Origin of the sequence: Streptomyces sp. NPDC091292, assembly GCF_044757265.1 — a bacterium.
Taxonomy (GTDB): domain Bacteria; phylum Actinomycetota; class Actinomycetes; order Streptomycetales; family Streptomycetaceae; genus Streptomyces.
In genome coordinates this window covers 228,391-683,460 of the sequence record NZ_JBIVUQ010000002.1, presented here as the reverse complement: position 1 = coordinate 683,460, position 455,070 = coordinate 228,391, and the positions used below count along the sequence as shown (strand labels likewise).

At 71.7% G+C, this 455,070-nt stretch carries 395 protein-coding genes and 4 pseudogenes (2 of these 399 cut by a window edge); 176 read left to right on the top strand and 223 right to left on the bottom strand.

All coding sequences use genetic code 11. The annotated features are described in order from the left end of the window. The 3 genes from ACIQNU_RS11120 to ACIQNU_RS11110 form a co-directional block, all read left to right on the top strand. On the top strand, positions 1–338 hold the end of the coding sequence (locus tag ACIQNU_RS11120) for an SAM-dependent methyltransferase (RefSeq protein WP_401364115.1). The gene continues 484 nt to the left of window position 1, outside the view; 338 of the gene's 822 nt are visible here — the last part of the coding sequence; its start codon lies off the left edge, out of view; the stop codon is at positions 336–338. Between the two features lie 140 nt (positions 339–478). Further along, a complete protein-coding gene (locus ACIQNU_RS11115; RefSeq protein WP_401364112.1) occupies positions 479–2,197 on the top strand; it encodes a PHP domain-containing protein in 1,719 nt (572 codons plus the stop codon). Further along, the gene (locus tag ACIQNU_RS11110; RefSeq protein ID WP_401364109.1) at positions 2,194–2,832 is read left to right on the top strand and encodes a hypothetical protein; all 639 of its coding nucleotides are present in this window, start codon (positions 2,194–2,196) and stop codon (positions 2,830–2,832) included. Before ACIQNU_RS11115 ends, ACIQNU_RS11110 begins: the two co-directional genes overlap by 4 nt. Positions 2,833–2,919: 87 nt before the next feature. Here the strand turns inward: ACIQNU_RS11110 and ACIQNU_RS11105 are convergent, their stop codons facing one another. Further along, the gene (locus ACIQNU_RS11105) at positions 2,920–5,067 is read right to left on the bottom strand and encodes a glycogen debranching N-terminal domain-containing protein (RefSeq protein WP_401364106.1); all 2,148 of its coding nucleotides are present in this window, start codon (positions 5,065–5,067) and stop codon (positions 2,920–2,922) included. Positions 5,068–5,292: 225 nt separating this feature from the next. Here ACIQNU_RS11105 and ACIQNU_RS11100 point away from each other — a divergent pair, with 225 nt between their 5' ends. From ACIQNU_RS11100 to ACIQNU_RS11085, 4 genes are all read left to right on the top strand, one after another. After that, positions 5,293–6,321, top strand: coding sequence for a LacI family DNA-binding transcriptional regulator (locus ACIQNU_RS11100; protein WP_401364103.1), 1,029 nt, complete (start codon positions 5,293–5,295; stop codon positions 6,319–6,321). A 208-nt stretch (positions 6,322–6,529) separates the two neighbouring features. After that, positions 6,530–7,777 carry an extracellular solute-binding protein gene (locus ACIQNU_RS11095; protein ID WP_401364100.1) on the top strand — a complete coding sequence of 416 codons (1,248 nt, stop codon included), beginning with the start codon at positions 6,530–6,532 and terminating at the stop codon, positions 7,775–7,777. Next, positions 7,774–8,955 (top strand): carbohydrate ABC transporter permease, encoded by a 1,182-nt coding sequence (locus tag ACIQNU_RS11090; protein WP_401364097.1) that lies wholly within the window; start codon positions 7,774–7,776, stop codon positions 8,953–8,955. Before ACIQNU_RS11095 ends, ACIQNU_RS11090 begins: the two co-directional genes overlap by 4 nt. Further along, the gene (locus ACIQNU_RS11085; protein ID WP_401364095.1) at positions 8,952–9,818 is read left to right on the top strand and encodes a carbohydrate ABC transporter permease; all 867 of its coding nucleotides are present in this window, start codon (positions 8,952–8,954) and stop codon (positions 9,816–9,818) included. Before ACIQNU_RS11090 ends, ACIQNU_RS11085 begins: the two co-directional genes overlap by 4 nt. Before the next feature lie 120 nt (positions 9,819–9,938). Here ACIQNU_RS11085 and ACIQNU_RS11080 read toward each other — a convergent pair whose 3' ends face one another. Together ACIQNU_RS11080 and ACIQNU_RS11075 are read right to left on the bottom strand one after the other, a co-directional pair. Continuing rightward, the gene (locus ACIQNU_RS11080) at positions 9,939–10,949 is read right to left on the bottom strand and encodes a PhlD (RefSeq protein ID WP_401364093.1); all 1,011 of its coding nucleotides are present in this window, start codon (positions 10,947–10,949) and stop codon (positions 9,939–9,941) included. A 168-nt stretch (positions 10,950–11,117) separates the two neighbouring features. Beyond that, positions 11,118–11,984, bottom strand: coding sequence for a helix-turn-helix domain-containing protein (locus tag ACIQNU_RS11075; RefSeq protein WP_401364090.1), 867 nt, complete (start codon positions 11,982–11,984; stop codon positions 11,118–11,120). Positions 11,985–12,135: 151 nt separating this feature from the next. Between ACIQNU_RS11075 and ACIQNU_RS11070 the strand changes: the two genes are divergently transcribed. Next, entirely contained in the window at positions 12,136–12,852 is a 717-nt protein-coding gene (locus ACIQNU_RS11070) for an SDR family NAD(P)-dependent oxidoreductase (RefSeq protein WP_401364087.1), read from the top strand. A gap of 96 nt (positions 12,853–12,948) precedes the next feature. Here ACIQNU_RS11070 and ACIQNU_RS11065 read toward each other — a convergent pair whose 3' ends face one another. Further along, the gene (locus ACIQNU_RS11065; RefSeq protein WP_401364084.1) at positions 12,949–13,296 is read right to left on the bottom strand and encodes a (2Fe-2S)-binding protein; all 348 of its coding nucleotides are present in this window, start codon (positions 13,294–13,296) and stop codon (positions 12,949–12,951) included. Between the two features lie 616 nt (positions 13,297–13,912). Here ACIQNU_RS11065 and ACIQNU_RS11060 point away from each other — a divergent pair. Next, positions 13,913–14,338, top strand: a complete 426-nt coding sequence (locus ACIQNU_RS11060; protein WP_401364081.1) for a DUF5994 family protein — start codon at positions 13,913–13,915, stop codon at positions 14,336–14,338. 53 nt (positions 14,339–14,391) lie between these two features. Here ACIQNU_RS11060 and ACIQNU_RS11055 read toward each other — a convergent pair whose 3' ends face one another. Together ACIQNU_RS11055 and ACIQNU_RS11050 are read right to left on the bottom strand one after the other, a co-directional pair. After that, positions 14,392–14,649, bottom strand: a complete 258-nt coding sequence (locus ACIQNU_RS11055) for a hypothetical protein (RefSeq protein ID WP_401364079.1) — start codon at positions 14,647–14,649, stop codon at positions 14,392–14,394. 38 nt (positions 14,650–14,687) lie between these two features. Then, entirely contained in the window at positions 14,688–15,215 is a 528-nt protein-coding gene (locus ACIQNU_RS11050) for an adenylate kinase (protein WP_401364076.1), read from the bottom strand. 186 nt (positions 15,216–15,401) lie between these two features. Between ACIQNU_RS11050 and ACIQNU_RS11045 the strand changes: the two genes are divergently transcribed. Next, positions 15,402–15,791: a CPCC family cysteine-rich protein gene (locus tag ACIQNU_RS11045; RefSeq protein ID WP_401364264.1), complete on the top strand. Its 390-nt coding sequence runs from the start codon at positions 15,402–15,404 to the stop codon at positions 15,789–15,791. Here ACIQNU_RS11045 and ACIQNU_RS11040 read toward each other — a convergent pair. Next, positions 15,781–16,356, bottom strand: a complete 576-nt coding sequence (locus ACIQNU_RS11040) for a TerD family protein (protein WP_401364074.1) — start codon at positions 16,354–16,356, stop codon at positions 15,781–15,783. The two genes, ACIQNU_RS11045 and ACIQNU_RS11040, sit on opposite strands and share 11 nt — an antisense overlap. 179 nt (positions 16,357–16,535) lie before the next feature. Between ACIQNU_RS11040 and ACIQNU_RS11035 the strand changes: the two genes are divergently transcribed. After that, positions 16,536–17,021: a sec-independent translocase gene (locus ACIQNU_RS11035; RefSeq protein WP_401364071.1), complete on the top strand. Its 486-nt coding sequence runs from the start codon at positions 16,536–16,538 to the stop codon at positions 17,019–17,021. A 96-nt stretch (positions 17,022–17,117) separates the two neighbouring features. Next, positions 17,118–17,657 carry a PH domain-containing protein gene (locus ACIQNU_RS11030; RefSeq protein ID WP_401364068.1) on the top strand — a complete coding sequence of 180 codons (540 nt, stop codon included), beginning with the start codon at positions 17,118–17,120 and terminating at the stop codon, positions 17,655–17,657. A gap of 5 nt (positions 17,658–17,662) precedes the next feature. Here ACIQNU_RS11030 and ACIQNU_RS11025 read toward each other — a convergent pair whose 3' ends face one another. Beyond that, positions 17,663–18,619 carry a hypothetical protein gene (locus ACIQNU_RS11025; protein ID WP_401364065.1) on the bottom strand — a complete coding sequence of 319 codons (957 nt, stop codon included), beginning with the start codon at positions 18,617–18,619 and terminating at the stop codon, positions 17,663–17,665. Positions 18,620–18,853: 234 nt separating this feature from the next. After that, the gene (locus ACIQNU_RS11020; protein WP_401364062.1) at positions 18,854–19,996 is read right to left on the bottom strand and encodes a mandelate racemase/muconate lactonizing enzyme family protein; all 1,143 of its coding nucleotides are present in this window, start codon (positions 19,994–19,996) and stop codon (positions 18,854–18,856) included. A 220-nt stretch (positions 19,997–20,216) separates the two neighbouring features. Between ACIQNU_RS11020 and ACIQNU_RS11015 the strand changes: the two genes are divergently transcribed. From ACIQNU_RS11015 to ACIQNU_RS10970, 10 genes are all read left to right on the top strand, one after another. Then, positions 20,217–21,200 (top strand): LacI family DNA-binding transcriptional regulator, encoded by a 984-nt coding sequence (locus tag ACIQNU_RS11015; RefSeq protein WP_401364059.1) that lies wholly within the window; start codon positions 20,217–20,219, stop codon positions 21,198–21,200. A 144-nt stretch (positions 21,201–21,344) separates the two neighbouring features. Continuing rightward, positions 21,345–22,733, top strand: a complete 1,389-nt coding sequence (locus tag ACIQNU_RS11010) for an ABC transporter substrate-binding protein (protein WP_401364056.1) — start codon at positions 21,345–21,347, stop codon at positions 22,731–22,733. Positions 22,734–22,740: 7 nt separating this feature from the next. Then, entirely contained in the window at positions 22,741–23,697 is a 957-nt protein-coding gene (locus ACIQNU_RS11005; RefSeq protein ID WP_401364053.1) for a carbohydrate ABC transporter permease, read from the top strand. Beyond that, entirely contained in the window at positions 23,694–24,572 is an 879-nt protein-coding gene (locus tag ACIQNU_RS11000; RefSeq protein ID WP_401364051.1) for a carbohydrate ABC transporter permease, read from the top strand. The genes ACIQNU_RS11005 and ACIQNU_RS11000 overlap by 4 nt, the downstream gene beginning before the upstream one ends. Before the next feature lie 77 nt (positions 24,573–24,649). Beyond that, on the top strand, positions 24,650–26,944 hold the full coding sequence (locus tag ACIQNU_RS10995; protein WP_401364049.1) for a hypothetical protein: 2,295 nt from the start codon (positions 24,650–24,652) through the stop codon (positions 26,942–26,944). Positions 26,945–26,954: 10 nt separating this feature from the next. Then, a complete protein-coding gene (locus tag ACIQNU_RS10990; RefSeq protein WP_401364047.1) occupies positions 26,955–29,213 on the top strand; it encodes an FAD-dependent oxidoreductase in 2,259 nt (752 codons plus the stop codon). 77 nt (positions 29,214–29,290) lie between these two features. Beyond that, positions 29,291–30,175: an NAD-dependent epimerase/dehydratase family protein gene (locus ACIQNU_RS10985; protein WP_401364044.1), complete on the top strand. Its 885-nt coding sequence runs from the start codon at positions 29,291–29,293 to the stop codon at positions 30,173–30,175. 153 nt (positions 30,176–30,328) lie between these two features. Further along, positions 30,329–30,748 (top strand): YciI family protein, encoded by a 420-nt coding sequence (locus ACIQNU_RS10980; RefSeq protein WP_401364041.1) that lies wholly within the window; start codon positions 30,329–30,331, stop codon positions 30,746–30,748. Beyond that, on the top strand, positions 30,721–32,037 hold the full coding sequence (locus tag ACIQNU_RS10975; protein WP_401364039.1) for an RNA polymerase sigma factor: 1,317 nt from the start codon (positions 30,721–30,723) through the stop codon (positions 32,035–32,037). The genes ACIQNU_RS10980 and ACIQNU_RS10975 overlap by 28 nt, the downstream gene beginning before the upstream one ends. A 71-nt stretch (positions 32,038–32,108) precedes the next feature. Beyond that, positions 32,109–32,990: an SMP-30/gluconolactonase/LRE family protein gene (locus ACIQNU_RS10970; RefSeq protein ID WP_401364037.1), complete on the top strand. Its 882-nt coding sequence runs from the start codon at positions 32,109–32,111 to the stop codon at positions 32,988–32,990. A 36-nt stretch (positions 32,991–33,026) separates the two neighbouring features. On the opposite strand, the gene ACIQNU_RS10965 is transcribed toward ACIQNU_RS10970, so the two are convergent. The 5 genes from ACIQNU_RS10965 to ACIQNU_RS10945 all read right to left on the bottom strand — a co-directional run bounded on the left by ACIQNU_RS10965 (position 33,027) and on the right by ACIQNU_RS10945 (position 41,110). Further along, positions 33,027–34,265, bottom strand: a complete 1,239-nt coding sequence (locus ACIQNU_RS10965) for an SGNH/GDSL hydrolase family protein (RefSeq protein ID WP_401364034.1) — start codon at positions 34,263–34,265, stop codon at positions 33,027–33,029. Further along, on the bottom strand, positions 34,262–36,679 hold the full coding sequence (locus tag ACIQNU_RS10960; RefSeq protein WP_401364031.1) for a glycosyl hydrolase family 95 catalytic domain-containing protein: 2,418 nt from the start codon (positions 36,677–36,679) through the stop codon (positions 34,262–34,264). Before ACIQNU_RS10960 ends, ACIQNU_RS10965 begins: the two co-directional genes overlap by 4 nt. A 92-nt stretch (positions 36,680–36,771) precedes the next feature. Continuing rightward, positions 36,772–38,619, bottom strand: coding sequence for an alpha-galactosidase D (locus ACIQNU_RS10955; protein ID WP_401364028.1), 1,848 nt, complete (start codon positions 38,617–38,619; stop codon positions 36,772–36,774). A gap of 112 nt (positions 38,620–38,731) precedes the next feature. Continuing rightward, on the bottom strand, positions 38,732–39,919 hold the full coding sequence (locus ACIQNU_RS10950; protein ID WP_401364025.1) for an ROK family protein: 1,188 nt from the start codon (positions 39,917–39,919) through the stop codon (positions 38,732–38,734). 153 nt (positions 39,920–40,072) lie between these two features. Next, positions 40,073–41,110 carry an alpha/beta fold hydrolase gene (locus tag ACIQNU_RS10945; RefSeq protein WP_401364022.1) on the bottom strand — a complete coding sequence of 346 codons (1,038 nt, stop codon included), beginning with the start codon at positions 41,108–41,110 and terminating at the stop codon, positions 40,073–40,075. 404 nt (positions 41,111–41,514) lie between these two features. Here ACIQNU_RS10945 and ACIQNU_RS10940 point away from each other — a divergent pair, with 404 nt between their 5' ends. Both ACIQNU_RS10940 and ACIQNU_RS10935 read left to right on the top strand, forming a co-directional pair. Beyond that, positions 41,515–42,270: a hypothetical protein gene (locus ACIQNU_RS10940; protein ID WP_401364261.1), complete on the top strand. Its 756-nt coding sequence runs from the start codon at positions 41,515–41,517 to the stop codon at positions 42,268–42,270. Positions 42,271–42,330: 60 nt separating this feature from the next. Continuing rightward, positions 42,331–42,726: a nitroreductase/quinone reductase family protein gene (locus ACIQNU_RS10935; protein ID WP_401364019.1), complete on the top strand. Its 396-nt coding sequence runs from the start codon at positions 42,331–42,333 to the stop codon at positions 42,724–42,726. Positions 42,727–42,761: 35 nt separating this feature from the next. On the opposite strand, the gene ACIQNU_RS10930 is transcribed toward ACIQNU_RS10935, so the two are convergent. Continuing rightward, entirely contained in the window at positions 42,762–44,408 is a 1,647-nt protein-coding gene (locus ACIQNU_RS10930; RefSeq protein WP_401364016.1) for an MFS transporter, read from the bottom strand. Between the two features lie 183 nt (positions 44,409–44,591). Here ACIQNU_RS10930 and ACIQNU_RS10925 point away from each other — a divergent pair, with 183 nt between their 5' ends. After that, positions 44,592–45,134: a hypothetical protein gene (locus tag ACIQNU_RS10925; protein WP_401364014.1), complete on the top strand. Its 543-nt coding sequence runs from the start codon at positions 44,592–44,594 to the stop codon at positions 45,132–45,134. Between the two features lie 49 nt (positions 45,135–45,183). Here ACIQNU_RS10925 and ACIQNU_RS10920 read toward each other — a convergent pair whose 3' ends face one another. After that, positions 45,184–45,369 (bottom strand): hypothetical protein, encoded by a 186-nt coding sequence (locus tag ACIQNU_RS10920; protein ID WP_401364012.1) that lies wholly within the window; start codon positions 45,367–45,369, stop codon positions 45,184–45,186. Between the two features lie 80 nt (positions 45,370–45,449). Continuing rightward, complete coding sequence (locus ACIQNU_RS10915; RefSeq protein WP_401364009.1) at positions 45,450–46,313, bottom strand: (2Fe-2S)-binding protein; 864 nt, start codon at positions 46,311–46,313, stop codon at positions 45,450–45,452. Positions 46,314–46,482: 169 nt separating this feature from the next. Between ACIQNU_RS10915 and ACIQNU_RS10910 the strand changes: the two genes are divergently transcribed. From ACIQNU_RS10910 to ACIQNU_RS10895, 4 genes are read left to right on the top strand one after another with little or no spacing between them, the layout of a single operon-like run. Continuing rightward, positions 46,483–47,703: an acetyl-CoA carboxylase biotin carboxylase subunit family protein gene (locus ACIQNU_RS10910; protein WP_401364007.1), complete on the top strand. Its 1,221-nt coding sequence runs from the start codon at positions 46,483–46,485 to the stop codon at positions 47,701–47,703. Next, positions 47,700–49,478, top strand: coding sequence for an IucA/IucC family protein (locus ACIQNU_RS10905; RefSeq protein WP_401364005.1), 1,779 nt, complete (start codon positions 47,700–47,702; stop codon positions 49,476–49,478). Before ACIQNU_RS10910 ends, ACIQNU_RS10905 begins: the two co-directional genes overlap by 4 nt. 7 nt (positions 49,479–49,485) lie before the next feature. After that, complete coding sequence (locus ACIQNU_RS10900; RefSeq protein ID WP_401364002.1) at positions 49,486–51,300, top strand: IucA/IucC family protein; 1,815 nt, start codon at positions 49,486–49,488, stop codon at positions 51,298–51,300. Beyond that, a complete protein-coding gene (locus ACIQNU_RS10895; RefSeq protein ID WP_401363999.1) occupies positions 51,297–52,583 on the top strand; it encodes a type III PLP-dependent enzyme in 1,287 nt (428 codons plus the stop codon). The genes ACIQNU_RS10900 and ACIQNU_RS10895 overlap by 4 nt, the downstream gene beginning before the upstream one ends. Here ACIQNU_RS10895 and ACIQNU_RS10890 read toward each other — a convergent pair. From ACIQNU_RS10890 to ACIQNU_RS10880, 3 genes are all read right to left on the bottom strand, one after another. Next, positions 52,580–53,383: a DeoR/GlpR family DNA-binding transcription regulator gene (locus ACIQNU_RS10890; RefSeq protein WP_401363996.1), complete on the bottom strand. Its 804-nt coding sequence runs from the start codon at positions 53,381–53,383 to the stop codon at positions 52,580–52,582. The two genes, ACIQNU_RS10895 and ACIQNU_RS10890, sit on opposite strands and share 4 nt — an antisense overlap. Positions 53,384–53,449: 66 nt before the next feature. Then, positions 53,450–54,499: a 4-hydroxythreonine-4-phosphate dehydrogenase PdxA gene (gene pdxA / locus ACIQNU_RS10885; RefSeq protein WP_401363993.1), complete on the bottom strand. Its 1,050-nt coding sequence runs from the start codon at positions 54,497–54,499 to the stop codon at positions 53,450–53,452. Next, a complete protein-coding gene (locus tag ACIQNU_RS10880) occupies positions 54,496–55,899 on the bottom strand; it encodes a four-carbon acid sugar kinase family protein (RefSeq protein WP_401363990.1) in 1,404 nt (467 codons plus the stop codon). The genes pdxA and ACIQNU_RS10880 overlap by 4 nt, the downstream gene beginning before the upstream one ends. Before the next feature lie 226 nt (positions 55,900–56,125). On the opposite strand from ACIQNU_RS10880, the gene ACIQNU_RS10875 reads away from it, so the two are divergent. From ACIQNU_RS10875 to ACIQNU_RS10840, 8 genes are all read left to right on the top strand, one after another. Then, positions 56,126–57,724, top strand: a complete 1,599-nt coding sequence (locus ACIQNU_RS10875) for an ABC transporter substrate-binding protein (protein WP_401363987.1) — start codon at positions 56,126–56,128, stop codon at positions 57,722–57,724. Between the two features lie 3 nt (positions 57,725–57,727). After that, positions 57,728–58,657, top strand: a complete 930-nt coding sequence (locus ACIQNU_RS10870; RefSeq protein ID WP_401363984.1) for an ABC transporter permease — start codon at positions 57,728–57,730, stop codon at positions 58,655–58,657. Between the two features lie 3 nt (positions 58,658–58,660). After that, complete coding sequence (locus ACIQNU_RS10865; RefSeq protein ID WP_401363981.1) at positions 58,661–59,653, top strand: ABC transporter permease; 993 nt, start codon at positions 58,661–58,663, stop codon at positions 59,651–59,653. Positions 59,654–59,656: 3 nt separating this feature from the next. Next, positions 59,657–60,517 (top strand): ABC transporter ATP-binding protein, encoded by an 861-nt coding sequence (locus ACIQNU_RS10860; protein ID WP_401363978.1) that lies wholly within the window; start codon positions 59,657–59,659, stop codon positions 60,515–60,517. Continuing rightward, positions 60,514–61,512, top strand: a complete 999-nt coding sequence (locus ACIQNU_RS10855) for an ATP-binding cassette domain-containing protein (protein WP_401363975.1) — start codon at positions 60,514–60,516, stop codon at positions 61,510–61,512. Before ACIQNU_RS10860 ends, ACIQNU_RS10855 begins: the two co-directional genes overlap by 4 nt. Continuing rightward, a complete protein-coding gene (locus ACIQNU_RS10850) occupies positions 61,509–62,507 on the top strand; it encodes an aldo/keto reductase (protein ID WP_401363973.1) in 999 nt (332 codons plus the stop codon). The genes ACIQNU_RS10855 and ACIQNU_RS10850 overlap by 4 nt, the downstream gene beginning before the upstream one ends. Positions 62,508–62,588: 81 nt before the next feature. After that, on the top strand, positions 62,589–63,392 hold the full coding sequence (locus ACIQNU_RS10845; RefSeq protein ID WP_401363970.1) for an HpcH/HpaI aldolase/citrate lyase family protein: 804 nt from the start codon (positions 62,589–62,591) through the stop codon (positions 63,390–63,392). Continuing rightward, complete coding sequence (locus ACIQNU_RS10840; RefSeq protein ID WP_401363967.1) at positions 63,389–64,684, top strand: exo-alpha-sialidase; 1,296 nt, start codon at positions 63,389–63,391, stop codon at positions 64,682–64,684. Before ACIQNU_RS10845 ends, ACIQNU_RS10840 begins: the two co-directional genes overlap by 4 nt. Here the strand turns inward: ACIQNU_RS10840 and ACIQNU_RS10835 are convergent. Next, the gene (locus tag ACIQNU_RS10835; protein ID WP_401363964.1) at positions 64,632–65,330 is read right to left on the bottom strand and encodes an alpha/beta fold hydrolase; all 699 of its coding nucleotides are present in this window, start codon (positions 65,328–65,330) and stop codon (positions 64,632–64,634) included. The genes ACIQNU_RS10840 and ACIQNU_RS10835 overlap by 53 nt on opposite strands. 225 nt (positions 65,331–65,555) lie before the next feature. Here ACIQNU_RS10835 and ACIQNU_RS10830 point away from each other — a divergent pair, with 225 nt between their 5' ends. From ACIQNU_RS10830 to ACIQNU_RS10820, 3 genes are all read left to right on the top strand, one after another. Beyond that, a complete protein-coding gene (locus ACIQNU_RS10830) occupies positions 65,556–66,305 on the top strand; it encodes an HAD family hydrolase (RefSeq protein WP_401363961.1) in 750 nt (249 codons plus the stop codon). Beyond that, complete coding sequence (locus tag ACIQNU_RS10825) at positions 66,302–68,647, top strand: glycoside hydrolase family 65 protein (RefSeq protein WP_401363959.1); 2,346 nt, start codon at positions 66,302–66,304, stop codon at positions 68,645–68,647. The genes ACIQNU_RS10830 and ACIQNU_RS10825 overlap by 4 nt, the downstream gene beginning before the upstream one ends. A 273-nt stretch (positions 68,648–68,920) precedes the next feature. After that, entirely contained in the window at positions 68,921–70,156 is a 1,236-nt protein-coding gene (locus ACIQNU_RS10820; RefSeq protein ID WP_401363956.1) for a Cmx/CmrA family chloramphenicol efflux MFS transporter, read from the top strand. A 64-nt stretch (positions 70,157–70,220) separates the two neighbouring features. Here the strand turns inward: ACIQNU_RS10820 and ACIQNU_RS10815 are convergent, their stop codons facing one another. From ACIQNU_RS10815 to ACIQNU_RS10795, 5 genes are all read right to left on the bottom strand, one after another. Next, complete coding sequence (locus ACIQNU_RS10815) at positions 70,221–70,628, bottom strand: PPOX class F420-dependent oxidoreductase (RefSeq protein ID WP_401363953.1); 408 nt, start codon at positions 70,626–70,628, stop codon at positions 70,221–70,223. Between the two features lie 146 nt (positions 70,629–70,774). Continuing rightward, positions 70,775–71,626 (bottom strand): endo alpha-1,4 polygalactosaminidase, encoded by an 852-nt coding sequence (locus ACIQNU_RS10810; RefSeq protein WP_401363950.1) that lies wholly within the window; start codon positions 71,624–71,626, stop codon positions 70,775–70,777. After that, on the bottom strand, positions 71,623–72,471 hold the full coding sequence (locus ACIQNU_RS10805) for a helix-turn-helix transcriptional regulator (protein WP_401363947.1): 849 nt from the start codon (positions 72,469–72,471) through the stop codon (positions 71,623–71,625). The genes ACIQNU_RS10810 and ACIQNU_RS10805 overlap by 4 nt, the downstream gene beginning before the upstream one ends. A gap of 46 nt (positions 72,472–72,517) precedes the next feature. Further along, complete coding sequence (locus tag ACIQNU_RS10800) at positions 72,518–73,162, bottom strand: TetR/AcrR family transcriptional regulator (RefSeq protein ID WP_401363944.1); 645 nt, start codon at positions 73,160–73,162, stop codon at positions 72,518–72,520. A 96-nt stretch (positions 73,163–73,258) separates the two neighbouring features. Then, entirely contained in the window at positions 73,259–74,518 is a 1,260-nt protein-coding gene (locus ACIQNU_RS10795; protein WP_401363941.1) for an epoxide hydrolase family protein, read from the bottom strand. Positions 74,519–74,829: 311 nt separating this feature from the next. Here ACIQNU_RS10795 and ACIQNU_RS10790 point away from each other — a divergent pair, with 311 nt between their 5' ends. Beyond that, positions 74,830–75,813: an MsnO8 family LLM class oxidoreductase gene (locus ACIQNU_RS10790; protein ID WP_401363938.1), complete on the top strand. Its 984-nt coding sequence runs from the start codon at positions 74,830–74,832 to the stop codon at positions 75,811–75,813. 225 nt (positions 75,814–76,038) lie between these two features. On the opposite strand, the gene ACIQNU_RS10785 is transcribed toward ACIQNU_RS10790, so the two are convergent. The 13 genes from ACIQNU_RS10785 to ACIQNU_RS10725 all read right to left on the bottom strand — a co-directional run bounded on the left by ACIQNU_RS10785 (position 76,039) and on the right by ACIQNU_RS10725 (position 89,704). Next, positions 76,039–77,130 (bottom strand): MASE1 domain-containing protein, encoded by a 1,092-nt coding sequence (locus tag ACIQNU_RS10785; protein WP_401363935.1) that lies wholly within the window; start codon positions 77,128–77,130, stop codon positions 76,039–76,041. Positions 77,131–77,256: 126 nt separating this feature from the next. Further along, positions 77,257–78,084 carry a PP2C family protein-serine/threonine phosphatase gene (locus tag ACIQNU_RS10780; RefSeq protein ID WP_401363932.1) on the bottom strand — a complete coding sequence of 276 codons (828 nt, stop codon included), beginning with the start codon at positions 78,082–78,084 and terminating at the stop codon, positions 77,257–77,259. A gap of 103 nt (positions 78,085–78,187) precedes the next feature. Continuing rightward, on the bottom strand, positions 78,188–78,748 hold the full coding sequence (locus tag ACIQNU_RS10775) for a flavin reductase family protein (RefSeq protein ID WP_401363929.1): 561 nt from the start codon (positions 78,746–78,748) through the stop codon (positions 78,188–78,190). Positions 78,749–78,785: 37 nt separating this feature from the next. Continuing rightward, positions 78,786–79,604, bottom strand: a complete 819-nt coding sequence (locus ACIQNU_RS10770; RefSeq protein ID WP_401363926.1) for an alpha/beta hydrolase — start codon at positions 79,602–79,604, stop codon at positions 78,786–78,788. Next, positions 79,601–80,740: an LLM class flavin-dependent oxidoreductase gene (locus tag ACIQNU_RS10765; protein WP_401363923.1), complete on the bottom strand. Its 1,140-nt coding sequence runs from the start codon at positions 80,738–80,740 to the stop codon at positions 79,601–79,603. Before ACIQNU_RS10765 ends, ACIQNU_RS10770 begins: the two co-directional genes overlap by 4 nt. After that, entirely contained in the window at positions 80,737–81,966 is a 1,230-nt protein-coding gene (locus tag ACIQNU_RS10760) for an acyl-CoA dehydrogenase family protein (RefSeq protein ID WP_401363921.1), read from the bottom strand. Before ACIQNU_RS10760 ends, ACIQNU_RS10765 begins: the two co-directional genes overlap by 4 nt. Beyond that, the gene (locus tag ACIQNU_RS10755; protein ID WP_401363918.1) at positions 81,963–83,111 is read right to left on the bottom strand and encodes an ABC transporter ATP-binding protein; all 1,149 of its coding nucleotides are present in this window, start codon (positions 83,109–83,111) and stop codon (positions 81,963–81,965) included. Before ACIQNU_RS10755 ends, ACIQNU_RS10760 begins: the two co-directional genes overlap by 4 nt. Continuing rightward, entirely contained in the window at positions 83,108–84,184 is a 1,077-nt protein-coding gene (locus tag ACIQNU_RS10750; RefSeq protein WP_401363916.1) for an ABC transporter ATP-binding protein, read from the bottom strand. The genes ACIQNU_RS10755 and ACIQNU_RS10750 overlap by 4 nt, the downstream gene beginning before the upstream one ends. After that, the gene (locus ACIQNU_RS10745) at positions 84,168–85,127 is read right to left on the bottom strand and encodes an ABC transporter permease (protein WP_401363913.1); all 960 of its coding nucleotides are present in this window, start codon (positions 85,125–85,127) and stop codon (positions 84,168–84,170) included. Before ACIQNU_RS10745 ends, ACIQNU_RS10750 begins: the two co-directional genes overlap by 17 nt. Next, positions 85,124–86,227 carry an ABC transporter permease gene (locus ACIQNU_RS10740; RefSeq protein WP_401363910.1) on the bottom strand — a complete coding sequence of 368 codons (1,104 nt, stop codon included), beginning with the start codon at positions 86,225–86,227 and terminating at the stop codon, positions 85,124–85,126. The genes ACIQNU_RS10745 and ACIQNU_RS10740 overlap by 4 nt, the downstream gene beginning before the upstream one ends. After that, complete coding sequence (locus ACIQNU_RS10735) at positions 86,224–87,789, bottom strand: ABC transporter substrate-binding protein (RefSeq protein WP_401363907.1); 1,566 nt, start codon at positions 87,787–87,789, stop codon at positions 86,224–86,226. The genes ACIQNU_RS10740 and ACIQNU_RS10735 overlap by 4 nt, the downstream gene beginning before the upstream one ends. Before the next feature lie 551 nt (positions 87,790–88,340). After that, positions 88,341–89,285, bottom strand: coding sequence for a DsbA family protein (locus tag ACIQNU_RS10730; RefSeq protein ID WP_401363906.1), 945 nt, complete (start codon positions 89,283–89,285; stop codon positions 88,341–88,343). After that, on the bottom strand, positions 89,282–89,704 hold the full coding sequence (locus tag ACIQNU_RS10725) for an RrF2 family transcriptional regulator (protein ID WP_401363903.1): 423 nt from the start codon (positions 89,702–89,704) through the stop codon (positions 89,282–89,284). Before ACIQNU_RS10725 ends, ACIQNU_RS10730 begins: the two co-directional genes overlap by 4 nt. Before the next feature lie 187 nt (positions 89,705–89,891). Between ACIQNU_RS10725 and ACIQNU_RS10720 the strand changes: the two genes are divergently transcribed. After that, positions 89,892–90,431, top strand: coding sequence for a cupin domain-containing protein (locus ACIQNU_RS10720; RefSeq protein ID WP_401363901.1), 540 nt, complete (start codon positions 89,892–89,894; stop codon positions 90,429–90,431). 167 nt (positions 90,432–90,598) lie between these two features. Continuing rightward, positions 90,599–90,973: a nuclear transport factor 2 family protein gene (locus ACIQNU_RS10715; RefSeq protein WP_401363898.1), complete on the top strand. Its 375-nt coding sequence runs from the start codon at positions 90,599–90,601 to the stop codon at positions 90,971–90,973. Positions 90,974–91,008: 35 nt separating this feature from the next. Here ACIQNU_RS10715 and ACIQNU_RS10710 read toward each other — a convergent pair whose 3' ends face one another. The 4 genes from ACIQNU_RS10710 to ACIQNU_RS10695 form a co-directional block, all read right to left on the bottom strand. Further along, positions 91,009–92,373: an NAD(P)/FAD-dependent oxidoreductase gene (locus ACIQNU_RS10710; protein WP_401363896.1), complete on the bottom strand. Its 1,365-nt coding sequence runs from the start codon at positions 92,371–92,373 to the stop codon at positions 91,009–91,011. Positions 92,374–92,536: 163 nt separating this feature from the next. Beyond that, entirely contained in the window at positions 92,537–92,887 is a 351-nt protein-coding gene (locus ACIQNU_RS10705) for a UBP-type zinc finger domain-containing protein (RefSeq protein ID WP_401363893.1), read from the bottom strand. An 88-nt stretch (positions 92,888–92,975) separates the two neighbouring features. Next, positions 92,976–94,484, bottom strand: a complete 1,509-nt coding sequence (locus tag ACIQNU_RS10700; protein ID WP_401363890.1) for an ATP-binding protein — start codon at positions 94,482–94,484, stop codon at positions 92,976–92,978. Between the two features lie 88 nt (positions 94,485–94,572). Further along, complete coding sequence (locus tag ACIQNU_RS10695) at positions 94,573–96,249, bottom strand: FAD-dependent oxidoreductase (protein ID WP_401363888.1); 1,677 nt, start codon at positions 96,247–96,249, stop codon at positions 94,573–94,575. A gap of 235 nt (positions 96,250–96,484) precedes the next feature. On the opposite strand from ACIQNU_RS10695, the gene ACIQNU_RS10690 reads away from it, so the two are divergent. Beyond that, entirely contained in the window at positions 96,485–97,843 is a 1,359-nt protein-coding gene (locus ACIQNU_RS10690; RefSeq protein ID WP_401363885.1) for a glycoside hydrolase family 18 protein, read from the top strand. A 128-nt stretch (positions 97,844–97,971) separates the two neighbouring features. On the opposite strand, the gene ACIQNU_RS10685 is transcribed toward ACIQNU_RS10690, so the two are convergent. Then, positions 97,972–100,248 (bottom strand): RICIN domain-containing protein, encoded by a 2,277-nt coding sequence (locus ACIQNU_RS10685; RefSeq protein ID WP_401363882.1) that lies wholly within the window; start codon positions 100,246–100,248, stop codon positions 97,972–97,974. A gap of 358 nt (positions 100,249–100,606) precedes the next feature. Between ACIQNU_RS10685 and ACIQNU_RS10680 the strand changes: the two genes are divergently transcribed. Then, a complete protein-coding gene (locus ACIQNU_RS10680) occupies positions 100,607–102,736 on the top strand; it encodes a GTP-binding protein (RefSeq protein ID WP_401363879.1) in 2,130 nt (709 codons plus the stop codon). Between the two features lie 41 nt (positions 102,737–102,777). Here the strand turns inward: ACIQNU_RS10680 and ACIQNU_RS10675 are convergent, their stop codons facing one another. Further along, positions 102,778–104,439: an ABC-F family ATP-binding cassette domain-containing protein gene (locus ACIQNU_RS10675; RefSeq protein ID WP_401363877.1), complete on the bottom strand. Its 1,662-nt coding sequence runs from the start codon at positions 104,437–104,439 to the stop codon at positions 102,778–102,780. Between the two features lie 516 nt (positions 104,440–104,955). Here ACIQNU_RS10675 and ACIQNU_RS10670 point away from each other — a divergent pair. Next, positions 104,956–106,671 carry an FAD-binding oxidoreductase gene (locus ACIQNU_RS10670; protein ID WP_401363874.1) on the top strand — a complete coding sequence of 572 codons (1,716 nt, stop codon included), beginning with the start codon at positions 104,956–104,958 and terminating at the stop codon, positions 106,669–106,671. On the opposite strand, the gene ACIQNU_RS10665 is transcribed toward ACIQNU_RS10670, so the two are convergent. The 6 genes from ACIQNU_RS10665 to ACIQNU_RS10640 form a co-directional block, all read right to left on the bottom strand. Next, complete coding sequence (locus tag ACIQNU_RS10665; RefSeq protein ID WP_401363871.1) at positions 106,640–107,584, bottom strand: glutaminase; 945 nt, start codon at positions 107,582–107,584, stop codon at positions 106,640–106,642. The genes ACIQNU_RS10670 and ACIQNU_RS10665 overlap by 32 nt on opposite strands. 85 nt (positions 107,585–107,669) lie before the next feature. Next, the gene (locus ACIQNU_RS10660; RefSeq protein WP_401363868.1) at positions 107,670–107,984 is read right to left on the bottom strand and encodes a hypothetical protein; all 315 of its coding nucleotides are present in this window, start codon (positions 107,982–107,984) and stop codon (positions 107,670–107,672) included. Positions 107,985–108,111: 127 nt separating this feature from the next. Beyond that, entirely contained in the window at positions 108,112–109,323 is a 1,212-nt protein-coding gene (locus ACIQNU_RS10655; RefSeq protein WP_401363865.1) for a S1 family peptidase, read from the bottom strand. Between the two features lie 152 nt (positions 109,324–109,475). Next, positions 109,476–109,892 (bottom strand): hypothetical protein, encoded by a 417-nt coding sequence (locus ACIQNU_RS10650; RefSeq protein ID WP_401363863.1) that lies wholly within the window; start codon positions 109,890–109,892, stop codon positions 109,476–109,478. Between the two features lie 140 nt (positions 109,893–110,032). Beyond that, positions 110,033–111,382, bottom strand: a complete 1,350-nt coding sequence (locus ACIQNU_RS10645) for a cytochrome P450 (protein ID WP_401363860.1) — start codon at positions 111,380–111,382, stop codon at positions 110,033–110,035. Between the two features lie 158 nt (positions 111,383–111,540). Further along, positions 111,541–112,296, bottom strand: a complete 756-nt coding sequence (locus ACIQNU_RS10640) for a Clp protease N-terminal domain-containing protein (RefSeq protein WP_401363857.1) — start codon at positions 112,294–112,296, stop codon at positions 111,541–111,543. Positions 112,297–112,666: 370 nt separating this feature from the next. On the opposite strand from ACIQNU_RS10640, the gene ACIQNU_RS10635 reads away from it, so the two are divergent. Then, positions 112,667–113,962 carry an MFS transporter gene (locus ACIQNU_RS10635; protein WP_401363855.1) on the top strand — a complete coding sequence of 432 codons (1,296 nt, stop codon included), beginning with the start codon at positions 112,667–112,669 and terminating at the stop codon, positions 113,960–113,962. A 17-nt stretch (positions 113,963–113,979) separates the two neighbouring features. On the opposite strand, the gene crcB (ACIQNU_RS10630) is transcribed toward ACIQNU_RS10635, so the two are convergent. From crcB (ACIQNU_RS10630) to ACIQNU_RS10610, 5 genes are all read right to left on the bottom strand, one after another. Continuing rightward, on the bottom strand, positions 113,980–114,354 hold the full coding sequence (gene crcB / locus ACIQNU_RS10630; RefSeq protein ID WP_401363852.1) for a fluoride efflux transporter CrcB: 375 nt from the start codon (positions 114,352–114,354) through the stop codon (positions 113,980–113,982). Next, the gene (locus ACIQNU_RS10625; protein WP_401363849.1) at positions 114,351–114,740 is read right to left on the bottom strand and encodes a DUF190 domain-containing protein; all 390 of its coding nucleotides are present in this window, start codon (positions 114,738–114,740) and stop codon (positions 114,351–114,353) included. The genes crcB (ACIQNU_RS10630) and ACIQNU_RS10625 overlap by 4 nt, the downstream gene beginning before the upstream one ends. A 46-nt stretch (positions 114,741–114,786) precedes the next feature. Further along, the gene (gene crcB / locus ACIQNU_RS10620; protein ID WP_401363846.1) at positions 114,787–115,200 is read right to left on the bottom strand and encodes a fluoride efflux transporter CrcB; all 414 of its coding nucleotides are present in this window, start codon (positions 115,198–115,200) and stop codon (positions 114,787–114,789) included. Between the two features lie 164 nt (positions 115,201–115,364). Continuing rightward, positions 115,365–116,192, bottom strand: coding sequence for an MIP/aquaporin family protein (locus ACIQNU_RS10615; protein ID WP_401363843.1), 828 nt, complete (start codon positions 116,190–116,192; stop codon positions 115,365–115,367). 146 nt (positions 116,193–116,338) lie between these two features. Beyond that, positions 116,339–118,540, bottom strand: coding sequence for a discoidin domain-containing protein (locus ACIQNU_RS10610; RefSeq protein WP_401363841.1), 2,202 nt, complete (start codon positions 118,538–118,540; stop codon positions 116,339–116,341). Between the two features lie 267 nt (positions 118,541–118,807). Between ACIQNU_RS10610 and ACIQNU_RS10605 the strand changes: the two genes are divergently transcribed. Then, a complete protein-coding gene (locus tag ACIQNU_RS10605) occupies positions 118,808–119,500 on the top strand; it encodes a DUF4230 domain-containing protein (RefSeq protein WP_401363838.1) in 693 nt (230 codons plus the stop codon). Between the two features lie 136 nt (positions 119,501–119,636). Here the strand turns inward: ACIQNU_RS10605 and ACIQNU_RS10600 are convergent, their stop codons facing one another. Then, positions 119,637–121,364: a discoidin domain-containing protein gene (locus tag ACIQNU_RS10600; RefSeq protein ID WP_401363836.1), complete on the bottom strand. Its 1,728-nt coding sequence runs from the start codon at positions 121,362–121,364 to the stop codon at positions 119,637–119,639. 32 nt (positions 121,365–121,396) lie between these two features. Then, positions 121,397–122,521, bottom strand: a complete 1,125-nt coding sequence (locus tag ACIQNU_RS10595; protein WP_401363833.1) for a DUF1996 domain-containing protein — start codon at positions 122,519–122,521, stop codon at positions 121,397–121,399. Positions 122,522–122,805: 284 nt separating this feature from the next. Here ACIQNU_RS10595 and ACIQNU_RS10590 point away from each other — a divergent pair, with 284 nt between their 5' ends. Both ACIQNU_RS10590 and ACIQNU_RS10585 read left to right on the top strand, forming a co-directional pair. Further along, complete coding sequence (locus tag ACIQNU_RS10590) at positions 122,806–125,391, top strand: glycoside hydrolase family 3 C-terminal domain-containing protein (protein ID WP_401363830.1); 2,586 nt, start codon at positions 122,806–122,808, stop codon at positions 125,389–125,391. A gap of 55 nt (positions 125,392–125,446) precedes the next feature. After that, positions 125,447–126,505 carry a LacI family DNA-binding transcriptional regulator gene (locus ACIQNU_RS10585; protein WP_401363827.1) on the top strand — a complete coding sequence of 353 codons (1,059 nt, stop codon included), beginning with the start codon at positions 125,447–125,449 and terminating at the stop codon, positions 126,503–126,505. A gap of 10 nt (positions 126,506–126,515) precedes the next feature. On the opposite strand, the gene ACIQNU_RS10580 is transcribed toward ACIQNU_RS10585, so the two are convergent. Both ACIQNU_RS10580 and ACIQNU_RS10575 read right to left on the bottom strand, forming a co-directional pair. After that, a complete protein-coding gene (locus ACIQNU_RS10580) occupies positions 126,516–127,538 on the bottom strand; it encodes a Ku protein (RefSeq protein ID WP_401363824.1) in 1,023 nt (340 codons plus the stop codon). 321 nt (positions 127,539–127,859) lie between these two features. Then, a complete protein-coding gene (locus ACIQNU_RS10575) occupies positions 127,860–128,246 on the bottom strand; it encodes a winged helix-turn-helix transcriptional regulator (RefSeq protein ID WP_401363822.1) in 387 nt (128 codons plus the stop codon). Between the two features lie 101 nt (positions 128,247–128,347). Here ACIQNU_RS10575 and ACIQNU_RS10570 point away from each other — a divergent pair, with 101 nt between their 5' ends. Both ACIQNU_RS10570 and ACIQNU_RS10565 read left to right on the top strand, forming a co-directional pair. After that, the gene (locus tag ACIQNU_RS10570) at positions 128,348–128,980 is read left to right on the top strand and encodes an NAD(P)-dependent oxidoreductase (protein ID WP_401363819.1); all 633 of its coding nucleotides are present in this window, start codon (positions 128,348–128,350) and stop codon (positions 128,978–128,980) included. 241 nt (positions 128,981–129,221) lie between these two features. After that, positions 129,222–129,686 (top strand): hypothetical protein, encoded by a 465-nt coding sequence (locus tag ACIQNU_RS10565; RefSeq protein ID WP_401363817.1) that lies wholly within the window; start codon positions 129,222–129,224, stop codon positions 129,684–129,686. A gap of 89 nt (positions 129,687–129,775) precedes the next feature. Here ACIQNU_RS10565 and ACIQNU_RS10560 read toward each other — a convergent pair whose 3' ends face one another. Continuing rightward, positions 129,776–130,219: a RidA family protein gene (locus tag ACIQNU_RS10560; protein WP_401363814.1), complete on the bottom strand. Its 444-nt coding sequence runs from the start codon at positions 130,217–130,219 to the stop codon at positions 129,776–129,778. Positions 130,220–130,343: 124 nt separating this feature from the next. Here ACIQNU_RS10560 and ACIQNU_RS10555 point away from each other — a divergent pair, with 124 nt between their 5' ends. After that, the gene (locus ACIQNU_RS10555; protein ID WP_401363812.1) at positions 130,344–130,724 is read left to right on the top strand and encodes a VOC family protein; all 381 of its coding nucleotides are present in this window, start codon (positions 130,344–130,346) and stop codon (positions 130,722–130,724) included. Positions 130,725–130,811: 87 nt separating this feature from the next. Continuing rightward, a complete protein-coding gene (locus ACIQNU_RS10550) occupies positions 130,812–131,624 on the top strand; it encodes an ArsR/SmtB family transcription factor (protein WP_401363809.1) in 813 nt (270 codons plus the stop codon). Positions 131,625–131,670: 46 nt separating this feature from the next. Here ACIQNU_RS10550 and ACIQNU_RS10545 read toward each other — a convergent pair whose 3' ends face one another. Then, positions 131,671–131,904, bottom strand: coding sequence for a hypothetical protein (locus ACIQNU_RS10545; protein WP_401363806.1), 234 nt, complete (start codon positions 131,902–131,904; stop codon positions 131,671–131,673). A gap of 241 nt (positions 131,905–132,145) precedes the next feature. Between ACIQNU_RS10545 and ACIQNU_RS10540 the strand changes: the two genes are divergently transcribed. Together ACIQNU_RS10540 and ACIQNU_RS10535 are read left to right on the top strand one after the other, a co-directional pair. After that, the gene (locus ACIQNU_RS10540; protein ID WP_401364258.1) at positions 132,146–133,318 is read left to right on the top strand and encodes a glycoside hydrolase family 64 protein; all 1,173 of its coding nucleotides are present in this window, start codon (positions 132,146–132,148) and stop codon (positions 133,316–133,318) included. 258 nt (positions 133,319–133,576) lie between these two features. Then, on the top strand, positions 133,577–134,044 hold the full coding sequence (locus tag ACIQNU_RS10535; RefSeq protein ID WP_401363804.1) for a hypothetical protein: 468 nt from the start codon (positions 133,577–133,579) through the stop codon (positions 134,042–134,044). Positions 134,045–134,111: 67 nt separating this feature from the next. Here ACIQNU_RS10535 and ACIQNU_RS10530 read toward each other — a convergent pair whose 3' ends face one another. Next, positions 134,112–136,304 carry a PQQ-binding-like beta-propeller repeat protein gene (locus tag ACIQNU_RS10530; RefSeq protein WP_401363802.1) on the bottom strand — a complete coding sequence of 731 codons (2,193 nt, stop codon included), beginning with the start codon at positions 136,302–136,304 and terminating at the stop codon, positions 134,112–134,114. A gap of 230 nt (positions 136,305–136,534) precedes the next feature. Further along, positions 136,535–137,170, bottom strand: a complete 636-nt coding sequence (locus ACIQNU_RS10525) for an LAETG motif-containing sortase-dependent surface protein (RefSeq protein WP_401363799.1) — start codon at positions 137,168–137,170, stop codon at positions 136,535–136,537. A 431-nt stretch (positions 137,171–137,601) separates the two neighbouring features. On the opposite strand from ACIQNU_RS10525, the gene ACIQNU_RS10520 reads away from it, so the two are divergent. Then, the gene (locus ACIQNU_RS10520; protein WP_401363797.1) at positions 137,602–140,910 is read left to right on the top strand and encodes a GH92 family glycosyl hydrolase; all 3,309 of its coding nucleotides are present in this window, start codon (positions 137,602–137,604) and stop codon (positions 140,908–140,910) included. A gap of 102 nt (positions 140,911–141,012) precedes the next feature. Here ACIQNU_RS10520 and ACIQNU_RS10515 read toward each other — a convergent pair whose 3' ends face one another. Both ACIQNU_RS10515 and ACIQNU_RS10510 read right to left on the bottom strand, forming a co-directional pair. After that, positions 141,013–141,843 carry an undecaprenyl-diphosphate phosphatase gene (locus ACIQNU_RS10515; protein WP_401363795.1) on the bottom strand — a complete coding sequence of 277 codons (831 nt, stop codon included), beginning with the start codon at positions 141,841–141,843 and terminating at the stop codon, positions 141,013–141,015. Positions 141,844–142,020: 177 nt separating this feature from the next. Further along, positions 142,021–142,404, bottom strand: coding sequence for a 4-oxalocrotonate tautomerase family protein (locus ACIQNU_RS10510; protein WP_401363792.1), 384 nt, complete (start codon positions 142,402–142,404; stop codon positions 142,021–142,023). 83 nt (positions 142,405–142,487) lie between these two features. On the opposite strand from ACIQNU_RS10510, the gene ACIQNU_RS10505 reads away from it, so the two are divergent. Next, entirely contained in the window at positions 142,488–142,976 is a 489-nt protein-coding gene (locus ACIQNU_RS10505) for a MarR family transcriptional regulator (protein ID WP_401363791.1), read from the top strand. Between the two features lie 44 nt (positions 142,977–143,020). On the opposite strand, the gene ACIQNU_RS10500 is transcribed toward ACIQNU_RS10505, so the two are convergent. The 10 genes from ACIQNU_RS10500 to ACIQNU_RS10455 form a co-directional block, all read right to left on the bottom strand. Further along, complete coding sequence (locus tag ACIQNU_RS10500; protein WP_401363790.1) at positions 143,021–143,890, bottom strand: SMP-30/gluconolactonase/LRE family protein; 870 nt, start codon at positions 143,888–143,890, stop codon at positions 143,021–143,023. Beyond that, complete coding sequence (locus ACIQNU_RS10495; protein WP_401363787.1) at positions 143,887–144,765, bottom strand: hypothetical protein; 879 nt, start codon at positions 144,763–144,765, stop codon at positions 143,887–143,889. The genes ACIQNU_RS10500 and ACIQNU_RS10495 overlap by 4 nt, the downstream gene beginning before the upstream one ends. Beyond that, positions 144,759–145,904 (bottom strand): galactonate dehydratase, encoded by a 1,146-nt coding sequence (gene dgoD, locus ACIQNU_RS10490; protein WP_401363784.1) that lies wholly within the window; start codon positions 145,902–145,904, stop codon positions 144,759–144,761. Before dgoD ends, ACIQNU_RS10495 begins: the two co-directional genes overlap by 7 nt. Next, complete coding sequence (locus tag ACIQNU_RS10485) at positions 145,901–146,641, bottom strand: FadR/GntR family transcriptional regulator (protein ID WP_401363781.1); 741 nt, start codon at positions 146,639–146,641, stop codon at positions 145,901–145,903. The genes dgoD and ACIQNU_RS10485 overlap by 4 nt, the downstream gene beginning before the upstream one ends. Positions 146,642–146,804: 163 nt before the next feature. Next, on the bottom strand, positions 146,805–147,578 hold the full coding sequence (locus ACIQNU_RS10480; protein WP_401363778.1) for an SDR family NAD(P)-dependent oxidoreductase: 774 nt from the start codon (positions 147,576–147,578) through the stop codon (positions 146,805–146,807). A 170-nt stretch (positions 147,579–147,748) separates the two neighbouring features. Further along, the gene (locus tag ACIQNU_RS10475; protein WP_401363775.1) at positions 147,749–149,848 is read right to left on the bottom strand and encodes an alpha-galactosidase; all 2,100 of its coding nucleotides are present in this window, start codon (positions 149,846–149,848) and stop codon (positions 147,749–147,751) included. Next, complete coding sequence (locus ACIQNU_RS10470; protein ID WP_401363773.1) at positions 149,845–150,753, bottom strand: carbohydrate ABC transporter permease; 909 nt, start codon at positions 150,751–150,753, stop codon at positions 149,845–149,847. The genes ACIQNU_RS10475 and ACIQNU_RS10470 overlap by 4 nt, the downstream gene beginning before the upstream one ends. Next, positions 150,750–151,694, bottom strand: coding sequence for a carbohydrate ABC transporter permease (locus tag ACIQNU_RS10465; protein WP_401363771.1), 945 nt, complete (start codon positions 151,692–151,694; stop codon positions 150,750–150,752). Before ACIQNU_RS10465 ends, ACIQNU_RS10470 begins: the two co-directional genes overlap by 4 nt. 1 nt (position 151,695) lies before the next feature. Next, on the bottom strand, positions 151,696–152,982 hold the full coding sequence (locus ACIQNU_RS10460) for an ABC transporter substrate-binding protein (protein ID WP_401363769.1): 1,287 nt from the start codon (positions 152,980–152,982) through the stop codon (positions 151,696–151,698). 178 nt (positions 152,983–153,160) lie between these two features. Beyond that, positions 153,161–155,362, bottom strand: coding sequence for a glycoside hydrolase family 27 protein (locus ACIQNU_RS10455; protein WP_401363767.1), 2,202 nt, complete (start codon positions 155,360–155,362; stop codon positions 153,161–153,163). Between the two features lie 196 nt (positions 155,363–155,558). Between ACIQNU_RS10455 and ACIQNU_RS10450 the strand changes: the two genes are divergently transcribed. Next, on the top strand, positions 155,559–156,440 hold the full coding sequence (locus ACIQNU_RS10450) for a Gfo/Idh/MocA family protein (protein ID WP_401363764.1): 882 nt from the start codon (positions 155,559–155,561) through the stop codon (positions 156,438–156,440). Positions 156,441–156,477: 37 nt separating this feature from the next. Here ACIQNU_RS10450 and ACIQNU_RS10445 read toward each other — a convergent pair whose 3' ends face one another. After that, positions 156,478–156,987, bottom strand: a complete 510-nt coding sequence (locus ACIQNU_RS10445) for a DinB family protein (RefSeq protein WP_401363763.1) — start codon at positions 156,985–156,987, stop codon at positions 156,478–156,480. Between the two features lie 207 nt (positions 156,988–157,194). Here ACIQNU_RS10445 and ACIQNU_RS10440 point away from each other — a divergent pair, with 207 nt between their 5' ends. Together ACIQNU_RS10440 and ACIQNU_RS10435 are read left to right on the top strand one after the other, a co-directional pair. Beyond that, positions 157,195–158,319, top strand: a complete 1,125-nt coding sequence (locus tag ACIQNU_RS10440) for an XdhC family protein (protein WP_401364255.1) — start codon at positions 157,195–157,197, stop codon at positions 158,317–158,319. Further along, on the top strand, positions 158,319–159,017 hold the full coding sequence (locus tag ACIQNU_RS10435) for an SRPBCC family protein (RefSeq protein WP_401363761.1): 699 nt from the start codon (positions 158,319–158,321) through the stop codon (positions 159,015–159,017). Before ACIQNU_RS10440 ends, ACIQNU_RS10435 begins: the two co-directional genes overlap by 1 nt. A 28-nt stretch (positions 159,018–159,045) precedes the next feature. Here ACIQNU_RS10435 and ACIQNU_RS10430 read toward each other — a convergent pair whose 3' ends face one another. From ACIQNU_RS10430 to ACIQNU_RS10420, 3 genes are all read right to left on the bottom strand, one after another. After that, entirely contained in the window at positions 159,046–159,585 is a 540-nt protein-coding gene (locus ACIQNU_RS10430; RefSeq protein ID WP_401364252.1) for a metallophosphoesterase family protein, read from the bottom strand. Positions 159,586–159,595: 10 nt separating this feature from the next. Beyond that, positions 159,596–162,199, bottom strand: coding sequence for a SpoIIE family protein phosphatase (locus ACIQNU_RS10425; protein ID WP_401363758.1), 2,604 nt, complete (start codon positions 162,197–162,199; stop codon positions 159,596–159,598). Between the two features lie 184 nt (positions 162,200–162,383). Continuing rightward, positions 162,384–165,077 (bottom strand): SpoIIE family protein phosphatase, encoded by a 2,694-nt coding sequence (locus tag ACIQNU_RS10420; protein WP_401363755.1) that lies wholly within the window; start codon positions 165,075–165,077, stop codon positions 162,384–162,386. Between the two features lie 159 nt (positions 165,078–165,236). Here ACIQNU_RS10420 and ACIQNU_RS10415 point away from each other — a divergent pair, with 159 nt between their 5' ends. Continuing rightward, positions 165,237–166,448, top strand: a complete 1,212-nt coding sequence (locus tag ACIQNU_RS10415) for a PP2C family protein-serine/threonine phosphatase (protein ID WP_401363753.1) — start codon at positions 165,237–165,239, stop codon at positions 166,446–166,448. Positions 166,449–166,456: 8 nt separating this feature from the next. On the opposite strand, the gene ACIQNU_RS10410 is transcribed toward ACIQNU_RS10415, so the two are convergent. Then, complete coding sequence (locus tag ACIQNU_RS10410) at positions 166,457–167,497, bottom strand: PP2C family protein-serine/threonine phosphatase (RefSeq protein WP_401363750.1); 1,041 nt, start codon at positions 167,495–167,497, stop codon at positions 166,457–166,459. A gap of 160 nt (positions 167,498–167,657) precedes the next feature. Further along, the gene (locus ACIQNU_RS10405) at positions 167,658–168,782 is read right to left on the bottom strand and encodes a cation diffusion facilitator family transporter (RefSeq protein ID WP_401363747.1); all 1,125 of its coding nucleotides are present in this window, start codon (positions 168,780–168,782) and stop codon (positions 167,658–167,660) included. 85 nt (positions 168,783–168,867) lie between these two features. On the opposite strand from ACIQNU_RS10405, the gene ACIQNU_RS10400 reads away from it, so the two are divergent. From ACIQNU_RS10400 to ligD, 5 genes are all read left to right on the top strand, one after another. Beyond that, positions 168,868–169,227 (top strand): ArsR/SmtB family transcription factor, encoded by a 360-nt coding sequence (locus tag ACIQNU_RS10400; RefSeq protein ID WP_401363744.1) that lies wholly within the window; start codon positions 168,868–168,870, stop codon positions 169,225–169,227. A 332-nt stretch (positions 169,228–169,559) separates the two neighbouring features. Further along, on the top strand, positions 169,560–170,720 hold the full coding sequence (gene rho / locus ACIQNU_RS10395) for a transcription termination factor Rho (protein ID WP_401363741.1): 1,161 nt from the start codon (positions 169,560–169,562) through the stop codon (positions 170,718–170,720). A 50-nt stretch (positions 170,721–170,770) separates the two neighbouring features. Further along, positions 170,771–171,142 carry a hypothetical protein gene (locus ACIQNU_RS10390; RefSeq protein WP_401363738.1) on the top strand — a complete coding sequence of 124 codons (372 nt, stop codon included), beginning with the start codon at positions 170,771–170,773 and terminating at the stop codon, positions 171,140–171,142. A 29-nt stretch (positions 171,143–171,171) separates the two neighbouring features. Continuing rightward, complete coding sequence (locus tag ACIQNU_RS10385) at positions 171,172–171,912, top strand: DNA polymerase ligase N-terminal domain-containing protein (protein WP_401363736.1); 741 nt, start codon at positions 171,172–171,174, stop codon at positions 171,910–171,912. A gap of 6 nt (positions 171,913–171,918) precedes the next feature. Beyond that, positions 171,919–172,926 (top strand): non-homologous end-joining DNA ligase, encoded by a 1,008-nt coding sequence (gene ligD / locus ACIQNU_RS10380; protein ID WP_401363733.1) that lies wholly within the window; start codon positions 171,919–171,921, stop codon positions 172,924–172,926. Positions 172,927–173,045: 119 nt separating this feature from the next. Here ligD and ACIQNU_RS10375 read toward each other — a convergent pair whose 3' ends face one another. Next, positions 173,046–173,237 carry a DUF1059 domain-containing protein gene (locus ACIQNU_RS10375; protein WP_401363732.1) on the bottom strand — a complete coding sequence of 64 codons (192 nt, stop codon included), beginning with the start codon at positions 173,235–173,237 and terminating at the stop codon, positions 173,046–173,048. 259 nt (positions 173,238–173,496) lie between these two features. On the opposite strand from ACIQNU_RS10375, the gene htpX reads away from it, so the two are divergent. From htpX to ACIQNU_RS10355, 4 genes are all read left to right on the top strand, one after another. After that, a complete protein-coding gene (htpX, locus tag ACIQNU_RS10370) occupies positions 173,497–174,417 on the top strand; it encodes a zinc metalloprotease HtpX (RefSeq protein ID WP_401363729.1) in 921 nt (306 codons plus the stop codon). A gap of 6 nt (positions 174,418–174,423) precedes the next feature. Further along, on the top strand, positions 174,424–175,002 hold the full coding sequence (locus ACIQNU_RS10365; protein ID WP_401363726.1) for a hypothetical protein: 579 nt from the start codon (positions 174,424–174,426) through the stop codon (positions 175,000–175,002). 124 nt (positions 175,003–175,126) lie between these two features. Continuing rightward, complete coding sequence (locus ACIQNU_RS10360; protein WP_401363723.1) at positions 175,127–176,167, top strand: PHP domain-containing protein; 1,041 nt, start codon at positions 175,127–175,129, stop codon at positions 176,165–176,167. A gap of 88 nt (positions 176,168–176,255) precedes the next feature. After that, on the top strand, positions 176,256–177,368 hold the full coding sequence (locus ACIQNU_RS10355) for a glutathione S-transferase family protein (RefSeq protein WP_401363720.1): 1,113 nt from the start codon (positions 176,256–176,258) through the stop codon (positions 177,366–177,368). Positions 177,369–177,380: 12 nt separating this feature from the next. Here ACIQNU_RS10355 and ACIQNU_RS10350 read toward each other — a convergent pair whose 3' ends face one another. The 5 genes from ACIQNU_RS10350 to ACIQNU_RS10330 all read right to left on the bottom strand — a co-directional run bounded on the left by ACIQNU_RS10350 (position 177,381) and on the right by ACIQNU_RS10330 (position 183,346). After that, complete coding sequence (locus ACIQNU_RS10350) at positions 177,381–178,121, bottom strand: hypothetical protein (protein WP_401363717.1); 741 nt, start codon at positions 178,119–178,121, stop codon at positions 177,381–177,383. 49 nt (positions 178,122–178,170) lie between these two features. Beyond that, entirely contained in the window at positions 178,171–178,902 is a 732-nt protein-coding gene (locus ACIQNU_RS10345; RefSeq protein WP_401363714.1) for an MgtC/SapB family protein, read from the bottom strand. A 3-nt stretch (positions 178,903–178,905) separates the two neighbouring features. After that, on the bottom strand, positions 178,906–180,279 hold the full coding sequence (locus tag ACIQNU_RS10340) for a nitrate/sulfonate/bicarbonate ABC transporter ATP-binding protein (RefSeq protein WP_401363711.1): 1,374 nt from the start codon (positions 180,277–180,279) through the stop codon (positions 178,906–178,908). An 83-nt stretch (positions 180,280–180,362) separates the two neighbouring features. Then, entirely contained in the window at positions 180,363–182,126 is a 1,764-nt protein-coding gene (locus tag ACIQNU_RS10335) for an ABC transporter permease (protein WP_401363708.1), read from the bottom strand. Between the two features lie 401 nt (positions 182,127–182,527). Beyond that, positions 182,528–183,346 carry a VOC family protein gene (locus tag ACIQNU_RS10330; protein WP_401363705.1) on the bottom strand — a complete coding sequence of 273 codons (819 nt, stop codon included), beginning with the start codon at positions 183,344–183,346 and terminating at the stop codon, positions 182,528–182,530. A gap of 344 nt (positions 183,347–183,690) precedes the next feature. Between ACIQNU_RS10330 and ACIQNU_RS10325 the strand changes: the two genes are divergently transcribed. Continuing rightward, the gene (locus ACIQNU_RS10325; RefSeq protein WP_401363702.1) at positions 183,691–184,587 is read left to right on the top strand and encodes a pentapeptide repeat-containing protein; all 897 of its coding nucleotides are present in this window, start codon (positions 183,691–183,693) and stop codon (positions 184,585–184,587) included. A gap of 112 nt (positions 184,588–184,699) precedes the next feature. On the opposite strand, the gene ACIQNU_RS10320 is transcribed toward ACIQNU_RS10325, so the two are convergent. Together ACIQNU_RS10320 and ACIQNU_RS10315 are read right to left on the bottom strand one after the other, a co-directional pair. Then, a complete protein-coding gene (locus ACIQNU_RS10320; RefSeq protein ID WP_401363699.1) occupies positions 184,700–185,059 on the bottom strand; it encodes a DUF6479 family protein in 360 nt (119 codons plus the stop codon). A gap of 103 nt (positions 185,060–185,162) precedes the next feature. Next, positions 185,163–185,828, bottom strand: coding sequence for a TetR/AcrR family transcriptional regulator (locus ACIQNU_RS10315; protein WP_401363696.1), 666 nt, complete (start codon positions 185,826–185,828; stop codon positions 185,163–185,165). 103 nt (positions 185,829–185,931) lie between these two features. On the opposite strand from ACIQNU_RS10315, the gene ACIQNU_RS10310 reads away from it, so the two are divergent. Further along, positions 185,932–187,437 (top strand): cytochrome P450, encoded by a 1,506-nt coding sequence (locus tag ACIQNU_RS10310; RefSeq protein WP_401363693.1) that lies wholly within the window; start codon positions 185,932–185,934, stop codon positions 187,435–187,437. Positions 187,438–187,484: 47 nt separating this feature from the next. Here ACIQNU_RS10310 and ACIQNU_RS10305 read toward each other — a convergent pair whose 3' ends face one another. Next, a complete protein-coding gene (locus ACIQNU_RS10305; RefSeq protein ID WP_401363691.1) occupies positions 187,485–188,123 on the bottom strand; it encodes a hypothetical protein in 639 nt (212 codons plus the stop codon). Positions 188,124–188,352: 229 nt separating this feature from the next. On the opposite strand from ACIQNU_RS10305, the gene ACIQNU_RS10300 reads away from it, so the two are divergent. Further along, on the top strand, positions 188,353–189,000 hold the full coding sequence (locus tag ACIQNU_RS10300) for a hypothetical protein (RefSeq protein WP_401363688.1): 648 nt from the start codon (positions 188,353–188,355) through the stop codon (positions 188,998–189,000). Positions 189,001–189,084: 84 nt separating this feature from the next. Here ACIQNU_RS10300 and ACIQNU_RS10295 read toward each other — a convergent pair whose 3' ends face one another. Continuing rightward, positions 189,085–189,774: a hypothetical protein gene (locus tag ACIQNU_RS10295; RefSeq protein ID WP_401363685.1), complete on the bottom strand. Its 690-nt coding sequence runs from the start codon at positions 189,772–189,774 to the stop codon at positions 189,085–189,087. A gap of 285 nt (positions 189,775–190,059) precedes the next feature. Here ACIQNU_RS10295 and ACIQNU_RS10290 point away from each other — a divergent pair, with 285 nt between their 5' ends. After that, positions 190,060–190,509 (top strand): hypothetical protein, encoded by a 450-nt coding sequence (locus ACIQNU_RS10290; RefSeq protein WP_401363682.1) that lies wholly within the window; start codon positions 190,060–190,062, stop codon positions 190,507–190,509. 81 nt (positions 190,510–190,590) lie between these two features. Here ACIQNU_RS10290 and ACIQNU_RS10285 read toward each other — a convergent pair whose 3' ends face one another. From ACIQNU_RS10285 to ACIQNU_RS10265, 5 genes are all read right to left on the bottom strand, one after another. After that, the gene (locus ACIQNU_RS10285; protein ID WP_401363679.1) at positions 190,591–192,036 is read right to left on the bottom strand and encodes a cellulose binding domain-containing protein; all 1,446 of its coding nucleotides are present in this window, start codon (positions 192,034–192,036) and stop codon (positions 190,591–190,593) included. Then, on the bottom strand, positions 192,033–193,595 hold the full coding sequence (locus tag ACIQNU_RS10280; protein ID WP_401363677.1) for a beta-N-acetylhexosaminidase: 1,563 nt from the start codon (positions 193,593–193,595) through the stop codon (positions 192,033–192,035). Before ACIQNU_RS10280 ends, ACIQNU_RS10285 begins: the two co-directional genes overlap by 4 nt. Positions 193,596–193,686: 91 nt before the next feature. Then, the gene (locus ACIQNU_RS10275; protein ID WP_401363674.1) at positions 193,687–194,550 is read right to left on the bottom strand and encodes a carbohydrate ABC transporter permease; all 864 of its coding nucleotides are present in this window, start codon (positions 194,548–194,550) and stop codon (positions 193,687–193,689) included. Beyond that, complete coding sequence (locus ACIQNU_RS10270; RefSeq protein ID WP_401363671.1) at positions 194,547–195,560, bottom strand: carbohydrate ABC transporter permease; 1,014 nt, start codon at positions 195,558–195,560, stop codon at positions 194,547–194,549. The genes ACIQNU_RS10275 and ACIQNU_RS10270 overlap by 4 nt, the downstream gene beginning before the upstream one ends. Positions 195,561–195,621: 61 nt before the next feature. Continuing rightward, complete coding sequence (locus tag ACIQNU_RS10265; RefSeq protein WP_401363668.1) at positions 195,622–196,896, bottom strand: extracellular solute-binding protein; 1,275 nt, start codon at positions 196,894–196,896, stop codon at positions 195,622–195,624. A gap of 293 nt (positions 196,897–197,189) precedes the next feature. Between ACIQNU_RS10265 and ACIQNU_RS10260 the strand changes: the two genes are divergently transcribed. From ACIQNU_RS10260 to ACIQNU_RS10250, 3 genes are all read left to right on the top strand, one after another. Further along, the gene (locus tag ACIQNU_RS10260; protein ID WP_401363667.1) at positions 197,190–198,029 is read left to right on the top strand and encodes a GntR family transcriptional regulator; all 840 of its coding nucleotides are present in this window, start codon (positions 197,190–197,192) and stop codon (positions 198,027–198,029) included. Positions 198,030–198,134: 105 nt separating this feature from the next. Next, positions 198,135–198,599, top strand: a complete 465-nt coding sequence (locus tag ACIQNU_RS10255) for an OsmC family protein (RefSeq protein WP_401363664.1) — start codon at positions 198,135–198,137, stop codon at positions 198,597–198,599. Beyond that, positions 198,505–200,484: an ABC transporter ATP-binding protein gene (locus ACIQNU_RS10250; protein WP_401363661.1), complete on the top strand. Its 1,980-nt coding sequence runs from the start codon at positions 198,505–198,507 to the stop codon at positions 200,482–200,484. The genes ACIQNU_RS10255 and ACIQNU_RS10250 overlap by 95 nt, the downstream gene beginning before the upstream one ends. Before the next feature lie 30 nt (positions 200,485–200,514). On the opposite strand, the gene ACIQNU_RS10245 is transcribed toward ACIQNU_RS10250, so the two are convergent. After that, positions 200,515–202,896 (bottom strand): phosphoketolase, encoded by a 2,382-nt coding sequence (locus ACIQNU_RS10245; protein WP_401363658.1) that lies wholly within the window; start codon positions 202,894–202,896, stop codon positions 200,515–200,517. 343 nt (positions 202,897–203,239) lie between these two features. Here ACIQNU_RS10245 and ACIQNU_RS10240 point away from each other — a divergent pair, with 343 nt between their 5' ends. From ACIQNU_RS10240 to ACIQNU_RS10230, 3 genes are all read left to right on the top strand, one after another. Next, positions 203,240–203,608: a hypothetical protein gene (locus tag ACIQNU_RS10240; RefSeq protein ID WP_401363655.1), complete on the top strand. Its 369-nt coding sequence runs from the start codon at positions 203,240–203,242 to the stop codon at positions 203,606–203,608. A 382-nt stretch (positions 203,609–203,990) separates the two neighbouring features. Further along, positions 203,991–204,509 carry a lytic polysaccharide monooxygenase auxiliary activity family 9 protein gene (locus tag ACIQNU_RS10235; protein ID WP_401363652.1) on the top strand — a complete coding sequence of 173 codons (519 nt, stop codon included), beginning with the start codon at positions 203,991–203,993 and terminating at the stop codon, positions 204,507–204,509. A 166-nt stretch (positions 204,510–204,675) separates the two neighbouring features. Further along, on the top strand, positions 204,676–205,413 hold the full coding sequence (locus ACIQNU_RS10230; RefSeq protein ID WP_401364249.1) for an MBL fold metallo-hydrolase: 738 nt from the start codon (positions 204,676–204,678) through the stop codon (positions 205,411–205,413). Between the two features lie 9 nt (positions 205,414–205,422). Here the strand turns inward: ACIQNU_RS10230 and ACIQNU_RS10225 are convergent, their stop codons facing one another. The 6 genes from ACIQNU_RS10225 to ACIQNU_RS10200 form a co-directional block, all read right to left on the bottom strand. Continuing rightward, positions 205,423–207,342 (bottom strand): DUF2264 domain-containing protein, encoded by a 1,920-nt coding sequence (locus tag ACIQNU_RS10225; protein WP_401363649.1) that lies wholly within the window; start codon positions 207,340–207,342, stop codon positions 205,423–205,425. Beyond that, on the bottom strand, positions 207,339–208,361 hold the full coding sequence (locus ACIQNU_RS10220; protein WP_401363646.1) for a hydroxyacid dehydrogenase: 1,023 nt from the start codon (positions 208,359–208,361) through the stop codon (positions 207,339–207,341). Before ACIQNU_RS10220 ends, ACIQNU_RS10225 begins: the two co-directional genes overlap by 4 nt. Positions 208,362–208,378: 17 nt before the next feature. Continuing rightward, positions 208,379–209,248 carry a carbohydrate ABC transporter permease gene (locus ACIQNU_RS10215; protein WP_401363643.1) on the bottom strand — a complete coding sequence of 290 codons (870 nt, stop codon included), beginning with the start codon at positions 209,246–209,248 and terminating at the stop codon, positions 208,379–208,381. Beyond that, positions 209,245–210,228, bottom strand: a complete 984-nt coding sequence (locus ACIQNU_RS10210) for a carbohydrate ABC transporter permease (protein WP_401363640.1) — start codon at positions 210,226–210,228, stop codon at positions 209,245–209,247. The genes ACIQNU_RS10215 and ACIQNU_RS10210 overlap by 4 nt, the downstream gene beginning before the upstream one ends. 32 nt (positions 210,229–210,260) lie before the next feature. Continuing rightward, positions 210,261–211,601, bottom strand: a complete 1,341-nt coding sequence (locus ACIQNU_RS10205) for an ABC transporter substrate-binding protein (protein WP_401363637.1) — start codon at positions 211,599–211,601, stop codon at positions 210,261–210,263. 99 nt (positions 211,602–211,700) lie between these two features. Beyond that, positions 211,701–212,867 carry a substrate-binding domain-containing protein gene (locus ACIQNU_RS10200; RefSeq protein WP_401363634.1) on the bottom strand — a complete coding sequence of 389 codons (1,167 nt, stop codon included), beginning with the start codon at positions 212,865–212,867 and terminating at the stop codon, positions 211,701–211,703. Between the two features lie 128 nt (positions 212,868–212,995). Here ACIQNU_RS10200 and ACIQNU_RS10195 point away from each other — a divergent pair, with 128 nt between their 5' ends. The 3 genes from ACIQNU_RS10195 to ACIQNU_RS10185 all read left to right on the top strand — a co-directional run bounded on the left by ACIQNU_RS10195 (position 212,996) and on the right by ACIQNU_RS10185 (position 216,412). After that, positions 212,996–213,898, top strand: a complete 903-nt coding sequence (locus tag ACIQNU_RS10195; protein ID WP_401363631.1) for a class I SAM-dependent methyltransferase — start codon at positions 212,996–212,998, stop codon at positions 213,896–213,898. Between the two features lie 146 nt (positions 213,899–214,044). Continuing rightward, positions 214,045–215,202, top strand: coding sequence for a hypothetical protein (locus ACIQNU_RS10190; protein ID WP_401363628.1), 1,158 nt, complete (start codon positions 214,045–214,047; stop codon positions 215,200–215,202). An 88-nt stretch (positions 215,203–215,290) separates the two neighbouring features. Next, entirely contained in the window at positions 215,291–216,412 is a 1,122-nt protein-coding gene (locus ACIQNU_RS10185; protein WP_401363625.1) for a hypothetical protein, read from the top strand. Here the strand turns inward: ACIQNU_RS10185 and ACIQNU_RS10180 are convergent. Continuing rightward, positions 216,399–217,391: a LacI family DNA-binding transcriptional regulator gene (locus tag ACIQNU_RS10180; protein WP_401363622.1), complete on the bottom strand. Its 993-nt coding sequence runs from the start codon at positions 217,389–217,391 to the stop codon at positions 216,399–216,401. The two genes, ACIQNU_RS10185 and ACIQNU_RS10180, sit on opposite strands and share 14 nt — an antisense overlap. Positions 217,392–217,394: 3 nt before the next feature. Between ACIQNU_RS10180 and ACIQNU_RS10175 the strand changes: the two genes are divergently transcribed. Beyond that, entirely contained in the window at positions 217,395–219,449 is a 2,055-nt protein-coding gene (locus ACIQNU_RS10175) for an amidohydrolase (protein WP_401363620.1), read from the top strand. A gap of 28 nt (positions 219,450–219,477) precedes the next feature. Here ACIQNU_RS10175 and ACIQNU_RS10170 read toward each other — a convergent pair whose 3' ends face one another. Then, complete coding sequence (locus tag ACIQNU_RS10170) at positions 219,478–220,467, bottom strand: winged helix-turn-helix domain-containing protein (RefSeq protein ID WP_401363617.1); 990 nt, start codon at positions 220,465–220,467, stop codon at positions 219,478–219,480. Positions 220,468–220,679: 212 nt separating this feature from the next. Between ACIQNU_RS10170 and ACIQNU_RS10165 the strand changes: the two are divergent. The 3 genes and pseudogenes from ACIQNU_RS10165 to ACIQNU_RS10155 all read left to right on the top strand — a co-directional run. Further along, a pseudogene (locus ACIQNU_RS10165) lies at positions 220,680–221,111 on the top strand (SPW repeat protein); the annotation flags it as partial. A gap of 288 nt (positions 221,112–221,399) precedes the next feature. Further along, positions 221,400–221,849 carry a peroxiredoxin gene (locus ACIQNU_RS10160; protein ID WP_401363614.1) on the top strand — a complete coding sequence of 150 codons (450 nt, stop codon included), beginning with the start codon at positions 221,400–221,402 and terminating at the stop codon, positions 221,847–221,849. Positions 221,850–222,040: 191 nt separating this feature from the next. Beyond that, positions 222,041–222,361, top strand: a pseudogene (locus ACIQNU_RS10155) (VanZ family protein); the annotation flags it as partial. Positions 222,362–222,482: 121 nt separating this feature from the next. Here ACIQNU_RS10155 and ACIQNU_RS10150 read toward each other — a convergent pair. Next, positions 222,483–223,787, bottom strand: coding sequence for an ROK family protein (locus ACIQNU_RS10150; protein WP_401363611.1), 1,305 nt, complete (start codon positions 223,785–223,787; stop codon positions 222,483–222,485). A 151-nt stretch (positions 223,788–223,938) separates the two neighbouring features. Here ACIQNU_RS10150 and ACIQNU_RS10145 point away from each other — a divergent pair, with 151 nt between their 5' ends. The 10 genes from ACIQNU_RS10145 to ACIQNU_RS10100 all read left to right on the top strand — a co-directional run bounded on the left by ACIQNU_RS10145 (position 223,939) and on the right by ACIQNU_RS10100 (position 236,093). Beyond that, a complete protein-coding gene (locus ACIQNU_RS10145; RefSeq protein ID WP_401363609.1) occupies positions 223,939–225,252 on the top strand; it encodes an ABC transporter substrate-binding protein in 1,314 nt (437 codons plus the stop codon). 10 nt (positions 225,253–225,262) lie between these two features. Beyond that, the gene (locus tag ACIQNU_RS10140; protein WP_401363607.1) at positions 225,263–226,273 is read left to right on the top strand and encodes a carbohydrate ABC transporter permease; all 1,011 of its coding nucleotides are present in this window, start codon (positions 225,263–225,265) and stop codon (positions 226,271–226,273) included. Between the two features lie 208 nt (positions 226,274–226,481). Continuing rightward, positions 226,482–227,336, top strand: a complete 855-nt coding sequence (locus ACIQNU_RS10135; RefSeq protein WP_401363604.1) for a carbohydrate ABC transporter permease — start codon at positions 226,482–226,484, stop codon at positions 227,334–227,336. Positions 227,337–227,356: 20 nt separating this feature from the next. Further along, a complete protein-coding gene (locus ACIQNU_RS10130; protein ID WP_401363601.1) occupies positions 227,357–228,721 on the top strand; it encodes a GH1 family beta-glucosidase in 1,365 nt (454 codons plus the stop codon). 228 nt (positions 228,722–228,949) lie between these two features. After that, positions 228,950–230,212 carry a lectin gene (locus ACIQNU_RS10125; protein WP_401363598.1) on the top strand — a complete coding sequence of 421 codons (1,263 nt, stop codon included), beginning with the start codon at positions 228,950–228,952 and terminating at the stop codon, positions 230,210–230,212. After that, on the top strand, positions 230,194–231,561 hold the full coding sequence (locus tag ACIQNU_RS10120) for a ricin-type beta-trefoil lectin domain protein (protein WP_401363595.1): 1,368 nt from the start codon (positions 230,194–230,196) through the stop codon (positions 231,559–231,561). The genes ACIQNU_RS10125 and ACIQNU_RS10120 overlap by 19 nt, the downstream gene beginning before the upstream one ends. Positions 231,562–231,678: 117 nt before the next feature. After that, positions 231,679–233,160 (top strand): sialate:H+ symport family MFS transporter, encoded by a 1,482-nt coding sequence (locus tag ACIQNU_RS10115; RefSeq protein WP_401363592.1) that lies wholly within the window; start codon positions 231,679–231,681, stop codon positions 233,158–233,160. 71 nt (positions 233,161–233,231) lie between these two features. Next, positions 233,232–234,026 (top strand): arylamine N-acetyltransferase, encoded by a 795-nt coding sequence (locus ACIQNU_RS10110; RefSeq protein WP_401363590.1) that lies wholly within the window; start codon positions 233,232–233,234, stop codon positions 234,024–234,026. Then, positions 234,023–235,261 (top strand): beta-propeller fold lactonase family protein, encoded by a 1,239-nt coding sequence (locus ACIQNU_RS10105; protein ID WP_401363587.1) that lies wholly within the window; start codon positions 234,023–234,025, stop codon positions 235,259–235,261. Before ACIQNU_RS10110 ends, ACIQNU_RS10105 begins: the two co-directional genes overlap by 4 nt. An 85-nt stretch (positions 235,262–235,346) precedes the next feature. Next, entirely contained in the window at positions 235,347–236,093 is a 747-nt protein-coding gene (locus tag ACIQNU_RS10100) for an SAM-dependent methyltransferase (RefSeq protein ID WP_401363584.1), read from the top strand. 28 nt (positions 236,094–236,121) lie between these two features. On the opposite strand, the gene ACIQNU_RS10095 is transcribed toward ACIQNU_RS10100, so the two are convergent. Continuing rightward, the gene (locus ACIQNU_RS10095; protein WP_401363581.1) at positions 236,122–236,820 is read right to left on the bottom strand and encodes a response regulator; all 699 of its coding nucleotides are present in this window, start codon (positions 236,818–236,820) and stop codon (positions 236,122–236,124) included. Continuing rightward, on the bottom strand, positions 236,817–237,767 hold the full coding sequence (locus ACIQNU_RS10090) for a HAMP domain-containing sensor histidine kinase (protein WP_401363578.1): 951 nt from the start codon (positions 237,765–237,767) through the stop codon (positions 236,817–236,819). The genes ACIQNU_RS10095 and ACIQNU_RS10090 overlap by 4 nt, the downstream gene beginning before the upstream one ends. 228 nt (positions 237,768–237,995) lie before the next feature. Between ACIQNU_RS10090 and ACIQNU_RS10085 the strand changes: the two genes are divergently transcribed. Both ACIQNU_RS10085 and ACIQNU_RS10080 read left to right on the top strand, forming a co-directional pair. Then, positions 237,996–238,481 carry a cation:proton antiporter regulatory subunit gene (locus tag ACIQNU_RS10085; RefSeq protein ID WP_401364247.1) on the top strand — a complete coding sequence of 162 codons (486 nt, stop codon included), beginning with the start codon at positions 237,996–237,998 and terminating at the stop codon, positions 238,479–238,481. 4 nt (positions 238,482–238,485) lie between these two features. After that, entirely contained in the window at positions 238,486–239,793 is a 1,308-nt protein-coding gene (locus ACIQNU_RS10080) for a cation:proton antiporter (RefSeq protein ID WP_401363576.1), read from the top strand. A gap of 87 nt (positions 239,794–239,880) precedes the next feature. Here ACIQNU_RS10080 and ACIQNU_RS10075 read toward each other — a convergent pair whose 3' ends face one another. Then, entirely contained in the window at positions 239,881–241,110 is a 1,230-nt protein-coding gene (locus tag ACIQNU_RS10075; protein WP_401363574.1) for a hypothetical protein, read from the bottom strand. A gap of 245 nt (positions 241,111–241,355) precedes the next feature. Further along, positions 241,356–241,751: a hypothetical protein gene (locus ACIQNU_RS10070; RefSeq protein ID WP_401363572.1), complete on the bottom strand. Its 396-nt coding sequence runs from the start codon at positions 241,749–241,751 to the stop codon at positions 241,356–241,358. Positions 241,752–241,923: 172 nt separating this feature from the next. Between ACIQNU_RS10070 and ACIQNU_RS10065 the strand changes: the two genes are divergently transcribed. Then, positions 241,924–243,126: a DUF4032 domain-containing protein gene (locus ACIQNU_RS10065; RefSeq protein ID WP_401363569.1), complete on the top strand. Its 1,203-nt coding sequence runs from the start codon at positions 241,924–241,926 to the stop codon at positions 243,124–243,126. Here the strand turns inward: ACIQNU_RS10065 and ACIQNU_RS10060 are convergent. Next, positions 243,099–243,944, bottom strand: coding sequence for a methyltransferase domain-containing protein (locus tag ACIQNU_RS10060; protein WP_401363566.1), 846 nt, complete (start codon positions 243,942–243,944; stop codon positions 243,099–243,101). The two genes, ACIQNU_RS10065 and ACIQNU_RS10060, sit on opposite strands and share 28 nt — an antisense overlap. Positions 243,945–243,972: 28 nt before the next feature. Here ACIQNU_RS10060 and ACIQNU_RS10055 point away from each other — a divergent pair, with 28 nt between their 5' ends. Beyond that, positions 243,973–245,553 carry a PLP-dependent aminotransferase family protein gene (locus tag ACIQNU_RS10055; RefSeq protein WP_401363564.1) on the top strand — a complete coding sequence of 527 codons (1,581 nt, stop codon included), beginning with the start codon at positions 243,973–243,975 and terminating at the stop codon, positions 245,551–245,553. A gap of 218 nt (positions 245,554–245,771) precedes the next feature. Here ACIQNU_RS10055 and ACIQNU_RS10050 read toward each other — a convergent pair whose 3' ends face one another. From ACIQNU_RS10050 to ACIQNU_RS10035, 4 genes are all read right to left on the bottom strand, one after another. Next, on the bottom strand, positions 245,772–246,371 hold the full coding sequence (locus tag ACIQNU_RS10050; protein WP_401363561.1) for a TetR family transcriptional regulator: 600 nt from the start codon (positions 246,369–246,371) through the stop codon (positions 245,772–245,774). Then, the gene (locus ACIQNU_RS10045) at positions 246,368–247,894 is read right to left on the bottom strand and encodes an MFS transporter (RefSeq protein WP_401363559.1); all 1,527 of its coding nucleotides are present in this window, start codon (positions 247,892–247,894) and stop codon (positions 246,368–246,370) included. Before ACIQNU_RS10045 ends, ACIQNU_RS10050 begins: the two co-directional genes overlap by 4 nt. 144 nt (positions 247,895–248,038) lie before the next feature. Then, positions 248,039–248,509, bottom strand: a complete 471-nt coding sequence (locus tag ACIQNU_RS10040) for a DUF5709 domain-containing protein (protein WP_401363556.1) — start codon at positions 248,507–248,509, stop codon at positions 248,039–248,041. Between the two features lie 145 nt (positions 248,510–248,654). Next, complete coding sequence (locus ACIQNU_RS10035; protein WP_401364244.1) at positions 248,655–249,650, bottom strand: aldo/keto reductase; 996 nt, start codon at positions 249,648–249,650, stop codon at positions 248,655–248,657. A 187-nt stretch (positions 249,651–249,837) separates the two neighbouring features. Between ACIQNU_RS10035 and ACIQNU_RS10030 the strand changes: the two genes are divergently transcribed. Both ACIQNU_RS10030 and ACIQNU_RS10025 read left to right on the top strand, forming a co-directional pair. After that, positions 249,838–250,794: a LysR substrate-binding domain-containing protein gene (locus ACIQNU_RS10030; RefSeq protein WP_401363553.1), complete on the top strand. Its 957-nt coding sequence runs from the start codon at positions 249,838–249,840 to the stop codon at positions 250,792–250,794. A gap of 110 nt (positions 250,795–250,904) precedes the next feature. Beyond that, the gene (locus tag ACIQNU_RS10025; protein WP_401363551.1) at positions 250,905–251,954 is read left to right on the top strand and encodes an SPFH domain-containing protein; all 1,050 of its coding nucleotides are present in this window, start codon (positions 250,905–250,907) and stop codon (positions 251,952–251,954) included. 39 nt (positions 251,955–251,993) lie between these two features. Here the strand turns inward: ACIQNU_RS10025 and ACIQNU_RS10020 are convergent, their stop codons facing one another. From ACIQNU_RS10020 to ACIQNU_RS10010, 3 genes are all read right to left on the bottom strand, one after another. Beyond that, a complete protein-coding gene (locus tag ACIQNU_RS10020; RefSeq protein ID WP_401363548.1) occupies positions 251,994–253,286 on the bottom strand; it encodes a cytochrome P450 in 1,293 nt (430 codons plus the stop codon). 161 nt (positions 253,287–253,447) lie between these two features. Further along, positions 253,448–254,059: a PH domain-containing protein gene (locus tag ACIQNU_RS10015; protein ID WP_401363545.1), complete on the bottom strand. Its 612-nt coding sequence runs from the start codon at positions 254,057–254,059 to the stop codon at positions 253,448–253,450. A gap of 91 nt (positions 254,060–254,150) precedes the next feature. Beyond that, positions 254,151–254,558, bottom strand: coding sequence for an SsgA family sporulation/cell division regulator (locus ACIQNU_RS10010; RefSeq protein ID WP_401364242.1), 408 nt, complete (start codon positions 254,556–254,558; stop codon positions 254,151–254,153). Positions 254,559–254,860: 302 nt separating this feature from the next. Between ACIQNU_RS10010 and ACIQNU_RS10005 the strand changes: the two genes are divergently transcribed. After that, positions 254,861–256,288 carry a PP2C family protein-serine/threonine phosphatase gene (locus tag ACIQNU_RS10005; protein WP_401363542.1) on the top strand — a complete coding sequence of 476 codons (1,428 nt, stop codon included), beginning with the start codon at positions 254,861–254,863 and terminating at the stop codon, positions 256,286–256,288. Between the two features lie 51 nt (positions 256,289–256,339). On the opposite strand, the gene ACIQNU_RS10000 is transcribed toward ACIQNU_RS10005, so the two are convergent. Beyond that, positions 256,340–257,848: a hypothetical protein gene (locus ACIQNU_RS10000; protein WP_401363539.1), complete on the bottom strand. Its 1,509-nt coding sequence runs from the start codon at positions 257,846–257,848 to the stop codon at positions 256,340–256,342. 246 nt (positions 257,849–258,094) lie between these two features. Here ACIQNU_RS10000 and ACIQNU_RS09995 point away from each other — a divergent pair, with 246 nt between their 5' ends. Both ACIQNU_RS09995 and ACIQNU_RS09990 read left to right on the top strand, forming a co-directional pair. Next, complete coding sequence (locus tag ACIQNU_RS09995; protein ID WP_401363536.1) at positions 258,095–259,261, top strand: aminoglycoside phosphotransferase family protein; 1,167 nt, start codon at positions 258,095–258,097, stop codon at positions 259,259–259,261. Between the two features lie 365 nt (positions 259,262–259,626). Further along, complete coding sequence (locus tag ACIQNU_RS09990; RefSeq protein ID WP_401363533.1) at positions 259,627–261,615, top strand: N-acetylmuramoyl-L-alanine amidase; 1,989 nt, start codon at positions 259,627–259,629, stop codon at positions 261,613–261,615. A gap of 253 nt (positions 261,616–261,868) precedes the next feature. Here ACIQNU_RS09990 and ACIQNU_RS09985 read toward each other — a convergent pair whose 3' ends face one another. The 4 genes from ACIQNU_RS09985 to ACIQNU_RS09970 all read right to left on the bottom strand — a co-directional run bounded on the left by ACIQNU_RS09985 (position 261,869) and on the right by ACIQNU_RS09970 (position 268,375). After that, entirely contained in the window at positions 261,869–264,208 is a 2,340-nt protein-coding gene (locus ACIQNU_RS09985; protein ID WP_401364239.1) for a glycosyl hydrolase family 95 catalytic domain-containing protein, read from the bottom strand. Between the two features lie 141 nt (positions 264,209–264,349). Next, positions 264,350–264,850 (bottom strand): hypothetical protein, encoded by a 501-nt coding sequence (locus tag ACIQNU_RS09980; RefSeq protein WP_401363531.1) that lies wholly within the window; start codon positions 264,848–264,850, stop codon positions 264,350–264,352. Positions 264,851–264,914: 64 nt separating this feature from the next. Then, positions 264,915–267,674, bottom strand: a complete 2,760-nt coding sequence (locus tag ACIQNU_RS09975) for an ATP-binding protein (protein ID WP_401364236.1) — start codon at positions 267,672–267,674, stop codon at positions 264,915–264,917. A 95-nt stretch (positions 267,675–267,769) separates the two neighbouring features. Then, positions 267,770–268,375 carry a CGNR zinc finger domain-containing protein gene (locus ACIQNU_RS09970; protein WP_401363528.1) on the bottom strand — a complete coding sequence of 202 codons (606 nt, stop codon included), beginning with the start codon at positions 268,373–268,375 and terminating at the stop codon, positions 267,770–267,772. Between the two features lie 95 nt (positions 268,376–268,470). Here ACIQNU_RS09970 and ACIQNU_RS09965 point away from each other — a divergent pair, with 95 nt between their 5' ends. Next, entirely contained in the window at positions 268,471–269,196 is a 726-nt protein-coding gene (locus ACIQNU_RS09965; RefSeq protein ID WP_401363527.1) for a leucine-rich repeat domain-containing protein, read from the top strand. 62 nt (positions 269,197–269,258) lie between these two features. Here ACIQNU_RS09965 and ACIQNU_RS09960 read toward each other — a convergent pair whose 3' ends face one another. The 6 genes from ACIQNU_RS09960 to ACIQNU_RS09935 all read right to left on the bottom strand — a co-directional run bounded on the left by ACIQNU_RS09960 (position 269,259) and on the right by ACIQNU_RS09935 (position 274,731). Further along, positions 269,259–270,164 carry a universal stress protein gene (locus ACIQNU_RS09960; protein ID WP_401363524.1) on the bottom strand — a complete coding sequence of 302 codons (906 nt, stop codon included), beginning with the start codon at positions 270,162–270,164 and terminating at the stop codon, positions 269,259–269,261. A gap of 165 nt (positions 270,165–270,329) precedes the next feature. Continuing rightward, positions 270,330–270,572 carry a DUF397 domain-containing protein gene (locus ACIQNU_RS09955; RefSeq protein ID WP_401363521.1) on the bottom strand — a complete coding sequence of 81 codons (243 nt, stop codon included), beginning with the start codon at positions 270,570–270,572 and terminating at the stop codon, positions 270,330–270,332. A gap of 105 nt (positions 270,573–270,677) precedes the next feature. After that, a complete protein-coding gene (locus ACIQNU_RS09950; RefSeq protein ID WP_401363519.1) occupies positions 270,678–271,862 on the bottom strand; it encodes a thiolase domain-containing protein in 1,185 nt (394 codons plus the stop codon). Further along, a complete protein-coding gene (locus ACIQNU_RS09945) occupies positions 271,859–272,926 on the bottom strand; it encodes a thiolase domain-containing protein (protein WP_401363516.1) in 1,068 nt (355 codons plus the stop codon). Before ACIQNU_RS09945 ends, ACIQNU_RS09950 begins: the two co-directional genes overlap by 4 nt. Next, on the bottom strand, positions 272,927–273,868 hold the full coding sequence (locus ACIQNU_RS09940) for a Zn-ribbon domain-containing OB-fold protein (protein WP_401363514.1): 942 nt from the start codon (positions 273,866–273,868) through the stop codon (positions 272,927–272,929). A gap of 17 nt (positions 273,869–273,885) precedes the next feature. Beyond that, positions 273,886–274,731 carry a crotonase/enoyl-CoA hydratase family protein gene (locus ACIQNU_RS09935; protein ID WP_401363512.1) on the bottom strand — a complete coding sequence of 282 codons (846 nt, stop codon included), beginning with the start codon at positions 274,729–274,731 and terminating at the stop codon, positions 273,886–273,888. A gap of 167 nt (positions 274,732–274,898) precedes the next feature. On the opposite strand from ACIQNU_RS09935, the gene ACIQNU_RS09930 reads away from it, so the two are divergent. Then, positions 274,899–276,530, top strand: a complete 1,632-nt coding sequence (locus tag ACIQNU_RS09930; RefSeq protein WP_401363510.1) for an acyl-CoA synthetase — start codon at positions 274,899–274,901, stop codon at positions 276,528–276,530. A 143-nt stretch (positions 276,531–276,673) separates the two neighbouring features. Beyond that, positions 276,674–277,975: a phenylacetate--CoA ligase PaaK gene (paaK, locus tag ACIQNU_RS09925; protein WP_401363507.1), complete on the top strand. Its 1,302-nt coding sequence runs from the start codon at positions 276,674–276,676 to the stop codon at positions 277,973–277,975. Between the two features lie 8 nt (positions 277,976–277,983). Here the strand turns inward: paaK and ACIQNU_RS09920 are convergent, their stop codons facing one another. The 4 genes from ACIQNU_RS09920 to ACIQNU_RS09905 form a co-directional block, all read right to left on the bottom strand. Continuing rightward, a complete protein-coding gene (locus ACIQNU_RS09920; protein WP_401363506.1) occupies positions 277,984–279,513 on the bottom strand; it encodes an acyl-CoA synthetase in 1,530 nt (509 codons plus the stop codon). Between the two features lie 60 nt (positions 279,514–279,573). Beyond that, positions 279,574–280,407: an MHYT domain-containing protein gene (locus tag ACIQNU_RS09915; RefSeq protein ID WP_401363503.1), complete on the bottom strand. Its 834-nt coding sequence runs from the start codon at positions 280,405–280,407 to the stop codon at positions 279,574–279,576. A 158-nt stretch (positions 280,408–280,565) separates the two neighbouring features. Beyond that, positions 280,566–282,116 carry an acyl-CoA synthetase gene (locus ACIQNU_RS09910; RefSeq protein WP_401363500.1) on the bottom strand — a complete coding sequence of 517 codons (1,551 nt, stop codon included), beginning with the start codon at positions 282,114–282,116 and terminating at the stop codon, positions 280,566–280,568. A gap of 10 nt (positions 282,117–282,126) precedes the next feature. Next, positions 282,127–283,266 (bottom strand): NAD(P)H-dependent flavin oxidoreductase, encoded by a 1,140-nt coding sequence (locus ACIQNU_RS09905; RefSeq protein WP_401363497.1) that lies wholly within the window; start codon positions 283,264–283,266, stop codon positions 282,127–282,129. Positions 283,267–283,489: 223 nt separating this feature from the next. Between ACIQNU_RS09905 and ACIQNU_RS09900 the strand changes: the two genes are divergently transcribed. From ACIQNU_RS09900 to ACIQNU_RS09810, 19 genes are all read left to right on the top strand, one after another. Further along, positions 283,490–285,349, top strand: coding sequence for a serine hydrolase (locus tag ACIQNU_RS09900; RefSeq protein WP_401363495.1), 1,860 nt, complete (start codon positions 283,490–283,492; stop codon positions 285,347–285,349). Between the two features lie 161 nt (positions 285,350–285,510). Further along, a complete protein-coding gene (locus ACIQNU_RS09895; protein WP_401363492.1) occupies positions 285,511–286,137 on the top strand; it encodes a histidine phosphatase family protein in 627 nt (208 codons plus the stop codon). Between the two features lie 181 nt (positions 286,138–286,318). After that, positions 286,319–288,367 carry an FAD-dependent oxidoreductase gene (locus tag ACIQNU_RS09890; RefSeq protein WP_401363490.1) on the top strand — a complete coding sequence of 683 codons (2,049 nt, stop codon included), beginning with the start codon at positions 286,319–286,321 and terminating at the stop codon, positions 288,365–288,367. Between the two features lie 289 nt (positions 288,368–288,656). Then, positions 288,657–289,733, top strand: coding sequence for a class I SAM-dependent methyltransferase (locus tag ACIQNU_RS09885; RefSeq protein ID WP_401363487.1), 1,077 nt, complete (start codon positions 288,657–288,659; stop codon positions 289,731–289,733). A 7-nt stretch (positions 289,734–289,740) separates the two neighbouring features. Further along, positions 289,741–290,052, top strand: a complete 312-nt coding sequence (locus tag ACIQNU_RS09880) for a hypothetical protein (protein WP_401363485.1) — start codon at positions 289,741–289,743, stop codon at positions 290,050–290,052. Continuing rightward, positions 290,052–290,540, top strand: a complete 489-nt coding sequence (locus tag ACIQNU_RS09875) for a nuclear transport factor 2 family protein (protein ID WP_401363483.1) — start codon at positions 290,052–290,054, stop codon at positions 290,538–290,540. The genes ACIQNU_RS09880 and ACIQNU_RS09875 overlap by 1 nt, the downstream gene beginning before the upstream one ends. After that, a complete protein-coding gene (locus ACIQNU_RS09870; RefSeq protein WP_401363480.1) occupies positions 290,537–291,664 on the top strand; it encodes an ABC transporter substrate-binding protein in 1,128 nt (375 codons plus the stop codon). Before ACIQNU_RS09875 ends, ACIQNU_RS09870 begins: the two co-directional genes overlap by 4 nt. Before the next feature lie 37 nt (positions 291,665–291,701). After that, complete coding sequence (locus ACIQNU_RS09865; RefSeq protein ID WP_401363477.1) at positions 291,702–292,538, top strand: ABC transporter ATP-binding protein; 837 nt, start codon at positions 291,702–291,704, stop codon at positions 292,536–292,538. 11 nt (positions 292,539–292,549) lie between these two features. Beyond that, positions 292,550–293,437 (top strand): ABC transporter permease, encoded by an 888-nt coding sequence (locus tag ACIQNU_RS09860; RefSeq protein WP_401363474.1) that lies wholly within the window; start codon positions 292,550–292,552, stop codon positions 293,435–293,437. Further along, positions 293,434–294,216 carry an SDR family NAD(P)-dependent oxidoreductase gene (locus tag ACIQNU_RS09855; RefSeq protein WP_401363471.1) on the top strand — a complete coding sequence of 261 codons (783 nt, stop codon included), beginning with the start codon at positions 293,434–293,436 and terminating at the stop codon, positions 294,214–294,216. Before ACIQNU_RS09860 ends, ACIQNU_RS09855 begins: the two co-directional genes overlap by 4 nt. A gap of 64 nt (positions 294,217–294,280) precedes the next feature. Beyond that, positions 294,281–295,675, top strand: a complete 1,395-nt coding sequence (locus ACIQNU_RS09850) for a M20/M25/M40 family metallo-hydrolase (protein ID WP_401363469.1) — start codon at positions 294,281–294,283, stop codon at positions 295,673–295,675. Beyond that, the gene (locus tag ACIQNU_RS09845; protein ID WP_401363467.1) at positions 295,672–296,589 is read left to right on the top strand and encodes an alpha/beta fold hydrolase; all 918 of its coding nucleotides are present in this window, start codon (positions 295,672–295,674) and stop codon (positions 296,587–296,589) included. Before ACIQNU_RS09850 ends, ACIQNU_RS09845 begins: the two co-directional genes overlap by 4 nt. A 63-nt stretch (positions 296,590–296,652) precedes the next feature. Next, positions 296,653–297,471: an IclR family transcriptional regulator gene (locus ACIQNU_RS09840; RefSeq protein WP_401363465.1), complete on the top strand. Its 819-nt coding sequence runs from the start codon at positions 296,653–296,655 to the stop codon at positions 297,469–297,471. Next, positions 297,468–298,709, top strand: a complete 1,242-nt coding sequence (locus ACIQNU_RS09835) for a CaiB/BaiF CoA transferase family protein (protein WP_401363463.1) — start codon at positions 297,468–297,470, stop codon at positions 298,707–298,709. The genes ACIQNU_RS09840 and ACIQNU_RS09835 overlap by 4 nt, the downstream gene beginning before the upstream one ends. A 70-nt stretch (positions 298,710–298,779) precedes the next feature. Further along, complete coding sequence (locus ACIQNU_RS09830; protein ID WP_401363461.1) at positions 298,780–299,685, top strand: cyclase family protein; 906 nt, start codon at positions 298,780–298,782, stop codon at positions 299,683–299,685. Next, positions 299,678–301,120 (top strand): MmgE/PrpD family protein, encoded by a 1,443-nt coding sequence (locus tag ACIQNU_RS09825; protein ID WP_401363459.1) that lies wholly within the window; start codon positions 299,678–299,680, stop codon positions 301,118–301,120. The genes ACIQNU_RS09830 and ACIQNU_RS09825 overlap by 8 nt, the downstream gene beginning before the upstream one ends. Next, positions 301,113–302,615: a dihydroorotase family protein gene (locus tag ACIQNU_RS09820; protein ID WP_401363456.1), complete on the top strand. Its 1,503-nt coding sequence runs from the start codon at positions 301,113–301,115 to the stop codon at positions 302,613–302,615. Before ACIQNU_RS09825 ends, ACIQNU_RS09820 begins: the two co-directional genes overlap by 8 nt. Positions 302,616–302,618: 3 nt before the next feature. Beyond that, a complete protein-coding gene (locus ACIQNU_RS09815; RefSeq protein WP_401363453.1) occupies positions 302,619–303,464 on the top strand; it encodes an HpcH/HpaI aldolase/citrate lyase family protein in 846 nt (281 codons plus the stop codon). 48 nt (positions 303,465–303,512) lie between these two features. Beyond that, entirely contained in the window at positions 303,513–303,812 is a 300-nt protein-coding gene (locus ACIQNU_RS09810) for a hypothetical protein (protein WP_401363450.1), read from the top strand. Between the two features lie 29 nt (positions 303,813–303,841). Here ACIQNU_RS09810 and ACIQNU_RS09805 read toward each other — a convergent pair whose 3' ends face one another. From ACIQNU_RS09805 to ACIQNU_RS09770, 8 genes are all read right to left on the bottom strand, one after another. Beyond that, positions 303,842–304,378 (bottom strand): GNAT family N-acetyltransferase, encoded by a 537-nt coding sequence (locus ACIQNU_RS09805; protein WP_401363447.1) that lies wholly within the window; start codon positions 304,376–304,378, stop codon positions 303,842–303,844. A 68-nt stretch (positions 304,379–304,446) separates the two neighbouring features. Continuing rightward, on the bottom strand, positions 304,447–305,454 hold the full coding sequence (locus ACIQNU_RS09800) for a zinc-binding dehydrogenase (protein ID WP_401363444.1): 1,008 nt from the start codon (positions 305,452–305,454) through the stop codon (positions 304,447–304,449). 110 nt (positions 305,455–305,564) lie between these two features. Beyond that, the gene (locus ACIQNU_RS09795) at positions 305,565–307,115 is read right to left on the bottom strand and encodes a phytoene desaturase family protein (RefSeq protein WP_401363441.1); all 1,551 of its coding nucleotides are present in this window, start codon (positions 307,113–307,115) and stop codon (positions 305,565–305,567) included. Between the two features lie 61 nt (positions 307,116–307,176). Beyond that, positions 307,177–309,414, bottom strand: a complete 2,238-nt coding sequence (locus ACIQNU_RS09790) for a tetratricopeptide repeat protein (protein WP_401363439.1) — start codon at positions 309,412–309,414, stop codon at positions 307,177–307,179. A 393-nt stretch (positions 309,415–309,807) separates the two neighbouring features. After that, positions 309,808–310,608: a GNAT family N-acetyltransferase gene (locus ACIQNU_RS09785; protein WP_401363438.1), complete on the bottom strand. Its 801-nt coding sequence runs from the start codon at positions 310,606–310,608 to the stop codon at positions 309,808–309,810. Positions 310,609–310,742: 134 nt separating this feature from the next. Next, positions 310,743–311,933: an acyl-CoA dehydrogenase family protein gene (locus ACIQNU_RS09780; RefSeq protein WP_401363435.1), complete on the bottom strand. Its 1,191-nt coding sequence runs from the start codon at positions 311,931–311,933 to the stop codon at positions 310,743–310,745. A gap of 169 nt (positions 311,934–312,102) precedes the next feature. After that, the gene (locus ACIQNU_RS09775) at positions 312,103–312,798 is read right to left on the bottom strand and encodes a response regulator transcription factor (RefSeq protein ID WP_401363432.1); all 696 of its coding nucleotides are present in this window, start codon (positions 312,796–312,798) and stop codon (positions 312,103–312,105) included. 319 nt (positions 312,799–313,117) lie between these two features. Further along, positions 313,118–313,732 (bottom strand): NADPH-dependent FMN reductase, encoded by a 615-nt coding sequence (locus ACIQNU_RS09770; protein ID WP_401363429.1) that lies wholly within the window; start codon positions 313,730–313,732, stop codon positions 313,118–313,120. A gap of 169 nt (positions 313,733–313,901) precedes the next feature. Here ACIQNU_RS09770 and ACIQNU_RS09765 point away from each other — a divergent pair, with 169 nt between their 5' ends. Then, positions 313,902–314,516, top strand: a complete 615-nt coding sequence (locus ACIQNU_RS09765; RefSeq protein WP_401363426.1) for a TetR/AcrR family transcriptional regulator — start codon at positions 313,902–313,904, stop codon at positions 314,514–314,516. A gap of 96 nt (positions 314,517–314,612) precedes the next feature. Here ACIQNU_RS09765 and ACIQNU_RS09760 read toward each other — a convergent pair whose 3' ends face one another. Next, complete coding sequence (locus tag ACIQNU_RS09760; RefSeq protein ID WP_401363423.1) at positions 314,613–315,158, bottom strand: MarR family winged helix-turn-helix transcriptional regulator; 546 nt, start codon at positions 315,156–315,158, stop codon at positions 314,613–314,615. Positions 315,159–315,291: 133 nt separating this feature from the next. Here ACIQNU_RS09760 and ACIQNU_RS09755 point away from each other — a divergent pair, with 133 nt between their 5' ends. Continuing rightward, positions 315,292–316,770 (top strand): MFS transporter, encoded by a 1,479-nt coding sequence (locus ACIQNU_RS09755; protein ID WP_401363420.1) that lies wholly within the window; start codon positions 315,292–315,294, stop codon positions 316,768–316,770. A 12-nt stretch (positions 316,771–316,782) separates the two neighbouring features. Continuing rightward, a complete protein-coding gene (locus tag ACIQNU_RS09750; RefSeq protein WP_401363417.1) occupies positions 316,783–318,420 on the top strand; it encodes an LLM class flavin-dependent oxidoreductase in 1,638 nt (545 codons plus the stop codon). A 45-nt stretch (positions 318,421–318,465) separates the two neighbouring features. Here the strand turns inward: ACIQNU_RS09750 and ACIQNU_RS09745 are convergent, their stop codons facing one another. The 21 genes and pseudogenes from ACIQNU_RS09745 to ACIQNU_RS09645 all read right to left on the bottom strand — a co-directional run bounded on the left by ACIQNU_RS09745 (position 318,466) and on the right by ACIQNU_RS09645 (position 341,167). Beyond that, positions 318,466–319,344 (bottom strand): sulfurtransferase, encoded by an 879-nt coding sequence (locus tag ACIQNU_RS09745; RefSeq protein ID WP_401363414.1) that lies wholly within the window; start codon positions 319,342–319,344, stop codon positions 318,466–318,468. Positions 319,345–319,379: 35 nt separating this feature from the next. Continuing rightward, complete coding sequence (locus ACIQNU_RS09740) at positions 319,380–319,766, bottom strand: TIGR03618 family F420-dependent PPOX class oxidoreductase (protein WP_401363412.1); 387 nt, start codon at positions 319,764–319,766, stop codon at positions 319,380–319,382. Beyond that, entirely contained in the window at positions 319,759–320,823 is a 1,065-nt protein-coding gene (locus tag ACIQNU_RS09735; protein WP_401363409.1) for an LLM class flavin-dependent oxidoreductase, read from the bottom strand. The genes ACIQNU_RS09740 and ACIQNU_RS09735 overlap by 8 nt, the downstream gene beginning before the upstream one ends. Then, a complete protein-coding gene (locus tag ACIQNU_RS09730; RefSeq protein WP_401363406.1) occupies positions 320,814–322,658 on the bottom strand; it encodes a dipeptide ABC transporter ATP-binding protein in 1,845 nt (614 codons plus the stop codon). Before ACIQNU_RS09730 ends, ACIQNU_RS09735 begins: the two co-directional genes overlap by 10 nt. Then, entirely contained in the window at positions 322,655–323,560 is a 906-nt protein-coding gene (locus ACIQNU_RS09725) for an ABC transporter permease (RefSeq protein ID WP_401363403.1), read from the bottom strand. Before ACIQNU_RS09725 ends, ACIQNU_RS09730 begins: the two co-directional genes overlap by 4 nt. Then, complete coding sequence (locus ACIQNU_RS09720) at positions 323,557–324,516, bottom strand: ABC transporter permease (protein ID WP_401363401.1); 960 nt, start codon at positions 324,514–324,516, stop codon at positions 323,557–323,559. Before ACIQNU_RS09720 ends, ACIQNU_RS09725 begins: the two co-directional genes overlap by 4 nt. 6 nt (positions 324,517–324,522) lie before the next feature. Then, positions 324,523–326,205, bottom strand: coding sequence for an ABC transporter substrate-binding protein (locus tag ACIQNU_RS09715; protein WP_401363398.1), 1,683 nt, complete (start codon positions 326,203–326,205; stop codon positions 324,523–324,525). Positions 326,206–326,389: 184 nt separating this feature from the next. Beyond that, positions 326,390–327,304 (bottom strand): LLM class flavin-dependent oxidoreductase, encoded by a 915-nt coding sequence (locus ACIQNU_RS09710; RefSeq protein WP_401363395.1) that lies wholly within the window; start codon positions 327,302–327,304, stop codon positions 326,390–326,392. Positions 327,305–327,377: 73 nt separating this feature from the next. Further along, a complete protein-coding gene (locus ACIQNU_RS09705) occupies positions 327,378–328,442 on the bottom strand; it encodes a methyltransferase (RefSeq protein ID WP_401363392.1) in 1,065 nt (354 codons plus the stop codon). Between the two features lie 124 nt (positions 328,443–328,566). Further along, positions 328,567–329,067 (bottom strand): nuclear transport factor 2 family protein, encoded by a 501-nt coding sequence (locus ACIQNU_RS09700; RefSeq protein WP_401364234.1) that lies wholly within the window; start codon positions 329,065–329,067, stop codon positions 328,567–328,569. A gap of 87 nt (positions 329,068–329,154) precedes the next feature. Further along, positions 329,155–330,159: pseudogene (locus ACIQNU_RS09695) on the bottom strand (carbohydrate kinase family protein); the annotation flags it as partial. Continuing rightward, complete coding sequence (metK, locus tag ACIQNU_RS09690; protein ID WP_401363389.1) at positions 330,156–331,319, bottom strand: methionine adenosyltransferase; 1,164 nt, start codon at positions 331,317–331,319, stop codon at positions 330,156–330,158. The pseudogene ACIQNU_RS09695 and the gene metK, both read right to left, overlap by 4 nt. Beyond that, a complete protein-coding gene (locus ACIQNU_RS09685) occupies positions 331,319–332,932 on the bottom strand; it encodes an FAD-dependent monooxygenase (RefSeq protein WP_401363386.1) in 1,614 nt (537 codons plus the stop codon). The genes metK and ACIQNU_RS09685 overlap by 1 nt, the downstream gene beginning before the upstream one ends. A gap of 13 nt (positions 332,933–332,945) precedes the next feature. Beyond that, positions 332,946–333,626 carry an antibiotic biosynthesis monooxygenase family protein gene (locus tag ACIQNU_RS09680; RefSeq protein ID WP_401363383.1) on the bottom strand — a complete coding sequence of 227 codons (681 nt, stop codon included), beginning with the start codon at positions 333,624–333,626 and terminating at the stop codon, positions 332,946–332,948. Positions 333,627–333,708: 82 nt separating this feature from the next. Then, the gene (locus ACIQNU_RS09675) at positions 333,709–335,205 is read right to left on the bottom strand and encodes an FAD-dependent monooxygenase (RefSeq protein ID WP_401363380.1); all 1,497 of its coding nucleotides are present in this window, start codon (positions 335,203–335,205) and stop codon (positions 333,709–333,711) included. A 2-nt stretch (positions 335,206–335,207) separates the two neighbouring features. Beyond that, positions 335,208–336,194 carry an aromatase/cyclase gene (locus tag ACIQNU_RS09670; RefSeq protein WP_401363377.1) on the bottom strand — a complete coding sequence of 329 codons (987 nt, stop codon included), beginning with the start codon at positions 336,192–336,194 and terminating at the stop codon, positions 335,208–335,210. A gap of 40 nt (positions 336,195–336,234) precedes the next feature. Continuing rightward, entirely contained in the window at positions 336,235–337,053 is an 819-nt protein-coding gene (fabG, locus tag ACIQNU_RS09665) for a 3-oxoacyl-ACP reductase FabG (RefSeq protein WP_401363374.1), read from the bottom strand. Between the two features lie 15 nt (positions 337,054–337,068). Continuing rightward, entirely contained in the window at positions 337,069–337,338 is a 270-nt protein-coding gene (locus tag ACIQNU_RS09660) for an acyl carrier protein (protein ID WP_401363373.1), read from the bottom strand. A 1,020-nt stretch (positions 337,339–338,358) separates the two neighbouring features. Beyond that, positions 338,359–339,576: a ketosynthase chain-length factor gene (locus ACIQNU_RS09655; protein ID WP_401363371.1), complete on the bottom strand. Its 1,218-nt coding sequence runs from the start codon at positions 339,574–339,576 to the stop codon at positions 338,359–338,361. Then, on the bottom strand, positions 339,573–340,844 hold the full coding sequence (locus ACIQNU_RS09650; protein WP_401363368.1) for a beta-ketoacyl-[acyl-carrier-protein] synthase family protein: 1,272 nt from the start codon (positions 340,842–340,844) through the stop codon (positions 339,573–339,575). The genes ACIQNU_RS09655 and ACIQNU_RS09650 overlap by 4 nt, the downstream gene beginning before the upstream one ends. Next, entirely contained in the window at positions 340,841–341,167 is a 327-nt protein-coding gene (locus ACIQNU_RS09645) for a TcmI family type II polyketide cyclase (RefSeq protein ID WP_401363365.1), read from the bottom strand. Before ACIQNU_RS09645 ends, ACIQNU_RS09650 begins: the two co-directional genes overlap by 4 nt. A gap of 417 nt (positions 341,168–341,584) precedes the next feature. Here ACIQNU_RS09645 and ACIQNU_RS09640 point away from each other — a divergent pair, with 417 nt between their 5' ends. The 3 genes from ACIQNU_RS09640 to ACIQNU_RS09630 are packed head-to-tail and all read left to right on the top strand — an operon-like array spanning position 341,585 to position 346,071. Then, a complete protein-coding gene (locus tag ACIQNU_RS09640; RefSeq protein ID WP_401363362.1) occupies positions 341,585–344,866 on the top strand; it encodes a family 78 glycoside hydrolase catalytic domain in 3,282 nt (1,093 codons plus the stop codon). Between the two features lie 44 nt (positions 344,867–344,910). Next, a complete protein-coding gene (locus tag ACIQNU_RS09635) occupies positions 344,911–345,603 on the top strand; it encodes an RraA family protein (protein ID WP_401363359.1) in 693 nt (230 codons plus the stop codon). A 54-nt stretch (positions 345,604–345,657) separates the two neighbouring features. Beyond that, a complete protein-coding gene (locus ACIQNU_RS09630; RefSeq protein WP_401363356.1) occupies positions 345,658–346,071 on the top strand; it encodes a nuclear transport factor 2 family protein in 414 nt (137 codons plus the stop codon). 33 nt (positions 346,072–346,104) lie between these two features. On the opposite strand, the gene ACIQNU_RS09625 is transcribed toward ACIQNU_RS09630, so the two are convergent. Then, entirely contained in the window at positions 346,105–346,515 is a 411-nt protein-coding gene (locus ACIQNU_RS09625) for an ACT domain-containing protein (protein WP_401363354.1), read from the bottom strand. Between the two features lie 50 nt (positions 346,516–346,565). After that, entirely contained in the window at positions 346,566–346,742 is a 177-nt protein-coding gene (locus ACIQNU_RS09620) for a hydrophobic protein (protein WP_401363351.1), read from the bottom strand. Positions 346,743–347,069: 327 nt separating this feature from the next. Between ACIQNU_RS09620 and dhaK the strand changes: the two genes are divergently transcribed. The 3 genes from dhaK (at position 347,070) to ACIQNU_RS09605 (ending at position 349,179) form a co-directional block, all read left to right on the top strand. Next, complete coding sequence (dhaK, locus tag ACIQNU_RS09615) at positions 347,070–348,062, top strand: dihydroxyacetone kinase subunit DhaK (protein ID WP_401363348.1); 993 nt, start codon at positions 347,070–347,072, stop codon at positions 348,060–348,062. Positions 348,063–348,131: 69 nt separating this feature from the next. After that, positions 348,132–348,776, top strand: coding sequence for a dihydroxyacetone kinase subunit DhaL (dhaL, locus tag ACIQNU_RS09610; RefSeq protein WP_401363346.1), 645 nt, complete (start codon positions 348,132–348,134; stop codon positions 348,774–348,776). Next, positions 348,769–349,179, top strand: a complete 411-nt coding sequence (locus tag ACIQNU_RS09605) for a PTS fructose transporter subunit IIA (RefSeq protein ID WP_401363343.1) — start codon at positions 348,769–348,771, stop codon at positions 349,177–349,179. Before dhaL ends, ACIQNU_RS09605 begins: the two co-directional genes overlap by 8 nt. A gap of 51 nt (positions 349,180–349,230) precedes the next feature. Here the strand turns inward: ACIQNU_RS09605 and ACIQNU_RS09600 are convergent, their stop codons facing one another. Beyond that, complete coding sequence (locus tag ACIQNU_RS09600; RefSeq protein WP_401363340.1) at positions 349,231–349,968, bottom strand: glycoside hydrolase family 75 protein; 738 nt, start codon at positions 349,966–349,968, stop codon at positions 349,231–349,233. A gap of 240 nt (positions 349,969–350,208) precedes the next feature. Here ACIQNU_RS09600 and ACIQNU_RS09595 point away from each other — a divergent pair, with 240 nt between their 5' ends. The 4 genes from ACIQNU_RS09595 to ACIQNU_RS09580 all read left to right on the top strand — a co-directional run bounded on the left by ACIQNU_RS09595 (position 350,209) and on the right by ACIQNU_RS09580 (position 354,076). Further along, positions 350,209–351,204, top strand: a complete 996-nt coding sequence (locus ACIQNU_RS09595) for a fibronectin type III domain-containing protein (protein WP_401364232.1) — start codon at positions 350,209–350,211, stop codon at positions 351,202–351,204. A gap of 178 nt (positions 351,205–351,382) precedes the next feature. Then, positions 351,383–351,934, top strand: coding sequence for a hypothetical protein (locus tag ACIQNU_RS09590; RefSeq protein ID WP_401363337.1), 552 nt, complete (start codon positions 351,383–351,385; stop codon positions 351,932–351,934). A gap of 259 nt (positions 351,935–352,193) precedes the next feature. Beyond that, on the top strand, positions 352,194–352,937 hold the full coding sequence (locus ACIQNU_RS09585; RefSeq protein WP_401363334.1) for a sugar phosphate isomerase/epimerase family protein: 744 nt from the start codon (positions 352,194–352,196) through the stop codon (positions 352,935–352,937). Beyond that, a complete protein-coding gene (locus ACIQNU_RS09580) occupies positions 352,934–354,076 on the top strand; it encodes a Gfo/Idh/MocA family protein (protein ID WP_401363331.1) in 1,143 nt (380 codons plus the stop codon). The genes ACIQNU_RS09585 and ACIQNU_RS09580 overlap by 4 nt, the downstream gene beginning before the upstream one ends. A gap of 15 nt (positions 354,077–354,091) precedes the next feature. Here ACIQNU_RS09580 and ACIQNU_RS09575 read toward each other — a convergent pair whose 3' ends face one another. Next, on the bottom strand, positions 354,092–354,655 hold the full coding sequence (locus ACIQNU_RS09575; RefSeq protein ID WP_401363328.1) for a PadR family transcriptional regulator: 564 nt from the start codon (positions 354,653–354,655) through the stop codon (positions 354,092–354,094). Positions 354,656–354,691: 36 nt separating this feature from the next. Further along, positions 354,692–356,713, bottom strand: coding sequence for an FAD-dependent oxidoreductase (locus ACIQNU_RS09570; RefSeq protein ID WP_401363325.1), 2,022 nt, complete (start codon positions 356,711–356,713; stop codon positions 354,692–354,694). Between the two features lie 601 nt (positions 356,714–357,314). On the opposite strand from ACIQNU_RS09570, the gene ACIQNU_RS09565 reads away from it, so the two are divergent. The 4 genes from ACIQNU_RS09565 to ACIQNU_RS09550 all read left to right on the top strand — a co-directional run bounded on the left by ACIQNU_RS09565 (position 357,315) and on the right by ACIQNU_RS09550 (position 360,928). Continuing rightward, positions 357,315–358,394, top strand: a complete 1,080-nt coding sequence (locus tag ACIQNU_RS09565) for an ABC transporter substrate-binding protein (protein ID WP_401363323.1) — start codon at positions 357,315–357,317, stop codon at positions 358,392–358,394. A gap of 119 nt (positions 358,395–358,513) precedes the next feature. Next, entirely contained in the window at positions 358,514–359,332 is an 819-nt protein-coding gene (locus ACIQNU_RS09560; RefSeq protein ID WP_401363320.1) for an ABC transporter ATP-binding protein, read from the top strand. After that, complete coding sequence (locus ACIQNU_RS09555) at positions 359,316–360,143, top strand: ABC transporter permease (protein WP_401363317.1); 828 nt, start codon at positions 359,316–359,318, stop codon at positions 360,141–360,143. The genes ACIQNU_RS09560 and ACIQNU_RS09555 overlap by 17 nt, the downstream gene beginning before the upstream one ends. Further along, entirely contained in the window at positions 360,131–360,928 is a 798-nt protein-coding gene (locus tag ACIQNU_RS09550) for an ABC transporter permease (RefSeq protein WP_401363314.1), read from the top strand. The genes ACIQNU_RS09555 and ACIQNU_RS09550 overlap by 13 nt, the downstream gene beginning before the upstream one ends. A 12-nt stretch (positions 360,929–360,940) precedes the next feature. On the opposite strand, the gene ACIQNU_RS09545 is transcribed toward ACIQNU_RS09550, so the two are convergent. Then, a complete protein-coding gene (locus tag ACIQNU_RS09545) occupies positions 360,941–361,573 on the bottom strand; it encodes a helix-turn-helix domain-containing protein (protein WP_401363311.1) in 633 nt (210 codons plus the stop codon). A 117-nt stretch (positions 361,574–361,690) separates the two neighbouring features. Further along, entirely contained in the window at positions 361,691–362,893 is a 1,203-nt protein-coding gene (locus tag ACIQNU_RS09540) for an IS110 family transposase (protein ID WP_401363308.1), read from the bottom strand. A 213-nt stretch (positions 362,894–363,106) separates the two neighbouring features. On the opposite strand from ACIQNU_RS09540, the gene ACIQNU_RS09535 reads away from it, so the two are divergent. Then, positions 363,107–363,703: a class I SAM-dependent methyltransferase gene (locus ACIQNU_RS09535; RefSeq protein WP_401363305.1), complete on the top strand. Its 597-nt coding sequence runs from the start codon at positions 363,107–363,109 to the stop codon at positions 363,701–363,703. On the opposite strand, the gene ACIQNU_RS09530 is transcribed toward ACIQNU_RS09535, so the two are convergent. The 5 genes from ACIQNU_RS09530 to ACIQNU_RS09510 form a co-directional block, all read right to left on the bottom strand. Further along, positions 363,704–364,615, bottom strand: a complete 912-nt coding sequence (locus tag ACIQNU_RS09530; RefSeq protein WP_401363303.1) for a PaaX family transcriptional regulator C-terminal domain-containing protein — start codon at positions 364,613–364,615, stop codon at positions 363,704–363,706. It lies immediately after the preceding gene. Positions 364,616–364,705: 90 nt separating this feature from the next. Beyond that, the gene (locus ACIQNU_RS09525) at positions 364,706–367,081 is read right to left on the bottom strand and encodes a bifunctional salicylyl-CoA 5-hydroxylase/oxidoreductase (protein ID WP_401363300.1); all 2,376 of its coding nucleotides are present in this window, start codon (positions 367,079–367,081) and stop codon (positions 364,706–364,708) included. Further along, on the bottom strand, positions 367,078–368,712 hold the full coding sequence (locus ACIQNU_RS09520; RefSeq protein ID WP_401363297.1) for an AMP-binding protein: 1,635 nt from the start codon (positions 368,710–368,712) through the stop codon (positions 367,078–367,080). The genes ACIQNU_RS09525 and ACIQNU_RS09520 overlap by 4 nt, the downstream gene beginning before the upstream one ends. Further along, entirely contained in the window at positions 368,709–369,644 is a 936-nt protein-coding gene (locus ACIQNU_RS09515; RefSeq protein ID WP_401363294.1) for an acyl-CoA thioesterase, read from the bottom strand. Before ACIQNU_RS09515 ends, ACIQNU_RS09520 begins: the two co-directional genes overlap by 4 nt. Further along, positions 369,644–370,129 carry a cupin domain-containing protein gene (locus tag ACIQNU_RS09510; protein WP_401363291.1) on the bottom strand — a complete coding sequence of 162 codons (486 nt, stop codon included), beginning with the start codon at positions 370,127–370,129 and terminating at the stop codon, positions 369,644–369,646. The genes ACIQNU_RS09515 and ACIQNU_RS09510 overlap by 1 nt, the downstream gene beginning before the upstream one ends. Positions 370,130–370,355: 226 nt before the next feature. Between ACIQNU_RS09510 and ACIQNU_RS09505 the strand changes: the two genes are divergently transcribed. Next, positions 370,356–370,790, top strand: coding sequence for a RidA family protein (locus tag ACIQNU_RS09505; RefSeq protein WP_401363288.1), 435 nt, complete (start codon positions 370,356–370,358; stop codon positions 370,788–370,790). A gap of 60 nt (positions 370,791–370,850) precedes the next feature. Here the strand turns inward: ACIQNU_RS09505 and ACIQNU_RS09500 are convergent, their stop codons facing one another. The 3 genes from ACIQNU_RS09500 to ACIQNU_RS09490 form a co-directional block, all read right to left on the bottom strand. Then, positions 370,851–371,603 (bottom strand): GNAT family N-acetyltransferase, encoded by a 753-nt coding sequence (locus ACIQNU_RS09500; protein WP_401364229.1) that lies wholly within the window; start codon positions 371,601–371,603, stop codon positions 370,851–370,853. A gap of 38 nt (positions 371,604–371,641) precedes the next feature. Then, positions 371,642–372,556 carry an NADP-dependent oxidoreductase gene (locus ACIQNU_RS09495; protein WP_401363285.1) on the bottom strand — a complete coding sequence of 305 codons (915 nt, stop codon included), beginning with the start codon at positions 372,554–372,556 and terminating at the stop codon, positions 371,642–371,644. Positions 372,557–372,757: 201 nt separating this feature from the next. After that, positions 372,758–373,501, bottom strand: coding sequence for a DUF4118 domain-containing protein (locus ACIQNU_RS09490; RefSeq protein ID WP_401363282.1), 744 nt, complete (start codon positions 373,499–373,501; stop codon positions 372,758–372,760). Positions 373,502–373,763: 262 nt separating this feature from the next. Between ACIQNU_RS09490 and ACIQNU_RS09485 the strand changes: the two genes are divergently transcribed. Continuing rightward, positions 373,764–375,416: an adenosine deaminase gene (locus ACIQNU_RS09485; protein WP_401363279.1), complete on the top strand. Its 1,653-nt coding sequence runs from the start codon at positions 373,764–373,766 to the stop codon at positions 375,414–375,416. An 87-nt stretch (positions 375,417–375,503) separates the two neighbouring features. Next, positions 375,504–376,310 (top strand): GNAT family N-acetyltransferase, encoded by an 807-nt coding sequence (locus ACIQNU_RS09480; protein ID WP_401363277.1) that lies wholly within the window; start codon positions 375,504–375,506, stop codon positions 376,308–376,310. Between the two features lie 45 nt (positions 376,311–376,355). On the opposite strand, the gene ACIQNU_RS09475 is transcribed toward ACIQNU_RS09480, so the two are convergent. After that, the gene (locus tag ACIQNU_RS09475) at positions 376,356–377,474 is read right to left on the bottom strand and encodes a nitroreductase (protein ID WP_401363275.1); all 1,119 of its coding nucleotides are present in this window, start codon (positions 377,472–377,474) and stop codon (positions 376,356–376,358) included. A gap of 199 nt (positions 377,475–377,673) precedes the next feature. Here ACIQNU_RS09475 and ACIQNU_RS09470 point away from each other — a divergent pair, with 199 nt between their 5' ends. Together ACIQNU_RS09470 and ACIQNU_RS09465 are read left to right on the top strand one after the other, a co-directional pair. Then, complete coding sequence (locus tag ACIQNU_RS09470; RefSeq protein ID WP_401363273.1) at positions 377,674–378,858, top strand: CaiB/BaiF CoA transferase family protein; 1,185 nt, start codon at positions 377,674–377,676, stop codon at positions 378,856–378,858. Positions 378,859–378,943: 85 nt separating this feature from the next. After that, the gene (locus ACIQNU_RS09465; RefSeq protein ID WP_401363270.1) at positions 378,944–379,669 is read left to right on the top strand and encodes a TetR/AcrR family transcriptional regulator; all 726 of its coding nucleotides are present in this window, start codon (positions 378,944–378,946) and stop codon (positions 379,667–379,669) included. On the opposite strand, the gene ACIQNU_RS09460 is transcribed toward ACIQNU_RS09465, so the two are convergent. The 5 genes from ACIQNU_RS09460 to ACIQNU_RS09440 form a co-directional block, all read right to left on the bottom strand. Next, the gene (locus tag ACIQNU_RS09460; protein ID WP_401363267.1) at positions 379,658–380,467 is read right to left on the bottom strand and encodes a class I SAM-dependent methyltransferase; all 810 of its coding nucleotides are present in this window, start codon (positions 380,465–380,467) and stop codon (positions 379,658–379,660) included. The genes ACIQNU_RS09465 and ACIQNU_RS09460 overlap by 12 nt on opposite strands. Before the next feature lie 229 nt (positions 380,468–380,696). Beyond that, on the bottom strand, positions 380,697–381,584 hold the full coding sequence (locus ACIQNU_RS09455; RefSeq protein ID WP_401363265.1) for a glycoside hydrolase family 19 protein: 888 nt from the start codon (positions 381,582–381,584) through the stop codon (positions 380,697–380,699). A 230-nt stretch (positions 381,585–381,814) separates the two neighbouring features. Beyond that, complete coding sequence (locus ACIQNU_RS09450) at positions 381,815–382,588, bottom strand: FAD:protein FMN transferase (protein WP_401363262.1); 774 nt, start codon at positions 382,586–382,588, stop codon at positions 381,815–381,817. Continuing rightward, positions 382,581–383,036 (bottom strand): FMN-binding protein, encoded by a 456-nt coding sequence (locus tag ACIQNU_RS09445; protein WP_401363259.1) that lies wholly within the window; start codon positions 383,034–383,036, stop codon positions 382,581–382,583. Before ACIQNU_RS09445 ends, ACIQNU_RS09450 begins: the two co-directional genes overlap by 8 nt. 86 nt (positions 383,037–383,122) lie before the next feature. Then, positions 383,123–384,505, bottom strand: coding sequence for a ferric reductase-like transmembrane domain-containing protein (locus ACIQNU_RS09440; protein ID WP_401363257.1), 1,383 nt, complete (start codon positions 384,503–384,505; stop codon positions 383,123–383,125). A 168-nt stretch (positions 384,506–384,673) separates the two neighbouring features. Here ACIQNU_RS09440 and ACIQNU_RS09435 point away from each other — a divergent pair, with 168 nt between their 5' ends. Both ACIQNU_RS09435 and ACIQNU_RS09430 read left to right on the top strand, forming a co-directional pair. Continuing rightward, positions 384,674–385,480 carry a response regulator transcription factor gene (locus ACIQNU_RS09435; protein ID WP_401363255.1) on the top strand — a complete coding sequence of 269 codons (807 nt, stop codon included), beginning with the start codon at positions 384,674–384,676 and terminating at the stop codon, positions 385,478–385,480. Continuing rightward, positions 385,477–386,928 carry a sensor histidine kinase gene (locus tag ACIQNU_RS09430; protein WP_401363252.1) on the top strand — a complete coding sequence of 484 codons (1,452 nt, stop codon included), beginning with the start codon at positions 385,477–385,479 and terminating at the stop codon, positions 386,926–386,928. Before ACIQNU_RS09435 ends, ACIQNU_RS09430 begins: the two co-directional genes overlap by 4 nt. Before the next feature lie 36 nt (positions 386,929–386,964). On the opposite strand, the gene kdpA is transcribed toward ACIQNU_RS09430, so the two are convergent. Both kdpA and ACIQNU_RS09420 read right to left on the bottom strand, forming a co-directional pair. Beyond that, complete coding sequence (gene kdpA / locus ACIQNU_RS09425) at positions 386,965–388,620, bottom strand: potassium-transporting ATPase subunit KdpA (RefSeq protein WP_401363249.1); 1,656 nt, start codon at positions 388,618–388,620, stop codon at positions 386,965–386,967. Further along, positions 388,617–389,612, bottom strand: coding sequence for a potassium-transporting ATPase subunit C (locus ACIQNU_RS09420; RefSeq protein ID WP_401363247.1), 996 nt, complete (start codon positions 389,610–389,612; stop codon positions 388,617–388,619). The genes kdpA and ACIQNU_RS09420 overlap by 4 nt, the downstream gene beginning before the upstream one ends. A gap of 287 nt (positions 389,613–389,899) precedes the next feature. On the opposite strand from ACIQNU_RS09420, the gene ACIQNU_RS09415 reads away from it, so the two are divergent. Next, positions 389,900–390,409 (top strand): hypothetical protein, encoded by a 510-nt coding sequence (locus ACIQNU_RS09415; protein WP_401363244.1) that lies wholly within the window; start codon positions 389,900–389,902, stop codon positions 390,407–390,409. 31 nt (positions 390,410–390,440) lie between these two features. On the opposite strand, the gene ACIQNU_RS09410 is transcribed toward ACIQNU_RS09415, so the two are convergent. From ACIQNU_RS09410 to ACIQNU_RS09365, 10 genes are all read right to left on the bottom strand, one after another. Further along, positions 390,441–391,808 carry an MFS transporter gene (locus ACIQNU_RS09410; RefSeq protein WP_401363241.1) on the bottom strand — a complete coding sequence of 456 codons (1,368 nt, stop codon included), beginning with the start codon at positions 391,806–391,808 and terminating at the stop codon, positions 390,441–390,443. Then, positions 391,805–392,431 (bottom strand): helix-turn-helix domain-containing protein, encoded by a 627-nt coding sequence (locus tag ACIQNU_RS09405; protein ID WP_401363238.1) that lies wholly within the window; start codon positions 392,429–392,431, stop codon positions 391,805–391,807. Before ACIQNU_RS09405 ends, ACIQNU_RS09410 begins: the two co-directional genes overlap by 4 nt. Positions 392,432–392,509: 78 nt before the next feature. Beyond that, positions 392,510–392,842, bottom strand: a complete 333-nt coding sequence (locus ACIQNU_RS09400; RefSeq protein WP_401363236.1) for a hypothetical protein — start codon at positions 392,840–392,842, stop codon at positions 392,510–392,512. 124 nt (positions 392,843–392,966) lie between these two features. Then, positions 392,967–394,952, bottom strand: a complete 1,986-nt coding sequence (gene htpG / locus ACIQNU_RS09395) for a molecular chaperone HtpG (protein ID WP_401363233.1) — start codon at positions 394,950–394,952, stop codon at positions 392,967–392,969. Between the two features lie 135 nt (positions 394,953–395,087). Beyond that, positions 395,088–396,542 carry an MFS transporter gene (locus tag ACIQNU_RS09390; protein ID WP_401363230.1) on the bottom strand — a complete coding sequence of 485 codons (1,455 nt, stop codon included), beginning with the start codon at positions 396,540–396,542 and terminating at the stop codon, positions 395,088–395,090. A 333-nt stretch (positions 396,543–396,875) separates the two neighbouring features. Further along, complete coding sequence (locus tag ACIQNU_RS09385; protein ID WP_401363227.1) at positions 396,876–397,307, bottom strand: heme-binding protein; 432 nt, start codon at positions 397,305–397,307, stop codon at positions 396,876–396,878. Next, positions 397,304–398,800 carry an MDR family MFS transporter gene (locus tag ACIQNU_RS09380; RefSeq protein ID WP_401363224.1) on the bottom strand — a complete coding sequence of 499 codons (1,497 nt, stop codon included), beginning with the start codon at positions 398,798–398,800 and terminating at the stop codon, positions 397,304–397,306. The genes ACIQNU_RS09385 and ACIQNU_RS09380 overlap by 4 nt, the downstream gene beginning before the upstream one ends. Then, positions 398,797–399,354 carry an NADPH-dependent FMN reductase gene (locus ACIQNU_RS09375; protein ID WP_401364226.1) on the bottom strand — a complete coding sequence of 186 codons (558 nt, stop codon included), beginning with the start codon at positions 399,352–399,354 and terminating at the stop codon, positions 398,797–398,799. Before ACIQNU_RS09375 ends, ACIQNU_RS09380 begins: the two co-directional genes overlap by 4 nt. Before the next feature lie 180 nt (positions 399,355–399,534). Beyond that, complete coding sequence (locus ACIQNU_RS09370; RefSeq protein ID WP_401363221.1) at positions 399,535–400,476, bottom strand: fumarylacetoacetate hydrolase family protein; 942 nt, start codon at positions 400,474–400,476, stop codon at positions 399,535–399,537. A gap of 205 nt (positions 400,477–400,681) precedes the next feature. Then, a complete protein-coding gene (locus ACIQNU_RS09365; protein WP_401363218.1) occupies positions 400,682–401,533 on the bottom strand; it encodes a hypothetical protein in 852 nt (283 codons plus the stop codon). A gap of 271 nt (positions 401,534–401,804) precedes the next feature. Between ACIQNU_RS09365 and ACIQNU_RS09360 the strand changes: the two genes are divergently transcribed. The 6 genes from ACIQNU_RS09360 to ACIQNU_RS09335 all read left to right on the top strand — a co-directional run bounded on the left by ACIQNU_RS09360 (position 401,805) and on the right by ACIQNU_RS09335 (position 408,101). Further along, positions 401,805–402,560 carry an SDR family NAD(P)-dependent oxidoreductase gene (locus ACIQNU_RS09360; RefSeq protein ID WP_401363215.1) on the top strand — a complete coding sequence of 252 codons (756 nt, stop codon included), beginning with the start codon at positions 401,805–401,807 and terminating at the stop codon, positions 402,558–402,560. Positions 402,561–402,737: 177 nt separating this feature from the next. After that, positions 402,738–403,571: a FadR/GntR family transcriptional regulator gene (locus tag ACIQNU_RS09355; RefSeq protein WP_401363213.1), complete on the top strand. Its 834-nt coding sequence runs from the start codon at positions 402,738–402,740 to the stop codon at positions 403,569–403,571. Next, the gene (locus tag ACIQNU_RS09350) at positions 403,568–405,196 is read left to right on the top strand and encodes a thiamine pyrophosphate-dependent enzyme (protein WP_401363210.1); all 1,629 of its coding nucleotides are present in this window, start codon (positions 403,568–403,570) and stop codon (positions 405,194–405,196) included. Before ACIQNU_RS09355 ends, ACIQNU_RS09350 begins: the two co-directional genes overlap by 4 nt. 122 nt (positions 405,197–405,318) lie before the next feature. Further along, positions 405,319–406,776 carry a benzaldehyde dehydrogenase gene (locus ACIQNU_RS09345; RefSeq protein WP_401363207.1) on the top strand — a complete coding sequence of 486 codons (1,458 nt, stop codon included), beginning with the start codon at positions 405,319–405,321 and terminating at the stop codon, positions 406,774–406,776. 56 nt (positions 406,777–406,832) lie between these two features. Continuing rightward, positions 406,833–407,078, top strand: coding sequence for a DUF6332 family protein (locus ACIQNU_RS09340; protein WP_401363204.1), 246 nt, complete (start codon positions 406,833–406,835; stop codon positions 407,076–407,078). Positions 407,079–407,297: 219 nt separating this feature from the next. After that, entirely contained in the window at positions 407,298–408,101 is an 804-nt protein-coding gene (locus tag ACIQNU_RS09335) for an SDR family oxidoreductase (protein ID WP_401363202.1), read from the top strand. An 87-nt stretch (positions 408,102–408,188) separates the two neighbouring features. Here ACIQNU_RS09335 and ACIQNU_RS09330 read toward each other — a convergent pair whose 3' ends face one another. From ACIQNU_RS09330 to ACIQNU_RS09305, 6 genes are all read right to left on the bottom strand, one after another. After that, complete coding sequence (locus tag ACIQNU_RS09330) at positions 408,189–409,430, bottom strand: hypothetical protein (protein ID WP_401363200.1); 1,242 nt, start codon at positions 409,428–409,430, stop codon at positions 408,189–408,191. Next, entirely contained in the window at positions 409,427–409,672 is a 246-nt protein-coding gene (locus ACIQNU_RS09325; protein WP_401363197.1) for a hypothetical protein, read from the bottom strand. The genes ACIQNU_RS09330 and ACIQNU_RS09325 overlap by 4 nt, the downstream gene beginning before the upstream one ends. Further along, positions 409,669–410,322, bottom strand: a complete 654-nt coding sequence (locus tag ACIQNU_RS09320; RefSeq protein ID WP_401363194.1) for a VOC family protein — start codon at positions 410,320–410,322, stop codon at positions 409,669–409,671. Before ACIQNU_RS09320 ends, ACIQNU_RS09325 begins: the two co-directional genes overlap by 4 nt. A 45-nt stretch (positions 410,323–410,367) precedes the next feature. Beyond that, entirely contained in the window at positions 410,368–411,123 is a 756-nt protein-coding gene (locus ACIQNU_RS09315; protein WP_401363192.1) for an Asp/Glu racemase, read from the bottom strand. Positions 411,124–411,289: 166 nt separating this feature from the next. Further along, positions 411,290–412,084: a TetR/AcrR family transcriptional regulator gene (locus ACIQNU_RS09310; RefSeq protein WP_401363189.1), complete on the bottom strand. Its 795-nt coding sequence runs from the start codon at positions 412,082–412,084 to the stop codon at positions 411,290–411,292. A 133-nt stretch (positions 412,085–412,217) separates the two neighbouring features. Further along, the gene (locus ACIQNU_RS09305) at positions 412,218–413,687 is read right to left on the bottom strand and encodes a benzaldehyde dehydrogenase (RefSeq protein WP_401363186.1); all 1,470 of its coding nucleotides are present in this window, start codon (positions 413,685–413,687) and stop codon (positions 412,218–412,220) included. Between the two features lie 238 nt (positions 413,688–413,925). On the opposite strand from ACIQNU_RS09305, the gene ACIQNU_RS09300 reads away from it, so the two are divergent. Beyond that, positions 413,926–415,692: a (2,3-dihydroxybenzoyl)adenylate synthase gene (locus ACIQNU_RS09300; protein WP_401363184.1), complete on the top strand. Its 1,767-nt coding sequence runs from the start codon at positions 413,926–413,928 to the stop codon at positions 415,690–415,692. A 106-nt stretch (positions 415,693–415,798) separates the two neighbouring features. Here the strand turns inward: ACIQNU_RS09300 and ACIQNU_RS09295 are convergent, their stop codons facing one another. Beyond that, positions 415,799–417,328 carry a GMC family oxidoreductase gene (locus tag ACIQNU_RS09295; RefSeq protein ID WP_401363181.1) on the bottom strand — a complete coding sequence of 510 codons (1,530 nt, stop codon included), beginning with the start codon at positions 417,326–417,328 and terminating at the stop codon, positions 415,799–415,801. Positions 417,329–417,516: 188 nt separating this feature from the next. Here ACIQNU_RS09295 and ACIQNU_RS09290 point away from each other — a divergent pair, with 188 nt between their 5' ends. Continuing rightward, complete coding sequence (locus tag ACIQNU_RS09290) at positions 417,517–418,368, top strand: APH(3'') family aminoglycoside O-phosphotransferase (RefSeq protein WP_401363178.1); 852 nt, start codon at positions 417,517–417,519, stop codon at positions 418,366–418,368. 33 nt (positions 418,369–418,401) lie between these two features. Here the strand turns inward: ACIQNU_RS09290 and ACIQNU_RS09285 are convergent, their stop codons facing one another. Continuing rightward, on the bottom strand, positions 418,402–418,842 hold the full coding sequence (locus ACIQNU_RS09285; protein WP_401363175.1) for a nuclear transport factor 2 family protein: 441 nt from the start codon (positions 418,840–418,842) through the stop codon (positions 418,402–418,404). Between the two features lie 88 nt (positions 418,843–418,930). On the opposite strand from ACIQNU_RS09285, the gene ACIQNU_RS09280 reads away from it, so the two are divergent. Then, positions 418,931–419,743: a helix-turn-helix domain-containing protein gene (locus tag ACIQNU_RS09280; protein ID WP_401363172.1), complete on the top strand. Its 813-nt coding sequence runs from the start codon at positions 418,931–418,933 to the stop codon at positions 419,741–419,743. 196 nt (positions 419,744–419,939) lie between these two features. Then, positions 419,940–421,409, top strand: coding sequence for an MFS transporter (locus ACIQNU_RS09275; RefSeq protein WP_401363169.1), 1,470 nt, complete (start codon positions 419,940–419,942; stop codon positions 421,407–421,409). Between the two features lie 46 nt (positions 421,410–421,455). Here ACIQNU_RS09275 and ACIQNU_RS09270 read toward each other — a convergent pair whose 3' ends face one another. The 4 genes from ACIQNU_RS09270 to lnt all read right to left on the bottom strand — a co-directional run bounded on the left by ACIQNU_RS09270 (position 421,456) and on the right by lnt (position 426,789). After that, entirely contained in the window at positions 421,456–423,519 is a 2,064-nt protein-coding gene (locus tag ACIQNU_RS09270) for a helix-turn-helix domain-containing protein (RefSeq protein ID WP_401363166.1), read from the bottom strand. 187 nt (positions 423,520–423,706) lie between these two features. Further along, complete coding sequence (locus ACIQNU_RS09265) at positions 423,707–424,549, bottom strand: 3-hydroxybutyrate dehydrogenase (RefSeq protein ID WP_401363163.1); 843 nt, start codon at positions 424,547–424,549, stop codon at positions 423,707–423,709. Positions 424,550–424,610: 61 nt separating this feature from the next. After that, positions 424,611–425,084 (bottom strand): NUDIX hydrolase, encoded by a 474-nt coding sequence (locus tag ACIQNU_RS09260; RefSeq protein WP_401363161.1) that lies wholly within the window; start codon positions 425,082–425,084, stop codon positions 424,611–424,613. Positions 425,085–425,175: 91 nt separating this feature from the next. Then, complete coding sequence (gene lnt / locus ACIQNU_RS09255; RefSeq protein ID WP_401363158.1) at positions 425,176–426,789, bottom strand: apolipoprotein N-acyltransferase; 1,614 nt, start codon at positions 426,787–426,789, stop codon at positions 425,176–425,178. Between the two features lie 283 nt (positions 426,790–427,072). On the opposite strand from lnt, the gene ACIQNU_RS09250 reads away from it, so the two are divergent. Next, positions 427,073–428,077: an O-antigen ligase family protein gene (locus tag ACIQNU_RS09250; RefSeq protein ID WP_401364224.1), complete on the top strand. Its 1,005-nt coding sequence runs from the start codon at positions 427,073–427,075 to the stop codon at positions 428,075–428,077. A 115-nt stretch (positions 428,078–428,192) separates the two neighbouring features. Here the strand turns inward: ACIQNU_RS09250 and ACIQNU_RS09245 are convergent, their stop codons facing one another. Together ACIQNU_RS09245 and ACIQNU_RS09240 are read right to left on the bottom strand one after the other, a co-directional pair. Then, positions 428,193–428,750, bottom strand: a complete 558-nt coding sequence (locus ACIQNU_RS09245) for a hypothetical protein (protein WP_401363155.1) — start codon at positions 428,748–428,750, stop codon at positions 428,193–428,195. Between the two features lie 71 nt (positions 428,751–428,821). Further along, a complete protein-coding gene (locus tag ACIQNU_RS09240; protein WP_401363152.1) occupies positions 428,822–429,607 on the bottom strand; it encodes a glutamate racemase in 786 nt (261 codons plus the stop codon). Positions 429,608–429,665: 58 nt separating this feature from the next. Between ACIQNU_RS09240 and ACIQNU_RS09235 the strand changes: the two genes are divergently transcribed. Beyond that, entirely contained in the window at positions 429,666–430,853 is a 1,188-nt protein-coding gene (locus ACIQNU_RS09235; protein ID WP_401363149.1) for a glycosyltransferase, read from the top strand. Between the two features lie 43 nt (positions 430,854–430,896). Here ACIQNU_RS09235 and ACIQNU_RS09230 read toward each other — a convergent pair whose 3' ends face one another. Then, complete coding sequence (locus tag ACIQNU_RS09230) at positions 430,897–432,324, bottom strand: TerD family protein (protein WP_401363147.1); 1,428 nt, start codon at positions 432,322–432,324, stop codon at positions 430,897–430,899. A gap of 301 nt (positions 432,325–432,625) precedes the next feature. Between ACIQNU_RS09230 and ACIQNU_RS09225 the strand changes: the two genes are divergently transcribed. The 4 genes from ACIQNU_RS09225 (at position 432,626) to ACIQNU_RS09210 (ending at position 437,251) form a co-directional block, all read left to right on the top strand. Further along, complete coding sequence (locus ACIQNU_RS09225; protein ID WP_401363144.1) at positions 432,626–433,066, top strand: DUF6643 family protein; 441 nt, start codon at positions 432,626–432,628, stop codon at positions 433,064–433,066. A 42-nt stretch (positions 433,067–433,108) separates the two neighbouring features. Continuing rightward, positions 433,109–433,933: an MOSC domain-containing protein gene (locus ACIQNU_RS09220; protein ID WP_401363142.1), complete on the top strand. Its 825-nt coding sequence runs from the start codon at positions 433,109–433,111 to the stop codon at positions 433,931–433,933. Positions 433,934–434,116: 183 nt separating this feature from the next. Next, the gene (locus ACIQNU_RS09215; RefSeq protein ID WP_401363139.1) at positions 434,117–434,722 is read left to right on the top strand and encodes a hypothetical protein; all 606 of its coding nucleotides are present in this window, start codon (positions 434,117–434,119) and stop codon (positions 434,720–434,722) included. A gap of 114 nt (positions 434,723–434,836) precedes the next feature. Continuing rightward, complete coding sequence (locus ACIQNU_RS09210; protein WP_401363136.1) at positions 434,837–437,251, top strand: right-handed parallel beta-helix repeat-containing protein; 2,415 nt, start codon at positions 434,837–434,839, stop codon at positions 437,249–437,251. On the opposite strand, the gene ACIQNU_RS09205 is transcribed toward ACIQNU_RS09210, so the two are convergent. Then, the gene (locus tag ACIQNU_RS09205) at positions 437,221–439,524 is read right to left on the bottom strand and encodes a hypothetical protein (RefSeq protein ID WP_401364221.1); all 2,304 of its coding nucleotides are present in this window, start codon (positions 439,522–439,524) and stop codon (positions 437,221–437,223) included. The genes ACIQNU_RS09210 and ACIQNU_RS09205 overlap by 31 nt on opposite strands. 356 nt (positions 439,525–439,880) lie before the next feature. Between ACIQNU_RS09205 and ACIQNU_RS09200 the strand changes: the two genes are divergently transcribed. Then, positions 439,881–440,729 (top strand): DeoR/GlpR family DNA-binding transcription regulator, encoded by an 849-nt coding sequence (locus tag ACIQNU_RS09200; protein WP_401363133.1) that lies wholly within the window; start codon positions 439,881–439,883, stop codon positions 440,727–440,729. A gap of 123 nt (positions 440,730–440,852) precedes the next feature. Then, positions 440,853–441,332 (top strand): SRPBCC family protein, encoded by a 480-nt coding sequence (locus ACIQNU_RS09195; protein WP_401363131.1) that lies wholly within the window; start codon positions 440,853–440,855, stop codon positions 441,330–441,332. A 45-nt stretch (positions 441,333–441,377) separates the two neighbouring features. On the opposite strand, the gene ACIQNU_RS09190 is transcribed toward ACIQNU_RS09195, so the two are convergent. Continuing rightward, complete coding sequence (locus ACIQNU_RS09190) at positions 441,378–442,538, bottom strand: serine hydrolase domain-containing protein (RefSeq protein WP_401363129.1); 1,161 nt, start codon at positions 442,536–442,538, stop codon at positions 441,378–441,380. A 42-nt stretch (positions 442,539–442,580) separates the two neighbouring features. Continuing rightward, positions 442,581–443,795: a PLP-dependent cysteine synthase family protein gene (locus ACIQNU_RS09185; RefSeq protein WP_401363127.1), complete on the bottom strand. Its 1,215-nt coding sequence runs from the start codon at positions 443,793–443,795 to the stop codon at positions 442,581–442,583. A gap of 234 nt (positions 443,796–444,029) precedes the next feature. Between ACIQNU_RS09185 and ACIQNU_RS09180 the strand changes: the two genes are divergently transcribed. Together ACIQNU_RS09180 and ACIQNU_RS09175 are read left to right on the top strand one after the other, a co-directional pair. Continuing rightward, on the top strand, positions 444,030–444,389 hold the full coding sequence (locus ACIQNU_RS09180) for a hypothetical protein (protein WP_401363124.1): 360 nt from the start codon (positions 444,030–444,032) through the stop codon (positions 444,387–444,389). Positions 444,390–444,832: 443 nt separating this feature from the next. Beyond that, on the top strand, positions 444,833–445,393 hold the full coding sequence (locus tag ACIQNU_RS09175; RefSeq protein WP_401363122.1) for an ATP-binding protein: 561 nt from the start codon (positions 444,833–444,835) through the stop codon (positions 445,391–445,393). Positions 445,394–445,507: 114 nt separating this feature from the next. Here the strand turns inward: ACIQNU_RS09175 and ACIQNU_RS09170 are convergent, their stop codons facing one another. From ACIQNU_RS09170 to ACIQNU_RS09135, 8 genes and pseudogenes are all read right to left on the bottom strand, one after another. Next, entirely contained in the window at positions 445,508–448,078 is a 2,571-nt protein-coding gene (locus ACIQNU_RS09170) for an ABC transporter permease (RefSeq protein ID WP_401363119.1), read from the bottom strand. A gap of 149 nt (positions 448,079–448,227) precedes the next feature. After that, a pseudogene (locus ACIQNU_RS09165) lies at positions 448,228–448,965 on the bottom strand (ABC transporter ATP-binding protein); the annotation flags it as partial. Beyond that, the gene (locus ACIQNU_RS09160) at positions 448,962–449,285 is read right to left on the bottom strand and encodes an SHOCT domain-containing protein (RefSeq protein WP_401363116.1); all 324 of its coding nucleotides are present in this window, start codon (positions 449,283–449,285) and stop codon (positions 448,962–448,964) included. The gene ACIQNU_RS09160 and the pseudogene ACIQNU_RS09165, both read right to left, overlap by 4 nt. Before the next feature lie 215 nt (positions 449,286–449,500). After that, entirely contained in the window at positions 449,501–450,736 is a 1,236-nt protein-coding gene (locus ACIQNU_RS09155; protein ID WP_401363114.1) for an ROK family protein, read from the bottom strand. A 119-nt stretch (positions 450,737–450,855) separates the two neighbouring features. Next, complete coding sequence (locus ACIQNU_RS09150) at positions 450,856–451,521, bottom strand: alpha-ketoglutarate-dependent dioxygenase AlkB family protein (RefSeq protein ID WP_401363111.1); 666 nt, start codon at positions 451,519–451,521, stop codon at positions 450,856–450,858. 80 nt (positions 451,522–451,601) lie between these two features. Then, positions 451,602–452,168 (bottom strand): two-component system response regulator, encoded by a 567-nt coding sequence (locus tag ACIQNU_RS09145; RefSeq protein WP_401363108.1) that lies wholly within the window; start codon positions 452,166–452,168, stop codon positions 451,602–451,604. Between the two features lie 163 nt (positions 452,169–452,331). Next, positions 452,332–453,219: a ketose-bisphosphate aldolase gene (locus ACIQNU_RS09140; RefSeq protein ID WP_401363106.1), complete on the bottom strand. Its 888-nt coding sequence runs from the start codon at positions 453,217–453,219 to the stop codon at positions 452,332–452,334. A 107-nt stretch (positions 453,220–453,326) separates the two neighbouring features. Next, positions 453,327–454,211, bottom strand: a complete 885-nt coding sequence (locus ACIQNU_RS09135; protein WP_401363103.1) for an SIS domain-containing protein — start codon at positions 454,209–454,211, stop codon at positions 453,327–453,329. A 152-nt stretch (positions 454,212–454,363) separates the two neighbouring features. On the opposite strand from ACIQNU_RS09135, the gene ACIQNU_RS09130 reads away from it, so the two are divergent. Continuing rightward, a protein-coding gene (locus ACIQNU_RS09130; RefSeq protein ID WP_401364218.1) for a DeoR/GlpR family DNA-binding transcription regulator crosses the window boundary here: on the top strand, positions 454,364–455,070 show its 5' portion. Its footprint extends 118 nt past the window's final position; only the first 707 of its 825 coding nucleotides appear in the window; its start codon is at positions 454,364–454,366; the stop codon falls past the right edge of the window.

The window sequence follows — 455,070 nt, the reverse complement described above, 5'->3', positions numbered from 1 at the left end:
TGATGATCCTGAACACGCTCGGCCATGTCGCCGACCACAAAGAGGCCCGCGCGCTGGTGTCGCACCTCATGTCCGGTCTGCCGTCCGGGAGTTACCTGGTCATCAGCGACAGCACATCCACCAGCGAAGGCATGATCGCCGCGTCGGACGCGTACAACTCCAGTGGCGCCGTGCCCTATTACGTCCGCAGCGTCGAGGAGATCGCCGGTTTCTTCGACGGTCTTGACCTGACCGACCCCGGGATCGTCCAGGTCACCCGCTGGCGCCCCGAACCCGGTGGATCGGCTGCCGGAACACCGGAGGTCGACGCGTACGGAGGGGTGGGCCGCAAGCCGTAGCACTATGTGTCGGTGGTGGTGTCCTGTCCTCACATCCGGCGTTCCCCGTTCCGACATGGGCGGCTCGTCTGTCGTTCACCGTGCATGCGCACGCTCGGCACGTCCGAACGCGTACTCCCGTGAGGCCAGCAGGAGCTGAGATGAGCCACAGTCACGACCATGGGCACCACCACCATGGACACCACCACGGCAGCGACGAACCCACCTCGCTGCCGCCGGCTCTCGACATGTCGGTTCCCGACGAGGGGCTGACGCCCGATCAGCTCTCGCGGCGCGGGATGCTGCGGCGCACCGGTCTGCTCGGCGCGGGGATCGCCGCGGGCAGCGTGGTGGGCGGCGGCCTGGTGGGCGCGGGGCAGGCGGTCGCCGCTCCCGCCGCGCACGGGTCCTCGCACGACGCGGGGCGTTCCGGTGGCTACCTGTGGCTGGCCGGTGACCACCACATCCACACGCAGTACAGCTCCGACGCCAAGTACCGCGTGATCGACCACGTGCGTCAGGCGAACGCGCACGGTCTCGACTGGATGGTCATCACCGACCACGGCAGCGAGACGCACGCCAAGATCGGTGTGGAGAAGGTCAACCCGGACATCGTCGCGGCCCGTGACAAGATCTCCGACACGCTGGTGTTCCAGGGTCTGGAGTGGAACATCCCGGCGGCGGAGCACGGCACCGTGTTCGTGCACCCGGGCCGCAACGAGGTCAGTGTCCTCAAGGACTTCGAGAACTCCTTCGACGGTGCCGTGAAGGGCGCCACGGACAGCACCCCGGCGAACGAGGCCCTGGCCATCGCGGGCGTCAACTTCCTCGCCGACGCCATCCGCCGCAAGCGGATCTCGGACGCGCTGTTCCTCGCGAACCACCCGGCGCGCAAGGGTCTGGACTCGCCGCACGAGATCCGCGGCTGGCGCGACGCGCAGCCCCGCATCGCGGTCGGCATGGAGGGTGCGCCCGGCCACCAGGCGGCCGGTCTGCCGAAGCCCAACGGCCCCGGTTCCGGGCGCGGTTACTACGACTCCAGCCCGAGCGCGAACTCCTGGGCGGGCTACCCGCTGGAGAGCTACCGCACCTTCGGCGGCTTCGACTGGATGACCTCGACCGTCGGCGGTCTGTGGGACAGCCTGCTCGCCGAGGGCAAGCCGTGGTGGATCACCGCCAACTCCGACTCGCACAGCGTCTACGCCGACAACTCGACCCGGGGTCCGAACAGCGACTTCGCGCGCGACGGCAAGTACCAGGACCCGGTGTACGGCGGCGGCCTCAACCTCGGTGACGGCGACTACTGGCCCGGCCACTACAGCCGTACGCACGTCGGTTCCTCGAACTTCTCGTACAAGTCCGTGATGGACGGCATCCGCGCGGGCCGGGTCTGGGTGGACCACGGCGGGTTGATCAGCGGCCTCAACGCGCAGCTGAAGTCCGGCCGCAGCTCGGTCACGCTGGGCGGGACCCTCCAGGTGCGGCGCGGCAGCCAGGTCGACCTGGTCGTGGACATCTCGCTGGCCAACGGCTCCAACTGGGCGCAGTTCGTGCCGATGCTGGCGCGCGTGGACGTCATCCAGGGCGATGTCACCGGGCGGGCCTCCGACCGTGACGCGCTGAGCACGCCGAACACGAAGGTCGTCAAGTCCTTCGAGGTCAACAAGTCCACGGGCACGGTGCGTCTGACGTACTCGCTGGGCCGCCTGGACCGGCCGGTGTACGTGCGGCTGCGCGGCACGGACGGCAACCGCACGGCGGTCGGTCTGAACGGTGCGGGTGTCGACCCCGTGGGCCCGGCGATCGACGTGGTCGGCGACGCCGACCCGTGGAAGGACCTGTGGTTCTACTCCAACCCGATGTGGGTCCTGCCCGCATGACAGCACCTCGTCACACGTCCGGCGTCCGCACCGTCATCGGTGTGGACGCCGGTTGCGCGGGTCTGCGTGACGCGGACCACCTGGTCCACCGGCTGGTGGAAGTACTGGATCTTCCGGCGGACACCGTCGGGTGTACCCATCTGGTGCGCGGCGCCCGTCCGCACACGGCGGTGTCGTTCGCGCTGCCGGACGCGGACGCCGCGGAGTCGGCGTGGGAACGGCTGGTCGTACTCCTCGCCGATCCGGGTGAGCCGCCGACCGGCGCGGTCCTCGGCGAGCGGGAGTTCGGCCCGGCCGAGTGGGTGGACGGTGCCACGCTGGCCGCCGCCGAGCACGCCGGCCGGAACGCCGGGCGCGCGGTGGTGTTCCCGGGGGTCGACGTGCTGAACGGCACGATCACGCTGGAGCGGCTGCTCGTCGACAGCGCGGTGGACCGTGTCTCGCTGCTCGGCTCCCCGGCCGGTGGCCCGGAGTTGTCGGGCGCCGACACGCTGGTGATGACGCGGGGGCATGTGCGGCCGACCTGGCAGGCAGGCGATCTGCTGCTGCCGCTGGTTCCGGCGGCCGGGGGCGTGCTGGCACCGTTCGAGGTGCCCAACCCCACGCCGTGCTGCGCGGACCACGACCACGCCTGACCTGCGGACACGCAAAAGAGCACCGATTCAACCGGGGCTGTACGGTTCACCTCCTCCGTACAGCCCCGCCCCACGGGTCTCCCACCCTTACGGGCCTTCCACCTCCACCTTCACGGGCGCGGCCGTGTCCACCCGTACGTCCCCGTCCGCCGTCACCGCCACCGACAGCGGCGCGCCCGCGACCCGCAGGCCCTCCACCTTGAGGGGCAGATGGCCGCCGGAGGCCGGCCGGACGGTGAGGCGGCCCGCCGGGACGTCCGCCTCCAGACCCAGGAGCGCCTGGAGCATGCCGACGGACGCGGCGGCCGACCATGCCTGCGGGCGGCACGACGCCGGATAGGGCGCGGGCCGGCGGGACGCGGTGCGCGCGGTGCCCGCGAAGAGTTCCGGCAGCCGGTAGTCGAAGGCGGGCGCGGCGGCGATCAGGTTCTCGGCGAGCCGGCGCGCGTGGTCGGGGAATCCGGCGCGGGCCAGACCGTGCACGGCGATGGCGGTGTCGTGCGGCCACACCGAGCCGATGTGGTAACCGAGCGGGTTGTAGCCGGAGTTGAGGGTGCTGTAGGTGCGCAGACCGTAGGCGTCGGCGAGGTCGGGGGCGAGCAGCCGATCGGCGACGGCGCGGCTCTCCTCGGCGTCGAGGAGTCCGGTGCCGAGCAGGTGACCCATGCCGGAGGTCACCGAGTCGACGGGCCGCTTGTCCGCGTCGAGCGCGATGGCGGTGTACGGGCCGTTCTCGTCGGACACCCAGAAGCTCGCGCGGAACGCCTCCTGGACCCGGTCGGCCCAGGCGCAGTAGCGGTCGCCGCCGGGGCGGTCGAAGGCGTCGAGGAGCGCGGCGCCCGCGCGCGCGGCCTCATAGGCGTACGCCTGCACTTCGCACAGGGCGATCGGGCCCTGGGCGAGGGAGCCGTCGCGGAAGCGGACCGAGTCGCCCGAGTCCTTCCAGCCCTGGTTGGCGAGGCCGCTGCCGGTGGAGTCGATGTACTCCAGGAGGCCGTCGCCGTCCGGGTCGCCGTACTCGACGAGCCAGGTCAGGGCCGCTTCCAGGTGCGGCAGCAGTTCGGCGACCTCGGCGTCGGGCATGCCCCAGCGCCAGGCGTCGTGCAGGAGCGAGATCCAGAGAGGGGTGGCGTCGATGGTGCCGTAGTACTGCGGGGGCAGGCGCAGGCCGAGGTGGCCGGACTGCTCCTGGGCGCGGACCTCGTGGAGGATCTTGCCGGGCTGTTCCTCGGTGCCGGGGACGGTGTCGCGGCCCTGGCGGCGGGCGAGGGTGCGCAGGGTCCCGGCGGCCAGTTCGGTGCCGAGCGGCAGCAGCATGCGCGCCGTCCACAGCGAGTCGCGGCCGAACAGGGTGAGGAACCAGGGAGCGCCCGCGGCGGCGAAGAGATCCGCCGGTGCCTGCGGGTCGGCGAGCAGCAGCCGGGAGAGGTCCTGCTCGGCCTGGGTGATCAGCCGGGTGAAGTCGCCTTCGGCGCAGACGAGTTCGAGGGGCGTCCAGAGGCGGCGGTCGTCGGTCACCGGCAGGAACGCCGCCGAGTCGCCGCGCTCGGCCACGAGGTGCAGCGGGCAGTGCCACTCCTCGCCGGGAGCGAGGGTGACGGCGAACGCGAGGCTGCCCTCGGTGCCGTCGACGGAGGCGACCGCGGGTGTGCCGGGGGCGTCGGCCGTCAGCGTGAGATGCGCGCCGTCGCCGGTCCACGACAGGCCCGACTCGCCCGCGACCGGCTCGGCCGCCTGCGGACGGCCGCCCGACTTGACGACGTCCATGGCTGCGAAGTCGGTCTCGGCGCTCACCTTGAGCGTGAACGCCACATGGCGGGAGCCGTGGTTGGAGAGCAGGACGCGCTCGGTGAAGCGGCCCGGCTCGACGGTGCGTTCGCGGCGCAGGGTGACCGCCGGGTCGGCCGTGCTCTGTCCGACGCCGCGCAGGACGGCGTCGAAGACGGCGCGGTCCGCGGACTCGGTGGCGGAGCCTGCCGGGGCGGGCGATATGCCGTCCACGGTGACCCGGAGGGTGTGCAGGAAGCGGCGGTCGCCGTGGTAGAAGCCGTCGACGGCGGCGGCGAGGTCGCCGTCCGGCCGTGAGGCGACGAACGACGGCGCCCACAGGACGACATGGGCGTCGTGAACGTAGGGCTGCCCCGATACGTCCGGCTCTCCCGATTTGTTCGGTTCGGGGTCCGGCTTCGGGGGCGGGCTGGACAGGGGCTGGTCGCGGAGGCTGTCGTGCGTCATCTCAGAGGGACCTTCGGCCTTCCTTGATTTCCGTGAGCGGGTGTACAGTCAGCGGCACTTCGGCGTTGGATCGATCCAATCACGTTCTCTTGGATCGATCCAATAGATTCGACGGACACCGTACCCGACGCATCGGACAGCACAGCAATGGACAGAGAAGTCCCCCCGCTGGACAGACACGTGCCCCCGCAAGGGGGTTCGGCGGCCCGGTCGCGCCCCGCGACGATGGCGGATGTCGCACGCCTCGCGCAGGTCGGACGGCAGACCGTCTCCAACGCGCTCAACAGTCCGCACCTGCTCAGGGCCGAGACCCTGGAGCGGGTCGAGGCCGCCATCGAGGAGCTGGGCTACCGGCCGCACGCGGCGGCGCGGTCGCTGCGCCGCCGTGAGTCGCGGACCATCGGGCACGCGCTGGAGCGCAGCATGGCCGGCCGCTCCAACGCGGTGCACGACCGCTTCCTGCACGCGGTGACCGAGGCCGCCGACGCGGCGGGCCACCGTCTCGTGGTGTTCCCCACGGACGATCCCGCGCAGGAGATAGAGCGCTACGACCAACTCCTGCGAGAGCAGGCGGTCGACGCCTTCGTCCTGGACCGTACGCGCACCTCCGACCCCCGGCACCGCTGGCTGCACGACAAGGGTGTGCCCTTCGTCGCCTTCGGCCGGGCCTGGGACGAGGAGGGGCTCGGCGACTGGGTCGACGTGGACGGCGCCGCCGGGACCGAGGCGGCGACCGCGCATCTGGTGGCCGCGGGCCACCGGCGCGTGGGGCTGCTCGGCTGGCCCGAGCACAGCGACTCGGGCCAGGACCGCGCGGAAGGCTGGCGGCGGACGCTGGAGCGGCACGGCCTGCCCGTGGAGGGTCTGCGCGTCGGCGCCGAGAACACCACCGAGGACGCCCGGCGAGGGGCCCGGAGCCTGCTGGAGCGCGAGGTCACGGCCGTGGTGGCGCTGAGCGACACGCTCGCCCTGGGCTGCTACGACGTCCTGCGCGAGCGGGGTTTACGGCCGGGACGCGATGTCGCGGTCACCGGCTTCGACGACTCCCCCATCGCCGCCCTGCTCGACCCGCCGCTGTCGTCGGTCGAACAGCCGCTGGAGCAGGTGGCCCAGGAGTGCGTACGGATGCTGCTGGCGCGGCTCGCCTCGCCGAGGAGTCCGTACGCGCGGCTGCTGCTGAAGCCGCGACTCGTCGTGCGCGACAGCTCAGGGACCGGGGCCCCGTCCCCGGCGGACGGCTCACCCGGCGTGTGACCCGGGCGGGCCGACGGCCCGCCCGGCACCCCGAGTGACCGTGACTGCAGCGCAAATACCACGTACCACCATAGAACCCCACACAACGCCACCCCCCAGTAGTTCCGGCACCAGATCCGGCAGGAACGCCCACTGCCGTCGCCACAACCCCCGGTCCGTTTACGGCCGGTATCCATCCATTGATCACCCTTACGCACGGAGGACGACCATGCGTGGCAAGACTCTCCCCCTCGCCGTCTGCGGACTGACGGTTTCCCTGCTGCTCACCGGCTGCTCGTCGGGATTCGACGAGGACAGCGGTAAAGAACAGCAGAAGTCGGGCAAGCAGGAGCTGAAGGTGCTGATCGCCACCTCCGGCAACGCCGAGACCGACGCGGTCAAGAAGGCCGCCGCCGGGTGGGAGAAGTCCTCGGGCAACACCGCCACGGTCGACATCGCGCAGAACATCGACCAGCAGCTCGGCCAGGCGTTCGCGGGCAACAACCCGCCGGACGTGTTCTATGTCTCCACCGACCAGTTCGGCACCTACGCCAAGGCCGGGTCGCTCTACCCGTACGGCGACAAGATCAAGCAGGCCGACGCGTTCAGCCCGGCGCTGACCTCGGCCTTCACCTACCAGGACAAGCTGTACTGCGCCCCCAAGGACCAGTCGACGCTGGGGCTCGCCGTCAACACCGACCTGTGGAAGAAGGCCGGGCTGACCGAGACGGACTACCCGAAGACCTGGGCCGAGCTGGAGTCGGTGGCGAAGAAGCTCACCAAGGACGGTGTCGTCGGGGTGTCCTTCAACGCCGACTACAGCCAGATAGGCACCTTCTTCAAGCAGGCCGGCGGCTGGCTGACGAACGCCGACCAGACCAAGATGACGGCGACCGCGAAGTCCAACGTCGAGGCGCTGACGTATGTGAAGAAGCTCCTCAAGGAAGGCGTCCTGAAGTTCCCGAAGCAGTTGGACGCCGGATGGGGCGGTGAGGCGTTCGGCAAGGGCAAGGCCGCGCTGACCATCGAGGGCAACTGGCTGGCCGGTGCCATGGCGAAGGACTTCCCGAAGACCCCGTACAAGATCGTCCCGCTGCCCGAGGGGCCGGGCGGCAAGGGCACGATGGCCTTCACCAACTGCTGGGGCATCTCCGCCAAGAGCAAGCACCACGACGCCGCCGTCGACCTGATCAACGAGCTGACCAGTGACAGCAACCAGCTCACGTTCGCGCGGACGATCGGTGTCATGCCGTCGAAGCAGACCCTGATCGACCAGTACAAGGAGCAGAACCCGAAGTCGCAGGCGTGGGCGGACGGCTCGGCGTACGCGCAGCTGCCGGTGAACGCGACCGGGATGCGCCAGGTGATGGCCGAGTTCAACACCTCGCTGGAGCAGCTCGCGAGCAGTGACCCGGCGAAGCTCCTCGGCGACCTGCAGAAGAACGGCGAGAGTGTCCTGGGTGGCAGCGGGCGATGAGCACCACTTCGACCACCACCGCGTCCGGCCGCCGGCCCGCCTCCGGGCGGTCGCGGCCGGCGCGGCCCCGCCGGAGGCGGGACGGGCAGGGGCCGTGGGGCTGGCTGTTCGTCAGTCCGATGGTGCTGGTGCTCGGCCTGTTCCTGGCGCTGCCCATCGTCATGGCGCTGTGGGTGAGCCTGCTCGACTGGGACGGCCAGTCCAACCCCTTCTCCGGTGCCGCCGACTTCGTGGGCTTCTCGAACTATCAGAACCTGTTCACGGAGAACGGTCTGACCCGGACACTGTTCATGACGTCCCTGCGCAACAACCTGTACTACGTGCTGCTCGTCGTCCCGCTCCAGACGGCCCTGGCTCTGGGCCTCGCCCTCGCGGTCAACCAGCGCCGGCTCAAGGGCAAGGGCGCCTTCCGTACGGCGTTCTACTTCCCGTCCGTCACCAGCTCGATCGCCGTGTCGACGGTGTTCCTGTTCCTGTTCCAGAGCAGCGGCGCGGTCAACAGCCTGCTCAAGTGGGTGGGGATCCGCGGGCCGAGCTGGTTCACGGACGCGCGCGGGCTGGTGTGGGTGGCGCTCAGCGGTCTCGGCCTCGTGGACACCGACGCACCGCCGGCCGCGCTGGCCGACCACGGGGTGCTGGGTCTGTCGTGGTGGGACTGGCTCTCGGGGCCGTCCGTCGCGATGTGCACCATCATCTTCCTCGTCGTCTGGACGACGTCGGGCACGTTCATGCTGATGTTCCTCGCCGCGCTCCAGGACATCCCGGAGGCACAGCTGGAGTCGGCGCGACTCGACGGTGCGAACCGGCGCCAGGTACTGCGGCATGTGATCATCCCCGCGCTGCGTCCGGTGCTGTTCCTGGTGATCACGCTCGGTCTGATCGGCACCTGGCAGGTCTTCGACCAGGTGTACGTGATGAGCAAGGGCCTGCCCGCGAACACCACGCTGACCCCGGCGTACCTCTCGTACACGCTGAGCTTCAAGGACGCGCAGTACGGGGCGGGCGCGGCGATCTCGTTCGTGCTGCTGGCGATCATCCTGCTGATGACGGGCGTGCAGCGGCTGCTGCTGCGGGAACGCGACGGGGGGCCGAAGCGGGGCTTGTTCCGTGGCCGGCTCCGGTCGAAGGAGGCGGGCTCGAACGGGTCCGGCTCGACGGGGTCGGGTGAGGGACGATGACGGCACTGCGCGCGCTGGGCCGCCGGTACGCGAATCTGCGGCTGCTCGGGACCCTGGTGCTCTCGCTGGTGGCGCTGGCGTTCCTGATGCCGTTCGTCCTCCAGGTCGTGACGGCGTTCAAGACGGACGCACAGGCCGCGTCGTCGCCGCTGAGTCTGATCCCGAGCCCCGCGACGCTGGACACGTTCCGGCAGTTGTTCGGCAGCGGTTCCAGCGCGGTGCCCTTCCCGACGTGGCTGGGCAACTCCGTGTTCGTGGCCGTGACGGTGACGGTCGGGCGGGTGTTCTTCGACTCGCTCGCGGGGTACGCGCTGGCCAGGCTGCGGTTCCCCGGCCGGGGCATGCTGACGGTCACGCTGATCTCACTGATGGCGGTGCCGGGCGTCGTCCTGATGATCCCGAAGTTCCTCGTGGTCCAGTACCTCGGGATCTATGACACCTATACGGCGATGATCGTGCCGCTGATGGTGGACGCCGTAGGCATCTTCATCATGAAGCAGTTCTTCGCGTCGGTCCCGCAGGAGATCGAGGAGGCGGCTCGGGTCGACGGCGCGGGCGTGTTCCGTACGTACTGGTCGGTCATCCTGCCGATGGCGCGACCCGCGCTGATCACCCTCACGATCCTGTCCTTCCAGGGCTCCTGGAACGAGTTCACCCACTTCGTCGTCACCACGCAGTCCTCGGACCACGCGACCCTGACGACGGGTCTCGCCCAGTTCGTCACGGGCGGTCTCGGCGTGGGCACCCAGTACCCCCTCAAACTCACCGCGGCCCTCCTGGCCACGATCCCGGTCGCGGTGGTGTTCTTCGCCTTCCAACGCCACTTCGTACGCGGCGGGAACGCGGGGGCGCTCAAGGAGTGACGGGTCCGACGGGGACGACGGGCGCACAGCACCGTCCGCACCGACCACCTGTACGGGCCCGAACCTGACATCGGGCCCGTACAGGTATTTCCGGCGGAACCAGGGGGTCGTGCGGGCAGGTCAGGCGTGCCAGGAGCCGCGCAGTGCGGCGACGACGAAGCCGGGGCCGAACGCGACGGCCATCCCCGGATCGCCGTCGGCGGGGGGATCGTCGTGGATGCGCTCCAGGACGCCGAGCACGCTCACTCCCCCTCGGTTGCCTTCCTGCGCGAGCAGTTCACGGGAGTGGCGGGCACTGCGCTCGTCCAGGCCGAGCCCGGCGGCGACGTCCGAGATGATGACGGGACTGCCGGGGTGGATCACGGCGAAGGCGGGGGCCTCTCCGTCCAGCCATTCGGCGACGTGCGGCAGGGACTGATCCGCCGTCTTCTTGGCGGCCTTCGTGCTCTCGAAGTGCAGGCCGTGGGTGTCGAGGGTGCCCCGGTAGCGGTCGGTGGTGTCGGGCATCAGCAGTTCAAGCGTCGAGTCGGCGGTGCCCGGATCTCCGATGGCCAGCCCCGGACCGAGGGGTTCGGTGGAGACGACACAGGCGGCGGCGGAGTCACCGAACAGCGCCTTGTAGATCATGCTGGCAATGCCGGTGTCCCGGTGGTTGTATACGGCGCTGATGACCTCCGACACGACCACCAGGACCCGCGACCCCGGCCGCAGCCGGGCGAGTTCCGCCGCCCGTATGAGGGCCTGGACGCCGCCCGCGCAGGCGAGCGTCGTCATGGAGAGGCGGCGCGTTCTGTGGGGTAGCCCAAGGCTGTTGACGAGATGGGTGTCTAGGCCGGGCACGGCCCACGAGGTGGAGTGGGACGTGACGAGGGCATCGATGTCACCGGGTCCGACACCCGCCCGGTCCAGGGCGGCGAGCGCGGCGTCCTGGGCCATCCGTGCGGCGTCGGCGAAGCCGGTCTCGGTGCGTTCGGTGACGTCCGGGTCTCCGGACACCAGATACGAGTCGAGGGGGCGGACGAAGTAACGGGTGTCCACGCCGACATTGCCCACGATGCGCAGGATCGCGCCGAGGCGCTCGTGGTCGGGGTGATGAGTGCGAATGTTGTCGAGGATGTCCTGTGTGCTCACTTTGTACGAAGGAAGCACATTGGCGGGACGAGTGACAAAAACATGCACGGAAGGACTCCCAGGAGCGCTCGGGACAGTCAAGTTGCGAACAAACTACGTCCATTTGACCAGTGCTTTGCCGGAGTCCTGAACATCCGTGCGACAACTCGTCCTCGTGTGGATAAGTGATCAGGCCATGACACTCCGCGAGGAGAGGGGGACCGGAGCACGGAGATCCTCCCGGCGGGCGGACCCGCCGTCCCCGCTGTGCCAGGCGAGCATGACGAATCCCGCGCCCCGGGAGTTGCGGGGATCCGCCGCCAGGATGTCCACGACCCCGTCGCCGTGCCGGGGGTGGCGGAACGGGCGCTGCGCTCCGTCGGGGAACGGCACGGTGACGAGACCCGTGCCGGTGTAGATCGGGCCGGCCTCCGGGTCGGAGAGGATCAGTTGCTCAAGACATTTCAACTCCTCGTCCTCGGGGCGCTCCGAGATCGCTCTGCGTAGTTGCGGGAAGATCCACGGGGCCCAGGACTGCTCCCAGTCGAGGAGCAGGGCGTGGCGGGTGGGGTCTGTGGCCATGTAGAGGAGGACGTTGGAGGGGGGACGGTTGCCGGGGAAGAGTTCCTCGAACTCGCGGTTGCAGGTGATGAGGTTCCAGGCGGCGTCGGCGATGTACGCGCTGACGCCCCTGATGCGCCGGATGTTGCTCCAGACGCCGGGGATCACCATGCCGGCGTCCTCGTGGAGCGGCGCCGGGTACTCGTGCCGCGTCAACCAGTACAGGTGCGTCCACTCCTGCTCGGTCATCCGCAGGAGCCGGGCGATGTCCTGGAGGTACTGCGGTTTCGGCCGTTCCAGCCGGCCGTTGACGAGCCGGCTGTACGTCCCCCGGGCGCGCCCGGTCAGTTCGTCGATCTGCTCCTGGCTCAGCCCCTGTACCGGGCGGCCCACCCCGCTGCGGCCCCGGTAGCCCAGGGACTCGGGAGCAACAGCCTTTCTGCGGTCCTCCAGGAGCTTCCGCAGTGCCTCGGTGTCGTCGGTCGAGAGCTGCACACCGTCCCCGTTCTCTGGCCGGAACCGTGGGGGTCCCGGATTTATCTGCACTTCTTTTGCGTGGAAAGGCGGTTCACCAACCGTCAGACTCTCAGGGTCGCTATGAAATTTGCACAGTGTCCGGTGCACCTCTGACGTAAGGAACCTCGCAATGCGCCCCGAACCCGGCATCATGAATGGCCGGTCCGTACTCATCACCGAAGGCCAGCGCGAGGCCAGTCAGGGCATTGCGGCGGCGCTCCACGCCCTCGGGGACAGAGTTGCCGCGACCTATGTCGACGCCCGCCCCGTGGTGCCGGACTTCGCCGTCGAGTGCGATGTGACCAGCCCCGCCGACGTCGAGTACGCGGTGGCCCATGTCGAGGAGGTCCAGGGCCCGATCGAGGTCCTGGTCGCCGGCATCGGCCTCGCGAACGACGTGATGCTCCGCCCGGCGGACGAGCGTTTCGTGTCCGTCTGCGACAACCAGCTCGTCGGCAGCTTCCGCCTCATCCGGGCCGCGCTGGGCCGTATGCGGGACACGGGGCACGGCCGCATCATCTTCCTCAACACGGAGCTGACAGGCGATCTGCCGCGGCGCTACGGGGCCACGGAGGCCGCCCTGCGCGGGTTCATCAGCACGATGATCCGTGAGGAGGCGCGGTACGGGATCACGTGCAACGTGGTGACCCTGAGCATGCCGGCGTCCCGCGCCCGAGCGGGCGGCCGTCAGCCGCTGATGCGGGAGCCCGGAGCCACTCTGACCACGGCTTTTCCGCCGGAGGTCACGGCGGCGGCCGAGACGGTGAAGTTCCTGGCCGCGGAGAGCGCGGGCACCATCAACGGCGCCAACATCCCTGTGGACCGAGGCTTCCGGATGGTCTCCTGAGTGCACGGAGTCCCGCCTTCGGATGGGGGACACAGCGGTGTCACCGCGGCAGTCGCGGTAACACCGCTGTGTCGGGGCGCGTCCGGGCGACGGTGATCACTGGGGGATCGCCTCGAACGCCTTGGGGGAGGTGGCGGTCGGAGTCGTGAGGTCGCCGATGCTCCTGATCCCCTGAGCGACCGGCAGCAGCCGCACGAAGATCAGGCCGTACCGCACGGCGCACTGGATTTCCTGCGGCTCGCCGCGCGGCCGACGCAGACATCGGTACGCGTGCAGATCGCCGTCTTCTTCGCTCCGGCTGACGACCACCACCTCCCCGAACATCGTCACCGTCAGCGCGTCGCCTTCGTTCGACAGCGCGGTGACCAGGTCGACCATGTGCCAGCCCACTCTCTGAGCCGCACTCAGCTCGCGGTGTATGCGCCGGTCTGCAGGGGGTGCCATGGAGCGGGACGCTATTCCCGGCCATGAACGGTTGTCGATGCCCCATGCCGTCAACCGAATGTTTCCGGACACACGTTGGGTAAAAATCGACGCTCGGATTCGGGCGTCCGAAGCAACACTCATGAATCATGGCAAAGTTCGCGAACAGGGATGTTCCACTGCTCGGATTGAGCCAATCTCCGAGAAGCGTCCCTTCCCATCTGTACTCGACAGTTCACCGGGACGAGCCTCGCTCGGGCGGTTCGGCCCGGGAGCGCTCTCAGACCGTACCCGCGTACCGGCGCCCAGTCACCCTGGGTGACACCTCGGGTGAGAAGCGGCACAGCCCGCCCCCGGTTCTTTCGCTCTGCTAAGGAGTATCTTGAAGAGAGCGAGAGCCCTTCGTACGCCGGTACTCGGACCGGCCTCGTTCTCGCCGCACCACGACACCGGGTGCCGTTCGACCCGGGGCAGGTTCCGCTCCATGACGGCCGAAGCCGGGGGGACGCCGTTTCCGTACGCACGGCCGTACAGGCCGTGTTCGCAAGGTCAGTCGACCCCCACCGGTCCGCGTCGCCGCCCGCCGCCCGCCCGCCGCCACGAGCCCGCCCGCCGGCCCTCACCGCAGGAGTCCGTCATGACCGCCGCACTGCAACCGCCGCTGCCGTCCCATCCGCTGCTCCGGCTCCGACTGGTGCCGCACGGCCCCATTCCGCACCGGATCGACGGGGCGTGGTGGCCCCGTTCCTACGACCTGACGGCCGAACTGCCCCAACTGCTCGCCGGATTGCCGCGCGCGTGGGGTCACATCAGCAGCGTCACCGTCAACGGCACGGTGTGGGCTCCGTCGCCCGGCCGGATGCTCGTCGTCAACCAGGTCGTACGGCTGCGCAGAACCACCGCCGTCAACGCCCCGCACACGATCTGCCTGCTGGCGCCCGGCAGAGGCCGGTGGGATCTGCTGGTCGTTCCCCCGGACACGCCCGAGGCCGTCGCCGAACCTCTGATGGCGGCCGTGGTGGACGAGGTGTCCACGGCTACGGGTCACGCACAGCCCGTCTGACTCCGTCTGACTTCTCCGCCCTGCCGGAACCGAGGACCGGACCACCGTCCGAGTCATGGGGACGGTGGTTCTCCGGTGCCGGGGTCCGTTCGCGGGTGGCACGTCTCGGACGGCGCGGCCGGTGCGGACGGCTCGGGCCGTGTGGTCCAATTCGCCTCCACGCGTACCCTCTCCGCCTCGACGAGCGGGCGGACCACGTCATCGACGGTCCGGTGCGAGATCGCCGCGAACTCCGTCAGCCAATCGACGAGGTCGGCCGGCAGTTCGAGGGGCAGCCGGCGGAAGCCGGGCGGTACGGGAGGCTTGGCCATGGGCCCACCGTAGGGCGCATGGGGCACCCGGGCGTCTCTCAGTCGCGCAGATCCGTGCGCAGCCACTGCCCGGTCTCGCGCGGGGTGCCGAACCGTACGACGCGCAGGGGGGCGAAGCGGGGGTCTTGGCAGCGGCGGCCGATCTCCGTACGGCGGGCCGCGTGCCCGGTCCAGGACGACCACGCGGGATGGTCGCGGCTCAACCAGTCGGCCACGGTCTCCCGGTTGCCGCCGAAGACGGGCTCACGGAGCACGGTTCTGCGCAGTGACCGCCGCAGCACACGGGGCATCACGACGCGCCTCGGGTAGTCCAGCCAGAGGACGGTGTCGGCGCGCTCCCACAGCAGGTCGCGGACCTCCGGGTAGCCGAACGAGTCGAAGATCCAGCCGGGTTCGGCGGTGAGACGGGCGATCTCGGTGGCGAAGCCGGAGTTCACGGTCCACCCGGGGCCGGTGAAGTACCGCGCGTCCATCTCGTGAAAGGGCAGCGCCAGCCGCCGGCTCAGGGTGCCGGCCAGGGTGGACTTCCCGGCTCCGGTGATACCGACGACGAGTACGCGCTGCATGAAGGCACCCTAGGGGGCGGGTCGGTGACGGGTGGGACGGGGCCGGGTGACCACCGGGACCGGGACGAGCGGCCGGGTACGGCGAGGCGGAAATATCCATGGCGCGGCGGCCCGTACCGCGACGAGACTGCGCGGGTGAGCGAATCCCGGCCCTGTCCCTGCTGCGGACACCGCGTGCTCGACGACATGCCCGGTGGCGCGAACAAGGTCTCCCTGATCGAGGCCCAGCACAACTACCAGGACTTCGGGGCCTGCGACCCACACGGCCGGCGTTACGTCCGCCCTCCGGCCGAGGACGAGCCGCTCGACCCGGCCTGGCGCCGCATCGATCCGACACGCGACTCCTTCGAGGACTGGGAAGCCGAGGGATGGGAGACCGGGGACCGCGCCCCGTGGCCCGATGACCGCACGGTGCTCTGCTGGTGGCTCCCCACCTTCTGGCGCCGCGAGCATCGGGCGTCCCAGGACGGGAAAAAGCCAGGGGCCCGAACTCCCGGAGACGGAGAGTTGGGCCCCTTCCGACCTGCACGCCCGTCAGGTCGGCGGCATGGTGGTGGTTCACCCGCTACACATTGACGCCGAAGTCCGCCGCGATTCCGGCGAGGCCCGACGCATAGCCCTGGCCGATCGCCCGGAACTTCCACTCCGCTCCATGGCGGTACAGCTCGCCGAAGACCATCGCCGTCTCCGACGACGCGTCCTCGGACAGGTCGTAGCGCGCGATCTCGGCGCCGCCCGCCTGGTTCACCACCCGGATGAAGGCGTTCCGGACCTGGCCGAAGCTCTGGCCGCGGGATTCGGCGTCGTGGATCGAGACCGGGAAGACGATCTTCGACACCTGGGCGGGGACCGTGGCGAGATGGACCTTGATCGACTCGTCGTCGCCCTCTCCCTCACCCGTGAGGTTGTCGCCGGTGTGCTCGACCGAACCGTCGGGGCTCTTCAGGTTGTTGTAGAAGACGAAGTGCTGGTCGGAGATGACCTTCCCGGAGTCGGTGCACAGCAGCGCGCTCGCGTCCAGGTCATAGTCCGCGCCGGTCGTGGTCCGGACATCCCAGCCCAGTCCGATCAGCACCGCGGTCAGCCCCGGAGCCTCCTTGCTCAGGGAAACATTGCCGCCCTTGGCCAGGGAAACACCCACTGCACAACCTCCACTGCTCCACGCGCCCGGTTGACGCTCTCGCTCAGTAACAACGCCGAGGCTACCTTCATGGTTCCCATCCTTGCGCAACCGCTAAAGTGTCAGCGCGGTGCGGCGCCGGACACGGCGGGCGACCGGCGGAGTGCGTCGCACACGGCGACGACGAGAGGGAGTGTCCGGTGTTCTCAGATGTGGGCATCATGGAGGTGATCACGCTCGTGGTCCTCGGCCTCCTCCTTTTCGGCCCGGACAAGCTGCCGGAGCAGATCCAGAACCTGACCCGGATGATCCGCAAGGTCCGCGAGTTCTCCGAGAGCGCGAAGCAGGAGATCCGCTCCGAACTGGGTCCCGAGTTCAAGGACTTCGAGTTCGAGGACCTGCATCCCAAGACCTTCGTACGCAAGCACGTCCTGGAGGGCAAGGACGGCGACGGCTTCGGACTCGACGAGATCCGCAAGGCGCTCGATCCGCGCGAGGAACTGGCCGAGCTGGCGGACGCGGTGCGGGGGCTGGACGCCGGGGACGGGGAGTCGGAGGACGTACGGGGGACGGAGCCGGTACGGGAGCAGGCCGGGGGCGGGCTTCCTCCGCGCGTCGTCCTGACGAAGGACGCCGACTCCGCACCGGCGTCGGCCCGGGTGCCCTTCGATCCCGACGCCACCTGACGGTCGTGGAGACTGTTGCCCGCTCCCCCGTGGACTCGCCCTTCGAGTCCTTCGAGTTCCCTTCGCACTGCCCCCGTACCGACACCGGAGGACCGTATGAGCTTCGCCAACCGCTATCTCGCGGACGACGAGGAGCTGGTGCACGCCACACGCCAGCACTGGACCGAGATCTTCGCCGAGTTCCTGATCCTGGCCGTCGTCTGGGCGGCGGCCGGCGCGCTGTGGTGGGTGATTCCGTCGGACGAGGACTGGGGCCGGATCGCCGACTACGTGGTGGCGGGCGCCGCCGTCATCGCCTCGGTGTGGTTCTGGCTGATACCGCTGCTCGCCTGGCGCGGCACCGTCTACCTCGTGACGACGAAGCGGATCTACAAGCGCAGCGGCTTCCTGACGAAGACGGGCCACAGCATTCCGCTTGTCCGCGTCAACGACGTGTCGTTCCGGGCGACGCTGTGGGAGCGGATTCTGCGCGAGGGCACGCTGTTCATCCAGTCCGCGTCCGAGCAGGGCATGCTCACGCTCAAGCATGTGCCCGATCCGGAAGGGCTCAAGGACCTCATCCACCGGACGGTGGACGTGGAGCAGCGGCGCGCCCCGTCGGGGCCTCCCGGCGAACCGCTGCCCGGCGCACGGTGACGCATCTACTCGGACCGCGGCAGCCCAGGCCCGGTGAAGTCCGGGCTGCTGAAGTCCGGCCCGGTGAAGTCCGGTCCGCCGCCGTCGGCACCACCGCTCCCCGGCCCCGCGAAATCGGGGCTGCTGAAATCCGGGCTGCTGAAGTCGGGGCTGCCGAACTCCGGCCCCGCGTAGTCGGGTGACGCGAATCCGCGACCGCCCCGAGGCGTGGGGACCGGGGTCGCCCCGGGATCCCCCTCCCCACCGGCCCGCGCCTCTTCGATCCGTCCGCGCAGGAACGGCAGCACGCCCCGCTCCAACAGCACCTCCTGCCAGGCCTCCCGGGCGCGCCGCACCTCGGGGTCCTTCGCACCGGCGGAGCCGTCGTCCGGGGAGCGGCGATTGCGCGCCGCGGCGACCAGCAGCCAGGCCAGGTCGGCGAGGGCCGCGCCGACGGCGACACTTCCCGCTATCAGGCCGGCCATGACGAGGCCGTCGCCGATGTAGGGGCGCGCGAGAAGGACCCGCATGCCGTAGCCGATCAGGAGGAACACGACCGAGGCGACCGCGGCCAGGCTCGGCACCAGTACGGCGAGCGCGGGCAGCAGCCCGCTCTTCCGACGCGCGCCGTCGGATCCACCGGATGCCTCCTGCGCGGATTCACCCGGGCGGGGGGCGCGCACGGCCCGCCGGCGCTTCACCGCCACCGCCCGGACCTCCAGATAGCGGCGGTACTCGGGTGCCGCCACCGCGGAGATCGTGGCGCGCGCCGCAAGGGCCTCCGTACGCAACTGTTCGCGGCCCAGCGCCGCGTCCGCGCGGTCCGTCGCGTCGCTCACCTCCGGCGTGCCCAGCGCGCGGTCCAGGACCTGTGCGAAGGCGATGGAGTGCTCCGCCTGCTGGGAGCCGGGCTGCTGCATACGTGTCCCCCGATGGGTGAGGCGGCGCCGGGACGCCGTCCAGTCCTCGTCGTCCGGGGCCAACGCCGCATCTACCGTAATAGTTCCCGGATTGCGCAAACTCTTAATCGTCCGCGCTCGGGGACCTTACCGGAAGACGGGCTTCCCCGTGCGCAGGTCAGGCGGGGAGGTTACCGGGACGGAGCTACCCCGTGGGACAGGCACCACGGGGCCCGAGACGGGACACCCCGACATGACACACCCACCGGACGCGCGACGGGACACGCCGTAGGACTCACCGTGGGACCGGCTCAGGGCTCACCAGTTCGTGAACGCCCCGTCGGCCGTGCGCAGATGGGGCCGCTCCGCCGCCGTGGCCTGGTACCTGCGGGCCTCCTCGCGGTCGATGTCCACGCCGATTCCGGGCAGTTCGCTCAGCTCGACGCGGCCCGGGACCACCACGGGTCGCTCGGTGAAGAGGGCGGCGATGGCCGGCTCGGGGTCGGTCTGGTGCTCCTGGATCGCCATGTTGCTGCACGCCAGGTTGAGTTGGAGCGAGGAGGCCGCCGTGACCGGGCCGAGCGGGTTGTGCGTGGCGAGCTTGGTGTGGTGGGCCTCCGCCATCGCGGCGATCTTCTTCGCCTCGGTGAGGCCCGACGCGACACCGATGTCGACGCGCGCGTAGTCGATCAGATCGTGCTCGATCAGGGTGCGGAACTCCCACTTGGAGCCGTACTGCTCCCCCGCCGCCAGCGGTACGCCGGTCCGGGAGCGGAGCATGCGGTAGCTGTCCGGGTTCTCGCTGCGCAGCGGGTCCTCGACGAAGTAGGGGCGCGCCGCCTCTATCTCCCGGCACAGGGTCACGGCCTCGGGCGGGTCGAGGCGCGTGTGGACGTCGAGGATGAGTTCCACCTCGTCCCCGACGGTCTCGCGCACCTCGTGGAAGAGGCGGACCGACTCGCGCAGGCAGCGGCGGGCGTCGAGCACGTCGTCGGGGTCGTGCGGCGACGCGAACCGCAGATGGCGCCAGCCGTCGGAGACGAGCGCCCGGCAGCGGTCGAGGAACTGGTCGCGGTCGTGGTAGCCGTCGCCGACATGCACGTACGCGGGCACATGGTCCCGGACCCGGCCGCCGAGGAGTTCGTGCACCGGTACGCCGAGCGTCTTGCCGCGGATGTCCCACAGGGCCACGTCGACGGCGGCGATGGCGGCGCCGAGTATGCGGTCGGCGGGGAAGAAGCCACGGCGGAACATCACCTGCCAGAGGTGTTCGATACGGCGCGGATCCTCGCCGGTGATCAGCTCGGCGAGGTGGTCGAGGCCGCCCGCGACCGCCCGCTGACGGGACCTGATGCCGACCTCTCCCAGACCGTGGACGCCCTCGTCGGTGTCGACCACGACGAGCATCATGCTGTCGCCGTGGTCGGGGAGAGTGAGCACTTCCAGGCCGGTGATCTTCATTCCGCTCCTCGATGAAAACGTTCCCGCAATTTCATGAAAGGTGTCGGGACGCATCATCAGCAGCAACCTGCCCTGCCCGCAAGACCCTTGCCAGCACAGGATTTTCCTGGTGGAAACACTCTTGACACGTCTGGGAACGTTCGCAAGGATCCACCGCATCCAGCAGGCACCGTGGCCGAAAGACGGCGGTGTCGCAGCACCGCCGACAGGGAGGCCGTCCGTGGCAGTCACGATCCGGGAAGTGGCGAGCGCCGCCGGGGTTTCGGTGTCGACGGTGTCCCGCGCTTTCACCGCACCGGACCAGGTCCAGCCGAAGACGCGCCAGCGCATCCTCGAAGCGGCGGCCAGGCTCGGCTACTCGCCGAACCCGGCGGCGCGCAGCCTGCGCGGCGGCGGCACGGGCACGCTCGGGCTGATCGTCCCGGACATCGCCAACCCGTTCTTCCCGCCGATCGTCAAGGCGATGCAGGCCCGTGCGCGCCGGCTCGGGTACACGGTCCTGGTCGCCGACAGCGACGAGCGCGAGGCCGACGAGTTGGAGACGATCGCGGCCGTGTCCAAGCGGGTCGACGGACTGGTGCTGTGGGCGTCGACGCTCACGGAGGACCGGCTGCGGGACCTCGCCGCGCAGATGCCGCTGGTGGTGGTGAACCGGCATGTGCCGGGCATCGCCGAGGTCCGGATCTCCCTCTCCGCCGGTATCGCGCAGGCCGTGGAGCATCTGCGGGCCTACGGGCACCGGCGGTGCGCCTTCGTCAACGCGTCCCGGACCGAGCTGAGCCGGGGCAAGTCCATCCACGAGTCGTTCGAGGCGCTGGACATGTCCCTGGTCGAACTCGGCCCCTACGAGCCCCGGTTCGAGACCGGGGTGCACGCCGCGAGTCTCGTCGCCGCGCACGAGGCCACGGCGGTCATCGCGCACAACGACCTGGTCGCCCTGGGCGTGCTGCACCAGATGGCGAACCTGGGCGTGAGCGTGCCGGGGCAGGTCAGTGTCATCGGTATCGACGACACCCTGCTCGCATCGGTGTCCACGCCCAGCCTCACCACGATCCGTATCGACCCGGAGGAGATCGCCACCCGCGCGGGGGATCTGCTCATCGACGTCATCGGCGGCCGGACCGACCCCGCCGCGTCCCCGTTCGTGGAGATCGGCTCACGGTTGATCCTGCGGGCCTCCACGGGCCCGGCGCCCACCCACTGAGGCAGCACCCCACCCCACGCCGGCGCCCCATCCCGTAGACGCCCCCCCTCGCGCGCCGACGTCGTCACGCTCCCCCACCGAGCGATCGCACTCCCCCACAGCAAGGCACATGTACGCATCCACCCTGCCCTCCCTGGAGTCGAAATGCCCCAAATATCCCATCGTGCGGCCGTGGTCGGCTGCACCGCCGTGGCGCTGGCCATGGCTCTCGCGGGCTGTTCCGCCGTCACGCCGGGCAAGGCCGGCTCGGACGGCGACCTCGTGCTGCGGGTCCAGGGCATGCCGCCTGCCACCGACAAGCCGGCCCTGGCCCTGTTCAAGCAGCAGGTCGCCGACTTCGAGAAGGCCAACCCCGGCGTCAAGGTCCAGGGCTCGACCACGGTGTTCGATCCGCTGACGTTCTCCGCCAAGCTGTCCGGAGGCAATGTCGAGGACGTCATCAGGGTCCCGCTCACCGAGCCGCAGCGGCTCATCCAGCAGAAGCAGGTCCAGCCGATCACCGGACAGCTCCAGGAGTGGGGCCACTTCAAGGAGTTCAACCCGCAGGTCATCAAGCCGCTCAGCGACAGCGCGGGCGAGGTCTACGGCGTCCCGCAGAACCCGTACGCGCAAGGTCTCGTCTACAACCGCGACCTCTTCGAGCAGGCCGGGCTCGACCCGGACAGGCCGCCGGCCACCTGGGAGGAGGTCCGCGCAGCGGCCAAGAAGATCAGCGACAAGACCGGCAAGGCGGGGTTCGTCCACGAGTCCAAGGACAACCAGGGCGGCTGGCAGCTCACGATGCTCTCGTACGCCTTCGGAGGTGACCTCCAGAAGCAGGAGGGCGGTACGTACACGGCGACGCTGACCGGGGAGCCGGTGAAGAAGGCGCTGCGGCTGCTGAAGGACATGCGCTGGAAGGACGATTCGCTCGGCAGAACGCTGCTGAACAACCAGAACGACGTCATCAAGCAGTTCGCGGCGGGTCAGGTCGGCATGTTCATGGGCAGCCCCGGCACCTACCGGCTGGCCAAGATGCAGTTCGGCATGGAGAACACGGATGCCTTCGGGGTGGGCCCGATGCCGCAGTCCGGCGGCAACGCGACCCTCACGGGCGGCGACATCTACATGGTCCCCAGGTCCGCCGACCAGAAGCACGCGGCGGCTGCCGTGAAGTGGCTGACCTTCGCCTACGCGCAGCCGCAGTACAGCACCGACGCCGCCGCACGGCAGGCCAAGGCGCTGTCCGCCGACCCGAAGTCCGCGGTGGGCGTGCCGACGCTGCCGGTGTTCGACGCGGCGCGCCAGCAGAAGATCGACGCCGCGATCGAGCCGTACGTGAATGTGAAGCTGGAGAACTTCGCGCCGTACACCGAGGGTCTGCCGAAGCTCGAACTCAAGGCGGAGCCGCCCTTCCAGGCGCAGAAGCTGTACACCGCGCTCGACCCGGTCGTGCAGGCGGTGCTCACCCGGAAGGACGCCGACGTCGACAAGTTGCTCGCGTCGGCCGAGAAGGACGTCAACGCCAAGCTCGCCGCCGACCAGAAGAAGTAGGCCGCTCATGAGCGTGCTCACCCCCTCGCGGCAGCCGGCCGCCGCGTCCCCCGAGACACCGCCGGACGCCGCCCCAGGACGGCGCAAGGTCCGGCACGGCGGTGCGGGACGGCACGTGACGGCGTGGCTGCTCCTCGTGCCCACGCTGGTGATCTTCGGTCTGTTCGCGTGGTGGCCGATCCTGCGCAGCCTGCTGCTCAGCTTCCAGCGGACCAACCTCGTCGAACCGGCCGTCTGGGTGGGCCTGGACAACTTCCGCGCCCTCTTCGACGATCCGCTGCTCGGTACGGCGGTCGGCAACACCCTGTTCTTCGTCGGCCTGGGCGTCCTGATCGGGTTCCCGGCGCCGCTGGTCCTGGCCGCCGTCATGTCGACGGTCCGGCGGGGCGCGGGCGTGTACCGCTTCCTGGTCTATCTGCCGGTCGTCATCCCGCCGGTGGTCGCGATCCTGCTGTGGAAGTGGTTCTACGATCCGGGCAGCGGTCTGTTCAACAGTGTTCTCGGCACGGTGGGTCTGGGCCCGTGGTCCTGGCTGGAGTCGTCGGACACGGCGATGCTGTCGCTGGTCCTGGAGGCGACGTGGGCCGGGATGGGCGGCGCCGTCCTCATCTATCTGGCCGCGATGGTCGGCATCCCCGGCGAGCTGTACGAGGCCGCCGAGGTCGACGGCGCGGGGATCCGGCGACGCATCTGGCACGTCATGCTGCCTCAACTGCGGTCCGTCATCGGCCTGTTGCTGCTCGTCCAACTGATCAACACCGTGCAGGTCTTCACCGAGCCGTACGTCTTCACGGGCGGCGGTCCCGACAACGCGACGCTGACCGTGCTGCTGCTGATCTTCCGCTACGCCTTCCAGGACGGCGAGTACGGCCAGGCCGCCGCGCTGTCGTTCCTGATGGTGCTCACCCTCGCCCTGCTCTCCGCGGTGTATCTGCGGGCCACCCGCAGCTGGAGCACGTCATGACCACGCTCACCACGTTCGTCTCCGCCAACGACCGGCAGCGGCCCGGAGTGCGGGCGGCCGTACGCTCCGTGCAGGTCCTCACCCTCCTCGTCCTGCTGCTCATCGGCATCGGACCGCTGTACTGGATGGTCAAGGGCGCCGTATCGCCGCCCACCGAACTCACCACGCAGCCCCTCGCGCTGTGGCCGGACCGGCCGCTGCCGGGGAACTTCGCGACCGCCTACAACGACCTGGGCGTCGGCCGCTATCTGATGAACACCTTCCTGGTGGTCGGCGGTTCCTGGTTCGTGCAGCTCTTCGTCTCCGCCACGGCGGGTTTCGCCCTGTCGGTGCTGCGGCCCCGGTTCGGGAAGGCCGTGTACGGGGCGATCCTGGCGACGATGTTCGTGCCGTACACGGTGAACATGGTCAGCCTCTTCATGACGGTGACGGATCTGCCGTTCCTGCATCTCAATCTCGGTGACACCTACTGGGCGATCTGGCTGCCGGCCGGGACCAACGCGTTCACGGTGCTGCTCGCCAAGCAGTTCTTCGACGCGCTGCCGAAGGAACTCTTCGACGCGGCCCGGGTCGACGGCGCCAGTACCCGCCAACTGCTCACGAAGATCGTGCTGCCGATGAGCCGCCCGGTACTCGCGGTGATCAGTCTGCTCGCGGTCATGCACAGCTGGAAGGACTTCATCTGGCCGCTGGTGGCGCTCACCGATCCTCAGAAGCAGCCGATCAGTGTCGCGCTGGCCCAGCTCGCCACGCAGGCGCCACAGGACCAGCTCATCGCCGCGATGGTGCTGGCCGTGGCCCCGCCGGTGCTCGTCTTCGCGGTCTGCCAGAAGTACATCGTCGCCGGACTCGGCTTCACCGGCGTCAAGGGCTGACAGTCACCCGGTCGGGGGCCTCCGTATGCCCCGGTCTCCTCGCACCTTCCTCTTCGGGACAAGAGAAAGGCACTTCCATGTCCGTACACCGCCGCACCTTCCTCCAGGGCACCGCCGTCGCGACCGGCGCCGCGCTGCTGCCCGTGGGCCCCGCCCATGCCGCCGAGCCGGTGACGATCACCGCCGACGGCATCTCGCTGACCGGCCGGAGCGACGGCAGCGTCCTCGTCCAGGACGGCGCCGGGACCGACCGGGTCCTGCTCTCGCACTTCATGATCAAGGACAGTGTGCTGGGGCAGCAGCGCACCTTCGGCGGCGCACCCGCCCGGATCACGCTGCCCGACGGGCGGCCCGCCGTGCAGATCACGTACACCATGGGCTCGGGCGCGCCCGGGGTCACCGTGCGGGGCGTTTTCGACGTGTCGCCGCACAAGGCGCATCTGCGGTGGGAGGTCGGCGGCTCGTCCACCACCCTCACGCCTACGGGCTTCATGTTCGCGCGGACCGTGACGGCGCCGAGCGCGGCGGAGTCCTTCGAGGCGCTGACGGTGTGGGAGCGGGACGCGCGCGGCGGAATCCCGTACGAGGTGAACGCCGGCGGTGCCTACATCGAGACCTGGGCGGACTCGAAGGGCTTCTTCTGCCTGCCGTCGACCAACCCCGCGTACACGAACGCCACTTGGATCCACTCCCCCGGCACGGCGACCGGCACGACCGCCGCCGTGACGGAGGCCGAACTCGTCCTCGGGGAGCTGCGGCCCCGGGGCGCCGGTGCGCTGGCGTCGGCTCGGGCGCTGGGCGTCGAGGTGTGGACGGACCAGCCCTTCAACCTGTACAAGACGGCCGGGCAGACCATGACGCTGAAGGCGCAGGTCGTCAACGGCGGGAGCGCCGCGAAGGCGGTGACGGTGAACTGGTGGGCGCGCGACTACGCGGGCACGCGGCTCGCCGGCGGGACCGTGTCGAAGACGGTCGCGGCGGGCACCGCGTGGGACACGTCGTTCGCGGTGGTCTCGCCGGCGCAGGGCATCGTCTTCACCGAGGTGGAGGCGGTCAGCGGCGCCGACAAGGCGCTGGCCCGCACCAATCTGTCGGTCCTGCCGGACTTCACCTACCGCGCCGGGGCCGAGTCGATGTTCGGCATCGCCAACTATCCCTGGCTCCTCAAGCCCGGCAAGGACGCCGTCCTCGGCCTGCTGAAGACGCTCGGCGTCAAGTGGATCCGTATCGCCTACGCGGGTGCGCCCGGCATCGACATCGCGACGCTCGACGCGCACGCCATCGAGCACAACGTCGAGCTGAGCGGCATCCCGGTCGGCGGCAGCGCGGAGGCGATCGCCGCCTGGGCGGCTACCAATGTCGCCAAGGCGCTGGCGGCGGACGCGGTGTACTTCGAGGTCAGCAACGAGGTCAACCAGCCGTGGATGTCGGGCCGGGGCGCCGACGTGTACATACGTGACGGGCTGCGCCAGGTCACCGACCGGCTGACCGCGGCCGGTTCACCGATGAAGGTGATGAACGCGGGCCTCGGCGGCATGGACTACGTCTGGACGGAGAACTTCCACGCGGCCGGCGGCTGGGACCTCATCGACGCGTTCGCCTTCCACCCGGGCCGCGGCAACTTCACCGCCGACTACGCCCCGCCGCCCGAGGAGTGGACGCAAGGAGCGTCGGGCTCGTACTGGAACTTCCTCGGCGCGCTCCGCAAGGCGAAGCAGGTCATGGCGGAGTACGGCGGCGACAAGGAGCTGTGGCTGACGGAGGCGTACGCGTCGACCAGGCCCAACGCCTGGTGGACGGACACCTACCGCAACGCGGCCGAGAACACCCTGCTCACGCTGGCGCTGGCCAAGGCCGAAGGGGTACGCGGCGTCAACTGGTACCAGCTCCACGACTCCACGATCCACCACCCGCAGGAGGCCGACCCCGCGAACATCGAGTACCACTTCGGTCTGATGAACCGCGACACCAGCGCCAAGCCGTCGCTGCTCGCATACGCGACGGCCGCCCGCGTCCTCGACCGGGCCACCTTCGTCCGGAACCTGACCTTCGCGGATCCCGACGTGAAGGGGCTGCTGTTCACCACCCCGGAGGGTCCGGTGTCGATCCTGTGGAGCCGCAAGCAGGGCTACGTCCTCAACGCCGACCACGGCACCGACTCGTGGTACCCGTCGCCGGAGCCGTGGACGGACCGCTGGACGGTGAAGACCGACGTGATCGCCCACTCCGGCGCCGTCAGCGGCACCGTGCGGGTACTGAACTGCATCGGCGAGGAGAGCACCCTGGCCGCCGCGGGCGGCAAAGTCACCCTGACCCTCGACGGCGCGCCGCGCGTGTACTACGGGCTCGCCGCCAACCCCGACTGGAAGTAGTCAGCGGTCCATGAGAAACGAAACCGTACGGCACGACCTCACCGTCGTCGGTGGCGGTCTGGCCGGGGTGTGCGCGGCGGTCGCCGCCGCACGCCTCGGACGGAGCGTCGCCCTCGTCACCAACAGGCCCGTGCTGGGAGGCAATGCGAGCAGCGAGGTCCGGGTGTGGGTCTGCGGTGCGACAGGCCACGGCAGGAACCACTACGCCCGCGAGGGCGGCATCATGGGCGAGCTGTTCGTGGAGAACCAGTTCCGCAACCCGGACGGCAATCCGTACTACTGGGACGCCGTCGTCCTCGACGCCGTGCGGGCCGAGCCGCTGATCAGCCTGTATCTGAACACCGATGTGCGGGAGGTCGACGCGGAGGGCCCGGACGACGCCCGGCGGATCACGGCCGTCACCGGCTGGACGATGGGCTCCGAGCGGCTGATCCGGTTCGAGTCCGACGTGTTTCTCGACTGCACGGGTGACGGTCTGGTCGGCGCGCTCGCCGGGGCGCGGCACCGGATCGGCCGGGAGGCGCGCGCGGAGTACGGAGAGGCGTGGGCGCCCGAGACCGCCGACGACATCACCCTCGGCTCGACGCTGCTGTTCTACACGAAGGACGCGGGGCACCCGGTGAAGTACGTGCCCCCGTCGTTCGCCAAGGACATCGGCGAGACGTCCATCCCGCAGCGCCGCATCATCAAGGCGGGCGACAACGGCTGCGCGTACTGGTGGATCGAGTTCGGCGGGGAACTCGACACGGTGCACGACAACGAGCGGATCCGGGACGAGCTGTGGTCGGTGATCCACGGCATCTGGGACCACATCAAGAACTCGGGCGAGTTCGACGCCGACACCATGACCCTGGAGTGGGTCGGTTCGGTGCCGGGCAAGCGCGAGTACCGGCGCTTCCTCGGCGACTACGTCCTGCACCAGAGCGACATCCTCGGGCAGACGGAGTTCGCGGACCGGGTCGCGTTCGGCGGCTGGTCCATCGATCTGCATCCGCCGCAGGGCATGTACGCGACCGAGGCCGCCGCGAAGCAGCGGTACGCGGACGGCGTCTACCACATCCCGTACCGCAGCCTGTACTCGGTGAACACGGACAATCTGCTGTTCGCCGGGCGGAACATCTCCGCGAGCCATGTCGCGTTCGGGTCGACCCGGGTGATGGCGACCTGCGCGACGCTCGGGCAGGCGGCGGGGACGGCGGCGGCCCTGTGCGCCGAGCGGGGGGTCACGCCGCGTGAGCTGGACGTGCCCACGCTGCACCGGACGCTGCTGCGTGAGGACGCGTCCGTCGTCGGCCTGGCCTCGGCCGACCCCGCCGACCTGGCGCTGAGCGGCACGGCGACCGCGTCGTCCACGCTCTCCGCGCTCACGGTCGACACACCGCACGAGCCGTGGCCGCTGACCGCCGACGCGGGCATCGTGCTGCCCGCCGACCCGGTACTCGCCGGTCTGGAACTCCTCGTCGACGCGGACCGCGACACCGAGCTGACCGTCGACGTGTACGACCCGGGGCCCGGCCAGAACTATGTGCCGCGCCACCTCGTCGCCACCGCCACTGTCCCGGTTCCGGCCGGGGGCAAGCAGTGGGTCGACACGGGCCTGCGCTGGACGCCGGACACCCCGCGCAACGCGTTCGTCGTCGTCCGCGCCGCCGCCGGCGCCGGGCTGTACACCACCGCCGGGCCGACGCCGGGTGTGCTGGCCCTGACCCGTGTCCCGCTGCGCCCTCAGGACGAGTCGCCGCAGCCGCTGCGGGAGTGGACGGACGCCGGACTGCTGCGCCGCGCGTTCTGTCTGCGGGCGGGCGCCACCTCGGCGTTCGCCCCGCAGCGGGCACTCGACGGGTACGCCCGTCCCTACGCGGGTCCGCACATGTGGGTGTCGGCTCCGCTGGACGAGGGGGTGGGCGAGACGGTCGGCCAGGCGGCGGGCGAGGCGGTGGGTGCCTGGCTTCAGGTGGCGTGGCCCGAGCCGGTGACGCTCGGCCGGATCGAGGTCGTCGCGGACGACGACGTCAACGAGGACCTGATCAATCTGCACCACCACCGGACCCCCTTCGACACCATGCCGACGCTGCTGCGGGACTACCGTGTCGAGGCGCGCCGCCCGGACGGCACCTGGCAGGTCCTCGCGCGGGTCCGCGACAACCGGCGGCGCCGAGTGGCGCACCCGCTCGCCCGGCCGGTCGCCACGGACGCGGTGAGAATCGTCGTCGGGGCGACCAACGGGGCCGCGTCGGCGCACATCGTCTCGGTCCGCGCGTACGCATAGAAGCAGTCGAATGGATCGTGTGGATCGTACGGATCGCATGGATCGCATGGATCGGACGGATCAGATGGAGGAGTCGGATGGTCTCGGGGTCCACCACGAACGGCACGGTCGCCTCGGTCTCCCGCGTGCTGGTCACGGGGGCGGCGGGGCGGATCGGGCGCGCGGTCCTCGACCTGCTCGCCGCACGCGGCATCGAGGCGCACGCCCTCGTCCTCCAGGACCCGGGCGACCTGACCGCGCGCCACGTCGTCGCGGGGAGCGCCGCCGATCCGGTGGCCGTCCGCGCCGCGCTGGACGGCGCCGACGCGGTGATCCATCTGGCGGCCATCCCGACACCGGAACGGGAGAGCGCCGGGGACGTGTTCGGCCGCAACACCCTCTCCACGTTCACGGTCCTGGAGGAGGCCGGCCGGGCCGGGGTGCGGCGGGTCGCCGTCGCGAGTTCGTGGGGCGTCACAGGACTGCCGTGGACGACAGATCCGGCTCCGAGTCCCGCGTACGTGCCCGTGGACGAGGCGCTGCCCTCGCAGGTGGAGGACCCGTACGGGCTGTCCAAGCAGGTGGACGAGTTGACCGCCGCGATGATGGCGCAGCGGCACGGCATGAGCGTGGTCTGTCTGCGCTACCCCTTCGTCGGCGGCTTCGACGAGCGGCTGCGGGCGCACGCGGCGCGGCTCACGCGAGAGCCGGCCGCGGGGGCACGGGACCTGTGGACGTACCTCGAAGTCCGGGACGCGGCGCGAGCGGCGCTCCTCGCCCTGGACGTTCCGGGGCCCGGCGCGCACGCCGTCCATGTGTGCGCACCGGAGATCATCGTGCCGTTCCCGACGGAGGAGCTGCTGCGCCGCTACCACCCCACCACGACACTCCGGCGCCCGCTGCCGGGGCGGACGGCCCCGGTGGACACGTCGGCGGCGCGACGGCTGCTCGGATTCACGGCGGAGCGCTTGATCGACGGGTGACGGTGGGGCGGTGGATCGGTGGCGAGCACGGTGGGCGAGGCGTCCCGGACCGGCCCGGAAAACCTCGTCGCGTCGCCGTGTCGATCTGCGGCTGCGCCGTTCGACCTTGGAGTGAGAGGGTCGAGAAGCGATCCGACAGCAAGGAGATCGACCATGGCGAAGTACATGCTGATCATGCGGGGCACGGACGAAACCCTCGCGAGGATGCAGGCCACGCCCTTCGAGGAGATGCTCGAAACCGTGGGCCGCTTCAACGACGAGCTGATCGGGGCGGGCGTGCTCGTCGCCGCCGAGGGCCTGGACGACCCGGCCCAGGGAGTGGTGGTCGACTTCAGCGGCGAGACGCCGGTGGTGACCGACGGCCCGTACGGCGAGACGAAGGAGCTGTTCGGCGGCTTCTACGTGATCGACGTGGCCTCGAAGGAGGAGGCCGTGGAGTGGGCCCGGCGGATCCCGGGAATGTCGGGCGCCAAGTGTGAGATCCGCCGCGTGCCCGGCATCGACGAGTTCCCTCAGGACAACGAGTGGGTCGTCAGGGAGCGGGCGTGGCGCGAGCGGACGGGCCAGCTCTGAGTCCCGGGGCCACCGGCGGCCCGCCGAGCGCCGAGTCGGCGCGGCGGGCCGTCGAGGCCGTCTGGCGGATCGAGTCCGCGCGGATCGTCAGCGCGCTGGCCCGCCTGACCGGAGACTTCGGGCTCGCCGAGGACGTCGCGCAGGAGGCGCTCGCGGAGGCACTTGTCACCTGGGCGCGCGACGGCGAGCCGGCGCACCCGGTGAACTGGCTGCTCGCGACGGCGCGGCGGCGCGCCATCGACAGCTACCGCCGCCGTGCGGCACTCGACGAGCGGTACGCCCTGCTCGCCGACCGCTCGGCCGGCGACGAGACCGCCTCGGGAGCCGGGGCCGACGACCTGCCCTGGGACCCCGACCGTGTCGATGACGACGTCCTCGCGCTGATGTTCGTGGCCTGCCATCCGGTGCTCTCACCCGAGGCCCGGGTCGCCCTGACCCTGCGCGTGGTCGGCGGTCTGTCGAGCGAGGAGATCGCCCGCGCGTTCCTCGTACCCGTGCCGACGGTCCAGGCGCGGATCACGCGGGCGAAGAAGACGATCGCCGCGGCGGGGGTCCCGTTCGAGTTGCCGCCGGCCGAGGAGCGGCGCGAACGGCTCGGCGGCGTCCTCAGCGTGCTCTACGTGATCTTCACGGAGGGTTCGACGGCGACGACCGGGGACCGGCTGCTGCGCCCCGATCTCGCGTACGAGGCGATCCGGCTGGCCCGGATGCTGGCCGCGCTCCAGCCCGACGAGCCGGAGGTGTACGGGCAGGTCGCCCTGTTCGAGCTGGTGGCGGCACGGTTTCCCGCCCGTACCGGGCCCGACGGTGAGGCGGTGCTCCTGGAGGACCAGAACCGGCGCCTGTGGGACCGGTCTGCGATCCGTCGCGGTCTGGCCGCGCTCGGCCGGGCGACGGCCGGCGGGCGCGGCCTCGGGCCGTACGGGCTCCAGGCCGCCATCGCCGCCTGCCACGCGTCGGCGTCCTCGGTGGCCGAGACCGACTGGGAACGCATCGTGATCCTTTACGAGGCACTGGGGCGGGTGGCTCCGTCGCCCGTGGTCGACCTCAACCGGGCCGTCGCCGTCGCGATGGCGACGGGACCGGAGACGGCGCTGCCCCTCGTGGACGACCTGGCCGCATCCGGCCGCCTGTCGGGGTCGCATCTGCTCCCGGGCGTGCGCGGCGAACTCCTCGCCCGACTCGGCCGGACCACCGAGGCGCGGGCCGAACTGGAGCTGGCCGCCCGACTGTGCGGCAACGTGCGCGAGCGGTCGGTACTACTGCGGAAGGCGGCGGCCCTGGAGTGACGCACCTGGGGTGACGCAGGGGGGCGGCTCCGGCCTGGTCTTCACGATCACCTTCTGAAAGTGTGACGGGCATGCAGTCCATCGACATCGCGGTACGCGAGCACGCCCGGCTCGGTGAGGGGCCCACCTGGGACGCCGGCGCCGACCGGCTGATCTGGGTCGACATCCTCGGCTCACGGGTCCACACGTACGAGCCGGGCAGCGGTCGCCGTACCGTCATGGCGACGGAGCAGCACGTGGGGGCCGCCAAGCCCCGCGCGGGCGGCGGTCTGGTGGTCAACCTGCGGGACGGGATCGGGCTCTACGGTCCTGACGGCGGCGGTTTCCGGTGGCTGCTGCGCGATCCGGTGGCGGGGCGCCGTGGCAATGACGCGGCGGTCGCGCCGGACGGCGCGCTGTGGGCGGGGACCATGCCGTACGACGAGACGCCGGGCGGCGGTTCGCTGTCCCGGATCGCCCCGGACGGTACGGCGACGGAGGTACTGGGCGATGTCACCATCAGCAACGGCACCGGCTGGAGCCCCGACGGGACCCTCATGTACTACGTCGACACCACGACGCGCCGTATCGACGTCTTCGACTGCACGGCGCTCGATGTCACGGACGGCGCCGTGGACGTGTCCCGGTTCCGGGCGAGCCGACGGGAGTTGGCGACCGTCGAGGAAGGGTGCGGGTTCCCGGACGGTCTGACCGTCGACGCGGACGGCTGCGTCTGGGTGGCGCTGTGGGACGGCGCCGCGCTGCGCCGCTACACACCGTCGGGCGCCCTGGACCGCGTCGTCGACCTCCCGGTCCGGCGCCCCACGGCGTGCGCGTTCGGCGGGACGGACCTGCGCGATCTGTATGTCACGTCCGCGCGTACGGGGCTGGACGCGCCCCGCCCCTTGGAGGGTTCGCTGCTCGTGGTGCCCGGGGCGGGGAAGGGCCTGGCGCAGGCGCCGTTCGCCGGCTGAACCCGTCCCGCCCCGCCCCCCTCTACCCGCACACCGTCAAGTGCGGTCGCATTCCAGGCCGTTCAGGTCCACCGCGTCCGCCATCGCCTGCATCCCCTTGTCATTGGGGTGGAGGTGGTCGCCGCCGTCGAACGCCGGGAGGATCCGTTCCCTGTCATAGGGGCTGCGGAGGATCCGGTCGAAATCGGTGACGCCGTCGAACTCGCCACTGTTCCTGATGAATTCGTTGATGGCGAGCCGCACCGCCTCGGCGTCGGCGTCCCATTCGTACCAGCCCTTGAAAGGCGCGACGGTGGCGCCGACGACACAGGCCCCGGCCGCGTGGACGCGGTCGATGATCTCCCGGTAGCCGGCAATCATGTCGTCGGCGGTGGTGCCCGAGTGCGCCTTGATGTCGTTGACGCCTTCGAAGAGGAACACGGTCCGCACACCGGGGTGCGAGAGGACGTCCCGGTCGAGGCGTTTCAGCGCGCTCTGTCCCGCACCGTCCGCGAGGACCTTGTTCCCGGAGATCCCTTCGTTGGCGACTCCCTTCACGGTCGTCCGGGGTGCGGCCTGGAGCCGGCGGGCGAGGTAGTCGGGCCACCGGCGGTTGAGGTCGCTCGTGGACTGCCAGCCGTCGGTGATGGAGTCGCCGAGCGCCACCACGGCGCCGGTCGTGGACGGGGTGCGTACCGTCACGGCGTCGAGGTAGAACCAGGACCCGGTCCGCTCGGTCCAGTTGCCCGCGCCCTCTTCGGCGGTGTGGTCGCCGGTCGTCGTGTAGGAGGTCTGCATGGCCATGGAGTGGCCGGTGACCGGGCCCGCCGCTTCGGAGGTGTGCAGGCTGACGACGAGCGTCGTGGCGGCGGCGACGCGTCCGGGCAGCGGGTCGCTGTACGCGGTGGCTCCGGCGGGGACGGTGACGGTCCGTTTCCCGTCGAAGCTCAGCCGCCGGTTGCTGCCGTCGACCAGGGCCGCGCCCTCCTTCTGGACGCCCGCGTAGGCGCTGTCGAAGGTCACGGGCCGGTCCCCGAAGGCGTTCGACAGCCGGATACGGAGGCCGGTGCCGCCGGCGCTGGTGCGAACGACGAGCCGGTAGCCCCGGTCCGCGACGGCGTCGCCGATCCGGTCGGCGCTCGCTCCCCAGGTGATCACCTCGTGCGTCCCCGCGGCGGCCACCGCTTTTCCTCCCGTCGGCTCCGCCCCGGGGGGCGCGGCCACGGCCGTGGCCGGGACGGACAGCGCGCCGCACAGCGCGACGGCGAGGGCGAGTTGGCGCAGCCGGGGCCTCACCGCCCGAGGTCCTTCAGCGTGACGGACCGGCCCGGAGCCAGGCTGACCGTCCGTGAGGTGGAGCCGTACGCCACGGTGGTGGTGCGTCCGCCGACGCTGCGGACCGTCGCCTCGGTCGGCCGTCCGTCGCGCCAGCTCAGGTCGATGACGAAGCCACCGCGCGCGCTCACACCGGTGACCTCGCCGGACGCGGCCCACGCCGCCGGGAGCGCGGGCAGGAGTTCGATGTGTCCCGGCCGCGAGTACACCAGCATCTCCAGCATGGCCGTCGGGGTGCCGAAGTTGCCGTCGATCTGAAAGATGCCCCGGCCCCGCTCGACCTCGTAGATGTCGAAGAGGTTCGGCGCGGTGCCGTTGCTGCCGTCGGACGAGGGCCGCAGATTGTTCACGACGAGCTGGTACGCCTTGTCGGCGTCCTTCAGCCGGGCCCAGCACAGGGCGCGCCAGGCGTTCGCCCACCCGAAGCTCTCCGTGCCGCGCGCGGTGAGCAGCGCGGTGGCGCCGTCCACCAACTCCTTCGGCGTGGAACCGTCCGGGCGGATGCGATCGCCGGGGAACAGGCCGAAGAGCGGCGAGAGATGCCGGTGGGTGGTCTCGCCGAGGTTGTCGGGCGACATCCACTCCTCCAGCCACCCCGTCCTCGGGCTCACGCGCGGCAGATACAGCCGCCGTTGCAGATCGGCGACGGTCCCGCTGTACGCGGCGTCCTTGCCGAGGACGGAAGCGGCGGTACGGAACATCCCGAACAGGACCCACGCCAGCTCCTGCGCGTAGGTGATGCCCTTCGCGTCCTGCGGGCCGTGCTCGGGCGACCAGTCGCTGTCGTCGACCAGGACCTCGCGTACGGCACCGGTGTCCGGGTCGGTGACCTCGACGGTGAGCAGCCGCGACTCCCAGAACTCGCAGGCGCCCTTGATGAGGGGGTAGATCTTCGCGAGGTAGGAACGGCTCTGGGTGAACTCGTAGTGCTCCCACAGGGAGTGGCAGAGCCAGGCGTTGCCCGCCGGATGCCACCACCAGCCCATGCCACCGTGGATGTTGGTCGAGAACGCCACGGTCCAGCCGGCGATCTTCCCGCTGGAGTTGCGGTAGCGGTTGCGCGGGTCGTTGAAGTGGGCGCGGGTGAGCTTGTTCCAGGACGGGAGCTGGGCGAGGCAGTAGTCGGTGAACGCGTCGAAGCAGTCGGGGAGTCCGGCGCGGTCGGCCATCCAGTAGTTCATCTGGATGTTGATGTCGGTGTGGTAGTCGCCCATCCAGTCGGGGTCGTTCCCGTCCAGCCACAGGCCCTGGAGGTTCAGCGGCAGACTGCCCCGCGAGCCGGAGATCATCAGATAACGGGCGAACTGGAGGTAGGAGGCTTCGAGTTCGGGGTCGGGTGCGCCGTCCCGCGCCCGCGCCCGGATCCGCTCCCAGGTGTCGAGCCCGCGCTGCTCGGAGGTGGACGTACCGAGCGTGAGGTCCATCGTCCCGTACACGGAACGGTAGTCGGCGACATGCGTGGCGAGCAGGATGCCCGCCGAGTGCCCTGCCGCGTCGAGCACCTTCGTACGGGCCAGGCGCTGCGGGTCGAGCGACGGGTCGCGGTAGTGCGCGGCGGCGTCGGGGGCGTAGTTGGTGCCGCCGCTGACGACGACGGTGAGGTCCTTGCAGCCCGCGAAGGAGATACGTGTCCCCTCGACCCGTACGGTGCCGCCCGTACCGCGGGCGGTCACCGCGGCGCCGTACCGCAGGCCGTTGGAGAAGGCCGCGCCGAAGGAGGCGTACCGCCGCGACCCGTCGGCGGTGGTGGTCTCGCCGTGGGTGCCGGCGAGGGAGATGCTGCCGGTGTACCGGCCGCCGCCGCTCTGCGTGAAGTGCAGTACGAGCGCGTCGTCGGGGCGGCTCGCGAAGATCTGCCGCCGGTAGGTCACTCCGGAGCGCCGGTACGACGCGGTGACCACGCCTTGGGCGAGGTCGAGGGCGCGCCGGTAGTCGGAGACGGCGGACAGGTCGTGGTCGGGGATGTCGACGGTCAGCCGGGCGAGCAGAGTGAAGGAGCCGAAGTTCTCGCGGGCGTAGGGGAATTGGCCGTCGGAGTCGAGGGTGTCGTTGAGGCCGCCGGTCCAGACGGTGGCGTCGGTGATCAGGAGGAGTTCGCTGCCGGGGTCGTTGGACGCGAGGGCGCCGAGACGGCCGTTGCCGATCGGCAGCCCCTGTTCGATCATCGACCCGTCGTCGGCGGGCGCCTGCCACCAGAGTTCGGTCCGGGGGTCCGGGGGCCGCACGGGTGAGGTGGTGGGCCGGGCGGGCGCGGCCGAGGCGGTGAAGGCGGGCAGGCCGCCGAGGGCGGTGAACGCCCCGGCCGCCGCGGCCAGGGAGAGCATGCGACGTCTGCTGGGAAGGCCATCGGGCGGGCTGAGGGGCCGGGGGTCCATGGTGCGCTCCATTCCGGTGGACGGGGGTGCGGGTGGGGCCCGGCAGTGGGCCGGGCCCCGGGGCGCGGATCAGGGCCGGGGTCGGCCTCGGGTCAGGGCAGCTTGGGTACGTCGATACGGTCGATGTCGGGCGCGTAGCCGGAGCCGCTGTCGAAGGTGACGGTGTTGGATCCCGCCTTGAGGGTGACCGGTACGCCGACGGTCTCGACGGTGCCCCAGTCCCCGGTGGACGGGAACTTGTGGGTGGTGGCGCCGTTGCCGTTGGCGGACACGGCGACCGGGCGGGCGTCACCGCTGACGTAGGCCACCTGGACCACATAGCGGCCCGCCTTGTTCACCACGACCTCGTTGAACTGGAGTTTCCCGCCGAGGTAGAGGTTGCCGACCTTGCGGGCGCCGGAGCAGGCGTCGCAGTTCGCGAGGGACGCGTTGCCGCTGAGGGTGTTGGCCGGCGCCTCCGCCTCGTAGCCCGTCAACTGCACCGCCGGGCCCTTCGGCGTGACGGTGAACAGGCGGGAGCCGTGCGCGGGCAGCGCCTGGGTGACCTTGTCGGTGTACGTGCCGAGGCTCTCGCGGTTCCACAGGTCACGGACGGCGGCCTTGCCGGTGAAGCCGAAGGACGACCAGTCGGCGGTGACGGCGGCGGGCGCGTCACCGAGGTTGAACAGGGCGACGGTGTAGCTGCCGTCGGCGTTCTTGGCGCCCCACACCTGCTGGGCACCCGAGGGCGTGACGGGCCGCGCGGGCGGTGTGGCGCCCTGGTTGACGGCGATGACCTCACGGTTGGTCAGCAGGGACAGGCCGTAGGAGTCGAGCCGGGTGAGGTCGTCCCCGGTGTAGAGCGGGGACTTGGCGATGGCCCACAGGGTGGCGTAGCTCTGCCGCTCCGCCTTGGTGAGTCCGTCCATCTGACCGTTGCCGACGTTCAGCGAGTCGAGGTCGTTCCAGCCGCCGGGACCGGCGTGGCGCGTCCAGCCGGGCGCGTCGTCCCAGCGGTCGTCCACCGAGTTCTCCCAACTGACGAGCGTGTTGCAGTAGCACTCCACATCGGTGTCGATACGCCAGCCGTTGGTGTACTTCTTCCAGTCGGCGACCCGGCCGATGTCGAGGGACCAGGACACCTCCAGGTGGAGGGGGCGCCCGGTCGCGGCGATGGCCTTCTGCCAGGCGGCGACGTCGGCGACGTTGTCGTACTGGTCACCGCTCTTGCCGGAGCCGGGCCCGACCCCGTCCAGCTTGAGGAAGTCGTAGCCCCAGTCGGCGATCATGCGGGCCTGCGAGTCGATGTACTTCTGCGCGCACGGACGGCTGAAGTCGATCTTGTACGAGCTGTCCCAGCCGTTGGTGGTGCGCAGGTCGCCGTGGACGATGTCGCCGGTGGTGCAATCACCGGCGTTCCACAGGGGCACCTTGCCCCCGCCGTACGCCTCCTTCTCCAGGCCGACGGGCAGATAGATACCGGCCTTGAGTCCCTTGGCGTGGAGGTCGTCGGCGACGGGCTTCATCCCGCGCGGGAAGCGGACCGGGTCGGCGGTCTGCCGGCCGTGCGCGTCGAATTCGGGCTTCCAGTCGTTGTCGCGCCACCAGCCGGCGTCGATGTTGACGTACTCGTAGCCGAAGGGCTTGAGGCGTTTCGCCAGGGCGTCGGCCTGAAGGAGGACGTTCTTCTCGGTGAGGTAGCTGTAGTCGCCGTCCGGGTTGAGCCCCGGGTACTTCGACGACTGCATGCTCCAACTGGTCCAGCCCATGTAGGGCTTGGCGGCGAGGGCGGTGGTGGAAGCGGTGGCGGGGGCGGTCGGTGCCGTGGGGGCGGCGGGAGTGACCGCTTGGGCGGTCGGGACGGCGGTGACTATGCCGGCCATGAGGGCCAGGCCGAGGACGGTTCTGAGGGCTCGGCGGCCGGGGCGTGCGGGGGCTGCGGGGTGCAGGGACGACCGCATGGTCGGACCTCCTGTCGTCAGGGTGAGGTACGAGGGGTCGGGCGGCTCGGAACTCGGTGCGGGGTGTTGCGGTGCGACTCGGGATGGGGGGCGGCCGGGGCGCGCGGTGCCGTCAGCGTCCCTTCTGGAAGGTGTCGGACCGGATGAAGGACTGGATGGCGGTGGCGGCGGCTCCCCGCGCCCACTGTTCGAAGGGCAGCGGGCGGGTCTTCACATCGCACTGGGCAGCGGTGGCGAAGGCGGAAGCGGCGAACTCCGTGCGGATCTGGTCGGCGAAGAGGTCGTACGCGACCAGGCCCTCGCCGGAGATGATCACGCGTTCGGGTCCGAGGAGGTTGACGACGGCGCCGATGGCGCGGCCGATGGCCTGGCCGGCGCGGGCGTAGACGGCTCGGGCGCCGGGGTCGCCGCGGTGGGCGAGTTCCAGGGCCGTCGTGGTGTCCGGCACCGGGAGCCCGGTGGCCTCGCGGACGTCGCGGAGGATCGCGGAGTCCGCGGCCATCGCCTCGACGCAGCCCCGGTTCCCGCAGTGGCAGAGGGGCCCGTTCGGGTCGATGGACACATGGCCGAGTTCGCCGGCGACGCCGAACATCCCGGACACGACCTGCCCGTTGACAACGAGTCCGCAGCCGATGCCCGCGCCCACGGTGACCAGGGCGAAGTCGGAGACTCCGACACCGGCGCCGAACCACTGCTCGGCGATGGTCAGGGCCCGTACGTCGTTGTCGACGGTGACCGGCAGCCCGGTCGTCATGCCGACGAGTTCGGCGAGGGCGACGTCGCGCCATTCGAGGAACGGTGAGTAGCGCACCGTCCCACCGGGCCGGTCCACGTCACCGGAGACGGCGACGCCCAGGCCCTCGACCCGCACACCGAACCCGTCGGCCTCCGCGAGGAGTTCCTGTACGAGGTCGCCGAGCGCGGCAAGGACCGTCTTCGGGTCGCGTGCCGCGAGCGGGACATGGCGGGCGGTCCGGACGCGGCAGCAGAGGTCGGTGAGGACGGCGATGATCTCGTCGCCGGTGACCTTGACCCCGAGGAACAGCGCCCTGCCCCCGTCGACCCGTACCGGGTTGGCGGGCCGCCCGAGGGAGCGGCGGGCCTCCTCGTCCACGTCCTCGACGAGGTAGCCCGCCTCGATCAGCGGCCGGACCGCCTTGGTGATGGCGGCCGGGGACAGCGCGGTCCGCCGGGCCAACTCCGTCCGGGTGAGGGGCCCTTGGGACAGCACGGTGGTGAAGATCTGGGCGGCGGTGGGCAGCGGGGCCGGGAACGCCTCGGTACGCGGGGTCGAGCGCATGGCCGGGAACCTAAGGTGCTTATTTTCCGCTGTCAATGAAAAAAGCAGAGTTCACCGGAAGAGGGGTTGAGATCCCTCATCACCCTTAACAGCAAGGTTTATGAGGGCACTTGACCATGTACTCAAAGGCATGTGCGCTCAGGCACGTACACGCTACCCGGCCACCCCACCGCCACCCAGCCACGCGATCAGAATCCGGGCGACCTCGTCGGGGCGTTCCTCCTGGAGCCAGTGTCCGCAGCCTTCGAGGAGGTGGGATGCGGTGAGGCCGGGGAGGGTGGTGGGGAAGGCGGCGATGGCGTCGGCGAGCCAGGTGGTCGACGCGTCGCGCTGCCCGCCGATGAACAGCGAGGGCTGCCGGATCGGTGCGCCGTCCCAGGCGGCCAGGTCCTCCCAGTCGCGGTCGGCGTTGCGGTAGCGGTTGAGCGCGCCGGTGAATCCCGTGCGCTCGAACTCCTCGGCGATGGCGTCGAGTTCGTCATCGGTGAGCCAGTCGGGCCGGGCGCCGCGCACGAACCGGTCGGACATCTTCGCGCCGGCCGGGATGAAGAAGGGGCTGTCTCCGTCCTCGGGCACACCCGTCTTACCGTCCAGGCTGGCGTAGAACCCGGCCAGCCAGCCGCGGATGTCGGCCTCGATCTCGGCCTCGGCACGTCCGGGCCGCTGGAAGTAGCTGACGTAGAACTCGTCGGGGCCGCCGATCATCGAGAAGATGTCCGTCGGCCGGGGGCCGCCACGCGGCTGGTACGGGACACCGAGCAGGCCGACGGCGGTGAAGACGTCCGGCCTCAGCAGGGCGGAGTTGGCGGCGATGGTGGAGCCCCAGTCGTGGCCGACGACGGTCGCGGTCTCCTCGCCGAGTGCGCGGACGACGGCCACGTTGTCCGCGACGTGCGCGAGCATCCGGTACTCCTCGACGGCGTCCGGCTTCGAAGAGCGGCCGTATCCGCGTACGTCGATGGCGACGGCGCGGTGCCCCGCGGCGGCGAGGGCCGGCAGCAGGTGGCGCCAGGAGCGCCAGGACTCGGGGAAGCCGTGGACGAGCAGGACCAGGGGGCCGGTGCCCTGTTCCACGAGGTGGATGCGTCCGCCGGGGACGTCCACCAGTCGGTGCACCGGCTCGCCGGTGGCCTGGTGTTCCGCGGGGGCGGTGGCGGGGGTCGGCGGGTGGGGGCGCGGGGGCTGCGTCATCGCGGTCTCCTGGTACATCGGCGTAGTGCGTCGCATCGGCGTCGCGCGTCGGCACAGCGCGTCGGCGTGGCACTCCGGCGGAACGGACGATCAAGGCGAGCATCCGTCATCGCGCCGCGCGCCGCACAGATTCGTTGCCGATCCGGCAAACGGCACCCGCGCGGTGGGGTGAATCCGGGAATGACATCGCGACATTCCCGGAATTCCCGTGCATATAGGTCACACTAATGATGATCGACACCCGTACGCCTCGGACAGCCTCCACGCCCGCTCCCGCCTGCTCCCACCCGCTCCCACCAGTGCCGCAGCCCCGCCCAGTTCCGCCGCTTCCCGCCCACGATCCCGACCGGAAGGCCCAGGACGTGCCACTCAGCGCTACCGCTCTCCGCCCCGCCGCTCTCCGCATGCTCGCCTCGGTCTCCTGCGCCGGATTCCTGCTCGCCGGCTGCTCCGGCACCCCGCTGTCCGGCGCCGGTACGCGCGGTGCGTCCCCCTCGCACGCGCCGGCGCCACAGGGACACGCGGGACCTCAGGCGCAGGCGGGCCGGGCGGCCGGGGACAAGCATCCGCTGGGAATCCACGGCATCGGCCCGGCAACGCGTGGGCGCATCCCGGACACGACACGGCAGGTGCTGGTCGTCACGGGCGAGGGAAAGGACGCCAACAAGGCATCGGTCGTCCTGCACCAGCGCGACGCCAACGGCACCTGGCGCGCCGAGGGCGGTCCCTGGCCCGCGCACAACGCCAAGAACGGCTGGACGCACGACCATCGCGCGGACGACCTGCGCAGCCCGATCGGGGTCTTCGGGCTGCGCGACTCGGGCGGCCGGCTGCCGAACCCGGGAACGAAGCTCCCGTACGACATGGACCAGGAATTCGCGGACTCCGGCACCGGATTCATGGGCGAATCGCTGGAAGGCTCCTTCGACTACGTCATCGCCATCGACTACAACCGCGTACCCGGCACGACCCCTCTCGACAAGCGACGCCCGCTCGGCGACGGAAAGGGCGGCGGCATCTGGCTCCACGTCGACCACGGAGGCCCGACCCGCGCCTGCGTGTCCCTCCCCCTGGAAGACATGGAAGAACTGCTCCGCCTCCTGGACCCGGAAATGCAGCCGGTCGTGGTGATGGGCGACCGGAAATCACTGACACGATGAGGGAGTTGATGACGTAGTCGATGATTTGGTCGATGTCGGACGGCGGACAGGAGAAGTGCGGTGTCGCGCTTGGGTGAGGTCAAGTTCCGGGTGGTCACGACGGTTCAGCGGTGGGTCGCCAATCCGGTGTCGCGGCGGTTGCCGGGCCAGATCCTGGTGGAGACGGTCGGGCGGTCGTCCGGACTCCCGCGCCGCACCCCGGTGGGCGGGCGCCGCGAGGGGAACGTCTTCTGGTTCGTGTCCGAGTACGGCGACAAGTCGCAGTACGTACGCAACATCCGGGCCGACCCGAGGGTCCGGGTCCGTATCCGGGGCACCTGGCACACCGGCACGGCCCACCCGCTCCCCGAGGACGACGCCCGCGCCCGCCTCAGGACACTCCCCCGCTACAACAGCGCGGCGGTCCAGGCGTTCGGCACCAACCTCCTGACCATCCGGGTCGACCTCACCGACTGAACCCGGCTCCGGGTGACCGGTGCCCGCCGGGGCCCTCAGATCGCGTCCGTGTGCTCCGGTCCCGGTCGTGCCGTGGCTTCGGCGGCGGTGTTCGTGGTAATGAGCGCGGGGTTCTTCGTGGTGGTGGGCGCGGGGCGCTTGCGGTGGTTCGGGAGGACCGTCAGGACGATCAGGGCTCCCGCTCCCATGATGACGCCGCCGATGAGGCTGGTGTGGGAGACGGCCGTGGCGAAGGACTCGTGGACGGCGCTGATCAGGGCCTGGGCCTGGGCGGGGCCGCCCGCGGGGTCCTGGGCGATGCGCTGGGCGACGGCGAGGCCGCCGCCGACGGAGTCCTGCGCGGTGTCGAGGGCCGCGGCGGGGAGCTTGCCGCCGACCAGGTCGGCGAGTTCGTCGCGGTACGTGGTGCCGAGGAGGGAGCCGAGGACCGCGATGCCGAGTGAGCCGCCGAGTTCCAGGGCGGTGTCGTTGGCGCCGCCGCCGACGCCGAGTTCGTTCTCCGGGAACGAGCCCATGATCGTGTCGGTGGCGGGCGAGACGCTCAGGCCGATGGCGACGCCCAGGAGCAGCAGCGGGGCGAGGAAGTCGCCGTAGGTGGAGCCCTGGTCGATGCGCGTGAGCAGGAGGACGCCGGCGGTTCCGATGGCCATGCCGGTGACGATCATCGCCTTGATGCCGAGCTTCGGGGTGAGGCGGCCGGTGACGGCGGCGCCCACGAAGACGGCGCCCGCGAGGGGCAGCAGCCGTACGCCGGTGTCCAACGGGCCGTAGCCGAGGACGAATTGGAGGTGCTGGGTCGCGTAGTAGATGGATCCGAAGGTGCCGAAGAAGAAGAACAGCACCGCGATCATCGAGCCGCTGAACGGGCGGATCCTGAACTTGCGGACGTCCAGCATGGGCTGCGGGTGGCGCAGTTCCCACAGGACGAACAGGAGCATGCCGACGACGGCGACCACGGCGGCGGTGACGGGACCCGCGCCCCAGCCGAAGTGCGGGCCTTCGATGATCGCGTACACCAGGGCGCCGATCGAGACGATCGAGAGCAGGCCGCCGCCGTAGTCCAGCCGGCCGAGCCCTTCGGCCTTGGACGGCGGGACGAGCAGCAGGGCGCCGGCGAGGGCGATGACGACGAAGGGGATGTTGATCAGGAAGGTGGAGCCCCAGGTGTGGTCCTCCAGGAGCCAGCCGGCGACCAGGGGGCCGAGGGCGATGGCGAGTCCCGAGGTGGCGGTCCAGACGGTGATCGCCTTGCCGCGTTCGCCGCGCGGGAAGGTCGCCACCAGCAGCGAGAGGGTGGCAGGCATGATCACGGCCGCGCCGAGGCCCATGACGGCGCGCGCGGTGATGACCAGCGCCGTCTCGTCGACGAGGCTGCCCAGCACGGATCCGGCACCGAAGACGATCAGCCCGGTGACGAGGGCGCCGCGGCGGCTGTACTTGTCGCCGATCGCGCCGAGCACGAGCATCAGGGCCGCGTACGGGACGGTGTAGCCATCGATCACCCATTGCAGGTCGCTACTGCTCAAACCCAGGTCACGGGTCATGTCGGGGGCCGCGACGATCAGCGAGGTGTTCGCCATGACGATGATCAGCAGGCTCAGGCAGAGCACGGCCAGCGCCCACCAGCGCCGTGCGTACGGGCCGCTCATCCGGTCGACGGGTGTGGTGACGATCAGTGGCATCGGGCCAGTTCCTTCGCGGGTGGGAGCGCGCGGAGGGTCAGTCCGCGTTCTTGCACATCTCTGTGCAGATTAATTTGTTGCTCACCATTGTGCAAATAGACGAGAGGTTCATGCGGCACCGGCCCTTCCCCTCACCCCCGGCGCTTGCCATGATCAGGCCATGTTTCACAGAGAGTTCACAGGGTGACGCCGGTGCATGCGTACGAGGCGCGGTACGGGTGGGATCGCAGGACGACCGGGATCGTGGTCGTGTGCGCCGTCTTCACCGCGTGTCTGGTGCCGCCGGTCGCGCCGCTCGCGCTGCGGATCGTGGGGCTGCTGCTGTTCGGTGGCGGCGGCCTGTTCATGGCGTACGCGGCGTTCAGCCGCAAGGTCGCGTTCCGGATCGACGCGAACGGTGTGCTTCTCGGCGGCAATCCGGTGCGCTACAAGGCGACGACCGCACAGGTGCCGTGGTCGGACATCCAGGCCGTCGTCTGCTGGCGGCAGCACACGGCGGCCTCGATTCCCTATGTGGGACTGGCGCTGCGGGCGGACGCGGCGCCCGTACCCGGAGCTGCCCGGGGCAGCGTCGCCCGCGCGACGTTGCGTGCGCTGGTGCCGCATCTTCCCGCCGATGTCGTGGCGCTGTCACGGCCGGTGAGCGGCTGGCGTCTCGACCGGGACCGGCTCGCCGCCGCGATGGCCGGGTTCGCTCCCGGGGTGCCGCTGACGGACGCGGGCTGAGGCGGGCCGAGACGGACGGGCTGACGCGCCCTCGACCAGGCGGCTTCGCTTACGCGGCTTCGGTCCGTGACCTGAGGGCTGTCGACCACTCGGTGACGAGCCGCTGATACTCGCGGCGCTGCTCAATGGTCAGACTGCCGCCGGCGCGTGTCCACAGAGCCCGGATGTCCTCGTTGACCTCGGTAGGGGTACGGGCTTCGCCGGTCTCTGGAGTCGTGGACATGCTGTGAAGCATACGTCAGTAGATGTGAAGACCACGTGAGTTGCACCTGTGTCACATGCCTCACCGACCGCCCGGAACAGGCGCGTTCGCCCTCACGCCTCTCGGGCGCCCTCGATCCGCCGCAGCCGTTCCGTGTCGCACACCCTCGGGCACGTGCCGCACGCCTCGGCCGGGCGGATCGTGTAGTAGAGGCAGCACCCGAGCCGCGTACGGGTCGGATGGTGCCGCCCGTCGCGCGCCGCGAGGGCGCGGAAGTCGGCGCCGCCGGGATACGGGTGCACCGGCCCCGGCAGCAGCGCCCCGGCCTCCCGCACACCGCGCTCTTCGTCGCCGAGCATCCGGCCCAGGTACCAGACACCGGAGACGAGGTCGTCCCCGACCATGCCCCACAGGGCGCGGGGGCCGCGCCGCAGCCGGGGGCCGATCGCGGCGAGCAGCGGCCGTACGTGGTCGGCGACGGCGGCGCGGACCTCGGCCCGCAGCGCGGCCTCGTCCGGCAGCACCCGCACGCCGGGAAGCCCGGCCGCCGGATCGTCGGGCAGACAGGCGAACCCGCCGGGCACGATCTCGTACGCGTCCCTCGTACGGCTGACCCGGACATCCTGGGGCCGCAGGCGCGGCACGCGCCGCTCCAGGAACCACGGGCCGGTCACGAGGAGCGCGGCGGACCAGAGGTAGCCGTGCAGGGCACGGGACGCGACGACGTCGGGGCGTGCCGTGTGCGCGTACCGGTCCCGGATGCGGGCCGACTCGGCGTCTAGGAAGCCGTCGAGGAGTTCCTGACGGTACGCCAGCTCCGCACTGTCGGCCCATCCCTGGCCGACGGTGGACGCGGGGTGCGCGACGGTGACGTCCAGGGCGGGGCAGAGCCCGACGAGCCGCCGGTAGGTGGCGGCCAGCAGGGTGGAACAGCTCACGGCTGGGGCGGCGGGGGCCGGCGCCGGGGCCAGGAACACGGGTACTCCTCGAACACGAACACGAACAAGCCGAACACGGAGCAGACAGCTCCGCCCGAGCCGGAAAGGCAAGGCTCACCTTACTAACGATCACCCCTCCCCCGTCGAACCGAGGGCGCGTCGTGTCGAATTGACACCATTAGGCTTGCCTAACCTAAGCTCTCGCCTCGTGCTCCCGAACCAGCGGCTGTACCTGCTCGCCCTGAATCCGACCGACTCGGTCACCGAGGGATTCCTCCCCGCCGCGCACCGCCTCGGCCTCCCCGTCACCCTCCTCACCGACCGGCCCGACGACCACCGTGAGCGGTGTCCGGACGGCGTCGATCTGCGGAAGTGCGACGTACGCGACTTCCGGGCGGTCGTCCGTCTGATCTCGGCCGATGCGGAGCCGGGCGCGGTCTTCACCAACAGCGACCACCTCCAGACCCAGGCGGCACTGGCCGCCGCGTACTTCGGGCTCCCGGCGAAGAGCTGGCGGGCCGCGCTGCGGACGAAGGACAAGGCGCTGATGCGCCGTCACCTGGCGTCCGCGCTACCGGAGTCGGACCGGGTCAGGTCGGTCGAGGTGCCCGCGGGCGCCGATCCCGCCGCCGCACTCGGCCCCGTCGCGGATCTCCCGTACCCCTGTGTGGTCAAACCACGTGAGGGGGTGGCGAGCGAGGACGTGGTCCGGGTCGACGAGCCCGGTGAGCTGGTGGCGCGGTGCGCGGAGATCCAGGGGCGGCGACCGGGCGAGGCGCTGGTCGTGGAGGAGTTCCTGGAGGGCGGGCTGCACACCTTGGAGACCCTGGGCGACGGCCGGGTCCTGCATGTGCTCGGCGGTTTCCGCACGGAGCTGTCGCCGCCGCCGTACTTCATCGAGGAGCGGCTGACCTTCGTGCCCGCCCATCCCGAGCCGGTCGTGACCCAGGTGCTCGGCCAACTCGCCGCCCTGGGTGTGGGGTTCGGCGCCTGCCACACCGAGTTCGTCGTCGATGCCACGGGACGCGCCCGGATCGTGGAGGTGAACTACCGGGCCATCGGCGACCAGTGCGACCTCCTGCTCGCCGACCTGCTGGGCATCCCCCTCTTCGCACACATCCTGCGCGTCCATCTGGGCGAGGCCCTGCCCGCGGACCTGGGTGCGCGCAGGGGCGGAGCGGCGGTGCTCGACTATCCGTACGCACGGACATCGGGCACTCTCACCCAGGCGCCCGGACCGGTCGAACTCGCCGTGGGCGGCGTGACTTTGACGTACCGTCCGTTGCGGGAGACAGGCGAGTGGCACGAACTGCATCACACGAACCGTGACCTCCTCGGCGTCATCCGGGCGACCGGCCCCGACCAGGGATCCGTGGACCGGGCCGTGGCGGACTTCCGTGCCACTCAGCGGTGGGAGATCACCCCGTGACGGTCACCGGCGAGCCCCGGGGCGAGACGGACGCCCCCACCGACGGACTCCTCCTGCGGCGCGTGCTGGGCGCACTGCTCCGCGAGGACGTCGCCGGTCTCCGTACCCGTACCGAGACCGTCGAGGCACCCGACGGGAGCTGGCTGAGCCTGCCCGCCGCGCACGGTGGCGCGCTGCTCCTCCCCGTCGAACGGGACGGATTCCAGGGCGAGTTCACGGCACGCCTGCCCCTGTTACGGCGTGCTTCCGACGGGACGGATCTCACCACCGTCGACTCCGTCCTGGCCGCCTTGACCGAGCAGGCCGACCCCGAGGACCGCGCCGGATTCGCCGCGTACGCCGACGAGTGCCGCCAGGCCGCCGACACGCTGCGGCTGCACCGCGCGACCCAGCACACGGTGACCGCCCGCCTCGCCGCCCGCTACGGCGAGGATCCGGCCGGCTGGACGGGACCCGTCGCCTCCCTCGCCTTCGACACCCTCGCCGCCCGCCTCGACCACCCGGTCCATCCGACCGGCCGCACCCGCACGGGCATCACGGAGACACAACTCCGTGCATATGCACCCGAGTTCCATCCTCGTTTCCGGCTGCGCTGGCTCGCCCTGCCCCGCGAATCGGTGACCGATCAGGGTCCCGTGCCGGACGGGTGGCCGAGCCCGTCCACGCTCGGGCTCCCGTCCCCGCTCGACAGCACCCACGTCACCCTTCCCGTCCATCCCCTCACCGTCCGCCCACGTCTGCGGGATCTTCTGCGCGACAAGGGACTCGAAGGGCGGGCGGTCCTCGCCGAACGGGCGTACGCGGAGGTCGTCCCCACGCTGTCGATGCGGACCGTGGCGCTCTCCGGCACACCCGGAACGCATCTGAAGCTGCCGCTCATGACCTCGACGTTGGGCCGTCTGAACCTGCGGACGGTCAAGCCGGGAACCCTGCGCGACGGTGCCGCCTGTCAGCGGCTGCTCACCGCCGTACTCGCCCGCGAGGGTCGCTTCCGGGACACGGTCCTGCTCGCCGACGAGACGTCCTTCGCCCACGCGGATCATGAACTCCTGGCCGTCCTGCGGCGCCGCTGTCCGAGCGGCCTCGACGGCACGGTCACCGTCCCCATGGCGGCGCTCCTGAGCCCGGACCCCACACAGGGTGGGCGCCTGGTCATCGACCGGCTGGCCGACCGCTTCCACGGCGGCGACCCGCTCGCCCTCCTCGACGCCGTACTCACCCTCCTCTTCGACTGGCAGACCACTCTCTTCGGCTACGGGATCGCCCTGGAGTCGCACCAGCAGAACATCTCCCTCGTCCTGGACGACCGCCCCGGACGACCGCCGCTGCGGCTGCTGTTCAAGGACAACGACGGCCCCCGGATCAACACCGTCCGGCTGACGGCGCGGCTGGGTCCCGAGCCGCCGGGGCTCGCCGACTTCGACGACGCGCGCATCCCGCGCACCGACGACGGCCCGGTGGCCGACCTGTTCACCACGATCACCGTCCATCTCTGCGCGGGCGCCTACGCGTTCGCCCTCGCCCGGCACGGCCACGCCCCGCTCGGCCGGCTGCTCGGGCTGATACGCGACCGGCTCGGCGCGGCCGTCGAACGGCTGGGGACGCGCCCGGGTCAGCCGGGCGCCGTCCTGCGGACACGCGTCCTCGACGCGGAACGCCTGCCCGTCAAGGCGATGGTGACGGCGGGCACCCTGCTCACCAAGGAGCGTTCGGGCGCGTCGGACATCAACAAGCACTACACCACCGGTCCCAACTATCTTCTGCGAGGTGCGTGACCCGCCGATGGCCAGCACACTCTCCGGTTCGCCGTACGCCCCGGCACCGCTCTCGGCCCTGCCCACCGCCGACCTGGCGGTGGCCCACACCCTCCTCAACTGTCTGCTGCGCGAGGTGTCGGCGCCCGAGCGGCAGACCGCCGTCGTCGGCGACCACCTGCTGCTGCGGCTGCCGCGCCGCGGCGTCCTGCTGCGCGTGGCGCTGCGCCGCACCTCGCTCCTCGGCTCCCCGCGCTTCACCGGGCCCGTCAGCGAACAGCGCGCCGACGGGGACGGCGACGACTGGACCGAGGTCGGCTGGTCCCGTCTCGCCGCCCATGTGCGGGACGAACTGTCCCTGCGCACGGGCGTCGGCAACGACGAATTCCTCGACCAGGTCGCGGCCAGCCATCGCGGGGTCGCGGCGGCGCTGGCGCTGCCCAGAGCCGACAGCGGTCCGGTGGGCGGACCTGGGCGGGGCGCGGACGACCGGCTCGCCGCCTATCTCACGTCCGAGCAGTCCCTCGTCCTCGGCCACCGTTTCCACCCGACGCCCAAGGCGCACAGCGGTGACCCGGTCCGCTGGGCGGCGTACGCGCCGGAAGCCGGGGCGTCGTTCCCGCTGCGGATGCTCGCCGTACGCGAGGAGTGCGTGGCCCAGGAGTGCGCGGGACCCGGCGCCGCCGAACCGCTCGACCGGCTGCACCCCGTGCCCGACGGCTACCGGCTGCTGCCCGCCCACCCCTGGCAGTACGAACTCCTCGCCGGGCACCCGGGGTTGAGGGCCGCGCTGGACCGGCGCGACGTCCTGGACCTGGGCCCCGGCCGCACCCCCGTCACCCCGACGGCGTCCGTACGCACCGTCCACACCGGCTCCGCCCCGGCGGGGAAGAACCCGGCGGGGAGGAGCCCGGCGGAGGACGCCTTCCTCAAGTTCAGCCTCAATGTCCGGATCACCAACTGCCTCCGCAAGAACGCCTCGTACGAACTGTCCGGTGCCGTCGCGCTCACCCGGCTGCTCGCCCCGGCCTTCGCGGATCTCGCGGCCCGTTTCCCCGGTACGGCGGTCCTGCGGGAGCCCGCCTACCGGAGCCTCGCCGTCGCCGGACCCGACGGGCGCCCCGACCCGGCGCTCCTGGAGGGCTTCGGCGTGATCGTCCGCGACGGGCTCGCCCGGCGTGTGCGGCCCGGCACGACCCCGCTGCTGGCCGCCGCCGTCGCCGACGAGTACGCGACCGGTCCGGCCCATGTGTCCCGGCTCCTCGCGGGCGCCGGGCCCGAGGACGTCCTGCGCTGGTGGACCCGGTATCTGCGGCTGCTCGTGCCGCCGGTTCTCGCGGCCTACTTCGACCATGGCATCGTCCTCGAACCGCACCTTCAGAACGTCGTGGTCTGCGTGGACGACGACGGGCGGCCCGCGCAGGTCGTCTTCCGCGATCTGGAAGGCACCAAGCTGCTGCCGGGACCGCACGCCGACGCGCTCCGCTCGCTGCCGCCGGAGGTGGCGGGCCCGCTGACGTACGACGCCCGGCGCGGCTGGGACCGGGTCGTGTACTGCCTGGTGGTGAACCACGCGGCGGAGCTGCTGGCGGCGCTCGCCGATCTGCGTCCGTCCCTCGAACGCGCCCTGTGGGAGCGGCTGCGCGACACGCTCCAGGAGTACGGGCGCGAGCACGGCTGCCCGCCCCGGCTGCGGACCCTCCTCGCGGGCGTACCGCTGCCCGCGAAGGCCAATCTGCTGGCCCGCTGGGAGCGTTCGGCGGACCGGGACGCGGAGTACGTGCGGCTGCCGTCGCCCCTCGCGGACACCGGGTCCGACGCTGCCGGGTGGAGCGTCCGATGAGCGACCCGTCCCGTGTGCCGGTCACCTCCCAGGTCCGTGAGCACGCGCTGTCCCTCGGCCCGGAGGACCTGCCCGCGTACCTGTACGACCTCGACGCCCTGCGCGACCACATGGCATCGGTACGCTCCGCGCTCCCCCGGGGCGTCGAGGTGTACTACGCGGCCAAGGCGAATCCGGAGCCGGCGGTCCTCACCGCGCTGGCACCTTTCGTGGACGGCTTCGAGGTGGCATCCGGTGGCGAACTCGCCCATGTGGCCGAGGCGGTGACGGATCGTCCGCTGGCGTTCGGTGGGCCCGGGAAGACGCCGGCCGAGGTGACGGCGGGGCTGGAGCGGGGGGTGCACCGGTTCCATGTGGAGAGCGCGTACGAGCTGCGGATGCTCGGGCATCTCGCGTCCCGTGTCCGTCGCCCGTCCGGTGGCGCGGCGGCGCCCGTCGGTGTACTGCTCCGCTTCAACCTGCCGGTGGCCGGGCGCGCCCTGGACAGCGGGTCACTGACCATGGGCGGCCGGCCGACCCCGTTCGGCCTGGATCCGTCCGAGGCGGACGAGGTCGTACGGCTCCTCACCGATGGAACCTTCCCGCACCTGGAGTGGCAGGGTGTCCACGCCCATCTGGTGAGCGGACTCGACGCCCCCGGTCTGCTGGAGGTCGCCGCCTCCGTGGTGAGCTGGGCCGCCGCTCTCGGTCGGCGGCACGGGAGGGAGATCCGCGAGGTCGACATCGGAGGCGGTATGACCGTCGACTACGCCCGCCCCGGCGCGCGGTTCGACTGGGTGGCGTACGGCACCGGTCTCGCCGAACTCGCCGCCCGGTACCCGGGGTTGACCCTCCGCATCGAACCGGGCCGCGCCCTCACCGCGTACTGCGGCTGGTACGCGACCGAGGTGCTGGATGTGAAGCGCAGCCACGGCGAGGACTTCGCGATCGTCCGGGGCGGTACGCATCATCTGCGGACCCCGGCGACGAAGGGCCACGACCAGCCGTGCGCGGTCCTGCCCGTGGAACCCTGGCCGCACCCGTGGCCACGGCCCCCGGCGGTACGGGAACGGGTCACGCTCGCCGGTCAGTTGTGCACGCCGAAGGACGTACTGGCACGGGGTGTGCCGGCGGCCGGGCTGCGGGCCGGGGACCGGGTGCTGTTCGCGCTGGCGGGGGCGTACGCGTGGAACATCTCCCACCACGACTTCCTGATGCATCCCCGGCCGGGCTTCCACTTCCTGGGCGCGACCGGGACCCCTCCTCAAGCAAGCCCCGGGCCTGCCCCGAGCGAAAGACCTTAGTCCGCTCTCCGATGGGCGCCGTGTGTCTCCGCCGGGGCCTGGACGACGGTGATCCCGCGCGCCCGCAGTTCCTCGACGATGCGGGGATCCGCTCCGTCGTCGGTCACCAGCGTCCAGTCCGGCCGGAGCGGGGTCCAGGTGTGGAACGGGCGGCGGCCCAGCTTGGCCGCGTGCGCCAGGACGTACACCCGGTCGGCGCGTCGGGCCATGAGTTCCTTGAGGCGCGTCTGTCTCAAGTCGGCCTCGCAGATGCCGTGTTCGGGCGAGACCCCGTCCGTGCCCAGGAAGAGCCTGTCGAACGTCAGGCGCTCCAGGGCGGCCTCGGTGAGCGGTCCGACGAAGCCCTGGCTGAGCGGGCGCAGTGTGCCGCCGAGGCATTCGACGTGCACCGACTCGACGTCGGACAGCTCCTGAAGGGCCGTGAGCCCCGTGGTCACCACGGTCACGTCCTCCGCCGTACGCAGCTCATGGGCGAGCGCGCCGACGGTGGAACCCGCGTCCAGCAGCAGCGTCTCCCCCGGCCTGACCTCCGCCGCCGCCCAGCGTGCGATGGCCTGCTTGGCCTCGAACGCCTCGCCGGTGCGCTGCCTGAGCGACGCCTCGGGGTGCGCGGCCAGCGCCATGGCTCCGCCGTAGGTGCGGGCGAGTTGGCCGTCGGTGGTGAGCTTCGCGAGGTCACGGCGGATGGTGGACGCGGTGACACCGAACAGCTGGGAAAGCTCCTCCACACTGGCGAGACCGGTGGTGGTGGCCAGGTGGACGATACGGTCGCGCCGGGCCTTGGATCCGATGGCAGACATCAGTCCTCTGTCCTCAGTCCTCTGTTGGTCCGCTGTTCCCGATACAGACGCACACGGAACAGGTGGTCAGTGGGCCGGAGTGGTGGACATCTCGGCGGCCAGGCGCAGCGCCTCGACCATGCTACCGGCCTCGGCCCTGCCGGTACCCGCGATGTCGAAGGCGGTGCCGTGGTCGACGGAGGTGCGGATCACCGGCAGCCCCACGGTGAGGTTGACGCCGGCTTCGATGCCCATGACCTTGACGGGGCCGTGTCCCTGGTCGTGGTACATGGCGACGATCAGGTCGTAGTCGCCGCGTGAGGCGAGGAAGAACGCGGTGTCGGCGGGGAGCGGGCCGACCGCGTCGATGCCATCGGCGCGCAGCACCTCGATGGCCGGGACGATCTTCTCCTCCTCCTCGCCGTAGCCGAAGAGGCCGTTCTCGCCGGCGTGCGGGTTGATGCCGCACACCCCGATGACGGGGTCGGTGACCCCGGCCCGCACCATCGCCTCGTGGCCACGGCGCACGGTGCGTTCGACCAGTCCCGGTTCGATGCGGCGCACGGCGTCGATCAGACCGATGTGGGTGGTGACGTGGATGACCTTCACCTTGGGTGTGGACAGCATCATCGACACCTCCTCGACGCCCGTGAGGTGGGCGAGGAGTTCGGTGTGGCCGGGGAAGAGGTGCCCGCCCGCGTGCAGCGCCTCCTTGTTGAGCGGGGCGGTGCAGATGCCCTGCACGTCGCCGCGTACGGCGAGTTCGGCGGCGACCCGCACGTACTGGTAGGCCGCGTCACCCGCGACGGCCGACAGTTGCCCCCAGGGGAGGTCGGCGGGGAGCAGGCCGAGGTCGACGACGTTGATGCGGCCGGGCGTGAACTCGGCCTCCTGCGGGGTCTCGACGGTCACGATCTCGCAGTCGGCGCCGAGGATGCGGGCGGCCTGCCGGAGGCGTTCCGCGTCGCCGATGACGACGGGGCGGCAGCGCGCCGCGGTGTCGGCGTGGAGCAGCGCCGGGACGATCACCTCGGGGCCGATGCCGGCACCGTCGCCCATGGTGACCGCGATGATCGGAAGCGGCCGGGCGGCCGTTCCGGTCTGCTGCGTGGGGGCGGTCGTCGGGGCTGCGTTCACTGGATTTCTCCTTGCGGTACGGATGTCTCGGGCGGTGGGGATGTCTCGGGCGGTGGGGAGGCAGGCGCGACGAACGCCACGCCCGGTGCGGAGGGGTCGGCGGCCGGTGGTGCGGCGACCGGGCGGGACAGAAGGGGTGTGCGGAGTTGGCCGGGTCGCAGGGCGTCGGCGATCCGCAGGAGTGATCCGGTGTCGCCGTGGCTTCCGGGCCGGGTGACGACGGAGCGGCCGTCGGGGGTGTGGCCGTGCACGGCGCCGTGGTGGATCTGCCGGACGGGGCGGAGCTGGTCGATGCCGAGGGCGTCCAGGACGCGGCGCGCGGTCTCGCCGCCGGTGAGGACGAGATCCGTGGGACGGTCCACGGCGGCGACGGCCCGCGCGAGCCCGGCGACCACGCGACGGGCCGAACCGGGCCTGACCCCACGGGAGTTGTCGACGCTGACGACCGTGATGCCGTGCGGGTCGACGGGGAACGGCAGGGGCGGGCCGTTCTGGGCGAGCAGGTCGGCGGACAGGGCGGTGTGATGTGCTCCGGCTGCGGTGAGTTGCGCGATCTGCGCAACGGCGCTCGGTTCGGCGGTTCCGACGACGACCAGCAAGGGCCGGTGCTCCGTGGCCGGCAGGGGCCGGTCCTCCGTGCGGGCGCCCCCCGGTGGCGGTGCGTCAGCGGCGTCCGGTGCCGGGGGCGGTTCCGGGCAGAGTGCCGGGGCGAGTACCCGGCCGAGCGCCGAGGCGAGGCCGCCGCTTCCGATGAGCCGTACTCCGGGCCCGAGGTGGAGCGTGGCGGCCACGACGGCGTCGAGGTCGGCGTCCGTCTCGGCGTCGCAGACGGGGCACAGCCCCGCCGCGACGAGGTCGTGGAGGAGTGCGGCGAACTCCCGGCGGGATGCGCGCACCGCGGAGAGCGGCACGCTCCGCGTCGGCAGATCGCCGAGCGCCGCGCGTACCGAGCGAGGTACGGGGGCGGCCTCGGCACGCCAGGCGTCCGTGGCGTGCAGTGGGGTGCCGTGCAGGTGGACGACGCCGTCGCGGACGGTGCGGCCGGCCGTCGGCAGGGCGGCGGCGATCACGACGCCCCGCGCGCCCCGGGCGTAGGCGGCGGCCTCGGACGCGAGATTGCCCCGCAGCAGTGAGTCCGTCTTCTTGATCATCAGCGTGGGTGCGGCGACGCCTTGGACCGCGTCCCGGACAAGGCGCGCGGCCTCGTCCGCCGCCAGGTGCCGGGTGTCCAGGTCGAGGACGAGCGCCTCGCCGTCGGCGGGCGGCGGGACGGCCGCCGGGCCCAGGACGATCCGGCCGGGGATGCGCAGCGCCGCCGCCGTCTCGGCCGCGCCGGACAGGTCGTCGGCGAGGGCGAGGACACGGCGTGGGGCGCGTACACCACGGCTGGCGAGTACCACCCATACCTCCTCCGGACGGGCCCGGTCGGGCCGCTTCGGTGCCTGATGATGACACAGGTTGCGCGAACCGCGCGAGACCCCTTGCGCGAAACACGCAAGCATGCCACCTTGTGCGGCGCGACACCTGTTGGTGCGGGCAGCCGGCGGTCCAGGACGAAAAGGACCGCGGCCCGCCCGGCACCAGCAGCCCGAGCCGGTCGCCTCCCAGAACCCGAGAAGGTCGACGATGACCCCTACTCCCCCGAGCGATCCCCTCGACGCTCCCCGGCGCGAGCCCGTCAGCCGCCGCACCCTGCTGCGCTGGGGCGCCGTCGGCGGCGCGGGCGTCGCTCTCGGCCCGCTGGCCGCCTGCGCGGGCCCGACCGGCGCCCCCGGCCCCGGCACGCTCACCCTCGGTCTGAACCGCTCCCTGGTGAGCCTCGACAACAAGCTCAACCAGTTCGACGCGGCCGTCACCGTCCAGCGCGCGGTGCGTCAGGCGCTCACCCGTGTCGGTCCCGGCATGAAGCCGCGGCTCGTCCTCGCCGACCGGTTCGAGATGGCCGAGCCCACCGCCTGGTCCGTGCGGCTGCGCGAAGGCGTGCGCTACTCCGACGGGTCCCCGGTCACCGTCGAGGACGTCGCCACCGCCCTGACGATGTACGGCAAGGTCAACGGTTCGTTCCTGCTCGGACTGTTCCCCGAGCTGCCCACCGTGGAGAAGACCGGCGCCCGTACCTTCCTGCTGCACACGCAGCGGCCCGTACCGGTGCTCGACCGGCTGATGGCCAACATCCACATCACGCCCGCCGCCGCCAACCGGCCCGAGGAGCTGCAGACCGGTCTCGGCTCCGGCCCGTACCGCGTGCTCAAGGCCAACTCGGGCGCCGGTGAGTACACCCTCGGCCGCAATCCGAAGTACTGGGGACCGCGCGCCCGCGTCGAGACGGTACGCGTCCGGTTCGTACCGGAGGAGTCCAGCCGCGTGGTCGCGCTGCGCAGCGGCGAGATAGACGTCGTCGACACACTGACCCCGGACTCCGCCGAACAGCTCACCGGGCTCCCGGGCGTCGAGGTCGAGGAGACCTCCGGTGTCCGCATGTGTCAGCTCTTCTACAACTTCCGCAAGCCGCAGGGGACCCCGCTGGCCGACCCCCGGGTCCGCCAGGCACTGACCTACGCGATCGACGGCAAGGCCCTCGTGGACGACGTCCTCAACGGATCCGCCGAGGCCGCCCGCGGTGTGGTGCCGCTCGCCCTCGAAGGCGCGGTACCCACCGGCTCGTACACGTACGACCCCGGCCGGGCCCGCGCGCTGCTCACGTCCCTGGGCGCCGCCGATCTGCGGATGCGGATCATCTGGGAGTCCGGCGAGTTCGCCGCCGACACCTCCGTCATGGAGGCCGTGGTGGACATGCTGAAGAACGTCGGCGTGCGCGCCTCGCTCCAGCAGTTCCAGCCCGGCGGCGACATCCTCACCTGGCGCCAGGGCAAGGCCGGCGACTGGGACGTCATCGGCAACGGCTACGGCAGCCCCACCGGCCAGGCGCTGACCGTACTTCAGGGCATGTACGGCGGGACGGCGGCGAAGGAACGTACCCGCGACGCCTTCATGGGATACGTCGTACCGCACGTCGAACGACAGCTCACCGCCGCCTCGACACAGGTCGACGACGCCGAACGCACCCGGCAGCTCGCCGAGGTGCAGAAAGCCATCTGGGACACCTGGCCCAGCCTGTGGGCGTTCGCCCCGAAGACGCTGCTGGCGCGCAGGGACCGGGTCCGGGACCTTTCGCTGCTGACCATCAACTCCTACGACCTGTCCGCCGTGCGGCTGGAGGGCTGAGCCGTGCCGAAGTATCTCGCCCGCCGGCTCGGCCAGAGCCTGCTGACCGTCTTCCTCACCGTGACGACCGTCTTCCTGCTGGTACGTATCGCGCCGGGTGACCCCGCTTCCGCGTACGCCGCTCCCAACGCGACGTCCGCCGATCTCGCCCAGATCCGCGCCCAGTTCGGCCTCGACCGGCCACTGGTCACGCAGTACGGCATCTTCCTGCGCGATCTGTTCAGCGGGGACCTCGGCACCAGCTACTCCTTCCACGCACCGGCGCTCGACGTGGTCCTCGACCGGATGCCGTACACCCTCACGCTCGCCGTCTCCGCGATCACCGTGACGGCCGTCGTCGCCGTGCCGCTCGGTGTGTGGATGGCGCGCCGCGCCGACACCAAGCGCGAACTGGGCGCCAACGTCCTCACCATCGCCGGGCAGTCCATGCCGGACTTCTGGACCGGCGTGATGCTGCTGACCGTCTTCGCCGTGCTGCTTCCGGTGCTGCCCGCCTCCGGCTTCACCTCCTGGAGCGGTCTCGTGCTGCCGACCCTCACGGTGGCGGTCCTCCAACTGGCGCTGATCTCCCGGCTGGTACGGCGCGAGATGAGTACCGCGCTCGCCTCGCCGTACATCACCGTCGCCCGTTCCCGCGGCTTCTCCGAGCGCGCCCTCACCTGGCGGTACGCGCTCGCCAACTCGGGCGTTCCGCTGCTGACCGCCATCGGTACGCGCTTCGCGGCGCTGCTCAACGGTGTGGTCGTGGTCGAGGTCGTCTTCGGCTGGCCCGGCGTCGGCTCGCTCGTCGTCCGTGCCCTGGAGACCCGCGACTATCCGCTCATCCAGGCCACCGTGCTGGTCACCGCCACGCTCGCGATCCTCGTCCAACTCCTCGTCGACCTCGCCTACCCGCTGCTCGACCCGCGGGTGCGCCTCGGAAAGGCGGCCTGAGACATGACCACCGCCCTGCGTCCCGCCGCCTCGTCCGGCGACCCCTCCTCCGGCGGCTCCACCGGGGACGGCCGCCCGAGCGCCGTCACCGCGCGCGCTCTCGCGCGGGCCACCGCCACCCGGCAACAGCGCGGCGCCCGTTTCAAACTGTGGGCGGGCACGCTGTGCACCGCGCTCGTCGTGCTGCCCGTGGCGCTGGCGGGGCTGCTGCCGCTACCCGGAGCCGACGCACAGGACCTGTCACGGCGCCGGCTGCCGCCGCTCAGTGAGGGGCATCTGTTCGGCACCGACCAGCTCGGCCGCGATCTGCTCTCGCGCATCCTCCACGGCGGTCAGGTGTCCCTGTCGGTCGGCATCCTCGCCGTCCTCGTGTCGGGCCTGATCGGTATCGTCGCGGGCTCCGCCGCCGGGTTCTTCGGCGGCTGGGTCGACACGGCCGTCTCCCGGCTCCTTGAGGCCCAGCTCGCGCTGCCGCTGCTGATGATGCTGCTCCTCGTGGTCGCCCTGTTCGGCCCCTCGGTCACCGTCATCACCTGTGTGATCGCGGTCGCGCAGTGGCCGGAGGTCGCGCGGCTCACCCGCTCGCTCGTCCTCGTGGAGCGCGAGAAACCGTACGTCGCCGCGGCCAGGGTGCTCGGGCTGCGCGGCTGGTCGGTACTCGTCCGGCACGTGATCCCCAACGTGATCCGCCAGGCGAGCCTGGTCGTCCTGCTGCTGCTCGCCCAGGCCGTCCTCCTGGAGAGCGCGCTCAGCTTCCTCGGCGCGGGCCCGCAGCGGCCGTTCGCGACCTGGGGCCGGATCATCTCCGACGGCCAGGACTACCTCACCACCTCGTGGTGGCTGGTCACCCTGCCGGGCCTGGTCATCGCCCTGCTCGTGGTCGGCGTCAACCTGATCGGCGACGGCCTGCGGGACCGTACGCGCACGGTGAAGGCACCGCGCGGCACATGGGTGCCCCGGGGGATGCGCGCGGCACGCTCCAGGAAGGGAGTCTGAGCCATGACGGATGTTCCGCTCCTGGACGTCGAGGACCTCCAGATCGAACTCATCACCGCGCGCGGGATCGTGCGCGCCGTGGACGGCGTGAGCTTCACCGTGGGCGAGGGCGAGACCGTGACGCTCATCGGCGAATCGGGCTCCGGCAAGTCCACCACCGCGATGGGTGTGCTGCGGCTGCTCCCCGAGGGGCTCGCGGTGCTCTCCGGCAGTGTGCGGATCTCGGGCCGGGACGTCGTCGCCGATCCGGCGGCGGCCCGCGCGGTGCGCGGCCGGACCGTGTCGCTGATCCCGCAGGACCCGATGACGGCGCTCAGCCCGGTCCACACCATCGGCCGGCAGCTCGGCGACGCGCTGCGGCTGCGCCATCCCCGGATGTCGCGCGCCGAGATCCGCGAGAAGGGCACCGACCTGCTCGCCCAGGTCCGTATTCCGCAGCCGGATACGCGCTGGAAGGCCTATCCGCACCAGTTCTCCGGCGGCATGCTGCAACGCGTCCTGATCGCCGTCGCGCTCGCCGGTGAGCCCCGGCTGCTGATCGCCGACGAGCCGACCTCCGCGCTGGACGCCACCGTGCAGGCCGGGGTGCTCGATCTGCTGATGGAGCTACAGGAACAGGAGTCGATCGGGATGCTCATGATCACGCATGATCTGGGGGTGGCCCGGATCGTCTCCGACCGCATCCATGTCATGAAGGAGGGCAGATTCGTGGAGTCGGGACCCGCCCATCAGATCGTGGAGCGGCCCACCCAGCCGTACACCCGCGACCTGCTCGCCGCCGTGCCCGGACTCGGCGCCTGGGACGAGGACGCACTGCCCGGAACCGCACAGCCCGGAACCGCCGTACAGGAGGTGTCCCGGTGAGCGCCCCTCCCAGCGGTACGGGGGCCGCTCCCCGCGCCGACGAGCCCGCCCCGGACGCGGACCGACCCTTCCTTCAGGTCGAGGACCTCGTCGTCGAATACCCCACGGCGCGAGGACCGTTCCGCGCCGTGGACCAGGTGAGTTTCGAGCTGCCGCGCGGCGGGTCGCTCGCCGTCGTCGGCGAGTCCGGGTGCGGGAAGTCCACGCTCGCCCGTGCCCTGGTCCGGCTGTTGAAGCCCACAGCGGGCCGGATCGTGCTGGACGGCACGGACATCGCCCCGCTGTCCGAGCGGCGGCTGCGACCGCTGCGGCGGCGGGTGCAGATGGTCTTCCAGGATCCGTACGGCTCCCTGGACCCGCATCTGACCGCCGGACAGATCGTGGCGGAGCCCCTGCGCCTCGCCGGCGTGACCGACCGGGCGGAACGGGCGCGCCGCGCCGCCGAACTCGTCGACCGGGTCGGGCTGCCGTCCACCGCACTGCACCGCAGGCCCCCGGAGTTCTCCGGCGGGCAGCGCCAGCGCATCGGCATCGCCCGCGCACTCGCCTCCCGGCCCGAGCTGCTGGTGTGCGACGAGGCGACCTCCGCGCTCGACGTCTCCGTCCAGGCCCAGGTCCTTGAGCTGCTGCGGGAACTCCAGGCCGAGACCGGCATCGCCTATCTCTTCATCGCCCACAACCTGGGCGTTGTCCGGGAGATCAGCACCGACGTCGTGGTGATGCACGCGGGCCGGATCGTCGAGACCGGTCCGACCAGGTCCGTCCTCGCGTCGCCGGCCGAGCCGTACACCCGCGCGCTGCGCCGCGCCGCGCTCGATCCCCTGGCGATCCGGGGCCTGAAGCCACGTCATCTGCTCAGCGCCACGGCCGCTACGGCCGCCACGGCCTCCGGGACCCCCGCTTCGGCATCACGTCCGTCCGGCCCGTCCGACGCCCCCATCAGTACGTCCGTCACCCCCTCGGGCGCCACCGCACCGGAAGGCAATCTCCCGTGACCACCGGCACCACCGGCACCACCGGCATCGATCTGCCCCACGTCCCCGTCCCGCTGTCCCGGCTCGTCCTGGGCACCATGACCTTCGGTGACACCGTCGACCGGGCGGGCGCCGCCGCCATGCTCGACACCGCGCTCGACGCGGGCATCACCGGCGTCGACACCGCCAACGGCTACGCGGGCGGCGAGAGCGAACGCATCCTCACCGAGCTGCTGCCCGGCCGCCGCGACCGCATCGTCCTCGCCACGAAGGCCGGGATCCCGCACCCGGACCAGGGCGGGCACGCGCCGCTGTCCGCCACCGGGATGCGGTCCGCGCTGGAGGGCAGCCTCCGGCGCCTCGGCACGGACCACGTCGACCTCTTCTATCTGCACCAGCCCGACCGGTCCACGCCACTCGCCGAAACGCTGTCCGCCGTCGCCGAGTTCCTGGCCGAGGGCAAGATCCTCGCCCTCGGCGTCTCCAACTTCGCGGCCTGGCAGATCGCCGAACTCGTCCGTACGGCGGACGAGGTGGGCGCGCCGCGCCCCGTCGTCGCGCAGCAGCTGCACAATCTGCTGGCCCGTCGGCTGGAGGAGGAGTACGTGGAGTACGCGGCCGTGACCGGGTTGCGCACCATGGTCTACAACCCTCTCGGCGGCGGCCTCCTGACAGGGCGTCACCACTTCGGCCACACCCCGGACTCCGGTCGGTTCGGCGACTCCAAGCTCGCCAGGATGTACCGCGAGCGCTACTGGGACGAGCGGCTGTTCGACGCGGTCGGGCAGCTCTCCCGGATCGCCGAGAAGGCCGGTCTTCCCCTCACCGAGCTGGCGCTGCGCTGGCTCCTCGACCGGCCGTCCACCGACGCGCTGCTGCTCGGCGGTTCCCGTACCGAGCATCTGCGGGCGAATGTCGCCGCCGCCCAGGCCGGTCCGCTGCCCGCCGAGGTGACGGCCGCCTGTGACGAGGTCGGCGCCGCGCTGCGCGGCCCGATGCCCGCGTACAACCGCTGACCGGACGACCACCGGCCACCCGCCACCCGCCACGGCCACCGCTCGGCAGAGCACCCCGCCCCCTCACAAGGAGTTGTCCCCATGACCCGCGACACGCCCGGTACGCCCGCCGCCTTCGCCGCCGCCCTGCGCGCCCGCGAACAGCTCGTCGGCTACTGGTCCGTCCTCGACTCCCCGGTCACCACCGAACGCATCGCGCGCCTCGGCTACGACTACGTGGTGCTGGACGCCCAGCACGGTCTGATCGAGTACGCGGGTCTGCTCGCCTCTCTCACCGCGATCGACACCAAGGGCAGTACGGCCGTCGGTCTGGTCCGTACCGAGGCCAACGACCCCGCGCCCATCGGCCGGGCGCTGGACGCGGGGGCGGCCGGGGTGATCGTCCCGCTGGTCGACACCGCCCGGGACGCGGCCGACGCGGTGGCCGCCGTACGCTACCCGCCGCTCGGCCGCCGCTCCTACGGCCCGATGCGCTCCGCGCTGCGGATCGGACCCGACCCGGCCGACGCGCATGAGCAGACGGTCGTCCTCGCGATGATCGAGACGGCGGACGGGCTGGCGAACGTCGAGGAGATCTGCGCGACGGACGGCCTCGACGGCGTCTACATCGGACCGTCGGATCTGCGGATCGCCCTGGGCGGGACCACGTCCACCGACCCGGCGGTCGACGAGGTGTTCGAGGCCGCGCTCGTCAGGGTGCGTGAGGCCGCGGGCGCCGCCGGGATCGCCGCGGGCATCCACAACCCCGACGGTGGATCCGCCGCGAGGCGTCTGGCCGAGGGCTTCACGTTCGCCACCGTCGCCAGCGACCTCACCCACCTGGAGCAGGTCGTCCGCAGCCATCTCGCCGCCGCGCTCGCCACGGGCACGGGTGACGGCCGGTGAGCACTCCCGCACCCGGTACCAGCGCGTTCGTGCCGCCCACCCCGGCCGCCGACGGTGTCCTGCGTCCGCATCCGACGGAACCGGGCCGTGCGCAGGCCCAGTTGGCCGCGCCCGCCGCGCAGAGCCATGCCGCGAACCTGACGGTGCTGCCCGGCGGCGACCTGGCCTGCGTCTGGTTCGGGGGTACGCAGGAAGGCGTCGCGGACATCTCCGTCTGGTTCGCCCGGCTCGCGGAGGGCGCGGACATCTGGTCCGCGCCGGTCCGGCTCTCCGACGACACCACCCGGTCCGAGCAGAACCCGGTGCTGTTCCCCGCGCCCACGGGCGAGCTGTGGCTGCTGCACACCGCCCAGCGGGCCGGCCATCAGGACACCGCCGAGGTACGGCGACGGGTCAGCCGGGACAACGGGGTGACGTGGGGTCCGTCCCGAGTCCTCTTCCCCGCCACGGCCGGGGGCGGTGTCTTCGTACGCCAGCCGGTGACCGTGCTCCCTTCGGGGCGCTGGCTGCTGCCCGTGTTCCGCTGTGTCACCGTGCCGGGTGAGCGCTGGTCGGGTGGCCGCGACACCAGTGCGGTGATGGTCAGCGACGACGCCGGGGCGACCTGGAGCGAGCGGCCGGTGCCCGGCTCCACGGGTCTGGTGCACATGAACGTCCACGCGCTGCCGGACGGTTCGCTGGTGGCCCTGTTCCGCAGCCGGCGGGCGGATCACGTCCACCGCTGCACCTCACGGGACGGCGGGGAGACCTGGACGGAGCCGGAGCCGCTGGGCATCCCGAACAACAACTCCTCGATCCAGTTCACACCGCTGGCCGACGGGCGGCTCGCCCTGGTGCACAACGCGAGCAGCGCCGTCGACGCCACCGAGCGGCGGGTGTCGCTGTACGACGAGATCGACGACGACGGGGTGAACGACGGTCCGACGGGCGAACGCGCGCCGGACGAGGGGGCGCCCGGCGAAGGTCCGGGCACCGCGTTCTGGGGCGCCCCCCGCGCCCCGCTCTCCCTCTCCGTGTCGGCGAACGCCGGCCGGACCTGGCCGGTCCGCCACGATCTGGAGACGGGCGACGGCTACTGCCTGACGAACAACTCGCGGCACGGCCTGAACCGCGAACTGTCCTACCCGTCCCTCGCCCAGGCGCCCGACGGAACCGTCCACGTCGCCTACACCCGTCACCGCCGCACGATCGCGTACGTGCGTCTCGGCCCCGACTGGATGGCCGGGACCTTCCCTCCGGTCACCCGGCCGCGTACGCCTCCAGTTGGTCCACCAGCTCACGGGGGTGGCTGAGCGGCGCCAAATGGCCGCCGGGTACCTCGTCCGGGGTGATCCCGAGCCGTTCGCGGGCGACGCGCCGCTGGAAGTCGGCCGGGAAGAAGCGGTCGTCGCGTCCGGTGATCACCCGGGTCGGCACATCGGGCCAGGCGTCGAGGGTGAACGGGCTGCCGAAGGCGGCCTCGGACTCGTCCCGGTTGTTCCCCATCAGCCTGTCGATCTCGGCCTGGGACATGTCGTGCAGGAAGTACGTGGCGAGGTCGAACCCGGCGTCGGGGTCCCGGCCGTCGCGTACGTCGTTCGCGCGCATCGCGGCTGCCTGGCCCGTGCTGTCCCACCACTCCCCCGGAGTCTCGCCCGGCAGGGGGATCATCGCGTTGACCAGGACGAGCAGGGACACGGGCAGCCGGGCGCACACCAGCGGCGCCGTGAACCCGCCCAGGGACTGCGCGACGACGACGAGCCCGCCCGGCGCGTCCCCGCCGGCCCGGCCGACGGCCTCGACCACGGCGTCGGTGTACTCCGGCAGCCCGGCGGCCGGGTCGTCGCCCGGCAGGTCCACGGCGAGCGAACTCCGGCCGCGGCGGCGCAGCTCGTCCTCGACCGGTTGCCAGAACGCGGCGACGCCGCCCGCTCCGGGAATCAGCACATAGGTGCTCATGACGCTCCTGCTTCCGTGGGCATGAAGCCCGACGCTTCCCTGGACATGAAGCTCGACCTGAACCTCGATGTGAGGCTCTATCCGAACCTCGATGCAGACCGGGATGCAGACCCCGAAACGCTCCGGATCTCATCGGTCGGCCCCCTGCTGCCCCGGTCCGTCTCGCCGGGTGGGCCGCGGCGGGACGACCTACGATGGCGGCGACGCCTGGGGAAGGTTCCTCGTATGACGAAGCTCGGACTCCCGGACACCATTCTCGCCTGCCTGTTCGACCTCGACGGAGTCATCACCAAGACGGCCGTCGTGCACGAGGCGGCCTGGAAGGAAACGTTCGACGCGTTCCTGCGGCAGCGTGACGGCGCCGGTTTCCGGCCCTTCGACGCAGCGGACTACGACCAGTACGTGGACGGTCGGCCGCGCGCCGACGGTGTGCGGACGTTCCTGGCCTCGCGCGGGATCCGGCTGCCCGAGGGCGGACCGGACGACCCGCCGGACGCCCCGCCCGACAAGATCACCGTCCAGGGGCTCGGCAACCGTAAGAACGCGCTGGTCCTTGCGAAGATCCGGACGGGCGGGGTCGAGGCGTACGACGGCACGCTGCGGTACATCGACGCGGTCCGCGCGGCCGGGCTGCGGACGGCGGTCGTGTCGTCCAGCGCCAACTGCCTCGACGTGCTGCGCGCGATCCACGCGGAGGCCCTGTTCGACGTCCGGGTGGACGGCGTGGTCGCCGTCGAGCGCGGGCTGCCCGGCAAGCCGCACCCGGACACCTTCCTCGCGGCGGCGCGGGACCTCGGGGTCCAGGCGTCGCGGGCGGCGGTCTTCGAGGACGCGCTCGCCGGGATGGACGCGGGCCGCTCGGGCCACTTCGGGTATGTCGTCGGCGTGGACCGCGTGGGCCAGGCGGACGCGCTGCGCGCGCACGGCGCGGACACCGTCGTCAAGGATCTCGCGGAGCTGGAGAACGGGGCATGATCACCCATTCGTCGTACGCGGTCGAGCCGTGGACGCTGCGCGAGACCGGGCTCAAACTGGACGTGCTGCCGCAGAGCGAGTCCGTCTTCGCACTGTCGAACGGGCACGTCGGATGGCGCGGCAACCTCGACGAGGGAGAGCCGCACGGGCTGCCGGGCTCCTATCTCAACGGCGTCCACGAGGTGCATCCGCTGCCGTACGCCGAGGCGGGGTACGGCTATCCGGAGTCCGGGCAGACCGTCATCAACGTCACCAACGGCAAGATCATCCGGCTCCTCGTGGACGACGAGCCGTTCGATCTGCGCTACGGGCGGCTGCACTCGCACGAGCGGGTGCTCGATCTGCGCGGCGGCACCCTGGAGCGGACCTGCGAGTGGACGTCACCGGCCGGCTGCACGATCCGGGTGCGCTCCACCCGGCTGGTGTCCTTCACCCAGCGTGCCATCGCGGCCGTCTGCTACGAGGTGGAGGCCGTCGAGGGCGAGGTCCGCGTCGTCGTCCAGTCGGAGCTGGTCGCCAACGAGCAACTGCCCACCATGGTGGGCGATCCCCGGACGGCGGTGGCCCTGGAGTCGCCGCTGGACCCCGAGGAGCACTTCGCGGTGGGCAGGCGGCTGAAGCTCGTGCACCGCACCCGCACGAGCGAACTGCGGGTGGCGGCGGCGGCCGACCATGTCGTCACGGGACCCGACGGGACGAGCACCGACAGCGAGTCGGTGGACGACACCGCCCGGCTCACGATCACCTCCGTCCTCTCCCCCGGGAACAAGCTGCGCCTGGAGAAGATGGTGTCCTACGGCTGGTCCGCGACGCGTTCCCTGCCGGCCGTGAGCGACCAGGTGGACGCGGCGCTCGCGGCGGCGACGGCCAGCGGCTGGCAGGGCCTCGTGGACGAACAGCGGGCTTACCTGGACGACTTCTGGGCGCGCTCGGACGTCGAGGTCGACGGCGACGAGGAGATCCAGCAGGCCGTCCGGGTGGCGCTGTTCCATGTGCTCCAGGCCGGCGCGCGGGCGGAACAGCGGGCGATTCCGGCGAAGGGCCTCACGGGGTCCGGGTACGACGGGCACGCGTTCTGGGACACCGAGATCTTCGTGCTGCCGCTGCTGACGTACACCGCGCCGGGCGCCGTCGCGGAGGCGCTGCGGTGGCGGCAGAACACGCTGCCCGCCGCGCGCGACCGGGCGGCCCAGCTCGGCCTCCAGGGCGCGGCGTTCCCGTGGCGCACCATCGACGGTTCGGAGGGTTCGGCGTACTGGCCCGCCGGTACCGCCGCCTTCCATGTGAACGCGGACATCGCGGACGCCGTCCTGCGGTACGTGGCCGCGACGCAGGACGAGGTCTTCGAGCGGGACACGGGGGTCGAACTCCTGGTGGAGACGGCCCGGTTGTGGCGGTCGCTCGGGCATCACGACCATCACGGCAAGTTCCACATCGACGGGGTCACGGGCCCCGACGAGTACAGCGCCATCGCCAACGACAACACGTACACCAACCTGATGGCGCGGACGAATCTGCTGGCCGCCGCGGACATCGTGGAGCGGCATCCGCACCGCGCGGCGGAACTCGGCGTCGACGACGAGGAGAGCGCGAACTGGCGCGACGCCGCCGACGCCATGCACATCCCCTACAACCACGAACTCGGCGTCCACGAACAGGCGTCGGGGTTCACGCGCTACCAGGTGTGGGACTTCGACGGGACGCGCGCCGACCAGTACCCGCTGCTGCTGCACTTCCCGTACTTCGACCTGTACCGCAAGCAGGTCATCAAGCAGGCCGACCTGGTGCTGGCGATGTACAAGTGCAGTGAGTACTTCGACGAGGAGCACAAGGCCCGCAACTTCGACTACTACGAGCCGCTGACCGTCCGCGACTCGTCCCTGTCGGCGTGCTGCCAGGCCGTCATCGCGGTGGAGGCGGGCCATCTCCACCTCGCCTACGACTACTTGGCCGAAGCGGCGCTGATGGATCTGGAGGACCTGGAGAAGAACACCAAGGACGGGCTGCACATCGCGTCCCTCGCCGGGACCTGGATGGCGCTGGTCGCCGGGTTCGGCGGGATGCGCCACGTCGGCGACATGCTGGAGTTCACCCCGCGGCTGCCGGAGAAGTTCAGCCGGCTCGCGTTCACGATGGAACTCCTGGGGCGGCGGCTGCGGGTGGAGATCACGGCGGCCACGGCGACGTACACGCTGATCGCGGGGGCGCCGATGAGGATCCGCCACTACCGCACGCCGCTGACGGTGACCCTGGAGAGGCCGCTGAGCCAGGACATTCCGGCGGCGACGGTACGGCCGGCGCCGGACCAGCCCGCGCACCGGAGGCCGAACCACCGGAAATGAGGGGCGGCGGGATCGAGGGGGCGCCGATAAATCCCGTGGACGTCAGGTGGTGCGGGTCCCTAAGGTGATCACGTGTCCAGCCCCGAGGCGTCCAGACTCTAGCCACCGGTTCTCAGTCCGGTGGCTGCTCGCGTGGAGCCCCGAGCCGTAGCGCTCCGGGCCGTACACCCCTGTGCGTCTGCCGCATCTGTTGCATCTGTGCCGTGAACCCCGGGTGTTGCCGCGAGTCGCCGCTGCCTTTGTCGATCCTCGATGCGGTTGCGGAGTTCTGCTGTGCCTCTGGCTCTCTATCTGCTCGGACTGGCGGTATTCGCCCAGGGAACGTCCGAGTTCATGCTGTCCGGTCTGCTTCCGGACATCGCGCGTGACCTTCATGTGTCCGTCCCGATGGCGTCGTCGCTGACCTCGGCGTTCGCCGTGGGCATGGTCGTCGGCGCCCCGGTGATGGCGCTGGCGAGCATGCGCTGGTCCCGTCGGAACGCTCTCCTGTTCTTCCTGGTCCTGTTCCTCCTCGTCCACGTGGTGGGCGCCCTCACGTCCAGCTTCTGGGTCCTGCTGGCCACGCGGGTCGTCGCGGCGCTGGCCAACGCCGGTTTCCTCGCGGTCGCCCTGGTGACCGCGGCCTCTCTCGCCGGCCCCGGGGCCAAGGGGCGCGCCACGTCGGTCCTGCTCGGCGGGGTGACGCTCGCCTGTGTCGCGGGGGTTCCCGGCGGTGCGGCGCTCGGTCAGCTGTGGGGCTGGCGGTCGGCGTTCTGGGCGGTGGTCGTGGTGTCGGTACCGGCGGTCTTCGCCATCCTGCGGTCGGTTCCCGCCGGTTCCGGTGACGGTTCCCTCGGCGAGGTGCGCGAGGCTTCCGGCGGGCGCGGTCGCGTCCGGGCCGAGTTCCGTGCGCTACGGCGACCCCGGCCACTGGTGATCCTGGCGCTCGGCGCCCTCGTGAACGGCGCCACCTTCTGCACCTTCACCTATCTGGCGCCGCTCGCCACGGATGTGTCCGGCATCGGCGCCGGCTGGGTACCGGGCGTTCTGGCCCTCTTCGGCCTCGGGTCGTTCCTCGGCGTCACTGTCGCGGGCCGCATCGCCGACAAGCGTCCGCTGCCGGTACTGGTCACGGGTTCCCTTGCCCTGTTCCTGGGCTGGGTGGTGTGCGCGCTGACGGCGGGCAGCCCGGCGGTGTTCCTGCCGCTGATCCTGGTACAGGGCGCGCTCTCCTTCGGCGTCGGATCGACGCTGATCGCGCAGGCGCTGTACGCGGGTGCGGGCGCGCCGACGCTGGCCGGTGCCGGTGCCACGGCCGCGTTCAATGTGGGGGCGGCGCTCGGGCCCTGGCTCGGCGGTGTCGCGATCGGCGCCGGGTCCGGGTACCGGCCTGCGGTGTGGGTGAGCGCGACACTGGTGGCTCTCGCCCTGGTCACGGGCGGTGCGGCCCTGTCGGCGGGGCGTCACGCGGTGCGCCGCCGCGAACGCTCCGGGCTCCAGGCTCCGGGCGACACGTACGGGGTGAGCTGAAGGCCTACTCGCAACGGGGGACCGGCCACACGGGCCGGCCCCCAGGGCCTTCCAGGGCGCGTCGTCAGAACCGGCCGGTGACCTTCTCCGGAGTGACGCGGACGATGATGCGGTCGCCGTCGTTCTTCGACGCCGGGTTGAAGGTGGCGTAGTCCTGGCCGGTGTACTTGTGCGCCAGCGTGTTCACGAGTTCCTTGGCGGCGTCCGGTGTGACGGTGGCCGTACCCCGGATCTCGGCGTATGTGTACGGGTTGTCTGCGGGGCTGATCAGGACGGTGACCCGGGGGTCACGGGCGATGTTCCTGCCCTGCTGCCGGTCCACGGTCGTGGAGAACAGCAGGTCGTCGCCGTCACGGATCATCCAGACCACCGTCAAGTGCGGTCGTCCGTCCGGGAGTACGGTCGCCACGGTCACGAACGCCCGTGAGTCGTCGAGGTACTTCTTCAGGTCGTCGGAGAGACCAGCTGCCACGGTCACGATCCTTACGTAGGAGAAGGACAGGAAAAGGACAGATCGCCGCACGCCGCGCACGAGCACCGCCCGCACGGCCCGCACGGCCCGCACGGCCCGCGCCCAGTGCAACGCCGTCCAGGGCGCCGGACATTCCTGGGCCGGGCTCAGCAGCGCCGGTACACGTGTCCGTCCGCCCCCGCCGGTTCCACGTCCCGGTCCCGCAGGGTGATCGAGAGGGTCTTGGCCCAGGTGTCACAGGCGGTGGTGAAGTCGGTGTCCGTGTACTCGATGTCGAAGACGCGGCCCCGGTAGGCGTCGGTGAAGTCGCCGCACTCGTCGTAGCGGGCGCACTCCTCGACCACGGCGAAGTCGAAGCCGACGCGGGCGCGGTGCGGCAGCAGGTCGGTGGTGTTCTTCTGCGCGATGGCCAGGCCCTGTTCGTGGGCGCGGTCCGCGAGGAGCGTCGCGAAGGCGACGGCGTCGGGCGCGCCGAGCAGGCCGTCGGAGCGCTCGTAGGAGTCGAGGTTGTCCGGCTCCACGGCGTCGTACCCGGCGTCGGCGCAGCCGTCGATCCAGGGGCCGACGACGTCCATGAGGGCGTCGCGGCGGGCGGGTGTGCCGATGTCGAGGAGGGGTTCCTCCCAGTCCTCGTCGATGACGAGAGCACCGTCTTCGTCGCGCAGGAGCAGGTCGGGGTGGTGCTTCTGCCACCAGGTGACGGCGTCGCCGGGCTGGGCCTGGAAGGCGTTGACGTAGCAGATGTTGTAGAGCCCGGGGACCGGCTCCGCGGTGCGGTCGCGGGCGACGGCGCGCACCTGGTCGGGCGGCGGGTACGGTCCGCCGAGCTGGTAGTCGAAGGCGGCGCCCGCCACCGGTTTCCGCACGGAGGGACGGGTGGGCGCGGAGCCCCGGTCGTCGTCCTGTTCTCCGGTGTCCGGGGACGAGCAGGCCGCCGTGAAGGTGAGCAGCAGGGCTGCGGCGCCGAAACCCGCCAGGCGCCGAACGGTTCGCGTCACCTGGTACCCGGCCGTGGAGTGTCGGGGTGCGCCGCCGCGTACAGCGAACCGAGGAGGGCGAGCGAGTCGGCGTCGGCGCTGCCCGGCGCCGCGGTGCCGACGAGGAGGTACTGCCCGGGTGTGCCCTGTACGTCGAACGCCTGGTAGGTCAGCGTGACGCGGCCGACGTCGGGGTGGTCGAAGACCTTGGTCTTGCTGCCGAGCCGCGCCACGTCGTGGTCGCCCCACAGGGCGGCGAACTCCTCGCTGCTGTCGAGGAGTTCACCGACGAGCGCGCCGATCGCGGGGTCACCCCTGTCCTCTCCCGCCGCCAGCCGCAGCGCCTCGACGGAGTCGCGGGCGACGGCGGCCCAGTCGGCGAACAGCTCCCGGGCCGCGGGGTCGTGGAAGAGGGAGCGGACCATCCGGCGGGGGTCGGCGAGCGGCGCGAGGAGCGCGTCGGCGAGCGTGTTCGACGCCAGGACCTCCAGGCGCCGGTTGACGACATAGGCGACCGCGCCGGGGAAACCGTCCATCAGCCGCAGCAGGGCGGGGTCCACGTCGTCGGGCCGCTGCGCGGGCTCCGCCTTCGGTACGAGTCCGGCGAGGCGGTACGCGTGCCAGCGGGCGTCCGTGTCGAGGCGGAGGGCGTCGGCGATGGCGTCGACCACCTGGTTCGACGGGCTGCGTTCGCGGCCCTGCTCCAGCCGGGCGTAGTAGTCGGCGCTGACGCCCGCCAGGACGGCGACCTCCTCGCGCCGCAGGCCCGCGACGCGTCGCGGGCCGGAGCCGGGCAGGCCGACGTCCTCCGGCTTCAGCCGGGCACGCCGGGTGCGCAGGAACTCCCCCAGCTCGTAACCGCTCATCCCCGAATCCTATGCTCCCGCCGATTCCCCACGGCTCCACCCCAGGTCAGGATGGGTCCGGCCGGGAGCGGTCGGCGATGAGGCCGCGTACCTCCGCCTCGGCGAGTGGCGCCGGAACGCCCGCGGCGATCAGCGTGACGACGGCCGCGCCACCGCCCTGGTCGTCCTTCCACGCTCCCGTGTTGACGCTCTCAAGGAGGGAGAGGACCAGGGCTTCCAGGGCGGCGCTGAGCACACCGGCGGGGAGGTGGTCGTGGAACACGCCCGCCCGCCTGCCGTGCTCGATGATGCGGGTGACCTCGCGGTGGGCCGGTGCCAGGATCTCCGTGACCCGTTCGGTGCCGAGGTCGTTGCGGGCCAGTGCGATCAGCATGCGGTAGCGGTCGCCGACCGGCCAGATCGTCAGGACGAACCGCCCGAGGGCGCGCTCGTCCGGCTCGTCCGGGACGCTCGCCTCGCTCACCGCGTCACGCAGCGCCTCTGCGGCCTCGTCGGCGAGCGCTTCGAGGAGGGCGAGCCGTCCGGGGAAGTGGCCGTAGAGGGTGCGCCGGACGACACCGGCGGCCTGGGCGACGTCCTCCAGCGAGACATCCGGGTTCCGGCCCAGCTCCTGCCGGGCGACGGCCAGGATGCGGGCCCGGTTGGACCGGGAGTTGCTTCGCTGGGGGACGCGGGGGGCGGGCTTGGTCACGGTTCACGTACCTCGGACGGCTCAGTACCTCGACGGCGGTGGTCGCGCCGCACGGGCGGTCCCGTGGGCGTGCGGCCCATTTTCCCATCCGGTGGCCTATCGGCCGCGCAGCTCCCGGAAGAACGCCCGCACGTCGGCGACGAGCAGGTCCGGCTCCTCCAGTGCGGCGAAGTGTCCGCCCCGGTCGAACTCCGTCCACCGCACGAGGTGGTTCGTCCGCTCGGCGATGTGGCGCAGCGGGATGAAGTTGTCCTCCGGGAACACGGCGAGGGCGGTGGGCGCCGTGGACGGCTCGGGCGGGGCGCCCCGGTAGTCGGCGTGTGCGCGTTCGTAGTAGATGCGGGCGGAGGAGCCGGCGGTGCGGGTCAGCCAGTACAGCATCACGTTGGTGAGGAGCAGATCGCGGTCGACCGCACCGCCGGGGCGCTCGCGTGTATCGGTCCACTCGTGGAACTTCTCGGCGATCCAGGCGAGTTGGCCGACCGGCGAGTCGGTGAGCCCGTAGGCGAGGGTCTGCGGCCGGGTGGACTGGAGGTCGGCGTAGCCCTGCCGGTCGCGGAGCCAGGCGCGGTGCCGGGCGTACGAGGCGTGGGCGCGGTCGCGTTCCGCGGGGGTCAGCGCGGCCAGGTCCTCCGGGTCCGGGTCCTGGGTCGCCCCGGCTCCCGGGAGCAGGTTCAGATGGACGCCGATGACCCGCTCGGGGTGGCTGCGGCCGAGTTCGCGGGAGATGGCGGCGCCCCAGTCGCCGCCCTGGGTGCCGTAGCGCGGATAGCCCAGGCGGTCCATGAGGACGGCGAACGCGGCGGCGACCCGCCGGTACTCCCAGCCGGGCGCCCGCGTCGGACCGGAGAAGCCGAAGCCGGGGATGTGCGGGAGCACCAGGTGGAACGCGTCGGCCGGGTCGCCGCCGTGCGCGCGGGGGTCGGACAGCGGTCCGGCGATCTCCGTGAACTCCGCGATCGAGCCGGGCCAGCCGTGCGTGACGATCAGCGGGGTGGCGTCCGGTTCCGGTGAGCGGAGGTGCGCGAAGTGGACGGTGGCGCCGTCGATGGTGGTCGTGAACTGGGGCCAGGCGTTCAGGCGGGCCTCGGCGGCGCGCCAGTCGTAGCGGTGGCGCCAGTGGTCGGCGAGGTCCTTGATGTGGCCGAGCGGAACGCCGTAGTCCCAGCCCACGCCGGGGAGTTCGTCGGGCCAGCGGGTCCGGTCCAGCCGGTCGCGCAGATCGTCCAGCTCGCTTTCGGCGATGTCTACGCGGAACGGGTGGATGGCGGGTGTGGAGGGAGTGTGCGTGGAGGGACTGTGCGCGGAGGGGCCGGGGCCACCGGAGGGGCCGGGATCATCGGCTGAAGTAGTCATCCCGGGGGATGGTAGGCGCGCGTCCGACTCGGAGCGTTCTCCTTTTATCGGGGCGTTGGCCTTTTCCGACGAGCCGCCCGCCCGTAAGCCGCGCCGGCCCGCTCGGGGGTCTGACGGGCCGGCGCGTGCATACGGGGAGCGCACACCGCCTTGAGCTGGTGCTTCGTCTCTTGGCTAGCCGCTCCTTCATGGAGCAGGATGGACGATACGGACGACGGGTTGCCTCTGCGGAGGGATCAGTTCACCCAGGGACCAACCGGCCGACGGCAGGGGCGACATGCTCCATTCGAGGGCGGTCCTATGATGGCCCGATGATCGATCTGCCGCTGTCGGTGCTCGAAGTCTCCATGGTCGAGGACGGCCGTCCCACCACCGAGGCACTGGCCAACTGTGCCGGAATCGCAGATGAGTTGGAGAGTCTTGGCTACGGCAGGATCTGGTTCGCGGAGCATCACCACTCCCCCGCGATCGGCGCCTTCCCGCCGGCGGTGATGACCGCGCACGTGGCAGCGGTGACCTCGTCCATCCGGGTGGGTTCGGGCGGTGTGCTCGCGCCGAACCATGCCCCGGTGATGGTCGCCGAGCAGTTCACGACGCTGGCCGGGCTCCACCCGGACCGTATCGACCTGGGCATCGGCCGCGGCCCCGGCACCTTCCACGAGGGCACCGCCCGTGGGCTGCGGCGGGGTGCGGGGCCGGTCACGGACGACGAGTACCGGGGGGACGTGGCGGCCGTACTCGGGTTGGTCGCCGAACTCCAGTTCGGCGCACTGCCCGAGCCATGGCTGCTGGCGTCGAGCGACGCCGGTGCCGAACTCGCCGCCGCACTGGGGCTGCCGATCGCCTTCGCCCACCACATCCGGCCGGACAACACGGTCCGGGCCCTCGAACGCTACCGGGCCGCCTTCCGCCCCTCGCGATGGGCCGAGGAGCCCCGGGTCCTGGTGTGTGTCCAGGTGGTGTGCGGTGAGACCGAGGAGCGGGTCGCCGCGATGGCACGCCCCATGGACGTCGTCAAGCTCGGCCTGCTCAAGGGGCACAGCGAAGAGGCGTTCCCCAGCCCTGAGGCCGCGGCGGCGCGACAGTTCACGACAGAGGAAGAGGATCTGCTCGCCGGATTCCGCGCCCACCAGGCCGAGGGCACACCCGACCACGTGGGCCGCCGGTTCGCCCAACTCGCCGACGCGACGGGCGCGGACGAGCTGATGATGGTCACGCCGGTCTACGACCTGGGCAACCGGATCCGCTCCTTCGAGCTGGTGAGCGAGCTGAAGGGCGACGGCACCGGCACCTGACCCGGACGGACCGGCGGAGAGACAGAGGGACAGACAGGGAGCTAGGCCGAACGACAGAAGACCCCGGCTGGACGGGGGAGACCAGCCGGGGTCGTTCGGGGGCGGGACAGCGGCGGGGCCACCGGGGGGCAGTGCCCCCGCCGTATCCACGTAATAGATGAACGATAAACCACAGCCGATTGTTCCGGCCCCCTTGTGCGCCCACGTGTGATCTGGGGCACCGCTTCAACGGGGCTCCCCCGCGTCTCCCGGCCCGCCTCCCGGCCCGTCCCCCGGCCAGCCCCCACGTCCGCCTCCCGGCCCGCCCCCCAGTTCCCGCCGCCCCCGGCGCGCGTCGCGCTCGGGCAGCGGCCATCTGTGCGTCGCCTCTCCCGGCGCCAGTTGGTCGACGACCTCGGCGAGTTCCCGGCACGCCTCCTCGATCCGCTGACGGGTCTCGTACTGCTCGGTGACGACGGCCGCGAGGAGCAGGCCGCTCAGCGCGAGCGTGACGTTGAAGGCTTGCAGGTTGATCATGATTTCGAGGCGACCGCGATGCGCGAAGGGGCCGACGGCGTCGACCGCCGCCACGGCGGCGAGCACGGAGATGAACAGGGCGGACAGTGTGCTCCCGACGAGCTGGAAACGCAGGGCCGCCCAGATCAGCAGCGGATACGCCAGGAAGAGCAGGCCGAGTGAGCTGCGGGTGGCGAACGGCGCCACGACCACCGTGCACACGACCAGGGCCAGCACCTCGCCCCAGCGTGCCGTGGAGCGCGGCCACCGTGCGTGCGTGAGCAGCAGCAGGACCGGCGTGACGACCAGGACGCCCATCGCGTCGCCCGCCCACCAGGCCGACCAGACGGCCCAGAAGTCCTCCGCCTCGATCTTGCCCGTGATGTACAGCACGCCCACCCCGGCGAGGGCGCTGATGAGCATGCCGACGAGCGCCCCGAGGAAGACCAGGGCCATGCCGTCCCGGAGCCGGTCCATCTCCTTGCGGAACCCCGCCGCACGCAGCAGCAGGTAGGAGCAGATCGGGGCCAGGGTGTTGCCGATCATGAATCCGAGAATGTTCAGCTGGAGCGGGCTGATCGAGATGATCACCAGGAAGGCGCCGATGGCGATGCCCGGCCAGCAGCGCAGCCCCAGCACGAGCAGGGCGGCGAGCGCGATGCCGGTGGGCGGCCAGATCGGGCTGACGACGGACTCCTCCACCACGAGCGACTTCAGCAGACCGAGCCGGCCTCCGGCGTAGTAGCAGGCGGCGACGGCGATGATCTCCAGGACCGTCCTGGCCGTTCGGCTGCTGAGCTGGGTAGGCACCACGCCAGCCATCAGACACCGGGGGCCCGCCCGGAACCCGGCAGGACACGCTCGGTCCCGGTCCGGTTCCCCCAGGTCACACGGTGCGACCCCGGTCGCACACCACCGGCGCGGGGACCCTGTACGGGCGCGTGGAGGTTACGCCGGACGGGGTGCGTCGTGGCAGATGACGAGTACGGCAGCGTCGTCCTCGTGGCCGACCGACGTGGCCAGTTCCATGGTGCCGGAGGCGAGGGCGTCGGCGTCCGTGCCCGCGGCGATCGCCTCCCCGGCGAGCCGTGCCACCTGGGCGAGGCCGTCGTCGACGCTGAGCGAGGGGCCTTCCACGACGCCGTCGGTGACGAGGACGAAGGCGCCCGCCGTGGAGAGGCGGTAGCGGGTCACGGGGTACTCGGCGCCCGCCTCGATACCGAGGGGCAGACCGCCCGCGTCGTCGACGACGCGGGACTGTCCCGCGGCGAGGGCCCGCACGGTCGGCACATGGCCCGCGCGGGCGGTCTCCAGCTCCCAGGTGAACGGGTCGAACCGCACCAGCGTGCAGGTCGCGAACAGGGCGCCGCCGAGTGACAGCACCAGATCGTTCGTACGGGCCAGCAGCTCGCCCGGGTCGCGGATGACCGAGGCGAGCGCGCGCAGCCCGACCCTTACCTGCCCCATGAACGCGGTGGCCTCGATGTTGTGCCCCTGGACGTCGCCGATGGAGAAGGCGAGGCACCCGTCGGGCAGCGGGAAACCGTCGTACCAGTCGCCGCCGACGTTGAGTCCGGTGTCGGCGGGGCGGTAGCGGGCGGCGACGCGCAGGCCGGGGACGACGGGGAGGTCGGCGGGGAGCATGTCCCGCTGCAACGCGAGGGCCAGCTCGATCCGGGCCCGCTGGAGTCCCGCGCGCTCCCTGGCCTCGGCCGTCAGCGAGCCGAGCCTGGCCAGAAGGTCGTCAGGGCTCTCCGCGGGGCGGTTCCACGCCATGAATCAACTCCGCCGCACATCGGGTCCGAGCACTGCCGACCGGGCGCCGGCGCCCGGTGCTGTCGCGCCGCCGCAGCGGCTCGGACCTCCCCATTCTAGTCGTTCAACCCTTTCGTGTGATGAGTCCGTCTTGCTCTGAATGCCGGGAATCCGCAGGTTGGGCGGGGAGGCGGGTCGCCGCCGCGAAGCCGCCGTCGTGGTGGACGAGGGCGGTGGTGTGGTCGTGGACGGCGCCGGATTCGACCTCGCCGACGACGAGCAGATGGTCGCCGACGCGCTGGCGCAGGGTGATCCGCGCGGCGAGCCAGGCGGCCACGCCGTCCAGGACGGGCAGGCCGTCCGGCTCCGGCGTCCAGGGGATCCCGGCGAACCGGTCGACGCCGCTGCGGGCGAACTGCCCGGCGAGGTCCGCGTTGCCGGTGCCGAGTACATGGACGGCGAAGCGTTCCGCGTCGCGTACGGCGGGTGCGGTGGACGCGTCGATGCCGACGCAGAAGGAGACGAGGGCGGGTGCCAGGGACACCGAGGTGAACGAGGTCGCGGTGAATCCGGCGGGCCCCGGCACGGTGATCACCGTGACCCCGGACGCGTGCCGCCGCAGGGTCCGGCGGAGGATCACGTCGGCGGCGGGTGCCTGCGGCCGTCCGGTGGAGAGCGTCGTCATGCGGCTTCCCTTCAGGGCGTGGTCGGAAGGTGGGCGGTCAGGCGAACGGGTCGGTCTCGACGGTGAGGACGGGCCGCAGGTCCGGGTCGGCGCGCAGCCGTTCCAGCCACAGGACGACGGTGGCGGCGGTGGAGCGGTGGGTGGCGTCGTTGAGGACGTCGTGCCGCCCGTCGTGCAGCAGCCCGAAGGCCGCCCGGGGCAGCCGTGCGGCGAGATCACGCACCGGAGCGGCGGGCGTCAGCGGGTCGGCGGCGCCGTGCAGGACCAGCACGGGCACATCGGGCCGCACGTCCGGCCGCAGGTGCGGTGGTACGGGGGTGTCGAGCCGGCCGCGTACGAAGTCCGGGTCGTCGGTGAGCCGCGCGCGGTGGGTGGGGCACGCGGTGCGGGCGTCGAGTTCGCCGTCCCAGGTCCGCTCGGGGGACGGTGCCCGCCGGACGCGCGCGCCGGGTGTGGGAGGGAGGGCGGTTCCGGCGGCGATGACGCCGTCCGGACGGCGGCTCGGGTCGCCCGCCGCCGCGAGGTGCAGCGCCTGGAGGGCTCCCGTGTCGCTGCCGACGAGCACCACGGGGGCGACGGCCGCTCCGCCGAGGGCGGTGGTGACGGCGGCCCGCAGAGCGTCGGGCCTGTCGTCGGGGGTGGTGTCGAGTGCGTGGACGACATAGCCGTCGGCGGCCAGGCGGCGCCCGAAGCGCTCGTACACGAGGGCGTGTTCGCCGCGTCCTGGCAGGACGACGAGGGTGCCGCGCGGTGCGATTCCGGCGGGCGGCTGCCAGGTGTGCCCGCGCGGGCGGCCGACGGGTGCGGAGGCGTGGGGTACGGGGGCGGTGTCGGTGTCGGTGTCGGCGTGGGTCATCGGGTGCTTCCGGCGGGGGTGCGGGGCGCGGTGGTGGCGGCGCGGTGGGCGAGTTCCTGGCGGACGAGCGGCAGCAGGTGGCGGCCGTAGTCGACGGCGTCGTCGAGCGGGTCGTAGCCGCGGATGAGGAGGGTGGTGGCGCCGATGTCGACGTAGTCCAGGAGGGCTTGGGCGACCGTCTCGGGGGTGCCGACGAGTGCGGTGGTGTTGCCGCCGGCGCCGGTCGCGGTCGCGGTGGGGGTCCACAGGGCCCGGTCGTGCCGGTCCGCCTCGGCCGCGGCGGCGAGGAGGCGCTGTGAGCCCGTGTTCTGGGGTGCGGCGCCGCCGGTGTGGTGGCGTGCCTGCTCGAAGAAGGGGCGGCCCGCGCCGGACTTGATGGTGTCGAGGATGCGGTGGGCGCGTTCCCAGGCGAGTTCTTCGGTCGGGGCGAGGATCGGCCGGAAGGAGACGCTGATGCCGGGCGGTTCGGCGCGGCCCGCCGCCTCGGCCGCGGCGCGGACGGACGCGATCTGCTCGGCGGTCCCGGCGAGCGGTTCGCCCCACAGCGCGAAGGTGTCGGCGTGCCGTCCGCCGACGCGGTACGCGGCATCGGACGATCCGCCGAAGTACAGCGGAATCCCGGATGCGCGGTACGGCAGGACGCCGGGGGCGTAGTCCTCGAAGCGGTAGTGGCGGCCTTCGTGGCTGAAGGGCTCCGGGGACGACCAGGCGCGGCGCAGGATGCCGAGGTACTCGTCGGTGCGGTCGTAGCGCTCCTCCTTGGCGAGGTAGTCGCCGTCCCTGCGCTGCTCGGCGTCGCTGCCGCCCGTGATGGTGTGCACGGCGACGCGGCCCCCGGTGAAGTGGTCGAGGGTGGCGAAGCCGCGGGCCGCGAGGGTGGGCGCGATGAAGCCGGGCCGGTGGGCGACGAGCAGACCGAGGCGTTCGGTGTGCGCGGCGACATGGGCGGCGACCTGGAGGCCGTCGGGCCGGGTCGAGCTGTAGCCGATGAGGACCCGGTCGAAACCGGCGTCCTCGTGGGCGCGGGCGAAGCGGGTCGTGTACGCGGCGTCGATGACGGGCCCCGTCGGGGGCCGGGTCTCGGAGGCGTCCTGAGTGCCGATCATGCCGATGAACTCGACGGAGGGGGTGGTCATGTCGGGGTGCCTTTCGGTGCGGAGGGGTGGTCGTCGGTGGCCTGGAGTGCGTCGGGGGCGGCGCGGCGGCGGGCGAGGGCTGCTCTGCCGACGGCGGTCAGGACGGAGTCGTCCTGCGGTGTGTGGACCCGGGCGCACAGCACGTCCCGGTAGTGGCGTTGCAGCGGGTTCGCCCGGCTCAGCCCGTGGTTGCCGGTGAGGGCGAGGGCCTGTTCGACGGCGCCGATCGCGGCCCGGGTGCCGAGCACCTTGGCGGTGCCCGCCTGTTCGGCGGCGATCGGGTCGCCCGCGTCGACACGGGCCGCGAGGGATTCCACGAGTACGGTGGCGCCGGTCAGCGCGGCCTCGATCTCGCCGACGGCGGTCTGGAAGCGCGGCAGGGTGGCGAGGGGCGCGCCGAGGGCGGTGGGGACGCGGGTGTGGAGGAATCCGGTCAGCCAGTCGCGGGCCGCGCCGGCGACGCCGAGGTAGAGGGCGGTGAGGCCGAGCGCGTTCCAGGCGCCGGTGACCGGGTCGGGGCGGGCCCCCGGGGTCTCGCCCGTCGCGATCCGCAGGCCGATGACGTCGTCGGCCGGGACGCGGACGCCGTCGAGTACCACGTCGTCGCTGCGGCTGGCCCGCAACCCGATGTGGTCCCAGGTCGGTTCGGTACTCAGCCCCGGCGTACCGGCGCGGACGACGAACGAGCCGACGCGGACGGGGTCTTCGTCGGTGCGGGCGAAGACGAGCATGCGGCTCAGGCCGACGGCTCCCGTGGAGTAGATCTTGCGGCCCGTCAGCAGCCAGTGGTCCCCGTCGCGGCGCGCGGTCGTGGCGGGCAGCCCCCCGCGTACCGGACTGCCGAGTTCGGGTTCGACGCGCAGGCCGTTGACGAGGGCGGGCCCTTGCGCGGCCTCTCGGAGGAAGGCGGTGTAGGAGGCGGTGGGCCAGCCGGGGGTACGGGCCTCGGTGCCGTGCACGAACAGGGTCATCGCGGTGACCAGCGCCACGGCCGGGTCCCCGGCGCCGAGCGCGGTCAGGATGCGGACGGTCTCGGCGAGACCCGCACCCGGCCCGCCGTACCGGTGCGCGACGGTGGCGGTGAGCAGCCCGGCCTCCTGAACCAGGGCGAACCCTTCGGTGGGGAAGGAGCCGTCGCGGTCGTGTACGGGGGCCCGCGCGGCGAGGTCCCGGGTGATCGCGGGGAGCCGGTCGAGGTCGAGGGGCGGCAGGCCGGCGGCGGTCATGCGGGCACCACGGGGTCCTGCTGCGCGAGGCGGTCGCGCCAGGTGTCGGCGTGGTGGCAGGCGACGCTGTGGGTGGTGTCGGGGTTCTCGGCGTACTCGGGGTTCTCGGCCGTCTCTGACGTCTCTGCCTTCTCCGCCTTCTCCGCCTTCTCCGCCTTCTCGGCGCGCGGGGTGTCATCGCACGTCGGGTCGGCGAAGCGGCAGCGTGGTGCGAACACGCAGCCCGCGTCCGCCGGCCAGGGCTCACGCCCGTCCGGGACCCTCAACTGGGCGAGCGGCAGCCTGTGTTCCGGGCGCACGCTGGGCGCCGACGCGGTGAGCAGGGCGGTGTACGGGTGCCGGGGGCGGCCGAGTACGGCGGCGGTCGGGCCCTGTTCGACGAGCCTGCCCCGGTAGAGGACGGCGACCCGGTCCGCGATGCCGGCGAGCGAGCTGAGGTCGTGCGAGATGACGACGACGGCGAGACCGAGTTCGCGGCGCAGCCGGTCCAGGAGGCCGAGGACGAGATTGCGGTTGGAGGCGTCCAGGGCGCTGACGGGTTCGTCACTCAGCAGCAGCCGGGGCCGGGTGACGACCGCACGGGCCAGCGAGACCCGCTGACGCTGGCCACCGGAGATCTGCCCGGGGGTACGGGAGCCGAGCGCGGTGGCGTCCAGACCCACCAGGGCCAGCGCCTCGTCGGCCCGGTCCTGCCGCTCCGCCCGGCTCAGCGCACCCACGGCGGCAAGCGGCTCGGCCACGATACGGCGCACCGTCAGATCCGGGTCCTGCGACCGCAACGGATCCTGGAACATGTACTGCACGCCGCCCGAGCGCCGGAACGCCCGCAGCTCGCGGCGGCGCAGCCCGGTGAGTTCGCGGCCGTCGAAGCGGACGGTGCCGGCCTCGGCGCGCACGAGGCCGACGGCGGCGCGGGCCAGGGTCGTCTTGCCGGAGCCGGTCTCACCGATGAGGCCGACGATCTCGCCGGCCCGCACGGTCAGGTCGACATCGGCGAGCACCCGGGTCCGGCCCGCCGCACGGCGGGCGGTGGCCCGACGCCCGTACGACACACTCAGCCCGCCGATCTCCAAGAGGGCCGGGGAAGAACCGGTCCGGGCATCCGGTACGACGCGCGGATCGGTGGCGGCGGGGACGGCGCTCATACGGTGGCTCCTCGCGCTGCCGTGGCGGGTACGGGGAATGACGGTTCGGTCAGGCGCAGGCAGCGGGCGCGGCGGCCGTCCGCGCGGCTGTGCAGGGCGACGGGCGCCTCGGTGCAGGCGGCGGTGGCGTAGGCGCAGCGGTCGGCGAAGCGGCAGCCGGGGAGTTCGGCACCGGTCTCGGGCGGCCGGCCGGGAATGATGTCCAGGTCGCGGCGGTCCCAGTCCCCGATGGACGCCACCCTGAGCAACGCCTCGGTATAGGGGTGGGCGGGGTCGGCCAGGACGTCGGCGGTCGGTCCGTCCTCGACGATCTCGCCCGCGTACATCACCACCACCCGGTCGCAGCTCTCCGCGACGACGGCGAGGTCGTGCGTGACGAGCAGCAGGGCGAGCCCGCGCTCCGCACGGAGGGTTCGCAGGAGTTCGAGGATCTCCGCCTGGACGACGACGTCGAGCGCGGTCGTCGCCTCGTCCGCGATGAGCAGTTCGGGCTCGCAGGAGACGGCGATGGCGATGAGGACGCGCTGGAGCATGCCGCCGGAGAGTTCGTGCGGGTACTGGTGGTACACCTCGGCCGGTTCGCGCAGCCCGACGGCGGCGAACAGGTCGACGGCGCGGGTGTGTGCGGCGGACCTCGACAGGTCCCGTGCCACGCGCAGTTGCTCGGCGAGCTGGCGCCCGACGGTGAGGGACGGGTTGAGGTACGAGGCCGGGTCCTGGAAGACGGCGCCGACACGGCTGCCTCGTACCGTGTTCCATTCCTTGCGGGTGAGCGCGGTCAGCTCGACCGGTCCGGCGCCGGCGGTCGTGTCGCCGAGCGTGACGTTTCCGGCGGTGACGTGGCAGCCGGGCGGCAGGACGCCGAGCACCGAACGGCAGGTCAGGCTCTTGCCGCTGCCCGACTCGCCGACCAGTCCCACGGCTTCGCCGCGCGCGAGGCGCAGCGACACCTCGCGGACCGCGCGGACGGACCGGACGGCGCTGCCGATCGAGACGTCGAGCGCGTCGACGGTGAGGACGGGCGGGGGCGGGGCGGCCCCGGTGCTGCCCTGCTGTTCAGACGGTCGCGACACGGCCCTCGGCCTCCTCTTCCTCGGGTGCGGTGGGTGGGGGCGGGGTGGGTGTCCGCGTGAGGGCGGGGCGCTGCCGCACAGCCGTCACGTCGCCCGCGGGGACGGAGATGCCCGGGTCGCGACGCGCGACCGGCGCGCCGCCGTCCCGTATCGCGTCGGCGAGGAGGTTGAGGGCGCCGACCGTGATCATGATCGCGATGCCGGGGATCAGCGGTGCCCAGGGCTGCTGGGCGAGATAGCCCAGGTCGGAGGCGAGCATGCCGCCCCAGGTCGGTGCGGGCGGCTGCACGCCGAGGCCGAGGAAGGTCAGCGAGGAGACCACGAGCAGGGCCTGACCGACCGTCTGCGCGGTGGTGACGGCGATGGTCGGCAGGACCTTGCCCCAGACGTGGGTACGCAGGATCCACCACCGCGACGCACCCATCAGCTCGGCCGCCTCGACGTACTGGGCCTGCTTGAGACCGAGGGCCGCGGCGCGGGTGACCCGGAAGTAGAGGGGCGCGAAGAGGACGCCGAGGGCGAGCATCGCCTGGTGCATGCCGTTGCCGAGGGCGCCGACGACGGCGATGGCGAAGACCGTGAACGGCATGATCATCAAAGTGTCGGCGGCCCGTTGTGTGGTCCATTCGACGGTCCTGCCGAGCCAGACGGACGCGAGCCCGGGGACGATGCCGATGACCATCGCGGCACCGACCGACTCCAGGGCGCCGACGAGCGAAGGCCCGGTCCCGGCGAGGAGCCGGCTGAGGACGTCACGCCCGAGGTAGTCGGTGCCCAACAGGTGCTGGGCGCCCGGACCTTGGAGCATGTCGGCCGGGTGCTGGGCGAGCGGGTCGGCGGGGGCGACGGCGCCGCCCGCGACGGCGAGGAAGGCGACGAGGGCGAGCACGGCCAGCGCGAGACGCGCCGTGCGGAGCCTCCAGGTGCGGCGGAGAACCCTCATACGGCGGCTCCCCGACCCGCCGCCGTGTCGCCGGTCCCGCGTCGACCCGTATCGCCCGTCCCACGGGCGCCCCCGGTGCGGCGGGCGGCCGGGTTGAGTGCGGCGAGCGCCGCGTTGACGGCGATGTTGGCGACGAGCACGACGACGACGGTCACGAGAAGCGTGCCCTGGATGACGGGGATGTCGTGCTGTTCGGCAGCCTGGAGGGAGAGTTGGGCGATACCGGGCAGGTTGAAGATCTTCTCGGTGACGACGGCGCCGCCGAGGATGACGGGGACGCTGACGCCGAGGACGGTGAGCGCGGGTCCGGCGGCGTTGCGCAGGACGTGCCCGAACAGGACGCGCCGGGCGGAGAATCCGCGCATCTCGGCGCCGGTCACATAGTTCTCGCGCAGGGCCCCGACGAGTGAGGTGCGCAGTTGCCGGGCGATCGAGGCGGCGGCGTCCAGGCTCAGCGCGAACGCGGGCAGGATCGCGTACCGCAGCCACTCCCCCACACCCGCGCCGATCGGCTGGTAGCCGCCGGTGGGCAGGGCGCCGAACTGTACGGCGAACACGACGATGAGGACGATGCCGATGAGGAACGGCGGCAGGGTCGCGAGGACCGAGCAGACCAGCGTCACGGTCCGGTCGATCGGGCCGCCGTTGTCGAGGGCGGCGGCGATGCCCGCGCCGCCGCCGATGAGCACCGCGAGGAACAGGGCGAGACCCGCGATGGACAGATCGACGGGCAGGGCCTGCGCGATGCTGTCGGCGACCGGCACCCCGGTGAACCAGGAGACGCCCAGGTCGCCGATGACGGCGTTGCCGAGCCACGTCACGTACTGCACGGGCAGGGACCGGTCGAGGCCGAACTGTGCCTCCATCCGCGCGATGTCGGCGGGGGTCGCGAGGTCGCCGAGTACGGCGGCGGCCGGGTTGGCGTCGGAGAGCGCGCCCAGCGCGAAGGTCAGCAGGGACGCGAGGAGGAACACGGTGACGGTGACCGCGGCGACCCGTCCGAAGGACCGGGGAGCGGCGGCGAGCCGGCGCGGCCCCCGCCCGGCCGGTCGCCGCTCCTTCACGAGAACGCCCTCCTGACTGCTGCGGGCCGTACTCATGAGACGGAGACCCCCTCGAACCGCTGGACGACCGTGTACGCGGGAATCTCGGAGACCTTGGGGTTACGGGCCAGGATGCGCGGCACGGTGTAGAGGAAGACGTTCGGCATGGTGCGTACGGCGATCCCGGTCGCCTTCTGAAGCACCTCCGGGTAGCGGGGCGAGTCGAGCGGGGTGCGGCGGACCACGTCGAGCGCGGCCTCCAGTTCGGGCGGTGACGTCCGCCCCGGGTTCATCAGCCCTTCCTTGCCGAAGAGCACCTGGAACGCCTGCGTCGCGGAGTCGCGCCCGGCGAACTGGTCGACGTACAGGGACTTCGCACGCTGGATGTACACGATCTGTGTGGCCTGGTCGGCGGGGACGGTCTCGATGGTGGCGGTGACGCCGACCTTCTTGAGCTGTGCCTGGATCAGTTCGGGGACGCCTTCGCCCTTCTGCGCGGAGAGCGTGATCTTCAGCCCGTCGGCGTGCCCCGCCTTGGCGAGCAGTTGCCTGGCCTTCTCCGGGTCGTAGGGGAACAGGGTGTCCAGGGTGTCGTCGTGACCCGCGTACCCCTTGGGGAAGGGCTGGCGGGTGACTTCGCCGTAGCCGAACGAGGCGGTCTTGAGGAGTTCTTCGCGGTCGACGGCGTACTTGAGCGCGAGGGCGACGTCCGGGTCGGTGAAGGGCTCGCGGCCGATGTGCACGTCGAGGACGGCGACGACCATGGACGGGATGACCTGGACTTCGAGCCCTGCCGCCTTGGCGGCCTCGACCTGGCTGCCGGGTATCTGGGCGACGTCGTACTGGCCCGACTTGAGGGAGGCGACCACGGTCGACGGCTCGGGCAGCGGGTACAGCTCGAAGTTCGGGACCTTGATCTGCCCCGCGTCCCAGTAGGAGGCGTTGCGGCGCAGGACGGCCTTCGCGTTCTGCACGTAGGAGACGAGGGTGTACGGGCCCGCGCCCGCCGGTTTGGTGGCGAGTCCGGCCGCGTCGGCCTCGAACACCTTCGGGTTGACGACCATGCCGGTCTTGCCCGCGAGGAGGGCGGGTAGCTGGAAGTCGGGTTCGGCGAGCCGGAGTTCGACGGTGTGCGCATCGAGTGCCGTCACCTTCCGCACCCCGGTGAGCTGCGCCGCGATCAGCGACTTCTCGTCGTCGCGGCCCCGCTCGATGCTCTTCTTCACGGCGGTCGCGTCGAGCGCGGTCCCGTCGCTGAACTTGAGGCCCGTGCGGAGCGTGAAGGTGACGGTGGTGCCTTCGGTGTCGTACGTCCAGGACTTGGCCAGGGCCGGTACGGCTTCGCCGCGCGGGTCGAGCTTGGTCAGGCCCGCGTAGACGAGGGACAGGGCGTGCACGTCCCAGCCGGCGGACGAGGTGACCGGGTCCCATGAAGTCGGCAGGGCCCAGCCCCATTTGAGCGTGGACTGCCCCGCTCCGGTGGCCGATGTGGAGCCGCCGCCGCAGGCCGTGAGGGCGACGGCGGCGCCCGCGCCGAGCGAGAGTCCGAGGAAGGATCTCCGGCCGAGTGCGGCGGTGAGGGGCGGCGTGGGCGTGGAGGTGGTGAGGGGCTTGGGCATGGCTGCGCACCTTTCTCGGCCGCGCCGCCGCACCCGGGTACGGGGCACTCGGGTACGCGGGCGGGGCCGTGGGACGCCCGGTCGGCGGTGGCGCGGGCGGAGGACGTGACGACGGGGCGGGGGGTGGCGAACGGGGTGGATCAGCGGGGAGTACAGGGATGGATCCGCGGGGATCCGGGGGTGCGGGAGCGCTGGTTTCGGCCAGGCGACGACCGCCGGTGACGACGTGCGTGCGTGACGAGGAACCGGACCGTCAGGAGGATGGGCGGGCGCCGCACGGAAGGGCGGCGGGTGCGACCGTGTGCGAGGGGTTACCGGGCGCCGGGGCCCTCAGGGCGCGGAGTGTCGGCGCCGGGACTCCGTCAGGGACGGGTCAGCGACAGAGTGCGCTGGAGGTGCGCCGATAGTCCACGTAGCGGCAGACCACGCCGGGGTGCATCGCATGCATGTCCCGTATCCTCACGGCCCGGCACCCGCCCTGTCAATGGACACCTCTTGGTGTCTCATTCATCGAGACCCCGGCGACCTGCGTGTTTACGGACGGGACGGCATCAGGCGCGCGTCGCGGGGTGGTGGCGCGCCTCTTCCGGGTGCAGCCACAGAGGTCCGTTCCCGGTCTCGACCCGGACGGCGCCGGACGGCGGCGCGAACTCGCCGGTGAGGAGCGCCAGTTCGGGGCCGGTGAGGGTGTGCCACCGCGCGAGGGCCGCTCCCGGGGACAGCGTTCCGGGACGCGGCAGCGGGCCGCCCGCCACCGCCTCCGCGGCCTCGATGTACGCCTCCAGCGGCTGCCATCCGGGGACACATTTCCGGCCACCCGGCCCCTCGAACAGCACGGTCGGCAGGGCGTACCGGTACCGGTCCCCCACCTCCTTGGCGCGCCCCGGATGCGGTCCCGGTCCTTCCAGGTCGAGGACGTCGGCGAGGGGCGCGCGGGTCTCGGCCCAGTCCGCCCCGACGGCCTCGCGCGCCTCGGCCGAGCCCAGTGCGGTGAGCAGCCGGGGCAGATCGAGTCCGGGGATTCCGCGCAGGGCGTCCTCGACCCCGTCCGGGGTGTCCGCCGGGGCGCCGAGCACGAACGTCGTCTCGCGCAGCCGCCGCAGGACCCGCTCGGCCACCTCGCCGCCCTGCGCCCGCGCGGACTTGGCGGCGAGGGACGCGGGCCAGCTCGTACGGGTCAGCCAGTGCAGCCGGGGCGCGTACGGCGCGCGGGTGTGCTCGGCGACACCCCGAACGAAGCCCTCATACCAACGGGCCTCCGCGTCCGCGTCGGGTGCCGGGTCGTCGTCCTCGTCGAAGAGGATCCCGAACACGCGGCGCCATCGGACGTACGGGTCCCAGGTGTGCCGGAGCAGCCGGAAGACGGGTTCGGCACCCCACGCCCAGGGGCAGGCGGGGTCGGTGAACTCCGTTACCCGCAGCGGTGGTTGACGGTCGGCGGGCGGGCCGGACACCGCGGGCGCGGTCGGGCGGGGGTGGGGCGCGGGCGTGCTCATGCCGGGAGGGCCGCGGAGCCCCGGCGCGAGGCGAGGTCCCCGATGGTGGTGCGTGCGAGCCGGGTCTCGGCGGCCGACTCGACGGCCCGCCACAGCTCCGCGACGCCCTGGGCGGCGCCCGGGTAGTCGAGGGCGCCGGGCCGCTCGCCGCGTACCGTGAAGAACTCGCCGTCGACGGCGGTCATGACCTCGGCGACCGTGATGGACCCGGCGTCACGGCCGATCCAGTAGCCGCCCTCGCAGCCGCGCTGACTGCGCACCAGACCGGCCGAACGGAGATCGCGGAAGACCGACTTGAGGAAGCGGAACGGGATCTCCTGAGCGGAGGCTATGCCCTCACAGGTCAGGGGCCGCTCACTGTCGGCGGCCAGCTCCACCAGGGCCCGCACCGCGTAGTCCGCCTTTGCAGAGATCTGCATGTGCACCGTCTTCCCGAAGGGTCCGTCCACGGCCGTTGTTCCCGCCCGAGGGCGGCAAAGGGCCAGCCCAGGCGTAATGGACACATCTTGACATCCATTCGCCGCGCTCTCTACCGTCGGCGTCAGGATCTTCGGCGTCAGGATCTCGCGTACGCCCCCTCTTTCCAGCCCGGCCCCGACGAGCAGGATGCCCATGGCCCCGCACACCCCGCCCGAGTCCGCACCCGACCGGGACGCCTTCCACCCCGACCTGCCGGACCACGCCCACGACCCGGCGCGGAGCCGGCTCCCGCTCCGGGCGCGGCTGCACCACGTCCGGGCGGACGCCCTCGACGGCGACACCGCGCAGACCGGTGGCATGCGGCGGTTCGCCGCGATCAGCGGGAGCACGGTCGGCTCCGAGCGGATCTGGATGGGCCAGACCCATGTCGCGCCGGAGACCTCCTCGTCCAACCATCACCACGGCGAGTCCGAGACGGCGATCCATGTGGTCAAGGGCCACCCGGAGTTCGTGTTCCTGGACGACTCCGGCGGCACACCCGAAGAGGTCCGCATCCGCACCGCGCCGGGCGACTACATCTTCGTCCCCCCGTACGTCCCGCACCGCGAGGAGAATCCGAGCCCCGACGAGGAGGCCGTCGTGGTGATCGCCCGCAGCACGCAGGAGGCGATCGTGGTCAACCTGCCCGAGCTGTACGTGCTCGGCGAGCCGCCGCACGAGGACTGACCTGTTACCTGTGCCCTTGCCTGTGCCCCTGCCTGCGGATCGCGGTCATTACCTGCGACGTAATCGACCCTTTCCGCACGGCCCGGCATCGTTGTGGTCACCGGAATCCGGGAGCACGACTTCCGGACTCCGGTCCTTCCGACCGTGCCGACGAAAGGCCGATGACCATGTCCGAGAACCGTTACGAGACCGCCGTCGCCCGCTACTTCGACGCCTGGAACGCCACCTCACCGGAGGACGTGGCCAAGGCCGTCGCCGTCGCGTGGACCGAGGACGGCGGCTACACCGACCCGCTGGCCGATGTCGCCGGGCAGGACCAGATCGCGGCGGTCATCGACGGCGCGCACCAGCAGTTCCCCGGCTTCACCTTCCGTCCGCTGGGCGCGGTCGACGGGCATCACGACCTCGCCCGCTTCGGCTGGGAACTGGTCGACCCGGCCGACGGCTCCGCGCCCGTCGCGGGGTTCGACGTGATCACGCTGGCCGATGACGGCCGCATCCGCTCGGTGCACGGCTTCCTGGACCGGGTGCCGACCGCGTGACTCAGAAGCCGAGGTGACTCAGGGGCCGACGCGTCTCAGGAGCTGAGGGCGCGCAGTGCGGCGGTGTGGCCCCGGACCTGTTCCGGGGTCAGGTACTCGTCCGTGTACTCGAAGTCGCGCAGGGTCGCGGGCTTCTGGGACTGGAAGCCGGTTCGGACGAAATCGTCGCCCGCGACCGCGTTGAGCACCCAGTTCGTCATCACCCGTGTCTTGGCGACATTGGTGCGCAGCGCCGACCAGTGGTAGCCGCGGGCGACGATCTGGGCGGGCAGTCCGTGCAGTTCGATGCCGAGCGGCCGGGACACGGCGTCCTTGCCACCGAGGTCCACGACGAGCCCGAGGTCATGGTGTTCGTAGGGCCGGGTCGGCCGGTTCCGCAGGGTGGCGATGACGTTGTCGGCGACCGTCCGGCCCTGGCGCATGGCGTGCTGCGCGGTCGGCGGGCAGACCGCGTCGCCGCCCTTGGTCAGATCGGGCACGGCTCCGGCGTCGCCGAGTGCGAAGACGCCGTCGAGTCCGGGAATGGTCATGTCGGGGGCGACGACGAGCCGGCCGTGCACCGTCTCGGCGTCGAAGGTGTGGACCAGCGGGCTCGCCACGACGCCCGCCGTCCAGATCAGCGTCCGGCACGGCACGACGCGCCCGTCGGTGAAGGTCACCTTGTCGGCGCCGGCCTCCGCGACGGACACCCCGAGCGAGACCTCGATGCCGCGCCGGCGCAGAATCCCGAGGGCGACCGAGCCCAGCTTGTCGCCGAGTTCGGGCATCAGCTTGGGGGCGATGTCGATGAGGTGCCACTTGATCTGGCGGGGGTCGAGACGCGGGTAGCGCGTGAGCGCGCTGGTGGTGAGGCGCTGGAGGCCGGCTGCGGTCTCGGTGCCCGCGTAGCCGCCGCCGACCACGACGAACTGGAGCCTCGACGCGCGCTCGTCCTCGTCGTGGCTGGCGTCGGCGATGTCGAGCTGCGCGATCACGTGGTCGCGGATGTAGGCCGCCTCGGCGAGGGTCTTCAGACCCCGGGCGTACTCGTTCAGACCGGGGATGTCGAAGGTGCGGGTGACGCTGCCGGGGGCGAGGACGATGCGGTCGTAGGGCTCGTCGACCGTCTCTCCCGTGATCTTGCGGATGACACAGATCTTCGCCTTCGGATCCACCCCGATGGCACCGCCCGGGATGATGCGGGTGCGGTGCTTGCCGCTGCGGCGCAGGGACACGGCGATGGACTGCGGGGTGAGGATGCCCGCCGCCACCTGGGGCAGCAGGGGCAGATAGAGCTGGTACGAGAACGGCGTGACCAGCGTGATGTCCGCCTCGCCGGGGGCGAGCTTCCGCTCCAGGCGCCACACGCACTCCACCCCGGCGAAGCCTGCGCCCACCACGAGAATCCTGGGTCGTGCCACGGTGTCCGTCCCTTCCTGGGCCTGGGCGTGGGCCTGGGCCTGCGTCCGCGGACGCCTGCGCGTATGCCGCGTACACCCCGGTTTCGGCGTTCCGTACGTCCATCTTTGTCAACGCGGCGCCGGGCCGCCCGTCGGGCGGCGCACCCCGGAGCGCTGCGGCGGGTCAGTGCAGCAGGTCGGACCAGTTCGCCGGGACGCGGTCGGCGGGGCCCGGGACGGGCTGGTCGGCGGGGTGGCTCGCGGGCGGGGCCAGGTCGGGACCGGACTCGTACATCTCGTCCCCGTCGTAGCTCCAGAACCAGCTCTCGCCCGGTTCGTAGCTGCGCATGATCGGGTGCCCGGTGGCGCGGGCGTGGCCCGTGGCGTGCTGCGCGGGTGAGCTGTCGCAGCAGCCGATGTGTCCGCACTGCGCGCAGCGGCGCAGATGGAACCACCAGCCGCCGCCGGCCTCGCAGTCGGCGCAGCCCGGTCCCGACGGCGGGACGGACGGGTCGATTCCGTTGACAGCGTTCATGATCACTCCCGGTGGACGGTGGCCGTGTTCACTCCGGTGGGAAGTCCTTCACTCCGGTGGGATGTCGTTCGCTCCGGTGGGATGTCGTTCACTCCGCCGACAGGTCCGGCGGCTCCGGCTGGTTCTCGGGCTCGGGTGCGGTCAGGGGCAGGCGGACCCGGAAGCGGGTGTCGCCGGGCACGGACCGTACCTCCAGGTCGCCGTGGTGTTTGTTGACGACGATGCGCCAGGAGATGTCCAGGCCGAGGCCCGTGCCCTCGCCGACGGGTTTCGTGGTGAAGAACGGGTCGAAGATGCGGTCACGGATCTCTTCGGGCACCCCGGGCCCGGTGTCGCCGAACTCGACCAGCAGCCGGTCGCCGTCCCGCGCGGTGCGGACGGTGAGGGTGCCGTCGGACTCGGAATCCGACTCGGCCCCGGACTCGGGGGCGGGACGGCCGTCGTTCATCGCGGCGACCGCGTTGTCGATCAGGTTCGTCCAGACCTGGTTCAGCTCGCTCGGATAGGCCGGGATCCTCGGCAGGGTGCGGTCGTACTCCTTGACGACCTCGATGCGGGGGCCGATCTTCCCGGAGAGCATCAGCAGGGTGCTGTCCAGGAGTTCGTGCACGTCGGCGACCTGGTACGGGGCGCGGTCGAGCTGCGAGTACTGCTTGGCCGCGTTGACGAGATGCGAGATGCGGGTGGCCGAGTCCTCGATCTCGTTCATCAGGAGTTCGGTCTCGACGGTGTAGTTCAGCCAGCGCACGGCGCCTTCGAGGGTGCCCTCGTCCACGTCGGCGGCGACCCGGTCCAGCCAGTCGGTGTCGAGCCCTGCCTGCACGAAGGTCGGCGCGAGCTGCCAGCCGCCCTCGATGCCGTGGTCCTCCAGCCAGTCCGCGAGCGCGTCCTCCCGGTCGGTGGCTTCCAGGGGGCTGAGCGTGGCGGCCTTGGCGACCAGGTCCGCGGTGCGTTCCTGCACCTCGATGAGGGTTTCCAGGGACCCGCGCTGATACGGTCCCGCGGCGATGGCGCCGAGTTTGTGCCGCATCCCGGCGACCCGTTCGCGCAGCGCCGAAGTGGCCCGTACCGCTGCGGCGGCGGGGTTGTTCAGCTCGTGCGTCAGCCCGGCGGACAGGGAGCCGAGGGCGAGCAGCCGCTCCCGCTGCCCGACGGCGCGCTGCGTCGACCGGTTACCGAAGAACAGCCCTTCCAGCAGATGCACGGCCATCGGGAACCACTCGCGCATGATCTCGGCGAAGCAGTCCGCGCCCAGGACGAAGAACCGCGACGGCTCGGTGACGCGCAGCGAGCTGTTGTAGACCTGTGGCACCCGGTCGCCGAGGTAGGACTGGAAGGCGCCCGCGTACACGCCGGGGCTGGAGGTGCGGGTGACCTCGATGTCGTCGGCGCCGACCCGGCGGGACATCACGACGGTGCCTTCGAGGAGGACGTAGAAGCAGGTGGCCTGCTCGCCCTCGCTGTAGACCGGCCCTGTGTCGTACCACTCGACGCGGCCCTCGTGGCACAGCCGGTCCAACTGCTCGGGCGCGAGCTTCTCGAACAGGAACAGGGAGCTGAGTTCCCGCTGGCTGCACACTGCCGGCTGTCCGCTCATGGCAACTCCAGACCGCGGCTCGTCACGGCTCCGGTCCGCTGTCCACGACACGGGTCCAGTCCGCTGTTCACGACTGCTCCAGATGGCGTCACGACTGCTCCAGATAGCGGTGGACGAGCATGACCGCCATGGCGCCCTCGCCCACCGCCGACGCGACCCGCTTGGCGGACTCGGCGCGCGCGTCGCCCGCGACGAACACGCCGGGCACGTTCGTCTCCAAGTGGTAGGGCGCCCGGTCGAGTTCCCAGCCGGGCGGCCGTTCACCGTCGGCGGCCAGATCGGGCCCGGCGATGATGAAACCGCGCGTGTCCCGCAGGACGATGCCGTCGAGCCAGTCGGTGAGGGGCGCCGCGCCGATGAACACGAACATCCACTGGGCGTCGACGAGTTCGGTGTGCCCGGTGGCCGTGTCGCGGAGGGTCAGCTGCTCCAGATGGTCGCTGCCGTGCGCGGCCTCCACGACGGTACCGGTGCGCACGGTGATGGTCGGCGCCTCCTCCACCTGCTCGACCAGGTAGTGCGACATCGAGTGGGACAGGGAATCGCCGCGGACCAGCAGGGTCACCGACTTGGCGCCCCGGGCGAGGTACATCGCGGCCTGCCCGGCCGAGTTGGCGCCGCCGACGATGTACACGTCGTGTCCCTGGCAGGCGGCGGCCTCGGTGAGCGCCGAGCCGTAGAACACGCCGCAGCCGGTGAGGCCGCCGATGCCGGGCGCGTCGAGCTGCCGGTACGACACGCCGGTGGCGAGGATCACGGTGTGTGCGGCGATCGCACTCCCGTCGGAGAACCGGACGGTCCGCGAGGAGCCGTTGACCTCAAGGCCCGTGACCTCGCGTGCGGTGAGCATCTCGGCGCCGAACCTCGTCGCCTGCCGCCGGGCCCGGTCGGCGAGCTGGGCGCCGGACACACCGTCCGGGAAGCCGAGGTAGTTCTCGATGCGGGAGCTCTGACCGGCCTGGCCGCCGGTCGCGGAGCGTTCCACGACCACGGTCCGCAACCCCTCGGACGCGCCGTACACGGCGGCGCCGAGTCCGGCGGGTCCGGCGCCGATGACGACGAGGTCGTAGAAGTCGGCGGCGGGCGTCGTGGCCAGGCCGACATGGGCGGCGAGGTCCTGGTCGGCGGGTTCCACGAGGACCGTGCCGTCCGGGGTGATCACCAGCGGCAGCCGCAGCCCGTCCTCCTCGGCGGCCGTGAGCAGCCGCCGGCCCTCGGGTTCGTCGGAGGAGTACCAGCGGTACGGGACCTGGTTGCGGGCGAGGAATTCGCGGACGTCGGACGAGCGGGCCGACCAGCGGTGGCCGACGACCTTGGTGGTGGGCACCGTGCGGTGGTCGGCGGCCCGCCAGGTCTCCAGGAGGTCGTCGAGGACCGGGTAGAGCTTCTCCTCGGGCGGGTCCCACGGCTTGAGGAGGTAGTGGTCGAGGTCGACGACGTTGATCGCGTCGATGGCGGCGTCGGTGTCCGCGTAGGCCGTGAGCAGGACGCGGCGCGCGGCCGGGTAGACGTCCAGGGCCTGTTCCAGGAACTCGATGCCGTTCATCTGCGGCATCCGGTAGTCCGCGAGGATCACGGCGACCAGGTCCCCGCGGAGTTTCAGCTCGCGCAGGGCGTCGAGGGCCGACTCGCCGGACTCGGCCCGCACGATGCGGTACGACGCGCCGTAGTGGCGTCGCAGATCGCGGGCCACGGCCCGCGACACACCGGGGTCGTCGTCCACGGTGAGGATGACGGTCCGTTTCGCGTCGACAGCCTCTGGCATGCGTCTCCCACCCGGAGTCGATCAGTGCCGGGCCGGGCACCCCACCGGTACCGGCCGTGTGGCACCACTGCACGCCCCATCGTATGTTCGATCGCCCCGCTTCGCTCCGGAACGCCGGTTCGGTCCGGAACGCCGCTCCGGCCACCGGGCCCCCGTCACTCCCGGTCGCCCCCTTGACCACGCTGGAGGACCCCGCCCCCTTGACCACCCTGGTCCAGACCAATAGTTTCCCGGCATGCGTCGAAGAATCCTCGGCAGGCTGGCCGTCGCCACCTGCGCCGCGTCTCTTCCGGTTTCCCTCCTGGCCATGGCACCCGCATCGGCCGAATCCCGCACCTCCCACACGACGACCCCCGAGTACAAACGGGTCGGCTACTTCACCCAATGGGGCGTCTACGGACGGGACTTCCAGGTCCAGGACCTCGACAGGAGCGGTGCGGCCGAGCGGCTCACCCACATCAACTACGCCTTCGGGAACGTGAGTCCGGACGGCAAGTGCTTCACCGGCAATGTGCCCGGAGAGGCCGACGCCTGGGCCGACTACGTCCGGCCGCTCGACGCCGAGAACTCGGTCGACGGCGTCGCCGACTCGGACACCCAGGCACTGGCGGGCAACTTCAACCAGCTCAAGGAGCTGAAGGCGAAGCACCCGGGCCTGAAGGTGATGATCTCGCTCGGCGGCTGGAGCTGGTCCACGCACTTCTCCGACGCGGTCCGCACCCCCGCGTCCCGCAAGGCGTTCGTGTCCTCCTGCATCGACCTCTACATCAAGGGCAATCTGCCGGTCGACGGCGCCCGGGGCGGTGCCGGAGCCGGCGCGGGCGTGTTCGACGGGATCGACCTCGACTGGGAGTGGCCGGGCTCGGAGGGCGACACGGACACCGTGTACCGCCCTGAGGACAAGAAGAACTTCACCGCGCTGGTACGGGAGTTCCGCACCCAGCTCGACGCCTACGCGAAGTCTCAGCGCGGGACGTCTCAGCACGGCAAGGCGAAGAAGCACTACGAACTGTCGGCGTTCGTGCCGACGGCCCCGGCGAAGATCGACGCCGGCTTCGAGGTCCGCAAGATCATGCGTGACCTGGACTTCGTCAACCTCCAGGGCTACGACTTCCATGTCTCCGGCGAGGCCACCACGAACCAGCAGTCGGCGCTCTACGCGCGCGACGACTTCAGCGTGGACCAGACCGTCGGCGACTGGCTGCGGCGCGGCGCACCCGCCCGCAAGCTGGTCGTCGGGATGCCGTTCTACGGCCAGGGCTGGACCGGTGTAACGGGCGGCGGCGACGGACTCCACCAGCCCGCCGCGGCCCCGGCGCCCGCGACCTGGCAGTCCGGTTACGAGGACTACAAGGCTCTGAAGAAGCTCGCCGACGCGGGCACCTTCGAGGTCCACCGGGACCGTCGCAACGGTCACGCCTGGCTGTTCGACGGTACGACGCTGTGGACGTACGACGATCCGCAGGTGCTGAGCACCAAGTCCCGTTACGTGCGGGAGAACCGGCTCGGCGGGGCGATGTTCTGGTCCCTGGACGGCGACACCGCCGACGGTGAGCTGATTCGCGCGGTCGACCGGGGTCTCGGGGGCCGCTGACCCGCCGCCCGGACCGGCGGGCGCCCGGTGGGACAGGACCACGTGTCCCACCGGGCGGTCCCGCCCGGTGCCGCCGGTCGGCGTCCGGCGGCCCGGTCGCTCAGCGGGGACCGGTCAGGGAGGACCGGTCAGGGGTACGAGACCAGATTGGCCACGTTGCTGGACGAGTTGGACGGTCCTCCCGTGTTGTTGATGACATGGCTGATGGTGCCGGTTCCGCCCAGGGAGACCGTGACCATGCTGTGGAAGCGGACCCCGGCGACGTTCGGCGCCTCGATCGCACGGTCCGCGACCACCCCCGGATTGACGTTGAAGTAGCAGTAACTGCCCAGCCCCCACGCCTCATGACTGGTCACGTTCGGGGACACCTTGTAGGCGTCGTAGCCGCGCGTGGAGCCGTTCATCCAGGCGGCCTGGTTGGGCGGGTCGTAGGGCATCTCGTTCTGGAAGAAGTACGTCCGCCCGCCGTTGCCGTTCCAGATCACCTGATGCTGCTGGTAGTGCTCCACGAACAGGCCGTACGTGGTGACGTTGGTGCCGTTGACGACGAGTCCGGTCGCGGCCGTGTTGCTGGTCCAGCCGACGCCGCTGCCGTGGTCGGCGCGCCACAGCCACATGTGGTCGCCGATCACGTCCGAGCTGTTGATCACCAGGCTCTGCGTCGCCTTGCCGACGCCCGCGCCGCCGATGCGGAAGAACACGTCGTGCAGCGAGGTCGGGTTGGCGGTGTGCCGGGCGCTCGATCCGGCCGGGCCGACGTTCATCAGCGTCTGCGAGTTGGTCGTTCCGGCGTCGATGAGCAGTCCGGCGAGCTTCACACCGTCCACGTCGGCGACGTTCATGGCGGTGATGCCGTTGTCCGGGATCAGGGTCGCGAGACCGAGGCCGAGGACGACGGTGTCCGCGCGGTTGACGTTCAGCGTCTGGTTGAGGTGGTAGACACCGGGCGTGAACAGGAGGTTCTTGCCCTGCGCGAGCGCCCCGTTGATGTCCGTCGCGGTCGCGCCGGGCTTGACGATGTAGAAGTCACCGATGGGCAGCGAGGAACCGGCCGGGGTGCCGTTCGCCCAGGTGGTGCCCTGGGTGTTGGTCCGCAGCGACGGCACGAACACCTTGTACGCCCCGGCGCTGTCCACGTACAGGAACGGCTTCTCGCGGGTCACCGGGGACTGCGCGACCGTCGTGTAGGGCGGGTTGGGGAAGGTGTTCGCGGGGGCGTTGACGTCACCGACGAAGACCATGTTCCAGTTGGATCCGGTCCAGCTCCCCCACTGGCTGTTGCGCGAGAGCCACTGCTGCTGCGATCCGGAGCGCACCTGGCCGTCGACCTTCGAGTCGGCCATGAACCCGCCGCTGGACCAGCCGCCGTCGTCCAACTGGAGATTTCCGCGTACATGCATGCGGCGGTACGGCGCCGCCTGCGAGACCGCCCAGCGGTCGGAGCCGCCGGCGGGTGTGACGGACAGGTTCTCGGCGGAGCGCCAGAAGTTCTGCGTCGCGTTGCCCTGGAACCAGTCGGCCTCCGCGTGCACGGCGCCGTTGATGGTCACGTCGTCGGGTGAGAGTCCCAGGCCGGCGACCTGGGTGTAGAAGCCGACGTTGGCGTCCACGTTGTAGCTGCCGGGCTTGAAGAGGAGTGCGTAGCGCTGCGCGCCGAACTGGTTGGTCTCCTGCTGGCCGAAGACCTGGTTGAGGCGGCTCTGGATCGTCGCGGACGACATCGACGGGTCGAACACGGACACGTTGGGACCGAGGTCCGGGGTGCCGGGCGGGTTCGAGGGGCCGTCGGCGGAGCCGAGGCTGAAGGACTGGGCGGCGCTGCCGTTGCACGTGTACTGCTGCATCCGCGCACCGTCGGCGGTCGACGCACCTGGCACGTCCAGGCACTTGCCACTGCCCCGATTCACGAAGTGGAAGGTTCCCCCGGCCTCCTCGACGGGCAGCCACTGCTGGTTGTTGCCGCCGGAGTACGTCCACAGTTGGATCGGCGCCGCGTCGGCCGTGGAGACGTCGGTGACGTCCCATGCCTTCGCGGTGTCGTTGCGGTTGTTGACGCGAACGTATCCGCCGCTGGTGGCCACGAACTGCCACTGCTGGGCCGTCGACGCGTTGCACGCGTACTGCTGGACGGCGGTGCCGTCCGCCGTGCCGGCCGCCGCCGCGTCCACGCATTTGCCGCTGTGTTTGGCGGCGACGGTGGCCCAGCCGGTGGGCAGGGCCGCGGCGGCCGATGTGGCGGCCTGGGCCGCCGGGGCTGCGGTCACCGCGGACAGCAGCGAGACGCACAGCGCGCCCACGGCGGCGAGTGCCGCACCGCGCCGCCGTGCGCCATCGGGGTGAAGTCGCCGCAGCAGTCGGCTCGTGCGACGGCGCTCGGCGGGGAGCGCCGGTCCGGAACGTGTCATCTGTGTCTCCTGTGCCGCGCGGGGCGGCGTGGGGGGCCAAGTCAGGAGCGGTGGACGCGCGGGTCCGGTGCGGGGCCGCATCCGCCAATACTTATCTCAAGCCGTGAAGCTAGGGGCGTTCGCGTGCACACGTCAAGATGGTGCGTACCAATCGGTCCGGCGGACGGCCGATCCGGGGCGCGTGAGGCGGGTGCCCGGTCCCGTGACGGCAGTCCGGTCCCGGGTAATTGGGTTGCCGGGTCTCGCGGCGCTCTGCTGGACTCGACGGGCAGTCATTCGATCCAGGAGGCGATCATGCGCGGAACTCTCAGGTCCACCCAGAAGGAAATCTCCCCCTCTTCGAAGGACTTGACGTTCAGTGCATTTGCTCAATCTGGGAATTCTCGCGCATGTCGACGCGGGTAAGACGAGCCTGACCGAGCGGCTGCTGCACGCCGCCGGTGTGATCGACGAGATCGGCAGTGTGGACGACGGCACCACACAGACCGATTCGCTGGCCCTGGAGCGCCGGCGCGGGATCACCATCAAATCCGCCGTCGTCTCCTTCACGCTGGACGACATCACGGTCAATCTGATCGACACCCCCGGCCACCCGGACTTCATCGCCGAGGTGGAGCGGGTGCTGAGCGTGCTCGACGGTGCCGTGCTCGTCGTCTCCGCCGTCGAGGGTGTCCAGGCACAGACTCGTGTCCTGATGCGCACCCTGCAACGGCTGCGTATCCCGACCCTGATCTTCGTGAACAAGGTCGACCGCGCCGGCGCCGACCCCGAGCGCGTCCTGCGGAGCATCGCCGAACGGCTCACCCCGGCGGTCGTCCCGATGGGCCGGGTCGACCGTCCGGGCCACCGCGACGCGACGGTGACGCCGTACACGGCAGGGAGCACACTCTTCACGTCGCACCTCCTCGAACTGCTGGCCGATCAGGACGACGACCTGCTCGCGGCGTACGTGGACGACGAGACGGCCGTGTCGTACGACCGGCTGCGGCGCGCGCTCGCCACCCAGACGCGGCGGGCCCGGACCCACCCCGTGTTCTTCGGCTCGGCCGTGACGGGTGCGGGCGTGGACGCGCTGATCGCCGGTGTCCCGGAGCTGCTGCCCGCACCCCGGGGCGACGCCGATGCCCCCCTGTCCGGGACGGTCTTCAAGGTCGAGCGCGGCCCGGCGGGCGAGAAGATCGCGTACGCCCGGCTGTTCTCGGGGGCGGTACGGACCCGGGACCGGGTGCTCCTGCGGGCGGGCGCGGACGACACGAGCACCGGCGTACCCGTGGAGGGAAAGGTCTCCGGGATCGGCGTCTTCGACCAAGGGGCCACCGTCCGGCGGGACTTGGTGACGGCGGGGCAGATCGGGAAGCTGTGGGGTCTCGGCGGGGTCCGGATCGGCGATTCGATCGGGCCGCGCGAGGCATCGGGCGACGAGGCACGGGGCGGCGGGGCCTCGGATGACGGGGCCTCGGATGACGGGGCGTCTGGCGGCGGTCCCGGTGCGAGCGGCCGGACACCGCGTGGCGGTCACTTCGCGCCGCCGACCCTGGAAACCGTCGTCGTGCCGGTCCGCGCCTCCGACAAGGGCACCCTGCACTTCGCGCTGGCGCAACTCGCCGAGCAGGATCCCCTGATCAATCTGCGCCAGGACGACATCCGTCAGGAGGTGCACGTCTCGCTGTACGGCGAGGTCCAGAAGGAGGTCATCCAGGCGACGCTCGCCGAGGAGTTCGGGGTCGACGTCACGTTCCGGGAGTCGACGACGATCTGCCGGGAACGGATCGTCGGCACCGGTGAGGCGCTGGAGGTCATCGACAAGGACGGGCCCAATCCGTTCCTCGCCACCATCGGCCTGCGGGTCGAACCGGCGCCCGTCGGCAGCGGGGTCGCGTTCCGGCTCGGTATCGAACTCGGCTCGCTTCCCCTGGCGTTCATCAAGGCGATCGAGGACACCGTGCGGGACACCCTCGCGCAGGGGCTGCGGGGCTGGCAGATCACGGACTGCACGGTGACTCTCACACGGTCCGGGTACTGCCCGCGGCAGAGTCACTCCCACGCCGTGTTCGACAAGAGCATGTCGAGTACGGGAGCGGACTTCCGCCATCTCACACCGCTGGTCCTGACAGCCGCCCTCCAGCGGGCGGGCACCGAGGTGCAGGAGCCGATGCACCGCTTCCGGATCGAGATCCCGGCGGACGCGTTCGGCGCGGTGTGGCCCGTCCTCACCCGGCTGCGGGCGGTCCCGCGCGCCCCGCTGACGACCCGTACGTCCTGTGTCCTGGAGGGCGAGATCCCCGCCGCGCACCTGCACGCCCTGGAACAGCAACTGCCCACGCTGACGGGCGGCGAGGGCGTCCTGGAGTCGGCGTTCGCCCGCTACCGCCCGGTCACGGGCCCGGTCCCCACCCGGGCCCGTACGGACCACAACCCGCTGGACCGCAAGGAGTACCTGCTCCGGGTGGTCCGCCGGGTCTCCACGGGAAGCCGGGCCGACACCTGACCGACCCGGCTCCCGACCCGGCTCCCGCGCGGAGCGCTCGCTCAGCCGGACTCCGGTGCCTCCAGGAGGGCGTCGACCTCGTCGGCGGTGGTCTCCTGGAGGTCTGCCGCGAGGAGCAGCCAGCGGGTGATGCCGACCGAGTGGAGGAACGGCAGGTCGTGGCTTGCGACGAGGAGGGCGCCCTCGTAGGCGTCGAGCGCCGACGTCAACTGCCGGACACTGGCGAGGTCGAGGTTGTTGGTCGGCTCGTCCAGGATCAGCAGTTGCGGGGCGGGCGCCGCGAGCATCATCGCGGCGAGCGCGGCACGGAAACGTTCCCCGCCGGACAGGGTTCCGGCCGGCTGTTCGGCGCGTTTGCCCTTGAACAGGAAGCGGGCGAGCTGGGAGCGGATGTGGTTGTCGGTGGTGCCGGGGGCGAGCCGTGCGACGTTGGCGGCGACGCTCACCTCCTCGTCGAGGACGTCGAGCCGCTGGGGCAGGAACCGCAGCGGTACGTGTGCCCTGGCCTCGCCGGACAGCGGGGCCAGCTCACCGGTGAGGGTGCGCAGCAGGGTGGTCTTGCCCGCGCCGTTGCGCCCGACCAGCGCGATCCGCTCCGGTCCGTGCACCCGGAGGCTGCCCTCGCGCAACGCCCCGTACCGAGGCGTCAGTTCGTCCAGGGTGAGGACGGTGCGGCCCGCGGGTACCGCCGTGTGCGGGAGCTTCACGCGGATCTCGGCGTCGTCTCGGATGGCGTCGGCCGCCTCGTCGCGACGCTCGCGCGCCTCGCCGAGCCGGTCCTCCTGAAGGGTGCGGAGTCTGCCCGCCGACTCCTGCGCGGACCGCTTCTTCTCGCCCGCGACGATCCGGGACGCCCGCCGCTGGACGTCCATCTTGGCGTTGTGCCGCTGGCGGCGGGCCACCTTGATCTGCGCCTCCTCCCACTCCCGCTTCTGGCGGCGCACATCGGCCTCGGCGGCCCGCAGTGTCCGGGCGGCGGCGTCCTGCTCGGTGGCCAGGGCCTCCTCGTAGGCGGACCAGCCGCCGCCGTACCAGGTCACCGAGCCGGAGCGGAGTTCGGCGATGCGGTCGACGCGCTCCAGGAGTTCCAGGTCGTGGCTGACGACGACCAGGACTCCGGAGCGCCAGGAGTCGACGGCCTCGTGGAGCCGGCGGCGGGCGAACAGGTCCAGGTTGTTGGTGGGTTCGTCGAGGAGGAGGACGTCGGGGCGTTCCAGGAGGAGCGCGGCGAGGCGCAGCAGGACGGTCTCACCGCCGGACATCCGGCCCACGGTGCGGTCCAGTTCGACGTGGCCGAGTCCCAGTGAACCGAGGGTGGCCAGGGCGCGTTCCTCGACGTCCCAGTCGTCGCCGACGGTGTCGAAGTGCTCGGTGCGCACGTCTCCGGATTCGATGGCGCGCAGGGCGGCGCGCCGCTCGGCGATGCCCAGGGCCTGGTCGACGCGGAGCGCCGTGTCGAGGGTGATGTTCTGCGGCAGGTAGGCCAGGCTGCCGCCGACGGTCACCGACCCTTGTGCGGGGCGGAGGTGTCCGGCGAGGAGGCGGAGCAGGGTGGACTTGCCCGCGCCGTTGTTGCCGACGAGGCCGGTGCGGCCCCGTCCGACGGTGAGGGAGAGTCCGTCGAGGACACTGGTGCCGTCCGGCCACTGGAAGGACAGGGCGGAGCAGGTCAGGGAGGCGTGGGGTGTGGCGGGTGTCGCCATGGTGAGTCTCGCAATGCAGACGCGGTGTACGGGGGGCTGCAGAGGCGAGCACCGCGCGGCGACCGGGCCGAGGTATCCGGATGCACTCCGAGGTGTCCGGAAGAGGGGGTGCGTGCGGCAATCCTGGTCCTGGGACCTGAGGGACGGCTCATGCACCGAGGTCGCAGCCACGCGGGGTCACGGGCAGGGCGGATGCCGCTGCGGAGTGACGGGCGTACGGCGAGTGCCGTACGGCGCGGTGATCGCGAACCTCAGATGCGCAACGTCCACCTCATTCGGAGACAACAGGACCGTTCAACGGTAACGAGGCACCGCACCAAAGGCAAAGCTGTTTTACGAAAGGACCTCCACCAGGGACCTCCACCAGGGTCCTCCACCAGGGTCCTCCACGAATGTCCTTCGACGGGGGTTTTCCCCACCCCGCACACGGTGTCCAGGCCCCTCACATCGCGCGACCTGTCTTCGTAGGGTCCTTCACGGGGGCCGTGGGTGGCCCGCGAGGAGGGGAGACGCGCCATGAGCGGACACAGTCGACGGAACGTCCTGCGGGCCACCGCGCTGACGGGAGCGGCGACGGCGCTCGGCACCACGGGACCGGCGTCAACGGCGGAAGCAGCATCAACGGCTGCGCCCTCAGGCGGGCGCGGCTGCCCCCCGCCACCGGATCCGGTCCGCGTGGGACCGGACGATCCCCGGTACGCGCACCTCACCTCGCGGGGCGCGAGCAACCGCTTCCGGGGCGCGCCCGACTCCGTCCACCTGGTGAGTACGACCGGGCAGGCGGTCCGGGCCGTGCGGGAAGCGGTGCGGGCGGGCGGACGGGTCGCGGTGCGCAGCGGCGGCCACTGCTTCGAGGACTTCGTCGACCACCCGGAGGTACGGACCGTCATCGACCTGTCCGGGATGGCGGACGTGTACTTCGACCCCGCCCGGCACGCCTTCGTGGTCGAGGCGGGCGCGACCCTCGGTGAGGCGTTCCGGCGGCTGTATCTGGGGTGGGGCGTGACCGTACCCGGGGGCTACTGCCCGGAGGTCGGCGCGGGCGGCCATGTGGCGGGCGGTGGATACGGGCCGTTGTGCCGCCTGTTCGGGCTGATCTCGGACCATCTGTACGCGGTCGAGGTGGTCGTGGTGGACCGGGCGGGCCAGGTCCGGAGTGTGGTCGCGAGCCGGGAGCCGTCGGATCCGCACCGTGACCTGTGGTGGGCGCACACCGGTGGCGGAGGCGGCTCCTTCGGTCTGGTCACCCGGTACTGGTTCCGCTCCCCCGGGACGACCGCCGCCACCGCGCCGGAGCGGCTGCTGCCGGCGCCACCGGCCTCGGCGCTGACATTCCGCGCCGAGTGGGCCTGGGAGGGTCTGGACCGGCCGGCGTTCACCCGGCTGGTGGCGAACCATGGGCGGTGGGCCGTGCGGCACAGCGCCCCTGACTCCGAACAGTCCGCGCTGTACAGCGAGTTCGTACTGCTGCGACAGTCGGCCGGATTCCTCCTGATGGTCGGTCAGGTCGCGGCGGGGCCCGGCGCAGGGGAGCGCCTGCTCGACGAGCACATCGGCGCGATCAGCGCGGGCGGGCCCCGGCCCGCCCGGCTCACGAAGCAGCGGCTGCCGTGGCTGACGGCGGCGCTGCGGGGTACCGGTGACGAGGTGGGTGACTGGCGCCTGAAGATCAAGTCGGGTTATCTGCGGCGGCCGTTCACGGACCGGCAGATCGCCAAGATCCACCATCACCTCACCCGCACCGACTCCGACGTGGTGAGCGGCTCCCTGTCCCTGAACACCTACGGCGGCCAGGTCAACACGGTGGCCCCGGGGTCGACGGCGGTCGCCCAGCGGGACGCGATCATCAAACTCTCGTATCTGACCGTGTGGGAGCACCCGCACCAGGACGCGGCGCATCTCGCCTGGATACGTGCCTTCTACCGCGACATGTACGCCGACACCGGCGGCGTCCCCGTACCCGGTCCGGTCCACGACGGCGCCTTCATCAACTACCCGGACACCGACCTCGCGGACCCCGCCTGGAACACCTCCGGCGTGCCGTGGCACGCCCTGTACTTCAAGGGCGACTACGCGCGGCTGCAAGCGGTGAAGGAGCGCTGGGACCCGCGTGACGTCTTCCGTCACGCGCTGTCGGTACGCCCGGCCGGGTCGCCCGGCACGCTCGGGTCGCCCGGCACGCCCGGCACGCCCGGCGCGCTCAAAATACCGACAGGCCCGTCAGGGTCGTGAAGGGGTCGAGGGCCGCGACACCGGCGACGGAGTTCCCGCGCGCGTCGAGCCCCGGGCTCCATACGCACAGCGTGCAGCGCCCCGGTACGACGGCGATGATGCCGCCGCCGACGCCGCTCTTGCCGGGCAGCCCGACGCGGTACGCGAAGTCGCCCGCCGCGTCGTACGTGCCGCAGGTGAGCATGATCGCGTTGACCTGCTTGGCCTGGCTGCGGGTGAGCAGCGACGAGGCGTCGGCGCGGATTCCGTGCCGGGCGAGGAACCCGGTGGCGAGGGCGAGTTCGGCGCAGGTCGCCTCGACGGAGCACTGCCGGAAGTACTGGTCGAGCAGGACCGGCACGGGGTTGGCGACATTGCCGTAGGACGCCATGAAGTGGGCGAGCGCGGCGTTGCGGTCGCCGTTGGCCGTCTCGGACGCGGCGACGGACGGGTTGAAGCCGAGGTCCGGGTTGCCGCTCTCCGCCCGCAGGAACTCCAGGAGGGTGCCGATCGCGTCGCCGGTGAGGGAGTGCAGGTGGTCGGTGACGACGAGGGCGCCCGCGTTGATGAAGGGGTTGCGCGGGATGCCGTCCTCGTACTCCAGTTGCACCAGCGAGTTGAAGGGGTTGCCGGACGGTTCGCGGCCGACGTACCGCCACAGCGCCTCGCCCTCCTGGGCGAGGACGAGGGCGAGCGTGAACGTCTTGGTGAGGGACTGCGCGGAGAACGGGGTCTGCCAGTCCCCCACGCCGTACACCGTGCCGTCGAGTTCGGCGACGGCCATCCCGAAGCGGTGCGGGTCCGCGCACGCCAGTGCGGGAATGTAGTCGGCGGGCGCGCCCCGCTCGGCCCTGACCGCGATCTCGATGGCGATGCGGTCGAGTACGGGTTGGAAGGAGTCCGCGGGCCAGACCGGAGCGGGGGGTTGGATCATGGCCCCATTGTGCACAGGGCGCCGTGTGGCGGAGGGCGAAGCCACCGATCCCCACCGCCCGTCCCGGCTCAGGCCTGGCGCGGTGTCACGCCGAGCCGGTGATCTTCTCGATCGCCTGCCGTGCCGTGTCTCCCGGCGAGCGGGACGGCAGGGACGACACCGTCGAGGGCGCGACGGTCTGCTGTGGCGCCGCGGGCTTCGCGTGGGCCGCGGCCGGCCGGACCCGCAGCCGGTGGCTGGCGGCTTCGTCGAGGGTGACGGGGCGCTGGAGCCGGGCGGCCAGTTGCCCGGCCTCCTGACCGAGCGCGGCGACGTCCTCCCACTGGAGCCGCAGCACCAGCCGGACTTCGGCGCCGCCGTCGGGCGTGGCCTGGAGGGGTGGGGTGGTGGACTCGTTCACGGCAGGTCCTCACATGTCGCTGCTCGGGACCGGGCCCTCGGCCGGGCGTGGGTCCCCTGGAGGGGCGGTCCGGCCCCGGGGGGGGGGGAGGAGCCGGACCGCCGGTATCTCACTTCTCTCACTTCTCTCAGTGGCCGTACTGCGCGGACTCGCCGGCACCGTCGTCGGCTGCCTGCGGGTCATCGGGTGCCTGCGGGTCCTGGGGTGCTTGGGGGTCCTGGGGTGCTTGGGCGTCGCCCGATCCGAGGACCGCGCCGACGGCGGTCAGTGCCGTGGTGACCGGCTGGAAGAAGGTCTCGCCGCCGCTGGTGCAGTCGCCGCTGCCGCCCGAGGTCAGGCCGACGGCGTTGCCGTCCTGGGTGAACAGCGAGCCGCCGCTGTCGCCGGGTTCGGCGCAGACGTCGGTCTGGATGAGCCCGGTGACGGTGCCCTCCGGGTAGTTGACGGTGGCGTCGAGTCCGGTGACGGTGCCGTCGCGGAGACCCGTCGTACTGCCCATGCGGAAGACCTGCTGACCCACGGCCGCGTCGGCGGCTGCGACGATGTCGACGCTCTGGCCGTCGCCGACATTGACGGTGCTGGGGGCCTGGGTGGTGGTGTCGTCGTAGGTGACGAGTGCGAAGTCGCCGTCGCCGGGGAAGGTGGCGTCCTGGACGGTGGCGATCGGTGCGCCGCCCTGGGTGTCGGACCACTGGGCGATGGCGACGCCGCAGTGGCCGGCGGTGAGGAAGGCGGGGTCGCCGTCGGCGGTGGCGACGTTGAAGCCGAGGGAACAGCGGGCGCCGTCACCGAAGATGGCGTCGCCGCCGGCGGCGAAGGTCTTGAACACACCCGCCGACTTCTGGATACGGGCCATGCCGGTACCGAGTCCGGCGACGGTGGATTCCAGTCTGTTCCACTGGGCGCCGGTGACGGTGCGGTCGGCGGTGACGACGATCCGGTTGGTGCGCGGGTCGACGGCCCAGGCGGTACCGGGAATGGTCGCCCGGTCCTTCAACGTCCCTGCGGCGGCCTTCAGTTGCCGGGTGCTGTTGTCGACGCTCCGTGCGACGGCACCCGACTTCTCGACCTGGCTGACGGCGCTGTCGTCGCCACCGACCACATTGACGACGACCTGCTTCCTGCCGGTGTCGTAGTAGGCGCCCGCGAAGGTCTCACCGAGCCGGGACGACAGGTCCGACGCGAGGTCCGACGCGTCCGCCGCCGACATCGTCTTCGGACCACGGTCATCGGTCTGTGACGCGTTGGCGTTGGGCAGCAGGACGGCTGCCGCACCGACGGCGACGACTCCGGCTCCCGCCAGTACGACCTTGCGCTTGGGTATGCGTTTGTGGCTCAACTCGTGACCTCCTGGGGGGGGACGGAGTCCGCGGGGCCGCCGGAGCGGCCGGATGGGGCGCCTGAATGACTGGAGGTACGCGTGAGCCGGGTGAGATGTTCAAAGCCACCGAAATTCGCCGCGCCACAGCTGACTGCGTCAGGTACTGGCCGTCAAATGCGGGTGCCGACGGCGATACGGAGGTTGCCCGACAGGCGGACCAGGGCGCGCAGGACGATCGCGAGCCGGGTCTCGTCGAGTTCCCGGACCCGGGAGAGCGCGGTCTGATGGGGACCGGCCATCGACAGCACGAACCCGAGGAACACCCGCTCCCCCGGGTCGAGTTCGAGGACGTACAGGCGCCGCGCGAGCCCCGCCCAGTCGCACAGCACCCCGCCGACGCCGTCCTCACGGACCAGCGCGCGACGGACGTCGTCCCTGGCCAGCAGTGACCGCTCCTCCACGAGTGCGGTCACCGCGGCCTGGTCACGCGCGCCGGTCGCCCAGCGCTGGAGCCGCCGCCCCAGCCCGTCCGCCGCGCGCTCCCCCGTCACGGGCACGGGGATGTCGGTGTCTCGGCTGATCGTCATCAGGGACCTCCGCGGCGACGCGTCCACCCGGACCGATGCCACCCCGCCACCCCCGGGCCACCACCACAAGTCCGCTTTCATCAGCCATACGCACCTGACCACCGATTTGTTCACCCGGCGCCGAAGACCGAGAACACGGTCTAGTGGTCCCTGACCTTCATCAGGATGGTGCCGGGCTGTACGGTCGCCCGTGCCACGGGCCGGACCGGGCGGCCCGGAACCACGTCGAGGCGCCGTGCCCTGGCGATGGTCACGAGCGCCGTGGTCATCTCGGTCAGCGCGAATTGGTCGCCGATGCACTTGTGCTTGCCCGCGCCGAAGGGGAGGAACGCACCGTCGGGCAGCGGGGTCGACTGCCGGTCGTCACTCCACCGGTCCGGGTCGAACCGCAGGGGATCGGGGAACAGTTCGGGATCGCGGTGCAGCGCGTGCTGGCAGTAGGCCAGTTCGGTACCGGCAGGCAGGTCCCACCCGCCGATGCGGGTCTCCGTCAGCGTGCGCCGGGTGACGAGCCAGCCGGTGTGGTGCAGCCGCAGAGCCTCGGTGATCACATTGCGGGTGTACGGGAGTTTCGGGACGTCGTCGAAGGTCACCGGGCGGCCTTGCAGCACCTCGTCGAGTTCGGCGCGGAACCGCGATTCGATCTCGGGGTTCCGGCCGATCTCGTACAGGAGCCAGCTCAGTACCGACGCGGTGGTCTCGGTCCCGGCGACGGCGAGCGTCAGGATCTCGGAGCAGATCTGATGCCCGGTCATCGGCTCACCGGTCTCCTCGTCCCGGGCGCCGAGAAGCAGTGAGAGCATGTCGCCGGTGTCGCGGTCCGAGGTCCGCAGGGCTTCGACGGCCTCGCCGATGATGGCGCGGACGGCGGCACGTGACTCGTTGAAGCGCCGGTTGGACGGGAGTGGCAGTTTCTCGACCCAGTCCGGGAGCATGACGCGGGCTCCGACGCCCTTCATGACGACGGGCAGATGGCGGCGGATCTCCTGGAACGCGCGCTCGTCGAGGCTGGAGGCGAAGACGGTGGCGGCGAGCATGTCCAGGGACAGGTCCATCATGACGTCACGGACATTGAGCACCTGGCCCGGCCGCCAGCCGTCGACGGTCCGGGTCACCTGCTCGCGCATGAGGTCCACATAGCGGGCGATCTCCGCGCGGTGGAAGGCGGGTTGTAGCTGACGCCGGTGGCGGACGTGGTCGGAACCGGCCGCGGTGACCACGCTGTCGCCGCCGAGAACCTGCCCCATTTTCACAAAGAACCGGCCTTTGTCGAGCCCCGGTGCGAGGTCCACGAGCATGGTGCGGATGAGGGCGGGATCGTTGACGACGATGGTCGGTTGCTGCGGCTGGAGATGGATCCTGACCAGGGGGCCTCGATTGCGTACGGAGGCGATGAAGGCGAGGTTGTCACGCAGAAGCGGTATCGCGTGGCCGATCAGGGGAAGCGATCCTGCGGCCACGGGTATGGGGGGCGACGCTGTGGTGGTCACGGCAACTCCACGGCTTCCTTGAGGGGGTGTGGGCCGCCCTGATCACTTCCCCTTCCACCCCACCACGCATTCCGGCCACTGCCGCAATGACAGCCCCAAGGTCATCTTCAGCCACGGATTGGCGGAAGATGACCTCTTGCGGCCGGTCGCCCGCGCGGCTAGTGCCCCCCTTCCTCCGCCTGCTGTTCCCTGACCGTGCGTGCCGCCACCGCCTTCTCCAGGTGGGTTGCCGCTCGGGTCTTGTCGATGCCCAGGGTGGTGAGGATTCCGTTGCCGTCCTCGTGTTCCAGGAGGGCGAGGAGGATGTGTTCGGTGCCGATGTAGTTGTGGCCCAGGCGCAGGGCCTCCCTGAAGGTGAGTTCGAGTACCTTGCGTGCCGCCGCGTCGTAGGGGATGAGTTCGGCGACGGCGGGTGCGCGGGGCGGGAGGGCCGCGACGGCGGCTTCCCTGAGGGTGTCCAGGGAGACGCCCTGGGCCACGATCTCCTTCGCGGCCAGGGCGTCCGGTTCGGCTAGGAGGCCGAGGACGAGGTGGGCGGGGCCGATCTCTTCGCTGCCGGACGCCGCGGCTTCGTTCTGTGCGGCCATCACGACATTGCGCGCGCGCTCGGTGAAACGGCCGAAGCCCTGCTGCGGGTCGAGATCCTGCACCTCCCCCGGACTTTTGGGGACGAACCGCTTCTGGGCCGCCTGCCGAGTGACGCCCATACTCTTGCCGATGTCCGACCAGGAGGCGCCGGAGCGCCGGGCCTGGTCCACGAAGTGGCCGATGAGGTGGTCGGCCACGTCTCCGAGGTGATCGGCCGCGATGACCGCGTCGGAGAGCTGGTCGAGCGCATCGGAGTGGACCATTTTGATGGCCTCGATCAGGTCGTCGAGCCGTACGGGTGGGTTCATGCCGACCGGTTTCGTCATGTGTCAACCTTAGGTTGACACCCTCATCATCGTCAACCTTGAGTTGACACCCGCCCGCCAGTGAAGTCCCCCCGCACACCTTCTTGACACCACTGGAACTGCTCCCTTTACTTACCAATCATCAAACGACCAATCGTTCGGTCGGTCGGTTCGGCAAGGTTCTGGTCCAGTCGGCTGCGGGAGTCCCCTGATCGCGGCCGGCGGAAGGCGATCGAGGCGCCACCGCGCCCTCCCTTCCGTATGAGTCGACGTCCCGGTCCCGCCCACACCAGGTGACGGGCAAGGCTCACCACACCAGCGGCCGAGCCCCCCTCTGGCACACCCCATCGCACACCTCCGGCGGCACCGCTCCCCCTGGCAGGAGACACACGTGACCATCGACCGAAATCTGTCCCAGGCGCTCACTCCCCAACGGGTCCGCCCGCTGCGGGTGGCCACGGCCAGTTTCATCGGAACCGCCATCGAGTGGTACGACTACTTCATCTACGGCCTGGCCGCCGCCATCGTCTTCGGTCCGCTGTTCTTCCCGTCCGTCTCGCCGGCGGCGGGCACCCTGGCCTCGTTCGCCACCTACTCCGTCGGATTCCTGGCCCGCCCGGTCGGCGGTGTCGTCATGGGTCACTTCGGCGACCGCGTCGGCCGCAAGTCCATGCTGGTGATATCCCTGCTCACCATGGGTCTCGCCACCGTCGGCATCGGCCTGCTCCCCACCTACGCCACCGTCGGCGTCTGGGCGCCGGTCCTGCTGGTGACCCTGCGCTTCATCCAGGGCATAGGCGTCGGCGGCGAGTGGGGCGGCGCGGTGCTGATGGCCGTCGAACACGCCCCGGAGCGCAGGAAGTCGTTCTACGGCAGCTTCCCGCAGATGGGTGTGCCGGGCGGACTCATCCTCGCCAACCTCGTGTTCCTCGGGCTCACGACCAACCTCAGCGACGAGGCATTCATGTCCTGGGGCTGGCGGGTGCCCTTCCTGGCGAGCGCGGTCATGGTCATCGCCGGACTGGTGATCCGGCTGACCATCGAGGAGAGCCCGGACTTCGAGGCGGTCAAGAAATCGAAGTCGGAGGTGCGCATGCCCGTCGTCGTGGTGCTGCGCGAGAACTGGCGCGAAGTGTGCCTGTCCGCCGGTGCGTTCATCGGCATCAACGCCGTCGGCTACATCTTCATGGCCTATCTGCTGTCGTACACGACCTCGGTGCTTGAGCTGAGCCGCAATCTCATCCTCACCTTCACCCTCGTCGCATCCCTGGTGTGGCTCGCCGTCATCCCCGGGGCCTCCGCCCTCTCGGACCGGCACGGCCGGCGCAGGGTGCTGCTGACCGGCTCCGTCGGCCTGGTCGGCTGCGCGGCCCTGCTCTTCCCGGTGATCGACACCGCCCGACCCCCACTGATCCTGGTCGCGTTGCTGGTCACGGCCGTGTTCATGGGAATCGTCTACGGACCCATCGCGGAGCTGTTCTCCGGACTCTTCAAGGCGGAGGTCAGGTACAGCGGGGCCTCACTCGGCTACCAGGTGGGTGCCATCCTGGGCGGCGGTATCGCCCCGACCGTCGCCACCGGCCTGTACACGAGCTGGTCATCGACCACACCCATCACGCTGTATCTCGCCGGGGTGACCCTCATCAGCCTCGGGTGCGTCTGGATCGTCACGCGCCGAGCCCGCTGATGTCCCCCGCACGGGCCCTACCCCCACAGCACCCCCGCCACCTCCGCCCCCGCGAAAGCCGCCCCCAGACCGACCAGCACACTGCCGACCACATTCGCCACGGCGAAGACCCCCGCCCCGTCCTCCGCCAGGCGCAGCGTCTCGTACGAGAAGGTCGAGTACGTCGTCAGCGCCCCGCACAGCCCCGTACCCACCAGGAGTTGGACCTGCGCCGATGTGGCGCCCGCCGTGACCGCGCCGGTGAGCAGGCCGAGGACCAGGCAGCCGACGACGTTGACCGTGAAGGTGCCCCACGGGAACACCGTGTCGTGCCGGGACTGGACCGCCCGGTCGGTGAGATAGCGCAGCGGCGCGCCGACCATCGCCCCGCCGATCACCAACAGCCAGTTCACCGCGCCCCCTTGCCCCCGTCCCCCGTACCCCCGGGACCGCCGGCCCCTCCGTCCGCGTCCCGCCCCGCGTACCGCACGACCTCGCACGCGTCGAGGGTCACCAGGCCGGTCACCAACTCGTTGAGCTGCGGCAGAAAGGCCCGTACGCGCTCCTCGGTGTCCACGATGACGACCGCGACGGGCAGGTCCTCGCTCAGGGAGAGGAGGCGGGCCGTGTGGATCAGCGAGGACGCGCCGAAGCCCTCGATGCCCTGGAACACCGACGCGCCCGCGAGGCCCGAGGCATGGGCGCGGTGCACGATCTCGGTGAAGAGGGGCTTGTGGTGCCAGCTGTCGTTCTCACCGACGATCACGGTGAGCCGCAGGGCGGGCCCGGTCAGTCTCATCGCTTCCCTGTCTCCATCCCTGCCCCCATCTCTGCCTCCATCCGGTTCACCGCCGTTTCCAGGCGACCGCGCGCCGCGTCAGATGCGCCGACGCCCACACCGCACCGAGGGCCGCGAGGACGGTCAGCGCGAGATAGGCCATACCCGTACCGGTCTCACCGTCCGTCACCAGCCGCTGGATGTCGACGGCGTACGTCGAGAAGGTGGTGAAGCCGCCGAGGACGCCGGTGCCGAAGAAGGGCCGTACCAGCCGGTGGGCCGCCCACACTTCGGTGATCACCACCATGAAGACGCCGATGACCGCGCAGCCGACGACATTCACCGCGAGGGTCGTCCAGGGGAAGGTTCCGGCGGCCGTGGGCCAGAGGAGGGACGCGCCGTACCGGGCGCTCGCGCCGGCGGCGCCGCCGAGGGCCACCATCGCGACGACCGGGCCCTGCCCTCGCCACAAGTGCGTCATCCCGGTCTCCTACTCGCCGCCACGGAGGGGTGCGCGTGATCGCAAGTAGGGACCGTTGGCGGCGCGGGCGCCGCGGTTCGGGAACGGTGGGCCCCACCACCGCAGCGGTGGCCCGGGGACCACCGCTGCGGAGAGCCTACCGTGGGGCTGTGGTGCGCCGGACGTCAGCGGTTGCCCTCGGGCGCGGGCACCCGGCCCGGCTCGGTGGGCAGATCGCCGTCCCTGGTCAGGAAGTTCCCGATCAGGTACTTGTACAGCGCCGCGCCGAGCAGACCACCGATGAACGGCCCGACGATCGGCACCCAGAAGTAGATGTTGCCGTATTGATCTCGCCACGCGGTTCCGTACCCGGTGATGAAGCTGGCGAGGCGCGGGCCGAAGTCACGCGCCGGGTTGATCGCGTACCCCGCGTCCGTACCCCAGGCCATCCCGATCGCGACGACGATCAGACCGATGATGAACGCTCCCATGTTGGCGCCCGGAGGTGTGTTCAGCATGTCCGTGACGGCGAAGATGAGGAACAGCAGGATGGCGGTGCCGATGATCTGGTCACGGAGGGCACCCCACTCACTGATCGGGTTCACGCCGTTGCCGGGGAGCGTCGAGAAGACGAACTGACTCTTGAAGGTGTGGCCGGGGTCGAACTTGGCCAGTACCTCCGAGTAGTTCCAGCGCACGAGCAGCGCCGCGACGAAGGCGCCCAGCGTCTGCGCGAGGGCGTAGGGGACGACCTTGCTCCACGAGAAGCCCTTGAAAGCCGCGAGGGCGAGCGTCACCGCGGGGTTGAGGTGGGCGCCGCTGATGCGGGCCGCCGTGTACACACCGAAGGTGACGCCGAGACCCCAGGCCCAGGCGATGCTGTCGTGGTCACCGAGACCGCCGGCCACGACCTGCGCGACCACTCCGCATCCGAAAAGGATGAGGATGAGGGTGCCCGCGAACTCCGCCGACAACTCGGCCGCGAGACTGTTCCTCCATCCGCGCTTTGCCATGAGCGCCCGCCTCCTGCCCTAGATGTACCGTTTTCCGACCATAGGCACGAAACGGACGGTGGGGCAGTGGGGAGGGCCAGTCGTGTGACGGCCCGCTCGGCCGGCGGACTCCCGTCCGGCTGGACGGGAGCCCGCCGCTTCCCGCGCTACGGGAAGGACGTCACCGTCGACGGGACGGTGGAGGTTCCGGACGTCCCCGGTCCGGTGCTGTTCACGACGTGCTCGTACTGTCCGTTGCCGCCGAGCGACACGACGAGCAGGTCATGGAACTTCACCCCGGGTTTGACCGGCACCTCGAACCCGTGGTCCTGACGGATGGTCGGGTCGACGTTGTAGTAGCAGTAGCTGCCAAGGCCCCAGCCCTCATGGGTGGTGACGGAGTCGGCGACCTTGTAGGCGGCGTAGCCCTTGATGGCGCCGTTCTGCACGGCGGCCTGGTTCGGGGCGTCGTACGCCTTCTCGTTCTGGAAGAAGATCGTCTTTCCGTTGTTCCCGTACCACTCCACGTCGTACTTGTTGAAGTGCTCGACGAACAGGCCGGTCGCGAGGACGTCGTCGCCGTTGACCCGCAGGCCGTAGTCGGCGCGGTTGGTCTCCCAGCCCACGCCGTCACCGTGGTCGGCGCGCCACAGCCAGGTGTGGTCGATGATCGTGTCGTCGCTGTTGACCACCATGCCGGTGGTGGCCTTGCCGGGGCCCGCTCCGCCGACGCGGATGAACACGTCCTGGACGGAGGTCGGGTTGGCGGCGTGGTCGGCGGCGGCGCCGGCCGGGCCGACCTCCAGGAGCGTGGACGAGTTCACCGGGCCCGCGTCGATGAGGAACCCGGCGAGCTTGACGCCGTCGACGTCGGCGACCCGCATCGCTGTGACCCCGTTGTCGGGGATGATCGTCGCCAGGCCGAGACCGAGGACGACGGTGTTGGCGCGCTTGACGTCGATCGTCTTGTCGACGTGGTAGACGCCGGGCGTGAAGAGCAGGTTCAGGCCCTGGTCGAGGGCCGCGTTGATGGTGGTGGCGGTCGCTCCGGGCTTGACCACGTAGAACTGGCTGAGCGGCAGGGACTGGCCCTGCGGGGTGCCCGCCCAGGAGACACCGCGGGCATTGGTGCGCTTCGCGGGCACGAACACCTTGTAGTCGTTGCCGTCCAGGTAGAGGAACGGCTTCTCACGGGAGACCGGGGTGGTGTCGAGCGTGGTGTACGGCGGGTTCGGGAAGCCCTGCGCCGGGGCGCCCTGCACCCCCGAGAACACCATGTTCCACACGCCGTTGGTCCAGCCGCCGACCGAGCTGTCCCGGGTGTACCACTGCTGCTGCGAGTACGGTCCGACGGTGCCGTCGATCTTGCTGTCGGCGATGTAGCCGCCGCTGGCCCAGCCGTAGCCGGTGGGCGCCAGGTTCAGCCCGCCCTTGACGTGCATCCGGCGGAACGGCGCCGCCTGGGACACCGCCCAGCGGTTGGTTCCGTTCACGGGGTTGAGGGCGAGGTTCTCGGCGGACCGCCAGAAATTCTGTGTCGCATTGCCGTTGAACCAGCCCGCGTCGACGGTGACATCGCCGTTGAAGGTGGTGTCGTCGGGCGACAGGCCGAGACCCGAGATGGATGTGTAGAAGCCGATGTTGGCGTTGATGTTGTTGTACGTGCCGGGCTTGAACAGCAGTTGGTAGCGGCCGGTGCCGAACTGCGCCGACTCCTGCTGCTTGAACACCGCGTCGACCTTGCCCTGGATGTCGGGCGTCGACGGGTCGAAGACGAGGACGTTCGGCCCGAGGTCGCCGCCGCCGGGCACGGGGTCGCCCCCGCCGCCGGCCGTGGTGCCGTACACCTGGAACTCCCACAGGGAGTAGCCGTACTGGGTGGCGCGCGTGGTGCCGGTCAGACGGACGTAGCGTGCGGTCCCGGAGACGTTCAGGGTCTCGTTGCCGCCGGGGCCCGCCGCCGTCGAATAGGCCGTGCTCCAGGTCGAGTTGTCCGTGGAGAACTCGATCCGGTACGCCTTCGCGTACGCGGTCTCCCACCTCAGCACGATCTGGCTGACGGTGGCATTGGCGCCCAGGTCGACCTTGATCCACTGCGGGTCGGACGCCGCGCTCGACCAGCGGGTGCCGTTGTCGCCGTCGACCGCTCCGGTGGCCGGCGTTCCGTAGTTCTCCTCGCTCGACGCGGTGACGGTCTTGCCCTGCGAGAGCAGGGTCGGTGCCGCTTGGGCGGGGGTCGGCAGCAGGGTCAGCAGGGCGGCGGCCAGGATGCCGGCCACGGCACCGGCCAGGGTTCTGCGGGGTCCGGTGCGAAGACTGGGCGGACGCCGTCCGCCCGCCCTCCTGGGCCGTGCAGCGGAAATGAGCATGTCGGAACTCCTGAGCTGTCGGGGTGCGGGTGGCCGGGGCCGTGCGGTACCCCGGAGGCGAGGCTGGGGAACACGGCTTGAGAACTCGGGGAGAGCGCTCTCCCATCGCAGTGATGGTTCTCCCTTGTACGTGTCTCGTCAAGAGTTGTGCACGCCGTCGGGGACCTCGGACCGCGTCCGGTCAGAAAGTGAACTCGGCGCGTTCCAGGGGGAGATGCCTGATCTCGTCGCATCGGGGCATGGAGAAGGGCGGGAAGGAGAAGCCTCATGACGTCCGGCACGTCCGAAGAGAAGGTCTCGCCCCGCGGAAAGGTCACGACCGGTGCCCGAGCCCCCACCTGGGTGAAGGTGCTGACCGCTGTCGTCGTGGTGATCGTGGTCCTCCTCGCGGGTATCCGGTTCAGCCTGGTCCCCGGGCTGAACGCGCTGCTCGGCGAGGACACGCACGACCGCACGGGACCGGCGCTCCTCAAGTCGATCCAGGACATGAGCCGTTACGACGCGGCCTCCGGGAACTTCCAGGTGGTCGTGGACCTGGAGAAGGACACCAAGCTGCTGCCCGACGCGATCCGCGGCACCCGCACCCTGTATGTGGGGGCGGGCACCGTGGACGCCTATGTCGACCTCGGCAAGGTCGGCGACGACGACGTGACGACCAACGAGGACCGCACGTCGGCCACGCTCCGCCTGCCACACGCCGAGCTGGGCAAACCCGCGCTCGACCCCGATCGCTCGTACGCCGTGTCGAAGCAGCGCGGCCTGCTCGACCGGCTGGGCGACTTCTTCTCCGACAACCCCAACAGCGAGCAGGCCGTGCAGAAGCTCGCCGCGCAGCACATCGGGGATGCCGCGAAGGACACCAACCTCGTCCGCCGGGCCGAGGAGAACACCACGAGCATGCTCCGCGGACTGCTGCGTTCGCTGGGCTTCGACGAGGTCAAGGTGGTGTACGGGGCCTGAGCCGGGGGAGACCCGGGCCGGGCACGGGCGGGCCGCCGCCACACGCCCTGTCCCGCGACGGACGAGCTGTCGCGGGACAGGGCGTGAGCGGGGTGGACCCGGTGCGGGGCGGGATCGGTACGGGTCCCCCCCGGGCTCAGCTATAGACGCCGAACTCGTAGAGCGAGTAGCCGTATCCGGTACCCCGGACCGTGGCGTGCACCCGGACGTAGCGACCCGCCCCGGACACGTCGAAGTCGTCGATACCGCCGTTCCCGTCGGTCACCGTACGCACGGTCTGCCAGTTCTGCCCGTCGTCGGACGTCTGGACCGTGTACGACTTGGCGTACGCGGCCTCCCACACCAGTTGGACATGGCGCACCGTGGTATGGGTGCCCAGATCCACCTGGATCCACTGCGGGTCGCTCCAGTCACTGGCCCAGCGGGTGTCGTTGGAACCGTCCACCGCGTTGGACGCCGGGCAGGGGCAGCCGGAGCCCGACGGCTGGTACGAGGAGGCGGTGGCCGGCTTGCCCCGGGCCACGTTCGTCCCGGCGACCGGTGGCGGGACCACCTTCACGGACCGGGTCTCGACGCCGACGTTGCCCTTGCCGTCCTTGACCTTGACGTAGACCTTCCACACCCCGGTCCGGTCGGGCGCGGTCACCTTCAACCGCCCTCCGCCCAGGTTCGTGAACGGCACACTGGTCAGACCGCCGGCGTTGTCGAGGTACTTGCTCCCGAACAGGACCTCATAGGTGAGGGGGTCCCCGTCCGGGTCGGTCACCGAGGTCGCCAGCACCAGGTCACGGGTGGCCGGGACGTTCGACGCGCCGCCCTCGACGTTCAGTGCCGAGATGACGGGCGGTGTGTTGTCGCCCGCCGTGGACCCGGCGTACGCCTTCTTCACCGAGTAGTACGAGAGCCGCTTCTCACCCGCGGGCAGCAGGTTGAACCAGATGCCGCCGAAGTCGTACTCGGTGCCGTAGTGGAACATCGTGGCGCCCAGGGCGACACCGGTGTGTCCGGTGATGCAGTTCCACGCCGTGGTGTAGCCGTCGCGCTTCGCGGTGTCGCTGGGCTCGGTGGGCACGCCGTTGGCGTCGTTCGGGACCTCCCACTCCCCCGGCGGGCCGGCCTCCGTCACGATGTACGGCTTGGTGTAACCGCCCGACTGCCAGGCGGACTTGACCCCGCACACGTCGCCGTAGGAGTTCACGGCGTACAGGTCGAGATCGGGTGCGTTCCGCTTGTAGTAGGGCCACGCGCCGGTCCAGGCGTCCGTGGAGGTCACCGGGTGGTTCGGGTCGACGGAGTGGATCTTCTTCGCTACGTCGTTCACGAAGGTGGTGTACGCGTTGCGCTGGTTCTCCAGCTCGGCCCCGCTGTAGCAGTTCTGGAGGCCGAGGACCGATTCGTTGCCGACATTCCACATCAGGACACCCGGGTGGTCCTTGTAGGTGTTCACCCACTTCGGGAACTCGTCGAGCATCTGGGTCTTGTACGCGGTGTCCGTCACGTAGTTGACGCAGCCTCCGCTGCCCGGACCGCCGCCCGGTTGCAGCCAGAAGCCCGCGATCACCTTGACACCGTTGGCCGCCGCCGCGTCGAAGAGCGGCAGACTCGACGCGTCGGTGCCCCAGGTACGGACGGTGTTGGCGCCCATCGACTTCACATCGGGCATGTAGCGGGCGGCGTCGGTCGGCGAGGGACCCCAGGTGAGCCCTTTCACGGTGTACGGCGAACCGTTCACCGTGAGCTGCCAGTTGCCCTGGGTGCCGGTGACGCGGACCACGTTCCCGGCCGCGTGGACCGCCGGCGCCGGCAGGGCGAGTGTGCCCGCGGCCAACGCCGCCGCCACCGCCAGGGGTATGCGTGTGCGCATGTCGCTCCTTGAGGGGGTAACCGGTCGCTCGGTCAGGGCAGTTCGTAGTTCTGGTTGAGCGCCGCTCCCGCCTCCGGGTGGGACTGGTCGTAACCGCGCGCGTCGCACTGGAGACCGCCGACGACGCAGTGGTCCACGAGCGCCTTCAGCGTGCGGTCGTCCCACGCGTTCATGAAGTCGTAGTGGAAGGAGTGCCCGGTGCCGCTGGCGAGCCGGACCTGTGACATGTCGCCGTTCACCGGCCAGGCCATCTTGAACTCGATCATCGGCAGCGCGACCGGGTGGTCGGCGGGGCAGACGTTGTTGTTGGTGCCGGGCTTGACCACCGGATACGACATGTGGGCCTTGTGGTCAGGCGTGTCCAGGTACTTCCCGTCCCAGCAGCTCGGCGCCTGGAAACGGAGGTTGAGCTGGACGTCGGGGCTGGTGGGACAGCTCGCCGGGAACTCGGTGTTGAAGTAGCTGTTGCCGCACTCCCAGCCCTCGACGAACCCCTTGTGGTTGCGGAACTCGTCGGCGGTCTGGGTCGGGCTGCCCACCACGAACCGCAGGCCCTTGGGGAAGGGACGCACGCTCGTGTAGTCGGTGACGCCCGCCTTGTAGTAGATGGTCTGCGGGCCGACCGGAAGGATCTTCTGGTCGCCCTTGTACAGCGAAGGCATCCAGTAACCCGACTTGTCGCCCGGTGCCTTGCAGAGGGTGCCGCCGGCGCTGAGCGACGCGGTGGTGCTTTGGGCGTTGGTGGTGGTGTTGCCCATGAAGGTGTGGTCGTGCGAGGCACCCGGCTGCCCGGGGTAGACGATCGGGTCGTCCGGCTTGGTGTGCGAGACCGAGCAGTTCGCCTGGAACTCGTGGAAGTACTTGTGCGTCGGCTCCTTGTCGGACGGGGTGACGCCGGTGACCGGCGGGTTCGCCGGGATGTAGCCGTCGCCGTCGGGGTCGTCGCCGGAGGGCACGGGCGCCGCGGCGGCCATCTGGTGGCCCGCGTGCGCGCCGGCCGCGGCGGCCTGCTGCTGTGCGGTCCGCTGTCCGGTGTCCTGGCTCGCGTTGGCCGCGATGCCCGGCAGCACCAGGCCGAGCGAGGTGGCGATCAGCGCGGTGGTCACGAGTAACGCCGAGCCGTAACGCGCCTTCTTCTGGTGCGATCTCCTCGCCATGGAGACCTCCTGTCACATCCGTGCGGGTGGGTGGGGGGGGACAGCCGTGCGTGGTCGGTGTCGGTCGCCGTCACGGCTGCCCGGGTGGGGCATGAGTGCGGGAGAACGGGAGAGCGCTCTCCCGCAGCCGGAGTGTTCCGCCGTGACAAGTCCGTGTCAAGACTCGGCGACGGCTCTTTCGCAGGCCGGGTCTCCGGACGGGCCGCGACCGGCGATTGACAGGAACCGGTTGCCGGTACCAGCCTTGGGAGAGCGCTCTCCCCGAGTGCCTGCCTGGAGGTGCGATGCCCGACCCGGAACTCGACGCGCGACTCGACCTGCTTCTGGGCACGTTGAGCCTGGACAGGAAGGTCGCGCTGCTCAGCGGCGCGTCGACGTGGAGCACGGCGGACGAGCCCGCCGTGGGGCTGCGCGCCTTCACCCTGTCGGACGGTCCGGTCGGGGTGCGCGGCGACTCCTGGGACGAGCGGAGCACCTCGCTGCTGCTGCCCTGCCCCACAGCCGTCGGGGCGATGTGGAACGACGACCTCGCCGGGCGCCTCGGCCGGCTGCTCGCCTCGGAGGCCCGGCGCAAGGGCGTCCACGTGGTGCTCGCGCCGAACCTCAATCTGCACCGCTCGCCGCTGGGCGGACGGCACTTCGAGTGTTTCGCGGAGGACCCCTGGCTGACGGGACGCACCGGGGCGGCCGTCATCCGGGGCGTCCAGTCCGGCGGGGTCGCCGCGACGGCGAAGCACTACGTCGCCAACGACTCCGAGTCCGAACGCCTCACCGTGGACGTCCACGTCGGTGAACGCGCGCTGCACGAGGTGTACCTGGCGCCTTTCGAGGCCGCCGTCGAGGCCGGGGTCCAACTCGTGATGGCCGCGTACAACAAGGTGAACGGCGCGACCATGACGGCACATCCGCTGCTCGGCGATCCGCTCAAGAGCGTGTGGGGATTCGACGGCGTCGTGGTGTCGGACTGGGGCGCGCTGCGCTCGACGGTCGGCCCCGCCGTCGCCGGTCACGACCTCGCGATGCCGGGGCCGGACGGGCCTTGGGGCGCCGCGCTGGTCCGGGCGGTCAAGGAGGGCCTGGTACCGGAGTCGGCGATCGACGACAAGGTACGGCGGGTGCTGCGGCTCGGGTACCGGGTGGGGGCGCTCGGGGTGGGGAGCTGGGACGGGGATGTGGGGGTGGTGGGCGGCTCTGGGGGTGCAGCTACGGCTACGGGTATGGGCGCGGCTGAGGGTTCGGCCGGTGCTGCGGGCACGGCTCCCGTCGAGTGTGGCGAGGCCGAGCCCGGCGGTGCCCGCGCCACTCTCCGGCAGGCCGCCGCCGCGGGCATGGTCCTGCTGCGCAACTCCGGTGTGCTGCCGCTGAGTTCGGGCGCGCTGCGCACGCTTGCGGTCATCGGAGCGCACGCCGTGGACCTCCGTACGCAGGGCGGTGGCAGCGCGGAGGTGTTCCCCACCGCCACGGTGTCGCCGCTCGACGCGCTGCGTGCGGCGCTCGGGCCCGGCGTACGGGTCGTCCATGCCCCGGGTCCCGCGCTCGGGTCGCCGCCCGCCCCGCTCACCCCGGCGCGAGCCCGCGACCCTCGATCGGGCGAGCCGGGCGTCCTGGTGCGTCTGCTGGACGCATCCGGCCGTGAGCTGTACGCGGAACACCGGCTGTCCGGGCGGATCCTGGAGCCGCGGCTCGTACCGGGCGGACACACGGTGGAGATCGCGGCGCGGCTCACTCCGGACCGCGACGGTGAGTGGACGTTCGGCGTCGCGGGGTTCGGCCGGATGAGCCTGCGTCTGGACGAACGGACGCTGGTGGAGGGCGAGTTCACGCGTGACACGGACGATCCGGCGGTGGTGCACGTCCACCCGCCGCGCCACGACGGCACGATCACGCTGGGCGCGGGCCGTGCGGTGACCGTCGTCGCGCGCCGCGCGCTCGCGCCCGACACGGGCCGCGCCACGGTCCTCTCGGTGTCCCCGCCCGCGCCGGCGGATCCCGCGACCGCGACCGAGGAGGCGCTTGCCGCCGCGCGCGGGGCCGACGCGGTCGTGGTGGTCGTCGGCACGACCGAGCAGAGCGAGTCCGAGGGCCACGACAGGGAGTCGCTGCGTCTGCCGGGGCATCAGGACACCTTGGTCCAGGCGGTGTTGGCCGAACGGCCGGACGCGGTCGTGGTGGTCAACGCCGGTGGTCCCGTCGAGATGCCGTGGCACGAGGACGCGGGCGCGCTGCTCCTGACCTGGTTCCCCGGACAGGAAGGCGGCCCCGCGCTCGCCGACGTACTCCTCGGCCGTACGGAACCGGGCGGACGGTCCCCCACCACCTGGGCCGCGACACTCGCCGACGCCCCGGTCAGGACCGTGCGGCCGACGCGCGGGGTCCTCGCCTACGACGAGGGTCTGCACATCGGATACCGCGCCTGGCTGCGCTCACGCACCCGGCCCGCCTACTGGTTCGGCCACGGTCTCGGCTACACCTCCTGGTCGTACGAGACCATCGACGTCGCCGGACAGATCACGGGCGACCAGCCGGTGGCCGTACGCGTCCGGGTCCGCAACATCGGCCGCCGCACCGGGCGCGAGGTGGTCCAGGTGTACGCCGCCCGGCCGGACTCGGCGGTCGACCGGCCGGCCCGCTGGCTGGCCGGCTACGCCGAGGTCACGGCGGCCCCCGGCGAGGCCGTCACCGCCGTCGTCCCGCTCGCGCCGCGCACCTGGCAGCACTGGTCGCCCGCCGAGCGCACCAGGCTCACCGAACCGGGCACCTTCGAGGTACGGGCGGGCCGTTCGGCGGGCGATCTTCCCCTGGTCCGGCGGGTCACGCTGGTGGGTCACCCGTTCCTGCCGGAGGCGACCACGGGTCGAGGGACGGGGTGACAAGAGGTCCGTACAAGCAGCGGGAGAGCGCTCTCCCCTCCGGTACAGTTCGTTCATGAGCAGAGAGCTGCGGGCGCCTGCCGTACCGCCCACGCTGGAGGACGTCGCCCGGGTGGCCGGAGTCTCCCGGGCGACCGTGTCCCGGGTCGTCAACGGCGTCCGCAATGTGGACCCGGCGATCCAGGAGGCCGTACGGCAGGCCGTCGCGTCGACCGGGTACACCCCGAACCGGGCGGCACGCTCCCTCGTCACCCGCCGCGCCGAGACCATCGCCCTGGTCGTCTCGGGGGCGGGCGGCGCGTCGGAGGTCGAGCAGTCGGCCTTCGCGTCACGGGTGTTCGCGGATCCGTTCTTCGGCCGGGTGGTGAGCGGGGTCATCGGCTATCTGCGGCCCCGGGCGATGCATCCGGTGCTGATGTTCGCGGAGACGGACGAGACCAGGGACCAGGTCGTGTCGTATCTCCGGCAGGGCAACGCGGACGGCGCGCTGATCGTCTCCACGCACGCCGAGGATCCGCTGCCCGCGCTGGTCGCGGAGGCCGGGATCCCCGCCGTGCTGTTCGCGCGCCCGGCGGCACCCGTACCGATCAGCTTCGTGGACGTCGCGCACCAGGACGGCGCGCGGCTCGCCGCCGAGCATCTGCTCGCCCGTGGCCGCCGGCGGGTGGCGACCATCACCGGTCCGCTGGACGTCCTGGCCGGGCAGGACCGGCTCGCCGGTTTCCGCGACGCGATGGCCCGGCACGGGCACGCCTACATCCGGGTGGCCGAGGGCGGGTTCACGCTGGCGAGCGGCGAGGACGCGATGCGGCGGCTGCTGGCCGAACACCCGGATCTGGACGGGGTGTTCGCGGCGAACGACCTGATGGCGCAGGGGGCCTGCCTGGTCCTGCGGGAGCAGGGGCGCCGTATCCCCGACGATGTCGCCGTGGTCGGTTTCGACGACAGCAGCGCGGCGACGGCGTGCCGGCCGCCGCTGACGACCGTGCGGCAGCCGGTGGAGGACATGGCGGCGGCGATGGCGCGGTTGCTGCACGAACGGCTGACCGGGGTGCATACGGAGGCGACGTCGGTGATTTTCGAGCCTGAGTTGGTGGTCCGGAACTCGTCCTGAGGGGTGCCTGTCAGGCGGGCTTTCCGGTGCGGCGGGCCGGTGCGCGTTTGGCGGTGGCCTTCTTGGCCGTACCGCCGAGGTCTTCGTGTTCCTGGGCCGCCTTCTTCGCGGTGGTCTTCTTCGCGGTGGTCTTCTTGGCGGTGGCCTTTGCCGTCGCTGTGGCCTTCTTGGTCGCCGTCTTCTTGACCGGGGCCTTCTTGGCGCGTTTCCTCGGGAGTTCGTGGACCGTGGCGTCGCCGCCGTCGCTCCGGGTCCGCCGCGAGGTGCGGGCCTGGTCCACGGAGCTTTGGAGCGCCGCCATGAGGTCCAGTACCTGGCCCTCCTCGGCCTCCTCCTCCGGTGCCTCGGGCGGCGCCTTCCCCTGGACCTTCGCCTCGATGACCTTCTCCAGGGCCTCGCGGTAGTGGTCCTTGAAGTCCGCGATGTCATCGGTGGCCATGGAGTCCATGAGCTGGACCGCGGCCCGTACCTCGCCGTCGTCCACCTCGATGTCGCGCGGCGCCAGCTCCTCGGGTGAGCGCACCTCGTCGGGCCACTTCATGGAGTGCAGGACGAGAACGTCGTCCTTGACCCGGAGCAGACCGAGCCGTTCCCGGCCGTGCCAGGCGAACTTGGCGACGGCGACCTTGGCGTTGCGCTCCAGCGCCCTGCGCAGCAGCACGTACGGCTTGGCCGCGACCTGACCGTCGCCCTCCAGGTAGTAGCCCTCGCCGATCCGGACCGGGTCGATGCTGTCGACGGGCACGAACCCCTCGATCTCGATGGCTTTCGCGGTGGGGAGCGGAATGGCGTCGAGTTCGTCGTCGGTGATCTCGATGGTGCCGCCGTCCGGCGTCTCGTAACCCCGCCCGATCTCCTCGGGCTCCAGCGCCTTGCCGTCCAGCTCGCACACCTTCTTGACACGGACGCGCGCCATGTCCGTCAGGTGGTACTGGTGGAAGGAGATGGTGTGGTTCTCCGTCGCCGGCAACACCTTGATCGGAATGGTGACGAGCCCGAAGGTGATGGCACCCGACCATACGGGGCGTGGCATGTGGGACCTCCAGACCCCGGCACTGATACGAGCGGCTGGGCACCCTCACTCGTCAGCCTGCGACTACCTGGCGGCAAGGCTGCGGAGAGTCTCCCGTGCACAGCAGTGTCCGCCGATCTGCTGAGGTCCGCGACTCCAGGCGATCGTTCCGCCGGCACATGGGCCGACAGCGCTGATCCTGCTCCTCCGGTCGGGCGCTTCAGGCAGGGCGATCGCCGTGATCTTACGGATCGTTCAGTTACTTAGGGTGACGTGGCCCTGGCTGCCCGCGCGCACGGCTGCCCGCAGGCGGCATCAAGGTCACTGGCGCGGCGGTCGGGGTCATCCGGCGCGGTCGAGGCGGGTGGGTTTGTCGTACGACTCCCGGGCGTCGAGCAGTTCGTCCCAGTGCTTCTGCGCCCAGGCGCAAGCGACCGCGAGGGGCTGGAGCATGCTGCGGCCCAGCGGCGTCAGTTCGTACTCGACATGGGGGGTGGCCTCTGCGTAGACGGTGCGCTTGACCAGACCGTCCCGTTCGAGGGAACGCAGCGACTGGGTCAGGACCTTGGGGGTGACGCGGCTCAACGGCACGCGCAACTCGGAGAACCGGCGCGGCCCGTGTTCAAGACAGCGGATGACGAGCGCTGCCCATTTGTCGCCGAATCGGATCGGGTTGATCGAGGACGGGCACAGTTCGTCGAACATGTCGGCGGGCAGCGGTTCCCTCATGGCATCACCCTAGCGGGTATCCCCGTGGTAACCGGGGCCTTCGATAGCGTCCGAGAACTGGCCGGGGCGCGGGTTCCGGCCCTGGTGAGAGGCGGTTCGTCATGAACATCGTGGTCTTCGGCGCCGGTGGCAGGGCCGGGCGGCAGGCTGTCGCGGAGGCGCACCGACGCGGACACCGGGTCACCGCCGTGGTGCGCGACCCCGCGGGCCACAGCGAGCTGACCGGGCTGACCGATGTGCGGGTCATGGCGGGCGACGTCACGGACCCGGCGAGCGTCGAGCGCACGGCCGCCGCGCATGACGCCGCCATCAGTGCCGCCGCGGACCTGTCCGTGCCGCCGCACGAGTTCTTCACCACGTCGTCGCGTGCCCTCGCCAGCGGCCTGGCCAAGGCGGGCGTGCACCGCCTCGTGGTGGTCGGGCTCTCCTCGGTCCTGCCGGGTGCCTCCGGCGCCCTCCTGATGGACGAACCCGGCTACCCGAACGAGTACCGCTCCTTCTCCCTCGGCCACGCGGCGGGCCTGGACGAGCTGCGGAGGTGTGACCTGGACTGGGCGTATGTGGCCCCGGCGGGCGACTTCGACCATGCGGGTACGCGCACGGGCCGGTACCGGATCGCTGAGCATGGCGACCCTGCCGACCGGATCACGTACGCGGATCTGGCGGTCGCACTGATCGACGAGATCGAGGAGCCCCGCCGGCACCGCACCGCCGTCAGCGTGCGGGAGGCATGAGGCGGTTCGCGCGGCGCGCCCCGACCCGCCGATCTCCGCGACCGGCCGAAAATGACCGGGCCATGCCAACGACCCTCGCCGTATGCCTTGCTCTCTCCACACCCCCGTGCCTCAATGAGCAGCGCCTCCGCACTCTGATGACTCGTCAGTACAGGGGCGGCATTCGCACGGTGCGTCCCCGGTGATGGGTGTGTCAGGGCATCGTCATCGCACCTCCCCCCACATGAAGGCAGGACCCCCCATGAAGTTACGCAGGCTCGGCATCGTCACGGCCCTGACGGCCGGCGCGGCGGCGGGCAGTCTCGCCCTGGCGCCGCTGGCGACCGCCGTGGTTCCGGGCACGGCCACCATCGGCTTCGACTGCGGCAGTTACGGCTCCGGCACGGCGACCCTCACCGCCACGCAGAACGGCACGGCCGCGACGATCAGCGTGTCCACGTCGGCCATCAAGGCCCCCATCCCGATCGGCGCCAACTCGGTGCGGTCGACCCTCACCCTCACCAAGAACGGTTCGGGCACCACCACCTTCACGGGTAACGCCAACCCCGCGATCCCCTCGGGCGGCGCGGTGTCCACCGGTCCGCTGAAGGGCACCGTCGCCGCGGGCGACAGCCTGGCGGCGACCTCGCTCAACGTCGTGGTGTTCGGCATCAGCGCGACCTGCACGGCGACCACCCCGCAGAACCCGGGACCGTTCGTGTTCTGACCCGGCCCGGCACGGCCGACTGAGCACATCGGCGGCGCCGCCCCCCGGCGGCGCCGCCTCCGTCCGGCCGCTCACAACCGCCGCCGAGTTCAGCCCTGATCGGACCCCAGTACCGCGAACGCCTCGACCTCCAGCAGCAGTTCGGGGCGGAAGAGCGCCGACACCTGGACCGCCGTACTGGCCGGCGGGCGCGCGGTGTCGATGTGCTCGTCCCGTACGTCACGGATCGCGGGCAGGTGCCCCACATCCGTGACGTAGTACGTGAACTTGACCACGTCGTCGAACGTCCCGCCGGCCGCGGCAAGACAGCGCCGGAGATTCTCGAAGACCTGACGCGCCTGCGCCGCCGGGTCGCCCTCACCGACCGTCCCGCCGGACTCGTCCAGCGCGACCTGCCCGGAGATCGCGACGAACCGGCCCGAGCCGATGACGACATGGGTGTACCCCGCGCCGGGCGCCACCCCCTCGGGTGCGGGAAGGTGGGTGAGTGTGCTGGTGGTCTTGTCGGTCGACTTCGTCGTGGTGGTGTCCATGGCGGCATCCTCACCCGGCCCTCACTCATCCCACCAGCGCATATGTTGCATACGACCCATGCCGCACACGCATGCCCAACCCCGCGCACGGGCCGGTGACCCGCCGCACCGAGAGGACCCGCCGATGACGTCCCGTCCGCGCCTGACCCTGTCGACGATCGTGCTGGACGCGCCCGACGCTCATGAACTCGCCGCCTTCTACCAGCGGTTGCTCGGCTGGGAGGTCGAGCGTGAGGAGTCCGACTGGGTGAAGATCGTCCCGCCCGGCGGCGGCCCCGGGCTCTCCTTCCAGACCGAGGCCGACTACGTACGGCCCGCCTGGCCCGCCGTGCCGGGGGCGCAGCAGATGATGATGCACCTCGACATCGAGGTGGACGACCTCGACAGCGCGAGCGCACTCGCACGCGCGGCGGGCGCCGCGCTCTCCGACCACCAGCCCGAGGACGACACCCGCGTCCACTTCGACCCCGCGGGCCACCCCTTCTGTCTATGGGTACGCAGTTAGCCCCGCTTGACATGCAGCCTTGAGGCTGCCTATCTTTTAGGCAGCCTCAAGGCTGCATATTTGGGATGGCAACGCATGAACGAAGGCATGGACGAGGTATTCAAGGCGCTGGCCGATGTCAGCCGGCGGCGGCTTCTCGACCGGCTCAACGGCCGCGACGGGCAGACCCTGCGCGAGCTGTGCGAGGGGCTCGACATGGCCCGGCAGTCCGTCAGCAAGCATCTGGCGGTCCTGGAGGAGGCCAACCTCGTGAGTGTCGTCCGGCGCGGCCGGGAAAAGCTGCACTTCCTCAACGCCGTACCGATCAACGCCATCGCCGACCGCTGGATCAGTCAGTACGACCGCGAGCGGACAAGCGCGCTCGCCGACCTCAAGACGGCATTGGAGCACGAGCCGATGAACGACAAGAACAAGAACGAGAAGTGCGAGTTCGTCTATACGACCTACATCAGGACGACCCCCGAGCGGCTGTGGCAGGCCCTCACCGATCCGGCGTTCACTCTTCGCTACTGGAAAGTGGCGCTGAAATCCGACTGGAAGCCCGGGTCCACCCTCACCTGGGAGCAGGAGGGCACCACCATCAGCGACCCGGAACAGGTGGTCCTCGAAGCCGAGCCCCACCGGCGGCTGGCGTACACCTGGCACACCTTCACGCCCGAATGGGCCACGTCCGTGGGGCTCGGTGACGACGTCCTGGCGAAGCTCACCGCCGAACCCCGCTCGAAGGTCGGCTTCGACATCGAGCCGCTGGGTGAAATGGTCAAGCTGACCGTCACCCACAGCGCGGCCGTGCCCGGGAGCACGCTCCTGGAGATGGTCGGCCAGGGCTGGCCGCCCCTCCTGTCCAGCCTCAAAACCCTTCTGGAGACCGGGGAGACGCTTCCCGAGCCGACGGGCTGACCCGACGGGCTGAGCCCGTCGGCCGGGGGGCGTAGGGCGATCGGTCTCAGCGCGACGGGCGCGGCGACAGTACATATCGCGCCATGTGGACAGGCGTGGACGCCTTGTGTCCGAGGTTGCTCGTCAGCAGGCGGGCCTCCTTGTCCGTGTCGATCGAACGACCCTGGTCGTTGTCGTCGGACGTGAAGTGGGGCGCGGGCTCGGCCGCATGGGCGGCGGCGGCACCGCAGATCATCAGGGCGCCGGTCGCGGCGGCAAGGGTGGCGTGACGAAGTCGCACGAAAGTCATCTCCCGTTTCGGTTCAGGGACGTTGCCCAGCGAACGAGCCGTACGTACGTGGCGTGCCGCCGCACCGATCGAACCACCCGGATGATTGACACCCGACCCCTCCGGCGCAATTCTGAGAGCGCTCTCAGCAGCACTGCATGGCAAGGCGTTCCATCCCCAGGACCCCACCCTGTCGAGGAGGAAGAACGTGCCCAGAAAACGCAGTTGGCCGGCGGCCTTGGCGGCGGCGATCGTGCTCGCCGCGGGCTTCACGGCGACCGGTGCACCGGCCCAGGCGGCGGGCTCCCCCACACCCGCCGCAGCCGCGGTACCCGCGACGATCCCCCTGAAGATCACCAACAACTCCGGGCGCGGCGACCCGGTCTACGTCTACAACCTCGGAACCGAACTCTCCACGGGCCGCCAGGGCTGGGCCGACGCCAGCGGCACCTTCCACCCCTGGCCCGCGGGCGGCAACCCGCCGACACCCGCGCCGGACGCGTCGATCGCGGGCCCGGCGAACGGACAGTCGCTCACGGTCCGGCTCCCCAAGTTCTCCGGCCGGGTCTACTTCTCGTACGGTCAGAAGCTCGTGTTCAAGCTGACGACCGGTGGGCTCGTACAGCCCGCGGTGCAGAACCCGTCGGACCCCAACCGCAACATCCTCTTCAACTGGTCCGAGTACACGCTCAACGACTCCGGTATATGGATCAACAGCACACAGGTCGACATGTTCTCGGCGCCGTACGCGGTCGGGGTGCAGCGGGCCGACGGTTCCACGATCGAGACCGGGCACCTCAAGCCGGGCGGGTACAACGGCTTCTACAGCGCGCTGCGCGGGCAGTCGGGGGGCTGGGCGAATCTGATCCAGACCCGCTCCGACGGCACCGTGCTGCGGGCGCTGGCGCCCGGTCACGGCATCGAGGCGGGCGCGCTGCCGGGCTCGGTCATGGACGACTACGTCAACCGGGTGTGGCAGAAGTACAGCACCCAGACGCTGACGGTGACGCCGTTCGCGAACGAGCCCAACACGAAGTACTTCGGGCGGGTCTCGGGCGACGTCATGAACTTCACCAACAGCTCGGGCGCCGTCGTCACCAGCTTCCAGAAGCCGGACTCGGACAGCATCTTCGGGTGCTACAAGCGGCTCGACGCCCCCAACGACCTGGTGCGCGGCCCGATCTCCCGCACCCTGTGCGCGGGCTTCAACCGCTCCACCCTGCTGGTCAACCCCAACCAGCCGGACACCGGCTCGGCGAGCTTCTACCAGGACGCGGTGACCAACCACTACGCCCGCAACATCCACTCCCGGATGGCCGACGGCAAGGCGTACGCGTTCGCCTTCGACGACGTCGGGAACTACGAGTCCCTGGTCCACGACGGCAATCCCCAACAGGCATCCGTCACGCTCGACCCCTTCAACTGACGGCGCCTGACCACCCCGATACGGCCCGGCGGAAAAGCACGTACGGGGCGTACGGGGCGCGCGAAGTGAGGTCAGGCGCATTCGGCGACAAAGGGTGCGCTTCCTGTGCGCCCCCGCCGAAGCGGTGAACTACGGAGGTGTCCCGGCGGCGGTGCGCGGCGGGGGCGGGATGAGTTTGTGATCTTGGGAGCAGCCGGGTCCGTGGCTCACTCACCACGGACCCGGCTGTCTCCTGTCTCCCTCCGTACGAGGGGTCCCGTGCGTATCAGAGCCGTTCTGTCCCTCGCCGCCTCGGCCGCCGCCGTGCTGACGCTCGCCACCCCCGCCCAGGCCGCCGACAACGGCGACTACTACATCCGTGACGCCCGGTCCGGCGCGTGCCTCTCCGCCGGGCAGGGCCCGGTCGGCGGCGACCTGCGGCCCTGCGGCCCGGACACCGTCTGGGCCCTGCGCAACGAGGTCGACCGCACCGTCCGCTTCCAGGACAGGCGGGAGCCGGGCCGCTGCCTCGCGCTGTCGCCGATCCACCTCTTCCCGCCGCCCGTCTTCGCGGGACCGTGCGGCGAGTCGCCCGACCGGTGGAGGATCGAGGGCGAGGACGGCGACGCGCCGGTCGCGCTCCGGCTCGCCGAGATCCCCGACCTGGGCACCCTGACCGCGCGGGGTCCTCGCGCGACACTCGGCGGGCAGGGGGAGCGCGAGTGGCGGCTCCAGCGCCTGGGCTGATGCCCGACCGCGCCGGTCCCAGCCGCCGGTCGGCGCTCCGACAGGCATCGCCGCACGGCCCTCGGGGTCAGCGGGTGACCGCGTACACCGTCCCGCTGTCGTTGCCGACGAAGACCGCGCCGCCTGTCGCGGCGGGCGACGAGCGGATGTCGGCGCCCGTCCGGTACGTCCATCTCGCGTCGCCCGTGGCCGCGTCCACGGCGTACAGGGTGCCGCTCTTGCATCCGACGTACACCGTCCCGGCGAGGACAGTCGGCGACGAGTAGACGATGTCTCCGGCGGCGAACTTCCAGCGCTGCCGGCCCGTCTTGGCGTCGACCGCGTACAGATGGCCGTCGTCGCTGCCGAAGAACACCACGCCGTCGGAGACCACGGGGGACGACCCGACACCGCCTCCGGTGGCGAAGGTCCACAGCCGTGCGCCCGTGTCGCAGTGGACGGCGTGCAGCTTGCCGTCGTAGCTGCCGACGTACAGCGCCCGATCGGCCACGGCCGGCGAGGACTTGACGACGTCGCCGGTCCGGTAGGTCCAGGCGCGCCGCCCGCGGGCGACGTCGACCGCGTACACCCGGTGGTCGTCGCAGCCGACATAGGCGCGTCCCCAGGCGACCACGGGCGAGGAACGGATACGGCCGGTCGCGGCGAAGGCCCACTTCTGCTGTCCGGTACGGGTGGCGACGGCGTACAGGGCGCCGTCGTCACTGCCCGCGTAGACCACTCCCCCGGCGACGACCGGCGAGGAGTTGACCTCGCCCTCCGCGGTGAACTCCCAGCGCTGGTCGCCGGTCTTCACGTCCACGGCGTACAGGTGGTAGTCCGCGCTGCCGACGTACGCGGTGCCCGCCGTGATCGCCGGGCAGGAGTAGATGCCGTTGCCGGTGCTGAACTGCCAGCGCCGCTCGCCGGTCCGTTCGTCGAGCGCGTAGAGGCTGCCGTCCTTGCTGCCGGCGAAGACGAGACCGTCCGAGGCGACCAGGGCCGGGGTGACGGGGCCGCTGGTCGTGTAGGTCCAACGGCGGCTTCCGGGTGGGGACTTGGAGGCGCCGTCGGCGGCCGGACGGTCACCGCCCCCACTGTCGTCGCGATTCCGCAGCCACTCGACGCCACCTCCGACAGCGGCCACCGCGCCCACGCCCGCCAGGGCGACGAGGACCCGCCGACGGTTCGGCGATCGCGGGGCGGCCCGGTCGGGATCGGTGGCGGGCGCGGGATTCGCGAGCGGCGCCACCACCGGGCCGGGCAAGGAGCGCACGGTGGCGGGGTGGGGCCCGCGCTGGGTCGCGGGGTGGGGGCCGAAGGTGCCGTGGCCGGGGGTGTCTCCGTACGGGTCCACGGTGACGGCCGGCCACGGGTCCGGCGCGGGCCCCCCGATCTGTCCGGCGCCGCGTACGGACGCGGCGACGGTGGGCGGCAGCCAGGCGCCCTCCACGAAGGCGAGCGAGGCCGTGTCCTGTTGCCGCTGCGCGCTGGCGAACTCGCCCAGCAGGGCGCCGACTTGGGGGCGGTGGGAGGGGTCCTTGGCGAGGCAGCGGGCGAGGAGGCCGCTCAGGATCCCGGGGATCCCGTGCAGATCGGGCGCGTCGTGCACGACGCGGTAGCCGACGCCCGCTGCCGTACCGAAGCCGAACGGGGGCCGTCCGGTCGCGGAGAAGGCGAGCACGCCGCCGAGTGCGAACACGTCGGCGGGCGCTCCCGCTCCGGCCGCGGTGAGCTGCTCGGGCGCCATGAAGGCGGGTGTGCCGACGACGACACCGGCGCGGGTGAGGGAACTGGAACCGGCCGTCAGCGCGATGCCGAAGTCGATGACCTTGGGCCCGTCCGGCGCGAGCAGCACATTCGACGGTTTGAGATCGCGGTGTACGAGGCCGGCCGCGTGGATCGCCTGCAACGCCTCGGCGAGTCCCGCGCCGAGCGCCAGCACGGTCGACGGAGGCAGCGGGCCGTGCCGTTCGACGGCGTCCGCCAGGGACACCCCCGCGACATGGACGGTGGCCAGCCAGGGCGGGTCCCCGTACGGATCGGCGTCCACCACGGCCGCCGTGAACGCCCCGCTGACGGCACGCGCCGCCTCCGCCTCCCGCGCGAACCGCCTCCGGAACTCGGGGTCTTCGGCGAGTTCGGGCCGGATCGTCTTGACGGCGACGGCACGGCCCCCCGGCGAACGCGCCAGATAGACGCGCCCCATCCCGCCCGACCCGAGCAGCCCCACCACTCGATAGGGCCCCACCTGCCGCGGCTCCCCGCCCTCACCGTCGACCATGGGCTTTCCCCCTGCCCCGAAACCACGAGCGGCCCCTGCCCCCAGGCACCCACCCCCTGCCCGGCATCATGGCCCATCCGGCCACCCGGCGCCCCGGGATTGGTGTCAGGAGGCGGCCGGTCAGCTCATTCAGCGCCGCGCCGACCCCGGTGCCGCTGCCGGTGTCCCGCCACATGAGCGTGCCCCGCGACTGGTCTTGCCGCGGGGCACGGTCAGATGTTTTGGCAGCCTCAGCCGTTGGCGCGCCGCTTACGCGTGGCCACCAGGATGCCGCCACCGGCCAGGACCACCGCGGCGGCGGCACCGGCGATCACCGGAGTCGCGCTGGAGGAACCGGTCTCGGCGAGGTCACCCTGCGGAGAGGTGCTGGTCTCCGGGGCCGGGGCCGCGGAGCTGGGGGTCTCGGACTCGCTGGGCGTCTCCGAGGGCTTCGGGGTCTCCGAGGGGGTGTCCGAAGGAGTCGGAGTGTCCGACGGCTTCGGGGTCTCCGAGGGCGCGGGGCTCTCGGTCTCGCAGACGGGCGAGGTCTTCGTCTCGTCGGCCGAGAAACGGTCACCGTCACCGGCCTTGACGATCAGGCGGACCTGCGCCTCCTTGCTGTGCTCGGGGAGCGTCAGCTCCTCGTGGAACTCCTTGCCGAACTCCTTGGTCGGCAGAAGGTCCTTGCCGTCAACGGTGATGGTCACCGTGTTGGTGACCTTGTCGCTGTAGGCCTTCAGATCGACGGTGACGTCCGAGCACGTCACCGTCCAGGTGGGCGTGTGGGCGGACGCCGGAGTGGCGCACACGCCGATTCCGACGAACCCCACTGCCGCGCCCGCTATGAGAACGCCCGAGCGCTTCCACGCACGGGTGGATACCTTCATGAATCCTCCACACACAATCCGTACTTCGGGTCTGGTGCGTGCGCACAGTACTCCCTGGGCCATCACCCTCCGCACCCACCCCGCGCCTCTCGACGCACACTTGTTACCCGAGGGTTCACTGATGCCCCATCAGGCGGCCACCGCCCCGGGACACTTGCACCCGAATGGCCGGAATGCCGAGTTCCGCGCCCTCTTGACACCCGCGCGAGGGGCGAGGAGCATCCATGCTCGTTCCGTTGACAACGTTGTCGGGTGCCGTGACACGCGGCCGGACAACTCTCGTTCAAAGCTCGGCAAAGACTCCTGCGATCCGGCGGCGCGGGCTTCCCGTCGCTCATGACCTCGCTCATGACATGAAGGGCAGGGAAACGGTGTCAGACACTTTCACGCGCCGAGGACGCGCGAGACGTCGCGCCTACGGCGGTGTGGCGATGGCGGCCGTGGCGGCGCTCGGCCTGGGCCTGTCCGGCGCGCCCGCGTCGGCGGCGCCGGGCTCGGTCACGGCAGCGGCAGCGGCGCCCGTCAACGATCCGGTGGCGTACGTCGATCCGCTGATCGGCACGTCGAACGCGGGCAACACTTATCCGGGAGCGGTCCGGCCGTTCGGCATGCTGGCCTGGAGTCCGCAGAACTCCCGGGGCCGGCAGATCTCGACCCCGGCGCCCGGCGGCTACCAGTACGACGCGACGCGCATCCGCGGTTTCAGCCTCACCCATCTCAACGGTGTGGGCTGTTCGGGGGCGAGCGGGGACATTCCGATCATGCCCCACGTGGGTGAGGTCACGTCGTCGCCGTCGGCGGACGCCACCGACGCCACGTACGCGAGCACCTTCTCGCACGCGGACGAGACCGCGCTGCCCGGCTACTACAAGGTCGGTCTGGCGAGCGGTGCCTCGGCGGAGCTGACGACGACGGAGCGCACGGGCACCGGCCGGTTCGGGTTCCCGGCGGACCGCCCCGCCAGCATGCTGCTGAGGACGTCCAACTCCGAGACGGGCAGCACCGACGCGACCGTCGAGGTCGACCCGGTGGCCCGGACGGTGACGGGGTCGGTGAGCGCGGGCAACTTCTGCGGTCCGCAGAGCGCCAACAACCGGCACGACCTGTACACGCTGTACTTCACCGCCCATTTCGACCAGCCGTTCCAGTCGGTGGGCACCTGGGCGGACGGGACCCTCCAGCCGGGATCGACGCGGGCGAGCGGCGGTACGGGCTACAGCGCGTCCGGGAATCCGGTGGCGGGCAAGGGGTCCGGCGCGTACGTGACGTTCCCCGCCGGGACCGAGCAGGTTCAGGCCAAGGTCGCGATCTCATATGTGAGCGCGGCGAACGCGGAGGCCAATCTGCGGGCCGAGAATCCGCCCCGCAAGACCTTCGCGTCCGTCCGGTCGGACGCCGTGTCCTCGTGGCGCGGCCAACTGGGCAAGATCCGCGTCAGCGGCGGCTCCGACGAGCAACGTACGACGTTCTACACGGCGCTGTACCACTCGATGCTGGAGCCGACGCTGACCAGTGACGTCGACGGCCGCTATCTGGGCTCCGACCGCAAGCCGCGCCGACTGGCGCGTGGCCAGAAAGCGCAGTACGGGACGTTCTCCGGCTGGGACCAGTACCGCGCGCAGGTGCAGTTGCTGGCGCTGCTGTCGCCGAAGGTGGGCAGCGACTATGCGCAGTCGCTGTTCAACTACGCGACGCAGCGCGACGGGGAGTGGGACCGCTGGCTGCTCCAGAACGGCAAGACGAGCGTCATGTCGGGCGACCCGTCGGCTCCGGCGGTGGCCGGTATGTATGCCTTCGGCGCCCGCGACTTCGATGTGAAGGGCGCGCTCCGGTCGCTGATCACGGCGGCGACGGTGCCGACGGCGAACGACTCGTCGAGCGCCGGATGCAATGTGGAGTGCGTGGGACAGCGCCCGGCGCTCGACCAGTATCTGAAGCTCGGCTACGTACCGGCCGACAACTGTCACTGCTGGGGTGGCGCGGCCGAAACGCTGGAGGACGCGGCGGCCGATTTCGGTCTCTCGGAGCTGGCACGGCTCACCGGTGACCGGGCGAACGCGAGGAAGTTCCTTGAGCGGTCCGGTGGTTGGACGCATGTCTTCGACCCGGCGGCCACCGAGCAGGGCGGCTACATGCGGGACCGCAAGGCGGACGGGAGCTGGGCGGGGTCGTTCACGCCGTCGACCGGGAACGGGTTCGTGGAGGGGAGCAGCGCCCAGTACTCGTGGATGGTGTACTCGGACGTGGCGGGCCTGGCGCGGGCGATGGGCGGGAACGAGACGGCCGTGAAGCGGCTGGATTCCTTCTTCCGCGCGCCGGACGGGACGTTCGACTTCTCGGCCCGTGACGCCACGCGCTACGACCCGACGAACGAGCCGGACATCAACGCGCCGTACCTCTACAACTACCTGGGCTCCCCGTACAAGACGCAGGAGACGGTCCGCGCCGAGCTGGACCAGCTGTGGACCCACTCGCCCGGCGGCATCCCCGGCAACGACGACGCCGGGACCATGTCGTCCTGGTACGTGTTCTCGGCGCTCGGCCTGTATCCGCAGATCCCCAGCCGGGCCGAGTTCGTCCTGTCGGCGCCGCTGTTCCCGCGCGCGGTGATCCGTACCGGACACGGCCGTGACATCACGGTGAACGCTCCCGCCGCGTCCGCCGATCACCGCTACGTCCAGCGGCTGAAAGTCGACGGCAAGGCGTCCGACCGGCCGTGGGTGCCCGCGTCCCTCGTGTCGCGCGGCGGCACGCTCGACTACACGCTGGGTACGGCGCCGAACACGTCCTGGGGCAGTGACCCGGGCGACGCTCCGCCGTCGTTCCGTGCGGGCGGGGTGCCGTTCTTCACGGGGACGAGTCCGAGCGGGGTGAAGGCCGAGCCGGGCGGCGGCGCGGTGGAGTCGGCGCTGAAGGTGCAGACGCTCGCGGACGAGGGGGCGACGGTCCGCTGGAAGGCCGATCCGCCGGCCGGTCTGACGGTGGGCCCGGCGGAGGGCGACCTCGCGGTGCCGGGCGCGGGCTCGGCGTCCACGAAGCTCACGGTCACGGCGGCCGACGATGCCCAACCGGGCTTCTACAAGATCCCGTTGACCCTCACGACCTCGACGGGTACGGCCCTGCCGAAGACGTCGCTCGCGGTGACGGTCGGCGTACGCGACAGCGTGCTGTGGAACCTCAACAACAACGGCGTCTCCGCCGACGACACCGATCCGCAGGCCAACTTCGACGGCGGCGGCTGGAGTTACTCGGCGAAGGCCCTCGCGGACGCGGGCGCGCGACCTGGCGGCACGGTGTCGTCGGGTGACTTCGCCTTCACCTGGCCCGATGTGAGGGCGGGCGATCCGGACAACATCGAGGTCGTCGGGGGCGGCCAGACCCTGGACGTGTCAGCGACCTCCGCGAACGCGACCCGGCTGAGCCTGCTGGGCAGCGCCGCGAACGGCCCCACCACCGGGACGGTGACACTGACGTACACCGACGGCACGACGCGGCAGGCGACGGTCGGCTTCAGCGACTGGACGCTCGGCGGCGGCACCCAGCAGCCGTCGTACGGGAATGTCGTGGCCTTGCACACCACCTACCGGGACGTCTCCGGAGGCGGTGTCGAGGAGGTGGGCACCGATGTCTTCGCGACCGCGCCCCTCGCCCTGGAGCCGGGCAAGCGGCTGGCGAGCGTGACGCTTCCGGCGACCACGAGCGGCGGCACGATGCATGTGTTCGCGGTGGATACAGCCTGATCCAGGGCACGGTGGCCTGACACACGACGGCGGTCCGCGCGTTCCCTTTCGGGGGCGCGCGGACCGCCGTGGTCGTTCTCGGTTCCGGTCGAAGCTCCCCGGTCAGAGCACCCCGGTGGTGAGCAGCCCGAGCAGGAGTACGCCGACGACGAGCCGGTAGACGACGAAGGCGTTGAAGGAGTGTCTGGCCACGTACTTCAGCAGCCAGGCGATCGAGGCGTAGGCCACGCCGAAGGACACGATCGTGCCGACGACGAGGGGCGCCGCCCCGGCGCCGGAGCCGAGGGCGTCCTTCAGTTCGTAGATGCCGGCGCCGGTGAGGGCCGGGATGCCGAGGAAGAAGGAGAGCCGCGTGGCGGCGACCCGGTCGAGGTCGAGCATCAGCGCGGTGGACATGGTGGCGCCGGAGCGGGAGAAGCCCGGGAAGAGGAGCGCGAGGATCTGCGAGGAGCCGACGAGCATGGCGTCCTTGAACGAGGTGTCGTCCTCGCCGCGCTTGTGCCGGCCCATCTGGTCGGCGGCCCACATGACGCCGCTACCGACGATCAGGGATCCGGCCACGACCCACAGCGAGGCGAGCGGCCCCTGGATGAGGGGCTTGGCGGCGAGGCCGACGACGACGATCGGGATCGTCGCGTAGATCACCCACCAGGCGAACTTGTAGTCGTGGTGGTAACGCTCCTCGGGGTCCTTGAGTCCGCGGCCCCAGGCGGTGAGGATGCGGACGATGTCCTTGAAGAAGTAGACGAGGACGGCGGCGATCGCGCCGACCTGGATGACGGCCGAGAATCCGACGACCGAGTGGTCGTCGACGGGGATCCCCATCAGACCCTCCGTGATCTTCAGATGGCCGGTCGACGAGATGGGGAGAAATTCGGTCACTCCCTCGACGGCGCCGAGGATGACGGCCTGTCCGATACTGATCGCGCTCATGGCATCCAGTTCTGCTGGGTCAGGTTCTGCCCGCCGCGGACCACCGATCTGCCCGGTACGGACCACCGACTACAGGCTTGTAGACGGCGTAGGTCACTGTAGACGACTCCGGTGACCTCCGGGCTCCGCCCCGCGCGCGCCGGGACGACCGCCGCCCCCGCCACCCCCTCGCACGGGTCAGACCGGTACGCCGCCCACGCCCGACCGACCCTCGGGCACCGCTTCGAGCAGCACGGTGACCCGCTCACGCACCTGCTCACCGAAGACGTCGGTCACGGCGTCGGTAATGGTGGCGATCAGACGGGCGGGCGCGTCCGGCACGTCCGGGAGCGCGAAGGCGCCCTCGCGCATACCGAGGACGACGACCGGCGCGTTCTCGTCGCTGGGCACACCCCCGCTCCCCCAGCGGCCTCGCGGAACGCCGACGAGGGTCACGACGGCGACGGATCGCGCCCACTCGCCGAACACGTGGGCGACGGCTTCGGTCAGACCCGCGATGAGACGGGGTTCGACCTTCCCGTCGAACTCCTCCTCGCGGATCTGCACGGTGAAATGCGGCATGACGGAGCCCCTTTACGATGGTGGACACGTTTGCTTTGCGAGCCAAGCATCTTTGATGTCAAAGCTAAATTGGAGGGTGAGGCATGTCAACCAACGGCGACCCCGTGGATGACGCCATGGACGACGTGGACGACGCGATCCGGGCGTTGCTGCTGCTGATGCCCCGTATGGTCGGCCGTGCCAAACGCATGCCGGTGCCGGAGGAACTCCAGTCCCTGGCGCTGGCGCCCCGGCATCTGTCGCTGCTGTCGTATCTGCTGTTCGACGGTCCGACGACCGTCAACGACCTCGCGACCCGGCTGGAGGTCGCGCCGACGACCGTGAGCCTGATGGTCGGTGAACTGAGCCGTAAGGGCGTGCTGGAGCGGCGCGAGGACGAGACGGACCGGCGCCGACGCATCGTCAGCATCACCGACGGGATGCGTCCGTCGATCTCGGCGTGGCTGTCGCGCGGCGCCACCGCCTGGCGCCACGCCCTCGCCCCCCTCACCCCGGCGGAACGCCGCATGGTGGTGGACACGTTGCGCGCGTACGAGGAGGGCGTGGCGGAAACGGAGGACGAGGGTGCGTAGGTCCCGGTCGTCGGGCGATGCGTGGCAGGGGGCCCTGGTCAGGCTTAGTCGTCGGCGGCGGGGCGGTACGCGGCGGCCGGTGAGCCCGGGACGTCGACCGGGACGGTGAAGACCGCGCCGTCGTAGGGTCCCGGGTCGGGCAGGCCCACGGTGGCCATCGTGATGTGGAGCGTGGTGCCGTGCAGGCAGACGCCGGCGGGCTGCCGGGCCGGGAGGGTCAGGGTGCGGTCGTGGGCGCCGTCGGAGCGGTAGCGGTGGACGGTCCCGGTGCCCCAGACGGCCACCCACAGCGCGCCCTCGGCGTCCACGGTCATGCCGTCCGGGCTGCCTTCGGCGAAGGTGGCGAAGGTCTCCGGCGTGCCGAGGGCGCCGGTCGCCGGGTGCACGGGGTACCGCCGGACGATTCCCCGCGCGCTGTCGGCGAGGTACATCAGGGAGCCGTCCGCGCTGAACGCCGGGCCGTTGGGCACGGTCAGCCCGGTCAGCGCCGTGTGCACCGTGCCGTCCGGGTCGACCCGGTACAGCGAACCCGCCCCGGCCACGGCGTCGTACGCCATGCTGCCCGCCCAGAACCGGCCGTACGGATCGGCCGTCGCGTCGTTCATCCGCATCCGGACGGGCGCGCCGTCCTCCGGGCGCGCCAGCCAGGTGGGGCGCCCGTCGCGCGCCGCCGGGCCCAGCAGGCAGATTCCGGTGCCCGCCGCCGCGATCCAGCCGCCCGCCCGACCGGCGACCGGTGCCACGGCGCCGAGCGGGACGTCCAGTTGGAGCAGGGGCCGCAGGGGTGCGGCGGGGTCCGCCGGTGCGGCGAGCAGGCGTCCGGTGAGGATGTCCACGAGCACCACACGGCCGTCGACCGAGCGGATGCCCTCGCCGAGTTCGAGCCGGTCGGGTCGGAGTGCGGTGGGCGTCATCGGGAGTCCTCCTCGGGGTGCTGGGCGCACGCGCAGTGGTCCGTCACGGTGAGCCACCAGCGCACCTCGCCGGACGGCGGGACGACGGCGGCGTCGCCGGGCCCCGCGTCCGCGAGGTCGAAGACCCGGCCGAGCATCGGCTCCACACCCGTACTGCGGTAAGGGCCGTCGGCGGGAAAGCCGCCGAGATTGCGCCACAGGGCCACCGAAACCGGCTGCCCCTCGGCTTCCAGCGCGAACCTGAGGGTGTCGCCGCGGTCGTGCACACAGACCGCTCCGGTCGCCACGACGGCGCCCACGGCGGTGCCGTCGTCCGGTCCCGTGCGGTGCAGCGGGATGCCGTACGGGTCCGGCCAGGCGCCCTCGATCCAAGGGGCCCCGGACGGCCAGGGCTCGGCGACCAGTTGGGCGGCCTCCGGGAAGAGCCGGGTCCGCGCTCCTTCGTCCATCCGGATCGTGGCGCCGGTCGACAGGTCGAGCAGGGCGTGCGCGGCCCAGAGGAAGCGGTGGCCGGGGGCGGCCGTGAGCCGGTACGAGACCAGCGCCGCCCCCGGGCCACCCGGCGTGACGGCGCGCGTGAGCCGGAAGTCCGGGCAGTCCACGGTGTCCGTGGCACCGTCGGCCCCGTCGCCACCGTCGCGTGTCCAGGCCCGTGACCAGGCGTCCCCGTGGTCCGGTGTGCCGCGCACGGTCGGGACGCACTCCTCGACGCCGCCCGCGTCGGCGAACGGGTCGCCGGGGCGCGCGCCCGGACGGCGCGGTTCGTCGCGCTGCCACAGCCACTCGCGGCCCGACGCCCGCAGGGACGTCCAACGCCCGCCGTGCGCCGGGTCGGTGACGATCCGCACCCCGGATTCGGCAGACCGGCTCACCACTCCGCGAACGATCCGTCGGGGTGGCGCCACACCGGGTTGCGCCAGCGGTGCCCGGCGCGGTCGGCCGCGCGGACGGCGGCCTCGTCCAGGGTGACGCCGAGTCCGGGCAGGTTCCCGCGCAGGGCGTGGCCCTCGACGAAGCGGAACGGCTCGGGGTCCAGCAGATACGACAGCAGGTCGGCCTCCTTGTTGTAGTGGATGCCGAGGCTCTGCTCCTGGATGAGGAAGTTCGGGGTGGCGAAGGCGACTTGGAGGCTGGCGGCGAGTGCGATCGGGCCGAGCGGGCAGTGCGGGGCGAGTTCGGCGCCGTACGTCTCGGCGAGGGACGCGATGCGGTGGACCTCCGAGATGCCACCGGCGTGCGAGAGGTCGGGCTGGGCGACGGCGATACCGGCGGTGAGCGCGGGCAGGAACTCGGCCCGCCCGTAGAGGCGTTCGCCGGTCGCGATCGGTACCGGGCTCGCGGCGACGAGCTGGGGCAGCAGATGCCCCTGGTCCGGCAGGAGGGGTTCCTCCACGAACAGCGGGTGGACCGGGGCGAGTTCGGTGAGGACACGGCGGGCGGTGGCGGCGGTGAAGCGGCCGTGGAAGTCGACGGCGACATCGCGGTGCGGGCCGAGGACGTCACGGGCGGCGGCGACCCTGGCCACCACCGCCGCGGTCTCGGCGGGCGTGGTGATCCGCGAGGTGGCTCCGGCGGCGTTCATCTTGACCGCCGTGAACCCCGCCTCGACCTGCTCGGTGACCTGCTCGGTCAGCGCGGCGGGCTCGTCGCCGCCGACCCAGGCGTAGACGCGGACCCGGTCCCGTACCGGACCGCCGAGCAGCGCGTGCACCGGCGCGCCGTACGTCTTGCCCGCGATGTCCCACAGCGCCTGGTCGAGGCCCGCGACGGCGCTGGAGAGGATGGGCCCGCCCCGGTAGAAGCCGCCCTTGGTGAGGATCTGCCAGTGGTCCTGGATGCGCAGGGGGTCCTTGCCGACGAGGTATTCGGCGAGGACGTCGACGGCGGCGCGGACGATCTCGGCGCGGCCCTCCACGACGGGTTCGCCCCAGCCGACCACCCCGTCGTCGGTCTCGACACGGCAGAACAGCCAGCGCGGCGGAATGAGGAAGGTCTCGATACGGGTGATCTTCACGAGGCGTCCGTGCCCTTCGTACGGTCGGCCGTCGGCTCCACGCGGTCCAAGTCCCGTACGGCCTGTTCCAGCAGGGCCCGCATGGCGGTCTCGGCGGCATCGGGGTCCTGCGCGCGCACGGCGTCCAGGACGGCCCGGTGGCTGGGGACGGGGTCGTCGGTGTGGGGCGAGCTGTGGACGATGCGGTCGCGGTGGGCGAGGCCCGACTCGATGACCATCTCCATCCGTTCGAGGAGTTCGTTGTGGGTGGCGGCGAGCAGCGCGCGGTGGAAGGCGAGGTCGGACTCGACGGCGTGCGCGGTGTCGTCGCCGCCCGCGCCCATCGCGTCGATCGCCGCCTCCAGGGCGTCGAGGTCGCTGTCGGTGCGGCGCTGCGCCGCGAGCCGTACGGCGGCGGGTTCGATGATCGCGCGGACCTCACCGAGGTTGCGGAGCAGGGCGCGGTCGGCGTCGGCGGTGCTGCCGCCCTCGAACTGCCAGCGCAGGACGTCCGCGTCGAGGAGGTTCCAGTCGGCGCGGGCCCGTACGAAGGTGCCGCGTTTCTGCCGGGCGTCGACCATGCCCTTGGCGGCGAGGACCTTCAGGGACTCGCGCAGCGCCGTCAGGCTGACATCCAGTTCGCTCTGGAGTGCCACCAGGTCGAGGGTCGAGCCCTCGGGGAGCCGGCCGCTCAGTACCCGGCGGGCGAGTGCTTCCACGGTCTGACCGTGCACACCGCGGCGGGCGTAGCGCGTCATGTCGATCTGCCTTTCGTTCTTCGGGGCCCGGAGGTCCGGTCGGCGGACCGGTCCGGGCGGGCGCTTCGGCGGCGCGAGGTGGGGGTCGCCCCGGCGCGTGGGTGAGGCGGGTGGTCGGGAGGGCGATCGGGCGGGTGAGCGGGGGCAGTCAAGGGGGGCGGGATCAGGCGGAGGAGGTGACGACGCTCCAGCCGCCGTCGACCACAAGACTCGTACCGGTGATGAAGGACGCCTCGTCGGCCGCGAGGAAGGCGATGGCCGCCGCGACCTCGTCGGGGGTGCCGAAGCGTCCGGCCGCGGTCTGCGCGACGCTGCGCTCCCGGTCGTCGTCGGCCACCCGGTCCCAGGCGGCGGTGAGGACGGGTCCGGGCAGTACGGCGTTGACGCGGACCTCGGGCCCGTACTCGACGGCGAGTTGTCCGCACAGCGAGAGCAGCGCTCCTTTGGACGCGGCGTACGCGGGGTGTCCGGGGATGCCCCGGTGGGCGTGGACCGACGAGGTGAGGACGACCGCGCCCCGGCACGCTCGCAGGTCGGGCAGGGCGGCGCGGAAGCCGAGGAAGCCGCCGGTGAGGTTGGTGGCGAGCTGCCGCTGCCAGGACTCCAGGGTCATCTCGTGCGCGGGGGCGACATCGACGGTGTACGCGTTGCTGACCAGGACCCCGATCTCGCCGAAGGTGTGCGCGGCGTCGACCACGCGCGTCCAGTCGGCGGCGGCGGAGACGTCGGCGGGGACGAAGAGGGCGCGTCCGCCGTCCTCGCCGATCCGTCGCGCGGTCTCCTTGCCGCGTGCCTCGTCGATGTCGGCGAGGACGACGGCGGCGCCTTCGGCGGCGAGGCGGGCGGCGGTGGCGGCGCCGATGCCGGAGGCGGCGCCGGTGACCACGGCGACGCGGTCGGTGAAGCGTGCGCCGGGCCATCCTGCTGGGTGGTTCATGGTCGGGTCGACTCCTCGGGGTCCGTGGTGGCACGGCCGTGGTGCGGCGGTGTGCCGGGGTCAATTCTGCGGGGCGCGCGGGGCGCGCGCTCGGCCGGTCGGCGGGTCCGGGCCCGGCTGATGCCGCGTCAGGCCCCTTCGCGGCACCGCCTTTCGGCGCCTGGTGGTGGCTACTGCCGCACGAGCACCACCAGCTCCGCGTCGTGGTCGGCGGTCCAGGCGAACGGCAGCCCGGAGTGGAGCAGATGGGCCCCGCTGTAGGTGGTTCCGGTGGCCGGGTCGACGTACCGGGCCCCGGGTGGCAGGCCGCGCAGCCGGAGGCGGTCGGGGCGGCCGGGAACAAGCGGCGCGCCGTCGAGGCGCCCGGTGCTCAGCGCGGTGACGACGACCCGGGCGCCGTCCCCGGACACGTACTGGACGCCGCACGACGGGTCGTCGGGGGTGCCGAGCAGTCGGGCTTCGCCCCGGTGGATGACGTCACGGACGTCCTTGTAGCGGGCGATCCAATCGGTGGCGTCGGCGCGCTGCCCGGGGGTCCAGTGCCGCAGATCGGCGCCGATGCCGAGGACGCCGGACATGGCGTTGACGAAGCGGAAGGCGAGGGAGCGGGGCCGGGGGTCGAAGAGGCCGGGCGCGTCGGAGACCCAGGAACTCATCACGTGCGGCGCGTGCGCGTGCAGGAATCCGTACTGGGTGCGGAGCCGGTCCAGGGGCGCGGTGTTGTCGCTGGGCCAGACCACGTCGGTACGGGCGATCGTGGCGTGCTCGATCCGGGCGCCGCCGCCCGCGCAGCCCTCGACCGTGACGTGGGGGTGTGTGGTGCGGAGGTGGTCGAGGACGCGCAGATAGCCGGCGACGTGTTCGGCGTCGAGGTCCACGCGTCCTGCGGGTCCGGTGCCTGGTCGGCCGCGTTCGGTGGGGGGCCGGTTCATGTCCCACTTGAGGTAGCTGACGGCGTGGTCGGTGAGGAGCCGGTCGAAGGTGGCGATGACGAAGTCCTGGACGTCCTCGCGGCCGAGGTCGAGCAGGAGCTGGTTGCGGACGAGCCGGGCGGCCCTGCCGTCGACGCGGTACACCCAGTCGGGGTGCTCGCGGTGCAGCCGGCTGCCGGGACTCACCGCCTCGGGCTCCACCCAGAGGCCGAAGTCCAGGCCGAGGGCGCGTACTTCGTCGATGAAGTGGTCGAAACCTTGAGGGAAGGCCGCCGGGTCGGGGTACCAGTCGCCGAGGCCGCCGGTGTCGTCGCGGCGCCCGGTGAACCAGCCGTCGTCCACGACGAACAGCTCGGCGCCGATCTCCGCGGCGATCTTGGCGAGGTCGAGCTGTCCCGCCGCCTCGACGTCGAACCCGGTCGCCTCCCAGGAGTTGTAGAGGACCTTGCGGGTGCGGTCGATACGGGGTCCGGTGAGGCGCCGTTCGTAGCGGTGCCAGACCCGGGCCAGCCCGTCGAGCCCTTCACCGCTGTAGGCGCACGCAAGGCGGGGGGTGGTGAGGGTGGCGCCGGGGGCGAGGACGACGACACCCTCGTGCGGGACGCGTCCGGCGCGGACCCGGACCGTGCCGCCGGGTTCGGCGTCGGCGGAGATGTGCCAGTTGCCCGACCACTCCAGGGCGATGCCGTACGTCGGGACCGGGCCGGGGCCGGTGTCCGAGGCGTCCTGCACGGCGAGCCAGGGCGCGTAGGCGTGGCCGGGCACACTCTGGGTGCTGCCCATCGTGAAGCCGCCCCGGACCAGGTCGAACCGGGTGAGCTGGAACTCCTGGGACCACTGTCCGGTGAGGTAGGTGAGGCGGGCGCCGCCCGTGACGGGGACGGTGACGGCGGCCGAGTCGAGCTGTTCCAGGCACAGTTCGGTGTCGCCGGTGCACGTCAGCTCGGTCCAGCGCAGGACGACGTCGGTGTCCGGGACGGTCTCGTAGCAGAGGGCGACGCGCAGCCCGATGACGTCGTCGTCGAAGACGAGCCGCAGCGTGCCGTCGCCTTCGACGGCCTCCGTGAAGGTCCACCACACGCCGGACTCCGCGCCGGGCCGCCTGGCGGTCAGCTCGGCGCCGTTGAACGGCCGCAGCCCCTGCGGCAGATACTCGGCCGGGGCGAGGTCGGCGGGGACGATGTAGTGGGTGCGGCGGGACCAGTCGAGCGGGGAAGGGCCGGTCTCGACGCCGTGCGGTCCCCAGGAGTGCAGTTCGGCCCAGGGGCCGTCGTCGGCGAGGCGGACGGTGTAGCTGGTGTGCTCCGTCCGCAGGGTCCAGAGGCGGTGCGCGGTCACTTGACTGCTCCCAGGTTGAGGCCGGCCACGAAGTGGCGCTGGAACCGGAGGAAGACGGCCACGGTCGGGGCCGCCGCGATGACGGAGCCCGCCGCGATCACGTTCCACATGGACACGTACTGGCCCTGGAGTCCGATGAGGGCGGCCGTGATCGGCATCTTCTCGTCGCTGCGCAGCACGGTGATGGCCCACAGCAGGTCGTTGAAGATCCAGGTGAAGGAGAGGGCGCTGAGCGCGGCGAGCGCGGGCCGGGTCAGCGGCAGGATGATCCGCCGGAAGATCTGCCAGGGGCGCGCGCCGTCGATGACGGCGGCCTGCTGGATCTCGTCGGGGATGGACCGCATGAAGCCGTGCAGCACGAACACGTAGAACCCGACGCCGAAGCCGATCTGTACGCCGATCAGCGCGGGCAGCGTGTCGTGGATGCCCAGGAGTTCGCTGAGTTTGGACACCGGGATGAGCAGGATCTGCGGGGGCAGCAGATTGCCGCCGAGCATCAGCAGGAGCAGCGTCCGGCGCAGCGGAAGGGCGTAGCGGCTCAGCGCGAACGCGGCCATCGCGGCGAGCGCGAGCGTGGCGATCACACAGGGCACCGTCACGATCAGGCTGTTGATCAGGGCACGTTGCTGGCCGCCGTCGACCCATGCCTGCCGGAAGTTGTCCAGCGTGAAGGAGTGCGGCAGGCTGCCGAGGCCGTGCGCGGCGATGTCGTCGAAGGACCGCAGGCTGGTGACCAGGACCAGGACGATCGGCAGCAGCCACAGCACGGCGAGGGTGCCCGCGCTCAGATGGAAGCCGGCGGTGGCCGCGCGGCGTCTGCGCAGCGCGGTGGCGTTGGCCTTCGCGGTGGCCGTCGGGCGGGCGCTCGCGGTCGGGGTGTCGGTGGTGGACCGTGTGGCGCTCATCGGTCGGCCTCCCGGAAGGCTCGGACGAGGTAGGAGGCGATGACTCCGAAGGCCAGCACGAAGATGACGACGGCGAGGGCCGATCCGTAGCCGAGGCGCAGGGACTGGAAGGCCGTCGAGTACATGTAGGTGCTGAGCAGTTCGGACGAGTGGTAGGGGCCGCCGCGGGTCAGGGACCACACCACGTCGAAGGAGCGCAGCGAGTCGATCACGATGACGGACAGGACGACCGCGTTGACGCTGCTCAACTGGGGCAGCGTGACATGCCGGAACTGCTGCCACCGGGTGGCGCCGTCGACCTTGGCGGCCTCGTACAGCATCGGGTCGATGCCCTTGAGTCCGGCGACGTACAGGACCATCACATAGCCGATCTGGCGCCAGAGGGCGGGCACGATCACGGCGTACAGGGCGGTGTCCTGGTCGGCGAGCCAGGCGTGGCGGAGGCTGTCGAGGCCGACGGAGCCGAGCACTTGGTTGAGGACGCCGTCGGGCTGGTAGATCGCCTGCCAGACGAGGGCGGTGGCGACGAGCGAGAAGACGACGGGCAGGAACAGGGCGGCGCGGTAGAAGCCGACGCCGCGCCGCTCCTGTTGCAGGAGCAGGGCCGCGCCGAGGCCGAGGACGGCGGAGAGGCCGCCGAACAGGACCAGCCACAGGACGGTGTTGACGAGGGATGTCCCGAAGACGCTGTCCCCGGCCATCTCGCGGTAGTTGTCGAGCCCGACGAACGTCGGCGCCGAAACGCCGTCCCATTGGGTGAGCGAGAGGTAGAAGCCCTGGAGCGCGGGCCAGAACACCCAGACCGCCTCGAAGAGCAGCGGGATCAGGACGAACGCCAGGACGACGGGCGGTACCCGGCTGGCGCTCCCCCGACGGCGGCGCCGCCGGGGCGGGCCCGGCGGTGCGGGCGCCGCACGGTCGGGGGCGGTCAGCACGGCCACCTCACGCCCCCCAGATCTTCTCGGCGTCCCGCTGCCACTCCCGCAGGACCGAGTCGACCGACGACGGCTTGGCGAAGAAGCGGATGATGGCGTTGTCCGCGGTGGGCTGGAGGGCGTCGCTGGAGTCGCGGTTGAAGAACTGGGTGATCTCGGCGGCCTCGGCGACATGCGCCCGGCCCTTCTTGACCAGGTCCGTCCCGCTGTCCTTGGCGTCGGGGTGGCAGGGGATGGCGGTGCCCGACGAGCCCTTGACGTAGATCTCCTGGGCCTCGGCGGTCGCGAGATAGCGCAGGAAGTCCTTGACGCCGTCCTCGCGTCCGGTGCGGGCGCTGGCGAAGTAGCCGTCCGTGGGCGCCTCTTCGGCGAGCGGGACCTTGGCGTCGATCACCGGGAAGCGGAAGAAGTCGATGTCGTCGAGGGCGTTCTTGGGCGCGGAGTCGGCGAAGAAGGTGCCGATCAGCATCATGCCCGTACGGCCCTGGAGCAGTGCGGTCGTCGCGTCCTGGAAGGGGATCGCGGTGCCGTTCGGGTCGAAGTACGGCAGGACCTCCTTCCAGCGGTCGAAGACCTTGCGGACCTGCGGGTCGTCGAAGCGGTGCTTGCCCGCGAGCAGATCGCGGTGGTATGCGGCTCCGTTGACGCGGATGTCGAGGTAGTCGAACCAGGCGGACGCGACCCACGCGGTGTTACCGCCCGCGCCGAGCCCGATCGGCGCGACGCCCTTGCTCTTGAGCTTGTCGCACAGGTCGAGGAAGTCGTCCCACGTCTTCGGCGGCTCGACGCCCCACTTCGCGAAGTGGGACTTCCGGTAGAACATGCCCCACCAGTAGTAGGTGGTGGGCACGAAGACCTTCTTGCCGGAACTCGCCGTGCACAGGGAGTCCAGCGCCTTCGAGTACTTCTTCAGATCGGGCGACTCCCACACGTCGTCGAGCGTGAGGAGGAGGTCCTTCCTGGCGTACGAGTCGGCGACCGAGCCGGGGTACCAGGTGTACACGTCCGGCGGGTTGGCCGAGGTGAGGTACGTCGGCAGTTGGGTGCGGAAGGTCTCCGACGCCACCGTGTTGAGCGTGGCGGTGGCATCGCCCTGCTTGCCGTAGGCCGCGACCAGGTCCCGCATCGCGCTCTTCGCCTGGGGCGAGGACAGGTTGGACTGGAGGGTCACCGCTCCCCCGGACAACGCCTTGTCGCCGGAGGTGGAGGTGACGCAGCCGCTCATCAGTGCCGCCGTCCCCACGGCGCCGAATCCGGCGAGTACGCGTCGGCGGCTGAGGTGATTGCTGTTCATGGAGGACTCCCTGTGGGTCCGCGCGGCCCGGGGGCCCGGCCGCCTGACTGACCGGGCCCTTGTCGCGGCGGATCAAGACTCGCGTGGCCCATCAGCCACGTCAAGGTTAATTACTAATTTATTTCCGTGAGGCGAGGTGAGACGAGGTGAGGTGAAGCCGTGGTGAGTTGTACAGACCTCACTCCGCGAGGTGCACGAGCCGCACCAGACCGTCCACGCCCCGGTACACGGCGTCGACGCTCCCGTCCGGACCGGCGACCGCGCCAAGTGCCCCGCGCAGGGCGGCACTCGGGAACTCCTGCCGCTTCGTCCAGCCCGCCCAAGCTCCGTCGCGGTACGTGCGCTGCCAGAGCGTGTAGTCGGCGGCGCGCGCGTAGAGCCGTACCGTGTCACCGGCCGTGACCAGGGTCGGGGAGCCGCCGACGGTGCCGCCGAGCGAGGTCCACGCGGACCAGGTTCCGTCGGTGGCGCGGTCGCGTTCCCACACGGCGTCGGCCGCGGTGCGCACGGCGACATGGACCCGGCCGCTCGCGTCCTGGACGGCGGAGGGCCTGCCGTAGACGGGCCGGTCTTCCGGTGCCCCGATGGACGACCAGGCCGATGACGGTCCCCGAGTGACGATCCGCCCGTCGGCGCCGCGTGCGAAGAGGGTCCAGTTCCCCGGGCCGGTGAAGGCCGCCGTCGGCGCGTCGGTGAGCCGGCCGCCGAGGCGCTGCCAGTCGCCCCACCGGCCGCCGGTGAAGGTGCGCAGGTAGGCGGCCGAGTCGCCGCCGCGTACGAACACGTCGATCCGGCCGCCCGCCGACGCGTACGCGGCGGGCTGTCCGAGTATCCGGCCGCCGGCCGGGCCGCCCAGGTCGCGGGTGCCCTGGGTGGTGTGCTGGAGCAGGGAGCCGCGCGGGCCGCGCAGGAACGTGACGGGACCGGCGTCCGCGCGCACCACGGCGGGGCTCGCTGTCGCGGCGACACCCAGCGAGGTGCCCGGTGCGTGGTCGCGGCCGGTCAGCCGCAGGAACGCGGTGCCGTGCGCGGGGACGGTCACGGTGTACGAGCCGGTGTGCGTGCCGCGATCCGCGCGCGCCCGCAGGTCCCGTACCCGGACGGGTCCGGTGAGGGCCGTGTCGGCGAAGGTCACCGTGCGCTCGATCGCCCGGTCCGAGCGGTTGAGCAGGACGACGGCCCGGCGTCCGTCGCCGCTGAGCACCTTGCTGTAGACGTCACCGTCGCCGTCGGTCGCGATCCGGACGCCCTGGACGGCGAGGGGGTCCTGGTCGACGGCGATGATCTCGGGGTTGCGCAGCGTGGCGATCATCGACGCGGGCAGTTCGCGCGGGTCCGAGCCGAGGACGAGCGGGGAGCCCATGACGGCCCACATGACGAACTGCGTCGTCGACTCCTCCTCGGTCAGCTCGTAGGTGCCGTCGGAGAGTTTCCGCATCGGGATGAGGTAGTCGGGGTCGTTGTAGCGGCCGGGGCCCTGCGCCTCGGGGTGCCAGGCGTTGGCGTCCATGTTGCGCAGGACGTTGGGCCACTGGCCGGGGGTCGGGTTGCCCCAGGCGATGTCGGTGCCGGTGCGCCAGGAGTCGGCGGTGGTCGGACCGTAGACGTAGGTGTTGTGGGCGTCCTGCTCAGGGGTGTGCGGCAGGCCCCAGTCGTCGGTCAGCGGATTGCACAGGTTGAGCAGCATCCGGCGCCCCGACTTGGCGACGGCGGCGCTGAACTCCCGGAAGGCGGGCTCCGGATCGAGCTTGGCGGTGATCCCGCAGAGGAAGTCCACCTTGATCGCGTCGAACTTCCAGTCCGCGAACTGGCGCGCGTCCTCGGTGTAGTGGCCCCGGCTGCCGATGCCGCAGCTCTTGCCGCCGTCGTACGTACCGGCGTCGGTGTAGATGCCCGCCTTGAGGCCCCTCTTGTGCAGATACGAGACCAGGGCGGGGATGCCCGAGGGGAAGCGGTCGGGGTGCGCGGTGAGGCGGCCCCGGGCGTCGCGCGGGGTGTCGGCCTGCCAGCCGCCGTCGAGCCAGACGATGTCGTATCCGCTGTCCCGCAGCCCGCTGCTGACGATGCGGTCGGCGACGCTCCTGACCTCGGCCTCGGTCGGCGCGCCGAGCCCGTAGTAGGTGTTCCAGCCCATGTACGGGGTCGGGGCGAGGCCGCTGTCGTAGTACGCGGGGGCGCCCTGGTCGTCGGCGCCGCCGTCCGCCGGGGGCGCGGCCGATGGCGGGGCCGCGGTCGCGGCGGTGGCGGCGGTTGCCGCGAGGGTCAGGGCGGTGACGAGGACGCCGGCGCGGCGGGCGAACCGGGCGGTGGGGCTTGCCGCGGTGGCGCGTTCCGTGGTGGGCGCGGCGCCCTGTGGTGTGTCGGGTGGAGGTGAAGCCACGTGGATCTCCCGGATGTTGGGGTCACGAGTGGGGTCGGCGACGACTGTGGCGGCCCGTTCATCCGGTGTCAATAATTATTCCTAATTTATTCAAACAAGGGTCGCGCTCCGGCCCCGGGCTTTCCTTCACCGCACCCCACGCTGTACAACTTGTCCGCCCCACCCCTCTCCCGCCGCCCGATCCCCCGGAGCCCCGATGCCCGACACCCACCCCTGGACGTACGAGCCCGTGAAGGTGGGCCTGGTGGGAGCGGGGCCGTGGGCCCGCGCGGCGCACGCGCCGATGCTGGCGGCCGGTCCCGAGACGGAGTTGAGCACGGTGTGGGCCCGCAGGCCCGATGCGGCGCGAGAGGTGGCGGCGGCCCATGGCGCGGCGGTCGCGGACTCGTTCGACGAATTGCTCGACCGCTGCGAGGCCGTGGCGTTCGCGGTGCCGCCGGACGTCCAGGCGGAGTTGGCCGTGCGGGCGGCGAAGGCGGGGCGGGCCCTGCTCCTTGAGAAGCCGCTCGGACTGGATCTCGCGCAGGCGCGGCGCGTGGCAGGCGCGGCCGGGGACGCGGGCGTCGTCACCCAGCTCGTCCTCACGAACCGCTACCTTCCGGAGACCCGCCGCTTCCTGGCCGCCGCCCGGGAGATGGACGTACTCGGCGCCCGCGCCTGCTGTCTGCACGGGGCCTTCCTCGGCGGCGACTTCGCGACGCCCTGGCGCCTGGAGCACGGGGCCGTGCTGGACCTCGGTCCGCATCTGCTCGACCTGCTCGACGCGTCGGTCGGCCCGATCGTGTCGCTGCGCGCGACCGGCGACCCGCGCCGCTGGACGGAGCTGACCTGCGAGCACGAGAACGGCGCCGTCAGTCAGGCGTCCCTCTCCGGCGCCGTCGCCCTGCCGGAGGGCCGTACCCGCGTCGAACTCTTCGGCCAGGAGACCGAGTTGGTCTTCGACGCGGCCGGGCTCGACCACTCCGTGTGCTGGCCGACCCTGCGCCGGGAGTTCGCCACGGCGGTGCGGACCGGGGTCTCCACGGACGTGGACGTGCGCCGGGGACTGCGACTCCAGGAACTGCTGGCGATGGCCTGACCGGGCACCGACACCCCCACCTTCGCTCACCCGAGGCTCAGCGCCGTTCGAGCACCCCCCGCACGAACGAGGCCTGCCCGACATGCTGGAGATCGTCGCCGATCACGCTCACCAGGCGCACCCCCAGCGTGACGGGCGGTGACCAGCCCTCGTCCACGACCTTGTCGAGGTCGTCGTCGCCGAGAGAGCGCACGAAGGCGACGGTCTGGTCGTGGACGGCGTCGTAGTAGTCGAGGAGCAGGTCACCCGATGCGACCCGCATCCGGCCGACCTGCCTGCTGGACTGCCCGTACCCGGTGGCCCGCTTCGCGTACGGCAGGTCGAAGCGGCTCGACCAGCCCTGGCCGATCCACACCTGTTCGAGCCCGGCGGCGTCGGCCACGTGGTCGTCCTGGACCCGGGTCAGATGCCAGACCAGCCAGGCCACGGAGTTCGCGTCGGGGTCGATGCGCGCGTTCAGGTCCTCGGGCGAGAGCCCCTGGACGACGGCGTGCACCTCCTCCTGGATCCGGCTGAAGCCGTCCACCAGCACTTCCACGCCATTCATACGAGGTCCCCATCAGTCGTGGAGCCCGCCGGAAGCGCGCGCTCGCGCCCCTCGAAGCTCAGTTCTAGAGTGACGCATATCACGTGCGAACGGCTGACGATCCCCGCCCTGTCCGCCGGGAGGGCGCATGACCCGTATGACCCGTATTTCATGATCATGGCGGCCCGGACCCCGCGCTCCCTACGGTGACGGTGAGAGGAGCCGATGGTGCGTGACATCCTTCCGGCGCTGGACCGCTGGTACGCGGCGGGCTCCCCGTTCGGCCTGGCCACGGTGGTCGCCGTCAGCCGCAGCGCGCCGCGCGAGCCGGGCGCGGCGATGGCGGTGGGCCCGGACGACGAGGTAGTGGGCAGTGTCTCCGGGGGCTGTGTGGAAGGCGCGGTCTTCGAACTGGCGCGGGAGGTCGTCGCGGACGGCGAGGCCCGCCTGGAGACCTTCGGCTACAGCGACGAGGACGCATTCACCGCCGGACTGACCTGCGGTGGCGAGATCACCCTTCTGGTACGGGCCGTGTCGCCCGGCACCGACCCGGCGTTCGGCGAGGTCGCCGCGTCCGTCGCCGGGAACGAGCCGGTGACCGTGGCGACGGTGGTCGACGGGCCCGCACGGCGCGGGGCGACGCTCGCCGTGTGGCCCGGCCGGCGGGCCGGCACGCTCGGGACGGCCGGTCTCGATGTCGCCGTCACGGCGGACGCGCGGGGTGAACTGGCGCAGGGCGCGACCGGGTTGCGGCACTACGGGCCGCACGGCGAACGCCGTGAGGACGCCGTCACCGTGTTCCTCCAGTCGTTCGCGCCGCCCCCGAGGATGCTGGTGTTCGGCGCCATCGACTACGCCGCGGCCGTCGCCCGGATCGGCGCGTTCCTCGGCTACCGGGTCACCGTGTGCGACGCCCGCCCGGTCTTCGCCACCCCGAAGCGTTTCCCGGCGGGCGCCGAGGTCGTCGTGGACTGGCCGCACCGCTATCTGCGGGGCACGGAGACCGACGGGCGCACCGTGCTCTGCGTCCTCACCCACGACCCGAAGTTCGACGTGCCCCTCCTGGAGGAGGCGCTGCGCCGCCCGGCCGCGTACATCGGGGCAATGGGCAGCCGCCGTACGCACGACGACCGGCTGAAGCGGCTGCGGGACGCCGGGGTCGACGGTGCCGAACTGGCGCGGCTGCGTTCGCCGGTGGGGCTCGACCTCGGGGCGCGTACGCCCGAGGAGGTGGCCGTGTCGGTGGCCGCGGAGATCGTCGCACTGCGCTGGGGCGGTACGGGGAAGCCGCTCACGATGACGGACGGGGCGATCCACCCCGGACGGACGGACCCGCGGGAGAGGAACAACTGATGCAACTCCGACACGAGTTCACCATGCCCGTCCCGGTCGACGAGGCGTGGCGGACCCTCCTCGACATCGAGCGGGTGGCGCCGTGCGTGCCGGGCGCGACGATCGAGGACTTCGACGGGACGAGCGTCGCCGGGAGGGTGCGGGTCGAGGTCGGCCGGATCGGGCTGACGTACGGCGGTACGGCGGTCTTCGAGGACCAGGACGACACGGCACACCGGCTGGTCCTGACGGCCGGCGGCAAGGAGCTACGCGGCCGGGGCACCGCCCGCGCCACGGTCACCGGCACCCTGACGGAGGCCGTGGACGGCGGCACGGTGGTGTCCGTGCGCACGGATCTGACGGTGACCGGACGGCCCGCGCGGTTCGGGCACGAGGTGCTGGCGGAGGCGGGTGACAAGCTGATCGGCCAGTTCGCGGACTGTCTTTCACGGCAGCTCACGGAGGCGCACGAGCTGGGAGCGGCAGCTCACGGACCCGCCGGGACGGCGGGCGGGACGTACCGGTACGACAGCGGTTCCGGACATCTCAGACTCGCCCCTCCCCTGCCCGAGGCCGAGCCGATCGAACTCCTGAGGCCGCTCGTCGTGCCGCTGGCGAAGCGGGTCGGGGCGGTTCTGCTGGGGGCGGTGGCGGGAGTGGCGGCCGTCGTCGTGTGGCGACGCGGACGGTGTCCGTGGAGCACCCTCCGACACGGCTGACGCCGCGTCACATCACAGCGATACAGGGCTATGTCGCACCGGATTCGGCTTCGGTTCCGGTTTCGGCCTCGCGCGGCGGCAGCCGGTGCAGCTCGACATCGGTGAGGGTGCCGTCCGTGACCTCGGCGGTCATGAAGGTGCAGTGCGGCTGGCGGCGCCGGTCGGTGGGCGAGCCCGGGTTCAGCAACCGCAGCCCGCCCTCGGCGGTGCTGTCCCACGGGATGTGGCTGTGCCCGAACACGAGCACGTCCAGATCGGGGAAGCGGGTCCGGCACCGCCGTTCGCGGCCCTGCGCGGGGCCCGTCTCATGGACCACGCCGAGGCGCAGCCCGCCCAGTTCGGCGCGGGCCACCTCGGGCAGCCGGGCCCGCAGCGCCGGTCCGTCGTTGTTGCCGTACACCCCGATCAGGTGCCGGGCGCGGCTCTCCAGGAGGTCCAGGGTCTCCGTGTCCACCCAGTCCCCCGCGTGGACGACCACGTCGGCGAGGGGGATCCGGTCGAGGAGTTCCCCGGGCAGGCGCTTGGCGCGCCGGGGCAGATGGGTGTCGGACATCAGCAGCAGGCGCACGTCCGTCACGCTATCCGGGAGTGTCGGAAGGTGCGTCCCGTGGGCCGATGACGACCTCGCCCCAGACCTGTTTGCCGCCGCTGACCGGGACCGTTCCGTACGCGTCCGACATGGCCTCGACCAGGAGGATGCCGCGTCCTCCCGTCGCCTCCCAGCCGAGGTTCGTGGGCTTGACCGGGGTGCGGGGCGAGGAGTCGCAGACGGCGATGCGGAGCCGGCCGCCGACGAGGGTCAGATCGAGGCGGACCGGCCCGTCGGTGTGGACCAGGGCGTTGGTGACGAGTTCGGAGACCACCAGGAGGACGGTGTCGATGTTGTCGATGTGCTGGAAGTTTCCGGCGCCTCTGCTGCTCCTGATGGCTTCGCCGCTCCTCGTGTGCTCGCCGCTCCTGGCGTCCTCCGTCGCGGACCAGGCGCGCAAGGTGCGCTTGGTGAAGCGGCGGGCGTGGCGGGCCGCCTCGGGCACTCGCCAGACGCTCCAGCTCTCGCGTCGCGGCAGCACCGCCATGCCGTCGTACCGCAGCAGGAGCAGCGCCACGTCGTCGTTGCGGTTGGCGCCTTCGAGGAGGGCGTCGGCGACCGTTTCGAGGTGGGCGGGGTCGGCGGCGGCGAGGGAGTCGCCGAGCCGGGCCAGGCCCACATCGAGGTCGCGGTCTGCGGACTCCACGAGGCCGTCGGTGGTGAGGGCCACGACCATGCCGGGCTGGAGTCGCAGCGGGGTCATCGGGAAGTCGGCCTCGGTGATCACACCGAGCGGGGGCCCGCCCTCCGCCTCGATGACCACGGTGCTGCCGTCGGCGCGGCGCACGACGGGCGGGAGGTGTCCGGCGCGTACGCACAGGGCGGTGCCGGCCTCCATGTCGACGTCGACGTAGCAGCAGGTGGCGAAGAGGTCGGTCTCCATGCCGACGAGAAGGCGGTTGGCGTGCGAGACGACGACGTCCGGTGGGTGGCCCTCCACGGCGTAGGCGCGCAGCGCGGTCCGCATCTGGCCCATGAGGGTCGCGGCGCCCGCGTTGTGTCCCTGGACGTCGCCGATGACGAGGGCCACGTGGTTGTCGGTCAGCGGGATCACGTCGTACCAGTCGCCGCCCACCTCCAGCCCTGCCGTGGTGGGCAGATAGCGGGCGACGGCCCGGCCGCCGGGCAGGTCGGGCAGGCGGCGCGGCAGGAGGGAGCGTTGCAGGGTGCTGACGAGTTCGTGTTCGGCGTCGAAGGCGCGCACCCGCATCAGGGCCTGCCCGGCGAGCCCCGCGGCGGCGGTGAGGAAGGCGCGCTCCTCGGAGCCGAAGGTGTGCGGGGTGTCCCAGCCGATGAGGCAGACCCCGGCCGTCCGGCCGCCGGCGGGCAGCGGCAGGATCGCGAGGCCGCCGGGGCCGACGGCGGCGAGGTTCGGCTCCAGGGGCGTTCCGGCGTCCAGGACGGTGGCGCGGCCGTCGGCGATGGCCGCCGCGAGGGTCGGCATGGCCCGTACGGGCGCGTCGGGCCACTCGGAGCGCCATTCGCTGCGCCAGCTCTCGGGCCAGGCGTCCGGTTCTGGCGGGTCGAGGACGGTGACGACGAGCCGGTCGCCGTCGAGTTCGGCGAGGGCGATGCGGTCGGCGCGCAGCGGGGCGCGCAGTCCGCCGGCGACGGCCTGGCTGGCCTCGCGGACCGTGGAGGCGCCCGCCAGGACGGCGGCGAGGCGCTGGACGCGGGCGACGTCGTTGACGCCGGGACGCAGGTTGGAGGCGTCGAGGACGGTGCCGATGAGCCGTACGGGTCCCGTGTCGCCGGCCGGGACGACCTGGCCGCGCAGCCGCAGCCAGCGCGGTTCGCCGGAGGGCCGCCGGATACGGAAGTCGAGTTCGCGGTCCCCGATCGCCATGTGGTCGGCCTCGACGACGGACATCAGCGTGGGCAGATCCTCCGGCACGGTCAGCGCGAGCAGGGTCTCCACGCGTCCGTCGAATTCGGACGGTGACAGGCCGAAGAGGGCGAGGACCGCGTCGTCGACGTCGATCCGTCCGCTGTCCATGGCGAGCCGGAAGGAGCTGGCCCGGCCGTCCTCGCCGTCGGGATCGGGGTCGCCACCGTGCGGTGTGCCGGGCGCCGGTCCGGGGGTGGGGCAGCCGATGGCGGCGGCGAGCAGTTCCAGCCACTGCCGGTCCTCGCTGTCGAACCCGTCGGGCCGGTCGGTCACCACGAGGAGGCAACCGGCTCCCGGTCCGCCGTCATCGAGCGGCAGTACAGCGATGGAGGCGTCCGAGACGTCCGTGACCTGCGGGCTCTCCCCGTCGGGCGGCACGGCGAGCGCGTCGGCGCCCAGCCACAGCGGGGTCCCGTCGCGGTGGGCGGCGGCCACGGGTGAGGCGCCCGACGCGGGGTAGCGGTCCCGCAGCCCGTACAGGGCGCGCGGCAGGCCCGCTGATTCGATCAGGGACAGATCGCCGTCCGTCCCGCCGGGAGCGAAGACGGCGACGAGTGTCGCCCCCGTGAACACCAGGACCTGTTCGACGACGGAGCGCAGCCGCCGCCGGGGATCCTGTTCCTCGTCGAGCGCCTTCAGCGCGAGTTCAGCACACAGATCGGCCGTCCTCCGTCCTGTCGCGCCCTCGCCGGCCACATTCGTCATTACAGCGCGATCCGCACGCTTGCGCAGCCCTTGTGACCGTTCCGCGTTCACCCCGTGGCCAACCGGGGGCCATCGGGTGCCCCTGGCGGGGGCCGGTACGGCGAGTCCGGTACGACGGGGCGGGTGCGGGCGATCACTTCGCGCCAACGTAGGGCACGCGCGGCGTTGTTGGGGCGGGCCGGCGTCACGGCAGTGGCTGTTCCGTCCAGATGACCTTGCCCTCGGTCGTGTACCGCGTGCCCCAGCGGTCGGCGAACTGGGCGACCAGGAACAGGCCGCGCCCGCCCTCGTCCATCGTGGCGGCGCGGCGCAGATGCGGTGAGGTGCTGCTGCGGTCGGAGACCTCGCAGATCAGGGCGCGGTCCCGGATGAGCCGGACCCGGATCGGCCCCGCCGCGTAACGGATCGAGTTGGTGACCAGTTCGCTGAGGATCAGCTCGGTCGTGAACGCCTCGTCGCCGAGGTCCCATTCGGCGAGTTTGCCGGAGACGGCGGCCCGGATCTCGGAGACGGCCTCCGGGTTGGACGGCACCTCCCAGTCGGCGACATGGGCGGCGTCGAGGACGCGGGTGCGGCCGACGAGCAGGGCGATGTCGTCGCGCGGGTTGTCGGGGATGAGCCGGGCGAGCGTGGCCTCGCAGATCTCGTCGGGGGTCCCCGTGGTGTGCTCCGTCAGGGTGCCGCGCAGCAGGGTGAGTCCGTCGTCGATGTCGCGGTCGCGGTCCTCCACCAGCCCGTCCGTGAACAGGACGAGACGGGTGTCCTCGGGCAGCTCGATGTCCAGGGTCTCGAAGGGCAGACCGCCGAGTCCGAGGGGCGGTCCGCCGGGTACGTCGGCGAGCCGGGTGGTGCCGTCGGGGTAGAGGAGCACCGGCTGGAGGTGTCCCGCGCGGGCCATCGTGCAGCGCCCCGACACGGGGTCGTAGATGGCGTAGACGCAGGTCGCGCCGGTGACGCGGGCGCCGTTCGCGTCGCTTCCCCCGGGCTCGCCCCCCGTCTCGTCACCCGACTCGTCCTGGTCGATGCGGGTGACCAACTCGTCGAGGTGCCACAGGAGTTCGTCGGGTGGCAGGTCGAGTGTGGAGAAGTTGTGGACCGCCGTCCGCAGCCGCCCCATGGTCGCCGCGGCGTGCAGCCCGTGGCCCACGACGTCCCCCACGACGAGCGCGACGCGCGCCCCGGGCAGCGGGATGATGTCGAACCAGTCGCCGCCGACCCCGCCGAGCCCGGCCTGCGCGGGGAGATAGCGGTACGCGACGTCGAGCGCGACCTGGTCGGGTACGCCGTGCGGCAGCAGGCTGCGCTGGAGGGCGACCGCCATGGTGTGTTCGCGGGTGTAGCGCCGGGCGGTGTCGATGCTGACGGCCGCCCGGGTGACGAGTTCCTCGGCGAGGGACAGATCGTCCTCGTCGAAGGGTTCCGGTTTCTGGGCGCGCCAGAACGTGGCGAGTCCGAACACGACGCCCCTGGCCCGCATCGGCACGGCGATCATGGAGTGCAGTCCCCGCTCGACCACGCGCCGTGCCCGTGCCGGATCCTGCTGCTGCCAGCCGGTGAACGCCGCCAGGTCCTGTTCGAGGACCGTGGTGCCGCTGGTGAGGGCCGCGCCGAGCGGGGTGCTCGGTACAAAACGGATCACGGTGCCGATCGGGTACAGGCCGACGTCGTCGTGGATGCCGTGGGATGCGGTACGCCGCATGACCTTGCCGGTGTCGGCCGCCGTGGGCTCCTCGCCGCGCAGCACGCTCTCCACGACGTCGACGGTGACGTAGTCGGCGAAGTGGGCCGCGGCGAACTCGGCCAACTCCTCGCAGGTGCGCACCACATCGAGGGTCGTACCGATCTCCGCGCCCGCCTCGTAGAGAAGTCTGAGGCGTCCTCGCGCGATGTCGGCGCGGCCCGAGAGGGCCTGGAGGTCGGTGGTGTCGCGCAGGGTGGCGACGCTGCCGGGCGGTCCGCCGTCCTGGTCGGTGGACCGCTGATTGACGGCGAGGAGCCGGTCGCCCACCGCGTGCACCTCGTCCGAGACGCCCCGCCCGGACTCCAGGAGGCGCGCGGTCGACGGATCGAGGCCGAGGTCGGAGACCTTGCGTCCCTCGACGTCGGACGGCAGGTCGAGCAGGCGGCGTGCCTCGTCGTTCGCGAGGACGAGGCGTCCCTCGGCGTCCACGATGAGGACGCCTTCGCGGACGGCGTGCAGAACCGCGTCGTGGTGCTCGTACATCCGGGTCATCTCGGCGGGTCCGAGGCCGTGCGTCTGGCGGCGCAGCCGGCGGTTCACCAGGGCGGTGCCGCCCGCGCTGAGCAGGAGCAGGGCCCCGGCGACGCCGAACAGGAGGGGGAACTGGTCTTCGGCGACACCGTGGACATGCGCGATGGTGACGCCCGCCGACACCAGCCCGATGACCTTGCCGTCGGAACCGAACACCGGGACGATCGCCTGCACGAGTGGGCCGATGGTGCCGGTGATCTTCTCGGTGGTGACCTGTCCGGCGAGCGCGGGCCCGATGTTGCCGACGAACTGCTTGCCGATGCGGTCGGGCAGCGGATGCGTGTAGCGGATGCCGTGGGTGTTGGTGACCACGACGAAGTCGACGCCGGACAGTTTCTGCGCCTCCAGGGCGCGGGGCTGGAGCACGGCGGTGGGATCGGGGCTCTTGAGCGCGGCCTCCATGCCGGGTGCGCTCGCGAAGGTCTGGGCGACGGCCACCGATCGGTTCCGGGCCTCCCGCGCGCTGTCGGCGCGCGATCCCAGCACAAGAGCCACAGCGGCGGTCGCGACGAGGAGCACCACGATCGCCAGCTGAAGGAGAAAGACCTGACCTGCGACAGTTCGCATGCTGGGAACCAAGCGCGGGCGGCCGTAGCGTCCGGCCATGTCCTATTACTACACCCGGCCGCCCACGGTGCGCATCGCGCGGCCCGCACCCCGGGGGACGCCCGGTGTCGGGGGGTGCCGCCCGCCGGGTGGCCGCCGCCGCCCCGCCGAGCGCGGGTGCGCCCACGATGTGAGACTGACCGGAGTTCCGCCGTCGCGATGAGGGGAGACTCCGTGCCGACGGATGACCCGGTGCCCGCGCGCGACTCCGGTGAGCGGCCCTTCGAGGACTTCCTCGCGGATCTCCGGGCCACGGCGGCGGACCTCGCGACGGCGGCGGCCCGCTGTGCGGCGGTGTTCGAGCTGGAGCAGGCCGTCGTCTACCTCACCGACATCCAGCAGCGACAGCTCATCCCCCTGACGGACGACACGGCTCCCCTGGACATCGACGGCTCGCGGGCGGGCTGGGCGTACCGGACGCTGAGTCTGCGGGTCGAGGAGTCCGGGACGGGCGCCATGATCGCCTGGCTGCCGCTGGTCGACGGCGCGGAACGGCTCGGTGTCCTCGCCGTGCACACCGCCGCGCTGGACGCCGTACGGCTGCGCAGGGGCAGGGCGCTGGCCGCGCTGTTCGCGATGATGATCACCTCCCGGCGCGGATATCTGGACACCGTCGTCCAGCGCATGCGGACCCAGCCGATGCGGCTGCCCGCCGAGATGCTCCGCACCTTCCTGCCGCCGCGCACGATCGGCAACAGTCACGCGGTGTCGACCGCCGTCCTGGAGCCCGCGTACGAACTGGGCGGCGACGCGTTCGACCACTCGCTCACCGACACCACGCTGCATGTGTCGATCCTGGACGCGATGGGACACGATCTGGGTGCCGGCCTGACCACCGCGGTCACCCTCGCCGCGTGCCGCAACGCCCGCCGTACGGGGGCCGACCTGCCCGCGCTCGTGGACTCCGTGGACCTGGCGCTGTCGCGGTGGCTGCCCGACCAGTTCTGTACCGGTGTGCTCGCCCGGCTCGACCTCGCGAGCGGCCGGCTCCGCTGGTGCAACTGCGGCCATCCGCCGCCCCTGCTCATCCGCCACGAACGCCTGGTGGGCGCCCTGGTGCGCCCCGCGGACCCGCCGATGGGCATGCCCGCCCAGTTCCTCGGCGCGCCACGGACGGTGCACGAGACGGCGCTGGAGCCGGGTGACCGGGTCCTGATGTACACGGACGGGGTGACCGAGTCCCGGTTGCGGGACGGCACCGAGTTCGGTCTTGAGCGGTTCGCCGAGTCGGTCATCCGGGCCACCGCCGGGGGTGAGCCGGCGGCCGAGACACTGCGCCGCCTGATCCACTCGCTCCTGGACGCCGGGGGCAACCGGCTGCGGGACGACGCGACGATCCTGATGGTGGAGTGGCGACCGCCGGAGCCGTGACCGTGGTCCTACGGCATGCGCTCGATGGCGACGACCGCCGCGTCGTCCCCCAGGGAGCCCCCGGCATGCGCGAGAAGATCCTCGCAGAGCAGCGCGAGCAGCATCTCGGGTGTCTCGCCGCACCATCGCGTGACCCGGTCGGTCAGCGGATAGAACGCCCCGGACGTGTCGCGGCACTCGATGACGCCGTCCGTGTACAGCAGTACGACGTCGCCGGTCGCGAAGCCGAAGGTCTCCACGGCCGGGTCCCCGTCCATGAACTCGGCGAGGCCCAGCGGTGGCGCGGGCTGCCGCACGTCGAGCGGGACGACGCCACCGCGCCGCAGGAGCAGGGGCGCGGGATGTCCGCAGTTGATGACCCGGAGCACCGACTCGTCGTCGGGTACGTCGAGCACGGCCGCGGTCACGAACGTCTCACCGGCGACGTCACCGTCCGTGCGCTGCCCGTCCGGGTCGGCGAGGTCCGCGACGACGCTGCCCTCCAGATGTGCCACCAGGACGGGCAGCTCCGCCTGGAGATGGGCCGCCGACCGGAACGCCCCGAGGACGACGGCCGCGTCCCCCACCGCTTCGAGGCCCTTGCCGCGTACATCGCCGATGATCAGGCGGGTGCCCCCGGAGGTGCGAGCGGCGGCGTACAGATCGCCGCCGATCTTGGCCTCGGCGTCGGCCGCCAGATACATCGACGCGATGCGCAGGGGGCCGGTACGGCGGGGCAGCGGCCTGAGCACCACGCGCTGCGCCGCCTCGGCCACGGACCGCAACCGCGTCAGCTGCCCCTCGTGCCGCACCCGCAACTGTGCGAAGAGGGTCACGATCGCCGAGATCACCACCAGCGCGACGATCTGGAAGGTGTAGTTCAGATCGGTGATGGTCCCCCGCACGGCCGCCACCAGGGACGAGGCGACCACCGCGACCGCGCCGACGATTCCGGTCATCACGGGCCCCTCGAAGGACGCCGTGACAGCGGGCGCGGCCACCAGGAACGGGGCCAGGTGCACATGGTGCGGGGTCAGCACGTCCACTGTCGTGATGACCGCGATCAGCATGAAGGACACCGCCACGAGTGCCCGTCTCGGCCACCGTGTCGTCCATGCCATGTCCCCCTGCCGACCCAGAAGGCCCATGTCTCCTGGATACACCACGCGCGCGGGCGGCGCCCCCGCCGGGGAACGCTCACCCCGTCGTACGCCGGCCGGGTGACGCGGATCAGGCCGGTGCGCGGGGGTGCGCCGCCCCGGGACGGGGGCCGTGGTGGGCGAGGACAAGGTGCGGGTCGCTCTCACCGGGTACGGGCGCGGGGTCGGCGTGCACCAGCGCGGCCGTGAGCTTCGGTACGGCGTGCAGCAGCGCGTGCTCGGCGTCGACGGCGACCCGATGGGCAGCGCGGACGCTCAGATCGCCGTCCACGACCACGGAGACCTCGGCCCGCAGCCGGTGCCCGATCCAGCGCAGCCGCAGCTCCCCCACGGCACGCACGCCCGGCACCTCCGCGAGGGCGCCCTCCGCCGTGTCGACGAGCGCGGGGTCCACGGCGTCCATGATCCTTCGGAACACCTCGCGGGCCGCGTCCCGCAGGACGAAGAGGATGGCCGCGGTGATCGCAAGCCCCACGACGGGGTCGGCGAGGCGCCACCCCAGCGCGGCCCCACCGGCGCTCAACAGCACCGCGAGCGAGGTGAATCCGTCGGTACGCGCGTGCAGCCCGTCCGCGACGAGCGCCGCCGAACCGATCTCACACCCTACGCGGATGCGGTAGCGCGCGACCCACTCGTTCCCGGCGAAGCCGATGACCGCCGCCACCGCCACCACCGGGACGTGCTCCATCGCACGCGGGGCGAGCAGCCGATCGACGGCGGTCCAGGCGGCGAAACCCGACGACGCGGCGATGGCGAGCAGCACGACGATGCCCGCCAGGTCCTCGGCCCGCCCGTACCCGTAGGTGAAGCGGCGGTCGGCGGCCCGGCGGCCGATGACGAAGGCGATACCGAGGGGGACGGCGGTCAGGGCATCGGCGGCGTTGTGCACGGTGTCGCCGAGCAGCGCGACCGAGCCGGACAGCACGACGACGACGGCCTGGGCCAGTGCGGTGGTGCCGAGGACGGCGAGCGAGATCCACAGCGCCCGCATCCCGCGCGCGGAGGACTCCAGGGCCGGGTCCACCTTGTCGGCGGACTCGTGGGAGTGGGGCCTGACCAGGTGGGCGACGCGATGCCGCAACCGGGCCCCGCGCCCGGCCGCTCCGCGCGCGGGGTGGCTGTGCCGGTGCCGGTGCCGGTGCCGGTGCCCCTGGCCTGCGGCGCCGTGCTGTTCGTGTTCGTGCCTGTCGCTCATCGGGCTCCCCTTCCGGATCCGGCCCCGGGGACCGTCGGCGCGCGCCACGGTGGACATGCCCGCTCCCCGGCCCCATTATGTGCGTATGAGCGCACGCATGCACCTGTCATCTGCGCACGATGCGCATCCGCGTACCCCCGGCGAGGAGCAGTTCGCTCTCGCCGCCGAGCTGCTCGCCCTGCTCGGCGACCGCACACGCCTGGCGCTGCTGCACCAACTCGCCCGGGGAGAAGCCGATGTGAGCACCCTGACCGAGGCCGTCGGGGCCGCACGGCCCGCCGTCAGCCAGCATCTGGCGCGGCTCCGCCTCGCCGGACTCGTCGGCACCCGCAAGGACGGCAGGCGGGTGATCTACTCGCTGGGCGACGGGCATCTGCGCCGGGTCGTCGACGAGGCGCTGAGCCTGGCGGACCACCGCCTGACGGACCGCCCCGCACACGACTGACCGAGAACCCGAACCAGGCCGGGCACCGACCAGCACCGACCACCACCGACGGGAAAATCGCCACACCGCCCCTCCCCCGTGCTACTCTGCACGCAGCACTTGTGTACGCCGTGCATCGGCGCCGGTGCTCTTCTCCTTCTCCGCTGTGACCGTGCTCGTCCTCTCGACCGGCACATCGTGACCGGCGATCCAGCGAAGAATTCTTCACCTTTAATCCCGGCCGCGGACTTTCCTGTCCGCCCGCACCAGGCGTGACGTCCCCGCCACCCAGTTCTGCCGGGCTGCCCCACTTCTCGTCTGCACGACCCCGTCCGCGAAAGGACCACACGTACATGACCACCACACTCGAACACCCCACGACCCAGCGCCCCACCGAGATCCCGGCGGCCGGCGTTCTGGACATCACCCCCCAGGGCCACGGATTTCTGCGCGGCCCCGATCTCCTGCCCTCGCCCGACGACGTCCAGGTGGCCTCGGCCCAGATCCGCCGCCATGGACTCCGCAAGGGCGACACCGTGACGGGCACCTCCGCCGAAGGAACCCGCAACCGTGGCCGGCAGCGCGCCCTCCTCAAGGTCGAGCAGGTCAACGGCCGCGCCCCGGAAACACTGCGCGGCCGGCCCGCCTTCCACGACATGACACCCCTTCACCCCCGCGACCGGCTGCGCCTGGAGAGCAAGGCGGGCGGCCTGACGATGCGTCTGGTCGACCTGATCTCCCCGGTCGGCAAGGGGCAGCGCGGCCTGATCGTGGCCCCGCCCAAGACCGGCAAGACGGTGCTCCTCCAGCAACTCGCCGCCGCCATCGCCGAGAACCACCCCGACTGCCACCTCATGGTCGTCCTCCTGGACGAACGGCCTGAGGAAGTGACCGACATGCGCCGTTCGGTACGGGGTGAGGTCCTGGCCTCGACCTTCGACCGTCCGGCCAAGGAACACACCGCCCTCGCCGAACTGGCCGTGGAACGCGCCAAGCGACTCGTCGAACAGGGCCAGGACGTGATCATCCTCCTCGACTCGCTGACCCGGCTGTGCCGCGCCCACAACAACGCGGCCTCGTCCGGCGGACGCACTCTCACCGGTGGCGTCGACGCCGCCGCGCTGATCGGGCCCAAGCGGTTCTTCGGCGCCGCCCGGCTCACCGAGGAGGGCGGCTCCCTGACCATCCTCGCCACGGCCCTGGTCGAGACCGGCTCCCGCGCCGACGACTACTACTTCGAAGAGCTGAAGAGCACCGGCAACATGGAGCTGCGGCTCGACCGGTCCCTCTCCGACAAGCGGATCTTCCCGGCCGTCGACATCACCACCTCCAGCACCCGCCGCGAGGAACTTCTCGTACCGCAACAGGAGTTGGCCGTCGTCCGCGGCCTCAGGCGCGCCTTGTACGGCCGTGACAGCCAGAGTTCCCTGGAAGCGCTGCTCGACCGGCTGCGCGGCACACCGACCAACGCGGCCTTCCTCCGCGAGGTCCACCACACCGTCCCCGGCGGCTGACTGGGCCGTTTCCGGTCACCGGCGCCGACCCCGATGCCCTGGCCGCCCTGATGGCCGACTTCCCCAACGAGGACGAGTTCGACGACGAGGACTCCTACGAGGCGGCGTACGAGGCGTGGCAGGAGCGGGAGTATCAGCTCCTGTGGCCGGAAGAGCGCACGTTCGGCGCCATCTGCCTGTGCCATCTGGGCTGCGCCCTGCGCCAGTGGCTGATCGTGTCCGGGCCGGAGGCGGGCCGCGTCTGGGACGACCACCGTGCCGACGGCGTCGACATGGACCCGCTGTACGACGCACAGGGCCGGCCGATGGGCTTCGCGGACTGGTATCTGGGCCAAGGCTCTGCGCCCCTGACCACCTCCGATGCGCGTCCGCGCCCCCCGCGCGATCATGGAGTACGGGGGTCCGTCGATCGTCCCGGGTAGCGGGCGGGCCCGGAGGAAGGGAGCCGGCCATGGGTGAGCCGTCCCAGGGCGACAAGGACACGCTGCGGGCCTACCGCGACAAGCGCCGCTTCGACCGGACCCGGGAACCCCAGGGTCGGCGTCCGGAGCCGGACAGCCCCTCCGTGCCGTCGGACGAAAGGCCCCGGTTCGTCGTACAGATCCATGACGCGCGCACCATGCACTTCGACTTCCGCCTCGAAGTCGACGGCGTGCTCAAGTCCTGGTCGGTGCCGAAGGGCCCGTCCACCGATCCGCACGACAAGCGGCTCGCCGTGCCGACGGAGGACCATCCGCTGGAGTACCGCGAGTTCGAGGGGGTCATCCCGGCCGGTGAGTACGGCGGTGGCACCGTCATCGTCTGGGACCACGGCACCTACCGGCCGATGAGCCACGACCGCCGTAAGCGTCCGGTCCCGTTCGCCGCGTCCCTGGAGCGCGGCCACGCCACCTTCTGGCTCGACGGCGACAAACTGCACGGCGGGTACGCGCTCACCCGCTTCCGTGACGCCGACACCGACGGCGGCGGCGATGGGGGAGGCGGGGGTGGGCGCGGGAAAGCGGCCTGGCTCCTGGTGAAGACCGCCGACGGCCGCGCCCGGGAGGACGGCCATGGGACGCCCGACCCTCGAAGGGCCCGTTCCGTGCGCAGTGGTCGCACTCTGCGTCAGGTCGCCGAGCACCCGGAGGCCACCTGGCACAGCGACCGATCGGGGCGCGGCCAGCGCGCATCCGGGCCCCCGGAGGGGTGAGCCGGAGTGACCGGCCTGCTGGGCACGCTGCCACCCGACCTCGTGGCCCTGCTGTCCGTCGCACCGCCGGGCGTCGAACTCGCCGCCCGCCCCATGCTCGCCACGCTCAGTGACCGCCGCCACTTCTCGGATCAGTGGATCTTCGAACGGAAGCTGGACGGCGTCCGGATCCTCGCCGTGCGCGAGCACGGCACCGTCACCCTGCTGTCCCGCTCCGGCAGACAGGTGGGCGACACCTATCCGGAGATCGTCGATGCCCTGGCGGCCCAGGAGTGCGCGGACTTCACGGTGGACGGCGAGATCGTGGCGTACGCGCACGGCCGCACCGACTTCGGTCTGCTCCAGCAGCGCATGGGGCTCACCCAGCGGTGGGACGTCGCGTCCAGCGATGTCGCCGTGACCTACTACGTCTTCGACCTGCTGCGCCTGGAGGGCGCCGACACGACACGGCTGCCGCTGCGGACACGCAAGTCCCTGCTGCGCCGCGCCCTCACCTTCCGCCCGCCGCTGCGGTTCACGACCCATCGCAACGCGGGCGGCGCCGACCTGCTGGCCGATGCCTGCGCGCGGGGCTGGGAGGGGCTGATCGCCAAACGGGCGGCGAGCCGCTACCAGTCACGCAGGGCGGCCGACTGGCTGAAGCTCAAGTGCGCCCGGGGCCAGGAGTTCGTCATCGGCGGCTTCACCGAACCCTCCGGCAGCCGCGCCGGATTCGGCGCCCTGCTGCTCGGCTACTACGAGGCGGGGACGCTGCGTTACGCGGGCAAGGTCGGCACCGGGTACACGTACCGGACGCTGCTGGAGCTGCGGGCCCGGCTGGACGAGCTGCCGGCGCCGCACTCTCCGTTCGGCGACCGGGTGCGGGAGCCCCGGGTGCACTGGGTCGCGCCACGGCTCGTCGCGCAGGTCGCGTTCGCCGAATGGACCCGGGACGGCATGCTGCGCCACCCGCGCTTCCTCGGCCTGCGCGACGACAAGGACCCGACCGAGGTCGTACGCGAGTCGGCCGCGTAGTCGAGGTGATGGCGACCCTCGCCGCCGTGGCACACACGGACCGTGCCCGGCATCTCTCGCTCGGTCACGGCCCGTGGGCTGAGCATCGAGTGACTGGATCAAGGCCCTGAGCAGCCGGATCAGGCGTGCTGGGGCATTTCGTCCTTGAGCATCCCGCGCAGTTGGCTCCGCAGCTCCGGGGTGTTCTGGTGGCCGTGCACGGAGGCCGCGTGTTCGGCGGCGGCGCGGACCACTTCCTCTTCCTCACCCGAGATGGTCAGGGTGCACTTGGACTCGCTCGGGTAGTCCCGGCAGTCGGCGACCTTACGCATGGTGTGCCTCCCGGTGGCGTACGGGTTCCCCTCCAGCGTCCCTCCGTTTCCGGCCCGTGGGAACCCCGGAACGGTGCTCCGCGTTGTACCGGTACAGCAGGATTTGACCGGAGCAATGCCCTGATTTGACCCCGGCCACCGTCCGCCGCTGTCTTCCGGTCGTCCGATGACGGACCATGGAAGGACCAGGCCAGGCCGCCGCCGCGCCCCCGCGGTGCGACCTGGTCCGAACTGACTACCGGATTCCGAGGTGGTGGCGATGCAGAGCCGCTTCGAGCCCGACCGGCGACTGACCGCACGCATGGCGGTCACACTGTTCCTGCTCGGATTGTTGTACGTGATCTTTGTGGGCGCACTCGTCGTCCTGCTGAAGTCCTGGGTGCTCGTCGTCGTCATCGCGGGCGGGATGCTCTGGGCCCAGTACTGGTTCTCCGACCGCATCGCTCTCTACGCGATGCACGGCCGCATCGTCACCCCGGAGGAGGAACCCCACCTCCATGGCGTGATCGACCGGCTGTGCGCCACCGCCGACATGCCGAAGCCGGAGGTCGCGGTCTCGGACATGGACCTGCCGAACGCGTTCGCGACGGGCCGCAACGCCGACCACGCGGTCATCTGCGTCACGACGGGCCTGCTGCGCCGTCTGGAGCAGGACGAGCTGGAGGGCGTCCTGGCGCACGAGCTGTCGCATGTCGCGCACCGGGACGTCGCGGTGATCACCGTCGCGTCGTTCCTCGGTGTCATCGCCGGGCTCGTGGTCCGGTTCGCGCTGTACTCCGGCATGCTCGGACGCCGCCGCGACCAGAACACCGTCGTCATCCTGATGGCCGTGATAGGCGTGTCGGCCGCCGTGTACGCGATCAGCTTCCTGCTGATCAGGGCGCTGTCCCGGTATCGCGAGCTGGCCGCCGACCGGGCCGCCGCCATGCTCACCGGACGGCCGTCCGCACTGGCGTCGGCGCTGACGAAGGTCTCCGGCGACATCGCGCGGATCCCCACCAAGGATCTACGGACCGCGCAGGCGTTCAGCGCGTTCTACTTCGCGCCCGCCATCAGCGGTGAGGCCGGCAAGACGATCTCGCAGCTGTTCTCGACCCACCCGAGCCTGGAGAAGAGGCTGGAGCAGTTGGCCTCGATCAGCGCACGGCTCGGCGGGCAGTCCGCGGACCAACGGAGCTGAGTGCTGATGGGTTTTCTCGACACACTGCTCGGCCGGACGAAGCCGGTCGCCCCGAACCTGGATCAGCTGTTCGCCCTCCCCTCGGCGGCGATCACGCTCCAGGCGGCGACCGACTTCACCCCGACGGGAGTCGGCTCGGTGTGCTTCGCGACCGTCGAGGGCGCCGAGTTCTCCCGCATCCACGACGACGCGATGGCGCTGCTTGAGGCCGACAAGGACCGGCTGGGCTCACCGGTCGAGATCAGCCGGGACCCGTACGGCTACTCGTGGCTGGTCTCGCGGCGCGCGCCGGACGACCTGCCCGCTCTCGTCAGCGATCTGCACGCGGTGAACACCGCGCTGGAGGGGACGGGGTTCGGGCCGCAGCTCCTGTGTTCCCTGGTCGGGTTCCACGATGCGGGGGGCCGGCAGCTCGCGCTGGTCTATCTCTACAAGCGCGGCTCCTTCTATCCCTTCGCGCCGCTGCCGGGCGAGCATCGCGACAATCCGCTGGAAATCCAGGTGCGGGCGGTGCTCACGAACGATCTGCGGATCGAGCCTGACCTCGCCCGCTGGTTCCCGCTCTGGGGCGCGCCGGGCCTCTGATCCGTCTCGGAGCCGCCCCGGAGCCGCCGTGCGCGGACCGGCCGGCCGGGCGAAGCTGGAGTACGGCCCGTACTGACGCCGGGCCGGTGGCCGTGGAGGCCCGTCCCGATGCCAGGAGGTGCCGATGGATCCCGTCGAGGCCCTTCGGCGGATCGCGTTTCTCCTGGAACGCACCCTGGCCCCGACCTACCGGGTCCGTGCCTTCCGTACGGCCGCCTCGGTCGTCGAAGCGCTCGGCGACGGCGAGGTGCGGCGGCGCGCGGCGGCCGGATCGCTGGAGTCGGTCAAAGGAATCGGCCCCAGGACGGCGGGCGTCGTCCGGGAGGCGCTGGACGGCGAGATGCCGGAGTATCTGGCCGATCTGGAGCGGGAGGCCAGGACTCCGCTCGCGACCGGCGGCGAGGAGCTGCGGCGGCTGCTGCGCGGCGACTGCCATCTGCACTCCGACTGGTCGGACGGCGGCTCCCCCATCGAGGAGATGGGCCGGACCGCCGCCTGGCTCGGCCACGAGTGGGCGGTGCTCACCGACCACTCCCCCCGCCTCACGGTCGCACGCGGACTGTCGCCCGAGCGGCTGCGCGAACAACTGGCGGTGGTGGCCGAACTCAACACGCGCTGGGCGCCGTTCCGGCTGCTCACCGGCATCGAGTGCGACATCCTCGACGACGGCTCCCTCGACCAGGAACCGGACCTGCTGGACCAGCTCGACCTCGTGGTCGTGTCCGTGCACTCCAAGCTGCGGATGGACGCGGGCGCGATGACCCGCCGGATGGTCGCCGCCGTCCGCGATCCGCACTCCGACGTACTGGGGCACTGCACGGGACGGCTGCTCGGTGAGCGGCGGCGGCCCGAGTCCCGGTTCGACGCGGACGCGGTGTTCGCCGCCTGCGCCGAGACGGGCACGGCGGTGGAGATCAACTGCCGCCCGGAGCGCCTCGACCCGCCCCGGGACCTGCTGCGCCGCGCGGTCGGCGCGGGCGTGCTGTTCTCCGTGGACACGGACGCCCACGCACCCGGCCAGCTCGACTGGCAGGTGTACGGCTGCGCACGGGCCACGGAGTGCGAGGTGCCGCCCGAGCGCATCGTCACCACCTGGTCGGCGGACGAGCTGCTGACCTGGACCCGTACGCGGAAGACACCCGCGGGAGCGCACGCGACGGGCTGACAGAACGACAGGGAACGACTCGGACGGCCGGACGAAGAGCAGGAACAGTGCGAAAGGGACGACGAAGCCGACGGAAAGGCAGCCAGTCATGACCCCCACGAACGGCCGAGCCGACGACGGGGCCGGCGCACAGGCCACGGCCGACGCCCCGGGAGACAGCAGGGCCCAGGGTGGCGGCAAGGCCCCGGAAGGCAATGAGGTGTACGGCCGCAAGGCGTTCAAGCGGTCCAGGAGCCACTTCGCGGACCGCGTCACGGCGGACGGCCGCGACGGCTGGCCCGTCGAGGCGGGCCGGTACCGGCTCGTCGTGAGCCGTGCGTGCCCCTGGGCGCATCGCGCGGTCATCTCGCGGCGGCTGCTCGGTCTGGAGGGCGCCGTGTCACTGGCGATCGCCGATCCGATCCAGGACCACCGCAGTTGGCGGTTCACACTCGATCCGGACGACCGCGATCCGGTCCTGGGCATCCGGTATCTGTCGGAGGCGTACGACGCGCGCGAGACGGGGTATCCGGGCGGGGTGAGCGTGCCCGCGCTCGTCGACGTACCGAGCGGACAGCTCGTCACCAACGACTTCCAGCGGATCACCCTCGACTTCGCCACCGAGTGGACCGCGCTGCACAGGCCCGGCGCCCCCGATCTGTATCCGGAGCCCTTGCGCCACGAGATCGACGAGGTCATGGACGGCGTCTACCGGGACGTCAACAACGGGGTGTACCGGGCCGGATTCGCCACGGACCAGGCACAGTACGAGGCCGCAGCCGACGGGGTGTTCCGCCGTCTGGACAAGGTGGCGCGGCGCCTCGCCGACCGCCGCTATCTGGTCGGGGACACCCTCACCGAGGCCGACATCCGACTGTTCACGACGCTGGTCCGGTTCGACGCGGTCTACCACGGCCATTTCAAGTGCAACCTGTGGAAGCTCGCCGAGAACCCGGTGCTGTGGGCGTACGCCCGTGACCTCTACCAGACACCCGGTTTCGGCGACACGACGGACTTCGACCACATCAAGCGGCACTACTACCAGGTGCACACGGGCATCAACCCGACCCGGATCGTCCCCATCGGCCCCGATCTGTCGGGCTGGCTGACGCCGCACCACCGCGAGAAGCTGGGCGGTCGCCCGTTCGGCGACGGCTCCCCTCCGGGCCCGGTACCGGCGGGCGAGGAGGTCCCCGCGACGGGTCGGCCCCCGCTGCTGTAGGTCCGGTCCGGGTCAGCGGGTCGGGGCGCCGCCGACGAGGTCCGTGGCGCGCTGCCGCAGGCGGGCCCAGCGCCGGTCGTGGCGGTAGGCGCGTTTTCGGGAGCGGGCGCGTGCCCTGGGGCGGCGGCGGTAGAACCGTCTGGCCCAGGGGGACGCGGGCCGGGCCAGGCGGACCGCGCCGAACAGGGCGACGAAGGGCACCAGGATGCCGAGGACCGCCATGCGGGCCTTGCCCTTGACCAGTGCGACGAGGGAGAACAGCAGGTTCAGGGCGACCGTGAAGGTGACGTTGAGACGGTCGTGCAGCTCCGAACTGGTCAGCCCGTCGACCCCGAACGGGGAGAAGCCGGCCAGGAGGAGTGCCGCGAGCGCCATGGTGATCAGGACGATCTCGACGCTCTTGGTGCCCTCCCTGGTCCAGTACACGTCGCTCATGTGCAGGACCAGCGCGAACTCGTCAAGGACCAGTCCGGTGCCGGCGCCGAAGAGAACGGCGGCGAACCCGGAGCCGAAGCCCTGATTGCCGCCCGCGATGACAGCGAATCCGCCGACGACCATCAGGACGATGCCGGGCACCACATGGTGGACGTGCACCCCGCCCGGCGTGACATTGCGGAAGGGCCCCTTCCCGGCGCGGATCATCCGCGTGATCACCCGCGTCAGTACAAAGGTGACCACGAACGCGACCAGGGCGAGCAGCAGCGGGAGCTTGCCCGGTTCGACGATGTTGCGGTACCACCAGCTGCCGTACACACAGTCCATCGTCCCCAGCTACGCCCCGCCGGGCCAGCCGAAGCACTAGCTAGGTGACGTGCCGCCAGGACGCCGAGACGACCGAGGGTTCCATGCTGATCCGTGCGACCGTGCTCTCGACGGTCGTGCTGTCCGTGCCCTGCACGGTGATCTCGGCCCGGATACGCACGTGACCGCCATGACCGCTCTGGCCGCTCTGGCCGCTCTGACAGCCCTGACCGTCCTGGTCGGCGAGTCCTGCGGAGTGCACGGCGTGCAGCCGGCTCTCGGAGTCCCGCAGCGACTGGACGAGCAGCGTCCGGACGTGGGCCTCGTCGCGGGCGGCGACCACGGCCTCGACGCAGAACGGTGTCGGGACCTCTCCCCCGGACCCGGGGGAACGGTCGAGGCGCTGCGCCATCCCGCGTACGGCCGTGTTCACGGCGACGATCGCGGCGGCTCCCGCGAGCGCGTATGCGGGCCTTCCGGCTCCGGCGAGGCTGCCGACGGCGGCCGAACACCAGAGGGTGGCGGCGGTGTTCACGCCGGAGATGTTCATCCCGTCGCGCAGGATCACCCCGGCGCCGAGGAAGCCGATACCGGAGACGACCTGGGCCGCGACCCGGCTGGGGTCCCCCGCGCCGAAGGAGCTGGAGAGCAGGACGAACAGCGCGGAGCCCGTCGCGACGAGGGTGTGGGTGCGCAGCCCTGCCATCCGCTGGCGCCACTGGCGTTCGATGCCGATGAGCGCGCCGGCGAGCATTCCGGCGGCCAGACCGGTGGCGAAGGTGAGGGCGGTCATGGCTCACTCCTTCCGGGGCGTGGTGGCGGGGGTCTCCTCGGGGTCGATGCGGTACTCCTCGGGCTCGGCGTCGTAGCGGAACAGTTCGGCGTAGCGGCCCCAGTCGGTGGCCGTGTCGAGCTGCCGGGTGACCTGTTCGCTCGTGTAGTGGTGGGCGAGCAGGTCGCGGAAGAATCCGGCGCGCAGGGCGCCGCCCGGGTTCTGCGCGAGGCTGCTGGTGATCAGCTTGACGAGCGGGGCGCGCGGCGCGGCTTCGGCGAAGATCGTCTTGGACTCCTGGACGTCGGCGCCCGCGTAGGCGGTGCCCTGCGGGGTGAGCAGCAGGTCGTCGCCGCTCATATGGGCGAAGTCGAGCAGGTCGAGGGCGTCGACCAGGGGCAGGATGTCGTCGACCTCCAGGCCGAGGTCCTCGGCGAGGTCGGCGAGGTCGCACCGGCCGCCCCGGTGCAGGACCATCTCGGCGAGTCCGGACAGGCCGTCGACTCCGGCGCCGGGCAGCGGGGTGTTCGCGGGGGTCCGCCGGTCGTGCTCGGCGTTCTCGCTCCGCCCCGCGAGCCGGCCCTCCTTGTGGCGGCCGGTCATGGTGCGGTAGACGCGGTCGATGAGGTCGTCGAAGGCCGCCGACTCACGGTCGCGGGGACGGTCGAGGCCGACCTCGAAGGTCTCGCGGATGGTGCCGTACGGGCGGGCGCCGAGGACGACGATCCGGTCGGCCATCAGTACGGCCTCCTCGATGTTGTGGGTGACCAGGACGATCGCGCGGGTCGGGAACTGTCCCGACTCCCACAGCTCCATCAGCTCGCCGCGCAGGTTCTCTGCGGTCAGGACGTCAAGGGCGGAGAACGGCTCGTCCATCATCAGGACGTCCGGTTCCACGACGAGGGCGCGGGCGAAGCCGACGCGCTGGCGCATTCCGCCGGACAGTTCCTTCGGGTACGCGGACTCGAAGCCGTCGAGGCCGATCAGGTCGATGGCCTGCAAGGCGGCTTCGGCTCGGGCGGCGGCGGGCACACCCTTGGCCTCCAGGCCGAGTTCGACGTTCTGCTGGACGGTCAGCCAGGGCAGCAGGGCGAAGGTCTGGAAGACCATGGCGGTGCCGGGGTTGGCGCCGGTGAGCGGGGTGTCCTTGTAGGCGACGGTGCCGGAGCTGGTGGGGACGAGTCCGGCCATGCAGCGCAGCAGGGTCGACTTGCCGGACCCGGACTTGCCGAGCAGGGCGACGACTTCGCCGGCCCTGACCTGGAGGTCGATGCCGGACAGGACGGGCAGTTCGCCGTCGGCGCCCGCGTAGGACTTGGTGAGGGCGACGGTTTCGACGAGGACTTCGCCGTCGGCGGGGCGGGTGGTGCCGGGGGTGTGGGAGGTGTTCAGCGCCATGATGTGCTCCTTGGTGCGGGAAGCGTCGGTGGTGAGCGGAGGGAGGCCGGGGCGCCCGGGACGGCAGGCGGAGCGGCGACCGGTCAGAGCGAGTAGCGGGCTTCGGCCAGCCGGTAGAGGCGGCGCCAGAGGAGCCGGTTGAGGGCGACGACGTACAGGCTCATGACGGCGACGCCCGCGATCAGGCGGGGGAAGTCGCCCGCCGCGGTGGCCTGCGCGATGTAGGCGCCGAGGCCGGTCGCGGTGAGGGTGGTGCCGCCGAAGGTGACGACCTCGGAGACGATGGACGCGTTCCAGGCGCCGCCGGACGCGGTGATGCCGCCGGTGACGTACGCGGGGAAGATGCCCGGGATGATCAGCCGCCGCCAGCGCTGCCATCCGGTGACGCCGAGGTCGTCCATGGCCTCGCGCAGATCGGTGGGGATGGCCATGGCACCGGCGATGGTGTTGAAGAGGATGTACCACTGCGCGCCGAGCGCCATCAGGAGAATGCCGCCGATGTTGATGGACAGCCCGGTTCTGAGGAAGAACCAGACGGCCAGCGGGAAGAGGAAGTTGGCGGGGAAGCTCGCCAGGATCTGCACCACCGGCTGGGCGACCCGGGTGAGCCGGGGCGAGAAGCCGATCTTCACGCCGATGGGGACCCAGACCAGGGTGGCGACGGCGACGAGGACGAGGACCCGGGCGAGGGTGGCGAGGCCGAGCAGCAGCGGCTCGCCGAACACGCCGAGGCCCGTACGGTCGTTGAGGTATCCGGCCAGGTCGGCGAGGCCCCAGAGGATCAGTCCGCCCGCCACGACCGTGAAGACGACGTCGCCGGTGCGCTGCCGGGTGCGGTGGACGGTGAGGGGCTGGTCGTCGACGCCGAAGACGCGGCCGGCGCGGCTGAGGGTCCGGCCCACCGGGCGCAGGACGCCGCCCGCGATCTGCGGCCAGTGGGAGCGGCGCAAGAAGTCGAGAACGAAGGAGCGCTGGATCTCGCCGGCCTCGGACTGCTCGTTCTTGAAGCGTTCCGCCCAGGCGGTGAGGGGCCGCCAGAACAGGAAGTTCACGCCGGTCACCATGACCGCCATGGTGAGGATCGCCCAGCCGACCTTGCCCAGGTCGCCCTCGGTGATCGCGGCCCCGGCATAGGAGCCGACGCCGGGCAGCGTGTACTCCTGGTTGTTGACGCTGATGGCCTCCGACGCGACGAGGAAGAACCAGCCGCCGCCGAAGCTCATCATGCCGTTCCAGACGAGCCCGATCATCCCGGCCGGGACCTCGACCTTCCAGAACCGCATCCACCGGGTGAAGCGGAACGACCGTGACAGCTCGTCGAGTTCACGGGGCAGTGAGGTCAGCGCGTAGTAGAAGCCGAAGGTCATGTTCCAGGCCTGCGAGGTGAAGATCGCGAAGATCGACGCGCATTCGAGTCCGAGCATCGAGCCGGGGAACAGGGCGATGAACCCGGTCACGGCGACGGTGAGGAAGCCGAGGACGGGGACGGACTGGAGGATGTCGAGCGCCGGGATCAGGATCCGCTCCAGGCGGCGGGAGCGGGCCGCCGCGTAGGCGTAGCCGAAGGTGAAGACGATCGACGCGGCGAGCGCCGCGAACATGCGCAGCAGGGAGCGGGCGGCGTCGTAGGGCAGTTGGGACGGGTCGGTGTCGACCTTGACGTTCTGTGTCGGGCTGAAGGACACCGTCGTGCCCTGGCCGACCCGCAGGACGACATAGATCAGGACGAGGACGGCGGCGGCGATCACCAGGTCCACCCAGGACAGGCGGGGCAGCCGCGTGGAGAGGCGCGCCGAGAGCGGGGTGCGCTCGACGCCCGAGGCGGCTTTGTCCGTACGGAACGACATCACAGGGACCTCCGGCCCCACTGTGGGCACGCCGCCGTGCCCGGCCGCGGAAGAAGACACGACGGCGTGGCGCGGGGGTCGCTCAGGAGGGGCGCTCACTCAGGAGAAGGGCGAAGAAAGGGAACAGCGCGCGCCGGGACGCGGCCTCCGCGCGGTGCGCGGGCCGTCGTCGGCGCTCGGACTACGAGATCAGCGGGTGCCCGGAAGGCAGCCCGGACTGGGAGGTTCCGCACCCATGGCCGCCTCCTTCGGTGAGAGCTGTTCCCCCATGCGCGCGGCGTGCGCGGCGGGGTCCGACCCCCTGAGTGTGCCGCTTCTTGCGTGGATACGCAAATAAGGTCGTCGGTCCACGCGGGCGGGACCGCACAAGCCGCCCAACGGCAGCCGACCGGGCCCCGGACTCATCTGCGCGGAGTGCCCCTCGTGACGGTGAAAAGGCCGCCGTCGGGGTCGCGCAGGGTGGCTTCCGGGCCGAGCGCGGTCACCTCCCGCGCGACGAGCGCGCCCCCGCTGTCGAGGGCGGCCTGGACGCAGAACTCCACGTCGGGCACCGGGAAGTACACCTGCCAGCGGGGCCGGATCGTCGGGTCGACGGCGGCTTCCAGGGCGCCGGAGCTGAGCCGCGCCACGACATGGCCGCCGCTGCGCAGGACGACCTCGTCGTCCTCGTAGCCGACCTCGCAGCTGCCGGGTCGGTCGCTGGCCCACTCCAGGACCTCGCCGTAGAAGATCGCCGCGTCGAAGGCGCTGCGGGTGCGCAGCCGCAGCCAGGCGGGGGCCTCCTTGTGCCAGACGTCCCAGCCCGCGTAGAGGCGGCCCTCCCAGATCCCGAAGGTGGCTCCGTCGCGGTCGGCGGCCAGGACACCGCGGCCCGAGGCGAGCGCGATGGGGCCGACGGCGACGGTGCCGGTGCGCTCCCGGATACGGGCCGCCGTGACATCCGCGTCGGCGACGGCGAAGTACGGGGTCCAGGCCACGGCGACCTGGAGGGCTGTGGCCAGGGAGCTGATACCCGCCACGGGTACGCCGTCGCGCGAGGCCACGCTGAAGTCGTCGCCGAGCCGGCCCTTGTGGAACTTCCAGCCGAGTACCGCGCCGTAGAACTCCTGTGCCGCCTCCAGGTCGCGTGCCATCAGGCTGACCCAGCACGGCGCGCCGAAGACGGCCTCGGTCGTGATCGAGTGGGCGGCGGTGTCCGCCGCTGACGTTTCCTTGTCCATCGCAGGCAGTGTCTCCCTCGTGGGAAGGCACCACGGACAGTTGGCTGCCGGGGCGCGCTCACCTCTGTTGACGCCCGCCGCGGCTTCGGCGGAGGCAGGAGGCACACCACCACATTGACAGCATTTAACCGCTTTCGCACGCCTCCTTCCGGTGCGGATCTGCCGGTACGGATCTGCCGTGCGGATCTTCCGGTACAGGGCGGGTGACCCCGTCGGGGAGAATGGGCGGCGGTTCGTATCGGGGCCCGGCGACCGGCCGTGCTCCTCCCTCCCGCAGGAGAGAGCGCGCGTTGTCGCCTTCACCGCACGAAGCCTCACCCTCCACCGCAGGTGAAGCGTCACCCTTGACCGGAGGTTCAGACTCCACCCGTTCGGACGGTTCCGATCCGCTGCGGGCCGACTGCGCCCGCTGCTTCGGTCTGTGCTGTGTGGCCCTCCCCTTCGCCGCCTCGTCGGACTTCGCGGTGGACAAGCCGGCCGGGAAGCCGTGCGCCCATCTGGCCTCGGACTTCGGCTGCGGGATCCATACGGATCTGCGCGAGAAGGGGTTCACCGGGTGCACGGTCTTCGACTGTTTCGGCGCCGGGCAGAAGGTCGCACAGGTGACGTTCGGCGGGCGTGACTGGCGGGAGAATCCCGGGGCCTCGCGACAGATGTTCGACGTGTTCCCGGTGATGCGCGGGCTCCACGAACTGCTCCGGTATCTGACGGAGGCGCTGACACTGCCGGCCGCCAGGCCCCTGTACGGCGAACTCCGGCACTCCTTGGACGGCGTCGAACGTCTGACCCGGGGCACCGCCGACAGCCTGACCGACCTCGATGTGCCGACGCTCCGTGACGAGGTGAGCGCACTGCTGTTGCGCGCCAGTGAGCTGGTACGGGCCAAGATCCCGGGCCGCCGGAACCACCGGGGCGCGGATCTCATCGGGGCGAGGCTGGCGGGCACCGATCTGCGCGGCGCGAACCTGCGGGGGGCGCGGCTGGTCGGCGCCGACCTGAAGGGGGCGGATCTCCGGCTCGCCGATGTGATCGGGGTCGACTTCCGTGGCGCGGATCTGAGCGGCGCGGACCTCAGGGGGTGCCTGTTCCTCACGGAGCCGCAGCTCACGGCGGCGAGGGGTGACGCGGCGACGCGCCTCCCGGCGTCCTTGACCCGCCCGTCCCACTGGAGCCCGGACGCCACAGCCGCGCCGACCCGATCGCAGAAGCAGAGGCGCCCGCGCGCCCGCCGAAAGCCCTGACCGGCCCTGACCCTACGCCCGACCTGCCTTCGGGCCGTCCTCCCCCGTCGCCACGGCTCGTCTCCTCCCGCCCGTGGCGCTCCCTACCGCCCGGCGCTACCGGGCGGCGGCCCTACATCGCGCCTGCTCCGCCGCTTCCGAAGGAGCCTCCGTGGCCCGGGGTCCAGCGCCTGCGCCGCTGGTCGTCGCTCCGTTTGTTCGGGAGGTTCCCGTGGAGCTGGTAGGGGTTGAGGCCGCCGTCCTTCTCGAACGGCACCTCGTCCGGCTCGCGCCGCTCACTGACCTCGTGGACCGCACCCGTATCGGGGAGATGCGGCTGCTGGTCCGCGCTCGGCGGTCCCGGTTCCCTGCTGCGCATCCTGATGCCCAGCCAGACGATCCAGATCAGAGCAACCACCATGACGGCCCCGATGATGAAGGGACCGATGACTAGCAGCCCGTCCGGTGCGGCCAGGACCAGGTGTGTACTCATTCCGGTCATACCACCTGAATACCCTGTATTCCGGTACGCAGTCCCTCCCGGACGTACCAGTTCACCGCGCCTCGTCGGCCTCCGCCACGGCTTGATGCCACCCTTACGGCTCGACCAGGTCCTGCGGCTCGATCGCCCCCAGAAGCGCCCTCGCGCAGAGATCCCGTAGCTGATCGCGCGAGAGGTCGGGTTCGTCGAGCCAGTCCAGGCAGACCGCGACCATGAAGGCGAGCCAGCCGCGTACCGCGATCCGCAGGGTGACGGGGTCCCGGGTGATGTGGGCGGATTCCGGGTCCGCCGCGAGGGCGTCGAGGATCTGCCGCTCATGGGCGGCGAGCCCCGCACGGTAGAGGTCCCGCACCAGGGGGTCGCCGGTGGCGGCGGCGCGGTGGAAGGCGCGGAAGCCGTGCGCGTGGGTGTGCACGTAGTCCAGGAAGGCGTCGAGGCCGGTGCGGATCTGCTCCCGTACGGGGACTCCGGGCTCGGCGGCCGTCAGGCGCAGCATGTGGGCGCTCTCGCGCTCCACGACGGCGGCGAAGAAGTCCCGTTTGGTGGGAAAATAGTGGTACAGGAGGCCGCGGGAGACTCCGGCGATCTCGGCGACCTGCTCGATCCACACATCGTCGTACGGATGCTGCGCGAAGAGGCTCGCGCCGGCGGACAGCAACTGCTCCCGGCGCTCCTCGGTGCTCAGCCGCTTCCGTGGGGCGCGCTCCCCCGGCTGCGCGGCGCGCCCACCCGGGGTGCGCTCCCCCTGTTTCCCAGCCATGTTGCGCACCTTACTGCACCTTACTTGACGCGAGTTCAACAACGTGCCCAGACTGGGAGCACTGTTGAACCCGCGTACAACAACGACTGGGGAGATGGCGCGGATGGCGGGCACGACCAGGTCGGTCGGGGGCGCGAGGGCCGACGGGACCGAAGGGGCGGACGGGGTCGACAAGGGGTTTCGCAGTGCGGAGACCGGCTGGCCGGAGCTGGACCGCATCCCCCGTCCCCCGCGCCGGCTGCCGCTGCTCGGCGATGTGCTGGGCTCGAACATGAAGACGCCGGTGCAGGACTCGATGAAGTTCGCGCGGCAGCTCGGTCCCGTCTTCCGGCGTAAGGCGCTCGGCAAGGAGATCGTCTTCGTGTGGGGCGCGGATCCGGTGGCCGAATTGGCGGACGAGTCGCGTTTCGCGAAGCACGTCGGGCTCGGCGTCGCCAATCTGCGTCCCGTCGCGGGCGACGGCCTGTTCACGGCGTACAACCACGAGCCCAACTGGCAGTTGGCGCACGACGTGCTCGCGCCCGGCTTCAGCCGTGAGGCGATGGAGGGCTACCACCCGCTGATGCTGGACGTCGCCGAGCGGCTGACGGCGCACTGGGACGAGCGGGAGTCGGCGGGCGCGCGGGTGGACGTGCCGGGCGACATGACGAAACTGACGCTGGAGACCATCGCCCGTACCGGTTTCGGCCATGACTTCGGGTCCTTCGAACGGTCCCGGCCGCACCCGTTCGTCACGGCGATGGTCGGCACGCTGTCGTTCGCGCAGCGGCGCAACGCCGTCCCCGCTCCCCTGGCGCCGCTGGTGCTGCGCGGCGCGACCCGGCGCAACGCCGAAGAGATCGCGTACCTCAACCGGATCGTGGACGAGGTGATCGCGTCACGGCGTGCGGCGCCCCGCGAGGCCGGTGGCTCCGGTGGCTCCGGTGATCTGCTCGACCGGATGCTGGAGACCGCGCACCCCGTCACGGGTGAGCGGCTGTCGCCCGAGAACATCCGCCGGCAGGTCATCACGTTCCTGGTCGCGGGGCACGAGACGACCTCGGGGGCGCTGTCGTTCGCGCTGCACTACCTCGCGCTGCATCCGGAGATCGCCGCCCGCGCGCGGGCCGAGGTCGACCAGGTGTGGGGCGACACGCCACGGCCGGCGTACGAGCAGGTCGCGAAGTTGCGGTACGTCCGCAGGGTCCTGGACGAGTCGCTGCGGCTGTGGCCGACCGCGCCCGCCTTCGCGCGCGAGGCCACACGGAACACGACGCTGTCCGGTGTCCATCCGATGAACCGGGGTGCCTGGGCACTGGTGCTGACGATCATGCTGCACCGCGATCCGTCGGTGTGGGGCGACGATCCGGAGAGCTTCGACCCCGAGCGCTTCACGCCCGCCGCCGTACGGTCCCGGCCCGCGCATGCCTTCAAGCCGTGGGGTACCGGCGCGCGGGCGTGCATCGGCCGCCAGTTCGCGCTGCACGAGGCGACGCTGGTCCTCGGTCTGCTGCTGCGCCGGTACGACCTGGCGGCCGATCCCGCGTACCGCCTGCGGGTCACGGAGCGGCTGACGATGATGCCGGAGGGTCTGACGCTCGGTCTGGGCCGCCGCACGCCGACGGTCTGAGCGGTCGGGGTCCGCCAACGGTCCGGTCCTGTCGTGTCCGGCACCGGTCAGTGGCCGCCCTCGGGTTCCTGGCAGCCGGTGCCCTCCATGTACACGCCGTGCGCCTCGGCGGTCACGCTCGCGCGCGTGGCGGTGTTGAGGGAGCCCTCCACGCAGACCGGGCGCAGATCGACGACGTAACTGACCAGGCCGCTCCCGTAGCTGTTCACGGTGACGGTGGACGCGTCGAAGCCGAGGCCCTTGAGGGCGGTCCTGACCTGGGCCACCGTCGCCTTCTCGGTCCCGGCGAGCGCCCCGAGCGCCTTCTTCACGCGGCGGGTCTCCTCGGCGGCCGTACAGAGGGCGTCGCCGGAGAGGGGCAGGGTCTGGCGGTAGGCGTGGTTCTCCGCGTACTTGGGGTTGGCGTCGCCGCCCTGCTCGCCGGTGGTGGCGCCGGAGTCCGGCGCCGCCGTGCTCGCGGACGCCTCCGGGCAGGACGCGTTCCCCTTCGCCGTCGGGGCGGCGCCGTCATCCGATGCCGGGGTCGCACTTGTCTCGGACGGCGTGGCCGACTCCTGCACAACCCCTGACGCGTCGCTGGTCCGGCCCGCGTCGGCGCTCCCGCCCTTGTCAGCGCAGCCCGTGAGCGCGAGCGGTACGGCGACCAGAGCGGCCGTCGCCAGAGCCAGGCGTCCTCGTGAAGTCATGGGGTGAGTATGACCGTTCGCCGTAGGCCGCTCCTGAGTACGGGTACTCAGCCGGACGCCACCCGTGGTGGCCCGAATGGCAGGGGCGACCGCCCGTATGGACCCTGCCGGGCGGCGCCGTCGTTCACCCGCTCCTAGCGTCCACACAGCAAGGTCCTGTGCGAAAGCGGACGAGAGCGCCGTGCGGGCCCCGGCGGACCGGGGCGCGCGGCGGACGGGAAGTGGTGTGATGCGGGCGATCGTACGGGCCTCGGGAGCCGTGGTGGCCGCCGCGGCGTGGGTGGTCGTGGCCGCCCCGGCGGCGTCGGCCGCCGACGAGTCGTGGCAGGTGGGCGTCGAACCCGCCACGGTGCGGCCGGGCGACACGGTCACGCTCACCTCGCGCGGCTGCCGGGTGCCGAACGTCACCGTCGACTCGGGCATCTTCGACTCCGCCCAGCTCAACGAGGGGCGCGAGGCGCGGACGAAGGTGTTTTCCGACGCCAAGCCGGCCGCCCAGTACGACGCGACCTTCACCTGCGACGGCCGGTCGAAGACCGCCCGGGTGACGATCTCGGACGACGGTCGCGGCGAGGCCGGCGGAAACCCCGGGGTCATGGGCCCCGGGCCCGAGCGCCAGAAGGACCCCCGGACGGAACAGCGGCCCGACGGTCCGAGAGAACCGGAGCGCCCAAGGGAACCGGAGCGTCAGCGGGAGTGGGAGCACCGGAAGGAGTCGGAGCCCTTCGGGCTGTCCGAGCGCAAGGGCGTGCGGGCCGGGACCGGCGGAGGCATCGGCGAGATCGGACCCGTCCAACTCACCCTGGGCAGCGCCCTGGTGGCGGGCTCCCTGGGCAGCGGTGTCTACTTCGCGGTGCGCCGCCGCACCTCCGACTGACTCGCCACCACGACAGACGTACGGCTGCCCCGCGTCCCTGGGACCCGGGGCAGTCACGCGAAGGGGGTGGTGGCGCCGGTCGGTTCAGTGGCGCTGCGCGCGGGTGCGGCGGCGGAGGACGAAGTACACCGTCGCCACTCCGGCGGCGACGAGTCCGGACCCGACGGCGACGTCGGCCACGGTGGGGTGGCCGCCGAACGCCCCGCCCAGGCCGCCTCGTACGGCACCGGCCGTCGCGGAGCGCGAGGGGTCCGGGGTGAGCGGGGGACGGACGGCCGGCGTGCGGGTGGGCCCGACGGTCGGCGTGCTCGTGGGCCTGACAGTCGGTGTACGCGTGGGCCTGAGGGTCGGCGTGCGCGTCACGGTGGGGGTCGGCGTCGGGGTCGGGGGGCTCGTGGCGAACGCGGAGATGATGATGCCGGCCGTCCACGTGCTGGCCGTCGACCCGCAGTTGCCGTCGATGCCGACGGCGCTCGCGTTGCCGAGATTGCGGCCGAGGCGTCCCGTGCCCTGGTATCTGCCGCCGCCGATCGACGTCAGGGTCACCGGGGCTTCGAGCCCCATTCCGCTGCCGGTGGTCACCACGGGGTTGGTGAGGGCGGAGCAGTCCACGGTCAGCGTGAAGGAACCGCCGGGAGCGACCACCGCAGGTGACACGGCGGCACTGGCGCCACTGGCCTGCGCCCGAGCCGCGACCGCGCCGGGTGCGGAGCCCAGCAGGGCCAGCGAGGCAGCGCCCATGGCGAGCGGCGCTGCGGTGCGTATCCGGAGCATGTGCCTGTCCTCTCCGGCCACAGGGCAGGTCACGCTCGGTCGTGCCCGGCGAAGCCCTGGAGCCACATCGCCCGATATCACCACATTTCCTCACCTTTAAGCAGAATCTCCGCGCTGTCAGGGGATTGGCCTACAGAGGTTGACGCGGGTGGCGCACCGGGCGCGGAAGCCCGCGGGGGCCCTCCTGCGGCTCACCCGTTCGCCGCGTGCCGCCGTCCGGCCCGGCCCGTTTGACCAGGGCGGACGGCCGCCGGACGGCGGCGGCCCGAAGAGAAGGAGGTCGATATGCGCGTACGTGATGTCGTGGCGGTGGCGCTGGCGCCGGTCCTGCTGGGGGCGGCGTCCGCCCTCGTGGCGGGCCCTGCGGTGGCCGCGGGACCGGATGTGGAGCGGGAGCCGGTGCGGCTGGTCGTCGCCGACAGCGAGAAGGCCGGTTCGGCCACGATCGCGACGCGTCCGACGGCGGACGGCGGGACCCTGGTGACGGCCGATGTCACCAAGCTGACGGACCGGCGCGGATGTGTGGTGCTCCAGGCCGACGACGGCACCGCGCCCGGCACCTGGAAGTCACCGCTCGGGCAGGTGATCGGCATGCAGTGCGGCGCCAAGGGGACGACGACACGGATGACCGGCGAAACGGCACACCGCGAACTGCGGCTGCGCTGGCTCCCGGCGGACGGGAACTCCGACACCTGGGTCAGCACGCCGGTGCCCGACCGCGCCACCACCGGCTGACCCCCGGCACAAGCGACACGGCGGACGGGGCGGAGGCCGTCAGGGTCTCCGCCCCTCGCTCATCCACGCGTACGGGACGGGTCAGGCCCCCGGCACCGTGTCCTCGAACGTCGTCCCCGCCGACCGGTAGGCACCCACCTTCGCGGCGACCTGCGCGGGCGTGAGGACCTGGTCCTTGACGTGCAGGACGTAGTCGACCTGCTGGTCGTATGCGCGCGGCGTGGTGCTGGTCTGGCCCGCGAGGTCGATCAGCCACTGGTTGAAGTTGATGGACATCGGACGCTCCGGCAGATATGCGGCGTCATGGGTGCCGAAGAGCTGTCCGTCGACGTAGTACTTGATGGTGCTGTTGTCGATGGTCAGCACCAGGTCGTGCCAGCCGGCGTAGCTCTGGCGGGATTCGGTGTGCTGGTTGACGGCCTGCCACGGGTCCGGGTTGTAGGTCTCCCAGGACGTCGTGTAGAGGATGTTCGACGGCTCGCCCCAGCCGCCGTTGGGCAGGTACTCGAAGTCGTACTCGGAGTAGTCGTCGGCCATCGGCGCCTTGAGGTCGTTGATGGTGAAGAACGTCTGCACCAGGTGGTCGCCGTCCGGGCCCGACTTCGGCGCGTCGTTGAACTTCACCCGGGCCGCGTAGGTGCCGTTCTTGAACTTCATCGCCTTGGTGAGCACCTCGGTCTGCTTGGTGCTCGCGGCGGTGCCGGCGGTCGAGGTCTCCATGTTCATGACGGAGTTGCCGCCGCTGGAGGCGAAGGTGACGTTCTCCGGGGCCCAGGTGGCGCCGGGCACACCGGGGCCACCGGAGTTGGAGCGCACGCTCCAGCCGTGCGCCGAGATCGCCGGGTCGGCCGAGTTGCTGTAGTTGAAGTCGTCGAACAGCACGGCGCCCCCGGCCGGCGGGTCGGTCGGGGGGTCGGTGGGCGGGTCGGTCGGTGTGTTGCCCTCGGGGGCGGTGCCCCACACCTGGCTCCCGGAGAGCAGGGCGGTGACCTTCGCCCAGTCCGCGTACGACGTCTGGCTCGCGCCGAAGGAGTAGTCGTCGCTCTGTCGCAGGGTCTGCCAGTCGGCGCGGTAGAAGCGGAGTTGCATGTCCCCGGTGTCGGCGCCCGGGGCGAGGGAGCCGGCGCCCGGGGTAAAGCCGATCTCCAGATAGCGGTCGGCGGTGGCGGTCGGGTTCGTGAGCGTGCCGAAGGTGCCGGTGATGTTGGCGCAGCCCTTGACCGCCCAGGAACACGCGAAGCGGTAGGCGGTGCTCGCGGTGTCGGCCTTGAAGTAGTAGCGGACCTTGACGTTCGCCAGCGGTACCGGGGCGGCGCTGGTGTTGCGTACCTTCAGCCAGGGCTCCGACTGGTCGGCCGTGGCGCCGGACGCGCTGGTGCGGTACTGGACGGCGAGGCCGTCCGCAGCGGCGTTCGCGGTGCCCGGGAGCGCCGCGAGTCCCGCGGCGCCGAGGGTCACCGCGACGGCGGTGGCGACCGCGGTACGCAGCCTGCCTCGGGAAATCCTGCTCGGGGGGATGCTGCTCATGATGCTTCCTCTCCGGAACGGTGGGATGGACGGTGACGGACGCCGAGTGCGTCCAGTCGCTCCGTGTGGGGGCCGAGTCGTGCAAGGAAGTCGGACCAGTCCGTGGGGCCGGTCCAGGTCCGGTCGGCGAGTGCGCACAACCGGGGGTAGGTGAGGTATTCGACGTGGTCGGGCGTGGTGACGAACTCGGTCCAGAGCTGGGCCTGCGCGCCGAGCACCTGCCCGGCCGCCGGGGTGCGCGAGTCGTCCGCGACCGGGTCGTGGGCGTGCACGGCCCGCAGGTCGACGACGGCTCCGGGCTGGGCGGGCGGCTCGGCGGGGTCGTCGGACTGGGCGTAGTCGAGGTAGGTGGCGCGGTAGTGGGCGCTGACGACGGCGTGGCCTCGGCGGACGGCGCGCAGCGCGTGGGCGGGTTCGCGCCAGGTGATGACGGTGAAGTCGCCGGGCAGTTCGCCGCCGCTCTCGGCCCAGCCGGTGGGGCGCCGGCCGTGGGCGGTGAGGAAGGCGCCGATCCGGCCGAGGAACCAGCCGTGCAGCGCGTCGGTGTCCGGCAGCCCTTCGGCGGCGGCCCGTGCGCGGGCGGCCGGGCTGCGGGCCCACTCGGTGGTCGGGCACTCGTCGCCGCCGACGTGGATGTACGGGGACGGGAACACGTCCATGACCTCGCCGAGCACGGTGGTGCAGAAGTCGAGGACATGGTCCTCGTGGACCGCGAGGACGGTGTCGCACACACCCCATCCGGTCCAGACGTCGAGCTGCCGGGCGGGGTGGGCGCCGAGTTCGGGGTGGGCGGCGAGTGCCGCGCGTACGTGGCCCGGCATCTCTATCTCCGGCATGACGGTGACGCCGCGCGCCTGGGCGTAGGCGACCAGGCCGGCGAGTTCGGCGCGGGTGTAGGAGCCGCCGTGCGGGACGCCGTCGTAGGTGGCGCTGCCGGCCGGGCCGACCATGGACTCCGCCCGGTGTCCGCCGATCTCGGTGAGCCGGGGGTAGGCGGCGACCGGCATGCGCCAGCCCTGGTCGTCGGTGAGGTGGAGGTGGAGCACGTTCAGCTTGTGCAGCGCGAGCAGGTCGACGTAACGGCGCAGGAAGGAGGCGGGCTGGAAGTGGCGGGCCACGTCGAGCATCGCGCCGCGCCACGGGTGGCGGGGCTTGTCGGTGATCTCGGCGCACGGCAGCTCCCAGCGGCCGGGGCGCCGGGGGCGGTCGGACAGGGCTTCGGGGGGCAGGAGCTGACGGATCGTCTGGACACCGCGCAGCAGTCCGGTGGGGTGCCCGGCCCGCAGGAGGACGGCGTGCGGGGCGACGGTGAGTCCGTAGCCCTCCTCGCCGAGGCCGCTGAGCTGCGGGTCGAGGGCGAACACGACCTGTCCCTGCGGGGACGGGCGCAGGGGCAGGCCGGTCGCCGGGGCGAGGAGGGTGCGCAGCAGGTCGGCGGCGGGTTCGGCGCCGGGGTCGACGCGGAGCGTGGTGGTGCGGTCGAACGTGAAGTGACCGGAGCGGAAGGCCGCCTTGGTGGGGCGGGGTACGAGGGCGGGTTCGGGTCGGGGTGCGGACACAGGTCGGCCTCCGTGACGGGTCGCGTGCGGGGCGGCCCCCGGGTTGTGAGGGGGCGCGCAAAGGCGGTTGCGCGAAGGGGTGCGGCGGGGGTCAGCCCTTGACGGCTCCGGCGGCGAACCCCGAGGTCACATGGCGCTGAAGCAGCAGGAACACCACCAGGGCCGGAAGGGCGAAGAGGGTGGAGGCCGCCATGGTGGCGCCCCAGTCGGTGCCGAACGTGTTCTGGAAGGACGACAGCCACACGGGCAGCGTCCGGTTGTCCTGCTGCTTGATGATGAGGAAGTTGGCGTACGCGAACTCGTTCCAGGCGGTGATGTAGCCGAACAGCGAGGTCGCCATGAGGCCCGGGGCGAGCAGCGGGAACGCGATGTGCCGGAAGGCGCCGAGCCGGGTGCAGCCGTCGACCTGCGCGGACTCCTCCAGCTCGGGCGGGATGGTGCCGATGAAGCCGCGCAGCACCACGATGGTGAACGGCAGCGTGATCATGAAGTAGACCAGGGTGAGGGTCGGCAGCCGGTCGAGCATGTCGGTGTCCCTGGAGATGATGTAGATCGGGATGATCAGGGACTCCCAGGGCGCCATCTGCGCGAGGAAGACCATGAGCATGAACTGCCGCCGGCCCTTCCAGCGCATCCGGGCGACGGCGAAGGCGGCGCCGAGCGCGACGAGCAGCGCGAGCAGGACGGCGCCGAGGGTGACGAGGACGCTGTTGCGCCAGAACAGTCCGAAGCCGTCGGCGTCCACGGCTCTGCGGAAGTGGTCGAGGGTCCAGGTCTGCGGCACCAGCCGGGGGCTGTCGGACTGGATGTCACGGGACGGCTTGAACGCCGTGGAGATCATCCAGTAGACGGGGAAGAGACAGACGGCGACCGTGACGACGGCGGCGGCGTTCAGCGGAAGTCGGCGGAGGCGGAGGCTCAGGCGGGGGCGTTGGCGGTGGCGGGTCGGGTTCATCGCTGCTCGGCCTCCCGGCGGAACATCTGGCGGAAGTAGAGGACCAGCACGCCGGACATCAGCACGACGGTGACCATGGACGCGGCGGAGCCCAGGTCGTAGCGCTGACTGGAGAGGGCCGTCTGGACCGCGTACACGGGCAGGATCGTGGTGGCGTCGCCCGGACCGCCCCGGGTCATCACCCAGATCTGCACGAACGCCTTGAAGGTCCAGATGACTTCGAGCGACAGCACGAGCAGGAAGATCGGCCGGACGATCGGGAACGTGATCGAGCGGAAGATGCGGGTGCCGCCCGCGCCGTCGAGCCGCGCCGACTCGTACAGCTCGATGGGGACGGTCGTCAGGGCCGAGTAGAGCGTGACGGCGGCGAACGGCACCGACTGCCAGACGATCAGCAGGACGAGGATGGCGAAGGCGGCGGGCCCGTGCGCGAACCACGGATAGCGGTCGAAGGACTCCAGGCCGATGCCGGTCAGCGCCTTGTTGACGATGCCGAACTCGGAGTGGAACAGCCACTGGAACACCGTGGTCGCCGCGACCACGGGCATCGCCCAGGCCAGGACCAGGGCGCTGAGGACGACCGTACGGCCGACCCTGCGCAGCCGTTCGATCATCAGCGCGACCAGGGTGGACAGCACCATGATGAGGGCCACGTTGATCGCCATGAAGAGGAACGTGCGGCGGACGACCTCCCAGAAGCGCGGGTCGGAGAGCAGGGTCCGGTAGTTCTCCAGGCCGACGAACTCCGCCTTGCCGAGGACGAGTTCGCGCAGTCCGAACCGCTGGAGCGAGATCACGACCGCGCGGACCAGCGGGTAGACCAGCAGATAGAGCATGCCGAGGACGGCGGGCGCGATCAGGAGGTACGGCCACGGGGTGCCGCCGTCGGTCGGCGCCGTGTGGTGTGCCTTGCCGTGGGCCTTGCGGTGGGGTCCGTCGGCGCCCGGGGAGCGCCGGGGCGGCCGGTGGCTGAGGGGGCGGGGCGCGGTCCGCTCGCGGATGACCGACACGGCGCTCCTCCTTCCGGGGTTCGGGGACTCGGGGTCGCTCGGGGCGCCTTCGGACCTGCGGTCAGGAACCCGTCTTCATCGCCCGCGTGATGTCGGCGGACGCCTTCGCCGCCTCCGCTTTCGCGTCGCCCCCGGTGAGGACCGCGGTCAGGTAGTCCTTGATCGGGTTCTCGGCCTCCACGGCGGCCCAGCCCGGGGTGTTGGGCGTGGCGTGTCCGTTGGCCGCGCCGACGGCCATGGCGGCGGCGCCCGGGTCGGAGGCGACGGCGTCGGCGAGCGTCGTGCGGTTGGGTACGTAGCTCATGGCGAGGGCAAGCTTCTTCTGCCAGGTCTCGCCGGTGAGTTCCTTGATGAAGGTGAGCGCGGCGTCGTGATGCCTGGCGACGGTGGGCACCACGAGGTCGGAGCCGCCGGTGAAGACGGCGCCCGGTGTGCCGGCGGTCTTGCCGGGGATCGGGAAGAAGCCCAGCTTGCCCTGGAGTTCCGGGTTCGCCTGCGCGATCAGCTTCGCTCCGCCCGGCGCGGAGATGATCTGCGCGACCTGCCCCTCGGCCATCACCTCGGTCTGCGGCGGCTGGGCCTCGTCGGCGTCCTTGGGCCCCTTGCCGAGCGCCTGGAGCCGCTGGTAGAACTCGACGCCGCGGATCGCCTCGGGGGTGTCGAGGGCACCCTTCCAGGTGCCGCCGGACTCGGTGGCGAGGTCACCGCCCTCGTCCCAGATGAACCCGGACAGGGCATACCAGTTCTGGCCCGGCAGATAGATGCCCTGCGTGGCGCCCTTGTTGAGCTTCTCCGTCGCCGCGATCCACTGGTCACGTGTCGTGAGGGCGCTCGCGTCCACGCCGGCCTTCTTGAAGAGGTCGGTGCGGTAGACGACGACACGGTTGGCCGCGTAGTACGGAATGCCGTACTGCTTGCCGTCGTAGGAGCCGGGCTCGGCGAGGCCCTTCAGCCAGTTCTCGCCGTCGAGTTCGGCGACCTTGTCGCTGAGGTCGAGCAGGCCGCCGCTCTGCGCGAACTGGGCGACCTGGGTGTTGCCCGCCTCGATGACGTCGGGTGCGTCATTGCTGGCCAGGGCCGCCGTGACCTTCTGTCCGATGCCGTCCCACTCCTGGATCTGCACCTTGACGCGGAGGTCGGGGTGCGCGGTCTCGAAGCCCTTGACGAACTCCTTCCGGAAGGCGTCCGAGACGCTGTCGCGCATCAGCCAGACGTCGATGGTGGTCCTCCCGCCGCCGTCACCGGCCGCGCCGGACGAGGGGTCGGAGGAACTGCAGGCACTGAGTCCGGCGGCCATCAGGAGCGCGGACACAGCGGCGAGCAAGCGGAGCTTCACGGTTCACCTCGGAGAAGACAGGACCAGAGAAGACAGGACCGAACCACCTGACCAGTGAGACTCACTGGATAGCTCACCTCTTGATGGTCGTTGAAGGTGGCATAGACCAATGTGGCCGTCAAGCCCTTCTGCGGTAAGGGATTTGGCCCGACTCGGCTGGGCCGGCTCGGCCGATCGGCGGGTGACAGCGGTTACACTTCCCCTGACCAGCAGCCCAGTTGTGGTCCACTGACCCTCAACTGGTAAAGAATGATCGGTCTGGTCGGAGACATCCGCGCAAGAGGGGGCACAGCATGAACGCCGACGCACCAGGGGCGGTGCTCAAGCGGGAGCGGGTCCGCGACTTCATCCTCGAACTCATCGAGTCCCACCGCCCGGGGGACGCCATCCCGTCCGAGCGGACGCTCTGCGCACGCCTGGGCGTCTCCCGCCCGACCCTGCGCGCGGCCGTGGACGAACTGGTCGCCGCGGGCCTGCTGGTACGGGAGCACGGCCGCGGCATGTTCGTCGCACCGGAGAAGATCACCCAGGAGTTGGTCTCCGGACAGCAGACGCTGAGCGTGCCCCAGGCGTCGGGCGCCTGGTCGAGCAGGCTCCTGGAGTTCACGACCATCCCGGCGGGCGCCCGGGTGGGCCGCAGACTCCGGATCTCCCCGGCCGCCGACATCGTGTACGTGGCACGGCTGCGGCTGGTCGACGGCTCCCCCATGGCGATCGAGCATCTGCACATCAGGGCCGACCTCGTCCCCGAGCTGTCCGCCCAGGAGCTGGAGAGCGGCGACCTGTACGAGCATCTGCGCGAACAGCACGGCGTCCATGTGCGGGAGGCGGTGCAGGCGATCGAGCCGACCGTCGTCACCCGGGCCGAGGCCGAACTCCTCGACGTACCCGAACTGTCGCCCGCGCTGCTCTTCGAACGGCTCACGTCGGACACCGAGGGACAGCCCGTCGAGTACGTGCACTCGCTGTACCGGGGCGACCGCTACCGCATCGTGTCCCGGCTCACCCTTGGCCCGCCCGCCGCGGTGCCGGCGCCCCGGCTCGGGCATCACCCCGGCATCCCGCCGGGCGACTTCGCGCACCGGGACCCCATCGCGTCGTCCACGCACGGCGACATCCAGTCGGCACCCTGAGGTCCGGCCTCCGCCGCGCCGGGGCGGGCGGTCAGTACGGTTCGGGGCAGCGGGCACCGGTGAGGATCCGGCGCCGCCCGACAGCAGCGAGGAGAACCGTCCGCCATGGCCGACTACCGCATCGAAACCGTCCGCAACGGCTACCGGGACTGGACCGCGCGCAACGACCGGGGCGCCGAGGTGCGGATCGGCCCGGACCCCCGCGATGCCGCCCCTGGCGATGCCGCCCCCGACGGGCAGCCCTCGTTCACGCCCGTGGAGCTGCTTCTCGCCGCGCTCGGCGGCTGCGGCGGACTCGTCGTGGACCGCACCGCGCGGGCCGTCGAGCACGACGGGCTGCGGATCGTCGTCGAGTCCAGGTCACGACCTGAGGACGACGGCCGGGTCGGGGTGCTCCGCGTAACCTATGAACTTGATCTGCCCGAGGGCGACGAGCGGGCCGCGGAGGTGTTCGAGCGCGGGGTGCGTCTGACCCATGAGAAGTACTGCACCGTCAGCCGGACGGTGGAGCACGGCGCCAGGGTCGAGGCCGTGCTCCCCGACGGCACGGTCGCCTTCGCGGCAGGCTGACCAGCGCGGCCCGGGGGGACCGGCCGCCGCACCACTCCAGCACCGGGGGGACCACGTGAACGCCGAGCACGACGGCCGGGACGGCGACCGGCACAACGACGGAAGCGGCGACGCCCGGAAGGGGCCCGCCCCGGTCCCGGACGAACAGCCCGCATGGCGGCTGCTCCTCGGCTACGCCCGGCCGCACCGCTGGTGGCTCCTCGCCGGCGCGCTGCTTGCCCTGGTCACGGGGGCGACCGGTCTCGCACTGCCCCTGGTGGCGCGCTCCCTGATCGAGAACCTGTCCAGGGACGAGGCGATCACGGGCCCGCTGATCCTCATGTCGGTCCTCGTCGTGCTGAACGCGGCGATCGGCTCACTCGGCGGCTATGTCCTGCGCCGCACCGCCGAGTCCGTGGTCCTCGGCGCCCGCCGCACCCTCACCTCGTATCTGCTGCGGCTGCGCATCACCGCCGTCGACCGCAGCGAACCGGGCGACCTGATGGCCCGGGTCACCTCGGACACGACCCTGCTGCGCGGCGTCACCACCGACACCCTCGTCGGTCTCGGCACCGGTGGGCTCACGCTGGTCGCGACGCTGGTGATGATGGGCTGGACCGACCTGGTCCTGCTCGGGGTCACGGCCGCCGTCATCGCCGCGGCCGGCGCGGTCGTCGGCGTCATCGTGCCCCACATCAACAGGGCGACCCGCAGCGCCCAGGAGTCGGTCGGCCGGATGGGGACGACCCTGGAGCGGGTGCTCGGGGCCCTGCGCACCGTCAAGGCGTCCGGGGCCGAGCACCGCGAGGAGCAGGCGGTGCACGCGGCGGCAGAGGAGTCGTGGCGGCAGAGCGTACGGGCCGCCAAGTGGGAGGCGCTGGCCGGGAACACCGCCGGTCTGTCCATGCAGGTCGCGTTCATCACCGTCCTCGCGGTGGGCGGCGCCCGCGTCGCGACGGACGCCATCAGTATCGGCACCCTGGTCGCCTTCCTGCTGTACGTGTTCTATCTGATGTCGCCGATCCAGCAGGTCGTCGGCGCGATCACGCAGTACCAGGCGGGAGCGGCGGCGATCTCCCGTATCCAGGAGGCCCAGCGGCTTCCGGTGGAGGACCCGGCCGAGCCCGCCGCGCTGCCCGAACCGGCCGCCGAACCCCTCTCGCTCGCCTTCGACGCCGTCCACTTCGGCTACGCGGACAGCCCACCGGTGCACCACGGGGTGACGTTCACCGTTCCCGCGCGCGGGATGACGGCGTTCGTCGGCCCGTCGGGCGCGGGCAAGACGACCGTGTTCTCGCTGATCGAGCGGTTCTACGAGCCCACGTCGGGACGCATAACCGTCGACGGCAGGGATCTGCGGGACTGGGACGTCTCGCGGCTGCGGGCGGCGATCGGTTACGTGGAGCAGGACGCGCCCGTGCTCTCGGGCACGCTCCGCGACAACCTGCTGCTCGGCAACCCGTCGGCGGACGGGGCGGAGTTGCGACACCTCCTGCGCACGACCCGGCTCGACGGATTGGTGGACCGGCTGCCCGACGGTCTGGAAACGCTCGTCGGACACCGCGGGACCAAACTCTCCGGCGGCGAGCGGCAGCGCGTCGCGATCGCCCGCGCGCTGCTGCGGCGCCCCCGGCTGCTGCTCCTGGACGAGGCCACCAGCCAGCTCGACGCCGTCAACGAGGCGGCGCTGCGCGACACCGTCGCCGATGTCGCGCGCACCACGACCGTCCTCGTCGTCGCCCACCGCCTGTCCACGGTCACCCTCGCGGACCGCATCGTGGTCATGGACACGGGCCGGGTACGGGCGGTGGGCACCCACGGTGAACTGGTCGCGGCGGACGAGCTGTACGCGGAGCTGGCGACGACGCAGTTCCTGGCGGCGGCCGACCCGGCGCCCAGCGCCTGACCCGCCCGGGGCGCCGGGGCCGCCGTGCGGTCAGCCGTTCCAGGTCCAGTCCTCGACCTCCGGCAGATCGGTGCCGTGCTCGCGGATCCAGGCGTGGTGCCGGGTGCGGACGTCGGCCATCTCCTGGCGCAGGGCGACCGCGCGCACACCGAGCCCGGGAACCCGGTCGATGACGTCCATGACCAGGCGGTACCGGTCGAGGTCGTTGCGGACGACCATGTCGAACGGCGTGGTCGTCGTGCCCTCCTCCTTGTAGCCGCGCACATGGAGATGCGGGTGCCCCGCACGCCGGTACGCGAGCCGGTGGATCAGCCATGGATAGCCGTGGTACGCGAAGATCACCGGCTTGTCCCGGGTGAAGACGGCGTCGTACTCGAAGTCGGTCATGCCGTGCGGATGCTCGTCGTGGGGCATCAGCCGGGCCATGTCGACGACGTTGACCACCCGTACCGCCAGTTCGGGGAGGTTGCGGCGGAGCAGGTCGGCAGCGGCGAGGATCTCCTGCGTGGGCACGTCGCCCGCGCAGGCCAGCACCACGTCGGGTTCGGCGCTGCCGTCCTCGGTGCCCGCCCACTCCCAGACACCGGCGCCCCGGGCGCAGTGCGCGCGTGCCTCGTCCATGGTGAGCCAGTCGAAGGAGGGCTGCTTGCCCGCGACGATCACATTGACGTAGTCGCGGCTGCGCAGGGCGTGGTCGGCGACCGACAGGAGGGTGTTGGTGTCCGGTGGCAGATAGACGCGGACGACCTCCGGGCTCTTGTTGAGGACGTGGTCCACGAAGCCCGGGTCCTGGTGCGAGAAGCCGTTGTGGTCCTGGCGCCAGACGTGCGAGGTCAGCAGATAGTTCAGCGAGGCGATCGGGCGGCGCCAGGCAAGGCGCCGGGAGGTTCTGAGCCACTTGATGTGCTGGTTGACCATCGAGTCGACGATGTGCGCGAACGCCTCGTAACTGGAGAAGAGCCCGTGTCTGCCGGTGAGGAGGTAGCCCTCCAGCCAGCCCTGGCACAGGTGCTCCGACAGGACCTCCATGACGCGTCCGTCACGGGCCAGGTTCTCGTCGGTGGGCAGGAAGTCGGCCTCCCACGCCTTGGCGGTGATCTCGTACACCGCGTCCAGCCGGTTGGAGGCCGTCTCGTCGGGCCCGACGAGCCGGAAGTCGCGGCGCTCCGCGGTGTCCTTCATGATCCCGGCGAGCAGCCCGCCGAGTACCCGGGTCGGCTCGTGCAGGGTCGTGCCCCGTTTGTCGACGGGGACGGCGTACCGGTCGAGGGAGCGGATCGGCAGATCCCGCAGGAGGAGTCCGCCGTTGGCGTGCGGGCTCGCGCCGAGCCTGCGGTCGCCCTCGGGCACACAGGCCAGCACCTGGCCGCGCGGCCGGCCCACGGAGTCGAACAGCTCCTCGGGGCGGTACGAGCGCAGCCACTCCTCCAACTGCCGCAGATGCTCGGGGTTGTCCCGGACCCCGGACAGCGGGACCTGATGGGCCCGCCAGGTGTTCTCGACGGGCAGCCCGTCGACCGTGGCGGGCCCGGTCCAGCCCTTGGGCGTACGCAGCACGATCATGGGCCAGCGGGGGCGCTCGGTGGCGCCGCCGCCCCGGGCCTGGCGCTGGATGACGGCGATGCGGTCGAGCGCCGTGTCGAGGGCGGTCGCCATGGCGTGGTGGACGGCGATCGGGTCGTCGCCCGTGACGTGCAGCGGGTCGTGTCCGTACCCGCGCAGCAGGTCGTCGAGTTCGGCGTCGCCGATCCGGGCCAGGACGGTCGGGTTGGCGATCTTGTAGCCGTTGAGGTGGAGGACCGGCAGGACGGCGCCGTCGCGCACCGGGTCCAGGAACTTGTTGGAGTGCCAGGACGTGGCGAGCGGTCCCGTCTCGGCCTCGCCGTCGCCGATCACGCAGGTGACGAGGAGGTCCGGGTTGTCGAGGGCGGCTCCGTAGGCGTGCGCCAGGGAGTAGCCGAGTTCGCCGCCCTCGTGGATCGAGCCGGGGGTCTCCGGGGCGACATGGCTGGGCACGCCGCCGGGGAAGGAGAACTGCCGGAACAGCCGCCGCATGCCCTCCGCATCCCGGGTGACATCGGGATACGTCTCGGTGTACGTGCCCTCCAGCCAGGAGTTGGCCAGGACCGCCGGTCCCCCGTGCCCCGGACCCCAGACGCACAGGGCGTCCAGGTCACGGTCGCGGATGGCGCGGTTGAGATGGGTGTGGACGAGGTTGAGGCCCGGTGAGGTGCCCCAGTGGCCGAGCAGGCGGGGTTTGATGTGCTCGGGCCGCAGTGGTTCGGTGAGCAGCGGGTTGGCCATGAGGTAGATCTGACCGACGGCGAGATAGTTGGCCGCGCGCCAGTGCGCGTCCAGGGCTGTCGCCTCGGTGTCGGTGAGAGTGGTCGGAGCCGGGGGGACGTCCGGCATGGGGCCTCATCTCCTGGGTGCGTCGGCTGTCGTCCTTTGTTGCCCTGTGTGCTGTGCCGCTCGGCATGCGGTCACGCATGCCTGGTCCGACCCTGGCGTGACGGGGCGGCCCGCGCAACGCGGACAGGGGGGCTCATACCGTGAGCACACCTTCTCGCCGGCCGGGCGTGATGCCCCTGGGGCCGGAGGGGTCCCTGAGCACGGGTGAGCCGTGGCGGCGCCCCACCGGTCGCCCCGGGCGGCCCCGCGCAGCCCCCTCCGGTCGCCGCCGGGCGCCCCACGCGTCAGCCTGGAGGTGAGGCCCCCGCCCCGGGTCCGCAGGCTCAGAGAGGGATGATCCATCGTGAACAAGACGGCACATCCCGCGGCCGAGGTCGTGGTGGAGCTGAGTGACTGTTCCAAGGACGACGCGGGCCAGGTCTTCCGGGTGCTGCGGTCGGTCTTCGTGTGCGACCGCACGGCCGAGGACGCCCCCCGGGACGCGGCCGGCGGACGGCCCTCCGTCTGGGCGGCGACCTTCGACACGACCGACATCCAGGGGGCGCCCGGCGCGACGGCGCTGGCCGCGACGGTGACGGCCGAGGTCCAGGGCGGCTACCAGGCCGTCGACCGCCTGCGCGCGGCACTCTCCGCGGCCTTCACGGTCGCCGAGGAAGGCATGGCGGCGGGCGACCAGGAGAAGGACGTACAGCTACGCCTGAAGAGCGGCTGAGCACGCCGTCCGTACCCGTCAGAGCGGCTCAGCAGGCCACCCGTACCCGTCGCCAACATACCGGTCGCGAACATTCCGCCGGCGCCTTATCCGACGCGCCCCCGGCCTCGCCAGCCGAGCGCCTTCGCACGCCCGGCGGGCCCTTCGCACGTCTCCCAACTGCGTTCTCCTGTCGCGCCCTTGACGTGTTCGCGTCCACCTGTATGGTCTAGTCCAAGCAGCAATCCCCTTCCGGATGCGCGCGGTTGATCGCGTCTGCACACACGGACGCGCTGCGCATTCGCGCGCCTCTCGGCCCCACCCTTGAGTGGCCGACCTGTCCGTACCCGGGTCCCCCACGGCCCCGTACGCCCGCAGGGAAGCCAGGAGCGAAGGAGAGTTCATGCACGCCAGGAAGAAGACGGCCGCGATCATCGGCGCCGCGCTGGCCCCGGTCCTCGCCGTCAGCCTCCCGACGGGTTCCGCGAGTGCCCACGGGTACATCTCGACGCCGCCCAGCCGACAGGCGCAGTGCGCCGCCGGCACGGTGAGCTGTGGTGACATCAAGTACGAGCCTCAGAGCGTGGAAGGCCCCAAGGGGCTGACGAGCTGTAGCGGCGGCAACGGCCGGTTCGCCGAGCTGGACGACGACGGCAAGGGCTGGGCCGTCACACCGGTGAGCCGCTCGACGCAGTTCCAGTGGCGGCTGACGGCCCGTCATGCCACCAGCACCTGGCAGTACTACGCCGGTGGCCAGAAGATCGCCGAGTTCAACGACAACGGCGCCCAGCCGGGCGCGACCGTCACCCACCAGGTGAACTTCGGCGGGCTCTCGGGCAAGCAGAAGGTCCTCGCGGTGTGGAACATCGCGGACACCGCGAACGCCTTCTACGCCTGCGTCGATGTGAACGTCAGCGGCTGACCGACCCCGGGAACGCGGGCCCGCCCACCCCCCACCGGGCGGGCCCGTCCGGTGTGCGCGGACACCGCTGCGGCCCCTTCCGGAGTCGACCCGTGCGAGGTGAGAGAGTACGCGGGTCGGATCGGTCGGGGGTTCTCATGAGGCGGGCGCGATGCACGAGGGTGCAATGGTCGAGGTGGCCAGCGGAGTTCATCTGGTGCACGGCAGCGACACGAACTGGATCGTCATCGCAGAGGGGGACGCCGTCACGCTGGTCGACACCGGCTACCCCGCCGACCGGCAGCGGCTGCTCGACTCGCTGGCGGAGCTGGGCCACCGCCCCGAAGCGGTGACGGCGGTACTGATCACGCACGCGCACAACGACCACATCGGCTCGGCGGAGTACCTGAGCAGTACGTACGGCACACCGGTCCTTCTGCACGAGGCCGAAGTGCCGCACGCGCGCCGCGAGTTCCTTCACCAGGTGTCCATCGGCCAGGTGCTCGCGAACGCCTGGCGGCCGGGCGTGGTCCCATGGGCCGTGCACGCGCTGCGCTCCGGCGGCACCGCCCAGGTCCCGGTGGCCGACCCGCGCCCCTTCCCCACCGCCGGTGCCCTGGACCTGCCGGGCCGGCCCGTACCGGTGCACACGCCCGGCCACACGGACGGCCACTGCGTGTACCACCTGCCCGAGGCCGGCCTGGTGATCTCCGGGGACGCCCTGACCAGCGCCCATCCCACGTCACGGCTGCGCGGCCCGCAGTTGCTGCCCCGCATGTTCGACACCGACCGGGCGCGGACCGTCGCCTCGCTCGCCGTCCTGGCGGAACTGCCCGCCGACGTGCTGCTGCCGGGCCACGGCCCCGTCCACCACGGCCCGCTCGCGGAGGCCGCCGGTCTGGCCCGCGCACGCGCCTCCGTGTGACGGGTCGTCTCAGGGCGCCCCCCGGTGCTGCACCGTGATCGGTCCGAAGGTGATCCGCGTGGTCGATCCGTCGTCGGCCCAGCGCACCTCCACCGCGTCCTCACCCTCCGCGAGGCCCGCCCCGCTCACCGCGTCGGCCAGGGGCGCCGGATCCGGTTCACCCGTGAGCGTGGCCAGCGCGGCGAAGACCGTGGCGCCGTCGGTGCCGGCGGCGAGTCCCGGTACGCGGGCCCAGCGGGTGAACGCCGTCCCCTGCGGAGCCCGGGTGGCCGTCGTCTCCGTCCAGCCGATGAGCGCGTGCAGCCCGGATTTCAGGTCCTCGTCCGGGCCGGTCGCCCAGCCGGTCTGATGGACCCGCGCACCGGGCGGCGCCCCCACGACCCGGTGCACCCGTACCTCGTAGCGGCCCCGGACCACGGTGACGCTCTCGACGCGCAGGCCGGGCACCATCGGCGACCTGGTCGGGAACACGGGCCGGTGCCAGGAGGCGGCCCAGGCCCACCCCGCGCCGTGGCCCGCGCCGAGCGGGCGGATCCGGCGGCGCGTGCTACGGACGCCCGCGACCTCGATCGAGAGCTGGTTGTCGGCGATGTTCTCGCCGGAGGTGGGTCCGGTCCGCGTGGAGTAGGCGTGCCGGCCGTAGTGCGGGTCGTCCTCGGCGGCCGACTCCCCCTCCTGCGGCCGGACATGGTCACTTCCGTGGTTATGCAGCCGTACGATCCCGTCCGCCCGGGTCGACTGCGCGAGGAACCCCGGGACGGGCATCGCCACGGCCCGGTCGGAGGTCTCGCTCGGCGCGGGCTCCTCGGTCGCCGTCCACAGCGGATGCCCGGCCGGGGCGAGCAGCGACACGAACGCCTTGGACGCCCAGTACGGGGACGCCGGGCCGGAGTAGCGCTGGAGCGTCGGCACGTGCGGGCCGTGCCAGCCGAGGCTCAGCAGCCCGTCGGGGCCCACGGATCCCCGGTCGAGGAAGTGCCGCAGCGCACCGCTGACGAGTCTTCGGGAGGTGCCGGGGGTGAGCGGGGTGTGGCCGGTCACCGCGCCGAGTGCGACGGCGGACGCGGCGGCGAAGCGGTAGGTGAGGGAGCGGCCGAAGTGGATCGGCGCGCCGTCGGCGCCGAACAGCAGCGAGAAGTCCTCCAGATGGGCGCGCAGCCGCGGTCCGAAGCGGTCCGCCAGGGCGCTGTCGCCCGCGAGGTGGGCGTCGAGCACCGGATAGAGGTGCAGGGCCCAGCCGTTGTAGTGGTCGAAGGCCCGGCCGTCGCCGTCGCTGTACCAGCCGTCGCCCAGGTACCAGCCCTCCATGAGGTCGAGGGCGCGTCCCCGGGCGCGGGCGGTCTCTTCGTCGCCACGGCCCACCGACTCCAGGAAGCCGGCCACGGTGTAGGGGAACAGGTACCAGTTGTTGGGCGAGGGAGTGTGCCGCAGCGCGCCGCGCAGCCACTGTTCGGCGCGGTCCTGCGCCTCGGCGGGGAGCCGGTCCCACAGCCAGGGGGCGGTGAGCCGCAGTCCGAGCGCGACGGACGCGGACTCCACCATGGGCTGGCCATGCGTGTCGTGGCCGAGGACGTGCGGCCACGACTCGGTGTCGTCGCGGCCCGGGGTGCGGGTGCCGGCGGTGAGCCCTTCGGCGTACCGTTCGAGCCAGCCGTGCGGGTCCTTGCCGTCGGCTCCGGCGATGCGGAAGGCGGCGGCGAGGAAGGTGCGCGCGTAACCCTCCAGGCCGTCGGAGCGGACACCGGACTGCGAAGGGCGGCCCGGCAGGTCGAGGAGGGCGCCACGCGGCGTCGCCCAGGCCCAGGCCGCGCGCAGCAGCCCGTCGGCGACGGCCTCCCAGTGGTCGCGGGTGTATCCGGTACGGGGGCTCAGTTCCCGGTTCTCCGCGGGGAGTTCGAAGGGAGCCCTGGGGGCGCTCGTGCCGCTCATGCGGTGAAGGCCAGCCTTTCGCGTCGTACGGGGTGGGCGAAACCGTCGCCCGCGGCCCATCGGGTGACCTCGCCGACCGCGAGATCCGCCAGGCGGCGCCACTCGTTGCCCTGGGAGCCCGCGAGATGCGGGGTGATGAGCGCGTTCTCGCAGTCCCACAGGGGGTGTTCGGGGGGCAGCACCTCCGGGTCCGTGACATCGAGGACGGCCCGGATCCGGCCCGCCGTGACCAGGTCGGTGAGGGCGTCCTGGTCGACGACGGCGCCGCGTGAGGTGTTGAGGAGGACCGCGTCCGCACGCATCGACGTCAGCAGGTCGCGGCTGACGAGCCCTCGGGTCGCGGGGAGCAGCGGGGTGTGGACGCTGACGAGGTCGCTCGCGGTGAAGAGTTCCCCGAGGCCGACCGGGCGGGTACCGAGCGCGGTCGCCTCCTCGTCGGTGACGTAGGGGTCATGGAGCAGGATCTCCAGGTCGTAGGGGGCGAGGAGGTCGATCACGCGCCGGCCGATCAGCGACGCGGAGAGGATGCCCACGGTCCGGCCGTAGTTGCCGACGCGGAGCGGGGTGCCCAGGGCGTCGGCGCGACGGCGGGTCGCGCGGTAGTCGCGGGCCTGTTCGAGGGCGCGCTTCCCGGACAGCAGGATCATGGCGACGGTGTACTCGGCGACGGGCAGCGCGTTGGCCGCGGCGGCCGACGACACCTCGATGCCACGCTCCCAGCAGGCGTCGGTGATGTGGTGCCGTACCGAACCGGCGGTGTGCGCGACGGCGCGCAGGCGGGGTGCGGCGGCGAGGGCGGCGGCGTCGAGGGGCGGGCAGCCCCAGCCCGTCACGAGCAGGTCGGTGTCCGCGAGGACCGCGTGGGCCCGGGGCGTGCGGAAGTCGTCGAGGACGGGCAGGGGCCGCAGGTCGCAGACCTCGGCGAGCGCCGCGAGGGACGCCGGGTCGAGGACGGCAGCGGCGGCCCGCGGTGACATGGCGACGGCCGCGCGGGGGCGGCCGTTCGGTGCGGTGGGCATGTGGTGTCGCAAACTCCTTACTTGACGGCGCCCGCGGTGAGTCCGGAGCGCCAGAACCGCTGGAGCAGCACGAAGGCGAGGATCAGCGGCAGAACGGCGAGCAGGGAGCCCGTGATGACGACGGGGTAGTACTCGGGTGAGACGGTGGCGGAACTGTTCCAGCTGTAGAGGCCGAGACTGACGGGGTACAGGTGTTGGTCGGAGAGCATCACCATCGGGAGGAAGAAGTTGTTCCAGATGGAGGTGAGCTGGAAGAGGAAGACGGTGACGAGTCCGGGTCCGAGCATGCGCAGGGAGACCCGCGCATAGGTGGTGAGTTCACCGGCGCCGTCCACCCGGGCGGCTTCGAGGACCTCGTCCGGGACGTATCCCTGGCTGAAGATGCGTCCGAGGTAGACGCCGAAGGGGTTGAACAGGACGGGGACGAACACCGCCCAGAAGGTGTTGACCAGGCCGGTGCCGGACGCCATCAGGTACAGGGGCAGCGCGAGGACGGTCTGCGGGACCATCACGGCGGCGAGGACCAGACCGAACAGCTTCTCCTTGTGCCGGAAGGCGTACTTGTCGAAGGCGTAGCCGCACGCGACGCTGATGAACGCGCCGACCGCCGCGCCGACGACCGCGTACAGCAGGCTGTTGAGGTACCAGCGGCCGTAGATGCCGTCGTCCATCGCGAACAGGTCGCTCAGGTTCTGGCCGAGCGAGAAGTGGTCGAGGCCGAACACCTTGCTGCCGAAGAGGGCGTCCGTGTTCTTCGTCGCGGCGAACACCAGCCACAGCACGGGCAGCAGGGTGTAGAGCACCGCGAGACCGACGACGACATTGACGACGGAGCGGCCCAGGACGCGCGGGCGCGGTGGTCCCGAGGGGGCGGTGACAGCGCTCATCGGGCGGGCTCCTGTGAGGTGTCGGCACGGGTGGTCCAGCGGGTGACGCCGTAGGAGAGGGCGATGGTGGTGACGAGCAGGACGACTGACGCGGCGGCGGCGAGACCGTAGTTGTTACGGGTGAACGCCGCGTCGTAGATGTACATGCTCGGCGAGAACCGCGAGTTGATCATCGGGGTCTGCTGGCTGAGCAGTTTGGGCTCGGTGAACAGTTGCAGCGCCCAGATCAGCGTGAACATCCCGACCATCACGATGGAGGGCCGCACCAGCGGGGTCTTGACCTGGAGTGCGGTACGGACGGGTCCCGCGCCGTCGACCACCGACGCCTCGATGACCTCGCGGGGCACGGCCTGCAACGCGGCGTAGAAGACGACCATGTTGTAGCCGAGATTGCTCCAGAGGGCGATGTTCACGATGGACGGCAGGACCGTGTGCACGCCCAGGAAGTCGACGGTGATGTCGGCCTTGCCGAGGACGTCGATGACGGGGCTCAGGCCCGGTGTGTAGAGGTAGAGCCAGATGATCGCGGCGATGATGCCGGGCACCGCGTGCGGCAGGAACAGACCGAGCTGGGCCCAGGAGCGCAGCCGGACCACGCCGGAGTCGAGGAGCAGGGCGAGCCCGAGGGCGCCGATCACCATGAGCGGGATGTAGAGCAGGCAGTAGAGCGCGACGACGCCGAGTCCGGCGAGGAAGGTCGGGTCGGTCAGGACGGCGGAGTAGCTGCGCAGCCCGGCGAAGACGGTCCGTTCGGGTCCGAAGCCGAGTCCGGGCTGGTCGTCGCTGAAGAAGCTGAGCCACACGGCCGCCCCGACGGGGATCAGGAAGACGGTCACCAGGAGGACGAAGAACGGGGTCATCAGGACGCCGCACGCGCCGAGCCTGCGGCGGCGGGCCGACGCGCGGCCGTCCCGCCCGGTCACGGCGGCGGTGGGCTTCCGGCCGCGGGTGGGCGCGGCCGGGGTCGCTGTGGTGGCCATGGGTGTCACCTGCCTCTCTTTGCTGCGGTCGGTCAGGTGCTGTGCTGGGTGGTGGCGAGGCCGAGCGCCTTGAGGTCGGGCAGGGTGCCGCGCTGGGCGCCGCGCACGGCGCCGATGATGTCGCCCTGTCCCGCGGCGGCGCGCGCGAGGCCGTCGTGCATCACGGCCTTGGTGGCGGACATCCGGGGCCCCCAGACCCAGCCGTCGCGGATCTTCGCGGCCTCCTGCGCGAAGAGCCGGTAGATGTCCTGACCGCTGTAGTACGAGCGGTCGAACGCCTTCCGGCCCACCTCGACCAGGCTCGGTGCGGCCGGGTACTGGCTGCTGGTGCCGCTGGAGAGCCGGGCCCGCAGCGAGTCGGGGTGGGAGATCTGCCACTCGATGAACTCCATGGCCGCCTCCGGATGCGCGCAGTCCTTGGTGACCGCGAAGGTGGAGCCGCCCTGGGTGCCGACGTACGGCCGGTCGGGGTCCCACTGCGGCAGCGGGGCGATGGCCCACAGGCCCTTCTGTCCGGGGCGGGCGTTCATCTGCGCCCCGGCGTCCCAGGCACCCGAGAAGCGCACCAGTACTTGCCCGTGGGAGATCTGCGCGTCGCCCTGCTTGGTCGCGGCCGGGTTCATGTGGACGAGGTCCTGGTCGACGAGCCGCTGCCAGTACGCGGCGACCTCGCGGGTCGGCCGGTCGGCGAGGGACACGTTCCAGGCGCCGCCGCTCGTGTCGAACCACTGGGCACCCGCCTGCCAGCAGTACGCGGCAAGCTGGTCCATGCCGTCGGTGGCGAAGCAACTGATGCGCCGGTCGCCCTTGCCTTCCGCCCTGGCCCTGTCACGGACGGCGCGGGCCGTCTCCTCGTACTCCTCCCAGGTGCGCGGCGGTTGGATGCCGTAGGCGTCGAAGAGGTCGGTGCGGTAGTGCATGACGATCGGCTCGACGTCGAGCGGGACGCTGAAGACCCGGTCCTCGAAGGTGGTCAGGCCGAGCGCCTGCGGCAGCAGCTTCGCCTTCAGCCGGTCGGGGACGAGGGCGGTGATGTCGCGGGCGACACCGTCGATGGCGAAGCCGGGGACCTGGGGGTACTCCAGGGTGGCCACGTCGGGTGCGTTGCCCGCGCGGGCGGCGTTGCTGAGCTTCGCGTAACCGCCCTGGTCGCCGCCGGGGATCTGGTTGAAGTCGACGTGGATACGGTCGTGCGTACGGTTGAACTCGTCCACCACCTGCTGGCTGCCGCGCAGCGCCGACCAGAAGGTGAGACGTGTGGCCTTCCCCGTGCGGACCGCTCCGCCGCTTCCGCCGCAGGCGCTCAGGGCGCCGGTCAGTGGAAGCGCGGCGCTTGCGGCGAGCAGGGATCGACGGCTCGGTCGACCGGACATGGTGCCTCCCGCGGCTCCTGTTCGAGACACGGGAATCCTGATCGGCTGACCGGACCGGGTCAAGAGATCGATCAGAAATCAATCAAAGCGGTCAAACGATCAAAGGGCCGACTCGGGGGGCGGTTGGGTGGCCGGGTGGGTGGCCGACTGTGCGGGCGGCTCGGCGGGCGGCTGGGTGGAGCCGCGCACCTTCAGCTCCGGCAACAGCTCGATCCTGCGCACCGGTCCGGACGCCGCTCCCCCGGCGCCCATCCGGCGGATGAGCAGTTCGGCGGCGGCCCGGCCGACCTCGGCCTTGGGCGGGGCGACGGCGGTCAACGGGGTGCTGCTCAGCCCGGCGACCGTGTCGTCGTACGCCACCACCGAACAGTCCCGCGGTACGCGGATCCCGCTGTCGGCGAGGCGCTGGACGAGCATCACGGCGTCCTCGTCGCCGTGCAGGACGGCGCCGGTGGCGCGCCGTTCGCGCAGGACGGCGGCCAGGTCGAGCGGGGGCGCGGCGCTGCGGCCGGTCTCCGGCGCGGGGTCGGCGACCGCGTCCGGGGAGCTGAGGACCAGGATCGCGTCCTCGATCTCGGGCCGCTCGGCCGCGATCCGGGCGAAGGCGACGCGGATGGCGCGCGCGGTGGGGCTGTCGTCGCGGGCGGCCAGGACGATCCTGCGGTGGCCGAGCGAGACGAGGTGTTCGACGGCGAGGTGGACGCCGTAGCCGTGGTCGGAGCAGACGGAGTCCGTGGCGTGCAGCGCGCTGCCGGGGCGGGGGCGGCGCTCCATGATCACGGTCGGTACGTCGAGCGCGGCGAGCCACGCGTAGTCGGCCTCCTCGGTGGCGGCGCTGCGCCAGCGCGGGGCGATCAGCAGGCCGCTCGCGCCGCCCGCCAACGCCTTCTCCACGATGAGGCGTTCGGTGCCCGGTGCCTTCGGCGCGATGTGCAGGGCGATGTGCACCCCCGCCTCCTCCAGGACCGTCCGGGCGCCGTGCAGGGTCTCGTACAGATACGAGTGCCGCTCGGGGACGACCAGGGCCACGGCGCCGAGGTCGCCGCCGGGCTCGGCGGGCCCGGACGTGGTCTCGGCGGTGATGACCGGCCGGGCGATCCCGTGTCCGCGCCGCAGTCTGCCCGCGCGCGCCAGATCCTCGACGTCCCGGCGGACGGTCACCACCGAGACCTCCAGCTCGACGGCGAGATCGCTCACCCGGACCGGCCCGCGCGACTCCACGACGGACAGGATCCGCCGGCGCCTCTGCTCGATCGGCTCCCGCACCCTGACCGCCCCCTTGGACGTATCGCCTCGGATGTTCGTTTGAACGCTTGAGCGGAAGCATAACGATCGTCCGGGCCTGCCGTACCGGAATCCCTCCGCCGTGCGGGGCGATGGGCTTCGATGGGTCCATGACCGACGCGACCGAACACAGCGAGCCGTGGGGATCCGACGTCGAGGAGATGATGCGCGCCAACGAGGCCAACTGGGACGCCCGCACGCCCGTCCATCTCGCCAGCCGGTTCTACGGGCTCGCCCCCTCGCCCGATCCCGGCCCCGACGCCGCCCCCGACCCCGACGCCGTCCCCGACCCCGACCGCTGGTTCGCCCCCTTCGAATGGGAGGACCTGGGCGATCTCGACGGGCGGGACGTGCTGCACCTCCAGTGCCATCTCGGCACCGAGACCCTGGCCTTCGCCCGGCGCGGGGCCCGCACCACCGGACTCGACCTGTCCGGCGCCTCGATCGCCGCGGCCACCGGTCTCGCCGAGCGGGCCGGCGCGGACATCTCCTACGTCCGGGCGAACGTGTACGACGCGGTGGAAGCGCTCGAAGGCCGCCGCTTCGACACCGTGTACACCGGCAAGGGAGCCCTGTGCTACCTCCCCGACCTGGACCGCTGGGCGCGTACGGTCGCCCGGCTGCTGCGCCCCGGCGGCCGGCTCCATCTGGTCGAGTTCCATCCGCTGCTCAACGCGCTCGGTCCGAAGCCCGGTGCCGGTGAGGGGCCCGAACTCCTGCTCCGGCACGACTACTTGAGCGGTCGCGGTGCCGTGCGCAAGGCTTCCTCGTCCACGTACACCGACGGGCCGCCGGTCGAGGGGGCGACCGAGAGCTTCGAGTGGACGCACGGTTTCGACGAGGTGATCACCGCGGTCGTCGGGGCGGGCCTGCGCGTCGAGCGGCTGCGTGAGCACGACGAACTGCCCTGGCCGCGCTGGCCCGGCATGGTCGCGACGCCGTCGGGCTGGTGGCGGCTCCCGGAGAGCGCCCCGCGCATCCCGCACCTGTACGCCCTGACCGCCTCACGCTGAACCCGCGCCGAACCGCTCCCCCACCCCCGCGAGTTGGCCGATCCCGCCGCGGCTACCATCGGCGGTCGGACCTTGCCGGGCGTGAACCCGATGGGGAGAAGGTCCGGTGCAGGGGGTTCGACGAACACGGGGACGAGGGACACGGGGTGACCCAGGAGAACGGCCGGGGCGAGGGAGCACGGGCCGACGACGATGCCACGACGGGCCGCGGTGGACGGTGGCGGCGGCTGACCGGGGACCGGCGCGGGCGGCTGCTGCTGGCGGGCGGCGCGGCCCTGGTGCTGCTCGCCGCGGGCACCACCACCAGCTGGGCGACCGGCAGTTGGCCGTTCCCGGAGGACGAGCGGTACTGCTGGGGCTCCTGGCGGGAGAACAGCGGCCCCGGCTTCCTGGGCGACGGCGCGTTCATCGACGACAACGGCAGCCGCTCGTCCACCGAGACGGCGCCGACCCCGGCACGGCCGACCGGTACCTGCACGGTCGCCATCGACACCGGGTACACCGACGGGGACGGCGACGACGTCAAGAAGGCCACCAAGGTCACCGTCGTCTACGGCCCCGCGCCCAAGGACGCCGAGAAGCGCATGTCGTGGCTCGCGGACCTGCTCGGGGACGGCACGGCACCCATGCCCGATCGGCTGCCGGGCACGGTCAACGGCGGCAAGGGCCTGCTGGTGCTCCCGAAGCGGTGCGACACGGCCGACGGACGCCCGACCACCGTGACGCTGACGTCCTCGTCGTCGCAGGCGTGGAACGGCGGTTCCCTGGCGTCGAGCTCCGGGCTCGGCGGGATGCGCTCGGTGACCGCGCTCCTGGTCGCCGCCGCCAACGCGGGCATGGAACGGGCCGGTTGCGCGGACGGCGAGCCCTTGCGGACGTCCTCGCCGGTCCTGCGGCTGCCGGAGAAGGAGGAACGGTACGGCGCGAACATGTGCCGTATCCCGGGCCTCACGGTCGACGAGGTCGCCGGCCGTGATCTGGAGTACCGGGTAGGTGCGGTGACCCGGGACCTCCAGTCCTGCGCGGTGCGGAACTGGCGGGGCAGCGCCGACTTCTACACGGCTGTGATGGTGGCCGAGCCCCGCTTGTCCGCCCTGTTCGACGGCGCGACCGGCACGCGCGCGCCGGCGCCCGGCTGGCGCGGCACGGGGACGTTCACCAACGCGTACAAGGTGGTACGGGCGGACTGTGCGGGGCGTCCTGCGACGTTCCTGATGCACGACATGTCCGAGAGGGACGCGACGGCGTTCACGAACGGCGTGACACAGCGCCTCGGCTGCCCGCCGGTCGCACCGCGCGCCTGACGCCCGTACGCCACCCCGCTCCGCCCGGCGCGCCGCGCGCCCCCTTCACCTGCCGACCGCTCCAACTCCCCTGGGGGAACGACTTCCCATGCCCGACACCGATGCCCTGGCCGCCGCGTCCGAGCCGGCCGCCCCGCCCGTACCCCGCCCCTGGTGGCACCCCCGACGGCTGCTGCGGGGGCGGCTGCGGCCCGTGGTCGCCGCCGCCGTCGCCGGTGTGCTCGCCGGTACGGGCGTCACCGCGTGGCAGACCGGAACCGGCCCGTTCGCCGAGAGCGGGAACCACTGCTGGGGTGCCTTCGGGGAATCCGAACTGAAGACGCTGTTCGGTGGGTCCGCGGAGGTGACGGCCACCGAACTCCCCATCTGGCAGGACAAGAGAGGCTTCGACGGGCCCACCGGAACCTGCCGTCTGACCTCGGCCTCCTCCAAGCTCACCGTCCGGCTGCACACCCTCGACGCCACTTATGCCGCGACCGGACCGTGGGCCGACGAATTCCTCGGGCCCCGGCTCACCCCGCTCGGCGGCGGGCTGCTCGGCATGGCGTCGGACACCCGCGCCTGGCTGGCCGTCCCGGACGGATGCCTCGGCGCACCCGACGAGTTCGAGGGATCGACCGTGGTCGACATCGCGCGGGGTGCGCACGACCCCGATGGCGACGTCGTGACGGAGTGGCGCGCGGTGCTGGCGCGGGGCGTCGTCCGGTTGATCAATCACGTCCTCGCCGACCAGGGGTGCGACGGCACGGTGGCCGACCCCGTGAAGGGCATGCCGGCGCCGCCCGAGCACAGCGACGAGGAGCCGGACGCGCTGTGCGGCGTGAAGGGCCTGCGGCTGCCGGGCAAGCGGGAGTACGAGGACTACCGCCCGCTCGTGACCCGGGGCGAGGGTCCCGTCCGTACCTGCGACCGGGGCCGGTCGAGCCGTCCCTCGCTGCGGCTGATGACGGTCACCGATCCCCGCCTGGCCCAGATCTTCGGCGACCTCGCACGGAACGGGGGCACCAGGTTGCGGCACGCGCGCGGGGACGGGTCGATCCGCCCCGATCTGGGGATCTTCCAGGCCGAGTGCCAGACGGGCGACGTCACTTTCCTGGTCAAGTCGGACGACGGCGAGCGGGCGGACGATGTCGCGGCCCTGTTGCCCGACTTCGTGGCGGCGGAGGCGGACCGGATCGGCTGTGGGACGATCCGCGTCAGCCTTCCGTGAGGCGTAGGGGGCTTGAGGAGGCGCGGATGTCGAGGCGGGCCGGGACGATCACCGGCTCCGGTGTCAGGTCCGGGTGCTCGATGAGGTCGATGAGCAGGGACACGGCTGCGGCGCAGGTCAGCCGGGGCAGCAGGGAGACCGTGGACAGCGGCGGCTCGGTGGTGGCGTAGGCCGGGTCCTCGCTGGCGCAGACGAGCAGGAGGTCGCCGGGGAGACGGAGTCCGATCCGTGTGGCCGCCGCGTGGGCGCGGCGGCCACACGGATCGTAGATGCCGTAGATCGCGTCGGGGCGGCCGGGGTCCCGCAGCACCGCGTCGAGGGTCCGCCCGTCCGTGTCGGCGGGCGCGAACGGAATCACCCGTGGCGCGACACCGTGGTCGGCGCACCACTCCCGGTGCGCGGCCAGGCATTCCCGGGTGTAGTGCTCGTCGCCGGGCCCCGCCATCAGGGCGATCCGCCGCGCGCCCTGGGCGGCGAGGTGGTCGAGCACGTCGCGGGTGGCGGCCCGGTGGTCGTTGTCCACCCATGCCTCGCGCGGTCCGGGGTCCGACGGCCGTCCGTCGAAGGCGAGGGGCAGGCCCCGGGCGCGCAACACGGGCACGACCGGGTCACCGGCCGGGCTGTCGAGGATCAGCACCCCGGCGACGGGGATCGTGCGCCACAGCGCGGCTGCGGGCGCGGCAGGCAGGGCGGTGAGCGCGTAGCCGCGCGCGTGGGCCGCCGCCGTGGCGGCGCCGATGGCCTGCGCGAAGTACGGGACGTCGGCGAAGTTCCAGGGCAGCGGCCCGTAGGTGGTGACGGCGAGGCCGAGTACGCGCGGGACGGGGGCGGCGGCGCCGTAGCCGAGGGCGGCGGCGGTGGCGTGCACGCGGGCGCGGGTGGTGTCGGCCAGGCGCCCGGTGCCGTTGAGGGCGTTGGAGACCGTGGCCGTGGACACCTCGGCGGCGCGGGCGATGTCGGCGATGGTCACTCTCGGCATCCGGTGAGCCTACGGAATCCGTGGCGGTGGCGGGAGTCGACCGCCGATATCGACCGTTCCGACCCGCTGGTGATTACGGAATTAATCACGAAGGGTGCGGCGGAAGCGAGTTCCGTCGATCTCTGGGAGCAGTACCGCATGAACCCCGAACCGTCCGAACGCCCGTCCTCCGGCCCCCTGTCCCGGCGCCGTCTGCTGGCCGCCGGGGCCGCGACGGCCGGAGCCCTGACCCTCGCGTCCCCGGCGGTGGCCGCCCCGGCCACCGCTTCCACGAAGCGCCGCTCCGCCGCCCTCGTCGTGCACCACGCCCGGGTCCTCACCGGCCGGTCCCACGCGCCGCAGCACGAGGCCGTCGCCGTGTCGCGGGACGGCCGGATCCTCGCCGTGGGGCCGTCGTCCGTGGTCCGGCGGTACGCGGGCCGGGACACGGAGTTCGTGGACGCGCGGGGCGCCACGGTGATGAGCGGCATCATCGACGGCCACGCGCACCCCCTGGAGGCCGGGGCGCGATCCCTCAGCCCGTCGCTGGAGAACGGCGAGTTCACGGTCGAGGAGCTTCAGGAGACGCTGCGCGCGTTCCTCACCGACAGCGCCGCGCAGGAGCCGGACGGCTGGCTCGTCGTGGAGGACTGGAATCCGATCGGTCTGCCCCCGGGCACCGAGACCCACCGCCGGATCCTGGACGCGCTGCCGACCAGGCGGCCGATCGCGCTCGTCGGCAGCGACGGTCACAACAGTTGGGTGAACCAGCGCGCCCTGGACCTCGCGAAGATCACCGCGAGCACTCCGGACCCGGCGGGCGGCGCGATCGTCCACGACCCCGACGGCTCCCCCACCGGGCTCCTCAAGGACACCGCGCAGGACCTGGTACGCCGGCTGATCCCCGGCCCGTCCGAGGCGGACCTCCGCGACGCCTGCGCGCTGGCGCTCGCCCACGCGGCGTCGAAGGGCGTCACGACCTTCATGGACGCCTTGGCGGACGCCGCGAACCTCGACACCTACGCGGCGCTGGCCCGTACCGGCCGGCTGCCCCAGCGGATCGTGCCCGCGCTGCACCTCGACGCGGACCACATCAAGGACCCGGCGGCGGCCCTCGCGTACGCCACGGGGCTGCGCAGGAAGTACGGGCAGGTGCGCGGGCTGCGCTTCGGAACGGTGAAGGTGTTCCTGGACGGGGTGATCGAGTACCCGGCGCAGACGGCGGCGCTCCTCACCCCGTACCTCGACGGCGAAGGGCGCCCCACCGACCACCGGGGCGATCTGTACGTGTCGTCGGCCGAGTACGGGCGGCTCGCGACCGTACTCGACCGGGCCGGCTGGCAGTTGCACGGGCACGCGATCGGTGACCGGGCGGTGCGGACCGCTCTCGACGGGTACGAGGCCGCCGTGCGGGCGGGTGGCCGCCGGGGCAACCGGCACACGATCGCGCACCTCCAACTCGTGCACCCCGACGACCTGCGGCGGTTCGCCCGGCTGGGTGTGGTGGCGTGCATGCAGCTCCAGTGGGCGATGCGGGACACCTGGACGATGGACGCGCTGCTGCCGTACATCGGGGCGCGGCGGCACCGGTGGCTGTATCCGGCGCGCAGCCTCCAGCGGCACGGTGCCGCGCTGTCCGGGGGCTCGGACTGGCCGGTCGACCCGCTGGAGCCGTGGAACCAGGTCCGTACCGCGATCGACCGCGAGGGCGCCGTCGCCGAACAGGGCGCGCTCTACCCGAAGTTGGAGTCACTGAGCCGGTCGGACACGCTGCGGATGCACACGGCGGGCTCCGCGTACCAGCTCCGTCTGGAGGGGCTGACGGGGACACTGACGCCCGGCAGGGCGGCCGATCTGGTGGTCCTGGACCGCGATGTCACCCGGGTGCCGGTGCGTGAACTCAGCGACACCCAGGTGCGGTTGACGCTGACGGAGGGCCGCCGGGTGTTCGACGCGGACGCGGCGCCCGCGCGGACCACGGCGACAGGCACGGCGGCCCGCCCCGCGAGCCTCGCCCGCGTGCACGGCGCGGGCCGCCACGGTGCCTGCGGCTGCACCAAGGCCATGTCCCGCAACTAGCCATGTCCCGCAATGACACGTCCCGCAATCAACTGAGGAGGTCGACCAGCGCGTCGCCGCGTTCCGTGCGGGCCAGCAGCACATTGCGGCCCCGGCGCACCCGGTCCAGCAGGCCCGCGTCCTGGAGCTGGGAGCAGTGGTACGTGATGTTGGCGGGGCTGCACTTCAGGCGGGCGGCGAGTTCGCTCATGGTCACGGCGTCCGACGAGGCGCGGAGCACGGCGGCGCGGAGCTTGCCGACGATCATCGCGAGCGGGTCCCGGTCGTCGGCGGGGACGGCCGGTCCCGTGGTCCCCCAGAGCCGTCCGAGGCCGGGCATCGGGTAGCCGATCCACACCCGGTCGGGGCCGTCGAGCGCGAACATCGACACACCCGCGCCGGAGACGATCGGCACCAGGACGAGCCGCCGGCCGCCGAGTTCGTAGGCCCGCGCCTGCTGGTCGGGGAAGTGCAGGGCCGTCCCGACGAGCCGGTAGCGGGGGCTGAGGTTCTGCAGGACGCCGTCGAGGGCGCCCCGGACCACGGCCGCGCCGACCCGTTCCGTCTCGTGCCGTACGAGGGTGTCGGCCCGCTTCCACATCGGCAGGAACTCGTCCCAGACGCAACGCAGCAGGTGGGCGTAGGCGTGGATCCACTGGCGTGGCCGTTCGACCACGGGCTGCCACTGGCGCGGGACGGCGCCGGGGAACTCCTGCTCCAGCTCACGCAGCAGGACGTCCCCCGACAGGTCCGCCAACTGGGCGCACTGCGTGGCCACATCGCCGTACGGCATGGAGGCCGTGGGCGTGACGCAGTCCGGGATCACGGAGTACTCGGGCGCGAACAGCGGTCTGATGACGGCGGGCGCCCCCGCCGGGGCGGCGGCCCTGACGCGGCGGCGCCAGTGGGCCGGGACGCCGTGGCCACGGCCGCCGAGCGCGTCGGCGACCAGCGAGAGCAGGGTGGCGCCCTGGTGCGGCGCCACGGATGTGCGTACGTCGTCGAGTGCGCCGAGCCGCAGCTCGGTGAAGCCCTGCATGCGGATCCACGTCCCCCCGTGGTCGTTCCACGCGTTGCATGAGCAAGGACGCCGTGAACCTGCCGGTCGGTTCACCGATGTCCGATCGGAGAAATATGCACAGGATCTTGGCTCATCTACACATAAAGGATAAATGAGAGCAGAATGGGTATGTGCGGCGAAGTGCCGCATCCAGTGCGGTCGGTTTTGTCGCAACGAAGGAGTCGAGTCTCATGGCCGACGTTTCACACCACAGGGCGGCGGACATCACGTCCCACCCTGACGCTTCGGAAATGCGGGCACGCTACGAGCGCGTGCTCGGCGGTCGCGATGTGGCGCTCGTGGACGGACCGGTGTTCCTGGTCGGTCTGTACTGCGCCATCTCCCCGTGGGTGATCCACTTCTCGGGCAGCCAGCCCGCACTCACGACGCACAACCTGATCATGGGGTTCGCGATAGGGCTGCTGGCCCTCGGATTCACGCTGCGCCCCGCCAGGATGTACGGCCTGAGCTGGGCCATGTGCCTCATGGGCGTCTGGATGATCTTCTCGCCCTGGCGGGTCGGCACCAGCCCGGACACGGGCGTCATCGTCAACAACGTCGTGATCGGCGCCCTGACCATCCTGCTGGGCCTGGCCTGCGCGGCCGTGGCGATGCGCAGCAACCGGCAGGCCGCACGCCTGGACACAGCGAACCGCCTGGACACGGGAGGCCGTCTGGACACAGGAGGCCGCCTGGACACGGGGACCCGCATGGACACGGGAGGCCGCCTGGACACCGGAGGCCGCATGGACACAGGAGGGAACCCGAACCCGAGGTAGTCCCCAGGAAACCAACGGAGGACGACCGCCGGCCGGTTCAGCGCGAGACGCGGCCCGACCGGCGGCACTCCGTGGGCCCGGCGGATCTCACCGTCCAGTAGTGTCTCGTCCCTGACGAAGGGACGTGGTCACATGAACGTCGGTGAGATCGTCGAGGACTTCACGCTCCCGGACGAGACGGGAACCTCGCGCACACTCTCGGAACTGCTCAAGGGCGGCCCGGTGGTGCTGTTCTTCTATCCGGCGGCGATGACCACGGGCTGCACGGCGGAAGCGTGCCACTTCCGGGACCTGGCCGGGGAGTTCCGGGCCGTGGGGGCGCAGCCGGTGGGCATCAGCGGGGACACGGTGGAGCGCCAGCAGGAGTTCGCCGGCCACAACTCCCTCGGTTTCCCGCTGCTGTCCGACACCGATGGCACCGTACGGGAGCTGTTCGGCGTGAAGCGTGGCTTCTCGCTCGCTCCGACGAAGCGCGCCACCTTCGTGATCGGCACGGATCGCGCGGTACGGGAAGTGGTCCGCAGCGAACTCCGGATGAGCGTGCACGCGGACCGCGCGCTGAAGGCGCTGCGCGGCGAGTAGCGGCGGCGCCCCGGACTCGGCCCCCGCCCCGGTGCGGGGCGAGCCGGGCGTGTACGGCGGGTGGAGCGGGGAACACGCCCGTAGTGACCGCAACCGGAGCATCCCGTAAGAGAACTTCCGGACCAGCGGCGAAAGTTGCCGCTTCCGCTCGGTCGGCGCCGGCCTGGGGGCGCGTCGTGACACGCGCCGTGATGGCGGCGCTCGCGTTCGTCGGCCTGGTGGCGTTCTCCGCCGTCCTGGCCAAGCTGACCCTGTCGCCTTCGCCCGCGTCGGTGCCGATGGCCGGGGCGAATCTGCGCCCCGGCCACTCACTGCGCCAGTACGCGGAGGACTACACCTTCCTCTCCGCGTGCAAGCAGATCGGCGGCAACCTCCTCCTCGGGGCGCCCTTCGGGCTGCTGCTGCCGGTGCTGGGCCCTCGGCGGCTGCGCGGGCTGCGGGTCGTGGTGCTCACCGGGGTCGTGATGGTCCTCGTGGAGCTGGCGCAGGGCGCCATCGTCGAGGGCCGGGCCTTCGACGTGGACGACGTCATCCTCAACACGGGCGGCGCCCTGCTCGCGTATCTCCTCCTGGGCCGCCGTATCGCCCACCGCTATCACGCCCTGGCGGACCCGCGCCCGAGCCCCGCCCCCGTCACCGGCGCGCCCGGCCCTCCAGCACCGTCTGCCAGCCCGGCTCGCCGGTCTCCTCGGGGTCCCGGCCGCCTGGCCGGGCGCGTCGCCCGCCGCCTGCGAAGAAGTGGGCGAGCGGCAGGGTCGCGGCGCCGACCGTGACCGCGTCGGGTCCCAGCCGGCCCATCTCGATGCTCACGCGGGCGGCGGGGTGGTGCAGCGAGAAACCCTCGGCGTAGCGGCGTACGGAGTCCAGGATGTGCGGGCCGAGCTGGAGTCCGGCCCAGCCGCCGATGAGGACCCGCTCGGGCGCGAACAGGTTGATCAGGTCCGAGATGCCCGCCCCCAGGTACTCGGCGGTCTCGTCGAGGACGGCGACCGCGACCGGGTCGGGCGCGGTGTCCGGGTCCTGCGGGTGGGCGGCGGCGAGCAGCGCGGTGACACCGCTCTCCTCGTCGCCGTCGTCGGGCAGCCGTCCGCCCGCCTCCCGCCAGCGGGCGAGGAGCGCCTCGGAGCCCGTGTACGCCTCCAGGCAGCCGAGCGCGCCGCAACGGCACCTGCGGCCACGGACGTTGACGGTGAGGTGCCCCCACTCGCCGGGGGTGTCGTGGATCGCGCCGTCGGTGACGATGCAGGCGCCGACGCCGGAGCCGAACAGCACGATGGCGGCGTCCCGGGCGCCGCGTCCGCCGCCGAACCACATCTCGGCCTGGCCGAGCGCGGCGGCGCCGTTGCCGATGAAGAACCCGACGCCCTCGGGCAGTTCGACGGCGTCCCGCAGGAGTGCTTCGAGCGGGACGGCCGGCCAGCCGATGGTCTGCCCGTGCACCACCGCGCCGCCCGGTGCGCTGCGGTCCACGATGCCGGGCACGCCGATGCCGACGCCGAGCAGCGAGTCGGCTCCTACGGCGTTCCCGTCCAGGACGGCGGCGATGCCCGCGCTGATGTGCCGGACGATCAGGTCGACGTCGTAGTCCTGGTGCCCCAACGGCAGTTCCGCGCGGGCGAGTTCGGTGAGGGCGAGGTCGAACAGCTCGACGCGTACCCGGGTCTCGCCGACGTCCACGCCGATGAGCCGGCCGCTGTCGGGCGCGACCCGCAGCAGGGTGCGCGGCCGGCCGCCGTCCGAGTCGACCACGCCGGCCTCCTCCAGGAGTCCGTCGGCCGTCAGCTCCGAGACCACGTTGCTGACGGACCCTGAACTCAGGCCGGTCGCCGGGCCCAGCGCCTGGCGGCTCATCGGCCCGTCGAAATACAACCGTTGCAATACCTCTGAACGGTTGCCCCGGCGCAGGTCACGCACCGTCCGTCTGTTGCGCTCGGCCATGTGGCTCCTTCCCTGCCCGCAACATACCGTTGCGCGGCCTCTTGACGCGACCTTCTCTTGCGCTTTAACTCACGTCCTAAATTAAGCCATGAGGCCGTTCAGGGACTGAACGCAGCCACCCATTGGACACCCCGGAAAGGGGCGGACCACCATGCGCAGATTCCGAGCCGCAGCCGCGGTCCTCACGACCACTGCCCTCGCTGTCGCCGCTACCGGCTGCGGTGGCGGCAGCGACACCGGCGGAGGCAGCAACGACTCCCCCAAGACGCTCACGTACTGGGCCTCCAACCAGGGCCCGAGCATCGAGGCGGACAAGAAGATCCTCACCGCCGAGCTGAAGAAGTTCGAGAAGCAGACCGGAATCAAGGTCAAACTGGAGGTCGTCCCCTGGTCCGACCTGCTCAACCGCATCCTGGCGGCGACCACGTCCGGCCAGGGGCCCGATGTGCTCAACATCGGCAACACCTGGTCCGCCTCGCTCCAGGCGACCGGCGCGCTGCTGCCGTGGGACGCCAAGAACTTCGACAAGATCGGCGGCAAGGACCGGTTCGTGGAGTCCGCGCTCGGCTCGGCGGGCGCCGAGGGGCAGGACCCGTCGGCGGTGCCGCTGTACTCGCTCGCGTACGCGCTCTACTACAACAAGGCGATGTTCGCGGACGCGGGGATCACCGAGCCGCCGGCCACCTGGGACGAGCTGGTCGCGGACGGCAAGAAGATCTCCAAGGACGGCAAGTGGGCGCTCGGCGCCGAGGGTTCGAACCTGTCGAACAACATCCACCAGGCGTTCGCACTGGGCAAGCAGCACGGCGCCGACTTCTTCGACGCGTCGGGCAAGCCCACCTTCACCTCGGACGGCGCGGTCGCGGCGGTCAAGCAGTACGTCGACTTCATGGCCAAGGACAAGATCATCTCGCCCGGGAACGCCGAGTACGCGCAGAACCAGTCGCTGCGTGACTTCGCGCAGGGCAAGACGGCGATGGTGCTGTGGCAGGCGGCGGCGAGCACCTTCGCGGCGCAGGGCATGAAGCCCGACGACTGGGGGGTCGCCCCGGTGCCGGTGCCGAGCGGGACCCCGGGCACCGGACAGAACCTGAACTCGATGGTCGCGGGCATCAACATCGCGGTCTTCAAGAACACCAAGAACCTTGACGGCGCCACCGACTTCGTGAAGTTCATGACGAGCGACGCGGAGCAGAAGCTGCTCAACAAGACCTACGGTTCGATTCCGCCGGTGAAGGCGGCGCAGAGCGATGCCGCGTTCAGCGCCCCCGACACCTCGGTGCTGCGGGACACGCTCGCCAAGAGCGCGGCGCCGCTGCCGCAGGTGGCCAACGAGTCGCAGTTCGAGACGACCGTCGGCACCGCCATCAAGGAGCTGTTCGCCGACGCCGCCGCCGGGCGCCCGGTGACCACGGATTCCGTCAAGAACGCGCTGACCAAGGCGCAGCAGCAGATGCCGAAGTGAGCGGCGGCCGATGACTACCACCGCCGCCGAACAGGAGGCACCGCCGGGCCGTTCACCGCGGCCCGGCGACGGAAAGCCGCGGCCGGCCGGGCGCCGGCCGCGGCTGCCCGGCCGGCTCCGCCGGGTCGGGCTGCCGTACCTGCTGCTGCTCCCCGCCCTGCTCCTGGAACTCCTCATCCATCTGGTGCCGATGGTCATCGGCATCTTCATGAGCTTCAAGGAGCTGACGCAGTTCTACATCCGCGACTGGGGCGCGGCGCCCTGGGCCGGTCTCGACAACTACCGGCTGTCCGTCGACTTCAAGGCCCCGGTGGGCGAGGCGCTGCTGCACTCGTTCTTCGTGACCGTCGCGTTCAGCGTGCTGACGGTGGCCTTCTGCTGGCTGCTCGGCACCGCGGCGGCGATCTTCATGCAGGAGAACTTCCGCGGCCGGGGCCTGCTGCGGGCGGTGTTCCTGACGCCGTACGCGCTGCCGATCTACGCGGCCGTCATCACCTGGGCGTTCATGTTCCAGCGGGACAACGGCCTCATCAACCATGTCCTGCACGACCAGTTGGGGCTGACCGACGAGCGCACGTTCTGGCTCATCGGCGACAACAGCTTCGTCGCGCTGGTCGTGGTCGCGGTGTGGAAGACCTGGCCGTTCGCGTTCCTCATCGTGATGGCCGCGCTCCAGAACATCCCCAAGGACCTGTACGAGGCGGCGTCGATCGACGGTGCCGGGATCTGGCAGCAGATCCGCCGGATCACCCTGCCGTCGCTGCGCCCGGTCAACCAGGTCCTGGTCCTGGTGCTGTTCCTGTGGACGTTCAACGACTTCAACACGCCGTACGTCCTGTTCGGCCGGTCGGCCCCGGAGCCCGCGGACCTGATCTCGATCCATATCTACCAGTCGTCGTTCGTCACCTGGAACTTCGGTACGGGCTCCGCGATGTCGGTGCTCCTGCTGCTGTTCCTGCTCGTGGTGACGGCCGTGTATCTGCTGGTCACGTCGCGCGGAAGGAAGCACGCCGATGTCTAGGGGGTTTCTGATGGATATCCGTGGGAGAAGGAGCGGCGTTCGGTGCGTGCTCTCGGCGTGCCGGGCGGAAGTCCGCGTACTGGGCGTACGCGGGCTTTCGCCCGGTGCGGCGAGAGGGCGTGCCGGGCGTCGCGACGCCGCGGAGATCCATCAGAAGCCCCCTGGCGCCACCAAGCTGCCGGGCGCCCCTGCCGGGCGCCGTTCGGCGGTGCCCAGGTCGCCGAGCGCGCCGCCGGCGTCGTTCGTGTGGGCGCGGCGGGTGTTCCTGACGCTGCTCTCGGGGTTCGTGCTGCTGCCGATCTTCGTGATGGTGACCAGTTCGCTGAAGCCGCTCCAGGACGTGTCGGGCACGTTCCGCTGGATTCCCAGTGGCCTGACCATCCGCCCGTACATCGACATCTGGGACACCGTGCCGCTCGCCCGGTACTTCGTCAACTCGCTGATCGTGGCGGGCGCGGCGACGGTCTGCTCGGTGACGATCGCGGTGTTCGCCGCGTACGCGGTGAGCCGCTACCGGTTCCGCGGCAAGCGGGTCTTCACGGTGACGGTCCTGTCGACGCAGATGTTCCCGGGCATCCTCTTCCTGCTGCCGCTGTTCCTGATCTTCGTCAACATCGGCAACTCGACGGGGATCGCGCTCTACGGCTCGCGCGGCGGGCTCATCCTCACCTATCTGACCTTCTCGCTGCCGTTCTCCATCTGGATGCTCATCGGCTACTTCGACTCGGTGCCCCGCGATCTCGACGAGGCCGCCCTGGTGGACGGCTGCGGGCCGCTCGGGGCGCTGTTCCGGATCGTGGTGCCCGCGGCGATCCCGGGCATCGTCGCGGTCGCCGTGTACGCGTTCATGACCGCGTGGGGCGAGGTGCTCTTCGCATCCGTCATGACCAACGACACCACCCGCACCCTGGCCGTCGGCCTCCAGGGCTATGCCACCCAGAACGACGTGTACTGGAACCAGGTCATGGCCGCCTCGCTCGTGGTGAGCGTGCCGGTGGTCGCCGGATTCCTGCTGCTCCAGCGCTATCTGGTGGCCGGTCTCACCGCCGGAGCCGTCAAGTGAACTCTCCCGAAAGGATTTCCGTGTCCGACCCGATCGACTTCGCCGCCCTGCCGGACGACTTCGCGTGGGGTGTGGCCACCTCGGCCTACCAGATCGAAGGAGCCGTGGCCGAGGACGGCCGGTCGCCCTCCATCTGGGACACCTTCTCGCACACCCCCGGCAAGATCGACAACAACGACACCGGTGACCTCGCCTGCGACCACTACCACCGGTGGCGCGAGGACATCGAGCTGATGAAGCAGCTCGACGTCGACGCCTACCGGTTCTCGATCGCCTGGCCGCGCGTCGTGCCGGGCGGCGAAGGACCCGTCAACGCCAAGGGCCTCGACTTCTACGAGGAGCTGGTGGACACCCTGCTCGCCGCGGGCATCACCCCGTCCGTCACGCTCTACCACTGGGACCTGCCGCAGGTGCTCCAGGACCGCGGCGGCTGGACCGAGCGGGACACCGCCGAGCACCTCGCCGCGTACGCGTCGGCCGTCGCGGAGCGGCTCGGTGACCGGGTCACCCACTGGGCCACCCTCAACGAGCCGCTGTGCTCCGCGTGGATCGGTCATCTGGAGGGCCGGATGGCGCCGGGCCTCACCGATCTCACCGCCGCCGTACAAGCCTCGTACCATCTGCTGCTCGGGCACGGTCTCGCGGCGCAGGCGGTGCGGGCCGCGGTGCCCGACGCCGAGGTGGGCATCGTCAACAACCTCAGCACGGTGGAGCCGGCGACCAAGTCCGATGCCGATGTGCTCGCCGCGCGGCGCATGGACGGGCACACCAACCGCTGGTGGCTGGATCCGGTGCACGGCCGGGGCTTCCCCGAGGACATGCGCGAGGTGTACGGCGTGGACCTCCCGGAGCGGCCCGGTGACGCGGAGACGATCGCACAGCCCCTCGACTGGCTGGGGCTCAACTACTACTTCCCGGCGGTCGTCGCCGACGACCCGGCGGGCCCGGCGCCGTACGCCCGTCAGGTGCGGCGGCTGCACGTCCCGCGCACGGGCATGGACTGGGAGATCGACGCGCACGGCATCGAGCGGCTGCTGCTGCGCCTGACGCACGAGTACGCGCCCCGGCGGCTGTATGTCACCGAGAACGGTTCCGCGTACCCGGACATCGTCCGTCCGGACGGCAGCGTGGACGACCCGGAGCGCACCGAGTATCTGCTCCAGCACGTCGCCGCCTGTGCCCGCGCCGCCCGCAAGGGCGCCCCGCTCGCGGGTTACTTCGCGTGGTCGCTGCTCGACAACTTCGAGTGGGCGTACGGCTATGACAAGCGGTTCGGTCTGGTGCACGTGGACTACGCGACCCAGCGGCGCACGATCAAGGGCAGCGGGCACCGCTACCACGACATCGTGCGCGGCCACCGGCGCCGGCCCCGGCGCGCGGCCTGAACGACCCCCACGGGTCCCCGGGGGCCGCGCGACTGCCGTACGGCCCCCGGGTGTTCAGAACTTTGGTCTGCACCAAGCCCTTGACACCCCCTTACTTCACTTCTTAAATCACGAAGTGAATCAGGCACCTCCCCCGGTGCCGTCCGGCACCCCCCACCTCACTCCTGTACATGTGTCATGCATCTGACATCTGACATATGTACTCCAGTGTTTCCGGAAGGGAGAGTCATGCACTCCCCACGCCCCGCACGGCGCTGGCTGATCGCCGCGCTGTCCGCCCTCGTCGTCGCCCCCGCGCTGGCCGTCCCCGCGTCGGCGGCCCCCGACGACGCCAAGGCGACGGCCGCCGCGCCGATGGCCACGACGTTCTCCGACACCTTCGACGGACCGGCCGGTTCTGCGGTCGACTCCAGCAAGTGGCAGATCGAGACCGGCGACAACGTCAACAACCACGAACGGCAGTACTACACCGCGGGCAACAACAACGCGGCGCTCGACGGGCAGGGCCATCTCGTCATCACCGCCCGCCGGGAGAACCCGCAGAACTACCAGTGCTGGTACGGCCGGTGCGAGTACACCTCGGCCCGGCTGAACACCTCGGGCAAGTTCACCTCGCAGTACGGGCACGTCGAGGCGCGCCTGAAGGTGCCTCGGGGTCAGGGCATGTGGCCGGCGTTCTGGATGCTCGGCAACGACATCGGTCAGGTCGGCTGGCCCAACTCGGGCGAGATCGACATCATGGAGAACGTCGGCTTCGAGCCGTCGACCGTCCATGGCACGCTCCACGGTCCGGGCTACTCGGGCTCCGGCGGCATCGGCGCCGGGTACACCCTGCCGGGCGGCCAGCAGTTCGCGGACGCCTTCCACACCTTCGCCGTCGACTGGGCCCCCGACTCGATCACCTGGTCCGTGGACGGCAATGTCTACCAGCGGCGCACGCCCGCCGATCTGGGCGGCAGGTCCTGGGTGTTCAACAAGCCGTTCTTCATGATCCTCAACCTGGCCGTGGGCGGCTACTGGCCGGGCGACCCCGACGGCAGCACGAGCTTCCCGCAGCAGCTCGTCGTGGACCATGTCACGGTCACCACCGGCGGCACGGCGCCCCCCACCGGCGGCACGATCACCGGACTCGCGGGCAAGTGCGTGGACGTGGCCGCGGCGAACACCGCCAACGGCACCCCCGTACAGCTCTACGACTGCAACGGCACCGCGGCCCAGCAGTGGAGCGTGAACGCCGACGGCACCATCCGCGCCCTCGGCAAGTGCCTCGACGTCGCATCCGGCGGGGTCGCGGACGGCACCAAGGTGCAGCTGTGGGACTGCAACGGTTCGGCGGCCCAGAAGTGGGCGGTCAGCGGCGCCAAGGACATCGTCAACCCACAGGCGAACAAGTGTCTGGACGTCACGGGCAACAACTCCGCCAACGGCACACCGCTGCAGATCTGGACGTGCGGCGGCGGCGCCAACCAGAAATGGACGGTGAACAGTTGAGAGTGCGTCGGATCGTTCTGATGGCCGCGACGGCCGCCCTGACCGTCGGTCTGCTCCAGGCGACACCCGCCACGGCGGCCACCGGCCAGATCACCGGCATCGGCGGCAAGTGCGTCGATGTCGCGGCGGCGGGCACCGCCAACGGCAGCGCCGTCCAGATCTACGACTGCAACGGCACCGCCGCGCAGCAGTGGAACGTCGTCGGCGACGGCACCGTCCGCGCGCTGGGCAAGTGCCTGGACGTGGCGAGCGGCGGCACGGCGAACGGCACCCTCGTCCAACTGTGGGACTGCAACGGGTCCGCCGCCCAGCAGTGGACGGTCACCGCCGCGAACGACATCGTCAACCCGCAGGCGAACAAGTGCCTGGACGCCACCGGCAACAGCTCCGCCAACGGCACCCGGCTGCAGATCTGGAGCTGCACGGGCGCCGCCAACCAGAAGTGGACCGCGCCCGGCTCCGGCGGCCCCGCGCCGTCAGGGCCGATGGCGGTGGCCCCGTACCTCTACAACGGGTGGGGCAGTCCGCCGAGTCCGACGACGGTGATGAACGCGACCGGCGTCAAGTGGTTCACGCTCGCCTTCGTCCTCAGCAACGGCTACTGCAACCCCCAGTGGGACGGCAGCCGCCCGCTCACCGGGGGCGTCGACCAGCAGACCGTGAACACCGTGCGCGGCGCGGGCGGCGACATCATCCCGTCGTTCGGCGGCTGGAGCGGCAACAAGCTGGAGAGTTCCTGCGGCTCCGCGGGCGAACTCGCCGCCGCCTACCAGAAGGTGATCAACGCGTACGGGCTGAAGGCCATCGACATCGACATCGAGGCCGACGCGTACAACAGCCCGACGGTCCAGCAGCGGACCGTGGACGCGCTGAAGACCGTCAAGGCCGCGAACCCGGGCATCAAGATCTACGTCACCTTCGGCTCGGGGCAGAACGGCCCGGACAACAGCCTCGTCAACCGGGCCGCCGCGTCGGGGCTCACCGTGGACAGCTGGACGATCATGCCGTTCAACTTCGGCGGCGCGGGCCAGAACATGGGCACGCTCACCGTGCGGGCTGCCGAGGGCCTGAAGAACACGGTCAAGAGCGCCTACGGATACTCGGACGACGAGGCGTACCGGCACTCCGGGATCTCGTCGATGAACGGCATCACGGACAACAGTGAGACCGTCACCGTCGCCGACTTCCGGACCATCCTCGCCTACGCCCAGCAGCACCACCTGGCCCGGCTGACCTTCTGGTCGGTCAACCGGGACCGGCCGTGCACGGGTGGCGGGGCCGACACCTGCTCGGGGGTGAGCCAGCAGCCCTGGGACTTCACCAGGGTGTTCGCGCAGTACACGGGCTGAGCCCGGACCACCGCGGTACGGGGGCGCCCCGGGCCTGATCGCCCAGGCCCGGGGCGCCCTCCCGTGCGCCGGGCGTCCCGCCAGGGTCTGATGGATGCCCGGAACCCTGGAGTCGCCGTGCAGCAGACCGCGTCATCCCCGCTCCCCTGGTACCGCGAGGTGGGCCGTGCCCGCTGGAAGGCGTTCTTCGCCGCCTGGATCGGCTATGTCCTCGACGGTTTCGACTTCGTCCTGATCACCCTGGTGCTGACCGAGATCAGCTCCGAGTTCGGCCTGAGTACCGTGCAGGCGGCGAGCCTGATCTCGGGCGCGTTCATCACGCGCTGGCTCGGCGGGGCCGTCCTCGGCGCGATCGGCGACCGCTACGGCCGCAAGCTGTCGATGGTGCTGAGCATCCTGCTGTACTCGGTCGGCACCTTCGCCTGCGGGTTCGCCTGGGACTGGACCAGTCTGTTCGTCGCCCGGCTCGCGATCGGCATGGGCATGGCCGGCGAGTACGGCGCCAGTGCCACGTATGTGATGGAGAGCTGGCCCGCGCGGCTGCGGAACCGGGCGAGTGGGTTCCTGATCTCCGGGTTCTCGGTCGGTTCGGTGCTCGCCGCCCAGGTCTACCAGTGGGTCGTGCCGACGCTCGGCTGGCGCTGGATGTTCTACATCGGCCTGGTGCCGATCGTGATCGCCCTGTGGATGCGGCGGGCGCTGCCGGAGGCGCAGGAGTGGAGCGAGTCGGTCGGTGCGTCGGACGACCGGCCGAACCCGTTCGGCCCGCTGTTCGCTACCCGCGCGCGGGCCGCGTTCAACGTCGCCGTGGCCGTGGTCGCGACCGTGTCCCTCTTCGTGGTGTTCACCCCGGTCGGCGACGGTCTGGTGCCGGCCCTGTCGGTCCTGGCGGGGCTGGCGCTGTTCGCGTTCGCCGTGCAGTTGGGCGGGCGGCGCGGATGGCCGCTGTACTGCGCGATGATCGTGACGATCTTCTTCGCGTTCCTGTACTCGTGGCCCATCCAGGCACTGCTGCCGACGTATCTGAAGAGCGAGTTGGGCTACTCGCCGGGGCAGGTCACCGACGCCCTGTACTTCGCCGGGTTCGGCACGATGGCCGGGTGCTGGCTCGCCGGGTTCACCGGCGACCGGATCGGCACCCGCAAGGCGTACGCGGGCACGCTCCTCGCCTCGCTCGCCTTCGTGTTCCCGGTGTTCGCGGTCAAGGACAACCTGCCGCTCCTCGGGGTGCTCCTCTTCCTGCTCCAGGCGACCAGCTTCGGCATCTCGGGGCTGCTCCCCCGCTACATCGGCGGACACTTCCCCACCGGGAGCCGCGCCGCCGCCCTCGGCTTCACGTACAACGTCGGCGCGCTCGGCGGCGCCGTCGCCCCGGTGCTCGGCGCGCATCTGGCGTCCGGCATGGACCTGGGCCGCGCGCTGGCCGTGCTCACCTTCGCCGGCACCGTGATCGTGGTGCTGCTCGTCGGCTTCGACGTACCGGGTCGCCTCGGCCGGCTGACGGACCCGGACGCCGTGTCCGACCATCTCGCCGAGCCGCGGGCGAAGGCGGGGACCGAGGTGGGGGCCACGGTGAGGGCGCGGGAGTGGGGGCCGTGATTCCCCGGGGCCGGGGCGTCCCGGTCCACCGGCCGTGGCCACCGCCCTCCCCTCCGGTCCAGACTGGGCGCATGCAGTCCTCACAGATCGACGCCTATCTGCGGCGCATCGGCGCCGAGCGCCCCACGGCCCCGACCGCGACCGCCCTGCGCACGCTGCAGCACGCGCATCTGTGGACGGTCCCGTTCGAGAACCTTTCGGTCCATTTCCGCGAGGAGATCGTGCTCGCGGAAGATGCCCTGGTCGCGAAGGTCGTGGACGCCCGGCGCGGCGGCTTCTGCTACGAACTGAACGGCGCCTTCGGGGCCCTCCTCACCGCACTCGGCTTCGAGGTGACGCTGCTCCAGGCCCGCGTGTACGGCGACGGGCGGCCCGGTATCCCGTACGACCACCTGACGCTGCTCGTGGAGTCGGACGACGGGGAGCGGTGGCTTTCGGACGTCGGGTTCGGCGGGCTGAGCGACCGTCCGCTGGCGTTCGACGACCGGGACGACCAGGCCGACCCCGGCGGCACGTTCCGGCTCGCCGAGGCCGCCGGCGGTGATCTCGACGTCCTCAAGGACGGGCGGCCCGCCTACCTCCTGGACCTGCGCCCGCGCGCGCTGCGGGACTTCGAGGCCGGGGCCTGGTACCACCGCACCCACCCCGCCTCGCACTTCACCCGCTCCCTGGTGTGCTCGATCCCGACCGACGACGGCCGGATCACCCTGAGCGGACGCACCCTGACGACGACGGTCGGCGGCGAGAAGCACACGACGGAGCTGGCGGACGACGCCGAGGTACTGGCCGCGTACGCCAAGCACTTCGGGATGCGCCTCGACCGGGTGCCACCCGTGCCGCACGCGGACGAGCGGGGACCGGCATGAGCAGGGACACGACAGCGGACACGACGGACGCGCGGGCGGGTCAGGGTCCGAACCGGCGCCGGTTCCTGGGCGGCGCACTCGCCACGGCGGTCGGCGCGGTGGCCGTCCCGTCGGCCACGGGCTGCGCGGCGGCCACGGACCCCGGGCCCGCCACCGGACGCGCGGTCGCCCGCACCACCGCCCCGGACCGCGCCGACACGGCCCGCCCGCTGTTCATCGGTACGTACACCTCGGCCGAGGGCGGCGGCAAGGGCATCCGGCTCGCGACGTACGACGACACCACGGGCCGCACCACCGGCACCGGGACACTGACCGGCGTACCCGACCCGTCGTATCTCGCGGTGCATCCCTCAGGCGGCGCGCTGTACGCCGTGGACGAGCGGGCCGACGGCGCGGTCACCGCGGTCCGGCTGCCGAAGGACGGGCCGCCGGAGGTCATCGGCGCGCGCCCGACGGGCGGCGCCGGGCCCTGCCATCTTTCCGTCCATCCCGGTGGCCGCTGGCTGCTCAGCGCGAACTACACGTCCGGCAGCGTCGCCGTCCACCCCATCGACGGCTCCCTCGCCCTGGGTGAGCGCACGGATCTCGTCACGCACTCCAGCCCGCCGCCGGGTCCCGGCCAGAGCGGGCCGCACGCCCACCAGATCGTCACCAGCCCCGACGGCCGCCACGTGCTCGCCGTGGACCTCGGCACCGACACCGTGTACACGTACCGGCTCGACACCGATGCGGGCACGCTGTCCGCCGTGGCGCAGGCCCGGTTCCGGGCGGGCGCCGGGCCGCGCCATCTCACGTTCCATCCGTCGGGCCGGTTCGCGTATGTCGCGTGCGAGGTCGACAACACGGCCGTCGTCTGCGCCTACGACCCGTCGACCGGGCGGCTCGCGCCCGGCGAACCCCAGTCCACCGGCACGGGTTCGGGTACCAGCTATCCGGCGCAGATCCTCGTCACGGCCGGCGGCACCTTCGCCTATCTCGCGAACCGGGGCCACAACAGCCTCACCCGGTACGCCGTCGAGGGGGACGGGGCGCGGCTGAGGCTGCTGGACACGGTGCCCGTCGGCGGGGACTTCCCGCGCCAGATCGCGTTCTCGCCCTCGGGGCGGCTGCTGTTCGCGGCGAACCAGCGGTCGGGGACCGTGAGCGTCTTCCAGGTCGACGCGGACAGCGGTGCACTCCGGCTCACCGGCGACACGTTCGCATCCCCGGTCGCGGTGTGCGCGCTGCCGCTGTGACCTGCGCCGCCGTGCCCGTACCGGCGTCGGCGGTGCGCCGGAAAACACGGTGCGGAGCCGCGCCGCGCGGTGCGAGGCTGCGCGGATGGACCGTGAACTGATCTCCCGTATCGCCCACACCGACCACCCGATCGCGGCGCCGGTCGACGACGACGCCGTACGCACCCTCCTGGAGCGGGGACTTCCGCGCGCGGACGCGCGCGTGCTCGATCTGGGGTGCGGCGGGGGTGAGTGGCTGCTGCGGGTCCTCCAGGCGTGTCCCGGGGCGCGGGCCGAAGGTGTCGACCTGTCGGAACGCGCCCTGGAGCACGCCCGGAAGGCGGCGGACGGTCTCGGTGTCGCCGACCGGCTGACGCTGCACCACGCGGACGCCGCCGCGTTCCGCGCCCCGCACGCCTTCGACCTGGTGCTCAGCGTCGGCGCGGCGCACGCCTTCGGCGGCCTGCTGCCGACGCTGGAGGCCGCGCGCCCCCATCTCGCGCCCAGCGGCCATGTCCTGGTCGGCGACGGCATCTGGGAGGCCGATCCGGCGCCGGAGGCGGTCGAGATGCTGGGCGACTTCGCCGATCTCGCGACCACCATGGACCGGGTCGTCGGCGCGGGCTGGACCCCGGTGCACGGACATGTGAGTTCGCGGCGCGAACTGGACGCGTACGAGTGGGCGTGGACCGGATCCCTGGCGGCGTGGGCACTGGACCACCCGGAGGACCCGGACAGCGCGCAGGCCCTCGCCGCGGCGGCGGCGCACCGCGACGAGTGGCTGAGGGTCTACCGGGACACCTTCGGCTTCCTCACCCTGATCCTGCGCGACACGGCCACGGCGAACGATTGACGGCCGACGGCGACGGCTACGGCTACGGCTACGGCTCGATCAACCCCGCGCGGATCGCGTACCGGGTCAGCTCCAGGCGGTCCTTCAGGCCGAGCTTCTGGAGGAGGTTGGCCCGGTGGCGTTCGACCGTCTTCACGCTGATCACGAGGATGTCGGCGATCTCCTTCGAGGTGTGTCCCTCGGCGACGAGTTTGAGGATCTCCTCCTCGCGGTCCGTGATCGCGCGCGCGGGCAGCCGTTCGCCCTGGCGGACCCGGTCGAGGTAGCTGCGGACCAGGGCCGTGACCGCGCCGGGGTGGATGAACGGTTCGTCCCGCATCGCGGCCCGGCACGCCTCGACCAGGTCGCGGTCGGCGACGGACTTCATCACATAGCCGCTCGCGCCGACCTTGAGCGCCTCGAAGAAGTACTGCTCGTTGTCGTACATCGTCAGGAACAGAATCCGCAGGTCGGGCAGGCGGCGGGTGAGTTCGCGGGCGGCCTGGAGGCCGGTCATGCGGGGCATGCCGATGTCGAGGATCGCGAGGTCCACGTCGATGGTGCGGGCCTTCGCGACCGCCTCGGCGCCGTCGCCGGCCTCGGCGACCACCGCCAGATCCGGCTCGCCGTCGAGGATGAGGCGTACGCCGCGGCGGACGAGGGCGTGGTCGTCGGCGAGGAGTATCCGGGTCGCCGGGCGCGGCCGGTACGGCGGGGTACCGGGACCTGGTGGCCGCTGCTCGCTCATCGGTCCGCTCCGTCCCGTACCGCGGCCCGCAGCACCACTTCGGTGCCGCCGCTCCCCACCGGGGCGACCGTGAGGGCCGCGCCGATCAGCAGGGCGCGTTCCCGCATGCCCCGGATCCCGGCGCCTTCAGGCGCGTCCCCGATGCCCTTGCCGTCGTCGCGTACCCGCAGCTCCACCGTGCCCGCCGTCTCGTCCAGGGCAAGCGTGACCCGGTCGGCCGCCGCGTGCCGTGCCGTGTTGGTGAGGGCTTCCTGCGCGACCCGGTAGAGGACGAGTTCCGTCTCGTCGTCCAGGGCGGACAGATCTCCCCCGAAGTGCGGGCGCACCCGCACGCCGTGCGTGGTGAACTCGGCGGCCAGCGCCCGCAACGCGCTGACCAGGCCGAGTTCGTCGAGGACGCCGGGCCGCAGCCGGCGGGCGATGCGGCGGATCTCGTCGAGGCTGCCACGGGTGGCCTCCTGGGCGAGGGCGACCTCCTCGCGCAGGTCCCCGGGCGCCCGGTCGGCGACGCGGCGCAGTTGGAGGAGGACCGCGGTGAGGGTCTGCCCGACCTCGTCGTGGAGTTCCTGCGCGATGCGCTGCCGCTCGGCCTCCTGGGCGGACAGCACGCGCGCGGTACTGCAGGCCCGGTCGTGTTCGAGCCGGTCGAGCATGGTGTTGTACGTCGTGATGAGGTCGGCCATCTCCTGGGGTCCCGTGACCTCGGGGCGGCGGCCGGGGCGCAGCAGGTCGGCGGTGGTCATGGCGCGGCTGAGGCGTTGCAGCGGTGCCAGGCCGATCCGCAGGACGAAGGCGCTGACGACGAGCATCAGCGCGAGTCCCACGACGACGGCGAGGGCTTCACCGGGCAGCACCGGCGTCGACACGGTGACGGGTCCCAGCAGCAGAGTCGCGGCGACGACCAGCACGGCGGCATTCAGCAGGAAGATCCGCCAGAACAGCGACACGCTCCCGATACCCTTTCCCTTGCGCCCCCCGTGACCTGCGCCGCGGACCTCTCCAACCTGCGAGCCGACCCGCGACGCGGACTTCTCCCCGGTCAGTGTGGACCGCCGCACGCGGTGCCGTCCATCCGTGCTGACACCCATGTCACCGGTGCGGGCGCAGGTGGCAGCATGTCGCCTTTGCGGGACATCCACGATGAGAACGACGAGAACTTCGAGGGGGGACAGGCTGTGCCTGCTCCACGGATGCGTACGACGCCCCTGCCCGGGATCGGCGTGAAATACGACCTGACCACGCGCGAGCAGCGCCATCTGTCGGTGGTCGCACACCGCGACGGCGCCCGGACGGTGAGTGTGTACCGGACCGACGACCCGGACGAGTGCGCGCAATCGCTGCGGCTGACGGGTGCCGAGAGCGCGTCCCTCATCGACGCGCTGATGCCGTCGCACCACAGCGCGAATCTGCTGCACACCACCGATCTGGGGCTGGTCGCCGAACGCATCGAGCTGTCCGCCACCTCGTACTGGAACGGCCGGGTGCTCGGCGAGTCGAGGATCCGTACGGACACGGGCGCGTCCATCGTGGCCGTGCTGCGGCGCTCGGGTGCCGTGCCGTCGCCGACCCCCGACTTCCGCCTCGGCGGCGGGGACACGCTCATCGTCATCGGGACCCGTGAGGGTGTCGAGGCCGCCGCTGCGATTCTGGGTCGGGAGTGAGAGCGTGCACTCTGCCGTTCTGTTGATCGAATTCGGTGCCATCATTCTGGCCCTGGGCCTGCTGGGGCGGATAGCCGGCCGGCTCCAGTTCTCCCCCATTCCGCTGTATCTGCTGGCCGGGCTGGCGTTCGGCGAGGGCGGGCTGCTGCCGCTCGGCGCGAGCGAGGAGTTCGTGGCGACGGGCGCCGAGATCGGGGTGATCCTGCTCCTGTTGATGCTGGGCCTCGAATACACGGCCACCGATCTCGTCTCCAATCTGAAGACGCACTATCCGGCGGGCGCCGTCGACTTCGCGTTCAACGCGCTGCCGGGTGCGGTCGCGGCGCTGCTGCTCGGCTGGGGCCCGGTGGCCGCCGTCGTCCTGGCGGGCGTCACCTGGATCTCGTCGTCGGGAGTGATCGCGAAGGTCCTGAACGACCTGGGCCGGGTGGGCAACCGTGAGACACCGGTGATCCTCAGCGTCCTGGTCCTGGAAGACCTCGCGATGGCGGTCTATCTGCCCATCATCACCGCGCTGGTGGCCGGGGTGTCCCTCGCCGCGGGCAGTGTGACCCTCGCCATCGCGCTCGGCGCGGCGGGCCTGGTGCTGTTCGTCGCGGTCCGCTACGGCCGGGTGATCTCACGGTTCGTGTCCAGCGACGACCCGGAGAAGCTGCTTCTGGTGGTGCTCGGGCTGACGATCCTGGTGGCGGGCCTGGCCCAGCAGCTCCAGGTGTCGGCGGCGGTCGGCGCGTTCCTCGTCGGTATCGCCCTGTCGGGCGAGGTGGCCGAGGGCGCCCATACGCTGCTGAGTCCGCTGCGGGACCTGTTCGCCGCGGTGTTCTTCGTGTTCTTCGGGCTGCACACCGATCCGGCGAGCATTCCGCCGGTGCTGCTGCCCGCGCTCGCGCTGGCCGTGGTCACCGCCCTCACGAAGATCGCGACGGGCTACTGGGCGGCGCGGCGCGCCGGGGTCGGCGCCAAGGGGCGCTGGCGTGCGGGCGGCACGCTGGTGGCGCGCGGTGAGTTCTCCATCGTCATCGCGGGCCTGGCGGTCGCGGCCGGGATCGAGCCGTCGCTCGGCCCGCTGGCCACCGCCTATGTGCTGATCCTGGTGATCCTCGGACCGCTGACGGCCCGTTACACGGAGCCGATCGCCGCCCGCGTCACGGCCCGTGTCCGGGCCCGCAGGCCGCAGGGCGCGGGCCGCGAGAAGACCGCGGGCACGGAGCGGGGTGACGCCGCAGACCCGGGTGATCCAGCGCGGGCTCCTGAGCAGGCCGGGCCCGCCGATCTGGCCGAACCGGCAGCGCCCTCGTCGGCGCGCGACTGACGCGGACGACCATGACGGCCGCCCCCTCGCGGGCGGCGTGGGGCCGCGACCCGTACATGGCCGGGTCGCGGCCTTCTCCGTGGCGGGTCAGGCGAGGAAGGTCTTCCAGCCGCCGGGGGGTCGCTGTCCGACCTCCAGGGTGCGCAGTTTGGCGAGGACCGCCTTGTCCTGGGCGTCGAGCCAGTCCACGAACTGCCGGAAGGAGACGAGGCGCACCTCCTTGCGGTCGGCGAACCGCTTCAGGGCCTCCTCGACGGCGTCCATGTAGATCCCGCCGTTCCATTCCTCGAAGTGGTTCCCGATGAAGTACGGCGCCCGGTTCGACTCATAGGCCCGTTCGAAACCGGCGAGATACGACTCGGTGGCCTGCGTCTTCCAGGCCGGGTAGTTGTACGAGGGTGCCTTCGTGGAGTTCTTCGACTGGTTGGCGAGGATGTTGTAGTCCATCGACAGGACCTCGAAGCTGTGGCCGGGGAACGGGATGCCCTGCAACGGCAGGTCCCACAGCCCTTCCTTCTTCTCCGGCCAGCGCTGCACACCGCCGGGCGACGAGGCGTCGTAGCGCCAGCCGAGTTTGCGGGCCATCGGGAGCAGGTTGTCCTGGCCGAGCAGGCAGGGGGTGCGTCCGCCGATGAGTTCGGCGTCGTAGTCGAAGGGCAGCGGCTCCTGGCGGCGCCAACCCGTGTTCGTACGCCAGGTCTTGATGAACGACCGGGCCTGCTCGATCTCCTTGCCCCACTGCGCGGGCGTCCAGTGCGCGACCGAGCCGCTGCCGCCGCAGAAGTGCCCGTTGAAATGTGTCCCGATCTCGTGGCCGTCGAGCCAGGCCTGACGCACGTACTTCAGGGTCTCCTTGACGTGTCCGTCGGTGAGGTAGCCGATGTCGGAGGCGCCCACGGGGTTGTTCGGCGGGTGGTAGAGGCGCTTCTTCGACTCGGGCAGCAGATACACACCCGACAGGAAGAAGGTCATGTGGGCGTTGTGCTGCTCGGCGAGCTGGAGGAAGCGCGGGAAGAGGCCGTTGCCGACCTCGCCCGCGCCGTCCCAGGAGAACACCACGAACTGGGGCGGGGTCTGGCCGCGTTCGAGCCGGGCGGGCGGGCCGGGCTGTCCGGGCTGTTTGCCGGTGAACGCGGTCGAGCCGTCGCCGATCAGCCGGGGCGCCACCTTCGGCCCCTCCTTCGCCTGCTGCCGTGCCCGCTCGGCGGCGGAGGGGTCGCCCTCGACGTCGGTTCCGCATCCCGTGAGTCCTGCCGCGGCACCCAGGCCGAGTCCCAGCCCCAGTCCGACCGCGCTTCGGCGGCTGATCTCGCTCATCGGCATCCCAACCCGCGCCCGTGAGGGGCACGTTGCGTGTCCCCTGAAAAACACTGACAACACGCGTACCGTATGTGCGATAAACCGACAAATGCCTCATTCGGGGCGGCGCGGCGGGCAAAGTGACCGCCAAAGGCAGACAAAAGCCAGGTATCGGTGTGAAAGTGCCGGTGATGCGGTGAGGGATCCAGGTTCGGCGGGATGAGCCGACGGCCGGTCGCCGTCGGATCACGGTCGCCGTCAGGTCACGGTGGGGAGACGCGGCGGTACGCGGATCTGGCGCCGACGAGCCGCGAGATCACCGTGCCGACCAGCGCCGCGCCCAGCAGACAGGAGATCCGCAGCACCTCAAGGGGCCCGCTCCAGCTCAGCTCACCGAGCGGCGGCGCCCCGAATCCGTTGAGGAACAGCCAGCACAGGCCCGCCGTTCCGGGCGCCGCCGCGACTCTCGCCCATGCCCCGAGCCCGGCGGCCAGGGCCGACAGGGCGACCAGATAGAAGACGGGCTCGACCAGATCACCGAGCTGGTTGAGCCCCGCCACGAGCACGGCCGAACCGAGAAACGCCCCCGCCCACACCAGCGGCGTCGCCACCGGCTCCGGAACCGCCCTGGCTCCCGCGCTGAGCCACTGCCACTCCACAACCGCCCCTCCTCCCACGTCCCGCCGTGCACGGCGGGGCAAGTAGCTTACGAACATCGGCGGGAGGCAGGCATCAGTTCGGCCACCGGCCGGTTTCCGGCCTCCGGCCCATACCGGACAGGTCGGCCCCCCGGACCGCTACCGGTCCACTCCACCGGACGTGAGGCGATCCATGGCACTGCAGATCAGCGCGACGAACCCCGAGCACCCGGCGCTCCTCCTCGACCTGCCGTGGCACACCCCGCTGGAGGAGTGGCCCGAGGAGTATCTGGTCGCCCTGCCGCGCGGCATCTCCCGGCACGTCGTGCGCTACGCGCGCGCGGGCACCGAGGTCGTGGCGGTCAAGGAACTCGCGGAACGGCCCGCGACCCGCGAGTACGAACTGCTGCGCACCCTGGACCGGATGGGCATACCCGCCGTCGACCCGCTCGCCGTGGTCACCGGCCGCACCGACGCGGCAGGCGACCCCCTGGAACCGGTACTGATCACCCGCCACCTCGGCGGCTCACTCCCGTACCGCTCGATGTTCGAGACGACGATGCGGCCCACCACGATGAACCGGCTGATGGACGCCCTGGCCGTGCTCCTGGTGCGGCTGCATCTGGCCGGGTTCGCCTGGGGCGACTGCTCGCTGTCGAACACGCTGTTCCGCCGTGACGCGGGCGCCTTCGCCGCGTATCTCGTGGACGCCGAGACGGGGGAACTCCACGAGCGCCTCAGCGACGGGCAGCGCGACTACGACGTGGATCTGGCCCGCGTGAACATCGCCGGCGAACTCATGGACCTCGAAGCGGCCGGCGCCCTGCACCCGTCCGTCGACCCGATCCTCTTCGGTACGGCGATCTGCGACCGCTACACCGACCTGTGGACGGAGCTGACCCGCGAGTCGGTGTACCCGGTCGACCAGCGGTGCGACATGGACCGCCGGATCCGGCGGCTCAACGACCTCGGTTTCGACGTGGCCGAAATGCAGATCCGGCACGACGACAACGGCGACACCGTGACCTTCGTACCGAAGGTCGTCGACGCGGGCCACCACCAGCGGCAACTGCTCCGGCTCACCGGCCTCGACACCGAGGAGAACCAGGCGAGGCGGCTGCTCAACGACCTGGAGCACTGGATGGCGACGCAGGACGACTACGCCCCGGGCGACCCGCTGGGCGCCCGCGCCGAGGTCCTCGCGCACCGCTGGGTCCGCGAGGTGTTCCGGCCGACCGTGCGGGCGGTGCCCGAGGACATCCGGCGCACCCTGGACCCGGCACAGCTCTTCCACGAGCTGCTGGAGCACCGCTGGTACATGTCGGAGCAGGCCCGGCACGACGTGGGACTCGACGCGGCGACCGAGGACTACGTGGGGCGGGCGGCGCGCGGCTGAGGGGCCGGCGGGCGGACCGCGCGGGCCTTGAAGAACGTGTAGTGGAAGGTGCCGCCGTCCTGCGCCGACCGGCCGAGGTCGGCGATGCCCCGGTCCCACTCCGCGCGCGTGGTGAGTCCGGCCGCCACCGCCTCGTCGCCGACGGACGCGACCATCGCGAGGAAGGTGGCCCGGGTGAAGCCCTCGACCAACTCGGGCCGGGTGCTGTCCGCGTAGACCGTGCGCGGCTCCACGACGACATCCCGGTATCCGGCGGCCGTGAGCAGCGGCTGGAGACGGCGGCCCACGAGGGCGTCTCCCCCGGCGTCGGCCTGGAGCCGGATCTGATGGCCGACGACGGCACGCGCGCGGGCGCTGTCCGGATGGAAGAACGCGGAGGCGTGGTCGCCCTCGACGACGGTGACCGTGCCACCGGGCCGCAGGACGCGCCGCAGCCCCGCGAGAGCGGCCTCGGGGTCCCTGAGGTGTTCCAGCACGAAGCAGACGAAGACGTGGTCGAACCCGCCGTCGGCGAAGGGCAGGTCGAACAGGTCGGCCCGTACCCACTCCACCCGGGCCCACGGCGCCTGGTCGGCCACGCGGGCGCGCGCCCGCGCGAGGGAGTCCCCGGAGACGTCGACGGCGACCACCCGGGCGCCGGGGCTGCCCGTGACGAGGTGGACGGTCTGCGCGCCCACCCCGCAGCCGACCTCCAGGACCCGGCTGCCGGGCGCGAACACCGTGTCGGCGTGCAGAAGTCGGGCCAGCGTGTCCGCCTGGTCCCCGAGACGGCGGGCCTCGTGGCGCGAGTACCCGTGGACGTATCCGGTGGTGGTCATGGGACGAGCCTGTACGGACAATGGACCGGTGAACAGGTCCAAAGACGAGCGGATTCAGAGGTCCGAAGGCCGGGGTTCGGAAGGTGCGGGTTCCGCGGGAGCGGGCGCGGGTGCCGGTGCGGGCGCGGGTGCGGACTTTCTGCATCTCGATGTCGGGGACGCTCCCTCCGGCGGCCGGGCCGGATGGCTGGCCGACCGGCTCCGGGGCGCCCTCGCGGACGGCCGGCTGCCCGTCGGGAGCCGACTGCCCGCCGGGCGGCTCCTCGCGGCCGATCTCGGGGTCTCACGGGGTGTCGTCACGGAGGCGTACCGGCGGCTGACGGACGACGGCCTGGTCGAGGGGCGGGGACGGAACGGGACGGTGGTGGTCGCCGTACCCGCGCCGGAGACGGCGAGCGGGACGCGCCGGGCACGCCGACCGCCCACGTCCCCCTCCTCGCCCCTGTCGCCCCCGCCGCCCCCGTCCTTCGCGGCGGCTCCGGGCCCGGACGTCTTCGACGCGCTCCGGAACGCCCCCGCCCGTATCGACCTCTCCCCCGGCCTCCCGGACCTCGCGGCCTTCCCGCGCGCGGCCTGGCTCCGTGCCGAACGGGCCGTGCTGTCCGATCTGTCGGCCCCCGATCTCGGGTACGGCGACCCGCGCGGGACCCCGGCCCTGCGTGCTGCCGTCGCCCGCTGGCTGGCCCGTCACCGGGGCATCCGGGCAGACCCGGGCGAGGTGCTGATCGTCGCCGGTACGGCCCAGGCGCTGACCCTCCTCGCGCGCGTACTGCACGCCGACGGCGTCCGGGAGATCGCGATGGAGGACCCGGGGTCGCTGGGCGCCCGGCAGCATCTCGCCCAGGGGCCCCTGTCGACCCCGCCGGTCCCGGTCGACACCGAGGGCGTCCGCGTGGACGCCCTGCGCGCCCAGGGGGCTCCCGCGGTGTTCCTGACGCCCGCGCACCAGTTCCCCACCGGTGTCGTGCTGAGCGGCGAGCGGCGGCGTCTGCTCGGCGCGTGGGCGCGCGAGGGCGGCCTGATCGTGGAGGACGACTACGACGCGGAGCACCGCTACGACCGCCCGCCGGTGCCCGCCCTGCGGTCGCTTCTCACCGATCACGTCTGGTACGCGGGCAGCGCGTCCAAACTCCTGGCGCCCGCCCTGCGCGTGGGCTGGGTACTCGCGCCCGCCCGGTACCGGGACGATCTGGTCGCCGCCAAACGCTTCGCCGACCTAGGCAACGCCGCGCTGCCCCAACTCGTCCTGGCGCGGCTCATGGAGTCGGGCGCCCTGGAACGGCATGTCCGCGCGGTACGCGCGCGCCACCGGCGGCGCAGGGACGCGATGGTCACCGCGATCAGGCGCGAACTGCCCGGCGCGGTGGTGCACGGCGCGGCGGCGGGTCTGCATGTGACGGTCACCTTCGACCGCGGGGGCGCGGGACGCGGGCGGCAGATGGACACCGAACTCGCCGCCGCCTGCCTGGCCGACGGCGTCAAGGCGCATCCCCTGTCGTGGCACAGGCAGCGGCCCGGTCCGCCCGGACTCGTCCTCGGCTACGCGGCGCGCACACCGGACGAGATCGCGGAGGGAGTGTCCTCCATCGGAGGGAACCTCGCCCGGTGACGGCAACTTCGGGGTGCGGGCGTACGTCCAGCGCTGTGGACAGACCACAGACCACAAGGGGAATGAACGACAACGTCAAGGGGGCACCGGTCTACGGACAATGGTCAACTCGGCTTCATGAAGGACACCGACATCGCCAGCGAGACGGACCCGCTGCCGAACTGCTGAGCCGCCCCGGGTGGTTCAGCACCCCGCTCCGCGCCCCGGTACCGGTCGTCTCACGGTGTGAGGTGGGTCTGTACCGCGGGTGCGTAGCGGTCGGCGATGTCGGTCACCGAGGTGGCGCGCAGGTGGGGGCCGCGGACGATGCCGTACATCGCGCCGAGTCCGAGCAGGGTGCTCACGGCGAGTTCCGCGCGCAGCCCCGCGTCGGGCCCTTCGAGGCGGCGGGCGAGCCGGTCGCTTACCTGGGTACGGAAGTTCTCGCGCAGGACGTCGCCCCGCTCGCCCTGGAGCGGCGCGAAGACGATGCGAAGGAGCGGGTCGCCGCGCTGCTGCGACTGGCTCTCCAGGACATGCCGGACCATGTGCCGGCCGAGCGACGCGAGGGGTGCGTCGAGCAGCGCCTCGGCGTCGGCCTCGAAGGACATGACCCGCTCGAAGAGGGCGTCCTTGTTGCCGAAGTACTTCAGGATCAACGGGGCGCTGACACCGGCGCGTTCGGCGACCGCCTTGAGCGTGATGTCGGCGTAGGCGTGGCGTGCCAGCAGATAGCGCACCGCCCGGAGGATGGCCGCCTTCGTCGCCTCGGCGTCACGGCGCACCGGTCCCGGGGCGGGCGACGCCGGGCCCGGGGTCGAGGTCGTCATGACGTTCATGCTCCTTCCAGAGCCTTCTCCCGCACCGCGCCCCGGCGCGCCCGTCCCGTACCGCCCTGCCTCGGGTCCGCGGGAATGGCGAGCGCCACGGCACACGCGATCAGTGCGACCGTACCCGCGATCGCGAACGCCAGCAGATATCCGTGCAAGGTGGGCACCGGGGAGCCGCCGACGATGCTGGTGTGCCGGACGAGCACGGCGGCGACGGCGGCGCTGCACACGGCCTGCCCGATGGTGCGCATCAGGACGTTGACGCCGCTCGCGGACGCGGTCTGCCCGGCCGGGACGGCCCGCAGGATCAGGGTGGGCAGCGCGGAGTACGCGAGGGTCGTCCCCGTGGACACGATCGCCCCGCCGAGCACGATCACCCACAGGTCGCGGCTGTCGGCGATCCGTACGACATAGCCGGCGGCGATGGCCACGGCACCGAGCGCGAGGGTCACGCGGGCACCGCGCGTCGCCGAGATCCGCGCGGAGACCGGCGAGAGGACGAGCATGATGAGGCCGTTGGGCAGCAGGCACAGACCGGTCGCGACGATCGACAGGCCGAGTCCGTAGCCGGTGGCGAGGGGCGCCTGGACGAGTTGGGCGGTCACCAGCGAGTTGGCGTAGAAGGCGAATCCGGCGAGCAGGGCGCCGAGGTGCGGCAGGGCGACCGTGCGGCGGGTCGCGAGCCGCAGGTCGACCAGGGGCCGTTCGGCCCGGAGCTGCTGGCGCCACCACAGGGCCCCGACGAGCACGCTCGCGGCGAACAGGCCGATGATCGGCGGGCTGCCCCAGCCCCACTGGCCGCCCTGGGACACCGCGAGGAGCAGCGTCACAAGGCCGGCGGCGAGACCCAACGCGCCGACCGTGTCGAACCGCCCCGGCTCCCGTACGGGCGATTCCCGCACCGCCCACCAGGCGAGCGCGAGTCCGAGGGCGCCGAGCCCGCTGGTGGCCCAGAACATGACGTGCCAGTTCGCGTACTGCACGATCAGCGCGGTGAGCGGCAGGCCGAGGGCGGCTCCGATGCCGACGGTGGAACTCATCAGGGCGACCGCGGAGCCGGTCCGGGCGGGCGGCAGCTCGTCGCGCAGGATGCTGATGGACAGCGGCACGACCGCAGCCGCCGCGCCCTGGAGGGCCCGCGCCGCGATCAGCAGCCGGATGTCGGAGGTGAGCGCGCACAGCACCGAGCCGAACGTCATGAGGGCGAGCGCGGCCAGCAGCACCCGGCGCTTGCCGTACATGTCGCCCGCGCGTCCGAGGACGGGGGTCAGGACGGCGCCGGTGAGGAGGGTCGCGGTGACCATCCAGGAGACGGCGCCGGGGGACGCGCCCGTCAGACGCGGCAGATCGGGCAGTAGCGGCACGACGACGGTCTGCATGACGGCCATGAGGATGCCGCCGAAGGCGAGAACGGGGACGGTCAGCCGGTCCCGCAGGGCGCGCCGCCCGACGGGACAGGTGGATTCGGGTCCGACGGATTGGACGGATTCGATGGATTCGTTCGGTTCACCGGATATCGGCACAGGCGCCATGGGCATCCCCCGTCGCAGGCGCTGGGTGAATTTCGATTCACCATAGCGGGTGAATTTGTATTCACCTACGGCGGGGTATTTACGCCCGGCGTGCGCGCTGTGCGTTTCGGGGGCTCAGTGGGGGTGCCGTTGCAGCCCGCGCCCTCAGGCGAGATCGCCCTCACCGTCCACCAGATGTACGGCGGCCTCCTCGGCCGAGGCCGCGGCGCCGTCGACGCCGACGTCGTACGCCACCAGGTCGCCGACAAGGTTCTCGTGGGCTCCTTCGTCCGGGCCGACGAGCCGGCCCGCGCGGCGGTCGCCCACTTCCTCGTCGCGCACTTCGCCGTCCGTGTCCCAGGTGTCCCCGATGCCGTCGCCCTCGGGGACACCCACGTCCGGGAGTTCTTCGGCCAGCCGCTCGTCCAGGGTTTCACCGCGGCCCTGTTCGGACGCGGTGACGCCGACGCTCTCCACGCCACGCGGCCTCTCTGGCGGCGACCAGCCCTCGTCGAGCGGATCGCCCGTGCCGTCACCCAGCAGGGTGTCCTCGTCGCCGAGCAGACCCTCGTCGTCCTGCACCTCGGAGCCGTCGGGCTGGTAGACGTCGTCCCCTCGGGCGTTCTCGCTGTCCATGCACAACCTCCTGCCGGGGCCGGGGCGGGCGGACGATCCGGGTGCGCGGTGCGAGCCTCGCGCGCCCTTCCATCGTCCACCCGCGCCCTCGTTCCGCAAACCTGCCGGCCGCCGCGCGGACCGTCCGGCCCCGGTCAGGACCTGCTCAGGACGGCAGCGGCCCGTTCACCAGGGCGTCGATCCGCTCCAGCTCGGCCGCCTCGAAGTCGAGGTTCCGCACGGCGGCGACACTGTCCTGGAGCTGTTCGGTGCTGCTCGCGCCGATGACGGCCGATGTGACGTTGCGCAGCACCCAGGCGAGCGCGAGCTGTGCCAGCGTCTGCCCCCGGTCCTTCGCCAGGACGTCCAGCGCGCGCAGCCTGCGTACGAGATCGTCCGTGACCTTCTCCTCGGTGAGGAACGGGCTGTCCCCCGCCGCGCGTGAACCGGCCGGAATGCCCTTGAGGTAGCGGCCCGTGAGCAGGCCCTGCTCCAGCGGCGAGTAGGCGATCGAGCCGACCTGTAGTTCGGCGAGCGTGTCCAGCAGGCCGTCCTCGATGTGCCGGTCGAGGAGCGAGTAGCGGGGCTGGTGGATGAGCAGCGGGGTGCCCAGCTCGCCGAGGACACGGGCCGCTTCGCGGGTCTGCTCGGGCGAGTAGTTGGAGACACCCACGTACAGCGCCTTGCCCTGCTGGACCGCGGAGTGCAGGGCACCCATGGTCTCCTCCAGGGGCGTCTGAGGGTCGAAGCGGTGCGAGTAGAAGATGTCGACGTAGTCGAGGCCGAGGCGGCCGAGGCTCTGGTCGAGCGAGGACAGCAGATACTTCCGCGAGCCCCATTCGCCGTACGGGCCCGGCCACATGAGGTAGCCGGCCTTGGTCGACACGATCAGCTCGTCGCGGTACGGGCGCAGGTCCGCGCGCAGGGCGTCGCCGAACGCCGACTCGGCGGCGCCGGGCGGCGGCCCGTAGTTGTTGGCGAGGTCGACATGCGTGACGCCGAGGTCGAGCGCGCGCCGCAGGATCGCCCGCTGCGTCTCGGCGGTCCGGTCGGGGCCGAAGTTGTGCCACATGCCCAGGGAGAGGGCAGGCAGCTTGAGACCGCTGCGTCCGGTGCGGCGGTAGGGCATGTCCGCGTAGCGGTCGGGGTGGGCGATGTACACGGTGTGCTCCGGGAATTCGGGGGGCGGCTCGGACGGGCATGGGTAGTGGGGGCGCGAGGAGTCGGCCACGAAGGGTGATCGTCGCGACAAGTCTTCCTCTCGGGCCGCGAGCGGTCCAACAGGCGAATCGGATCCGATTCAGCACTCCGGCTTCTGAGTCCGTGGGGAGCCTGACTACGCTGCGCGCATGGAACTGCGCCATCTCCAGCACTTCGTGGCCGTCGCCGAGGACCAGCACTTCACCCGGGCCGCCGAGCGGCTGATGGTGTCCCAGTCGGGGCTTTCGGCATCGATCCGCGCGCTCGAACGGGAGCTGCGGGCACCCCTGTTCGTCCGCACCACACGGCAGGTGACGCTCACCGAGGCCGGGCGCGCGCTGCTGGGCGAGGCCGAACGGGTCCTCGCGGGGGTGCGGGCCGCCGAGGCGGCGGTGGCCGCGGTGCAAGGGGTGCTGCGGGGCCGGCTCGCCCTGGGGACCGAGCAGTGCATCGCGGGGGTGCCCGTGGGGAAGCTCCTCGCCGGGTTCCGGGCCCGCCATCCGGAGGTGGAGATCCGGCTGCGGCAGGCGGGGTCCGGGCTACTGGTCGAGGAAGTCGCGGCGGGACGGCTCGACCTCGCGTTCGCCGTCGCGGGGGGTGGGGCGGTGGGGCCGGTACGGATGGTGCCGCTGACCGAGGAGCCGATGGCGGTGCTGTGTCATCCCGGGCACCGGCTGGGGGGCGCGGGGCGTGCCGCGCTGGAGGCACCGGGGGCGGCCGGGACGTCGGGCGCGTCAGTAGCCCCGGTCGTCGTCGCTCCGCGTGACCTCGCCGACGAGGCGTTCGTCGACTTCCACGAGGACTGGGGCCCGCGCAGGACCACGGACGCGGCGTTCGACGCGGCGGGGGTGCGACGCACGGTGACCCTGGAGGTCAATGACGTGCACAGCCTGCTGGAGCTGGTCCACGAAGGTCTCGGCATCGCGGTCGTCCCGCGCCATTTCACCCGTAAACCCGAGGCCGGCGGCCTGGTCGCGCGCCCCCTGGACGACCCCGCCGGGGCCAGATACCGCACGGTGGCGGTGCTGCCGCACGAGGAGGCGACGAGCCCCGCGGCCCGCGCGATGATGGCGCTCCTGCCGACCTCGTCGGCCCTCTGCGTGTAAGCCCCGGGCGCCACTTTCCGCACCTGTCCGAACGGCGGCCACGACCCCGTTCGGACCGGACATTCGAGGCATATCCTGGAGGGAGCAAGGCTCGACGTCAGGGGGCCCTCATGGTCCAGGAGCTGATCACATCGGGCATCGCGCTCGTCTCGGTGGCCGGTGTCTACGCCGCGAGTGCCGCACGTGTGGTCAAGCAGTTCGAACGAGGCGTGGTCTTCCGCCTCGGGCAGTTGCACGGTGGCGTGCGCGGTCCGGGATTCACCATGATCGTCCCGTTCGTCGACCGGCTGCGTAAGGTCAACATGCAGATCGTCACGATGCCGGTGCCCGCCCAGGAAGGCATCACCCGGGACAACGTAACGGTACGGGTCGACGCGGTCGTCTACTTCAAGGTGGTCGACGCGGCGAACGCCATCATCGAGGTCGAGGACTACCGTTTCGCGGTCTCGCAGATGGCGCAGACCTCGCTGCGGTCCATCATCGGCAAGAGCGACCTGGACGATCTGCTGTCCAACCGGGAGAAGCTCAACCAGGGGCTTGAACTGATGATCGACAGCCCGGCCATCGGCTGGGGCGTCCAGATCGACCGGGTGGAGATCAAGGACGTGTCCCTGCCCGAGACGATGAAACGGTCGATGGCGCGGCAGGCCGAGGCCGACCGTGAGCGGCGGGCGCGCGTCATCAACGCCGACGCCGAACTCCAGGCGTCCAAGAAGCTCGCCGAGGCCGCCGCGCAGATGTCCGAGCAGCCCGCGGCGCTCCAGCTCCGGCTGCTCCAGACCGTGGTCGCGGTCGCCGCCGAGAAGAACTCGACACTGGTGCTCCCCTTCCCCGTCGAACTGCTCCGCTTCCTTGAGCGGGCGGCACCGACACCCCTGCCGACGTCGGACGCACAGCCCGACCGGCAGGCCCCGTCGATCACTGCGGCGCCCCCGAGCGCCCCCGCTCCGGGCGAGCCGACCGAGCCCGCCGAACCGTCCGACCGGCCCGGCACATCCGACGCCCCGCCCGGCACCCCCGAGACCCCCAGCGCCGCCGATCTCCTCCATGCGTTCGGCCTGCTCAGCGACTCGGATCCCGGCGACCCGACCGACCTCGCGGACCCGACCGACCTGCCGGGTATACCGAAGCCGAAGCCGCGCGGCAGGACGGCGCCCTGAGCCGACGGCGCCGACGTCCGGGGCCGGTCCTCCTCCGATTCACCAGGCGACGACGAGGGTCTTCGGCCCCCGGATGAACCCCTTGCTCTGGAACTCCGTCTCGGTCGCCGGTCCCGCGAGCCGCAGGTCGGGGAAGCGGGCGAGGAGGCTGCCGACCATGACCTCGGACTCCATCCGGGCCAGCATCGCGCCCATGCAGTGGTGGGGTCCGTGGCCGAAGGAGAGGTGGGCGACGCCCTCGCGGCCGAAGTCGACGGTGTCCGGGTCCTCGAAGACCTCGGGGTCGCGGTTGGCGGCGAGGTAGGAGGCGTAGACGGCCTCACCCGCGCGGATCACCACACCGCCCATCTCGACATCCTCGGTGGCGATACGCGGCAGCCCGACGCCGTTGCGGTGCGGGATGTGCCGGATGAGTTCGTCCAGGGCCTGCGGCAGCGTCTCGGGGCGTTCGCGCAGCCGGGCCATGAGGTCGGGGCGCGTCAGCAGCATGTACACCATGTTGGCGCTGTTGTAGCGCACCGCGTGGGCCCCGCTGACGAGGATCGCGGTGGCCAGGGACACCGCCTCGTCCTCGCTGAGGTCACCGGCGTCGATCGCCTCCACCAGCACCCCTGTGAGATCGTCCGACTCCAGCCCACGACGGCTGCGCAGCAGACCCACGATGAACTCGCGTACGTGCGCCTTCGCCGCGTTCCCCTTTTCCGGCGTGGTCATGGAGAGGATGATGTCGCCCCAGCCGAGCAGACCGTCCCGCTCGGCGCGCTCCACTCCGAGCAGGTCGCAGACGACGGCGAGCGGCATCCGCGCGTGCAGACTCTCCATCAGGTCGGCCGGCGAGCCCTGCCGTTCCATCGCGTCGAGGAAGCTGTCGCAGGTCTCCTGCGCGAGGGGCCGCAGCCGCTTCATGTGCTGTCCCGTGAACGCCTTCTGCACGATCTTGCGGAGGTGGGTGTGGTACGGCGGGTCGGCGTAGTTGAGCCCGACCGTCGAGGCGACCCGGTGGCCGGACATGCCCGTCACGGTCTGCTCGACCAGCTCGGTACGGCTGAACCGGGGGTCGGAGGTGACGTCCTTGACGTCCTGGTAGCGGGTCACGAGCCAGGCCTCGTGCTGATCGGCGTACGGCAGCCTGATCCGGGCGATCCGCTCGCCGTGCAGCACCTCGTACAGCAGCGGGTCGAACTCCAGGGCGGGCAGATCCTCCACCGCCCAGGCGCGGACGGCGGGCCGCGCACCCGCGGGGCCTCCGCCGTCGGTCGGGGTGCCGCTGCCGGACGGAGTGCTGCTGCGTTCGGGGCCGCCGGACTCGGCGGTCCTGGGTCGGGACGTCATCGTTCTCGTCTCCCAGGGGCTGGCCGCGCGGTCCGGGGTGGGCCGACGCGGACGTACGGGGGGTCGAGGCCATGCCTTCCCGGTGGCCCGCCCCGGGGACCCGTACGCGCGCCGGGGCCGCCTGAACGGAGCAGACGAGCCGCCCCACCGACGCAGCCACGTCAGCGGCCGAGCGCTCCTTCGCCCCCGCCTCCGCACAGGGCGAGCGCCCGCTCCATGTACGCCACCTCGTCGTCGCACGGCGCGGGGTGTCCCGTCAGGCCCAGGTCGCGGGCGGTGAACTGGGCGAAGACGAGGCCGTGGCGCGCCAGCCGGGCGTGCTCGGCGGGGGTGAGCCGGTCGGGGGCGGTGTGCGGTGCGTCGAGGGCGACGATGACGGGCCCGTGCACGGCACCCGCGCCCGGCCGCTCGGCGACGAGGCGGATCTTCCACCAGTCGCCGTCCTCGACGGAGCCGGTGTGGTGCCGCTGCACGCACAGGCCGCGTATCTGGCTCCAGGGCACATGGCGGCTCTTCCACGGGCGGACGACGGTGACGCCGGAGTCGTCCACGCGGACGACGAAGCGGCGGCGCAGTCCGAAGTGCAGCAGGATGCCGACGGCGACGGGGGTCAGGCAGAACAGCAGGGGTTCGTCGAGAAGTCCGAGGGGCAGGGCGAGCGCGGGGGCTGTCACGACCCCGACGACGAGCAGGACGCACCCCCACTCCAGCGCGATACGTGACTCCAACACCGGTACGACAACTGCTTGTTGCGGCTGCTCCGACGACCCCATGGACGCACCCCCCGGCCGATCATCTCAGAGGGTTGCCGCGGCGTCATGCCTGCGTTCGGGGGGTATCGGCGAGGATGGACGAACAAGCCTCCTACGCGAACAGCGCGGACAGACCGCGTTCGACGGCCGGACCCAGGTCCTCCTGACCCGCGGGCACGGCGGTGTACGTACGCCGCAGGAAGCGGCGCAGGACGGCCTCGTCGAACTGCACCAGAGCCATGCCCTCGGGGGCGTGCACCTCCAGGACCGTCCGGGCCCTGCCGCACGGCCAGATGTGCACGTCGCCGCAGCCCGTCGGGATACGCAGGCCCTTCTCCAGAAGTTCACGGCCGAAGGTCCAGATGACCTCGGTGTCATTCGGGGACACCTCGACGGGGAACACCACCTGCACGGCCAGCGGATCGTCGGCGTCGTAGCGCAGCGTCACTGTGAGGTCACGCTCCTGACGCTCGGGCGTGATCAGACGGGCTCTGGCCGGCTGGTGCAAGGTCACGAACATCATCTTCTTGGTCTTCTGGCTTCCGTTTTCCAGGTCACTTACCTCTCCCTACGACCCCCTGCGGCGCCGTGTGTTCCGCGGACTCCGCCATGCATTATTGTGACCTGTGTCACAGCGGATGTCTTGTGCGTCGACCCGTCACACGGCTCCCCCACCCCCTCCCCGGAAGCCGCAGGCATATGCCAGAAGCACCACCGAATCGTGTGTTGCCAAATCGCTTACAGCGCCTGCCGGGCTGTGCGACAGTCATAACCGGCCCTTCCCTTGCTCTTGGTCGTACCGTTCCTTCCCCGGAGTAGGTCATGCCGTCCCATGTCTCTGCGGACCCCTCAGCCGACCAGCCGTCCCCGCGCGGCACGGTCGACTCACTGATCACGCAGACCCGCCGACTGCGCGGAGATGTCGACGCGGTGCGCCGCGAGTCGTCCCCGCAGGACGGTGAAGAGGGCCGCTGGCAGCGCGCGTTGTGCGATCTGGCGATGCATCAGCTCAACGATCTGGACGAGCATCTCGCCCAACTCCGCGACGGCCCACCGCCCCTGACGCCCCGTCCACCCGTCCCCGCCCCCCGCGCCACCTCGGTGCCCGAGCCGCTGCGCGGCTCCCTCCTCAGCCGGGTCGGCACCGCCGAGTGGAACCTCCTGACGGACGAGGCCAGTTGGTCCGGTGAGCTGTTCCAGATCCTCGGCCGGGACCCCGCCGCTCCCCCGCTCACCCTCGACGAACTGCCGTCCCTCGTGCACGCCGACGACCAGCGGATGCTGACCACGATGGTGACGGACTGCCTCATCGACGGAAAGCCGATCGACGGCGAGTTCCGGGTCGCGCGCGCCGACGGCAGCCTGCGGACCGTGCACATGATGGGTGAACCGGTACTCGACGCCGACGGCAGCACCGCCTCGATGTGGGCCGTCCTGCGGGACGTCAGCGAGCTGCGCCGCAGCGAGCACGCGGTGAGCGAGAGTCGTGACACGCTCCAGCGCGGGCAGCACATCGCGCAGACCGAGCACCGGCTCGCGGTGGAGCTCCAGGAGGCCGTACTTCCACCCTGGCGCGGCCCCCTGCGGATCCCGCGCGGCGGCCCCGACACGCTCGACCTGTCGGCCCGCTATCTGCCCTCGTCGGTGAGCGCCCTGATCGGCGGCGACTGGTACGACGCGCTGGAACTCCCCGACGGCGAGGTCCTGTTGAGCGTCGGCGACCTCACCGGGCACGGAGTGACCGTCACCTCGGGCATGGCGATGCTGCTCGGCGCGCTGCGCGGCATGGCGGTCGCGGGGGCCAGGCCCGGTGAACTCATGGGCTGGCTCAACCAGTTGCTCGACGCGTCCGTCCAGCCCGCCCTGGGCAGCGCCGTCTGCTGCCGCTACCGGCCCGAGACCCGCACCCTCGTCTGGGCACAGGCAGGACACCCCGCCCCGCTGCTCTTCCGCAACGGAACGGGGTGCGCGCTGCCGCCACCGGCCGGCGTACTCCTCGGAGCCACCACCGGCGCCGTCTACGAGCAGGCCGAAGAGACCCTGGAGCCCGGCGATCTCCTGCTGTTCCACACCGACGGACTGGTCCCCCGGCGCGCCGGCATCGCCGCACAGCTCCGGCTCCTCGCGCTGGCACCCCGGTTCGCCGAGGCCGACACCGTCCAGGAGTGCGTGGAGACGGTGGTCGAGGAGTTCGGTGAGACCGAACGGGAGGACGACGCCTGCGTCCTGATCGCACGCGTCACCGACTGAACGACACCCGGGACTACACCCCGGACACCGCGGAAGGGAATCCGGGCGCCGTTACGCCTGTGCCCGGCCTCCCTTTGACTTCCCGACGGTCTTCGGCAGCGCGAACTCGATCTCCTCGCGCAGATCCTCGATCTTCGGATAGTCCGAGAACTGCCCGGTCAGCCGGTACATCTCCCGCAGCCGGTCCCAGGTGCGGTGCGAGGAGTTGTCCCCCATCGACACCAGGGCCAGCCGCGCGTACCGATCGGCCTGTTCGGGGTCGTCCGCGATGAAGCAGGCCGAGGCCAGCGAGATGTAGTCGAAGATCTGGGACCGCTGCCGGCCACCCGCCCGCAGTTCCAGGGCCTCCTTCGCATGACGCTGCGCGGTGTTCGCCGCCGCCGGTTCGTGCTCGGCGAGGGTGCGGTAGGCCAGGGCCTGCATCCCGTGCAGATCCGCCTCGTCGAACATCTGCATCCAACTCGGCGGCGGGACATCACCCTTGTCGGACACGAAGAGGTCCTCCGCGTGCCCGAGGGTGCGGCGCATGGCCTGACCACGTCCCATCGACGCCTGCGCCCACGCCTCGATGGTGTAGAGCATCGCCCGGGTACGCGGCAGGGTCTCCTCACCGGAGCCGGACTTGGCGAGTTTCATCAGGTCGAGTGCGTCGTCGGGCCGGCCCAGGTGCACCATCTGGCGGGCGGCCCGTGACAGGGCCTCCCCGGCGCGCGGCCGGTCGCCGCCCTCACGGGCCGCGTGCGCGGCGATGACGAAGTACTTCTGGGCCGTGGGTTCGAGGCCGACGTCGTGGGACATCCAGCCCGCGAGGACGGCGAGATTGGCGGCGACGCCCCACAGGCGCCGCTGAAGATGGTCGGGGTGGCGGTAGGAGAGCATGCCGCCCACTTCGTTGAGCTGGCCCACCACCGCCTTGCGTTGCAGGCCGCCGCCGCGGGCAGCGTCCCAGGCCCGGAACACCTCGACCGAACGCTCCAGCTCCTCGATCTCCTGGGACCCGATGGGGGCGGCCTCGTAGCGGTCGAACCCGGCGGGGTCGGCGGTGCCTGTGGCGGAGAGGGGATCGTCGGTGCGGGGAGCGTCGGCCATGAGGCCCGGATCGGTGTGCAGCCAGTCGTGCATGGCGCTGCTGAGTGCGGAGCCGGCGGCGAGCGCGGCACCCGCGCCCACCAAGCCGCGTCGGTTGAGCATGAGGTCCATTCCCGTGAATTCGGTGAGGACCGCGGCCGTCCGCTCGGGCGCCCACGGCACACCGTCGGGATGCTCCACACTCCCGCCGGCGCGCCTCTTTCCGGGACGCCCGTGCCGGACCAGACCGAGGTCCTCGATGGTCACGACACGGCCGAGTCGCTCGGTGAACAGCGCCGCCAGCACCCGCGGTACCGGGTCGCGCGGGATCTCTCCCGTGTCGACCCACCGCCGCACCCGTGAGGTGTCGGTCGCCAGCTGCGGGTGGCCCATGGCCGTCGCCTGCCGGTTGACCATTCTCGCGAGTTCGCCCTTCGACCAGCCGGTCAGGCCGAACAGGTCGGAAAGGCGGGTGTTGGGTTGTCCGCTCACGTCAAGCCCCCAGGTTCTCGGCTGGTTCGACACTAGACCCGTGAACAGGGGCGGCAGTTGCTGCGCGACTATTCGCCACGGTTCGCCAGGGTCCGCCAGATGGTGTGCCAGTCGGCATCGGGTGTCAGGTAGGAAAGCGCCACCCCGACCCGGCGGCCGTAAGAACACTCCCCAGGGTGAACCCAGGGCCGCCGGGCGGGGAGGCGCACAGCAAACTGCCGGCACACGAAGGGATCTGTTTCGCCCATGTACGCAGCGTCGTCCTCCGTGTCCGCCCCTCCCCGGCCCCAGCACACCGCCGCTCCGCGCACCCCGGCCAGGGCGCGCGAGGTGGTCCCGCCCCCGGGCGGCGGCCCCTACCTCGACCCCGCGCGCTCCGCGCTCGGCACGGGGCGGGCGCGGCGTGTGACCGGGCCCGGCACCCAACCGCTCAGCGGGAGAATCGACTTGTCCGGCCCCCAGGGCGCGCAGTTGCGCACGGCGCTCGCGTCGGTGCACCGCATCTGCCCGGAGTTCAGCCCGGTGCAGGTGCTGCGGCGGAGCGGACGCTCCGTGCTGCTCGTCGGAACGACAGGGCGCAGCACCGCCGTCGCCAAGTGTTTACTGGATCAGTCGCCTGTGTGGGCCGAGCACAGCAGGCACGAAATAGCCACGTACCGCTCGTTCGTCCGGCACCGCCCGCCGGTGCGGGTGCCGCGGCTGATCGCCGCGGATCCGGACAACTGCACGCTGGTGATCGAGCGGATGCCGGGGCGGGTCGCCGCGTTGCAGCGGCACCCGGTGGAGGCCCCGCCGCGCGCCGACGTCCGCACCGCGCTCGCCGCGATCTGCCGGCTGAATCAGTGGCAGCCGCCGGAGGGCACGTTCGGCAGGCCGCTGGACTACGTGTCCCGGATGTCGCGGTATCACGAGCTGGGGCTGCTCACCGACCGTGATCTGGGCGACCTCCAGAAGCTGTTGCACGGTGTGGCGCAGTCGTCGGGCCGTCAGGGCGTCCGGCTCCAGTTCTGTCACGGGGACGCGCTCCTGTCGAACATGCTGCTCTCGCCGGCCGGTCCCGTCCTGGTCGACTGGGAGCACGCGGGCTGGTATCTGCCGGGTTACGACCTGGCGACGCTGTGGGCCGTGCTCGGTGACGCGCCGATGGCGCGGCGGCAGATCAGCCAGCTCGCACAGCACGCGGGTCCCGCGTCGCGTGACGCGTTCCTGGTGAATCTGATGCTGGTGCTGACACGTGAGATCAGGACCTACGAGACGGCCGTGCAGCGTTCGCTCCAGGACACGGCCCCGGCGGCCCCGGCGCCCGCCGGTGGCGCGCCGTCCGGTGAGGAGCAGCGGCTGCTGCTGAGGCGGCTGCACGACGACTGCCAGATGGCCCGCAAGGCGGTGCGTGCGGCGGTCGGCACCCGCTGACGGAGGCGGTCTGACGGGGAGTACGGATCCGTGGTGCGCGGGAAACTTCGGCGCACCACGGATCGCCGCGTTCCGACGAGAGCGCATCCCCCGAACAGGTGGACCGCGTCCGCTCGGCCCCCGTACACCCGCACTCGTGTGCCGGAGCCGGCCCGGTGCCAAGTGGCCGTGACCGTCCGGACATTGGTCCACTCCACTGACGCGCCGCAGGCGGTGTCACCGCCATCGCGAAACCCCGCTCCGACCCGGCCTGACGTGCGAACTTCCTTTTCCTGGGCATGATTGACGGATCGTCTGCGAGCCGATACCACTGACCCCGTCCGGCTCGCACGCCCCATCGCGCTCTACCGTCCGGGAGGCACGCTTTGCGAGGATCCGCCACTGACCGCACACCGGCCGTACGCAGCCGGTCGCACCGGACGGCGGGGGTGGTGGCGTCGGCCGCGCTGCTGCTGCCCCTTCTCGGCGCCGCGCCGTCCGGAGCGCAGGCGCCCTCCGCACCCGGCGCCGCCCCGACGGCAAGCCTCCAGCGCGCGTTCGCGTCCGCCGCCGCCACTTACCACGTACCGCAGAGCGTGCTGCTCGGTGTGTCGTACCTCCAGTCGCGCTGGGACGGGCACGCGGGCGCGCCCAGCGTGACCGGGGGCTACGGCCCGATGCATCTCACGGACGCGCGGACCGCGCTCGCGGGGGCGCAGCACCACAGTGAGGGCGCCGAGGATTCGCGCGGCGACGGGTCGCGGCCCGCGCTCGTGCCCACGGCGGAGGTGCCCGAGCCGTCCCAACTGCCCGCTCGCCTGAAGACGTTGACGAAGGCGGCCCGGCTCACGGGACTGCCGGCGGCCGAGCTGCGCGAGGACCCGGCGGCGAACGTGCGCGGTGGCGCGGCGCTGCTCGCGGACGCGCAGAAGCGGCTCGGGAAGCCGCTCAGCGGCGATCCGGCGGACTGGTACGGGGCGGTCGCCGCGTTCTCCGGCGCCGATGACAGCGCCACGGCCGCGATCTACGCGAACGACGTGTTCGCGGTGGTCCGGGACGGCGCCGAGCGCACCACCGACAGCGGGCAGCGGATCACCCTCGCGCCGGAGCCCGGCCTGCGGCCGGACGCCGCGCAGCTGCGGACGGCGGGGCTGCGGCAGGCGGCCGAGGGTGCGACGGAGTGCCCGGCGACGGTGGCCTGCGAGTGGATTCCAGCGCCGTACGAGGAGTTCGGCGAAGGGGACTACGGCAACCACGATCTGGCGGACCGCCCGAAGGACCAGAGCATCGACGCCATCGTGGTGCACGACACCGAGGGGTCCTGGGACGTCTCGGTGAAGCTGGTGCAGGACCCGACGTATCTGGCGTGGCACTACACCATCCGGTCCACGGACGGGCACATCGCACAACATGTGAAGACGAAGGACGTCGGCTGGCACGCGGGCAACTGGTACGTCAACGCCCACTCGGTCGGTATCGAGCACGAGGGTTTCCTCGCGAACCCGGACGCCTGGTACACGGAGGCGATGTACCGGACGTCGGCGCGGCTGGTGACGTACCTCGCGAAGAAGTTCGACATCCCGCTGGACCGTCAGCACATCCTCGGCCACGACAACGTGCCCGGTCCGACCGCAGCGAACGTGCCCGGGATGCACACGGACCCGGGCCCCTACTGGGACTGGCAGCACTACTTCACCCTGATGGGCAAGCCGTTCCAGCGGACGGCGGGCGCCAAGGGCGATGTGGTGACGGTGGCGCCCGACTACGCGAAGAACCAGCCGGCGTACACGGGCTGCGCAAAGGCGGGCGAGCCGTGCGCGCCGCACGGCTCCGGTGCGGTGCGGGTGCACACGGCGCCGAGTGACGACGCGCCGCTGATCAAGGACGTCGGGCTGCGGCCCGGCGGCCAGGATTCGACGATCGACGTGAACGACGTCGGCGCACGGCTGTCCACCGGTCAGCAGTACGCGGTGGCGGAGCGGCAGGGCGACTGGACGGCGGTCTGGTACCTGGGTCAGAAGGCGTGGTTCAAGAACCCGAAGAAGCTGCCCACCGCCGTCCCCGCGCAGGGCCTCGTGGTGACTCCGAAGGCGGGCCGGGCGGACGTTCCGGTGTACGGGCGTGCCTACCCGGAGAAGGAGGCGTACCCGGCGGGACTGCCGGTCCAGGCGGTCGCGGCACTCCCCTACAAGCTGCTCGCCGGTCAGCGGTACGTGGTCGGGCAGAAGGTGGCGGGTGAGTACTTCTACTCGCCCACCTTCGACACGACGGTGCACCGTGTGGTGCGCGGCACGGACCAGTACTACGAGATCCAGTTCGGTCACCGCGTGGAGTATGTGCGGGCGGCCGACGTCGACGTGGTGCGCGTCCGGTAACCGGGCGCTTGCGCGCCAGGGCCTGTCGTCAGATTCCCGTCGTTCGCCCGGTAGGGCGGGCCGTGCGGCGTCTGGTGCGTGCGATCGCAAGGCGCCGGAAGGTCCTCGTAGCGGAGCTACGTGGGCCTTTCGGCAACGCCGCGAGCGTGCGTGCCAGGCGTCGCACGGCAGACGGGAATCTGACGACAGGCCCTGGGGTCCGGGTCTGCACGGGGGCAGGCCCGGACCTCTTGCGTCGCGCGGTGGCGGACTCTCAGTCGAAGACGCGGCGGCGGCCCGCGCGCGCCTTGAACGTGATCTCGCCGCCCTCGACGAGTGCGCAGCGCACGGTCAGCCGGCGGGTGGCGGCCGGGGTGATCACGACGCGGGTGGCGCGGCCGTCCGCCCAGTCGATGTCGACGGTGGCGCCGCCCCTGGCGCGCAGCCCCCGCACCGAGCCGTTCGGCCAGGCCGCGGGCAGTGCGGGCAGCACCTCGATCACGCCGAACTGGCTCTGGAGCAGCATCTCCACGACGCCCGACGTGGCGCCGAAGTTGCCGTCGATCTGGAACGGCGGATGGGTGTCCCAGAGGTTCGGCAGGGTCGAGGACTTGAGCTGTTCGCTGAGCATCTTGTGGGCGTGGTCCCCGTCCCGCAGCCGCGCCCAGAAGTTGATCTTCCACGCCTTGGACCAGCCGGTGCCGCCGTCGCCACGGGCGGTGAGGGACACCTTCGCCGCCTGCGCCCACGCGGTGCCGGGTTCGATCTGCCGGCCGGGGTGCAGGGCGTAGAGATGGGAGACATGGCGGTGGTCGTCGGTCTGGCTGTCGCGATCGGTCTTCCACTCCTGGAGCTGGCCCCAGGAGCCGATGCGCAGGCCGGGGTCGAGTGCGCCGAGTGCCTGTTCGAGTTCGGTGCGGAAGGCGGCCGTGTCACCGAGGGTGCGGGCGGCCTCCAGGGTGTTGGTGAACAGGTCGTGGACGATCTGCTGGGACATCGCGGCACCGGCGGTGAAGTCGCCGTGCTCGGGCGAGTAGCTGGGCGAGACCACGAGAGTGCCGTCGCGCGGGTCGGTGTGCAGGTGGTCGAGCCAGAACTGCGCGGCCTCCTTCATCACCGGGTACGCGGTGGTCCGCAGATAGTCCGTGGAGCCGCTGAACCGGTAGTGCTCGTACATCTGGGCGGTGAGCCAGGCGGCGGCCTCGGGGAACCAGAAGGAGGTCGCCCAGTCGTGGACTCCGGTGAAGCCGTACGGGTTGGTCTCGTTGTGGACGACCCAGCCGCGTGCGCCGAACATCTCCTGCGCGGTCCGCCGCCCGGGTGCCCGCAGCGCCTCGACGAAACGGTCGTACGGGGCGGTGGTCTCGGGCAGGTTGGCGGCCTCGGCGAGCCAGTAGTTCATCTGGAGGTTGATGTTGACGTGGTAGTCGGCGGACCACGGCGGGCTGGGGCTGTTGTTCCACACGCCCTGGAGGTTGGCGGGCAGGGAGCCGGGCCGGGACGAGGCGATGAGGAGGTAGCGGCCGTACTGGAAGAAGAGGGCTTCCAGGGCGCGGTCGTCGGTGCTCGGTCCGCCGGTGTAGCGGGCGAGGAGCTGGTCGGTGGACACATCGGCGGGCACGGTCTGGCGGATGTCGAGGGCGACCCGGGCGAACAGGGCGCGGTGGTCGGCGACATGGCGGTCACGGAGGGACGCATACGTACGGGCGGCTGCCGCGTCGACGGTCCGGGTGACGGCGGAGTGGGGGTCGTCGCCCCGGTAGGCCGGGTAGGTGTCGGCGTAGTCGGTGCCGGCGGCGAGGACGAACCAGGCGTGGTCGGCGCCGGTCACGGTGAGGGTGCCGTTGCCGGTGGTGAGGGTGCCGCCCTGGTGGCGTACGCGGATCTGTGCCTCGAACCGCAGGCCGTTGTCGGCGAGGGTGCCGCGTACGGTGATCCGGTCGCCCGATGCGGTGGCCGTGAAGTCCGCGCGGGGCGAGGTGTAGCGCAGTGTGAAGCCGACGGAGCCGGGGCGGTCGGAGGCGAGGCGGCCGACGATGACGCCGTCCGGGTTCGAGGCGAAGTACTCGCGCGCGTGGGTGGCGCCGCCGGCGGTGTAGGTGACGTCCGCGACGGCGTCGGCGAGGTCGAGGCCGCGCCGGTACGAGGCGGGCGTGGTAGTGGGGGCGCCGGGGACGTCCAGGTGGAGGTCGCCGAAGGTCTGGTGGGCGCCGTAGCCGGCCCGGGACTGGCCGAGGCGGGCGGTGACGGCTTCGGGGGTGAGGGAGGTCTGCTGGTCGAGGTCGCGCCGTACGGCGTCGAGTGCGCCGGGGCGCGGGGAGCGCCAGTTGCCGTGGTCGTAGCCCTGCCGGGAGCCGGGGCCGCCGGTCCACAGGGTCTTCTCGTTGAACTGGACGTGTTCGGAGGCGAGGGTGCCGAAGATCATGGCGCCGAGGGCGCCGTTCCCGACGGGCAGGGCCTCGCGTTCCCAGTCGGCGGCCGGGGTGCGGTACCAGAGCCGCAAGTCATCCGATGTATCGGCTTGACCTGTCGCAGGGTCGACGGCGTGTGCCGTACCGGCCGGCACGGTCCCGCTCAGTGCGACCGCGCCCACGCCGCCGATGGCGGTCTTCATGGTGGTTCTGCGCGTGATCCCAGGAGGCATGTCCCCAGACGCTAGAGATCGGATCTCAATTCGACAAGGGGCATGACAAAGACCGGGTCCTCGGGGGAGGACCCGGTCTGGTGAGCGGGGTGCTGTGCGGGGTGCTGCCGCTCAGCCCTGCTGGAACAGCTCCGCGGGCAGCGGCTTCAGGAGGGCGTAGAGATCGTCCGTGATGGGGCGGTCCCAGGCCGCGATGGTGACGAGCACCTGGTCGCTGCGGTCGAACTGGACGCAGGAGATCCGGCTCTCCGAGAGCTTCACGCGGCGCACGATCAGCAGGTTGTCGCCCTGCATCACGGGCATGTCCTCGGTGCCGACGACGGTGACTTCTTCGTCGTTCTCCAGGGCGAGGAGCAGTTGGGCGACCTCGAAGGGGACCTGACCGTCGGCGACCTCCCGGGCCGGGGAGCCCTCGGGCAGATTGCCGATGATCATCGCGGGGCCGCGCCCGCCGAACAGGTCGTAGCGCAGGAACACGCCCTGGCAGCTGCCGTCGGGCGCGGGCAGCAGCCCCGCGCCGAGGTTGCCCGGCCAGTCGCCCGGGTCCATGGCCAGGACGTCGAAGTCCGGGCCCGCGGGAGTGGCGGCGCTGCGTCGGCGGAGGAAGGACATGCGGCCATGGTACGTGTCCCGACCCCGGTTCCGCCCCGGGGGCGCCCGAGGTCAGACAGTGGTATCAGGGTCCCGGCTCGCCGGGTGCCGGGCCGTGCTCCTGGGTGGTGGGCGGGTCGGCCGGGGTGGCCCTCGGATCGTGGGGGCGCGGTCCGGCGGCGGTGAGGTCGGCGCGGGCACGCTCCGCGAGGCCGTCGGCGCCGCATCGATCGGCCAGGTCGCGGCCCCGGTGCAGATGTTCGGCGGCCTCGTCCGGGCGTCCCGCGCGCCGCAGTTCGCCGCCCAGGGCGACCAGGGCGCACGCCAACTCGTAGGCGGCGGGCGACCGTTCGAGGTGTTCCACCGCCTCGCGGAGCAGCTTGACGCGCTCGGCGGCGGGCGACACCTCGGCGGCGGTGCGCAGGACCTGTCCGACGGCGGACGGGGCGCCGTACTGGCGGGCCCGGTCGACGGCCTCCCGGGCGGTGGCCACGGCCTGCTCGGGCGCGCCGTGCGCCTGGGCGCGGGCGAGGTGGAGCTGCCAGGGGCACCAGGCGGGGTTGCGCATGCCGCGCCCCTCCAACCGGCGCCCCGCCGAGGTGAGTTCGGCCGTGGCCTCCTCGACCAGACCCTGTGCGAGGAGGAGTTCACCGCGTACGGCCTGGGCGTCGGGGAACACGACCGCGGCGGGGAACGGCGCCGCGAACGCGTAGTCGGCGGCGAGCCGCGCGGCCTCGTCGACCCGGCCACGGGCGAGCAGGATCTCGACGAGGGTGCCGACCGCGTACCACAGGACAGGGACGCCCGGACCGACGCGTTCGGCGAGGCGCAGGCCCGCGCGGGCGAACTCCTCGGCCTTGGTGAGCCGGCCGCGCCGGAAGCGGACATAGCCCAACAAGGTGTATCCGAAGGCGAGATGGGCGCCGCGCCAGCCCTGGTGCTCGAAGTCGGCGATACCGGCCGCGAACAGCTCTTCGGTACGGGCGGGCCGGTCGGCGTACATGAAGGTGAGCGCGGTCAGCGCGGGGACCTCGAAGCCGCGGTCGACGTCCGCCCAGCCGAGCCCGCCGGCCAGGGCGCGTTCGGCGTGGTGGACGGCGACGTCCGCGGGTTCGCCGCGCAGCGTCGCGTCCCAGGCGCGCAGTCCGATGACGTACCGCTCGGTGAGGTCGCGGCCCGGCAGCCGGTCGGCGAGGCGGGTCAGCCGGCGGGAGCGGGCGGGCGACGCGGGTTCGTCCGCGCGGAACGCGTCCCACATGAACTGTTCGGCCTGCAACCGCAGCCGGACCTTGGGGTCGGTGGTGAGCGGGATCTCGCGGGCGAGGGTGTCGGAGGCCTCGGCGAGGCGGTCGCTGTGCGCGAGTACCTGGGAGAGCCGGTAGACGATGCCCTGGCGCAGCTCCGGTTCCGCGACGGGCTCTTCGAGGGCGGCGCGCAGGTGGTTGACGGTGGTCGCGGGCTCGGTGAGCAGGGACGCGCAGCCCAGTTCGTACAGGACGTGGGCGCGCTGGGCCGGGGTCGGGGGTTCGCGCAGGGCGCGGGCGAGGTGGGCGCGGGCGGCGTCCGGGGCGCCGGCCCGCAGCGTCTCGCGGGCGGCTTCACGGAGCTGCCCGACGATCCAGGGGTCGCCGTCGGGGTGGGTCTCCAGGAGGTGCCGGGCGGCTGCCGCGGCGCCGCGCCCCTCGTTGACGAGGCACCAGGCGGCCTGGCCGTGCAGGGCGACGCGGATTCCGGCCGGGATGGCCCGGTACACGGCGGTCGCGATGAGCGGGTGGACGAACTCCAGGGTGTCGGCGCCGGTGAGGATGCGGGCGGCGCGCAGCCGGTCGGCGGCGTCGGCGGCGTCCTCACCGCCGAGTCCGGCGACGACGGCGGCGAGCGCGGGCGGTATCTCGGTGCCGAGGACGGCGCAGGCCCAGGCGAAGCGGACGGTGGAGGTGCCGAGGCGTTCGAGGCGGGCGACCAGGCCGCTGCCCTTGACGGCCGCCGCGAGGTCCCGCAGCAGATGGGCGCCCGCGCCGGTCGGGTCGAGGCCCCGGTCCCGTACCTTCGCGGTGAGTTCGACCGCCTCGAACGGGTTGCCCGAGGTGACCGCCCAGCACTCGCGGCAGAACGCGTCGTCCGCATGGGCGCCGACGTCTTCGCGGACCAGCCGGGCCACGGCGGGGGCGCTGAGGGGTTCGAGGTCGATGGGGCGCTGTCCGGCGCGGCCCGGCAGACCGCGGAACGACTCGGCGTGCTCGGGAAGTTCCTCGGGCCGGTGGGCGACGACGAGCAGCAGGGGGAGTTGTTCGGCGCGGGGGGCGAACGCGGCGAGCCAGCCCAAGGATTCGGGGTCGGCCCAGTGCGCGTCGTCGAGGACGAGGACCATGGGGGCGCGCCGCACGGCGAGATGGGTGAGCACCCAGTCGAGCCCGTCCCGCAGGCCCTGCGGGTCGGGCGGTGCGCCGTGTTCGGGCGGTGCGCACAGGCCGAGCGCCGGGCCGACGATGGTGTACCAACTCCCCAGGGACGCCTGGAGTTCCGCGGCGGACCGGTCGGCGAGCTGTGGCTGGACGAGCTGGCGGGCTACGTGGAAGGCGACGCGCTGTTCCTGGTCGCCGCCGCGCGCGGACACGACGGTGCAGCCCTGGGCGGCGGCGCGGCGGCGCACTTCGGTGAGGAGCGCCGTCTTGCCGAGGCCCGCGCGGGCGGAGAAGGCGAGCAGGGCGCCGTGGGGCCGGTCCGGGGGTTCGGCACCGTCCGCGCGCGGTCCGGTCAGTTCCGCCAACGCCTCGTCGACGGCGGCCAGTTCGGCCTCCCGTTCGAAGAGCGTCCGTCTTCCGCGCAGGACGCGCTGCCCCATGTGCCACCCCCCGGCCACGGAGGGACGTCCGGCGCGGGGGGCCGGGCGCTCCGTGACGCTCAAGCCACTCAGCGTACGCCTGACGGGGGTCGGTGTCAGACGGTGGTGCGGTGCCGTTCGTGGTGGCGGGCGACGCGGGCGCGGTTGCCGCAGGACGGCTTGCACCACTGCTGGCGCGGGTGCTCCTTCAGGAAGTACCGGACACAGCGCGGCGCGTGGCAGGCGCGCAGGCGTGCGCGGTCGGGGCCCGCGAGGAAGGTGAGGGCCGCGGTGGCGAGCACGGCGGCGAGCAGGTCGGCGCCCGCGGCGGGTCCGACGGGCGCGTGGCGTACGACGGGTTCGGCGTCCTCGGTCCAGTGCAGGACGGGCACGGTGGGGACGCGGCCGGCCGCCGTGTTGAGCCGGGCGACCGCGTCGGCCGCCGGGAGCGGCCGGTGGGCGTCGGCCGGTCCTGGCCCGCCGGGGCGTACGGCGTGGGCGAACAGGGCGTGGACGGCGGTGCGTACCTCGCGGACGGCGGCGAGGGACGCCGCGTCGGCGGTGAAGGGCGCGGCCGGTGCGCACACCGCTTTCAGTGTGTCCTGCCGCTCCCGCACCCAGGCGGTCAGCCCGCCCGGTTCGGTGAGGTCGTCGGTGGTGCCTCCGTGGCCGTCGTGGTGGACGGTGAGGGCGAGGTCCAGCGCGAGCGGCGAGGCGTCCATGGGCCCATGATAGGGGCGCGCTAATGATACGGTCACGGCCATCCATTAGCGGGTGCGCGGCTTCGGCGGGCCCATGGCCGGGCGGGGGACACCCAGTGCGCGAGAATGGCGTGATCAATTACTGGCGTGCGCGGTCCGGGCACGTTCCGGAGGAGACCTGGGCACACCCCGCCCCGCGCTCCCTGATCCTCGCCGAGAACGCACTCGAAGAGCTGCCCGCCCGCATCGGCACCCTGACCTCCCTGCACACCCTCGACGTCGGCCACAACCTCCTCACCCGCGTCCCGGACGAGCTGGGAGACCTCACCGGCCTCGACCGCTTCCTGTACCTGCACGACAACAAGCTCACGGAACTCCCCGCGTCATTGGGCCGGCTGACCCGGCTCGCGTACCTCAACGTCGGCGAGAACCAGCTCACTTCACTGCCCGACACCCTCGGTGACCTGGCCGGACTCGCGGAGTTGCGGGCGCAGCACAACCGGCTGGAGGCGCTGCCCGCGTCGCTGGGCCGGCTGGGCGCCCTGCGGGAGCTGTGGCTGCGCGGCAACCGGCTCACGGCGCTGCCCGACTCCGTACGCGAACTGCGGGAGCTGCGGGAACTGGAGCTGCGGGAGAACGCGTTCGCCGAGGTGCCGGAGGCGCTGCGCGGGCTTCCGCTGCTGCGGCGGCTCGATCTGCGGGGCAACGCACTGCGGGAACTGCCCGGTTGGCTGGCCGAGCTGCCCGCCCTGGAGAAGCTCGATCTGCGGTGGAACGCCGTCGAGGTCCCGCACGGCCTGCTGCGGGACCTCGAAGAGCGCGGTTGCGTGGTTCTGCACTGACCGGCTACTGACCGGCTACTGACCTGCTGCTGACCGGCTACTGACCAGGTGTACGGACGTCGTCAGCTCTCAGCGGGCTCCTCCGGCGGTACCACCGCGACCGGGCTCGGCGCGTGCAGCAGCACCGCGTGGGTGACCGACCCGAGCATCGGCGCGGGGTGCAGCACGCGCCTGCGGTGCCGGCCCACGACGACCAGCTCCGCGCCCTTCGACGCGCCGACGATGTGCCCCGCCGCGTCACCGGGCGCCGCGATCACGGCGACCCGTACGTCGGGGTGCGCCTCGCGGTGCGGGGCGACGATGTCCTTGATGCGGTCCACGGTCTCCTTCTGGGCGGCCTCCTGGTCGGCGACGGACGGTGTGAAGCCGCCGGCCGCCGCCCACAGGTACTCCGGCCACGGGAAGGCGGACACCACGTCGACCCGGGCGCCCCTCCGGTCCGCCGCGTCGAAGGCGAAGGCGAGGGTGTTCCCGTCGGGCGCGTCGGCGGACACGCCGACGACGACGCGCGGGCCGGGCTCAAGGTGGGTCTCGCCGTGCACCTCGCGTCCGGGGCGCGGCACGATCACCACGGGGCAGGTCGCGTCCCGCGCCGCGGCCATGCCGTTGGAGCCGAGCAGCAAGCTGGCGAAGCCGCCGCGCCCCCGGGAGCCGAGCACCAGAAGCTGCGCGCCCTCGCCCAGCTCGGGGATGACGGCGGCGGGCGCGCCCTCCATGTGCAGGTATTCGACGGGCGGCGGGTCCTCGCGGTCCGCGAGCACGGCGCGTACCTGGAGGAGGACGGGGTCCTCGGCCGGTTCCGGCGGTCCGGCGACCAGCACGTCGGGCTGGGTCGGTGCGGCGTACTGGCGCACGTGGACGACGCGGAGTGTCGTTCCGCGCCGTCCCGCTTCCGTCACGGCCCACTCCAGGGCGCGCAGACTGTCGTCCGATCCGTCCACCGCGGCGATGACGGGCAGGGTGCTCATGGGTTCCTCGTCTCCGGCACTGAGCCATGATCGACTGGTTCCTGATCCAGCCTCGCTCACACGAGGGCCGCAGGGCAGGGTCGAAGGTCACGTGTCGTGTCCGAAAATATTGAGGATTCCCCGGGGGTGGAGCCGGCGTGCGGCCTCGGGCCGCCGGTTCGCGGCTCAGGTCAGATCGAACTCGCCCTCGCGTGCCCCCAGTACGAACGCTCCCCACTCGGCCGGTGTGAAGATGAGCGAAGGGCTCTCGGGGCGACCGCTGTTGCGCATCGCGATGAAGCCCTCGACGAAGGCGATCTGAACATCGCCCCGTCCCCCGCTGCTTGAGTGCCAGTCCGCGTTGCTCAGATCCAGTTCGGGCTTCTCCCACCCCGCGAGCGGGTGTTCCTGGGTGGTGCTTTCGGCCACGTCCGTGCTCCTCCCGATGCGTCGTCCGCGGCCAGCCTAGCGAGCGGCCGGGGCGCAGCACAGGCCGCGGGAGACGGTCGCCGTCCGGCCGTCGGCGTACTCCGTTCAGGTGTTCGGGGGCTCGCTGCCGACGAGCCACATGGCGAAGAACTGGGAGCCGCCGCCGTAGGCGTGGCCGAGGGCGCGGCGGGCGCCGTCGATCTGGTGCTCGCCCGCCCGGCCGCGTACCTGGAGCGCCGCCTCGGCGAAGCGGATCATGCCGGAGGCGCCGATCGGATTGGTGGACAGGACTCCGCCGGACATGTTGACGGGCAGGTCGCCGTCGAGTTCGGTGACGCCGGACTCGGTGAGTTTCCAGCCCTCGCCCTCGGCGGCGAAGCCCAGGTTCTCCAGCCACATCGGCTCGTACCAGGAGAACGGCACGTACATCTCGACGGCGTCGATGTCGCGCCGCGGGTCGGCTATCCCGGCCTGCCGGTAGACGTCGGCGGCGCAGTCCTGGCCGGCCTGCGGGGACACGAAGTCCTTGCCCGCGAAGAGGGTGGGTTCGCTGCGCATCGCGCCGCCGTGCAGCCACGCGGCGGGGTGCGGTGCGCGGGCGGCTCCCGCGCGGTCGGTGAGGACCATGGCGCAGGCGCCGTCGGAGGAGGGGCAGGTCTCGGAGTAGCGGATCGGGTCCCACAGCATCGGGGACGCCTGGACCTTCTCCAGGGTGATGTCGTGCTCGTGGAGGTGCGCGTAGGGGTTCTTCAGGGCGTTGCGGCGGTCCTTGTACGCGACGAGGGAGCCGATGGAGTCGGGGGCGCCGGTGCGTCGCATGTAGGCGCGGACGTGCGGGGCGAAGAAGCCGCCGGCGCCGGCGAGCAGAGGCTGCTGGAAGGGGATCGGCAGGGACAGGCCCCACATGGCGTTGGACTCGGACTGCTTCTCGAAGGCGAGGGTGAGGACGGTGCCGTGCACGCGGGCGGCGACGAGGTTCGCGGCGACGAGCGCGGTGGAGCCGCCGACGGAGCCCGCGGTGTGGACGCGGAGCATGGGTTTGCCGACGGCGCCGAGCGCGTCGGCGAGGTACAGCTCGGGCATCATGACGCCCTCGAAGAAGTCGGGCGCCTTGCCGATGACGACGGCGTCGATGTCCGCCCAGGTCAGCTCGGCGTCCGCGAGGGCGCGCAGCGCGGCCTCGCGGACCAGTCCGGCGATGGACACGTCCCGCCGCGCGGCGACGTGTTTCGTCTGGCCGATCCCGACGACGGCGACGGGTTCCTTGCCGGTCCCGCTGTGGACACTCATCGGGGATCTCCCTCCAGTACGGCGACCAGGTTCTGTTGCAGACAGGGGCCCGAGGTGGCGTGGGCGAGCGCCCGGTCCGACGCGCCCCGGTGGATACGGGTGGCGGCCTCGCCGATACGGATCAGGCCCGCGGCCATGACCGGGTTCGCGGCGAGCGCGCCGCCGGACGGGTTGACGGTCACGGAGTCGTCGAGGCGCAGCGCCTTGCGCAGGACGATCTCCTGGGAGGTGAACGGGGCGTGCAACTCGGCCGTGTCGACGGGCCGTTCGAAAGCGCCGGCCTTCTCGGCGGCGAGCCGGGCGGACGGCGCGTCGGTGAGGTCGCGTACCCCGAGGCCGTGCGCGTCGATGCGGTGGTCGATGCCGCGGATCCAGGCGGGCCGTTCGCACAGGTCGCGGGCGCGCTCCCCCGCCGCGAGTATCACGGCCGCTGCGCCGTCGCCGATCGGCGGGCAGTCGCCGGTACGGAGCGGGCTGACGACATAGTCGCCCTGGGGCCGTGCGCCCCGGAGCTGGGCGTGCGGGTTGTCGGCGGCGGCGTCCCTGCTGCGGGCGGCGACGGCGGCGAGCGCCGGTTCGTCGGTGTCACCCGCGTCGATGAGGGCGCGCGCCTGGAGTGCGGCGAGCGCGATCGCGTCGGGCCAGAGCGGGGCGAGGTAGTACGGATCGAGCTGGCGGGTGAGGACGTCGCGGACCGAGCCGGGCGACGACTTGCCGTAGGAGTAGACGAGGGCGGTGTCGGCCTCGCCGGTGAGGAGCTTCGTCCACGCCTCGTACAGCGCCCAGGCGCCGTCCATCTCGACGTGGGACTCGGCGATCGGCGGCCAGGCGCCGACCCCGTCGAGCGCCATGGTGAAGGAGAACGCGCGGCCCGCGAGGTAGTCGCTGGAGCCGGAGCAGGTGAAGCCGATGTCGCTGGTCTTGAGGCCGGTCTGCCGGAACACGTCGTGCAGGACCGGCATCAGCATCTCGACCTCGGACTGCTCGTCGGTCCTGCGCAGATGGTCGCTCTGCGCGAACGCCACGACGGCGATGTCCCGGCGGGCCCCGGAGTGCGTCGCCATCTACACCAGCTCCTTGTACGTGTCGTAGTCCGCGTCGGGTTCGCCGTTGGGCCGGTAGTGGTCGGGGAAGCGGCTGCCCTCGGTCCACACGGGTTCCACGCGCAGACCCATCCGGACCTGGTCGTAGGGGATGCCGCCGATGCGTCCGTGCAGGGCGAGGTCGGCGCCGTCGAGCGCGATGTGCGCGTAGACGTAGGGCACTTCGATGTCCAGGTTCTTCGCCTTGATGTTGACGATGCAGTACGTCGTGACGGTGCCGGCCGGGCCGACCTCGACGTGGTCGGTGGTGGCGACCCCGCAGGTGGGGCAGGCGCCGCGCGGCGGGATGTAGACCTTGTGGCAGGACGGGCAGCGTTCGCCGACGGTGCGCCGTTCGGCGAGGGCGGCGAGGTGGTCGGTCTGGGCGCGGCCTGGGCCGTAGGTGTAGTCCAGGCGGGCGGGGGCGACGATGCCGGTGACGGCGTCCTCGAACTCACCGCTGTGTCCCGAGGGTTCGGCGGTCGGGCCTTCGCACGGTTCGAAGCAGGCGATGTCCGTGATGGCGCCGGTGCGTGTTTCGGCCCAGCGGACGCGGACGCGCTGTCCGGTGCGGACGCTGTCGGGTCCAGGGGCGTCGAGGGCGTGCAGCAGGGCGGTGTCGGCGCCGTCGAGCCGGACGAGCACCCAGGCGAACGGATTGTCGAGGGGCTGGCCGCGCCGGGGTTCGGGGTTCCAGGCCCAGGTGGTGACGGTGCCGGTCGGCGCGACCTCGACCAGGTCGCGGAGTTCGTCGGCGGTGACCGGGTCGTACTCGACGGGTGGGACGAGGGTGCGGCCGTCGGTGGTGCGCACACCGAGGACGACGCGTTCACGCAGCCCGGTGAGGAAGGCGCTCTGGACGGGTCCGAGGGAGCGGGTGAAGGGGAATTCGAGGGTGAGGGGGGCGGTGAGCACTTCGGGCACGGGGGTCTCTCCTCAAGTCAGGCGCGCCGGTAGACGGGGGGTCGCTTCTCGGCGAAGGCGCGGGCACCTTCCTTCGCGTCGGCGGTGTCGAAGATCGGCCAGCCGCGTGTGAGTTCGGCGGCGAGACCGTCGGACTCGGTCATCTCGGCGGTCTCGTACACGGACGCCTTGACGGCTTCCACGGCGAGCGGGCCGCAGGCGTTGATGCGCTCGGCGACGGCGAGCGCCGCGTCCAGGGCGGTGCCGTCGGGTACGACCCGCCCGACGAGTCCGATGGCGGCGGCCTCGCCCGCCGTGTAGGGGCGCCCGGTGAGCAGCATCTCCAGGGCGTGGGTACGGGGGATCTGCCGCTGGAGCCGGACGGTCGAGCCGCCGATGGGGAACAGGCCGCGCCGCACCTCGAAGAGTCCGAAGGTCGCCGACTCGCCCGCGATCCGGATGTCGGTGCCCTGGAGGATCTCGGTGCCGCCCGCGACACAGGCTCCCTCGACGGCGGCGATGACCGGTTTGCGGGGGCGGTGGTGGCGCAGCATCGCCTTCCAGTGCAGATCGGGGTCGGCGGTCATCCGGTCCCGGTACCGCTGACCGTCCATCCCCTTTCCGGCGAGTGCCTTGAGGTCCATGCCCGCGCAGAACGCGCCGCCCGCGCCGGTGAGGACGATCGAGCGGATCTCGTCATCCGCATCGGCTTCCAGCCAGCCGTCGTGGAGGCCGACGAGCATCGGCAGCGAGAGCGCGTTCTTCGCCTCCGGTCTGTTGAGCGTGAGCACGAGTGTGGCGCCCTCGCGCCGCACCGTGAGGTGTTCGGTCCCACCCGGCGCCGATCCGTCCGGCACCGATTCACCCGTCGCTGATTCACCCATGGCCGTCGTCCTCCCGTCGTCAGACTGGAACAGGTTGCAGGAGGCGGGGGTCCAGTTCAATAGTTTTCTGACACTCAGTCAGATTTCTTGTGCGGGGACCCTTCCCACTTGAGGGCGCCTCTGCTCTGATGACCGCCAAGTCAGTCGCGCCGGGGTCAGGAGGAGTGGTGGAGTACAACCTTGCCGACCTGTTCGAATCGGTCGTCGACGTGGTCCCCGACCGCGAGGCACTGGTGTACGTCGATCATCCCGGCACGGGGGCGGAGCGCCGGCTCTCCTACGCCGCACTGGACGCGGCGGCCAACCGCTTCGCCCACCATCTGCTCGACAGCGGCATCCGCCCCGGCGAACACCTCGGCCTCCATCTCTACAACGGCGTCGAATACCTCCAGACCGTCCTCGGCTGCCTCAAGGCGCGGATCGTCCCGGTCAACGTCAACTACCGCTATGTCGAGGAGGAGTTGGCGTACCTCTACCGGGACGCGGACCTGGCGGCGCTGGTGTTCGACGCGGAGTTCACCGGGCGCGTCGCGGCGGCGCTGCCCCGCGCGCCGGGGCTGCGGCACGTGGTGCGCGTGGGCACCGCGGAGCCGGCGGCCCCCGAGGTCGCGGCGGTCGCCTTCGCCGACGCGGAGGCGGCGGGCTCCCCGGAGCGGGGGTTCCCGGCCCGCTCGGCGGACGACCAGTTCATCATCTACACCGGTGGCACGACCGGGATGCCCAAGGGGGTGATGTGGCGCCAGGAGGACCTGTTCTTCTCCGGTCTCGGCGGTGGCGCGCCCACGGGTGAGCCGGTCGGGAAGCCGGAGGAGCTGGCCGAGCGGGTCGCGGCCGGCGGCGACGGCATCACCTTCTTCCCCACTCCCCCGCTGATGCACGGCACCTCGACCCTCACCGCCTTCATCGGCTTCAACTTCGGCCAGCGCGTGGTCGTGCACCGCAAGTTCGTACCGGAAGAGGTGCTGCGGACGATCGCGAAGGAGAAGGTCACCAGTGTCTCGCTGGTCGGCGACGCGATGCTGCGCCCGCTCATCGACGCGCTCGAAGGGCCGTTGCGCGGTACGGACATGTCGTCGCTGTTCAGCGTGTCGTCGTCCGGCGCGATCATGTCGGAGACGGTGCGCGCCCAGTTCCAGGCGCTCGTCCCGACGGTGATGCTGCTGAACAACTTCGGCTCATCCGAGTCCGGTTTCAACGGCACGGCGACCGACGACTCGGGGCCGGCCAACGGGTTCCGGCTGCGCATGAACTCCCGTACGCAGGTGGTGGATCCGGCCACCTACGAGCCGGTCGCGGTCGGTGAGCCGGGGCGGATCGCGCAGCGCGGGCATGTCCCCCTCGGGTACTACAACGACCCGGGCAAGACAGCGGAGACCTTCTTCCAGAAGGGCGACGAGCGGTGGGTGCTGCTCGGCGACATGGCGACGGTCGACGCGGCGGGGATCGTCACCGTGCTCGGGCGGGGCTCGCAGTGCATCAACACGGGCGGCGAGAAGGTGTACCCGGAGGAGGTGGAGCAGGCCCTGAAGTCGCATCCGGACGTGTACGACGCGCTGGTCGCCGGGGTGCCGGACACCACCTGGGGCCACCATGTCGCGGCCGTCGTCCAGCTCAGGGACGGCGCCCCCGAACCGTCCCTGGACGACATCCAGCACCACTGCCGTACCCGGCTCGCGGGCTACAAGGTCCCCCGGCAGCTCGTGATCACCGAGCACATCCAGCGCTCCCCGAGCGGCAAGGCGGACTACCGCTGGGCACGGTCGGTGGCGACGGAGGCGGCCGGGGCGCCCGGGGCGTAGCCCGGTCCCGTACATCTGATCGTCCCCATGCCTTGACGCGCCCGCGGCCCCCTGGATTACTGTTCCCCAAGGAACGACCGAATGATCGGTCGGTCCGTCGGTGTACGGTGGACGTGGGTACGGCGAACGGTGGAGATGTCCGGATGACGGATGAGCAGGCACCCCTGGACGCGGGAGAGCGGATGGACCGCGCGGAGCTGGAGCGGGTCCAGCTTGAGCGGCTGCGCGCGACCCTGCACCACGCCTATGAGCACGTGGGCCACTACCGCGAGGCGTTCGACAAGGCGGGGCTGCGCCCCGAGGACTGCCGTACGCTCGCCGACCTCGCGCGCTTCCCCTTCACGACGAAGGCGGATCTGCGCGCGCACTACCCCTTCGGGATGTTCGCCGTACCGCAGGAGCGGATCCGGCGGCTGCACGCGTCGAGCGGGACCACGGGACTGCCGACGGTCGTCGGGTACACCGAGGGCGACCTGTCGATGTGGGCGGACATGGTCGCCCGCTCGATCCGGGCGGCCGGCGGACGGCCGGGCCACAAGGTCCATGTGGCGTACGGATACGGCCTGTTCACGGGAGGGCTCGGCGCGCACTACGGCGCGGAGCGCCTGGGCTGCACGGTGATCCCCGCGTCCGGCGGGATGACCGCGCGCCAGGTGCGGCTCATCCAGGACTTCCGCCCCGAGATCATCATGGTGACCCCGTCGTACATGCTGACGCTCCTGGACGAGTTCGAGCGGCAGGGCGTCGACCCCCGCTCCACCTCGCTCAAGGTCGGTATCTTCGGGGCCGAGCCCTGGACACAGGAGATGCGGCGCGAGATCGAGGAGCGGTTCGCGATCGACGCGGTCGACATCTACGGCCTGTCTGAGGTGATAGGCCCCGGGGTCGCGCAGGAGTGCGTGGAGACCAAGGACGGGCTACACATCTGGGAGGACCACTTCTTCCCGGAGGTGGTGGACCCGATCACGGGTGAGCCGCTGCCGGACGGGGAGCGCGGCGAGCTGGTGTTCACCTCGCTCACCAAGGAGGCGATGCCCGTCATCCGGTACCGCACCCGGGATCTGACGCGGCTCCTGCCCGGTACGGCGCGGGTGTTCCGGCGGATGGAGAAGATCACGGGCCGCAGCGACGACATGGTGATCCTGCGAGGGGTGAACCTGTTCCCCACCCAGGTGGAGGAGATCGTCCTGCGTACCCCGGCGGTGGCCCCGCACTTCCAGCTCCGGCTGGTCCGCGAGGGCCGCCTGGACGCGCTGACGGTACGGGCCGAGGCGCGGGCGGGCGCGACGCAGGACGAGCGGGACGCGGCGGCCCGCGCCATCGCGGCCGGCGTGAAGGACGGCATCGGGGTGTCCGTCACCGTCGAGATCGTGGAGCCGGAGACCCTGGAGCGGTCGGTCGGCAAGATCAAGCGGATCGTGGATCTGCGCGGCGACCCGTCCTGACGGGGACCTCAGCCCTCCTGGAACCGGTCCCGCAGCTCCCGCTTGAGGATCTTCCCGCTGGCGTTGCGCGGCAGCGCGTCCACGAACACGATCCGCTTGGGCGCCTTGAAGGCGGTCAGCCGCTCACGGGCGTGGGCGATCAGCGCGTCCTCGGTGACCTCGCCGCCGCGGACGACGACGGCCGTGACCGCCTCGATCCAGCGCGCGTCGGGCAGCCCGATCACCGCGGTCTCGGCGACCGCCGGATGCGTGTACAGCGCGTCCTCGACCTGGCGCGAGGCGATCAGCACGCCTCCGGAGTTGATGACGTCCTTCACCCGGTCCACCACGGTGAGAAAGCCCTCCGCGTCCCGCACCGCGAGGTCCCCGGAGTGGAACCAGCCGCCCCGGAAGGCCTCGGCCGTCTCCTCCGGCTTGTCCCAGTAGCCCTCGCACAACTGCGGTGAGCGGTAGACCACTTCACCGGGTGTGCCGTCGGGGACGTCCTTGCCGGACTCGTCCACGACCCGGGCCTCGACGAAGAGGACGGGCCGGCCGCAGGAGTCCATGCGGCCCTCGTGCTCGTCCGGTCCGAGGACGGTCGCGAGCGGGCCGATCTCGCTCTGGCCGAAACAGTTGTAGAAGGCGAGCGAGGGCAGTCTGCTCCGCAGCCGTTCCAGGACGGGCACGGGCATGATCGAGGCGCCGTAGTACGCCTTGCGCAGACCGCCGAGGTCGCGGGTGGTGAAGTCGTCGCGCTGCGCGAGGCCGATCCAGACGGTCGGGGGCGCGAACAGGCTGTCGGCGCGGCCGGATTCGACCAGGTCGAAGATCTGTCCGGCGTCGGGCGCGTCCAGGATCGTGTTCTCGGCACCGACGGCGAGGTAGGGCACCAGGAAGACGTGCATCTGCGCCGAGTGGTAGAGCGGCAGCGAGTGCACGGGACGGTCCGCCGGCCGCAGATCCAGGGCGTGCAGGGCGCTGACGTACTCGTGGACGAGTGCGCGGTGCGTCATCATCGCGCCCTTGGGGAGCGCGGTCGTGCCGGAGGTGTAGAGGAGCTGGGCCAGATCCTCGGAGTCCGGTTCCGGACCGTCGTAGGGGGCGGTGGTCGCGAGGCGGGTCAGCAGCGAGGCGTCCGTGTCACGCAGCTCCAGGGTACGGACGCCCTCGGGCAGCCGTTCCGCGAGGGCGGGGTCGGTGAGGACGAGGGAGCTGCCGGACTGGTCGATCAGATAGGTCAGGTCGTCTCCGGTGAGGTTCTGGTTCACCGGCACATGGACGAGTCCGGCGCGGGAGCAGCCGAGGAAGGCGATCAGATAGGCGTCGGAGTTGTGCCCGTAGGCGGCGACCCGGTCGCCGGGGCGCAGTCCGGTGTCGCACAGGACGCGGGCAGCGCGGGACACCGCCTCGTCCAGTTCGGCGTACGACCAGGAGCGGTCCCGGTAGTGCAGCGCCGTGCTGTCGGGGGTGCGCCGGGCGCTGCGGCGCAGCATGCCGTCGACCGTGCTTGCGCGCCCGCTGTCCGCCGCCCTGGTCCGTCCCTCGGTCACCGTCATGGCGTGATCCTCGGCCGGGCGGTGCCGGAGGTCAAGGAGCGGTGTGTCCGTCGGGGCCGGTCACGGCCAGACGCGCGGGTCCGCGTGTGTCGCGCGCTGCGCGGGGGCTCCGGGTGCGTGCGGGGAGGCCGGGGCGGCGGGCTGGTTCCACTCGCCGTCGCCGAGGACCATCTCCGGGTCGAACAGGACGATGACGGCGGCCAGGACGAGGACCGAGACGGGTCCGGCGAGCATGGCGAGGAGGAACATCATCAGGTCCGTGGACGACGAGGAGGTTCCGCCGGTGCCGTCGAGGTGGACACCGACGGCGGCCATTCCGGTGTAGTGCATTCCGGTCACCGCGAGGCCCATGACGAGGCTCGCGCCGAGGCTGGCCCCGAGGCCGTGGATGGAGACGGCCGCCCACAGCGCCGCCGTCGCGGCGCCGACCGCGATGAGCACGGACAGGGCCACCGTCACGGCGTCGTATTCGAGGTGTCCCGGCACGTGGATGGCGCTCATGCCGAGGTAGTGCATGGCGGCGACGCCGAGTCCTGTGGTCACTCCGGCGACGCCGAGGGTGACGGGCGTGGCGCCCCGGTAGCCGACGATGAACACGCCGATGCCGACGACCACGATGGCGACGAGCAGGCTCAGGAGCGTCCTGGACGTGTCGTAGGTGAGGGTCGCGTCCTCGATGCTGAAGCCGATCATGGCGATGAAGTGCATCGTCCAGATGCCGGAGCCGATCGCCGTGGCGCCGAGGGCGAGCCAGCCCGCCTTGCGGGACTCGTTGCCGCGGCGCAGGGACCGCGTGGTGCACCGCAGCCCGAGCGCGGCCCCCAGACATGCCATCAAATAGGCCACCACGGGTGTGACGGCCCCGTAGTTGAAATCGTTGACTGTGGCTTCCATCGGACCCCATCCCCCTGAACGGCACGACGACCCGCGGACCTGGGGATCCAGGGCGAATCATGGAGATCCTATGGAGAAAGTGGAGTCCCGATGTGCACTTGCCCGCACCTGCGACCTAATCGATATCAAGCCATATGCCTCACGCATGAACCGCGCGGTCACACGATGCGTGTACGACCTTCCCAATAAGGGTCGCGCAGACGTCGCTTGTAGAGCTTGCCGTTGGGGTCGCGGGGCATCGTCTCGATGAAGTCGACGGACTTGGGCCGCTTGTAGCCCGCCAGGAGCCGTTCGCAGTGGCCGAGAATGTCCGCCGCGAGCGCTTCGCCGGGCGGGTGCCCTTCGGCGGGTTCGACCACGGCCTTGACCTGCTCGCCCCAGTCGTCGTGCGGGATGCCGAAGGCGGCGGCGTCGGCCACGGCGGGGTGGGTGAGCAGCGCGGACTCGATCTCGGCGGGGTAGATGTTGACGCCCCCGGAGATGATCATGTCGATCTTGCGGTCGCGGAGGAAGAGGTAGCCGTCCTCGTCCATCAGACCGAGGTCGCCGACCGTGAAGAAGTCGCCGATGCGGTTCTTCCGCGTCTTGTCCTCGTCCTTGTGGTAGCTGAAGCCGCCGGTGCTCATCTTCATGTAGACGGTGCCGAGTTCGCCGGGCGGCAGCCGGTTGCCGTCGTCGTCGAAGACGGCGAGTTCGCTGATGGGCCACGCCTTGCCGACGGTTCCCGGCTTCTTCAGCCAGTCCTCCGCGGTCGCGAACGCCCCGCCGCCCTCGCTCGCCGCGTAGTACTCCTCGACGCTGGGACCCCACCAGTCGATCATGGCGCGTTTCACATGGTCCGGACAGGGCGCGGCGCCATGGATGGCGTGCCGCATCGAGGACACGTCGTACCCGGCACGGACCGCCTCGGGCAGCGCGAGCAGGCGGTGGAACTGGGTCGGCACCATGTGCGTGTGCGTGCACCGCCGGGTGTCGATGAGGCGCAGCATCTCCTCGGGCGACCAGCGGTCCATCAGGACGAGCCGGTGCCCGATGTGCAGAGACGCGCCCGCGAACTGGAGCACGGCCGTGTGGTACAGCGGCGAACACACCAGGTGGACGTTGTCGTCGAAGGGCCTGATGCCGAAGATGCCGAGGAATCCGCCGAGATAGGTCTCCTCGGGCAGCTTGCCGGGCAGCGGGCGGCGGATACCGCGCGGGCGTCCCGTCGTACCCGAGGTGTAGTTCATGACCCAGCCGAGGGTCCGGTCGCCGGGCGCGGAACCGGGCTGACCGTCGAGGAGTTCGGCGTACGGGCGGAAGCCGGGGACCGCGCCGACCGCGTACCGCCGGCCGGCCGGGAGGCGTGCCTCGTCGGCGGCCGAGGTCGCGGCCTCGGCGAACCGCTCGTGCGCGACGAGGACCTTGGCGCCGGAGTCGGAGACGATCCAGGCGATCTCGGGGCCGACGAGGTGGTGGTTGACGGGGACGAGGTAGAAACCGGCCTGGGACGCGGCGAGGTACGCGGTGAAGAACTCGACGCCGTTGGGCAGGACCACGGCGAAGGCGTCGCCGCGTTCGAGTCCGGCGGCGCGCAGTCCGTGCACCAGTCGGTTGGCGCTCGCGTGCAGACGTCCGGCGGTCCACTCCTCGCCGTCGGGCGCCACGAGGACGGTGCGATCGGGGTCGGCCGCTGCCTGCGCCCAGAAGCCGTTGGGGGGCGTACTCATCTCGGTCTCCTCAGCCTCGTCCGGGGCGGTCGCCCTGTCCGGTACGGGGGTCTCGTCCGGCGATGCGGTTGACGCGGTCGATGGCCTGCTCGAAGCCGCGGGTGAGGTCGTCGAACACCTCCTGGACACTGCGTTCGCTGTTCATGCGGCCCACGATCTGGCCGACGGGCGTGCCGAGCAGGGGGTCCACCTCGTACTTCTGGATCCGCGAGACGGCCTCGGCGACCAGCAGGCCCTGGAGCGGCATGGGCAGGGTGCCGGGGCCGCTCGGGTCGTCCCAGGAGTCCGTCCACTCGGTGCGCAACTGGCGGGCGGGTTTGCCGGTCAGGGCGCGGGAGCGGACCGTGTCGCCGGAGCCCGCGGCGAGCAGCTTGCGGGTGAGCGCGGGCGAGTGCAGGTCGGCCTCGGTCGTGGTCAGCCACACCGACCCGAGCCAGACGCCCTGCGCGCCGAGCGCCAGCGCGGCGGCGACCTGGGCGCCGCTGCCGATACCGCCGGCCGCGAGCACGGGCAGCGGGTCGACGGCGTCGACCACGTCAGGGGTGAGGACCATGGACGCGATCTCGCCGGTGTGCCCGCCCGCCTCGTAGCCCTGCGCGACCACGATGTCGATGCCCGCGTCGGCGTGTTTCCGGGCATGCCGGGCGCTGCCCGCGAGCGCGGCGACGAGGACGCCCCGGTCGTGGGCGCGGGCGATGACGTCGGCGGGCGGCGAGCCGAGTGCGTTGGCCAGGAGGGCGATCGGGTAGTCGAAGGCCACGTCGAGCTGGTTGCGGGCGACCTCTTCCATCCAGCCGGTGATGCGCCAGCCCGACGCCTCGCCCTCGGCGAGGTCGGGGACGCCGTGTTTGGCGAGGGTGTCCCGGACGAACTGCCGGTGCCCTTCGGGGATCATCGCCTCCACATCGGCCTCGGTCACGCCCTCGACCTTCTTGGCGGGCATCACGACGTCGAGCCCGTACGGCCGTCCGCCGGTGTGCTCCTGCATCCAGTCGAGGTCGCGGGCGAGGTCGTCCGGCGCGGTGTAGCGGACCGCGCCGAGCACCCCGAGGCCGCCGGCCCTGCTGATGGCGGCGGCCACCGCGGGGAACGGCGTGAAGCCGAAGACGGCGTGTTCGACTCCCAGTCTGTTGCTCAGCTCCGTCTGCATGCGCGCAGGATGCCGCAGCCGTCCGGCCGACGGAAGAGATTTTCTGATACAGCGTCAGATTCTTTGCCCGGGTGGCGAATCGGCGCCGTTCGGCGACTCCCGGGACGTCGTTCGGTGACTTTCGGGGCGCCGGACGGTCCGCGTCCTTGACAGGGCCGACACCTGACAAGAAAGTTTCATGGTCGATCGAGATCCCGAAAGATTCTTTCAGGAGGGTTGATCCATGGTTGCGGACACGGGGAGCGACGGGGTCAGCAGACGCGGTCTGGGGGCGCGGGTCCTGGCCTGGGGCGGCGCCCTGGCACTGGTCCCGTTCGCCGCGGGACCGGCGCAGGCGGTGTCCCGGACGGGTGCCGGGTCCGTCGGTGTGGGAGGCGGCGCGGTGAGCGGAGCGGGGAGCGGCGTGGGCGGGGCGGGCTCGCGGGCGGGGCATCCGACGCTGCGGCGGGGGTCGCCCGAGCGGGCCGGGCTACTCGCCGGGCATCTGCGGCAACTGGTCACCGACGCCGAGAAGTTCCTCGGCCCCTCGCCCAAACACCCTTGGTACGCGGGCGCCGTGCTCCTCGCCGGGCGGGGCGGCACGGTGGCGCTGCACCAGCCGATCGGGATGGCGGTGCGCTACTCGGCGTACGACGAGAAGACCGACACCGGTGTGGAGTTCCCGGCGGACCGGCAGATCCCGATGGCCGAGGACACCGTCTTCGACCTGGCGTCCGTGTCCAAGCTGTTCACCTCGATCCTCGCCGTGCAGCAACTGGAACGCGGAGCACTGGAGTTGGAGGCGAAGGTTGCCTCGTATCTGCCGGACTTCGCGGGCGCGGGCAAGCAGGACATCACGATCCGCCAGCTCCTGACGCACACCTCGGGCTTCCGCGCCTGGATCCCCCTCTACAACGAGCCGACGCGCGAGGGACAGCTCCGGCTCATCTGGAACGAGGCCCCGCTCAACCCGCCCGGCACCAAGTACCTCTACTCCGACCTCAACCTCATCTCGCTCCAACTTGTCCTGGAGAAGATCACCGGCCGCGCCCTCGACACCCTGCTGCGCACGGAGATCACCGACCCGCTGGGGATGCGCCGCACCCGCTACAACCCGCCCGCCTCCTGGAAGCCGAAGATCGCAGCCACCGAGGACGAGCGGGCGCCGTGGTCGGGGATGAACCGGGGGCTCGTCTGGGGTGAGGTCCACGACGAGAACGCGTTCGGCTTCGGGGGCGTCGCCGGTCACGCGGGCGTCTTCTCCTGCGCCTGGGACCTCGCGATCCTCGGGCGCACCCTGCTCAACGGCGGCGCGTACGGCAAGGCCCGCGTCCTGGCACCCGAGTCGGTGGAGCTGATGTTCACCGACTTCAACACCGCCTTCCCCGGCGACGAGCACGGGCTCGGTTTCGAGCTGTACCAGCACTGGTACATGGGCGCGATGGCGACCCCGCACACGGCGGGGCACACCGGGTTCACCGGCACCTCGCTGGTCCTCGACCCGACGACCGACTCCTTCCTCGTCGTCCTCGGCAACTCGGTGCATCCCGTGCGCAGTTGGCGATCCGGCTCCGCTCCCCGGGTCGCCACGGCGAACGATCTGGCGCGCGCGGTACCGGTACGCCCGGCGAAGGGCGGTACGGCCTGGTTCTCCGGCATGGCGAGCGCGACGTCGGCGACGCTCGCACTCCCCGCCGTGTCCCTCCGCTCGGACCGCGCCCGGCTGCGCTGCTCCCTGTGGTGGGACACGGAACCGGGCTCCGACGTACTGCGCCTTGAGGCGTCCACCGACGACGGCACCACCTGGCAGCCCGTCCCCTTCACCACCGTCCGCAAGGACACCGCACCGCAGGACCACCCGGCGGGCTCGGCCACCGGCTGGTCGGGCCGTACCTGGCACCGCCTCACGGCCGACCTCGCCACGTGGCGCGGACAGCCGCTACGGCTGCGCTGGCGCTACACCACGGATCAGCTGTACGTGGGCCGGGGGGCGTACGTCGACGAGCTGCGGGTCGAGGACGGCGGCCGGGTGGTGTTCGACGAGACGCGCGGCCGGGACAGGGGGCGGATCGAGGCGGCGGGGTGGGCGCTTTCGGCCGACTGAGCAGGGCCCAGGGGGGCGGGCAGTGCGCGAAGCGGGTGCCCGAAGCGGCCGATGGTGCCGCGGACGGCAGCCCGTGAGGAACCGCCCGTCACCCACTTGCGTCTCTCCGGACACTCAAGATCACGCACGAGATCACGCACGCGTCCGGAGGAACCCCGCACATGCCGCCCCTGGCCACCCGCCATCTGTACCTCGCACGGCACGGTGAGGCGTCACCCGACGAGACCGCGCTGACGGACGACGGACAGCGTCAGGCGGTGCTCCTCGGCGACCGGCTCCGGCGCGTCCCTCTCTCCGTGATCCGGCACGGCCCGCTGCCGCGGGCGGAGGCGACGGCCAGGCTGATCGGCGGGCGACGGGACGACGCCGTACCGCTGGAGGTGTCCGAGCGGGCCGGGGACTACGTACCGTATGTGGCGCAGCGGCATGAACTCCCGCCGGAGTCCGCCGACATGTTCCTCGACCGCCTCGCGGATCTCTCGCCCGAGGAGCGCGCGGACGGTCCCGCCCTCGCGCGGCGGGCGCTGGCCGAGTTCAGCGGACCGGTCCTGGCCGACGAGCCCCGCCACGAGTTGGTCGTCACCCACGCGTTCCTGGTCGGCTGGCTCGTCCGGGCGGCGCTCGACGCCCCGAACTGGCGATGGATGGGTCTCCACGTCGCCAACGCCGCGCTGACCGTGATCCGTTACGCACCCGGCCGGCCCGCATCGGTGGCCCAGTTCAACGACATGGCACATCTGCCGGCAGACCTGCGCTGGACGGGCTTCCCGAGCGACTTCCGCGTCTGAAGCGGCGCGGGCGCGCGTTACGTCGGCGCGGCCGAATCCGGCCAGAAGTAAACAACGTAAGTTACTCGTGAGTTTTGATTGACGGGTACATCTGTCGCTTCTTAGTGTTCCGTTCAATCGAACGGCGTACCTGTCATCGGAACGGATGTGGGTGCCGACCCTCGGATTGGGGGGAGCATACGTGACGACTTCTGACATCAGGACCCTGCTGTCGCCGGTCAGCCTGGACCGGGTCCGTCTGCGCAACCGGGTGTTCGTTCCCGGGCACACCACCAATTTCGGCCAGGACAACCGGCCCACCGAACGCCACGCCGCCTACCACGCGGAGCGCGCACGCGGTGGGGTCGGCCTGATCATCACCGAGGGCATCCGGGTCCACCCGACCAGCGCGGGGCGCCACATCAGCCTCGGCAGTTTCGACGACTCGTCCATCCCGGCGTACGCGGCCGTGGCCGACGCGGTGCGGGCCCACGGCGCGCGCCTCTTCGCCCAACTGCTGCACACCGGCCGGCAGGCCGCCGGTGAAGCCACCCGCACCGCCGCCTGGTCACCGGGCACCACCCCCTGGACGGCCGGGGTCCACATCCCGCACGCCATGGGCCGCCGGGACATCGCCCTCGTGGTGCGTGCCTTCGGCGCCGCGGCCCGGCGGATGCGGCAGGCGGGTTACGACGGCGCCGAGATCCATCTCGGCCACGGCCACCTGATCGAACAGTTCCTGTCACCGTTCACCAACACCCGTACCGACGCATACGGCGGCGGCCCTGACGGGCGGCTCCGCTTCGCCCGCGAGGTGCTGACGGAGGTGCTTTCGCAGGCACCGGACCTGCCCACGGGCATCCGCATCAGCGCCGACGAGTTCCTGCCCGGAGGGCTCACGCCGCCCGACATGGTCGAGATCGTGGGCCGGCTGCGCCAGGAGTTCCCGCTGCTGTACGTGCACGTCAGCCACTCCGCGTACCACGGCAGCTATTCGCTGGGCACCCAGATGGCGGACATGAGTTTCGCGCACGCGCAGTTCCGCCACCACGCGGCGCTGTTCAAGAAGGAGTTCCCGGAACTCCCCGTGCTCGCCGTGTGCCGGCTCGACAGCCTGCCCGAGGCGGCCGAACTCGTCGCGGCCGGCGACGCGGACCTCGTCGGCCTCGCCCGCCCGCACATCGCCGATCCGCATCTGGTCCGCCGCGCCCAGGAAGGCCGTCCGCACGACGTCCGCTCCTGTGTCGCGTGCAACCAGGGCTGTGTCGGACGGCTGGAGGCGAACCTGCCGATCTCCTGCGTCGTCAACCCCGAGGTCGGCGCCGAACGGGAGTGGGCGCGGCTGCGCGCCACCGTGTCGGCGCCTGCGGGCCCCGACCCGGTCAGGCGCGTCCTGGTCGTCGGCGCGGGCCCGGCCGGGATGGAGGCCGCCCTGGCCGCGGACCGGGCCGGGTACGAGGTCACCCTCGCCGAGGCCGGTCCCGCGCTCGGCGGCCGGATCTCCGTCGCGGCCACGGTGCACGGCCGGGAACGACTCGCCCTGATGGTCACCGACCTCGCCCGCGAACTCGACGGCTCCGCCGTGCGGGTGCGGCTGGGCGAGCGGGTGACGGCGGCCGATCTGCTGCCGGGCGGGCGATGGGACGGATTCGATGATGTGGTCGTCGCGACCGGTGCCCGCCCCTCGAAGCGCGAACTGCCCGGCGGGTCACCGGTGTTCGACGTCCTTGAGGCGGTCGCCGCGCTGCCGGATCCCGTCTCGCCGCTGCGCGGCACCGTGCTCGTCCGCGACGACCAGGGCTCCTGGGCCGCCGCCTCCGTCGCCGAGCACCTGGCACGCAACGGCGCCCAGGTACACATCCTGTCGCCGACCGCTTCGTTCGCCTCGAAGATCACCACGTACTCCAAGCTCGCTCTGGCGAGCCGGCTCGGGGAGCTGGGGATCAGGTCGCACCTCATGCGGGAGGTCGCGGCGGCTCGCGAGCACACTGTCGTCCTGCGGGACACGCTCAGCGGCCACACCGAAGAACTCACCGGCGTCACGGCCGTCGTGGACGTGGGACCGCCGGTGGCCGACGACGGACTGTACCGGGCGCTCGACGCCCGGGACGACGCACCTCGCGTCCATGTCGTCGGCGATGCCAACGCCCCGCGCACCGCGCTGGAGGCCGTGTACGAAGGCCGGCTCGCCGGAACCTTCCTGACCGACGCCGTCACCGCCGCCGGACTCCTCGTACCCCAACCCCTCTGACCCCTCGAACCCTCTCACCGCTCCACCGACGCACCGCTTCTCCGCAGGGCCGGCCGATCCACAGGCCCCCCTCTCCCCCGAGGCGATCCTCGACGCAACCCGTCGCACCAGGACCGCTCCCCACGGGCCGCCCCGCACCCCGCGAAGGCGCAGGCCCGGAGCCTCCACCGTGCCCCGCCGCGGTGTCACGTATCGCCGTCACGTTCCCGGGCCGCCGCTGTGCGCTCTGCCGCCGTTCCCCTCTCCGGCCGCCGTACACCCGCCGCCCCCGCCCGAACAGGAGAGATACATGATCGACATCGAGGACCAGCTGACCCTCGACGAACGCTCGGCCGTCGACTACGTCCTGACGCTGCGCAAGCGGTGGTCCGACACCGTCTACCCGGCGCTCGCCGCCGAGTACGCGGCGACAGGACCGGCGGCCGGCACGGTGGACCGCGCCACCGACCGCATGCGGGAGCTGAGCCTGTACCCCTGGTACAGCCACCTGGAGCGGGTCCAGCAGAAGATGCTGTGGAAGACCGTCGGCGAGGCCGTCGTGCACCGCGGCGAGCAGTTGCGCGAGCAGTTGGAGAAGGTGCCGGAGACGCCTCGGGGGCGCCTCGTGCTCGACCCCGACCTCGCGCTGCCCACCTGGTACACGGACTACGACATCCACATCCAGCCCGGCAGCTTCTACTCCGACGACCTGAGCGCCTACGTCTACGAGCTGGGCGCGCGGATCGTGATGCTCCGCGACAACGACGGCTACAAGTTCCACCGGCTGTTCGCCGAGACCGCGCTGCCCGACGTGCCCGGCGCCACCCGCGTCCTGGACGTCGGCTGCGGCTTCGGCAAGTCGACCCGTCCCCTGGTGGACAAGTACCCCGGCGCCGAGGTCATCGGCGTCGATCTCGCGGCCCCCGGACTGCGTCTGGCGCATGCCGAGGCGGAGGCCGGGGAAGCGGCCGTCACCTATCTCCAGGCGGACGGCCGTGCCACGGGTCTTGAGGACGCGTCGTGCGATGTCGTCACCGGCACCATGGTGCTGCACGAGATCCCCGCCGACGCGGTCCGCGCGACCATCACCGAGGCGGCCCGGCTGCTCAAGCCCGGCGGCACGATGAGCTTCCTGGAGTTCCACACCACCGGCGACCCGTTCCGCGACGCCACGATCCACGAGCACGCCGAACGCAACAACGAGCCGTTCTTCCGCGACCTGTTCGCGACCGACCTGCTCGGTCTGTGCGCCGATGCCGGACTGACCGGAGCCGAGTGGACGCCGTTCGACGAGCGCCGTGACGGCAAGCGGCCCGAGGGCTGGGGCGACCGCCGCGAGTGGCATTTCCCCTGGGCTGTCCTGACCGCCACCAAGCCGGGGAACTGAGGCCGCCATGACCGAGGAGTTCGACTACTTCCGCGACCGCGACACCGGCAAGCTGTTCGACCTGCTGCTCCAGGTCAGCACCGAGGCACACGTCGTAGACCAGCGCCTCTACGCCATGGAGGCGCTGCTCGTCCGGCACGGGATTCTCGCCGAAGGCGAACTGGACGCCCTGCGGCCGAGCGAGGCGGAGCAGCGCGTACTGGACGGCCGGCGCGAGGCCGCCGTCGCCCGGCTCGTCCGGATCATCACCGAGTCGGGACCCGCCGAGCGCCCCCTGCGCGACCAGTGGGAAGCGACTCTGGGCAAGCGGGCCGGCTGATGACCGCCGTACCGCACACACTTGCCGATCCCGCGGCGACACCGCCCACCCCCGCCACCATGGTCGACCGGTACCTCCAGCTCTGCGAGGACCGCGACCTGGACGAGGCGGGGAAGCTGCTCGCCCCCGCTGCCCGCCTGGTGTTCCCGGGAGGCGCCGCTTACGGCTCCCTGCCCGACATGGTCGCCGGGCAGCGCGGCCGGTACCAGTGGGTCCGCAAGCGGCGCGACCGGTACTTCGACGGCTCCACCCCGGACGGTCTGGTGACCGTCACCTCGCTCGGCACGCTCTACGGCCAGGACCGGGACGGAGAGCCCTTCGAGGGCATCCGCTACGCCGATGTCTTCGTGCTGCGTGACGGACTCATCGCCGAACAGCACATCTACAACGACCTCGCCGAGACCGGGATCAGCGCCCCGGCCGGCGGCCGACCCCGCCCGAGACCCACCGAAGTCGAGACCACCGAAGAGCAGAGGTACCGAACATGAAGCTTGCCCTGAGACTGGGCGCCGGCGCCGCGGCCCTCTCCACCATGACCGTCCTCGCCGCCTGCGGCGGTGGCTCGTCCGGCTCCGCGTCCTCGGACAACGGCTCCGGAAAGAAGTCGGCGACCGTCGAACTCGCCATCGCCTCCGCCGTCATCGGGCCGAAGGAAGAGGTCGCCACCTACTCCGTCGCCAAGGAGGAGGGCTACCTCGCCGACGAGAACCTCGATGTCAAGACCATCAACACCGACGGATCGGTCGCCGCCATCCAGGCGGTCGCGTCCGGCAGCGCCGACATCACCCCCGCCGACGCGAGCGCCATCCTCGCCGCGCGGGAGAAGGGCGTCCCGGTCGTCGCGGTCGGCGGTCTGGTGCAGAACTGGCCGTGGCGCATCGCGACGCTGCCGGGCGGCAAGGTCGCGAGCGCCCAGGACCTCAAGGGGAAGAAGATCGGCGTCATCAGCCTCGCGTCGGGCTCGGCACCGTACGCCCGCGCCTTCGTGCAGGACGCGGGCCTCGACCCGGAGAAGGACGTCGACCTGCTTCCCGTCGGGGTCGGCAGCCAGGCGCTGTCCGCGCTGGAGAGCGGCAAGGTGGACGCGCTGGCCCTGTACACGCAGGCGTACACCACGCTGGAGCTGACCGGGAAGAAGTTCACGTACCTCCCGAACGGTGACCGCTTCCAGGGGATCCGCTCCCTGGCGTACGCGGTGCGTGAGGACACCCTGCGGCAGAAGAAGGACGAGATCACCCGGTTCCTGCGGGCCTCGTACAAGGGGCTGCTGTTCTCCGCCGTCAACCCCGAGGCCGCCATGCGCGACGGGTACCGCGTCTTCCCGGCGATCCTCTCCGGCAAGAGCGCCGACGAGCGCGTCAAGAACGACAGCACGATCCTCGAAACCTGGGTGAAGTCGGCCGTACCCGCCGAGGGCGCGCCGGAGTCCTTCAAGGACTGGGGCGCCGTCAGCGACGCGGAGTGGAACAAGACGGCCGACTACATGAAGTCGTCCGGAACGATCACCAAGGACCCCGACCTCAAGAAGCTGTGGGACGGCAGCCTCCTCAAGGGCGCCAACGACTTCGACGCGTCGGCCGTGATCAGCAAGGCCAAGAGCGCGACCAAGTAACCGGCGGCGAGCCGGAGAAGGAAGGCAGGGGGCCACCATGGCCATGAAGACTCTCGGTCGTCGCCGCCAGAGCGTGGCAGCCGCCGCTCCGGAGGCGGACGAGAACCGCTGGATCGAAATCGCCGGTCTGCACAAGGTCTACCGGCCCCGCAAGTCCGAACCCACCCATGCGCTGTCCGCCATCGACTTCGCGGCGCGGCGGGGTGAGTTCATCTCGGTCGTCGGCCCCTCGGGCTGCGGCAAGACGACGCTGCTGAAGATCCTCGCCGGGCTCGTCCCCAAGACGGAGGGGACGGTCCGGGTCGCCGGGCGGGACGTGGAGGGTCCGCTGCCCGAGGTCGGCATGGTCTTCCAGGCGGCAACCCTCCTGCCGTGGCGCACCATCCTGCAGAACGTGATGGTGCCGGCGGAGATCCAGCGGCTCGACAAGACCGTCTACCGGGACCGGGCCGGTGACTTGTTGCAGATGGTCGGCCTGGGCGGGTTCGAGGACAAGTACCCGGACGAGCTGAGCGGCGGCATGCAGCAGCGGGCCGGTATCTGCCGGGCGCTGGTCCACGACCCGGCGGTCCTGCTCATGGACGAGCCGTTCGGCGCGCTCGACGCCATGACGCGCGAGTACATGAACGTCGAACTCCTGCGGATCTGGCGGGAGAGCGGCAAGACCGTCGTCCTCGTCACCCACTCCATCCCCGAAGCCGTGTTCCTCTCCGACCGGGTGGTCGTCCTCAGCCCGCGTCCGGGCCGGATCGCGGAGGTCATCGACATCGATCTCGAACGCCCGCGCGACCTCAGCGTCATGGCCTCCGACCGGGCCGGCGTCTACGTCGAACGGATCCGCAAGTACTTCCACGCCCACAGCGTGATCGACTGATGAGGCCGCCCATGACGACGACCAAGGAAGCCCAGGACCAGGGCGGCGCCGGATCGGTGCCCGCCGCACGGGACGACGGGACGCCCGCCCCGGACGTGAAGGCCGCCGCCCGTGGCCGGCGGGACCTGCGGGACCACCCCGAGTGGGTGCTGGTTCCGGGTGTCTTCGTGGCCGTCGTCCTCCTGTGGCAGTTCCTGGTCCCCGCGCTCGGTGTCGACGAGTACGTGCTGCCGCGCCCCAGCCAGATCGTCGAGGCGCTGGGCACGCAGCTGTCCGACGCGATGTTCTGGACGCATATGAAGGTCACCCTGCTGGAGTCGCTGTACGGCTTCGCGCTGGGGGTCGGCACGGCTCTGCTGCTCGGCACCGCGATCTCCCAGATCAGGTTGGTCGAGAAGACCCTGATGCCGTACATCGTGGCCTTCCAGACCGTGCCGAAGGTGGCCCTCGCACCGCTGTTCGTGGTCTGGTTCGGCTTCGGTATGACCAGCAAGGTCGTGATGGCCGCGGTCATCTCGTTCTTCCCGATGCTGGTCAACGTGGTCGAGGGGCTGCGGTCGGCGGACGCCGACCGGGTGCAGATGCTGACCGTGTTCGGGGCGAGCAAGTTCGACGTGTTCCGCCGGGTGCGGCTGCCGAGCGCCCTGCCGTTCATCTTCGCCGGACTCGACATCGGCATCGTCTTCGCGATCCTCGGCGCGGTGGTGGGCGAGTTCATCGGCGCGAAGGAGGGCCTGGGGTATCTGCTGCTCCAGACCAACTACAACTTCGACATCGCCGGGATGTTCGCGGTCCTCGTGGTCCTTTCGGTCCTCGGTCTGATCGCGCACTTCCTCATCCGTACCGCCCAAAAGCGCTTCGCCTTCTGGGCCGAGGACAACACGGTGATCGGAGCGTGAGCACCGTGCAGACCGACCCCGCCCCCTTCACCGACCCCGTCCACTTCGACGGCAGGGTGGCCCTGGTGACCGGGGCCGCCCGGGGTATCGGCGCCGCCATCGCGGTACGGCTCGCCGAACTGGGCGCCACCGTCGCCGTCGCCGACATCGTCCCCGAGGACCGGTGGGACGACGCCCTGCCCACCGGCGGCCCGCACACCCGGCACCGACTGGACGTCCGCTCCGCCGAGTCGTGCGCCCGCGCGGTCGAGGAGGTCCTTGCCGCGCACGGCCGCCTCGACCACCTCGTCAACAACGCCGGGATCGTCGGCAGGGGCCCTGCCGCGACGCTGGACGAGGAGGACTTCACGCGCGTCATCGACACCAACCTCACCGGCACCTTCCGGATGTCCCGCGCCGCCTACCCCGCACTGCGCGCCGCGGGCGGGGCCAGCATCGTCAACATCGGCTCCACCAACGGCCGCATCGCGGTACTCGACAGCCTCGGCTACTGCGTCAGCAAGGCGGGCGTGATGCACATGGCCCGCGTCCTGGCCCTGGAGTGGGCGCCCGACGGCATCCGCGTCAACGCGGTCGGCCCGACGATCGTGCCGACCGGCATGACGGAGGACGTCCGGGCGGACGAGGCGTACATGGCGGACAAGATGGCGAGCATCCCGCTCGGCCGTATGGCGAGCGCCCGCGAGGTCGCCCTGACCGTCGCCCATCTCCTCAGCCCGGCGGCTGCCATGACGACCGGTCACACGGTGTTCGTGGACGGAGGAGTCCTCATCCACTGACCGGCCACCTGACTCGTGCCTGAAACGTACATGCCGACCGTGTGTCCCGAAAGGAGTACCGCGCATGCCCGAGTTCGATCTCGACGCCGCCCTCGCAGCGGTCGACGAGCACTTCGACACCTTCGTCGCCGAACTCCAGGAACTCTGCCGCATCCGCAGCAGGCGCCAGGAGCCCGAACAGATGGCCGCCACGGCCGCGTTCCTCAAGAACTCCGTGGAGCGCTGGGGCGGCACCGCCGATGTCATCGGGTGGGAGCATTCCCATCCGTACGTCCTCGCCGAGATCGGAGGTGGGCGGGGTGACGGTGAGCCGGCTGGTGGCGGTGGGAGGCGTCTCCTCCACTTCAATCACTACGACGTCGAGGTCGAGCCGACCGGCGACGAATCCCGGTGGATCAGCCCGCCGTACGCCGCCGCGATCCACGACGGGCGGCTGTACGCGCGGGGTGTCGCCGACGACAAGGGCGCCCTGATGTCGCGGGTGCACGCCGCGGCCGTCTGGCGGCTGTCGGGTCAGGAACCCCCGGTCACCAGCCGGTACATCATGGAGGGCAAGCAGTGGCTGCACAGCCCCGGGCTCGGCAGCTTCGTCGCGGCGCACACGGACCGGCTCGCCGCCGACGCGGCCCTGTGGGAGAACTCCTGGTGCGACGGTGAGGGCCGTCCGCTGCTGAAGCTGGGCGAGAAGGGCATCCTCTACCTGCGGCTCACCTCGGCCCCTCTCACCCGCGAACTGACCAGCCAGAACACCGCGCTGCTGCCGTCCGCCACCACCCGGCTCACCGGCGCGCTCGCCGCGCTCGTCCACCCCGACGGCACCCCCGCCGTGAAGGGCTTCGCGGACGACGCCCGGGTCCCCACCGACGCGGAGCGCGCCCTGCTGGAGCGGATGCCGTTCGACGGCGCGTTCCTGAAGGACCGGGCCGGTGTCGACGCCTTCCGGGGCGGTCTGAGCGACACCGAGGCGGCCGTCGCCATCCGTACCGTCCCGACCCTCACCGTCACCGGTGTCGAGGGCGGCGACACCACGGACGACGTCACCCTCGGCATCCCCGCCACCGCCACCGCCAAGGTCGAGATCCGTCTGGTGCCCGGCCAGGACCCGGACCGGGTGCTGGCGGCGGTCCGCGCCCATCTCGTGGAGGCGGGCTTCGGGGACATCGCCGTCGCGGTGATGGCCACCAGCGCACCGCACTTCACCGACCACACCGACCCGTTCGTGGCTCTCGTCGCGGAGACCGCGCGCGCCGCCTACGGCGCCGAACCCCTCGTCGAGCCGTACACGCAGTGGATCGGCAACCAGGGCGTGCTGGCCGGTCTGCCCATCGTGGGCGTGGGTGTCTCCCGCGCCGACGCCGGTATCGACGGTCCGAACGAACACATACGCCTGGAGGACTACCGCATGGGCATCAAGCACGTCGTCCGGATCATGGCGGCGCTGGCGGTGACGACCGCGTGAACATCCAGGCCGCCACCCGAGCCACCCCGTCGGCTCAGGCCACCCACATGAAGGGCGCCTCGCACCGCGGGTACCTCGAACTGCCCTGGGGCCAGGTCCACTACCGCCGTTCCGGCGCCGCGCACGGCCCCGCGCTGGTCATCGTCCACCAGTCGCCGCTGTCCTCCGCGACCTACGAGCCGGCCATGGCCGCGCTCGCCGCGCACGGACTGCACACCGTCGCGATCGACATCCCCGGCTTCGGCATGTCGGACTCCGCACCGGGCCCGTGGTCCATCCCGGAGTACGCGGAGGCGCTGTGGCGGATCGTCGGTGAACTCGGCCTGGAACAGGTGCACTTCCTCGGCCAGCACACCGGTGCGATCATCGCCGCCGAGGCGGCACGGGCGCGGCGCGACCGCGTCCTGAGCCTGATCTTCCAGGGCATTCCGCTCTACGGCGACGAGGAGCGCGCCGAGAAGGCCGCCGGCTACGCGCCCGGCTACACCCCCGCCATCGACGGCGGCCATCTGAAGGTCGTGTGGGACCGGATCCGTTGGCTCTACCCCACGATCTCCGCCGAGTCGTGCAGCCGCCAGGTCGCCGAATACCTCAGCGTCGGCCCGGACTACGGAGTCGCCTACCGCGCCGTCTTCGCCCACCGGGCCGACACCGAAGCCCTCAAGGGCGTACCGACGCTGCTCCTGCACGGCGGCGACGACGTCCTCGACCGTATGAACGACGTCGTCACCGCGGCGTTCCCGGACGCGCCGCTGGTCCGTATCACGGGCGGCACGGACTTCGTCGCCGAGGAGAAGCCGCAGGAGTTCGCGGACGCCGTCGCCGCCCATGTCCTGGCGCACACCCATGTCCCCGACTCCGGGGCAGGCAGAGGCAGTATCGAGGTCACCACGGAGGTGACCGGCGACGCCTGACGCCACCCGCCGTGCCCCATCACGCAGACCCCGCACAGGCGGGCCGACCGACCGAGGAACCCCATGACCAGCGATGACACCGAAGAGCAGTCGAACCGCAACCGCTCCGGGATCGCCCGCGCGCTCGCGGTGATCGACGCCATTGGCCGCGCCCCGCACGCACAGGGCGTCTCGGTGATCGCTCGGGAGACCGGCCTGCCGAAGGCGGTGACGCACCGCATCCTGCGGGAGCTGGTGGCCGGCAACTTCCTCGCCTTCGACGAGGAGACCAAGGTCTACCGGATGGGTCCGGGCGCCCTGAACATCGGGCTCGCCGCGATGCGTGAACTCGACATCGCCTCCATCGCCCACCGGCATCTGGTGGCGCTGTCCGAGCGCACCGGGCAGACCGCGACCCTCTCGATCCGGCAGGGCTGGTCACGTGTGTACGTCGACCAGGTGCTGTCCCGTCAGGAGATCCGGATGTCCGTCGCGCTGGGCACGAGCCACCCGTTGCACGCCGGTTCCTCGTCGAAGGCCATCCTGGCCGCCCTTCCCGACTCCGAGCGCGAGGACTACATCGCGCACCACAGCCTGGACAGCGTCACCGACGCCACCATCACATCGGCTGACACCCTGCGCGACGAGATCTCCACGATCCGCGCCGTCGGCTACGCGGTGAGTGTCGGTGAGCGGCAGGTGGAGGCGGCCAGTGTGGCCGCCGCTCTGCACGGGCCGATCGGTCAGGTCGTCGGCTCCGTGTCGGTCTGCGGGACGAAGAACATGTTCAGCGAGGCGGGCAGCCGTCAGCTCGGTGAATGGGTCGCACGGGCCGCCGCCGACATCTCCGCCGACCTCGGCGCCGTACGGGACACCGCCGGGGAACGAAAGGACACACCATGACGACACCGGCGCAGGCCGCGCCCCACGACAGCGCCCCGGGCTCGGGCCCGTTGCAGGGCATCCGGGTCATCGACGCCTCCACCATCCTCGCGGGTCCGCTCTGCGCTCAACTGCTGGGCGACTTCGGCGCCGACGTGATCAAGATCGAGCACCCGGTCGCCGGGGACGGGATGCGGGGACACGGCGAGTCGAAGAACGGCGTACCGCTGTGGTGGAAGGAGATCTCCCGGAACAAGCGCACCGTCGGCCTCAGCCTGTCCGACCCGGACGGCGCCGCTCTCTTCCGCCGTCTCGTGGCGGGCGCCGACGTGCTGGTGGAGAACTTCCGCCCGGGAACCCTGGAGCGCTGGGGTCTGGGGCCCGACGTCCTGCACGGGATCAACCCCGGCCTGGTGGTGGTCCGGGTCACGGGCTTCGGACAGAGCGGCCCCTACGCGTCGCGGGCCGGTTTCGGCACCCTCGCCGAGGCGATGAGCGGCTTCGCCCATCTGACCGGCGACCCCGAAGGCCCGCCCACGCTCCCCGCGTTCGGCCTCGCCGACACCATCTGCGGGATCGCCGCGTCCTCGGCCGCCACGATGGCGCTGTACCACCGGGAGCGCGACCCGCACCACCGGGGCCAGGTGGTCGACCTGAGTCTGATCGAGCCCATCATGGCCGCCGTGGGCCCCGCGCCGACGGTCTACGACCAGCTCGGCACCGTCCAGCACCGGCACGGCAACCGCTCCACCAACAACGCCCCGCGCAACACCTACCGCACCTGCGACGGCCACTGGGTCGCCGTCTCGACCAGTGCGCAGCGGATTGCCGAACGTGTCCTGCGGCTGGTGGGCCACCCCGAGTTGGTCGAGGAGGACTGGTTCGCGAGCGGAGCGGGCCGGGCGGCGCACGCAGACCTGCTGGACGAGGTCGTCGGGGGCTGGATAGGCGAACGCACCCGCGAGAAGGTCGTCGCCGAGTTCACCGCGGCCGGGGCGGCGGTGGCGCCCGTCTACGACGCGCGGGACCTGGTCGAGGACCCCCATGTGCGGGCCACCGGCATGCTCACCGCCGTCGAGGACGACGACTTCGGTCCGCTGCTCATGCACAACGTGATGTGGCGGATGTCGAGGACCCCCGGCGAGATCCGCTTCACCGGACGCGCGCAGGGGGCCGACACCGACGACGTACTCGCCGGAGAACTGGGTGTGGGAGCCGAGGAGTTGGCCGACCTGCGGGAACGCGGGGTCGTCTCCTGAGCCGCACCCGGGCCGCCGCCGGGCGGCGCACGGCAGCACACAGCACCACCGAGAGAAGGACGGGACGTACGTGAGTACCACAGCATCCATCACCGAACCCGCGCGCACGGGCCCCCGGGACCCGCTGCTGGCAGCGGTGCGCGAGGGGGTACGGGTCCTCGACCTGGGCCGCCGGCTCTACACGGGGATGCCCCAGTCGCCGAACCACCCCGCGTACTGGCACACCCTGCCGCGCCGGCACGGCGACCGGGTGCGTGCGGACGGCGGTTCGGCGGCGAACGACATGCTCGTCATGGGCACCCATGTCGGCACGCACATCGACGCCCTGGCGCATGTCTCCCACAACGGCAAGCTGCACGGCGGGGCCGACGCACGGGCCGCGGGCGAGGGCGGTCTGTACGCCGAGCACGGCGTCCACACCATCGCCCCGATGGTGCGCCGCGGTGTGCTGCTGGACATACCGGCGGCGCTCGGCGCCGAGGTCTGCGAGCCCGGTTACGAGATCACCCCGGCCGACCTGGAGGCCGCCGAACGTCTCCAGGGCACCGGTGTGGAGCGCGGTGACGTGGTGCTCGTCCGCAGCGGCTGGGGGCGGCAGTTCGACGCGCCCGTACGCGAGACCTTCGTGGGCCACGACTCGGGTGTTCCGGGTGTCGGTGAGGCGGGCGCGCGGTGGCTGGCCGCGCGCGGGGTGCACGCGGCCGGCGCGGATTCCATCGCCTTCGAGCGGCTGGCCCCGGGCGCGGGCCACAGCAGCCTGCCGGCCCACCGGGTGCTGCTGGTGGAGGCGGGGATCTACATCATCGAGACCCTGGACCTGGAGGAGATCGCGGCTGAGCGGGTGTACGAGTTCACTTTCGTGCTGTCGCCGCTGCCGCTGTTCGGGGCCACGGGGTCGCCCGTGCGTCCGCTGGCCGTGGTGGGGGGATCGGCGGCCGTGGTGAACGGTCGGGCGGTCGGGGACGGTCATGGCTGAGCACACTCTCGCCCGGCAGCTCGCCGACTTCGCCGCCGACACCTCGTACGAGAGCCTGCCGGACGAGGTCACCGCCAGCGTCCGCAAGCGCGTCGTGGACGTGCTCGGTCTGTGTGTCGCCGCCCACCGGCTGCCCACATCGGCGGCGATCGTCGCGCAGGTGCGGGAGCAGGGCGGCCGGCCGCAGGCCACCGTCGTCGGGGGTGGCCACACACTCGTGCCCGCGCCGCTCGCCGCGCTCGCGAACGGCGTCCTCGCCCACTCCCTCGACTACGACGACACCCACCTGCCGTCCGTGCTGCACCCCAGCGCCTCCGTCGTGCCCGCCGCCCTCGCGGCGGCCGAGACGGCGGGCGCCGACGGCCGTGCGACCATCCGGGCGATCGCCGTGGGCCTGGAGGTGTGCGTACGCCTCGGTATGGCCGGCTACGACCAGGAGTCCGGCAACTCCACCTTCTTCGAGCACGGCCAGCACGCCACCTCGATCTGCGGTGCGCTCGGCGGGGCCGTCGCCGCCGGGCTGCTGCTCGGCCTGTCGTCCGACGGCCTGGTGGACGTCCTCGGTGTCGCGGCCTCCATGGCCGGCGGCATCATCGAGGCCAACCGCACGGGCGGTACGGTCAAACGGCTGCACTGCGGTCTGGCCGCGCAGTCGGCCGTCACGGCCGCCCAGTTGGTGGGCCGCGGCTTCACCGGACCGCCGACCGTCCTGGAGGGCCGCTTCGGTTTCTTCGAGGCGTTCCTGCACGGCGCCTACGATCCGGCGGCCGTCACCGGGGGTCTCGGCACCGAGTGGGCCGTACCGGGCATCTTCTTCAAGCCGTACCCGGCCAACCACTTCACGCACACGGCCGCCGACGCCGCCATGGCGCTGCGGGCGCAGGGGCTCGACCCGGCCCGGGTGGAGCGCCTGGTGCTGGGCGTGCCGGCGCCGGTGATCCGCACCATCGGTCAGCCCATCGAGCGCAAGCGGGCGCCCGAGACGGGTTACCAGGCCCAGTTCTCCGGCCCCTATCTGGTCGCCGCCGGACTCCTCGGCGGAGGCGGTGGACTCGGCCTCGGCCTCGACGACTTCACCGACGCACTCGCCCGGGACCCGGCCCGACGGGAACTCATGGCGAAGGTGGAGGTGGTCGCCGACGAGACGGCCACCGGCATCTTCCCCGCGCAGTTCCCCGCGGTGCTCACGGCACATGACACCGACGGCCGCGAGTGGCGGGAGGAAGTGCTCAGCAACCGGGGCGGTCCCGGCCGCCCGCTGTCGGACGGTGAACTCGCCCTGAAGTTCCGCGACAACGTGTCCGGGCGGCTGTCCGACGCGGCCGTCGACCTCGTGATGGAGCGCGGCCTGCGCCTCGGTGAACTCGACCGCATCCAAGACCTGCTCCGGCCCGTGGCCGAGCTGAACCCCGTGGCAGGAGGCCATCATGACTGAGTACGCATCCGAGCACGCCGCCGAGTCCGCCCCCGTGTACGACCTTGTGGTGAAGAACGTCCGGGTCGTCACCGACGAGCGGGACGAACCGCTGAGCGCCGACATCGCCGTCCGCGACGGGAAGATCGCCGAGGTGGCGCCCGGCATCGATGTCACCGCTGCCCGTGAGGTCGTGGACGGCGGGGGGAAGCTGGCCTTCCCGGGCGTCGTGGACGCCCACCAGCACTGGGGCATCTACCACCCGCTGGACGAGGACGCCGCCGCCGAGAGCCGCGCCTGCGCCCAGGGCGGCGTCACCTCCGCCCTGACCTATATGCGCACCGGGCAGTACTACCTCAACAAGGGCGGCCCGTACGCCGAGTTCTTCCCCGAGGTGCTGGAGAAGACGGCGGGCCGGGCCCATGTGGACTACGCCTTCCATCTCGCCCCCATGTCCAAGGGCCACATCGCCGAGATCCCCGGTCTGGTACGGGAGCACGGTGTCACCTCGTTCAAGGTGTTCATGTTCTACGGAAGCCATGGCTTGCACGGCCGCTCCGCCGATCAGAGTTCCTTCCTGATGACGCCGGAGGGCGAGCGCTACGACTACGCCCACTTCGAGTTCGTGATGCGCGGTGTGCAGGCGGCCCGCGAGGAGTTCCCCGAGATCGCCGACCAGATCTCGCTGTCCCTGCACTGCGAGACGGCCGAGATCATGACGGCGTACACGAAGATGGTGGAGGAGGCCGGCGACCTGACAGGGCTGGCCGCGTACAGCGCGTCCCGCCCGCAGCACTCCGAGGGCCTGGCCGTCTCCATCGCGTCCTACCTCGCCCACGAGACCGGTCTGCCCACCATCAACCTGCTGCACCTCTCCTCGCGCAAGGCGGTCGACGCGGCGGTGCGCATGAGCAGGGCGTTCCCGCACATCGACTTCCGGCGGGAGGTCACGGTCGGCCATCTGCTCGCGGACATCGACACCGCGCACGGCATCGGCGGCAAGGTCAACCCGCCGCTGCGGCCCCGCGAGGACGTCGAGGCATTGTGGGAGTACGTGTTGGACGGCACCGTCGACTGGGTCGTCTCCGATCATGCGTGCTGCCGCGACGAGGTGAAGTTCGGCGAGCCCCGGGACGACGTCTTCCTCGCCAAGTCCGGCTTCGGCGGCGCCGAGTACCTGCTGCCCGGCATGGTCACCGAGGGCACCCGGCGGGGGCTGTCCCTCGGCCGGATCGCCGCCCTGACGGCCTGGAACCCCGCACAGCGCTACGGCCTGCCCACCAAGGGCCGGATCGCCGCCGGATTCGACGCCGACATCGCGCTGGTCGACCCGGACCGGACCTGGACCGTCCGCGCCGCCGCATCCGAGTCCGCGCAGGAGTACACGCCCTTCGAGGGCTTCGAGCTGACCGCCCAGGTCACCGACACCTTCCTGCGGGGCAACCGCGTCCTCACCGACGGAAAGATCACCGGGGAGCCCCGCGGGTCCTATCTGCACCGCCCGACCGGTGGCTGACGGGTGAGATCCGCGCTGTATGTGCCGGGTGACCGGCCGGACATGCTGGCCAAGGCCCCGGACCGGGGCGCCGACGCGGTGATCGTGGACCTGGAGGACGGTGTCGCGCCCGGCGCCAAGGAGCGTGCCCGTGCCACCAGTGCGGAGTGGCTGGCGGGCCTTCCGCCGGCCGGTTCCGGTACCGGCTCCCGGACCGGGCCCCAGGTCTGGATCCGGATCAACCCCGGTCCCCAGGGGCTGACCGACCTCGGCGCGGTGGCACTGCCCGCCGTGCACGGCGTGATCGTGGCCAAGACGGAGACGGTCGGCGATCTGACCGCCGTGGCCGACGCGCTGTCCTCTGCTCCCTGGATCGCGCTCTGCCCGCTGCTGGAGAGCGCGGCGGCGCTGCTGTCCGCGCCGCTCATCGCCCGAGGGCCGCGCGTGACGCGGATGCAGTTGGGCGAGGCCGATCTGCGCGCCGACACGGGCATCGAACCCGGCCCGGACGAACGGGAGTTGCTGTGGCCCCGGTCGCACCTCGTCCTGGCCTGCGCGGCCGGCGGTCTGGCGGCGCCGCTCGGCCCGGTCAGCACCGACTTCCGTGACCTGGACGCGCTGCGCCGTTCGACGGCGGCACTGAAGCGCCTCGGCTTCGGCGGCCGAGCCTGCATCCACCCCGCACAAATCCCCGTCGTCAACGAGGTGTTCACCCCGACCGCCACCGAACTGGATCGGGCCCGCGCACTGGTGGCCCGCTTCGAATCGGCCGGTTCGGGCGTGGCCGTGGACGAAGCGGGCCGGATGATAGACGAGGCGGTGATGCGCAGCGCCCGCCGGATACTGGCTGCCGCCGGGGGCGCGGGGTGAGGGTGTCCGCGGTGCGGCGTTGTCAGTGCCGGGTCGTACATTCGCCGCATGGGAACGTACCTATGCAGCGTCGACTCCGACGAATGGTCGGACGAAGACATCCTGGCGCCGGCCGCACGGTTGCTCGACCCCGAGCTGGCCAAGCGCGGTCTCCCACCCTGCCCCCCACCTGGTCCGGGGGTGCCTCGCTACTGTGACAACCTCGGCCTCTGGTTAGACGAGGTCGAGGCTGTCACCGACCCTCCCGGCGCCTGGGCCCAGGATCTGGATGCCGCGTTCTACACGGCGCTGTACCTCCGCGCCGCCGAGCACGCGCTCCGCCAGCGGTGTCCGGTCAACTACGTCTGATCCACCCGAGGGGCGAAGTCCATGCCCGCTCACCCGGATTCGCCGCTGCCCAGCGTCCGTTCCCATCTGATCTCGCCGTCCTGCGTGCGGTCCGTGGGGGTCAGGCCGCAGGCTGTGGCGACGGCTGCGGATGCCTCGTGGTCGGGGTGTACGTGTGCCACGACTACGTCGATCGGCTGACGTTCCAGCCAGGCCGTCAGCGCCATCGCTGCCTCCTTGGCGAGACCTCGCCCCTGCCACCTCGTACCGACGACCCAGGCGATCTCGGCCTGCCGGCCGTCGGGAGAGGGGCCGATCGTCGCCTGCACGGTGCCTGCCAGGCATGTTTCGTCGCGGAGACGGAGCACCCAGTTGCACCAGCTCACGGCGGGGTCGGGTGAGCCGGTCACCATGCGGTGGTAGCGGGCGCGCAGGGCGTCCGGGGGCTCCGGGGCGCCGCCGATGAAGGTGTGCAGGGCGGGGTCGGACAGGACGCCGGCCATCTCGTCGGCGTGCTCGACCTGGAGTGGCAGGAGGTCGAGTCGGCGGGTGGCGAGTTCGGTGGCCGGGATGCGGGGATCTGTCACGGGGTTCCGAATTCTTGTGAGCGGTGTTCTCGCGGTCGGTCCTGCTGGGGCGATCGCGCTGTGAGTGGTCACGGCGACGAATCCGCAGTCGTCCGCACCACCAGCTTGCCGACGTGGTGCCCCTTCTCCAGGTCGCGGTGCGCGTCGGCGATCTCGTCGAGCGCGTAGACGTGGATCGGACCGAGGGTCAGATCGCCGGTCGCCACGCGGTCCAGGCAGCGTTGCAGGACCGGCGCGGGCAGATCCGCCGCGTCACCCGCGTACGCGGTGAGTCGCACACCGCTCGGCAGATACGACACGGGATAGAAGTCCTTGACGATCCACTGGTTGGACAGCATGCCCGTGAAACAGACCGTGCCGTGGACGCGTGTGGCCGCGAGGGTGTCCGGCAGCGTCGGGGTGCCGACGAGTTCCAGCGCGCCGTCGACCCCGTCGGGGAACACCGCCCGCACCTGGTCCGCGACCTTCCCGTCGTCCAGGAGCGGATGGTCGACTCCGTGCGCGGCGAGGAAGTCCAGGCGGGCCGGGTCGCGTGTGGTGGCGAGCACGGTCGCGCCCTGGTCCTTCGCGAGCGCCGCCGCGGCCAGGCCGAGCGCGGAGGTGCCGCCGCGGATGAGCAGGGCCTGTCCGGCGTGCAGGTCGAGGCCGGTGGTGAGCGAGCCGTACGCGGTCTGAAGGGTCTCCGGCAGGGCGCCGAGCACGTCCCAGGGCAGCGCGGAGCGGAACGGCACGATCTGGGTGCGGGGCACCACGGTGTATTCGGCGTAGCCACCGTCGAAGACGCGGCCCATGCCGCCCATCAGGGCCGCCACCTGCTGCCCCGGCTCCAGTAGGCCGTCCGGGTCGGTGTCCACGACGCCGACCGCCTCGATTCCCGGTACGCGGGGAAAGGTGACGCCCTCCGCCAGGCCGAGGCGGGTGTGCAGCTCGGACCGGTTCAGACCGAACGCCTCCACCTTGATCCGGACCCGGCCGGGACCCGGTTCGGGCATCGGAATCCGCCGTACGCGCAGGGCCTCGGGGGGTCCCGGTGCGTCGAGGACCACGGCCCTCATGGTGCCGGCCACTGTCGCCATCGCCAGCTCCTCCGTTCTGTGCGGCGGATGCCGTACGCACCACGGCCCACCGCCGTTTCAGCCTACGAGAAGCGCCGCGACTTCGGCGGCCACGCGGACCGGCCCGACGGTCACGCGTCCAGGGCCGCCATCGCCGCGTTGTGGCCCGGGATGCCGCTGACCCCGCCGCCGCGTACCGCTCCGGCGCCGCACAGGAGGACGTTCGCGTGCCGGGTCTCGACGCCCCAGCGGCCGGTGCCTTCCTGGGCGTAGGGGAAGGCGAGGTCGCGGTGGAAGATGTTGCCGCCGGGGAGCCGCAGGTCGCGTTCGAGGTCGAGTGGGGTTTTCGCCTCGATGCAAGGGCGGCCGTCGGCGTCCGTGGCGAGGACGTCCTCGACCGGTTCGGCGAGATGTGCGTCGAGCGCGGCCAGAGTGGACTTCAGGAGCGCGGCGCGTGCGGCGTCGTTGTCGTCGCGGAACAGCCGGGCAGGGGTGTGGAGGCCGAAGAGGGTGAGCGTCTGGTAGCCGCGCTCGACAAGGTCCGGGGCGAGGATCGTCGGGTCGGTCAGCGAGTGGCAGTAGATCTCGGACGGCGGCACGGCGGGCAGTTCACCGGCGGCGGCCTGGCCGTACGCGGACGCCAACTGGCCGTACCCCTCGGCGATGTGGAAGGTGCCGGCGAACGCCTCGCGCGGGTCGACGGACGTGTCCCGCAGCCTCGGCAGCCGCTTCAGCAGCATGTTGACCTTGAGCTGCGCGCCCTCGGCGGGGGGCGGTGGCTCCTCGCCGAGCAGGGCGGACAGGTCGCGTGGGGACGCGTTGACGAGGACGTGGCGTGCGGCGACCCTGCCCTCGCCGGACGCCGTCGTGAAGGTCACATCCGCGCGCTGTCCGTCGGTGTCGACGCGGGTCACCTCGTGCCCGGTGACGATCTCGGCGCCCGCCGTGCGCGCCGCGTCGGCGAGGGCATCCGTGAAGGCGCCCATGCCGCCGACGGGCACGTCCCAGTCGCCGGTGCCGCCGCCGATCACGTGGTACAGGAAGCAGCGGTTCTGGCGCAGCGACGGGTCGTGGGCGTCGGCGAAGGTGCCGATGAGCGCGTCGGTGAGGACGACCCCGCGCACCAGGTCGTCGCGGAAGGTGTCCTCGACGGCGACGCCGATCGGGTCCTCGAACAGGGTCTGCCAGGCCCGGTCGTCCGCGACGCGTGCGCGCAGCTCGTCGCGGGTGGGCAGCGGCTCCGTGAGCGTGGGGAAGACGCGTTCCGCGACGCGCCGGGTCATGTCGTAGAAGGCGAGCCAGGCGTCGTACTCGCGGTCACCGCCGGTCAGCCGCGCGAAGGAGGCGCGGGTACGGTCCGCGCCGCCGCCGACGAGCAGCCCGGTCGGCCGGCCGTCCCGCTCGGTGGGCGTGTACGAGGACACGGTCCGTTTCCTGACGTGGAAGGTGAGCCCGAGGTCGTCGACGATCTTCCTGGGCAGGAGGCTCACCAGATACGAGTAGCGCGAGAGGCGCGCGTCCACGCCGGGGAAGGGCCGCGTGGACACGGCGGCGCCTCCGGTGGCGGGGAGCCGTTCCAGCACCAGGACCGTGCGGCCGGCGCGGGCCAGATAGGCGGCGGCCACCAGACCGTTGTGGCCACCACCGACGATCACGGCGTCGTACGCGTCTTGAGCAGGCATGGTTCTTGGTAACACGTGGAGTCGGGCGAGGCCAGGGGCACCCGTCACGGGCTCCCTCCGGTCAGGCTCCGCGCCGGCGGCGGGTCGCCACCATCCGGTACAGCTCGACCGCTTCCTCGCCGCGTCCCAGCTGCTCCAGGCAGTGCGCCTCGTCGTTGCGGGCGGCCAGCGCGTCGGCGTGGTCGGGGCCGAGGACCCGCTCGCGGGCGGCGGCCACCCGGCGGTACTCGACGAGGGCGTCGGCCCAGCGGCCCAGCCAGCCCAGTGCGACGGCGACCTCGCGGCGGCTGACGAGGGTGTCGGGGTGGTCCGCGCCGATGACCCGCTCGCGGATCGCGGACACGTCGCGGGCCTCGGCGAGCGCTTCCTCCCAGCGGGCCAGCCGTCCCAGGTTCACGCCCAGGCCGTGCCGGGCCCGCAGGGTCTCGGGGTCCGCGGGGCCACCGATGCGGGCGCGGTCCGCGACGAGACCCCGGTACACCGTCAGGGCGTCCGCGCTGCGCCCGAGCCGCCCGAGACTGATCCCGACCTCGTACCGCGCGGCGAGCGTGTCCGCGTGGTCGGGCCCCAGGGACCGGCCGCGCGCGTCGGCGACCTCGCGGTACGTCTCCAGGGCCTCGGTCCAGCGCCCCAACTGGCCGAGCGCGTAAGCGACTTCGTACCGGGTCACGAGGGTGTCGGGGTGGTCGGCGCCCAGGACGCGGGCGCGCGCCGCCGCGACCTCGGTCGCCATGCGGTACGAGTCCTCCAGGCGGCCGAGGCGGCTCAGGTTGAACGCGAGGTTGTGGCGGCAGCGCAGGGTGTCCGGGTGGTCGGCGCCCATGACGCGCTCCCGGGCGGCGAGCACGGAGGTGTACACCTGGTGGGCGTCGAAGTGGCGGTCGAGCTGCCCGAGGACGTACGCCATCTCCTGGCGGGCGGCGAGGGTTTCGGGGTGGTCGGCGCCGAGGACCCGCTCGCGGCCTTCGGCGACCCGCCCGTACTCGCGCAGCGCGTCGGACGCGCGGCCCGTGCGGCTGAGGGTGAAGCCGACCTCGTAGCGGCTGGCGAGGGTGTCGGGGTGGTCGGGGCCGAGGACGTGTTCCCGCTCGGCGGCGACGGCGCGGTGGACCTCTCCGGCCTCCGCCCAGCGGCCGAGGCGGCCGAGGCTGAGGCCCGCGTTGTGCCGCGAGACGAGGACGGCCAGGGTCTCCGGTGACGGTGTCGGCCGCTCCGGCGGAGCGGGCAGCGCGGTGCGGCGGGTGTCGGCGCGCGGGATCCACTCGCCGGTGAGTCCGGCGGCCGGGTCGGGCGGCGTCAGCCGCAGTGCGGCGCCTGTCGCCTTGTGCCCGGTGGTCATCCCCCGCGTCCAGGACGGCAGCCGCGGCTCACGGGACGGCGGCTGTTCGGGGCGGTGCGCCGGTCCCGTACCGACCGGGGGGCTCGTCACCGTAGGAACGTACGTCCCGGCGGTGCGGCCCGCGCCGATCCGGCGGCCGAGTTCGCGGGCGTCGACGGGGCGCGCCGCCGGCTCCTTCGCGAGGAGGTCGAGGATGATCCGCTCGACGTAGCCGGGGAGTTCGGTGCGGTGGCGGCGGGGCGGCTGCGGTGGGGTGTCGCGGTGGCCGACGAGGACGGCCCAGGCGTCGTCCTGGTCGAACGGCGGGGCGCCCGTGGCGATTTCGTACAGTACGCAGCCGAAGGAGTAGAGGTCGCTGCGCTGGTCGACCTCGGCGCCGCCGATCTGCTCCGGCGACATGTAGTGCGGTGTGCCCATGGCGATGCCGGTGCCGGTCAGGCGGGAGGTGAATCCGATGTCGTGGCCGAGCCGGGCGATGCCGAAGTCGCAGATCTTCACCGTGCCGTCGGCCAGCCGCATGATGTTCGCGGGCTTCAGGTCCCGGTGCACGATGCCCTGTTCATGGGTGTAGGCGAGGGCGGCGGCGACCTGGTCGGCGATGTCGACGACGTCCTCGACGGGCAGCGGGCGGTTCCTGTTGTCCTCCAGGAGTTGGCCGAGGTTGCGCCCTTCGAGGAGTTCCATCACGAGGAACAGCACGCCGTCGGACTCGCCGAAGTCGTGGACGACGGTGACGCCCCGGTGCTGGAGGGACGCGGCGACCCGCGCCTCACGCCGGAAGCGCTCGCGGAGCACGCCGGTGAACGACGGGTCGTGGTGCGGGTTCAGCGGCTTGAGGCATTTGACGGCGACGCGACGGCCCAGCGACTCGTCCCGCGCACGCCACACCTCGCCCATGCCGCCGCGCCCGATCAGTTCGAGGAGCCGGTAGCGGCCCTGGATCAGCCTGCTGTCCCCCATGTCCCGCCGTCGCCCTCCCCTTACTAGGTCGTGTCTGACGGATCTCCGTGGCGTCGCGACGCCCGGCACGCACTCTCGCCGCACCGCACGAAAGCCCACGTAGCGCCTCCCCCAAGGTCTTGAGGACCAGGGGGGACCCCCATCGAGGACTTCCGCGCGGCACACCGAGAGCACGCACCGAACGCCGCTCCTTCACCCACGGATATCCGTCAGACACGACCTACGCGCCCACCCCTGGCCTGTCCAGTATGGCGGCCTACGTGCCGAGTTTGAACGGGGCCGGGCGGCCAAGGGGGCCGAGCCGTGACATCGCCCGCACAATGTCCGGGTGCGGCAATCACCGGCACCGCTCGCGCCGGAGCCGAGCAGGAGGGCGAACGCAGCGAGAAGGGTTCAGTTCTTCAGGCCGTAGAAGTGCACCGGTGTGTTCGGCCGGAAGCCGATGCGGGGATACACGGGCGCTCCGGCCGCGGTCGCGTGCAGGGTGGCGCGGATCAGGCCGGAGGACTTGGCGCCTTCGTGCAGGGCTTTCCGCGTCACCGCCTCGCCGTACCCTCTGCGCTCCCATTCCGGCGCGGTGGCGACGAGTGCGACGAAAAGACGGCCTTCCGCTTCGACCGTTCCCGCGCACGTCACCGGGGTGCCGTCGCGCAGCCCCAGATAGGCATGCACCTGGTTCTTCCACAGCGTGGACCCGAGGAGCCCGTCGCGGCCGTGTTCCAGCGGGAATCCGTAGGCGCGGGAGTTCAGGTCCGCGTACGCCCGCAACTGTTCGTCGGTGGTCACGCGTGCGAACGTCAGATCGGGGTGGGACGGTTCGGGGACGGGGAGGAAGTCCCCGGCCATGCCGGTACCGGAGAAGGCGTACTCCAGGCCCGCCTTCGCGGTCGCCGCCCGCATTCCTGCCCGTGCCTCGTCGGTGAGAAGGTCCTCGAAGAGCCACAGGAACCCGGGGTGCGTCTTCGCGCGCATGATGTCCACGGACCGGCCCAGGCGTTCTTCGACGAGCGCCGGGCCCGCGTCGACATCGGTCAGGGTGACGCAGTTCCAGAAGGGGAAGCGGCAGTCGGCCCAGCGGACGGCGATGCCCGGCAGGTCGCGCACATCGGCATCCCCGTCCCGGTCCAGCACCATGGCCCGCCAGACCACGGCCAACTGCTCCATCGATTCGACCGACTCCGCACGACCCGTCACCAGAACTCCTTGAGGGCTGAAGCTTGAAGAACGCGCGTCCAGTAATACTCCTCCTGGCCACACCTTCGCTCGCCGCCGCGCCCCTCGAACCACCCCGGCGCCAGGCCACTTCAGCACGCGTGCCGGTACGGCGGTCAACGGCGTACGCGGGGCATTCCCAGGCCGATCCAGGAGATGATCTCGCGCTGGATCTCGTTGTTCCCGCCGCCGAAGGTGAAGATCACGGCGGAACGGTAGCCGCGCTCCAGTTCGCCGTGCAGGACGGTGCCCGCCGAGCCTTCCTTGAGTCCGCCGGCGGCGCCGACGATCTCCATGAGCCAGGCGTACGCGTCCCGGCGGGCCTCGGAGCCGTACACCTTCACGGCGGAGGCGTCCTGCGGGGTGAGGGTGCCTTCCTGGACGGCGTTCACCATCTGCCAGTTGAGGAGTTTCATCGCGTCGAGCCGGGTGTGGGTCCGGGCGAGGCTCCGGCGGACCCAGGCGAGGTCGATCACGCGGCGGCCGTCGGTGAGTTTGGTGTCCATCGCCCAGCGCTGGACGTCGTGGAGGGCTCGGATCGCCATGGTGCCGTGGGCGGCGAGGGTGACGCGTTCGTGGTTGAGCTGATTGGTGATCAGACGCCATCCCTTGTTCTCGTCGCCGACGCGGCGCGAGGCGGGGACGCGGATGTTCTCGTAGTAGCTGGCGGTCGTGTCGTGCGAGGCGAGGGTGTTGATGAGGGTGCAGGAGTAGCCGGGGTCGGACGTCGGGACGAGCAGCATGGTGATGCCCTTGTGCGGCGGCGCGTCGGGGTCGGTACGGACGGCGAGCCAGACCCAGTCGGCGGTGTCGCCGTTGGTCGTCCAGATCTTCTGGCCGTTGACCGTGTAGTGACCGGTGGTCTCGTCGCCCTCCCTGACCGCACGGGTCTTGAGCGCCGCGAGGTCCGTACCGGCGTCGGGCTCGCTGTAGCCGATGGCGAAGTCGATCTCGCCGGTGAGGATCCTCGGCAGGAAGTACGCCTTCTGCTCGTCGGTGCCGAACCGCATGATCGTGGGGCCGACGGTGTTCAGCGCCATCAGGGGCAGCGGTACGCCCGCCTGGGCGGCCTCGTCGAAGAAGATGAACTGTTCCATCGGCGACAGGCCCCGCCCGCCGTACTCCTCGGGCCAGCCGACACCGAGCCAGCCGTCGGTGCCGAGCCGGCGGATGGTCTCACGGTAGAACCGCTTCTGCGCCGCCGGATCCTCGTAACGGGCATAGGCGTTGTCGGGCACCAGTTCCGCGAAGTAGGCGCGCAGCTCGACGCGCAACCGCTGCTGTTCAGGCGTGTATTCGAGATGCACGGCGCCTCCTGGCTGTCGCTGGCTCGCTGACCCGGACCTGACGGCACCCGGACCTGACGGCGCACACAGTAGAACGCGTTTCAGAAATTAGGAATGCCGGTGACAGGAACGGGCCGGTGGCGTCGCGCGGTCCGCGATGCCACCGGCCCCTGGAGGTGGGGAGGGAGTGTCAGCCGTTTCCCAGCTTGAAACCGACACCGCGCACGGTGACGATCCAGCCACTCCCGCCGAGCTTGCCGCGCAGACTGCTGACATGGGTGTCCACGGTGCGCCGGGACCAGGAATCGCCCCACACCTGCTGGAGCAGCCGCTTGCGCGGAATCACCGTGTCCGGATGCGAGGCGAGCACACAGAGAAGATCGAATTCCTTACGGGTCAACTCGACTTCCCGGCCGTCGACACTGACTTCGCGGGAACTGACGTCGATGAGCAGATCGCCGTGCAGGATCTGTTTGGCGACGGACCGCTGGGACCGGACCCGGCGCATGACGGCCTCGATACGCGCCATCAACTCACGGAAGCCGTAGGGCTTCACCACATAGTCGTCGGCGCCGGCCTGGAGCCCGAGCACACAGTCCAGCTCCGAGCCCCGGTCGGTGACGACGATCATCGGGATACAGCTGACCGAACGGATGACCTTGCAGACCTCCAGGCCGTCCAGATCGGGGAGTTCGAGAGTGAGCAGCACCAGATCGACGTCCTCGTGCGCACCGAGCGCGGCACTGCCACGCTCCACACTGCCGACCTCGTGACCGTGCCGGCGCAGGCCGTCGACCAGGGATCTGGCATCGGCCGCGTCACTCTCGACCACCAGGATCCGCCAGCCACCGGACGGCGTGGGAACCGTCCTTGCCGGTCCCGGCATGTCCTCCACCACGGCCTGCGGACCCCGTGGATCGCGTTGAGCGGGTATGTGAGACTCCAGCAGCGCCTCTGTCGAGCACTGAGACATGTTCTCCCCCGGCTAGTTCAGTTCATGATGCGACGCCGAACTCGTCCACGAACCTACAAACCGGCAGTACCGAATTCAAAGAGTATTCGGGTAAATAGCCTGTTGCAGTCATATGAAGCTACACTCCGTAAACAGAGGCATGAACCAGCCCGCAATCATTTGACAGAGATGCCCGTTTACACAGGGGTGTCGGGGTGGCGGCGAGCGGCACCCCGTACCGGCGCCGGGTCTCTTATACGGAACTCGGTCCGGCTTCGCGCAACGGCTTGAGGGCCCCTGCCCACGCGATGATCTCGTCCAGCATCTTCAGCAGCGCCGGCTCCTGATGCTCACCGGGCGTCAACACCCCGGGATCGGTCGGGTCGGTGAGGTCGCTGAACGTGAACTCGGTGAAGACGGGCAGCGCGACCTGGCTCGCCACGGTCGCGATCTTCACCTCGCCCAGAATCAGCCGCAGATGCTCCACGGCGCGCGTGCCGCCGTGCACTCCGTAACTCACGAAGCCCGCGGCCTTGTTGTGCCACTCGCCGTACAGGAAGTCGATCGCGTTCTTCAGTGCGGCGGGCACGGAGTGGTTGTACTCGGGCGTCACGAAGACGAAGCCGTCGAATGAGGCGATCGTCTCGGACCAGCGCCGGGTGTGCTCCTTGCCGTACTGGCCGAAGGCCGCGGGCACCGGCTCGTCCAGGAGCGGCAGCCCGAAGTCGGCGAGGTCCACCACCTCGGTGGTCACCTCGCCGGACTTGACGGCGGGGTGGCGGCCCGCGGCCTCGTCCACCCAGCGGGCGACGGCGGCACCACGGCGGCCGGGCCGCGTGCTGCCGAGGATGACGGCGATCCGTGTCATGAGGAGTCTCCTTGGTCGATCGGTACGGAGGATGGGCCGGTACGGAAGGGCCGGTGGTGCGGGAGGTCGATCGGTCACGGCTGCGTCCATTTTCATCGGACAGGCTGTATTTCACCGGACAGATTGTCTTTCACACGACGCCGTGTCAAGCGAATGCTAGGATCCGGCCGTGACCCCCCGGAAGTACGAGCAGCGCCTGCGGGCGCAAGCGGCCGACGAGACCCGTCGGCGCATCCTGGACGCGCTGTACGAGCGGCTGCGCGACGCACCGTCGGAGCAGGTGAGCCTCGACAAGGTGGCGCGACTGGCCGGGGTCTCCCGCTCGACGGTGTATCTCGTGTTCGGCTCACGCACCGCCCTGTTCGACGCGCTCGGCGCCGATCTGCTGGTCAGGGGCGGCTTCCAGGGCCTGGTCGAATCGGTGCTCCAGCCGGACGCGCTCGCCGGGCTGCGCGAGGGCCTGCGGGGCGGGGTGTCTATGTACGCGGCGCACCGGGATGTGATGCGTGCGCTGTATTCGATGGCCCAACTGGACGCGGATGCCGTGGGCGGCGCGGTGCAGCGGATGGAACGGGGTCGGGCCTCCGGCATGGACGGGCTCGCCGAGCGGCTGGCCGGGCAGGGCGTACTGCGCGAGGGAGTCACGGCGGACGACGCGTCGACCGTGCTGTGGCTGCTGTCGAGCTTCGACAGTTTCGATCTGCTGTACACGGGGCGGGGGTTGACGGCGGATCAGGTCGCGGAGTCGCTGGTGAGGGCCGCGGAGCGGGCTTTGTGTCGGTGACGGGGTCCGTTCGGTAGGACGTGGCGGCGGGGTGGCGGCGCCCGGCGTCGGCGGGGGCAGGCAGGGGGTGCCCGGCACGTGACGGCCGGGCCGGGGTCAGCCTCCGGTGCGGGTGTGGGTCCGGTCGTCGGCGACGAGGACGCGGCGCAACAGCTCGATCAGGGTGCTGCGTTCGAGTGAGGTGAGTTCCCCGAGGAAACCCTCCTGGGAGCGCTCCGCCACATCGAGGAGCTGCCTCTGAAGGCGCTCGCCCTCCGGAGTGAGGGCCACGAGCTGGCGGCGGCGGTCCGCCGGGTCACGGGTGCGGCGGACGAGGCCGCGCTCCTCCACGAGGTCGAGATAGCCGACGAGATGGCTGCGGTTGAGGCCGAGCCGGTCGGCGAGCACATGCTGCGGCAGGGGCCCGAAGTCGGCGAGGGCGGTGAGCGCCGCGAAGTGAGGAAGCCTCAGATCATGCTCGGCGACGGCCGAGATCAGCACGTCATGCCCTATCCGGGCGACATGGCTGACCAGGTACGACGGCAGCGCGAGCAGGCTCGGCGGGCGCAGCTCGGTGTCCGGGGCCGCCGGGGCCCCGGTCCCGGTGGCGGCGGGGCGGTCCGGGCCGCAGGCGTCGGCGTCAGCTTCGTCGGCTTCGTTCATGCGTCCAGCATAGCCCGAGATACTCTCTGGACGTAAGGATGTCGGCGTGTAATGATTTCGAGGTGACATTAATTCGGCCTCGGTCCGACGTCTGTCGTCGTGCCGTGCTGCCCGCTCCCCGGAGGACCGCTCCATGACCGACTCACCGACCACTCCGGCGGCGACGCCGACCGCCGCGGAGCCACGCGGCGTCGCCGCACCGTTCGCGGCGCTGCTGGTCGCCGTGCTCTCCTTCTCGCTGATGCAGACGATGGTCGTGCCGGCGCTGCCCGACCTTCAGCGGGAGTTCGACACCAGCACCACCGTCGTCTCCTGGGTGCTGAGCGCCTTCCTGCTGTCCGCGTCCGTCGCGACCGCGCTGCTGGGCCGGGTCGGCGACATGTTCGGCAAGCGGCGGGTGCTGATCGCCAGCCTGACCGTGTTCGCGATCGGCACCCTGCTGGCCGCGCTGTCGACGTCCATCGGCATGCTGATCGCTGCCCGCGCCGTCCAGGGCGTGGGCTCCGCCGCCTTCCCGCTGGCCTTCGGGATCGTGCGCGATCAGTTCCCGCGTGAGCGGGTGCCGGTCGCGATCGGACTGATCAGCTCGACGTTCGGGATCGGATTCGGTGTGGGCCTGGTGGTGCCGGGGCCGATCGTCGACGCGCTGAGCTGGCACTGGATCTTCTGGTTCGGGCTGATCGTGATCGTCCTGGGCATCCTCGCGGTGGCCGCGTTCATCAAGGAGTCCCCGGTCCGCTCGCCGGGCCGTATCGACTGGGCGGGCGTGGCACTGCTCAGCGCCGGTGTGGTGGCGCTGCTCCTCGCCATCAGTGAGGGCAAGTCGTGGGGCTGGGCCTCGGCGGGTGTGATCGGGCTGTTCGTGGCGGCCGTGGTGCTGCTCGCGGTGTTCGTCGCCGTGGAGCGGCGGCTGTCCGCGCCGCTGATCGACATCGAGCTGCTGCGCCGCCCGGCGGTGGCGACCTCCCATGTCACGGCGCTGATCATCGGCTTCGGTATGTACGGCGCGTTCACACTGGTGCCGCTCCTGGCCCAGACGCCGACCGAGGCGGGGTACGGATTCGGTGCGTCCGTCACGGAGTCCGGGCTGTTCATGGTGCCGATGGCGGCGACCATGCTGATCGCGAGTCCCCTCGCCGGGCGGATCGGTGCGGCCGTCGGCTTCAAGCTGCCGCTGGTCCTGGCCTGCCTGATCGGCGTGGTCGGCTTCGCGATCTACGCGGGGGCGCATGACACCGAGTGGGCGATGTACGTCGGGTCGGCGGTGCTCGGTATCGGTGTCGGCTTCGCCTTCGCGGCCCTCGCCAACCTCGTGGTGGGAGCGGTCGATCCGCGCCAGACGGGCGAGGCGACCGGCATCAACACGATCATGCGGACCATCGGCGGTTCCCTGGGGGCGCAGATCGCCGCTTCGCTGGTGGCGTCGAAGACGATCTCCGGCACCAGGTTCCCCGCCGAGTCCGGGTACACGACGGCGTTCGTGATGTCGGCCATCGCCCTCGGTGTCGCCACGCTGGCGGCGCTCGCCGGACCGGGCCGGCTGCTGGCCTCGTCCGCCAAGGCGCCCGCATCCGGGGCCCCGGCCCGGACCAGCGGTTCGGCGACGGGCTGAGGAGCACCGACCATGCCTGACTACGGACACGATCTGCTCTTCGGCGCCGTCCTGATGCCGTCGGCCGGGCAGCCGCTCGACGCGGTCGCGATGGCCCAGCTCGGGGAACAGGCCGGACTGGACCTGATGAGCGTGCCGGACCACCCGTATCAGCCGGGGTTCCTGGACGCGTGGACGGTGCTGGGCTTCATCGCCGCCGCCACGTCCCGCGTCCGGGTCTTCCCGAACGTCGCCAATCTGCCCCTGCGCCCACCCGCCGCCCTCGCACGTACGGCGGCGAGCCTCGACCTGCTGAGCGGCGGGCGCGTCGAACTGGGCCTGGGCGCGGGTGCGTACTGGGACAACATCGCCGCGGAGGGCGGGCCGCGTCGTACCCCCGGTGAGGCGGTCGCCGCGACCCGCGAGGCCATCGACGTCGTCCGCGCGCTCTGGGCACCCGGCCGCCGGGTGCGCCTCGACGGCAAGCACTACGGGCTGTACGGCGCCGCTCCGGGCCCTGTTCCCGCGCATGACATCGGGATCTGGATCGGTGCGGTGGGTCCGCGGATGCTGCGGCTGGTGGGGACGGCGGGCGACGGCTGGCTGCCGAGCGTGCCGCATGTGCCTCCGGTGCGGCTGGCGGCGGGGCACCGGATCATCGACGAGGCGGCGGCCGAGGCGGGTCGTCCACCGGGGGCGGTGCGACGGCTCTACAACCTCTCGCCCGGCGCGGGCGGCGGGTTCCCGGAGGGCTCGCCCGGCGATTGGCCCGAGCAACTCGCCGCGCTCGCTCTGGAGCACGGCACCAGCGCGTTTCTGCTGCCCGCCAACTTCCCGGATCTGCTCCAGGTCTTCGGCGAGGAGGTGGCGCCGGCCACGCGGGAACTGGTCGCGGCGGAGCGGTCCGGCGGGAGCGGTCCCGAGACACCGCGCGGCGAGCGGGAAACGGTGCGTGCGGCGGCGGGGCACGGCAAGGGGGCGGGGACGGACAAGGCTGCGGCGGTGAGTACGGGTGCGGGGGCCGGGCCGTCTGCGGGCGGCGACGGCTCCGGTGGGCGCCGGCTCTCCGTGGAACCCACACCGGACCCGGGCCTGCGGCGCAGCTCCGTACGGCTCTGGGAGGAGTCGGACCGTCCCAGCGGGCCGCCCGCCGATCCGCAGCGGCGGTACTCCCGCCGGCAGGAGGAGCCCGCCCGGAATCTGGTCGCCGCGCACGACCAGCTCCGGGCTGATCTCACCCGGCTGCGCGAGGTCGTGGACCAGGTGCTGGCGGAATCGCTCGATCCGGGTGAGGCACGCGCACAGCTCCAGGAGTTGAGTCTGCGTCAGAACACCTGGGCGCTGGGCGCGTACTGCGCCTCGTACTGCCGGATCACCACCGCCCACCACTCCCGGGAGGACGTCGACCTCTTCCCTCATCTACGCCGCCTGGACGAACGCCTCGGCCCGGTGCTCGACCGGCTGACGGAGGAGCACCACGCGATCCATGGCGTCATCGAGCAGTTGGACCGGGAACTCGTGGCGGCGGTGAGCGACGAGGGCGGAGCGCTCGGGCGGATGGAGGGTCTGCGGGCGGCGGTGGACCTGCTGACCGATGCGCTGCTGTCACATCTGGCCTACGAGGAGAGGGAGTTGATCGAGCCCATGGCCCGGTTCGGGACGGGGTGGTAGGGCGTTCACCAGCCACGCCTCACTGGTCGCTGTCGCTGTCACCGCTCACTGGTCGCCGGTTTCGATCGGGCGGGACAGGTCGGCCGACCAGGCCGACCAGGAGCCCGGGTAGAGGGAGGTCGTGGGGATGCCGATGTGTTCGAGGGCCAGGAGGTCGTGGCAGGCGGTGACGCCGCTGCCGCAGTAGACGATCACCTCGGTGTCGGGCGGGACACCCAGCACGGTGTAGTGGGCGCGCAGGGCGGACGGCGGGGCGAAGTGGCCGTCGGGGGTGAGGTTGGCGGACCAGGGGGCGTTGCGGGCGCCGGGGATGTGGCCGGAGCGGATGTCGGTGGGCAGGACGGTGGCGCCGGAGTAGCGATCGGGGGCGCGGGCGTCCAGGACGACCGCGGTGCCGTTCGCCGTGGCGGAGGCCACCTCGTCGGCAGAGCGGAATGATTCCTTCGGCCAGTCGACCGGCGTGTGCGGCACCGGGGCGCGGGTGACCTGACCGGTCTCCAGGTCGGCGTCCGGCCAGTCGGCGAGTCCGCCGTCGAGCAGGGCAGCCGCCCGGCCGGTGCGGCGGAGCAGCCACACCAGCCGGGCGGCGTAGGCACCACCGTTGTCGTCGTAGGCGACCACGGTGGTGTCGTCGCCGATGCCGAGGCGTCCCAGCGCGTCCGCGAAGTCGTCGGGGTCCGGGAGCGGATGCCGGCCCCCGGTCTCGGTCGGCGGCGCCGAGAGCACGGTGTCGACGTCGACCCAGAGCGCCCCCGGAAGATGTCCGGCGAGGTAGGCGTCGAGGCCGCTGCGGCCGTCCAGGTACCAGCGGACATCGGCCAGGACGACACCGCCGTCGCCGTCACCGCCGTCGCGCCGGTCGGGGTGCTCGCGGAGCCAGGAGATGTCCACCACGGGAGGGAGCGTGGGTTCAGGGACCGTCATCGGTGGAGCCTTTCGGTCGTTCGGCCGGGGTCGGGTCAGTCCTTGCGGTGGACGTGGTCGGGTACGAGGCGGAGCAGGACGCGTTCGCCCTCGGCCTGACGCACCTGCTCGCTGCCCGTCCATTTGCCGAAGGTGGTGCGGGCGAGGCGGAGTGCGGCGGCGCCGGGTTCGATGGCGACGACGCGGGCCCGGATTTCGATGTAGCGGCGGCTGTTGTCGGAGTCGAGGAGGAGGATGTTGACGCGGGGGTCGGCGACCACGTTGCGGTACTTCTGGCGCGCGGTGTTGGTGCCGACGAGGACATGGTGGTCGTCCGCGTGCGGCCAGACGAGGCTGGTCTGCGGCCGGCCGTCGGGCATCAGCGTGGTGAAGACGCCGAGGGTGCGGGCGGTGGCGAGGGTCCTGATGTCCTCGTCAAGCATCGGCGGCGACCTTCCCGGGCACCTCCGTACGGCCCCACTCCCCCACCTGCGGAAGGACGTCCGACGCGACCAGTTCGGTGGCGGCGCGCACCTCCGCGTACGGGATGCCGCCGACGTCGATGGCGAGCAGATGCAGATCGTGGCCCCAGGCGTCGTGGAGGCGGCCCAGCTTGTCGACGACCTCGGCGGGGCTGCCGCAGAGGGCGGGGCCCTGGTCGCCGATGTAGGTGGCGAAGTCGGGCGGGGCGGCGATGCCGGACGAGCCGGGCTTCTTCACCGTGAGGTAGCTGTTGATGTACGCCTCCCACAGAGTGCGGGCCCGCTGTGAGGTCTCGGCGACGAAGACATGGCTGGCGGCGCCGAGGCGTCCCGGCGGACCGGGTCGGCCCGACTCGTGCCAGAGGGTGCGGTACGTGTCGAAGACGGGGGTGAACACGGAAGGTTCGCGGGCGGTGGTGCCCAGCACCATCGGCAGGCCGTGGTCGACGGCGAGATGGACGGAGTCGAGCCCGGTTCCGCCGCTGATCCAGAACGGCGGCTGTTCCTGGAGCGGCCGGGGCTGAAGCAGTACGTCGTCCAGGGGCGGGCGGAACTCGCCCTGCCAGGTGACGCGTTCCTCGGTCCACAGACGGATCAGCAGTTCGGTGTTCTCGCGCTTACGGGCCGCCTTGCTCGCGGGCGCCTGGTCGAAGACGGCGTACGGCTCGGGGAAGAAGGAACCGCCCACGATCATCTCCAGGCGCCCGCCGGACAGCAGGTCGAGGAGGTGGTAGTCCTCGGCCACGAGCACCGGGTCGCGGTTGGCGACGAGGGTCGTGCCGGTGGCGAGCCGGATGGTGGAGGTGTGTTCGGCGACGGCCGCCAGCACCAGGGCTGGCGAGGGAATGACGTCCCGGTCCCCGAAGTGGTGCTCACCGACGGTGTACCAGGCGAAGCCGAACTCCTCGGCATCGGCCGCCGCGCGCACCACGTCCCGCAGCCGTTCCCGCTGCGTCAGTGTGGTGCCGGTGAGCGGATCGGGCAGCAGACTGCCGAAGGTGATGAGCCCTAGCTCCATGCGCTGTCCTCCATGCGTTCGGGACGTTCGTGTGCGGGACGTTCGTGTGCGGGACGGTCGTGTGCGGGACGGTCGTGTGCGGGACGGTCGTGTGCGGGACGGTCGGTCGGTGCGGCCGGTGTGTCTGCCGTGCGGCTGCCGGGGACGGCCGCGAGGAGTTCCTTCGTGTACGGGTGCCGGGGTGAGCGCAGGATCCGGTCGGTGTCCCCCGACTCCACGACGCGGCCGTCCCGCATCACCGCGATCCGGTCGCTGACCTGCCCGACGACGGCGAGATCGTGGGAGATGAAGAGATAGCTGAGGCCGTGCCGTTCCTGGAGGCCGACGAGGAGTTCGAGGATCCGGGCCTGGACGGTGACGTCGAGGGCGGAGACCGGTTCGTCGCACACGAGGAGTTCGGGGCCGAGCGACAGCGCGCGGGCGATGGCGACGCGCTGCCGCTGCCCGCCGGAGAGTTCGGCCGCCCTGCGCCGCAGGACGTCGGCGGGCAGCGACACGTCGTCGAGGAGGCGGCGCACGGTCGCGGCGCGTTCGACGCGGTCACCGACGCGGAAGTTGCGCAGCGGTTCGGTCAGCAGCTCCTCCACGGTGAAGCGGGGGTTCAGCGACGCGTACGGGTTCTGGTAGACGAGCTGGACGCGTCGGTGCAGGCGGCGTCGGGCGGCGCCGCGGGCCGTGGTGATGTCGTCGCCGTCGAGGCTCACGGTGCCCGAGTCGGGGTGTTCGAGGCCGAGGACCATGCGGGCCGTGGTCGACTTGCCCGAGCCGGACTCGCCGACCAGGCCGAGGGTCTCACCGCGCGCGATGTCGAAGCCGACACCGTCGACGGCGACGCGACGGGGGTGCCGCAGTCCGGGGCCACGGGTCGGGAAGGTCTTCACCAGGTCGCGTACGCGCAACAACGCACGCCCCGGGGCCCGTTCGCGGGACGCCTGCCCCCCGGACCCGACCGACACCCGCACCCCGGCACTCGCCGCCCCGGCCCCCGGCACATCCGCCAACAACCCCCGCGTATACGGATGCTGCGGATCCCCCAGCACCTGCCGCGTAGGACCCGACTCCACCACCCGTGCCTTCGACATCACCACCACGTGCTGTGCCCGGTCCGCGACGACGGCCAGGTCGTGGGTGATGAGGAGGATCGCGGTGCCGGTCGAGGTGACGACGCCCTGGAGGTGGTCGAGGATCTGGCGCTGGACGGTGACGTCGAGGGCGGAGGTCGGTTCGTCGGCGACGAGGAGGCGCGGTCCGGCGGCGGTGGCCATCGCGATGAGGACCCGCTGCCGCATACCACCGGACAGTTCGTGCGGGTACTGGCGGGCGCGGAGCGCCGGGTCCGGCAGCCCCGCGTCGGCGAGCAGTTCGACGGCGCGGGCCGCCGCTCCGCGGCCGGTCGCCGCCAGACCGTGGATCCGCAGCACCTCCGCGACCTGGCGGCCCACCGGTTTCACCGGGTCCAGGGCGACCCCGGGGTCCTGCGGGATCAGCCCGATCCGGCGGCCCCGCACCCGGCGCCACTCCTTCTCGCCGAGCGTGGTCAGCTCCTCGCCGTCGAGCCGGACACCGCCGGCCTCGACCCGTCCCGTGCCGGGCAGCAGACCGACGACGGCGTGTGCGGTGCTGCTCTTGCCGGAGCCGGACTCACCGACGACGGCCGTGATCTGCCCGGCCGCCACCTCCAGGTCGAGCCCGTCGACGGCGACATGGGGACCGGTCGCGGTGCGGTAGACGACCCGCAGACCGCTGACGCTCAGGAGCGGTGAGCTATGGGGCGCCCGGCCGTCCGTCAAGGGATCGGTGGCGCGCCCCAGAGGGCGATCCGTAGGCCGGTTCACCGTGCGCTCCTCTCCGACTCCAGCACCCGTGACAGCCGGTTCGCCGCGAGGACGACCGCCGTCACGGCGAGGCCCGGCAGCGTCGTCAGCCACCACGCCGTGGCGAGATAGGTACGGCCGTCGGCGACGAGGGCGCCCCACTCCGGCGCCGGCGGCGGCTCCCCGTACCCGAGGAAGCTGAGGCCCGCGACGGCGAGGACCACGAGGCCGAAGTCCAGGGCTGCCAGGGCGAGTACGGGCCCGATCGCGGCCGGCAGGATGTAGCGCGGCAGGATCCGCCACCAGCGGGCGCCGCACAGGATCGCCGCTTCGACGTACACGGCGGTGCGGACCCGCAGCACCTCCGCGCGCATCACGCGGGCGAACCCGGCGACGCTGGTGACCCCGACGGCGATGGCGACCTCGGTGGTGCCGAAGCCGAGCGCGGTGACGATGGTCAGCGACAGCAGCACCGGCGGCACCGACATCATCACCTCGACGGCCCGCATGATCACGGCGTCGACCCAGCGGCCGAAGAAACCGGCGACCAGGCCCAGTACGGTTCCGGCGGCCAGTGCGATGACGATCGCGATGACGGTGGCGCGCAGCGACAGGGACGCGCCGTGCACCACCCGCGCGTACACGTCCCGCCCCAACTGGTCGGTCCCGAAGGGATGGTCACCGCTCGGGGCGAGGAACCGGTCGGCGGCGACCCCGGTGAGCGGGTCGCGTCCGGTGAACCATTCGGGGACGAACGCCCAGCCGAGGACGGTGAGCAGGACGAGGACGGAGAGCGTGACGCCCGGTCTGCCGAGGACCACCGCGCGGACGCCGGACCGTACTCCGGACGCGGTCGGGAGGAGGCGGCGGCGCGGGTCGGCGGGGAGCGGAGGTGGTGGCGCCTTGGTCAGGGTTCCGGTCATGACGCCACCAGCCGTCCCGTCGACCGGATCCGCGGATCCAGCACCGGGTACAGCAGGTCGACCGCCAGATTGACCACGGCGAACGCGAGCGCCGCGACCACGACCACGCCCTGTACGACGGGCAGGTCCTGGGTGGAGACGGCGGACTGGGTGATCCGGCCCATCCCGGGCCGCGAGAACACGGTCTCCACGATGACCGCGCCGCCGATGAGGTAGCCCACGAGGAAGCCGACGACGGTCACGGCGGGGATGGCCGCGTTGCGCAGTCCGTGGCCGAGCAGCAGCCGTGCGGGACCGGCGCCGGTGGCCCGTACCGTGTCGGCGTACGGCTCCTGAAGGGTGGTGTGCAGGCTCTTGCCGAGGACCTGCGCGACCAGTGCGGCGCCCGGGATCGCCAGGGTGCACGCGGGCAGGACGAGGCTCGACGCGCCGGAGTCCCCGAGCGACGGGAACAGCCGCCACTGGAACGACAGGAGCTGGATGAGGATCAGGCCGACCCAGAAGGACGGCAGGGACACCGCCAACGACGGTACGGAACGCAGGAGTTGGCGGCCGGTGCGGGAGCGGACCAGGTGGGCAAGGAGGGCGAGGAGGGTGCCGCCGGTGAGGGCGAGGAACAGCGCCGCCGTGCCCACGGCGAGGGTCGGCGGCAGCGCGTCGGCGATCATCGTGGAGACGGGCTGACCGGTCTGGAGGGAGCTGCCGAAGTCGCCGTGGGCGGCGTCGGCGAGCGCCGATCCGTACTGCTGCCACAGGGGGCGGTCGTAGCCGAGTTCCGCCGTGGTCGCCGCGATCTGCTCCGGTGTCAGGGTCTCGAAGCCGCCGCGTCCGCTGAGCATGAGGGCGACGGGGTCGCCGGGCAGCATCCGCAGGGCGGCGAAGGTGAGGGTGAACGCGGCCCACACCACGAACAGCGCGCGCAGGGCGCGTCCCCCCACGTACCAGGCTGTGGTCACGTCGCGTCACCTGAGCCAGGCATCGTGCAGATCGAGCCGTGTGGAGGCGTCCAGGTCGAGTCCGCCGACCGAGTCGGCGACGCCGTGGACGAGGGCGCCCTCGTAGAGCGGGACGGTGTCGGCGTGGTCCAGGATCCAGTCGACCGCCTTGGTGACGGCCTCCTGGCGGTCCTTCTCGTTGGTGGCGGACGCCTGCTGTTCCAGATAGGTGTCGAGGTCGCTGGGCGGGAGGTGCCAGAGGTTGGCGCCCTTGGAGTAGAAGATGTTCCGCAGGACGTCCGGGTCGGCGCGGGTCACGGCGACGGCGGTGATGTCGAAGGCGCCCTTCTGCTGCTGCTCCACATAGGCGGCCGGGGCGACGGCCTTGAGCTGGACGTCGACGCCGATCTCGCGGAGCTGCTGCTGGACGTACTCGTTGACCGGCGGCATGGGCGCGGGGATCAGCCAGTTCAGGGTCAGCCGCTTGCCGTCCTTGACGCGGACGCCGTCCTTGCCGGGCGTCCACCCCGCGCTGTCGAGAAGCTTCCTGGAGCCGTCGGGGTCGTAGCGGAGCCGGTCGCTCTGGTCGGTGTAGAGCGGCGTGGTGGACGACAGGACGCCGGTCGCCGGCTTGTAGAGGGGGCTGAACACGGTGTCGACGAGTTGCTTGCGGTCGATGCCCTGGAGCAGGGCCTGCCGGACCTTCTGGTCGGCGAGGATCCCGGAGTGGTTGAGGGACAGCGGCGGTACGAGGCCGGGCGCGGGTTTCGACAGGAGCCGGAATCCGTTGCCGTCGAACTGGCTCTGGTCGGTGGGCTGGACGCTCTTGGCGACCTGGATCTGCCCGGAGCTGAGCGCCCCGGTCCGTGCGCCCGCCTCGGGGATGAACACGAACTTCACGGAGTCGAGACGGGCGGCGCCCTTGCCGGATGCGAGGGACGACGGCCAGCGGTAGTCCTTCCGCTTCTTCAGGACGACTTCCTGGTTCGCGGTGTAGTGGTCCAGGACGAACGGGCCCGATCCGATGAACTCTCCCCGGCAGCGGTCGGCGGCCGGTCTGTCGAAGGTGGCGGGCGACAGGATGCCCAGGCCGATGCCCGAAGTGGCCTGGAGGAACTGGGCGTTGGGCGCGGAGAACTTCACCGTGAGTTCGGTGGGGCTGGTGACCGTGGTGCCGGTGTAGCCGCGGAGATAGGCGGGCGCTCCGTTGGCGGGCTGCTTGATCAGGTTGTCGAAGGTCAGCTTCACCGAGCGGGAGTCGACGGGCTTGCCGTCGCTGAAGGTGACGCCGTCGCGCAGGGTGAAGGTGAAGGAGCGGCCGTCGGTGCTCGCCTTGAAGGACTTGGCGAGCCACGGCACGATCCGGCCGGTCTTCGGGTCCTGGTCGGTGAGGGTGTCGACCATGGACCGGGTGATGTCGACGGCCGAGAGCTGGCCGGTCTGCTGCGGGTCCAGGCAGGTCGGGTCCGCCTCCGCGCCGACCACCAGCGCGCCGCCGTCCCGCGGCGTGCCCGCGCCCGCGCCGCCCGAGGGCGAACCGGAGCCGCCGGAACAGGCGGCGACGGGCAGCGCCACCACGAGCGCGGCGAGCGCGAGCCGCAGCCGGGCGCGGCGCGGGTGACGGCCGCTCGGGCAGAGGTGGCTCGGGCAGGGGCCCGGGTGGGGGTGGTGCGGGTGGCGGTGGAGGACTCCGACTCTGCTGCTGGACATCCAGGGCCCTTTCTCGGTTTCGCTGTTTTTCTGCCGGAGAGGCGCGTGGCGGCGCCGCTCCGTGGTGCGGTTGAACGACGGGGCGGGGTGCGGTGAATCCACCCCTCGGGGTACGGCGGATCCACCCCCCGGGTACGGCGGATCCGCCCCCGGGGAACGTCACATCCGTGTTCCTTCGGCCGGGTCAGCCCTTGGCGACCGCCTCCCGGACGGCGGGCACGATCTCCTCGGCCCAGCGGGCGAGTCCGACGGCCCCCGACGGGTCGCCGGACGCGAAGTACACGAACCCGGAAGCGCCGTGATCCAGCACGGCCGAGGTCAGCTCCTCGATCCACTGCGCGACCGAGCCGCCGGTCCAACGGCCCGACGGGTCACGGGGGTTGGTGACGGGTGCGTCGGTGATGCGGGCGGGCAGGTTGAAGACGGTCGCGATCGTGGCGGGGTCCCGGCCCACGGAAGCGGCGGCCTCGTCCACGAGCGGCCGGGACTCGCGGAAGCGGGCGCTGTGCCAGTCGGCGGCGTTGCCGGGTATCCAGCCGTCGGCCAGCCGTCCCGTGACGGCGAGCGACTTGGGTCCGACGGAGCCCGTCCACACGAGGGGCGCCGGAACCGGCGCCGGGTCCACGGCGGTCACCTGCGAGAACTCTCCCTCGAAGGTGACCGGACCGCCGCCGCCCGCCAGCGCCCTGACCAGCCCGATGGCCTCGTCCAGGGCGCGGACGGCGGCGGCCGGGTCGAGACGGGGGATGCCGAGGCGGACGATGTCGTCCCAGTAGCCGCCGGCGCCGAGCCCGAGGACGACCCGGCCGCCGGACAGCGCGGACAGGGTGGTCAGGGTGCGGGCGAGCAGCGGTACGGGGCGGGTCGGCAGGTTGGTGACGGTGACGAGGCCCGTGATGTCCCTGGTCCTGCCGAGGAGCAGCCCGAGCGCCGCGTACGCCTCCAGGCGGCTGCCGTAGTACGGGTGGTCGGAGACCGTGAAGAAGTCGAGCCCCGCGCGGTCGGCGTGCTCGACACCGCTCAGGATCCCGGGCACGTCACCGACGCCCACGCCCGGGGCGAATCCGAACCACAGCTTGCGATCGGGCTGTTCCGGCATGGCTGCCGCCCACCTCTTTCCGTGTCGTGCCGTTGACTGATCTGTGGAACCACCCGCTGCCGGCGCCCTCGGGTCAGGCGCGGACCGCTTCGACGACGCCGCAGTGGCCGCCGGGGACGATCCGGGAGAGCTTGAGCCCGGACCGGCCGAGCAGGGTGTCGAACTCCGCGGCGGTGCGCTGCCTGCCGCCGGCGACGACCAGCATGTCCAGGTCCATCAGGGAGACCGTGGGGGTCGGCCGGGGCCGGTCGGGGAGCACGGCCTCGACCAGCAGGACCCGGCCGCCGTCGGCCAGCGCGTCCCGGCAGTTGCCGAGGATGCGCCGGGACAGGTCGTCGTCCCAGTCGTGGATGATGTTGGACAGGACATAGGCGTCGCCGCCCTCGGGGACCGAGGCGAAGAAGTCGCCGCCGACGAGATCGACCCGGTCGGCGACCCCGGCGGCCCGCAGGGGTTCACCGGCGCTCGCGATGACCTCGGGACGGTCGTAGAGGACGCCCCGGGTGGCGGGGTTCGCCGCGAGGACGGCGGCGAGGAGCGCGCCCCGGCCGCCGCCGACGTCCACGACGGTGCTGAACGCGCCGAAGTCGTAGGCCGCGACGACCGGCGAGATGATCTGGCGTGACGCCTCGGTCATCGCCTTGTCGAACACGGTGAGGACGTCGGGGTGGTCGCCCATGTAGTCCCAGACGGGGGTGCCCAGCACATCGGCGAAGGCGGTCCGGCCGGTGCGTACGGCATCGGCGAGGCCGGCCCAGGCGTGGCGCTCGGCGGGCAGGCCGGTCCAGATCGCGAAGTGCCGCAGAGAGGTGGGGCTGTCGTCGCGCAGGGCCTCGCCCAACTCGGTGAGGGAGAAGACCTGTTCGTCGCGCTCGTCGAACAGGCCGATGTCGGCGCAGGCGCGCAGCAGGCGGTAGACGCTGGGGGCGTGGGTTCCGGTGGCGGCGGCGATGTCGGCCACGGGTCGCGGTCCGGCGGCGAGTGCGTCGGCGAGCCCGAGTTCGGCGGCGGCGCTCACCGCCTGCGCGAGCCATCCGGCGGTGACGAGCTGGAGCAGCCTTACGGAGGCGGGGAGTTCGGCGGGGCCTGCGGGGGCAATGCCGGGCGTGGTGCCGGACGACCGGGTGTCTGACGGCATGAAGGAACGTCCTCCTCTGTACCGGATGGGGCGGACCGGGACGCACCGACGGGCCCGTATGAAGCCTCTTCGCTGGCGGTGGCCGGTTCAAGGCGCCCCTGTGTCAGGTTTTGGTGAAGTCGCGTCAGGACTTCGCAGGTGCGGCGGGTCCATGGCCCTGGGGTCCCTGCCCCGCGTGCCAGACCAGGTCGAACACGAATCTGCTGATCCGCCACCCCTCGGGGGTCCGCACGGCGTCGGCGTCGTAGTGCCCGCCGATGTCGAAGTGCTCACCGGGTTCGGCCGCCCGGCGCACATGGACGGCCGTGAGATGGGCCCGGATCCGGGCATGGTCGCCGTCGACGGTGACGGTGAGCGCGGAGGCGGTGTGGTGGGTGCGTGCGAAGGTCTTCCGGGCCATCTCCTGGAACTCGGCGAGCCCTGACGTGCCCTTGAACTCGCCCATGGGGAAGGTGAGATGGGCGTCGTCCGTGAAGACGTCGCCGAACCAGTCGTCGCGGTGCCGGTCGCGGTCGAGGTGGGTGAGGTAGCGGTCGCAGAGCGCGGCGATGTCGGACCGGTCGGTCAGGGCGCGGACCTGGTCCTGTAGGGCGGCGAGAGCGGCCAGGGTTTCGGGTGTGGTCATGGGTGGTCCCTTCGGGACGGGTCGGGGATGGGTGCGGCGAGTGGTTGGTGTTGCGGGCGCCCCCGCGACCGGCCCCCGCACCATCCGAGCGAGCGCTGGACCGGCCTCCCGCGCGGCCTCCGGCCCGTACGCCTCCTCGATCCGGCGGACCAGGTCCCCGGCGGTGAGGGCATACTCCTGCGGTCCCACCGACTCCAGGACGACCGTGGCGAGGGCGCAGCCCAGCCGGGCGGCGCGGGCCTGCGGCCAGCCGCGGAGCGTGCCGGCGAGAAACCCCGCGCGGAAGGCGTCGCCGACACCCGTGGGCTCGGTGGCCGCCCGCGCGGGCACGGCCGCGAGCCGGGACGGCCCCTGGGCGGCGCGTGCGAGGGTGACGCCTCCGGCGCCCCGGGTGACGATCCAGGTGCCGGTGCGGGCGAGGATGCCGTTCTCGGTCCAGCCGGTGCGTTCGGTGAGGAGGGCGGCCTCGTACTCGTTGGTGAACAGCAGCCGGGCGCCGTCGATCAGGCGCCGGGCCGCCGCGCGGTCGAGGCGGGCGAGTTGCTGGGAGGGGTCGGCGGCGAAGGGGATACCGAGACTCCGGCACTCCTCGGTGTGCCGCAGCATCGCCTCGGGATCGTCGGGACCGACGACGGCGAGCGCGAACGGGCCCGAGCGGGCGGCGACTCGCGCGATGCCGATGCGCCGGGCCTCGGTCATCGCACCGGCGTAGAAGGTGGCGATCTGGTTCTGGTCGGCGTCCGTGGTGCAGACGAAGCGGGCCGTGTGCAGGGTGTCGCTGACATGGACGGCCGAGACGTCCACACCCTCCGCGCCCAGCCACTCCCCGTACGCGGCGAAATCCGCCCCGGCCGCGCCCGCGACGACGGGCGACAGACCCAGGCGGGCCAGCCCGAGCGCGATGTTCGCGGCGACTCCCCCGCGCCGTATCTCCAGCGAGTCGGCGAGGAAGGACAGCGAGACCCGGTCGAGCCGGTCGGCGATCATCTGCTCGGCGAACCGGCCGGGGTACACCATCAGATGGTCGGTGGCGACGGACCCGGTGACGAGGACACGGCCGGGGACCCGGTCGGTCGCCTCGGACGCGTTCACCCCCCGGCCGCCGTCCGCAGCGCGTCCACCCGGTCCGTCTTCTCCCAGGTGAAGTCGGGCAGTTCACGGCCGAAGTGCCCGTACGCGGCGGTCTGCGCGTAGATCGGGCGGAGCAGGTCGAGGTCGCGGATGATCGCGGCGGGCCGGAGGTCGAACACCTCGGTGACGGCGTGCTGGAGAGTGTCGGCGGGCACAGTGCCGGTGCCGAAGGTCTCGATGAACAGCCCGACGGGCTCCGCCCTGCCGATCGCGTACGCCACCTGCACCTCGCAGCGGGACGCGAGCCCGGCGGCCACGACGTTCTTCGCGACCCAGCGCATCGCGTACGCGGCGGAGCGGTCCACCTTGGACGGGTCCTTGCCGGAGAAGGCGCCGCCGCCGTGCCGCGCGTAGCCGCCGTACGTGTCGATGATGATCTTCCGCCCGGTGAGGCCAGCGTCGCCCATCGGGCCACCGATCTCGAAGCGTCCGGTCGGGTTGACGAGGAGGCGGTGGCCCTCGGTCTCCAGCTTGATGCCCTCGTCCACGAGCGCCGCCAACTCGGGCTCCACCACCAGGGCGCGGATGTCGGGGGCGAGCAGGGATTCCAGGTCGACGTCCGCCGCGTGCTGCGTGGACACCACGACCGTGTCGAGGCGTACGGCCCGGTCGCCGTCGTACTCGATGGTGACCTGCGTCTTGCCGTCGGGCCGCAGATACGGGACGCGGCCCTCCTTGCGTACGGCGGTCAGACGGCGGGACAGGCGGTGGGCGAGTTGGATGGGCAGGGGCATCAGCTCGGGCGTGTCGTCGCAGGCGTAGCCGAACATCAGGCCCTGGTCGCCCGCGCCTCCGGTGTCGACGCCCTGGGCGATGTCCGGGGACTGGGCGCCGATCGACACGGAGACACCGCAGGTCGCGCCGTCGAAGCCCTTCTTCGACGAGTCGTAGCCGATCTCCAGGATCTTCTCGCGCACCAGCTGTGCGATCGGCGCGTACGCCGTGGTCGAGACCTCGCCGGCCACATGCACCTGGCCGGTGGTGATCAGGGTCTCCACGGCGACGCGTGCCCTCGGGTCGTCGCGCAGCAGCGCGTCGAGGACGGTGTCGCTGATCTGGTCGGCGATCTTGTCGGGGTGGCCCTCGGTCACGGACTCCGAGGTGAACAGGCGTAGGGCCATCACGCTTCCTTCGTCAGGGGCGGGCCGAACCAGCGGCGCAGCGCCTCGCGCGGATCGGCGCCCGGATCGGCGGCCACGGGGGTGGGGGCGCCATGGGTACCGGAGGCCGCCGCCCATGCCACATGGCCGTCGGGGCGCACGAGCAGGGCGGTCGTTCCGGTGAGCGGGTCGATGCCGTCGACCGGTTTCGGCACGGCCGTCGTCACCGTCACCCGGTCGCGCCAGGGCGCCGCGGCGGCCCGCAGCGCGGGGTCGTCGGCGAGATCGAGGAGGACACCGCGCGCGGGGTGCAGCAGTTCGGTGGTGCTGGTCCCGCCCCCGGCGTCGACCAGGTGGCGGTGCGGGAGGCGGCGGCCGAGGAGCGGATGCGTGCCGTCGCCGACGTCGTAACGGACGTCGAGGCCGCTCACCACGCCCGCGAGGTGCCGTTTCACGTCGTCGTACGCGAGGAGTTCGGCGAACAGCGCGCGCAGCGGGTCCGCTTCGGCGCCGCCGAGGAACACGCTGCCCTGGGCGCGGGTGTTCATCAGCAGCCGCGCGCCCGCCGGATGGCGTTCGTCGTGGTACGTGTCGAGCAGACCGCCGGGAGCGGTGCCCCGGACGACAGCGGCCAGCTTCCAGCCCAGGTTGGCCGCGTCCTGCACACCCGTGCTGAGGCCCTGTCCCCCGGCCGGCAGATGGACGTGCGCGGCGTCGCCCGCGAGCAGGACCCGGCCGCTGCGGTACGCGGACGCCTGGCGGGTCGTGTCCGTGAACGAACTCACCCAGGCGGCACCGCCGTGGTGGATGTCCTCACCCGTGAGGTCCTGCCAGGCGTCGGCGACCTGGGCGAAGGTGACGGGCCCGTCGCCGTCGCCGGGTGGCGGGGTGCCGTCCGGGCAGACGATGACACGGTCGACGCCGTCGCCGAGCGGGGCCGCCATCACCATGCCGCGCGCGAGCCGTTCACCGAGGAGCCGGGGCCGCAGGTCGCAGCCGACGACATCGGCGAGGAACATCAGCCGGGTCGCCGGAGTGCCGGGGAAGCCGATTCCGGCGGCGGTCCGCACGGCGCTGTGGCCGCCGTCGCAGCCCACGAGGTAGGAGGCGCGGATACGGCGGTGTCCGTCGGGGGTACGTACGGTGATCTCGACACCGTGACCGCCGGTGCCGTCGCCTCCGTACCCCCCTCCCGAATCCTCCGAGCCCCCCAACTCCCCGACTTCTTCGAACCCTTCGAACTCCCACCCCCTGCGGATGTCGGCGCCCACCGCGGACGCCCACTCCTCCAGGACGGCCTCGGTCTGCGACTGCGGGATGCCCCGGGCCCCGAAGTGGGCACCTTCCAGCACCGTGTAGTCGAACCGCACCCCGCCGAAGTGCCCGACGGGGCTGATCTCCAGGGTCTCGCCCTGGCCGAACCGGGGCAGCAGTCCGCGCTGGTCGAAGATCTCCATCGCGCGCGCCGTGAAGCCCAGCCCCCGGGACTGTCCGGTGGGCCGTGCCAGGCGTTCAAGGACGATGACGCGGGCACCGCCGAGACGGAGTTCCCCGGCGAGCAGCAGCCCGGTGGGCCCGGCGCCGACCACGACGACATCGGTGATCGCGGTCCCGGCCTCAGGAGTCACTGGCATGGGTCCTCCCTGGTCAGCTTGCCGCGGAACGTGAGTGGACGACGCTGTACGTGTTCGCCTGCCGGCGTGTCACCAGGGCACGGGCCCGCGCCCGGCCGTCCCGGACGTCGGTCGGCCGCTGCTCCTCGGGGAGCGTGTGGAAGGCGTCGTACAACTCCTTGCTGTCCCACTGGGCGTAGTTGACGACGAAGGTGCCGTCGAGTCCGCGCAGATAGGTGTGCGAGCGATAGCCCGGAACGCCCTTGATCCACTCGTCGGGCTTGGCGAGGGTGTCGAGGAGTTCCTTCTGCTGGTCCGGGGCGGTGTCGAGGACGATCAGAACGGTGTAGTCGTCCCGCTTGGGCGAGATCTCGACGGCTCCGTCGAGCGCGGGATGGTGCTGGGTGAAGGCGACCTCGGTCTTGAGGAGCCGTACGGTACGGGCGAGCCGGTGGAACTCCGGCACCGTCCTGGTGCGGAACTTCTGCCCCGCGTACCGGGCTTCCAGATCCTCCACGCTGCGCCACTGGATGTAGTTCGCGGTGCCGGGTGCGTCGATGCCCGAGTGGAGCGTCGACGAGACCCAGCCCGGGTAGTTCGCGTGGTCGATGATGTCGCGCATCGCGACGAGCACGTCGTCCTGGAGGGCGGTGGTGTCGGTCTCGAAGAGGTTGAACACGGTCAGGTAGCCGTCGTCCGGCGAGATGAGGGGCATGGGTACGGGGTTCCTTCCTGCGGGCGGTCGGTGTCCGGGAGATGGAGATGTGGACCGGGGGGTGTGTCAGCCGGGGGGTGGGTCAGGACGAGGGCGAGGGGCCGAACCACCGTTCCAGCGCGGGGCGGAGGCCCGGCACACCGCCGCCGCGCGCCGGGCCGATCCACACGACATGGCCGTCCGGGCGGACGAGCAGCGAGCCGGTCCCGGGCGGGGTGGTCGGCGGGGTCGGGCGGAGGGCCGTCAGCGCCGTGATCCGGTCGTCCCGGCCGCCGGTGTCCGGGGCCGGGGCGGCGTCGAAGGAGATGAGCAGCCCGCGCCCCGGGCGCAGCGACTCCGTTGTGGTGACGTGCCCTTGAGCGGTGTGCAGCGCGAGGTCGGGGAGGCGTGCGCCGAGCCAGGGGTGGGGCGGCCCTCCGACGTCGTACCGGATGTCGAGTCCGCTGATGACGCCCGCGAGGTGCGCGCGGACCGGTTCGTGGGCCATGAGTTCCGTCAACAGGGCCCGCAGGGGCTCCACTTCGGGGCCGCCGAGGAGGAGGCGCGCCTGGGCCGCGATACCGGTGAGGACCCGGTGTCCGACGGTGTGGCGCTCCGCGTGGTAGGTGTCGAGGAGGCCGGGGTGGGCCAGGCCCCGGACGTGGAGGGCGAGTTTCCAGCCGAGGTTGACGGCGTCCTGGAGTCCGAGGTTGAGCGCCTGGCCGCCGATGGGCATCTGACGGTGGGCCGCGTCGCCCGCGAACAGGATCCGGCCGTGGCGGTAGCGGGTGAGCTGGCGGTGCGCGTCGCCGAAGGCGTTGACCCACAGGGGGGTTCCGGTGCTGATGTCCTCACCGGTGACGCGCTTCCAGACCTCGGCGACCTCCGTGAAGTCGGGCGCCCGGTCCAGGTCCGCGCCACCGCCGAACGCGTGCACCATCACCCGCGTCACCCCGTCGTCGCGGCGCGCGGCGATCGCGAGGCCGTCGGGCAGTCGCTCGAAGCGGCGGTTCGGGACGGTGATCCCGTCGACGTCGGCCCGCAGGAGGGCGCGGCGGGCGTCGTGCCCGGGGAAGTCGGCGCCGACGAGCCTGCGTACGGTGCTGTGCTCGCCGTCGCAGCCGACGAGAAACCGCCCCCGTACACGTAACCCCCCGTCAGGGCCGTCGACTTCGGCCTCGACGTACTCCCCGTCGGCGCCCTCCCCCGCCGCCCGCACCCCCCGCACCGCACACCCCCGCCGCACCTCCGCCCCCAGCGACCGCGCCCAGTCCTCAAGCAGCCGCTCGGTCCGGAACTGCGGGACCTTCCACTGGCCGGGGTACGCGCTCGGCAGCGTGAGGTCGAGCGGTATCCCGGCGAAGTGGCCGCGCGGCTCCCTGGGCGGGGTGCCGAGCGGGGTCAGAAGTCCCCGGCCGTCGAGGATCTCCATGGTGCGGGCGTGCAGCGTGGAGGCCCGGGACTCCGTGGTGGGCGCGGTCCGCTGTTCCAGTACGACGACATCGGCGCCGCCGAGCCGCAGCTCACCCGCGAGCATGAGCCCCACGGGCCCGGCGCCGACCACGATGACCTGGGTGGTGACCAGGCGGTCCTGAGCCACCGTCACCGCTTCTGTTCGGCGTAGCTCTTGGCGTGGGCGAGGGTGGCGCCGCTGTTGGCGCTGAGCGCGCCGTGGACGTAGGCGCGGGCGTCGGCGACGGTGGCGTCCGGGCCGAGGATCCGCGCGATGTTGGCGGTGTTGAGGGTGACCGTGTGCTGCGAGGTCGCGCGCGTCCCGTCGGGCCCCTCGTCGAAGGTCCACACACCGGTGTGCAGGGTCATCAGCGCGGGGAGCGTGACCTGCTTGTACGCGATCCGGTGCGGGGTGAAGGTGACGCGGTACGACTTGGTGGTGTGTGTCGAGCCGTCCTTGGCGCGGGTGTCCATCTCCAGGGTCTGGAGGCCGGGGGTGTCCTCGGTGAGGCGTACGGACGCCACGTGCGGCAGGCGTTCGGACCAGAGGTTCGCCTCGTTGACGAAGTCGAACAGGTCCTTCGCCGCGCCGTCGACGGTCACGGCGTCCTCGAACGAGAACGTCAACTCCTCCTCGGCGTGGGCGCGTTCCAGGTTCTCCTTCAGCGCCGCGAGTTCGGACCTGCTGTTGCGGTCCACCGCCTCGTCGATCCAGGCGAGGCCCGCCGGGTCGTCGCCGACGGCCCGGTAGTCGTGCAGCAGCCGGACGCGGGACTCCGTGGCGGAGACGGGCTCGATGATCCAGGTGCCGCCCATCGCGGCGACCGGGGGTGTGGTGACCTCCTGCCGGAACCTGATGCGCAGCGCCTGGGGGTCGAGGGTGCGGCGCGAGGTCCAGTTCTTCGCCTCGCCGCCGGCGGTCGCCCAGATGCGGATGCGTTCCTCGGCGACCGGGCGCCCGGTGGTCCCAGGGGTGTCGCTGCCGCCGGTTCCGGAAGCGGGCACGTACTCGACCTGGTCCACATGGATGGTGGGCGGAAAGATACGCGGCCAGTTCACCACCTCCGCCAGCAGCCGGTACACGGCCGTGGCGGGTGCCTCGACGGTGATCTCGTGCTCGACCTCACGGGTCGTCATGACCACTCCTCCTCGGGATGCGGTGCTTGCTCGTTGCTGGTCAGAAGTTGCCGAGGCCGCCGCAGACATTGAGGGCCTGGGCCGTGATCGACGCCGCCGTGTCGGAGGCGAGATAGCCGACGAGCCCGGCGACCTCGTCGGGCGTCGAGTACCGGCCGAGCGGGATCTTGGCCTGGAACTTCGCGAGGATCGCCTCCTCGGTGGTGTCGTAGGCGGCGGCGTACCCCTGCCGTACGCGCTGCGCCATCGGTGTCTCGACATAGCCGGGGCAGACGGCGTTGACGGTGATGCCGGTGGGCGCCAGTTCGTTGCCGAGCGCCTTGGTGAAGCCGACAACGCCGTGTTTCGAGGCGGAGTAGGGGGCGCCCAGGACGACGCCCTGCTTCCCGGCCGTGGAGGCGATGTTGATGATCCGGCCGCGGTCCTTGTGCCGCATGCCGCCCGCGTTCAGGACCTCTCTGGTCAGCCGGAACACGCTGGTCAGGTTGGTGTCGATGACGTCGTCCCACAGCTCGTCGGCGAGGTCGGCGGTGACTCCGCCGCCGGAGCGCCCGGCGTTGTTGACGAGGACGTCGACGGTGCCGAAGCGGTCGACGGCCGCCGCGACGAACGCGGTCACCGCCGCCGCGTCCCGTACGTCGACGACCGTGCCGTCCACGTCGAGCCCTTCCGCGCCGAGTTCCTTGACGGTCGCGGTGACCTGGTCGGCGCTGCGGGCGCCGAGGAACACGCGGTGCCCCTGCGTGGCGAGCAGCCGGGCGACCGCGAGGCCGATTCCGCTGGTGGCGCCGGTGACGAGGGCGACGCGCCCGCCGCCCGTGGTGGTGACGGTGCCCGGTTCGGTGTGCTGCTGTGTCATGGCGGTCAACTCCTTTCAGGCGGCGCGGACTTCGGCGAGCCGGGCGTTGACGACGTCGACCAGGGCGCGCGGGGTCGCGGCGTCGGTCAGCGCGTCGTCGTCCAGCGAGATCCCGTACTCACGCTCGATGTGCCCGCCGGTCTCCAGCAGGGCAAGGGACTCGTATCCCAGGTCCTGGAACGCGCTGTCCAGGATGTCGCCGTCGAGATCAACGCCCTCTTCGGCGCCCGCGGCCTCCAGCAGAATCCGCTTCAGATCGTCCAGGGTGAATGGGTTGGTGGCCACGGGGTCCCTCCGGGTGGGTCGGTGGTGGTGAGTGGGGGTGAGTGGGGGTGAGTGGGGGTGAGTGGGGGTGAGTGGGGGTGGTGCGGCCTGTGTGGGTCGCGTCGCTGCGGTCCGGCCGCTGTGGGCGGCGTCTTGGCGGTCCGGCCGCTATGGGTCGTGTCCCGGCGGTCCAGCCGCTGCGGGTCGTGTCTCGGCGGTCCGGCCGCTGCGGGTGGCGTCTCGGCGGTCCGGCCGCTGCGGGTCGTGTCTCGGCAGTCCAGCCGCTGCGGGTGGCGTCTCGGCGATCCGCCCGCCGTGGACGGCGTCTCGGCAATCCGCCGCTGCGAATCGCGGCGCGGCGATCCGCCCGCTGCGGGCCGTGTCCCGGCGGTCCAGCCACTGCGGCTCGCGTCTCGGCGATCCAGCCGCTGCGGGTTGCGCCTCGGCAATCCGGCCACTGCGGCTCGCGTCTCGGCGATCCGCCCACTGCGGCTCGCGTCTCGGCAATCCGCCCACTGCGGCTCGCGCCTCGGCAATCCGCCCACTGCGGCTCGCGTCTCGGCAATCCGCCCACTGCGGCTCGCGCCTCGGCAATCCGCCCACTGCGGGCCGCGCCTCGGCAATCCGCCCACTGCGGATCGCGCCTCGGCAATCCGCCCACTGCGGGCCGCGTCTCCGCAATCCGCCCGCCGTGCACGGCGCCTCGGCAATCGCCCGCTGCGGGCCCCGTCTCGGCAATCCGCCCACTGCGGATCGCGCCTCGGCAATCCAGCCACTGCGGGCCGCGTCTCCGCAATCCGCCCGCCGTGCACGGCGCCTCGGCAATCGCCCGCTGCGGATCGCGCCTCGGCGATCCAGCCGCTGTGGATGGCGTCTCGGCGATACAGCCACTGCGGCTCGCGCCTCGGCAATCCAGCCGCTGCGGGCCGCGTCTCCGCAATCCGCCCGCCGTGAACGGCGTCTCGGCAATCGCCCACTGCAGGCCGCGTCTCGACAATCCGCCCACTGCAGGCCGCGTCTCGGCGGTCCAGCCCCTGTACCTCACGGCTCGGTTGCCCGTACGACCACGGCGGAGTTGAAGCCTCCCTGACCCCGGGCCAGCACCAGCGCTGTCCGCACCGCGAGGGGGCGTGGTCGGCCGACGACGAGGTCGATGTCGTACGCGGGTGAGGGCTCCACATGGACCGTGGGCGGGACGATCCCGTCGCGGATCGCGAGGAACGCGGCGGCCAGGTCGAGCGGCGCCGCTCCCGAGTAGAGGCGTCCGGTCATCGTCTTGGGCGCCGTGACCGGGACGCCGCGCGGGCCGAACAGGGTGGTCAGCGCGTCGGCCTCGGCGGCGTCGAGCGCGGGGTCGGCCGCCGCGTCGGCGAAGACCACGTCGATGTCGCCGGGGTCCACGCCCGCGTCGGCGAGGGCGAGTTCGGCGGCCCGGCGCAGCCCCGGTTCGCGTCCGCTGCCGGGCCGGGGGTCGAAGGTGGCGCCGTACCCGGCGATCTCGCCGTAGCTGCGGGCGCCCCGCGCGCGGGCCGCTTCGGCGTCCTCCAGGATGAGGATCGCGCCGCCCTCGCCGGGCACATGGCCCCGGGCCGCGCGGTCGAAGGGCAGATAGGCGCGCGTGGGGTCGTCGCTGGTGCTGAGCCTGCCGCCGGCGAGCTGGGCCACCCAGCCCCAGGGGCAGATAGAGGCGTCGACGGCGCCGGACACGACGAGCCGGGTGCCCTTGCGGATCTGCCGGCGGGCCTGCGCCACGGCGTCGAGGCCGCCCGCCTGGTCGCTCACGACGACCCCGCTGGGCCCCTTCATGCCGTGCCGGATGGAGATCTGGCCGCTGTTGACGGCGTAGAACCAGGCGAAGGACTGGTACGCGGACACGTACTGGCTGCCCCGGCCCCACAGTTTGCGCAACTCGCCCTGGCCGAACTCGAAGCCGCCGGAGGCGCTGGCGGTGACCACGCCCATGTCGAAGGCGTCTCGTTCGCCGGGCCGGACGTCCGCGTCGGCGAGCGCCCAGTCGGCGGCAGCGAGCGCGATCCGGGTCATCCGGTCGGTCTGCGGGATGAGCCGGCTCGGCAGATGGTCCTCGGCGACGAAGCCGGGGATCTCCCCGGCGAGGCGGGCCGGGTAGCGGGACGGGTCGAAGCGGGTGACCCGGCCGATACCGCTTCTGCCGTCGCGGGTCGCCGCCCAGTAGTCCCGGGTGCCGAGCCCGTTCGGGGACGCGACGCCGAGCCCTGTGACGACGACGGACGCGCTCACGCGAGGCTCCGGTCGGGCCGGGCGAGCACCATCGCGCTCTGGAAGCCGCCGAAGCCGCTGCCGACGGTGAGGACGGCGTCGGTCAGCTGGTCGCGGGCGACGAGCGGGACGTAGTCGAGGTCGCACTCGGGGTCGGGTGTGTGGAGGTTCGCGGTGGGCGGGACCGTGTCGTACTCCATGGCCAGCGCCGACGCGGCGATCTCGATGGAGCCGATCGCGCCGAGCGAGTGCCCCACCATCGACTTGATGGAGCTGACGGGTGTCCGGTACGCGTGCCGGCCGAGGCTCGTCTTGAACGCGGCGGTCTCGTGCCGGTCGTTCTGGAGGGTGCCGGAGCCGTGGGCGTTGATGTAGTCGAGGGTCTCGGCGTTCATCCGCGCCTCGTCCAGGGCGAGCCGGATCGCCTCGGCCATCTCGGCGCCGTCCGGCCGCAGTCCGGTCATGTGGTACGCGTTGCTGCGGGTCGCGTAGCCCGCGATCTCGGCGTACACATGGGCGCCGCGCCGCCGGGCGCTCTCCCACTCCTCCAGGACGAAGACGGCGGCTCCCTCGCCGAGTACGAAGCCGTTGCGGGTGCCGTCGAAGGGGCGTGAGGCGTGCTCGGGGTCGTCGTAACGGGGGGTCGTGGCCTTGATCGCGTCGAAGCAGGCCATGGTGATCGGTGAGATCGGCGCGTCCGACGAGCCGGCGACCATCACATCGGCGGTGCCTTCGCGGATGAGTTCGGCCGCGTAGCCGACCGAGTCGATCCCGGAGGTGCAGCCCGTGGAGACCACGGTGGCCGGGCCCTCGGCGCCGACGGCCCAGGCGACCTCGGCCGCGAAGGAGCTGGGCACCAGATGCTGGTAGAGGTGCGGTGCGGCGTACCGGTGGTCCACGAGGTCGAGCCGTCCGCCGTCGCTGACGACGCGGTACTCCTCGTCGAGGCCCATGGTGGCGCCGACCGCGCTGCCCACGGTGACACCGACGCGGTAGGGGTCGAGCGCCGCGCAGTCGATGCCGCTGTCCGCGACCGCGCCGCGCGCGGCGACCACCGCGAACTGGGCGGCACGGTCCATCCGCCGGACCTCCTGCGGGGTCAGCCCGTGCTCGTAGGGGTCGAAGTCGATCTCGGCGGCGACCCGGGAGCGGAACGGCGCCGGGTCGAAGAAGGTGATGCCCCGCGTGGCGGTGCGGCCGTCGCTGAGCAGATTCCAGAAGTTCTTGGTGCCGACGCCGCCGGGCGCGAGCACCTCCATCCCGGTGATGACCACGCGGCGGGCCGTCACGCCGCCTCCCAGGAGTAGAAGCGGGCGGCCATCGCGTCGGCGGGCGAGCGCCAGGTCGCCGGGTCGTAGGCCTCGATGAACGGTTTCAGGTCGGCGCTGACCCCGACGAAGCGCGGGTCGGACTTGGCGTCCTCGATCCGCTCACCGCCGTCGTCCGCGTCGAAGTCCTGAAGGTGGAAGTACAGTCCCCGGAACGAGAAGAGCTGGCGCCGCCGAGTGCCCATACGGTGGGGCATCTCGGTCGCGTCGAACCCCGCGAACACACGCGCCACGTCGATACTCGCGGCGGGGTCCATACGGGCGACGATCAACGTGCTGTGCATGCGGCTTCACTCCCAGAGCGACAGAAGCACCGGATCTTGTGTTCAAGGCTCTTCCGAAGCGCACATCCGTTCAAGGCACATTTGTTCAGGTCCCTGTCAGGTTCCACAGGGGCCCGCAGGAATGTCCGGGGACCGACAGGGCCAGGTCGACGGCAGGTCGGCGGCGTGTCAAATGCCGCGCTGAGAGCGGCACTCGAAGCACCGCCCCCCGAGGACCACTCACCGCCCCCCCACAGGACCGCACACGTGCACACCCCTTGAAGCGCACGCGTCACGCTGCATAGGATCCTTGACCAGAGAATGAAACGTTTCAAGCCAGCGGGCAGCAGCCGCACCACGCCACAACACCCACTTCGCACCACCCGCTTCGCAACACCCGCTTCCACAGCCGTGCTTCATGTGATCAAGGGACGTGTGATGACCAAGGGTTGGAATCGCCGGGTCTTCCTCCGCAGCTCCGTCGTGGGCGCCGGGGCGGTGGGGGCCGCCGGGCTCGGCGCCGCCGCCCCGGCCCTGGCCGCCGCGCCGAACTCCGGATCCGGGTCGGGAAAGGAGCGGCACGGGCCGCTCCGTATCGAGCGCACCACGGTCGAGTACGCCGACACACTGCTCGGCACCGAGGTCGCGAAGCCGCGGCTGGCCTGGGAGTTGTCGGCCGAGGGGCAGACCGGGGCGCGGCAGTCCGCCTATCAGGTGCGGGTCGCCCTGTCCCCCGCCGATCTCGGCTCGGCGCGCCGGACGGTGTGGGACTCGGGCCGGGTCGCGTCGGACCGGACGTTCGGCGTGGCGTACGCGGGTCCCGCGCTGCGTCCCCGGACGCGCTACCACTGGCAGGTCAGGGTGTGGGACGGCGCGGGCCGACCGTCGTCGTGGAGCCGGGTGCGCTGGTGGGAGACGACCCTGCCGGACGGTGCGTGGCAGGGGCACTGGATCGGTGCGGCGAGCGCGGAGCGGCCCCCGGGCTTCGACGGGGCGTCGTGGATCTGGTCGCCGGGCGCCACGGCGAACGGGGCGCCTCCCGGGGCGCGTTGGTTCCGCGCCGCGCTGGACCTGCCGTCCGGTGCGGAGGTCCGCAGGGCGACGCTGGTGGTGACTGCGGACGACGACTTCACGCTGTATGCGGGCGGGCAGCGGGTCGCGCATCAGCCGGAGCGCACGGACGCCTGGCGCACCGGGCATCTGGTCGACGTCACCGAGCAGGCGCGGGCGGCGGACCGTGGCCGGGTGGTGCTGGCCGTGCTCGCGACGAACCGGGGCGGCGCGTCGGTGAACCCGGGCGGGCTCCTTGCCCGGCTGATCGTGGACGCGGGCGGGACAACGGAGTTGGTGACGGGCGCGGGCTGGCGCTGCGCCGACCGGGAACAGGAGGGCTGGGAGCGGCCCGGCTTCGACGACTCCGGCTGGGACGCGGCCGTGGTGCTGGCGCCGTACGGTCAGGGCCCCTGGGGCTCCGGGGTCTCGGTGGCGGTTCCCGAGCAGCCGGCGCCGCTGCTGCGCCGCGCGTTCACGGTCCGCAAGCCGGTGGCGCGGGCGCGGCTGTATGTCAGCGGACTGGCGTACTACGACGCCGAGATCAACGGCGGGCGCATCGGCGGGCAGGTGCTCGACCCGGGGTTCACGGACTACGACGAGACCGTCCTGTACGCGGTGCACGACGTGACGGACCGGATCCGGCGCGGCGACAACGCGATCGGTGTGACGCTCGGGCGCGGCTTCTTCGGGATGACGACGCCGAATGTGTGGAACTGGCACACGCCACCGTGGCACGGCGAGCCCAGGCTGCTCGCCCAGTTGGAGATCGACCATCCGGACGGCACCCGTACCACGGTCGCGTCGGACGGCTCCTGGCGGATGACCGAGGGGCCGACGCTCACCAACTCCCTGTACGCGGGCGAGACGTACGACGCCCGCGAGGCGCCGAAGGGCTGGACGCGGCCCGGTTTCGACGACGGCGGCTGGCGGGCGGCGGAGCGGCAGGACGCCCCGAAGGGCACGCTGCGGGCACAGCCGCACGACCCCATCGAGATCATCGACACGGTACGGCCCGTCGGCGTGAAGGAGCTGACGCCCGGTGTGTGGGTGGTCGACATGGGCCGCACGATGGCGGGCTGGACGAAGCTGACCGTGCGCGCGGCGGCGGGGACGACGGTACGGCTCGTGCACGGCGAGAAGCTGCGCGCGGACGGCAGTGTGGTCGCCGAGACGGGGCATGTGCCGGGGCGGTTCCAGACGGACGAGTACGTGTGCGCGGGCGGCGGCGCCGACGAGGTGTGGGAGCCCAAGTTCTCGTACAAGGGCTTCCGTTATGTGCAGGTGAGCGGGTTCCCCGGGAAGCCGGAGCCGTCGCAGGTGCTGGGGCGGGTCGTGCACACGCCGGTGGACGAGGTGAGCGACTTCCGCTGTTCGGAGGGGTTCTACGAGCAGTTGGACCGGGCGATGCGGCGGACGGTCCTGAACAATCTGCACGGTATCCCGACGGACACGCCGATGTACGAGAAGAACGGTTGGACGGGCGACGCGCAGCTCGGGGCGCCGGTCATGACGTACGCGTTCGGGATGCACCGCTTCCTCACCAAGTGGCTCGACGACCTGAAGGACAGTCAGAACCCGGACGGGCAGCTCCCGGTGATCGTGCCGAGCGGCGGCTGGGGCTACGGGGATCTCGGCCCCTCGCCGGAGTGGACGACGGTGTATCCGTTCCTGGTGCGCGAGATGTACCGCGTGTACGGCGACGACCGGGTGGCGCGCGACCACTGGCCGACGCTCACCCGCTATCTCGACTGGGAGATCGCGCGGCTGCGCGACGGCCTCGCGATCACCGCGCTCGGCGACTATCTGCCACCGGGGTACGGCGGCAACCCGCCCGAGGACACCCGGCTCACGGCGACGGCCTACCTTCACCGGGCGCTGACGGACACGGCGGAACTGGCGGACGTCTTGAAGGAGACGGCGGTGGGCCGCCGTTACCGCTCGGTCGCCGACGGTCTGAAGTCGGCGTTCAACGCGGCCTTCCTCGCCCCCGAGGGCCACTACCGCACGGCGAAGGACCCCGGGTACCGGCAGACCAGCAACTGCGTCCCGCTGGCGTTCGGCCTGGTCCCGGCCGGTGCGCGGGCGAGCGTCACCGCCTCGCTGCTCGCCGACATCGCGGCGCGCGGCAACCACCTCAACACCGGCGCGCTGGGTACGAGTGTGCTGCTGCGGCAGCTCTCGGCGCAGGGCCATCCCGAGGTCGCGCACGCCATCGCCACGCAGCGCACGTATCCGAGCTGGGGCTACTGGTTCGACAACGGCGCCGACACGATGTGGGAGATGTGGCAGCTCGACTCCCGCTCCCGGGACCACTACTTCCAGGGGACCGTGGCGCAGTGGCTGTACGAGAACGTGGGCGGTCTGCGCCCGGGGGACGCGGGCTACGGCACGTTCACGGTCCGCCCCGACGCCCGTACCGGCGTCGACTGGGCACGCACGGCGATCCGTACCGTGCGCGGTGAGGCGGGCGTCGCGTGGTCGGTGATCGACGGGGCGACACGGATGACGGTGAGCGTGCCGGTCGGCGCGGTGGCCGAGGTGCACGTCCCGGCGGCGTCCCGCGCGCAGGTGACGGCTCCCAGGGGCGCCGAACACATCCGCACCGAGCCGGGGTTCGTGGTGTACCGGGTCCCACAGGGCAGGTGGGAGTTCGCGGCGCGCCGCTGACGGGGTGCGATGCTGTCTTCGGAGACCGAGTGAGGGAGACGTCCGTGCTGAAGGCTTTCGCCGAACTGTCCACACCGCTGCTGGCCGACGCCTGTGTCCGGGGCGGTGTGCCGCTGCGTGCCGCGCCGCCCGGCATCGGCGCGGTCACCCCGGGGCAGCGGGTCGCGGGGCGGGTGCTGCCGGTGCGGCACTACGGCAGCGTGGACGTCTTCCTGGAGGCGTACGACGAGGCAGCGCCGGGCGATGTGCTGGTCATCGACAACGGCGGCCGGAAGGACGAGGCGTGCGTCGGCGACCTCGCGGTCCTGGAGGCCCGGACGGCGGGCGTCTCGGGCCTCGTCGTGTGGGGGCTGCACCGGGACACACCGGAGCTGGTGGAGATCGGGGTCCCGGTGTTCAGCTACGGGAGCTACCCGCCGGGGCCCGTACGGCTGGACGAGCGGGAGCCCGAGGCGCTGGTCTCGGCGCGGTTCGGGTTCCATCTGGTGACCGCCGACGACGTCGTGTTCGGTGACGAGGACGGGGTGCTGTTCATCGCCGCCGCGCATCTGGACGAGGTCCTGGCGACCGCCGGGCGCATCCGGGACACGGAGCGCGAGCAGGCCGCCGCGATCAAGCAGGGCGAAACCCTGCGGCGCCAGACCGACTTCGCCACCTACAGGGAGCGGCGGGCGGCCGATCCGACGTACTCGTTCCGGCGGCATCTGCGGAAGGTGGGCGGCGCCATCGAGGAGTAGGGCATCACCGGTCGGACCGGGGCGCGCCGGGGCGCGCTCTGGTAGGAAGGAACGATGCAGGGAGAAGCGGTGCAGGAACAGGAAGCGGCGGCTCAGTCGGCCATCGACACGTTCATCCTGGCGTTCAACGCCTCGGCGGACAGCTATGTGACGGAACTCCTCTCGCAGGCCCTCACCTCGGACGTGGTGTTCTGGGGTCCGCTCGGGCGCAGTGTGAGCGTGGAGTCGGTGGAGCGCTTCGTCCTGGAGCTGCGGCGCCATCCGGCGGGGCCCGGCACCCTGGAGCGCTGCTCCACGGTGGACGCGCCGGGCGAATGGGCGCGCTACCGCTGGGTCTACCGCACGCCCGACGACGGCCCCACACTGGCCGGCACCGATGTGGTCCACCTCCGGGACGACCGGATCGACCAGATGATCGTCTTCGCCGGGGACGTGCCCGCGACGGCGCCCGGTGGCCTCACACGCTGAGGCGATCGGCGCCGACCGGACACGGCCCCGGGGTCAGCGTGAGCGTCGTGCGAGGGCTTCCAGCAGGCTGACCGCCTCGGTGGCGCGTTCGTGCGGGACGAACAGGTGGTCGTGGTGGTAGCCCGCCACGACGTTGCAGCTCAGCCCCGCCGTGGCGAGTTCCCGGGCGACGGCGGCGGTGAGGCCGACCGCGTCCAGGGCCGAGTGGACGCGCAGGGTGATCCAGCCCGCGACATAGGCGTACGGGAGTCCCGTCGCGTCGGCCTCCTCCTGACGGACGACGAGGGTCAGGCCCTCCGGCTCGGCGACCGTCACCACAGGGGTGACCCCGGGCGGGACACCGGGCAGGGCGCCCGCCTCGGTGAAGGTGAACACATAGCGGCCCGGGTTGAGTTCCGGGCGCATCCCGCTCAGCAGCCTCCGCAGATCACGCTCCCCGCTCACGGACCGGTCCGGGGGCCGGCCCGCGCACTCGTCGGACTCGTCGGCCGCTCTCACCAGCGGTGCCAGGAGGACCTCTGTCCCCCGGCCCCGGTCTTCCTGCCACGCAGGAGAATCCCCACGACCCAGACCACCAGGGCGGCCAGGGCGATCCACCACAGAATCTTGACGGCGAACCCGAGCCCGAAGACGAGCAGGAGCAGCAGCAGAACCAGCACGACGGCAATCACCGTGTCATCTCCTTCCACGACACCGGGTGCCCTCGAATCCGCTTCCCGCACGGGTTGCTCCCGGACGTCTGCGAGGCGGGCGGAGGACGACGTGGTGAGGGGCGGAGGGAAGTCACCTGCCGCTCACCAGGCTACGCCGGTCACCCGGACAGGGCCCAGGGACGGCGGGCGGCCCATCCCCCACCGGTTCCGATCTTCGACCTCTCCTCCGGGCTGTTTCTCCTCAATACTGGAAGGGGTGCACGCCACCCCCGACCCACCTGCCGCACCGCGCACCGCACCAGCTCACCGGACCAGCTCACCGGACCCGCTCACCCGGAGGTACCCATGAAGATGCTCATCAACGTGGCCGAGACCGTGGTCGCCGATGCCCTGCGGGGGATGGCGGTGGCGCACCCCGAGTTGACGGTCGACGTGGAGAACCGGGTGATCGTGCGGCGGGACGCCCCTGTCGCGGGCAAGGTCGGGCTGGTGTCGGGCGGTGGCTCGGGGCACGAACCGCTGCACGGCGGATTCGTGGGCCCCGGCATGCTGTCGGCGGCGTGTCCGGGCGAGGTGTTCACCTCGCCGGTGCCGGACCAGATGCTCCGGGCCGCCGCGGCCGTGGACAGCGGCGAGGGCGTGCTGTTCATCGTGAAGAACTACACGGGCGACGTCCTCAACTTCGACATGGCCGCCGAACTCGCCGACGACGAGGGCATCCGTATCGCGAAGGTCCTGGTCAACGACGACGTGGCCGTACAGGACAGCCTCTTCACCGCCGGGCGGCGCGGTACGGGCGCCACGCTCTTCGTGGAGAAGATGGCGGGCGCCGCCGCCGACGAGGGCAGGCCGCTGGACCGTGTCCAGGAGATCGCGGTACGGGTCAACGAGAACTCCCGCAGTTTCGGTGTCGCCCTCAGCGCCGTCACCACCCCCGCCAAGGGCAGCCCCACCTTCGATCTGCCGGCCGGTGAGCTGGAACTCGGCATCGGCATCCACGGCGAGCCGGGCCGTGAGCGGCGGGCCATGATGACCTCGCGGGAGATCGCCGACTTCTCGGTGGACGCGGTCCTCGACGACCTCGACCCGAAGGCGCCCGTCCTGGTCCTGGTCAACGGCATGGGGGCCACTCCGCTCCTGGAGCTGTACGGCTATACGGCGGAGGTGCACCGGGTGCTCGCCGAGCGGGGCGTTCCCGTCGCCCGCACGCTGGTCGGCAACTACGTCACCTCGCTCGACATGGCCGGCGCCTCGGTGACCCTCTGCCAGGTGGACGAGGAGCTGCTGCGTCTGTGGGACGCGCCGGTGAGCACGCCGGGGCTGCGCTGGGGCCGCTGACCCCTCCCCGCCACCGACACCACACCCCTCCTCCCCGGCCCCATCCGACCGACCCCGCCAGGAGTTTCCGTGCTCGATGCCGACTTCTTCCGCCGCTGGATGAACGCGACCGCCGTATCCGTCGACCGTGAGGCGGACCGGCTCACCGCCCTGGACTCGCCGATCGGCGACGCCGACCACGGCGCCAACCTCCAGCGCGGTTTCACCGCCGTCGCGGCAAGCCTGAAGGAGGAGGCGCCCGCGACGCCCGGCGCGGTCCTGGTCCTGGCCGGGCGCCGGCTGATCTCGACGGTCGGCGGGGCGTCCGGGCCCCTGTACGGGACGCTGCTGCGGCGCACCGGCAAGGCGCTCGGCGACGCCCCCGAGGTGTCCGGTGCCGATCTCGCCACCGCGCTGCGCACCGGGGTGGACGCGGTGGCCAAGCTCGGTGGCGCGGCGCCGGGTGACAAGACGATGCTCGACGCGCTGGTGCCCGCCGCCGACGCGCTCGGCGACTCCTTCGAGGCCGCGCGGGACGCCGCGGAGCAGGGCGCCCTGGCGACCACACCGCTCCAGGCGCGCAAGGGCCGGGCCAGCTATCTGGGCGAGCGGAGCATCGGCCACCAGGACCCGGGCGCCACCTCGTCGGCGCTGCTCATCGCGGCGCTCGCCGACACCGCCAAGGACACGGCCGGAGGCACCGGCGGAAACGGGGAGGGTGGTTCCGGTGAGTGACACGCCGCTGGTGGGGATCGTGCTGGTGTCGCACAGCGCGGCGGTCGCCGAATCCGTCGCCGAGCTGGCGGCCGGTCTGGCGGGCGGCGGCGCGACCGCGCCGGTGGCGGCGGCGGGCGGGACCGAGGGCGGTGGCCTCGGCACCAGCTCCGAGCTGATCTCCGCCGCCGCCGCCCGGGTCGACCAGGGCGCGGGTGTCGCCGTCCTCACCGACCTGGGCAGCGCGGTCCTCACCGTCAAGGCCCTCCTTGCGGAAGGCGACGAACTGCCCGACGCCACCCGGCTGGTGGACGCGCCGTTCGTGGAGGGCGCGGTGGCCGCCGTGGTGACGGCATCGGCGGGCGCCGACCTCGACGCGGTCGTGGCGGCGGCGACGGAGGCGTACGACTACCGCAAGGTGTGAGCCACTTGATCCACCGCGAGGTGTGAGCCGCTCGATCACGGCCCGGCACGGCTACCTGCCGCGCACGAACTCCCTGGCCAGCCGCTCGCCTTCCGCGACGGCGGCCCGGTGGCTCTGGATCGGGGCCGCCTTCGAGTCCTTGAAGACGATGTAGGTGACACCGGACGCGGCCCCGCCCGTGCGCGGGTCGGCGGGGATACCGAGGGCCTTCGCCGTCGCGTACGACGCCTCGCCGATGATCCCGGCCGGGCCGGTGTCACCGACGACGGCGTACGTGACCCGGTCCCGGTAGACGACGGCGGCGACGGAACCGCCGGTCACGCCGTGCCGCGCGGGGTTCCACAGGCTGCTGCCCGCCGGGACGACGATGAAGGGCAGCCGGTCCGGGCTGAGGTACTTCCCGTCGGACTGCGCGAACGCCGTCATCGGCGAGAACAGCGGGTCGGCGCGCCTGTTGCAGTGGCGGCCCGGCCGGCCGTCGCAGTCGATGTCCATGTCGGCCTTCCAGTACACGGCACCGCGTCTGCCGCAGACCGGGACGGTCGGGCGTGAGCCCTGGTCGGTGCGGTACTTGCCACGGGAGACGGGCGCGCAGCCACGGGTGGCGGCCAGCAGGTCGGCGGCCGGCACGGCGGGCTCCACGGCCGGTACGGCGGCTCTCGGGACGGGGACGCCGGCGGGGAGCGGTGGCCGGGAGTGGGCGTCGGCGGGTGTGGTGGGGGTGAGTGTGGTGGGGGCGAGCAGGACGGTGCCGATGGTGGCGGCGAGAGCCACCGTTCGGTTGCGCACGATGAGCGGACCCTCCGTGGGGGACAGTGACCAGCGGGCACCAATCTGCACGTTGCGCGCCGTGCGACCGGTGTTCGAGGGCCGGACGGCGGACGCCGTCGCGTGTCGCTGACTCCCTTCGGCGCACCCTCTCAGGCGTGTCCGTTGCCTACGACCTCTTGATGTGTACTCACCATCCGTGCCATACAGGTCTGTACCAATGCCGTGATCCGCGACCGGGAAGGCCCGCCAGTGCGCCGCATCCCCCCACACCACCTCCGCACGCCCCGTCACGCCCTGCCGCTGACCGCCGCCGCGTTCCTGCTGACGTCCTGCGCCTGGAGCGCCGCCGACACCGCCGGCACCCAGCCGCCTCCCCCACCGCTGGGCGTCACCGCGCAGGCGGGCAGCGCCACGACCGTGCATGTGATGTGGAGCAGCCCCGGCGACGGGACCGCGGTGGACGGCTACGAGGTGTACCGCGACGACCGGAAGGTGAAGGAGGTCCCGGGTAAGGAGTACATGGTCGACATCACCGGCCTGACCCCCTCGTCCACGTACACGTTCACCGTGCGGGCCCGCGACGCGAAGGGGGTGCTCGGGGCGCCCAGCAAGGGGGTGTCCGCGACCACGCCGAAGGCGGTCGCCGCCGACGACCAGGCCCCGACACGCCCCGGGAAGCTCACCGGAAAGCCCGCGGGAAGCCGGGCGGCGTCCCTCTCCTGGGGCGCGTCGAAGGACAACAGCGAGGTCGTCTCGTACGACGTCTACCAGGGCGGGACGAAGATCCACAGTGTCGGCGGGGACGTGACCCGGACGACGGTCACCGGGCTGCGGCCCGGCACGGCCTACGTGTTCACCGTGAAGGCGCGCGACGCGGCCGACAACTCCTCGCCCGCGAGCGGCGCGGTGCGGCTCACCACGGCGGGGGCTTCCGACGACGGCCGGGCCACCGCCCCCGCGGACTTCCGCGCGTCGACCCACCGCGCCGACGGCGGCCACTACCTGGATCTGGCCTGGGACCCGCCGGAGACGGACGGGACGATCATGCGCTACCAGATCCAGCTCGACCGTGAGCAGGTCACCACGCTCGTCTGGGGCGGCACACCTCCGAAGGGCCGCGCCGAGCACAGTTTCTACGTGGACAAGGAGGCGGGCGTGGAGCACCGGGTGCGGATCCGGGCGATGCTGCCGGACGGCACCTGGGGCGGGTACTCGGCGGAGCGGACGGTGACCACCGGGCAGCCGGACTCGTAGCGCCACCCGAGCGGGGGGCCGGATGGGCCGGTCGGCGGAGTTCATCACCTGCACGGCGGTCGCCCGCAGGCGCGCGCGCTCCGGTGCGCGTTGGCTCGGCACAAGGCAGCACGGGCGATCCCCCACCCTCGGCGGCGCATGGAACGTACCGCCAACCGTGCCGTCGGAGGGCAGACATATGCGAACCATCCGGATATCCGTCCGCTCAGCCGTCCGTTCCGGCCTCACCGCCACAGCCGCCGCCGCGCTGCCCCTGACCCTGGCGGCACCGGCCTTCGCCGGCGGCACCGCCGTCTCGGGCATCACCGTGACGGCGGCGGGGTCCACCGTCCAGGTCAGTACCGTCGCCTGCACCACCGGGGGCTACGCGTCCCTGCTGTCGACCGGCCAGACCACCTTCGCGCAGGGCCGTCAGATCTCCCTCAGCGGCGGTACCGCGAGCCAGAGCGGCTCCTGGTCCAACGTCGGCCCCGGCACCTACAACGTCAGCGTGCTGTGCGCCAACGGCATCAACGCGGGTACCCGCACCGTGACCGTGGGCGCCGCCCCGACGGTCGCCCCGACGATCTCCGCGACGACCGCGCCCGCGCGCGGCGTACAGGGCGGCCTCGGTGGCGGTACGGAGAACTACGACACCCTCACCAAGGCCGGCGGCGGCGCCCTGGTGGGCGCCGGGATCGGTGGCACCGTCTGGTATCTCCGGCGCCGATCCCGGCACCAGCGCCACTGATCCGCCGCACCGGCCGTACGGCCGCCGTCTCCCCCGGTCCCCCCATCCGCCGGACGGAGGCGGCGTCCGTGCGAGCCGGGGTGAGGGGAACGGCCTCCCGCACGGGACCCCGAAGGCACCCTGTCGATCTCCGGGACGAGATGGCATCGTTGTCGGCGCGATCGACACATGCGTAGCGACACGTACGTGAGCAGGCGTACGTGTCGTCCTGGCGCCGGCGCACCGCGTCCGGCCGACCGCCGACAGGGGGCTCGGGTCCATGTCACGACCGATCAGCGTTCAGCTCTACAGCGTGCGCGACGCGCTCGCCGCCGACCGGGAAGGGACCTTGGCGCGCCTGGCCGCCATGGGGTTCGGGGCGGTCGAGGCCTTCGATGTGCACACCGATCCGGAAGGACTGCGGCGCCTGGCCGACGATCTCGGTCTGACGGTGTCGAGCACGCATGCCGGGCCGCTCCTCGCACCGGATCCGGGGCCCGCGCTGGACGCCGTGGCCCGGCTCGGTACGGATCTCGCGATCGTGCCGGGCGGCATCCCGCACGAGGAGTTCACGAGCCTCGACGGCCTGAAGCGGACCGCCGACCGGCTCAACGCCCTCGCCGAACGCGCCGCGCCCCTGGGCATCCGCGTCGGCTATCACAACCACTGGTGGGAGATCGAGCCGGCGGTCGACGGGCGGCACGCCCTGGAAGTGCTGGCGGACCTCCTGGCGCCGGATGTCTTCCTGGAGGTCGACACGTACTGGGCCGCGGTGGGCGGCGCGGACGTCCCGGCGCTCCTCGGCCGGCTCGGGGACCGGGTCCTCGCACTGCATGTGAAGGACGGTCCCGGCATCAAGGGCGAACCCCATGTGGCGGTCGGCACCGGTGCGATGTCCGTGCCCGGCATCCTGGCGGCCTCGCCGGACACCTGGCGGATCGTCGAGTTCGACGCGTGCGCGGGCGACCTGTTCGCCGAACTCGCCGCGAGCCGCGCGTACGTGGCCGGGCTGGAGGCGGCGTGAGCGCCGGAACGGAGGCCGCCGCCGGAAGGGGGCGTGGCGGCCCGGTCGGGGTCGCCCTCGTCGGCGCGGGCGTCATCAGCGGCCAGTACCTCAGGACCCTCGCGGCCTTCCCGGACGTCCGCGTGATCGCCGTCGCGGATCTGGACGTGGAGCGTGCCCGCGCGGTCGCCGGGGAGCACGGCGTGCCGGTCGCCGGGGATCTGGCCACGGTCCTGGCGGTGCCGGAGGTCGAACTCGTCGTCAATCTGACCGTCCCTGCCGCGCACGCCCAGGTCGCCACGGCGGCGCTGCGGGCCGGGAAGCACGTGTACGGCGAGAAGCCGATCGCGCCGACCGCGGGCGAGGCCGAGAAGCTGCTCGCCGAGGCGTCCGAGCGGGGCCTGCTCGTCGGCAACGCGCCGGACACCTTCCTCGGCGCGGGCCTCCAGTCGGCGCTGCGGGCGCTGCGCGCGGGGCACATCGGGGAGCCGGTGGCCGCGACCACCGTCGTCCAGAGCCTCGGTCCGGAGTCCTGGCATCCGGACCCGGCGTTCTTCTACCAGCCGGGCGCGGGGCCGCTGTTCGACCTCGGCCCCTACTATCTGACGTCGCTGGTGGCCCTGTTCGGCGGAGTGTCCCGGGTGGCGGCGACCGCGGCGACGGCCCGCGCCCGGCGGGTCGTCGGCTCGGGGCCCCGGGCGGGCGAGGAGTTCCCGGTCGACGTACCGACACATGTCTCGGCGCTGCTCACCTTCGACTCGGGGGTACGGGCCACCTCGACGTTCAGCTTCGACTCGGCCCACCGGCGTATCCAGTTCGAGGTCGTGGGCACGGAGGGCACCCTCGCCGTGCCCGATCCGAACACCTTCGACGGCCCGCTGCGGCTGCGGGCCAACGGCTCCGAGGAGTGGCGGGACCTGCCCGTCGACGGCCGGACCGACGGGCGCGGGCTCGGCGTCCTGGACCTGGCGCGTGCGGTACGCGGCGGGAGCGCGCCCCGCGCCTCCGGCTCTCTCGCGCTGCATGTGCTGCACACGATGGCGGCGATCGGTGAATCGGCCGGACGCGGCGCGTTCACGGACCTGCCGCCCCGGCCGGCGCCACCGGCTCCGGTCGGCACGGACTGGGACCCGTGCGCCGCGACGCTCGGCAGGGAGTGACTGGCTGCCGCGAACTCACGCGGGTGCGGTGCCGTCCGTGTCCGGGGACAGGTCGTCGAACTCGGTGAGCGCGTGGTCGAGCCACTGGGTCCAGAAGGTCTCCAGGTCGATCCCGGCCCGCAGCACCAGATGCCGCAGCCGGTCCTCGGGGGTGTCACGGCCCGGCGGGAAGTCCTTCTTCTCGATGTCCCGGTAGGTCGCCAACTGGCTGCGGTGCAGGTCGAGATGGTGGCGCAGGTCGGACGCGATGCCGTCGGTCCCGACCACGGCCGCCGCCCGCAGCCGCAGCAGCAGGGGGTCCCGCAGCGGCTTCGGGTCCTGGGGTGCGGCGGTCCAGCGGGCGAGTTCGGCGCGGCCTTCGGGCAGCACCTCGTACTCCTTCCTGCTGCCCCGCGCGGGACGGTCGGACGGCAGGGCGCGGATGTGGCCGGTCTGTTCGAGCTTGCCCAGCTCGCGGTAGATCTGCTGGTGCGTGGCCGACCAGAAGTAGCCGATCGACCGGTCGAAGCGCCGGGTCAGCTCCAGCCCTGACGACGGCTTTTCGAGCAGGGCGGTGAGGATCGCGTGGGGCAGGGACATGCCCGCATCCTAGATTTGCCGGAGGGGCCGCCGGGGTCACAGGGCCGCCGCGACCCGGGTGCCCTGGAGCACGGCGCGCTTGGCGTCGAGTTCGGCGGCTTCGTCGGCGCCCCCGATGAGGTGCGGCTCCCGTCCGGCGGCGCGCAGGTCCTCGTACAGGTCGCGGCGGGGTTCCTGGCCGGTGCACAGGACGATGGTGTCCACCTCGACCAGGCGGGGCCGGCCGTCGACGGTGAGGTGGAGTCCGGCGTCGTCGATGCGGTCGTAGCGGACGCCCGCGGTCATGGTGACGCCGCGGTGGCGCAGTTCGGTGCGGTGGATCCAGCCGGTGGTCTTCCCGAGCCCCGCGCCGGGTTTGGTGGTGGAGCGCTGGAGGAGGTGGACCGCGCGCGGCGGCGCGGGCCGCAGGGGTGCGGCGAGTCCGCCGGGCGCCCGGTAGTCCATGTCGACGCCCCAGGTCCGGAAGTACACGGCCGGGTCCCGGCTCGCTCCGTCGCCGCTGTCGGTGAGGTACGCGGCGACGTCGAAGCCGATACCGCCCGCACCGAGCACGGCGACCCGCGCGCCGACGGGCGCACCGTCGCGCAGGACGTCGAGGTAGCCGAGGACGCTCGGGTGGTCGATGCCGGGGATGTCGGGCGTACGGGGCAGGACGCCGGTGGCGACGACGATCTCGTCGTACGCCGCGGCGCCGAGCAGAGCGGCGGTGACCCGGACGCCGAGGCGTACGTCCACGCCGAGGTCGGCGATGCGGGTACGGAAGTAGCGCAGGGTCTCGTCGAACTCCTGCTTGCCGGGGACCTTGCGGGCGATGTTGAGCTGTCCGCCGATCTCGGTGGCCGCGTCGAAGAGGGTGACGTGGTGGCCGCGTTCGGCGGCGCTCACGGCGCAGGCGAGTCCGGCGGGACCGGCACCGACCACGGCGACGCGCCGGGCCCGCCGGGTCGGGGAGAGGACGAGTTCGGTCTCGTGGCAGGCGCGCGGGTTGACCAGGCAGGAGGTGATCCGGCCGCTGAACGTGTGGTCCAGGCATGCCTGGTTGCAGCCGATGCAGGTGTTGATGGCGTCGGCGCGTCCGGCGCGGGCCTTGGCGACGAAGTCCGGGTCGGCGAGGAGTGGCCGGGCGAGCGACACCATGTCGGCGTGGCCCGCGGCGAGCAACTCCTCGGCGAGTTCGGGGGTGTTGATGCGGTTGGTGGTGACGAGCGGGATGGAGACCGCGCCCATGACCTTCTTCGTCACCCAGGTGTAGGCGCCGCGCGGCACGGAGGTGGCGATGGTGGGGATGCGCGCCTCGTGCCAGCCGATGCCGGTGTTGATGATGTTCGCGCCGGCCGCCTCGACCGCCCGCGCCAGCGTGACGACCTCGTCGAGCGTGGAGCCGCCGGGGACGAGGTCGAGCATGGACAGCCGGTGGATGACGAGGAAGTCGGGCCCGACGCGCTCGCGGACGCGCCGCACGATCTCGACGGGGAACCGTATGCGGTTCTCGTACGGGCCGCCCCAGCGGTCGTCGCGGTGGTTGGTCGCCGCCGCGACGAACTCGTTGATCAGGTAGCCCTCGGAGCCCATGATCTCGACGCCGTCGTAGCCGGCGCGGCGCGCGAGTTCGGCGGTGCGGGCGAAGTCGTCGATCGTCCGCTCCACCTCGTCGTCGGTGAGCGCGCGGGGTGTGTAGGGGCTGATCGGGGCCTGGAGGGCGCTGGGCGCGACGAGGTCCTGGTGGTAGGCGTAGCGGCCGAAGTGCAGGATCTGGAGGGCGATCCGGCCGCCCTCGCGGTGCACCGCGTCGGTGACGACGGTGTGCTGTTCGGCCTCCGCGTCGGTGGTCAGCCGGGCGCCGCCCTCGTACGGCCTGCCTTCGTCGTTGGGTGCGATGCCTCCGGTGACCATGAGTCCGACACCGCCCCGGACGCGGGTGGCGTAGAACTCCGCCATCCGCGCGAAGCCGCCCTCGGCCTCTTCGAGCCCCACGTGCATGGATCCCATGAGGACGCGGTTGGGCAGGGTGATGAAGCCCAGGTCGAGCGGGGTCAGCAGGTGCGGGTAGCGGCTCATACGGGGCCTTCCGTACGCGGAGTCGTTCCTCGTGGTCGCCTCCTGTTGTAGACGGCTCCGGAAGGTTTGTGCAACTAGTTGCATAAACCGAGTGACGCATGTCATGGGACTTTGTCTGACATACGTCATCGTATGACGGACAAGTAGGGGGGTCAACGGGCCGTCAGGGCCAGATCCCGCCTCCAGCCGCCGGGCCCTGCGGCGGGAGCCGCGTCAGCCCGGAGACGTGCCCAGGCAAACTGCCCAGGATGCCTGCACAGGGCGCCTGTTCAGGGAAAACGCGTGTCCTTGACGCTGTTGAAGACAGGGGCCTACCTTCAACCACGCCAACGCCGGCACCGGTCGCAACGGGGTCCATGAGGACCTACGGGCCGGCCAGTTCGCGCTCCGGCCCGCGACCCGGGCCGCGTGACGCTCACCAGTGCGGGAAGGCCGCTCCTTCCGGTCACCCCGCCGTTGCACACCGACGCCGTGGTGTTGCCCTTTCCCTCTCTGGATTTCGGGAGATCCAGCCCTGATACGGGTTCCCGCAAACCGTTCCGCCGATCGCCAAAGACGCCGGTTCAGGGGATGTCCGTGTCCCCAAGAGAAAGGTTTGACCATGCGACTCAACAGAGGTGCACGGATCGCTTTCCCCGCTCACTTCGCTCTCTTCGCTCTCTTCGCGTTCGTACTCGCCGGATGTGGAGGCTCCGGCAGCGGCCAGAGTTCGGGCGGGGTCCCGAATCGCGTCGTCATCGCGGTGGGCGGCAACTATCTCTCCAGCTATGCGTCCTGGTGGGCCGCGCACGAAAATCTCGCCGAGATCGAGCGGAAATACGGCACGACGATCAGCTACGAGCCGTTCGCGAAAGGATCCGACACCATCGGAGCCCTGGCCGGCGGCACCGCGCAAGTCTGCCTGTGTGCCACCGTCACCGCTTTGACCGCGGCGCATGCGGGCAAGGACCTCAAGTACGTGGGAAACATATCGCTGGGATCGGGCTTGCTTGCCGTCGGGGCGAAGAAGTACCAAGCCGCGAACGGAACCGACCTTGCCTCCTTCGCCGACAAGAAGGTCGGCTTTACGGCACCGGGCTCCCTCAGCCAGGTAACCGCACGGAAGGCCATGACCGCCGCGGGCGTTGACTGGGACAAGACCAAGCAGGTCGCCCTGGGTTCTGGAGTCGCCTTCGCGCCCGCGCTCATGACCGGCCGGGCCGATCTCATTACGGCGAGCATTCCGGAGACGATGAAGACAATCGACGAAGGGGCGGGATATCTGGTGACCGACCTGAACGACCCGCGATCCGCCGAACCACTGATCGGCCAGGTTCTGGGCATGGGTGTCGTCGTGCCCAATGACTTCACCCAGCAGTATCCCGAACTCACTCAGGACCTCGTCTCCGCGCTGGTCGAAAGCCTCGCACAGCTTCGCGGAAAATCCGACGGGAAAGCCGTCTACAGCCTGATGCCCGACGAGTTCAAGAAGGTCAATCCACAGGACGGGTTCCTCCGGCAGTGGAAGTATCTGTCCGGCTCCTTCGCCACCGCCGACGGCGGGTTCACCGACAAGGCGATCACCGACACCATCGCACTGGCGGGCTTGGACCCGAAGAGCATTCCCGAGGGATTCTTCGACAAGCGGTACGTCGACAAGGCCTACAGCACGCTGCCCATCGACCGGCCCGCCGCGGGTTGAACTACCACGATCGCGGCACCTGCCGTGACACCGAAGGAAACGCTCGTTCAACAGCCTGAGTCGCTGATCTCGCTATCGACGATCACGCGGCGTCGATGCGACGACCTCTTGGAGAATCGATGACACTTGTTGGCGACCACGTCGATTTGGCCTCGCCTGCCATCAAGCTGAGCAGCGTCACGAGAACATTCCCCTCCGCGCGGGGCGAGTTCACAGCGCTGACCGACGTCACCCTGGAAGTGCGGCCCGGCGAGTTCGTCTCGGTGGTGGGGCCGTCCGGCTGCGGAAAGTCGACCGTACTGGGGCTCCTGGCCGGGCTGGCGACTCCGGCGAGTGGCACGGTCGAAACGTTCAACCACCCCGTACGCGGGGTGAACCGGGACGTCGGCTTCATCTTCCAGCGCGACGCACTGCTCCCGTGGCGCACCGCTGTGCAGAACGTCGCCCTGCCCCTGCGGTACCAGGGCATGCCCAAGAAGCAGGCTCTGGAGAAGGCCCGTGACTGGCTGAAGCGCGTACGCCTCGGGCAGTTCGCGGAGTCCTATCCCCATCAGCTGTCGGGGGGCATGCGCAAGCGAGTGGCGATCGCGGCGACTCTCGCGTACCAGCCGAAGATCATCTTGATGGATGAACCCTTCAGTGCCCTGGACGTCCAGACCCGCACCCACATGGAGGACGACCTCTTGTCCCTCTGGCAGGAATATCGGCCTTCGGTGCTGTTCATCACGCACGACCTTGAGGAAGCGGTCGGCCTGTCGGACCGGGTCGTCGTGATGAGCGCGTCACCGGGGACGGTGATCGGCGACTACCCGATCGACCTGCCACGGCCCCGGAATCTCATGGAGGTGCGTTTCGAGCCGAAGTTCACCGACCTGTACCACCGGATCTGGGAGCAGCTCCGAGCGGAGGTGCAGCGGAGCCATGCGGAAGAACACTGACAACGCGGCGACGCGGGCGACTCAGAAGCCACCGGGCCGGCGGACGCCGGCACGCAGCGCGAAGTTCACCGTCGCCGTGTGGTTGAGCCGCGTACTGATCGTGGTGGTGGTCATCGGGGGCTGGCAGTTGCTCGCGAGCAACGAGTACTGGCAGCTGCTGCTCGGGCGTCCTTCGGACGTCGCCTCAAGGGTTGGGCAGTGGCTGGTGCTGCCCGAGTTCTGGGACGACTTGGAGCAGACCGTCCTGGAAGCGCTGGCGGGGTACGCGCTGGGCGTCGCGGTGGCGGTCGCTCTGGTGGCCCTGATATTGCCGTTGCCCTCGGTGTCCCGCTTCCTCGCGCCCTACATCGCGATCGCCAACTCGCTCCCCAAGGTCGCCCTCGCGCCGGTGTTCATCATCTGGTTCGGGATCAGCTTCAACTCGAAGGTGTATTTCGTTGCGTCGGCGATGTTCTTCATCGTTTTCTACGGCGTGCACTCGGGCCTGAGGAACATCGACCGCGTGTACCTGGACTACCTCAGGCTGGCAGGCGCTTCGATACTCGAATGCATACGCGACGTGTATGTCCCGGCCATCGCGGGCTGGCTGATGACCAGTCTGCGGGTGTCGGCGGCGTGGGCACTGACGGCGGCGGTCATTTCCGAGTACATCGCGTCCAATTCAGGTCTGGGAAACAGAATCGCCGTGGCCCAGCAGGGTCTTGACCCCAACGCGATCGTGGCCGGAATCCTGGCCGTCGCCACCTTGGCGATCGTCGCCGACCGCGTCCTTTTTCGTGTGGAGAGGAGGTTCAGCGCATGGAAAGCGTAGCGTCCCGTTCGCAGGTGTCCCCTTCGTTGGTGTCCCGTTCGCGCCTGCCGGTCGCCCAGATCCTGTTCCCCGTGCTGCTGGTTGTCGTCTGGGGCCAGGCCATGGAGTTCGGCGGCCTCGACGCTTTCGCTTTCGGTACTCCCGGTGACACCTGGCACTTCCTGAGCCAATGGATCACGGACGGCACGTTGGTGTCCGCTTCGTACTCCACGGTCAAGGTCCTCCTCATCGGCTGGTTTATCGGCACCGTCGCGGGTATCGCCCTCGGCACCGCGATAGGGCTGTCCGACTTCGTCCGGGACGTCCTGGATCCCTTTCTCGCGTTTTTCAATGGCACTCCCCGTCTGATCCTGTATCCGTTTCTGGCGGTGTGGCTGGGCTTCAACGATGTTTCGAAGGTTGTGCTGGTGGCATTGGTCATCGTGGTCGTGGTGACCACGATCGTCGCCTCGGGATTCAGAGAAGTCGACGGCGGCCTTCTCGATTCGATGAGGATATTCGGCGCGCGGACGGGAGGCATAGTCCGCGATGTCTACGCACCAGCCCTCACCAGCTGGCTCGTCGGCGTCACACGGATCACCATCGGGTACGCGTTCCAAGCAGCGATCACCGCCGAGTTCGTGGGATCGAGCAACGGCCTTGGCTATCTGCTGGTGCTCGGCGAATCCAAACTGGACGTTGACCAGATCTGGGCCGGACTCGTCGCGATAATCGTGATCTCCTGGATACTCGACACCATCATCGGGTTCACGGAGAAACGGCTGATGAGGTGGTCACAGGCATAGACGCCGGTGCCGTCAAGCGTTGTCGCCGTCGCGGTCGGCGTCGCGGTCGCGGTCGCCTGGCTGGTAGCGGGCTCTCACATGGAAGCGTTCGCCCTGGGGGCCGAGGATGCTCAGGTACTCCACCGGGTGGGTGTCGGCGTTGCCGAACCAGTGCGGGAGGTGGGTGTCGAACTCGGCGACCTCGCCGGCGGTGAGGACGAGGTCCTGGTCGCCCAGGACGACACGGAGCCGCCCGCTCAGGACGTACAGCCAGTGGTATCCCTCGTGTGAGCGGGGATCGGGTTCGCGGTCGGTCGGGCCGGCCGGGAGGATGTGCTTGAACGCCTGGAGGCCGCCGGGGTTGCGGGTCAGCGGGACGACGGTCATGCCGTTGCGGGTGAACGGCTGCGGGCGCACGCGGGGGTCGAAGTCGGCCGGGGCGCCGACGAGTTCGTCGATCGGCATCCGGTAGACCTTGGCCAGCGGGAGCAGCAGTTCCAGACCCGGCCTGCGCTGTCCGGACTCCAGCCGGGACAGGGTGCTGATCGGGATGCCGGTGGTCTCCGACAGGGCGGTCAGGGTGGTTCCGCGGCGGCGCCGCAACGCGCGGAGCCGGGGTCCGACCGCCGCAAGCACGGCCTCGTACTCGTCGTACTCGTCGCTCATACGGTCACTGTGCCCAGAGTTTGCGGTTTCCGCAAAGAACTTTGCGGGCTCGCCCGGAGTGGGGGCAAGTTGGCTCGCACAGGTCGCACCCGCCACCGAGGAGTCTCAATGACGAAGTCAAGCCGCTTGCGGGACCGGCGGGGCGGAGGTGAACACCCGGTTGTTGCGCAGAAGGGCCCACAGGACGCTCGCCCGTCGCCGGGCCAGTGCGATGACCGCCTGGACGTGCTTGCAGCCCTCGCCGCGCTTCTTGAGGTAGAAGTCCCGGTTCGGTCCCTCGCGGATGATGCTGGTCTGTGCGGACATGTAGAACACCCGGCGCAGGCGGCGGCTGTAGCGCTTGGGCCGGTGCGGGTTGCCGGTCCGGCGTCCCGAGTCCCGCGGGACGGGCACGAGCCCGGCCGCGGAGGCGAGGTGGCCGGCATCGGCGTAGGCGCTGAGGTCGCCGGCCGCGACGACGAACTCGGCTCCGAGTATCGGACCCATGCCGGGCAGGGACTCGATGATCTCCGCCTGCGGGTGGCTGCGGGAGGTGTCACGGATCTGCTTGTCGATCCGCTTGAGCCGGTCGTCCAGGGCCAGGATCTGCACGGCCAGGCCGGCCACGATCCGCGCGGCGACGTCCTCGCCGGGCAGCGCGGTCTGCTGGGCCTGGGCGGCCTGCAGCGCGGTCGCGGCGACCGCGTCGGCGCCGCGCACACTGCGGTTGGCCGGCCAGGCCGTCAGCCTTGCCCGGCCACGGCGGCGGATCGCGGCCGGGGTCTGGTAGCCCGTCAGCAGGACCAGCGCACCCTTGTGGGCGGAGTAGTCGAAGGCCCGCTCCAGCGCGGGGAAGACGCCGGTCAGCACGTCGCGCAGTCGGTTGATCATCCGCACCCGGTCGGCGACCAGGTCCGACCGGGGGGCGGTCAGCAGCGCGAGGTCGGCGGCCGGCTGGGCGGGCACATCGATCGTGGCGAAGTCGCTTCTGTGGCGGGCGGTCTCGGCGATGACGTAGGCGTCGCGGGCGTCGGTCTTCGCCTCACCCCGGTAGGCGCCCGACATGCGGTTGACCGTGCGGCCCGGCACGTAGACGGCCCGCCGGCCGTGCGCCGCGAGAAGCGCCGGCAGCAGCGCGGAGGACGTACCGGAGATGTCCACCGCCCAGTGGACCCGGTCCGCCAGGTCCAGGATCTCGCCGAGCGCGGTCAGGATCGCCGGCTCGTCGTTGTCGATCTTCTTCGACCAGAGCGTCGCGCCGGTCTCGTCGACCACAGCCGCCCAGTGGTGGCCTTTACCGGCATCGACACCGGCCCAGACCTGGGCCTTCCGCTTGCTCACTTGCCCCTCCTCGTTCCGCACGGCATGCCGTCGGCCCGAGGAACACCCCGCTGTCGTCTCCGTAATCAGCGACCGCACACAGCGCGCACATCTCAATCAGCAGCCAGGGCGCCCCGGAGAGCCGGACGGCCACTCCTCGGGAGCCACTGAAGGCAAGGAACCATAAGCCACATCCGGCCCTCCCGGGCCACCCAACAACTTACGGAGAGAACCATGGACGCCCAGTTCTGGGACGAGATGTACCGCAGCCGGGATCAGGTCTTCAGCGGCGCACCGAACGGCGTGCTCGTCACCGAGATCACCGGCCTGACGCCGGGGCGCGCGCTGGACGTGGGGTGCGGTGAGGGTGCCGACGCGCACTGGCTGGCCGTACAGGGCTGGCAGGTCACCGGCGTCGACATCTCCGCGACCGCCCTGGAACGCGCCGCGGCCAAGGACCCGACGGGCCGCGTGGTGTGGACTCGGGCCGACTCGGCGGCCACGCCCCCTCCGGCCTGCGCCTTCGACCTGGTGTCCGCCCAGTACCTCCCGCTGCGGCGGCAGCCGGACCACACCGCGCTGCACGGCCTCCTGGACGCCGTCGCACCCGGCGGGACCCTGCTCTTCGCGGGCCACGACCTCGCGGATCTGCCCCCGGAGCACGCACGCGACTTCGACCCGCTCGACTACTACCAGCCCGACGACATCGCCCGGCTCCTCGGCCACGACTGGACCGTCCTCATCAACGAGACCCGGCCTCGCACCGCACCCGCACCCCCCGGCACCCACCACACCCACGACACCGTCCTCCGCGCGCGCCGCCTGCGGTGATCAGCCGGCGCCGTCCGTCGCCCGCGCCGGTTTCGGCTGCACGGGCTGCTCCGGTTTCGGCTGTGCGGACGCGGACCAGTAGGCGGCTGCGTGGGCCAGTGCCCGGCCCTCCAGGGCCGCGACGAGCCGTTCGAAGAGGCGGACGGCGGCGGGTCCGGTCCAGTCGTCTGTCAGTACTTCGGACGGCAGCCCGGGGTCGCGGAACGGCAGTTTGCGCCAGTGGTCTATCACCGAGAGATACGTGACGAAGGCGTGCCGGCCGTCGATGACGGCCGCGGCGGTGAAGCGGTCCGCCTCGCCCTCGTAGTCCTTGATGAACTCCCGGTAGCGCCGGTCGATCCCGTCGAGGTCCCAGCCGCCCCGGACCATGGCCGTGAGGTCCTGCCCGCCGACGTGGTCACCGGCGAAGAGGGCGCACTGATCGGTGAGGTCCAGTTCGGCGATGGCGCGTTGCGCGGCCGGGAGCATGCGCGCGGGGGCGATCCACACCGCCGAGCCGATGTTGCCGAAGCCGAGCGAGGTGAGGTGGGCGGTCAACTGGTGGCGCAGGGGGCGGGCGGACTCGGGTATCGAGAAGTTCACGAAGCACCAGCCGTCGGCCAGATCGGCGGGCTGTCGCGCGTGCCAGATCACCTCGTCGCCCGCCGCGAGCGCTTCCAGCGCGGCGGGCGTCAGCGCGTAGCCGCGCATGCCCGCGCGGGTCTCCGGCACCAGCCATCCGCGCTTCTTGAGCCGGAAGACCGCCGACCGGACGCTGGAGGCGTCCAGGCCCGCATCGGCCAGCAGCTCCACCGTGCCCGCGATGGGCATCCAGTTGCCCATCTTCCGGACGATCGCGCCGAGGAAGCTCACGAGTACGGTCCGTGAACGGCGTGCGGCTGCGGTGGGCCGGGCGCCCTTCGTGTCGCTCATCCTCGTCAGTATGGCGTACTCGCCTCCCGTGATCGCAGCGGCCTGTTCAGCGCTTTTGCCGCCTGACGCGCGGGTACGGTTGCCTGGCGGTCAGGCGGACACCGTGTCCGGGCGGGGCGTCCACCGCAGGTGCACGGTCCCGGCCGCGCCCTCCCGCAGCAGCGCCAGCCGTGGCGGGATCTTGTCGGTGCGGGACGCCGGCGGTGGGCGGCGGCCCGCCTGCCACTGCACCGGCCACTCGCCGCCGATCCCCCGGTACTCCTGTTCGGCCGCGGCCTGCAAGGTCCACTGCGGGTTGTAGAGATGGGGGCGGCCCAGGGCGCACAGGTCCGCCCGCCCGGCGAGCAGGATCGAGTTGACGTCGTCGTAGGAGGAGATGGCGCCTACCGCGATCACCTTCACGCCCGCGGGCCCGGCCACCTTGTGGCGGATCCTGTCGGCGAACGGCGTCTGGTACGAGCGGCCGAACGCCGGCTTCTCGTCCTGGGCGACCTGTCCCGTGGAGACGTCGATGGCGGCGGCACCGTGCGCGATGAACGCGCGGGCGATGTCCACGGCGTCGTCCTCGGTGGTGCCGTCCGGCATCCAGTCGGTGGCCGAGATACGGACGGTCACCGGGATCCCGGGCGGGGCGGCCCGGCGCACCGCGTCGAAGACCTCCAGCGGGAATCTGAGACGGTTCTCCAGCGGCCCCCCGTACGCGTCGGTGCGCCGGTTGGCGACGGGAGAGAGGAACGCCGACAGGAGGTAGCCGTGGGCCGCGTGCACCTCGATGAGGTCGAAGCCCGCCCGTACTCCGCGTTCGGCGGCGGCGGCGAAGTCGGCGACCACCTTGTCCATGTCGTCGCGGGTGGCCTCGCGCGGGACGTGGCAGCCGGTGCCGTAGGGGATGGCGGACGGGCCGATGACCTCCCAATTGCCGTCGTCCAGCGGCCGGTCCATGCCCTCCCACATGAGTTGGGTGGAGCCCTTGCGCCCCGCGTGGCCGAGTTGGAGACCGATACGGCCGGTCGTGCTGTCGTGCACGAAGTCGGTGACGCGGCGCCAGGCTTCGCGCTGCTCGTCGTTCCACAGCCCCGTGCAGCCCGGGGTGATCCGGCCCTCGGGTGAGACGCAGACCATCTCGGTCATCACCAGACCGGCTCCGCCGAGCGCCTTGGAGCCCAGGTGCACCAGGTGGAAGTCGCCCGGGACACCGGACTCCGCGGAGTACATGTCCATCGGGGAGACGACGACACGGTTCTTGAGTGCGAGCGGGCCGATGCGGACCGGCTGGAACATCGCCGGGGCTACGCCGGGGGCCTGCTGGTCCCTGGCGAACTCGGTCTCCATGAGCGCGGCGAACTCGGCGTCGCGCTCCTTCAGGTTCTCGAAGGTGATACGGCGCGAGCGGGTGAGGAGGTTGAAGGCGAACCGGGCGGGTTCCTGACCGGCGTACATGCCGATGTTCTCGAACCACTCCAGCGATGCCTGCGCGGCCCGCTGGGTCGACTCGACGACCGGCTTGCGTTCGGCCTGGTAGGTCTCCAGCGCCCCGGCCACCGTCGGGTGTTCGTGGAGGCAGGCCGCCAGCGCGAGCGCGTCCTCCATGGCGAGTTTCGTGCCCGATCCGATGGAGAAGTGGGCGGTGTGCGCGGCGTCGCCGAGCAGCACCACGTTGCCGTCGTACCACCGCTCGTTGCGCACCGTCGTGAAGTTGAGCCACTTCGAGTTGTTGGTGAGGACCTGATGGCCCCTCAACTCGTCGGCGAAGATGTCCCGGACCCTGGCGACGGCGTACGTGTCGGAGGCGCCCGGCGGGAATACCTGGTCCTCGGTGCGGTCGAATCCGGCGCGCCGCCAGACGTCCTCGTGCATCTCCACGATGAAGGTCGAGCCGGTGTCGGAGTAGGGGTAGCCGTGGATCTGCATGGTGCCCCAGCGCGTCTGCCGGACGAAGAACTGGAACGCCTCGAAGACCAGGTCGGTGCCGAGCCAGATGTATTTGTTCCGCCGCCGGTCCAGCGAAGGGCCGAAGACGTCGGCGTACTTCGTCCGGATGGTGGAGTGGAGGCCGTCGGCGGCGACGACCAGGTCGTGGGACGCGCGCAGTTCGTCCACGTCGGGTGCCGGGGTGCGGTGGTGGACCGTGACCCCGAGTGCGGCGGCCCGCTCCTGAAGGATGCGCAGCAGGTCCCGCCTGCTCATTGCCGCGAAGCCCTGGCCGCCGACGGTGAACCGGTGGCCGTTGAAGTCGATGTCGATGTCGGTCCAGCGGGCGAACCCGCTCTCCATCGCGGCGTGGACGACCTCGTCGGCGTTGTCGATGCCGCTGAGCGTCTCGTCGGAGAAGACGACGCCGAATCCGAAGGTCTCGTCAGGGGCGTCGCGTTCCCAGACGGTGACCTGGTGCGCCGGGTCGAGCTGTTTCATCAGGGCGGCGAAGTACAGACCTCCGGGCCCCCCGCCCGCGACGGCGATCCTCATTGCTTGTCCTCCACGATCCGGCGGAGCTTGTAGTGCTGGAGCTTGCCGCTCGCGTTGCGCGGCAGTGCGTCGGTGAAGCGCACGTCGCGTGGGTACTTGTACGGCGCGATCCGCTGCTTGACGTGGTCCTGGATCTCCCCGGCCTTCACCGCACCGCCGCTCACACCCGCGCGGAGCACGACGAACGCGCACACGATCGCGCCGCGTTCGGGATCGGGCGCGGCGACGACCGCCGACTCGACCACGTCCGGGTGGGTGTCGATCGCGGCCTCGACCTCGGGTCCCGCGATGTTGTAGCCGGACGACACGATCATGTTGTCGTTGCGCGCCCGGTACCAGTAGTAGCCGTCCTCGTCGCGGCGGAAGGTGTCACCGGTGACGTTCCAGCCGTTCACGACGTAGTGCGCCTGCCGGTCGTCGTCCAGGTAGCGGCAGCCGACCGGGCCTATCACGCCGAGCCGTCCTTCGACGCCGGGGCCGACCTCTTCGCCGTCCGGGCCCAGGATGGCCGCGCGGTAGCCGGGGACCGGTCTGCCGGTCGCTCCCGGGCGGATGTCGTCGCCGCCGGCCGAGATGAAGATGTGCAGCATCTCCGTGGCGCCGATGCCGTCGATGACCTTGACGCCGAGCCGGTCGCGCAACTGCTCCCACAGGTCCTGCGGGATGTGTTCCCCCGCGCTGACCGCGGCGCGCAGCCCGGTGAGTCGCCGCACCTCGCCGGACTTGACGATCTGCTTGTACGCGGTCGGTGCGGTGGCCAGTACGGTCACGCCGTGCTCCGCGACGAGCCGGGCGAGCCGCACGGGCGTGGCCGTCTCGGTGAGGAGGGCGCAGGCGCCCGCGCGGAGCGTGAAGACGACGAGCATGCCGAGGCCGAAGGTGAAGGCGAGGGGCGCGGTGCAGGCGACCAGGTCGTCGGGGCGCAGCCGGAGCGTGCATCTCCCGAAGGTGTTGTCGATCGACAGGAGGTCGCGGTGGAAGTGGGTGGTGATCTTCGGTACGCCGGTACTGCCCGAGGTCGGCCCGAACAGGGCGACGTCGTCCCCGGCCGTGTCGACGGCGGAGAACCGCTCCGGCTTCTGCTTGACCCGGTTGCTCAGGTCGTCGGCCGCTCCACCGCCGTACGCCACGACGGCCAGACCGGGCGCGACCGTGTCCCGGACGGCGTCCATCTCGGCGCGGAAGCGGTGGTCGACCAGCGCGACGGCCGGCCGGGTCCGCTCCACGACCGGTGTCAGCTCGTGGGCCCGCAGGGCGGCCATGGTGGTGACGGCGATACCGCCGGCCTTGATGGTGCCGAGCCATGCGGCGACGGTCCAGGGGTTGTTGGGCGAGCGAAGGAGCACCCGGTTGCCGGGCACGAGGCCGAGGTCGTCGGTGAGCACGTGGGCGATCTGGTCGGCGCGCCGCCGGAGTTCGCCGTAGGTCCAGACGTCGCCGTCGGGCGTGCGCAGCGCGGGCCGGTCGGGGCCGAAGGCGGCCACCGGCCGGTCGATCAACTCGACGGCGGCGTTGAGGCGTTCCGGGTACTGGAGCAGGTCGGTGGTGAACTCCAGTACCGGCCACTGCCGGGCCGGGGGGAGGTGGTCGCGGGCGAAGGTGTCGGCGTATCCGGAGGGCGACAGGATCATCGTGGCCCTCCCTGGAACGCGCGGATCATTCCCTCCTGGACGGCGGTGGCGAGGTGGGTGCCGTCGGGGGTGTAGAAGCGGCCGGAGGCGAGGCCGCGCCCGGCGTCGGCCGCGAGTGCCTGCTGGGCGTAGAGCAGCCAACCGTCGGCCGTGCCCGGTCGCGGGGTGCGGTGGAACCACATCGCGTGGTCGAGGCTGGCGGTGGTGAGACCTTCCCGCGCCCAGGGCAGGCCGAGGACCCGCAGGACGGGCTCCAGGATCGTGTAGTCGCAGACGTAGGCGAGGGCCGCCGTGTCGCGCTGTGCGTCGGTGAGCCCGTCGACGGGCCGCAGGGCGTCGAACGGCTTGACCCAGACCGCCTGGTGGGGCACCTTCTCGTCCTCGACCGTGAGGTAGAGCGGGCCCGGCACGTGCCGCATGTCGAAGCTGCGCCCGGTGGACCAGTAGGTCTTGGAGACCTCGGTCATCGTGCCGCCGGTCCGGTCCGCCAAGTAGTCCGCCGCGCTGGGCAGATCCTCGGGGCCGGGCAGGGCCGTGGTGTCCAGCCAGCCGGGGCGGGCGGCGGTGTAGCTCGGACCGGGTTCACCGGCGGCGAAGTTGGCGAGGCAGACGTAGAGCGGCTTGCCGTTCTGGTAGCCGCGGACCTGGCGGGTCGCGTAGCCCCGGCCGTCGCGCAGCAGCTCCACCTCGTAGCGCACCTCGGCACCGATGTCGGCGGGGCGCATGAAGTAGGAGTGCATGGAGTGCAGGGTCTTGCCGTCGTCGACAGATCTCATGGCCGCTGCCGCGGCCTGGGCGACCAGGTCACCGCCGTACGCCTTGGGCCACGGACACGGCTGGGTGACCGCCGTGAACGCGAGGTCGAAGTGCTGGGGCTCGGCGTCGGCCAGGGTGACCGCGGCGCTGAAGAACTCTGACGTGGTGTCGGTCATCAGGGCCGGTCCGTCCAGTCGCGCAGCTCCGCGTCCGCGACCTCGGGGAGGTTGACGACGATGTTGTCCGGGGTGCGGGTCGTCATCCAGGTCAGCGGGTTGTTGCGGTCGAGGTTGCACTCGACGTGCGGCAGGAACGGCGGGACGAAGACCCAGTCCCCCTCCGTCATGTCGAGGTAGTCCTCGAACTTGGCGCCGAAGTAGATCCGGGCCCGGCCGGAGAGCACGTAGCCGCCGGTCTCGGCCTCGCCGTGGTGGTGGGGCACCGAGCGGAAGCCGCCCTCGTTGCTGACCTTGCCGAACCAGATCCTGGTCGCCGGGGTGTGCCCGCTGCTCACCCCCGAGATCCGGGTGGCGCCTGCGGACTGCCCGGTGTCCCCGGGCTCCGCACCGGCACGCGTCACGAACGGCACCACCAGGCCGCTCGCGGTGGCGTACATCGAGTGGTCGCCCTCAAGGACGTGGTGGGCGGGGTCGGGATCCATGGAAACTCCTCTCGTCGGTCGTCACGATCACGGGACCGACATGAGGGCATGCGCCCTTTACGGTCCCCCGGCTGTTCCCTGCCGTTCCCCGCCGTTTTCCAGCCGCTTCCTGGAACCATCCGCACCACGGCGGCACTCACGTATTTCATTATTTCTACGAGCGTCACGACTCTGTCAACAGATGTTACGGTGACGGCCCTCCGTACCCGTCCCGCAGGAGGTCTTCATGGCGACCAGCTCTGCCCCGGTTCCGGTCAACCCCGCTTCCCTGCCCGAGCCCCGCGGCTACTCGCACGGGACGCTCAGCGGCAACACGCTTCACCTGGGCGGCCAGACGGCCCTCGACCAGGACATGAGGATCGTGCCCGGGGGCATCGTTCAGCAGTTCCGGCAGGCGTTCGGCAACGTGCTCGCGACGCTGGCGGAGGCGGGCGGCGTTCCACGGGACCTGGTGAGCATCACGATCTACCTGACGGACATCCCCGACTACCAGGCGCACGGGAAGGAGATCGGGAAGGTGTGGCGCGAGCTGGCCGGACCGGTCTATCCCGCCATGGCCGGCATCGGCACCACGGGCCTGTGGCAGCCGGAGGCCATGATCGAGATCGTCGGTGTGGCGGTCATCCCCGAGGAACGCCTCGTCCGGCCGGCGGTGTCCTGAACTTCCGCGCCGGCCGGAACCGTGAGTGACCCCGCGGCGGTCGGCGGGGTCATGAAGGTGTCAGATCGCGTGGGGCACCCGGGCGGATCCGAACTCGGTGGTGCGGCGCAGGTGGAAGCCGAGTGAGGCGTAGAGGCGGATCGCCCCGGCGTTCTCGGCTCCGGTGTGCAGGAAAGGGGTCTCGCCCCGCTCGCGGATTCCGGCGACCACCGCCCGGACGAGCCGTGCGGCCAGACCGAGTCCCCGGAACGCGGGGTCCGTGCACACCGCGCTGATCTCGGTGTGCCCCGGCGGACGCAGCCGCTCCCCCGCCATCGCGACCAGGGCACCGTCGCGCCGTATCCCGAGGTAGGTGCCCAGTTCGATGGTGCGCGGCAGGAACGGGCCCGGCCGGGTCCGCTCCACCAGGTCCAGCATCTCCGGTACGTCGGCGGGGCCGAGCCGCACCGCCTCCTCGTCGTACGCGGCGTCCATCCCGTCGTCGCCGTAGTTCCCGTCGTGCACGAGCTGGACCCCGGGGATCCGCGAGGTGCGCACCCAGCCGTCCGGCAGCGGTACGCGCACGCCGAGGAGCGGTACGTCGGTGCCCGGCCCGTACAGGGCCGCGAGGTCGGCCCAGTCGGCCGGGCCCAGGTCGTCGGGGAGCGCCAGCCAGGGCGTGACGTCGACCGGGTAGCGCACCACCCGGCCCCGGTGCTCGGCGAGGTGCGCGTGCGGGCCGTGCAGGGCGGCGTACGCGGGGTTGTCGAGGACGTGCGGCGCGGGGCGGGACCCCGCGTCGGCGCCGCTGCCGGGCGCCGCCCCTTGCCGCACGATCCGTTCCGAAGAGGTGACTTCCGTGGACGTGTCGCTCACGCGCCGACCTCGATCACGATCTTCCCCTGGGCGTGGCCGTCCTCCACGGCGCGCAGCGCGTCGCCCGCCTGCTCCAGCGGGAACGTCCTGCTCACATGCGGGTCGAGCGTCCCCTTCCGTGCCAGGTCGGCCACCGCGTCGAGTACGGCACTGGTACGGGCGCGGTCGACCGCCGCGCCGCCCAGCTCGGTGGCCGTGCCCGCGTCCGCCGCCGTGATCACCTTCGACGGATCGGCCACCAGGGACGCGGCCTCGCGGAGCACGTCACCGCCGACCAGGTCGAACAGGGCGTCCGCGCCGTCCGGGGCGACCGCCCGTACCCGGTCCGCGAAGCCGGGACCGGAGGCCACGGGGACCGCGCCGAGCGACTCGACGAACTCCTTCTTGCCCGCGCTCGCGACGCCCACCACCCGTACGCCCTCGGCGCGGGCGATCTGGGCCGCCGCCGCGCCGACTCCGCCGCCGACACCGGTGACGAGCAGGGTCGCGCCCGGGGCGAGGCCGAGCTGCCGCACGCCGTCGTAGGCGGTCGCGGCGGCGACGGGAAGGGTCGCCGCGACCGTGAAGGACAGGTCGTCGGGCTTGTGCGCGGCGACCGCGGCGGCGAGCAGCGTGTACTCGGCGTATCCGCCGGTGAGCGGGTTGCCGAACACGGCGTCCCCGACGGCGAACCCCAGCACGCCCTCGCCGACCGTCGCCACGACCCCGGCGACCTCGTTGCCGAAGACCTGGGGCAGCTTCGGCGCGCCGAACCTGGGGGAGCCTTCGCGCACCTTCCAGTCGACCGGGTTGACGCCGGCCGCCCGCACGGCGACGAGCAGCTCACCGGCGCCGGGCTGGGGTGTCTCCCGGTCGACGAACGCCTCGACCTCCGGGCCGCCGTTCCGGGTGAACGCGTATGCCTTCGACATCTGGACCCCTCTATTCCGTGGTTCCGGTGGTTCCGTGGTTCTCATGGTTCCGGTGGCTCTCGTGGTTGCGTGGCTCCGGTGATCCTCCTCGCTACAAGGACACGCGCCGCGTCCCTGTTCCCGGGACCGGCGCGTGTTCATGTTCCCGCAACGATGCAGGTCCGGGGTGGCGGCGGAGCGCCGGCCAGCCGTGCGGACGGGTCACGACTCGATCATCCGGGGCTCCGTGTCGAGCGCCGCCCCCGCGTGGTCCGCGAGGGTCACGGCCACGACGCGGGCCTGGAGCGAGGGCCGGGATCCGGGCGTGGGTTCCATCATGAACCGGCCCACGTACCGGCCGGCCGCCGAGGCCCGTAGTTCGATCTCGCCGTCCGGCCAACCCTCCTTCTCGACGTCCCGCTGCCGGCCGTCGACCGTCACCGAGCCGTCCTGCCGGAGCCGGGCGGGCCGGCCGAGCAGGGTGCCGTACTCGAAGCGGCACCCGCGCAGGCCGAGTACGGCGACGAGCTGGCGCCGCACCCCTTCCACGACGGCGTCCGGCGAACCGGCCTGGGCGAGCCGCGCGGTGTCGTGGAGCGCCGCGAGATGGGCGGCGTCGGTGATCGTGACCACCTTCAACGTCCTTGCGCGGGCGGCGAGTTGGGACACGGCGAGTCCGACGAGCAGCAGCAGGACGGCGGCGGTGAGGTCGTCGCCCGCGCCGATGGAGAAGGTCTGGTAGGGCCGGGTGAGGAAGAAGTCGAACCAGACGGCGGCCGACACTCCGGCGAGCGCGCCCGCGACCCGGTTGCCGAGCGCGGACACCGCGACGACGGCCACCACGAGGATCAGCGCGAGGTTCGACGCGGCGATGTGCGTACGGAACGGCGCGAGCACACCCGTGACGGCGAGCGGCCCGACGAGTGCCGCGCCCAGGGCGAGACGGTCACGGAGCGGGTAGGTCATGGCACACCTCCGGCGCGGCGATGTCCACGCCGCACACCTTCCAGCGTCCGCCCACGGGACGACGGCCGCGAGTGCGGCGGTGATCTTTGACAGTTCCCTGATGGATCCGGACAGTCGCGTCGGGAGACCGCTCGCGGGCCCCACGATGGGCCGCCGGCAGGCCGTCGGAGCGGTATCGAACGGGCGCCCCGTGCGGGTGAACGTCGGAGCGGGTCCGCCTGTCGCCGCCGGGCCCGGATGCCCCGCTGACCAGGATGCGGGCATGAATTCGGTCCAGCGCAGCGCCACGCGTCCCCGTGCCCGCGCGCTCCTTCCCGCTGTCCTCGTCTGTGCCGCCGTCCTGCCGCTCGTCGCGGCGGCGCCGCCCCCCGCCGACGCCGCCACCGGCCCGGCCACCGGTCCGGCCACCGGTCCTGCCACCGGTCCTGCCGCCCCGGGCTCCCCCGCCCCGGCCACCGCCGGTGAGCGCACGGCCGACGCCCGTCTGCGCGGGCTGCGCGACCGGCCCCGTGAGCTGTCGGCGTTCCTCCGCGCGATGCCCAAGGGCGGTGAGCTGCACAGCCATCTGTCGGGCGCCGTGTCCACGGAGCTGCTCATCGATCTCGCGATCAGGGACGGTCTGTGCATCCGCGTGGCGGACATGACGGCCGTGGAGCCGCCGTGCGGTCCCGGGACCCGTCCGGCCGCCGACACCCGGACCGACGAAGCCCTGCGGAAGCAGGTCATCCGCGCCTGGTCGATGCAGGACTTCAAGCCGGGCGCCGAGTCCGGGCACGACCACTTCTTCGCCACGTTCGACAAGTTCGGCGAGGCCAGTTGGCGCCACCCCGGCACCATGATCGCCGAGGTCCTGAACAAGGCCGCCGACCACCACCAGCTCTACCAGGAGCTGATGCTCACCCCGGCGTCGGGCGCCGCCAAGCAGCTCGCCGCCAAGGTGGGCTACGACCCCGACCCGGCCCGGATGCGCGCGAAGCTGCTCGCGGACGGCGGGATGGAGCAGGTGGTCCGCACGGCACGGGCCGACGCGGACAAGGCCGAGGCGGAGTTCCGCGAGGTCGCGCGCTGCGACACCGCGCGCCCCCAGCCCGCCTGTTCGGTGCCCTTCCGCTTCATCTCGCAGGTGTCCCGGGGCAGTGCGCCCGAGCGGGTCTACACGCAGATGGTCCTCGGGATGGAACTCGCCGAGCGGGACCGGCGGTTCGTCGCCGTCAATCTGGTCCAGCCGGAGGACGGCGAGGTCGCGCTGCGCGACTACCGGCTCCAGATGCGCATGCTCGGCTACCTGCGCACCCAGTACCCCGAGCGGTCCCACATCACCCTGCACGCGGGCGAGTTGGTGCCCGGCCTGGTCAAGCCGGAGGACCTGCTCTTCCACATCCGCGAGGCGGTCGGCACCGCGCACGCGGAGCGCATCGGGCACGGCGTGGACGTCCGCTACGAGGACGGGAACCGGGAGCTGCTGCGCACGATGGCCCGGCGGAACATCGCCGTGGAGGTGCCGTTCACGAGCAACGACCAGATTCTCCAGGTCCGGGGCGCCGAGCACCCGTTCCCGCTCTACCGCCGGTACGGCGTGCCGGTGGTGCTCGCCACGGACGACCAGGGCGTGGCGCGGATCACGATCACGGACGAGTACCGGCGCGCGGCCGAGACGTACCGGCTGTCCTACCGGGATCTCAAGGACCTGGCGCGCGCGTCCCTGGAGCACGCCTTCCTGAACGGCCGCAGCCTGTGGCAGGCGCCGGGCACCTACCGTGCGGTGGCGGAGTGCGCGGGGTCCGTGCCGGGTGTGGGGCGGCCGAGTGCGCGCTGTGCGGCGTTCCTCGACCGCAGCCCCAAGGCGGCCCTGGAGTGGAAGCAGGAGGTGTGGTTCCGGGACTTCGAGTCGCGGGTGGCGCGGCGCGCGCTCTGAGCGCCTGATCCGCCCCGGGGGCGCGGAAATGGCTGGGCTTCCGCGCCCCCTGGATGATGGAATTCCCGGATGAGGGAATCGGGGATCATGAAGGACACCGACGGCCCCGGTCTCGCGGCCCGCGCCGAACGCAATCTCGCCGAGCACGCCTGCCATCTGCACCGGTCCCTCGCGGGCGCCCGTGCCATCGAGACGGACGACCTGGTGATCGCGGACAGCGGTCTCGACGACGACACGTACAACATGGTGGCCGCCGCCCGCTTCCCACCCGGATCGGCGGCGGCCCGCATCGACGCGACCGTGCGTCAACTCGCCGCGACAGGGCGGCCGTTCTCCTGGTGGGTGGGGCCCGGTTCGGCGCCGGGCGATCTGTCCGAGCGGCTGGCGGCGGCCGGGCTTCCGGTGACCGACCGGGAACCCGGAATGTCCCTCGCCCTGGACGACGCACCGGCACCCGCGCACGCCGACGGTCTGACCATCCGCCCGGTCACCACACCCGGGCAGCTCGCGGAGTACGCGACCGTGCTCGCCGCCAACTGGGATCCGCCGTCGGCCACGGTCCGCGCCTTCCTCGACCGGGCCGCCCCGCGCGCGCTGTCCGCCGACTGCCCGGCCCGGTGGCTGGTCGGTCACGCGGACGGCCGCCCGGTCAGCACGGTCGAGATGTTCCCGTACGCCGGGGTCGCCGGGATCTACAACGTGTCCACGCTGACCGCGTACCGCCGGCGCGGCTACGGAGCCGCGATCACCCTCGCCGCCCTGCACACGGCGCGCGAGGCGGGTCTGCGGACCGCCGTCCTCCAGGCGTCGGCGCAGGGCGAGCCGGTCTACCGGCGGCTCGGCTTCCGCACCTTCGGCATGTTCACCGAGCACGCCGTCAAGCCCGGCGCCTGAGACGGCGCTCCCGCGGGGGAACGGTTCTCCCAGTACGTCGCCGCCCTACCCGAAGTCGAGTACGTCCCGCGCCGCGCGCCTCGGTGTCGAGGGGCCGTGGGGTCCGTAGCCGATGCGGAGCACCACCTGGACGTTGCCCCGCCCCGAGACCGGGTCGCGCAGCGGCCAGCGCAGATCGGGCCACTCGATGGCCTGGGTGAGGAAGGAGCTGGCGAGGCCGGAACGGGCGGCGAGCAGCAGGACGCGTTCCATGGCCTGGCCCGCCCGCAGCCAGTCGTCGGTGTGGTCGCGGGGGGTGCTGAGCAGGACGAGGTGCGGATCGCGTTCGAAGGTGGCGGTGTCCCGGACCGGGGCGGCGCCGCCCGTGTCGCTCTCGTAGTCGGGGCCCGGCACCCTGCCGCCGCGCTCGCGGGGCCCGAACGCGTACCGGGGCACCCCGTCGGACGCCGCCCCGCCCTCACCGCCCGGTGTCTCGGTGCGGGTCCAGGCCGCCCGGTCGGCCCTGGCGCCCTCGTCGGCCCGGTTGCGTTCCTCACCGGTCCGGATGAGGTCGAGGACCAGGTCGAGATGCCAGCCGGCCGGGAAGGCCAGGTCCGCGCCCTCGCACCGGGACGCGTCGGCGAGCGCGGCCTGCACGGTGTCGGGGATCGGCGTCTCCTCGAAGGGGAAGCGGCTGGAGTTGCGGATGTGGACGAAGGGGTGGAGCAGTGCCAGGTCGTCGTCGGTACCGGCGGCGCTCCCGAGCGGGTCGCCCCCGGCGGCGGCGCGGCCCGCGGCACGGGCGCTGCTCTGCGGCCCGCCGCTCCCGCCCGTGCGCCGCCCCAGCCGTACGGAGGCCAGGAGTTCCCGGTCCTCCGGGTCCGGCAGCAGCGTCGTCGAAGCCGTCAGGCCGGCCTCGGCGACCGCCACCCGCAGGTTCAGCAGCGCCGCCCCGCACGCCAGATGCAGGGCGCGCATCTCCGGGTCTTGGTGCGGCATCACGCGGGTCAGGTCGGCGCGGAGCTGGAAGGTGCGCTCGGCCCGGAGGTAGCGGAAGCGCCACGGCTGGGTGTTGTGCATGGACGGTGCCGCCGACGCGTCGTCGACCAGGCGGGCGACCGTGGGGTCGTCGAGCGCGTGGTCACCGATCACGTCGTGGCGCCCGTGTTTGTGAACGGTGCCCATGGGGACCTCCTCCCGTCCCGACGGATCCGGAGCGAGCACGGATCCGGAGCAGGGTGGGCCATGCCGTGACTCACGCGCGGCTCTCGTTTCCAGAGTGCTCCCGCGCGGCGTCCCCCGCACGACGGGCGTCCGGCGCCCCGGCCTCCTGTTACGTTGCAGGCCGCGCGCCCGGAATCCGGGTGCCGGACGAGGAGGAGACGTGAGTCCGCTGCCTCTCGAAGGCATCACGGTCGTGAGTCTGGAGCAGGCCGTGGCCGCGCCCTTCGCGACCCGTCAGCTCGCCGACCTCGGCGCCCGCGTGATCAAGGTCGAACGACCGGTCCTGGGCGACTTCGCGCGGGGCTACGACGAGACGGTGCACGGGCAGTCGAGCCATTTCGTGTGGGCCAACCGCTCGAAGGAATCCCTGACCCTCGACCTCAAGACCCCCGAGGGCCGCGAGATCCTGGAAAGGCTGCTCGCGGACGCCGATGTGTTCGTCCAGAACCTCGCCCCGGGCGCCACCGGCCGCCTCGGCCTCGGCACCGACGACCTGTCCCGGCGGTTCCCCCGGCTCATCGTCTGCGACATCTCCGGGTACGGCGGCGACGGACCGTGGGCCGACCGCAAGGCGTACGACCTGCTGATCCAGTGCGAGACCGGCCTCGTCTCGGTGACCGGCACCCCGCAGGAGCCGGCCAAGGTAGGGATCGCCGTCGCCGACATCGCGGCCGGGATGTACGCGTACTCGGGCATCCTCACCGCTCTCTACGAGCGCCGGGCGACCGGGACCGTCCGGCATGTCGAGGTGTCCCTGTTCGAGGCGCTGTCGGAGTGGATGGGGCACCCCGGGTACTACACGGCGTACTCGGGCGGTCAGCCGCCGCGGGCCGGCGCCGGGCACGCGACGATCGCGCCGTACGGTCCGTATCCGGCGCGGGACGGGGCGACCGTGCTCCTGGCCGTCCAGAACGAGCGTGAATGGGCGTCCTTCTGCGCGGTGTTCCTTGAGGACGCGGACCTCGCTGCGGACACCCGGTTCCACCGCAACTCGGCGCGGGTCGCGCACCGCGCGGAGCTGGACGCGATCGTCACGGCCCGCTGCGCGGAGCTGACGGCCGACGACATGGTGGCGGCACTCGACCGCGCGAAGGTGGCGAACGCGCGGCTCAACTCCGTGGCCGAGTACTGGAATCACCCGGTCCTCACGGGCCGCGACCGCTGGCGGGACATCGGCACCCCGGGTGGCCCTGTACGCGCCCTGCTGCCGCCGGCCACGCTCTCCGGTGTCGAGGCGCGCATGGACGCCGTGCCGGCGCTCGGCGAGCACACGGACCGGATCCTGCGCGGCCTCGGTTACGACGAGGAGGCCGTCGCCGCCCTGCGGTCGTCGGGAACGGTCTGACCTGGACCGACGCGGAAACCGAACGGCACGGCACGAGCTACTTGTACTCAACTGTTCAGTTCAGTTCCTTGTTACGCTGGCTCACATGAGTGCACGACCCGAGCAGACCCCCGTACCGACCGGGCCCCGGGCGGAGCGGAAGCGGCTGGACATCGTGCGGGCCGCGCGCACCCTGTTCCTCCGGGACGGCTTCGCCGTGGGCATGGACGCCATCGCCGCCGAGGCGGGCGTCTCGAAGGTGACGGTCTACAACCACTTCGGCAGCAAGGAAGCGCTCTTCACGGCGGTCGTGACGGGGGCGCTCGACGAACCGCTCGGGGACGAGGACACCGCGTCCGCGCTGGCCGCACTGGCCGAGGCGGAGGATCTGCGCGGCGCCTTCGTCGACGCGGCGAGCGCCTGGGTGCGCGCGGTCCGCGACAATCCGGACGTGATCGCGCTGCGCAATCTCGTCCTGGCCGAACAGCACCGGTTCCCCGAGCTGGGCGCCGCCTGGCAGGCGCACGGTCCGACCGGTCACCACCCGGCCGTCACGCAGGCGCTGAAGGCGCTCAACGACAAGGGCCGGCTGGCCGTCCCCGACATCGAGACGGCGCTCATCCAGCTCTACTCGCTGCTCGTCTTCCCGCACCTGGTCTTCAGCCACTACGGGACCGCTCTGGACGATGTGTCGACCCGCCGGCTCATCACCCACGGTGTCGACATGTTCCTGGAGTACTACACGCCGAAGCGCCCGTTCTCGGCGCTCACCCGCCGCCGTGGCTGGTCCGGGTTCCCGTCGCGACCGGGCCCCGGCGCGTCAGGCGCGTAGCACTCCATCGGCGTCGGATTCGGCGTCGCCATCGGATTCGGATGCGGCGTCGGGGCGGGTGCACAGGATCTGGTCCACTCCCCCAGGGCCGTCGCCGAACTCCCCCGCCGCGCCCGCCAGATGGAGCTGCCACTCCCGCGCGGTCTCCGGGCCGGCGAGCTGCGCGAAGGCGTCCCCGTAGCGCTCCAGGGTGCGGTGCCAGGCGGCGACCGTTCGGGCGTAGTGCTCGCGCAGCGACTCCACCGACCGCACCTCAAGACCGGAGCCGTCCAGCAGGGCGACGGCCCGCCGGACCGGCACGGGCCCCAACTGCTGCACCAGGACCCGGCCGCCGGGCCGGACCTTCCGGTGCAGGGCCGCCGCGAAGTCCGCGTACGCCACCCCTGGTTCACGGTCCCCGTGCTCGCCCCGCGCGACCGCGGCGACCGCGTCGAAGGCGCTGTCCGTGAGGTCACGGAAGGTGCCGCACCGCACGTCGATCCGGTCCTCAAGTCCCTTCTCGCGCGCGGTCTGCCGCACATGCGCCGCCTGTTCGGGGTCGGCGGTGACCGCGGTGACGAGGGTCTTGTGCCGCTCGGCCGCGTACAGCGCGAGCGTGCCCCAGCCGCAGCCGAGGTCGAGGAGGCGGGCGTCCGGGGCGAGGCGCAGCGAGCGGGCGATGAGGTTCAGCCGGTCGCGGCGCGCGTCGGCGACCGTGTAGCCGGGCCGGTCGCTCGTCCAGTAGCCGCAGGCGTAGGTCTTGGTGTCGTCCAGCAGCGCGCCGAGTCGCGGGGCTGCTCCCTGAGGGGCGGATCTCATCGGCGATGCCCTCCCTGACGGTCCGTCCGGCCCTCCGGTGCGAGGGGTCGGTTCCCGGGGGATTCGGAGCCGGGAGGGCCGCGGATGGGTCTGGGAGGCGATGAATTGGTATCGAGTACGGAGTGCGGCTTCGGCGGGGAGGGAAGCAGGGGCGCCCGGGGGTCGGTTCACCCCGGGCGCCCACTGGTCGTCGCCGTTCAGCGCGGGCGGGACGGGCCGCCCGGCGCCGTCAGCAGTACAGGTTGCCCCCCGGTGTCGTACCGAGGATCTGGACGAAGCGGTTGTACGCGTCCACGCGGCTCTGCACCTGCGCCGGGTTCTTGCCGTCGCACTCCAGGGAGCCGTTGATGCTGCGGATGGTCTGGCCGAAACCCGCACCGTTGACCATGGCGTTGTGGCCGGTCATGGTGCCGGGGCCGTTCTGGGTGTTCCAGTACCACAGGCCCGTCTTCCAGGCGACGGCCGAGTCGTTCTGCACCAGCCACGGGTTGTTCAGCAGGTCGATGCCCAACGCGTCGCCCGCGGCCTTGTAGTTGAAGTTCCAGCTCAGCTGGATGGGACCGCGCCCGTAGTACGCCGCCTGTCCCGCCGGACAGCCGTAGGGCTGGCTCCAGTCGCAGTAGTGCGGGTAGTTGGCGGTGTTCTGCTCCACGACGTACACCAGACCGCCGGTCTCGTGGTTGACGTTGGCGAGGAACGCCGCCGCCTCCTGCCGCTTGACCGTGTCGCTGCCGGTCTTGGCGAACGCGGGGTACGCGCTCATCGCGGCCGTCAGACCGCTGTACGTGTAGAAGGAACTCCGGTTCGGGAACATCTGGTTGAACTGGGCCTCGCTCACCACGAATCCGGAGGGGTTCGTGCCGCCGTCGCACGCGTAGGGGTCCCAGTACCAGGTGCTGATGGTCGGGTCGTAGCCCGGATTGTCGTGCTCGGCGATGTACGCCTTGCCGTCGGTGTAGCGCACGATGGTGCCGGCGGCGTACCACTGGCCGGGGACCCAGGCGGGGTAGCTGGAGCAGGCGGCGGCGGACGCGGGGGTCGACGTGGGGCCGAGGACCGAGATGCCGCTTGCGATGACGGCGGCGGCCAGCAGGGCTGTGAAGCGTCGCTTGGACATGCGATCAACTCCTAGAACGCAGCACGGTCGCCCGGGTGGTCGGGACAGTGGGGGGCCGTGCGCGCGCACCGGCAGGGCCGGCCACTGGCGCACCGGGCGGGCCGCGGTGGGGGTGGGGAGCCCACTCAATCGCTTTGGTATGTACCAGTCAAGGGTGTAGACCAATCAATTCACGCCGAAGCGGCCGGAGTTCGCGTCCCGCGCCCCCCGGAATCCGCCCCGCGACCAGGTCACACAGCCGGCGCGACCGGCCGGGGAAACCCCTTGCTGTACGCCACTTCACCGGCCTCCGACACGGCGAGGAGTTCGTATCCGTCCACGTCCTCGATCCAGTCCAGGGCCTCGGGTCCCCGCACGACGGCCGCGGTGGCGTAGGCGTCGGCCCAGGTGAGCCGGGGGCCGACGACCGTGGCCGAGAACAGGCCCGACGCGGGTGCGCCGGTGCGGGGGTCGAGGATGTGGGCGCCCCGTTCGGAGCGGCCCGATGTGGCCACCGCGAGGTGGTGGCCCGTCACGACGGTCAGCAGCTCCCCCGCCCGGGTCGGGTCGGCGATCCCGACGCGCCAGGGCCGCCCCGGCGAGGGTTCGGCGCCGAGTTGGAGGTCGCCGCCGCCGTTCACGTACGCGCGGTCGACGCCCGCGGCGGCGAGGATGCGGCACGCCTCTTCCACCGCCCAGCCCTTGACCAGGCCCGAGGGGTCGAGGCGGCCACCGGGGTACGCGGTGAAGCACCCGTGCGTGCGCCGCTCGGCCCCCGCGCACAGGTCGAGCACGTACCGGACCTCGTCCCCCATCTCCTCCAGGGCCCCCTCGCCCCGCCCGAGTCTGCTGATCGCGCTGTCGGACCTGTACGTCGAGAACACCTGGTCGACGTGGTGCAGCCAGGCCACGGCGTCGCGTACGGCCCGGTCGACGTCCGGTGTCGCGGGGTGGCGCAGGTCGAAGGAGAAGACGGTGCCCATCACGTGCTCGACATGGCGGACACCCGTCGTCGGCTCAGCCACGTGCCTGGTCCAATGCGCTCTGGAGGGACCTGATGTAGCCGTCGCTGGTGTAGCTGGCCCCGGACACGGCGTCGATCCGCGCACTGTTCGCCTGGAGGGCGGCGCTGGTGAGCCGGGGCACGGCGGTGGCCACGATCTGCTGCTCGCGGCCGGGTTCGTCCGGCGCCCGGAGGACCTTGACGGCGGTGAGCCTGCCGCCGGTGAGGGTGGCCTGCACCTGGACGGGTCCGTAGCGTGTGTCGATCGCATCGCCGGTGAAGGTGCCGCTGCGGCCCGCGTCGGCCGACGCGCCGGGGGCGGGGGTGGTGGTCGACGTTCCCGGGCCCGTCGTGCCGGACGGGGGGGCGGGCGCGGCGACGGCGGGTGAGCCACTGCCGTGCGGTTTCAGGGACAGCAGCAGCACCACGCCCGTGACGGTCGACAGGACGGTGACGGCTACTCGGCGCACGATGTGCTCCTTCGGCTGCGGACTGCGGAGGAAGGGGATACGGGGGGCTCGGGGGCCCGGGGGCCCGTGGGGGGGCGGGGGCCCGGTCAGAACGCGAACGACTCGTGGTGCACGCGCGCGCCGGGCACCCCGGCGGCCCGCAGCGCCTTGCGCGCGGCCTCCGTCATCCCGGGCGGCCCGCACAGGTACACGTCCCGCCCCGCCACATCGGGGACGAGCCGGGTGAGGGTGTCGGCGGAGAGCGGTATCCGGTACTCGGCCGGGGTGTCCACGGAGTAGTGGACGCGGGCGCCGCGCGCGACGGCGATGGCGTCGAGTTCGCCGCGCAGCGCGAGGTCCTGCGGGGACCGCGCCCAGTAGACGAGGACGGTGTCGCCGGGCAGGGTCTCGAACAGGGCGCGCATCGGTGTGATGCCGACGCCACCGGCGAGCAGCAGTGACTTCCCGGCGCGGGCGCGTTCCGGTATGAGACCGCCGTAGGGGCCCTCCGCCCAGACCCGGGTGCCGGGGGACAGCCGGGCGAGGGCGGCGCTGTGGCCGCCGACGGACTTGACGGTGATCCGCAGCCGGTCGGAGCCCGGGGGTGCGGACAGCGAGTACGGGTTGGCCGTCCACCACAGCCCCGGGGCGAGGAAGCGCCAGCGGAAGAACTGTCCCGGCCGGGCCGCCAGCTCCGTCAGGCGCCGGCCCGTGAGGTGGACCGACACCACACCCGGGGCCTCGGGCAGCACGGCGGCGACCCGCAGCCGGTGGCGCCACGCGGCCCGTACGGGGGCGAGGAACCGGAACCACACGATCAGGGCGGTGGCGCCCAGGTAGAGCCCGTACCAGGCGAGCTGCGCGGGCCGGTTGCCGACGAAGTCGGCGCCGTTGGAGAGCTGGTGCCCGAAGGCGAGGAAGATCGCCGCGTAGGTGGCGAAGTGGAGGTAGTGCCAGGTCTCGTAGCCGACGCGGCGGCGGGCCGCGCGCGCCGAGACGACCGCGGTGAGCAGGAACAGGAAGAACGCCGCCGTGGCCTTGAGCATGTCCGGGTAGTTCAGCACCACGGTCTTCGTCTCGTTCACGATGCCGGTGCCGCCGGTGAGCGAGTAGCCCCAGAGGATCAGCAGGGTGTGCGCGAGGATCAGGGAGATCGTGTACCGACCGCCCATGGCGTGCCAGCGGGCCAGCCGGTCGGAGCCGAGGGACCGGTCGAGGGCGGGTATGCGGGCCATCAGGGCGACGAGGACCGCGCACGCGTATCCGGCGAGCAGCCCGGTGATGCGTCCGGCGTCCGTGAGCCAGCCGGCCAGGCCGACCACGGAGGGTGTGTCGGACCACCACAGGACGAGTACGGCCGCGGCGCCGGTCCAGATCACGGCCTGGGCGACGAGGGGCGCCGCACGGGTGGCGGGCCCGCGCGGTGCCGCCCGGTGGGGATGCGCGGCGGGGGCTTCGGCACTCCGCGTGGTACCTGCTGTGCCTGTCACATGTTCTCCGATTCTCACGGTGGGGAGGTGGGAGGCGCCTGGCGCTCCACATTCACGGCGGTTTCTCTGAGAAGCCTCTGAAGCGGGAGCCGGTGAGGGGATTCAGAAGAAACTCAGAGGGAAGGTGGTGCCCCGCGCGCGGCTTGAGCGGCGATGCTGGGACGCACCATGCAGACACCTTCTTCTTCTCCCTCGCCCACACCCTCGCCGACTCCCTCGTCCGGGACCTCTTCCGCGGCCTCTCCCGCGACCTCTCCCGCGCACTCGCTGCGCAGGCCGGACGGCGGTCTGGTGCGGGTCCTGGTCGTGGACGACGAGCCGGATCTGACGGATGTCCTGGGCGCCGCGCTGCGCTCGGAGGGCTGGGACGTGCGGACCGTGGGCGACGGGGCGGGGGCGTGGGCGGCGGCCGAGGCGTTCCGGCCGGACGCGGTGGTCCTCGACTGGATGCTGCCCGACATGGACGGTCTGGCGGTGCTGCGCGGGCTGCGCGAGCGGTCACCGGGTGTGTGCGTGCTGTTCCTGACCGCGCGGGACGCGGTGGAGGACCGGATCGCGGGGATCACGGCGGGCGGCGACGACTACGTCACCAAACCGTTCAGTCTCGAAGAGGTCATCGCCCGGCTGCGGGGGCTGCTGCGGCGGGCCGGGATGACCCGGGACGCCGGCGAGTCGCGGCTGATCGTCGGGGACCTGGTGATGGACGAGGAGGCGCGCGAGGTGACCCGGGCGGGCCGCGCGGTGGACCTGTCCCGCACCGAGTTCGAGCTGCTGCGGTTCCTCATGCGCAACCCGCGCCGGGTCCTGTCGAAGGAGCAGATCCTGGACCGGGTCTGGTCGTACGACTTCGGTGGCCGGGCCCATGTCGTCGAGCTGTACATCAGCTATCTGCGCAAGAAGATCGACGCCGGGCACGCGCCGCTGATCCACACGGTGCGGGGTGTGGGCTACGTACTCAAGCAGGATCCGTCGTGAGACGCCGGCTGCTGCGCGCGCCCAGCTCGCTGCGGACGCGGCTGACCGCCGGGCTCGTGGTGCTGCTCGCCCTGGCATGTGTCGCCGTCGGGGTCACGACGGTCGTCGCACTCGAAGGGTTCCTCGTCAGGCGGCTCGACCAGCAGCTCCAGTCGGCCCAGGGCAAGTTCGCCGCGAGCCTGGAGCGGGAACCCAGCCCCGACGGGGACAACGTGCCGGACACCCGGGGCCAGTCCGAGGGCACCTTCGGCGCGTGCATCATCGGCGGGCAGATCCAGCGGGCGGCGGTCGTCAAGGACCAGTCCGACGCGGCCGTGCCGCTCACCGACGCCGACCGGGTGACCCTCAACAAGGTGCCGGTCGACGGGCAGGGCCACACCATCGAGCTGACCGGCGCGGGCCGCTACCGGGTGGTCGCCGTCCTCGGCGACGAGGCCGACACGCTGCTGACCGGTCTTCCGATGCGGCCGGTCGAGGAGACCGTGAACCGGGTGCAGCTGATCGAGGTGGCCGTGTTCGGTTCGGCGCTCCTCCTCACGGCCGTCGCGGGCGCCCTGTGGGTACGGCTGTCCCTCAAGCCGCTCCAGCGGGTCGCCCGGACCGCGACCGCGGTGACCCGGCTTCCGCTCGCGGCGGGCGAGGTGGCGATGCCCGAACCCGTGCCGCAGGGCGATCCCCGTACCGAGGTGGGGCAGGTGGCGCTGGCGCTCAACCGGATGCTCGGGCACGTCGGCGACGCGCTGACCCGGCGGCACGCGAGCGAGGAGCGGCTGCGGCGGTTCGCGGCCGACGCCAGCCATGAGCTGCGCACGCCGGTGGCGACGGTCCGCGCCCATGCCGAACTGGCGCTGCGGCACCCCGGTCCCGTGCCGCCGGAGGTGCGGCACGCCCTGGAGCGGGTGCAATCCGAGAGTGAGCGGATGAGCGGTCTCGTGGACGATCTGCTGCTGCTCGCCCGGCTGGACGCGGGCCGTCCGCTGGCCCGGGACCCGGTGGATCTGACGCGGCTCGCGATCGACACGCTGGACGACGCGCGCGCGGTGTCGCGGGACCACCGGTGGCTCCTGGACCTGCCGCTGGAGCCGGTGTTCGTGTCCGGTGACGAACACCGGCTGCACCAGGTCGCGGCCAACCTGCTGGCCAACGCCCGGCTGCACACCCCGCCCGGCACCACGGTCACGCTGTCCCTGACGGACGACGACGGACACGCCCGGCTCGCCGTCACGGACGACGGGCCGGGGATCCCCGCGGCGATCCAGCCGCAGATCTTCCAGCGGTTCACGCGGGCCGACCCGGGCCGCTCCCGCACGGCCGGCGGCACCGGGCTCGGCCTGTCCATAGTCGAGGCCGTGGTGCTCGCCCACAGCGGCACGGTCGAGGTGACCAGCCGCCCCGGTCACACCATGTTCCTGCTGTCCCTGCCGAGCACGGACCCGAAGGCGGAATGACCGCGCCGCGCCGACGGCAACACGGCGCACAGGGCGTCAGGACAGCGCCTCCGCCAGGGGACCGAGGGCGAGCGCGGGCAGATAGGTGAGCAGGGCCAGGACGACGGACGATCCGGTGGCGAGGGCCACGAAGCTCGCGCCCCGCGCCTGGAGGGTGCCGACGGTGACGGCCCCTGGCCGCTGCCGGGCGAGCCGCCCGGCGAGTGCCAGCAGCAGGACGATCGGCAGGTAACGGCCGATCAGCATGGCCGCGCTCATCAGCAGTTCGTGGAAGCCGGTGGCGCCGTTGAAGCCCGCCATGGCGCTGCCGTTGCTGAACACATTGGAGGTGTACGCGTAGATCGCCTCGGTCAGCCCGTGCGCCCTCGTGTTGCCCATCGAGGTCACCCCCGGCCCGAGCCCGACGGCGAGCGCCGCGCACACCAGGACGGTGACCGGTGCGACCAGCGTGTAGAGGACGACGTACCGCATCTCTCCGGGGCCGAGGCGTTTGCCCAGGTACTCGGGGGTGCGGCCGACCATGAGTCCGCCGATGAACATGGCCACCGCCACCGCGACGACCAGACCGTACAGCCCGCTGCCGGTGCCGCCCGGCGCGATCTCGCCGAGCATCATCCCGGCCAGGAGCGTCCCGCCGCCGAGCGCGGAGAAGCTGTCGTACGAGGAGTTGCCCGCGCCGTCCGCCGTGGCGGTGGCCGCGACCCCGAACAGGGTGCTGCCGGGGACGCCGATCCGGGTCTCGGTGCCCTCGTACGGACCGCCGACCGCAGCGGTGACCGTGCCGGTGTGGGCGTTCTGCGCGTAGGTGGCGGCGGTGACCAGCAGCCCGAAGAGGATGCCGACGACCGCGAGCAGCGTCCAGCCCTGGCGCGGGGAGCCGATGAGGCGGCCGTAGGTGCGGAGGAAGGCGGTGGGGATCAGCAGCATCAGCACGGTCTCGACGCCGTTGGTCCACGCCGACGGGTTCTCGAAGGGGTGGGCGCTGCTCGCGTTGAAGAAGCCGCCGCCGTCGCCCGAAAGGAGTTTGATCGGTTCCCAGGAGCCGACCGGACCACCGGGGAGCGTCTGGCCGCCGCCCGCGACGGTCGTCACGGTGTGCGGTGCGTCAAGGTTCTGCGGGACGCCGAGGGCGATGAGGAGGGCGCCGGAGACGACGGCGACCGGGATCAGGATCCGGAACACGGTACGGGTCAGGTCGACCCAGAAGTTGCCGAGTTCGCCGGTGCCCCGGCGGACGAGACCTCGGATCAGGGCGAGCGCGGCGCAGATACCGACGGCGGCCGACGCGAACGCCTGGGTGCCGAGGCCCGCCATCACGGCGAGGTGGCCCGTGGTGGATTCGGCGGCGTAGTTCTGCCAGCTCGTGTTGGTGGTGAAGCTGACGGCGGTGTTGAGGGCGAGCCGCCAGTCCAGGCCGGCGTGCCCGGTCGACCACGGAAGCTTGTCCTGGAACATCAGGAGCGCGCACAGGACGGCGATACCCGCCGCGCTGAAGGCGAGCAGCGCCGACAGATAGTGCCGGGCGTCCTGTTCCCGGCCGGGGTCGACGCCGAAGAGCCGGTAGAGGCGCCGTTCGGCCCGTGCGTGGTGATCGCTGTCGAGCACCCTCGCCATGTAGTCGCCGAGCGGGACGTGCAGCCCGACGACGACGGCGACCACGAGGGACGCCTGGAGCCAGCCGTACACGGTCATGCTCCCTTCAGGACGTGGGTCTTCACGGGGTGGGTGCGGTCGAGCGCCGCGTTGAGCAGGACCACGTTCACGGCGGGCTCGCCCAGGATGCCGAGGGCACGCCCTGTGGTGTACTCGGCGATCAGCGCCCGTACGGCGGACTCCGGCATCCGGCGCTCCCGGGCCACGCGGGCGGTCTGCACCCTGGCGTACGCGGGGCTGATCTGCGGGTCGAGCCCGGATCCGCTCGCGGTCACGGCATCGGGCGGTACGGCGGGGCGCGGGGATGCGTCGCCGCGTACGGGGACGACGGTCGCGGCGCTGTAGTCCGCGCCCGGCCGGGCGCAGACGACGGTGGCGCCTTGGTATGTGGTGCGGAACGGGCGTGCCGGACAGGGTTGGTTGAGGCTGACGACGCGGGTGACGGTGGGGCGGGGGCCGCCGCCCGGGGTGTCGGCGGTGGCTGCGGTGGCTGCGGTGGCTGCGGTGCGGAAGACGCCGAGTACGGCGCCCACGCCGTCGGCGGTGCAGTAGGGGCGCGATCCGTCGACGCCCTCCAACTCCCCCACGGCCTTGCTGCGCGCGCACACCTGTGTGAGGAGACTCGGCTTCCCGGACCCGGGGTCGCCCTTGACCGGGAGCACGTCCACGACGGATTCGGGACCGAGATTGCCGGCGCCGGACGCCGAAGCGTCGTACCCCGTACCGGCGTGCGAGGGCCGGGCCTGGAAGTAGAACGGAATCGGCCGCCCGTCACCATCGGCGAACGACTGCCCGACGAGGGAGCTGCCCGCCGGCCGGCCACCGGGTCCGGTGAGGACGGATCCCTGGGCGCTACCGCGCAGGCCGGGGAGTTGGGCGAGGGCGGTCATGGCGAGCGGGTAGGCAAGTCCGGCGAGCAGCGTCAGCGCCACGACGACACGGAGGGCCACGGCCTGCTGTGCGAGCCAGGAGGGTGGTCGTAGGAACCGGGGTCGCCGCGAGCGGTCGCAGGCGGGCACGGGGGTGGTCATCGGGGCGCTGCTCCTGAGGGAACGTTCCGGGCACGAACGGGATGCGGACACGAGGGGGCGCGGGGTGGGGACGCGGAGTGTGGGCGCGGCGTGCGGACGCGGCGTGTGGACAGAGAAACGCCCGGCCGGGGAGGCGACCGGGACGCACCACCGACGCTAAGCCCGCCTCACCCACCACCCCGCCACCTCATGACGCATCACTGACGGACACACCGGAACCACTGACGGAACACTGACGCGCCATAAGTGATTCGCGTCGGCCGTCGCCGCTCCTCAGACTGGTGACCATGCAGCGCATCGAGTTCCTGAACTACGCCGTGAGCGACCATCTGTCGTATCGCCTGTGGGGGTTCCGTGTCGACGGGACGGATCTGCGGGTACGGGTCGCCGACGCCACCCGCGAACTCTGGCGTCAGGAGCAGGAGGAGAAGAGTCCGGACGAGCGGGAACGGTTCCTGCGCGCCCAGCACGCCGGACTGCCGCTCCAGGACATCGATGACCCCGGACGCCATTTCCTCGGTGACCCCGCGCCGGAGTTCGCCGCCCCCTCCCCCGGTGCCACGCCGGTCCTGGGCTGCGCCTGCGGTGTCTGGGAGTGCTGGCCCCTGCTGACGGTCATCACCAGCACCCCGGAGACCGTCACCTGGTCGTCGTTCCGGCAGCCCTTCCGTCCGGAGTGGGGGGAGTTGTCGTTGGGCCCGTACGTCTTCGAACGCTCCGCCTACGAGGCCGCGCTCGCGAAGCCGGTCCACCTCACCAAGGACCCGTGGGCGGTGGACGACGAGGCGACGCCGTGATCGCCGGGCGCCGCCCTGGCCGACCGCCTGGTCAAGGGCGCGGGAGGGCCGGCTCGCCGTCCGGCGCCGGTGGACGTGTGGAATCGGGGGTCGGGCGGCGGGACGTCGGCAGGTCCCGGCACCGCCGGATCGGGGAGAAGAACAGGATCAGCGCGGCGAGTGGAATGCCGGCCGTCGTGATCGCCATGGCGGTGCGGATGCCGAGCGCGGTGCCGAGCGCGCCGCCGAGCAGGGCTCCGAGGGGGATCGTCCCGTAACTGAGGAACGCCGTGCTCGCGGTGAGGCGGCCGAGGAGTTCGGGCGGGCAGTAGCGCTGCTGGAAGCTCGCCTTGATGATGTTGCCGGCCACGACTCCCGCGGAGACACAGAAGCCGCCGACCACGAAGAGCAGGACACCGGCCCCGCCGACGGTCAGCGGGATGAGCAGGGCGAACACGGAGAGCCCCAGTTCGAACAGCAGCGTCGCGCGGGCCGTGCCGATCCTGACGGCGACCCTGCGTGCGGCGAACGCCCCGGCGACGCCTCCCGCGCCGGTCGCCGCGATGAGCGCGCCGACCGGTCCGGGGGCCAGGCCGACGGTACGGACCAGGAAGACCACTTGGATCGACTGGTAGCCCATCAGGGCCAGGTTGGAAGCGGCTCCGAAGAGCGTGAGGGTGCGCAACCAGCGGTCGTGCGCGATCAGCCGCAGACCTTCACGGACTTCACCGACCAGTGAGCTGGAGCGCGGCCCGGTCATGGCCGCGCGGGGCTCGCGGTGCCGGATGCCCGCCAGGCAGAGAAGGGAGACGAGGAAGGTCGAGGCGTGGGCGAACATCCCGTTCACGGCGCCTGCCATCTGGGCGATCAGGCCGCCCGAGCCGAGCCCGGCGATCTGGGCGGCGGACGCGCTGCCGTGCAGTTTGGCGTTGCCCTCGGGCTGGTCGGCCGGCTCCAGGATGCTGGGGAGGTAGGCGCTGTAGGCGGTCTGGAAGAACACCGCCGCCGTGCCCGTCAGCAGGGCGACGGCCAGCAGCAGTTCGATGCTCAGGCGGTCGAACCGTGCGGCGACCGGCACACCGGCGAACAGGACGAGGGAGACCGCGGCGGCGGTCAGCATGATCGGTCTGCGCCGCAGCCGGTCCACCCAGGCACCGACCGGGAGACCGATGATCAGCCAGGGCGCCCAGGCGGCGGCGCTCAGCAGCCCGACCTCGAACGTGCTCGCGTGCAGGGTCGAAACGGCGACCAGCGGCATCGCGACGCCGGAGACGGACGCGCCGAACTTGCCGGCGGTCTCGCCGCACCACAGCAGCCGGAAATCACGGTGACGCCTCAGCAGACCACCACGTATGCCCTGACTCGTGCGTATGCCCCGGCTCGTACGTTTCCCCTGACTCGTACGTTTCCCCTGGCTCATGCGGTGCCCCGCGCCTTGCGGGGGAAGGACTGGAGCTGCACGACGACGGGTAGGGCGTCCGGCGCGGGCCCGGTGTCCGGGGCGGCGGCGGTGTGGCGGGCGATGACGGCCGCCAACTCCGCGTTGAGCGCGGACAGTTGATCCGGCGTCAGCCGCAGATCGCGCCAGTCGGCGATGGTGCCCGCGCTGCGCCACCCGTCGTCCCAGTCCTCGTTGAGGTAGGTCACGACCCGGTTGAAGTACTGCTGCACCAGTTCGTGCAGGTAGACCGAGAGCGCGCCCCGGGTGTCGGGGTCGTCGCGGAAGTCGGCGGTGTTCAGCTCGTTCGTGACGCCGACCCTTCGCCACCAGCGCTGACGCTTCGTGCCCCGGCCGGTCTCCTCCTCGATGAAGCCGTGCTCGGCGAGGTGGCGCAGATGCCAGCTGACGGTGCCGGTGTTCTCGCCGAGGCGTTCGGCGAGACCGGTGGCGGTGGCCGGTCCGTCCAGACTCAGCAGCTCCAGGATGGTCATCCGCAGCGGGTGGGCCAGTCCGCGCAGACTGCGGGCGTCGATACGCCGGGTGGGCCTGGGCCCGACCGTGTCGGGCCGGGCCGCGGGTGTGCGTTCGGATTCATCGGGCATACCCCCCAGCCTAAGTTGCAGAGTGTCCTCTGCATAGGAGTTATTGCAGCGGACACTCTGCAACTTGGCGGGCCGTACTCAGCCTTCGGGGTCCCCGTCGGCGTCGGGGGTGTCGGTGGTGTCGGTGGTGTCGTCCTCGGGGCCCGGGGGCTGGGCGCGGGCCTTGACGTCCGCTTCGACATCGCTACGCGGAACCCCCTGCTCCCGCGCGAACTCCGTCACCGCGGACTGCACGTCCCGGGCCAGATCGCGCCAGGCGCGCCACGCGGTCTCGTACGTCGTCGTCTGCGTCTCGCTCCAGCCGGAACCGTGCGTCGGCGCGCCGTGGGTGTCCCGTAGCGCGAGGACTTTCGCGTGGGCCTCGTTCGCTACCTGCTGCTTCTCGACCAGCTCTTCGAAGGTGTGTGCCACGCGGCCGGAGCGTACGGCCGTCCACCGGCCGCTCCCCGTCGCGACCCGCGCGGCGGGGCCCAGGACCGCCGCGCACCACCCGGGTGGTCCCCGCACCACCCGGGCGACGGCGCTCGGACCGCGGCTACAGCGTGCGCTCCAGCCGCTCCGCCATCAGCTTGACGAAGCGCGCGGGGTCCTTCGGCTGGCCTCCCTCGGCGAGGACCGCCAGAGCGTGCAGGAGTTCGGCGGTCTCGGCGAGGCCGGTGCGGTCCGCGCGCTCCGTGAATCCCTCGTTCATGCCCTTGACCAGCAGATGGTCGGGGTTGAGTTCGAGGATCCGCTTGGTGGCCGGGACCTCCTGGCCCATCGCCCGGTACATGTTCTCCAGGGCCGGTGTGATGTCGTGCGCGTCCGAGACGACGCAGGCCGCGGACACGGTGAGGCGCGAGGAGAGGCGTACTTCCTTGACGTCGTCGCCCAGGTGCCCGGACATCCAGCCGAGCAGGTCCGCGTATGCCTCGTTCTGCTTCTCCCGCTTCTCCCGGTCCTCGTCGGCCGACTCCTCCTCGCCGTCGCCGAGGTCGATCTCGCCCTTGGCGACGGACCGCAGCGACTTCCCCTCGTACTGGGCGACGGCGCCGACCCAGACCTCGTCCACGGGGTCGGTGAGGAGCAGCACCTCGATGCCCCTGGCCTTGAACGCCTCCATGTGCGGGGAGTTCTCGATGCTCTGACGGGAGTCACCCGTCATGTAGTAGACGTCGTTCTGCCCGTCCTTCATGCGCTCGACGTACCGTTCCAGCGTCGTCGGCTCGCTCTCGTCGTGGGTGGTCGCGAACGACGAGACGGCGAGGAGGGCGTCGCGGTTGTCGGAGTCGGTGAGCAGGCCCTCCTTGAGGACCGCGCCGAACTCGCGCCAGAAGGTGGCGTAGCGGTCCGGGGCGGAGTTCATCATGTCCTTGACCGACGACAGGACCTTCTTGGCGAGCCGGCGGTGCATCAGCTGGATCTGGCGGTCCTGTTGAAGGATCTCGCGGGACACGTTGAGCGACAGGTCCTGGGCGTCGACGACGCCCTTGACGAAGCGCAGGTACGGGGGCAGCAGCGCTTCGCAGTCCTCCATGATGAAGACGCGCTTCACATAGAGCTGTACGCCGCGCTGGTGGCCCCGGTGGAACAGGTCGTGCGGGGCCTGCGCCGGGATGAAGAGCAGTGCCTGGTACTCGAAGGTGCCCTCGGCCTGGAGGCGGATGGTTTCGAGCGGGTTCGTCCAGTCGTGGCTGATGTGCTTGTACAGCTCGTGGTACTCGTCGTCGGACACCTCGTCGCGGGAGCGGGCCCAGAGCGCCTTCATCGAGTTCAGCGTCTCGGGTTCGGCCGCGACGGCCGCGTCACCGGTGTCGCCACCGGTCTCGCCACCACCCTGGTCGCCCTCCTGGTCGCCCTCCTGGTCGCCCTTCTCCGCCGCCGGGGGCGTCGGGGTGGCCGTCCTGATGGGCCAGGTGATGAAGTCCGAGTACCGCTTGACGATCTCCTTGATCTTCCAGGCGGAGGTGTAGTCGTGGAGCTGGTTCTCGGGGTCGGCCGGCTTGAGGTGGAGCGTGACCGAGGTGCCCTGCGGGGCGTCGTCCACGCTCTCCAGGGTGTACGTGCCCTCGCCGCGCGACGTCCAGCGGGTGCCCTGGCTCTCGCCGGCGTGCCGGGTGAGGAGGGTGACCTCGTCCGCCACCATGAAGCTCGCGTAGAACCCGACGCCGAACTGGCCGATGAGACCTTCCGCCCCCGCGGTGTCCTGGGCCTCCCGCAGCTCCTTCAGGAACGCGGCGGTGCCCGAGTTGGCGATCGTGCCGATGAGCCGGGACACCTCGTCGTACGACATCCCGATGCCGTTGTCGCGCACCGTCAGGGTGCGGGCGTCCTTGTCCGTCTCGATCTCGATCCGCAGGTCGGACGCGTCGGCGTCGAGAGTGTCGTCGCGCAGCGCGGCGAGCCGCAGCTTGTCCAGTGCGTCGGACGAGTTGGAGATCAGTTCACGGAGGAAGACATCCTTGTTCGAGTAGATCGAGTGGATCATCAGCTGAAGCAGCTGGCGGGCCTCTACTTGGAACTCAAACGTTTCGGTCGGCATGGTTCGCGTCTACCTCACAGGTTCCAGAATCGCCGGACTGGTCGGCGGCCACTTTAGATCAGCAAGTCCCGGTGGATTCGCCTACTTTCGGTCCTGAAGGAATCGCGAGTGGTCGGCCGTCTCGACCCGGTGGCGTCACCGCGGCGCCGACTCCGCCTCCTCGGCCACCCTCACCACGGGCCCCACCGGCTTCCGCCCGCGCAGGGTGAGGCCCGGCAGGGCGACGGCGAAGGCGACCGCGGCCAGGGCGGCGGCGCCCAGCAGGCCGGTCCGTGCGGCGGCCGGGAAGTCGCGGTGGGTGGACAGGAGTTGGCCGAAGTAGAGCGAGCCGGCCAGGCCGGTGCCCAGCGAGGTGCCGATCTTCATGCCGGTCTGGTAGACGCCGGCGGCCGTACTGCCTTCCCCGCGCGGCACGGACTGCAGGGCGAGCGTCTGGTTCGCGGCGATGACGCAGCCCGCGCCGCAGCCGGCCAGCAGCAGCGGCAGGGCCATCCTCAGGAACATGTTGTCGCCGGCCGACGAGCCGCCCACCACCAGCGCGTTGGCGCCGAGCCCGAGGGCGGTCAGCGCGGTGCCCGTCACGACGAGGCGGCGGCCGACGCGGTGCGCGAGGCGTCCGCTGACGATCCCGCAGACCGCCGAGCCGACGGTGAACACCACGGTGCACAGTGACGCCTTCAGCGGCGAGTAGTGCATGCCCTGCTGGAGGAACTGCGAGAGGACGATGAAGATGCCCGTGAATCCGCCGTACAGCGCGGCGGCGACCAGCGCGCCGACCCAGTAGGTGCGCTCCCGGAAGAGGTTCAGGTCGACCAGCGGCTGCCGGTTCCGCTCGGCCAGCCGGCGTTCCCAGAAGGTGAAGACGGCCAGCAGGCCGAGACCGGCACCGGCAAGCCACCACCGCCGCCCCGCCCAGTCGCCGCTCTGCAACAGCGGCAGCATCACGGCCGTCACGGCGAGGCCGAGCACCAGCATGCCGACCAGGTCGAGGCTGCTGCGCCGCCCGGCGCGCCGTCCCTCGGGGAGCAACCGCGCGGCGAGGAAGAACGCGAGCACGTTCAGGGGGACGAACAGGAAGAAGATCCAGCGCCAGCCGTCGGCCGTTCCGAAGCCCTGGAGGACGAGTCCGCCCAGGAGCGGGCCGATCGCCGTGGAGAGGCTGACGGTCGCGCCGTAGTAGCCGAAGGCCCGGCCCCGTTCGCGCGGTGGGTACATCTGGTGCAGCAGGCCGACCACCTGCGGCGCGACGAGACCGGCCGCGACGCCTCGGGCGAGCCGCGCCGCGACCAGCCAAGTGGCGTCGGGCGCCACTCCGCACAGCACACCCGTGACGGTGAACAGCGCCATCCCGACGAGGAAGACCTTCCTGCGGCCCAGCTCGTCGCCGAGCCGGCCGCTCGGGATCAGCGTCAGGCCGAAGGTCAGGGTGTATCCGGCGATCGACCAGGTCGCCTGGGCGGACGACAGGTGCAGGTGGTGCTCCATGGAGGGCAGCGCCACGGTCACGATGCTCACGTCGAGCAGGGTGAGGAAGGCTGCGGTGATGCAGATGGCCAGCGCCTGAGCGCGGCGCCGGGTGGTGAGTTCCACGGAATCCGAATCGGAATCGGAATCGGAATCGGAATCCGCGAGGGAACTGGAAACGGAATCGGAGGTACCGGGGCGTCCCTTGTTCCCGGGTGTTTCCTGTGCTGCGGTGAGGTCTTCCGGCGTCTTTGCCATGGTGTCCCTCTGTTTCCCATCGGCTCTGTACGGGAGTGCGATGCCGTGGCGGGTGCGGGGAGCGTCCCGCCGGGGAATGCGGCTCGTCCAGTGGGGTCGGCCGGTGCGGTCGGTCGGTGCGGTCGGCCGGTGGAGCGGCATTCGTTTCCCTGAGGTCGGGACCGTCCTGAACTCCGGTCCCGACCCCCGTACAAAAGGTGCTCAGCCCGCGTCCGCGACGAGCCCGGCCTTCTGTACGCCGTGGACCGCGACGGTCTCGTCGTTGTCGGGCCGGTCACCGCTGACGCCCACGGCGCCGAGCAGTTCGCCGTCCTCGTCGCGAATCAGTACGCCACCCTTCGATGCGGCGACGCGGCCCTCGGAGATCGCCGCGAGGGCGGCGAAGAACGCGGGGTCGCGGGTGGCGTGCCGGGCGCCGGCCGCGCCGCCCTGCCCGGTGCCGAGGCAGCCCCACGCCTTGGCGTGCGCGATCTGCGGGCGCAGGATGCCCGCCCGCTCCTCGCGCTTGACGACGAGGGGATGGCCGCCGGGGTCGAGCACGGTGACGGTCAGCGGGCGCAGGCCCAGCTCGCGGGCGTGCCCGAGGGCCGCGTCCACGATCTCGGACGCCTGGTTCAGTGTCAGTCCACTCATGGCTGTCGCTCCTGTTCTTCTCGGATGGATCTGTCGGGCTGTCGGGGAATGCTGCTCGCCGCGTCCGTGTCGCTGACCCGCGTGGCCGCGTACAGGCCCAGCAGGTTGAGCACGGCGAGGGTGAGGAAGGCGATCCGGTAGCCGTCCGTGGTGGTGCCGGCGCCGGAGCCGGACGTACCCGCCGACACCAGAACCGTGGTGGCGACCGCGACACCGATCGCGCCGCCGAGCCGCCGGCCGACGTTGAACAGCGTCGAGGCCCTGCCGGACGCGGCCGGCGTCACCGTCGCGAACGACGCGGACTGGGTGCCCACGAAGACCTGTCCCACGGCGAGGCCCACGCCGAACAGGAGCGGCACGACCAGCCACAGGCCGGTGTCCTCGCGCAGCAGCAGACCCATCGCCGCGAGGACGGCGCTCGTCGCGGCCACGCCCAGGATCAGGTGCCGGCGGGGTCGGAGCCGCCGGTAGAGGACACGCCCCGCGAGCTGCGAGCCGGTGACCACGCCCAGCGCCTCGGGGAAGGTGCACAGCCCGGCGGCCAGCGGTGACATCCCCCGCTCGTCCTGGAAGTAGAGGGTCAGCGTGAACAGGGTGCCGAGGAAGGCCACCGACTCCACGGTCATCACGGTCGTACCGGAGGCGAACAGACGGTTCGTCAGCAGGCGTACGTCGATCATCGGCAGCCGTTTGCGGAGTTCGACGGCGACCATCGCGGCGACCAGGACGGCGCCGCAGGCCAGGGCGGCGGTCACCGGGACGGTGGTCCAGCCCCGCGCGGGCCCCTCCGAGACGCCGTACATCACCAGCGCGAACCCGGACGCGGCGAGCAGGAAGCCGGTCAGGTCGAACCGTTCGGCGGGCCGGGCCGGTTCGGTGCGCAGGCGCAGCGCGCCGAAGACGGTGGCGAAGACGCCGACCGGGACATTGACGTAGAAGATCGCCCGCCAGGACACCTGGGTGACGAGGACACCGCCGAGCACCGGTCCCATGGTGGGGGCGAGCCCGTTGGCGATGCTGAGGACCGACGATGCCCGCACCCGTTCCTCAGGGGCGAAGGCGCGCAGCAGCATCGCCATACCGACCGAGGCGAGCATGCCGCCGCCCAGGCCTTGCAGCACGCGGTAGACGACCAGTTGGCCGAGGCTGGTGGCCGTTCCGCACAGGGCCGACGCCACGGTGAAGACGGCGACGGCGGTCAGCAGGGTGCGTTTGCCGCCGAAGCGGTCGCCGAGCCAGCCCGAGGCGGGTACGGCGACGGCGAGGCTCACCAGATAGGCGATCGACACGGTGTCGACGGCCGTGGAGGGGACGTCAAACGCACGGCCGATGGTCGGCAGCGCGACATTGACGATGGTCATGTCGAGGGTGCTGAGGAACAGCCCGGCCACATAGACGACGCAGACGGCCACCTTCTGGCTGACGGTGGCGCGCGGGACGCGCCGCCGGCGGGACACGTCGGCGGTGGATGCCCCGGCCGGGTGCGGGCTCATCCGATCGGGGCGGTGGGCCGCGCCGTGGCGAGCGCGACGGTCAGCCGGAGCAGTGCGTCGAGTACGCCGGTGGCGTTCTCTTCGAGTCCGGGCGCGGGTTCGAAGCGGCCCACGTCGGTGATCGCCTGGCGGACGAAAGGGATGTGCACGGAGCCGTTGAGCGGCACCATGCCGAGCGCGGCCACGACCGGGAGCAGTGCCTGCACGGCTCTGGCGCCCGCGGCGACTCCGCCGTAGCCGACGAAGGCGACCGGTTTGCCGTGCCACTCCCGCGCGAGGTAGTCGAGGGCGTTCTTGGTGGCCGCGTTGTAACTGTGGTTGTACTCCGGCACGACGAAGGCGTACGCGTCGGCCGCGCGGACGGTCTCGCTCCAGCGCCGGGTGTGGTCGTGGGCGTAGTCGCCGCGCTGCGGTGGGCGCGGCTCGTCCAGCAGGGGCAGGCCGACCTCGGCGAGGTCGACGAGTTCGGTGGCGAATCCGGCGTGCCGGAGCGCCACGGAGTGAAACCAGTCGGCGACGGCGGGGCCTCGGCGGCCCGGCCGGGTACTGCCGATGATGATCTGGAGACGGGGTTGGGGCTGGGGCTGGGGTTGAGGCTGGGGCTGGGGTTGGGTTTGGGTTTGGGCTTCGGATTGGGGCTGGGGTTGGGGTTGGGGCATCGCTGACCTCCGGTCGCTCATCCGTTACGTCCCTTGCGTCCGCTGCTCATCCGCTGCATCTGTCGGCTCCCTTGCTCAGTCGTCGAGGACGACGTGGTTCTCGACGGCGCCCAGGCCCTCGACCTCGCCGCGGACGAGGTCGCCGGGGTGTACGGGGCCGTGGCCGGGCGGGGTGCCGGTGGAGAGGATGTCGCCGGGCGCGAGGGTGAGCGCGGCGGTGAGCCAGGCGAGTTGTTCGGGGATGCTGTGGAACATCTGGGCGGTGCTGCCGTCCTGGCGCGGCTCACCGTTGACCCACTGGCGGATGCGCAGGGCGTGCGGGTCGGGGATCTCGTCGGCCGTCACGAACCAGGGGCCGCAGATGCCGTAGGTGTCGAACCCTTTGCCCCGGTCCATGCGGTGGTTGTCCAGCTCCGCGACGTCCCGTGAGCCGACGTCGCAGAAGCCGACGTAACCGGCCACCGCGCGCAAGGCGTTGTCGGGGGTGAGGAAGCGGGAGCGGGGCCCGATGACGACGGCCAGCTCCATCTCCGGGGCGACCTGCTCACTGATCACGGGGTGCCGCAGGTCGTCGTACGGACCGGCCAGTGCGCCGGGGGCCTTGAGGCAGCCCTGGAGGCCGCGCCGGGGCGGGCGTTCCACTCCGGGCGCGGCCGGCCGCCGGGGGTAGTTGGCGAGCATGCACCAGACGGTGTGCGGGCGCCCGACCGGCGGGCCGAGCCGTTCCATGACGTCGGACCAGAGGCAGTCCGCGTGCAGGTCGCCGCTGTCCAGCTGCTCGACGGACCAGTCGAACACACGGCGTACGGCGGTCAGTCGAGGGTCGGCCCGGAGGAGCGCCGGCAGGTCGCCCGAGGGGATGTCGAGACGGGCGCGGGCGAGGGCGTCGTCCCGGTGGACGCCCTGGGTCTCCAGGCACCGTACGGCGGCGGCCTGGACGTCGATGAGCTGGTGCGGAACGACTTCGGCGAAACAGAGCCGGTCACCGAAGGGGGTCCGCCGCGAGGCGATCTTCATGAGCTGCGGGGAGCTTTCCGTCGTGGCGGGTGAGGGGGCGTGTGGCGGGTGAGGAGGCGCGTGGCGGTGAAGGGGGCGCGGCGGTGAGGAGGCGCGGGCGGCGTTCCGGGCCGAGGGGCGCTCGGGAGGGGCGTGCCGTCCCGAGCCACCGCCCGGCGGTGAGACCTCGGCCGCCCTAGCCGCCCTCAGTCGTACTGGACCGTCCTCAGCCGTTGTCGGCTTCCTTGGCGTTCTCGAATCGGATGCCGCCGTCGGTGACGACGGTGACGAACTTGTCGTCGTCCGGCTCGACCGGGAGCTGGATCGGCGGGAGACCCACCGTGTACAGCACGAACTCCTCGTCCGCGACGAAGCGGGCCTTCTCACCGGGGTCGGCCTCGACCGCGCCGAGGTGGCCGATCCCGGTTCCCTCGACGGTGCCGCTGCCCGCGAGGACGACGGTCAGCCGCTTGGCGTCGTCGCTCTGCGAGATCCACTCGGCGCCGGCCTCGACCCGGATGAACTCGACCCAGAACTGCCGCTCGGTGTAGGTACCGATGTGCTTGCGGCTGACGCCCGGACTGCCCGCCACCGGAAGCCAGTTGAAGTGGTCCGGGTTGCTGATGACGACGCCGTTGTAGCGCGGCTTGGGGAACTTCTGCTCCCGTCGCGGGCGCCGCTCCTCCTGGGCCTGCCGGTTGTCCGGGCCGCGCCCGCGTCCCGCGGCCATGCCGAGCGCGGAGGCGCCGCCGAACTGCAGGACGAGCTGGATCTGATGGGGGTCGGTGAGCTTGTCGTCCTGCGGCCCGTACGTCTGGCCCTCGGGGAAGTAGCCGACCTCGCCCTCGCGCAGGATGCCCTGCTCACCCAGGTTCATGTCACCGACCAGGGGCAGCCGGATCTGCTCGAAGGTGTGGCAGTGCCGGGGCATCAGGAAGTCGGCCTCCTGACGGCCCAGGATGTAGCGGTAGTTCTCCAGGGGCTTGCTGCGGTCGCCCATGAGCAGATAGTTGAACGAGACGGTCCCCCTGGGGTGGTCCATCTTGAACGCGTTCTCGTCGAACGGTGCGATCTTCATCGCGGTCCTCCGTCGTGGTGGGGTGCCCGCCTGTGTCGGTCGGCGCGCCCTCGGCGGCGCGCTTCGGGCGGGCGGATGCCTGGCGGTCGGTGATGACTCGGTGGCTGTTGTGACGTATTGCGGCCTTATCGCGGCCTGTCGGCCCGGTGACGTGATCGGCGTCCGACCGCTCGCCTACCAAGAAACCTTCTTGGTAGGTTGATGTCAAGGTAGGTGTTGAGCCTTGATCGACCCTTGAAGGAGTTCAAGGGGTTCGGAGAGGAGTTCGGAGATGACCGACACGGATCTGACGGGGACGGTCGCGCTGGTCACGGGCGCGTCCAGCGGCATAGGCGCCGCAGTGGCCCGCGGCCTGGCCGCCCGGGGATCGGCCGTGGCCCTGGTGGCCCGGCGCGGGGACCGGCTCGACGCACTGGCCGAGGAGCTGCGGGCCGCCGGCGGGCGCGCCCTCCCCCTGGCCGCCGACGTGACCGACGCCGGCCAGGCGCGCACGGCGGTGGAACGGGCCGTCGACACCTGGGGCCGCCTGGACATCCTGGTCAACAACGCCGGCGTGGCCCACCCCGGACCGATACCGGACGCACCGCTCACCGAGTGGGAGCAGATGGTCCAGGTCAACCTGCTGGGCACGCTGTACTGCGCGCATGCCGCCCTGCCGCATCTGCTCGCCGCGGCCGACGACGGCCTCCGTCGCGTGGCCGACCTGGTCGGCGTCAGCTCCCTGTCGGGGAGCGCCCCGCGCAAGGGATCGGGCGTCTACAGCGCGACCAAACAGGCGCTGAACACGTACAGCGAGGTACTACGGCAGGAGGTGGCGGGGCGCCGGGTGCGGGTCGCGGTACTGGAGCCCGCGGCGGTCGCGACCGACCTTCTTCCCCCTCGGACACGGCAGGATCTCGCGGCCCGGCGCGACTACGAGCGGCTGAGCCCGGAGGACGTCGCCGACGCGCTCACCTACGTCGTGACGCGCCCGGCGCACGCGGCGGTCAGCCATCTGCTGATCCGCCCGAGCCGGTCGGAGCGGTGAGCGCGGCGGGAGACGGCCAGGGGAAGCAGGCCGAAGTGGACCGAAGCAGCCCGAAGCAGCTCCCGGCGGCTTGAATCAAGCTGCTTGAATCAACCTACTAGGTAGGTTACGGTTACCGATGACTGGACCATCCGCGTCCCGGGCGCCCCGGCGGCCCGGGAACACCCTGGGAGCGACATGTCCGTGCCTCACACCCCCGCGAAGATCTACCGCGGCCGGGTGGCCGACCAGATCGTCGAGGATCTCCGCACACAGATCCTCAGCGGCGCCCTGCCGGACGGCTCACGCCTGCCCGCCGAACGGGAGCTGGCCGCGTACTACGACGTCAGCGCCCCGACCGTCCGCGAGGCGGTCCGCGTGCTGACCGCGATGGGCCTGGTCAACACCCGTAACGGCAGCCGGGCGACCGTCACCGCGCAGGGCGACACCCTGCTCGCCGTGTCCATCGCCTCCGTCGTCCAGGTCGAGAAGGTCGGCGCCAGGGAAGTGCTCGGCCTGCTCGGCGCGCTCAACGCCTACGGAGCCGAACTCGCCGCCGAGCACGCGTCCGACGAGGAGATCGCCCTGCTGCGTGCAGCGGCCGAGGCGGTCCCCGCCGCCGAGGGCGTGGAGCGGTCGGCCGCCGCGCTCCAGCACTTCTTCGCGACCCTGTGCGAGATCTCCCACAACTCGCTGCTCGCCGCGCTGAGCCGCTTCATCACCGAAATGCAGATCGGGCTCGCCGTGAAGCTGTCCGGCGGCGAGGGCGGCGACTGGGGCCGGGTCGCGGGCGCGCTCCACACGGAACGCATGCGGATCGTCGCCGCCGTCGCGTCCCGGGACCCGGGGCGCGCCGCCTCCGTGGTCCGCGACTACCACCGCCAGGCCGTCGAGCGCATCACCTCGGTCCGCAAGGAAGGCGGGACCGCCCCCTCCGACGCCGGACTGACCGAGGCCCTGACCTCCTGGCTGCGGTCGAACGTGACCCTGGGCGGCGGCCCGTCCGCGGTGCGTCGGGGTACGCCGTCGTGACCGCCCCGGTGACCGGATTCCGTACCGTCCGCGAGGCCGCCTTCGACATCCTGCGGCTGCACGGACTGACCACCGTCTTCGCCAACCCCGGTTCGACCGAGGTCTCCCTGCTCGCCGATCTGCCCGAGGACCTTCGGTTCGTCCTGGCGCTGCACGAGGGTTCGGTGGTGGGGGCCGCCACCGGCTGGGCACTGGCCCGCGAGGAACCCGCGCTGGTCCTGCTGCACACCACCGCAGGGCTCGGCAACGCGGTGGGCGCCCTGGCGACGGCCCGGGTCAACCGTGCGCCCCTGGTCGTCCTCGTCGGCCAGCAGGACCGCCGCCATCTCGCCCAAGAACCTTTTCTGGCCGGGCAGTTGGCGGGTCTGGCCGGGGAGTATCCGGTACGTGTGGAGGCGCCGGTGCGCGCCCAGGACGTACCGGGCGCGATCGGCCGGGCCGTGCACGCGGCCCGTGAGGGGCGGGGGCCCGCCCTGGTGCTCGTCCCCATGGACGACTGGGCCGAGCCGGCCGACGACCTGCCGGTGCCGGCGGCCGTCGAGGTCCGGCGCCCCGCCGTCGCCGATCCGCGTGCCGTCGCCGAGGTCGCCGACCTACTGGCCCGTGCCGCGTCGCCGGTCCTGGTCGTCGGGGCGGGCGCCGACCACGCGGACAGCTGGACCGCGCTCACCGCCCTCGCCGAACGGCTCGACTGCCCCGTATGGCAGGAGCCCTTCGGGGCGCGCGCCGGGTTCCCGCAGGACCATCCGCTGTTCGCGGGGCATCTGCCCGCCGACCGGCCCCGGCTGCGCACCGCGCTCGCCGCACACGACCTGGTGCTGTGCGTGGGCGCCGCCTTCCTCCGCCAATACCCTTACGCCCCGGGGAAGTTGACCGACGCACGGGTGGTCGTGGTGACCGACGATCCGGCCGAGGCCCACCGCTCCCCCGCCGAACTGGCCGTCGTCTCCCCCCTGCCGGACTTCTGCGACCGCCTCGCACACCGCACACCCCGCCGCCCACCTGCGGACCGACCACTCCCGACGCCGGCGAAGGCTGCTGACCGGCGGCACCACGTCCCGGCGGCGGGCGAGCCGTTGAGCCCCACCCATGTGCTGGCGGCGCTCGCGGAGCGACTGCCCGTCGGCACCGTGGTCGTGGAGGAGACGCCCTCCTCACGCCCCGACCTGCACGCCCTGCTCCCCGCCCGCGCCCCGCTCGGTTTCCTCAGCGCCGCCATGGGCGCCCTCGGTTTCGCGCTGCCCGCGGCGATCGGCGTGCGGATGGCGCAGCCGGGCCGCCCGGTGGTCGCCGTCGTCGGCGACGGCTCGTCCCTCTACCAGATCCAGTCCCTGTGGACGGCCGCCCACTACGGCGTCGGCGCCGTCTTCGTCGTCCTCGCCAACGGCCGGTACGCGGTCATGGACAAGCTCGCCGAACAGCACGGGGGCAGGCCGCCGTGGCCCGCGTTCGACGAGGTCAGCGTGGCGGGAATGGCCGAGTCCCTGGGCTGCGCCGTCCGCCGTGTCACCGGGTACGGCGATCTGTGCGCCACGCTCGACACCGTCTGCGCGGATCTGGCGGACCGTACCGCACCGCTGGTCCTGGAGATCGCCGTCACGGTCGGCGCCGACTTCTGCCCCTGAGGAGTCGGCGTAGGAGTCGGCGTAGAAGTCGGCGTCGGCGGACGTGACCGGACGCCTCACCACACCCCACACACATCCCCATCCCTCCCCTCCTCTCCCTTCTCTCCTCTCTGGAGGCCGCGATGTCTCTGCTCGATCCCACTCTCTGGTCCGGCAAGGTCGGCGTCGGCGGCTGGTCGGCACCCACCGGGGGCACCGCCCCCGTGGTCGAGCCCGCCACCGGTGAAGTCCTGGACTCCATCGGCGTGGCCACCCCCGAGGACGTCGCGACGGCCGCCGAGCGCGCCGCCCGCGCCCAGACCGCCTGGTCCCGCACCCCGTACACCGAACGTGCCGCCGTACTGCGGCGCGCGGGCGACCTGTTCGTCCGGCACGCCGACGAGATCCAGCGGTGGCTGGTCCGGGAGGCGGGCAGCATCCCCGGCAAGGCGGCATTCGAGACGACCACCGCGGCCCAGGAGTGCTACGAGGCCGCCGCGCTCGTGTCCCGCCCGCTCGGCGAAGTACTGCCCTCCGCCGAGCCCCGGCTCAGCCTCGCGCGCCGGGTGCCCGCGGGGGTGATCGGCGTCATCGCCCCGTTCAATGTGCCGCTCGTGCTGGCCATCCGCTCCGTCGCCCCGGCCCTGGCCCTCGGCAACGCGGTCCTGCTCAAACCCGATCTGCGGACCGCCGTGTCCGGCGGGGTCGCGCTCATGCGGGTGTTCGAGGAGGCGGGGCTGCCCGCCGATGTGCTGCACCTTCTGCCGGGCGGCGCCGACACGGGAGCGGCCCTCGTAATCGCGCCCCAGGTGCGCGTCATATCCTTCACCGGCTCCACGGCCGCGGGCCGCAAGGTCGGCGCGGCGGCCGCCCAGCACCTCAAGCGCGCCCACCTCGAACTCGGCGGCAATTCCGCGCTGATCGTGCTGCCGGACGCGGACCTGGAGCGGGCCGCCTCCACCGCCGCCTGGGGTTCCTTCTTCCACCAGGGCCAGGTCTGCATGAGCACCGGCCGTCATCTGGTCCATGCCTCAATCGCCGACGAGTACGTCGAACGGCTCGCGCACAAGGCGGAGCACCTGCCGGTCGGCAACCCCGCAAAGGAGCAGGTGGCGCTCGGCCCGATCATCGACGCAGGCCAGCGCGACAAGATCCACGGGCTGGTCCGCTCCAGCGTCGAGGGCGGGGCGCGGCTGGCGGCCGGCGGCACGTACGAGGACCTGTTCTACCGGCCGACCGTCCTCACCGGAGTCACGGACGCCTCACCCGCGTACGCCGAGGAGGTCTTCGGCCCGGTCGCCCCGGTGCGGGCGTTCTCCGACCTGGACGAGGCGGTCGCCCTGGCCACCGCCACGCCGTACGGGCTCTCCCTGGGCATCCTCACCGGCGATGTGATGCGGGGCCTCGACCTCGCCGAGCGCATCCCGACCGGACTCGTCCACATCAACGACCAGACGGTCAACGACGAGGCCGTCGCCCCCTTCGGCGGCGTCGCCGCCTCCGGCACGGGGGCGCGATTCGGGGGCGCGGCGAACATAGAGGCGTTCACGGAGACCCGCTGGATCACGGCCCGCTCGACGCAGGCGGCGTATCCGTTCTGAGGGGCCGCACTTCTGACGGGCCGTTGTTCTGACGGACCGTAGTGCACCCTTGGGCCATGGGAACAGGACGCCGCAGCCAGGCCGAACGAGACGCGATCACGGTCGAGATCGGCTATGCGCTGCTCAGCGCGTGCTTCCTCGGCGCCGTCGTGTTCGCGACGGTCGCCGGCCCCGCCGCCGTATGGCACCTGCCTCCCACCGTCGAAAGGTTCCTGCTGATCGGGGGAGCTTCACTCGGCGGAACGCTGGCGGTGCTCCGCGTCATCCATGTCCTCTGGCGGCAGACGCGCGAGTACCGCTGAGGGAGGCAGGCTCGGGGAGCGGCGAGGGCCGCGCCGAGGCCCTGGAGATGCGGGCACCGATCAGCAGGCCCTCGTTCGGGGCCGGCCCGCCCAGTAGTGCGGCCAGAGTGAAGACGGCGGTACCGGCCTGGAACATCCGCCGACCCACGAACGGGTCGCCCGCGCCGCGGTCCGTCCTCCCCTTTGACTATCGACTCGGACGTCGATATTTTTACTTCTATGACGAACATGGAAGCCCACAGCGCAAACGGCACCCGCCCGGCAGCCCCCCGGCTCTACGTCATCACGGGCTCCGCCTCCGGCATCGGCCTGGCCACCCGGCAGCTTCTGGAGTCCCAGGGGCACCGCGTGATCGGAGCGGACCTCCACGACGCCGAGGTGATCGCCGACCTTTCGACACCCGAAGGCCGTACCACCCTGGTGGAGGACGTCACGGAGCTGAGCGGCGGCCGGATCGACGCCGTCCTGGCCGTGGCCGGCGTCGACATCGCAGGTCCCGCCACCGCCGCGATCAACTACTACGGTGCGATCGCCACCATGGACGGCCTGCGCCCGCTGCTCCACGAGTCGCCCGCCCCGCGCGTGGCCGCCGTCTCCTCCATCACGTCGGTCCACCCCTTCGACCAGCAGCTCCTGGACACGCTGCTGGACGGCACGGAAGAGGACGCCCTGGCGCGCGCGGCCACCGCGCCACAGGTGTACGCCACCACGAAGCGGGCGCTGTCCCGCTGGATCCGGCGGCACGCCGTCGACGCCGGGTGGGCGGGCGCGGGCATCCCGCTCAACGCCGTCGCCCCTGGCCTGGTCCGTACCGAACTCCTCAAGCGGCTCTTCGAGGACCCCGAGACCCAGCGCCGCATCGAAGCAGGCAGCCCGATGCCGCTCGGCGGGCCCTATGAGCCGGTGGCGGCGGCGGAACTTCTGGCCTGGCTGACGAGCGAGACCAACGGTCATATGACAGGCCAGACCATCTTCCTCGACGGTGGCGCCGATGTGGTGCTCCGTGGCGATTCCACCTGGTAGACGCGTAGACCCTGGCACGGCGGCAGGTGCGGCGCGGCAGCTCCGGGTCGATGACCCGGAGCTGCGAACTCTGTGGCTGACCACCCGTCAATCAGCGAGCGGGAACCGTTCGGCCGTCCACGCACCGATCACATCGGCGGCCAGGCTGCTGCCCGCCGGTTCCCCCGGGGAGAGCGGGCCGCCGAAGTGCAGGCCGCGGACGCTCCGGTGCGTGGCGTCACCCGAGCCGAAGCTCTTCATCATGGCGGCGGAGTCCGGGGGGAACGCCGCCTGGTCACCGGTGAGTTCGACGAGCAGCGTGGGGGCGCCGATGCCGGGTGCGCAGCGAAGGAAGTCCGCGTGGGTCGACACGGCGGACCAGGTGGAAAGCCAGGCTTCCGGCGTGGACAGCCGCCCGAATCCCAGGAGTCCGTAGTTGATGAGGTCCGGCCGGCTGCCGAACAGCGACCCGTAGGGACGTTCATTGGCGTCCAGCGTCTGGTCGGTACCGCGCAGATCCGCGTCGGTGCGGTAGACGGTGATGATCCTGGGCGCCAGCGCCCGCCGCCGGTCGGCGACGTCCGCGCTCCGCTTGAAGCGTTGGCGTGCGGCGGTGGCTTCGGCGGCCAGCTCACGCGCGTGCGCGTCGATACGTTCGATACGGGCGCGCTGAGCGGCACGGTAGTGGGCGACGAACTCGGGTGTGTACGTGGAGCTTTGAGGTGCGTCGGCGAAGCCGTTGGCGGCGCTGTACGGATCGAGTTCCGGGTCAACTGACAGGGGGTCGGTCTCGTGGGTCACCGAGGGGTCGATCAGGCGCTCCAGCAGCACCCCTTGGCCCAAGTGGGGTGCCATGAAGACGGCGGCGTCCGGGACCGGCAGGTCGGCGCCGGCGAGATCGACAGGACGGCCCGCGGGTGTTCGGGAGATGCGCCGGCCGGGAGGCAGCCCGGACTGCTGGTGGTACAGCGCGGCGAGAGTGCCGCCGCCCGAATGCCCGAGCGTCACGACGTGGTCGAAGGGGCTGTTGCGTAGAAACACCTGCCCTGCGGCCATGTCGAGCACGGCCTGCTCGTGCAGCAGATTCAGATCGTTGTTGACCGAGCGGGTTCCCTGAGTCCATACGGCCATGCCCCTGGCCAGCAGCTCCGGAACCAGCACATGGTGGGTGAAGTCCTGGCGGGGGTGCATCAGACAGACGACGGTGCGCGCGCCGGGAATCGTGCGGAGCACGCCCGTCACCTTCGCGCCGTCCGCGGTGGTCAGTTCATGCAGCGAGGAGACAGCCGTATCGGGAATCGGACGGGCGGGGAAATGACGGTCGGCTCCCAGACGGACGGATGAAGTCATCGTGCCTCCACGCGTAGCGCGTCCTTGTCGTGTTGGGTGATACGCGAGTTCTCCAGCCCCGCGACCGCGCTGTACCACACGGCGTGCCGACACCCGGTGGCACGGCGGTCCACGACGAGCGTGCCGGGAGAGGTGATACGGAAATAGGGTCCGACCTTCTCCACTTCCACCGCCGGGTCCTCAGCGGCGACCTGCGGGATCGTGGCGTTTTCCGGAATGTCGAGGACATAGAGGGTGGTCATCCCCGGGTCAGCTCCTCCGTGACACCGATCCGCGCTTCTTCCCCTTGCGCGACGCGCTCGACAATCAACTCGGCTTTGCGTGTGAGCAGTTTGTCCATGCTGGGCTCGGGCCCCGATGCGACCTCGACCAGGGCGTCGATGGTGAGGTGGGCGTCCAGGTCCTCCTGTGGCGTGACCGGACGCAGTGCTCGGGTGATCTCGACCATGTAGCCGTTCGGGTCGTGCGTGTAGATCGATTCGATCGTCTCGTGCATGACCTGCATTTCCACCGGCCAGTCCGACTCGTCGAGGCGGCGGCGGTATTCGAGCAGATCCCTCTCGTTGTCGACATGAATCGCCAAGTGGCGGGAGTTGATGAAGAACTGCGGTACGTCGTCGGCGAACTTCGCATAGACATCTCCGGCGTTGCCTGCTCCGGCCGGGGGCTCGAATCCGAAGTAGTAGAAGAAGGCGATGCGGTCGTCGTTTCCGATGTCGAAGAAGAAGTGGATGAAGTCCGGATGCCGCTCCGGACCCCAGCCGGCCGCGCAGATCGAGTGAACGACGGGAAACTTCAGTACGTCACGGTAGAAGTGCACGGTGGCGACCGGGTCGAAGGTGGGAAATGCGGCGTGGTCGACACCCTTGACCCGGTGCTCGGGCTGGTTCATGTCGGACCTCCTCGTACGGGTGGCGGATCGGTTGTCAGCGGCGGGTCATCCGGCGGCCTGTGTGTCCGCCCTGAGCAGGCTCCCGGCGTCGGGGATGTCGACCGTGAGGCCGAGTTTCCGCAGCAGGGTGTAGGTGCCTGCGGTCGCGGCGGAGAGCACGGGAACCCCGAATTCGTCCTCGGCGGCCTGCACAAGGTCGAGCGAGGGCATCTGCACACACGCCGAGATGACCAGGGCGTCGACTTCGGTGAGGTCGAGATCCCGCGCGGCGCTCAGCACACGGTCGCCCGGGATCCGGCCGACCTGTTCGTTGTCGTCGATTTCCAGCGCGCGCCAGTCGGCGACGTCGAACCCCTCTGATTCCACATAGGCCACCACCTGCCGGGCGAGCGGGAGCGTGTAGGGGGTGACCAGGGCGATGCGGCGCGCGTTCAGCGCCTTCAGCCCCTCCGACAGCGCGCCTGCGCTGGACAGCACCGCGGCGTCGGCACCGCCGGTGGAGAGTTGCTCGGCGATCGCCGATTCCACCCGCCCGTGCTCTCCCGCTCCGCCCACCATCACCGCGACCAGGCACGCGTAGAGGATCGCGTCGACTCCGGCGTCGCCGAGTTCCAGGACGCAGCGTTCACGCTGCGCGTTCATCGCGCGCAGTTGCTCGGGCGACACCGTGTGCATACGCATGCGACTGGCGTGGAACGAGAAGGCCGCCTCGGGGTGCCGTCCGAGCAGGCGCGGCATCTCGGTCTCGACGGTGACATTCGAGCTGGGCACGACGAGGCCGATCCGAAATGGTCCGGGCATGAGACTCCCCTCTCCTTGACTCTCATGACTATTTTTCGACGCATGCGTCAGATTGTCAAGGGTCGGAGTCCTCTCGGGGCCCTGACATGCAAGAACGCGGGTGCCGACCGCGGAGCACCAAGCTCCGCCGCCCGCACCCGCGTCGGCCGTAATACCTCGGTGGTGGTCAGCCCTCCCCGGGGAGGAGTCGCTCCAGCGCGTCGAGGCCGGAGCGCGCCATGGCCAGCGCCGACTTCGCCGAATCCTTCGGTCCCCGCGGTGCGTCGCCCGCAGTCACCATGTCGATGGCGGACTGGCTGATCTGACGGGCCACCGCATCGATGTCGTAGTCAGGGCCCGGGTGGTACCACCAGGCCACCCAATTGCACATACCGAGGACACTGAATGCGGCGACGCGCGGATCGAGCGGTTTGAATTCCCCTCGCTCGATTCCCTCTTCGATGACAGCGGAGAGTGCGGCCAGCACGTCCCGCCGTGCTTGCCGGTGGCGGGAGCGCAGGGGCTCCGGGAGTGCTGACTCGGTCTGGTCGTGGACGCGGAACTGCTGTGGCGATTCCGCCCTCTGCCGTACCAGATTGTCCGTCAGTTCGCGGAGCTTTCCCTCCGGCGTGAGGTCCGTACGAGCCTTCAACGCCTCCAAGGTGTCGGCCAGTCCGAGACTCATCTGCTCGACCAGCATGGCAAGCAGTTCTTCTTTGCTCGTCACATAGTGATAGAGCGCCGTACGGGAAACGCCGACGGCTGCGGCGACGTCCTGGAGCGTGGTGGTTTCATATCCCTTGTCCGCGAAGAGGCCCGTTGCCTTCTCCAGCAGGTCCCGGGTGACGAGGCTTCGCCGTGCAGTACTGCGGCGCGGTGCGTCCGACCCCTTCGGCGAGGTTTCCCTCTTCGCCGCGGTGTCCTTCTTTGTCGTGTCCTTCTTCGCCGCGTCGGCGCTTTTCCCCGGTGTTTTACCTGCCATGACGCCGATCGTAGTCGAGTGGAACCACGGATGTCGATAACTCCACTCTCGCGACGAAAAGCGTCGGAGGCGGGCCGGCCGTCAGCCGTGACGGTCCGACCGGCCACCCAGGCACTGCCCCTGTCCGTCCGCCTCAGAACGGGTAGGCAGGAATCTCCGCCCGGCTGGTGACCCACTGCCATTCGGTGAACTGGTCGGCGTTGGTGAGCGTGCTGTGGTTGAAGCCATTGCCGGAAGCGCCGATACCGCCGATCGGCCCGTACACCTCGTGGAGCACGGTCTGGTCGTTGATGTGCACGATCCCGGCGTGCAACTTGTCCGCGATCCGCTGGGCACGCGCCTGATCCGCCGAGACGACTGCCGCCACCAGTCCGTAGCTGGTCCGGTTGGCCAGCGCGATGGCCTCTTCGTCCGTACGGAAGGTGGTGATGGGCGCGATCGGGCCGAAGATCTCCTCATCGAAGGCGGGCATGCCGGGGGTGACCCCGGTGAGTACGGTCGGTTCGAAGAACAGTCCGTCGCGGGAACCGCCCACCAGGGCCTGGGCCCCTTGAGCCACCGTGTCGCCGACGATCTGTTCGGCGCGGGCCGCCTGACGCTCGTTGACGATCGGTCCCACCATCACGCCGTCGGTCATCGGGTCGCCGACGACCAGCGCCTTGGCCTTCTTGACCAAGGCGTCGGTGTAGGCGTCCACGATCCTTTCGTGTACCAGGTGGCGGCCTGCGGTGAGACAGATCTGCCCCTGATGGAAGAAGGAGCCCCAGGCGCCGGCGCTGGTGGCAGCGTCGACGTCGGCGTCGTCCAGCACGATGTACGGGTTGTTGCCCCCGAGTTCGAGAGAGACGCGCTTGAGCAGTCCACCCGCGACCGAGCCGATCTCGCGGCCGGCCCGGGTCGATCCCGTGAAGCTGACCATGTCGACGGCCGGGTCCTTGACCAGGGCCTGCCCGGTCTCGACCGCGCCGGGCAGCACGTGCAGCAGCCCTGAGGGGAGACCGGCCTCCTCCAGCAGCCGCGCGAAGACGACCCCACCGGAAACCGGGGACTGTACGTCGGGCTTGAGCAGGACGGCGTTGCCCATCACGAGTGCGGGGCCCACGGCTCGGGCAGCCAGCAGAAGCGGGGAGTTCCATGGAGTGATGACACCGACGACGCCGATGGGGATCCGGCGGGCCACACTGTGGCGCCCTTCCTCCGCGCTGGCCGCCATCACGCCCTGCGGCCGGCCGCCGAGCGCTGCGGCCTCCAGGATCTCGCGGGCGGTCATATGAACCTCCCACTCCCCCTTGAACCGGATGGACCCGGTCTCCCGCATGAGCTGTTCGGTGATCTCATCCGCATGCTCCAGGAGCAGTTCCGAGAATCTGCGCACGACGTCGCCCCGCCGGGGCGCGGGCACCTGGGCCCAGGCAGCCTGGGCTTCGTGCGCGGTGGCCGCCGCAGCGGCGATGTCGGCTGCGGAGGCGATCCCGGTGTGACCGAGGACAGCCCCCGTCGCCTTCTCCGTCACGGGCTCGGTGCCCAGCCCCGGCTCCTGCCAGCCGTTGCTGTAGATCTTGCCGTTCCACGCGCCGGAGGGCGCGAAGAGGGTGGCGGACATGAACGTCTCCTCGCTGGTCCCGCGCCCCGTCCTCACGACGATCCCGTCGGCTGCCCGGGGCGGCCTGCTACAACGATGGACCCGCCCGCACTTCAAGTCAACCTCATTGTCGAACTATCGACGCGAGAGTCGATGCCTGTACAATCCGGGCATCCGAGAGCGCGGCCATGTGACATGGTCGTCAAATATTCGACACACGGGGTGGACCTTTGTGGCGGCTGTCGTTAGATTGCGAAACATGGCGAAAGCAACGGCGCAGACGTTCCCCGGCGATGAGGCCGACGAGGCGGGACTCGTTCCGTACCCGATGGAGGCCGTACTCCGGTACCGGACCGCCGGGCTCTGGTCGGGACGGCCCCTGCCGGTCGAGCTGATGTCCGCCGCGTCCACTCACTGTGGGCAGACGGCGCTGATCACTCCCGAAGGGCGCTGGAGTTACGAGGAGTTGTTCGGCGCGGCGCGACAGTTTGCCGCCGGGCTGCTGGAGTCGACCGGCCTTCGGCCCGGAGACGCGGTGATGTTCCAGATGGGCAACGTCGCCGAGACGGTCGTGTCCTACCTGGGCTGCCTGCTGGCCGCCGTGCGACCGGTGTGCACGCTGCCGCAGCACGGCGTCCGCGAGATCGGCGTCCTGGCCGAGCACATCGGGGCGCGCGGTCTGATCCTCCAGGCGGACTTCGGCCACGGCCAACTGCCGGAGCGTGCCCGTACGCTGGTCGCCCGTGGCGTGATCGAGGACGTCGTCGTGGTCCGGGGCGATGCGGCGGGCGGCGATGCGGTGGCGGGCAGCGGTGCGGAGGGCATCGGGGTGCGCTACGAAGAACTGCTCGCGTCCGGAGCCACCGCGACCGCCGCCACGCCCACCGCCACCGCGGACGCCCTCCCGTACCACAGCGGCGACCTCGGCCAAGTGGCCGTCTTCCAGTTGTCCGGGGGCACCACCGGGTTGCCGAAGATCGCGCCGCGCCTTCATGAGGAGTACGCCTACAACGCCCGCGCGTGGGCTCAGAAGCTGGGGTGGAGCCCCGGAACCGTGGTGCTGTACCCGCTGCCGATCATGCACAACGCCGGAGTTGCCCTGGCACTCCAGCCCACGTTGCTGAGCGGCGCGACGTTGGTCCTCGCGCCGTCGGCCGACGTCGGTACGCTGCTCGGTCTGATCGAGTCGACTCGGCCCGAGGCCATCCCGCTGGTTCCGCCGGCGCTGGCGATCCGGCTGCTGGACGACCCGCGCAGCCGGACCGCCGACCTGTCATCGATCAAGGACTTCATCGTCGGCGGGCAGAAGCTGGCCGAGGAGGTCGCGGAGCGCCTGCGCGACGAACTGGGTATCGCGGTGCGGCAGAAGTTCGGCATGGCGGAAGGGATGTTCCTCGTCACACCCGCACACGCCGGGGAAGAGGTACGCCACCACACCGTCGGCGAACCGATCTCGCCTGCCGACGAGATCCGTATCCTGCGGCCCGGCCAGGACACCGAGGTACCGGCCGGAGAGATCGGCGAGTTGTGTGTCCGCGGCCCCTACACGATCCGCGGCTACTACCGCGCACGCCAGCACAACGCGCACGCCTTCACCGCCGACGGGTTCTATCGCACCGGCGACCTCGCCAGGCGACACACCATCGACGGTGTGACGTGCTATTCGATCGACGGCCGCATCAAGGACGTGATCAACCGGGGTGTGGAGAAGATTCACGCCGACGAGGTCGAGGAGCTGATCGTCCGTCACCCCGCTGTCTCCAATGCGGCCTTGGTCGCGATGCCGGACAGGGTTCTGGGCGAACGGGGATGTGCGTATCTCGTACTCGAACCCGGCGGCCGACCGCTGACCGTTCAGTCGCTTGGTGCGTTCCTGCTGGCCCAGGGTTTGGCCAAGTACAAACTGCCCGAGCGGGTCGAGCTGGTGCCCGAGCTGCCGCTGTCGAACGTGGGCAAGGTCTCGAAGAAGGCGCTGCGGGAGGACGTCGAGCGGAAACTCGCGGAGGAGTCCGGCGCGGATGCATAGGTGGCTCGGGCCGGCGGCTCGGACCGGTCGCTCGGCCCCCGATGTGGACGGGACGGAACGGGTGCTGCGTGCCCCCGTCCCGTCCCGTCCGCATCCGGTCCGCCCGTCAACTGCCGTATGCCTGTTGGAAGATGTACTCGGCCGCCATGATGGCCGTCAGGTTCGTGGCGGTGGACGGGACGTCCGGGAAGATGGAGGCATCCACCACCCGCAGGTTCTCGACCCCCCGAACCGCTCCGAGGCTGTCCACGACAGCCCATGTGTCGTCGTCGCCGCCCATGGGCACGGTCGAGGTCGGGTGCTCGTACGAGCCCAGGTTCTCCAGGATGACCTGCTTGAGGGCCGCGTCGTTCTGCACGGTGTCACCCGGCAGGAGTTCGGACTCGGCCACATCGGCGAACAGTTCGTTGCGTCCGATGCGTCGGCTGAGTTTGACCGCTTCGACCATGCGCCGCAGGTCACGGGGTTCCGCGAGGAATCGGTAGTCGATGACCGGTGCGTCCTGGGGATCGCGGCTGTGGAGCCGGAGAGAGCCGATCGAGTCGGGGCGAACGATCGACACGGCGAGCACGATGGCACCCCCGGTCGGGCTGAAAGCCGGATCGATGAGGTGAGTCGCCGAGATGTGGATGTCCAGTTCGCCCTTGCCCGCCTCGCTGGATCCGGTCCAGACGAGGGCGCCTCCGGGCGGCGTCATGGCGAGCTTGCCGGGACGTAGCGCGTACACATTGAAGTAGAAGGGCTGGTTCTGCAGACGCAGGCCCACCGGCAGGTCGGACACGACGGGGATGTCCAGCGAGCGCAGATGATCGGCCGGCCCGATCCCCGAGCGCATCAGGATGGCGGGGCTGCCGAAGGCACCGGCGGAGAGGATCACCTCGCCCGCGGTGAATTCCGTGCCGTCGGTCGTCAGGACTCCCCGGGCCACGCCCGCGTCGAAGAGCACTCGGTCGATCTCCGTGTCGCCACGGACCGTCAGGTTCGGGCGGCGGCGGACCTCGTCGGTCAGATAGGTCATTCCCGTGTTCTGGCGCACTCCCTCCACCACGTTGAGCTGGTAGGCCGTGACCCCGTCCTGATCGGTGCCGTTCACGTCCTTCAGGCGCTTGAACCCTTCGCTCGCGGAGGCGTCGATGAAGGCCTGGAGCGATGGAGTCAGTTCCTCGTACCCCAGTTGGCGGATGGGAAGTGGCCCCGACCGACCGCGCAGGGTGTCATCGCCCGCCGAGGTGGTCTCCAGCCGCTTGTAGGCCTCCAACACCTCGGCGTCCGTCCAGCCGGAGAGGCCGTGGGCACGCCAGCGCGCGAAGTCCGGCCTACGGGCGCGGAGTGCGACACCGGCGTTGACGCCGGAACTGCCGCCGAGCACCTTGCCTCGCGGGGCCGCGATGCTGTTGTCGCCCTGCCCGGTCGCGGCGGAGTAGCCCCAGTCGTGGTCCTCGTCCCCGCCGACACGACCGCTGTCGCGGATCACGTCGGGGTACTCGTCCGGGGCGTACGCCCGCCCTGCCTCCAGCAGAAGCACCTTTCGGGAGGTGTCCCCGCTCAGCCGACGCGCCAGGACCGCTCCAGCGGAGCCGCCTCCCACCACGATGACGTCGTAACTCCGCCCGCTCACGTCACGTACTTCACTCACATCACTCACTGCAAACACACTCCCCTGTGGGCCGTGCGGGAACCACGCGGTGGATGTCCACGCTTCACACCTCACCATACGTCACACATGTCGAATCTTCAACACTCACGTCAAACGGAGGCCGGCGCCCGGCTGTCTGTCACCAGCTACCGATCGGGGCGCCGGGCCGGCTGATTAGAGTGGCCGCCATGAGTGATCACCCCGAACCGCCGAACCTGTCGCCGGTCCACCTGGGCGCGGGCGGTGGCGCCGGCGACTGGGAGGCCGTCACCACCGGCGAGTCGGAGGCCGCCGTCTTCCGCAGCGCGGACGGCACCCGGTACGCCAAGTGCGTGGCCGCCGATGGTGCGGCCAACCTCGCAACCGACCTCGCGGCCGCCCTGGCCGCCGAGCGCGACCGCGTCGCGTGGCTGGGCGACCAGGGCGTCCCCGGACCCCGCGTACTCGACTGGCACTCCGGCGACACGGGCAGTTGCCTGGTGACCAGCGCCGTCCCCGGCGTACCCGCCGACCAGGTGTCCGCCGCCGACCTGCGAGCCTCCTGGGAACGCATCGCGGACGCGGTCCGCGCGCTGCACGAGGTACCCGTACGACAGTGCCCGTTCCGCCGCGACCTGGACCGGATGACCGCCGTGGCACGCGACGTCGTGGACCGTGGCGCGGTGAACCCGGAGTTCCTCCCCGTCGAGCAGCAGCACACACCGCCCGGTGAACTACTGGCCCGCCTCGTCCCGCAGCTAGCACGGCGACGGGAGCAGGAGGCCGCCGACATGGTCGTCTGCCACGGCGACCTCTGCCTCCCCAACATCATCCTCGACCCGCGGACCCTGCACGTGTCGGGCTTCATCGACCTGGGCCGGCTGGGGCTGGCCGACCGCTACGTCGACCTGTCGCTCCTGCTCGCCAACGCGCGGGAGACCTGGCCGGACGAGGAACAGGCGCGGGCCGCGGACACGGCGTTCGCCAAGACGTACGACATCGCCCTCGACCACGAACGCCTGCGGTTCTACCTCCATCTCGACCCGCTCACCTGGGGCTGAGCGGTACTCCTGGTGGGGCCGGGGCCGATCTGCTCACAAGGCCGCCACCGGATTGGGAGCGTCCGCGGGGATCGGTTCGACGACCTCCCAGCGCTCGGCGATCAGGCTGTCCTGAAGCCGGAAGACATCGGCCACCGCGATGTCGAGTGCGCCGCCGGGCAGCCACCGCCGGGAGAACATCGTCACGTAGTCGCCCTCTGCCACGAGCCGGCGAATGTCGAACCGCATCTCGGCGAGCGGCAGTTGCCGCGCCACCGCCATCCAGTCCGCTTTCGTACGGGTCCGGAACGGCAGCCCGTGGTCCACGTAGTCGTCTCGGAGGAGCGGTGCGACGGCGTCGAGGTCGCCCTTGCCGTACAACTCCAGGCAGGTGAGGACCAGCTCCTTGCCCTCGGTGCCGTACTCGTCCCTGCGGCCGGTGCTGCGGCCGGTGTTGCGGTCATTGCCGTGTTCAGTGCTCTGGTCTTCGGTCATGTCCAGGAGTGTGGCGGCGCGGTCGTGGTCCGTCGATGAACTCGGAGTTCATGGACCGTGGTCGCACGGCGCGACTAGGGTCGACGCTGTGGAGACAGTGGGTGGCCTGTTGCGCGAGTGGCGGCACAGTCGACGGCTGAGCCAGCTCGATCTCGCGCTGGCGGCCGACGTTTCGCCGCGCTATGTCAGCCTCGTCGAGACGGGCCGGTCCCGGCCGAGCGCCGACATGGTGCTGCGGCTCGCGGCCCAGCTTGAGGTGCCGCTGCGGCATCGCAACCGTCTGCTGGTGGCGGCCGGGTTCGCGCCGCGCTATCGCGAGCGCCCACTCGACGAGCCGGACATGTCGGCGGTTCGGGACGCCGTCGTCAGGGTGCTGCGCGCGCACGAGCCGTATCCGGCGCTGGTCGTGGACCGGCGTTGGAACATCATGATGGTCAACGCACCGGTCGAGCACTTCCTCACGGACGTCGATCCCGAACTGCTGCGCGCCCCGGTCAACATGGTGCGGCTCGGCCTCGACCCGCGCGGTCTCGCCTCCCGGATCATCAACCTCGCCGACGTCCGTTCGTTCTTCCGCGCCCGCCTGTCGCGCGAGGCCGCCAGATCCGGTGATCCGGTGGTCGGCGCCCTCTACGACGAGTTCTTCGCCGACCAAGAGCCGGACGGACCGCCGCCCCGCCTGGAGTCGGAGGTGACGATCCCGATGATCTTCCGCTTCCGGGAGGGCGAGTTGAGGCTGTTCTCGACCCTCACGACCTTCGGCACCCCTCAGGACATCACCCTCGAAGAGATCTCCATCGAGTCCTACTACCCGGCGGACACGGAAAGCGCCGCCCTCCTGCACACCCTCGCCAACACACGACCGACCCCCCGGGTCCGGTCGTTCTCGGGACCCACCTGAGTCGACCCCACCACCAGCCGAAGCCCGCGCTCGACCAAGCGGCCTCACGAACCGGGCGAAGTGGCACGCCCCATGGTGGGCCCACGCACTCCCTCCCCCCGAACTATGGTGTCTCACCACATGTGCCTCTGATCTGGGTGTTCCTACGGTGTGGCGACACACAACCGTCCCCGCCCTCCGCTCGGAAGTGGTGACCATGGCCGCCTCACCAACCGCTCCTCCCCCGCCCGCGAACCTCAAGCGCATCGTCGCGGCGAGCCTCATCGGCACGACCATCGAGTGGTACGACTTCTTCCTGTACGGCTCCGCCGCCGCACTCGTGTTCAACAAGGTGTTCTTCCCCGACTCCGATCCGCTCGTCGGCACACTGCTGTCCTTCCTCACCTACGCGGTGGGTTTCGCCGCCCGTCCCCTCGGCGCCCTGGTGTTCGGGCACTACGGCGACCGGCTGGGCCGCAAGAAGCTCCTCGTACTGAGTCTGCTGCTCATGGGCGGCGCGACCTTCGCCATCGGGCTGTTGCCGACGCACGCCATGGTCGGCACCGCCGCACCCGTACTGCTGACGGTGCTCCGGCTCGTCCAGGGATTCGCGCTCGGCGGCGAGTGGGGCGGCGCCGTCCTGCTGGTGTCCGAGCACGGCGACGCCCGGCGCCGCGGCTTCTGGGCGTCCTGGCCGCAGACCGGCGCCCCGGCCGGCCAACTCCTCGCCACCGGTGTTCTTTCGCTGCTGACCGCGCTCCTGTCGGACTCGGCCTTCGAGACCTGGGGCTGGCGCATACCGTTCCTCCTGTCCGGAGTCCTCGTGGTCGTCGGCCTGTGGATACGTCTCTCCGTCGATGAATCACCCGTGTTCAAGGCGGCGTTGGCGCGCGCCGAGGCACGCAAGCAGGCCGTCCTCGCGGAGGCGGGCGCGACCACGGACGGGACGGCCGCCGCGACCGCGGCCGAGAAGCTGCCCCTCGTCGCCGTGCTGCGCCACCACTGGCGCGACGTCCTCATCGCCATGGGCGCCCGCATGGCCGAGAACATCAGCTACTACGTGATCACCGCCTTCATCCTCGTGTACGCCACCACCTCCGCGGGGCTGTCGAAACAGACCGCGCTCAACGCGGTACTCATCGGCTCCGCCGTGCACTTCGCGACCATCCCCGCCTGGGGTGCCCTCTCCGACCGGATCGGGCGCAAGCCCGTGTATCTGGTGGGCGCCGCCGGCGTAGGGCTGTGGATGTTCCCCTTCTTCTCGCTGATCGACACGGGCACCTTCGGGAACCTCCTGCTCGCGGTCACCGTCGGACTGGTCCTGCACGGCGCGATGTACGCACCGCAGGCCGCGTTCTTCTCCGAGATGTTCGCGACCCGGATGCGGTACTCGGGAGCCTCGATCGGCGCACAGTTCGCCTCGGTAGCCGCGGGTGCCCCCGCTCCGCTCATCGCGACCGCACTGCTGGCGGACTACGACAGCTCCACCCCGGTGGCGCTCTATGTGATCGCCGCCGTCATCCTCACGCTCATCGCGGTCGGCGTCGCCCAGGAGACCCGCCATCGCGACCTGGACCGCATCGGGACCGGACCCGGCGACCTCGCCGACCCCACTGAGCCGCCCGATCCCTCTGATCCCTCCGCTCCATCACCCGAGCGGACCGGTGCGGACTCCCGCACCGTCTGACAGGGGCGGCCCGTCCTGACCCCCGTACGCCCCGTGCGTACGGGGGTCAGGGTATGAGCGCCGATGACAACCGGTGCAGCCGCAGGGCCAGTTGGATCTCCAGCATGCGTTGGGGGCTGAGCCAGTCGGGGCCGAGGAGCCGGGCGATGCGGTCGAGGCGCTGGGCGACCGTGTTGACGTGGACGTGCAGCTCGTCCTTGGTACGGACCGGGCTCATCCCGCAGGCGAAGTACGCGTCGAGAGTGCCGACCAGGTCCGTACCCTTGTGCTTGTCGTAGGCGATGATCTCGCCGATGCTGCGCCCCACGAAGCCGGAGACGTCCCGGTCCCCCGTGAGCAGCAGTCCCAGGAATCCGAAGTCCTCGGCGGCGGCGCCCTCTCCGGTCCGGCCCAGGAGCCGCAGCGCTTCGAGGCAGCGCTGCGCTTCCGCGTAGGCCGCGGCGACGGTGTCCGGGCGGGCCGCCAGATCGGCCACCGGAGCGGAGGCACCGACCGTCACCGATTCGTGCAGGGCGGCGCCGAGTTGTTTGGCGGTGCGCCGGGCCAGCTCGGCCGCCGTGTCGCCGTCGCGCAGCGGGAGCAGCAGGACGGTACCGCCGTCGCGTGCCGCCGCGAGACCGTGGCCGGTGGCCGCGAGATGGGAGGCGGCGGACCACAGACGCCGGCGCGCGTCGGCCTCCGCCCCCGCGTCAGGGGTCACCGCCTTGCGGGCGGCCGGTGTGGTGCGACGCCCCGGGCGGCGGGAGCGGGTGCCGCGTCCGGAAGCGGTGGAGGTGGTGGAGGTGGTGGAGGTGGTGGAGGTGGTTGAGGTGGCGGAGGTGGGGCCGTCGGGGGTGGGTGTGTCGAGGCGGGCGGCGAGCACCGTATGGGTCGCGTCGAGGTCGGCGTGCAGACGGGTCGCCCGCTCGCGCAGCAGCCGCGGATCCCGGTCCCGGGCTTCGATGAGGTCGTCCAGCAGCTCCCCGCGGACACGGTGTTCGGCCTCGGACGCCGAGCGGCGCGCGAGCATCAGCAGCGAGGTCACCATCGCGGCGCGCTCCAGGGTGCGCTGGTCGACGGGGTCCAGGCCCGGGTGGCCGCGCAACACCAGTGCGCCCAGCACCTCACCGCCCGCGGAGAGGGCCGCGACCCAGTCGTCGCCGTGACGCACCGACCTGCCTTCGCCGGCCGACGCCTTCAGCGCGGTGGCCGGTGCCGCCGCCACCTCGGCGAACTCGACGGTGCCGTCCAGTACCTGGGAGACCGCCACCGCCACGTCATGCACGCCGCCGCCGCGCAGCACCAGTTCGGCGAGCCGGTCGTGGACGTCGGAGGCGCGCTCGATGACGGCACTGCGGTCCCGGATGATCTCGCTGGCGCTCTCCAGCCGGGCCAGGGCCTCCCGGGTCTCGGTGAGGAGGTTCGCCGTGTCGATCGCCGCGGCTGCCAGGGCGGCGAACGAGCCGAGCAGCGCGATCTGCTCCCGCTCGAAGACCCGCGCGCGACGGTCCGCGGCGAACAGCACCCCGATGACGTCCGGTCCGAGCATGAGCGGCACACCGAGAATCGCGACCAGGCCCTCGTCCCGTACCCCCGCGTCGATCGAGAGGGTGTGCTGGAAGCGCTCGTCGTGGAAGTAGTCCTCGGTGACATACGGCCGTGCCGTCTGCGCCACCAGACCGCCCAGGCCCTCGCCCATGCCGATCCGCAGCTGCTGGAAGCGTGCCGCGACGGAGCCCTCGGTGACCCGCATGTAGGTGTCGCCCCGGGAGGGGTCGTTGAGGCTCAGATACGCGATGTCCGTGCCGAGCAGGGAGCGGGCGCGCTGCACGATGGCGCGCAGGACCGCGTCGAGGTCGCGCAGTCCCGCCAGGTCGTGCGCCGTCTCGAAGAGAGCGGACAGCTCGGCCTCGCGGCGGCGCCTGCCCTCCAGCTCCGCGCGGACCCGCAGCGCGAGCAGCCGGGCGTGCTCCAGGGCGGCGAGGCGCTCGGGCGGTTCGCCGCGGGCGCGGGCCCGGAGTATCGGCTGCTCGTAGGCGTCGGCAGTGGCGCCCCTCGCCAGAAGTGCGAGGAACGGGGTTTCGGCGCTCATGGCCGGGCGCTCTGCGGACTGCACGTGATCGCGATCCATGTTCACCAGAATGACCTACCGGGCCGACGGCACCGTCGGGCCTGTGGAAAACCTGTCGGCACCGCCGCGTGTGTGGACAACTCTCCCACCCCTGCGGGGGGCCTCTCCTTTGTGCGGCGCTCCCCGCCTGCGGATACGTCCCTCCCTGTGCGCGACTCCCCCGGCGCCCCCGGCCCCGGACGCGGGTTCAGTGTGCGGTCCAGCCCCCGTCCAGCGCCAGGGATGTGCCGGTGATGAAGGAGGCCCGTGGGGTGCAGAGGTACGCGACCGCTTCGGCGACCTCGTCCGGTTCGATGAGCCGCTTGACCGCGCTGTCGCGGAGCATGACTTCGGCGAGCACCCGTTCCTCGGGGATCCCGTGTGCCGCCGCCTGGTCGGCGATCTGCCGCTCGACCAGGGGGGTGCGCACATAGGCGGGGTTCACACAGTTCGAGGTGACACCGTGAGCCGCGCCTTCCAGTGCGGCGGTCTTGGAGAGCCCTTCCAGACCGTGCTTGGCGGCCACGTACGCGGACTTGTAGGCGGAGGCGCGCAGTCCGTGGACGGACGAGACATTGACGATACGGCCCCACCCCTGCCCGTACATGTGGGGCAGCGCACCACGGATGAGGCGGAAGGGGGCTTCGAGCATCACGGTCAGGACGGTGTGGAACACCTCCGGCGGGAACTCCTCGATGGGGCGCACATGCTGGAGCCCGGCATTGTTGACGAGGATGTCGGTGCCCGCCGCACACGCTTCCGCGGCGTCGAGGTCCGTGAGGTCGAGAAGCCGGGGTTCGATCCCGCCGGGCAGGGCCTCGCCCGCCTCCGCGAGGGCGTCGAGGCCCGCGGCGTCCCGGTCCACCGCCCGCACCTTGGCCCCGGCCGCCGCGAGCCGCAGCGCGCAGGCCCGGCCGATGCCGCCGGCCGCGCCGGTGACGAGGGCCACGCGGCCGTCGAGTTCGGTGTGGCCGTCGAGCAGGGAGGACACGGGCGACGGGCCGCCCCGAGCTTCGCCCGAGGTGCCGGCCGGAGAACTGAGGGTCGTCATGTCACCGACCCTAAGCAGGGGCCCTCCCCCGCCCCATGTGGTCAGGAGCCACACTTCCCACTCACTGCATGGGGTCGAACCATGTGGGGTCGTCCGCCAGGGCCTGCTTGACACGGAAGCGCCCGAACTCGTCCAGCTCCGGCAGCGAGTCCACCGGGAACCAGCCGACATCCAGCGACTCGTCGTCGTTCACCCGCGCCTCGCCACCCACCGCCCGACAGCGGAAGGTGATGTCCATGAACTGGCAGGTGTCCTCATTGGGGTACGTGACGGGCTCCAGGGCCTGCACCAGGACGACGCGTTCCGGTACGCACCGCACCGCGGTCTCCTCGTACACCTCGCGCACCGCGCACGCCGCCGGCTGCTCCCCCGGATCCGGGATGCCACCGATCACGGACCACTTGCGGGTGTCGCTGCGCCGCCCGAGGAGCACGCGCCCGTCGTCGTCGAAGACGATCGCGGTGACTCCGGGCATCCAGAGCAGTTGGTGACCCGCGCTGGCACGGACGGTGCGGATGAAGTCGGGGGTAGCCATGCGACGACCCTAACCGGGACACGGGACGACCCCGACCCGGACCCGACCCGGACCCGACCGGGACCCGGGCGGCGCCCGGTCGGGGGCGTGGCTAGCGCTGGGGGGAGCGGCGCGCGCGGACGGCGGTGGTCACGGACCAGCCGAGTCCCGCGGCGGCGAGCAGGACCAGGGCCGCCTCCGGCAGGGTTCCGAGCCGCGTCGCGGGGGTCTGCGACGACCTGAGCGGGACCTTCTCGACGAGCGACGCGGCGGTGAACATGCCGGTCCGGTCGACGATCCGCCCATCGGGCATGATCACCGCGCTGACGCCGCTGGTGACCGGCACGGTGACCGCGCGGCTGTGCTCGACGGCGCGGATCCGGGACATCGCGAGTTGCTGGTACGTCATCTCGCTGCGGTCGAAGGTGGCGTTGTTGCTGGGCACCGAGATGATCTGGGCGCCGTGCGTGACGGTGTCCCGCACGGCCCAGTCGAAGGCGGCCTCGTAACACGTGGCGATGCCGACCTTGGTGCCCGCCATGGTGAACACACCCGGTTCGGTGCCCCGGCTGAAGTCCTGCCGGACCATGCCGACGTCCTCGCTGAAGTAGCTCATGACGGACCGGAGCGGGATGTACTCGCCGAAGGGCTGGATCTGCCGCTTGTCGTAGGTGGCTACGGGGCCCTTCGCCGGGTCCCACAGGATCTGCTGGTTGAAGAGCCTGCCGTCGTCGGTCTCCACCACGCCGCCCACCGAGACGGGCACGCCGACGGCCTTCACGGCGGTTTCGATCACCCCGCGCGCGTCGGGGTTGCGGAAGGGGTCGATGTCGGAGGAGTTCTCCGGCCACAGGACGAAGTCGGGGCGGGGTACCTCACCGGCGTCCACGCGTGCGGCGAGGCGTTCCGTCTCCTTCGCGTGGTAGTCCAGTACGGCCCTGCGCTGGGCGTTGAACGCGAGCCCCGCGCGCGAGACGTTGCCCTGGACGACGGCGACGGTGGCCGTGCCGTCCTCGGCCGCGTCACTGACCAGCGGCCGGGCCGCGAGAGCGGCGACCACGGGAAGGGCCAAGGTGAGCGCCGCGACCGCCGCCGTGCCCCTGCGCAGGGTCCGCGTGTGCCGGGTGTGGAGTGCCACGCGGACGGCCTCGTACAGGCCGAAGCCGCACAGGACGACCGCGAAACCGAGGACTGGGGTGCCGCCGAGCGCGGCGAGCGGCAGGAACACACCGTCGGCCTGACCGAAGGCGATCTTGCCCCAGGGGAACCCGCCGAACGGCACCCGCGCGCGTGCGGCCTCGCCGGCGATCCAGAGCGCCGCCGCCCAGACGGGCCAGGCGGGCAGCCGGGACACGGACGCGATGCCGGCGCCGACGAGTGCGACGAACAGGGCCTCCACGGCGGCCAGCGCGAGCCAGGGGCCCGGTCCGACCTCGACGCCGGTCCACACCAGCAGCGGGAGCAGGAAACCGAGCCCGAAGACATAGCCGAGCCCCAGCCCGGCCTTCCAGGACCGCCCCCGCAGACACCACGCGAACGCGGCGAACGCGGGCAGCGCCAGCCACCACAGGGTGCGCGGCGGAAAGCTGACGTAGAGCAGCACTCCGGAGAGTGCCGACGCGACGAACGGCAGGAGCCGGCGCACCAGTCGCATCCCGCGCGAGGCGGGCGCCGACGGCGGACCGAGCTGTTCCGGCTCGTCTACGGGGGTGGCGATGGCGGTCACGCGGGGAGTCTACGGCGCGTGACCAGCGGCGGGGTACGGCGGTCGGCCCACCGGCAAAGGGGCAGCGGTCGTGACGACGGCGACATCGTTCCCACGCAACTCGTCCACACTTGGCCGCACCAGCCATTACCGTGTGCCCAAGTCCCAGACGTGCGGCCCGGTCCGGCCCCACGGTCGGGGCCCGTCATACGTCGGGGGGCGACGGGTGGGGTCTTCGGGGAAGGTGGGCGCTGCCGGCCGTGCGGCGCCGGACGGCGAGGGCAGCACGTCCGACGCCGTCGGCATGGTGCTGCTGGCGGCCTGTTCCGTGTGGTCCCTGATCACCGCCACCGCCGGTGCGGGCCGCCCCGAGGGAGTGCTCCTCGCGGTCCTGGCCGTGGCCGCGGCGTACGCGTGCGGTCGCATCTGCGGCGCACTGCTCCCGGTGTCCGCACCCGGCGCGGGCGCCCTCGCCGGTGTCTCGCTCGCCCTTCTGCTCCCTCACACACGGTTGATGCCGCAGGAGACGTCTCCGCTGGGCCGGGACGGCGCCACGGCCGCTCTCCTCGCCCTGGCCACGGGTGCCGCCTGTTGCGGCGCGTGGGCGGCCCGGCGCCCCGCGGTACGTCTCGCGCTGCGGCTGGCCGCCGTGGGGGTCGTCGCGACGGCGCTGGTGCTCGACTCGACGGCGGGGTTCGCGGTGTGTGTCGGGGTGCTGCTGTGCTCGCTGGCGGCGGCGCGGATGCGTAACCGGGGGCTCGGTCTGGCGGGTCTCGGGCTTGCCACGGCTCTGACGGCCGGTACGACGTGGGCCGTGGCCGGCGGGGTGCTCCCGTACGGCCTGGAGTCCGCATTGGAGGGTCAGCTCACGCCGTACCGGGTGCTGCTGTGGCGCGACGCCCTGGACATGGCCGAAGCGCGTCCGGCGCTCGGGGCGGGGCCGGGACGCTTCGGTGAGCTGAGCCCCACGGTGGCGGAGTCGCTCGTACCGGCCGGAAGACCGCATTCGGCGCTGTTGCAGCAGGCGGCGGAGCAGGGGGTGGTCGGCGCCGGGCTCCTCGGGGCGGTCTTCTGCTGGCTCCTGTACGCGCTGTGGCGGTCGCCGAGGTCGACGCCGGTCGTCCTCACGGCGGGTGCGGCGCTGACGGCGGTCGCCGCGCTGGCGACGGTCGGCAACGCGCTCAGTTTCACCGCGGTGACGGTGGGTGCCGGGCTGCTGGCGGGCATCGCGACGGCGAGGCCGCTGGGCTGGGAGCCGCCGGAGGAGACCGATGGGGCGGGCCTGCCGTCACAGAGCGAGGTGGCCTGAGCGGCGGCACCGGTGGTGGCGGCCGGGGGCCGGTGTGACGTAGGGGGTACGCGTACCGGACGCGGGCCGAGCCTCGGATGGGCCGAACGGATGGGCCGAACGGGTGGGGGCCCGGTCAGATCGCCGGGGTCGACGCGGGCTTCGGGCGCAGCCGGCCGCGGATGATGGCCACGGCCGCTTCCGCGTCGTCCACGGTGACCGTGAACTTGCGTCCGTCGCCGAGGCTGAGGACGACGCCCTCACCGCGCCGGACCACGACGGCGGTACCGATGTCGGGCCGCCAGCGGTAACCCCAGCCGCCCCACTGGCGCGGTGTGACCTGGGGCGCGAAGTCCGCGTCGACGACGTGGGCGAGCGGGATACGGCGGCGCGGCAGCCCTATGTGGCCGCAGCGCACTTCGAGGGAGTCCTTGTCGACCTTCACGGCCACATGGACAAAGGCGAGGGTGCCGAACAGCACCAGGAGGCCCACAGCGATGCAGCCGACGACGGACATGACCAGCGGGGCGATACCTGTGGTCCATGCCGAGACGACGGCCAGCTCGACGCCGAGCGCGACGCAGGCCACTCCGACGAGCGCGAGCAGCCACTGAACGCGGTTGCTGGCTCGTCCGGTCCAAATTTCAAGGGGGGCCTCAGCGGGGCCCCGGTCGCCGTGAGCGTGGTGCCTCATGCCCATGAGACTACAGATGTTCCGCCCCGCAGGCACTGGGCTGCGCAGCGTTACTCCTCACACTCCGCGACTCAGCGCGCGGGGCTGACGGCGGAGAGCAACTGTCCTTCGGCATAGGTGAGGGCGGCGTCCGGCAGGGCGGACTCACGGCCGGTGAGCAACACGGTCACCGTGCCCGTCGAGGGTGCTTCCGGGGCGGGTGCCGCACCGATCCGGCGCAGTGTCTGGGCGGCGACCGCGCCCGCCGAGCCGTGCAGGACGAGCGGCGGCCGGTCGGCCCGCTGCACGGCTGCGCGAATACGCTCCGCGACCAGTTCGTAATGGGTGCAGCCCAGGACGACGGCCCTTACATCGGGCGGCGTGATCGCCGCCGCGGCGGCGATCGCCCGGTCGACGGCCGCTTCGTCGGCGTGCTCGACGGCGTCCGCCAGACCGGGGCAGGGCACCTCGGTGACGTCGGCGCCGTCCGCGAAGTCGGCGATCAGTCCACGCTGGTACGGGCTGCCCGTGGTGGCGGGCGTCGCCCAGATGGCGAAGCGACCGCCGCCCGCCGCGGCCGGTTTGATCGCCGGGACGGTACCGATGACGGGCAGTGCCGGTTCGAGCCGCGCGCGCAGGGCGGGCAGCGCGTGGACGGACGCGGTGTTGCAGGCGACGATCAGGGCGTCGGGCGCGTGCGTGGCCGCCGCTTCGGCGACGGCGAGGGCGAGTTCGGTGACGTCGTCGGGGGTGCGGGGCCCCCAGGGCATGGTCCCGGGGTCCGACGAGAGCACCAGGTCGGCGTCGGGCCGGAGGCGCCGTACCGCGCCGGCCGCCGCGAGCAGTCCGAGTCCGGAGTCCATGAGCGCGATCTTCACCCGGTCACCATAGAGGATCGGCCTCCCGTGGCCCGGCCGGGTGGGGCAGACTGCGCGAGTGAGTGCGATTGTATGGACTGCCGCCGGATCCCTTGCCGCCTGGCTGTGGTTGCTGCTGGGGCAGGGTTTCTTCTGGCGCACCGATGTCCGGTTGCCGCCGAGCGAGGCCCCGCGCGCGTGGCCGTCGGTCTGTGTCGTCGTCCCCGCGCGCGACGAGGCCGCGGTGCTGCCGATGAGTCTGCCGTCGCTGCTCGCGCAGGACTATCCAGGACCGGCCGAGGTGTTCCTCGTCGACGACGGCAGTTCGGACGGTACGGGGAAGCTGGCGCGCGAGCTGTCGGAGCGGTACGGCGGTCTGGCGCTCACCGTCACCTCGCCCGGTGAGCCGCCCGCGGGGTGGACCGGCAAGCTGTGGGCGGTCCGGCACGGAATCGCCCTGGCACGCGCGCGGGAGCCCGAGTATCTGCTGCTCACGGACGCCGACATCGCGCATGAGCCGGACAGTCTCCAGGAGTTGGTCGCGGCGGCCCGGACGGGCGACTACGACCTCGTCTCGCAGATGGCGCGGCTGCGTGTGGAGAGCGTGTGGGAGCGGCTGGTCGTACCGGCCTTCGTGTACTTCTTCTCGCAGCTCTACCCGTTCCGCCGGATCAACCGGCGGGGCAGCCGGACCGCCGCCGCGGCCGGTGGCTGTGTGCTGTTGCGGACGGATGCCGCCGAGCGCGCGCGGGTGCCGGACTCCATCCGGCACGCCGTGATCGACGACGTCGCCCTCGCGCGCGCGGTGAAGGCCACCGGTGGGCACATCTGGCTGGGGCTCGCGGAACGCGTCGACAGCATCCGTCCGTACCCGCGCCTGCACGACCTGTGGCGGATGGTTTCGCGCAGTGCCTACGCGCAGTTGCGGCACCAGCCGCTGCTGCTGCTCGGGACCGTGCTGGGGCTCGCGCTCGTGTATCTGGTGCCGCCGGTGGCGTTCTGCGCGGGCGTGCTGACGGACAGCTGGGTGCCGGTACTGCTCGGCGGGCTCGCGTGGCTGGTGATGACGGCGACGTACATCCCGATGCTCCGCTACTACCGGCAGACCCTGTGGCTGGCGCCGTTGCTGCCCGCCACCGCCTTCCTGTATCTGCTGATGACGGTCGACTCCGCGGTGCAGCACTACCGGGGGCGCGGCGCGGCCTGGAAGGGCCGCACCTACGCGCGCCCGGACACGGCGTCGGGACCGGCACCCGAACAGCGCTGATCACGCCCAGGGCAGGGGTGAACCACCGTCCGCCGACGGCGGGTCACTTCCGGCCGGGCGTCCAGTTCATGCCCCAGCCGTAGGCGTGGTCGATGGTGCGCTGAGGGCTCACGCCACGCTGCGGCACCAGATAGCGCGCCTCGCGCTGCACCACGAGGTCGCTGCCGGTGTTGGTGATGAGCGCGAGGGCACACACCGTCGACGGAACGGTGCACTCGTCGAGGAAGAACTCCACCGGTGCGCCGTGCTGCGGTTGCAGCGTGACCGTCGCGTGCAGATCGGCGAAGGACCGGGCGCCCTCGTAGATCGTCACGAAGATCAGGACGCGCCGCAGTTCCGCCTTGCGGTCGAGATTGATGGTGAGGTTCTCGCCGCTGTCGACGGCACCGGTCCGGTCGTCACCGTCGAGATGGATGTACGGCGGCTGGTGGAGCGCCCCGAAGGCGTTGCCGAGCGCCTGGACGACGCCTTTGCGGCCGTCGGTGAGTTCGTAGAGGGCGCACAGGTCGAGGTCGAGGTCCCCGTGCATGGCGACGGCCCGGCCGAGTTTGCTGCCCCAGCCCTTGAACTGCTTGCGCACCTCCCAGTTGAGGTTCACGCGCATCGCACCCGAGGTACCGCCCTGCTTGGTCAGCGAGACGGACGGCGCCTCCTTGGTGAGCGTGACCTTGCTCAGCCGCACCGGGCCGCCCGACGACGGGGCCGGGGGCGGCGGGTAGGGCGAGGGGGCGGACGGCGGCGGAGTGGGGGCCGCCGGGGCGGCGTAGGGCTGCGTGGGGGTGCCGTACGGCTGGGTGGGCGCGGTGTAGGGCTGCGCGGGGGCCGCGTACGGCTGGGCGGGCGCGCCGTAGGGCTGGGCCGGGGTGGCCGGCTGCGGGACGGGCTGCGGCGGATACGGCTGCTGTGCGGGCGCCTGCCGCGGTGCGGGCGCTGCGGTGGCCGGCGGGTCGTCGACCGTGATGCCGAAGTCCGTGGCGAGCCCCACGAGCCCGCTGCCGTACCCCTGGCCCACGGCGCGGAACTTCCAGGCGCCCTGCCGCCGGTACAACTCGCCGAGGACGAAGGCCGTCTCGACCGTGGCGTCCGTGCTGTCGAACCGGGCGATCTCGGTGCCGGCCGCGGCGTCGAGGACGCGGATGCTCAGCCCCGGCACCTGCCCGAACGTTCCGCCGTCGGCCGAGGCCACCACGACCACGCGCTCGACAGCGGGCTCCACGCGCGCGAGGTCGACGGTCAGCACATCGGTGATCCGGCCCCCGCTGTCCTGCTTACCGTCGCGGCGCACCGCGCCCGACGCGTGCGCCGGCTGGTTGTAGAACACGAAGTCGGCGTCGCTGCGGACCTTTCCTGCGGCGCCCAGGAGAAGCGCCGAGGCATCCGCGTCGGGCACCCCCGGGCCCGAACTCCAGCCCAATTCCACGCGCACGGCCGATGCCGGCACGGCAACATTCGATCCTTTGGACATTGACATGTTCGCCCCCATCGCACGCCGTGACGGCCCCGCAGCCATCCTTCCGTTGACGGCCAACCTATTCCCCCCGCGCGGGTGGGCGCCTCCGGGCCGACGTCCACCGCATCCGAGCAGCCGTCACGATCACTGGTCAACCCCCGGTAACCTGCCGGGAACTCGGCCTTTACACGATTCATAGGCCACTTGACGACCGATTTTCCCATGTTCGCTCGCATTGGGGATCCACATCCACTGCGAACACGCAAAACAACCCTCCTATCGGTCTCCCCAACCAGCACATCGTGGGCTTAACTTATGTCCCATGACCTCCCCCCGCTCCACCTATGGCGGCGGTTACTACTCCGCGCCGTCCTTCCCGGACACTCCGATCTACGACTCTCTCGTCGCAGAGCGGGGCACGCCGCAGATCGCCCCGATCCGGGTCCCCTCCGCGTACGACACGGGCAACCATCTGCCCGCCCTGCCGTCGGCGCTTCCCGCGCTGCCGGCCGCCCCCTCTCCGCAGCCTCACCAGTACGGCTACGTGCCGGCCCCGCAGCCCGCACCGCTGCAGCAGGCGCACGCGCCGTACATCCCGCAGCAGACCGCCGGGCCGCGGGGCTACCCCGGCGCACAGCCGCAGCAGCCCCGTCCCGCCCAGAGCACCGGTTACGAGGCGATGCGCCCCGCCGCGCCGCGCCCCGCGCCGGCCCCTGGACCGTACGAGGATCCGTACAACCGGCAGCAGTACCGCGGGTACTGATCGCGCGGGCACGGTGCCACGGCCGCCTGGCAGGATGGCCGTATGGCGAATTCCGTGCTGGCGTCGATCCACGTCTACCCGGTGAAGGCGGCCCAGGGGCATGCGCCCCGCGAGGCCGTCGTGGAGCCATGGGGTCTTGCGGGGGACCGCCGGTGGATGCTGATCGACGCCTCGGGCAAGGCGATCACCCAGCGACCGCATCCGCGGCTCGCGTTGACCGCCGTCGAGGCGCTGCCCGACGGCGGCGTCCGGCTGTCCGCGCCCGGTCGTGAGCCGCTGACCGTGGCCGTGCCGGATCCGCTGGGGACGACCGTGGTGAGCATCTGGAAGGACAAGGTCGACGCGGTCCCGGCCGACGAGGCGGCCCATCTGTGGTGCAGCGAGTGGCTGGACACGGAGGCACGGCTGGTGCACATGGCCGACCCGGCGACGAGCCGCCCGATCGACCCCGCCCACGCGCGCGCGGGTGAGACCGTCAGCTTCGCCGACGGCTATCCCCTCCTCCTCACCACCCGCTCGTCGCTGGACGCGCTCAACTCCCTGATCGCCCAGGGCGACCACTGCGACGAGGGCCCGCTGCCGATGAACCGTTTCCGGCCGAACGTGGTCGTCGAGGGGACCCCGCCGTGGGCGGAGGACGACTGGAAGCGGATCGCCGTCGGTGAACTCACCTTCCGGGTCGCCAAGAAGTGCGGGCGCTGCGTCGTGACGACGACCGACCAGCGCACGGCCGATCGCGGCAAGGAACCGCTGCGCACCCTCGCGCGCCACCGCCGCGTCGGCGACCAGTTGGTCTTCGGGCAGAACCTGGTACCGGAGACCACCGGCACCGTCCACGTCGGGGACCCCGTCACCGTCCTCGAATGAGCGGCGGCGCGCCGGACGTCGGGGAGCTGCCGTACGGGGCGTCCGGGAACTTCCGTACGGGATGCGGACGTTGATGCGGAGGAAGAGTCCGGAAGAGAGGTGATTTCGCTCTCTTTTCGCCGACACCGCGCGTGGGAGGAGCGATGGGGGGCTATCACGGACGGAGAAGGGGGTGTGGGGCCCGTGCGTGCGATCGTCGGACTGTGGCGCTGGCGGCACAATCCGCTGTGCCGCGCGACCGATCTCGCCGAGGCGTGGCTGGCTCTCGGCGCCCTTCTGCTGATCGTGGTCGCGGCACCCGTCGTGGGTGTCGTCGCCGGTTCGGCCGCGAACCGGGCGCTGACGCGTTCGGTGGAGCACCAGCGTACGGAGCGCCACGAGACCGTCGCGACGGTGGTCAGGAAGCTGTCCCGGGCGCCGATGGACCCGGACCCCGAGACGGTGACCGCCCGGGACTCCCACAGCCGTGTGGTCGCCCGCTGGACGGCACCGGACGGCACAGACCACCGCGGCACGGTCATGGCGTCGCTGAAGTCCCCGCGCGCGGGAGACCGTTTCCCGCTGTGGACGGACGCGCACGGCAGGCTCGTCGCCAAACCCCTCGACACCGCGACGGCGGCCACTCACGCGGCCCTCGCGGGGATCGGGGCGGGCATCGCGTCGGTCGCCCTCGTCGAGTGCGCGCGGCGGCTGGTCGTATGGCGTCTGGTGCGCCGTCGGTACACGCGGTGGGACCAGGCATGGGACAAAGCCGGTCCGGACTGGGGCAGGACCGGCGCCGGGAGTTGAGTACCCTTCGGCTCCGGTCAACTCGCCTGCCGCGTACACGCTACGGTGGACCGGCCGAAGTCTTCGGCACTCTCGCAACACCCGCGTACGACGAGGTGGGGGCTCTACAGCGCCATGGCACAGGGCACGGTCCAGGTGACGCACACCGGTACGTCGCGGTGGCGGCGCCGCACGGGCGAGTACGCCTCCCTCGCCGCAGCCCTGGAGGCCGCGGCGGACGGTGACGTCCTCACCGTCGCACCCGGCACCTATCGCGAGAATCTCCTCGTGCAGCGGGCCGTGACGCTGCGCGGCCCCGAGGGTTCCTCGGGTTCGGTGCGGATCGCGCCCGTCGACGGGGTACCGCTGACGGTCCGGGCGTCGGCGTCCGTCCAGGACCTGCTCCTGGAGGGCCAGGACTCGGCGGCGCCCGCCCTGCTCGTCGAGGACGGCACCCCGGAGCTGACGGACCTGCGGATCGTGACGCGGTCCGCGGTCGGCATCGAGGTCCGCGGCGGCGCCCGCCCCACGGTCCGGCGCTGCACCGTCGACAACCCGGCGGGCATCGGCATCGCCGTACTCGACGGTGGCGGCGGAGTGTTCGAGGAGTGCGAGGTCGTCGCGGCGGGACAGGCCGGAATCGCGGTACGCGGCGGGGGCCACCCCCGGCTGGAGCGGTGCCGGGTGCACCACGCGTCGGGCTCGGGCCTGTCCGCGACCGGCGAGGGCACCGGCCTTGAGGCCGTCGGCTGCGAGGTGTACGAGGTCAAGGGCGCCGGAGTGCAGGTCACCGGGCGCGCCACAGCCCACCTCACGGACTGCGATGTGCACCGCACCGCCGGGGACGGCGTCACGCTCGACACCGACGCGGTGCTGACGCTCGCCGACTGCCGCATCCACGACGTACCGGAGAACGCGGTCGACCTGCGGTCCCGCTCGGTCCTGACGCTGACCCGCTCGACGGTGAGCCGGTTCGGGCGCAACGGCCTGTCGGTGTGGGACCCGGGCACCCGCGTGGACGCCAACCAGTGCGAGATCCACGACAGTACGGGCGACTACCCGGCCGTATGGGTCAGCGACGGCGCGACCGCGGTCCTCGACTCCTGCCGGGTGCACGACGTGCCGGACGCGCTGTTCGTGCTCGACCGCGGCTCACGGGCCGACGTCGTCGACACCGATCTGTCGCAGGTGCGCAACACGGCCGTGTCGGTCAGCGACGGCGCGACGGCACAGCTCGACGACTGCCGTATCCGGGAGGCGGCGACGGGCGCGTGGTTCCGCGACCACGGCAGCGGCGGCACCCTGGCGGGCTGCACCATCGATGCCACACAGACCGGCGTGATCGTCACCAAAGGCGCCGATCCCACGCTGGAGCGGTGCACGGTCACCTCACCCGCCGAGGCCGGGTTCTACGTGTCCGCCGGAGGCCGGGGCAGCTTCCACGGCTGCCGGGTCACGGGCAGCGGCGGCTACGGCTTCCATGTGATCGACGGCTGCCGTACGACACTGAAGAAGTGCCGTACCGAGCGCTGCGCGCGCGGGGGCTTCGAGTTCTCCGAGGACGGCCCGGTCGCCGAGGACTGCACGAGCGACGAGAGCGCCCAGGTGCGGCCGGCCCCGGCGCCGGAGACGGCCGTGCAGACGTCCGCCCAGCCCGTCGGACTGCTCGGCGCCATCCCGGGACAGCGGACCGCCGAGCAGAGCGCCCCTCCGGCGCCCCAGGCGCCCGCTCAGCCGACGCGAACGTCGGAGGCGGTACTCGGTGAACTCGACACGCTGGTAGGGCTGGAGAGCGTCAAACGCGAGGTTCGCGCCCTCACCGACATGATCGAGGTCGGCAGGCGCCGCCGGGAGGCCGGGCTGAAGGCCGCGTCGGCGCGCCGCCACTTGGTCTTCACGGGCTCCCCCGGCACCGGCAAGACGACCGTCGCGCGCCTGTACGGCGAGATCCTGGCCTCGCTCGGAGTGCTGGAGCAGGGCCATCTCGTGGAGGTGTCCCGGGTCGATCTGGTCGGCGAGCACATCGGCTCCACGGCGATCCGTACGCAGGAGGCGTTCGACCGCGCGCGTGGGGGTGTGCTGTTCATCGACGAGGCGTACGCGCTCTCGCCGGAGGACTCGGGGCGGGACTTCGGGCGTGAGGCGATCGACACGCTGGTGAAGCTGATGGAGGACCACCGGGACGCCGTGGTGGTCATCGTCGCCGGGTACACCGCCGAGATGGAGCGCTTCCTGTCGGTCAACCCCGGTGTCGCGTCCCGCTTCTCACGGACCATCACCTTCAACGACTACGTCCCGGACGAGCTACTGCGCATCGTCGAGCAGCAGGCCGACGAGCACGAGTACCGGCTCGCCGACGGCACACCGGACGCGCTCCAGAAGTACTTCACGGCCATCCCCAAGGGCGCCGCCTTCGGCAACGGCCGTACCGCGCGCCAGACGTTCGAGGCGATGGTCGAGCGGCACGCGGGCCGGGTCGCGCAGCTGCCCGACCCCAGCACGGACGACCTCACACTGCTCTACCCGGAGGACTTGCCCGAACTCCCCTGAGGCGGACAGCCGGTGGCCCTGTCGGTGCCGACCGGCCCGTCCAGCACCTCCGACCCCTCCGGCCTCTGCGCCGGTACGCCCGGCCTGAGCCGTTGCAGCAGCCGCTCCCGCTCCTCGGCGAACGCCGGATCGGCCTGGTAGTCCGAGTGCCCGAGGATCGGTGCCGGCAGCGGGTGTTGCGGGGTGCGTCCGTAGGCGAGCGGGTCCTTGAGCGGTGGGCGGTCGACGGCCTCCGCGGCGCGCTCGCCCGGCACCCGGACGGGCCCGCCGATCGGGTCGGTGGCCCGGTACAGGTTGCGCCAGCAGTCGACGTCACGGTGCAGTCGGGCGAGTGCGGCGGGCCCGAAGTGGGACGGGAACCAGCGCCCGTAGAGTCGCTCCAGGGGTGAGCCGTAGGTGAGCAGGGCGACGCGTTTGCGTACCGACGGGGTGAGTTGCCAGGCCGCGGCTGCGGCGAGGACGCTGCCCTGCGAGTGGCCGGAGATCACCAGCCGGCCGCCGGTCGCCCTGGTCCAGGTGGCCATCCGCCAGGTGAGGTCGGGGACGGCGCGCTCCGCGTAGCACGGCGGCGCGAAGGGGTGCGCGGCGCGCGGCCAGAAGGTGCCGACGTCCCAGAGGATGCCGATGGTGCGGCGCGCCGAGGGGTCGCGGTAGGCGCGGCGGCCCCAGGTGACGAACAGTATGAAGCCGAGCCCGATCAGCCAGGAGCCCACCGCCTGCGCCGTCTGCGCCCCGCCCGAGACGACGGCGTACGTGCCCCGGGCCGCCTCGCCCGGCACCTCACCGGTCCCCCAGGCCCCGGCGAGCGCGCCCGCGCCCAGGAGCAGGGTGACGGCGGAGGTGATGCCGATGAGGAGGGGGGCCTTGTCGGTGAGGGCGGCACGCGCGCGGGTGCTCGCGATACGGCGGGTGCGCGCCGTGTCCTCGGGCTCGCCCTGATAGTCGAGGTGCACTTCGGGGATGCCCAGCCGGGTGCGCTGCCAGGTGCGTACGCCGAGCCAGCCGGACAGGGCGACGAGGACCAGCAGCAGGGGTGGGATCACCGACGCCTGCCAGGTGAGCAGAACAGGTGGTCCCGCGATGCTGCCGTCGGCGCCGGGGGTGCCGGCGCCGTCGAGCCAGTCGGCGACCCGCTGGGCGACGCCACCTGTCATGACTCCGCCGAGCGCGCAGGCGAGCATCGCGGTGGCGGGCCCGCCGAGACCGCGCAGCGCCGTCCGCGCGTCGGGCGCCGTGCGGTACAGGAGATGCGCGACGACGCCGAGCACCACGACGAGCAGGCCCTGCGTCAGGACGACGCCACCGAAGGTCTGGTCGCCGGGCAGCCGGTCGCCGGAGTGCCAGCCGGGGCGTGACCAGCCCGCGTAGACCAGGGTGAGCGCGAGGAGCCCTGCGGCGGCGAGCGGCAGGCGGTGCACCAGGGCTTCGTCGAGGGTCCGGTCGAGCCGGTTCTCGCTGCGGCCCCTGCGGCACACCACCACCAGGACCACGACGAAACCGGCGACCATGCAGGCCTCCAGGACACGCCCCAGGACATCCAGCGCCAGGGGCCCGCCGACGCCGCGGTCGAAGCGGGCGGCCGAGGTCCCGACGGCGGCGGCCACAGTGAGCAGCCCGGCCGCCGTGTGCGCGGCCCGCAGCCGGGCCACGAGCCGGCGCCCGTACCAGAATCCGGGCCTGCCCAGCGGAGTGCGTCCTGTGGTGTCGTCGGGGTCGGGGCGGTGCGGGAGGGGCTGCTGCGACTCGTAGGCGCTCCAGGTGCGGTGGGACAGGTACCAGAGGAGGCCGGTGAGGGCGATGGGCACCACCGCGGCCAGGGCGAGGCGGCGGCCCGGCTGGGTCCACCAGCCGTTCGGCGAGAGGTGGGGTGAGAGGAAGCCGAGCCAGGAGCGGTCGTTCGCGCACGCGCGCGTGCCCGCGCACTGCCAGGCCACGAGATCGAGGGCGACCTCGCACGCGGCGGCCACGAACAGCAGGGTCAGGGTCAGCCCGGTGAGCCGTACGAGCAGCCCGTAGAAGCGGACGGTACGGGGCCTGCGGCGGGCGGTGGGGCGCATCCAGTGCGCGAGGTTGACGACCATGAACGGCAGCAGCAGGAGCCACAGGGCGCGGGCGCCGTTGCCGGAGGTGAGGTTGGACCAGACGTACGCCTCGGGTACGGGCCTGCCCCGGTAGTCGCCGGGGCGCTGCTCGGCGTCCGCGTCGTCGATACGGCGGTACACGGCCGCCGTCTCGTCGCCGGAGATCCGGACGGTACGGGGGTCGTCCAGCATCTCCTGAGGTGTGGCGCCGCCGACCCCGTGGACGAGGAGTTCGAGCGCCGTCTCATCCACGGCTGCCGGGCCTTCGTCGGCGGGACGGTCGGGCACTTCGGCACGTTCCCGTTCTCCGGCACGCTCCACTGTTCCGCTTCTCCCGTGTGTCCGCGCGTGTGTGTCCTGGGCGGGCACAAGGATCGCGGCTCCCGCGCGCGTGCGCACGCGTTGTCACCGAATCTCCCCGATCCGGATGACCGTGGGCAGCGGTACTCGTCCGGGCACTGGCGCCACTGTCGGTGCCACGTGCGAGGATGAGATGTCCTCGGTGGAGGACGTGACGCGTGTGACGAGGCGAAAGGACCGGAGCCGACGTGAGTGAGAATCAGAACCTCCTCGCGGAGCAGCGCCGCGCCCTGATCCTCGACGAGGTGCGCAGACGCGGCGGCGTCCGCGTGAACGAACTCACGCGGCAGCTGGGTGTGTCGGACATGACCGTGCGCCGCGATCTCGACGCGCTGGCCCGCCAGGGGGTCCTGGAGAAGGTGCACGGCGGCGCGGTGCCCGTCGTGGAGGCGAGCACCCATGAGCCGGGTTTCGAGGCGAAGTCGGGGCTCGAACTGACCGCCAAGGAGGACATCGCGCGCGCGGCGGCGGCGCTGGTGGCCCCCGGCACGGCCATCGCGCTCTCGGGCGGCACGACGACGTATGCGCTCGCCCACCATCTGCTGGACGTGCCGGATCTGACGGTGGTGACCAACTCCGTCCGGGTCGCCGATGTCTTCCACTCCGCGCAGCGCAGCTCCGGCCAGCGGCAGGGCGCGGCGACCGTGGTCCTCACGGGCGGGGTGCGCACCCCGTCGGACTCACTCGTCGGCCCGGTCGCGGACCAGGCGATCGCCGCACTCCACTTCGACCTGCTCTTCCTCGGTGTGCACGGCATATCGGTCGAGGCCGGCCTGTCGACGCCGAACCTCGCGGAGGCCGAGACCAACCGCCGTCTGGTGCAGTCCGCGCGGCGCGTCGTCGTGGTCGCCGACCACACCAAGTGGGGCACGGTGGGGCTGAGTTCGTTCGCCGCGCTCGACCAGGTCGACACGCTGGTCACGGACGCGGGACTGCCCGCCGACGCGCGTGAGGAGATCGCGGAGCGGCTGCGGCGTCTGATCGTCGCGGGCCTGCCGGCGGAGGCCGGCGCCGACTCGGGCGGTACAGACATCTGACGGCCCGCCAGCTAAGGTGAACCTTGCCCGGCGTCGGGCGGCCACCGCTCCGGCTCCTCGGTCCCGGCTCTCTCCGCGTACGCGTCCTCAGCGTTCCGGTTCTGTCCCTGGGGGGTTTGTTCCATGGCACGCCGTCTGAGCCCGGTGGGGCTCGATTTCCTGTCGAAGGCGCCGCTCTGTCTGGTGTTCGCCCGTGAGATCAGCGCCTCCCCCGAAAGCGTCCACCGGGCGCTCGCCGACGACGTCGCGGGCCTGCCCGAGTGGTTCAAGGCCGTGACCTACGCCCGGCCCACGGAGGACGGCGCGGGGCGTGAGGTGAAGCTGCGGGGCGGGGTCCGCTTCGAGGAGACGATCCTCGTGTCCAAGTCGCCCGAGCTGTACGCGTATCGCGTGGACGCGACGAACACGCCGGGGCTGCGGGCCCTCCTTGAGGAGTGGCGCCTGACACCGACGGCGGACGGGACCCGTGTGCAGTGGACCTTCGCCGCCGAAGGGTCGGTTCTCTTCCGGTTCGGGCTGCGGCTGGGGCGGGCGGGGCTCGGCCGGGCGTTCCGTGACGCGGTGGCGACGCTGGACCGGCGCCTGGCCTCGGCGAACGCGTGACGGCCCGGCCGTAGTCGGAGACCGCTCAGCGGCCGGCCCCGGCCCTCAGCTGTCGGCACCGGCCTCGGCCGCGTACCGCCAGAAGTCCCGCAGCAGTGGAGGCGTGGTGGGGCCGGCCATCTCCTGCTGGCTGAGGAACAGCGCGACGCTTCCGGTGGACGGGACGAGGTGGGCCGAGGTGCCGGTGCCGCCGACCCAGCCGTAACGGCCGGGCACGTTCCAGGGATCGACGCGAGCGATGTCGACCGATCCGCCGTATCCCCAGCCCTGGCCCTCCAGGAACAGCGCGCCCGTCTCGCGCTGCGCCTCGGTCAGATGGTTCGTGGTCATCCGCCGTACCGCGTCGGCCGACAGGAGGCGGCGGCTGCCCGCGGTTCCTCCGGCGAGGATCAGACGGGCGAAGGCGAGCCAGTCGTCGGCGGTGGAGACGAGTCCGCCCGCGCCGGACGGGAACGCCGGCATCCGGCTCCATTGGCCGTCGGGCGCGTCCACGAGTTCGAGCCCGCCTTCGGAGCCCGTGCGGTAGTAGCTCGCGAACCGGTTCCGCTTGTCGGCGGGGACGACGAAGCCGGTGTCGGTCATCCCCAGGGGCTCGAACAGCCGCTCGGCCAGGAAGTCCGGCAGCGTGCCGCCGGTTACGCGGGCGATCAGTACGCCCTGGAGGTCGGACGAGGTGTTGTAGAGCCAGGTCTCGCCGGGCTGGTACAGGAGCGGAATGCGGGCCAGGGTGGCCAGCCACACGTCGGGCGGCGAGAGGTGCTGCGGATGGAGGCCGTCCTTCTGGACGTCCTCGAAGAGCGGTGCGACCGCCGGCAGGCTGAAGTCGGACGCGAAGCCGTACCCCGCGCGCGAGGTGAGCAGGTCGCCCACGGTGATCGGGCGCGCGGCCGGGACCACGTCGTCCACCGGGGCGGCCGGGGTGCGGACGACGACGGGCGAGGCCAGTTCCGGCAGCCAGGTCCCGATGGGATCGTCGTACGCCAGTTTGCCGTCCTCGATCAGCATCAGTACGGCTGCCGCGACGACCGGTTTGGTGAGCGACGCGATACGGAAGATCGAGTCCCGGGCCATCGGGGTCGTACCGTCGGCGTCGAGGGCGCCGACCGCCTGGACGTCGATCCGGTCACCGCGGGCCAGCAGGCCGACCGCTCCGGCCACGGATCCGTCGCTGACGTACGGCTGAAGGGTGTCGCGCAGGCCGGTCATCCGGTCCACCTTTCCTCGGTCCCAGCGGTTCATCGTGCTGGCTCAACCCGTCGCCCGGGAGCCCGGGTCCGGCCTCGGTCCGGAACCCGCCCCGGGCGGCGAGTCCGCACACGACTCCGGCCACACGCCCGTCGACAGCAGCGCGGTGATCGCCGTCAGGTACGGGCCGATGTCCAGGCCCTGTTCGACCAGCCACGCGTCCGCGTAGTACTTGTCGAGATACCGGTCGCCCGGGTCGCAGAGCAGGGTGACGACGCTGCCCGTGCGGCCGTCCGCGACCATCTCGGAGATGATCTTGAGCGCGCTCCACAGCCCGGTACCCGTGGAGCCGCCCGCCTTGCGCCCGATGGTCTGTTCCAGCGCGCGGATCGCGGCGACGGACGCGGCGTCGGGGACCTTCATCATCCGGTCGATGGCGCCGGGCACGAAGCTCGGCTCCATCCGGGGCCTGCCGATGCCTTCGATACGGGACCCGCAGTCCGATGTCACCCCGGAGTCGCCGGTCGTCCAGCCCTCGAAGAAGCAGGAGTTCTCCGGGTCGGCGACGCAGATCCGGGTGTCGTACTGCATGTAGTGCACATAGCGGGCGAGGGTCGCCGATGTGCCGCCCGTGCCCGCCGTGGCGACGATCCAGGCCGGTTCCGGATAGCGCTCCGACTCCATCTGACGGTAGATCGATTCGGCGATGTTGTTGTTGCCGCGCCAGTCGGTGGCCCGCTCCGCGTACGTGAACTGGTCCATGTAGTGGCCGCCGGTCTCCGCCGCGAGGGCCGCCGACTCGGCGTAGATCTCCCCGGCGTCGTCGACGAAGTGACATCGGCCGCCGTGGAATTCGATGAGCCGGCACTTCTCGGGGCTCGTCGTGCGCGGCATCACCGCGACGAAGGGGACACCGATCAGCTTCGCGAAGTACGCCTCGGACACCGCCGTCGAACCGCTCGACGCCTCGATGACCGGGCGGCCGGGGCGGATCCAGCCGTTGCACAGGCCGTACAGGAACAGCGAGCGGGCGAGCCGGTGCTTGAGGCTGCCCGTCGGATGCGTCGACTCGTCCTTGAGATAGAGGTCGATGCCCCAGGCGTCCGGCAGCGGGAAGCGCAGGAGATGGGTGTCCGCCGAGCGGTTCGCGTCGGCCTGGACCTTGCGTACGGCCTCCTTGAGCCAGGTGCGGTACGCGGTGTCCGTGCGGTCGACGTCCAGCGTGGCCGCCGGGTCGTGGGACCGTGCGCCGGTCGATGCCTGCCGGGGGGTGGTCATCACCCGCCTCCTTCGTGTCGCGCCGACTCCGTCCGAACCGGCCGGACACCTCGATCATAAGCATCTCTCCACCCCCACCTCACCTGCATAAACACGTCTTTGGGAACCTCAAAGGCAACCCTGGTGACGGTGAGGTGACGGCGGAGGGCAACGCCCACTGGTCCTCGTCCGGCGGTACGGGCAGACTGCTGTGGAGGGGAACCGACAGGACCGGCGCGCGAGGGGCGGGACACCATGACGGAGCCGGAGTTCACGGCGAGGGGTGTGCGGATCGGCAAGCGGCTGCGGTCGCTGACGCGCGCGGGGCAGGTCCGGATAGCCAACGGCAGGCTGGAGTTGCTCACCAGCTACGGCACCGAGATCGACAGCGCGCCGGTGCGGACGGTGCGGGCCGCGAGGCCGTGGTTCGCCTCCGCGGACCGTGCGACGGCCGAGCTGAACGGCACGCGGTACACGCTGACCATGGGCTCCGACGCCCCACCGCTGGGCATCGCCCCACCGCCCGCCCGGCTCCCGGGGCCGCCCACCACGGGACTCACCGCCGCACGCCGATTCATCGAGGCGGTCCGCCACGCGGGCGGACGCCGGGACTGACACCCCGCCCGAGGTGGGGACGGGCGCCGCCCTACGTCAGGACTGACACCCCCGACTCCGGGACTGACACCCGCGAACTCACCCGACCGGACTCACACCCGACCGGCCGACCTCACGGCACCCGACTGCCCGCCCTGACGGCACCCGACTGCCCAGCATCACCGCACCCGACTGCCCGCCCCGACGGCACCCGACTGCCCGGCGCCCAATCGCCTGGTCCCTCGCGCACGCCCCCGCCCCCTGCGCCCCGCGCGCCGCGAGTTGCGGCCCCGCACCCCTTGCGTCACTCTGATCACACATCACTCAGGGTTTACCGGCGATAACGCTGCGAACCAGCCCGCCGGACATGCAGCAGGCGGTCGCACGGCGTACAGCGCAGCCACCCTGCTGATCCGCATCCGCACTCCGTCTTCTTCCGGACCTCAATTCGGGGAGTCGCAGCCGTGATCAGCGAGCCAAGCAGGCACTGCACGGTAGAGCTACAAGCCCTGCCGTCGCGGATCGGACAGGTCCGCAGAATCATCTCGGCGCAACTGCGCCACTGGCATCTCGACGCACTCATAGACGAGGCGGCACTCGGCGTGACCGAGCTGCTGACGAACGTCCACCGGCATGCCCAGCCGGACAAGACCTGCACCGTGGAGATCGAGCTGCTGCTCGACCGGCTCACGGTGTCGGTGTACGACCACGATCCGCGGCTGCCCGAGGTACGGGCCGCCGAGGCCTCCGCCACCTGTGGGCGTGGCCTCGCGATGGTCGCCGCGGTGAGTGAGAGCTGGGGGGTCAGGCCCCGGGGAACCACGGGCAAGGTCGTGTGGTTCACCCTTCCGGCCCCCACCGATTCTCCGGTCGTGGCGCTGTCCTCCTACTCCGTGCACGGGGCCTCCGTGTACGGAGCGGTGACGACCGGACCGTTCGGGGATGTCGTCCCGATCGCGCTCGTCGAGCCGGTCGCCGTCGACCTGCCCGGACATGCTCCCGCCCGGTCAGCCGTTGTCGGTTGACCGGGCGGTGACCACTTCCGGGGTGGGGCGTTCCGGGGTGGGGCGCGCGTGTCCCCGTGCGGGACGGTCGGGCGCCACTCGGGCGCGCCCGGCTCCCCGCCCGGCCGTGGGGTGCTACTCGGCGGCGACGGCCCGCAACACGTCCAGACGTGCCGCGCGCCGTGCCGGGCGCAGCGCCGCGAGGGCTCCGGCGGTGACGCCCACCAGCGCCACCACCGCGAGCCGGCCCGGCGGGAGCGCGAACGCGAAGGCGCTGTCGGACGCCCCGTCGGACGCCTTGACGAGCACCCAGCCGAGGAATCCGCCGAGCAGCAGACCGCCCGCCGTGCCGAACGCCGCGACGAGGACGGACTCCCAGCGGACCATGGCCCGCAGTTGGGACCTGGTCTGGCCGACGGCCCGCAGCAGGCCGAGTTCGCGGGTGCGTTCGTGGACGGCGAGGGTCAGCGTGTTGGCGATGCCGAGCATGGCGATCAGGACGGCGAGGGCGAGCAGGGCGTAGACGAGGGTGAGCATCATGTCGATGCCGCCCGCCGACGACTGCGCGTACGCCTCGCGGGTCTGCACCTCCGGGTTGCCGTACCGCGCGGCGACCTTCCGCACCGCCGCCGTGCCGTCGCCCGTGCTCACGCCGGGTGCGAAGGACACCGCGACGAGGGTGTCGGAGTCCTGCACGCGGTGCGGCGCCCATGCCTCGCGGCTGATGACGTGGTCCCCCACCAGCTCGGACCGCCCGTAGACGGCGCGGACCGTGAAGGGTTCCTTCTTGCCGTCGGTGAAGGTGAGTTCGGTGGTGGATCCGGGGTTCAGGCCCTGGCGTGCGGCCTCCTTTTCGTTGATCGCGATGCCGTGGGCACCGAGCCCGTCCAGGGAGCCGGTGACGGTGCCGAGGTCGAAGGTGCGGGCGAGGGCCACCGGGTCCGTGACGGTCAGGGCGCGGCCCTCGCCGTCGACCTCCGCGACGCCCCGGCCGAGCCCGACGGCGGTGGCCACCTCGGGCAGCCGCGCGACGGCGGGGGCCAGAGCCGGGCTGAGGCCGCTGCCTCCGGCGCCGAACGACGGGGTGCTGACGGCGATGTCGCCCGCGAAGGACCGGTCGACGGTCTGGTTCATGGTGGCCTTGAGCGAGGCGCCGAACACGGTGAACAGGGAGACGACGGCGACCCCGATCATCAGCGCGCCCGCGGTGGCGGCGGTGCGCCTGGGGCTGCGCAGGGCGTTGCGCCGGGCCAGGCCGCCGGTGATGCCGCGGAGCCGGTCGAGCGGGCCCCCGATGACCCGGACGGCGGTGGACGACGCGACGGGGCCGAGGACCACGAAGGCGGCGAGGGCCAGGACCGCGCCGACTCCGGCGAGCTGGACCGACGGTGTGACGAGCACGCCGGCGAGCGTGGTGCCTCCGGCGAGCACGACGAGCGCGGTCCCGGTGAGCGCGCGGCGCCGGGACGCGCCGGACTGGTCGACGGCGGTCTCGCGCAGCGCGGCGAGTGGTGCGGTGCGTCCGGCGCGTACGGCGGGGAACAGCGCGGAGCCGAGACAGACCAGGATGCCGACGGCGAGCGGAAGGCCCATCGACAGACCGCTGATCACCAAGTCGCCGTCGGGGAAAGGGAATCCGATCGCCGGGAACAGTGCCTGGAGTCCGGCGGCGATCCCGATGCCGCAGGCGATGCCCGCGGCGGACGCGGCGACGGCCACGGCGCTCGCCTCCACCAGGGTCGACACGGTGACCTGGCGGCGGGATGCACCGAGGGCGCGCAGGAGCGCGTTCTCGCGGGTGCGCTGGGCCACGACGATCGCGAACGTGTTGTGGATGGAGAACGTGGCGACCAGCAGCGCGATGCCGGAGAAGACCAGCAGGAAGGTGGTGAACAGGCTCAGGAACTGGCCGGAGACCATGTCGGTGTTCTCCTGCGCCGACTCCTGCCCGGTCAGCGCCTCGACCCCGGCCGGCAGTACGGAACTGAGGGCGTCGACGAGTTCCCGCTGACCGGTGCCCGGTGCGGCGCGCACCTGGATGCTCGCCGCCTGGCCGGGCTTCGGCGTCAGATACTTCTCGGCGTCCGCCCGCGTCATACCGGTGAACGTCACCTGGGCCATGCCGTCCGCGCCGCCGAAGGTCGCGAGCCCGACGATCCGCACCCGCACCGGGTCGGGGGTGCGCAGCATGGTCGTGTCGCCGATCGCGAGGCCGCCGCGCCGGGCGGCGCCCCGGTTGACGACGACCTCGCCGGGCTTCGACGGGGCCCGCCCCTCGGCGAGTTGATACGGGTTCAGCTTCGGATCGGTGATCCAGTTGCCGGCGAGCGTGGGCGGGCCCTGGCCGCCGATCGGGGTGCCGTCGCCGCCGACGAGCTGTCCCGCGCCCTGGATGTCCGGTACGGCGGCGGCCACCCCCGGCACCTTCTCCAGCGCGCCGGCGAGCGAGGTCGGTACGGGCTGCCGCACGCCCTGGCTCTCGCCGGGCGCAGTGATGGTGTCGGCGCTGCGGACGACGGCGTCGGTGCCGCCGGCGGCGTCGCCGAACATGGTGCGGAAGCTCGCGCGGAGCGTGTCGCCCATGACGAGGGTGCCCGCCAGGAAGGCGACGCCGAGCAGGACCGCGAAGAAGGTGCCCGCGAAGCGGCGTCTGTGGGCGCGCAGCGAGGCGACGCTGAGCCGGACGGCGGTGGAGCCGGCGCTCATGAGGTGCCTTCCCGGAGTGCGCCTACGGCACCGACCTGACCGACGGAACCGGAGGCTCCGGCGCGACCGGAGTCCCCATCGGGCCCATCGTCGGCCCCATCGGCCCCATCCGACCCATCAGCCCCAGCAGTCCCCCTCGTACCGCCCGCGTCGAACGCCTTCAACCGGTCGAGCACCCGCTCCGCCGTCGGCGCCTCCATCCGGTCGACCAGGCGTCCGTCCGCGAGGAAGACGACCTCGTCGGCGTGGGCCGCGGCGACCGGATCGTGCGTGACCATGATGACCGTACGGTCCATCTGCCGCACGGCGCGCCCGAGCAGCCGCAGCACCTCGTCGCCGGAGCGCGAGTCGAGGTTTCCCGTCGGCTCGTCGGCGAAGACGACGTCGGGCCGGCCGGCGAACGCCCGAGCCACGGCGGTGCGTTGCTGCTGTCCGCCGGACAGCTCCGACGGCCGGTGGTGGAGCCGGTCGCGCAGCCCGACGACGTCGACCAGGGCCTCGATCCACTCGCGGTCGCCGCGGCGGCCCGCGAGGTCCATCGGGAGGGTGATGTTCTCCGCGACGGTCAGCGTGGGCACCAGGTTGAACGCCTGGAACACGAAGCCGACGCGGTCGCGCCGCAGGAGGGTGAGTCGGCGGTCGTCGAGGCTGCTCAGGTCGGTGTCGCCGATGAAGGCGGTGCCCGAGGTGAGGGTGTCCAGGCCGGCCGCGCAGTGCATCAGGGTGGACTTACCGGAGCCGGAAGGTCCCATGATCGCGGTGAAACGGCCGGCCGGGAAGCCGACCGTCACCCCGTCCAGGGCCCGCACGGCGGTGTCCGACGCGCCGTACACCTTGACGGCCCCTTCGACCCGGGCGGCCGTCCGACGAGTGGTGGCCGTCGTCATGCCGCACCGCCCTTGGGGCGCCCGTACTGCTCGTCGCGGCGGCCGAACTGCTCGTCCAGGACGGAGAGCCGGCGCCAGTACTCGTCCTCGTCGATCTCGCCGGAGGCGAAGCGGCGCCCGAGCATCGCGATGGGTGAGTCGCCGGTGGGGCGTTCGCCCGGGGGCCGTCCGTCGCCCGCCGGGCGCCACGGGCCGCGACGGCCGAGCCGGCCGGTGCGGCGCAGCACGGTGACGACGCCGATGACGACAGCCGCCCAGATGAGCGGGAAGAACAGGATCCACGGGCCGGGCCCGCCGTTCCAGTCGGCCAGGGTCTGCATGGGAAGTCATCTCCTCGGGAGCGGTCCCGGGCGGTCCCGGACGGTGCCGGGTGCCGGGTGGTTTCTCGATGCTTCGAGACTCGCTCCGGAGGGGGGCCGGCGTCGTCGTACGGCCAGCGGCAGTGCGGGTACCTCCGGGGGAGTACGGAGGTGCGCGGGGGCTGCTCCCGAGGGGGTGTCCGAGGGGGGGTGGAGCCTACCTGGGCACGGGCGCCTCAGGTGAGCGCCGCGAGGGGGTCGTCGAGTACCGGCTGCCATGCCAACTCGGCCGCGCCCACCAGGCTGTTGTGGTCCAGCGTGCACGGCAGGATCGGCACGCCCCCGCTGCGCCCCCACAGACTGCGGTCGGCGACCACCGCGCGCAGGCGTTCCGGGTCGGCGTCGAGGAGGGCGCGGTGCAGGCCGCCGAGGATGATGCGGTCCGGGTTGAGGATGTTGACGAGGCCCGCGAGTCCGAGGCCGAGCCGGTCGATCAGCGCCTCGGTGGCCGTCCGGATCGCCGGGTCGTCGTACCGCGTGGCGATGAGGTCGAGCGACTGGCGCAGCAGCGACTCCTCGGGGCCGGGTGTGCGGCCCGCTTCGGTGAGGAAGGCCAGCGGGTCGGTCTCGACGTCGAGGCAGCCCCGGCTGCCGCAGTGGCAGGGGCGGCCCTCGGGGTTGACGGTGAGATGGCCGACCTCCAGGGCGAGGCCCGAACTGCCGGTGTGCAGCCGCCCGTCGAGGACGAGGGCGCCGCCGACCCCGCGGTGTCCGGTGGCGACGCACAGCAGGTCGCGGGCGCCGCGCCCCGCGCCGTGCCGGTGCTCGGCGAGCGCGGCGAGGTTGACGTCGTTCGCGGCGAACGCGGGTCCCGTGAGACCGGCCGCGCGGATCTGCTCGGCGAAGATCTCCCGTACCGGCGCCCCGGCGGGCCATGCCAGGTGCAGCGGATTGAGCGCGGTGCCCTCGGGTTCGGCGACGGCCGACGGCACGGCGAGTCCGGCGCCCACGCAGCGGCGCCCGGTGGCGCGCAGCAGGTCGACGCCGGCGGCGACGACGGCGCCGAGTACCTGCGCCGGGTCGGCGTCGACGGTCTCGCAGCCGGGAGCGGTGGCGACGATCCGGCCACCGAGTCCGACGAGCGCGGCGCGGAACCCGTCGGAGTGCACCTGGGCGGCGAGCGCCACGGGCCCCTTGTCGGCGACTTCGAGGCGGTGCGAGGGGCGGCCCTGGGATCCGGCGGCGGCGCCGGGGTGGGCGTCGACCCGGATGAGGCCCAGCGCCTCCAGTTCGGCGGCGACCGCGCCGGCCGTCGCCCTGGTCACGCCGAGTTCCGCGGTGAGGACGGCACGGGTCGGGGCGCGCCCGGTGTGGACGAGTTCCAGGGCGGGTCCGAGCGCGCTGCGCCCTCGCTCCAGCCGGGTACGCGTGGACACTTCCCCCGTCGCTCGGGGCGCCGCCTTGCCGTTCATGAGGGGGAGTCTCCCATGATCGTGCGGTGGTTCCCCCTTGGCCGTTGCCCTTGGCCGTTGCCCTGGCCGTTCCCCTTGGTCGATCGCGCGGGGTTGATCGCGCTTGGTCGATCGCGTGGTCATGCGCCCTCCTCCGGGAACCCGCTCACGCGGAGCGTGACGTTCAGCCGCCCCCGCAGCGCCAGCCAGGCGGGCGCGGTCCCCGCGTCGACACGCGGCACCCCGTGGTACGCGAGCCGGCTCGCGCCGCCGAACACGAACAGGTCACCGCTGTGCAGCGGTACGTCCGTCCAGGGGCGCCCGCGCGCGTGGGTGTTGCCGAACCGGAAGACGCAGGTGTCCCCGATGCTGAGTGACACCACGGGGTCGTCGGCGCGTTCGTCGCTGTCCCGGTGCATGCCCATGCGGGCGTCCCCGTCGTAGAAGTTGACGAGGGCGATGTCGTAGGCGGCCGTGCACGGGCCGTTTCCGTAGGCGTCGGCGACTCCTTGGCGTGCGAGGTCACCGAGCCAGGCGGGGAACGGTTTGACCGGCGCGCCGTCGCCGTCCACGACGGTGTCCGCGTAGCCGTAGGGATACCAGTGCCGGCCGAGACAGACCTGCCGGGCGCTCATGGTGCCTCCGCCCGGGGTGCGGACGGTGCGCAGACCGGCGGGCGGGCGGGCCCAGTCCCGGCAGGCGTCGAGCAGCGCGCGCTGCCGCTCGGCCGACAGCCAGCCCGGGACGTGGACCGCACCGGGGGCGATCTCCGCCGCGGGGCGGGGGAAGAGTTCGCCGCTGTTCATCGGTGCCATCATCGCACCGGGTCGTCGGGGCGTCGGGGCGCTGGGCCTCCGGATCGCCGGGTCAGCCGCCGCTCGCCGGATCAGCCGCCGCTCGGTGCCGGGTCCTGTGCCGGGTCCTGGGGCAGGATCACGTCCCGCTGCGGCGGCACGCGGGGGTCGATCACATGCGGCCGTACGAGACCGCGGGGACGGGTGGGGCCGCCCCGGACCGCGGGCTGCCGGGCGGCGCGCAGCTCCCGCAGTTCGCGCTCCGTGGCCAGTAATCGCTGGTGCGCCGAGAAGAGATAGCTGACCTTGGTGCACAGGGCCAGCGGGTCGATCGGCTTCAGCAGGAGGTCGGCGACGCCGAGCCGGAACGCCTCGGCCGACAGCGCCGCGTCCAGTCCGAACCCGGTGAGCAGGACGATCGGTATCGACTGGGTCTGCTCGACCCGGCGCATGTAGCGCACGACGTCCAGGCCGCTGACGCCCGGCATACGGACGTCGAGCAGGAGAAGTCCCACATGTCCGCGGAGGACTTCCTTCAGTGCCGCGTCACCGTTCGTGGCGCAGGTGACCTCGTGCCCGAGCGGTGCCAGCGCGCTTTCGAGCGCGTAGAGCGTGTCCTCGTGATCGTCGACGATGAGGATCTTGGCGTCCGACGGCATGCCGCATTTCCCCTCGCTTGGGGCCACCAGCTTATGCCCAGTGCGATCGGGTGCCTACAGAGCGTGGGACATAAGGCCGGTTCCGTTCCAGGTCGGCGGCCGGATCGGAACCGTGCCCTCCGCGTCGCTGCCGGGCTCGGCACGCCGTCGGGTCAACGGCCGTTCAGGGCGCGGGAGTTCCGGCTCCGTCCGGTCCTGCGCCGCTCCGCACCACGGTGATCAGCCGGGACACGGTCTCCGCCATCGCCTCGCGCCCCACGCTCAGGTACTTCCGTGAGTCGACCGCCTCCGGGTGTGCGGCGAGGAATTCCCGGATCGCCCGGGTCATCGCGGCGTTCAGAGCGGTGCCGACATTGACCTTGGCGATGCCGCCGGCGACCGCCCGGGTCAGCTCGCCGTCCGGGACGCCCGACGAGCCGTGCAGCACGAGCGGGACGTCCACGGCGCGGGCGAGCCGGTGCAGCAGGTCGTGGTCGAGGGTCGCGGTACGGCTGGTCATGGCGTGCGAGCTGCCGATCGCGACGGCCAGTGCGTCCACACCGGATTCGGCCACATAGGCGCGGGCCTCGTCGGGGTCGGTACGGGCGCCGGGCGCGTGCGCGTCGAGCGGTGCCTGTCCCGCCTTGCCGCCGACCTCCCCCAACTCGGCCTCGATCCACAGCCCTCGGGCGTGGCCCCAGTCGGCGGCGGCCCTGGTCGCGGCGAGGTTGTCGGCGTACGGGAGGCGTGCCGCGTCGTACATCACGGAGCTGAACCCGGCGTCGGCCGCCTGCCGCAGCAGATCGTCGCTCTGGACGTGGTCGAGGTGCAGGGCCACGGGGACGGCGGCCTGTTCGGCGGCGACGACGGTGGCGCGGGCCAGCGGGAGCAGTCGTCCGTAGCGGAACTTGACGGCGTTCTCGCTGATCTGGAGGACGACGGGAGCGTCCACCGCTTCGGCGCCCGCGACGACCGCCTCGACGTGTTCCAGCGTGATGACGTTGAACGCGGCGACGGCGGTGCGGGCTTCGGCGGCCTGGGCGACCAGCGCGCCGGTTGCTGCGAGGGGCACGGCCCCTCCTTCCTCTGGGGTCGGATTCCTCCGAGTCGGAGCCCTCTGGGATCGGATTCCTCCGAGCCGGATTGCTTTGAGGTCGGATTCCTCCGATTCGGGGCCGGTCAGGGGGAGGTGAGGATCACCGAGCGGGTGAGGTGGCGCGGGCTGTCGGGGTCCAGGCCGCGCGTGGCGGCGACGGCCACGGCGAGCCGCTGGGCGCGCACGAGTTCGGCGAGCGGGTCGAGTCCGCCCTCGATCCACAGCCCGCCGGTGGCCCGTACCTGTTCGGCCAGGCCGTCGGGCGCTGCGCCGAGCATCCAGGTCGCCGTCCCGCCGGTGGTGATGCTGATGGGTCCGTGGCGGTACTCCATCGCCGGGTACGCCTCCGTCCAAGCGAGGGCCGCTTCGCGCATCTTCAGCCCGGCCTCGTTGGCGAGCCCGACGGTCCAGCCGCGGCCGAGGAAGGTGAACTGCGTGCAGCCGACGAGTTCCTGGGGCAGCGGGTCGGCGAGCGCGGTACGGGCGTCGGCGACCGCGGCGTCCGTGTGCAGTCCGGCGTGGGCGCGCAGCAGGGTGAGCGCGGTGGTCGCGAACCGGGTCTGGACGACCGACCGCTCGTCGGCGAAGTCCAGCACGACGACGTCGTCGGCCGCCGCCATGACGGGGGTGTCCGGGTCGGCGGTGATCGCGGTGGTACGGGTCGTACCGCGCAGCCGTCCGAGGAGGTCGAGCACTTCGGTGGTGGTGCCGGAGCGGGTGAGCGCGACGACCCGGTCGTAGACGCGGCCCGCGGGGAACTCCGACGCGGCGAACGCGTCGGTCTCGCCCTGGCCTGCGCCTTCGCGCAGTGCGGCGGCTGCCTGCGCCATGAACAGCGAGGTGCCGCACCCGACAATGGCCACGCGCTCCCCGGCGGCCGGCAGTGCGGCGCCGTGGTCGGCCGCGATGTCCGCGGCGCGGGTCCAGCACTCGGGCTGGCTGTTCAGTTCGTTCTCGACATGGCTCATTGCCCTGCCCACTCCCCTGGTTGCTTGTTTCTGCAAGATATAGCTAGCTTTCGCGCACAATCAAGCATTCCAGAGAATGCCCTGCGCTAGGGTCCCTTCTGAAGAACCCTGAGGTCACCGCAGAGCGAACGGACGAGGAACGGAGCATGCGGATGTCGCGCGACGCCCGGTGGAAGTCCCTGCTCGAACTGCTCGTCGAACGCGGGCGGCTCGATGTCGAGGAGGCGGCGGGCGAACTGGACGTGTCGGCGGCGACGATCCGGCGCGACTTCGACCAACTCGCCGAACAGCAGATGCTGGTACGGACGCGGGGCGGCGCGGTCGTGCACGGAGTCTCGTACGAGCTGCCGCTCCGCTACAAGACCGCCCGTCGCGCGTCGGAGAAGCAACGGGTCGCGAAGGCGGTCGCCGATCTGGTCACGCCCGGCGAGGCGGTGGGGCTGACCGGGGGCACGACGACGACGGAGGTGGCGCGGGCCCTGGCGGTACGCGCCGATCTGGCCTCGGGTTCGTCCGGGTTGTCGGCGTCGACCGCGCCGTCCGCGCCGTCGGGGCTGCCCGCGCTGACGATCGTGACGAACGCGCTCAACATCGCCAACGAACTCGCCGTACGGCCCCAGTTCAAGATCGTGCTCACCGGCGGGGTCGCCCGCCCTCAGTCGTACGAGCTGATCGGGCCCCTCGCGGACGGTGTGCTCAGCCAGATCACGCTGGACGTCGCGGTGCTCGGTGTCGTCGGCTTCGACCCGGACCAGGGTGCCAGCGCCCACGACGAGGCCGAGGCGGCGATCAACCGGCTGCTGTGCGAGCGCGCCGAACGGGTCGTCGTGGCGGCCGACTCCAGCAAACTCGGGCGCCG

Excerpts from the sequence above, each read along its gene's own strand:
- ACIQNU_RS11115 (WP_401364112.1), top strand. The coding sequence starts at position 479 with ATGAGCCACAGTCACGACCATGGGCACCACCACCATGGACACCACCAC.
- ACIQNU_RS11110 (WP_401364109.1), top strand. The coding sequence starts at position 2,194 with ATGACAGCACCTCGTCACACGTCCGGCGTCCGCACCGTCATCGGTGTG.
- ACIQNU_RS11105 (WP_401364106.1), bottom strand. The coding sequence starts at position 5,067 with ATGACGCACGACAGCCTCCGCGACCAGCCCCTGTCCAGCCCGCCCCCG.
- ACIQNU_RS11100 (WP_401364103.1), top strand. The coding sequence starts at position 5,293 with ATGGCGGATGTCGCACGCCTCGCGCAGGTCGGACGGCAGACCGTCTCC.
- ACIQNU_RS11095 (WP_401364100.1), top strand. The coding sequence starts at position 6,530 with ATGCGTGGCAAGACTCTCCCCCTCGCCGTCTGCGGACTGACGGTTTCC.
- ACIQNU_RS11090 (WP_401364097.1), top strand. The coding sequence starts at position 7,774 with ATGAGCACCACTTCGACCACCACCGCGTCCGGCCGCCGGCCCGCCTCC.
- ACIQNU_RS11085 (WP_401364095.1), top strand. The coding sequence starts at position 8,952 with ATGACGGCACTGCGCGCGCTGGGCCGCCGGTACGCGAATCTGCGGCTG.
- ACIQNU_RS11070 (WP_401364087.1), top strand. The coding sequence starts at position 12,136 with ATGCGCCCCGAACCCGGCATCATGAATGGCCGGTCCGTACTCATCACC.
- ACIQNU_RS11065 (WP_401364084.1), bottom strand. The coding sequence starts at position 13,296 with ATGGCACCCCCTGCAGACCGGCGCATACACCGCGAGCTGAGTGCGGCT.
- ACIQNU_RS11060 (WP_401364081.1), top strand. The coding sequence starts at position 13,913 with ATGACCGCCGCACTGCAACCGCCGCTGCCGTCCCATCCGCTGCTCCGG.
- ACIQNU_RS11055 (WP_401364079.1), bottom strand. The coding sequence starts at position 14,649 with ATGGCCAAGCCTCCCGTACCGCCCGGCTTCCGCCGGCTGCCCCTCGAA.
- ACIQNU_RS11050 (WP_401364076.1), bottom strand. The coding sequence starts at position 15,215 with ATGCAGCGCGTACTCGTCGTCGGTATCACCGGAGCCGGGAAGTCCACC.
- ACIQNU_RS11045 (WP_401364264.1), top strand. The coding sequence starts at position 15,402 with ATGCCCGGTGGCGCGAACAAGGTCTCCCTGATCGAGGCCCAGCACAAC.
- ACIQNU_RS11030 (WP_401364068.1), top strand. The coding sequence starts at position 17,118 with ATGAGCTTCGCCAACCGCTATCTCGCGGACGACGAGGAGCTGGTGCAC.
- ACIQNU_RS11020 (WP_401364062.1), bottom strand. The coding sequence starts at position 19,996 with ATGAAGATCACCGGCCTGGAAGTGCTCACTCTCCCCGACCACGGCGAC.
- ACIQNU_RS11010 (WP_401364056.1), top strand. The coding sequence starts at position 21,345 with ATGCCCCAAATATCCCATCGTGCGGCCGTGGTCGGCTGCACCGCCGTG.
- ACIQNU_RS11005 (WP_401364053.1), top strand. The coding sequence starts at position 22,741 with ATGAGCGTGCTCACCCCCTCGCGGCAGCCGGCCGCCGCGTCCCCCGAG.
- ACIQNU_RS11000 (WP_401364051.1), top strand. The coding sequence starts at position 23,694 with ATGACCACGCTCACCACGTTCGTCTCCGCCAACGACCGGCAGCGGCCC.
- ACIQNU_RS10995 (WP_401364049.1), top strand. The coding sequence starts at position 24,650 with ATGTCCGTACACCGCCGCACCTTCCTCCAGGGCACCGCCGTCGCGACC.
- ACIQNU_RS10990 (WP_401364047.1), top strand. The coding sequence starts at position 26,955 with ATGAGAAACGAAACCGTACGGCACGACCTCACCGTCGTCGGTGGCGGT.
- ACIQNU_RS10985 (WP_401364044.1), top strand. The coding sequence starts at position 29,291 with ATGGTCTCGGGGTCCACCACGAACGGCACGGTCGCCTCGGTCTCCCGC.
- ACIQNU_RS10980 (WP_401364041.1), top strand. The coding sequence starts at position 30,329 with ATGGCGAAGTACATGCTGATCATGCGGGGCACGGACGAAACCCTCGCG.
- ACIQNU_RS10970 (WP_401364037.1), top strand. The coding sequence starts at position 32,109 with ATGCAGTCCATCGACATCGCGGTACGCGAGCACGCCCGGCTCGGTGAG.
- ACIQNU_RS10960 (WP_401364031.1), bottom strand. The coding sequence starts at position 36,679 with ATGGACCCCCGGCCCCTCAGCCCGCCCGATGGCCTTCCCAGCAGACGT.
- ACIQNU_RS10955 (WP_401364028.1), bottom strand. The coding sequence starts at position 38,619 with ATGCGGTCGTCCCTGCACCCCGCAGCCCCCGCACGCCCCGGCCGCCGA.
- ACIQNU_RS10950 (WP_401364025.1), bottom strand. The coding sequence starts at position 39,919 with ATGCGCTCGACCCCGCGTACCGAGGCGTTCCCGGCCCCGCTGCCCACC.
- ACIQNU_RS10945 (WP_401364022.1), bottom strand. The coding sequence starts at position 41,110 with ATGACGCAGCCCCCGCGCCCCCACCCGCCGACCCCCGCCACCGCCCCC.
- ACIQNU_RS10940 (WP_401364261.1), top strand. The coding sequence starts at position 41,515 with ATGCTCGCCTCGGTCTCCTGCGCCGGATTCCTGCTCGCCGGCTGCTCC.
- ACIQNU_RS10930 (WP_401364016.1), bottom strand. The coding sequence starts at position 44,408 with ATGCCACTGATCGTCACCACACCCGTCGACCGGATGAGCGGCCCGTAC.
- ACIQNU_RS10920 (WP_401364012.1), bottom strand. The coding sequence starts at position 45,369 with ATGCTTCACAGCATGTCCACGACTCCAGAGACCGGCGAAGCCCGTACC.
- ACIQNU_RS10900 (WP_401364002.1), top strand. The coding sequence starts at position 49,486 with ATGGCCAGCACACTCTCCGGTTCGCCGTACGCCCCGGCACCGCTCTCG.
- ACIQNU_RS10895 (WP_401363999.1), top strand. The coding sequence starts at position 51,297 with ATGAGCGACCCGTCCCGTGTGCCGGTCACCTCCCAGGTCCGTGAGCAC.
- ACIQNU_RS10890 (WP_401363996.1), bottom strand. The coding sequence starts at position 53,383 with ATGTCTGCCATCGGATCCAAGGCCCGGCGCGACCGTATCGTCCACCTG.
- ACIQNU_RS10875 (WP_401363987.1), top strand. The coding sequence starts at position 56,126 with ATGACCCCTACTCCCCCGAGCGATCCCCTCGACGCTCCCCGGCGCGAG.
- ACIQNU_RS10865 (WP_401363981.1), top strand. The coding sequence starts at position 58,661 with ATGACCACCGCCCTGCGTCCCGCCGCCTCGTCCGGCGACCCCTCCTCC.
- ACIQNU_RS10860 (WP_401363978.1), top strand. The coding sequence starts at position 59,657 with ATGACGGATGTTCCGCTCCTGGACGTCGAGGACCTCCAGATCGAACTC.
- ACIQNU_RS10845 (WP_401363970.1), top strand. The coding sequence starts at position 62,589 with ATGACCCGCGACACGCCCGGTACGCCCGCCGCCTTCGCCGCCGCCCTG.
- ACIQNU_RS10835 (WP_401363964.1), bottom strand. The coding sequence starts at position 65,330 with ATGAGCACCTATGTGCTGATTCCCGGAGCGGGCGGCGTCGCCGCGTTC.
- ACIQNU_RS10830 (WP_401363961.1), top strand. The coding sequence starts at position 65,556 with ATGACGAAGCTCGGACTCCCGGACACCATTCTCGCCTGCCTGTTCGAC.
- ACIQNU_RS10825 (WP_401363959.1), top strand. The coding sequence starts at position 66,302 with ATGATCACCCATTCGTCGTACGCGGTCGAGCCGTGGACGCTGCGCGAG.
- ACIQNU_RS10805 (WP_401363947.1), bottom strand. The coding sequence starts at position 72,471 with ATGAGCGGTTACGAGCTGGGGGAGTTCCTGCGCACCCGGCGTGCCCGG.
- ACIQNU_RS10795 (WP_401363941.1), bottom strand. The coding sequence starts at position 74,518 with ATGACTACTTCAGCCGATGATCCCGGCCCCTCCGGTGGCCCCGGCCCC.
- ACIQNU_RS10790 (WP_401363938.1), top strand. The coding sequence starts at position 74,830 with ATGATCGATCTGCCGCTGTCGGTGCTCGAAGTCTCCATGGTCGAGGAC.
- ACIQNU_RS10785 (WP_401363935.1), bottom strand. The coding sequence starts at position 77,130 with ATGGCTGGCGTGGTGCCTACCCAGCTCAGCAGCCGAACGGCCAGGACG.
- ACIQNU_RS10780 (WP_401363932.1), bottom strand. The coding sequence starts at position 78,084 with ATGGCGTGGAACCGCCCCGCGGAGAGCCCTGACGACCTTCTGGCCAGG.
- ACIQNU_RS10775 (WP_401363929.1), bottom strand. The coding sequence starts at position 78,748 with ATGACGACGCTCTCCACCGGACGGCCGCAGGCACCCGCCGCCGACGTG.
- ACIQNU_RS10770 (WP_401363926.1), bottom strand. The coding sequence starts at position 79,604 with ATGACCCACGCCGACACCGACACCGACACCGCCCCCGTACCCCACGCC.
- ACIQNU_RS10765 (WP_401363923.1), bottom strand. The coding sequence starts at position 80,740 with ATGACCACCCCCTCCGTCGAGTTCATCGGCATGATCGGCACTCAGGAC.
- ACIQNU_RS10760 (WP_401363921.1), bottom strand. The coding sequence starts at position 81,966 with ATGACCGCCGCCGGCCTGCCGCCCCTCGACCTCGACCGGCTCCCCGCG.
- ACIQNU_RS10755 (WP_401363918.1), bottom strand. The coding sequence starts at position 83,111 with ATGAGCGCCGTCCCCGCCGCCACCGATCCGCGCGTCGTACCGGATGCC.
- ACIQNU_RS10745 (WP_401363913.1), bottom strand. The coding sequence starts at position 85,127 with ATGAGGGTTCTCCGCCGCACCTGGAGGCTCCGCACGGCGCGTCTCGCG.
- ACIQNU_RS10740 (WP_401363910.1), bottom strand. The coding sequence starts at position 86,227 with ATGAGTACGGCCCGCAGCAGTCAGGAGGGCGTTCTCGTGAAGGAGCGG.
- ACIQNU_RS10735 (WP_401363907.1), bottom strand. The coding sequence starts at position 87,789 with ATGCCCAAGCCCCTCACCACCTCCACGCCCACGCCGCCCCTCACCGCC.
- ACIQNU_RS10730 (WP_401363906.1), bottom strand. The coding sequence starts at position 89,285 with ATGAGCACGCCCGCGCCCCACCCCCGCCCGACCGCGCCCGCGGTGTCC.
- ACIQNU_RS10725 (WP_401363903.1), bottom strand. The coding sequence starts at position 89,704 with ATGCAGATCTCTGCAAAGGCGGACTACGCGGTGCGGGCCCTGGTGGAG.
- ACIQNU_RS10720 (WP_401363901.1), top strand. The coding sequence starts at position 89,892 with ATGCCCATGGCCCCGCACACCCCGCCCGAGTCCGCACCCGACCGGGAC.
- ACIQNU_RS10715 (WP_401363898.1), top strand. The coding sequence starts at position 90,599 with ATGTCCGAGAACCGTTACGAGACCGCCGTCGCCCGCTACTTCGACGCC.
- ACIQNU_RS10705 (WP_401363893.1), bottom strand. The coding sequence starts at position 92,887 with ATGAACGCTGTCAACGGAATCGACCCGTCCGTCCCGCCGTCGGGACCG.
- ACIQNU_RS10700 (WP_401363890.1), bottom strand. The coding sequence starts at position 94,484 with ATGAGCGGACAGCCGGCAGTGTGCAGCCAGCGGGAACTCAGCTCCCTG.
- ACIQNU_RS10695 (WP_401363888.1), bottom strand. The coding sequence starts at position 96,249 with ATGCCAGAGGCTGTCGACGCGAAACGGACCGTCATCCTCACCGTGGAC.
- ACIQNU_RS10690 (WP_401363885.1), top strand. The coding sequence starts at position 96,485 with ATGCGTCGAAGAATCCTCGGCAGGCTGGCCGTCGCCACCTGCGCCGCG.
- ACIQNU_RS10685 (WP_401363882.1), bottom strand. The coding sequence starts at position 100,248 with ATGACACGTTCCGGACCGGCGCTCCCCGCCGAGCGCCGTCGCACGAGC.
- ACIQNU_RS10675 (WP_401363877.1), bottom strand. The coding sequence starts at position 104,439 with ATGGCGACACCCGCCACACCCCACGCCTCCCTGACCTGCTCCGCCCTG.
- ACIQNU_RS10670 (WP_401363874.1), top strand. The coding sequence starts at position 104,956 with ATGAGCGGACACAGTCGACGGAACGTCCTGCGGGCCACCGCGCTGACG.
- ACIQNU_RS10665 (WP_401363871.1), bottom strand. The coding sequence starts at position 107,584 with ATGATCCAACCCCCCGCTCCGGTCTGGCCCGCGGACTCCTTCCAACCC.
- ACIQNU_RS10650 (WP_401363863.1), bottom strand. The coding sequence starts at position 109,892 with ATGACGATCAGCCGAGACACCGACATCCCCGTGCCCGTGACGGGGGAG.
- ACIQNU_RS10640 (WP_401363857.1), bottom strand. The coding sequence starts at position 112,296 with ATGACGAAACCGGTCGGCATGAACCCACCCGTACGGCTCGACGACCTG.
- ACIQNU_RS10625 (WP_401363849.1), bottom strand. The coding sequence starts at position 114,740 with ATGAGACTGACCGGGCCCGCCCTGCGGCTCACCGTGATCGTCGGTGAG.
- crcB (WP_401363846.1), bottom strand. The coding sequence starts at position 115,200 with ATGACGCACTTGTGGCGAGGGCAGGGCCCGGTCGTCGCGATGGTGGCC.
- ACIQNU_RS10615 (WP_401363843.1), bottom strand. The coding sequence starts at position 116,192 with ATGGCAAAGCGCGGATGGAGGAACAGTCTCGCGGCCGAGTTGTCGGCG.
- ACIQNU_RS10610 (WP_401363841.1), bottom strand. The coding sequence starts at position 118,540 with ATGCTCATTTCCGCTGCACGGCCCAGGAGGGCGGGCGGACGGCGTCCG.
- ACIQNU_RS10605 (WP_401363838.1), top strand. The coding sequence starts at position 118,808 with ATGACGTCCGGCACGTCCGAAGAGAAGGTCTCGCCCCGCGGAAAGGTC.
- ACIQNU_RS10600 (WP_401363836.1), bottom strand. The coding sequence starts at position 121,364 with ATGCGCACACGCATACCCCTGGCGGTGGCGGCGGCGTTGGCCGCGGGC.
- ACIQNU_RS10595 (WP_401363833.1), bottom strand. The coding sequence starts at position 122,521 with ATGGCGAGGAGATCGCACCAGAAGAAGGCGCGTTACGGCTCGGCGTTA.
- ACIQNU_RS10590 (WP_401363830.1), top strand. The coding sequence starts at position 122,806 with ATGCCCGACCCGGAACTCGACGCGCGACTCGACCTGCTTCTGGGCACG.
- ACIQNU_RS10585 (WP_401363827.1), top strand. The coding sequence starts at position 125,447 with ATGAGCAGAGAGCTGCGGGCGCCTGCCGTACCGCCCACGCTGGAGGAC.
- ACIQNU_RS10580 (WP_401363824.1), bottom strand. The coding sequence starts at position 127,538 with ATGCCACGCCCCGTATGGTCGGGTGCCATCACCTTCGGGCTCGTCACC.
- ACIQNU_RS10575 (WP_401363822.1), bottom strand. The coding sequence starts at position 128,246 with ATGAGGGAACCGCTGCCCGCCGACATGTTCGACGAACTGTGCCCGTCC.
- ACIQNU_RS10570 (WP_401363819.1), top strand. The coding sequence starts at position 128,348 with ATGAACATCGTGGTCTTCGGCGCCGGTGGCAGGGCCGGGCGGCAGGCT.
- ACIQNU_RS10565 (WP_401363817.1), top strand. The coding sequence starts at position 129,222 with ATGAAGTTACGCAGGCTCGGCATCGTCACGGCCCTGACGGCCGGCGCG.
- ACIQNU_RS10560 (WP_401363814.1), bottom strand. The coding sequence starts at position 130,219 with ATGGACACCACCACGACGAAGTCGACCGACAAGACCACCAGCACACTC.
- ACIQNU_RS10555 (WP_401363812.1), top strand. The coding sequence starts at position 130,344 with ATGACGTCCCGTCCGCGCCTGACCCTGTCGACGATCGTGCTGGACGCG.
- ACIQNU_RS10550 (WP_401363809.1), top strand. The coding sequence starts at position 130,812 with ATGGACGAGGTATTCAAGGCGCTGGCCGATGTCAGCCGGCGGCGGCTT.
- ACIQNU_RS10530 (WP_401363802.1), bottom strand. The coding sequence starts at position 136,304 with ATGGTCGACGGTGAGGGCGGGGAGCCGCGGCAGGTGGGGCCCTATCGA.
- ACIQNU_RS10525 (WP_401363799.1), bottom strand. The coding sequence starts at position 137,170 with ATGAAGGTATCCACCCGTGCGTGGAAGCGCTCGGGCGTTCTCATAGCG.
- ACIQNU_RS10520 (WP_401363797.1), top strand. The coding sequence starts at position 137,602 with ATGGCGGCCGTGGCGGCGCTCGGCCTGGGCCTGTCCGGCGCGCCCGCG.
- ACIQNU_RS10515 (WP_401363795.1), bottom strand. The coding sequence starts at position 141,843 with ATGAGCGCGATCAGTATCGGACAGGCCGTCATCCTCGGCGCCGTCGAG.
- ACIQNU_RS10510 (WP_401363792.1), bottom strand. The coding sequence starts at position 142,404 with ATGCCGCATTTCACCGTGCAGATCCGCGAGGAGGAGTTCGACGGGAAG.
- ACIQNU_RS10505 (WP_401363791.1), top strand. The coding sequence starts at position 142,488 with ATGTCAACCAACGGCGACCCCGTGGATGACGCCATGGACGACGTGGAC.
- ACIQNU_RS10500 (WP_401363790.1), bottom strand. The coding sequence starts at position 143,890 with ATGACGCCCACCGCACTCCGACCCGACCGGCTCGAACTCGGCGAGGGC.
- ACIQNU_RS10485 (WP_401363781.1), bottom strand. The coding sequence starts at position 146,641 with ATGACGCGCTACGCCCGCCGCGGTGTGCACGGTCAGACCGTGGAAGCA.
- ACIQNU_RS10480 (WP_401363778.1), bottom strand. The coding sequence starts at position 147,578 with ATGAACCACCCAGCAGGATGGCCCGGCGCACGCTTCACCGACCGCGTC.
- ACIQNU_RS10470 (WP_401363773.1), bottom strand. The coding sequence starts at position 150,753 with ATGAGCGCCACACGGTCCACCACCGACACCCCGACCGCGAGCGCCCGC.
- ACIQNU_RS10460 (WP_401363769.1), bottom strand. The coding sequence starts at position 152,982 with ATGAACAGCAATCACCTCAGCCGCCGACGCGTACTCGCCGGATTCGGC.
- ACIQNU_RS10450 (WP_401363764.1), top strand. The coding sequence starts at position 155,559 with ATGCCCGACACCCACCCCTGGACGTACGAGCCCGTGAAGGTGGGCCTG.
- ACIQNU_RS10445 (WP_401363763.1), bottom strand. The coding sequence starts at position 156,987 with ATGAATGGCGTGGAAGTGCTGGTGGACGGCTTCAGCCGGATCCAGGAG.
- ACIQNU_RS10435 (WP_401363761.1), top strand. The coding sequence starts at position 158,319 with ATGCAACTCCGACACGAGTTCACCATGCCCGTCCCGGTCGACGAGGCG.
- ACIQNU_RS10425 (WP_401363758.1), bottom strand. The coding sequence starts at position 162,199 with ATGACGAATGTGGCCGGCGAGGGCGCGACAGGACGGAGGACGGCCGAT.
- ACIQNU_RS10420 (WP_401363755.1), bottom strand. The coding sequence starts at position 165,077 with ATGGCCGGACGCTACGGCCGCCCGCGCTTGGTTCCCAGCATGCGAACT.
- ACIQNU_RS10415 (WP_401363753.1), top strand. The coding sequence starts at position 165,237 with ATGAGGGGAGACTCCGTGCCGACGGATGACCCGGTGCCCGCGCGCGAC.
- ACIQNU_RS10410 (WP_401363750.1), bottom strand. The coding sequence starts at position 167,497 with ATGCTGATCGCGGTCATCACGACAGTGGACGTGCTGACCCCGCACCAT.
- ACIQNU_RS10405 (WP_401363747.1), bottom strand. The coding sequence starts at position 168,782 with ATGAGCGACAGGCACGAACACGAACAGCACGGCGCCGCAGGCCAGGGG.
- ACIQNU_RS10400 (WP_401363744.1), top strand. The coding sequence starts at position 168,868 with ATGAGCGCACGCATGCACCTGTCATCTGCGCACGATGCGCATCCGCGT.
- rho (WP_401363741.1), top strand. The coding sequence starts at position 169,560 with ATGACCACCACACTCGAACACCCCACGACCCAGCGCCCCACCGAGATC.
- ACIQNU_RS10390 (WP_401363738.1), top strand. The coding sequence starts at position 170,771 with ATGGCCGACTTCCCCAACGAGGACGAGTTCGACGACGAGGACTCCTAC.
- ACIQNU_RS10385 (WP_401363736.1), top strand. The coding sequence starts at position 171,172 with ATGGGTGAGCCGTCCCAGGGCGACAAGGACACGCTGCGGGCCTACCGC.
- ACIQNU_RS10375 (WP_401363732.1), bottom strand. The coding sequence starts at position 173,237 with ATGCGTAAGGTCGCCGACTGCCGGGACTACCCGAGCGAGTCCAAGTGC.
- htpX (WP_401363729.1), top strand. The coding sequence starts at position 173,497 with ATGCAGAGCCGCTTCGAGCCCGACCGGCGACTGACCGCACGCATGGCG.
- ACIQNU_RS10365 (WP_401363726.1), top strand. The coding sequence starts at position 174,424 with ATGGGTTTTCTCGACACACTGCTCGGCCGGACGAAGCCGGTCGCCCCG.
- ACIQNU_RS10360 (WP_401363723.1), top strand. The coding sequence starts at position 175,127 with ATGGATCCCGTCGAGGCCCTTCGGCGGATCGCGTTTCTCCTGGAACGC.
- ACIQNU_RS10355 (WP_401363720.1), top strand. The coding sequence starts at position 176,256 with ATGACCCCCACGAACGGCCGAGCCGACGACGGGGCCGGCGCACAGGCC.
- ACIQNU_RS10345 (WP_401363714.1), bottom strand. The coding sequence starts at position 178,902 with ATGACCGCCCTCACCTTCGCCACCGGTCTGGCCGCCGGAATGCTCGCC.
- ACIQNU_RS10340 (WP_401363711.1), bottom strand. The coding sequence starts at position 180,279 with ATGGCGCTGAACACCTCCCACACCCCCGGCACCACCCGCCCCGCCGAC.
- ACIQNU_RS10335 (WP_401363708.1), bottom strand. The coding sequence starts at position 182,126 with ATGTCGTTCCGTACGGACAAAGCCGCCTCGGGCGTCGAGCGCACCCCG.
- ACIQNU_RS10330 (WP_401363705.1), bottom strand. The coding sequence starts at position 183,346 with ATGGACAAGGAAACGTCAGCGGCGGACACCGCCGCCCACTCGATCACG.
- ACIQNU_RS10320 (WP_401363699.1), bottom strand. The coding sequence starts at position 185,059 with ATGAGTACACACCTGGTCCTGGCCGCACCGGACGGGCTGCTAGTCATC.
- ACIQNU_RS10315 (WP_401363696.1), bottom strand. The coding sequence starts at position 185,828 with ATGGCTGGGAAACAGGGGGAGCGCACCCCGGGTGGGCGCGCCGCGCAG.
- ACIQNU_RS10310 (WP_401363693.1), top strand. The coding sequence starts at position 185,932 with ATGGCGGGCACGACCAGGTCGGTCGGGGGCGCGAGGGCCGACGGGACC.
- ACIQNU_RS10305 (WP_401363691.1), bottom strand. The coding sequence starts at position 188,123 with ATGACTTCACGAGGACGCCTGGCTCTGGCGACGGCCGCTCTGGTCGCC.
- ACIQNU_RS10300 (WP_401363688.1), top strand. The coding sequence starts at position 188,353 with ATGCGGGCGATCGTACGGGCCTCGGGAGCCGTGGTGGCCGCCGCGGCG.
- ACIQNU_RS10295 (WP_401363685.1), bottom strand. The coding sequence starts at position 189,774 with ATGCTCCGGATACGCACCGCAGCGCCGCTCGCCATGGGCGCTGCCTCG.
- ACIQNU_RS10290 (WP_401363682.1), top strand. The coding sequence starts at position 190,060 with ATGCGCGTACGTGATGTCGTGGCGGTGGCGCTGGCGCCGGTCCTGCTG.
- ACIQNU_RS10285 (WP_401363679.1), bottom strand. The coding sequence starts at position 192,036 with ATGAGCAGCATCCCCCCGAGCAGGATTTCCCGAGGCAGGCTGCGTACC.
- ACIQNU_RS10275 (WP_401363674.1), bottom strand. The coding sequence starts at position 194,550 with ATGAACCCGACCCGCCACCGCCAACGCCCCCGCCTGAGCCTCCGCCTC.
- ACIQNU_RS10260 (WP_401363667.1), top strand. The coding sequence starts at position 197,190 with ATGAACGCCGACGCACCAGGGGCGGTGCTCAAGCGGGAGCGGGTCCGC.
- ACIQNU_RS10255 (WP_401363664.1), top strand. The coding sequence starts at position 198,135 with ATGGCCGACTACCGCATCGAAACCGTCCGCAACGGCTACCGGGACTGG.
- ACIQNU_RS10250 (WP_401363661.1), top strand. The coding sequence starts at position 198,505 with ATGAGAAGTACTGCACCGTCAGCCGGACGGTGGAGCACGGCGCCAGGG.
- ACIQNU_RS10245 (WP_401363658.1), bottom strand. The coding sequence starts at position 202,896 with ATGCCGGACGTCCCCCCGGCTCCGACCACTCTCACCGACACCGAGGCG.
- ACIQNU_RS10235 (WP_401363652.1), top strand. The coding sequence starts at position 203,991 with ATGCACGCCAGGAAGAAGACGGCCGCGATCATCGGCGCCGCGCTGGCC.
- ACIQNU_RS10230 (WP_401364249.1), top strand. The coding sequence starts at position 204,676 with ATGGTCGAGGTGGCCAGCGGAGTTCATCTGGTGCACGGCAGCGACACG.
- ACIQNU_RS10225 (WP_401363649.1), bottom strand. The coding sequence starts at position 207,342 with ATGAGCGGCACGAGCGCCCCCAGGGCTCCCTTCGAACTCCCCGCGGAG.
- ACIQNU_RS10220 (WP_401363646.1), bottom strand. The coding sequence starts at position 208,361 with ATGCCCACCGCACCGAACGGCCGCCCCCGCGCGGCCGTCGCCATGTCA.
- ACIQNU_RS10215 (WP_401363643.1), bottom strand. The coding sequence starts at position 209,248 with ATGAGCGCTGTCACCGCCCCCTCGGGACCACCGCGCCCGCGCGTCCTG.
- ACIQNU_RS10210 (WP_401363640.1), bottom strand. The coding sequence starts at position 210,228 with ATGGCCACCACAGCGACCCCGGCCGCGCCCACCCGCGGCCGGAAGCCC.
- ACIQNU_RS10205 (WP_401363637.1), bottom strand. The coding sequence starts at position 211,601 with ATGTCCGGTCGACCGAGCCGTCGATCCCTGCTCGCCGCAAGCGCCGCG.
- ACIQNU_RS10195 (WP_401363631.1), top strand. The coding sequence starts at position 212,996 with ATGACCGACGCGACCGAACACAGCGAGCCGTGGGGATCCGACGTCGAG.
- ACIQNU_RS10185 (WP_401363625.1), top strand. The coding sequence starts at position 215,291 with ATGCCCGACACCGATGCCCTGGCCGCCGCGTCCGAGCCGGCCGCCCCG.
- ACIQNU_RS10180 (WP_401363622.1), bottom strand. The coding sequence starts at position 217,391 with ATGCCGAGAGTGACCATCGCCGACATCGCCCGCGCCGCCGAGGTGTCC.
- ACIQNU_RS10170 (WP_401363617.1), bottom strand. The coding sequence starts at position 220,467 with ATGCAGGGCTTCACCGAGCTGCGGCTCGGCGCACTCGACGACGTACGC.
- ACIQNU_RS10160 (WP_401363614.1), top strand. The coding sequence starts at position 221,400 with ATGAACGTCGGTGAGATCGTCGAGGACTTCACGCTCCCGGACGAGACG.
- ACIQNU_RS10150 (WP_401363611.1), bottom strand. The coding sequence starts at position 223,787 with ATGGCCGAGCGCAACAGACGGACGGTGCGTGACCTGCGCCGGGGCAAC.
- ACIQNU_RS10145 (WP_401363609.1), top strand. The coding sequence starts at position 223,939 with ATGCGCAGATTCCGAGCCGCAGCCGCGGTCCTCACGACCACTGCCCTC.
- ACIQNU_RS10140 (WP_401363607.1), top strand. The coding sequence starts at position 225,263 with ATGACTACCACCGCCGCCGAACAGGAGGCACCGCCGGGCCGTTCACCG.
- ACIQNU_RS10125 (WP_401363598.1), top strand. The coding sequence starts at position 228,950 with ATGCACTCCCCACGCCCCGCACGGCGCTGGCTGATCGCCGCGCTGTCC.
- ACIQNU_RS10120 (WP_401363595.1), top strand. The coding sequence starts at position 230,194 with ATGGACGGTGAACAGTTGAGAGTGCGTCGGATCGTTCTGATGGCCGCG.
- ACIQNU_RS10110 (WP_401363590.1), top strand. The coding sequence starts at position 233,232 with ATGCAGTCCTCACAGATCGACGCCTATCTGCGGCGCATCGGCGCCGAG.
- ACIQNU_RS10105 (WP_401363587.1), top strand. The coding sequence starts at position 234,023 with ATGAGCAGGGACACGACAGCGGACACGACGGACGCGCGGGCGGGTCAG.
- ACIQNU_RS10100 (WP_401363584.1), top strand. The coding sequence starts at position 235,347 with ATGGACCGTGAACTGATCTCCCGTATCGCCCACACCGACCACCCGATC.
- ACIQNU_RS10095 (WP_401363581.1), bottom strand. The coding sequence starts at position 236,820 with ATGAGCGAGCAGCGGCCACCAGGTCCCGGTACCCCGCCGTACCGGCCG.
- ACIQNU_RS10075 (WP_401363574.1), bottom strand. The coding sequence starts at position 241,110 with ATGAGCGAGATCAGCCGCCGAAGCGCGGTCGGACTGGGGCTGGGACTC.
- ACIQNU_RS10065 (WP_401363569.1), top strand. The coding sequence starts at position 241,924 with ATGGCACTGCAGATCAGCGCGACGAACCCCGAGCACCCGGCGCTCCTC.
- ACIQNU_RS10060 (WP_401363566.1), bottom strand. The coding sequence starts at position 243,944 with ATGACCACCACCGGATACGTCCACGGGTACTCGCGCCACGAGGCCCGC.
- ACIQNU_RS10050 (WP_401363561.1), bottom strand. The coding sequence starts at position 246,371 with ATGAACGTCATGACGACCTCGACCCCGGGCCCGGCGTCGCCCGCCCCG.
- ACIQNU_RS10045 (WP_401363559.1), bottom strand. The coding sequence starts at position 247,894 with ATGGCGCCTGTGCCGATATCCGGTGAACCGAACGAATCCATCGAATCC.
- ACIQNU_RS10040 (WP_401363556.1), bottom strand. The coding sequence starts at position 248,509 with ATGGACAGCGAGAACGCCCGAGGGGACGACGTCTACCAGCCCGACGGC.
- ACIQNU_RS10030 (WP_401363553.1), top strand. The coding sequence starts at position 249,838 with ATGGAACTGCGCCATCTCCAGCACTTCGTGGCCGTCGCCGAGGACCAG.
- ACIQNU_RS10025 (WP_401363551.1), top strand. The coding sequence starts at position 250,905 with ATGGTCCAGGAGCTGATCACATCGGGCATCGCGCTCGTCTCGGTGGCC.
- ACIQNU_RS10020 (WP_401363548.1), bottom strand. The coding sequence starts at position 253,286 with ATGACGTCCCGACCCAGGACCGCCGAGTCCGGCGGCCCCGAACGCAGC.
- ACIQNU_RS10015 (WP_401363545.1), bottom strand. The coding sequence starts at position 254,059 with ATGGGGTCGTCGGAGCAGCCGCAACAAGCAGTTGTCGTACCGGTGTTG.
- ACIQNU_RS10010 (WP_401364242.1), bottom strand. The coding sequence starts at position 254,558 with ATGTTCGTGACCTTGCACCAGCCGGCCAGAGCCCGTCTGATCACGCCC.
- ACIQNU_RS10005 (WP_401363542.1), top strand. The coding sequence starts at position 254,861 with ATGCCGTCCCATGTCTCTGCGGACCCCTCAGCCGACCAGCCGTCCCCG.
- ACIQNU_RS09995 (WP_401363536.1), top strand. The coding sequence starts at position 258,095 with ATGTACGCAGCGTCGTCCTCCGTGTCCGCCCCTCCCCGGCCCCAGCAC.
- ACIQNU_RS09985 (WP_401364239.1), bottom strand. The coding sequence starts at position 264,208 with ATGAAGACCGCCATCGGCGGCGTGGGCGCGGTCGCACTGAGCGGGACC.
- ACIQNU_RS09980 (WP_401363531.1), bottom strand. The coding sequence starts at position 264,850 with ATGTCCTTCCTCCGCCGACGCAGCGCCGCCACTCCCGCGGGCCCGGAC.
- ACIQNU_RS09975 (WP_401364236.1), bottom strand. The coding sequence starts at position 267,674 with ATGGGGCAGCGCGTCCTGCGCGGAAGACGGACGCTCTTCGAACGGGAG.
- ACIQNU_RS09970 (WP_401363528.1), bottom strand. The coding sequence starts at position 268,375 with ATGGACGCCTCGCCGCTCGCGCTGGACCTCGCCCTCACCGTCCACCAC.
- ACIQNU_RS09960 (WP_401363524.1), bottom strand. The coding sequence starts at position 270,164 with ATGAGCACCCTGCCCGTCATCGCCGCGGTGGACGGATCGGACGACAGT.
- ACIQNU_RS09950 (WP_401363519.1), bottom strand. The coding sequence starts at position 271,862 with ATGAGTGTCCACAGCGGGACCGGCAAGGAACCCGTCGCCGTCGTCGGG.
- ACIQNU_RS09945 (WP_401363516.1), bottom strand. The coding sequence starts at position 272,926 with ATGGCGACGCACTCCGGGGCCCGCCGGGACATCGCCGTCGTGGCGTTC.
- ACIQNU_RS09935 (WP_401363512.1), bottom strand. The coding sequence starts at position 274,731 with ATGGGTGAATCAGCGACGGGTGAATCGGTGCCGGACGGATCGGCGCCG.
- paaK (WP_401363507.1), top strand. The coding sequence starts at position 276,674 with ATGACGGATGAGCAGGCACCCCTGGACGCGGGAGAGCGGATGGACCGC.
- ACIQNU_RS09920 (WP_401363506.1), bottom strand. The coding sequence starts at position 279,513 with ATGACGGTGACCGAGGGACGGACCAGGGCGGCGGACAGCGGGCGCGCA.
- ACIQNU_RS09915 (WP_401363503.1), bottom strand. The coding sequence starts at position 280,407 with ATGGAAGCCACAGTCAACGATTTCAACTACGGGGCCGTCACACCCGTG.
- ACIQNU_RS09910 (WP_401363500.1), bottom strand. The coding sequence starts at position 282,116 with ATGAGTACGCCCCCCAACGGCTTCTGGGCGCAGGCAGCGGCCGACCCC.
- ACIQNU_RS09905 (WP_401363497.1), bottom strand. The coding sequence starts at position 283,266 with ATGCAGACGGAGCTGAGCAACAGACTGGGAGTCGAACACGCCGTCTTC.
- ACIQNU_RS09900 (WP_401363495.1), top strand. The coding sequence starts at position 283,490 with ATGGTTGCGGACACGGGGAGCGACGGGGTCAGCAGACGCGGTCTGGGG.
- ACIQNU_RS09895 (WP_401363492.1), top strand. The coding sequence starts at position 285,511 with ATGCCGCCCCTGGCCACCCGCCATCTGTACCTCGCACGGCACGGTGAG.
- ACIQNU_RS09885 (WP_401363487.1), top strand. The coding sequence starts at position 288,657 with ATGATCGACATCGAGGACCAGCTGACCCTCGACGAACGCTCGGCCGTC.
- ACIQNU_RS09880 (WP_401363485.1), top strand. The coding sequence starts at position 289,741 with ATGACCGAGGAGTTCGACTACTTCCGCGACCGCGACACCGGCAAGCTG.
- ACIQNU_RS09875 (WP_401363483.1), top strand. The coding sequence starts at position 290,052 with ATGACCGCCGTACCGCACACACTTGCCGATCCCGCGGCGACACCGCCC.
- ACIQNU_RS09870 (WP_401363480.1), top strand. The coding sequence starts at position 290,537 with ATGAAGCTTGCCCTGAGACTGGGCGCCGGCGCCGCGGCCCTCTCCACC.
- ACIQNU_RS09865 (WP_401363477.1), top strand. The coding sequence starts at position 291,702 with ATGGCCATGAAGACTCTCGGTCGTCGCCGCCAGAGCGTGGCAGCCGCC.
- ACIQNU_RS09860 (WP_401363474.1), top strand. The coding sequence starts at position 292,550 with ATGACGACGACCAAGGAAGCCCAGGACCAGGGCGGCGCCGGATCGGTG.
- ACIQNU_RS09850 (WP_401363469.1), top strand. The coding sequence starts at position 294,281 with ATGCCCGAGTTCGATCTCGACGCCGCCCTCGCAGCGGTCGACGAGCAC.
- ACIQNU_RS09840 (WP_401363465.1), top strand. The coding sequence starts at position 296,653 with ATGACCAGCGATGACACCGAAGAGCAGTCGAACCGCAACCGCTCCGGG.
- ACIQNU_RS09835 (WP_401363463.1), top strand. The coding sequence starts at position 297,468 with ATGACGACACCGGCGCAGGCCGCGCCCCACGACAGCGCCCCGGGCTCG.
- ACIQNU_RS09825 (WP_401363459.1), top strand. The coding sequence starts at position 299,678 with ATGGCTGAGCACACTCTCGCCCGGCAGCTCGCCGACTTCGCCGCCGAC.
- ACIQNU_RS09820 (WP_401363456.1), top strand. The coding sequence starts at position 301,113 with ATGACTGAGTACGCATCCGAGCACGCCGCCGAGTCCGCCCCCGTGTAC.
- ACIQNU_RS09810 (WP_401363450.1), top strand. The coding sequence starts at position 303,513 with ATGGGAACGTACCTATGCAGCGTCGACTCCGACGAATGGTCGGACGAA.
- ACIQNU_RS09800 (WP_401363444.1), bottom strand. The coding sequence starts at position 305,454 with ATGGCGACAGTGGCCGGCACCATGAGGGCCGTGGTCCTCGACGCACCG.
- ACIQNU_RS09795 (WP_401363441.1), bottom strand. The coding sequence starts at position 307,115 with ATGCCTGCTCAAGACGCGTACGACGCCGTGATCGTCGGTGGTGGCCAC.
- ACIQNU_RS09790 (WP_401363439.1), bottom strand. The coding sequence starts at position 309,414 with ATGGGGGACAGCAGGCTGATCCAGGGCCGCTACCGGCTCCTCGAACTG.
- ACIQNU_RS09775 (WP_401363432.1), bottom strand. The coding sequence starts at position 312,798 with ATGCCGGGACCGGCAAGGACGGTTCCCACGCCGTCCGGTGGCTGGCGG.
- ACIQNU_RS09770 (WP_401363429.1), bottom strand. The coding sequence starts at position 313,732 with ATGACACGGATCGCCGTCATCCTCGGCAGCACGCGGCCCGGCCGCCGT.
- ACIQNU_RS09760 (WP_401363423.1), bottom strand. The coding sequence starts at position 315,158 with ATGAACGAAGCCGACGAAGCTGACGCCGACGCCTGCGGCCCGGACCGC.
- ACIQNU_RS09755 (WP_401363420.1), top strand. The coding sequence starts at position 315,292 with ATGACCGACTCACCGACCACTCCGGCGGCGACGCCGACCGCCGCGGAG.
- ACIQNU_RS09750 (WP_401363417.1), top strand. The coding sequence starts at position 316,783 with ATGCCTGACTACGGACACGATCTGCTCTTCGGCGCCGTCCTGATGCCG.
- ACIQNU_RS09745 (WP_401363414.1), bottom strand. The coding sequence starts at position 319,344 with ATGACGGTCCCTGAACCCACGCTCCCTCCCGTGGTGGACATCTCCTGG.
- ACIQNU_RS09740 (WP_401363412.1), bottom strand. The coding sequence starts at position 319,766 with ATGCTTGACGAGGACATCAGGACCCTCGCCACCGCCCGCACCCTCGGC.
- ACIQNU_RS09735 (WP_401363409.1), bottom strand. The coding sequence starts at position 320,823 with ATGGAGCTAGGGCTCATCACCTTCGGCAGTCTGCTGCCCGATCCGCTC.
- ACIQNU_RS09725 (WP_401363403.1), bottom strand. The coding sequence starts at position 323,560 with ATGACCGGAACCCTGACCAAGGCGCCACCACCTCCGCTCCCCGCCGAC.
- ACIQNU_RS09715 (WP_401363398.1), bottom strand. The coding sequence starts at position 326,205 with ATGTCCAGCAGCAGAGTCGGAGTCCTCCACCGCCACCCGCACCACCCC.
- ACIQNU_RS09710 (WP_401363395.1), bottom strand. The coding sequence starts at position 327,304 with ATGCCGGAACAGCCCGATCGCAAGCTGTGGTTCGGATTCGCCCCGGGC.
- ACIQNU_RS09705 (WP_401363392.1), bottom strand. The coding sequence starts at position 328,442 with ATGCCGTCAGACACCCGGTCGTCCGGCACCACGCCCGGCATTGCCCCC.
- ACIQNU_RS09700 (WP_401364234.1), bottom strand. The coding sequence starts at position 329,067 with ATGACCACACCCGAAACCCTGGCCGCTCTCGCCGCCCTACAGGACCAG.
- metK (WP_401363389.1), bottom strand. The coding sequence starts at position 331,319 with ATGGCCCTACGCCTGTTCACCTCGGAGTCCGTGACCGAGGGCCACCCC.
- ACIQNU_RS09685 (WP_401363386.1), bottom strand. The coding sequence starts at position 332,932 with ATGCCAGTGACTCCTGAGGCCGGGACCGCGATCACCGATGTCGTCGTG.
- ACIQNU_RS09680 (WP_401363383.1), bottom strand. The coding sequence starts at position 333,626 with ATGCCCCTCATCTCGCCGGACGACGGCTACCTGACCGTGTTCAACCTC.
- ACIQNU_RS09670 (WP_401363377.1), bottom strand. The coding sequence starts at position 336,194 with ATGACGACCCGTGAGGTCGAGCACGAGATCACCGTCGAGGCACCCGCC.
- fabG (WP_401363374.1), bottom strand. The coding sequence starts at position 337,053 with ATGACACAGCAGCACACCGAACCGGGCACCGTCACCACCACGGGCGGC.
- ACIQNU_RS09645 (WP_401363365.1), bottom strand. The coding sequence starts at position 341,167 with ATGCACAGCACGTTGATCGTCGCCCGTATGGACCCCGCCGCGAGTATC.
- ACIQNU_RS09640 (WP_401363362.1), top strand. The coding sequence starts at position 341,585 with ATGACCAAGGGTTGGAATCGCCGGGTCTTCCTCCGCAGCTCCGTCGTG.
- ACIQNU_RS09630 (WP_401363356.1), top strand. The coding sequence starts at position 345,658 with ATGCAGGGAGAAGCGGTGCAGGAACAGGAAGCGGCGGCTCAGTCGGCC.
- dhaK (WP_401363348.1), top strand. The coding sequence starts at position 347,070 with ATGAAGATGCTCATCAACGTGGCCGAGACCGTGGTCGCCGATGCCCTG.
- ACIQNU_RS09590 (WP_401363337.1), top strand. The coding sequence starts at position 351,383 with ATGCGAACCATCCGGATATCCGTCCGCTCAGCCGTCCGTTCCGGCCTC.
- ACIQNU_RS09585 (WP_401363334.1), top strand. The coding sequence starts at position 352,194 with ATGTCACGACCGATCAGCGTTCAGCTCTACAGCGTGCGCGACGCGCTC.
- ACIQNU_RS09575 (WP_401363328.1), bottom strand. The coding sequence starts at position 354,655 with ATGTCCCTGCCCCACGCGATCCTCACCGCCCTGCTCGAAAAGCCGTCG.
- ACIQNU_RS09570 (WP_401363325.1), bottom strand. The coding sequence starts at position 356,713 with ATGAGCCGCTACCCGCACCTGCTGACCCCGCTCGACCTGGGCTTCATC.
- ACIQNU_RS09565 (WP_401363323.1), top strand. The coding sequence starts at position 357,315 with ATGCGACTCAACAGAGGTGCACGGATCGCTTTCCCCGCTCACTTCGCT.
- ACIQNU_RS09560 (WP_401363320.1), top strand. The coding sequence starts at position 358,514 with ATGACACTTGTTGGCGACCACGTCGATTTGGCCTCGCCTGCCATCAAG.
- ACIQNU_RS09555 (WP_401363317.1), top strand. The coding sequence starts at position 359,316 with ATGCGGAAGAACACTGACAACGCGGCGACGCGGGCGACTCAGAAGCCA.
- ACIQNU_RS09550 (WP_401363314.1), top strand. The coding sequence starts at position 360,131 with ATGGAAAGCGTAGCGTCCCGTTCGCAGGTGTCCCCTTCGTTGGTGTCC.
- ACIQNU_RS09545 (WP_401363311.1), bottom strand. The coding sequence starts at position 361,573 with ATGAGCGACGAGTACGACGAGTACGAGGCCGTGCTTGCGGCGGTCGGA.
- ACIQNU_RS09535 (WP_401363305.1), top strand. The coding sequence starts at position 363,107 with ATGGACGCCCAGTTCTGGGACGAGATGTACCGCAGCCGGGATCAGGTC.
- ACIQNU_RS09530 (WP_401363303.1), bottom strand. The coding sequence starts at position 364,615 with ATGAGCGACACGAAGGGCGCCCGGCCCACCGCAGCCGCACGCCGTTCA.
- ACIQNU_RS09525 (WP_401363300.1), bottom strand. The coding sequence starts at position 367,081 with ATGAGGATCGCCGTCGCGGGCGGGGGGCCCGGAGGTCTGTACTTCGCC.
- ACIQNU_RS09520 (WP_401363297.1), bottom strand. The coding sequence starts at position 368,712 with ATGATCCTGTCGCCCTCCGGATACGCCGACACCTTCGCCCGCGACCAC.
- ACIQNU_RS09515 (WP_401363294.1), bottom strand. The coding sequence starts at position 369,644 with ATGACCGACACCACGTCAGAGTTCTTCAGCGCCGCGGTCACCCTGGCC.
- ACIQNU_RS09510 (WP_401363291.1), bottom strand. The coding sequence starts at position 370,129 with ATGGATCCCGACCCCGCCCACCACGTCCTTGAGGGCGACCACTCGATG.
- ACIQNU_RS09505 (WP_401363288.1), top strand. The coding sequence starts at position 370,356 with ATGGCGACCAGCTCTGCCCCGGTTCCGGTCAACCCCGCTTCCCTGCCC.
- ACIQNU_RS09495 (WP_401363285.1), bottom strand. The coding sequence starts at position 372,556 with ATGTCGAAGGCATACGCGTTCACCCGGAACGGCGGCCCGGAGGTCGAG.
- ACIQNU_RS09490 (WP_401363282.1), bottom strand. The coding sequence starts at position 373,501 with ATGACCTACCCGCTCCGTGACCGTCTCGCCCTGGGCGCGGCACTCGTC.
- ACIQNU_RS09485 (WP_401363279.1), top strand. The coding sequence starts at position 373,764 with ATGAATTCGGTCCAGCGCAGCGCCACGCGTCCCCGTGCCCGCGCGCTC.
- ACIQNU_RS09480 (WP_401363277.1), top strand. The coding sequence starts at position 375,504 with ATGAAGGACACCGACGGCCCCGGTCTCGCGGCCCGCGCCGAACGCAAT.
- ACIQNU_RS09475 (WP_401363275.1), bottom strand. The coding sequence starts at position 377,474 with ATGGGCACCGTTCACAAACACGGGCGCCACGACGTGATCGGTGACCAC.
- ACIQNU_RS09465 (WP_401363270.1), top strand. The coding sequence starts at position 378,944 with ATGAGTGCACGACCCGAGCAGACCCCCGTACCGACCGGGCCCCGGGCG.
- ACIQNU_RS09460 (WP_401363267.1), bottom strand. The coding sequence starts at position 380,467 with ATGAGATCCGCCCCTCAGGGAGCAGCCCCGCGACTCGGCGCGCTGCTG.
- ACIQNU_RS09455 (WP_401363265.1), bottom strand. The coding sequence starts at position 381,584 with ATGTCCAAGCGACGCTTCACAGCCCTGCTGGCCGCCGCCGTCATCGCA.
- ACIQNU_RS09435 (WP_401363255.1), top strand. The coding sequence starts at position 384,674 with ATGCAGACACCTTCTTCTTCTCCCTCGCCCACACCCTCGCCGACTCCC.
- kdpA (WP_401363249.1), bottom strand. The coding sequence starts at position 388,620 with ATGACCGTGTACGGCTGGCTCCAGGCGTCCCTCGTGGTCGCCGTCGTC.
- ACIQNU_RS09420 (WP_401363247.1), bottom strand. The coding sequence starts at position 389,612 with ATGACCACCCCCGTGCCCGCCTGCGACCGCTCGCGGCGACCCCGGTTC.
- ACIQNU_RS09415 (WP_401363244.1), top strand. The coding sequence starts at position 389,900 with ATGCAGCGCATCGAGTTCCTGAACTACGCCGTGAGCGACCATCTGTCG.
- ACIQNU_RS09410 (WP_401363241.1), bottom strand. The coding sequence starts at position 391,808 with ATGAGCCAGGGGAAACGTACGAGTCAGGGGAAACGTACGAGCCGGGGC.
- ACIQNU_RS09405 (WP_401363238.1), bottom strand. The coding sequence starts at position 392,431 with ATGCCCGATGAATCCGAACGCACACCCGCGGCCCGGCCCGACACGGTC.
- htpG (WP_401363233.1), bottom strand. The coding sequence starts at position 394,952 with ATGCCGACCGAAACGTTTGAGTTCCAAGTAGAGGCCCGCCAGCTGCTT.
- ACIQNU_RS09385 (WP_401363227.1), bottom strand. The coding sequence starts at position 397,307 with ATGAGTGGACTGACACTGAACCAGGCGTCCGAGATCGTGGACGCGGCC.
- ACIQNU_RS09380 (WP_401363224.1), bottom strand. The coding sequence starts at position 398,800 with ATGAGCCCGCACCCGGCCGGGGCATCCACCGCCGACGTGTCCCGCCGG.
- ACIQNU_RS09370 (WP_401363221.1), bottom strand. The coding sequence starts at position 400,476 with ATGAAGATCGCCTCGCGGCGGACCCCCTTCGGTGACCGGCTCTGTTTC.
- ACIQNU_RS09365 (WP_401363218.1), bottom strand. The coding sequence starts at position 401,533 with ATGAAGATCGCACCGTTCGACGAGAACGCGTTCAAGATGGACCACCCC.
- ACIQNU_RS09360 (WP_401363215.1), top strand. The coding sequence starts at position 401,805 with ATGACCGACACGGATCTGACGGGGACGGTCGCGCTGGTCACGGGCGCG.
- ACIQNU_RS09355 (WP_401363213.1), top strand. The coding sequence starts at position 402,738 with ATGTCCGTGCCTCACACCCCCGCGAAGATCTACCGCGGCCGGGTGGCC.
- ACIQNU_RS09345 (WP_401363207.1), top strand. The coding sequence starts at position 405,319 with ATGTCTCTGCTCGATCCCACTCTCTGGTCCGGCAAGGTCGGCGTCGGC.
- ACIQNU_RS09340 (WP_401363204.1), top strand. The coding sequence starts at position 406,833 with ATGGGAACAGGACGCCGCAGCCAGGCCGAACGAGACGCGATCACGGTC.
- ACIQNU_RS09335 (WP_401363202.1), top strand. The coding sequence starts at position 407,298 with ATGACGAACATGGAAGCCCACAGCGCAAACGGCACCCGCCCGGCAGCC.
- ACIQNU_RS09330 (WP_401363200.1), bottom strand. The coding sequence starts at position 409,430 with ATGACTTCATCCGTCCGTCTGGGAGCCGACCGTCATTTCCCCGCCCGT.
- ACIQNU_RS09325 (WP_401363197.1), bottom strand. The coding sequence starts at position 409,672 with ATGACCACCCTCTATGTCCTCGACATTCCGGAAAACGCCACGATCCCG.
- ACIQNU_RS09320 (WP_401363194.1), bottom strand. The coding sequence starts at position 410,322 with ATGAACCAGCCCGAGCACCGGGTCAAGGGTGTCGACCACGCCGCATTT.
- ACIQNU_RS09315 (WP_401363192.1), bottom strand. The coding sequence starts at position 411,123 with ATGCCCGGACCATTTCGGATCGGCCTCGTCGTGCCCAGCTCGAATGTC.
- ACIQNU_RS09310 (WP_401363189.1), bottom strand. The coding sequence starts at position 412,084 with ATGGCAGGTAAAACACCGGGGAAAAGCGCCGACGCGGCGAAGAAGGAC.
- ACIQNU_RS09305 (WP_401363186.1), bottom strand. The coding sequence starts at position 413,687 with ATGTCCGCCACCCTCTTCGCGCCCTCCGGCGCGTGGAACGGCAAGATC.
- ACIQNU_RS09300 (WP_401363184.1), top strand. The coding sequence starts at position 413,926 with ATGGCGAAAGCAACGGCGCAGACGTTCCCCGGCGATGAGGCCGACGAG.
- ACIQNU_RS09290 (WP_401363178.1), top strand. The coding sequence starts at position 417,517 with ATGAGTGATCACCCCGAACCGCCGAACCTGTCGCCGGTCCACCTGGGC.
- ACIQNU_RS09285 (WP_401363175.1), bottom strand. The coding sequence starts at position 418,842 with ATGACCGAAGACCAGAGCACTGAACACGGCAATGACCGCAACACCGGC.
- ACIQNU_RS09275 (WP_401363169.1), top strand. The coding sequence starts at position 419,940 with ATGGCCGCCTCACCAACCGCTCCTCCCCCGCCCGCGAACCTCAAGCGC.
- ACIQNU_RS09270 (WP_401363166.1), bottom strand. The coding sequence starts at position 423,519 with ATGGATCGCGATCACGTGCAGTCCGCAGAGCGCCCGGCCATGAGCGCC.
- ACIQNU_RS09265 (WP_401363163.1), bottom strand. The coding sequence starts at position 424,549 with ATGACGACCCTCAGTTCTCCGGCCGGCACCTCGGGCGAAGCTCGGGGC.
- ACIQNU_RS09260 (WP_401363161.1), bottom strand. The coding sequence starts at position 425,084 with ATGGCTACCCCCGACTTCATCCGCACCGTCCGTGCCAGCGCGGGTCAC.
- ACIQNU_RS09250 (WP_401364224.1), top strand. The coding sequence starts at position 427,073 with ATGGTGCTGCTGGCGGCCTGTTCCGTGTGGTCCCTGATCACCGCCACC.
- ACIQNU_RS09245 (WP_401363155.1), bottom strand. The coding sequence starts at position 428,750 with ATGAGGCACCACGCTCACGGCGACCGGGGCCCCGCTGAGGCCCCCCTT.
- ACIQNU_RS09230 (WP_401363147.1), bottom strand. The coding sequence starts at position 432,324 with ATGTCAATGTCCAAAGGATCGAATGTTGCCGTGCCGGCATCGGCCGTG.
- ACIQNU_RS09225 (WP_401363144.1), top strand. The coding sequence starts at position 432,626 with ATGACCTCCCCCCGCTCCACCTATGGCGGCGGTTACTACTCCGCGCCG.
- ACIQNU_RS09220 (WP_401363142.1), top strand. The coding sequence starts at position 433,109 with ATGGCGAATTCCGTGCTGGCGTCGATCCACGTCTACCCGGTGAAGGCG.
- ACIQNU_RS09210 (WP_401363136.1), top strand. The coding sequence starts at position 434,837 with ATGGCACAGGGCACGGTCCAGGTGACGCACACCGGTACGTCGCGGTGG.
- ACIQNU_RS09205 (WP_401364221.1), bottom strand. The coding sequence starts at position 439,524 with ATGCTGGACGACCCCCGTACCGTCCGGATCTCCGGCGACGAGACGGCG.
- ACIQNU_RS09195 (WP_401363131.1), top strand. The coding sequence starts at position 440,853 with ATGGCACGCCGTCTGAGCCCGGTGGGGCTCGATTTCCTGTCGAAGGCG.
- ACIQNU_RS09190 (WP_401363129.1), bottom strand. The coding sequence starts at position 442,538 with ATGACCGGCCTGCGCGACACCCTTCAGCCGTACGTCAGCGACGGATCC.
- ACIQNU_RS09185 (WP_401363127.1), bottom strand. The coding sequence starts at position 443,795 with ATGACCACCCCCCGGCAGGCATCGACCGGCGCACGGTCCCACGACCCG.
- ACIQNU_RS09180 (WP_401363124.1), top strand. The coding sequence starts at position 444,030 with ATGACGGAGCCGGAGTTCACGGCGAGGGGTGTGCGGATCGGCAAGCGG.
- ACIQNU_RS09170 (WP_401363119.1), bottom strand. The coding sequence starts at position 448,078 with ATGAGCGCCGGCTCCACCGCCGTCCGGCTCAGCGTCGCCTCGCTGCGC.
- ACIQNU_RS09160 (WP_401363116.1), bottom strand. The coding sequence starts at position 449,285 with ATGCAGACCCTGGCCGACTGGAACGGCGGGCCCGGCCCGTGGATCCTG.
- ACIQNU_RS09155 (WP_401363114.1), bottom strand. The coding sequence starts at position 450,736 with ATGAACGGCAAGGCGGCGCCCCGAGCGACGGGGGAAGTGTCCACGCGT.
- ACIQNU_RS09150 (WP_401363111.1), bottom strand. The coding sequence starts at position 451,521 with ATGAACAGCGGCGAACTCTTCCCCCGCCCCGCGGCGGAGATCGCCCCC.
- ACIQNU_RS09145 (WP_401363108.1), bottom strand. The coding sequence starts at position 452,168 with ATGCCGTCGGACGCCAAGATCCTCATCGTCGACGATCACGAGGACACG.
- ACIQNU_RS09135 (WP_401363103.1), bottom strand. The coding sequence starts at position 454,211 with ATGAGCCATGTCGAGAACGAACTGAACAGCCAGCCCGAGTGCTGGACC.